A 452765-nucleotide genomic window follows, 5' to 3' on the forward strand; every position below is an offset into this window, starting at 1 on the left:
GGACCTTGTTTTTCACCTTCCCACTGATGGTCGGCATTCAGATCATCAGCGCCAAAATAGGCCGCGTCAGCGGGCACGGGCTCGCGACCAATATCCGCCGTCATTACCCCAAGCCTTTTTTGTTTGTCATCGTCGCGCTGTTGATGCTTGCCAACACCATTAATATTGCCGCGGACATCGCCGCGATGGGCAGTGCAATGAAACTGCTGCTCGGTGGCTCCGCACATTTCTATGCGGTCTGCTTTGGCGCGATTTCACTGCTGCTGCAAGTGTTCATTCCTTACAAACGCTATGTGCGGGTACTTAAATGGCTGACACTCGTGTTGCTGGCGTATGTGGGCACTGTGTTTGCGGTGCATATCCCCTGGGGCCAGGTCGCTCGCCAGACCGTATGGCCCCAGCTGTCCTGGAAGCCGGAATACATAACCATGGTGGTGGCCATTTTTGGCACCACCATCAGCCCCTATCTTTTTTTCTGGCAGGCATCGCAGGAAGTTGAAGACATGGTCGCCCCCCCCGACGCCCGGCCACTGATTGATGCGCCCAACCAGGCACGAAGCAGCTTTAGTCGCATTCAAGCGGACACGATTGTGGGCATGGGCTTTTCTAACATCATTGCTTTTTTCATTATGTTGACCACGGCCGTCACACTCAATATGCATGGTGTCACAGACATTCAAACATCCTCCCAGGCGGCCAGTGCCTTGCGACCGATTGCGGGGGAGTTCGCTTTTTGGTTGTTCAGTGGGGGCATCATTGGCACCGGTATGTTAGCGGTCCCTGTGCTGGCCGGCTCGGCCGCTTATGCAGTGTCCGGCACATTCAAATGGGACAATAGCCTGGCCGCCAAGCCAAAAGCGGACAAGGCGTTTTACGGCATTATCAGCGCGGCAACCTTGGTGGGTGTGGTGATCTGCTTTGCGCCGATTGACCCCATTAAAGCGTTATTCTGGAGCGCCGTAATCAATTGTGTGATCGCGGTACCTATCATGTTCATCATGATGTTGATGGCATCGCGCAAAGACATCATGGGCACGTTCGTCATTCACCCTGGGCTGCGAACATTGGGCTGGTGCTGTTCGATCGCAATGGCGCTTGTCGTGATCGCGATGTTCTGGGGCTTCATGGCGATGTAGAGCACCTTCCCGGCGATACCCCATTCGCCGATTCAGGAGACCACCATGTCCAGCAAACTCGACCAGCAATGCATCGACACCCTGCGTTTCCTGTCGGTGGACATGGTGCAAAAGGCCGACAGCGGCCACCATACCTTCGCATTCGTCAGCGATGGTGATCTGATGGAGGGCGTGGCGAGCGAAGCCGCCTCGCTCGCCGGCCACTTGAAGCTGGGCAAACTCACCTGCCTGTACGACGACAACTCGGTCACCCTAGCTGCCGGAGCCGCCATGACGTTCTCCGAAGACCGCGCGCTACTACGATATCGGTGGCGGATGGCAATGACCTCACGGAGATAAATGCCGCACTGCAGGCGGCGCGGGAACAAATTGCGCGTCCGTCGTTAATTCTGGTTCGTACGCACATCGGCGACGGCTCACCCGAGCAAGACACCTTCAAGGCACACGGCTCACCGCTCGGTGTGGATGACGTGCGCAAGACCAAGGAGAGCCTATTCCAAAGAGCGCGTTGCCCACGCTCTTTAATCCGGAAGGACGTTATTCCCGGCACACTGACAGTGAGCGCGGAGCGTCTTCAGGACTGGGATTAGGATTATTTATAGCCGCGCAGATTGTCGGAGGTCATGGCGGGGAAATCGAAGTGGAATCAACGTTGGAAAAAGGAACGATCTTTCGCCTGCCGTTGCCCTATTTGGTTTTCAGCGCCTTGGTCAGACGCACCATAGCCGCTTCGATTTCATAAGCGGTCAAGGACGAATAGCCCAACAGCCACCCTTGTTTCTTCTCATCGCCGGCGTACAACCGGCTGAGGCCGGGCAGTCGCACGCCCGCGCTGGCAGCTTGGTGGATGGTCTTTTCCTCCGACCAGCCATCGGCCAGTAGACAGGGAATCTGCAGCCCGCCTTGGGGGCGTAATGCTGTGGCAATGCCGTCCAGGTGCTTGCCGATTGCATCGAGCATAACTGCACGGCGTCCGGCGTAGAGTTTGCGCATAGCCCGGACGTGGGAGTTGTAGTGGCCGTCTTCCATGAAGCGCGCCAGGGTCAGTTGAAGGATCTGTGGCGTGTGGCCGTCCATGATGCTGCGCGCGTAGGTGAAAGCTTTGACCAGCTCGAAAGGCAGCACCATGTAGCCCATCCGCAACCCCGGATAGAGCGTCTTGCTGAAGGTACCGAGGTAGATCGTGCGCTGGTATTTGTCCAGGCCCTGCACGCACGCGGTCGGCAGCCCGTCGTAGTGGAACTCGCTATCGTAGTCGTCCTCGATGATCCACTTACCACACTCGGCCGCCCAACGGATCAGCTCAAGTCGACGCTCCAACGGTAAGGTCGCTCCGGTGGGGTATTGATGAGAAGGCGTGACATAGACGCAATTGGCGCCGCTGCGGTCTGCCTGCAGCAGGTCCGTGCGTATGCCCTGTGCATCGACGTCAATGGGCACGACCTTGGTCTCGGCCGTTTCAAAGGCTTTCCTGGCGCCGAAGTAGCCTGGGTTTTCCAGCAGGATCGGTTTGCCGGCGTCCACTAGCATCTGGGCACACAGGAACAGAGCTTGGCGAGTACTGCTCAGCACCAGGATCTGGTCGGGGGAGCACTTGGCACCGCGCTCAAGGTTCAAGTAGGTGGCGATGGCCTTGCGCAGAGGCTCAGCGCCTTGCGGGTCGCCATGCAGCAGGACATTGTCCCGGTAGTCCTTCATGACCTGGCGTTGTAAGCGTTCCCAGACATCGGTGGGGAAGGTGCGGGTTTCCGGCAGACCTGTGGCAAAGGCCTTGATCACCTGTTGATCGGTAACCCCACCACTGTCGAAAATCATCCGCCCTCGCAGGCTCAAGCCAGGTTCTGGCGCCGCCTCGCTGCGTTGAGTGTCTTTCAATTTTATGCGCCGGCGCGCGGCTCCGAGCAATTTGGTGCCAACCGCATCGGATACATAACTGCCAGAGCCCTCGCGCCGCACGATGAAACCATCACGGTGCAATTGCACATAGGCATTCTCGACCGTGTCGCGGGCAACGCCGAGCGTCTTGGCCAGGACCCTGCTCGCCGGTAGCTTCAGGCCAGAGTCAAGAACACCATCGAGGATCAAGGCACGCAGGGCGCGCTGAATCCGCTGGTGCAGATCCAACAGCTGAAACTCAGCATCGTTGAGTCGCATCTTCAGCGTTTCGAGCTCGAAGGCTTTCGCCATGTGGTCTGCCTCAGACTAACAAATTGGCCTACAAAGGCAGGCCAGTCTATCCGTAGACTTTGTTCATCGCTACTGCCTCTGTGCTCGGCGCTCTATCGCCTGGGGGACAACTTTGAACGCCGCCGCGCAAAAAGTGCAGGGGCTAAACAGACCATTGCAGCCCTATAAATCACTTTCCAGTCGAGGCCAAGCACCTCGCTTTGCAAGGAGCAAAATAAAGCCATGTCTTCTTCAGCATCCAAGTCACCTATTCGCCTCATCGATCTCATCCATCCGATTGTCGCCGGTCTGATCTCGGTCATCGTCAACTATGGCGGCACCTTCATTCTGGTCTTCCAGGCCGCCAAGGTAGCCGGACTGAGCCCCGAGTTGACGGCTTCGTGGGTGTGGTCCGTGTCGATTGGCGTGGGCGTTACCGGGCTGTTCCTCAGTTGGGTTTCCCGTGAGCCGATCATCACCGCCTGGTCGACACCCGCAGCGGCATTCCTGGTCGTCGCCCTGGCCACCACGCCCTATGCTGAGGCGGTGGGCGCGTACATGCTCTCGGCTGCGGCCTTCGTGCTGCTGGGCCTGTCCGGTTACTTCGAAAAAGTCATCCGACTGATCCCGCCGGGTGTGGCCGCAGGGCTACTGGCCGGTATCCTGCTGCAGTTCGGCATCGGTGCTTTTGGCGGTATGAGCATTGACCCTATGCTGGTCGGGTTGCTGATTGTCGCCTACGTCGTGCTCAAGCGCTTTACCGCACGCTACGCAGTGGTGGGCATTTTGGCACTGGGGCTGGCCTTCCTGTTGATTCAGGGACGTGTGGATTTGTCGGGGCTGGAACCGCAACTCGCGGCGCCGGTATTCACCCTGCCTGAGTTCTCGCTCAATGCCTTGCTCAGTGTCGCGATGCCGCTGTTTCTGATCACCCTGACCGGTCAGTACATGCCTGGCATGCTGGTGCTGCGCAATGATGGATTCAGCACCAGTGCCAATCCGATCGTGACCATCACCGGGTTGGGTTCCCTGCTCATGGCGCCCTTTGGTTCCCACGCATTCAATATCGCGGCGATTACAGCAGCCATCTGCACCGGCAAGGGGGCCCACGAAGAGCCCTCCAAGCGCTGGATCGCCGGCATTGCTGCGGGCGTCTTCTACATCCTCGTCGGGGTCTTCGGCGTGACCCTCGCTGCGGTGTTCATGGCCTTCCCGGCAACCTTCATCACTACTCTGGCCGGGCTCGCCCTGCTGGGCACCATCGGCGGCAGCCTGGCCAGTGCCATGGCCGAAGCCAAATCCCGCGAAGCCTCGCTGATTACCTTCCTGGCAGCCGCCGCCAACATTACCTTGTTCGGGATTGGCGGAGCGTTCTGGGGGCTACTGATGGGTCTGGTCGCGTACGCCGTGCTCAACAGCCGTTTGCCGCGGCGCGAGCGAGTTGTCAATCCCGCTGCCGAGCCCCATAAAGGAGCCGTCAACTGATACAAACCCGTATTGAAGAGATCGCCGTGGCCGGCCGCTCTGACCCTGCACGAGCGCCATGGCCGCTACCAACCTCCTCCGACCAAGATCAACTCAGCTCGATGGCCAAGCAGGCCCGCAAGGCGATGGTGTTGGAAACACTATTGGTAGTAGCTGACCGAGGTCACTTCAAAAAGCAAAGAAATCCTGCCCGGGTCGACTTCTTCACCAGAATCGGCCAACAGCGGGCATTTACTCCATCGACTTACTTCACGCAATCACTCTCGCATACACCAATCGGTCCACATTCCCTCCGGACAGAATCACACCCACCCTTCTTCCGGCCATTGCTTCACGCTCCTGAATGAGCGCCGCGAGGGCCGCCGCAGCCGCCCCTTCAGCAAGATTGTGGGTATCGGTGTAATACACGCACATGGCCTCGGCAATCTGCGCCTCACTGACTGATACGATTCGCTGCGCACCTTGCGCGTAGATGGCAAAGGCTTCTGGAATTGGCTTACGCACGGCAAGGCCGTCAGCAAAGGTATTCGCCGAGGCGGTTTCGCATATTGCTCCTGCATCAAACGACAACTTTGCGGCCTCAGCCTTAGTGGAAACCACACCCACCACCCGGGTGTTCAGGCCAAGTGCGTCGCGGGCGGCGATCACCCCACAAATCCCCGACCCACAGCCAATCGGCACGTAAACCGTATCAAGATCCGGTGCAGCCTCGAACAGCTCCAGCGCATAAGTGGCCACGCCTTTGACCAACTCGGCATGGAACGGCGGCACCAGATAGAGGTCATGCGCTTGCGCCAGGCGCCCGGCCTCTTCACAGGCTTCATCAAAATCGCGGCCACACTCGACCACTTCACCGCCAAAGGCGCGCATGGCATTGTTCTTTTCTACCGAGTTACCCTCCGGCACTACAATCAACGCCCTCAAACCCAGCGCGCCGGCTGCCAGCGCCAGGCTCTGCCCATGGTTGCCGCGGGTGGCGGTGACAATACCCTTGATGCCCGGGTGCTCGCGCTTTAGCCAGTGCATAAAGGTAATGCCACCACGCACCTTGAAAGCACCTGTAGGTGTGTGGTTTTCGTGCTTGACCCAAACGGTGCAACCCAACCGCACGGCCAACAAGGGCCAAGGGTATTGAGCTGTAGCGGGCATGACTTGGTACACGTGGTGAGCAGCTTGCTCGATATCGTCGCGAGTCAGTCTGTGCATGAGTCGTCTCCCTGAGGTTTTGCCCAGACTAGACACGGGCGCATCACGCAGGCTTTCAAAAAACTGACCTGACTTTTGTGCCCCCGCTTCACTACTATGGCGTTCATGAGCCGTCGAAGCCGCCTTCAGCCAACGCCCCGCCCCGAACCGGTCCGTCGAGTCGAGGCAGGGCCATGGACGATTGAATTGCTACCCGGCGCCGCCTACGCGACCCGGTATGTAGCGCCTCAGGCAGCGATTGGCTTTGCCTTCGACAGCCAGCGAGGCCTTCACGCCATTGGCAGCGACCGAGTGCTGCCCTTCGATGCCATGCCCAACAGTCTGGCGTTCGTCCCCACCGGCTGTGACGTGCTGTCCAAGTCACCCACGGGCGGTGAATACCTGCGGGTAATGCGCACCGACGGGAATATGTTGGTCGGGGATAGCGCATTCAACAATCGCATTGATCAGCAGGCCATTACCCTCGCCCTGCGAATGCGCGGCGCGTTGTTGCACGCCTCAGCGGAGAACGATTGGGAGGCCTGGGCACTCGCATTGGCTGAACGGGCGACGAGCGATCAAACATTTTCGGCTCCACCCCAAGGCTCTATCACCGGCAGCCGAATGCGTCTGCTCGATGAGTTCATTGACGCTGGCCTCGACGGGCCGCTGGGCATACCAGCATTGGCGGGCTTACTTGGATTGTCCGAAGGTTATTTCATGCGAGCGTTCAAGAGCGCGACGGGCAAGAGCCCGCACAGTTACCTGATCGACCGACGCCTTGCCAAGGCCCGCGCGCTGATACGCGATTCGACAGCAAGCCTGGCAGAGATCGCCCACACCTGCGGCTTTAACTCCCAGGCGCACATGGCAACCACTTTCAGGCAACGCTTTGGATTAAGTCCGGTACAGCTGCGTGGATAATTGTAGTCAGGGAGCTGTATCGCCGTTTTCTTGAGTTGAACGACACGCTGCTCAATAGGGTTTCCGTTTCCACCTTAGACCGTAAATTGGACTGGAAGGAAAATTTGTCGGACGATTTTGGCCGATTGCTGCCCCTGACTAGATGCAGTTACCGACCCAGGCTGTGTGAAAACGCATGCGCCATTTTGAAGTCTGCGTTGCTACTTAAAATCTGCCAGCGTTTGGTTAATCAGCAGGCCGGGAATTTGCTTAGGAGCGCGATTTTCGTTCCAGTCCTGATTGTCAAACCTGCTCTAAAACGTTTTCACACAGCCTGGGCCCATAGCGGACACTCCAGCAGCCAGTCAGATGTGTCTACGAGACCAGGGGGCTATTCAACTCCTGCGCTGCATGAAGTTGACATCATCCCTCTGCACCACCCAAATACTACTGACAGAAACTGACGGTCCTGCTTGTTACTCTTTGAGTTCATGTGAGGAAAGGCGATTCCTCAGATATTTGTCAACGCAATCAGAGAAGGACTCTCTAATGACACGTGCCATTACCATTATCACCGAGAACTTTTCAGATTGGGAAACCGCCCTGATCAACTCTGCTGGTCGAGCCTATTACGGCTTTGATACACGCTTCGCTACGCCCCAAGGTACACCTGTCACCTCCTCTGGAGGCATGATCGTCACCCCGCAGTTAGCGCTCGAGGACATCCCGCTTGATGAACTCGACCTGCTAATAATATGTGGAGGTACTATCTGGCAGACCGATCAGGCCCCCAATATCACTGCCCTGGTTAGCGCTGCCTATGAAAAACACACCATCGTCGCAGGCATTTGCGACGGTACCCGTGTGTTAGCGCAATCGGGCGTGCTCGATAACCTCCGTCACACTTCCAACTCGGCAGAGAACCTATCGAAACTGAATTATGGCGGAGCGGCTCACTATCAGGATGTCCCCTATGCAGTAGCTGATAAGCGCGTAGTAACAGCTCCAGGTACTGCTCCGGTCAGTTTCATGGCTAAAATCTTGTGCACCTTGGGCATAAGTGACGAAAACCTCAAAGCCTACTTGGCAATGCACGCTGCCGAGCATTACCAGCCCGCCTAGATATTGTGTATCAGCGGCAGGCGTCAGTCGTTGCAATCAGCTCCCGCTCGTATCCAATGCGCTGCCGACGCTCAGCCAGCAGCGCCCGCACCTTCACTTCAAGCGAATCCGCTTTTTTCAGCTCTGCTGCAGCGAACTCCGGCACAACCGAATTTCCACTTCCGGATCTTCCCGGTTATTGGGCCAGCAATGCCGAAATTCGCGGCTGAAGGGGCAATTTGTAAAGCCTACATAAATGACGATTTTCCTAAACAACTACTGGCTTAGCCGACCGTAAGGTAAGGCTCACTTCATAACTCTTAAGGTTTGCTTAAGGACTTTAAATGTCGCCGGCGGACAGACTTTCCTGAACGATCAGGAGAGCCACCATGAACCCGCAATCGGTGAATTCAAACCATCCATGTCCTGTTGTACGGCCGTTGGGCGCCCTGTCCGGCTGGCAGGAGCGCCGTGCCAAGGAGCTGATGCTGCGTGACTTGGGCAGCTGCGTTCGCATCAGCGAGATTGCCGAACACTGCAACCTGTCCCGTAGCCATTTTTCCCGAGCGTTCAAAAAGATTACCGGCCACTCGCCGCAAGGCTGGCTAGTGATGATGAAAATCGAAAAAGCCAAAAGCCTGCTAACCACCTCGATGCCGATCACAGATGTCGTCTATGAATGCGGTTTCGCGGATCACTCGCATTTCACCCGCACCTTCAGCCGTCTGGAAGGGATAACACCCAAGGCATGGCGCCGGGCCTTTGATCATGCAACGAGCCACCCTACCCAGCCACCAGTGATCAATCGGGACATACCCGACTGGAGCGTTCGCGATAGCCTGGTCGACGGGATGGGACAGTCGCGCTCGCAGGAGCTGCGCGTCGTGAACTGATCGAGGTCGACAAAACGAACTCCTCCCCTTTGGCCGCTTATGCGGCCTTTTTTATCCAGTGCTGGCCGGTGCGAGTGGCAGGCTGAAGCAAATCCGGGCGCCCTGCTCGCTGTCCTGGACCACCAGCGTCCCACCGTGCGCGCCGATCACGGACCTGCAGATGGCCAGGCCCATTCCCATGCCGCTGCCTTTGGTGGTGTAGAACGCATCGAAGATCTGCTCGCGCTGTTGTACGTCAATGCCAGGGCCATTGTCCTGGAAGCAGACCTGGACATGAGCGTCCTTCACCGCTGAGCTGATGATGATGCGTCCATTGGGCAACCCTGCTCCGGCGATGGCCTCCAGCGCATTGGTGATCAGGTTGAACACCACCTGCTGGATCTGCACCTCGTCGACCGACACCGGGCATTGCGCATCGAGCCGGGTTTCCAGGCGCACGTTGCGGTTAACCAGATCGGTAGCGGTCAGGAGTACGACCTCTCCGATCAAGTCATCGATTTGTAACGGTAACCGTTGCAACGGCGCCTGCTTGGCGAGTACGCGAAGCGCCTGGACAATGTCCGCGGCGCGAGCGCTGTCCGAGCGAATGTCTTCCAGCCCCTGAATCGCCTCCTCCAGATCGGGTTGATCACGCTTGAGCCAGCGCAGGCTGGCCGAGGCATTGGACACGATGCCCAGCAACGGCTGGCTGATTTCATGGGCAATCGAAGCAGAAAGCTCGCCCATAACCTTGAGGTGCGAGCTACGCGCCAGTTCCGCGCGGGAACTGCGCAAGTCCGCCTCCATTTGCGCGCGTAGCTGGTTATCTTCGACTAGCTGTTCGTACAACTTGGCGGTTTGCAGTGACACCGCGGCCTGAGAGGCGAGAATTTCCAGCATGGTCAGGCGCTGGGCGCTGAACAGCTTGGGGACCAGACTATTTTCCAGATAAACAAGGCCGATCAACGTGCCTTGTTTGAGCAACGGCAGGCATAACACCGACCGCACTTGCCGCTGTTGCAGATCGCTGCTGTAGGCCTCGGGACAATCGGCCAGAGCATCGTCGAGCACCAGGGTTGTGCGCGTGCGCATCGTGGCGTTGAGCACCGAGTCCGGCGCAATCTGTTCGAGCGGTTGCGCGGAGTCCAGAGCGACCCGTACATTGCCGGCTTCGACCGAAGCCGTCGCAGCCAGTTGCAGTTCGGTGCCGCTGACGATCATCAGCACGCCATTGTCGGCACCGGCCTGTATCATCAAGTGATTCATCAGGGTTTCGACCAGTCGTTCAAGCAGAACCTCCTGCGACAGTGCACGCGCCGCTTCGATCCCCACTTCAAGATCGAGGCGGACCTGGGTCACAGGCCGGACCGGTTCGAACGATGGTTCCGCACTCAGAAACGGGTGCAAGGTTTCCAATAGACGCGCCTTGCTGTCGGCGCCCCACAAGTTGTAGCAATCGCGCGCGACACGCAGGTGGTGGCTGGCACCCGACACCAGCCCGTTAGGTAGGCAGATATCGGCTAGCTGTTCATGGGCCAGCGCCTGCTCATGGATGAAACCGGCCGCCGCCGCAGCGATCTGCGACTGATCGAAACAACGGATAGCTACCAGTTCCTGACCGCGCAAACGGGCGATGACCCCCTCGATCAGCAGCAGTTTGTTCCGAAAGGTTATCGGGTTGAGTTCGACCCACGGCAGAAACCGCAGGCGTTGCCGCTCGAGTTTTTCCAGTTTTTCCGCCACCTCGCCCGGCGCTTGCGCACTGCCCAGCGCCAGACAGTAGAACAGGTAGTAATCGGCGAGATTGATATGCGCCGGAATGGACCAGGCCAGCGCGGCTGCTTCTTCGAAACGTCGCAATGCGTAAGGGATATCGCCGAAATAAAACGCCGACATACCTGAATACAGCCACGACCAGAACAGCGTCGGCTGCGACACACGGGTACGGTCGATGGGGCCGAAACGGTCATTTTCGATGCCATCCAGTTCGGCCAACGGCCGATGCTGGCGCCCGTCGCGCAGATCGGTGGCGAATGCCTGTTGCGCCAGCAGGATGCGCTCGATATCGATGTAATGAAACTGCCGCACCCACGCCAATCCATGCTCCAGTTCGTTCAACACCCCTTGCAAGGGTTCGCCCATGAACAGCAGGTCGGAGGCGATGTGGTTGCAGGCGTAACAGGACATTCCCAGGTCGCCGCCGGCCTGGCCGCACTCGAATGCGGCGAAGGCCTTCTGTCGAGCGTACGCCATCGGTCGGGTCCAAGGACTGACCTGATCGAGCGCCACCAGCGTGCCTGTGCGCCCTGCTTCGTAGCCGTGCTTGTCGGTGAGTTCAAGAGCCACTTCGGCGAAGGCCTGCCCGTCCATATACTCGCCATAGCGTTCGGCAATCATCACGCCAAACCAGGCTAAACCGTAACCGCTGCCTGGCGTGGTGCCATGCAGCAGCGTGAGTTCGACCATTTTCGCCAAATGCAGAAAACGAATGTCGTCGTCGACGAAGAACGAAGAAATCAACGTACTGAGCAACTCCATGGCCGCTTCCACAGAAGGGTCATCGGCCTTGGGCAAATGCACCAGATCGGCGATGCGGCGTGCGCCGACAAGTTCACGAACCTGGGTAAATGCCAGGGTCAAATCGTTCTGTGAGGGCCTGCGCTGAAGGGGAATATCCAGCAGGACCAGACCGCTCAACGCCTCGGTGATCGCCCCCTCGTAATCGGAGTACAGCGTGCGCAAGGTGGCTAATAACCGATAGGATTTCGCGCGATCAAGCGCTGTAGTGGCGTGCATCAGGCAGTCGTCGAGGCGGCGTTGGGCACCAGTCAGATCGGCCAGAAGCATGTCGCACTCGGCCGCCAACCATTGAGTGGCGAACGCCTGGGTGTAGAGGCTCGACCAACCCGTCTGACCGAGCAGACTTTCGGCCGTGCGAAGATAGCCCACGGCCTGCTCGACAGCGGCGGTGCCCCGGGCGCGTTCGGCGGCTTCGACCAACAGCTCGATGAACGCGGCGCGCCGATGCGCCTCCAGTTCATCGGCGTCAATGCGTTGGACCTGACTGGCGACTTCGAACACGTGCTCTTGGACCCGTTCGCGCCAATGATCAAGCATGGCGCCGGCGATACGCGCATGCTCGGCGGCGCGCCCCGCTGGCGCCGCAAGCTGACAGGCCGCCTCAAGCACGCGGTCATGGGGAAACACCAGTTGCTCGTGCTCACGCAGCAGAAAACCTGCATCGACCAGGCTTTGCACATCATGGGTGATCTGTTGCAGCTCATACGGCAACAGCCGGTGCAGCAGTGATTCATCACAGCGCCCGCCGACATAGCTGGCCGTGCGCAGCACTTCGCGCTCTATCGATGACAGGCGTTCGAGTCGCAGTACCATCAAGTCTGCAACGTTGTCAGCGTAGCGATAACCGTCCACCTCCTGTTGATTCCAGACCCAGCGGCGCCCCTGCACGTCGAAACGTACCAGACGTTCATCGATCAATGCGCGCAACACTTGGCTGACGAACAGAGGGTTGCCGGCCGTCTTGTAATGCACAACTTGCGCGAGCGCCTCAATCTCCCAGGGGGCGGTGTCCAGCTCAGCGGCGATCAGCTCTGCGACCGCGGGCACCGACAATGGCCCCAGCATGACGCTTGCACAGGGCAACGATTGCTCACGGCCCAGCACCTCCAGCACGCCCCCGTCGCGCTTGAGGGCCTGCGACTCCGCCTCGCGATACGCCAGGATCAGCACCAGATGCCGGGGCCGCCGGGCGACGAAGGCCTGCAAAAACGACAGCGTCGAATCGTCCGCCCATTGCACATCATCCACGAACAGCACCAGGGGGCGTCCCGGCTGAGCGAAGACTTCCAATACATCGAGCAGGGTCCGGTTGGCGTGATCGAGCGCATGTCGGGCTGGCATGTTCGGCATCTCAGGTGTGACCCCGATGACCAGCTCGGCCTCGGGCGCCAGTTCCACCAGAAGCCTGCCCCGCCCCTTAAGCCGTTCGACCAGTTGATCGCCCAGCGTCTGCAGCTCCGGAGCCGGCTTGCCCAGCAACTGGGTCATCAGCGACTTGAAGATTTCTGCCAAGGGTGCAAATGGAATTTCCTGCTGCAACAGATTGCTCTTGCCGCTGGCCCAGTAGCCGGGCGCCAGGGGCCGGACACCTTGATGGATCAGCATCGACTTACCGGCACCTGGCGCGCCACCGACCAGCAGAACCCGGGCAATGCCATCGTTGCCCACCTGGTGAATCAGCTCGACCAACTGCGTACGTTCGGCCTCTCGACCGAACAGCACCTCGCTGCGGGCCAAGGAAGGCAACGCATCGAAAGCGCCCAGGCGGAACGCGTCGATACGCTCATGTTCCAGCCACTGCTGTTGGCACCAGGCCAGATCCGCAGCCATTGATTCGGCACTCTGGTAGCGGGCGCCCGGTTCTTTCGCCAGGCCTTTGAGCAGAACTCGGCAGATGCCTTCTGGTAGATCGGTGACATGAATCGCCGGTGATTCCGGCTGGACGGCAGCGTGCACGTGCAGCCATTGGGACGGGTCGCGGGCGGTGAGCGGCAGTCGGCCGGTCAGCGCTTGATAAAGAATCGCGGTCAGCGCGTAGACATCGCTGCGCGCATCAAAATTGGCGGCATCACGTTGCACCTGCTCGGGGGCCAGATAAGGCCACTGCTCCAGGCCGGGTAGTTCAACGGCGGGCGCCTCCCCGGCATGGCTGTGAAAACTCAGTAGTTTGACCGAGTCAGCGGCGTCCACAACCAAGTGGTGGGGTAGCAGACTGGCATGTCGCACGCCCATCTTCTGGGCACTCGCGAGTGCGTTGGCCGCGGTTACGGCGATGACCAGCACGCGCGCCAGTGGCAACGCTGTGTCACCAATCAAATCAGTCAGCGGCGTCCCATGCTCGGGATAGATCAACAAAGGCCCCTCGGCCGAGCGGATGAACGCGACAGGGGCAATCGCCCAGGCCGGATCCAGGCGCAGGTGAAAATCGCGCTCCAGCCGCTGGCATACAGCAGGCCGCTGAATCGGCGCCCGGGCGGCGAGCCAGCGTGTGCCCGATGCCCGATCCTGGAGCGTGAACCAGGTCAGGTCGTTTTCCCGGCGCAGTATGGTGAAGGTGCAACGCTCCAGCCAGGCCTCATCGTGTACGACATCAAGACTGTGGGAACCGGATGCTGAGAGAGAGCTGCTGGGCATGAACAATCACCGCTGAAGATTCGTTTCGGGCTGAGCCGGTGAGTATACGCAAGGCTCTGGCCCGATGGCTGCGCTCGAGCAGTCCTGTCCGTTATCGGCACCAGGATGGCAGTTGAGGGCCTCCGCGGCCTGTGGTTTTTGCGCACTGAAATCGTTGCATGTTATCCCTCGGGATAATTGCATTATGCGAGGCCATCCCCTAGCGTGTAGCCCTGATGAAACGACGTTTCGGCGTCACTCCCCGTCAACGCAGCGCAGAGGAACCTATGATCCGACTTGGCCAAGCCACTATCTCCCTGGAACGGCGTGAAGCCTTTCTTGACGGACGGCCGCTGCGTGTCGGAGGCCGGGCGTTCGAAATCCTCTCGGTGCTGTTGCAGGCCGATGGCCGAATCGTCAGCAAAGATGAATTGATCACACAGGTCTGGCCTGACACCGTCGTCGAGGAAAACAATCTGCAGGTGCAGATTTCCTCGCTACGCAAGTTGCTTGGAGAAAAAGAGCTCATCCAGACGGTCCCGCGCCGAGGTTACCGATTATTGAAAGAACTTGAACCGCTCCTGCCCCTGTTCCATCCGGTATCACCGGGCACCTATGCATCCGAGGATCAGGAGACGATCGATCCTGACAGCGTGCCGGTGTACATCGTGGATGATGAAGCGTCCGTACGCACAGCACTCAGTCGTTTGCTACGCGCCGAAGGAATCGCGCACCGGATATTCACCTCGGCCGAAGAATTGCTCAACGCTGACCTCGACATTGGCCCCGCTTGCTTGTTGCTGGACATCAGCCTGCCCGAGGCGACAGGTATGGAACTGCAATCGGCACTCGGACAACGCGGACATCCGTGGCCGGTGATTTTCATGACAGGGTTCGGCACCATCCCGATGTCGGTGCAGGCCATGAAAGCGGGAGCGGTCGAGTTCATGACCAAACCTTTCAATGACGAGCAGTTGCTCGGTATCCTGCGCACTACCCGTCAGCGTGCAGCGATGGCATTCGAGCAATGGCGGCGCACTCAGGCCGCCCGTAAAAAGGCCGCCCTGTTGACCCCCCGTGAGCGTGAAGTGCTGCCACTGATCGTGGAGGGTCTGTCCAACAAACACATCGCCAACCGGCTGGGTACCAGCGAAATCACCGCCAAGGTCCACCGCAAACACATCATGGAGAAGATGCAGACGCGCTCGCTGGTGAGCCTGGTCAACCTGTATGGCTTGATTAGCTCAGAGCCGACGTTTGGCGCGCAGAGTCCTACATGACTACCAACAATGACTGCGCCGCGCCCGGGTCATTCGTCAGCGCCATGATCATCGTCTGTATCGTGGACGACGACGCGTCCGTGCGCAAAAGCCTGGCCAATCTGCTCCGGTCGGCGGGATACCGCTCTCGGGTATTCACCTCGGGAGAGGAGTTCTTAGCCCTCGAAAACTTAGATGACGTCGCGTGCCTGCTTTTGGATTTGAAGATGAACGGACTGTCAGGGATAGAGGTCATGCACGCGCTGAAGCTCAAAGACAGAAAATTTCCAGTGATTTGTATGTCGGCACACTGGGATGAAGCGACACTGGCCGAAACCAGCCGATATGAGCCCATCGAATGTTTGCGTAAACCCTTCAGCGGCGAAGCTTTGCTGAGCGCTGTCGAGTCTGCGCTTCAATGTAGGAGTTGCTTTTTACACGGTGCATGAAGGAATGCAAAGCGTGTTTGTATTGGATAGTTAGCAGCCAATAGCGACCACACTTTCTGGCCGACAGTAGCGTTTGGTCAATGTCCACTTCTGACCGTTTTCTGCCCGTCACGACTGACCAGGGCTGGCTCCAAATCCCACTTCAGATGAAGGCCGCTTTCCACCAAGCGCCTGCATTTGAGTGCCGACAAGATTTTTCATAGCGCCGATGGCGTTGTTGCAGAGTTGGGGCTCTGCGAAGCCAGTGCCGACCTGGCTTACCTCAAAGAAAACATGATCGGGCAAGCGGCACAGACCTTCGTGCTGGCTGACGCCACAAAATTAAGGCGCGCCCTCCAGCAATATTGGTCTCCCCTCAAAGGGCCGTGGACGTTGATTACCGATTCAGGGGCAGATGAATCGCTGCTGGCGCCGTTCCGGGCACACAAAATGATCACCCTTGAAATAGCCAACAGCTGACTGTTCTATGTACAGGCTCAAGGGACAAGCTTTCTTCTCTCGATAGGGACAGACAAGACAATGCTTGTACGTGTCTCACCGTACGCGTTGATCTTCGCAATGATATTTTCGATATCGGCCATTGACCTGGCATAGATCCTGATCAGGTAGGAGTCGTTACCCGTGACGTGCAGGCACTCAACGACTTCGGGTATGTCGTTGAGCGTCGCTATCAATTTGGATTTCGCAGGCTTGAGGGTGGTCATGCCGACGACAGCAGATATGCCGAACCCTAGCTTGGTTGGATCTAACTGAGCGCTATACCCCTTGATGACCCCAGAGTCCTCGAGCTTTCGCAACCGATCAGTGGTGGCGGGAATAGAAAGACCTGCGTGCTTGGACAACTCCGTGATGGAAATGCGACCAAAGTCCTGCACCTTCCCCAAGATTTTGATGTCTATACGATCCATGTAAGTCCCCCCAGCAAAAAGTATAAATTTTAATGAAAAGCACCCGGTTTTCATTAAAAAATAATGCACCAAAATAAAGCAGAGTGCTAGTCTATTTGCAGCCCGGTAAAACCTAACAAGAACCCGGGCAGTCAATAGCTCTGAATCCTTAGCGTTACGCACTGCATAATAAAATATTCTCCTCCAGGGATGGTGTTCGTATGGAAGATGAAAAAATAAAGTGTGAAAAAAAACCCTATCCATCATTCGCGAATTATATTGGAACGCAAGTCCTAAGTTTTCGTGATTTCAAGATGGATCAGATTTTTATGTATCTGGCTGGAGTCGCCCTTTTCTCGGTGGGGGCCAAGTTTTTCATAGTCAGTCAACTGGGGACTGACCCCTTAGATGTCCTGATCATCTCGATAAATAAAATACTCATGCTCGGAATGGGCGTTTGTTCGGGTATTGTTTCTCTATTCTTTCTGCTGTGGTGGATGCTCTGGAACAAGAAATATCCTCCGATAAGCCCATTTATTACAACCACACTTACAGGTCTGTTGATTGACCTCTGGTCCGTGCTGGGGCTTGGAGAGTATTTGATTGTCAGAGTGAATGAATACACGATATTGGCGATGGGTCTGGTGCTGTGTGCTTATTCGTCTGCACTGATTATCATGAGCGGTATTGGTATCAGAATCATGGACCTTGTGGTGCTTACCATGGTGTCCAAATGGGCGTGGTCATTCACCAAAGCCAAAATGATAATTGAAATTGGCATCTTTTCAACCGGATGGCTTCTAGGCGGGCCCTTCGGTGTGGGAACCATTGCATTCTTGTTGGTCATAGGCCCTCTTATACAGCCATTCATGAATATAAACGCCAGGCGTTTTTCACTTAAGAATTATGGATTGACCAGCGTTTCTTCCGCCTATCAATAACGACTAGAGGATTGCTGCCACTGTGGCGGCGGGATTGTTTCGCCTCGACTATTTCAACCGATGATATTGACAGTAACTTCCGTGAGATGAGGAGTGAGAGATGGACACTACAAAAAATAAAAACTGGACCTTGGAAAGCACGCCTGCAAAGTTGGAAGAAATACTCCCAAACGGCGTCGTAAAGTGTCATCTTTCTCCCCGAAACTGTGTCATTCAGGAGGGCAAAGTAGGTTTTTGCAAGGTGCGCGGAAACAGAGGCGGCCGGTTAGTTACGTTGAATTATGGCAAAGGCGTTCACAGCACCGAAGAGACCATCGAAACCGAGGCGGTATTCCACTTTGCTCCCGGAGAGCGAATCCTTTCCCTAGGCAATATCGGCTGCATGCTTAACTGCGGCTACTGCCACAATTGGAAGACCTCTCAGGCCAAGTATGTGACAGATAAAGATGTTTACTACTATACGCCTGAACAGGTTGTAGAAACTGCCTTGAAGCATGGTATACGCGTTATCTCCTGGACGTATAACGACCCTGTTGTCTGGCATGAATTCATCCTCGACACGGCAAAGCTGGCAAAGGAAGCGGGCTTAATCAATTTATATAAATCAGCTTTTTTTATCAGTGAAGAAGCCATTGATGAACTATTGCCCGTCATCGACATATTCTCGATTTCGCTAAAATCCATCTCCCCCGAATACTATCGAAAAGTCACGACAGGCTGGGTAGAGCCCGTTCTGGCTGGCATCAAGAAAGTATACGATGCTGGTAAATATGTTGAAGTCAGCACCTTGATGGTTACCGATATCAGTGACGATGAGGATACCGCCAGGAAAATTAGCCAGTGGGTACTGGATGAACTGGGCCCGAATGTACCGCTCCACTTTGTAAGGTTTCACCCTGATTATAAAATGAGCAATAGCATCAGGACGCCCGTGGATAGACTCCTGAAGGCTCGGGACATTGCCCGGAGCATGGGGGTTGAGCATGTTTATCTGGGCAACGTCAATGATGTCCAGGGCACCAATACCAACTGCAATAATTGTAACGCTCTACTCGTTACCCGCTACGGTTTGAATGCTGAAATAATTGGATTGGATAGCAACGGTTGCTGTGCCCGGTGTGGGCACGACGCACACTTCAAGTTACTGGGCGAACACAAAGCGAACGCGCCTGTTGAACTGCAAGAGGCTGCATTGACCTCTTACGAGAAGCGAAAGTTCGAGTGGCATGGGGATATCGTATCGCTGCACGCCCAAGTGCTGAATACTGAAGACTTTGAACAGACCGTGTACCTGCGGCGCAACTATACCGACGGGCTCAACAGTGATTGGAAATCACTGACATTGCGGCCGTATGAAAGCTATCGATTTATCATTGCCAAGGCACGAATTGATGAATCAGGCCCTGAAGTCTGGCTTCCCAAGGGGGTGAACTCAAATCTTCATGAAGTATTCGACAGGGCTCACTTCCCAACCGAGTCGATTGAAGAGATTGGTATTTCGCAAAACGACATCACGCCGACCATTGGGTATGAAGGCAAGCAGAACATGTATGAGCAGGTTATCAAACTGGTGAGCAAATCATGAACGTGTCTACTGAAATACTCCATATCAGGGTCGATGACCGAGAGGCCCACCCATCCGTGACGCCTATTTATCAGTGCAGCGCTTTTAGCGCTGACTCGGCATTCTTCTACTCGAGAAAAGCCAATCCCAATGTGACTGAGCTGGAACAGGTTGTCGCTGCACTGGAAGGAAGCGAATACGCCTTGGCCTACAGCACCGGAATGAGTGCCATCTACATGGTTCTGGAGCTGCTGAAACCCGGTGGGTCGCTGGTGATCAACAAATATATCTATGGCTGTTCTTATAAGCTGTTTCAGCGATATGCGGCACGTATCGGTGCGAAACTGACGATTCTGGATCTCACCACGGAAAGTGGATTGAAAGAGTTGCCGTCGAACGTGGACATGGTCATTTTCGAAACACCGACCAATCCCTTTCTGAAAGATATTGATATTCATGCGGTCAGCAAGGCGGTTAAGCAAAATAACCCACACGCTCTGGTGGTCGTTGACAACACGTGGGCCACGCCGATATTTCAAAAGCCTCTGAACTTTGGCGCGGATATTTCTCTGTACAGCGCAACGAAGTATTTCTCCGGGCATAGCGATGTCATGGGCGGCCTGGTACTCATCAACAATGAAATGATTTATACGCGCCTCCTCGAAGGCCGCTTTTATTCAGGCTCAATATTAGCGCCTAATAGCGCATGGCTGCTTCGCAGAAGCATGCAGACATTTAACCTGCGCATGGAGAAACACAGCAACACAACCTCCAGCATGCTCAACTATCTGCGGGAACTGCCCTTTATTGAGCGTGTTTATTATCCACGAGTCGATGGTAAACAATTGACCGGCTATGGTGGCATTGTGTTTGTTGATATTCGGCCTGATCTGGTCCCCTTTTACAAAACTTTCACCAGCGCCCTCAAATGGTTTGGAACGGGTACGGGAATGGCCTGTGTCACGTCAATGGTTGCGCAACCCTTTAGTGGAAGCCATGCCTCGATGACTGAGCAGGAAAAAGCGGATATGGGGATTGAAAAGGGTTTGGTTCGATTGTGTTTTGGTTTAGAGGCCCTTGAGGATCTTAAAGAGGATCTGCTTCAGGCATTTGTAGCCATGGAAAATATGGCCCATCAAAAAAGTGCACTTAAACCTGCGTAACAGATGTTAATCATGAGCAACGAGCCTTCCACGGCTCGTTGCTTTTTTATGGAGAAGCGAAATTGCCCAGCGTACTCGAAAAAACGATATTCGAAGACCCTACTCTGAACGTTATCCATCTTCTAAATTCCATTTCCAGTGAAAATCCAGAGGCAATCTCTCTGGCTTCCGGTCGACCTGACGACGAGCAATGTGACCTGTCCCTCATCGATAAAGGGCTGGCCAGCTATACACGATACGCCGCCGATACGGAACATTCACTTGCGACACTACTTTGCCAATATGGAAAAACCACCGGGATTATCAACGGTATAATAGCCGAACACTTGCAGGTGGATGAAGGCATAAAGATTTCCAACCCTGAAAGTATTGTCGTGTGTATGGGGTTTCAGGAAGCTGCGACCTTGACACTGCTATCAATCTTTGAAGGAAGTGGTGTTTTATTAGTGCCTGACCCTGTGTTTTCCGGAATAACGGGTATTGCGAAACTATTAAGAATAACAATTGTACCCGTTCCCGAGGACACCTTCCTCGATCCATCTGCCCTGCGCAAGGTAGCTGAAGATCTTGAGTCCAGGGGGGAAAAGGTAAAAGCGCTGTACGCGATTTCGGATTTTAGTAACCCTACTGCTAACAGCCTTTCCTATGAAGACAGAAAGGCCATGCTCTCCTTGGCCAATGAAATGAATTTTTTTATCCTGGAGGATAATGCCTACAGCTACTTCAGGTACGAGGGAGATAAAATCCCCTTGATGAAGTCGATCGACAGTAGTCGAGTATTCCTTCTTGGCTCTTTTGCAAAGTCAATTTTTCCGGGATTGCGTATGGGCTATGTCGTCGCCCCGGAGAGCGCTGGGGTGATTTCCTTTAGCGCCAGATTATGTAAAGCCAAAAGCTTGATCACCGTCAATACACCGCCCCTGTGCCAAGCAGTTGTCGGTGGTTTGCTGATAGAGAACAATTACTCTTTAAAAGCGCTCAATCAACCAAGAGTGTTGTCTTACAGGCAGAAAAGAAACTATATGATTGAATGCCTTGAACGTGAATTCCCGATCAAGGCTGATTCTCGAAGAAGTGTCACCTGGAACCATCCAGAGGGGGGCTTTTTCATCAATGTACAGCTGCCTTTCACCTTTGAATATTTTGAAATGTGCGAGTGCGCCAGGAACTTCAAGGTTATCGTATTTCCCACTTCCTTGTTTTCGCTGACGAATGAGGCTGTCACTCAGGTCAGGTTGTCGTTTAGCAATGCGACAGAATCAGAAATCAAACAAGCGATAGGCAGCCTCAGGGCGTACATTGAATCCAGAATGCAGTAAAGCATCGTCCCGTTAGACCGTAGGGGATTGATGCCAAGGCTTACTCATCAGTCAATGAGAAATAAGCCTTGTCTCATTTCCCGTTTAAGCTCCTGTGGCGAGCATAACGCCAGTGGCTACTTGGTAGGCCCCCAGAATGGTTATGGTTGACCCGGAAAAATAGTTGATCAACCTGAGCTTTGATTGGGAGATTCTGGTCTTGAATACGGAGGAGAATCCGCTCAATCCCAGCCACCAGACAGCCGAGCCGAGAAAGATACCTGTCACCATAGGCAGCACTGAGTGCTGACCGCTTTGATCATTAGCCATGCCGTCGCTCATGGCAGCAAATATCGCAATAAACGACAGGATGGTCATGGGGTTCGACAGTGTCAAAAACAGTGTACTCAAGTAGGCTTTTAACAGGTTGGCTCGTTCACCCGCCAGGGCTGTTGAGCTCGCTTTCGATCTTATTGTTTGATAACCAATGTACGCGAGGAACATTCCCCCCAAAATACACAACCATGGTTTAAAGCTAATGAGTGTCGCTATGATGACTGTGATCCCCAGCGCACCGACATATCCATAGATCGAATCGGCTGTGGCCGCCCCTAACCCTGTCGCGAAACCTGCTCTCCATCCAAGCGCGAGGCTCCTCTGTATGCACAACAGCCCAATGGGTCCCACAGGGGCTGCAATACAAAGCCCAATGATCATCGACTTAATGAAAATCAACATAAATGCACCTCCGCAATTGATGCTTAAAGGTTAGGGGACGTGCATTTTTTTATGAATTAATTATTAATTTCCATACCGGCTTTTTCGATAATTTTGTACGAAGTATTCTGATCTTTCCTTCATTATTAAGGTGCACTCTGTGGTGAGCCTTACTAAACACGACCGGCCTGCCATTCGCCTTCGACAATGACGCCGGCCAGGACGGGGCGCAGGCTTTTTCGTTTCGGCGTCGCTTTTGCATTTTTGTGCTGCCCCCAGCAATGGACTTCTCACTCAAGCCAGCCACAGCTGTCGATCACGTGTTGGACGGTAATTGCGGAGTATCGGGATTGAGTTGCTGACGCCTGAATTGCCCAGGTGGCTGGCCATGTATCTGGCGAAAGCGTCGGGAGAAATAAGCCTCGTCAGCGAAACCGCACAACCTCGCCACCTCCCCCACCGGTCGTGTCCCATTAAGCAAATAATTGCGTGCCGCGTGCATCCTGCGCTCGAGCACCAGCTCAGTGAAGGTCTTGCCGACTTCCTTGCGTAACCAGTGCGTGAGGTACGTCGGCGACAGGTAGGTCGCAGCGGCGACCTTGATCAGGTTGAGATCGGGGTCGGCGATGTTCTTGCGCAAATACTCCGACATCCTGCTCAGTGCGTCGCGTCGGCTGACTTCGGCGGCGTTCTCTTCGGCCAGCCGTTTTAATGGCTCTGCGTACAAGGCGCAGACACTTCCAATCAATTGCAGCAGCAAGCCCTTGAGCATCTCGCGGGTGCCGAACTGACGGTTTCCATCAAGCACGCGCATCTGTTCGATCAAACCACAGACTTTGCTGAAATCTTCATCGGCCAGAATGAAATCCAGATGCTCCTGAAAGCGGAACGGCGACAACTCCGGCGCCAGGAGAATCGAGACTTCCTCCAGATCCATCGGGTCACACTGCAAGTGCGGCAGCAGAAAGGTCTGGGAAAAATTGATCACCATGAAGTTGCTGTCAACCGGATGCGGAATCACGTGCACGCGATGCGGCAGGATGAAGGCCAGCGTGTTGCGTGGAAACGGCCGCTCGACGTTGCCAATGTGCTGCACGGTATCGCCACCGAGGTTGATCTGGATCTGGAAATACTCGTGGCGATGCGGGCTGGTTTCGGCGTGCCGGCCTTTTTTGTCGCGGATGTAAAAGTCCGTCAATTCGCTACGTTGCTGCATGACGTAAGTGGGTACTCGACTCGATGACGACATCGCCTGAGGATCCTCGACAGGTACATGGGCAGGTTGTCGTCGCGCCGCGGAACAGGCGGCGACGTCGGTGATTGTGTAGGGCGATACGGCCGATTTCAATGCGTCATAGGATGACAGCAAAAATCAGAGAATTAATTGTATTCGTGTGTGCTACGTCGTCTGTCCAAAAAAATACGCCAGGATAAAAATAATTAACCATTAACAATCAATAACTTATTAAACACTTAAGACAGAACTGCGGAAATGAGCTGATTTGATTTTTCTTGGACACCTGCATTAATCGCCTTTTTCAGGAGAAAAAACGATCTAACGCCTCCGTTGATTTTGAGAGGTTGTACGACCACTGTGATAGCCAATGCAGCCCAACCTTCCAAAAACAATCAAAAGGTGCGCACGTGATGAACCGGCTTTTCTACCTCGCCACCCCTCCCCCGACCGAACCTCTGCGAAGGCGTATCTGAGCGCCTGACAACCGCTGTCCGCGCCCCTCATTCAAGTAACGATTGCTCTGCCCCGGGACTGGGGCAACGGCTTCGGCTGCGCGCGAACAACTGGATTCCTCTAACAATAAAAAGGTCTACTCATGTCGAACTCGCACACCTCCCCGTCCACCGCGCCGTCGGTGAGCGCCGGCGCCCGGGACGCCCTGTTGCCACAGCGACTGCCGACGCGTCGGCGCTGGTTCATGCTGTCGTTGCTGCTGATTGCAACCATCATCAACTACATCGACCGCGTGAACATTTCGATTGCGGCACCGTTCCTCGCCAAGGACCTGGGCCTGGACAAGATTGAAATGGGCCTGATTTTTTCCGCGTTTGCGTGGACCTACGCACTCGCCTTGGTCCCCGCCGGGTTCATCGCCGATCGCTTCGGTTCCCGGTTCACTTACGGGGTGTCGCTGATCAGTTGGTCGACGGTCACCGTGTGCCAAGGCCTGGCCACAGGATTCGCTTCACTGTTCGGGCTGCGACTGGCTGTCGGTGCCATGGAAGCTCCAGCGTTTCCGGCCAACAGCCGAGCAGTCACGGTGTGGTTCCCGGCCCGCGAACGGGGCCTGGCCAGCAGCATTTACGTGTGCGGCCAATATCTGGGCACGGCACTGTTTACCGGCGTGCTGTTGTGGCTGGCCACGACCTATGACTGGCGCCATGTTTTCTACAGCACCGGGATACTCGGCATTGTGTTCGGTGTGATCTGGCTCTACGTGTACCGCGATCCGCTGAGCTGCAAGAACGTCAGCCAGGAAGAACTGAAGTACATCGAAGCCGGTGGTGGACTGGTCAAGAGCAGCCAGGAACGCACCCGGTTCAACTGGCGGCAGATCGCCGAGCTGTTCAGCTATCGGCAGATATGGGCGATTTGCATCGGCAAGTTCGCCAGCACCTCGGCGTTGTACTTCTTCCTGACCTGGTTCCCGACGTACCTGATCGAAGAACGCAAGCTGACCATGATCAAGGCCGGGATCTTCGCGGTGCTGCCGTTCGTGGGTGCAACGGTCGGCATCTTACTCGCCGGTATCATCTCCGATCTGCTGATTCGCCGTGGTTACTCAATGTCCTTCGCGCGCAAGTTGCCATTGGTGGTCGGCTCGATGCTGGGAATGTCGATCGTGCTGGTGAATTTCACCGACTCGAACGTGATCTGCATTGCCGTGCTGACCATGGCCTTCTTCGCCCAAGGAATCGCTTCGTCGTCGTGGGCGGCCGTATCGGAAGTCGCGCCCAAGGAACTGATCGGCCTGACCGGCGGGGTCACCAGCCTGGCCGCCAACATCGGCGGGATCGTCACCCCGATTGTGATTGGCGGCATCGTCCACGCGACAGGCTCGTTTGCCTACGCCTTCTGGTTCATTGGCGCCGTGGCGTTGATGGGAACCTTGTCGTATTCGTTACTGCTCGGTCGCTTGTATCGCATCGAACTCAAGGCGCGCTGAGCCAAGAAACCGCTTTTCTCCAACACGAGGCGGCTTTCGTCCAACTTTGCAAAAGATTGCCGCCGTACGCTGACGCTTCAAACAGGACGACTAAAAAAATGACGATAACCGAGTACGTGTTTACCCCGGATCTGCCCGTGACCTTGCCAGTCGTGGGCAGCCAGCAGCGCTTTCCCGTTGGCCGGGTATTTTGCGTCGGCCGCAATTACCCTTGGCCAGATACCCAAGGCCAGTCCCGCCAGCCGCCGGTGCTCTTCATGAAACCGGCAAGCAACGTGGTGGATGCGACGGGCGAAGTGACTTTCCCGCCATTGACCGAAGAGTTTGCCCACGAAATCGAATTGGTCGTGGCCATCGGTGAGGGCGGCACCAATATTCCGCAGAGCCAGGCGCTGGCCTATGTCTGGGGCTATGCCGCCGGTCTCGATCTGACCCGTCGTGATGTCCAGCGCGCGGCCAAAAGCAATGGTTTGCCCTGGGAAGGTGCCAAGGTGTTCGACGGCGCCGCGCCGATGACCGCCATCGTGCCGGTGACTCGCGCCGGACACCCGGACGGCGATTTGTGGCTGAACGTCAACGGCGAAGAGCGCCAACGCGACAGCCTCGACAGCCAGATCTGGTCGGTGAGTGAAATCATCAGCCGCATCTCGCAATCGGTAGCGCTCCGGGCCGGTGACTTGATCATGACCGGCAGCCCGGCGGGCGTCGATGTGCTGCAACCGGGCGACATCATCAATGCCGGGATCGACGGCATCGGCCAACTGGAAATGCGCGTCGGTCAGCGACCTTGAACCCGACACACGCGCTCGTGAATTGAAAAAAGGAGATAACAACATGTCCAGCCCTTTGAAAGTGGCCCTGGTCACCGGCGCCGGCAGCGGAATCGGCCGCGCTGTGGCCCTCGGCCTGATGGCAGACGGATTCACCCTGGTGTTGGCCGGTCGCCGAGCGGAGCCGTTGCAGGCCTTGGTCGAATGGGCGCTCAGCGAAGGACACGAAGCGTTGGCGGTGCCCACTGATGTGCGCGACCCGGCCAGTGTCGATGCGCTGTTTGCCACCATCACCGAGGTCTACGGACGCCTCGACGTGGTGTTCAACAACGCCGGGGTCAATGCCCCTGCCGTGCCGCTCGATGAGCTGACATTCGAGCAGTGGAGAAACGTGATCGACACCAACCTCAACGGCGTTTTCCTCTGCGCCCGTGGAGCCTTCGCACTGATGCGCCGGCAACAGCCACAGGGCGGACGCATCATCAATAACGGCTCGATCTCGGCGCATACCCCACGACCGTTCAGCAGCGCCTACACCGCCAGTAAACACGCGGTGTTGGGACTGACCAAATCTCTGGCCCTGGACGGGCGCGAATTCAACATCGCCTGCAGCCAGATCGACATCGGCAACGCCTTGACCGAAATGTCGGTGCGCATGACCAAAGGCGTGCGCCAGGCCAACGGCACCATTGCCGTGGAGCCGATGGTGGACGTCAAGCATGTGGCCGATGCCGTGCGCTACATCGCCGGTCTGCCGCTGGAGGCGAACGTCCTGAACATGACCGTCATGGCCAGCGCCATGCCGTTTGCCGGTCGCGGTTGAACCGGCCTTTTTACTCCGTTACGCGAGGTCCATATGAAGCCAGAAGTTTTGCAGCTCAGCCCGATCCTGATCCCTGAAATCAACGCGCGGCTCGATGAGCTGTTTACCGTCAGACGCTACTTCCAGCAGGCCGACAAGCAGGCATATTTGCAGGAACACGGTGCGAACATTCGCGGGGTGATCACCGGCGGGCATACCGGCATCAGTCAGGCGCTGATGGCGCAGTTGCCCAAACTGGAAGTGGTGGCGGTCAATGGCGTCGGCACCGATGCGGTGGACCTGGCTTACGCCAGGGATCGCGGGATCCGCGTCACCGCGACCATCGGCGCGCTAACCGAAGATGTCGCCGATCTGGCCATCGGTTTGCTGATTGCCGTGTGTCGCGGGCTGTGCACCAGTGATCGTTACGTGCGTTCGGGCCAATGGCCGCATAGCCCGACGCCGTTGGCCCCGTTACCGTTGGCGCGTCAGGTGTCTGGCATGCGCATCGGCATCGTCGGCATGGGTCGGGTCGGGCGTGCCGTGGCGACGCGAGCCGCGGCGTTCGGTTGCCCGATCAGCTACACCGATTTGCAACCCATGAGCGATGTGAACCACACCTTCATCGCCGACTTGAACCAACTGGCCAGCAACAGCGACGCGCTGATTCTCGCGGCCGCCGCCGATAAGGCTGAAGCCATCATCAATTCCGAGGTGCTGCAGGCGCTGGGCAAGGACGGGTATCTGATCAACGTGGCGCGCGGCAAGCTGGTCAACGAGGTCGATCTGGTGACGGCACTGGCCGCTGGAGAGATCGCGGGCGCGGCACTGGATGTGTTTGTCGATGAACCGAACGTACCCGAAGCACTGTTTGGTAACGAGCACGTGGTGCTGCAGCCCCATCGCGCGAGTGCGACGCTGCAGACTCGCACGCGAATGGGAAATATGGTGGTGGCGAGCCTGGTGGACAGTTTCGCCGGGAGAATACCGCAGGGGTCTGTGACTGACTGAACGTTGGCCGCCGAGGAGATTGCGCCCCTGCCGGGCGCACCATAAAAAATCCGATGCCAGAGGTCTGGCATCGGATTTTCGAGGAAGCCCTGCTGAGACTCAAGTACTTAAGTGAACAGCATTACGGTCATTGGCCGGACCTTGTCAATGCAGGGCTTGCGAAACACTCGTTCCTTATCAGGTGAGCGGTTTGCGCAGCAGGATATCGACCGCGAAGACGCCCAGGACAGTCCCGGACACCCAGCGTTGGGTGCGCATGGCAGAGGGTCGCTTGGCCAGGAATCCGCTGACCCGGGAGGCGGCGAGGACGATCATTCCGTTCACGGTGACGGCAATGGTGATCTGTACCAGCCCCATCTGGATGAATTGCTGGAAGGTAGACCCTGCGGAAGGGTCGATGAACTGGGGAATCAGCGCGGAATACATCAGCGCAATCTTCGGATTCAACAGGTTCGTCACCAGCCCCATGGTGAACAGCCGTCTCGGCGAGTGAGGTGGCAGCTCCCGCGCCTCGAAGGGGGAACTCCCCCTGGGCTTCAGCATGTTCCAAGCCAGATAGCCTAGATAAAATGCGCCTGCGATCCTGACGACATCGTAGGCGACTGGCACTGCCTTGAACAAAGCGGCCAGTCCCAGTCCCGCCGCCAACAGGTAGCACACGAAGCCTAGCGCCACACCCGCCAGCGAAATCATCCCGGCCAACCGCCCCTGGGAAATCGCCCGCGAGGTCAGGTAAATCATGTTGGGACCCGGCGTCAGAACCATGCCCAAGGAGATGATGGCCACACCGGCCAGGTTTTCCAGCGCCATCATTAGCGTGCTCCTTCGTTCAATGGAGATTTGTCGGCTCGCTGTTCGAGCCAGCCGAGACTGCCGCGGAACAGCGCATGCTGAGCGCGCTGTGCCACTGGCCGAACCACGATTTCGTCGACATTGACATGGGCGGGCTGATCGGCAACCCAGGCCACGACCTGGGCGACATCGTCCGCGCTCAAAGGCCGGTCGACATCCTTGTAGAGGGCGCTGACCCGTTCGGCGTCGCCACGAAAACGATTCAAGGAAAACTCTGGCGTATGCACCATGCCGGGGAGCACTTCGGTGATGCGCACCGGTACACCCTTCATCTCCAGTCGCAAGGACTGGGTCAGTGCGCGCTGAGCGCCCTTGGCCGCGCAATAACCGCCTCCCCCCTCATAACTGGCCAGCGCAGCCGTAGAGGTAATATTGATGATGGCCCCTTGGGATGCGATGAGCCGAGGCAATAGCAGTTGGGTCATCCGCAAAGTCCCCAGTACGTTGCTGTTGAACATGTTAGTCCAATCCTCAGCACTGGCCGTGTCTACCGCATCCAGGCCGATCGCACCGCCCGCACAGTTCACCAGAAGATCGCACTCGCAAATCTGTCCCAAGTCCTCCTCTCGCGCTTGTGTCACATCCAGCACAATGGCGCGTCCGCCGGTTTCGTCGGCAATCTGCTCGAGCCGATCCCCCCTGCGCGCCACAAGGAATACCCGCCAGCCACTTCTGGCCAAGGTACGAGCGCAGGCCTCGCCAATGCCACTGCTGGCACCTGTAACAACTGCTGTTTTCAAGATTGAGCGCCCCATGACTCGGATAAATGTTCGAAGATCGTTCCCACGTCTCGTACCAACGCGGGACGATCGAAGCTGCGCAGACGAAGGCGCGTGCCAGAGCCCTCATAAACACCGCTGGCGAAGCGATCCAGGTTCTGCGGCTGAGCCCAGTACAGGGTACCCAAACCATCACGCGGCGAGCTGTTGCGGCGGGCGATCACCCATGCCCCCCGCTCGCGGTGCAATGGCCTGCCCTCCTTGCTAAGGCTGCGCGCAAGGTCCCTGTAGCGGGTAGACGCCCCGGTCTGGATTTCCCAAGCGATCCCCAGCAGGTCGATATCCCTCACCTCTCGCCAGAGGAACGGGATTTCGGCGCCACCGACCCGGGCACCGATTTCCAGGAACAGCAATTGGTCATCCAGGTCGAACAGTTCGAGGTGGAAGACGATTTCTCGCTCAGGCGCGAAGACTGCCAGCAGTTGCTCGACGCGCCCCGCAATCCGCCGTTCGTCATCGCCCTCCTCGAGTTCGATGCTACCCAGCGGGCTGTCCGGACCGAAATCGGCACAGCTGTTCACATAACGCGACGCCGTGACGACCACTATCCGTTGCCCATCCCACCAGCCGTCCACGTGCAGGATGGGGGCCGCGCAGTAAGCCTGGACCATCATCGGCTCCGTGGCCTGACTAATCTGATCAAGATCCCTTGGGCCGCGAAGAAACCTTACGCCGCGACTCGCCGTGCCGTAGCGCGGCTTGAGCACCAGCGGATAGCCGTGTTCAGCGGCCAGTCGCTCCACCGCTTCGCGGGAATCTGCAGGCGAGGCAGGCAGCACGCCGATCGACGATTGCCGGCCTGCGACCTCCAGCATGGTGAGCTTGTCGCGAAACCGCTCGGTCCACGCGACAAGATCTCCCGGTACCTGCCATCGCTCACGGATAGAAGCCGCATTGAGCAGGTCGCCCTCATTGAGGGCAACCACCAGCGCTGGAACGCCATGTTGCTCGACCAGACGCTCGGCCTCAGCCATGACCGCCTCAGCATCGTCCAGTGAGACGAGCGCCGAACTTGACGCCAGGCGCTCGCTCGGCAGGGACGCGCAGGATTCGGGCGTACAGATCGCCCGAATCTGCATTCCTGCTGGCAGTTCGTATCGGTCGTATAGCGCTTGGCTGCCGACCCAACGGTGCAAGCAGAGGACATATTTCATGCCGTGGGATCCACGATGAAGTTGACCGCCGCTACCAGTTCGTCACCGATACGCACGGCATCCTCGCGCGAGGAGCCTGTTGCCAGGACGTACCCTGAAACGCAGTCGGCAACGGTGTCGAGCGGTGGAATCGTATCGCCCTCATGCTTCTGGATGACTACGGCACGCTCGGCTGCGCCCAGTTCGAACAGGAACGGCAGGAACACCCGTGGAGTCTCGCCCGACTTGGTATGGCGTACATCGACGTCAGGCTTGAGATCGAGCTCGACCTTTCTGACCTTGCCAGGCGTCGGTACGAAGAACTGGATCGCGGCACCCGCCTTCGGCTCGGGCGACACATCCGGCAGGGTGTCGATACCCAGCGGCACAGTCAGGAACATGCGGTTCAGGTCCAGGCCGAACGCACGCCGCACCAGTTCCGGGGCACCCGAGCCCGCCAGGCGAGCGTGGGATTCGAGTACACGAGGACCTTTCGGGGTAAGCACAAACTCGCTGTGGGAAGGACCTTCCTCCAGCTCTACGGCATCGAGCAGGCGGCAGGTCATTTCCTTCAGCTCGCTCAGCCATTTCCTGGCCTCGGTGCTCGGCGTGCTGACTTCCCACTCAACGTATTTGTCGTTCATGCGGTACTGGGAGTAACCAATCGGCAGGTGGCGCCCCTTGAACGAGAAGGAGTCGACGCTGACGACCGGCCCCTCCAGGTACTCCTCGATGATAATGTGCTTGACGTCGGCATCCTGAAGCGCCTGCCAGGCCTTGGAAGCAGAGGCTGCGTCATCGCAGGGATGGATATGCAGGCTGGCCACGCCTTCGGCGGGTTTGAGAACCGACTTGCCATGCTCTTTGACGAACGCGACGGCATCCTGCGCACTGGTGACATGGCGATAGGCAACCGGGCTCAGGTTGTGCTCGACCAGCAACTCGCGCATGGCCACTTTGTCCTTGAGCAGGCGCGCAGTCTTATAGGAAACCCCGGTGAGACCGAAGTGATCGACCACCTTGCCCGTTGACTCGCCCGCCACTTCGGTAGTGGTCATGATGCGGTCGAACGGACGTTCGCGGTGCAGCGGCTCGAGGACCTTGATAATGGCCTCGGCGTCGTCAATCCTGGCATGCACCACCTGTTCGCAATGGGCGAGGATTTCCTGCTCGTAGTCACCCTCTTGATGCACCAGTACGACGTCGATGCCCAGCTCCTTGGCACCGTGAATGGGCGAGGGACGGCCACCGACTACTGCGATACGCTTATTCATGCATGAACTCCATGTCTATTGTGATGGTTTTTTGAAGCAAAGGCTCAACTGCCGTATACCCTGCGCAGCCAGCGTGCCTTGCCGTTGAGCAGAGGCTGGAACGCCTTGCGGCGGTGCAGCACGCGGGCATTTTTGAAAATGAAGAAGTCACCTGGTTGCAACACCACCTCTATACCCTGGGCATCGCGCAGGCACTGGCGCAGGAGCCCAAGTGCCTTTTCGCTGTCCAGGTCGAGGGCGGCCACGATGCCATCGTCAAAGCGCAGGCGATAACCACCCTCGTCGTGCTCCAGCACCGGCAGCACCCTCGGCTGGCCATCGAAGCCCTCGTTGGAGGCAGGGGCGCCAAAGGTGTAGGCAGACTTCTGCAACTGGGCGATCGCCCAGCCGGGCAGCTTTGAAAGGACATGATCCACACAAACAATGTCGGTGGAGGCGCCTTCAAAGTTGCGCACGGCGGTAAAGGCCAAGAAGTTCGGCACGGCGGTCGCGACATTTCGGCCTTGATCGGCAAAGGGCCAGTTGGGATTGTCGGTGTGCCAGAAAAACTCCACATCCGCGCCCCAAGAGCTGGTGGTGCCCGCGGCCTCCGGAACCGGAACGACATTTCTGACCAGCTTGCCGAAGTTTTCATACTCGACTGCATGCGGCCTGACACCGAGCAGCCGCAACATGCCAAAGTGCAGCAGATCGAAGTCAAGAACACACTCGGCGTTGGGCAGGAAACCATTGCGCGGCGTCGCGACGTCCGTAGAGAGCGAAATGCCTCTGATGAGCAACGCTTTGTGCGGGCTGGCAGGAAATGCGCGAATTGCCTCGACGATGTCCTGGCCCAACACGGTACCGAGCCAGTCCCCGCCGACTGCACCCACACTGTCAGCGCAGTGCGGCGTTTCGGCCAGCCTCACGCGACAGCCCTCCAGCCCGGTGAGGTCGGGATCATTGACGACCACCACCTGTACCAACGAAGCCTCCTGAACATCCATGGCCATGACGCTCATGATTTGCGGTTCAGGTATGAGGTGGCCTTGGGGTCCGGCTGATGAGCGAACGCCTTGGTTCGTCGGATAAACATCCCCAGCGGCAGGATCAGGTAGAGCAGAACATAATCCATAGTGCACCTTCCCTAGTGTATGAAAGAGTTAATCCAGCGGTACTGTCTCGCGCCAGTCGACCGCCTCCTCGAACTGAGGCTGCTCCGATTTATCGAGGTAGAAGTCGCCGATCGCCAGCACATCCATGTTGGTACGCATAAAGCAGCGATAAGCTTCGAACGGCGTGTTCACAATGGGCTCACCGCGCACGTTGAACGAGGTGTTGACCAATACTGGACACCCTGAACGCTGATAGAAGTGTTCAAGCAGCGCCCGGAACCGCGGGTTGCGCTCCCGGTCCACGGTCTGCACCCTTGCCGAGAAGTCCACGTGGGTGATTGCCGGCAGATCGCTACGCACCAACTTGAGCAAGTCGATCCCGGTAAGCCGCGCACTCTCCTGTGGGATCGCCTTGCGAATGCCCGTTGCAATTGGCGAGACCACCAGCATGTAGGGGCTTTCCTCGACGATGTCGAAGTAGTCTGCCGCTTTTTCCTCAAGCACCACGGGAGCGAAGGGGCGGAAGGACTCGCGGAACTTGATGCGCAGGTTCATGTTTGACTGGGTGTCCGAGCGACGCGGATCACCCAGGATCGAACGGCTGCCAAGCGATCGCGGACCGAACTCCATTCGCCCCTGGAACCAGCCGATGACCCCGCCGTCCTCTATGCTGGTGCTCACCCGCTGGTCGAGCTCTTCCTGCGAAAGCCTGTGAAAAACAGCGCCGCAGGCTTCCAGTTCGTCCCTGATCTGCTCCTCGCTGTACTCCGGTCCAAGCAATGCTCCGCTCATGCCATCGCGCACGCCAGCAGGCAGCTCGCGGCTTGCTACCCTGCGATGCTTGCGGTCAGTCAGCAGCGCGGCGCCCAGCGAGCCACCCGCATCGCCAGCCGCCGGTTGCACCCACAGACGGTCGAAAATCCGCTCACGCGAGATCACGCCGTTGGCTACGCAGTTAAGGGCTACGCCCCCGGCCATGCACAGCGCGGTCTCGCCAGTGAGCTCACGGGCGGTCTTGGCCAGGCGCGAAACGACTATCTCCGTGACTTTCTGCACCGATGCTGCCAAATCGAACTCGCGATCGGTAAGGGGGGCCTCGGGCAAGCGCCGCGGACCACCGAACAGCTGCTCAAAGGCATCGCCCGTCATGACTTGGCCTTTGATGAACTCAAACTTGGTCCAGTCGAGCCTGAAGCTGCCATCGGGCTTCACATCGATCAGATGCGAGAGGATCATGTCGACGTAATGAGGCTTGCCATATGGCGCAAGTCCCATGAGTTTGTATTCGCCGGAGTCCACCTTGAAGCCACAGAAATAGGTGAAGGCCGAATAGAGCAGGCCCAGCGAATGGGGAAAGGACAACTCGGCGACCAGCTTGATACCTTCTGGCCTGCCGTGCCAGATGGTGGTCGTCGCCCATTCGCCGACACTGTCGATGCACAGGATCGCGGCGCTCTCGAAAGGACTGGGGAAGAATGCCGATGCGGCGTGGGACTCGTGGTGACCATGCACGTCGATTCGGCGACCGTCCCGGTCCCCCATCGCTCTGAGATGACGCACGACCTCACGGTCCATCCGGCGCTTGGTTGATAACCATTCGCCAAGCACCGGTGCGTAGGTGCGCGCTGCCGAAAACCCGGCCACAGCGGCCGTCGAGAGTACCCGACGGAACTTGAGTGCCGGGTCTTCGTAATAGGCAACATGGTCGACATCAGCCAGGTTTATACCTGCGTTCCTCAGGACGTACTCGATGGCCTTGCGTGGAAAACCCGGGTCATGCCGTATCCGGCTGAAACGCTCTTCCTGGGCCGCGGCAACGATCTTGCCGTCCACCACCAGAGTGGCCGCGCTGTCGTGATAAAAGGCAGAAATGCCAAGCGTAATCGTCATAGCAGCGACCTCACTTTTTCGCGAAACTTATCCAGCATTGTTTGCTCCCTGGGTGGATTGAGCGCGACGAATCCATTACGGACGCGCGCCCAGAGTTCATCACGGTCACTTCGAGAAAATGCGCAAAGGTAGGTATCCAGACTCGCGGCAGCCCATGCCGTATGCCCGGTGGAGATGTTGTCGATGGAGTTGTGCAGATCGACGAACATCGTCGGATAACCGTAGGCAACCAACGCCTTGTGGGTACGCCGATAACCGCCCCCTACTCCGGACAGCTCCATCGCCAGGTTCAGCCCGAGAATCTCCGGGCAGTAGGTTTGGGGGTATCGCCCGATAGACAACCAGAACACGGGCAGCTCGAAGTTCTCGTCGTTGAAGCAAGCGGCGTTGGCGTATCCAGGGTCAGCGGTGGCCGGCAACTCGCCATGTACGGCCTTGAGCAGATGGCGGTAGATGACCGGATGGTTCTGCGCCTCGATTCCATTGCCCAACTCATCGAAAAGCGTTTCGAACAGTCTGCTGCCGTACGCCGTGGAGGCTACCGCCGGGTGGGCGAACCCGGCCAGCCAGGCCCCGTCGATCATTGTCAGCGGCGCCAGGGACAGGATATCGGCGACCACCTCATCGCGAGACGGCAGCTCTTCGTCCTGCTCCAGTGCCTGGTTGGAGGCTTCATGCTGGCCCTGCAACCACTGCTGCAGGACACCGGGAGCCCAATGCTCCGGCAACGAGCAATGCCCCTTGGTGACGCCAAGGGCGGCCCTGGCCAGCCAGCTCTTTACGTAGTGACCGGCATAGGCTTCCTCTGACGGCGTGAGCTCCATTCGCAACAGGCGCGGGTAGGCCTGTCGCGGGCTGAATCTGGCGGCCAACGCGCCGGTTTCAGCGACCTCGCGAAAAGTCCCGGCGAGTTTGCCGTCGTCTTTCCATACCTGGAAAGCCGGGGTCTGCCTGGGCGCATCGGAGTAAGGCAAACTGGAGATCCAGCGGTGAAGAATGGCAATATCGTCGCGACTGAAGATTCGGAACATCTTGCCCCGCGGCGAAATCAGGCTGGTGAGCAGTGGACTCGATTCCGGCTTGCCCGCCCGCACGTAGGCGCTGGCGGCAAGATGGTCGAGAAACTTCAAAGAGTCGTCGACCGCGAGCAAGGGCTTCATCGGCACCTTATTCAACTGAGTCTTGTCATGGTATTGGCAAGCATCCAGCCGACGTCGGCTGATCAGGTGGCGCGCCGCCTCTCTCGGATCGAGCCAGCGCTCAAGTACATCGAGCAGCGCCTTGTTCATCTCCTCGGCCTGCCAGCGCGCCCACAGGTAGCCTTGGCGTACCCCATCGTTTCCGGCAGCGCCCATTTGCACGAGAAATTCCCGGACTGCCGTTTCGGCGAGCACGGCAAGATCATCGGTACTACCGGCGGGGTCGCAACGCAGATCGAGAAATTGGCGGGCGGACGGCTCGTTATGGGCGATGAACTCAAACGAGGGCAACAGCCCGCAATGGCGCAGGTAAAGGTTGACCCCCAAGATCTGGGCCGTCAGCGACTCCGGGAAATGCCCCAATACGACCAGGGTCGAGGCAAAGTTGAAGGCTCCATCCGAGATCCTCGGGTCGGCCACCGCTCGCAGGAGATCTTCGCCAGCATCTGCCAGCGCATGCTGACGCAGCAATTCCTGGTAGCGCTGGATACGACTGGCCCCCGGCTGACCGGCACCCACATCCACCGCATGAATACGCAGCGCTGCCATCGCATGGCGCGCTTCATTATTCCAGCTGCCGCACACCCCATGAATCAGGTGCTGACTGCCGATCAGAAAGGGAGCCGACTCCAACGCCGCCTTGGCATGCAACGCCTGGGCATCCGCTTCGCTCCCCTCGATTGTCTGTGCCAACCTTCGGAAACCGTCGCGCAACGGCCCAAGCCGCTCGCATGCAACACTCGCCAGCCCAGCCAAAGCCGCCGGGCTGGTGAAGTCGATGTCTGCCAAGTCCGTCCCATGCACCGCATCCAGGCAAGTGCGCAGGGTGACCGACGTGAACATACGCCTGGCCTCTCCCCCGGTCTCTGCCCCGAGGAAGCTGGAAAAGATTTGCCTATTAGTCTTCATCAGTGCATTGGATATATGGAGGAATTGTTTTTCTTCTTGGCTTTTTTCTTTTTCTTGAACAAAGAGCCAAGTGCCTTGCGAATTCGCTTTAACATAGAGCCTCCTAAACTTTCACTGCAGGTATCGATGAATGGCGCGTGCTACGACATCACTGCCAAGGTCGGTAAAGTGCGCGCGATCAACGTATAACCATTCATCGCCCGGACGTTCTCTAAAATCATCGATCAGACTGGCAAATCGAATACCCAAGTCATGACAACTATTGGCCAGACTATCGGCGTAATATTCCGCGACAGCGGGAGTGGATATGTCGCCATATAAATGCTGCCAAGTACCAAACCGGGAAATCCGATCAAGTTCATCGAACAGCTTCTGCTCTTCGGCACACGGCGTCCTTACCCAAGTCGCCAAGGGCTGGAGAACAAACGTAAGTTCCGCACCCAAAGAATCCGCGAGTCGTTTCCAGGTCGTCAGACAATTCATGGTGTCTTGTAGAGCGCGTACCAGAGTTTGCGAAATCGGCGGAACCTCAGTCGTTTCGGCTGGCCACTTTGGAAGTTTACCAGGCGGCAGTTCTGCACCATTTTCCTCAGCAATTTCATCAAACTTTTCGTAATAGTCACCGCAGAAGTAGAACGGTGGCAGATCACCTCGAATAAACTCAGGAAGACGCGCCATGACCAGAGTATTGAAGCCGCCCATGATCACGATACGTCGCAACGCAGGCAGTCGATGGGCATGCAGCATAAACAGCATCAATTCCTGGGTCGCGTTAAAGGTATGCCCAGCAAAATTCAGCCATGGCGTACCGCGAGAATCATGCGCGGACAGGCGGCTCGCTACCGAGGCAGCATCACTGGAGGCCCCGTAACCCAAGGCTGACGAGGCCCCGACCAGCAAATTCACTTCTGGCAGCGCGCAGGCCTCCAGGTTGCCGACACTGACCGGCCGGCCTTGCGCATCATAGGCCAGGCGAAATCCGAGCCGATCGGTATTGATCGCTTCCGAACGGTAATCGGCGGCATTGAAACCCATCACATAAGGCAGGTACTGGGAACGACTGCGACTGGCAAATTGATCGTAGGTGAGCATCTGAGGTGTCAACTTCACACGTTCCAGACTGGGATCGTCCAATGCAATGCGTTTGCGTCTTTTAAACATGGCCAAGCCACTCCTTATAGCGAGAATCAGAATTCCATTTGATCAGCCAATTTTTTGGGACGAACGGGCACCCTCGATTATTTAATATCGAAAGTGCGAACCTGCTAATAACGACCCACAGCAAGCCAGGCACCATAAGTTTGGGATATCACTAATCCAAACAGTTAGATGCATGAAGCTCGAAATTAATTAAAACCGGGTGCGAGCAAAATAATTCACAGCACAATGCGACGAGGTGGGAAATTCAGTGATGGCTTTTGCGAGGTGCAATTTGAAAGTATTGCAGACTGCAATACGGTGATGTGGATAGCTTCCATGCATTGTATCGTCCCTTTTACTTTTATTCTTTTCGGCCCATCCGAGGGGCTCATGCGATCGATTCTAGACATTGAATCCCAAATGTCAAATGAAAGTACCTGCATTTTATCCATGAAAAAAAATATTCATGAAAGGCGCGTAAATCAACAAACCCTATGTATACCCGGTCACACTCCTGACAGAAACTGACAGCGCCTCCTTTATGCTGCGTCCACCTTCTAATGGAGCCGCCCCATGAGCGCGGAACCTGCGGTGATGGTGCAGGCACGCGACCTCTATTTATTCAGTTACCCCATTTAGATCATGACTTAGGCCCGCCACGGTGGAAGAGCCCCTTCGAAAAGTGAAAAGGCTCGATGCAGAAAACTGTTGAAGCGAGCGGCATCACGCCGCAGCCCTGCCTGTTGACCACCAATCAGGCACAGATGGGCCACCTGACCAATCACTTCTGCTCCGCCTGGCACATGGACCAAGCGGCGGCACGTCCGTATCGCGAAGTCCAGTCGCCTTGTGTCGACACGCTGCTGGAACTCGCCTACCAACGGATCGTGCAGCGACCAGGCTCGGATGGAAACTTCCCGCCCAGGTTGTTTCTCAGCGGCGATACTCAAGTAGCGTGTCAAGGTTTCGCCCGCGCTACGACCCTGCGCTGCATAGGCGAGCATGCGCTCCGTGTAGTCTTCTTCCCAAGCGGCCAGCAAGGTGCGGACAAAGTCTTCGCGATTGCGGAAATGGTGATAGAACGATCCGCGGGTCACATTCAATCGGCGCGATAGACTCTCGGCCGAAACGCCAAGATGCCCAATTTGGTCGAGGGCCTCAAAACCAGCCGCGATCCAATGGTTACGAGTTAGTTTTCTCACGAGTTACTTCGCTCCATATTTAGCGCCATACAGACTGTGTAGGGTGCGCAACCGATTCTGGTGAGATGGTTGGTTGAATCCTGGTTCGGTGTCGACAAGCGCCGTGCGACGCTGCTCCCTGTTCTACCAGCTGGGCAGCAAGAGCTCTATGATGCCTTGATCGGGCTCAGTATCCGACAAGGAGAAGCTGGCGCCTCAACAACATCCATTTAATTCATGCTGCTCCACTCGGTGTATCCGGAATGGCAGCCGGGCCACTGAGGCGAGTGAATGGTTTGTTGCTGGAGTCATGAGTTTTCGGCAGCGCTGTATTCAGTGGCAAAAAGCTCAAAAAATCGGGGGTTTTCGCATATGTCGGGGAGACAATGTTTGGCTACCACATCACCTGCTCACACTCTGCGTACGCTGTCCGAACTTGATTACTATGACAGCAGGTCGGTTCCGCTCTCTGCTGAAATCACTGTTCTCGACGCTTGGAACATCATGACGGCCGAACCGGGACTGCTCATGCGGCTAGCTTTCCGAGCGAGGGATGCCATTTCCTCGTTATTCGGCGTGAAACGGATCGGCGGGTTCTCCGGCGCTAGGCGGGTGACAGTGCAAGTGGGCGAACAGCTGGATTTGTTTCTGGTGGAACATAGTGCCCCCGACATGCTGGTTCTGACCGCGCGTGATCGACACCTGGATGTCATGATTTGTCTTTCGATAACAGATCGTGTGCTCATGATCACAGCATCTGTCGTCACGCATAACGCCTTTGGGCGCATCTATATGCTGCCGGTAGGTCCAGCGCATAAGCTGATCGTCAATCGTGATCTCAGGCGACTGAAACGAAAGCTAGAAGGAATGGGATCAAATCTTACGAGCAAATAGATACGGCTGGGGGCGGACAGGTTTCTCAGAGCACGTCTCGAACAAATCTCCAGCCAGCCAAAATCAGGGTGAACAAGCGTTAGGGGTTGCACGGACGGTTTGGCGTTTTGTTTACACCTGGCAACTGGAAAGGCCAAAGGAAAACCACTACAGACATAGAATTATCGAGCTATCGTAGGGGTTGAGAAGTGCACCGAGTGTGAGGCGAACGGAGAGGTCTGGAATGGCACCGACAAGTGAGTCGGGCTGTCCCTGATCGCCAAATGAACGTCCGCGGTTAGTCGGCTAATCGACAGGGCGCCAGACTTCAATCTCAGGCACACCCTTATGATCGAACAGCAATAGCCAAGGAGGCAGTATGCTCGCTCGCTTCTCGACCGAACTCCAGACCCGAGAGGAGCTCAATGCAAAGCAGGCAGATCCCATGGACTGCGGCATCACCTCCCCGCCAAGGCATGCATTGGGCCCCAAGTTCAACATTGTCTGTCAGCAGAAACCATTCAAAGGCTGGTCAGCCAATGTGCAAATCCTGCAAAGAGCCTACGAGGGAGACAATGAAGCCTACCATCTGGCGCCGGGCCTTTATGCAACCGGCTTGATGATTTCCGGCGGCTTCACGTCGAACTACGTCGCAGCGACAGGCAACCGACAGATTTATGTGGAAATCGACGCCATGCGCGCTGTGGATGCGCGCGATGCCGAACAAGAGCACTGTCGGGATATTCTGCACGCCTACGATATTACGTTGAAAGCCATGCAAGATGCTCTGGATAGAGCAAAGGCCAGCGGCCCCTATGTCGGGGATAAACGCGACAAGGTCGTGCGAGCCACGAAGAACGCCATACTCATGGGCCTGCATCCGAAGCTTCAAGAGATCGTCCGCGCCTGTGTAATCGACAATTGGGGCGTGAAGATCCCAGAGTTCGAAGCCAAGCTCCGGCAGCTCTACCTGAACACATGCGACCTCACACAACAGCGCGACGCCAATGGCTGGCACACCCTCTCGCCGGACCTCAACAACAAGTCCGGGAGTCTCTGGTCATGGACAGAATACGCCAGCGAACAACTGATGCCTTCCAACCTGCACGCACTCATGCTGGGAGAGGTCAAGGACATCCGAAAACTTCTGCGAGGCCCGAATTTTTCAGTAAACACAACGTCCAGTCAGCAACTGATCACACTCTGAAAACCATTTGCCCCTATGAGGTTTTCCAGTGTCAGTAAGCGTCTGTTCGACAACCTTGGTTAATTGCCGAGGGCAGTCTGGTGCGGATCTTGGAGGATTGGTGCCCCGTTTGCATTCGACGTAACCCGTCATTTGCATTTGTTCTGACCACCGATTGCTAAAGCAATCAGGATCCGAAAATAGCTCACTCGGTCGACGGGACGGGCGCTTTGCTGCCCAAGCGGATCAGTTCATTGGAGAAACACAGCCCGACGATGATCAGTGCCGCCCCCGCGTACAGGCTTTCGCGCGGTACTTCATTGAGCGCCACAAACGCCAGCAGCGCGGCGAACAGCGGCTCGGTCAGCTCCAGCGCCTGCACTTGGGATGGCTTGAGATACTCGATGGCCTTGGTGGTGCAGAAGAAGCCAAGGATTGTCGGCAGCGCAGCCAGCGCCAGCAGTGCGGCGATCGCCAGCGGCGACAGCTCGCCGATCGCGAAACCATCGGCCGCAGCCGGCATCAGCAGGTACAAGCTGCCAAAGAACAGCAATTGCCGGGTGAAGTGCAGCCCCCCCGACACGCCCATCCGCTTCATGGCAACCGAAAAGGCCCCATAGCCGCAGCCGGCCATGGAGGCTAGCGCAGCACCTTGCAGGGTAAAGCCCTGCTGCAGATCGGCGCCGAAGATCACCGCGATCCCGGCGATAGCCAGTGCGGCGCCCACGGTCGCGTTCGCGGTGATGGCATCCTTGAGAACAATGCGCCCCAGAATGATCGAGGAAATTGAGGCACTGGCCATCAGCACCACCACCACACCTGCCGCAGCGTAATGTCGATAGGCGGACGTTTCGAAGTGGAACAGCACAAAGATGCCAAGGAACGCGCAGATAGCCGCCTGAGTCCATTTGGTCGTCGACGCCGGGCGCTTGAGCAAAAGCAGCAAGATCGAGAGAAGCATGCAACCCAGTACGGTCTTGATGACGGCGACACTGCTGGCGGTAAAGCCATTACTCATGAGCACTTTGCTGAGTACACCGATCGTTGCGTTCAGTGCCGCGGCGGAGAGTGCAAATATGACGCCTTTGCTGAAAGTAGATTGCATTGATGACGATCCCTGTCGCTGATTTTGTCGTTGGATAGAATGCCGCACCACATCGACGGCGCGAAGTTCGAGAATACGAAGATCCCGCCACCCCCCGCTTTCATTGCTGCATAAGCCGAGCATCAAAATCCGAAGTTCTACCGAAATCCGCGCTTTGAATGAGCCACCTCTCTACACCGCCTCCACTTCATTGACCGGCAACGAAGCAAACATTTCAGTGCGGCACACCTCAAGGATCTCATCCGCCAGTGCAGAATCATCCGGGCAGGCACGCGACAAAATAATCGCACCGACAGCACGAGACAACAGGTCGATCATTTTTTTTCTCCCCTCACCCGGAGCGGCATCCGGCCTAGTCGGATATTTGTCCCCCAGTGTTTGCAAGGTGTGCTCGATCCCTTCGGCAAACGTCGCTTTCAAATCATCCGATTGACGCGCCGCGTCGCCGCACAGCGCGGCCATGGTGCAACCGCTGCCACGTCCGTCCCGATGTTCCCTCGACACATAGACGTCGATGAAGCCCGGAATATCGAGCGATTCAGCAACTGCCAGCGATTTGGAAAGGCTGCTGGCCGAGGCTTCGGCCATCAAGTCGGCCTTCGAACCGAAATGCTTGTAGAAACCTCCGTGGGTGAAACCGGCAGCCGCCATGAGGTCCGACACACCGACGCCGTCGAAGCCGCGCTCACGGAATAGCTCAGAGGCCGTCTCAACGATGTGCTCTCGATTGGCCTGCGCCTGGGCCTTGGTCACTCTCACGTGCAATACCTCATGTCCACTGGGAAATCATGCGCCCAATGATACATAGATGTTGGTCATAATCAAAATCGTTGACAGTTTAGATTTCGATCATCATCCTAATTGCACGCACAACCGATCTCCATCAACGGGCACGGAAGAAATACCAAATGACCGACCAGAATCTGTTCACCCCTTACACGCTTGGCGCCCTCACGCTCTCGAACCGTGTCGTCCTCGCGCCACTGACACGCAACCGTGCAAGCGAAGGCTTTGTGCCAAGCGAGTTCGCGGCCACCTATTACAGCCAACGCGCAAGCGCAGGCTTGCTGATCAGTGAAGCCACGCAGATTTCCCAACAGGGTCAGGGCTATCAGGACACCCCCGGGATCTACACGCAGGCGCAGATAGATGGCTGGCGCAAAGTGACCGAAGCCGTCCACGCCAAGGGCGGAAAAATCTTCCTGCAGCTGTGGCATGTCGGCCGCGTGTCGCACGTTGATCTGCAAGAAAACGGCGCCGCCCCCGTGGCCCCTTCTGCGCTGCGAGCCGCCACCAAAGTATTCGTCAACAACCGCTTTGAAGACGTCTCCGAGCCGCGCGCACTGGACATCAGCGAACTACCGGGGATCGTCTCCGATTTCCGCCAGGCCGCGGTAAACGCTGTCGCCGCCGGGTTCGATGGCGTAGAGATTCACGGCGCGAACGGCTATTTGCTGGATCAATTTCTCAAGGACAGCGCCAACCTGCGGACCGACGCTTACGGCGGCTCAATTGAAAATCGTGCGCGTCTGTTGCTCGAAGTGACGGCGGCCGTCATCAATGAAGTCGGCGCGGACCGCACCGGGGTGCGCTTGTCGCCAGTGTCACCGGCCAATGGTGTTTCCAGCAGTGATCCGCAGACGCAATTCGATTACGTCGTCGATCAACTCGACGCCCTCGGCGTCGTTTATCTGCACGTGGTCGAAGGCGCAACCGGTGGCCCGCGTGACGTGGCGCCATTCGATTTCGGCTCCCTGCGCCAGCGCTTCAAAAACACCTACATCGCCAACAACGGCTATGACCTGGACCTGGCGACTTCGCGGCTCGCCAAAGACCAGGCCGATCTGATCGCGTTCGGTCGCCCGTTCATTGGCAATCCGGATCTGGTGGAGCGCCTCAAGCGTGGCGCGCCGTTGTCCGCCTTCAATCCCGCCACCCTCTATGGCGGCGGCGCGGAAGGCTACATCGACTACCCGACGTTGGCTGAATCGAGCGCCACCGCAAGCTGAGCAATCAGTGACCGCGTTTTCTGTTTTCACACATTCTGAAAGAGAGATAATCCCATGAGCACTCGCCCTACTGTTCTTATCACTGGCGCCTCCACCGGAATTGGCGCTGTCTACGCCGAGCGCTTCGCGCAACGCGGCCACGATCTGGTGCTGGTCGCCCGCGACCAGGCACGTCTGGACGCACTTGCCACCCGGTTGCGCAGCGAACACGACGTCGCCACCGATGTCATTCAGGCGGACCTGACCCAACTCGGCGATCTGACAACCGTTGAAAGCCGCCTGCGCGACGACGCCCGTATCGGCATCCTCGTCAATAACGCTGGCGCCGCTCTGTCCGGTAATTTCATCGACCAAAGCACCGACAGCATTGCGCAACTGGTTGCCCTCAACACCACGGCGCTGGTGCGGCTCGCCAGCGCCGTCGCCCCACGCCTGGCCAAAGCAGGCGAAGGCGCAATCATCAACATCGGTTCGGTGGTGGGTCTGGCGCCGGAGTTCGGCATGTCGGTCTACGGTGCGACCAAGGCATTTGTGCTGTTCCTTTCCCAAGGCCTGAGCCTGGAACTCTCGCCCTTGGGCGTTTACGTGCAGGCCGTGCTGCCGGCCGCTACCCGCACGGAGATCTGGGATCGCTCCGGCGTCGACATCAACACCTTGAACGAAATCATGGAAGTGGGCGATCTGGTGGATGCCGCACTGGTCGGTTTCGATCGTCGTGAGCCGGTGACTATCCCGCCGCTGCACGAAGCTGAACGCTGGGATGACCTGCAGAGCGCACGTCAGGGCCTGCTGGGGCAAATCCGCCAGTCTGCGGTTGCCCAGCGCTACCTGACCCCACAGTGATTTATTTGTAGCGAACACCTGTGCAGGACTCGATGCAGGCGCCCAAGGCACTGCATCGACTGCGGCCCTCTGTTCGGAGTAGATATGACGCCCACGAATACAATTAACCCCGCAGGTTCGCAGACGTCGTTCATCAACGCGGCAAACCAGTCGATCACGGTCAACGGCATTCCCTTCGCCTATCGCGACATCGGCCCCAAGACCGACGTGCCCCTCGTACTGTTCAACCATTGGGGCGCGGTGCTGGACAACTTCGACCCCGGGATCATCGATGGCCTGGCACAAACAAGGCGCATCATTGCCACCAACTATCGCGGGATCGGCGGCTCTGGCGGAACCGCGCCACTGACGGTCGGCGAAATGGCTGACGATGCCATCCAACTGATACATGCGCTGGGATTCGAGACCGTTGACGTGCTGGGTTTTTCACTCGGCGGCTTCGTCGCTCAGGACATCACCCTGAAGGCGCCCGAATTGGTGCGCCGATTGATTCTCACCGGCACCGGGCCGGCCGGCGGCACCGGTATCGACAAGGTTGGTTCGGTGACGTGGCCATTGATGATCAAAGGCTTGATGACCTTGCGAGATCCCAAGTTCTACCTGTTCTTTACTTCGACGCCCAATGGCCGTCGAACCGCATCGCAGTATTTGCAACGCTTGAAAGAGCGCAAAAAAAATCGCGACAAAGGCCCGACGCCCAGCGCTTTCCTACGGCAGTTGAAAGCCATCACTGCGTGGGGCAAACAGGCGCCCCAAAACCTCGGGCGCTTGCGGACGCCGACGCTGATCGTCAACGGCGACAACGACATCATGGTGCCCAGCGTTAACTCGATTGCGCTTGCCAACCGCATTCCCAACGCACAACTGGTCATTTATGAAGATGCCGGGCACGGCGCCATTTTCCAGTACTACGCTGACTTTGTGACCAAGGCGCTGGCGTTCCTTGATACCTGATAGCGCGGCGCAGCAACGCCGCAAACGCTCCGCCTACCCTCATTCCAACCGATAAGAGCCGCACAACGATGAAGGCATTTTTAATTGATCGCTATGGCCAGAACACCGGGCGCATTGGCGAAGCGCCCGCTCCCGTGGTGGGCGCCCACGACGTCTTGATTGAGGTGCACGCCAGCAGCGTAAACCTGCTGGACTCGAAGATCAGGAAGGGCGAATTCAAACTGATCCTGCCTTATTCATTTCCGCTGGTACTGGGCAATGACCTGGCAGGCGTCGTGGTTGAGGTTGGCTCGCAAGTGAAACGCTTCAAAGCGGGAGACGAAGTCTACGCTCGCCCGCCCGAAGCACGGATCGGGACGTTCGCCCAATTGATCGCCGTGAACGAAAACGCGATCGCCCTGAAACCTGCCAATACCAACATGGCACAAGCCGCGTCCCTCCCCTTGGTCGCACTGACCGCCTGGCAAGTGCTGGTCGAAACCGCCCAACTGAAAAAGGGCCAGAAAGTGCTGATCCATGCCGGCTCCGGCGGTGTCGGCACCCTCGCCATCCAACTCGCCAAACACCTCGGCGCCTTTGTCGCGACCACCACCAGCACCGCGAATGTCGAATGGGTAAAGGCGCTGGGGGCCGACCTGGTGATCGATTACACACAGCAGAACTTCGAAAGTGTCCTGCACGACTACGACTTGGTCTTGAACAGCCTCGGCGCCGACGTACTGGAGAAGTCACTCAAGGTCCTCAAGCCCGGTGGCCAGCTCATTTCCATCTCAGGGCCACCCACTGCGCAGTTCGCGCAGGAGCAAGGGTTGTCCTGGCCATTGAAGCAAGTCATGCGCCTGTTGAGCCTCGGCATTCGGCGCAAGGCACGCAAGCAGGACGTCAGCTACGCGTTCGTTTTCATGCGGGCCAATGGCGCCCAACTGCAACAAATCACCGCGCTCATTGAGGCCGGAATCATCAAACCTGTGATTGACCGCGCCTTCACCTTTGAATCAACGGCAGAGGCGTTGAAGTACGTCGAGCAGGGACGAGCCAAGGGCAAAGTCGTTGTTACGATCAAATGACTACGCCGCGTATCGATGAGCCAACCGCAGAGGCTGCGCAACTTTTACTGCTTCGGCAGTCATCATCCGAGGTGACTTCGCCAGAGTTACAGAAACAGGAAGAGCTGCAACCGGACGCTGTGTCTGTTGAACCGCCAGTGATCGTTTGGCGCAGCTTGATGCTCGAACAGTAGGACGAAACGGGTTGCATGGATGGGGGTGCCTCCCTGGAGACTTTTCACCGCTGACACTCAAAACAATGACACCTGTCTATTGAGACGCCTTGTAGGGTCGGGCACACTTCCACTGAATCATTTAAAAAAAGGAATTTACGGATGCCATTTTCACTGGAAGAAAGAACCGCTTTGCTCGCCCTCAAGGGCGTAGGACCAACGGTCATTACTCGGCTTAAGCAGATGGGTATCGAATCGTTCGCCGAGCTCCGAAAATCGGATGCTGGTGACATCCTGGCTCAAGCATCCGCAGCATTAGGTTCGACTTGCTGGAAGAACAGCCCTCAAGCCAGAGGAGCAATCACTTCGGCCGTCGAGCTTGCGAGAGGCTCAGCAGAGCACAGCCCCATCCGATAGGTGCGTTCGATTGCCTCCCACTCGGGTTGCTTGGTTGCCATGGGAATCCTTATTCGCCTGGCTGCTCCAGCAGCACTTCAATCAGCTTCTGCTCCCCAAGCGGAACAGGGCAAGGCGGCGCACCTGAATAATTTCAAATGTTATCGAGAATATTGAGTGTTGCAGTGGCCCCTCCAGGGTTTGCCCACGACTCAGATCTGATTTATACAACAAGGCCACATGAAAATGAAAATGAAAATATCCTTCATCGCTTCGCTAGGAATTTTATCGCTAATTCAAACATCACTCTCCTTCGCGGATAATCTCAATGGGAAAAATCTCTATTTACAGAGATGTGCCATGTGCCACGGAACAGACCTCAAAGCAACCGGACCATTGGCCAATAAAAGCAACCCTCCTGCAGCTAACCTTACAACCCCCGCTTTCAAAAAACGACTTAATGATTATCCGGGCGTTATTGTATCGTCGATAATACTTCGCCCCAATGGAGACTTGATTCCAAAAACGTTGAAAGAGAATGGTGTAAAGCTATCACCGTACGCTTGGCGGACTCAGGATCTGCGCGATTTAAATCAATACATGAGTGGTGTGATTTCAAAAAGTCGATGATTTTGACATGAGAGGTGGGCTGAGCCAGTCGACCTCTCATGGACACATCGCTAATGAACAATCTCGGATAATTCGTCTTCGTTGGATCAACTCTGCACTCGATTCATTTGCATCACAGCACCAGGCCGCATCGGAGTGTGATCTGCAGCAACGCAAGGCACCCGACTCGTAGTCGGGCGAGCCACCGGGCACGCCGGACAGCAGGCGCAGGCTGAGCCAGAGGTGACGACCTCGCGCAGATCACACCCCGAAGCGTACGAACGCCGGCATCAGATTAAAAGTTGCAGCTGTATTGATACTCGAAGGGAAAAAATACTGTGTCGACCACCAACGAGAACGGCGCGTCGACGAGCAAAAAGGGAATTAGTTTTCCGCGGGATGTGCCTACCAACCACCAGTCAAACCGCACGCCAATGTAAGGGCATCGATGTTTGTCGTAATCCATCCGCATAGCGGTTGCCGCACACCCACTTAAACTGGCGATCAAAACCAGCAAAATCACTTTCCGAAACACGTAACGTCCTTATTATGTCTTTGCGCAGACTTGCGTAGACGCAGTTACGAATAGTGAGTCACGCCCTTCCTCTCCGACACCGCCCGCAAGCACTGGCAGATCACATGGCTGCAAACCCAGACCCTGATCGATACATCGAGAAAATCTTGATCGAGCTGATCTGTCGCGAGGATGGCGGCTTGTTGCACGAGCAGAGGGCTAACAGTTGACCTGGAGCAATTCAAGCCTCGAAAGATGAACATACATTCATGCAAGCGCCGCCGTAGATGTCTACCCTCAAGTTTCCGACATAGTGAATACAGGAGTAATCCACCATGTTCTCGCACGAAAGCATCCCGCTGATTTCACTCTTCATCATCATGCTGCTTTGCGTGTTTGCGGCCTTTCTCCATCCCGTACACGCCTTCTGGTGTTTGGTTCGAAGGCGAAAGGGTAGATCCTCGCTCGAACGCACGGAGCAAGTGAGGAAGCTTTATTGCGCTGAGTGATTTACCAAAGAGGCCCGGCGAAGCCCGGGCTTTTTGTTGCCTGTACCAATCCTCAGTCACGCCCCTCCGACCACCGATAATAGCCGCGAGTAATCAAAGAGGCTGACGAGGCGCAAGCTGTGGCTCGTTCGCAATAGCTCTTTTGATCAGTTGCAGGCAATGAAGTTTTTCCCGCAGATCCTCTCTATGAGAGCGCATCGGCCTGCACTCAGCGTCACTGCCATAACGTGGCTGGCAGGCCGCCCATAAGACGCTTGGGATGAGCGCAGACCGGTGCAGACGAAAACAAAGAAGTCGTCAAGCCAGCCCCTTTGCATCAACAAAATGGAGCGCTGCCTGGCGGTCCATCCTGGCTCTCCTACGCACTAATACCGGTGGTATTCCTGACCTCCGCGGTCACCTCCATAGTAGCGACCATGATCACGTCCATGACCATCACGATCATGCCAATACGGCCAGCAGCCACCGAGCAGTAGGGTTGCTGATACCACCAGAATCAATGCAGTTGTGCGTTTCATATGAATATCTCCGGACAGGAAAAACCTGACGCTGCATTCATTTGATTACGCCTCAATTGTGAAGGTTCAAACCGTGTGGTTGTCTCGCGCCCCTCAGCGCCCGGATCAAATCAAATGACCATTTAGCGGATGCTGGTAAGAGGATCAGGGCCTGCTGCTGTCTACCGTGTAGGAGTTGTGCCGATTTCCAAAGTTGTAGGCAACTCACAGATCAATGCAGGCAAAACAAAGGTGTCGCAGGCCAAACTCGAGAGCGGCGCCGCAGCCTGCACCATTTCCGGGACTGAGTGGTTCCAAGGTGCTTAGGCGCCCTTGAGCACCAATGCCTGATGGTCTCGGCCATCTGCGTTTTTGTACCAAACACCTCGACCTGTTCGGGGCGTTTTTTTATGTGCCACAGACCACAAAAAGATTTCCCATATTGGTCAATCATCACGACCTTCAAACCGCAAACGGTATTGCCCCGGGCTCTCCCCCGTCCATTTTTTGAAGGCGCGGTGAAACGCACTCGGCTCCTGAAACCCCAACTGTTCGGCAATATCGCTGATGCTCGCCTTGCTCTGGCGCAACCGCTCAAACGCCACTCCGCGTCGCACTTCGTCCTTGATTTCCTGATACGAACAGCCTTCACGTCCCAGTTTCCGGCGAAAGGTACTGGGGCTCAGGTGCTGCTCCAGGGCGAAGTCCTGCAAGGTCGGCCATTCGCTGTAATGGCTATGGCGCAGGCGCTGATGAACCTGCGATGCCAGCCCATGCTGGTTGCGGAAGCGGATCACCAGCCATTGCGGTGCGGTGCGCAAAAACACTTTCAGCGAGGCAAGGTCCTGAACCACCGGCAGCCGCAAGTAGTGACTGGCGAACTCGATTTCGGTGTGCTCGGTGCCAAAGGTCAGGTTGGGCCCCCAGAGCAAGGCATCATCACGCAGCGACAAACGCTGATGACGAAAGTCCGCACGATCGATGGGAATTCGCCGCCCGCCCAGCCAACACAGCAGACTGATCATCAACACCAGAAACGTTTCTTCGCCCAGCCGGCTGACCTCGCTGTTCTGCGAGCGGGTCTGCAGGCTGATGACCGCACGCTTGCCACGCACACTTAACGTGCCGCGAAAATCATGCAGGAACAAGGCGAAATTGGCCAGGCACTGACGCATGGCTTTTTCCAGCGTTGGCTCCTGAATCAATGCCCGACAGATCAAGGCAAAACTGCCCGGCGGCATGCCATGGGAGTCCAACTGGAAAAATTCGTCGTTCAACTCACGAATCTGCGCCAGCCACAACGCGGCGAAAGCCGTGGCCGGCACCCGCGCCGTCGGCTGATCCATCAGTGCCGGATCAATTCCCACCTGTTCAAGGAGTGACCGCAGACGCTGCGGCTTCTCACGCAGCGCATGGATCATGGGATACATGAAGTAAACCGCCACCGAATCCGATTCCCGCATTTGAATGCCTCTCTCGTCACATCTGAACATGGCAAAAAACGCCATCACCCTTGAACAGTTTTGGCATAGGCCAGCGGCGCTGCTGATTCTAAACTCGTGCCCAACAAAAAAGACCTGTTCAGAGAGCCAACATGAACCATTCCGATATTTTTGTAGTGAGCGCTGTCCGTTCTGCCATTGGCAGTTTTGGCGGTTCACTCAAGGATGTACCGCCTATTCAGTTGGCAACCGACGTTTGCCGCGTCGCTATCGAGCGATCAGGCCTGGCGCCCGAGCATATCGGCCACGCGGTGATGGGACATGTGATCCCGACCGAGGCACGCGATGCCTACATCTCCCGGGTCGTAGCGATGAATGCCGGCCTGACGAAAGAGACCCCCGCCTTCAACGTCAACCGTCTGTGCGGTTCGGGTTTGCAGGCGATTGTCAGTGCCGCGCAAAGTTTGATGCTGGGGGATGCGGGCGCTGCGCTGGCCGGTGGCGTCGAGTCCATGAGCCGAGGCGCGTACCTGTTGCCGCAAGCGCGCTGGGGCGCACGCATGGGCGACATGCAGGCCGTCGACTACATGCTTGGCGCACTGCAAGACCCGTTTGCCGGTTTCCACATGGGGATCACCGCTGAAAATATCGCCGAGCACTATGGCATCACGCGTCAGACCCAGGATGAATTGGCGCTGATCAGCCAACAGCGTGCTACCCGGGCGATTGCCGAAGGGCGTTTTTCCGGGCAGATCGTGCCGATTGAAGTAGCGACCCGCAAAGGGACGGTTTCGTTTGCGACGGATGAGCATGTACGGGCTGAGGTCGACGTCGAGCAATTGAGCCGCATGAAACCCGCGTTCAAAAAGGACGGCACCGTGACCGCCGGCAACGCGTCTGGTCTCAATGACGGTGCTGGCGCACTGATCATGGCCACGGGCCAAACTGTTCAGGAACAAGGCCTCAAGCCCATGGCTCGACTGGTGGGCTATGCCCACGCCGGCGTCGAGCCCTCAATGATGGGGCTGGGACCGATTCCCGCCACCCGCCTGGTGCTCAAGCGTGCCGGTCTGACCGTTGCCGACCTTGACGTGATCGAGTCCAACGAAGCCTTCGCTGCCCAGGCCTGTGCCGTAGCGCAAGAGCTGGGCTTCGATCCGCAGAAGGTCAACCCCAACGGCTCGGGCATCTCGCTGGGCCATCCGGTGGGCGCCACTGGCGCGATCATCGCCACCAAAGCCATTCATGAACTGCATCGCTGTCAGGGCCGCTATGCCCTGGCGACCATGTGCATCGGTGGCGGTCAAGGCATCGCCGTGTTGTTCGAACGGGTTTGATCACAAGGACATGCGCATGAATCTACAGAACATTGGCGTTATCGGCGCCGGCACCATGGGCAATGGCATCGCGCAAGTCTGCGCCCTGGCCGGCTTCAACGTGACCTTGATCGACATTTCCGAGAGCGCTCTGCAAAAGGCAATCGCGACCGTCGATAAAAACCTTGATCGGCAGGTCGTCAAGGACACGCTGACCCATGAGCAAAAGCTCGCCGCCCTCGACAAGATTCGCACCAGCACTGATTACGGCTGCCTGCTGAACGCACAACTGGTGATCGAAGCCGCCACCGAAAACCTCGATCTGAAACTGCGCGTGTTGCAACAGATCGCCGCGCAGGTCAGCCCTGAGTGCGTGATCGCCTCCAACACGTCATCGCTGTCCATTACCCAACTGGCGGCCAGCGTGAGCCGGCCTGAGCGCTTTATCGGCCTGCATTTTTTCAACCCGGTGCCGGTGATGGGCTTGATCGAAGTGATTCGTGGCCTGCAAACCAGCGATGTCACCCACGCCCTGGCGCTGGATATGGCAAACACTCTCGGCAAGACCGCAATCACCGCGGGCAACCGTCCGGGATTCGTGGTCAACCGGATTCTGCTGCCGATGATCAATGAAGCAATCCTGGTGTTCCAGGAAGGCCTGGCCAGCGCGGAAGACATCGACGCCGGCATGCGCCTGGGTTGCAACCAGCCGATCGGGCCACTGGCTCTGGCGGATCTGATCGGTCTGGACACGGTGCTGGCCATTCTTGAAGCCTTTTACGACGGCTTCAATGACAGCAAATATCGCCCTGCACCGCTGCTCAAGGAAATGGTCGCCGCCGGTTACCTGGGGCGCAAAACGGGGCGTGGCTTCCATGCCTATGCCTGAGCGTTGCTCACGGTTTGCCGAGTACCGGGGCACGGTGCTGGAGCTGTTTGCCAGCAAAGGTTTCGGTCAGGTCGGCATGCGTGAGCTGGCGACGAGCCTGGGACTCGCCCCCGGCTCGTTGTATCACCATTACCCCAGCAAACAGCACTTGCTGCTCGACTTGATCGAGGAGTTCTACGAGGAGCTGTTGGCAACCCTGGGGCGCATTGAGCAACAGGCGCCGGCAAAACGCGACAAGATCAACAGCCTGATCCGCGCCCACCTGAATCTGCACCAGGAAATGCCCTGGCATTTTCGACTGGCGGAGCGCGACAGTGGCTGCCTCAACGAGGAGCAGCAGGAACAAGTTCGCCACTTGCGCGAGCAATACGAACGCAAATTGCTGCTGATGCTCGGAGCCAAACCCCGCGTGAGCGAACCGGCGCAACGGGCCGCGGGTCGAGCCATTGCAGCCTTGCTCAACAGTGCGCCCAGTTGGCTGAGGTCATATTCGCTGGATGAACGAGAGCGCGATAATCTGATGGAAAACATGGTGAGTGGCGCCATCGAGCGGTTATTGGCGCCAAAGACGCGTAATTGGGTGACGACTGCCAACGCGGGCGACAATACGAAGGAGCCAACTACGAAATAACAAACCTATGCGGCTCTTCCTCGAACTGCGTAGCCAGCAGATTCCGTACGACAAAGCCCCGATTATTCGGGGCTTTGTCGTTTCTGGGGATACCTGTTGAGTGAGCCGGCAGACGTCGGAACAGTCGAAGGCTGCGGTCTTTTAACCTTCCAGCGCCCTTTGTTTACTGGGTGACTACAATCTTCCCGATCATCTGCGGGTGCAGCGCACAAAAATACTCGAACTCTCCCGGCGTATTGAACACCCAGGAAAAACTGTCATTCGTATCCAGCGCCCCCGAGCGAAACACCTTGTGGGTTTCTGCCACCGTGTGCGGAATCTGATCGTCATTCACCCACGTCACTTTGGTGCCCACGGCCACGGTCAAATCCTTGGGTGCAAACATGAACTCCTTGATATCGATCTTTACCTCCTGAGCCCACGCCGGCATCGACAGCATCAGGCACACCACCGCCAACAGTCGCGTTTTCATCCTGACCGCCCTCCCCTAGACCAGTGTCGAATCAATCAGCGCCAGCGGATGATCGCCCTGTGTCGCTCGCACATCGGTGATCCCCAGATAATTGCGCAGTTGATCGGCCGCCACCGTCATCGGCCCCGGTGCCGGCGCCGCACCCGGTGCGGGTTGTGGATAGGCCGTGCCACGGGCGGTGTGGAAGGTGATATTGCCTTCGACCTTCTGGATGACCTGATGGATGTGACCGTTCAATACCGTTACTGAACCGTATTTGCGCAGCATCGCAATCGCCTGATCACCATCCTCGGTGCCCCAGCCCCACGGCTGATAAATCGTCCACAGCGGAATGTGGGTAAACACGACGATGGGCGTACTGGTCGTCACCGCCCGCAAATCATCGGACAGCCAGGCCAATTGATCAGCTCCAAGGGTAGCTTCATGGCCGGCCTGGAAGTTGAAGACATTGACCAGTGCGATGAAATGCACGCCGTGGTCGTCGAAGCTGTACCAACCATTGCCTTTGGTGCCCTTGCCGTAACGCTCCAGGTAAAGCTTGCCGCCGCCCTCGTCGAGGGTGTCGTGTTCACCCGGCACGTAATGCACGGTGGACGGCAGGCCTTTGAGCAACTGTGCCGCCGTGTCGAACTCCTCAGGCTTGGACAGGTGCGTGATGTCGCCGGTATGCAGGATCAGCGACGGCCGTTTTGGCAGCGCGATGACCTTGTCGATCGCCACCTGTAACGTCTTTGCCGGCTCCGGGTTGGCTTCCTTGTTGAAGCCGATGTGCGAGTCGCTGATTTGCACGAAGTGAAACGTGCTGGCCAGTGCCTTGGGGTCGGCGACGTTGCCTGCCTCATCCAGCGCAAAAGCCCGGGGAATGCCGCCGCTCAGGGCCCAGATGACCCCCGCCCCGGCCCACGCCGAGCACTTGAGCAGCGTTCGGCGGTCAGGGTTCAGCAAGCTGTCGGTGCGCACGGGGTGTTTTGATTGAATGTCCATCGGTATGTCCTCGCAAGCGGACTACAGTGATGTAGCTGACACGAGGTAAACCTTGCGGGACGAGTGTTTATTCCGCGCTGCAAAAAAAATCTTTTCAGGGAATAAAAGACGACGCATCACGGTTATAGGGGTGTGACAGTGCGGAAGCCACTATGAAGCGATTTGAGGACCTGATTGCGCCGCATCTGGACGCCGCTTACAACCTCGCGCGCTGGCTCACCGGCAACGACAGCGCCGCACGCGATGTCGTGCAGGAAAGCGCGTTGCGCGCCTTCAGGTTTTTACAGCGTTTCGCCGATGGCAACGCCAAGGCCTGGTTTCTGACCATCGTGCGCAATGAAAGCTACACCTGGCTCAAAGCCTCGGCCGGGCGCCATTGGGTGGCTATCGATGACGACATTGGCGATGACGAAGGGGCACTGAGCCACAGCCAGACCCCGGAATTGCTGGCTATTCACACGGAAAACGCAGCGCTGATCCAGCAAGCGCTGTGCGCCCTGCCGCCGGTGTTTCGTGAGGTGATTGTGCTGAAAGAACTCGAAGACATGCCTTACAAGGAGATCGCTTTGGTGGTCGATATCCCCATCGGCACCGTCATGTCGCGACTGGCCCGGGCGCGCGCGATGCTCAAGCTCGAACTACTGAAGTCGCACGATCATGAATGAACTCGACTGCACGGTTTACCAGACACGGCTGCATGGCTATCTGGATCAGGAGCTCGATCCTGCGACGGCTGCGGATGTGGCTGCGCATCTGGCCGCATGCGCCGAGTGCGCGCGGCTGCATGATGAAGTGAAACTGCTGAGGGTCAGTGTGAAGCGCCAGGCGCCGTATTACCCAGCGCCGGCGTCGTTGGCGGCCAGCGTCTTTGCTACGGATGCTCCCGCGACTCGCGCCATCGAGCGCTGGCAGACATGGTTCGCACCGACGTTTTCCGCGGCGGCGCTGGCCTTGGCGGCGGTGCTTTATGTGATAACGCCGGGCAGCGAACAACCGCTGATGGACGAGGCTGTCTCCAGCCATGTCCGCTCGTTGATGGGTGAGCATCTGAACGATGTGGTGTCCTCCGACCGTCACACCGTGAAGCCTTGGTTTACCGGCAAACTCGACTTCTCGCCGCCGGTATTTGACTACTCGGCGCAGGGATTTCCATTACTGGGCGGGCGGCTGGATTATCTGCAACACCAGACCACGGCAGCCCTGAGTTACGGGAGGGCCAAACACATCATCAATGTGTTTATCCTGCCCATGCCGGAGGCAGACAAGCCGCGGCAGACCCAGACGATTCGTGGCTTTAACGTGGTGTCCTGGCAGGTCAACCATTTGCGCTTCGTGCTGGTTTCCGATGTGGAAAAAAGCGAACTGGAGGCGTTCAGCCAGTTGCTCAGGGACGGTGGCTGAAGGGAGCACGGTTTCGCGTGCGCCGTCATTCTCTCTGTCGAGAACAATCAAAAATGAGGGCTCACCCAACCAAGACCTAGCACTCCGTGCCTGGTAAAGAGCCGAAGCTGGGTGAGCGATGCAAACTCTATCCAGAGTTGCACCCTGTGTCCCGAACACAATTCTGAATAAACCTGAACAGCCCGCCGGTGAACGGCGGGCGAGGAGTCTCTATGCCCGTGCAAGGTTGCACCGTTCGTCTAGATCAAGGGGCCATACCCCATTCCTCGTCTACACCTGCCTGATACGCCCTTCAACGTTCATCTGACCTCCACGTCGCCTCTCTTGGGTATGTACATACGAGAAGATTGGGATATCAGGCATTAATTCGATGGCATACGAAGCGCCATACGGAACTGTAGTACCTCAAGCTTCGAGTTTCATTTCTCAAGGAATAGAAGAATGACCATCAAAAGCAAAGACTGGTATGCATGGCTGAACACGATGCCACCAAAACCTGACGACTTCCATGTGGTTGGCGATGTTGAAGTTGCCAATCCAGGGATTGTGGCCGTCCTTACCAGGCGATCCCCTAAAGGCAGTGACCAGAAAGCGCTCATGCTGGACCTACACTTGGTCCAGCAACCAGGAAAATGGATTCAACAAATTAGCTGGACGCAAGCAAAGTACGACCAAGTAATGCCTCCAAACTCGCCTATCTATACAACGGTTGAAATTTTCTACGAAGGGGAGCGAATTGCGTTTATCGAGGAAATTGGACGCGTCTCCTGACTGATTTGCACTGAATCAGTTGAGCCGTAATGCTCAACCACGACCGGCTGGCTATTTGGATCAGTCGGTCGCCGCTACACACCTCGCCTGTACGAATGCGCGCGTCCCTGCGCACATCGCCGCGCACAGAGGTTCGTCGTTCAGCGTCCCTTACTCACTGCCAGTGCACGACCACTCATCATCCATGGCACCCGCTGTGCTGGAGACTATCCACACCACTGCAAAAGCCACTAACGAGAACCCGGCAAAGGCACCCATCACATGCAAGTAAGGCAGCACGTGATTCCACGCTCGAGCCCCCCCCAGGAATGCGGCAAATAACCAGCCACTCATGGAGAGAGCGCCCAATAGTGCAAGGCGAGTCCGGGCGCAGCTGTGTAACAAGACAAAGGGAGCCTTCTGCAACAGTGGAAAACCGATCCGATGCAACAATGCGCCGTTGAGGCTAAGCAGCGCGACAACACTCACCTTGGCCCAGAGCTTTTGATTGAGCAGATACGCGGTCCCCTCATAAAGGTAACCCTGGAGCACCAGCAGCAAGCCACTTCCCCAAAGAGCCAATAGCGCAAGCGTGACGATTTTTTGAGTTTCGTCGAGATACTCACGTTGCGCCTGGCTCAACACATCCTTGCGCCAGCTCCATAGCTTTTGATCTGCCTGCAGCACCCTCCCCAGAGCAATACAGGTGGCAATCAGATGACCGTACACGAGTAGCATTTTGAGCATTACCTGGACGTTATTGTTATGTGGGCAATGCACTCCCTCGCACCCTTGATTTGAAACGAAATGAAACAAATTCATATTTGTATCAAGCAAGTTACAAATTCAACCATCCATCCGGAGCCGCTTTTTCCCTCGCAGGGCTGTCCGCCCTTCTCGACACCGAACATGCACATGCACTCAATCACGTCCCCCGGCTCCTGCACGCCCATGCGTTTGGTGCTGGCTCGAGCATCGTGACCTCGCCGTTACCGGTCCCCCTGGCATGAAATTGGAGATGTATAGGTATGTTCAGGACGAACAACTACCATTTGTATAACTACAACTGTCATCAATAGGAACTCAGATTATCACTCAGCCTGTCAGCGCCAAAAAACCGACAAACACAAACCCTTCGATGAAACCCTCATTAACTGATTGTTAAAATATGCAGAACAGATCTGCACTAATAGCAAGCGCAAAAGAACATAAGCCACCACCTTGCCACCATACTAAAGCATGCTTAACTGTGCTGCACCTGCAGCGCTAGCCTTCATATAGTTGCGTCGGCTGCCTGAGGTTAAGCAAGCACTATTGCTAAAGTATTAATCGTTCGATCTGTGCAACTCATCAATTGGTAACATCAGGAGATTTTACATGGACGCGCAAAAAAAGTTGTTTTTCCCCTTCGCCCTGAAACCCGTACCGAACGTCACGAGTATCGCAAACTTACAGAGCTCGCCGCCTACTTTCGCTGCCGGATCCAACGACCCTTTGCCGATTGATCAACAGTTGGCCAATGCTTTCAATGCCAACAATGCTGTCATGGCGTATGTGTTAGGTATTGGCAATACGAGACTACCGACTATCTCCCCTTCGCCAACGTGGTACAGCACATTCCAAACAGCTTTCAGCAACGCACAAATCCACGCCAACGGGTGGTATCCGATTGCGGCTAACTTGGTGAGCATACCCAACTCCATTGCAGGATACGGCATTGCTTTCAACGTCAGCATGTCGACCATCAATTCATTGGTCAGTGTATTGCAGTCCGATCCTACCAACGCCACTGCGATTGCAGCGTTGAAAACACAATTCAGCCGCTTGATCTCTCAGATTCGTTCTTACACGCAAAGCGCCGTGACGGTCCAGCAGACCATTACCGAGTTCAGCAATACCTTGGCATCCGATGCAACAGTGCTTTCAACGGCTGTAAATGACTCGACTAGGGAGCAACAAGTAGATCAGCAGAAAATTGCAGAGTTCAAGGCACATATCGCTTCGCTACAGTCTGAAATCAGTCATTGGCAAACTGTTGAGACGGCAGCAGCCATTGCGGCGGGCGTTGCATTCTTTGCAGGTGCTGTTATCGCCATTTTCTCGTTCGGAATTGGGCTGGCATTCGGGATCGTTTCTGCCGCGGCCTTGATTACTACGATGGTGATCGCTTCAAACAAGGTTCAAGCGTTGAAGAGTCAGGTGGAGGCTGACAACAGCAATATGAATGCGGTTACGCGGCAGGCTGCAAGCCTGGCTGTACTGAACGATCAAATCAATGCGCTGATCGCACTTTCCCAGGCCGCAAGCACCCAGATTGCCCTCGTCCTGCAGGTCTGGCAAGAGCTGGAATCCGAACTGAACACAGTCCTGACGGACCTAACCAACTGCAGCGGCAACGTCACTGACTTGAACCTCGGCGAGCTTCAGCAGAATCTGAACGCGGCCAATCAGGATTGGCAGACATTGGTCGGGCTCTGCAACACGATTGCCTCTATCACCTACAATCAGGCAACTCCGCCCACCGCCAATATCTAACGAACGGCCATCGACAACCGGATGAAAATGGATAGGGTCACTCACCCACGAAGTGGATGAGTGACCGTAAAAATCAAATCAACCAAACCATATCGATACGATTATTCGGTCATTATTCAGTTCAATATTGCAACGCTCCGGCCTCCAGTCCTTAGTCAGTCCATCACCTGTTTCATAGACTCGAAGAGAGTGGCCCACCAATTGAGCAATTGTCTGTGGTTGCGCCGAAGTGAGTGAGCCAATCAGCTGACCTATATTCAGTTCTTCCGGCGACATTGACCTTACATGGCCTTCTTCTAGTCGAAGAAACCCTTCCGACCCACGAAAACCATGTTGCAGTATGTACCAGCCCTGAGTTGTAATTTCAAAAGCATTGTAACCTCCGGTCGGAAAATCGCACACTTCCGGAACGATCCGACTCCCGACTTTCTCTCCGATAATGTTGTTGGAACCGATCAAACTACTTAGCTCGGCTCTCGCTTCGGCAAGTGGAGTTTTGCGAGATCCCTTATCGCATTGAATTGTGCCATCAAGTTTATAAACCCATACGTTAGACATTGCTTTCTCCTTCCCTAAGTTTGCTCTCCTCATAAGAGCACTCACCCAATGGCACACTACTTAGGCTGCTAATCAAAATGAAAAACACCAGCATGCTATTCGGTTGATTCAGCATAGTTGAAGAAATACTGTGCAAGCTCCTGTTGGTCGGAAGGGTTGGCCGTTTCCAGTTTCGATATATCAGGGAAATCGCTGTATCGAAAATTACCGACGTTGGCGAGGCGACTGTTTTGCGTGGAGTGGCACAGACTCATTAGCAGTTGGGTAATGGGCCGTTCAAGCGTTCATCACGATCACGCGGATATACGCAACCACAACGACCGAATACACCTGTCATCGCACGGATATACCCAACCTCTGTAGGAACTGACGCAGCCTGCGATCTTTTGGCGATGTTGCAGGCTCACGAAGACCAGGATCAAAAGATCGCAGCCTTCGCCAGCGCCTACGGAGGTTGAGTACAACCGGGCGGAATCTAATCCGACGTCAGCGGTTGCCTGGAGCGACTCGGCGCGATGGCCGACTTCTCCCCGGTGTCGCGATGCAACAAGGCAACGTTGTAGTCATAGCGGGATATCAACGGTACCGGCTCGTCATTGCGGGACATCTTGAGCCATTGTCTTGTGCGCTCGATGTCAAAGGATTCGTTCCTGCCCTTCATGCTTTTAATCAGGTTGGCCGAGACCCTGAAGCGTCCACATCCAGCCGAGCACGCAACCTCTGACCAGTCTTCAGCCACATGAACAGTGTTAGAGACAGCGTGACAAATTAAGCACTTCATGTTCGATCTCCGTATCCATGAACTACCAACTGTAGACGATCCACGAGCAAGGAACTCAGCGTCCACAAAAAACCAGATCAGCCCATCGCGTCGCCAAGTGACAGCCTGACCAGGTGGCCTGTCAAAGAGGCGATAAGAAAAGAGCCCGGCACTATGGCCGGGCTCCGTTTTATCTTCTATTTTCAAGCATCTTGTCGGCGAGCGCTTTGGCCCTTTGGATCAGCAGGTTTTGCCTGTCTTCGTGGGTGGCTTCTCCTACCACCGGTGCCGTCAGATGGCTTTCGGCAATCAGTGCAGCACAGAAATATTGGTCCCAGACAGTGCTCTGCTCCGACACCTGTCTGTTCGTTTGGTCGGCGATCATATGCGGCTCCTTTTGATGAGGTAGCCGTGTCAGTTTACGCCCGAATCACCAACGCCCTTCGTCGCGCAGGACAGTCGGCACTGCCAATCGCTGGCGACAAATCGTTTCCTCGACTAGGATTTTTATTCGCACAGGACTTCGCCCACTGTGTTGTCGGGCGACTCACAAGGGAGAGATAGATGACGCCTACTCGTATTACCGAGCAAACCTATCGTGGCTGGTCCAGCCCCATCTTGCTTGAACTCAAGGAGAGAGAACATCAATTGGATCCTTCAGCACGCCAGGCCCTGCGAAATGTCCTGGTCGAAAGAAGGCTTATAAACACCGGCAATCCTTCTGGCAGTGATCGGCGCAAGGCTGATCCGGCCGGGTAACAACAAGCAGCAATAGCGCTTACCCACCTCATCACCGACGCTGCTGGCGCTCTGCCAGCAGCGTGCTTGTAAGCCATCGCCAAATGCCAGACAAAAAAAAGCCCAGGCAGCTGATGGACGCCTGGGCTTTAAAAATGCATAAACCGTGGTGGTGAACGCGGGACAATATTACCCAATCAATTGATCTGTAACAATATATTTTGATTCACCATCCAGTTACTAAATTTCGTAACCCATTAAATATCCACACTATTTTTGAGCCTTCTACTTAAACAACCGTTACAAACAATCCCGGACAGCCTTGCGCAGCGCCCCTGACTTGGCCCATGGCGGCCCTTGGTAAAGCGATACCCGGCTGCCATCCTTTGACTTCACGATATCCAGAATTTCGTCAGCTGTGATGACGCTCGGTGCAGTAATCCGGTAGCCATTGGAAATCTCGGTTTGTGTCGTACCCGCAATCTCCTGACGCCACAACGGCAATACACACCCGGCATATTCCTTGGGCGCCTTATCGCTGTATTTGCTGACATTGGGCTCACCGGGCACAAGGGATGCAGGCAATGAACAGCCCGCCAACGCAGCCACCGCTACTCCCGCTATCAACATCCGCATGATGTTTCCCTATCCTGAAAAACGGGAAATGTAGCCTGTACTTGCGCAGACATCCAGCAAACGCTGGGGTTATGCCCTTATATAAAAGCCTTTATACAGAAACCTCGCCCTGCCCCGGATCGGCCCCCGAGCCGGAATCGACATACGAACTCGCATTCAGAAACTTCATCCATCGCTCGTACGCTTCATGCTGCCATTTCGTAACCCGCTCCCATTCCGGGCCACTAAGCTGATGGGCAGAAATCAGCTTCATCATTTCGCTGGTGGCCGCCTCCAGGTCAGCGATCAGCTCATGCGCATGGTGTCTGAAATCATCGGTAGCCGTCATTTGAGATACCTCGCCCCAGCGAATAAATCACTACTTCCATACGACAGCAGAGCTACCCCCTCCCGTTGACTTTCCCGACGAGCGGAACGCATCCCTACCCTTTCACGCATACCACCTGTCGCAACGTGTGCAGCACTTCCACCAGATCACGCTGGGCGTACATGACTTTGTCGATGTCCTTGTAGGCCATCGGAATCTCATCAATGACCGCGGCGTCCTTGCGGCATTCCACATGAGCGGTCGCGCGGATCTGGTCGGCGACGGTGAAGGTGTTTTTGGCTTTGGTGCGGCTCATGGTGCGACCGGCGCCGTGGCTGCAGGAACAGAACGATTGCTCGTTACCGAGGCCGCGAACGATGAAGCTTTTGGCCCCCATGGAGCCGGGAATGATCCCCAGTTCGCCCTTCTGCGCCGACACCGCGCCCTTGCGGGTGACCAGGATGTCTTCACCGAAGTGCCGTTCTTTCTGCACGTAATTGTGGTGACAGTTCACAGCCTCCAGCGCGACCTCGAAGGGTTTGCGGATCACTTGCCGCGCCGCGTGAATCACTGCTTGCATCATCAAGGCACGGTTCTGCCGAGCGAAGTCTTGAGCCCAGCCCACCGCTTCGACGTAGTCATCGAAGTGTCGGCTGCCTTCTTTGAAGTAGGCCAGGTCGCGGTCCGGCAGGTTGGCAATGTGCTGACGCATGTCAGCCTGGGCCAATTGAATGAACAAGGTGCCGATGGCGTTGCCCACACCGCGAGAACCGCTGTGCAGCATGAACCAGACACTATTGGCCTCGTCCAGGCAGACCTCGATGAAGTGGTTACCGGTGCCGAGGGTGCCCAGATGGTGACGGTTGTTGGTGCTGGCGAGTTTCGGGTACTTGTCGATGATCGCCTTGAACCGTGGGTTCAGTGCCGCCCAGGCCTGATCGGCCTGCTGTGGAACGCGCTCCCAGGCGCCTTCGTCACGGCGACCACGGCTCAACGTGCGCCCATGGGGCACGGCCTTTTCAATGGCAGTGCGCAGACCGTGCAGGTTGTCCGGCAAATCGGCGGCAGTCAGCGAGGTGCGGGCGGCGATCATGCCGCAGCCGATGTCCACGCCCACAGCCGCCGGAATGATCGCGCCCACGGTGGGAATCACGCTGCCGATGGTGGAGCCTTTGCCCAGGTGCACGTCCGGCATCACCGCCAGGTGCTTGAAGATGAACGGCATCTTCGCGGTATTGATCAGTTGCTGCCGGGCTTCGCTTTCAACCGGCACACCCTCGGTCCAGAGTTTGATCGGCTTGCCGTTGGCGACTTCCAGCAGTTGGTAGGCAGGTTGTTGCATGATTTCGACTCTCTTCGGATCAGACGAACATAACGCTCCATCAAGGTAAATGGGATTACTATTTCGTAGCGGGGAATTGCAGGAGGTCATCATGTGGCTTAACGAATATGAACAGCAACTGCGGCGCGACCTGCAAGGTGTGGCGTCGGATCTGAGGTGGTCGGCGGTAGAGCTTTTGCGCATCGCAGAGCAATTGCGCCTGGCCGGCAACGATGTGGACGCCGAGGCGACGCTCAGGCTGTGCTCGTTGTTCCAGGGCGATGAAGAGCGGCTGGCGGGCTATGCTGAAGAGGTGAAAGCAAAAACCATCACTCGAACGAAAGCTCACTAGAGAGCGCTGCCATGAACAAGCCTCTATGCGCTCTGATCGCCGTGCTGGCGGCGACAAGTGGCTGTAACACAGAATCGCATATCTACCGGGACCAACCGCTGGTCGCCAAGGTCGAAGCCGGCATGACCAAGGATCAGGTCGAGCAGATTGGCGGCAAGCCGCTATCGATCACCGATCGCACGGTGGAGCCAGGCTCTTGCTTTGATTACAAGCTGACCCAGGCCGGCCATCAGCAGCCGTATAGCGTCAGTTTTGATGGCAGGGGCCAGGTCGACCATAAAGCCTTCATGACCTGCGCCGAGTGGAGTCGTGTCCAACAAAAAGCCAGAGCGTATTCCCCCTCCACGGGCGGGATGGGCGGCGGTTACTGACCTGTAGCAGCTGCCTCGCGAGCTCGGCAGCTGCTACAAGCGGGTACAAAGCCCCGGCATGCCGGGGCTTCAGGCGCACTATTTGTCTGATTTGTGGCTACGTGATGATCTGCCCGACCGGGCTCTGTAGGCAGGAAGCGCAGCCGCATAGGCCAGTGCTTCCTCTCGACTGCCAAAGGACCCAAGCCGGTCACCTTTGGTGCACACCCGCCAGGGTCCGCTGTTCACGCTGAGTACGTCATAGCCGTTCATGTGCATTTTGGTCAGCATTGGAACGCTCATAGTCACCTCCATTTCGGCAGGGATAGTCCAGGATCCACTTCATTACCTTACACCCGACCTTCGCTGAAGGGCCAACCAGACGTCGCGTCAGGATTCCGGCATCCCGTTGCACTTTCAATCACCCTGTCGACTCGAACCCTTGAAGCAGACACGTCTGCGGATTACGGTCTGAATATTGCATTTTTATGACTGTTTTATGACAACCGGCAGTCAGGTAATCCATGAAAATACGCGCAACCGTCATTTGCGAGCAGGACCGGCATATTCTCCTGGTGCGCAAACTCAGGGGGCGCTGGACGTTGCCGGGCGGAAAAATCGAGCCTGGTGAAACCATCGCGGGCGCGGCCACAAGAGAGCTCTATGAAGAAACCGGGCTTGGGGTCGACGGCCTGCTGTACTTGATGGAGTTGGACACGGCCAGCACCCGCCACCATGTCTACGAAGCGTCGGTGGTAAACCTGGCGGAAGCTCGGCCACAGAATGAAATCTTCGACTGCATCTGGTATCCACTGGACGCCGTCCAGAACCTCAACACAAGCGACGCCACGCTCAGAATCATCAAAGCGTTTCAGCGTCGCTTGTAGCTCATCGCAGCCCCCCCCTGAAAAGTCAGCCCAAATCGCCGCCACCGACCGGCATGACCATGCCGGTGATGTAGGAGGCTTCGTCGCTGGCCAGAAACAGAATAGCGCTTGCCTGTTCATCCAGCGTGCCGTAACGCTTCATCAAACTGCTGTCGAGGGTCTGGTCGACGATCTGTTGATACCACAGCTTTTCCTGAGCGCTTTGTTCGGCGGTGTTGCGCGGGATCAGCCGCGGCGGCGCTTCGGTGCCACCGGGGGCCGTCGCGTTGACCCGCACGCCACGGCCGGCGGTTTCGAACGCCAGACACGCGGTCAGCGCGTTGACCCCGCCCTTCGCCGCACCGTACGGCACGCGATTGACGCTGCGGGTGGCGATGGATGAAACGTTGACGATGGCGCCGCTGCCTTGTTCAAGCATGAATGGCAACGCGGCATGGCAGCACCACAGCGTCGGGAACAATGAGCGGCGCACTTCGGCCTCGATCTGCTGCTGTTCATAGTGCTCGAAAGGCTTGGCCCAGATCGTGCCGCCGACGTTGTTGACCAGCACATCGAGGCGCCCGAAGCGTTCGACGGCGGTGCGCATCACGCGGCTGCATTCGCTGTATTGTTCAAGGTCGGCGGTCAGGGCGAGTACCTGGCTGTCCCGCCCCAGCTCTTTCTGCAACTCGAACACCAGATCGGAGCGGTCGACCAGAATCAACCGCGCTCCTTCGGCGGCCATGCGTTCAGCTACGCGCCGGCCAATGCCCTGGGCGGCACCGGTAATCAGCGCGACTTTTTCTTGGAATCTGTTCATGTATCTCTCCCACAACAGCGCGGCTCAGGCCGCGCTGGCGGCAAATTTCTCGTAGTAAAAGTTCGCAGGCGCGATGCCTTTTTCGCGAATGAACTGGCTGACCGCCTCGACCATCGGCGGCGGGCCGCACAGGTAGACATCGACGTCGCCATCGTTCAAATGCCGTGGCTCGATGTGTTGCGTCACGTAGCCCTTGAGCGGGTGCCCGCTGTCGGGGTTGGCCACGCAGGCGCTGAAGCTGAAGTTCGGGATTCGCGCGGCAAGGGCTTCCAGTCGATCCATTTCCACCAGGTCGAAATCGTTGGTCACGCCGTAGATCAAATGCAGCGGATGCGCGCTGCCCTGCTCGGCGATTTTTTCCAGCATTGCCGTGAACGGCGCCAGACCGGTACCACCGGCCAGCAGCAACAGCGGCCGGCGGATGTCACGCAGATAGAAGCTGCCCAACGGTCCGGCCAGGCTCATGCTGTCGCCGGCCTTGGCCATGCCGGTCAGAAAACTGCTCATCAAGCCACCGGGCACGTTGCGAATCAAAAAACTGACCTCGCCGTCGCGCTGCAACGAGCTGAACGAGTACGCGCGGGTCTGCTCGCTACCGGGAATCCCGAGGTTCACATACTGCCCCGGCAGAAACGCCAATTTGCTCAGGGCCTCGCCCTTGATCGACAGCGCGATGGTGCTGTCGGACAGCCGACGCACGGCGCTGATGGTCGCCTCGTAACCGGCCTGCCGGGTGCGGCAGACATCCGATGAAACCGGCACCCGCACCACGCAATCGCTCTGCGCACGCATCTGGCAGGTCAGGACAAAACCCTGCTGCGCTTCTTCGGCGCTGAGGGCGTCTTCGATGTAGTCCTCGCCCATGTCATAACGCCCGGCTTCAGCGAAACACTTGCAGGTGCCGCAAGCGCCGTCGCGGCAATCCAGAGGAATATTGATGCCCTGGCGGTACGCGGCATCGGCCACGGTCTCACCAGCGTTGGCGTCGATGAATCGGGTGACGCCGTCTTCGAAATTGAACGCAATGGAATGAGTCATGACGACCGCCTCAGAGGTGGTAAACATCGATGACCTGGCGAACGTAGTCGTTCTTCAGGATCACTTTCTTGGCCAAGATCTGCGTGTTCTCGCCGCGCACATCCAGAGTGTAGAAACTGCTGCCGAAATAGCTGTCGACGGTCTTGTAGCGAAAGCTCAGGGTGTGCCAGTTGAAGCGCACCTTGCACAGACCGTCAGCCTGTTCGATCAGCTCGATGTTGCTGAGGTTGTGTGAGGTGCGGGTGTCCGGCACGCTGGCGCTGGAACGCTCGGTCTTGATGCGGAAGATGCGGTCTTCCAGGCCCGTGCGGTTGCCGTACCAGATCAGCGAGATTTCCCGCTGCGGGTCTTCGGTCAGCTCGTCGTTGTCGTCCCAGGACGGCATCCAGAAGGTTGCGTCCGGCGCGTACAGCTCCAGCCAGTCGTCCCATTGCTTGTCGTCGAGGTAGCGCGCTTCGCGGTAGAGAAAGTCGCGCACCGCGTCATAGGTGATGGTCATTGCACGGCCTCCACTGCAATCAGTTCGGACTGTTCGGCAGCCAGGGCTTTGAGCATGGTCTGCTGCCAGTATTTGTGTTGCAGCACGAACAGGCCTTCGTCTTCGGTGCGCACGCCGCTGAGTAACGGATGCAGGTCGATTTCCTTGGCCGCGTCATCGGCGCCTTCAATCCAGTGTTCGGCACCACGGGACATGTCGTTCCAGGTGGTGACGCTGCCCTGGTAGCCGGTCTGGCAGGAACGAAACTCTTCCAGATCGTCTGGAGTGGCCATGCCGCTGACGTTGAAAAAGTCCTCGTACTGCCGAATGCGACTCGAGCGGGCGTGGTCGCTTTCACCTTTGGGGGCGATGCAGTAAATGGTGATCTCGGTGCGGTTGACCGAGATCGGCCGGGCGATGCGAATCTGCGAGCTGAACTGGTCCATCAGGTACACATTCGGGTACAGGCACAGGTTGCGCGAGTTCTCGATCATCCAGTCGGCGCGGGCCTGGCCGAAGTCCCGGGCCAACTCGTCGCGGCGCTCATACAGCGGACGGTCCTCAGGGTTGGACCAACGGGTCCAGAGCAGCATGTGGCCCTTGTCGAAGGAATAGAAACCACCGCCCTGCCTGGCCCAGGTGCCGGCGCTCATGGTGCGGATGTCTTCGCCGGCTTCGCGCTGCTTGCGTTGGTTCTGGGTGGCGGCGTAGTTCCAGTGCACCGAACTGACGTGATAGCCGTCGGCACCGTTTTCGGCGGTGAGTTTCCAGTTGCCTTCGTAGATGTAACTGGAGGAACCGCGCAGCACTTCCAGGCCATCGGCGGACTGGTCGACGATCATGTCGATGATCTTCGCCGACTCGCCCAGGTGCTCCACCAACGGCACCACGTCGGCCTTCAGGCTGCCGAACAGGAAACCGCGATAGGACTCGAAACGCGCGACGCGGGTCAGGTCGTGGGAGCCTTCGCAATTGAAGCTCGCCGGGTAACCGGCCGCCGCCGGGTCCTTGACCTTGAGCAGCTTGCCGGAGTTGTTGAAGGTCCAGCCGTGGAACGGGCAGGTGTACGAACTCTTGTTGCCGGTCTTGTGCCGGCAGAGCATCGCCCCGCGGTGGCTGCACGCATTGATAAAGGCGTTCAACTCACCGTCCTTGTTGCGCGCGATGAAGATCGACTGGCGCCCCATGGTGGTGGTGTAGAAGTCGTTTTTATTGGGGATCTGGCTTTCGTGCGCCAGGTACAGCCAGTTGCCTTCGAAGATGTGTTGCATCTCGAGGTCGAACAGCCGCGGGTCAGTGAACATCTCGCGCTTGCAGCGATAGATACCCTGTTCAGGGTCTTCTTCAAGCAGGGAGTGAAGGTATTCGAGTCGCAGGGACATGGCCGCCGCCTCCATTGTTTTTATTCAGGCAGGGCCATGCTAGGACGTGGGGATGGGGTGGACTATCCGCGGGGTGCAGACCTGTATCCGTTTTGTGCAAAGGGCGGTTGATGGTTGCCAATGTGGCGAGGGAGCTTGCTCCCGCTGGGCTGCGAAGCGGCCCCCGGCAATCTGTCAGGCACACCGCGTCGGCAGGATTGACGACTGCTGCGCAGCCGAACGGGGGCAAGCCCCCTCGCCACAGGTTATTCGTCAAACGTCTTGGCAATCAATGACGGCGCTTGAGGGTGTCGGAAGGCAATTCGCCGAACTGTTTGCGGTAGCGGTCGGAGAACCGTCCCAGGTGCAGAAAGCCGTAATCCATGGCCACTTCGGTGACGTTGCGCACGTTGCAGGTTGGGTCGCTCAGGTTGGCGTGAATGCGTTCGAGTTTCTTCTGCCGGATGTAGTTTTTCGGCGTGTCCCCCGCGTTACGTTCGAACAACCCATACAGCGAACGCAGGCTCATCCGTGCCTGGCGCGCCAGCTCTTCGCTGTCGATATCCTGCTTGAGGTTGCGGGCGATGTAATCGACCAGCGCCTCGAACGTGGCCGAGGCTGAGCCGGGATCGGTGCGCATGACGTTGGTCTTCATCAGGCCGAGCATTTTGCTGACCACGATTTGCGCATAGTGCTCCTGCACGCGGGGAATCGGCTCGGCGGCTTCCGCTTCCTGGCAAATCATCGCCAGCAGGCCGACGAAACCTTCCAGTTGATTGAGCTGATAACGGTTCTCCAGAAACCGCACGCCCTGCCCTGGATACCGCCAGCGCTGCTCCTCGCACACCGACTCCAACAGCCGGGTGGGGACTTTCAGGATGAATTTTTCGCAATCACTGGAATAGGTCAGATCCACCGGATCGTCCGGGTTGATCAGCAGCAACTCCCCAGGCGCAAAGTAGTGTTCCTGACCGTGTCCACGCCACAGGCAGTTGCCGCGCAGCAACACTTGCAAGTGATAGATGCTGTCCAGCGCGCCTGAGGTAACCCGCACGCTGGCGCCATAACTGATGCGGCACAGGTCAAGGCTGGCAAATTTGCGATGATCGAGACTGGCCAGCGGTCGACCGACCCTGGGCATCTGCAGGCAATGGTTGCCGACGTGCTGATTGACGTAGCCGGAGACCGCGTACGGGTCGGCATGGTCGAAGATTCTGCTGCGATGACTCAACAATTGCGTTTGCATCATCGGATCACTCTCATTGTTGTTATCGGTGGCGTCGCCATTCTAGGGTACCGCCTGAAACACAGAGGGCCACGAGATAAACGGTCGGTTATCTCGCGGCCCGGTTCGGCGGGTCGAGGGCATCAGTCCTCGAGTGCGCGGACCCGCTCGTGACGTTGCTGCTCCTCAGGCTGGGCGGACGACTGCAGGGTGAAATCGAAATCGATTTCGGCAAAACGACCGCTCACACCATGGGCCGCCGCACGCTGCGGATCGTCGCTGAAAGTGATCTTGGCGATCAGCTCGTCACGGGTGGCGTAAGCGAAATCGTCATGCAGGTACTGATCGCCATCGAGGTTGATCTGGGTGGTCAGATGACGATGGTCCGGGGCCGAAATGAAGAAGTGAATGTGCGCCGGCCGCTGACCATGACGGCCCAGTTGATCGAGCAGTTGCTGGGTCGGACCGTCCGGCGGGCAACCGTAGCCCGACGGCACGATGCTGCGAAAGCGGTAGCGACCCTCGGCATCGGTGACGATCCGGCGACGCAGGTTGAACTCGGACTGGGCGGTATCGAAGTAGGAATAGGTGCCGCCGGTGTTGGCGTGCCAGACATCAACCACCGCCCCGGCCAGCGGTTCGCCGGCGGTGTTGCGCACCTGGCCTTGCATGAACAGCACCACGCCCGGATCGACGCCATCGTCCAGTCGCGCTTCGAAGTTCGACAGCGGCGCACCCGCCACATACAGCGGCCCTTCGATGGTCCGCGGGGTGCCGCCGGATTTACCGGCCTGCTCGTCTTCGGCATCCATCAGCAGGTCGAGGTAATGCTCAAGACCAAGCCCGGCCACCAACAGACCGGCCTCCTGCCGCGCACCCAGCACGTTGAGGTAATTGACGGCGTTCCAGAATTCTTCCGGGGTCACGGCCAGGTCTTCGATGATGTTCACCGAATCGCGCAGGATGCGGTAAACCAGCGCTTTGACTCGCGGATCGCCGGCGTCGTTGAGCAGGCCGCTGGCCTCTTCGAGAAACTTCTGGACACTGGCAGTGTGGGAAATCTTGACGTTCATGGTGGTTCCTCATCTTGTAATTATTAGCGTAGCGAACTGAACAGGCTGGGTTCAGCGGTCGTCCTCGCGGATGGAAGAAGGATGCCGGCACAGCGCGTTGACCTCGATGGCCATGTACGGGTACAGCGGCAATTGCATCAGCAGGTCGTGCAGTTCCTGAACGCTGTCGACGTCGAACACGCTGTAATTGGCATAGAGCCCGGCGATGCGCCACAGATGACGCCACTTGCCTTGCTCTTGCAGGCGCTGGGCCAGGGCTTTCTCGTCGGCCTTGAGCTGTGCGGCGCGCTCCGGGTTCATGTCGACCGGTAAATTCACGGTCATTTTTACGTGAAACAGCATGATGCCCTCCTCAGGCTTGATGAACGGCAGTGGATATTTTGTCCCGGCGGAAAAACGCCAGGCGCTCTTCATCCAGGCTCAGGCCCAGCCCCGGTGTTGACGGGACGTGCAGTTGGAAATCGCGGTAGACCAAAGGCTCGCTGACGATGTCTTCGGTCAGCAGCAACGGGCCGAACAGCTCGGTATCCCAGCTCAAGGTATTCAGCGTGACGAAGGCATGGGCCGAGGCCAGCGTGCCGATTCCGCCTTCGAGCATGGTGCCGCCGTACAGACCGATACCGGCCGCCTCGGCAATCGCGGCGGTTCGCAACACGGCGCGCGGGCCGCCGTTCTTGGCGATTTTCAGGGCGAATACTGAAGCGGCGCCTTCCCGTGCCAGGTTAAAGGCATCTTCCACGCATTCGATGGATTCATCGGCCATGATCGGCGCCGGGCTCATGGCATTCAGGCGCACCATGCCGGCGCGGTTATTACGCGAGATCGGTTGTTCGATCAGGTCGATACCGTTGCTGCCGAGGATCCGACAGGCCCGCAGAGCTACCGCTTCGTCCCAGGCCTGATTGACATCGACCCTTACGCTGGCGCGATCGCCCAGCGCCTTTTTGATCGCAATCACGTGGGCCAGGTCGCGGTTGACCTCGCCAGCGCCGATTTTCAGTTTGAAGATCCGGTGGCGGCGCAGGTCGAGCATTTTTTCCGCTTCGGCAATGTCCTTGGCGGTGTCGCCGCTGGCCAGGGTCCAGGCCACCGGCAAGGCATCGCGAACGCGGCCGCCCAGCAGCTCACTGACCGGCAGGCCGAGGCGCTTGCCCTGAGCGTCGAGCAAGGCGCTTTCGATACCCGATTTGGCGAAGGTGTTGCCGCGAATGCTGCGCTCCAGGCGCAACATCGCGGCATTCACGTTGCCGCTGTCCTGGCCAAGCAGCAGTGGCGCGAAGTGTTTGTCGATGTTGGTCTTGATGCTATCCGGGCTTTCGTTACCGTAGGCCAGACCGCCGATGGTGGTCGATTCACCGATGCCCTCAATGCCGTCGGCGCAGCGAACCCGAATGATCACCAAGGTCTGATTCTGCATGGTGTGCATCGCCAGCTTGTGCGGGCGAATGGTCGGCAGATCGACGATGATCGTCTCGATCGATTCAATGGCAGTTGCACGCATGTCGATACCCGTCAGGTTCTTGAAGTTCTGAAACGGATTCTCGTACGGCATTTTCCGGGCGGCCAATATAGAATTGGTCTGGCTCGATACCTTAAAGGTATTCAATAGATCGTCGTTCGGAGGCCCCATGGAACTGCGTCACCTGCGGTATTTTCAGGTGTTGACTCAAACCCTCAACTTCACCCGCGCCGCCGAACTGCTGCACATCGCCCAACCGCCGCTGAGCCGGCAGATCCAGCAGCTGGAAGACGAACTCGGGGTGTTGCTGCTGGAACGCGGTCGACCGTTGAAGCTGACCGATGCCGGGCGGTTTTTCCATGAACATTCCACCGCCCTGCTCGAACAACTGGGCAAGGTTTGCGACAACACACGGCGGATTGGCCTGGGCGAAAAGACCTGGCTGGGCATCGGCTTTGCGCCCTCGACCCTCTATGGCGTGCTACCGGAACTGATTCGCCGGTTGCGCAGCGGCGAGCCTCTGGCGCTGGAGTTGGGGCTCTCGGAGATGACCACGTTGCAACAGGTGCAGGCGCTCAAGGCCGGGCGCATCGATGTCGGCTTCGGGCGCATCCGCATCGACGACCCAGCCATCCTGCAGACCGTACTCACCGAAGATCGGCTGGTCGCCGCCCTGCCCGCCGGCCACCCGCTCCTCGCCAGGCCCATCAGCCTTCGTGAGCTGGCGAAAGAACCTTTTGTCCTTTACCCCGGCAACCCGCGCCCGAGTTACGCCGACCACGTAATCGCGTTGTTCGAAGCCAGTGGCGTGCACATCAAGGTGGCGCAATGGACCAATGAGCTGCAAACGGCGATCGGTCTGGTGGGGGCGGGAATCGGGGTGACGCTGGTACCGGCCTCGGTGCAGTTGCTGCACCGCGACGACATTGGCTTTACCCCGGTGCTGGAAGACAACGCGACCTCGCCAATCATTCTCAGCAGGCGCGTGGGCGATGTCTCGCCGGGGTTGAATTATTGCTTACAGATGATCGATGAACTGCTGCCGCGTGACGGACCTGCAAACTAGGCCATGACCCCGGCGAACGCTCGGCGCCCGGCGCGCATTTCTGTACGAAGTTCGCCGATCAGGTTGGAAATGTCGCGAACACTGGTCAGTTCGTCGGGCGATACGCCGGTGATCAGCAGTTCAATCCGCCCGGTGCTGTGATCGAAGACCTTGATCCGCAAGGTTTCATCACGGTTCACGGTGCATTCACAGGAGAGCGGCTTGAAACCGGACTCGATAATCTGGCAAAGCTGCGCAATTGGAACCATGACAGACGCCCTCCCTGGACGGTTTTCCGATTGGATCCACTCAGAATAGATCAACTTGCGCAACGCACCAGCGAGTTCAGTGAGAATCCCCATCCCATATCCAATTCCAGATCCCCGGCAAACGAACAGGCTCGGAACTCTGCTTGACGGTGCGCGCCATGGCCGCCCGCTGTAGCGCTGCCGTGTCGTCGTAAAACGGTTTCTGCGCCGTGACCAGACCTGTGGCACTGGCACTGTCGAGGAGGATTTGCAGGTATTCGCGGGCATGCCGGGCGGTGTAGCGGTTGAGGTCGTGAAAGGTCACCACCACCGGAATCACCCCGTCCACCGTCGGCAACTCGCCAAGGGCAATGCGTTCGCGGACTTCGGACAGCTGCCGCAGCATATTGGCTCGCCGACGAGGGCTGGCATTGAAGCCCCAGATCTTGCCGTCATTGGCGCTCAGGTCGGTCAGCAGTACGTGCATGCCATGCTGCTGATAGGCCGTGAAGGTGCGCTTGTCGTAGTTCCAGAACGGCGGACGCACCAGGATCGGCGAGACGCCAGTGATCGCCGCAATGTCTGCGCTGCCGTTGGTCAGCGACTGTTCCAGTTGTTCCGGCTCCAGGGAGCGGTGGTTGGTGTGGTGGGGAGTGGCCGTGTGGAAGCCCAACAGGTGACCTTCGGCCTGTTCGCGCTGCATGATCTGGCGACCAGTGTCACTGCCGCCGGCGCCTGTGGCATGGGTCTGCACGAAGAACACGGCTTTAATGTCCGGTTGCAGCGGATTGCGCGCAAGGCTGTCGAGCACGGTCACGGTCGGGTTGTAAAAACCGGAGGCGCTGGGCCCGTCGTCGAAGGTCAGCAGAAAACGGATAGGCGGTTGTGCGCGCAGGCGCTGTTGCGTCTGCGGCGTCATTTCGATGGGCGCGGCGATACAGCCAAACAGGCCGACTGCGATGGCGAATATGGATAAAACCTTAATCAACTGCTTCATGTTTTGCCTTGGGCCAGACCTGGCGGCCGTCATGTTCAATGGCAAAAACCCCTCGCCCATTCATCCTTCAATCGGCCCACCAATCACTGCGGGCCGAGGTTGGATAAGGGTACCAGTGTTTGGTTCCAGTGCCTGGTCCCCAGGTGATTGCATTTCAAACTACAAAAACAAAAAAGCCCCGCCATCCATTGGTGGGGCTTTGAGTATGTGCAAACCGATCAGGGCTTCAACGGGCGCTCCTGGTCACGGTCCGACAGTTCTTTACCATCGTCAGGGTGCTTCCAGTCCGGCGTCGAACGCCTCTGCTGCTCGAGCTCTTCCTCCGTCGGTTCATCGATGTCCTCATCCGGGTCCGGACGCTTTGGTTCAGTGGCCATGTCCACCTCCCTTCCTCAAAGGATCAGTCATCTATTTTTAAGCGTAGAACAGTTTCGGATGGGACGATTCAGAGCCACCAGCGCAGCAAAAAGAAGAACCCCATGCTCAACAACATGCTGAGCAACGTGTTGCGGGTGTGAAGCACCAGGCCCACGGCCACCAGCGAACTGATCAGGTAAGGGTTGTCCCACTGCAGGTTCAACTGTTTGTCGGGCATGAACACAATCGGCCCGCAGATGGCGGTGAGCATGCCCGGCACCGCGAAACCGAGAAACTGCCGGGCATTGCTGCTCAAGCGCACCGGCAACCGAGGCTCAAGAAATACGTAGCGGTTCAGGAACACCAGCAGGCCCATCCCGATAATCACAGCCCAGACCATCATGCGCGCCCCACGTAGAGTTTGTTGCAGATAAAGCCTGCGGTCATGCCCGCCAGCCCCGACAACACCAGCGCCGAGCCCCATTGCCAATAGCTGAACAGCACCGAACAGAACAGTGAGACCGCCACACAAACCACTGTCGGAACGTTGCGCACCACCGGCGTGATCAGGGCGATAAAGGTCGCCGCGATGGAGAAATCCAGCCCCAGGTGTTCAAGGCCCGGAATGCTGCTACCCAACACAATGCCCGCCAGGGTGAAGAGGTTCCATGCGATGTAAAACGTCAAACCCACACCCAGGGCGTACCAGCGATTGAACAGCTGTTTGTCATGCTGACTGGTCAGGGCGAACAACTCGTCGGTGAGCAAAAAGCCCAGTCCGATACGCCAGCGGCCCGGCAACGGGGAAATCACCGAACGCATGCTCATCCCGTACAACAAATGCTGGGAGGTCAGCAGCAACGTGGTCAACAGAATCGAAAAGACCCCGGCGCCGCCCTTGAGCATACCGATGGCGACCAATTGCGCCGCGCCGGCAAACACAATGCTCGACAGCCCCTGGCCTTGCAGGGGCGTGAGTTTGGCCTCGATGGCCATGGAACCGGCCAGCAATCCCCAAGGCGCGGTCGCCAGGGACAGCGGCATGATGGCCGCGGCGCCACGAAGGAATGCAGTGCGCGGCATGAGTGAGTTGGACATAACGCTCTACAACCAGGAAAGGACGTCAGACTGTGCCAGCAGTCGTGGCCAATGGCTTGAACAATCTTGCGCACTTGCGACGCCCTCGGGGCTCTTCGATTTCACGATTGACAAATACCCCGTCGGCTTTTAAAACTGAGCGCCTCATTCAGGGTGTAAGCAACCATGTCCGCAACCTTCAACCTCAACACTGTCGTCATTGGCTTGATTGCCAAGGCGCAAGGTTGCGTTGCGCACACCCCTAAATCGAAGAAACAGTCGCTCATGTGACCGGGGCGCGCTGTCCCGTCAGATGAGCTGACAGGACATTGAGCGCGACGGACACCTCTCCTCTTGCTGACTTCCTTCTACGCTTCTGACGGTGACGAAATCGGTCAACCTTCAGGAGAAAGTGCATGTCATCGTTTCAAGGTATCTGGGTTCCCATCGTGACGCCGTTTCACAATGGCGCGATCGACTTCATCGGGCTGCGGCGGCTGGTCAGTCATCTGCTGGAAAAAGGCGTCGATGGCATAGTGGTCTGCGGCACCACCGGGGAAGCCGCGGCGCTGGGCAAACACGAGCAACTGGCCGTGCTCGATGCGGTGCTGGAACAGGTTCCGCCAGAACGCGTGGTCATGGGCCTGGCCGGCAACAACCTCACCGAGTTACTGCAATTTCAAAGCGAAATCCTGAAGCGTCCCCTGGCGGGCTTGCTGGTGCCGCCGCCTTACTACATCCGTCCTTCCCAGGCCGGCCTCGAAGCCTTTTTCAAGACCGTCGCCGATGCGTCCAGTGTCCCGGTGATTCTCTATGACATTCCCTATCGCACTGGCATAGCCTTCGAGCAGGCGACCTTGCTCCGGATCGTCGCCCATGAGCGGATCGTCGCGATCAAGGACTGCGGCGGCAACCCAGCCAACACCTTCGCACTGCTCTCCAGCGGTAACGTCGACGTGCTGTGCGGCGAAGATAATCAGATCTTCGGCGCGCTATGCCTGGGTGCCAAAGGCGCGATTGCCGCCTCGGCCCATGTTCATCCCGAGCTATTCGTGACGCTGTATCAACAGATTCGCGACAACCGTTTAGCGGCCGGCCGAACGACCTTCTTCCAGTTGCTGCCACTGATTCACAGCCTGTTCATCGAGCCCAATCCCGCTCCGGTGAAAACTGCCCTGGCCCTTGGAGGATTGATTCGTGACGAACTGCGAGCGCCCATGCAACGCAGCAGCGAAAGCACGGCGGTGCGTTTGAAAGAAGTACTGGCAGCGCTTGAAAACAGCAATCGTTAGAGCGCAAGCGTCCAGCCCGAGTACCATGGAGCGATTCACATAACGCGTCAGGGAATCGACATGCTTTACCGAATCGCCGCCGACGGGCTGGTGCTGTCTCACTTGTTGTTTATTCTGTTCGTGCTGTTCGGCGGGCTGCTGGTGCTCAAATGGCGCCACCTGATCTGGTGGCACCTGCCCGCCGCTGCATGGGGCGTGATCGTGGAAGTCTTCCACCTGACGTGCCCACTCACCGAATGGGAAAACCGCATGCGCCACGCGGCCGGGCAAACCGCTTACGGCGGTGGCTTCATCGAACATTACGTGTGGCCGATCATTTATCCGGCCGGGCTGACACCCACGATTCAGCTGGCACTGGGCAGCGTGGTGCTGGCGCTCAATGTGCTGATCTACGCGCATCTGTTCCGGCAATGGAAGCATCCGACCCGTTCAGGCAGTAACCATCGATCCAGTTGAGCTCAGTTGGCAATGACGCTCATGTTCCGGCCACTGGCCTTGGCCACATACAGCGCCTTGTCTGCGGCGCCGACCATGTCATCGGGCTGGGCTTGCGCAGCCGGGTCGTAGGCGCAGACACCCACGCTGACCGTGACCACGCCCTCCACACCTTCAACGTGTTTGATGCCCGCCTGCTGAACGGCGCGGCGAATTTTTTCCGCTATCAGAAACGCCCCCACATAGTCGGTGCCGGGCAGCACCACCGTAAACTCCTCGCCACCGAAGCGGGCCGCGAGATCACCGGGGCGCTTGATGTTGTCAGTGATGATGGTGCTGATTTTGCGCAGACACTGATCGCCCGCCAAATGACCGTAGTGGTCATTGAAACTCTTGAAGTGGTCGACATCGATCATCAGCAGCGCAAGATGGGTCTGGCTACGCCTGGCGCGGCCCATTTCCGCGAGAATGAACAGGTCGAACTGACGCCGGTTGGAAAGCCCGGTCAGTGCATCTTCCAGCGCCAGCAACTCAAGGCTGCGGTTAACCTCAATGAGTTTGTCCTGAGCCTCCAGCAGATCGTTCTGAATATGATTTTGCTGTTTCATGAGGCGGATCAGGCGATAACCGAGAGCGCCCAGAAACCCCAGCAGCAGCAAGACGATGCCCGCACTGAATATTGACTCCTGCCGCCAACTGGCCAGGACTTCATCCTTGTCGAGCGCGGCAAAAACGATCAGCGGATAACCCTCGACTCGTCGAAATCCCACGACCCGCACCACCCCGTCCACAAAGGACCTGACTGTTGCCGTACCGGAATCGCCCTTGGGCAACAGCTGGGTAAACAGCGGCCCTCTGGCGACGCTGGTGCCGATATCGGCTTCGTTGAACGGACGCCGAACGACGATGGTGGTGTCATCGGAGATCAGGTTGATCACCCCGTTTTTGCCCATGTCGATGCTGTTGTACAGGTCCAGGAAATGGTTGAGGTAGATCGAAGCCACCACCACACCGGCAAACCGGCCATCGGCGTGATTGATCCGGCGTGACACGGTCATGATCCACTCACCGGTCGAGCGACTTTTTATCGACGGACCGACATGCGGACCGCGGTCGGTATGATCGCGATGGTAGATGAAATATTCACGGTCGGAATTATTGGCATTGGGTGGTATGACGTTAATGGCGTTGGCGAGCCAGCGTCCTTCTTCGTCGAACACGAACAGCCCATGGATCTGCACCAGCTCACTGCGCTGGGCATTGAGCAAACGTTGCAGTCGGGGAAATTTATCCGGTTGCATGCCATCGATTTCGAGGCGCTCCACCAAGGAAAACAGCAGCGTGTCGGCCTGTTTGATCGATGCGTGCGCCTGCGATGCCAGGGTTTGCGCCAGGTTGGACATCGCCACTTCGCTGTCACGCAAATGGTACTGACGCGAGTTCCAGCTTTCACCGACCACAATGGCCATCAAGGACAGGCACACCGCAATCAGCAGAGAAACCGCGTATCGAACCTTGAGCCTTGACTCAACCTGCACCGGTACCCAAGGCGTGGCGAACCGAGTGTGTTCAATACGATCTTTGACGGACGGATGCCCCATGACGCTCCCTGAATCCCTTATGACATGGCGAATTTTCCCGTTCGCCCTTGTAGCGTCAGCCAGCCTTGACCGACGCTCAAACCATTACAACCCGACACCGATACGATAGGTGATTTGCACAAAAACGCTCATTGCCAGCGATCGTAATCGCTACATCGGCGTCTGTTTGATCGCCTCAAACCAGACCGGATTCAATCGCGTCTGTTCGGTCTCGATGCCCAACGCGTCCATCCGTGCCTTGTGCTGGTCCATCTCTCGGGTCAGCTGGCTATGGTCGCTGGAGTTGCCGTCCAACTGGTGCATCTGGCTCAGCCCCAAGTGATAAAAGCGCAGCAGCTTCATGGCGGCAGGGTCGCCCTGCTCCACCGCCGCCGTCACCTGATGCATGACGTTGGTGACGCTCATCAGGCTACGCTTGAGCTGCCAACCATAGACCGCTGGCGCCATCCATTCCTGGGTCCAGAACTTGCCACGCATCAGCGCCACCGTCAGCAACAACGCGGCAAACACCCCGCCCACGTTGAACCGCAGATTGTCGCTACCGGGTTCACCGAACAGGGCCACCGCCGCCGTGGACAGCACCATCGCCAGCGCCAGGAACATCAGAGCGATGATCACCGTGCTACGCCGCGTCTGGCGTCTATAGGTTTCGGCATTCATTGGCTGGATTTCGAACATCGCGACGGGGTTCCTTGCATCGATGGTAAAAGGCGCTGTGACAAAAAGACTGCGGGGCATTATCGCCTCCCCGAAAGATTTAGCTATGCTGGAGCTCCTTTTCATCTTTTCATCGTCAAACGGGGGCATGGCGATACAGCGCAGTTCGTGCCATCTTCATCATGGATACACACTATTCGGATGCCATGCGCCGTTGCTGGCGGGTGACATCGTTTTAAGGATCAATGAATGACCCAACGACATGTAATCAACGCCTCGGTCAGCCCTAAAGGCAGCCTGGAAACACTGTCCCAGCGTGAAGTACAGCAACTGAGCGAAGCCTCATCCGGCATCACCTACACCCTATTTCGCCAGTGCGCCCTGGCCATCCTCAATACCGGCGCCCACGTCGACAACGCCAAGACCATTCTGGAAGCCTACAAAGACTTCGAAATCCGCATTCACCAGCAAGACCGTGGCGTACGCCTGGAACTGCTGAACGCCCCGGCCGACGCCTTCGTCGATGGCGAAATGATCGCCAGCACCCGCGAAATGCTCTTCAGCGCCCTGCGCGATATCGTCTACACCGAAAACGAACTCGACGCCTTGAGCATCGACCTGAGCACGTCCCAGGGCATCAGCGACTACGTCTTCCACCTGCTGCGCAACGCCCGCACCTTGCGCCCCGGCGTCGAACCGAAAATCGTGGTGTGCTGGGGCGGCCACTCGATCAACACCGAAGAATACAAATACACCAAGAAAGTCGGCCACGAACTCGGCCTGCGCAGCCTGGACATCTGCACCGGTTGCGGCCCTGGCGTGATGAAAGGCCCGATGAAAGGCGCGACCATCGCCCATGCCAAGCAACGCATCCACGGCGGTCGTTACCTTGGCTTGACCGAACCTGGAATCATCGCCGCCGAAGCGCCGAACCCGATCGTCAACGAACTGGTGATCCTGCCGGACATCGAGAAACGCCTGGAAGCGTTCGTGCGGGTTGGCCACGGCATCATCATTTTCCCAGGTGGCGCGGGCACGGCCGAAGAGTTCCTGTACCTGCTCGGCATCCTGATGCACCCGGACAACCAAGACCTGCCGTTCCCGGTGGTCCTTACCGGGCCGAAAAGCGCCGCGCCGTATCTGGAGCAACTGCACGCCTTTGTCGGCGCAACCCTCGGTGAAGAAGCGCAGCAGCACTACGAGATCATCATCGACGACCCGGCTGAAGTAGCGCGGCAAATGACTCAAGGCCTCAAAGCGGTCAAACAGTTCCGCCGCGAGCGCAACGACGCGTTCCATTTCAACTGGCTGCTGAAGATCGACGAAGGCTTCCAGCGCCCGTTCGACCCGACCCACGCCAACATGGCCAACCTGAAACTGAGCCGCAACCTGCCGTCCCACGAACTGGCCGCCAACCTGCGCCGCGCGTTCTCCGGCATCGTCGCCGGCAACGTCAAGGACAAGGGCATCCGCCTGATCGAAGAACACGGGCCATACCAGATTCGCGGTGATGCCGAGGTCTTGCAGCCGCTGGACCACTTGCTCAAAGCCTTCGTTGCCCAGCACCGGATGAAACTGCCGGGTGGCGCGGCGTATGTGCCGTGTTACCAAGTGGTGGCTTGATACGCAAAACCTGTGGAAGCGGGCTTGAGTTGCCGTTTAAACCACCGGAAACAAGAAACCCCGCGTGATGCGGGGTTTCTTGCATTTAAGGGGCTTAGTCAGGAACCCCTCGCCACAACAAGCCCCTTTGCCAAAGATCCTGGCTAGTCTTGTGGATCGAAATTATCCAGCACCCGGTTCACAGCCAACTCCCCAAGCATGACCACCGATTGAATCCCCAACATCACATTGCGATGTGGCATGTCCATCAAGCCGGCGAACTCACTGAGCATCATGCTCGCTGACGCCAGGGATTCGCAGGCGTTGACCAGCAGGGTTTCGTTATCGACCTTCGCACCCACATGGTAAATGGTGCTGGGTTTGCGCTGGGTGGCTTTGGGGATGGGGGGTTTGAGGTAGTGGTCGAGGGCGCGGTCGGCGGCTTCGTGGAGTTTTTTGGAATCGAGGGATTCGTACGGGGACGTCGGATCGGTTTCCGGTGGATTTGGTGTTGGTTTGAACATATGAAGCTCCTAGAGTTATGGAGCCGCTACAAATCGCTGCTAAACGAAAAAGAGGTGGCGGCTGTACGCGGGTTAGCAGACCAGGACTCTAGAACCCGGCGCACCGAAGTGCCCCACGCAAAGCCGCCATAACATGAACGGTTAACGTTGTACGTCTAGAGATGACCCGGGCTGCTAAACCCGATCGCTGATTGGTCAGCGACCCGGAAACGATAGAACCCGGCCTCAAGGCGCACAAGCCGGCGGATTCTGGCGTAGTCGTAGGTAGCGGCGCAAGGCTGTGTAGCCTGAGAGAGTGTCTGGAGATGTCGTTTAAACAATGCTTGTTTAGCGGTCTGACACCCAGCCTTGTGATGGCTGTACCGGCCTCATCGCGGGCAAGTCGGATCGCCGCACCGCCGCTCCCACAGTGATCGCTGTCGTTCACAAATCCTTTGGTCAAAGCAGACACCTGTGGGAGCGGCGGTGCGGCGATCCGACTTGCCCGCGATGAGGCCCAAAAGAACACCCTCAAAACCCAAGATCAAACCACCGGATACATACCTGCCAACCGCACCGCCAACGCCTTGGCCTGACTCGCCACATCGGTCACCGCCGTGCTCTCCCACCACATCCCGCGCAACGGCGGGCCCATGGCGAACAAACGGCTGGCGACCTGCCCGTCGGCACCCAGTACCGCGCCATCCACCGCCGCGGCAATGCCCAGCGCCAATGGACCCGGACGCACCAGCCCGCGAGCGAGCAATTGCTGGGGCAACGGCCGCGCCACCCGGCGCCAATCGTATTCGATGCCGCTGGAGTTGATCAGCGCCGCGCCATGCACCACGCAGGTTTGCGCCTCGCCACGCCGACGAATGCGGATACTGACCTCGCCGTCCGACGCAGGCTCGAGCCCCTTGAACGATGCGGCCTGAATCCGCAACCGCCCTTCCCCGTGCAGCCGTGCCACCAACTCGGCACTCAACGGCGGCGAGCGATGGTGATGGCTTTCCCACCACGGCCGCACATGCCGCACAAACTGCCGACGCTGCACATCGGTCGCCTGACTCCACAACCGCCCGATATGCGCCCGCACCGTGTCCAGCGGCGCTTGCCAGTCGATGCCCTGAGCGATGGCGTCGCGGCAATGCCGGCGTAGCTCGCGGACCAACTGACGCGGTGTGCGAATGCTGTGGTCCTCGGCGAGAAAATCCAGCCACGCCGGTGGCTGCCTGCGCACATGCGGCAGCAGGCCATGGCGGGAAAACACTTCGATCGGCCCGCGATGCCCGGCCTGTTCCAGCGACACCACGGCGTCGACCATGGTCAGGCCCGAGCCGATGATCAGCACCGTCGACTGCGGATCAAGTTGGCGCATGGCGGCTACATCCCACGGGTCGAGTGCAGCGGCATTCAAGCCGCTGGATTCGGTTTGTGGCGTGCGGGCGGCGGGAAACATTCCGGTCGCCAACACCGCGTAAGCGCCCTGCAATTGCTGCCCATCACTCAAGCTCAACCGCACCGAATCGCTCAACGTTTCCACGTCCACCACCTCGGCCCGCACATGTTCGACACTCGACCCTTTCAATGCGCCCACCGCCTGCGCTTCAGCCAGACGCTGCTGCACATAAACGCCAAACAACCCGCGCGGCGGAAACAGTTCACTGACCGGCACATGCTGCTGATCCGACTCCGGCCAGCCACCCGCGGCAATGTGTTCGGTCAGCCATTGGGTCAGGTCATCGGCGTTGTCCGGGTCGACGCTCATCCGCGCCGCGTTGCCGTTGAGCGTATGCCCCGGTTCCACCGCGCTATAGGCTTCGCCACGGCCCAGTTCTGCTCGTGGCTCGATCACCAGAACCCGGCGCTGACCGGGCAAACGCAACAACTGCGCCGCCAGCATCGCGCCGCTCAAGCCGCCGCCAATGATCAGGATGTCAGCGTGGCGGATGGCGTTTGGGGTGTCAGTCATGGCGTTCTCACTGGTCACTGTTTACCTAAATAAAAGTCGTGCAGATCGCCCCGCCAGTAACTCATCGGCGGCACCGGACAGCACCACGCGACCGGTATCGAAATCTCTTTGACGATAATAGGCGATCGAGCTCATGCAATGTCCCGTAGCCAGGTCGGCTCGGGCTGGGCGCTGGGGGTGCGAGTGGCTTGCCATATGAAATGCAGGTTGTGGAAGCCCAACAAACGGCGAACGCGGTTTTTGATCAACCGTTGCGGGCCTTTTTCCGGATGAGCGATGGCCCAGTCGCAGAGGCGTTGGCACCAGGTGCCTTGGGGTTGCGGGGTTTGCACCGGGCCGAACAGGTCGATGAAACTGGCCTTGGTTGATCCAGAGTTGCTGCGTCTGTCGCCCCTGGACGAATGCGTGGGTCGGAGGCTGCGCCACAGGGCTTCGGGGCAGTGTCAGGCTGTCACGGGCTGACTCCGGTATCTGGGTATACACCCAACCCCAAAACATAAGTCGCGCCAATAAATTTATCTCCAAGAATTCAAATAGTTACATAGAACCAAGGTATTAGCTTATTACCTCAATACAACAAACTGTCCTCCCACTGTTGCCCAGCCAACAGCGGGAGGAGCAGGTATTACCCTGAAACCGGGATTACACAAATCAGCATTCCGACTATTACTTGACTTTGTAGTTGCCGACAGGCGAACTCAAGTCGCTACCGTCAGTTTTCTTCACCGTATAATCGACCTTAACGGCCGCACCTGATTTTGCGGTGAAATCATAAGCAGGCAACATCCAAATAACACCTTCAGCCACGTCTTCTTTCGTCACCTCAAGAGGCGTTCTAAAAAATCCCCCTACCCCTTCAACGTCCATATGTGGAATCACCGAATCCCCAACCTGGATACTTGGTGAAACAGCAATATGAATTGTACAGTCCGTTAAAAAATCCGGCTTAACAAAGCCGTCCGCAGCCTGCCGAATCGTCGGAGCGAGCAAGCCCCGATCAAACTTATGAAACGTAACCCCTTCTTTCGTCGTCATGACACTATTCCTTTTCCTGTTAATCGTGAGTGAAGACGCGAGAAATGAACTAGCCGATGCCTTCATTTTTTTCAGTAGGTCTTATTGCAAGAGCCACACTAATGCTCGAACTAACACGCGTCTACTGTCAGAAATAACAGGTAGCCCAACTTTTTCGACGTGCGGTAATCGGCAGTCAAATCACCACATTTCGCACAAACCGCGCCGCCACTTCTCCATCATTACGATAGGAATGCGGCTGATGACTGGCAAACATGAAGAACTCGCCAGCCGCAATTTTCTGCGACTGATCGCCCAGCATCAGCATCAGGCAACCTTCGAAGAAAATACGGGGACGAAAATACGGGGACACCCATTAGCCGCCAGGTCGAGATTGTCCGGCAGTGTCAGCAGTTCGGCGCCGATGTGCCGGGCAGCCAGCGCGAGAAGTAGCAGATTCGGTTCGAACGCGTCGCTCAGGGCCAGACACGAATCTTCGGTGAAACCTTGCTGACGCAAGCCATCGGCCAGCCGTTCGACATCGCGCAAGGCATCGATCCAGCGCCAGACGAACCACTGGCCATGGCGTTTGTGGCGCAGCGCCGGTTGCAATGGGCTGACCTGCGCCCAATGCTGCAGCTGCTCCAGGGCCCGGGGCACCTTGACCTGCCACTCGGTGGTGTCCGCGATGGGCGGACGCTTGAGTTCATGCACGCTCATTGGCTTACCTCTTTTCCATGGGCAAAAGCGTGCGGTGGTCCGCCGGGCTGGAATCTGTAAAACGCCACCGTCCCCCTGTGGGAGCGGGCTTATGTGGCGAGGGGGCTTGCCCCCGTTGGGGTGCGAAGCGCCCCTAAAATCAAGCTTCGCGGTCTTGCATTAGAAAGTGCAGTGACCGGTTTACGATTGCTTCGCAATCGAACGGGGGCAAGCCCCCCTCGCCACAGAGGCTCCCACAGGGTTTTGTGTCGTCCACAAATATCGCCGGCGATACGAAACCTGTGGGAGCGAGGCTTGCCCGCGAAAGCGCCTACGCAGACGCCACTTTCCTCTCCTGCTGACGCAACCCCGCCAGGTATCGATAGCCCGCCCCCGGATGGATATCCGGCAATCGCGCCCCTTCCCCAAACAACTTCTCGCGCAACGTCCCCGGCGCGTATTCGGTCTTGTACACCCCGCGCTTCTGCAACTCCGGCACCAGCAATTCCACGGCGTCGATGAAGGTTTCGTGGGTCAGCGCATACGCCAGGTTGAAGCCGTCCACATCTGTTTCCTCAACCCATTCCTGCAGCAGGTCGGCGACGGTCTCGGGGCTGCCGACAAACAGCGGCCCGAAACCACCGATCCCGACCCAGTCGGCCAGTTCGTTCGGCGTCCAGACCTTGTTCGGGTCCGCCGTGGAAAACGCCTCCACCGCCGACTGAATGGCATTGGTATGCACGTGCTTGAGCGGCTCATCCGGTTTGAACTGGCTGAAATCGATCCCGGTCCAGCCCGAGATCAGTGCCATGGCGCCCTCATAACTGACCCAGGTTTTATATTCTTCGCGTTTGGCTTTGGCGTTGGCGTCGGTCTCGCCGAGGATCACCGTTTGCAGATTGAAGATCAGGATCTTCGATGGATCGCGCCCCGCCTCGGCCGCCCGGCGACGGATGTCGGCAACGGTTTTCTTCAGCAGCACTTTCGACGGCGCGGCAACGAACACGCATTCGGCGTGTTCAGCGGCGAACTGTTTGCCGCGACTGGAGGCGCCGGCCTGATAGAGCACCGGCGTGCGCTGCGGCGAAGGCTCACAGAGGTGAATCCCTGGCACCTGAAAGTGTTTGCCGACGTGGCGGATCTCGTGGATCTTGCTCGGGTCGCTGAAGACCCGCCGCTCGCGATCGCGCAGGATCGCGCCCTCTTCCCAGCTGCCCTCCCACAGCTTGTAGCAAACCTCCAGGTACTCTTCGGCGAGGTCGTAACGGGCATCGTGTTCGGTCTGGTTTTCTTGCCCGAGGTTCTTCGCACCGCTTTCCAGGTACGAGGTAACGATGTTCCAGCCAGCGCGGCCCTTGGTCAGGTGATCGAGGGTCGACAGGCGCCGGGCGAACGGATACGGATGCTCGAACGAAAGCGACGCGGTCAGGCCGAAACCCAGGTGTTCGGTGACCAGCGCCATCGGCGGAATCAGTTGCAGCGGATCGTTGACCGGCACCTGCGCCGCCTGACGGATCGCCGCGTCACCGTTGCCGTTGTAGACGTCGTAGATGCCGAGCACATCGGCAATGAACAAGCCGTCGAACTTGCCGCGCTCAAGGATTTTCGCCAGATCGGTCCAGTACTCCAGATCCTTGTACTGCCATGAGCGATCTCGCGGATGCGCCCACAGGCCGGGCGACTGGTGGCCGACGCAGTTCATGTCAAAGGCGTTGAGACGAATTTCGCGGGCCATCAAACGGCACTCCCAACGCTTGGGGGATGGATGCCGTTGAGGCGGAAGTTGCCGATGAGGTGGAGTTTCCAGCGCAGCGGGTCGTGCAGTGAGCCGTGCAATGCAGTGCGTTGGCCGGTGAGTTCGAATTCGGCGTTGCTGACGGCGTTGAGCGCATCTGCGCTAGCCAGATGAGACTCGGCGATGGCAATGCTGATTTCCGTGTCATCTTCAAGGCTATTCAGGAAGTCTTCGGCACGTTCGAGCAGCGCGGCGGCGACTTCGATACGGATGTGCAAGTCGCCGAAACGGCTGATCACGTAAGGATCGTCCGCAGGTTGTTGCTGACGAACAAAACGCAGGGACGCATCAAACAGGCTCCGAGCGTTGTGCAGATCGTGCTGACTTTTGGCCAGGGGCTGCCCGGCAACAATCGGTTGGGTCAAGGCGTTCATGGTTGGCTCCTCAGTTCCAGGCGTGGCGCGCAGGCTTCACGCCGTTGAGCAGGTAGTTGCCGATCAGGTGGTATTTCCAACGTGCGGGATCGTGCAGGGTGTGCGTCCGGGCGTTGCGCCAGTGACGGTCGAGGTTGTATTTGCCGAGCACCGAGCGAGTACCGGCCAGCTCGAAGAGTTTGCTGCTGGCAAGCAAGGCGATCTCGGCGGACAGCACTTTGGCCTGGGCGACCACCACCGAAGCACGGGCCACCGTGTCTTCATTGGGGGTGAGTAGCGCATGGTCGATTGCGCGGCCAGCCTTTTGCAAAATGGCTTCGGTGCCGTGGACTCGCCATTCGAGGTCGCCAATCGCAGCGATGCTGAACGGGTCCTGCCAGCCGTGATCCTGCCCACTGTCGATCCAAGGCCGGGCTTCGCGGGCGTAGCGTTTGGTTTCTTCCAGGGCGCCGACGGCGATGCCGGTGTCCACGGCCGCCTGAATGATCTGCGAGATCGGGCCGTCGGCGGTGGGTTCGTCGAAGGCTTTGTGAGCCGGGATCACAGCACTGAGCGGGACCTTCACCGCGTTCAGGGTGACACCGCCGCTGGCCGTGGTGCGTTGGCCGAAACCGTCCCAGCTGTCGATAACGGTCAAGCCGGGAGTGTCGCGCTCGATGAAGGCTATGAAGGCCTTGTTCTCTTCATTGACCGCCACCGCCGGCACGATGTGCGCGAACAACGCGCCGGTGCAGTAGAACTTCTCGCCGTCGATTTGCGCGGTGTCTTTGTCGAAACGAATGCGGGTTTCGAAAGCACCGGCGTTTTTGCTTTTGGATTCGGAGAAGGCGTTGCCGAAACGGTAGCCCTGCAAGACTTTGCCGAAGTAGTAACGCTTCTGCTCTTCGGTGGCGGTTTGCAGCAGGATGTCGAGCACACCAAGGTGGTTTTGCGGGATCTGGCCGAGGGATGAGTCGGCGGCGGAAATGATCTTGATCACTTCGGCAACGGTCACGTAGGAAACGCCAGCGCCGCCGTATGCCTGGGGTACGGTGATACCCCAGAGGCCGCTGGCGGAGAATTCGTCGAGTTCGGCGATTGGCAGGCGTCGCTCGCGGTCGCGGAGGCTGGCCTCGATGGCGAAGCGCGCGGCGAGCTTGTGAGCGACGGCGATGGCTTCGGCGTCCGAGTGGATGATGTGGGCGGTGCGAGGGGGTTGGGCAGAGGCTGTCATGGGCCGACTCCAGAATTCTGGTGAATACCCCAGAGCTTCTGCAGGAGTCATGCCTGAAATTAATTGTGTTTTATTTCAACAATTTGAGAGATTTTCCGAGAAAAAATTGAAACTGTAAAACAGCAAAGTGTCTCTCTAGTGTTGATCGGCGAACAGTTAGATCACTACGTTTCGGACAACCTCGTGGCATCAAGATCAGGCAGCCTGCGAACACATAGATCTGTTCGCTTCAATCCTCCGATTCAAATCGCTGAACGCCGTGTCCTGAGCGGCGGCCACGCGTTCGAGGGCTAGGACCCGCCGCTTTGAACGGAGGCTCACCACGTTCAGCGTCACCGCACGCCTGGCACAATAGGCGAGAAAGGAGATTAAAGATGTAAATTAAAAAGAGCAGTCTCGGAAGTAACTGGATTGATGCCGCGTAAGAAAATCACATACTTAAATTTTCTTTCCGCCCCCAAATTCCGAAGAAACGCGTCTTTGGGAATCAATACTGCAAAATAACCGTCGATTGGATTTCGCAAATTATGTCGTGTTACGACCTTCTCGTTTTCAATATACACATCAAGCGTGTCGCGCTCATTATAATCTTCGTATTCTGGAATAAGCGCTGTGCCCCCTTCAAGTGGAATATCCTCCAGCTTGATATCTTCACCTACAGATTGTTTTATTTTAAGTGGCTCGTACATTTTCTGATCCCTTTTAAGTAGACGTTCCAATTAATCTCGATTGAGTAATGACAACACATCGCTTGGAAACTGCTCGCGATGACGTTTTCCATTTAAGGGTCTATCAAGAGCTTCGTCTACTGTCAGAAATAACAGGTAGCTCATCATTCCCGATGAGCGGTAGTCCGCTATCAAATCACCACATTACGCACAAACCGCACCGCCACGTCCCCATCATTGCGATAGGAATGCGGCTGATGACTGGCAAACATGAAGAACTCGCCAGCCGCAATTTTCTGCGACTGATCGCCCAGCATCAGCGTCAGGCAACCTTCGAATACATAAAGCTGTTCGCTATAGCCTTCGGCATCCGGTTGCGATGGGTAAATTTCCCCCGGTTGCAGGCACCATTCCCACTGTTCCACCTCGCGGGTGGCGGTGGCTTTGGACAATAAAACGGCTTTGCTGCCAGGAATCTTCCCGGCCCAGGCCACTTCGTTGATGCGGCTCGGGTCGCGGGCATCCGGGGCCTGGATCAGGTCGCTGAAGGCCACGTCCAGCGCTTCGGCCACGCGGTCGAGGGTGGTCAGGCTGACGTTCTTCTCGCCAGCCTCGATGGCCACCAGCATCCGGCGGCTGACCCCGGACTTTTCGGCCAGGGCGCTCTGGCTCATGTCGGCGGCGTGGCGCAGACGTCGCACGTTCAGGCTGACGTGCTGGAGGACCGAAGCCCGTTGGGTGGAATCTTTGTGCACTATATTGCTCACCGGGTGGCGTTGCGCAGTATACTGCCCAACTTCGGGCGCATTGTGCGTCTCCCTCAGATGGCGCGCAAGGTCATGACGTCAATGAACGCTTCTCATGCTTCCCCCCGTTTCTCCCGGCTGAGCAAGGCCGAGTGCGTGCTGGTGCTGATTACCATGGTCTGGGGCGGGACCTTTTTGCTGGTGCAGCAGGCGATGACCGTCAGCGGGCCGATGTTCTTCGTCGGGCTGCGTTTTGCTGCGGCGGCGAGCATCGTCGCGCTGTTCTCCTGGCGACATCTGCGCGAATTGACGCTGTTCGAACTCAAGGCCGGGGCGTTTATCGGCGTGGCGATCATGCTCGGTTACGGCTTGCAGACCGTGGGTTTGCAGAGCATCCCCAGCAGTCAGTCAGCGTTTATTACCGCGCTGTATGTGCCGTTCGTACCGCTGCTGCAATGGCTGGTGCTGGGGCGCCGTCCGGGGTTGATGCCGAGCATCGGGATCATGCTGGCGTTTACCGGGTTGATGTTGCTGTCCGGGCCTTCCGGCGCTTCGCTCAATTTCAGCCCCGGTGAAATCGCCACATTGATCAGCGCCGTGGCGATTGCGGCCGAAATCATATTGATCAGCACCTATGCCGGCCAAGTCGATGTGCGCCGGGTGACGGTGGTGCAACTGGCGGTGACCTCGGTGCTGTCGTTCCTGATGGTGGTGCCGACCCAGGAAGTGATTCCGGATTTCTCTTGGTTGCTGTTGTGCAGCGCTTTTGGCCTGGGCGCGGCGAGTGCGGCGATTCAGGTGGCGATGAACTGGGCGCAGAAGAGTGTTTCGCCGACGCGGGCGACGCTGATCTATGCAGGGGAACCGGTGTGGGCCGGGATTGCCGGGCGGATTGCCGGGGAACGCTTGCCGGCGATTGCGCTGGTTGGCGCGGGGTTGATTGTGGCGGCGGTGATTGTCAGTGAGTTGAAGACCAAGGGTAAGGTGGCTGCGACTGAAGAAGAGTTGGAGCAGGAAACCCAGGGTTAAGCCGCAGTATCTGCGTTGTTTGATAGAAAGCCATCGCGGGCAAGCCCGCTCCCACAGGGTCTGGAGGTGTACACGCGATTTGCGTACGGCTTAAATCTCTGTGGGAACGGGCTCGCCCGCGATGGCGTTGGCACAGGCGAAATCGCGCGCCCTGAAACAATGTGAATCAGGCTTTTTCCGTCTACCTTGTAGGATTCTGCGACAGCTTGGCGTTTGGTGATCGGGGAGCTGGCACGTATGATGCTTCATAAACTTCCGCAGATTAGAAGCCTATGTCCCTGATAGTTCTACTGCTTCTGCCTTTTATCGGCAGCTGTCTGGCAGCCTTGCTGCCGCACAACGCACGTAATACCGAATCGCTGTTGGCTGGCCTGGTTGCCTTGATCGGCACTGTCCAGGTCGCCCTCCTGTATCCGCAAATCGCCCATGGCGGCGTCATTCGTGAAGAGTTCTTCTGGCTACCCAGCCTGGGCCTGAACTTCGTGCTGCGCATGGACGGTTTCGCCTGGCTGTTCTCAATGCTGGTGCTGGGCATCGGCACGCTGGTTTCGCTGTACGCGCGCTATTACATGTCGCCGGACGATCCGGTGCCGCGCTTCTTCGCGTTTTTTCTGGCGTTCATGGGCGCCATGCTGGGGTTGGTGATCTCCGGCAACCTGATCCAGATCGTGTTTTTCTGGGAGCTGACCAGCCTCTTTTCATTCCTGTTGATCGGCTACTGGCACCACCGCGCCGATGCGCGACGGGGTGCTTATATGGCGCTGATGGTCACCGGCGCGGGCGGTTTGTGTTTGCTGGCGGGGGTCATGCTGCTCGGCCATGTGGTCGGCAGCTATGACCTGGACAAGGTCCTGGCCGCCGGCGATCTGATTCGCGCGCATCCCCTCTACCCTATTCTGCTGCCCCTGATCCTGATCGGCGCCTTGAGCAAAAGCGCGCAATTCCCCTTCCACTTCTGGCTGCCCCACGCAATGGCGGCGCCAACTCCGGTTTCGGCGTATCTGCACTCGGCGACCATGGTCAAGGCCGGGGTGTTCCTGCTCGCGCGCCTGTGGCCGTCGCTGTCCGGCAGTGAAGAATGGTTCTACATCGTCAGCGGGGCCGGCGCCTGCACCCTGTTGCTCGGCGCTTACTGCGCAATGTTCCAGAACGATCTCAAGGGCCTGCTGGCCTACTCGACCATCAGCCATTTGGGCCTGATCACTCTGCTGCTGGGTTTGAACAGCCCGCTGGCCGCGGTGGCCGCGGTGTTCCACATTCTCAACCACGCCACGTTCAAGGCCTCGCTGTTCATGGCCGCCGGGATCATCGACCACGAAAGCGGCACCCGGGACATTCGCAAACTCAGCGGCCTGGTCAAACTGATCCCGTTCACCGCCACCCTGGCCATGGTCGCCAGCGCCTCCATGGCCGGGGTGCCACTGCTGAACGGTTTCCTGTCGAAAGAGATGTTCTTCGCCGAAACCGTGTTCATCAACGCCACGGCCTGGATCGAGATGACCCTGCCGATCGTCGCGACCATCGCCGGGACGTTCAGCGTGGCCTATTCGCTGCGCTTCACCGTCGACGTGTTCTTCGGCCCGACTGCCACCGACCTGCCGCACACCCCGCACGAGCCGCCACGCTGGATGCGCGCACCGGTGGAGTTGCTGGTGTTCACCTGTCTGGTGGTGGGGATTTTCCCCGCACAGGTGGTCGGCTCGCTGCTCGCCGCCGCCGCATTGCCGGTGGTGGGCGGCACATTGCCCGAGTACAGCCTGGCGATCTGGCACGGCTGGAACGCACCGATGTTCATGAGCCTGATCGCCATGTCCGGCGGCATCGTGCTTTACCTGTTGCTGCGTAATCAACTCAAGCAAGGGCGTTTCACGCACCCGCCGGTGATCAGCCGTTTCAATGGCAAGCGGCTGTTCGAGCGCTGCCTGGTGATCATGATGCGTCTGGCCCGTCGTCTGGAACGGCGGATCAGCACCCGGCGCCTGCAAACCCAACTGTTTCTGATGGTGCTCGCCGCGGTGCTGGCCGGGTTGATCCCGATGCTGCACAGCAGCCTGAGCTGGGGCGACCGGGCGAAAATTCCGGGCTCGATCGTGTTTGTGATCCCCTGGCTGCTGGCCATTGCCTGTGCCCTCGGCGCGGCATGGCAAGCCAAGTATCACCGGCTCGCGGCCCTGACCATGGTCAGCGTCTGCGGCTTGATGACCTGCGTGACCTTCGTCTGGTTTTCGGCGCCGGACCTGGCCCTGACGCAACTGGTGGTCGAAGTGGTGACCATGGTGCTGATCCTGCTCGGCCTGCGCTGGTTGCCGCGACGGATCGAAGAGGTGTCACCGTTGCCGAGCAGCCTGCGCAAGGCGCGGGTGCGGCGGGTTCGCGACTTGCTGCTGTCGAGCGCGGTCGGTGGCGGCATGGCGCTGCTGTCCTACGCAATGCTGACCCGCCAGACGCCCAACGACATTTCCTCGTTCTACCTCAGTCGCGCCCTGCCCGAAGGCGGCGGCAGCAACGTGGTCAACGTAATGTTGGTGGATTTCCGTGGCTTCGACACACTCGGCGAAATCACCGTGCTGGTGGCGGTGGCCCTGGCAGTGTTTGCCCTGCTGCGACGCTTCCGCCCTCCGAAAGAAAGCCTGCAACTGCCGGCCCAACAGCGTCTGCTGGCGCCCGATGTGGTCACCGATCTGGTCAACCCGCGTCACGCCAGCGACACTGCGCTTGGCTTCATGATGGTGCCGGCGGTGCTGGTACGCCTGCTGTTGCCGATCGCCCTGGTGATCTCGTTCTATCTGTTCCTGCGCGGGCACAACCAACCGGGCGGCGGTTTCGTCGCCGGGCTGGTGATGTCGGTGGCGTTCATCCTGCAATACATGGTCGCCGGCACCCAGTGGGTCGAGGCGCAAATGAGCCTGCGGCCGCTGCGCTGGATGGGCACCGGGCTGTTGTTCGCCACCGTTACCGGGCTCGGGGCGGTGGCGGTCGGTTATCCGTTCCTCACCACCCACACCTGGCATTTCGAATTGCCGCTGCTGGGCGACATTCATATCGCCAGCGCACTGTTCTTCGACATTGGCGTGTACGCCGTGGTGGTCGGCTCGACGCTGTTGATCCTCACCGCCCTCGCCCACCAATCGGTACGCGGTCATAAAACCAGCGCGCAAGTCAGGCCCGTGGTCAAAGCTGTTGTCACCCAAGGAGCCATCTGATGGAAGAAGTCATCGCAATCGCCATCGGCGTGCTGGCCGCGTCCGGCGTATGGCTGATCCTGCGGCCACGGACGTTCCAGGTGGTCATGGGCCTGTGCCTGCTGTCCTATGGCGTCAACCTGTTCATCTTCAGCATGGGCAGCCTGTTCATCGGCAAGGAGCCGAACATCAAGGACGGCGTGCCTCAGGATTTGCTGCACTACACCGACCCGCTGCCGCAGGCGCTGGTGCTGACTGCAATCGTCATCAGTTTCGCCATGACCGCGTTGTTCCTGGTGGTGCTGCTCGCCTCCCGGGGCCTGACCGGCACCGACCATGTGGATGGCCGGGAGCCTAAAGAATGATGGCGATGACTCACTTGATCGTTGCACCGATTCTGCTGCCGCTGCTGACCGCCGCCGTGATGCTGATGCTGGGCGAAAAACATCGTCCGCTAAAGGCCAAGATCAACCTGTTTTCCAGCCTGCTGGGGCTGGGCATTGCCGTGATGTTGCTGCAATGGACGCAAACCACCGGCGTGCCTGGCTCCATCGGCGTGTACCTGCCGGGCAACTGGCAGGCGCCGTTCGGCATCGTGCTGGTGGTCGATCGTCTGTCGGCGTTGATGCTGGTGCTGACCGGGATCATCGGCGTCAGCGCCCTGCTGTTCGCCATGGCCCGCTGGGATGGCGCCGGTTCGAGTTTCCACGCACTGTTCCAGATTCAGTTGATGGGCCTGTACGGCGCCTTCCTCACGGCGGACCTGTTCAACCTGTTCGTGTTTTTCGAAGTGCTGCTGGCCGCCTCTTACGGGCTGATGCTGCATGGTTCGGGCCGGGCGCGAGTGTCGTCGGGGCTGCATTACATTTCGATCAACCTGCTGGCCTCGTCGCTGTTTCTGATTGGCGCGGCGCTGATCTATGGCGTTACCGGCACGCTGAACATGGCCGACCTGGCGCTGAAAATCCCGCTGGTGCCGGAAGCCGATCGCGGCCTGCTGCATGCCGGCGCGGCGATTCTGGCGGTGGCGTTCCTGGCCAAGGCCGGGATGTGGCCGCTGAACTTCTGGCTGGTGCCCGCCTACTCCGCAGCCAGCGCGCCGGTGGCGGCGATGTTCGCGATCATGACCAAGGTCGGCGTCTACACCTTGCTGCGCCTGTGGACGCTGCTGTTCTCCGGCCAGGCCGGGGCTTCCGCGTACTTCGGTGGCGATTGGCTGATCTACGGCGGCATGGCGACCATCGTCTGTGCCGCCGTGGCGATCCTTGCCGCGCAACGCCTGGAACGCCTGGCCAGCCTGAGCATTCTGGTGTCGGCAGGCATTTTGTTATCGGCCATCGGTTTCGCCCAGCCGAACCTGATCGGCGCGGCGCTGTTCTATCTGATCAGCTCGACCCTGGCCTTGAGCGCGCTGTTCCTGCTGGCCGAGTTGATCGAGCGCTCGCGTTCAGCCAACGAAATGCCACTGTTTGATGACGGCGAGCTGCTGCCACGGCCTCTGGAATCCTTGCAGCCACCCAAAGGCTTCAATCTCGATGACGACCAGAAAGCCGTGGTCGGTCAGGTGATTCCCTGGACCATGGCCTTCCTCGGCCTGAGCTTCATCGCCTGCGCCTTGCTGATCATCGGCATGCCGCCGCTCTCCGGGTTTATCGGCAAACTCAGCCTGCTCAGCGCCCTGCTCAACCCGCTGGGCCTGGGTCATGACAGCGACGAACCGGTGTCGAACGGTGCGTGGGGCTTGCTGGTGTTGTTGATCCTGTCCGGATTGGCCTCGCTGATCGCTTTCTCGCGTGTGGGCATCCAGCGTTTCTGGACCCCGCAAGAGCGGCCATCGCCTTTTTTGCGTCGTCTGGAATGCGTGCCGATCATGGTTCTGCTGGGGCTGAGCATCGCGCTGACGTTCAAGGCTGAACCGCTGCTGCGCTACACCCAGGCCGCCGCTCAAGCATTGAATAACCCTCAGCAATACGTGATGGCGGTACTCGGCACCCGGGCGGTGTCGAGCCCTGAAGCCAGGGCAGTACTGGTGGAGGTGCAACCATGAAGCGTCTGTTTCCTGCGCCGTGGTTGTCGTTGTCCCTGTGGCTGCTATGGCTGGTGCTGAACCTGTCGATGAGCCCCGGCAATGTGCTGTTGGGCGCGGTATTGGGCTTCTGCGCTCCGCTGATGATGCGTAAGCTGCGACCCTTGCCGATCCGCATTCGTCGTCCTGGGGTGATTTTGCGTTTGTTCTTGCTGGTCGGGCGCGATGTGCTGGTGTCCAACTTCGCCGTGGCCTGGGGCGTGCTCAATGCCGGGCGGCGGGCGCCTCGCTCGCGGTTCATCAAGGTGCCGCTGGAGTTGCGCGATGCCAATGGTCTGGCGGCGCTGTCGATCATCTGCACGGTGATCCCCGGCACGGTCTGGTCGGAACTGGCGCTGGATCGCAGCATTCTGTTGCTGCACGTTTTCGATCTGGATGACGAAGGCCCATTCATCCAGCACTTCAAGACGACTTACGAGCGCCCCTTGATGGAGATCTTCGAATGAGCGAATTGCTGTCGAACGCAATCCTGCTGAGCCTGTTCATCTTTTCGCTGGCGATGATTCTGACCCTGATCCGCCTGTTCAAGGGCCCGTCGGCCCAGGACCGCGTCCTTGCCCTAGATTACCTGTACATCATCGCCATGCTGATGATGCTCGCGCTGGGCATTCGTTATGCCAGTGACACCTACTTCGAGGCGGCGCTGCTGATCGCGCTGTTCGGCTTCGTCGGCTCGTTTGCCCTGGCCAAATTCCTGTTGCGCGGCGAGGTGATCGAATGAGCGCTGAACTGTCTTTGTGGGTGGAAATTCCGGTGGCGATTCTGCTGGTGCTCAGCAGTCTGTTTGCGCTGATCGGCGCGGTCGGGCTGCTGCGGATGAAGGATTACTTCCAGCGCATGCACCCGCCGGCACTGGCCTCGACATTGGGCGCGTGGTGCGTGGCACTGGCTTCGATCATTTACTTTTCGGCGCTCAAGTCGGGGCCGGTGCTGCATGCATGGCTGATTCCGATTCTGTTGTCGATCACCGTGCCGGTGACCACGCTGCTGCTGGCCCGGGCGGCGCTGTTTCGCAAGCGCATGGCGGGGGATGATGTGCCGGCGGAGGTGAGTAGCCGGCGCACGGAAACCGGCAGTTAAGTTCAGAAGTATTGCTGATTGGGCTGACCTCTTCGCGAGCAGGCTCATTCCCACATTGGATCTTCAGTGTTCACAAAACCCCTGTGGGAGCGAGCCTGCTCGCGATGGCGTTAATCCGGTCGACCTCAGATCCAGGCCACTGCCAACAACCCGGCCCCCAACACCACGCACAACGGTGAATAGGCCCAGGTATCCAGCTGGGCGAACCTGGAATCCTTGACCTGCTTGAAGAACCCCACCAAATTCGAATCACCGATCGCCCGGGCGAACATCAGCATGGCAATCGCGCTGATCACCCATTGCAACGACCAGTGATGGACTGTGGGCAGATACAGCCCGACCCGCAGGCACACCAGCATCGCGATCAGCAGCAAACCCACCGCCACAAGCAACGTGCCAAAGCCCGAAGGCTTGAACGCCGGTCTTGAAACCTCACCGCCCTCCCCGGGTATTCGAGGCACCGCCGCCTCGCTGCCCAATTTGCCACCCGCCGCCCAGTACAGGTGGATCAGGCTGATGACCAGAAAGATTGCAGCAATCCATTGCGCGACCAAAAGGCTCATATTCAGACGTCCCGTGTGAAATGTCGCAGCAGGATGAACCTCCTTGCCCGAATTTAAAAGCGCACCGGGATTTATGTGCACCCGGGCCTGCCAATCGGTTTATTTCAGCTCGGCAGAGACCTTGTCCGCCACATCCTTGGGCACCCAGGCCTGCCACACCTGCGGGTTCGCCTTCATGAACGCCTCTGCCGCTTGACGTGGCGGGGTGTGTTTTTCGCTCATCTGCGCCAGGGCCTTGTTCAATGCGTCGATCGGCAAGTCGACCTTGGTGAAGAACTCGACAATCTGCGGGTACTGTTTCTGGAACGACGCGGACACACCGATGGACAGCTTCGAGGGCAGTGAGCGAGTCGGTTTCGGATTAGGATTGTCGGCCTCGGTCAGGGTTTTCCAGGCTTCGGCGTCGAATGGCGGCTCTTGTAGCTGAATCAGTTTGAAACGGCCGAGCAATGGCGTCGGTGACCAGTAATAGAACAGGACCGGTTTGCCACGACGAATCGACGAACTGATCTCTGCGTCCAGCGCCGCGCCGGAACCACTGCGGAAGTTCACGTAGCTGTCGTCCAGCCCATAGGCCTTGAGCTTCTGTTTGTTGACCACTTCCGACGTCCAGCCGATCGGGCTGTTCAAGAAGCGCCCCTTGCTCGGGGTTTCCGGGTCTTTGAACACGTCCTTGTAGCGCGGCAGATCGGTGACGCTGCGAAGGCCCGGCGCCAGCGGCTTGATGCCCTTGGCCGGGTCGCCTTTAACCACGTACTCCGGCACCCACCAACCCTCGGTGGCACCCTTGACCGTATCGCCCAGGCTCACGACTTTACCCTCAGCTTCAGCCTTGACCCAGACCGGACTGCGGCCCGCCCATTCTTCGCCAATGACCTGAATATCATTGTTGGCCAAGGCGGTTTCCAGGGTGATGGTCGTCCCCGGCAAGGTGTCGGTCGGCAAGCCGTAGCCCTTCTCGACGATGATTCGCAGAGTCTCGGTGATCAGACTGCCGCTTTCCCAGTTCAGGTCGGCGAAGTGGATCGGCGCCTGGGCGGCGAATAATGGAACAGGTGAAACCAACAAGCCGAATGTGGCCAGGGTAGTGGCCAGTAACCGTCGAAACCCCTTCATGCTCTTGCACCTCGTGCTGTTCACAGCAATAGCAGGATGGCCTGACAAAGAAGACCGCAAGCCTCTGAATACTCAGTCAACTGACTGTAGTAGAGGTTTCTGCTTTCGAGGGGCGAGGATTACTTTTCGGAAGGTTCCTGCAGGCGCGCAAGCTCTCTTCTGACCATGCTGGCGTACGCCGCCGGACGCAACATATAAATCTGTGACGCCACCCAACTCAGCCAAGCCCCCTGCAGAACGGCCCTTTCAGCCAACAGGCGCTGGGCCTCGGCGTGTGCACTGGCCTGATTCTGTTCGTGGAAATCGGCGCGGGTCTGGGTCATTACTCGCTGGCCTTGAAGGTCACCAGTTCGCCCTTGCGCCACTTGGCGGCCTTGGCAGTCACGGCTTTCAGGGTTTTGGTCAGGCCTTCCTGCAGCTGTTGGTGGGCCGCAAACACCATCACCACGCTATGACCTTCCTTGAACACGATGCCGTGGCCGTCTGCGGTCGTCACGAACGCGTAATCCCCCAGCCCGTACACCGTCAATTTGATTTCGCGGAACTTGATGTCCAGTTTTCCGCCTTCGCGGCTGGGCAATACGGAAGCGCTGAAATGATCGCCGACCTTGAGTTTCAGCCCGGGCTTGTCGTCTACCACCAGCGCCGATTCGGTGTCGATCTCGGCAATGTAAATGCCTTCAGCGTTCTGTTCGGTGATGTAGACGAAACGTGACTGAAACTGTTTAACCAGCTTTGCGCGCAAATCACCCAGTACGAACAAAGCATGCATATCGAGATTACTTACTGCCAAGGAAACATCCCCACATCTGAAAATGATGCCGTACGCAGGAAACGCGCACAGCAGAAATAAGCGGCAATGCCGAGGTGTAGCCAAATGACCCGGGTCGAAATCCTGGAATGAGCAGAGGGCTCATCCATCGCGAGGTTTGGGAAGATTACTGGAACATCCCCCGCGTCGTCTTGCCTGGCGGTCGTCAGATGTTGAAGGAAAACGCCCTTCTAACGGCCAGAGAAAACCGGACTACCAACTTTAGGGAAAAATCTCTTTAAAAAAAGCACTTTTCCGACATATCGCCAGAAAAAAATTGCTTTAGATGGGCAGCAATCGCCAACCAGTGACGGCGATTCTAGAGCAGCCATGCTCACCGAGACTACCCAAAACAACGTAAACACGTCGGTAAAACCACGAAAAGGACTTCATATGTGCACACTGACTCACTTCGCCCAGCCTCACACACACCACACAAACGGCTCGTCACTTCTGCAATCGATGGTAATCCGCCAGCAGGACCTCCTCTCTGAGGCGCATCTTCTCCCGCGTTTTCAGGTGGTATTGGCCGGCAACGCCTTTTTCCATATCAGGGAAATATCCACCGGACGTGTCAGAGGTTTCCGCGCCGACCATAACGAAGCCTGCGCCCTTGCCCGCTCGCTCGAGTCGCGCAATGACGCACCCTGAGCATTCGCTTCTATAGACGTTTCGTCACACCGGCGACTTAACTCAGCCGCCGGCAGGCAACTACTGCCATACTGCCCGCCCCATGAAACCCGTCCCCAGGGCGGACGGCGCTCACTACAACATAATATTTCAAAGGGAAGACGGCTACGTGACGGAATTTGATATCGGTGAATTTTTTATCCGGGGCGAAGCCAGAGAGGTCGAGGGCGAATTCCAGGCAGTCATTATCATGCGCGCCAAACCGCCGTTGACCACGGTGTCGTATCACCAGGTCGAAAAAGATCGCTGGTTCAAAACCGCGGAAGTCGCGGCGATTGCCGCCCGGGAAGCCGCCAAAGCCCTGAAGCTTGCGGTCGATGAAGGGGCATTGAAAGCCTGAGACGGGACAAGATGAAGCGACGGTTCAGGCCTGAAAGTGTCTGCGGCGTGCCAACCTTGCACAGATAGCACGCCTTGTTCTGGACAACCGGTCAGATCAGCTTGCGTTTGACCGCCTCATCCAGTGTGCTTTGAGTCAGTTGTTTGAGTACCGCGTCGCCACGTTCATTGAATGGCAAGCCGACAATCAACAGAATCTGCATCCAGGTGCGAGTGCTTTCCTGTTTGACGACTTTACCCAGCAAGTTGCCGTCCCGGTCCTTGAACACGGTTTCCAGGGTGAAGGTATTGCTGAACGTTGTCGGGATCACGAACAACGTAAAGCCTGTCAGCCAGGCACTCGCGATATTGCCCTGCTCGTTATTGGTCAATGTACTCGTCACATAGAGGTTCGAGTCGACCTTGTCTGTGGTCACGTTCTTGAACTGCCCGGACTCCTTGAACATGGCCAGCATGTTCTGCTCCACCAGCGCCGCATTGCCGACGCCACCCGAGAGTTCGCCGTTGAACTGCTGCTGGGTAGTCACGTGCAGATAAGCACTGGGTTTGTCCTGCCTGGCCTGCATTGGCGGCCACTGGTCCACCGGCGTCAGCTCATGCTGGGAATAGGAAATGCAGCCTGTGAGGGTGCTGCTGACCAAAAGCAGCAGAGTCAGAAGATATTTATTCATGGGCTGCCAGTTCCTTTGACGGTGTACGCAATTGAGGGGTGGCACTGGCCAGCAATTGAGCGATCAGGTCGCGCAACTGGGAACCGCCCAGACGCGGGTTGAGGTAGTCGGCATTCCACAGACCGACATTTTTGTCGAGTTTGACCTGCTCGACCGACCGGGCCAGTTGCTTGCCTTGACGATCTTCAATGATCAATTCGCCGGAAAGGTCGTATTTATCGACGTAAATCGGCCCATCGACCCAGATCCAGATGGTCAGCGTCACCAGCGCGCCGGGGATGTAAGCCGGGTGCATGGTGCGTTTGCCGGCCAGTGAGGTCAGGTTGAACTTGAGCACCACGTCGTCCTCGCCAGCCTTGGCCGGGAACACTACGATTCGCTTGAAGTAATCGCTTTTATCAACATATGCGCTGATTTGCTCGGTCAGCTGCCGGCTGCCGGCGACGCGCACCTTGTCGTCCAGCTCAGGGGCGGAAATCACCACATCGCTGATCTCGGCGCTACGATCGAGCGTCGATGGCGCGGGGCTCAAAGGTTCGCCAATCGGCCCCAGCGGCGTAAACGACACACAGCCGGTCAACGACAGGCCAAGTGCGATGACCATCAAATAAACAAGACGCTTCACTGCTTACATCCTTTTCATGCGGGATCGGGGGGCGGGTCGGCTTGAAAGAAATCACGCAAGGGATGGACAGATCAGCACCACAAGGGGCTAAACCCGGGGAGCGAGTGACACCGACATCCTTGTACGGACTCTTTGAATGGCGGCTTGATGACGCCAAAAAAATGCGACGGCATCGTAATCGTTGGAACAGCGACAAGCAATAGCTTATCGCCATCATTGATGACGAATCCGCAGAAAGCTGCTAAACCCCTATCGAACTCTTGGCGCGCGCCTCCCTCAGATGCAATGAAGCCGCACCTCAGATCTCGCACCCGAGGCGACTGATTATCTGCAAGGAGATGAAGATGGATTCACCCACACATGACTTGAAAGGCTTGTTCGACCAGCTCGGCCTGGACTCCAGCGAAAAGGCCATCGACGATTTCATTGCCCTACATTCACCGTTGCCCGATGGCAAGAAACTCATCGATGCCGCGTTCTGGACCTCGCAACAAGCCGGCTTCCTCAAGGAACAACTGCGTGAAGACGCCGATTGGGCACACGTGGTCGACGAACTGAACCTGCGTATGCACCAAATCCACTAGCCTGAGGCTTAATGCAGGCTGTCGGGCAGTTCGGTGTTCAACTGCGCCAACCAGGCAGCTCTGCACTCCTCGGCTTCATTGCGGCTGGAGAACACCGTCCCCCGACGCTCACCGTTGAGCAGCACCACCCAACAGACGCTCTGCCCCATCGCACGCAAACTGGCAGGTACACCGCTGCCAATCATGACCGCGACATCGACTTTGCTTTGCATACTGACCTCTCGAATTTCATTAGCGACCTAACTATATAGGCATGTTAATGAGTTCATCCACGAGGAAACAGCAACGGCGCTGCACAGCTTCGTTGCATTTGCGGTAACAATTGTCAGGCTCTCAGCGAGGTTTTTCCGGTTTGTAGCCCAACCGCAAACCACCCCAATGCCGGCCCTTGAGCATGATCGGCACCGAGAGGTCGTGCATCAGCTCACCGGTGTCGCGGGTGTAGGTCTGTAACAGTACGGCCTGCTGATGGCTGCCACAGCGAATCCCGGTACGGTCGGCGAACTTGCGCTTGGTACGGTTTTGCAGGGTATCGACCTGCGCGTCACCGGTCAGCGGCTGACTGAACACGGTGTTGTGGGTCGGCACATAACCCTGCTGCGTGCAGGCAATGGCGAACACCAGGCCTTCGTGGCGCGGCAGCAATGGTTCCTGAATCGCCGGCAAGACCTGATCGGTGTAGCGGTCGAAACGGGTCTGGTATTTAGCCGAGCTGGTGTTGGGGATCACCTGGTAATTGCGATCGAACAGGTCATCGAGGCTGATCCGGCCCTGGTCGATATCCGCCTCGAAACGTGCCGCAATCTGACTCGCCCCTTCGCGGGCCAGGTCGTAAATCCGCTGGTGATAGTCATCCAGCCCGACTTCGGCGAGACGCTCGCTGATGGTTTCGGCCTGCCCTTCCATTTGCACCGCCGCCTGGGCCAGACGCTGGGTTTGCTGGTCACTGATCGCCAGATCGCTGCGCATTTGTTCGATGGCGTGAAACAGGCTGTCGAGTTGTTCGCGATTGGTGTCCGCGCCCTGGGCGATTTCCCCGACCTGCCTTTCGACACCGGCGGCCAGGCGCGCGATGTTTTCCAGGTGCTGCCCCGTGTGTTCGACTTGCGCAACGCCGGTATTCAGGTCGCTGGCCAGTTGACGAATCTGCTCCACCACTTGTGCCGTGCGTTGTTGAATATCGGCGACCATCTCCCCGACTTCGCCGGTCGCCGTCGCCGTGCGCGCGGCCAAGCCACGAACCTCATCGGCCACCACCGCAAACCCGCGACCGTGCTCCCCGGCCCGCGCCGCTTCAATGGCTGCGTTCAGCGCCAACAGATTGGTCTGGCTGGCGATGGACTGGATCACCAGGGTTACCCGCTGGATATCGTCACTGCGCAGGCTCAGGGCTTCGATCAACTCGCGGCTGCTGCTGGCACGCTGACTGAGTTGATGCATACGAGCGATGGACTCGATCAGTTCCGTACGCCCTGCCGCACTGCTCTGATGCGCTTCGCTGGCCGCGCTCAAGGCTTCCCGGCTGAGCTGCGAGGTGGCGTGTTCAGTGACGATCATCACTTCAGCGCTGCTGACAATCTGTGCCGCGGCGTCGAGTTGAGATTGCAGTTTGTCGGCCAGTTGCTTGACCGAAAAGGCCACGCCGGCAGCCGACAAGGCGTTGTGACTGGTGGTGTAGGAAAGATCGCGAGTCAACCCGGCGATGGCGCTGGCGCTGTCCTCTGGGGTTGCCTCGGGGAGTGCGCGCGAACGCAGGCGCGGTAGCCAGATAATCAGCACGGCCAATGGCAGGCCAAGGTAAAGCGACCAACCGGCCAATGCCATGCCGCACAGCAAGAACATCAGGGCGATGCTTTGCAAGGTCGGCGTGAGCCACAGGTTTTTCGGCAAAAGTACGGCTGCGGGCACTGCCCCAGCCAGAGACCCGTCTCGCGTCATCGTTTGTCACCCCAGGCATCTTCTAATTGTTGTGTCCGCATTAAACGCCACCACAAGGCCATTATCTATGGTCCGTTAGTAGTGGGGGGTGCAGCAAATCAATAGAAGTGCGTCGGCTTTTTCGCAGACGTCGAAAAGCATCGCGGGCAAGCCCGCTCCCACAAGGTCCGTGCTGAACCTGTGGGAGCGGGCTTGCCCGCGATGGGGGCGCTACGAAATCAGGCCTGACGCTGGTGCTTGTCGATCTGCTCGTGACGTTCTTGAGCTTCGATGCAGTACTTGGTGGTCGGGCTGATCAGCAGGCGCTTGAGGCCGATGGGCTCGCCGCTGTCATCGCACCAGCCGAAGCTGTCTTCCTTGATGCGTTCCAGGGCCTGTTCCAACTGAGGCAGCATGCGCTGGTCGCGATCGATCGCGTTCACCAGCCAAGTGCGCTCTTCTTCGACGGAAGCCGCGTCAGCCGGATCGGCCGGGGTGTCCAGGCTCTCGATGGCGATGCGATTCTGTTCGATGCGCTCATGGGTTTCGACTTTCATGTTCTGCAACAGCTCAGAGAAAAAAGCATGTTGCTCGGCATTCATGTAGTCATCCGCCGGCATGGCCAGCAACTTGTCCTTTGTCATTGATATCTCTATAAAAAAACGTGCATTAAGGCGAATTAGGGAGCGTTCCGTTGAACCTTGCGCGGTCATTGGAACGGCGCCGTTTATTCCAAGCGCCACCCGGCACTCAATTTACGAGGGGCGGCAGTCTAAGGCCGACTTGAGGCCTCAGCAACTGAAAAGACTGCAAATCTGTCCGACAAAGCCCTGAAAGTGCTCTATGGCAAGCTTTGAGGCGCTTATCGGAGTGCGTTTATAGCAAGAAATTCAGTTCAGCGGCTGTATATAGAAGACAAACGGCTGCGCCACGCGGGTCAGGCGTGGCGCATTTTCGTCTTTCGAGTGGCTCAGCGCTTGAGTTTGCGCTTGTTGCGGTACTGGTCGATGACCACCGCCACCACAATAATCAGCCCCTTGATAATGTCTTGAATATAAGCGTCAACACCGACAAAGGTAAAGCCGCTGGCCATGACCCCGAGAATCAATGCCCCGATCACGGTGCCGGTGATGCGCCCTACGCCACCGGCCAGGCTGGTGCCGCCGATGACCGCCGCGGCAATCGCGTCCAATTCATAAGACATGCCCATCCCGGCCTGCCCGGTTGCGGCCCGTGCCGACGCCACCACCCCGGCCAGGCCTGCAAGCAACCCGGCGATGCTATAGACGATCACCAGATGCCGCTTGACGTTGATCCCGGAGGTGCGCGCCGCCTGCATGTTGCCGCCGATGGCGTAGGTGTACTTACCGTACTTGGTGTAGCGCAGGGCGATGTGAAAGATCACCGCCACCACCAGAAAGATGATCACCGGCATCGCACCATGTCCGATGGCCGTGTAGGAATCCGAGAGCATGCTCACCGGTTGACCTTCGGTGTAGTAGCGCGCCAGGCCACGCGCCGAGACCATCATGCCAAGGGTGGCAATGAACGGTGGAATCCCGGTGATCGCAATGATGCTGCCGTTGATCGCCCCCGCCAGCAATCCCACCCCAAGCCCGGTGATCACTGGAATCCACACCGGCAAGTCGGTCAGGGACGGAAACACCGCCCGGGCAAAGTCCGAGGTCTGGGCCAGGCTGGCGGCAATCATCGCCGACAGCGCCAGCACCGAACCGGAAGACAGGTCGATACCGGTGGTGATGATGACTTGTGTCACCCCGATCGCCAGCAGGCCGATGATCGACACTTGCAGGATCATCAACACCAAACGTTGGGAGTTCATCAGGAAGCTCTGGTCGCGCACGATCCAGCCGAACAGCTCGAAAACCAGGCCGATGCCGATCAGCACCAGGAAGATACTCAACTCGGTCGGCAAGCGCCGGCGGCTCTTGACCGGCACCGCTGCAGGCTTGTTTTCCAGTATCGCGTTCATAACCACTCACCCTTCTATTGCGTCGTCGACGGCGGCCATGGCCACAGCCAGCATCCATTAGTGAACCGCGGACATACCCGAGGCCAGTTGCATCACTCGTTCCTGGGTCGCTTCGCTGCGGTCGAGGGTGCCCATCAGGTCGCCCTCGTGCATGACCATGACCCGGTCGCTCATGCCCAGCACTTCCGGCAGTTCCGAGGAAATCATGATCACCGCCATGCCTTCGCTGGCGAGGTAAGCGATCAGCCGGTAGATCTCGGCCTTGGCGCCGACATCGATACCCCGGGTGGGCTCGTCGAGAATCAGGATTCGCGGGTTGGTCATCAGCCAGCGCGCCAGCAAGGCCTTCTGCTGATTACCGCCGGACAAGGTATCGATGCATTGCTCCAGCGACGGCGTTTTCACCCGCAGCTTCTTGCACATGTCTTCACACAACGCGCGCAGGGCTTTCTGCTGGATGAAGCCGTTGCCGACGTAATGCGGCAACACCGCCATTTCCATGTTTTCCAGCACCGACAGGCACGGGAACAGGCCGCTGAGCTTGCGATCTTCGGTCAACAGCGCGAAGCCCCTCTCGATGGCCATATGCGGATCGCTGATGCGCACCACCTCGCCGTCGAGGCGGATCTCGCCACCGTCACTTGGGGTGATGCCGAAAATCGCCTCGGCGACATTGGTCCGCCCCGAGCCCATCAACCCGGCAATACCGAGGATCTCGCCGGCATGCAGGTCGAAGGAGACGTCTTTGAAAATACCGTCCAGCTTGAGGTCGCGTACCGACAGCAACAGATCGCCGATCGGCTTCTCGCGCACCGGGAACAACTGGCTTAGTTCGCGACCGACCATCATCGAGATCAGGCTGTCGCCGTCCATGCTGTCGGCCCGTTGCAGTCCGATGTAGGCGCCGTCGCGGAACACCGCCACTTCATCAGCGATGCTGAACACTTCGTTCATTTTATGAGTGATGTAGATGATGCCTTTGCCCTGGCTCTTGAGGTCGGCAATGATCGAGAACAGGTGGGCGACTTCCTTGTCGGTGATGGCCGAGGTCGGTTCGTCCATGATCAGGATGTCGGAGTCGTAGGACACCGCCTTGGCGATCTCGACCATCTGCCGTTCGGCGATGCTCAGGTTACCCACCTGCTCTTGCGGGTCGAGATTGATCCGCAGGCGCTCCAGCAGTTTGGCGGTGCAGCGATGCATTTCGCGGTGATCGATCATGTGCAAGCCGTTGAGCTGCTCGCGGCCGATCCAGATGTTCTCGGCGATGCTCATGTGCGGCATCAGGTTGAGTTCCTGGTGGATCATCGCGATCCCGGCCTGGAGCGCAGCCAGGGGTGTTTCGAAGACCACCGGTTTGCCCCGCAGGCGCAACTCGCCGGCGTCCGGCTGATAGATGCCGGCAATGATTTTCATCAGGGTGGACTTGCCGGCGCCGTTCTCGCCCATCAGCGCCAGCACGGAACCGGGACGTACCCGCAGCTGTACATCGGACAAGGCCACCACACCGGGAAAACCCTTGCTGACGTTGATGATCTCCAGCAGGTACGGCTCATCGACAGGTGTTGCGGTTGGCTGGATACCCACCAACGGGGTGCTCGAAGCAGTCGCTGAAGCGAACATGATCAGGTACTCCATCAGCAAGGTCGCATCGCAACCTTGCGTGCTTATTGTTGTTATCGAACGGAGGGACTATTTGAACTGGTCAACGTTTTGCAGGGTGATCAAGCGATAGGGCACCCACACCGCCTGCTCGACCGGCTCGTTCTTGGCCATTTTCACCGCGGTGTCGATCGAACCGTCAGCCTGACCCTTGGCATCCTGGAACACCGAGACCAGCAAAGAGCCCTTCTTCACCGCGTTCAAACCGTCGGGCGTACCGTCGACACCGGCGATCAACACACTGCCTTTGGCGACGCCCGCCTGTTGCAGGGCCATGGCCGCACCGATCGCCATCTCGTCGTTGTTAGAGACGACCGCGTCGAATTTGCGGCCCTGGGTCAGCCAGTCGTTGACCAGGGTCATGCCCTTGTCCCGCGACCAGATGCCGCTCTGCTCTTGCTCGATCTTGATGTTCGGGTACTTGGCCAGCACCTCTTTTACGCCCTTGGTGCGGTTGGTGGTGGAGTTGTTGGCCAAATCACCGAGCAGAATCACGATGTCGCCCTTGCCGCCCATTTTTTCGGCCAGGTACTGCATCTGCATCTGGCCGGCCTCCAGATCGTTGGAGGCGACAGTGACCACACCTTTGGGCAGGTTCAAGTCATCGGGGCGGCGATTGACGTACACCAGCGGAATGCCGGCCTTGACCGCCGCTTCGGTGATTTTTTTGGTGGCGGCGGTATCCACCGGGTTGACCACAATGGCATCGACTTTCTGGCTGATGAAGCTTTCTACCTGGCTCAACTGCCTGACCACGTCACTGCGTGCATCTTCGAACTGCAGCTTGACGCCATCGGGATAGGACTTGGCTTTGGTGTCCATGGATTCGCGCAGGTAGGTCAGCCAGGTGTCATCGAACTGCGCCATGCTGACGCCGATCTTCATGTCAGCGAGTGCGGCACCGCTGGCGAGCAGCAGGGACAAGGCCAGTGAGGCGAAACGGGTCTTGGTCTTCATGAAAGGTCTTTCTCCACATTCTTGTTGGTTTTATGGATAAGGCGTGACGATTTCAGTGAGCGGGCAAGCGGACTATCGGCGCACCCGGAATGCAGCAGACCAGGGCGCCCTTGCGTTCGACGCAAAGCAAGCGGGAGACGGAATCAAACGTGACGCGAGGCAGGTCGCGCGAGAGGTGCAGCGCGGAACGTAAAGCATGCAATGCAGAGTTGAAGGTTTTCATCGACGGTACCTGGCTTTGTTTCTTGTTTTTTGGTGCGTCCTTCACTCGCTCAAGGCCTGCTTGAGCGTGATCGGACGTTGATAGTCGGCAACCTGGAAACGACTTTATTAGAAAATAATTTCTATATCAACTCATTTTAGAATTTTATTCTGATTTTATTCCATGACTCTCGAATGGGCTCAACGCCACCACTTGATGGCGCTCGAAACTGAGCCGCGCAGCGTCTAGCACGCGGGTGGTCGCCAGTGCATCACGGGCCTCGACCGGCAGTGGGCCACCGCTCTGTAACGCGGCTTGTAGCTGCAAATAGAACTGGTTCCAGCAGCCTCGCTCGGACGGCACCCGCTCGCGCACCTCGCCCTGTTCGAACCAGCCCCAGCGACGATGCTCTTCGACGCCCCAGCGCTCGCCCTCGGATTTGGGCGTGAGACCGGCCAGGGTCGACGCCTCTTGCCCGTCCAGACCGTCGACGCTGTAGCAGCCCTGGGTGCCGGTCACGCGAAAGCGCGGGCCGGGGGTGTTTTGCAGGCAACTGCCGCCCAGGTGCGAGATCACGCCGTTGGCATGGGTCAGGGACATAAAGAAGCCGTTGTCGAAGGGCTGGCCTTTTTCGAGGTAATCCAGTTCGGCATACACCCGGATGACGGGGCCGAACAACAGCAGCGCCTGATCCACCAGATGGCTGCCCAGATCGCGCAGGAAACCGCCGCCGCTGCCGTTGTTCACCGACTGCGGCGAGAAGCGTTCGATCCGCGACTCGAAACGGGTGACCTGGCCCAGCGCTCCGGACTCGATGAGTTTGCGCACGGTGAGGAAGTCCGAGTCCCAGCGCCGGTTCTGGTAGACGCTCAAGTGCACGCCCTGACGCTCGGCCATGGTGATCAGGGTTTGCGCCTGTTGCGTATCGGCCGCGAACGGCTTGTCACTGACCACCGCCACCCCGTGTTCGATGGCGTCGAGCACCAGCGCCGGGCGACCTTTGAGCGGCGTGGACACCACCAGCACATCAACCCCGGCTTCAACCAGTTGGCCAATGCTGTCGAAGGCCGGTACGCCGGGATGTTCCGTGGCCAGCAGTTGTCGGCGCTCGGCGGAACGGGTGACCACGCCGACGAAGGTCGCTGCCGGCAGACTGCTGATCAGCGGAGCATGGAAAAACCGGCCGCCATGGCCGTAACCGACAAGTCCGATACGCATAGATAAACTCCTTATGGTTGGCTTCAACCCAGCCTTGGGGCAGCAGAAAACCCGTAGAGGATTTCAGATAACGCACAGGTATAGCGCTAGAGTGCCCATCCGTGACAGACCGCAATCAACTTTTATCGTGGCAGAAATGGAATGGCGACACGACTTTGGGTTGGCGCTATCGGCTTCTCCAGTAGCGTTCGCCGGCACACGGCATCAACACGCCGAGGTTAAATCGCCATGCCGATGCCGCCGTGACAGCTCAAGAGAATTGCGTCGATAACTTGATCGCGAGGAGAAGACTCAAACGGCAGGCGAAAGGAACCGAAGGGCCGACTTTGCCGAAGGTCGCTCGTCATCAATTGAGAGCGGAGCAAGGAAAATACGTTCGAAGTAGGCCGAAGGAATACCCGCGCGACCGACACAGTATTCAATAACATGAGCCCAAGATTTTTCATGCAGTCGTGCGTAATCAATATAGCTCTGTGCCTGACCAAGCTTTGAAGCTATTCGCAAGTCAAACGTATGAAAAAGCTCAACGAACGCAACGTCGTCAAGATCTTGGGCTTGCAAGTATTTACGACCGGCAAGTAACAGCACCTCGGTCTCGATGCCAGCCAGACGAGAGAGATAAAACATATCATTCATGGCACGCCGCAGTATCGAGGCTCGTTTGGCGGTGGTTTTGTCCACACCAATCGCGCAAAGCGTGGCTGACACCATGAGGGAGTCCATGAGCTTTCTCTTCATCGATGGCTGCGTCGAGACGTCAAAATGGTCATGAAGTATTGAAGACTCAAATGGAGAACCCAACCCCCTCAATCTGGAGTTCAGCGTCTCCGCGCCAAATCCGAATTCATACCCCAATACACCTGCGTCGTCGCAAATTTCGATAAGGTTGCCGGTATCCCGGTACTCGTCTCGCTGAATATCATAAACAGCGAACGTTATGCCCTCCCCGCGCACCCCCTCCAGACCGTATCGCCATCGGTAATAGCTGTCAGGGAAACCATCGACTTCAATACTCGCCCCTTTCCAATAATCGCTCACGCACTCATACATGCTCAGAGAGCGACTCATCCGGCACAAAAACTTCGTCTGATGTGTTTCCAGCAGGGAAGTCAAAAATCTCGTGACAAAATCCAGCATAAGGTTCAAGGACTGCGGACAACCCAGCAAACCCAACTGAGTAAAACAACTCATGTACTGAAGATCGTGATCCCAGTTTCTCACCACTTTCAAATTCTGGTTTCTGATGCAGCCCTGCGCAATTGAAATGCCAGGAAATGGCAAGCGCCGCGAGACTAAATGTTGCTTGTAACCGGCAATGGTGGAATTGGCAAACAACAGACTGTCATCCTCACTCAACAACGCCGAGGGTGGCGCGGAGGTGAAGCCGAATTCGGCGGCCATTGTTGTAAAGTCAGTCACCAATGCATCAAGTTCAATTTTGTTTTTCACACGATCACCTCAATCGGACGCACTTCAAGCTAAACATTTAACCTTCACGGAAAAACGCTTCTTGATTTCCTGAATGGTAGCGACCACTTCGTCAGCATTGGCCTCGTGGACCACATACATTCCGACTGCGGGATCCTCATAATATTCTTCATTGAAACGTGTGCCGGCAGTCGCGATTTTCTTCCAAACCACACGGTCGCATAGATCAGGATCGCCATCCACAGACACTATCTCGCAAAAACCCGTTTCCTGAAGTGCCAGTACAACCCAGCCACCCGACTGATTGATATCGAGGCCCATGAACCCGCTCGACTTCAGTACCGAGGGCGCCTGAACATCCACATTGAAATTTTCTTTTAATAGATTGACGCCGTAGATGTTATTGATGCATGGCGCGATAGCTGCTCCACCAGGGCGCGAGGCGATTTCCAGAAACACCAGATCGTTATCCGTCTGCAAAAATGCTTCGAGATGGAAGACGATATCGACCGCACCCAGCGAGTGAAGTGTGCGTCGGGTAAAGTTGACTATTTTTTGCTGGAGCATAGGGTCATCAATCAATGCTGACGACATTGCTATTTTTTCATGTTGCCAGGCAAAGCAGTCATCTATATAGCGAGAACCGCAGACAAAAATCAGCTCACCTTGTCGACAGATACCATCGATATGTATCACTGGCGCATCCACAAACTGTTCCACTAGGTGATCAACGCCAAGCGACCTGAGCAACTCCAATTTTGGCACGAGTTCTTCAGTATTTTTTACTACATAAACGTGTCTACTACCGGCTTGCGAAGCCGCTTTGACCACGAGAGGATAATCCCCGGCCGCAAACACCTGCGAAACCGCAGATAAACCTTTTTCCGCCAGTAGCTTTCCACCGATGAACCGGCTGGTTTCAACGCCTTCACCGCGAACAAGCGCCGATTTCATCAGAAACTTATTTCTGAATGCAGACACATCTTTAAGCTTTCTACCGGCTATCGCGTAATGATCTCGAACAGCAGCACCGCACAAAATCGTATATTCAGAGTTAGCGATGACGTAATCGATATTGCCAAAATCGGAAATAATATCGTTACAAAACAAAAATATATCCAACAACTTTTTGTCATACTCCTCCACGTCAAACAGGGCCGGCAGCGAAAGCACTTTATAGTGCTCGCACGGGTAAGCAGGTGCCTCTTTCCCTATATAAAACCAGCGTGTTTCGGCGTCAAAAAAATCGGGATCCACGTAGGAATCACCAATAACCAGAACGTTGCTCATAGGACAATTTTCTCTTGCAATGAATTTTATGGAGCAAAAGTAAGGGTTAGTATTCAAGCTGTCGCACCCGACCACCTCCCCCGTCAAAAATGCTTACATCAGAAACTCATCCAACGCTTGAAAGTAATCCCGCGACTGCTCGAGAAAGGGGAAGTGAGCAGCACCTGTAATTTTAACGACTCGGCAGTTAATCAGCCGGCTCCTGATTTTTTCTGCCTGGTAGTCCGTACAAATATCGTTATCACCGTAAGTCACTAATACGGGGCAACGGAGTTTGCCAAGCAACTCCAGATAGGATTCGCGCAATGTAATATCACCCAACGGGGGGCGTTTTATTGCTACAATCTGATCCTCTGCCAGACTGCTTTTATTACAAATGTACGAGTCAAAAAACAACTCATCTGCGCCAGCTGAGTTCGCATGCATGGCGAAATTATCAAGGCGCTGCTGATTGACTTTCAGAAATTCTTTTCTCTCTGGACAAAACCCCGACAGAACCACTTTGACTCGGCCTTGCGCAAGGTCGTAGCGTTGTAAAACTTCACACAACAGTACAGCACCAAAGGAGTGCGCGATAATGATCAAGTGCTCATCGCGCAAATGACACAAATGAAACCACAACTCCTCCACCAACAATAACAACAGTTCTTCTGACCCGGGACAAAACTGTGTATCTTCTTTATATGAGAATTGGTTATATAAATAGCAACCATACGAATTTTGTACACTCCACGCCTGAAATGGACGCATCAATGAACTGTCGACGGGGCGGCCGTGAATGCATAAGACGTTGGTTGAACCCTTCGAACCAACCAGCCACTGACGTTTTTTGTAATGCGGAAAGCGTTTAACGACTTCGCGCCTATATTCATCGGACATCGCCCGTCACCTCCCCATTTTATTGATGCGCCCACGTTAGAAGCAGACGCGGTCAAACCTGATTGACTTCCACGTAATTACCATCAGGATCGGTGATATAAAACTGACGAAAACCGTTTACTTGTTTTTCATCGAGGATCGATAAGTTCGCTATGGTACTGGCTTCCAGGATGCGTACAGAATCCTCAACAAAAAAACCATAATGCGACATTCGACCGGCCTCGGGCTCCTCGAATGGCTGAGCGTTCACAATCAATTCGAGCTTTGGGTATTTGTTATCAGAGAGAAAATACAGATGAAAGGAACCGTCTCCTGCGGCAAATTCCTCAATGACGTCAAATTTGAATATATCCCGATAAAAGCTGATCATCTGCTCGGGCTTATTTGTTCTGATCGCCAAATGTAAATGACTCATGCTTCACCCCACAGGGACAGTCGTTGCCCTACCTGTGTCTTGAAGAGGTGGGTAATCGCGCTGGCAGCATTCAGCAGTTCGCCGTCGGAAATACGATCACGGTTCAATGCATGCAAGTGGTCAGGGTTGTGAAGACCCAAGACCGGGGTCACCCCCTGCGATTGAACCCAACTCACTGCCAGGTTAGACAAGCCGGCTCCCTCCGGTAGAAGCTTTCTCAGCTCCTTCAACATCTTTTCTATCGCTGGGCGATATTTTTCAGAAAACAGAACGACGTAATTTCGGTGATCTGCTTCGGAGAAACGCCGATATTCGAGTCGGTCAGTCAAGATGCCCTGAGCCAACGTCGAATAGCCCATCAGCTCCATGTTGCGATCCTTCGCGAACTGGCTGATCCCAAACTCCACGCTTCTAAAGAACAACGAATACGCGTATTGCAGGCAGTCCAGTTTCACCATGTCGTCAACCCGTTTCAGGTCCGCCAGTTCGTAGTTACAAACACCAATTTTTTTGGTGAGACCGGTGGTTCTGGCGTATTCGAGGGCACGAAACGTTTCCTCCAACTCCACAGTGTCTGTCCCCATGGTTCCTGCCGGCCAATGGATTAATAGCGTATCCAACTGATCGACGCCCAGCCGGGCCAGGCTTCCTTCAATACTCTCGACAACCTTGGAGCGGGTCATCATGTCGGGCGGCACTTTACTGACGACCTCAAATTTTCGGGTACTGAAGTGTCTCAGGACCTCACCGACGATCTTTTCAGAGTTGCCATCGCCGTAGGACGGAGCGGTGTCTATTCGTGAAACCCCTTGGTCAATCGCAGCAAAAAGGGTTTCATAGGCTTTCCAGCTATTAACCGTGGACCAACTATCGCCGCCAACTTGCCAAGTTCCCAAAATGATATTTTTCATCAGAACTCCGTCTTGTAGGTGCTGATGGTAAAAACCAGACGCCGTTCCGTATCAATAAAGCGCCCGCCCTTATGAATCAGACCAATGCCCTTGGCAAAATCCTTGAACTTGGCACCTTCACCCAGAACGATATCGACCACAGCCTGATTTCGCGCATCAATGCCTTTGTACATTTCTCCTTTTAGTAGAATCCAGTTTGATTGGGGTACCACTTGACAGTCAGCATCATCAATCGCTGCGTCTGCATCGTTCAGCGCTATGGAATTCTCATCAAAGTAAGTGCGATTTGTGTTTTGCTCTCGTAGATAAATAGCGCCTTCACCGTAGAAGCACTTGGTCAGCGTAAGTGCCGCTGCATCGCGGTGGTAAAACTTACTGACGGAGGGATGCTCCTTCTCAACATACTCTGAAGTTACAACCCTCAACGACACCAGTGGTTTTTCATCGTAGGTGATAGCGCCAAATAAATCGATTGCCAGGTACAGCTCGTTCAGAAGCGGGTCGAGCAATGCCGGATTCAAATGCTCGCTCAGCGAACGCTTCAAACCGTCCTTTATAAAAGCGACGTCTTTTCTAAGAAAAATCGCCTTATAACTATCCGGCAGAGACAAGGCGATGTCACGAGCCCGGTCGTTTGAAATTTTTTCTGCCACGAGGTCTATCAGAACTGCGGGATCATTATTCTGACTGAAACCCGACAAATCGGACACTGGAAGCAGATCAAGGTTGAATACCTGGACTATATTGTTCAATGCTAACGTTTTCATAATCAGGCATAGTCCAGGTAGGTTTTAGAGGGTTGCGGGCCAGTCGTATTCTGGTATTTACCTTTATAAAGGGTGATTTCTCCTTCGGGCCTCCAAAAGGAAACCTGGGCCAATAGCATTTTCGGATAAATCTTTACAGGTAGCGTCGCATACAACTGAAAGGTGGTTTTTCCAATGGAGCCAATATCAATCAGGTCCGCGGTGACGTGCACAAAAAGCCCAGCGCGAGCGGTACCGGATTTGGCATGAATGATCGGAACAAAATGATCACTGCCTATCACCTCCAGCGACTCCGATAATAAAAAGTCTCCCACCTCCAGTTGCAACCCTTCCTCGGGTATATCGTAGACATCATACAAGTGTTGTTTTTTGAGATCGATGACGCCTTCTCTGTACTTCAGATACTTGTAACCCAATCGCAAATCATAGGAATTAGTGCTAAGTTGCGACTCATCAAATGGCTCGACAATAATGTTTCCGGCACCAATTTCTTCGCGTATCTTACTTCCTGTAAGAATCATGCAAGCAACCTCTCCGTCGGGCTATTGTAAAGGGCGTAGTTTTTGCCCAGACACTTTACTGCACCAGAGTTTGTCCAGAACGATACTTGGCCTATGGGCATTTTTGGATAAACCCGAATGGACTTTGTAGCGTGCAATTCTAATGTCCATTGATGACTGGACGTGGTATGCCCCAAGTTGGCGGAAATCTGTAAAAACAAGCCATACCGCCCCATGGAGCTTCTACCAATGAGAGACATGGCGTATAGAGAACTGCCAATCACCTCATCGGTGACACCCAAGTACATGGCCCCCGGATGAAGAACGTACCCATCATCTGTCATCTGGACGGTCTCAAATTCCGGCTGCCCATTCGTCATGCAGCCGGTATAAAACTTGATCTCTTCACCTAATAGATAATTATAACTATTGGGATTTACGCGATCACTGTCGAAATTAGAGATGGTTATATCACCATTACTCACAGCCTCTATGATTTTTTGCCTAGTAAGAATCATGCACTCTTCCATTTTTTATTATTAATTACATCCATTTACCCACAACAAACAATTAACACTTGCTACTTATCGGCGCGCACAGAAACAGACGTCAAGGCTATAGACTTATCCGTCTGCTTCTGTTCTTTTCAAATCAATCGAGGGTAAAACACGCACGCCTCACTATTTAAAACAGTTCAACATAGCGATTAGGGTAGCGTTGAGCGTCATAACGTAACACCAACACGTTGTATCCCTGATATTGCCGCAGGTCATTGGACATCTTCTTGATACTGTACAAACGGTCGTACATTGCCGACTTGACATTTTCATCGTCAATCTGATGTAAAACACTAGCGCGTTCTACCGTTGACTCGCAGTAGTGATGAAGCTCTTTCTCAGTTTCTGCCAAGGGTTCCAGTCGCTCCTCAAAATAGACATCAAAGCCTTTATATAACTGCATGACGTCTTTATAGGCCTTAACTGTTGGTGTTATACCGAATACAGTCGCGGCTTGTGTCAGCATCTTTTGCGGTATCTCACCGACAGTGTAGAAAGGTGATGCCAGCAAATATCCGGAAGAACCCAACAGACGACAGATGTTATCTACCATCAGCTGCGGCTGAGGAAAAAACCCCAGACCTGCCCCCACAACGACATGAGAAAATTCATTCTCCGAGGTGAAAAGAGTACCGTCCACAGCCTTGAAGTCGACTTTATCCCCTAACCCCATTTCGTTTGCGTTGATGCGCGCTTGGCCAACCGAATCCTTACAAAGATCGATACCGACGCCATTGCATCCAACGTCTTTGACCAAGGCATTAATGGAAAACCCTGTGGTGCAGGCTACTTCCAGAACTTTCGAATCAGCATTCAGATTAGAGTTATTCTTCCATTTGGTTAACGTACTGTAAGATCCAGGCGGAACATTAGTCTGATTTACAAAAGCAACAAATGCCGTGTAGCCCATTTCGTTAATGCAGCGAGTATCGGTAATCATATAGCTTCCTTTCCATACAGGGCGTATTCACGCCGATTGACATTATTGTTATACGAACACGGTGGAAGTGCAGCGGGCGCACCAACATCGGCTGGACTATTAATACGCTAGGGCTTTGGTGGCTCAGTGGTGGATCAGGTTTTCCACATCCAATGTTTGAAATACTGTCGATGGACATTCACGAGAGCCAGCGCGCAACCAAGCATCGCGATCGCTTGCCATTCATTGACAACACTCTCTGAAAAAACTTTTGCTACGCGAATAACTATGATGAGACAGACCTGCAGGGCGGCGAGCACGCCCACAACCAGCAACCGGCTGAGTGTAGTGTTGGCTTTCGCCAGGTTCGCCGCGATTGACGACATCACGACAGTCGACATCACACCTAATAGAACGACAATAACCGGCATGGAAGGAGACGCTTCGGTTCCGACGTTGGAGAGCCTGAAACCGAGCAGGCTAATCCCCATCAGCCCCGCCATCAAAAGCTTGTTCTCATCTATTTTCAAACTTGACAGGATACCCACACTGGCGAGGACACCCATGATGTAGAAGCTGGTCATACCGGACACACTTCCCCACCAATGCGCTGTGTTCAATTCGGCCCAGCGATGGATAGAAACGTTAAAGCAGTTCACGGAAAACACTGCCAGCATGTAGCACAACACGTAAAATGCGGGCAGTGCTTTTGCCGCAGCGAGTATTTGGCGAAGCGAAGCACGTTGATAGGGGGCGATACTGACAGACCGGCTGATATAAAAGAGCGGTAAAACAATTGCCGCACAGTACGCTAGTGTCAACCATAAACAAGAGACACTTTCCGACAACCATCCTAATGCCGAATACAGCAAAAGTGATTCGACATTTATGATCAGTATCAGAATTGAGGCCGCCCATTTTCCATTATTTACCCGCGATATTTCTCGCATGGCGAAATAAAAACTGGATGACGCAATCAACCCAGAGCACAACGCTTCCGGCACGATTAATACTGAGCCTGCCAACAGTACATAAGCGCTCAATAACATCTGTATCGTCATCGCGACTTGCACCACGCGCTCGCAAGGTACTCCCGCCAACGGGATCAGTAAGACTCCAAGACAGCCAGACAAAAAAATGGCTAGTACTTCTTGAGCGCTAAATCCGATAGCGGTGATGCTTAGATACAACAGTGTCAGTCCGCCATGAATCGAAATCATACCGCACAGGCACAATGCGAGGCCAAGCCCGGGTGGGTAAAGACGCTTTTGGATATTCATGTATTCACTTTTTTATTTTTGTATTGCACCGACTGGCACCTATAACAAATCTGGTGCCAAACGGTTCATCGCAACCCTACAGACTTCAACGACTCAAATCGCAGGACCACACAAGAAGTTTACAATTTTATTTGGGGAGTAGATAACTTTGGTGATGGCGCGACCTTTTAAAGCATCAATCACCTTGTCTTGCGCTCGCTCGACGTCAATTTGCGCCTCTCCTGTGCAGTCTGTCAGGTCATTTACATGCTTACCGTTGATGTATATTTTTGTGGCTTTCACCATCTTCACACGCGCTGTGGGCCACGCAGCGTGGTCAATACCCGACTCCCCAAGACGCTCCCACATTTCCGAGCACACATGCGGTGCGAAGGGAAACAGGGCTTTTATGAAATCCTTGGCTATTCGCTGGCAAAAATACACTTTATCTTTTTCAGCTTCGTTGATGAATTCCATGAACGCAGCCACCGCTGTATTGAAGTTCAACGAAGCAAAAGATGCGTCAATCTTCGAGAGCGTGTTCCCCCAAAGGGTTTCCAGTCTTTCATTAGAAACGCTCGCTCGGTTTACTTGCGGTATCGCCGCAAAGGCGTCATAATCCAGGAGACCTGATACTCTGTTAAGAAATCTTGCACAGCCTTTGATACCCTTTATATCCCACTTTTTGTTTTGGCCAAGCGGCCCCATGAACATCATGTAAATCCTGAACGTATCGACACCATATTCTTCAATAAGCGTATCTGGAACGACAACATTCAAGAGTGATTTCGACATCTTGGTGTTGAACACCTGCAATTCTTCATTGGTATTCTTTAACCAATACTTCCCATCTCGGTGTTCTGCTTCGTCGACGGCGACTATTCTGCCAGAGGCATCCTTGAAGGCATCAGCAGTCACCAACCCCTGGTTGTAGAGCTTTTTAAACGGTTCGTCGAAGCCCACCAAGCCGACATCAAACAGGACCTTATGCCAGAATCTTGCATACAGCAGGTGCATCGTCGCATGCGCAGCGCCACCCACGTAAAGATCAACCTGGCTCCAGTACTCGCTACTTTGTTTTGAAAAAGGTTCCGCCTGATTATGCGGATCCAAGAATCGCAGGTAGTACCAGCAGGATCCTGCCCACCCTGGCATGGTATCGGTGATGCGAAAGAGTCGGTTACCGGACTTATCTTCGCAATTCACCCATTCCTGAGCGCGTTGCAACGGACTGGCTCCGTCTCGGCCCGGAGAGTAGTTTTCAACGTGAGGTAGCTCTATAGGCAGTTCGTGATAACCGGCAGTCACTACCTCGCCGTCGGTCCCTCGATACAAAGGGAAGGGTTCACCCCAATACCTCTGCCGAGAGAACAGCCAATCCCTCATCTTGTAGCGCACTTTTTTGACAGCCGCGCGGCTCTGAATCAACTCATCAATGACGTGCGCGCGAGCTTGCACTCTCGAAAAACCGTTGATCGAACCAGAGTTCTTCAGGTTCTGGTCCGGATCAAAAATGGAGACATGTCCGATATCCAAGTGCTGGCAAATTTCCAGGGCTTGGTGATCTGTGGCGGGAACAGACAACAATGAGCCTTCATTTCCGTCAATGGTCAGGTAATTCACTACATAGATAGGAATTTCCTTTCCCGTTAAAGGATGCAGGGCAGACCGTTCAACAGAGACACCCTGCATCCCGTTTTCGGGCGCTTGCATTGACGAGATTCTGGCTTGAACATCGCTTTCTGTGCCAAAAAGCAAATCTTTGACATAGGGATGTTCAGCAGAAAGAAAAATGGCGTTAACCCCGTACAGGGTTTCCGGCTCGTCGGTAAACACAGTCAGTTGAATGCTGGCGTTATCAAGCACCTTGAAATCTATATCAACACCTTCCGTGCGACCGATCCATTCACGCTGCATCTTTTTGACTGATTCCGGCCAGTCCAGCTTGTCCAGGCCGTCGAGCAACTTGTCAGCGTATTGAGTGATCTTTACAACCCATTGCTTTAACGGTTTTTTTGTACAGATATAATCGCCGCGTTCAGAGCGACCATCGATGACTTCTTCATTTGCCAGTACGGTCTTGAGTTCTTCACACCACCAGACATTTTCTTCTTTTTCGTAAACAAGTCCTTGTTCATATAATTTCAGGAACAGAAACTGAGTCCACTTGAAATACTTTTTGTCAGATGTGTCTATTTCTCGACTCCAATCGTAACTCAACCCCATCAGCATGAGTTGACGTTTGAAATTCTCACAGTTGATCTTTGTTATCTCTGCCGGATGCACACCGGTTTTTATTGCATACTGTTCCGCTGGCAGTCCAAAAGCGTCCCACCCCATAGGATGCAACACATTAAAACCGTCCATTCTTTTTTTTCTGGCGATGATATCGGTGCCTATGTAACCGACCGCATGGCCCACATGCAAGCCGTTACCTGAGGGATACGGAAACATATCGAGCACATAATACGATGGCTTAGCACTGAAGTTATCCGCCGCATACAGGTTACTGTCAGCCCATTTACTTTGCCACTTGATTCTGAATTGATCGTTATCCATGATCGTTATTACACACTCCATATCTCTTATTTGCCCGCTCCACCTTAAAAATAACAGGAAAGGTATTCCTGAATTATTCATGGGGACAGACGTTTCTTGTATGCAACACATCCTCACTCGCAAAAAACACATTGTCAAACGTATTTTTTTAAATTACGCAAACCACCTTTTACAGCGCATCCGCTCTCAAACCGAAACAAGCGGATACAGCCCGCCTTTACGATAAGAACAAATCGTACAGCCTCTTAATTTCGCTCAATTTGATTTGTTACGGATTATTACTAGGTAATAGGCCCGATTATTTTCATCGCTCTCAAGCCGTATTGTTTTGCTCCACCCACAAATGTATTACGTCAACTATCGATATTTCGCACACTATAAAAATAAATGTACTACACAGTAAATGTAAATATTCCTAGGCTCTGTACGAAATCCCGAGAAATCCAACAGCCGCCCCTCGGAAGCTGAGATTTTGTAGAGTTCCCAGCCATCCACGGAAAGGAATTCTGTGATGGCAAAGCGTTATGAACTCTCGGATGAGGCGTGGGATGTGGTCGCCGATCTCTTCACCGAAACCCATGGTAGGGGACGGCCACGCCTCAGCGACCGCCTGATGCTCGATGGCGTGCTGGGGGTTCTCTGCTCTGGAGCAGCTTGGCGAGATATGCCAGAGCGCTTCGGGCCCTGGTCAACGGTGTACCAGCGGTTTCGAGATTGGCGAAACCGGGGAACATTCGATCAGATGCTCAAGCGCTTGCACCTGAAGCTGAACGAACAAGGCCTGATCAACTTGCGAACCGGGATGATCGACTCCACAGCCGTACGCGCAACCCGAGCCTCATCAGGTGCCAGGAAAAAAGGGCCTGATGAGCCTGCCGATCACGCTCTAGGTTGCAGCCGTGGTGGCCTGACCACCAGATCCATATGCTCAGCGACGCCAACGGCACGCCGTTGCGTTTTGTTCTTTCTGACGGCCAAGCCAGTGACATCAGCTACGCCCAGCCATTGTTGGATGATGTCAGCATCCCGACGAATCAACGTGGCCGCCCTCGTAAGCGCTGCAAATGGTTGCTCGCCGACAAGGGCTACGACGCCGAAGCACTACGCCGCTACTGCGACCGATATCGTATGCAGCCAGTCATTCCGCTGCGCTCGATGAAGCGCAAGCCCAAGCCGGGCTTACCGAGGTTGTTTGATAGGCCCAAGTACCGACAGCGAAACATCATCGAGCGCATGTTTGGCTGGCTGAAAGAGAACCGCCGCATTGTGACGCGCTTCGATAAGCTCACGAAAAGCTACGCAGCCATGGTCTCGCTGGCTTGTTCCATGCGGTGTCTACGACATCTCTTTTCATACAGAGCCTAGTTAGGTAAATACGTCGGAGTGTTCGATGTTATTCACAGTGTGATGCGACTCTCAGCGGCAGAGTTCGCTTTTGACCCGTTCGAGCATCATCCGGTTGGACTCGTCCGGCCGATCCTCCCAGGCGAACACCGAGACGGTCGCGATGCCATCGAACTTGATCTCGCGCAAGGTGCCAAAAAACGCTTCCCAGTCGACCTCGCCCTGGCCGATGTCCAGGTGCTGGTGCACGGTGGCGGTGACGCCCGGCGGGTTGACGATGTAGCGCAAGCCTGAGGACGCCTTGTGGTTGTAGGTGTCGGCGATGATCAAGTGGCTCAGTTTCGAGCCGGCGTACTTGAGCATCGAGGCGATGTCACCCACGCCATCGTCATAGAAAAATGTGTGCGGCGCGGCGTAGAGGTAGTTGATCCAGTCGCGGTCCAGGCCGCGAATGATGTCCACCGACTCATTGTTGCGTTCGCAGAAATCATAAGGGTGGGCCTGGATATCGAGCTTGATGCCTTCGCGTTCGAACTCGGGAATCAGCTCGTCCATGGAGCGCATGAACTGGTTCTCGCAGACCAATGGGTTGTCCGACTGGCCGGTGAACTCGGTGTTGACCAGCTCGCAGTCCATCTCCACGGCAATCTGGATCGCCCGCTTCCAGTTGCGCACCGCGGCTACGCGCAAACCTTCATCGGCGGCGGCCCAGTGGTACATGGGTAATAAGGAAGAGAGTTTGACCCCGGTGTCGCTCAGGGCTTTGCGAAATTCCTTGATCCGCGCCTTGTCGACCCGCGGGGCTTTGTAGAACGGCAGGAAATCTTCCCGGGGCGACAGCTCGATGTGTTCGTAACCGAGCTCGGCGACCTTGTCGACCATTTTGCCCAGGGACAGGTTGCGGTACATGTAGGGGTCTAGTGCGATGCGCATGTTTTTTTGTTCTCCATCACCTTACGCTGATCGTTCCCACGCGGAGCGTGGGAACGATCATTACAGGGGGTTAGCTGTAGAAGTGCGGGCGATCTGGCAGGCCGACTTTTACGATCTGGCCGTTGTTCTGCGCCTCGATGCAGGCATCCGCAGCAACGGCGGCGGCGAAACCGTCCCACGCCGATGGACCACCGACCTGCCCGGCGCGCACGCCATCGATGAACGCTTGCAACTCGACGTCATAGGCGGCGATGAACCGATCCTTCCAGTCCATCAGAATCGCATTGGACAGTTTCGCTCCGCTGCGCAACTGAACCTGCGACGGCTCCGGCAGTTTGGCGATGCCGGTCTCCCCCACCACCTCACACTGGATGTCGTAGCCATACTGGCAATTGACGAACACTTCCACGTCGATGCGCGTGCCCTTGACGGTTTCCAGCAGCACGATCTGCGGGTCTTTCAAATGGGCGTGGGCCTTGCTGGTCTTGCGCGGGAACACCACTTGCACCGACACATAATCGTCGTCGAGCAACCAGCGCAACACGTCCAGCTCATGGATCAGCGTGTCGGTGATTGCCATGTCGGTCTTGTAGTTCTCACCCACGGTCGGGTTGCGGTGGGCGCAGTGCAGCATCAGCGGCTCGCCGATCTGGCCACTGTCGATCACCGATTTCAATGCCCGATAACCTTCATCGTACGGGCGCATGAAACCAACCTGCACCAGCCGCTTGCCGTGGGCCACTTCGGCCTCGACGATCTTGCGGCAGCCTTCGGCGGTGACCGCCAGCGGCTTCTCGCAGAACACTGGCTTGCCGGCAGCAATCGCTGCCAGTACAAATTCTTCGTGGCTCGGGCCCCAGGAGGTCACGAGGATCGCTTCGACGTCCGGTGCCTTGATCAGCGCATGACCGTCGGGATAAACCTCAGCGGTCAGCTTCAGATCGGAAACGACCTTGGCCGCTTGCTGCAAATTGATGTCGGTGACCGCGACAACCTGGCTATTGAGCAAGGTCTGGCTGCAACGACGGATATGGTCCTGGCCGATGGCCCCGGTGCCGATGACGCCAATGCGCAACGAATTGGAAAGCGAAGACATATAAACACTCCTGTTGTTCGTTTCAGGGCAATCAGTATTGACGGGCCTTGGCCAGTCGTTCGTTGAGGGTCTTGGCCACCGCATCGGTGCGCGCGCTGGTGGAGACTTGCGCCACGCCGACCCGCCACCACGACAGGTATTTGTGAATCATGGTTTTGGGCAGAACCTTGATGTCGATCAGCGTCGACACGGTTTGCAAGCGCGCATCGGCCAATGCGGCTCGCAGTTCTTCAACCGTGTTCACCTTGTAGGTCTTGCAGCCGTAAGCCGCCGCGCTCATGGCGAAATCCACCGGCACGAAGCCGCCATCGAGCTTGCCGGTTTCAGGATTGCGGAACCGGAACTCGGTGCCGAAGCTGTCCATGCCGTGTTCCATTTGCAGGTTGTTGATGCAGCCGAAGGTCATGTTGTCCAGCAGCACCACGTTGATCTTGCGGCGCTCCTGGATAGAGGTTGCCAACTCCGAGTGCAGCATCATGTAGGAGCCATCGCCCACCAGCGCATAGACCTCGCGCTCAGGTTCGGCGAGCTTCACCCCCAGTGCGGCGTTCACCTCGTAACCCATGCACGAATAGCCGTACTCGACGTGGTAGGTGTTCACGCCCTTGCTGCGCCAACTGCGCTGCAAGTCGCCGGGCAGGCTGCCGGCGGCGGCGACGATCACGGCGTCATCGGCCAAGGTTTCATTGAGCACGCCGAGTACCCGGCTTTGGGTCAGGCAGGAACCGGTCAGTTCGATGAATTCGCGCAGCACCGCCGGGTCCAGGTGGTCGTTGATTTCCGGGACGAAATCTTTCGCCGAGTATTCGACCTGATAAATTCGATCGACTTCCTCATCCAGTTGCGCCTTGGCCTGGCGGGTTTGATCGCCCCAACTCGAGCGGTAATCGCCCAGCGATTCGGCCAGTGCCTGCAATCCGGTTTTGGCGTCCGCCAGCAGTTGCACGCCATCGAGTTTCAGGGCGTCGCAGGGGCTGATATTGAGGTTGAGAAATTGCACGTCCGGGTGTTTGAACAAGGATTTCGACGCGGTGGTGAAATCGCTGTAGCGGGTGCCGACGCCGATGATCAAATCAGCGTCCTTGGCCAACAGGTTCGCCGCCAGGCAACCGGTTTCGCCGACCCCGCCGACGTTCAGCGGATGGCTGGACACCACCGCGCTCTTGCCGGCCTGGGTTTCGGCGAAAGGAATATCGAAGCGCTCGACAAAGGCCTGCAACGCTGCATTGGCACCGGAATACTTGACCCCACCACCGCAGATGATCAGCGGTTTATGCTTGCCTTTGAACAGCGCCACGGCATCGCCGAGCATCGCTTCGGTGGCCGGACGGCGCTCGATGCGGTGCACGCGTTTTTGCAGGAAGTAATCGGGATAGTCGTACGCTTCGGCCTGCACGTCTTGCGGCAAGGCCAGGGTCACGGCGCCGGTTTCGGCGGGGTCGGTGAGCACGCGCATGGCGTGGATCGCCGCCGTCATCAGTTGCTCGGGACGGTTGATCCGGTCCCAGTATTTGCTCACGGCCTTGAACGCATCGTTGGTGCTGATGCTCAGGTCGTGGAACTGCTCGATCTGTTGCAGCACCGGGTCCGGTTGGCGGCACGCATAAACATCGCCGGGCAACAGCAGCAAGGGAATACGGTTGGCGGTGGCCGTCGCGGCAGCAGTCAGCATGTTCGCCGCGCCCGGGCCCACCGATGAAGAGCAGGCGTAGATCTTGCGCCGCAGGTGTTGCTTGGCAAAACCGATGGCGGCGTGGGCCATGCCTTGCTCGTTGCGGCCCTGATGGACGATCAGGTCGCCGCTGTCCTGTTCCAGGGCTTGCCCCAGACCCAGCACATTGCCGTGGCCAAAAATGGTAAAGATCCCGGCGACGAATTTGCTCTGAACCCCATCGACCTCGATGTACTGGTTATCGAGGAATTTCACCAGGGCCTGGGCCATGGTCAGTCTTGTTGTGGTCATGCTTGCACCTTTTCCGTATGCAAATCCGATGTCAGCTCAGGGATTTCTGCAGATGATCCATACTCGCACCGATCGCCGTCTGGATATCCGCCAGGCCATGGACGCTGTCGGCAAACGGTTCGAATGACAGGTAGCCGCTGTAGCCGCTACTGAGCAAGGTGTCGATCTGCGCCGCGTTGCCGAGGATGTCGCCCTCACCCACCAGCACCCGATGGCCGTCACGAATGGTCGCCAGCGGTGCCTCGGCATCTTCGACGCCGGAGATGTGCACCAGCCCGGTCAGCTCGGGGAAAAACTCATGTTCGCAGGCCAAGTGATGGTGAAAGGTGTCATGCACCAGACGGAACACATCCAGCCCGCCGATGGCCTTGATCGCATCCACTGCCGTGCGTTTGCGCCGCAGCGAGCACTCTTCGAAACCCAGCGGTTCGATGAAGCCGAGAATGCCGTGCTCGCGCAGGATCGGCGCCAGCTCACTCAACGCCGTGCGCAGACCAGATGCGCGCTGCGCTTCGGTTCGTGGATCGGCGCGGTCGTTCAATGGGCACATCACCAAGCCCCGTGCGCCGCAATCACGGGCATAAGCGGCAAGCTTCAGGGCGTGTGCGCGGCGCTCGTCATTCCAGACATCGAACGGATACAGCGCGTTGATCGACAGCACAGTGATGCCTTTGGCCGCGCACAGCTCACGGACGTGTTCGGGGGCGGTACCGTCCTCGATCTCGACGCCTTTGAGGTCATTGCGAATCTCGATGGCATCGGCCTGAGGGTCACCGCCAACTCAATGAACGCAGGCAGGGACAAACGTGGGGCGACCATACGGTTCAGGGCGAAACGCAGGGGTTTGCTCATTTTTTGTTGTTCTCCGCACAAGTGCATTATTTGGCTGTCGGCATGCTGAACTCAGGGCCCTTGGCAATGCTGTCGGGCCAACGCTGCATCACGCTTTTGTAGCGGCTGTAGAAGCGAATGCCTTCTTCGCCATAAGCGTGGTGATCACCGAACAGCGAGCGCTTCCAGCCGCCGAACGAGTGCCAGGCCATGGGCACCGGAATCGGTACGTTGATGCCGACCATGCCGACCTTGATGCTGCGGGCAAACGAACGGGCAATGCCGCCGTCACTGGTGAAGCAGGACACGCCGTTGCCGAATTCATGGGCGTTGATCAGCGCCACGGCGCTGGCGAAATCCGGCACGCGCACGATGCCCAGCACCGGCCCGAAGATCTCTTGCTGGTAGATGCTCATCTCGGTCGTGACGTTGTCGAACAGCGTCGCGCCGACAAAGAAGCCGTTCTCGGCGCCCGGCACCTTGAAGTTGCGCCCATCGACAATCAGCTGCGCGCCCTGGGCCACGCCTTCGCCGATAAAGCCCTCGACCTTGGCCTTGTGTTCGGCGGTCACCAGCGGCCCCATGTCGCTGTCGCCCCGCATGCCGTTGCCGACCTTCAGTTGATCGATGCGCGGCAGCAGTTTGGCAATCAACCGGTCGCCGACCTCACCGACGGCCACGGCAATCGAAATCGCCATGCAGCGCTCACCGGCCGAGCCGTACGCCGCACCGATCAGTGCGTCCGCCGCCTGGTCCAGATCGGCATCGGGCATGACGATCATGTGGTTCTTCGCCCCGCCCAGCGCCTGCACACGTTTGCCGCGCGAGGTCGCTTGCTGGTGGATGTACTCGGCAATCGGCGTCGAGCCGACAAAGGAAATCGCCTCGATGTCCGGGTGTTGCAGCAAGGCGTCGACCGCCGCCTTGTCGCCCTGGACCACGTTGAACACACCGTCCGGCAAGCCGGCTTCGGTGAGCAAACGGGCCATCAGCAAACTGGCCGATGGATCGCGCTCGGAGGGCTTGAGAATGAAGCAGTTGCCGGTGACCAGCGCCAGCGGGATCATCCACAGCGGCACCATCACCGGGAAGTTGAACGGTGTGACCCCGGCGCAGACGCCCAATGACTGGCGCAAGTTCCAGTTGTCGATGCCACCGCCGATGTTGTCGCTGAACTCGGTCTTCAGCAGGTTCGGTGCGCCACAGGCGTACTCGACGATTTCGATACCGCGGGTCACTTCGCCCTTGGCGTCGGAGAACACCTTGCCGTGTTCGCGGCTGATGATTTCGGCCAGTTCGTTGTGATGGCGGTCGAGCAATTCCTTGAACTTGAACATCACCCGCGAACGGCGCAGGGACGATTGCTCGGACCATGCCGGGAATGCCTTCAGGGCCGAAGCGACGGCGTCGTCCACGGTCTTCTGGCTGGCCAGCCCGACCCGCGCCTGAACGCTGCCGGTGGCCGGGTTGAAGACATTGCTGAACCGCTCGTTGCCGCTGTCCTGCACCTGACCGTCGATGTAATGGCCTATGACCGGGGCGTCGCTCATTGTTCTTGTTCTCCCTTTGAATGTTGGAATTTAGAGATCCAGTAGCCAGCTGTGCTGCGGATCGTTATGGAACTGCCAGACGCGTTTCGGGCCGGCCATCACGTTCAGGTAATACGACTCATAGCCGTAGGGCACACTGACCGGGTGATAACCCTTGGGCACGACGACCAGGTCGCTGTTTTCCACGGCCATGGCCTGATCGATACTGCGATCGTCGGTGTAGACCCGCTGAAACACGAAGCCCTGGGGCGGGTTGATCTGGTGGTAATAGGTTTCTTCCAGAAAGCTCTGGTTCGGCAAATCGTCGGTGTCGTGCTTGTGCGGCGGGTAGCTCGACGAGTGACCGGACGGCGTACGCACTTCCACCACCAGCAGCGAATGGGCGGGCTCGGTGTCCGGCAGAATGTCGCAGACATAACGGGTATTGGCGCCCTTGCCGCGCACGCTGCGTTTCATGCTGTCGGGCTTGATCAGCCGTGGGCCAAGGTTTTCGGCGGTCGAACCGGGCGCCGCGCACACGGCAATTTGCACGTCGCTCAACGCCACTACTTGGGCCTGGCTGCCGGGCGGCAAATACGCCGCGAACGGTGATTTGTCTTCGAACACCGACTGGCGATCGCCGATGTTGTCCCAGTCGAACGCGCCCTGCCCCGGCGCCTCACCCTTGATCCCGACCCGACCGCTGAGCAGCACCAGGCACAGTTCTTTGTCGTCGGCACTGACCGGCAGGGTTTCGCCGAGGCTCAAGCGGTAAGCGGCGAAGCCGACGTATTCCAGCTCCCCCTGCCCCAGCTCAACCATGGTCCGACCGCGTGCCTTGCTTTTGACCAACAGGCTCATCGCGCGGCCCTCTCGTCGAGCAAGGCACGCAAGGAGTCGTAGCCTTTTTTGGCGTAGACGTAACTCGGTGCCACAGCCGGATCCTGCTCGGCTTCCACCACTAGCCAGCCGTGGTAGTCGGCGCCCAGCAGCACGTCGAGCAAGGCGCTGAAGTCGATGTCGCCATCGCCGGGCACGGTGAAGGTGCCGTTGATGATGCAGTCCGGGAAGCTCCAAAGATTGTTGCGCGCCAGTTGCACCACCGGTTTGCGCACGTCCTTGAAATGCACATGGCAGACCCGTTCGATGTGTTTGCGCAGCACCTGCAGCGGTTCGCCGCCGCCCATGTAGCAGTGGCCCGAATCGAACAGCAGGCCGACTTCGCTGCTGGTCAACGCCATCAGTTTGTCGATGTCGGCCGGGGATTCGACGTAGGCGCCCATGTGATGGTGATAGGCCAGACGCACGCCCTGGGACAGGGTGAAACGCGCCAGTTCGGTGAGTTTGTCGGCGTATGCTTGCCAGGCTCGTTCGGTGTGGAAACGCGGGCGCTCGACCAATGGAATGCGCTGGCCTTGAATGGAGTCGGCGACTTCGCCATAGACCAGCACCGTGGCGCCGTTCTTCGCCAGCAGCTCGACATGGCTGCCGATGGCATCGATTTCCTCAGCCACCGAACGGCGGGCCAGACGGCTGGAATACCAACCGGACACCAGCGCCAGGTCGTAAGGCCGCAGCACATCGCCGACGCCCTTGGCGTCCTTGGGAAACTTGCCGTTGAGTTCGAAGCCTTCGTAGCCGATGTCCTTGCCTTCGCTGAGGGCGGTGCTCAACGGCGTCTCGCCACCGAGGGACGGCAGGTCGTCGTTGCTCCAGGAGATCGGGTTAATGCCAATTCGGATAGTGGGCATGGCTGCACCTTTTATTGTTTTTACATAACCGGTAAAAGCGACACAAAACCCTGTGGGAGTGGCGGTGCGACGATTCGACTTGCCCGCGATAGCGATCCAGCTGTCACATTAATGTTGAATGTGCCGCCGTCATCGCGGGCAAGCCCGCTCCCACAGGGGTATTGCAGTGTTCAATCAGGCACGGGCCATGCGCCAGGCATCGATCAGTTCGACGAAGGTGCCCTGCACTTGGCGGATCAGCGCTTCGTCGTCGATTTCACCGGCCAGCCACGCGCGGCTCGGTTCCTGGAAAATCGTCCGGCCCACGGCGAAGCCACGGCAGGTCTGGCTCTGGCTGGCCTGCTGAAACCCTTCGGCCAGGGTCGCCGCCGGGGCATTCAGGCCCAGCAGCACCACGCCACGGCAATACGGATCGCGCGCCTGAATCAGCTCGTCGAGTTGTTTCCACTCCTCGGCGCTCTGCGCTTCGATCTTCCACCACGCCGGGTAGATGCCGAGGTTGTAGAGGCGTTTCAGCGCGCGATAGAGCACGTCCGGATGCTGTGAGGGGTGATCCTTGGGCGGAATGATCTCCAGCAGCAGTTCATGCCCGCTGACTTGCGAGGCCTGATACAGGCCCTTGATCTGCGCTTCCTGCTCCAGACGCAGCAGAGGCTCGTCGTCGGGATGGAATTGCACCAGGCATTTAATGATCTGTTCTTGCGGCCAGGCGATCAGGTTGCTGCCGATCGAGCGCCCGTGTTCGAACGCCAATGGCCGCGAACCCTGCACTTCCACCGGCCGCGCCACCCACCAGCCACGACCGGTGGCGGCGTTCAGCGAGTCCTGACCGAAACGTTGATCGGCCAGCAAGCCGACATCGGCGTCAACGCCCTGCTCACGCAAGTCCGCCTCGACCCGTTCCACGGCTTTGATAAAGAGTTGTTTGAGTTCGCCGATAGCGTTCAGGTCGCACCCGCCCTTGTGGGCCAGCTCCACCAGTTGCCCGCGATGATCGAAGGCAAAGATGAACAGTTGCTTCCACTGTTTGCGCGGCACACTGACCTGATGCAGACGCTGCAACACGGCGTCCTGATCCGGCCGGGTGATCGGCACCGGGCTGTTGAACAGATAATCGAGTTCGGCGCGGGTCGGCATCGCCGGGGCGCAGGCATGGCGCGACACCACCAGACCGCCGCAGGCATTGGCCAACTGGCAACAGCGTTCGTCGCTGGCGTCCTCCAGCCAACCGCTGAGGAAACCCGACATGAAGGCATCACCAGCGCCCAGCACATTCAGCACTTCGACGCGCACACCGGGATAAATCGCGCCGTCTTCGAGACGCGCCGGGATCGCCCCGTGAATCACCGTGCAGCCTTGCGGGCCAAGCTTGACCACCAGCGTCGCCACGCTCAGTTTGCGGACGTTGCGCAACGCAGTGAGCAAATCCTCGGAGCCACCGGCAATCAAAAACTCTTCTTCAGTGCCGACGATCAGGTCGAAACGCGGAAGGATTTTCTGTACGTGCTGACTGACGTTCTGGTCGGCGACGAAACGGGTTTCGCCGTCCGCCTTGCCGGCCAGGCCCCAAAGCACCGGGCGGTAATCGATATCCAGCACCCGTTTGACGTTGTGCTTCTCGGCATAGTCCAGCGCCTGAATGCTCGCCTTGTAGACGCCGTCGGTGGAGAAATGGGTGCCGGTGATCAGCAGGGCTTTACTGGAAGCGATGAAGGCTTCGCTGATGTCTTCGGCGCGCAATGCCATGTCGGCGCAGTTTTCGCGGTAGAACACCAGGGGAAAGGTTTCGCGGTCCTTGAGGCCCAGCAGGACCATGGCGGTCAGACGTTCCGGATCGACCTTGATGCCGCTGACGTCGCAACCTTCGCGGGTCAGCGATTCAACGAGGAAACGGCCCATGTGGTCGTCCCCTACCCGACTCAACATCGCCGATTTCAGCCCCAACCGAGCGGTGCCGAAAGCGATGTTGGCGGACGAACCGCCCAGGTATTTGGCGAAGCTGCTCACATCCTCCAGCCGCGCCCCGACTTGTTGCGCATACAGATCGACGCCAAGGCGTCCCAGGCAAATCAGATCCAATTGACGCCCACTGGCAAAACGAGTCTGGCCCATGCTGGCTCCTGTTATTTTTATCAGCCTGCGTTCGGGGCGATGAAGACGCCGAACACTCTTGGTGGATGCAGACTAAAACGACCGGGACCGAACAATCAATAATTATTCTAAATATTTTTTATGTGGAATATTTTTTCCATTAAACTTCTGCACAAGCGTTCCAGACACAGTGCATCGTTTCAGCAGACCCCATGAAGGCCGCAAGCTCAAGATTTTATTCCGGCCTACCCTGTAGACTGCGCACTGCCAACCTATTGTCAGGGGATGACGCAACCTGTCATCCCTATAAGAACAAGCCAGAAGGATTCCTTATGTCCCGCACCGATCAGCCGGCTACGACCGAGAGCACGCCCGACAGCGATCTCCCCAGCCCTCCGATCAATGCCGAGCGTCTGCTGCAGCTGATCACCGAGGAATACGAAAGCCTGCCGCGCCAGCTCAAACGCATCGCCAGCTACATGAGCCAGCAGAGTGACCGGATCATGGTCGACCGCATCAGCGACATCGCCCGCGAATGCGAAGTGCACCCGTCGGCCATCGTGCGCTTTTCCCAGCGCTTCGGCTTCAGCGGGTTCAGTGAAATGCAGGCGCTGTTTCGCGAGGCCTACACTCACAAGACCACGCCGGTGCAGAACTACCAGCAACGCATCCGCAGCATGATCGCCAACAAATCGCAGAAGGCCAGCGGCGGCGATCTGGCGCGCGAGTGCATCAACGCCACGCTGTCGGGCATCGAGCGATTGGGGCTGGAACTCGATGACCAGGCTTTCGACAAGGCCGTGGACCTGGTGGTGAATGCCGACAACATCTACGTGGTCGGGGTGCGTCGCTCATTCGCGGTGGCCGATTACCTGGTCTACAACCTGCAACACACCAACAAGCGCATCCACCTGGTGTCGGGTCTGGGCGGCAGCTACCGCGAGCAGATGCGCAGCGTGCGCGCCAATGATCTGGTGATCGCCATCAGCTTCACACCCTACGGCAAGGAAACCCAGCACTGCCTGCGCATCGCCCAGCACCATCAGGCGAAAACCCTGATCATCACCGACAGCAACCTCTCGCCGTTGGCCAAGCGCGCCAACACCGTGCTGCTGGTCAACGAAGGCAGCTCGTTTGCCTTCCGCTCGTTGAGCGCGACCTTATGCCTGTGCCAGGCGCTGTTCATCGCGGTGGCTTATCGACTGGAATTGAAGGTCGATGAGATTCATGAGCAGGCAGGCTTCGAGGATTAGTCTTCGAGGATGAACAATAGGCCTGAGGATTAACGCGAAACCGCTTGCAGGTCGCTGAACCTCGGCTAAGGTTGTCCCTCCCCAAGGACCGTCTGTAAGGAGAGGCTCAATGAAACTGATCGGCATGCTGGATTCGCCCTACGTGCGGCGCGTCGCCATTTCCGCCAAATGCCTGGGCATCCCGCTGGAACACAAGTCGGTTTCGGTGTTCAGGCACTTCGACCAATTCCAGCAGATCAACCCGGTGGTGAAGGCGCCGACCCTGGTGCTGGATGACGGTGAGGTGTTGATGGATTCAACGCTGATCATCGACTACCTCGAAGCCTTGGCTGCGCCGGGTAAAAGCCTGATACCCGACAATCCGGACCGACGCGTGCGCTCGTTGCGGCTGATCGGCCTGGCGTTGGCGGCGTGCGAAAAGTCGGTGCAGCTTTACTACGAACGCAACCTGCGGCCAGCGGAGATTCAGTACGCGCCTTGGGTGGAACGGGTCGAGGGGCAATTGGCGGCGGCGTATTCGGCGCTGGAGCGGGAACTGGAAAAACAGCCGCTGAAGACCGACGGCTCGATTGCGCAGGACGGGATTAGCCTGGCAGTGGCCTGGAGTTTTACCAACCTGGTGGTGCCGGATCAGGTGGAAGCCGCGCAGTTTCCGCGAATCAGCGCGTTCACCGTGTATGCCGAAGGGCTTGAGGTGTTTGTCGATACACCAATGGAGTAGGCAGTACGCGGTAAGCCGAAACACTGAAAATCCCTGTGGGAGCGGGCTTGCCCGCGATAGCGGTGTATCAGGCAACAATGATGTCGACTGACGCTCGTCTTCGCGGGCAAACCCGCTCCCACAGGTTCCGCATTGGGCACGCGCCTTCACCACAGGAACCTGCGTCCGATTGTGGAGGCGATCTGGCCGATTACTGCTTGGCCAATTCCATAATCATCCGCGACAGCAAGTAAATCCGCGGCGCCACGCTTTCGACCTCGGCGTACTCTTCAGGCGTATGGATATTGCCGCCGACAATCCCGAACCCGTCCAGCGTCGGCGTACCAACACCTGCGGACAAACTCGCATCCGCTGCCCCGCCGCTGCCTTCTTCCGTCAACTTGCGGCCAATTTCGCCGTAAATCCCTTGGGCCATGGCCATCAAGCGATTCGATTCCGCCGTTTGCGGCATCGGTGGCAAGCCGCGCTTGAGGCTGGTGGTGACTTCCGTGTCGGCAATCAGTTTGTCCTTCGACACCCGCGCCAAGTCTTTTTCGATCCGGTCGAACTCTTCCGGCACCGCCGCCCGCACATCAGCCTTGGCCGTGGCCTGATCCGGAATCACATTGGTGCGGTCGCCGGCCTTGAGTACGGTGAAGTTGATGGTGGTTTTTTTCGCTTCATCGCCCAGTTTGCCGAGTTGCAGAATCTGGTGCGCGGCTTCCATGACAGCGTTACGCCCCAGCTCCGGCGCCACCCCTGCGTGAGCTGCCTTGCCTTTGACCTCGACCACAGCGGTGGCGCTGCCTTTGCGCCATACCACCAGGCCATCGGCCGGACGACCCGGCTCAAGGTTGAGCGTCACGTCGTGGGCCTTGGCGGTTTTCTTGATCAGGTCGGTGGCGACGTCCGAGCCGGTTTCTTCACTGGCATCGAGCAGGAAGGTGATTTGCGCGTAGTCCTTGAAGTCGAGATTCTTGAGGATTTTCAGCGCGTAGATCCCGGCAACGATGCCGCCCTTATCGTCCATCACGCCCGGCCCATAAGCGCGGCCGTCCTTGATCTGGAATGGGCGCTCGGCGGCGGAGCCTTCCTTGAACACCGTGTCCATGTGCGCCATCAGCAGGATCTTCACCTTGCCGGTGCCTTTGAGCGTGGCCAGCACATGGTTGCTCTCGTCCGGGGTGTTGGGCACCAGTTCGATGGTGGCACCGAGCTTCTTCAACTCTTCGATGGCGATGTCACTCACCTGGGTCAGGCCTTGTTCATAGCCGGAACCGGAGTCGAGATTCACCAGCCGCTCCAGCAGTTTCAGGGCTTCACCCTTGTACTGTTCGGCATCGGCGAGGACTTGTTTGTGCGGTTCGGCGAAGGCGGCGGGGATGAAGGCGCCGAGGGCGAGGGTCAGGCCAAGGCTGGTGGCCAGGAGGGAGCGCGGAGGCTTGAACGTCATGAATCGATCCTTGTTTCGTGTCGGTATCCTGAAACCCTACCTGACTACGACACAAGGCTCTACACCGGATGCTACATATACACCACACATCCCCTGTGGTGATCCAGTCAGACCGAGTCAAGCAACTCTTTACGCGGCTTGCCGTCGCCATGGCAAATGACGCGGTTGCGCCCGGTGCTCTTGGCTTCGTAGAGCGCCTGGTCGGCGTCGTTGAGCCACAGGGTCGCGTCGTTGTGGGCCGGGTTGAAGGCCGCCAGGCCGATACTCAAACTGACTTTCAGCGCCGGGGTCTGCTCGTAGCCCAACGTGGCGAAACGAGCACGCAGCGCATCCATCGCCACGGCGGCGCGTTCCAGCGGCAGGTCCGGCAGCAGTACGCAGAATTCGTCGCCGCCATAGCGCCCGGCGACATCGGCGGCACGCAGGTTTTGCTTGAGGATTTTGCTCAGCTGACGCAAGACGATGTCCCCGGCGACGTGGCCGTAGGTGTCGTTGATGGTCTTGAAGTGGTCGATGTCGATCAACGCAATCGCCCCGCCCTGCTGCTGGCGCCGGCAACGCTGAAACTCGATTTCCAGCTGGTCTTTCCAGGCACCGTGATTCAGCAGGCCGGTCAGGCTGTCGGTGCGGCTCAGTGCCAGTAACTCGCGTTTGTGTCGGCCGAGCGTGTGGGCCTGACGAAAGCAGACCCAGCCCAGGGACATCGGATAAATCGACAGCAAAGGCAAACAGGCGTATAGCTGAAATGGACTGGTTTGCGGGACAAAGGCCGGCATGAACACCAGCAGCCCGAGGCCTATCCCGAGCACCTGCGCGACGGCGCCCATCAACAGAAAACGCAAACCACCGATGGCCACGTTGTGCATCGCCATCATGGACAGTGTGGCCGCGCTGGGCAGCGGATTGAACTGCATGGCGGCCACCCAGAAACCGCCGAGAAACGCGTCCACCAGGATGTTGCGGTGTTCGGCGAGGTAGGGAACTTTCGCCCGACGCGCCCATTGATAAGCCACATGCGGCCAGATGACGCCGTTGAACAACATCACCACCCAGACCCAGGGCGCAGGGTCGAGCGGGTACATCCCTGCACCGACACACAATAATCCAAGGGCCAGACCCAGGATGCGCGACCCATAAAGCCTCCTGGCCAATGAAAGTCCCTTTCCTCCCTTTTTTTCCATAGAGGCCTCTGTACTACTGAACGGAGCCTGACTACACACGGATTGAAAGTGTGCTTGAAGTCTATCAGGGCAACGGCAAATAGCCATCACCGGATGACGGTCTGACAGCTGGTAGCTCCAATAGTGTGGCCTCGCGATGAGGCGAGTGCCCAATGTTTGTCTATACATGAAGTAAGGGATCGATAAACCACGATAAACAGGAGGCCGCTGCAGAGGCTCCGCCAACCACATTCCGTCCTGATCACTGCAAAGGAATAGCCTGATGCTCTTGTTGGTTGTCGTTATCGCTGTCTTCGTGGCCTGGAGCTGGTTGAGCTACCCGGCCATCGGTTATTGGCTCTATGACTTGAACATAGCGCTGGAGGCCCGGCTGTATCGGTTGCACAAGATCGTCGTGCCGATCACCGAAATGACCGTCTCGACCTGGCAAGGCGGACCTTACGAAGCCACCAGCAATGTGCTGATGCTGCACGGCTACAGCGCCGACAAGAACGTCTGGCTGCGCTTTGCCCGGCATTTTGTCAACGACTACCGGGTGATCATCCCCGACCTCGCCGGCCATGGCGAAACCGGCTTCAAGGCCGGTGGCGGTTATGACATTCCGGTCCAGGCCAAACGGTTGATCCAGTTGCTCGATGTCTGCGGGGTCGAGAAGGTGCATGTGATTGGCAACTCCATGGGCGGCTACATCGCGGCGTGGCTGGCGGCCAATTACCCCGAGCGTATCGTTTCGCTGGCGCTGCTCGACCCGGCTGGCGTCACTGCCCCGGAGCCCAGTGACATGGAGCGACACCTGGCTCGCGGCCATAATCCGTTCCTGATTCATTCCCGTGAAGAGTTCCAGCATTTCTACGCCATGACCATGGCCTCGCCGCCATGGGTACCGAGGATCGTGCTGGACGCCGTCGCCCAGCGCTATGAACAGCAGCGCGACGAGCTGGAAGAAATCTTCAGAGACTTCCACGCCAGCCCGCCGATGGAGCCGAAACTGCCCGACATCAAATGCCCGGCGCTGCTGCTATGGGGCCGCAAGGACCGCTTGATCGACGTCAGCAGCGTGCCGGTCTGGAGCAAGGGCATCGCCGATCTGCGGGTGGAAATCTGGGACGGTGTCGGCCATATGCCGATGGTTGAACAACCGACCAACACCGCACGGTTGTACCGGGAGTTTTTGCGGGCGCATCACATGACCCCCACCGCCTCGTAGCCGCTGCTACGGTGGGGGTTGGCAGATGATTCGGGGGGATGCTCGGCGATTCATACGAGGCGCGATGGATGAACATTCTTTACGACGAACGCATCGACGGCGCGCTGCCCAATGTCGACAAGGCCGTGCTGCTCAAGGCGTTGCAACAGGAGGTGCCGGACCTGGACATCCTCTGGCGCGAGGAAGAGCTCAAGCCCTACGAATGCGACGGTCTCTCGGCCTATCGCACCACGCCGATGCTGGTGGCCCTGCCCCGCCATCTTGAACAGGTGCAGGCACTGCTCAAGCTCTGTCATGCCCGGAACGTGCCGGTGGTGGCGCGTGGGGCCGGCACCGGGTTATCCGGCGGTGCGCTGCCGTTGGACAAAGGCGTGCTGCTGGTGATGGTGCGGTTCAACAACATCTTGCACATTGACCCTGCCGCCCGCACCGCGCGAGTCCAGCCAGGGGTGCGCAACCTGGCGATTTCCCAGGCGGCGGCACCGTTCGGCTTGTATTACGCGCCCGATCCGTCCTCGCAAATCGCCTGCTCCATCGGCGGCAATGTCGCGGAAAATGCCGGTGGCGTGCATTGCCTCAAGTACGGCCTGACCGTGCATAACCTGCTGAAACTGGAAGTATTGACCCTTGAAGGCGAACACCTGACCCTCGGCGCCGACTCGCTGGACGCGCCGGAGTTCGACCTGCTGGCGCTGTTCACCGGCTCCGAAGGCTTGCTGGGGATCATCACCGAAGTCACGGTCAAACTGCTGCCCAAGCCTCAGGTCGCCAAAGTCCTGCTGGCCAGTTTCGATTTCGTGGAAAAAGCCGGCCGCGCGGTGGCCGAGATCATCGCCGCCGGTATCATCCCCGGCGGCCTGGAAATGATGGACAACCTGGCGATCCGCGCCGCCGAAGATTTCATCCACGCCGGTTACCCGGTAGACGCCGAAGCGATTCTGCTGTGCGAACTGGACGGCGTCGAAGCCGATGTCCAGGATGATTGCGAGCGAGTCCGCGAGGTGCTGCAACAGGCCGGCGCCAGCGAGGTCCGCCAGGCCCGTGACGAGGCCGAGCGCGTGCGGTTCTGGGCCGGGCGCAAGAACGCCTTCCCGGCCATCGGCCGCCTCTCGCCGGATTATTACTGTATGGACGGCACCATCCCCCGTCGCGAACTGCCCGGTGTGCTCAAGGGCATCGCCAGCCTGGCGCAAGAATACGGCTTGCGGGTGGCCAACGTGTTCCATGCCGGCGACGGTAACATGCACCCGCTGATTCTGTTCGACGCCAACCAGCCCGGCGAACTGGAACGGGCCGAAGTCCTCGGCGGCAAAATCCTTGAACTGTGTGTGAAAGTCGGCGGCAGCATCACCGGCGAACACGGTGTGGGCCGGGAGAAAATCAATCAGATGTGCGCGCAGTTCAACAGTGACGAGCTGACCCTGTTTCACGCGGTGAAGGCCGCGTTCGACCCGCTGGGTTTGCTCAACCCCGGCAAGAACATCCCGACCCTGCACCGCTGCGCGGAATTCGGCGCGATGCACATCCACGCCGGGCAATTGCCGTTCCCTGAGCTGGAGCGTTTCTGATGGCGGATTTCGATGCCAGTGCAGCCCTGCTCGATCAGGTCAGGCAGGCGCTGGAAAACGCCACGCCGCTGCGTATTCAGGGAGGTAACACCAAGGCGTTTCTCGGTCGCGAGGTTGCAGGCGAAGTGCTCGACACCCGCGCCCACTGCGGCATCGTCAGCTATGACCCGACGGAACTGGTGATCAGCGTTCGCGCCGGTACACCGCTGAGCGAACTGTTTGCCGCGCTGGATGCGGCCGGGCAAATGCTGCCCTGCGAACCGCCGTCATTCGGCGAAGGCGCCACCGTCGGCGGGATGATCGCCGCGGGGCTGTCCGGGCCACGGCGCCCGTGGGCCGGCTCGGTGCGGGACTTTGTCCTCGGTACGCGGGTGATCAGCGGCCTCGGCACTCACCTGCGCTTTGGCGGCGAAGTGATGAAAAACGTCGCCGGTTACGACCTGTCACGGCTGATGGTCGGCAGTTATGGCTGCCTTGGAGTGCTGACCGAAGTCTCGCTCAAAGTGCTGCCCAAACCCCGACAATGCCTGAGCATCAGCCTGGACATCGACTGCGCCCGCGCCTTGGCCAATCTGGCGCAATGGGGCCAGCAACCGCTGCCCATCAGCGCCGCCAGCCACGATGGCCAGCGTTTGTGCTTGCGCCTGGAAGGCGGCGAAGGCTCGGTCGCGGCGGCCCATCAACGGCTCGGCGGCGAGCCGCTGGACTCGGCCTATTGGTCCGACCTGAACGAACAACGACTAGACTTTTTCAATGAAGGCCTGCCGCTGTGGCGCTTGTCATTGCCCAACAACCTCGGGCCACTGGACCTGCCCGGCGAGCAACTGATCGACTGGGGCGGCGCGCAACGCTGGCTGAAATCCGCGGCCGATAACATTCAATCACTGGCCCAGAAACTCGGTGGCCACGCCACCTGCTTCAGCCATGGCGTCACAGAAACGCCTTTCCAGCCCCTGGCCCCGGCGCTGCTGCGCTATCACCGACAACTCAAGGCGCAACTGGACCCGCAAGGGCTGTTCAACCCAGGCCGGATGTACGCGGAGTTCTAGCATGCAAACCAATCTCAGCGAAGAGGCCCGACAACTGCCCCGCGCCGAAGAAGCGGACAAGATTCTGCGCACCTGTGTGCACTGCGGTTTTTGCAATGCCACCTGCCCGACCTACCAACTGCTGGGCGACGAACTGGACGGGCCGCGCGGTCGCATCTACCTGATCAAGCAAGTGCTCGAAGGCGCCCCCGCCACGGCCAAAGCCCAGTTGCACCTGGACCGCTGCCTGACGTGCCGCAACTGCGAAACCACCTGCCCGTCCGGGGTCGATTATCACAACCTGCTGGACATTGGCCGCGCCGTGATCGATCAAGCGGTGCCGCGCCCGGCCGGTCAGCGGCTGTTGCGTCAGGGCCTGCGGGCACTGGCGCCGAACCCGAACCTGTTCAAGAGCCTGCTGCAGATCGGCGCCACCTTCCGGCCATTGCTGCCACGGGGTGTTGAGGCGAAGTTACCCCACGACCTCCCTGCTCCGGGCGAACGCCCTGCCCCTCGGCATGCGCGCCGGGTGTTGATGCTCGAAGGCTGCGTGCAACCCGGTCTGTCACCGAACACCAATGCCGCGACGGCGCGGGTGCTGGATCGGTTGGGGATCAGTGTGATTTCAGCGCCGCAAGCCGGTTGTTGCGGCGCGCTGGACTATCACCTCGACGCCCAGGCCATGGGCCTGGACCGCGCCCGACGCAACATCGACGCTTGGTGGCCGCACCTGGAAAACGGCGCCGAAGCCATCGTGCAAACTGCCAGCGGCTGCGGCGCGTTCATCAAGGATTACGGGCATCTGCTGGAGCGCGACCCGGTTTATGCGGCCAAGGCCCGTCGGGTCAGCGAACTGGCGCTGGACCTGGTGCAAGTGCTGGCCGATGAACCGTTGGAACGGGTCTGCGCCGCCACCGACCGGCGGATCGCCTTCCACTGCCCCTGCACCTTGCAGCACGCGCAGAAACTCGGCGGCGCGGTCGAGGCCGTGTTGACGCGGTTGGGCTTCAATCTCACAGCGGTGCCCGACAGTCATTTGTGTTGCGGCTCGGCGGGCACCTATTCGATCACCCAACCGGAGCTGGCCCGGCAACTGCGTGACAACAAACTCAACGCGCTGGAAAGCGGCCACCCCGACGTCATCGCCACCGCCAACATCGGCTGCCAGAGCCACCTCAACAGCGCCGGACGCACGCCGGTCAGGCACTGGATCGAACTGGTGGACCAAGTGCTGCGCTGACCGAACACTTCTGCGTTGCAAGAACAGTCCTTGGCAGAATGAAGTTCGTCAGAAACTTCGTTTGTCGGCGCCGCCGAAGGCTGCGATCTTTTCGGCATCCGTTACGTCACTGCGCCAGGAATTTTTTTCATGAGCCACCCGAATTTCGTCAGCCCTGACCTGATCCGCCAACGCTTCTCCAAAGCGATGTCCGACATGTACCGCGAAGAAGTGCCGCTGTACGGCGCGCTGATGGAACTGGTGGAACAGACTAACCGCCACGTGCTGGACAGCGACCCGCAAATCGCCCGACAGCTGCACAGCACCGGCGAAATCCAGCGGCTGGACCTGGAACGCCACGGTGCAATCCGCGTCGGCACCGCCGCTGAACTGGCGACCCTCGCCCGCTTGTTCGCGGTAATGGGCATGCAGCCGGTAGGCTATTACGACCTGACCCCGGCTGGCGTGCCGGTGCACTCCACGGCGTTCCGCGCCGTGCATGAGGCGGCGTTGCAGGTCAGCCCATTCCGGGTGTTCACCTCGCTGTTGCGCCTGGAACTGATCGAAGACGCCGAACTGCGGGCCTTTGCCCAATCGGTGCTGGACCAGCGTTCAATCTTCACCCCGGCCGCGCTGACGCTCATCGAACGCGCCGAAACCCAGGGCGGCCTGACCGAATACGAGGCACAGGACTTCGTCGCGCAAGCTCTGGAAACCTTCCGCTGGCACCACAGCGCCACCGTCACCGCCGAGCAATACCAGCAACTCAGCGCCCAGCATCGACTGATCGCCGACGTGGTGGCCTTCAAAGGCCCGCACATCAATCACCTGACGCCACGCACGCTGGACATCGACATTGTCCAGGCGCAAATGCCCGCCCATAGCATTACCCCAAAAGCGGTGATCGAAGGCCCGCCCCGCCGCCAATGCCCGATTCTGCTGCGTCAAACCAGTTTCAAGGCGCTGGATGAGCCGATTGCTTTTACCGATCAAGCCGAGATGCGTGGCAGCCACAGCGCCCGCTTCGGCGAAATCGAACAACGCGGCGCGGCGCTCACGCCTAAGGGCCGGGCGCTTTACGACCGTTTGCTCAATGCTGCCCGGGATGAACTCAAGGCGTTCCCCAACGAAGCCAACGCCGCACGCTACAACGCGCTAATGGCGCAGCACTTTGGCGAATTCCCCGACACCGTTGAGGACATGCGCCAACAGGAACTGGCGTACTTTCGCTACTTCGCGACCGAAAAAGGCCTGGCGGCGGGGCTGAAAGACGCATCGCTGGAGGATTTGCTCCGTGACGGGAATGTGCGGGTAGAACCGCTGGTGTACGAAGATTTCCTGCCGGTCAGTGCGGCGGGGATTTTTCAGTCGAACCTGGGGGACGCGGCACAAACCCACTATGGCGTGCATTCAAACCAGCAGGCATTCGAAAAAGCGCTGGGGCGGTCGACGATTGATGAATTGGAGCTGTATGCCGAGACGCAGCGGCGATCGATTGAAGCGTGTTTCGCAGCATTGGGTTTGAAGGTGACCGATTAGGCGTTATGGCCGTAAAAAGATCGTGGGCCTGGCCAGCTCCTGCAGGAAAGAATCCTATTTTCTGCAGGAGCGGCCGCCCGTCGTACGTGGAGTCGTTGCAGGCACGGCAACCGGACATTACGCCAACTCCGCCTGGCTGACGTCAAAAGGTGTCCTTTCACACTCCTGACAGAAACTGACAGCCCCTCCTTTTATGCTGCGCCTACCTTTACTGGAGCAGCCCCATGATCACTCCCCGTTTCATTTTGCTTTTCGTGGACAACCCCGCCGTCAGTGCACGATTTTATGAGTTTCTGCTGGAGCGCAAGCCCGTGGAAGAGTCGCCGACCTTCGCCCTGTTTGTCCTGGACGACGGCTATAAACTGGGGCTCTGGTCACGGCATACCGCCGAACCTGCAACGACTGTAACGGGCGGCGGGACCGAGCTGGCATTCCCGGTGGAGTCCGCCGAACAGGTCGATGCACTGTTTGCCAAGTGGAGCGCTCTCGGGCTGACCATGCTGCAAGCACCGACCGAACTCGACTTCGGTCGCACCTTCGTCGCCCTTGACCCGGATAGCCATCGGCTGCGTGTGTTCTTTCCTCATTAAGCTGACAACACAGGCATACAACGCTCATGACGTACCCCGGATATTTCCGGGGTATTTTTTTGCGCGGCGTCTAAGATTCAAAGGTGGTGAACCTTATCCCCGAAAATCCGGTCGATACCTGCAACCCGACCCGGTTTGCCGACGCCCTCTATCGCAGGGTGATGACTGGCTTGCTTCATTTTCTGGAGAACGCCCCCGTGATATCCACCGTACACATCGCCAGGCTCAAAGCATGGGGCGCCCATGGTTTTACCGCCACCGGCGTGGTCACTGCGTTCCTTGCGACCCTCGCCCTGCTGGAAAACCAGCCCACCCATTGCCTGCTGTGGCTGGGCGTGGCACTGATCGTCGACGGGCTGGACGGCGCGCTGGCGCGCAAGGTCAATGTGCAATCGGTGCTGCCCAGTTTCGACGGCTCGATCCTCGACCTGGTGATCGACTACCTGACGTATGTGTTTATCCCGGCGCTGTTCATCTACCGTTACATCCCGCTGCCGGACTACACCCTGCTGCTGACCGTGTCGCTGATTCTGGTGTCGTCGCTGTTCTGCTTCTGCAACGTCAACATGAAGAGCAAGGACAACTACTTCCAGGGCTTCCCCGCCGCATGGAACGTGGTTGCGCTGTGCTTGTACATCATCGACCCGTCGCCGTGGATCACATTGCTCACCGTGATCGGTCTGGCGCTGTTGACCGTAACCCGAATGAAATTCCTGCACCCGTTCCGCGTGCGCCGCTTCATGCCGATCAACATTGCGGTGACGGCCATCTGGTTGCTGTGCAGCTTGTCGCTGGTGGTCAACCATCCGGTCATCAATCCGCTGGTGATGAGCCTGTGGTTGCTGATGTCGGCGTACTTCCTGGGGATCTGCATCTGGCGCACGGCGCTGGAGTGGTTCGACGGCTCGCGGCTCAAATAGGCACTGCAATCATGTCCATCCATATCGTGCGCCTCGGCTCACCCCGCACCGCGAATGAAGGCCTGCGCCTGGGCACGGTACGCCGCCCGCCCCGTGGCGTACCGAAGGCCGAATTTGCCAGTCGCGACTTCTATGATGTGTGGCAACCACTGCTGTCTCCCAGCCCCGAACTGGTGGCCGAAGCCAAAGCGGCAGAAGACGCCAAAGCCTGGGAGGCTTTCAAGCGTAAATTCAAGGCCGAGATGAACCATCCCGCGCCCAGTCAGCTGCTGGACCTGCTGGCCGCCCTCTCCCATCAAACCTCGCTGGCCGTGGGGTGTTATTGCGAAGACGAAGCGCACTGCCACCGTTCCGTATTACGGGAGTTGCTGGAGGCTCGGGGCGCAAAGGTTATTTAGATCATCACCACAACGCCCTTGTAGGAGCGAGGCTTTCCCGCGAAGAGGCCAGCCCATGCAACAACCATGATGCCTGACACACCGCCATCGCGAGCAGGCTCGCTCCCACATTAGAAGCGGACGAGGGGTAGATCATGGTCAATAATGAAAAGATCGAGATGTATTGAACGACCACCGTCTGCTCGTTTACCCACGGGAGGTTTGTCATGTCTGGTGAATTACGCTTCATGCTGGTCGCCTCACCGCTGATGGAACACAGCCCCGCCTTCGACCGGGCCGCGATGCTGGCCAAGGCCGAGGGGGCGGCCCTGCACATCGTGGCCTTCGATTATCTGGAAGGTCTGGCGACCGCCAGCCTGGTCAACGAAAAAGCCCTGGAACAGATGCGCCTGGGCTACGTCGAGCGTCACCGCCAGTGGCTTGAGGAACAGGCCCACCCCTTGCGCAAGATCGGTGTACACGTCACCACGGAGGTGGCCTGGGTCGAGCATCCGCTGGAGGAAATTCTGATTCACCTCAAAGAGCAGCCGATGGACGTGCTGATCAAGGCGCTGGAGCATCAATCGCGGCTGTCGCGGCTGGTGTTTACCCCCCTCGACGTGCATTTACTGCGCGAATGCCCGGTGCCGCTGCATTTCGTCAGCCATGCCACTCGTGCGTTGCCGCGCAAAATCGTCGCGGCGATCGACCCGTATCATCGCGATGATCAATACAAAAGCTTCAACGACCGGATCCTTCACGAAGCGTCGAAACTGGCGAGCGCCTGCAATGCCGAGCTCGATGTGGTCTACGCCTATGACCTTTCAGCCATCAGCGCGGACGAGTTCAACTTCTATAACGGTTCGGCGCTTTTCTCTTCGGGCCAGATCAAGACCCTGTTCGACCGCCAGGAGGATGCGTTCAACGAACTGGCCGCGCGCAACGGCATCGCGCCGGAGCAGCGGCACATGGTCATGGGCAACCCGACCAAGGTGCTGACCCACTACGCCGAGACCCATGATGTGGATGTGATCGTCATGGGCCGGATCGGCCATCGCGGCATGGGCCGGTTGATTGGCAGCACGGTGGAGCATGTGCTGTACAAAATGCCGTGCAGCGTGTGGGTGGTGTACACCGAATCACTGGATGAGTGACTGCAACGGCTGAATACCAAATTATGCACACACCTTTGTGGGCGCGACCTCCTGTGGCGAGGGGGCTTGTCGGAACGCCGCACCGCCCCGTTCGGCTGCGAAGCAGTCGCAAAGCTTTTGGGGCCGCTTCGCGATCCAACGGGGGCAAGCCCCCTCGCCACAGTAGGCCGTTCCCACAGGGATTTTGCGTTCTCGGCTCAACGTCGGGTGATCACCACCTCCAGGTATTCACCGGGCACCACCAGCGACCGCTCCCCCGCTCGGTTCAGGCGCTTGAGCAGTTCGGTCAGGTCGTGTTCCAGGGCGGCGGACCCTTCGGGTGGCAGGGTCGCAAAGGCCTTGTGAACAGGGCCATACCAGCTGCGGAAGGTGTCGATGAAATGGGCGGCCGAACGATAGCGGAAGTTGAATAAGCGTCGTGTCACCTGAAGCACGAAGTCGCGCTGATCGAAGTGCGAGTGCAACCACGCTTCGGAGCCCCAGTTTGAAGGTGGTTGAGCCCCTACGGGTGGCGGCATGTGGCGCCCCAGGACCTTGAACATCTGCCCGACAAAGCCCTCGGGCGTCCAGTTGGCAAGGCCGATCCGGCCTCCCGGACGACACACCCGCGCCAGTTCCGCAGCCGCCTTGGGTTGATCCGGCGTAAACATCACCCCAAAGGTCGAGAGCACGGCATCGAAACTGGCGTCCTCGAAAGGCAGCGCCTCGGCGTCGGCCACCTGAAAGGTGACATCCAGGTGCTCGGCCCGGGCACGGTCTTCGCCGCGTTCAAGCAGCTTGGCCACGTAGTCGGTGGACGTGACCTTACAACCCCGGCGCGCAGCAGCAAGCGTTGCATTACCATTGCCCGCGGCGACGTCCAGCACCCGTTCATCACAGAGCAAGTCACAGGCTTCGGCCAATTGCTCGCCGACGATCTGTAGGGTGGTGCCGATCACGGCATAATCGCCGCTGGCCCACGCAGCCATCTGACGGTTTTTCAGGGCGGTGAGATCAATGGGTGTGCTCATGACGTCTGCTCCGCTGCGGGTTGGAACGCGTCCCGGCTTACTCCGCCGTGGTGGGATCGATGATGTTCACGACTCGGGAAACGCTGTTGATCGGAAAACCACCTTGTTTGGCGTGCTCCCTGATGAGTTCCTCGCTCGGTGCGATGTACACGCAATAAATCTTGTCGCCCGTGACGTAACTCTGCTGCCATTGCACTTGCGGTCCCAATCCGCGCAACACATCGCAGGATTTTTGCGAGATCGCTTTGAGTTCCTGTTGCGCCAGTGCGCCGGCTCCCGGAAGCTCGCGTTCAATAATGAACTTAGGCATGACCCTCTCCCTTTCATGATCGTGACGGCAGGGTCGCAAGTGACCCCGTCCACAAACTAAAGCTCCCGGATACGTATCCGTCCTGCCCGGTCGTCCGGCGGGCTCACGAAATACACCGGTCTCCGATGCATGGTCATTGATCTGTAACGCGGCATTGACAGGTTGGCGTGCTTTACCGGAACAGGTTACGCGGCAGGCGCCTTGGCCTCTTCCAATAGCTGCCGGATCATCTGCTCCTGAGTCTCGTACCGACTCTCGCCAAAGTGGCTGTAACGCACCTGCCCCTTGGCATCGATCAGGTAGTGAGCCGGCCAGTACTGGTTGTCGAAGGCGCGCCAGATCGCGTAGTTATTGTCGATCGCCACCGGGTAGGTGATACCGAGTTTTTGCACCTGATCGCGGACGTTGTCGAGGATGCGTTCGTAACCGTATTCCGGGGTGTGCACGCCGATCACCACCAGGCCGTCCTTTTCGTATTTTTTCGCCCAGTCCTTCACGTAGGGCAAGGTGTGCTGACAGTTGATGCAATCGTAGGTCCAGAAATCCACCAATACCACTTTGCCGCGCAGGGAGTCGTTGCTCAGCGCTGGCGAGTTGAGCCATTCGACCGCGCCGGAGAGTGACGGCATCGCGCCTTTGGCCGAATCCATGGTCGAGTCGGCCTTGACCTTGCTGACCAGGTAATCGACCACTTTCGGCACGGTTTCCAGCACCCGCTGTTCCACCGTGGTGACACTTTCGGACGAGGTTCCGGCAAGCAATGTGTTGTCGGCACCGGTGGCGATGACCGCTGCCGCGACCAACACCGCAGCACCCGCGCCGCGACGCAGCCAACCGGTGACCGGAATCGACGGTTTCAAGCGATTGACCAGGCCGCGACCGGCGAAGATCAAGGTGCCCAGTGACAACGCGCTGCCCAGGCCATACGCCACCAGCAGCAGACTGGTCTGGGCATTGGCGCCTTGCAGCATTGCACCAGTGAGGATCACCCCCAGAATCGGTCCGGCACACGGCGCCCAGAGCAGGCCGGTGGCGACGCCGATCATCACCGAGCCCAGCGGGCCGGACATTTTGCGAGTGTTGGGATCGAGGCGATTGCCCAGCAACACGAACGGCCGCGCCAGCCAGCCGCCGATGCGGGCGGAGATCAGCGACAGCGCAAACAGCACTATTACGATCAGCGCCACATGGCGGCCGGTGTTGTTGGCTTGTATCACCCAATCGCTGCTGACCACGGCCAGACTGGAGATCAGGGCGAAGGTCAGGGCCATGCCGCCGAGGGTGAGCAGGATCGAGGTGCGTGTGCGTTTAACACCGGCAAACAGAAAGGGCACGACCGGGAGGATGCAGGGGCTGAGGACGGTCAAAATGCCGCCCAGGAATGCGATGAGAAACATGGGGGATCACCTTGAAAATACGAGTTCCATGTGGGGAGTTACAGAGGACTCAGTTGTTTTCGCTGCAGTCATCCGAGAATTTGCGATAGTCCAGAACCTGGGTTTTGCCCTGGGAATCCAGATAGGTCATCCGCGCATTCACAATCCCGCAGGAAGGCGTGGCGTCCTGTTTCATCGACAGCACTTTCTGGATGTCCAGGTGCGTGCCGTAGGTGTAGGTTTGCGGGGTGACATCGGCTTCGGCGCGGGCCGACAACGTGCAGATGTTCAGGGCGGCAAACAGGCAGGCGGCGTAGACGGTTTTGGTGTTCATGGTGGTTTCCTCGGGGCTTCAATAGGTCAATCGGTGATGGGGCCGAGGCGGTTGGGTTTGCCTCGATGGAGCCTATTAGAAGCCTGCGAGGTATCCCGTCTGTGTCGGGAACAGGCCGGACTAAATCGCTACGTATCAGCAGCGGCCTGCGATACACAGCGATACAAAACCTCTGAAACTGGCAGTTTTTTACATCCCCGTGTATCCGCCGATGCGCCAGATACACTGCAATACAAACCGCTGCGGGCGAGCGAGCCTTGACTCGATAGACTGCGCGAAATCTCCTACTCAAGAGGCATGGCGACCATGGAACACGTCGATCACATTCTCATCGTGGACGATGACCGCGAGATCCGGGAACTGGTAGGCAATTACCTGAAGAAGAACGGCCTGCGCACCACCGTGGTGGCGGATGGACGGCAGATGCGCGCGTTTCTGGAGACCACGCCGGTGGACCTGATCGTGCTCGACATCATGATGCCGGGGGACGATGGCCTGCTGCTCTGCCGCGAGTTGCGTGCCGGCAAACACAAGGCCACGCCGGTGCTGATGCTTACCGCGCGCAATGATGAAACCGACCGCATCATCGGCCTGGAAATGGGTGCCGACGATTACCTGGTCAAACCGTTCGCCGCCCGCGAACTGCTCGCCCGGATCAACGCCGTGCTGCGCCGCACGCGGATGCTGCCGCCGAATCTGGTGATCACCGAAAGTGGTCGCCTGCTGGCGTTCGGTCGCTGGCGCCTGGACACCTCGGCCCGGCATCTGCTGGACCAGGACGGCACCATGGTCGCCCTCAGCGGCGCGGAATATCGTTTGCTGCGGGTGTTCCTCGATCATCCTCAGCGGGTGCTCAATCGCGACCAGTTGCTCAACCTGACTCAAGGTCGCGATGCCGACCTGTTCGACCGCTCCATCGATTTGCTGGTCAGCCGCTTGCGTCAGCGCCTGCTCGACGATGCCCGGGAACCGGCCTACATCAAGACCGTACGCAGCGAAGGCTATGTGTTTTCCCTGCCGGTGGAAGTGCTCGGTGCGCCGTCATGAATCTTGCGCTGCACTGGCCCCGCACGCTGGCCTCGCGGCTGTCGCTGATTTTCCTGATCGGCCTGATCCTCGCCCAGGCGCTGTCCTTTGGCGCGCAGTATTACGAGCGCTACGAAAGTGCGAAAAACACCATGCTGGGCAATCTGGAAACCGACGTCTCGACTTCCCTCGCCATCCTCGACCGCTTGCCCGCCAATGAACGCGCGAGCTGGCTGCAGCGGCTGGAACGCGCCAACTATGGTTATCTGCTGAATGACGGTTCGCCGGGCACGCCCATGGCGCCCAGCGATGTGCCGATTGCAGTCCCCTCGATTCAGGACGCCATCGGCCAAGAATATCCGCTGACTTTTACCGACATCCCCGGCCCGAAGAAACACTTCCAGGCCCATCTGAAGCTGAAGGACGGCAGCCCTGTCACCATCGATGTGCGACCTTCGATGGTGCCGTTGTCGCCATGGTTGCCGGCGGTATTGCTGGGGCAACTGGCGCTGCTGATCACCTGCACCTGGCTGGCCGTGAGAATCGCCATCCGCCCGCTCACCCGCCTCGCCCAAGCCGTGGAAACCCTCGACCCTAATACCCACGCCGTGCACCTGGATGAAAAAGGCCCGACCGAAGTCGCCTACGCCGCCAGGGCATTCAATGCGATGCAAGCGCGTATTGCGGCGTATCTCAAGGAGCGCATGCAACTGTTGGCGGCGATTTCCCACGACCTGCAAACCCCGATCACGCGCATGAAACTGCGTGCCGAATTCATGGACGACTCCAGCGAAAAAGACAAACTGTGGAATGACCTCGGCGAGATGGAACACCTGGTGCGCGAAGGCGTGGCCTATGCCCGCAGCATCCATGGCGCCACCGAGGAAAGTCGCCGCACCGATCTGGACTCGTTCCTCGACAGCCTGGTGTTCGATTATCAGGACATGGGCAAAGACGTGCAGTTGGGCGGCAAAAGCGCCGCAGTCATCGACACCCGACCCCATGCCTTGCGGCGGGTGCTGGTGAACCTGGTCGACAACGCGCTGAAATTCGCTGGCGCGGCTGAGTTGTGGGTGGAAATGACGGCTGATGGCAGCCTGTCGGTGAAGGTCACGGACCGAGGGCCGGGGATTGCCGAAGAGCAATTGACCCAGGTGATGCAGCCGTTCTACCGCGTGGAGAATTCGCGTAATCGCAGCACCGGCGGGACCGGGTTGGGGTTGGCGATTGCGCAGCAGTTGGCGCTGGCGATTGGCGGGTCGCTGACCTTGAGCAATCGCGTGGACGGTGGGCTGTGTGCAGAGCTCAAGTTGCCAAAACCCCAATAAACACCACCAATCCCTGTGGGAGCGGGCTTGCCCGCGATGAGGCCCGCACAGCCAATATTGATCTTGGCTGACACTCCGCCATCGCGGGCAAGCCTGCTCCCACAGGGATATTCGGTGTTTGGGGGATTGTGTGCGGTCAGGCCGCTATGCCGACTACCCCGTCTCCATGCATCTGCCGCAACAACGCCAATCCGCTGTCCATGAACTCCGACGACCCGGCCATCCCCGCCTCGATCGCCAACCCTTCCAGCTGCGCCCGGCCATCGAGCTCTGGAAATTCGCCGATTCGCTGCAACAACCGCCACACCAACGGGCTCAGTTCGGAAAACTTCACACTCCAGTCCTCGGCCCGCCTAACCAACAGTAACGTCGGCTGGGTCGGTGGCACTTGCGGCCGATAATCCGGCCCCACTTTTTGCACCGGCCAGCCATAGGCCAACGGCCAGGCCAATGGCGAAACCTGCAACGGTTGATCCAGCAGCAGCCCTGCATCGCTGGCGGGTAGCGACTCGGCGTCGGATTGTTGCAGGGCCATTTCGACCCATTCGTAATGCGCCAGTTCGACCATGAACAGCGGCCACGGTCCATCGTTCAGCGCCTGGGGCTCAGAGGCCAGGAACCCGACGAACTCCTGGGCGATCTCGCCGAACTTTGGCGTGTGAGCGCGGTAATCCCGCAGGAAGATCCGAACCAATGCGCGCCAATGATCATCGCCGAGAATTTTCACCAGCACTGGAAATGTCCCACTGAGCAATGACGACAAATTGGAGAACACCAGCTCGCGATAAACCTGCGCCCGTGCCACGTCCATCCCGGCGGGCGGCGCGCAGTGATCGGGATCGCGCAGGTAGCGAGTCAATGTGTCTTGCTGCTGATACAGCGTCGGTTTATCCACGATTGGCCTCCTCTTGCAGTCGGCGGATGGTCTGCAACTCGCTGACTAATTCAGCGAACGCCGGGTAGTTGAAGTCCCGTTCAAGCAGCGTCGGCTGCACACCGAAGCGCGCATACGCCTCAGCCAGCAAAGCCCAGACCACCGGTTTGACCGAGGCGCCATGGGTGTCGATTTTCAGCGTGTCGGACTCATCGAAGTGTCCCGCCACATGCATCGCGACCACCCTCTGCGCGTCGATGCCCGCCAGAAACGTCTGCGGATCGAAACCGTGATTGATCGAGTTGACATAGACATTGTTGACGTCCAGCAGCAGGTCGCAATCGGCTTCACGCAGCACTGCGTTGGTGAACGTCAATTCGTCCATGTCCTGCTGCGGCGCGGCATAGTAAGAAACGTTTTCCACCGCCAGGCGCCGATCGAGAATGTCCTGTGCCTGACGAATTCGGGCGGCGACGTGATGCACCGCTTCCTCGGTAAACGGCAACGGCAGCAGATCGTAAAGATGCCCGTCATCGCTGCAGTAGCTCAGGTGTTCGCTGTACAGCGGCACCTTGTAGCGATCGAGGAAAACCCGCACTTCCCGCAGAAACCCGACATCCAGCGGCGCCGGCCCGCCCAGCGACAAGGACAAGCCGTGACAGGACAACGGATAACGCTCGGCCAGGGCACGAAACGCCGCACCATGCGCGCCGCCGATGCCGATCCAGTTTTCCGGCGCGACTTCCAGAAAGTCGAAAGCGCTCTTCGGGGCCGCTTGCAGGTCCTTCATCAAACCGCGGCGCAAGCCTAGCCCGACGGTCGCCTGCGCAGATGTGAGGGGAATTTGCATGGTGTCGATCTAATCCTGGGATCCGGTCTCCAGCGCCTGAACACTCAGTGCCGGCCGGCAGGCCCAGTCAAGCGCCTCGGTGTGTCGGGTCTGTGTGCGCAAACGCCCCTCTTCTCAGCGCACTGTATCGGACAGGCAGCCAGATACAGAGGGATACACGAACTAGACTTGTTGATTACCCCCCGCAGGGGGAGCCAGGACGCGGTTATCGTCCTGTTCATTCCCACGATCACCGCCCACAGGTGCATGCCTCGAAAAACAATGCCTGAGGGCTGTGATCCTGCTGAAGGAGCACACAAGATGGACGAGGCCAGACTCAATGATTTCATGGGCAAACTGGTGAGCGACATGGGTGGCGCGGCGATGCTCGCCAACGTCATCCTCGGCGAAGAACTCGGCCTGTACCGGGCCATGGCCGACAGTCAGCCCGTCACCCCCGAAACACTCGCCGCGAAGACCGGCTGCAACACCCGCCTGCTGCGTGAATGGCTCAGCGCCCACGCCGCCTCCGGTTACATGGAACACCGCGATGGCCAGTTCCGTCTGCCTGAAGAGCAAGCCCTGGCGCTGGCGATCGAAGACTCACCGGTTTATGTAGCCGGCGGTATGGCGGTGGTTGCGTCGTTTTTCCACGACAAGGACAAACTGGTCAACGCCATGCGCGGCAACGGCGCCCTGCCCTGGGGTGATCACCATCCGTGCATGTTCAGCGGCACCGAGCGGTTCTTCCGCCCAGGCTACAAGGCGCATCTGGTCAGCGAATGGCTGCCGGCCCTCGACGGGGTGGTCGCCAAACTGGAAGCCGGCGCGAAAGTGGCGGACATCGGCTGCGGCCACGGCGCCTCGACGGTGATCATGGCCCAGGCTTTCCCCGAGTCGCGGTTCGTCGGTTTCGATTACCACGCGCCTTCGGTCACCGTCGCCACCCTGCGCGCCGAAGAAGGTGGCGTGTCCGGACGGGCACGGTTCTTCCAGGGCACCGCCAAGAGCTATCCGGGCGACGACTATGACCTGATCTGCTATTTCGATTGCCTGCACGACATGGGTGACCCGGTGGGCGCCGCACGGCATGCCTATGAATCGCTCAAACCCGACGGCACGGTGCTACTGGTGGAACCCTTCGCCAACGACACGCTTGACGAGAACACCAACCCGGTGGGACGGCTGTTCTACGCCGCCTCGACCTTTATCTGCACACCCAACTCGCTGTCCCAGGAGGTCGGCCTCGGGCTCGGTGCCCAGGCGGGCGAGGCGCGATTGCGCAAGGTCTTTACCGAGGCGGGGTTCACCCAGTTCCGGCGAGCCACGGAAACGCCGTTCAACCTGATTCTGGAGGCGCGTAAATAACGTCAGACGAAACTGAAACCTGTGGGAGCGGGCTTGCCCGCGAAGGGACCGGTACAGTCAATATGGATGTCGCCTGACACACCGCCTTCGCGGGCAAGTCGGATCGCCGCACCGCCGCCCCCACATTTATTGCGCAGACAATCGCTGGCCCAGGTTTTCAGCCTTGAGAATATCGAACAACGCCTGCCCCGCCGCCGAGAGTTCTTGCCCCGTCGTCAGCACCCCGATCGCCCGTTCCACCACCGGGTCGCGCAGGGTGATACAACGCGCGCCCAACTCGCGCATCTGCCCGGCGCACAACGCCGGCACCGCGCTCACGCCCAATCCGCTGGCCACCATCCGCCCGACCGTCGCCAACTGATGACTTTCAAACTCCACCGGCAATTTCATGCCCCGCGCCTGCAAGTGCTCTTCGAGCATTACCCGCACCGTGGACGGTCGCTGCAAGGTAATGAACGGTTCCTTGAGCAGGGTCTGCCAATCGATGTCGCTCAGGTCCGCCAGCGGTGAATCAAGCGGCACCACCGCCACAAACCGGTCGATGTACAACGGGGTAAATTGCAGTGACGAACTCTGGGTCGGCTCAAACGCCACGCCCAATTCCACCTGACGGTCGCGGACCATTTCCAGCACCTGCTCGTTGATCACGTCGTTCACCGTGACGTTGACCTTGGGGTAACGCGCGCGAAAGGTCTTGAGGATCGGCGGCAGCAGGTTGCCGGCAAACGACGGCATCGCCGCCAGCGTCACGCGGCCGCGCTGAAGGGTGAAGCGTTGGCGCAGTTCGTCCTCGGCATTGTCCCAGTCCGCGATCAGCCGGCGAGCCAATGGCAGCAGCGATTCGCCTTCCGCGGTCAGTGCGACGTTACGGGTATTGCGCGTGAACAGGCGCCCGCCCAGGCCCTCCTCCAGCGCCTTGATGGTCAGGCTCAACGCCGATTGGGACAGGTGCAGCCGCTCGCACGCCACGGCAAAACTCAAACTCTGGGCCACGGCCAGAAAGGCGCGGATCTGTTTAACGGTCATGGCCACTGTCTCCAACGTAATACGCACACATTGGTGAGTTTTATCTATCAATCAACCTTAAAAATCAACTTAACAAATAAATTCGGCGGCGAGACACTCCCTCCCCATCCGGCTAGCCAGCCGCCCACAAAGAATAAAAGAGGTGCATATGGCAGGGTTCGACAAGCGCGTGTATTCCTACGAGGAAGCGATGGCCGGTCTTGAAGACGGCATGACGGTGATCTCCGGCGGCTTCGGCCTGTGCGGGATTCCGGAAAACCTCATCGCCGAGATCCAGCACCGGGGCACCCGTGACCTCACCGTGGTCTCCAACAACTGCGGCGTCGATGGTTTCGGTCTCGGCGTGCTGCTGGTGGACCGGCAGATCCGCAAAGTGGTGGCCTCCTACGTCGGCGAGAACAAACTGTTCGAAGACCAACTGCTTAAAGGCGAAATCGAAGTCGTCCTGACCCCGCAAGGCACCCTCGCCGAGAAAATGCGCGCAGGCGGTGCCGGCATCCCGGCGTTCTTCACCGCCACCGGCGTCGGCACTCCAGTCGCTGAAGGCAAGGAAGTACGCGAATTCAAAGGTCGCCAGTACCTGATGGAAGAGTCCATCACCGGCGACTTCGCCATCGTCAAAGGCTGGAAAGCCGACCATTTCGGTAACGTGATCTATCGCCACACCGCCCAGAATTTCAACCCGCTGGCCGCCACCGCCGGCAAGATCACCGTGGTCGAAGTCGAAGAAATCGTCGAACCCGGCGAGCTGGATCCGTCGCAGATCCACACCCCTGGCATCTACGTCGACCGGGTCATTTGCGGCACGTTCGAAAAGCGCATCGAACAGCGCACCGTGCGTAAGTGATCCCCTGCCCCCGGACCGAATGAAGGAATAACAACAATGGCACTTTCCCGCGAACAAATGGCTCAGCGCGTCGCCCGCGAAATGCAGGACGGCTACTACGTGAACCTCGGCATCGGCATTCCGACCCTGGTCGCCAACTACATCCCCGAAGGCATGGAAGTCATGCTGCAATCGGAAAACGGCCTGCTCGGCATGGGCGCCTTTCCGACCGACGCCGAAGTCGACGCCGACATGATCAACGCCGGCAAGCAAACCGTGACCGCGCGCATCGGCGCGTCGATTTTCTCCTCCGCCGAATCGTTCGCGATGATCCGCGGTGGCCACATCGACCTGACCGTGCTCGGCGCGTTCGAAGTGGACGTCGAAGGCAACATCGCCTCCTGGATGATCCCCGGCAAACTGGTCAAGGGCATGGGCGGTGCGATGGACCTGGTGGCCGGTGCGGACAACATCATCGTCACCATGACCCACGCTTCCAAGGACGGCGAATCGAAACTGCTGCCGCGTTGCAGCCTGCCGCTGACCGGCGCCGGTTGCATCAAACGCGTGCTGACCGATCTGGCCTACCTGGAAATCCACAACGGCGCGTTCGTTCTCAAGGAACGCGCGCCGGGCGTGAGCGTCGAGGAAATCGTCGCCAAGACCGCCGGCAAACTGATCGTGCCTGACCACGTCCCGGAAATGCAGTTCGCTGCCCAGTGAGGAGTCCGTCCATGCAAGAAGTCGTGATTGTTGCCGCCACTCGCACCGCCATCGGTAGTTTCCAGGGCTCTCTGGCGAATGTGTCCGCGGTTGATCTCGGTGCCGCCGTGATTCGTCAGTTGCTGGCGCAAACCGCTCTGGACCCGGCGCAGGTCGATGAAGTGATCATGGGCCAGGTATTGACCGCCGGCGCCGGGCAAAACCCTGCGCGCCAGGCTGCGATCAAGGCTGGCCTGCCTCACGCCGTACCGGCCATGACCCTGAACAAGGTCTGCGGCTCGGGCCTCAAAGCGCTGCACCTGGCGGCGCAGGCGATTCGCTGCGGCGATGCCGAGGTGATCATCGCCGGTGGCCAGGAAAACATGAGCCTGGCCAATTACGTGCTTCCCGGCGCCCGTACCGGTCTGCGCATGGGCCACAGCCAGATCGTCGACACGATGATCAGTGACGGTTTGTGGGATGCGTTCAACGATTACCACATGGGCATCACCGCCGAGAACCTGGTGGACAAGTACGGCATCAGCCGTGAAGCCCAGGACGCCTTCGCGGCCGCCTCGCAACAGAAAGCCGTGGCTGCCATCGAAGCCGGGCGTTTCGTCGATGAAATCACCCCGATCCTGATCCCCCAGCGTAAGGGCGATCCACTGGCCTTCGCCACCGATGAACAGCCGCGGGCCGGCACCACCGCCGAGTCCCTGGGCAAGCTGAAACCGGCCTTCAAGAAGGACGGCTCGGTGACTGCCGGTAACGCTTCTTCGCTGAACGACGGTGCGGCTGCGGTGATCCTGATGAGCGCCGAGAAAGCCAAGGCCCTCGGCCTGCCAGTGCTGGCAAAAATCGCCGCCTATGCCAACGCAGGTGTCGACCCGGCGATCATGGGCATCGGCCCGGTGTCGGCCACCCGTCGTTGCCTGGACAAGGCCGGTTGGTCCATCGATCAACTGGAACTGATCGAGGCCAACGAAGCCTTCGCTGCGCAATCCCTGGCGGTGGCCAAGGACCTGGAATGGGACCTGAGCAAGGTCAACGTCAACGGCGGCGCCATCGCCCTGGGCCATCCGATCGGCGCCTCGGGTTGCCGGGTGCTGGTGACGTTGTTGCACGAAATGATCAAGCGTGACGCCAAGAAAGGCCTCGCCACCTTGTGCATTGGTGGTGGTCAGGGCGTGGCGTTGGCCATCGAGCGCTAGCCCGAGACCGCGTTATCGTTCATCGCGGGCAAGCCACGCTCCCACAGGTAACCGAGTGCTATCAGGAGAATGCGGTCACCTGTGGGAGCGGCGGTGCGGCGATCCGACTTGCCCACGAAGACGGCGGCACAGTCAACATTGATGCGCCTGACACACCGCTTTCACGGGGCAAGTCGGATCGCCGCACCGGCATTAGGGCAAGCCTCTCACCACAATGGTTGGTCCCTGGCCCTCAGGCAAATTTCACCAGGTTCAAGATCGGCAACGGACCGCCCGGAAACTGCACCAGCCGCGCCCCGACACTCAGTTCGCCCAGATCGATTCCAAAGAAGCCTAACCGCTCGATCAGCGCTGCCACTTGAGCCTTGGCCTCGGCATCGTCACCGGAAAGAAACAACACTCGCCGCCCACCCTCCGCCGCCGGATCGCTCTCAAGCAAACGCGCCTGGAGGTGATTGAAGGCCTTGACCACCCGCGCACCGGGCACCCATTCGGCAAACACTTCGCTGGACGGACGGCCCTGCAAATCCACCGCTTTGAACGATGGCACCTCGATCGAATTGTTCGCGTCGATCACAATCCGCCCGCCGAAGTCCGGCAGGCCGGCCAGAGCCGTTTGCAACTTGGACCAGTTCACCGCGACCAAAACGATCGGCTGAGCCGCCGCTTCTTCACGGGTGCCGGCACGCGCCGTCGGCCCGAGTTCTTCTACCAGCGCGCCCAGGGTTTCCGGGCCGCGACTGTTGGCGATAACGACTTCGATGCCCTGACGGGACAATGCTTTGGCGAAGGCTGTGCCGATGGCGCCGGCGCCGATGATTCCGATAGTGCTCATAGTGTTCACTCCGTAGTGGTTTGGTGGAGTGAATACTGCCCTTGCCATTACGACTTGATTAGACGGTAATGAGTTGAATGATCTTCAAGCATTGCTAGCAGGTGTCTGAGATGGAAACCCTCGCCAACCTCGAATCTTTCGTACGCAGCGCTGAAACGGGTAGCTTCTCCGCCGCCGCGCGGCTGCTCGCACTGACGCCCGCCGCCGTCAGCCGCAACGTCGCGATGCTTGAACGCAACATCGGTGTGCGGCTGTTCCAGCGCTCGACCCGCAAGCTGTCGCTGACCGAAGCCGGCGAACGCTTTCTGGCCAGCATCGGCGGCAATCTGCAAGCGTTGCAGGCGGCGATCAGTGCGGTGTCCAGTGATCGCGGGGAGCCGGCGGGTGTGCTCAAGGTCAGCCTGGCGCCGACGTTCGGCATTGACCACGTGTTGCCGCTGTTACCGGATTTTCTGGCGCGCTACCCGCTGATTCGCCCGGAATGGCACTTTGAAAACCGCCAGGTCGATCTGATCGCCGAAGGGTATGACGCGGCCATCGGCGGCGGTTTCGAGCTGACACCCGGGGTCGTCTCGCGGACGTTGGCGGCGGCGGATGTGGTGGCGGTGGCCTCGCCGGCGTACATGGCCGGACGCACACTGCCCACCAGACCGGCGGACCTGGCTCAGTACAACGGCATTGTGATGCGCGGCATTCGCACCGGGCGGGTGCGCCAATGGGTGATGCAGGATGGCGCGGGCAATGAAGCCAGCGCCGAGCTGAGTGAAAACATCGTGCTCAATGACCCGGCCGCCATGCGTGAAGCGGCCCTGCTCGGCCTTGGTGTGACGCTGCTGGTGTCGCCCGATGTCATCGCCCATATCCAGCGCGGCGAACTGCTGCGCTTGTTGCCGGACTGGCATGCCGACGCGGGGTCGATCTCGCTGTATTACCCGAGCCGCACATTGATGCCGACCAAGACCCGGGTGTTTATCGATTATCTGGTCCAAGCGTTTGCGCGATAAACAGCGTTATCGTTCTTCGCGAGCAAGCCCGCCCAGACTACCCCCCTCCGGGATCAGCCCACAAACTGCAAAATCAACCAACTGTTGGCCGCACTGATTACCGTAAACAATCCCCACGCCAACACCCGCGTTGGCAGCCGATTGACAAACGGCCCCATGAGCGTCTGATCGTTGGTCATGCGAATCAACGGATACAACGCGAACGGCAGTTGCAGGCTGAGTACCACCTGACTCAACACCTGCAGTTTGCCGATCGCCCCGTCACCCATCAGCCATACGCCGATAAACGCCGGGATCAGCGCCAGCCCGCGAGTGATCAAGCGCCGCTGCCAGCAGGGCAAGCGCAGGTTCAGGTAACCCTCCATGATCACCTGGCCCGCGATAGTGCCGGTAAAGGTCGAGCTCTGCCCCGACGCCAGCAACGCCACACCAAACAGCACACTGGCCAACGCACCGCCCACCAATGGATCGAGCAAGTGATAGGCATCCTGGATGTCGACCACGTCGGTATGCCCGGTTTTGTGGAAGGCCGCCGCAGCAAGAATCAGGATCGCCGCGTTGACCAGCAGTGCCAGAGCCAGAGAGCCGATGGTGTCGATGCGCGCCAGTTTGACCGCGTCCTGTTTACTGGCCAGGTCCTTGCCGATCATCCGCGTTTGCACGATCGAGGTATGCAGGAACAAGTTATGCGGCATCACCGTGGCCCCGAGGATGCCGATGGCCAGGTACAACGGCGCCGCATCGCCGATCGCCGAAAGTGACGGTGTAAAACCACGAGCGACGTCCGGCCAATAGGGTTTGATCAGCAACAGTTCGACAAAGAAACACGCGCCAATAGTGCTCACCAGCACCAGCATGATTGCCTCAAGCCGACGAAAGCCGCGGTTTTGCAAGGCCAATACCAGCAAAGTGTCAAACGCGGTGAGCGCGATGCCAATCGTCAGCGAACAACCCAGCAGCAAGTGGAACGCCAGGGCGCAGCCGAGCACTTCGGCGAGGTCGGTGGCGATGATCGAAATTTCCGCCAGCAAGCACTGGGTCCGTGCGGTCCGCGTGCTGTAGCGCTCCCGGCACAACTGCGCCAGATCGCGCCCGGTGGCGATGCCCAGACGCGAGCACAAACACTGCACCACCATCCCCGCCAGGCTCGCCAGCAACACCACGAACAACAGGCTATAGCCAAACCGCGAACCGGCCTCGATGGCCGTGGCCCAGTTGCCCGGGTCCATGTAACCGATGGACACCAGCAAACCGGGGCCGGCAAAACGCAGAACGCGTTTGAAGAACGAGGCACGAGGGTCAACGGCAACCGTGCCGGCCACTTCCGGTGGGCAAAATGGCGCGGTGCCGACTTTGGGCAAACTGAATTTCACGCAAGCATCCGTCAACAGGTGGGAGCGCGCAGCTTAGACGTTTCACGCACCCGGGTGTAGGCGCTTGCCGCTTGCCCAGAGCCCCCTTAAGCAATCCATCGTCCGCAATGCTAACGTGACCGGCTCACACAGATGGAGATGCGTGCGTGCTGATGCTCAAACTGCTGGTGATTCCGGGATTTCTGTTGCTGATTTCCCTGGCCGGCAAACGCTGGGGCCCGAGCGTGGCCGGTTGGCTGTCGGGGATGCCGGTGGTGGTCGGGCCGATTCTGTTGTTCCTCGCCATCGAGCAAGGCCATGTGTTCGCGGCTCAAGCGGCAACGGCGGCGCTATCAGCCATGTTCGCGATGATTGCCTTCTGCGTGACGTATGCCCAGGTCGCACAACGCCTGAGCTGGCCATGGGCGTTGACGATGGCGCTGCTGGTCTGGGCGCTGGTGGCTGTTGTGCTGTCGCTGATCCCGCCGTCGCTGGCGCTCTCGGTGATCGCCGCCGCCACCGCGTTGCTGGCCGCGCCCTACCTGTTTCCCTCGGTGCAACCCGTCGTTTCAGGACCGGCGCCGAAGTCCGACAAACTGCTCCTGCGCATGATGGCTGGCGCCCTGCTCACGTTGGCCGTGACGCTGCTGGCCAGCACCGTCGGCGAGCGCTGGAGCGGATTGCTTGCAGTGTTCCCGGTGCTGGGCAGTGTGATGGCGGTGTTTTCCCAGCAGACTCGCGGGCCGGCGTTTACGGCGGCGTTGCTCAGGGCAACGGCAACCGGGATGTATTCGTTCGCGGCGTTTTGTCTGGTGCTGGCGTTGGCATTGCCGAGGTTCGGCTGGACGGGATTTGCATTGGGGATAGGCGCCTCGTTCGGGATGCTGTTGGTGACTAAACAACGGGCATTGCGCCCAGCGCCTTATCGTTTCAACGAACGGCAGCGATGATCACCCTGCACCCTATTCGCGATCCATGGGATGATCGCCGTCATAGCGCGACCACCCTACGGAGAGTTTGAATGTCATTGTTGAGTAAAAAAGCCGTTGTCCTGCTGCTGGCAGCGGCTGCCAGCCTGGGAGCCTTGAATGCGCAGGCGGCCAAGGCCACTTCCAGCGACAAAGCGCCGACCCAGAAAGTCTCGATGCTCGGCGGAAAGTTCACCTTCACCTTGCCCAAGGGCTTCATCGCCAACCCGTTGCCGGCCGGCGACGCAGCCACCGGTACCGCCGGGGCAACAGGCACGATGTACACCAACCAGACCACTAAAACCGTGGTGATCGCCGCCGAAAACACCATTCCCGGCGGCGCCAACGTCAAGGACAACGACGGTGAGTTCCTCGACGCCACCGTGTCGGCTTTCGCCACCGAGCAACGCAATGCGCTGCCGGACTTCAACAAACTGAGCGAAAAAAGCCTGACCCAGAAAGGCACGGGGCTGGGCCTTCGACAGATCGACAGCACCGCCACCCAAGGCGGCGGCATGACCCTCGACACCTCGCTGATGGCCGCTTCCGGCACTCGCATGGCCATCATTCAGGTCATTTCCCGTCCCGACGACAAAACCGGCCACGAAACGCTGGTGAAACAGATCGTCACCGGCCAATAACCCCGACGGGTTCAGGGGTTGAGGCGCTGCAACCAGGCGCTCAAATCCTCCATCTCGGCCGCGCTGATGCTGTGGCCGAGACCTTCGTAGGCATGAAACTCGGGCTTGAGTGACAGGCGTTGCAACAGGCTGTCGGCCTCGGTACCGTCGTTGTAAGGCAGGCGTTTGTCGGCGGTGCCATGACCGATGAAAATCGCCAGCGGCTGGGGTTTTTCATCCGGTTTGAGTTCGGACTTGAGCACCGGCAGGATTCGCCCGCTCAACGCCGCAATGCCGCCCACCGCCTCGGGATGACGCAACGCGACCTCGTAGGACATGATCGCGCCCTGGCTGAAGCCCACCAGGAATACCTTGTCCGTTTCGGTGTGATATTTCTTTGCCGCTTGTGCAACAAAATCCAGCAACACCTGGCCGCTGGTCTTCAGGTCGTCCGTCTCGCCGTTATAGGCGCCCTCACCCTTTTTGCGAAACCACTGGTAACTGCCCTCTTCCAACGTCATCGGCGCCCGCACCGACAGGTAGTTGTACTGCGGCGGCAATTCATCCTTGATGCCGAACAGGTCCTGCTCGTTGCTGCCGTACCCGTGCAGGAAAATCACCAGGGGCTGGTTGCGGGATTCAGCGTTGGCCTGTTCCAGGTAGTTGAGCGGCAGATCGGTGTGCAACGGGGTTTGAGCGTGGACGGCGGTGGACGCCAGGAGCGTGAGCAGAGCGAGAAACTTCAACATAAACCTTCCTTCACAGCGCGCAGGATTCGGGGCAGAGCCTAACACTGTGAAGCATGCTCGGGCATTTCAGGTGTTGCTTGATGCCGCCACCGCGAGCAGGCTCGCTCACAAATTTGACAGAGTCAACACCAATCCATGTGGGAGCGAGCCTGCTCGCGATGAGGCCCGAAAGCCCCTGAAAAACTTGCTGCCCACCCTCAATCGTTGACCAGTTTCCCAACCCGAATCGGCTCGCGCCCGGCGACTTTCGCCTGCCAGGTGCCCGGTTGCGTGTAGCGCCCGCGATCGAGGGCAAACAGTACGCCGCTGGTCCCGGCACACACGGTGGTAACCCGGTCGCTCAACGGATCGACCACTTCAAACAACGCGTCGCCCCGCTCCACCCATTCGCCCGAGTCCCGCAGAAAACTGACCACCCCGTGGTGCGGCGCAAACAGGTACTCGGTGCCTTCGAACGGCAGGCCTTCACAGCATTCGCTCGGTGCCGGCGGCCAGGTGCCGGTGATGAAACCCTGTTCGGCGAGGAACCCCAGGATCGCCTCGCAATTGGCCTGGGCCTGATCGACCCGTGTATCGCCCATGCTGCCCAGCTCCAGCGTGGTCGCCAGGTTGGCCGGCGGGATCGCCGCCTCGGGAAATGCCCGCGCCAGACGCAACCACGGCGTGGAACAGGACTCGTCGAAAGAGCTGCCACCGGAATCCTCACACAGCAACGCCACCCCGGCCTTCAACCGAGCGGCCAGGGAGCGCCATTGCGGCCAATGCTGCGGCAAGGCATAGAGGTGAATCGCCGCATCGAAATCGCAATGCAAGTCGAGGGTAATGTCGGCCTCGCAGGCGTGGCGCAGCAGCAAGCGGTGCATGGCTTCCAGCTGCGAAAGCGGTGCCGGCAAACCGTCGAGCACCTGGCCCATGGTCTGGCGGATCAGTGCGATGTTGGCCTGGGCGTCATCACCCAATTGATCGCCGATCAACGCGGCCACCGGGGCGCTGAGTTCAACGAACGAACGGTTGAAGTTCTTGCCGCTGCCCAATTCGAAGCGACCCATGTGGCTGCCTTGCAGGTGCTGATCGAGGCCGATCGGATTGGCCACCGGCACCAGTTCGATGATGCCCTGCAGTTGCCCCTGGGTTTCGAGCTCGGCCAGACGCTTCTTCAGTTCCCAGGCGGTGCGCATGCCCGGCAGTTCGTCCGCGTGCAGGCTGGCCTGGATGTAAACCTTGCGAGTGCCCGCGCCATAACGAAACACGCTGAGCGTGCGTTCAGTCCCCAGATGGCTCCAGGGCAGTGAATGATCGATGCGTTGCATGGCGACTCCTGAATACCTGAGCGATGAGGTCATCCTTGTGGGAACAAGCCTGTTGGCTCCCACAAAGTCCAGCATGAAAAAATGGCCAGCGCATCCACGGTGGCCATTTTTTTACGACGTATTAATGGCTGTAAACATCGAAGTTGAAGTATTTGTCCTGCACTTGCTTTTACGTGCCGTTGGCGCGAATGTCAGTGATGGCGGTGTTGAATCTGTCCGCCAGCTCTTTATCGCCCTTGCGCACGGCAATGCCGGCACCGCCGCCGAAGTACTTGGCGTCTTCATAGGTCGGGCCAACAAACGCGAAGCCTGGGTCGCACTGGCGATGAATAATTTTTTACGTCACATTGACCCGCCAACCGCCCCCACAAGAGAGACGTGATGCCCGCGCTGAACCTGATCCAGCACCATCCTGCCGAAGGCCCCGGCGCCATTGCCGAATGGGCCCGGTCCCGAGGCATTACCCTGAACGTGTTTCGTGCCGACCTCGGTCAGTTGCCGCCGATAAGCGCGGCACCGCTGATTCTGTTGGGCGGGCCGTATGAATCCAGTGCCGGGCCGGCGTGGCTGGAAACAGAGCGTCAGTGGCTGGCGGGCAGTCTGGATCAGGGTGCGGCGGTGTTCGCGATTTGCCTGGGGGCGCAATTGCTGGCGCTGAGCCTGGGCGGCGATGTACGGCGGATGGCTCACACCGAAACCGGCTGGACTACCGTGACCTTTGCCGATGGTCCGGCGCTGAAGGTGCTGGAATGGCACGAAGACGCGATCGATCTACCACCCGCCGCGCAGTTGCTGGCCAGCAGTGAGGTGTGTGAGCAGCAGATGTATCGCGTTGGCCCGACGCGGGTGGGATTACAGTTCCACCCGGAATGGAATGCCGAATCGGTGGCAATCCTCAATGAGCACTTTGGCGAGGAGTCGCCGCTGCCCCGGGAACCACAGGACAGCGCCGTTTACGCAGCGGTGTTTGACTGGTTGCAGGTGACACTGGATGGATGGTGGACAGTATCCTGTTGCGAGGGGGCTTGTCGGAACGCCGCACCGCCCCGTTCGGCTGCGAAGCAGTCGTAAATCCTTGGGGATCGCGGTGACTGGTTTGGGGCCGCTTCGCGACCCAACGGGGGCAAGCCCCCTCGCCACATTTGATCACCTGTACTTGAACGTCAGCATTCGCAACCGATGACCGTCTTGGCGGTGCGAGCAACCGCAACACTCAACTCAAACCCTTCATCCAGCCACCCGGTCACCCCGCCGATCATCTCCTTGACCGGGTAACCCAGCGCCGCCAGTTTCACCGCGGCCTTGTTGGCGCCGTTGCAGTGAGGTCCGGCGCAATAGACCACAAACAGCGTGGACTTTGGATAGGCGGCCAGGCCATCAGCCGTGATCAATCGACTCGGAATGTTGATCGCGCCCGGCACATGTCCGCGTTCGAACGCCAACGATCCGCGCACGTCCACCAAAACAAAATCCACCTCGCCGGCCTCTTGGCTGCTGTAGACATCGGAACAATCGGTTTCGAAGGTCAGACGATTGCTGAAGTGCATCAGGGCGATGGCGGACGGGGCTGCGGGAATCTCGCGAACCAGGCTAGGCATGGGCTGTACTCCAAAGTCTCAGTGGGTGTGAGAAAACTGTATCTGCTCCGGCCTTGCCGCTACAGTGGCGCACAAGACACTCACCGGGAATTTTCCGCCAAATGCAGCCCACCCCAGGTTTAGTCGCGATTCTGGCCTACGACGGCCTCTGCACCTTCGAATTCGGCATTGCCGTGGAGATCTTCGGCCTGGCACGGCCAGAGTTCGATTTCCCCTGGTACGAGCACCGCATCGTCGCCGTCGACCAAGGGCCGATGCGCGCCATGGGTGGCATTCAGGTGCTGGCCGACGGCGGGATGGAACTGCTTGAGCGCGCCCGAACCATCATCATCCCCGGCTGGCGCGACCGCAGCGCACCGGTGCCCGAGCCCTTGCTCTGCGCCCTGCGTCAGGCCCATGCCCGGGGCGCGCGGTTGCTGTCGATCTGTTCCGGGGTATTCGTACTGGCGGCCACCGGCTTGCTGGATGGTCACGGCGCCACCACCCATTGGCGCTACACCGCTGAACTGGCCGAGCGTTTCCCGAACATTCTGGTGGATCCGGATGTGCTCTATGTCGATTCGGGTCAGTTGATTACTTCGGCCGGCAGCGCCGCGGGCATCGATGCTTGCCTGCACTTGGTCGCGCGGGATTTCGGCACACAGGTGGCCAACTCGGTGGCGCGGCGCTTGGTGATGTCGCCGCAACGCACCGGCGGCCAGGCGCAGTTCATTCCTTCACCGGTCAGCCCGACGCCGCGCAGCGATCTGTCGCGGGTCATGCAGTGGGCGCGGGAACGTCTGCACGAACCGTTGGAGGTTCGCGACCTCGCCAGCGAGGCGGCCATGAGTGAGCGCACGTTCCTTCGGCGGTTCACCGAAGCCAGCGGTATGCCGCCCAAAGCGTGGCTACAGCATGAACGTCTCGCCCGAGCCCGCGAGCTGTTGGAGAGCACGAGTCAAAATACTGAGCAAATTGCCCTGCACTGCGGTTATCGCTCGGCGGAGAGTTTCCGGGTGGCATTTCGCAGCGTGGTCGGCGTGCCGCCTTCGGTGTATCGGGAGCGGTTTGGGCGCAAGGTCAGCGCTGTTTGAATTCTCTTCAGTCCAAGGGCGTTATAGACCGCCCCCATCACGCTTTATCAATGGCGATAAAAACAATAAGGACTCATGAGAAATCGCGCTAATTTATCGCCAATCTTAATATCAAATATCTCGACTCCTCACCCGCCGCGATTAGTAAAACAATATTAAACATTACGCTTGCGCAGCCCATTGCATATTTATCCGCGCCTGCTTAACTGCAAAAACTGCTGATGACAGCAGTGCCCCGCAAACACCACGGAAGGAATCGTTATGAGCAGTTCAACCCGCCATAGCATGCCCCCCTATGGGGTGGCCATCCAAAGCGCGATCAAGGCCGGCGACCTGCCGCAAATGAAGACGCTGTTGAAACAACGCGATGTCTCCACACCCGAAAACAAAGAGCTCAGTACCGCATACGAACAGTTGGCGAAGGAAGTTGCACGCCTGGAAAAGCACTGATCGCTGTTTCCTTTCCCTATTGCAATGGAGGCAATAATTATGTCTGGTTCTAATCAGCAACCTGTCGGCCTGTTCCCACTCTGCTACCGAATTGGTACTTCGGCCGCGGGGGCACAAAACCTGGCACTCAATCTTCTGGTTTTTACCCCAGATCAAACGGTAAGCGGCACTGCCGAAATCACTCAGGCCACTAACCCGCCATTGGATGTGCACTCCGATGTCTGGGGCGAATACACCTACATGACGGTCATGAGCCCTGGCGTCAGCAAGATCCTGATCACCGCTCAAGGCAATAACGGCGGCCCGGCCTCGAACTCCTTCGTGAATTTCAAGCTGCACTTGGTGGTCGGTAGCGACTGGAGAGAAGGCGTCGCCAATTACGAATACTTCAATGGTGAGCGGTGGGTCCAAGTCACTGCCCCCGCCCACCTCGTCGAGTCAGTACCCTCCAACGCTTATAAATCAGTGCCTTTGGAGCCCGGCCCGGTCATTCCAGCCTATCCACCGATCATGCCGCTGTACGCCGCACCGATTCAAAGTGCAATGGCCAGCGGTGATCTGGCTCAGATGAAAAACCTGTCGCGCCTGGCCCAACAACAACTGGATCAACAACCCCAACTGCAGAGTGCGCTTGAAACGGCCAAGGGCGAAATCAGCCGGCAGGAACGCCGCTGACCCGCCAACGAAACATGCCCGAGTTGTCCAGAATACAAATAAGGGAGTAGCACCATGTCAATCGGACTTTTTCATACCCGCCTGAATGTCAGCAATCATCTACTGGGCGCACCGGTTTTAACCCTGGATCTGCTGGTAGATACCGTAAAGAAAAAAGTCAGCGGGGTTGCCAGCATTTTCCAAAGCACCTATCCGCCTCTCAACTTCCGTGCCCGTGTATGGGGTGAGTACTCCGAGGCCAAACTGGTGCCGACGGCCGAGAACCACATCATCCTCACCCTGGCGGGCAGCCCGAGCGGCCCTCTCAGCCAGATCGCCCAGACTTTCGGCTTGAAAGGCATCTTAGGCGCCGATTGGGCGAGCGGTTATGTCGACTACAAGTACCAGGACCAGGGCATCTGGCATTACGTGAGACACGCAGCCGTCAGCCAGGCCCCCGTGATTGAACGCCCAGAGTATCCGCACCATGCGGTGCCGCTCTATGCCGTCGCGGTACAGCAAGCGCAAGCCAGCGGTGATCTGGCGCAACTGAAGTCCGTGGTGAGCCAGGGTGAACAGCAACTGGCCAACAGCGGTGCCCTGCGCAGCGCGCTGGAGCAACTGAACGCTGAAATCGCCCGCCTGGAGGCCCGCTAGCCCCAGTCAGTTAAGCGCAACCCCATGTGGGAGCGGGCTTGCTCGCGAAGGCGGCACAGTCAACATTGATGTCGCCGGACACACCGCTTTCGCGGGCACGTCGGATCGCCGCACCGCCGCTCTCACAGGGTCCGCATTATTGACCAATAACAAAAGGTAAATCCGGTCGCGCCATTGACTCAAGGAAGGCGCGAACACTTCGATGGATTCGTACCGCGCACGCGTTGGTGCGCAAGGATTTCCCATGTCAGACAGTCGCCCTGCCCGCTACCTCAGTGAAACCGACCTAAAACGCTACGTGCCGGTGCATGTGGTCTGGGAAATCACTCTGGCCTGCGATCTCAAATGCCTGCATTGCGGCTCCCGCGCCGGCCATCGACGTCCCGATGAACTGAATACCCGGGAATGCCTGGATGTCATCGACTCCCTGGCGGCACTCGGCACCCGCGAAATCACCCTGATCGGCGGCGAAGCCTATTTGCGCAAGGACTGGACCCAACTGATCCAGGCCATCCACGATCACGGCATGTATTGCGCGATACAAACCGGTGGACGCAACCTGACGCCGGCGAAAATGCAGGCTGCCGTGGATGCCGGGCTCAATGGCGTCGGTGTGTCACTGGATGGACTGGCCCCACTGCATGACGCAGTACGCAATGTTCCGGGCTCGTTCGACAAGGCGGTGGACACCTTGCGACGTGCCAAACAGTCCGGGCTGGCAGTGAGCGTCAACACACAAATCGGCGCGGCCACATTGCCCGACTTGCCCGAATTGATGGACCTGATCATCGACCTCGGCGCCACTCATTGGCAGATCCAGCTGACGGTCGCCATGGGCAATGCCGTCGATCACCCCGAACTGTTGCTGCAACCCTATCAGCTGCTGGAGGTGATGCCGTTGCTGGCGCGTCTCTACCGCGAAGGGGTCGATCGCGGCCTGCTGATGAACGTGGGCAACAATATTGGTTACTACGGCCCCTACGAGCACATGTGGCGTGGTTTCGGCGATGAGCGCGTGCACTGGAGCGGCTGCGCCGCGGGCCAGACCGTACTGGCGCTGGAGGCCGACGGCACGGTAAAGGGTTGCCCGTCATTGGCCACGGTGGGGTTTTCGGGTGGCAACGTGCGCAACATGAGCCTGCACGATATCTGGCACTACAGCGAAGGCATGCACTTTGGTCGCCTGCGATCGGTCGACGACCTGTGGGGCTACTGCCGAAGCTGCTATTACAACGACGTCTGCCGTGGCGGTTGTACCTGGACCTCGCACTCCCTTCTTGGCAAACCCGGTAACAATCCCTACTGCCATTACCGCGCCCTGGACCTGCAGAAGCATGGGCTGCGCGAGCGCATCGTCAAACTCGAGGACGCGGCAAAAACCTCCTTCGCCGTCGGACGCTTTGATTTGATTACCGAACGCATCGATACCGGCGAGAAGGTGAACAGCGTCAGCGACAGCGGCCAGGTGATCAAACTGGCCTGGGCGAACCAGGGCCAGAAATCGCCGGACGAAGGACGTATTCCACCGCAACTGGCACTGTGTCGTGGTTGCTTGCAGTACATCCATGCACACGAAGTGACGTGCCCCCACTGCGACGCCGATGTAGCCGCTGCGGAAGCCGTGCATCAGATAGACCGTGCCCGACAACAGGAAATCATCAACACGCTGACCGGCCTGCTGGGGTTGCCGCAAAATAACTTGATGTAACGTTTATGCCGACGCATCACCAGGGAAGCGACCTCGCAGATCGCTTCCCTGGCACACCACCCGGCATGCGGGTCTGCGCGTTGCGAAAAGGACGGTTACTGAGCCGTCGGGTGTTCGACGATCAGCAATTCGATGTTCATTTTTTTCGCCCGGGTCAGCGCCGCCGTTATTTCAGCTTGCCTGGCCTGCGCTTCGGCTTGCGAACCGAACGGCCCGACCAGAATACGAACCTTTCCATTTTCCTTCACGACGTTGGGAACGAAGCTGTGCTCAATCAACCAGCCGCTCAGGTCACTGACCGCCTGGGGTGTCTCGCCACGCACTTCAACGTCCCACTGCGGGCCCGTTACCGCCGCGGGGACGGAGGCGACTGCCGGTTGCGGCTTTTGAGCGTCAACCCCCTTATCCTCACCGCATCCGGCCAGCGTCAGTACCGCGATTACCAAGACCATTTTGCGCACAACGCTTCCCTCAGAATGCTTAAAGTGAAGATTTTAACATCCATGGATCCATCTCGAGTGCCGCAAAATGGGCTCAAAACAACGAGAATGATGGTGGCGGCCTCTGTATAGTTACACCTTGGGAATTAATGCAGCATCTGCGCGTCAGAAAGAGGCACCCAAACTGTGAGACTTCGCACTAATCTATACCTAATACCGACCTCTGCACTGTCCGAACCAGGTGCCCTACAAAGCAATCAAGGAGAAAACCATGCTGATACTCACCCGCAAAGTCGGTGAAAGCATAAACATCGGTGATGACATTACGATCACCATTCTGGGCGTTAGCGGCCAGCAAGTCAGGATTGGCATCAACGCCCCGAAAGACGTTGCGGTGCATCGCGAAGAAATTTATCAACGCATTCAGGCTGGCCTGACCGCCCCGGATAAGCCACAAACGCCCTGAATCCTGCTGCAGTCAGTAGCCAGCCTATTCTGCCTCGAATAACGGCTGGCTAAAGATTCGAGCACTACATCGCTCCGCGCTCCGTCTCTCTTTGCGATGCCATCGCAACACGGAGCCGATACTACCGCCCTGCCTCCTGCCGTGACTGTCAGACGTTTCGGATTTGCTGCGAGAAAGAGCGCCCCCTTCCCGGCTAACCAAATGTCACACCGCGTGCCATGCCCGTGGCCGCCACGACCATCAGCACCAGCAACAGAGCTTCGATATGACTGATACGGGCAAACAGCGTTGCACGCCCGGTATCGATAGCCGCGCCACGCCCCAACGCAATCCGCCATTTGATCAGCGCCACCATCGGTGCAATCTCAAGCAACAGGATGAACACGAAGAGCGTCATTTTGAGATGAAACAGGGGTTGGTGAAGATAGTAATCAGTGCCTTTTTCGTACCCGCCAAAGGCTCGCATCCCACCTGTGATCAGGAGAGTGACTGCAGAGATCCCCCACAGATTATCTGCAATCAAAACACGGCCAGCGTCCCCTGCCCCAGCACTCAGACGACGTAACGCGGTGCCGCGGGTCAGTACAGCCCAAAAGGCCAGACCAAAGGCCAAGAGGTGAACCGCCGCCAGAAACCAGTGAGCCAGCATCGACATACTCCCATCAGGACAACGTTGCATCAGCCTTACAGTAGTCGTCCATCGTGCGGGATTTGCTCACGCGGATGGCAGCGCTGATTACCCGCGCATCACCACCGGGCAAATAGCAGGCGAAAAAAAACCGGGCTCCTGATGGATACCCGGTTTTGAGAGCCCTGGACTTAGTCCAGCCTTTTTGAAATCGAAGTGCGAGCGTTGCTCAACCCTTTCGTGTTGTGATCGCCAGGCGTAGAGGCCGAAATGGCAGAGGCTTTCGTCACCCCTCGCGTGTCTCTGGAGTGCGCAATGCCCGAAGTGACGGAGCCATGGCCGCGATCACTGTTACGTTCACTGCCATAGTGGTTGCCTTTGACACCATGGTCCCGGACGGCTTTGCCGGCGTGATCGCTGCTCAAGCCTGCGCCACGGCCGACGTGGTCGCTGCTCAGGCCTGCGCCACGGCCGATGTGGTCGCCGCTCAAACCTTCACCGCGACCATTGCTGCTGATACCACCGGAATGGCCGGAACCATCATGGCTGCCGCTGCCACCGTTACCGCCGCCATTGCCAGCACCGTTACCACCGCCACCGCCACCGCCATTACCGCCACCCTTCGCGTAGGCAGAGCTCATGATGGACAGTTCAGCGGGCAATAACGGGGCGGCTGCAAGCATCATCACGCAGGACATGACAGCAGCAAAACTCTTGTTTTTTAATAGCATGGTGGGGTTCCGTGGAGGTTGATATTGCACGGAACAATTGACTGATTCGGCCGCACACAGTTCAAAGGCCGGCGACCAGCGGGCAGGCAATGGCAGTTATCGAACCTGCACAGTGCTTCCCGTGATTTTCTGGTCCTTATGCTGCAAGGGCGCGACTGAAATTTATCGTTCTTACATCAATCGAACGCGCCATTAAGAACCTCGTAAATGATCCCGGAAGCGATGGCCACCAATATCAAGTCAGTGCCCGCCTGCTGCCACTCATAGCCATCGTAGTGGGGAAGCCTGCCGAGCAATCGGCCATCGAGTTTTTTGGCGATCCCCGGTGGTAGCGGCTTCCCGCGCGCGAGGTTTTTCTGAATACCCGGCGGCAAGGCGGGCCCCGAGCTCCAGTAGTCGCGATATCCACCGACGATGCCAAGGACGCTACCGTGGTTGATGCTCGGGCCGTGACTCCAATCGTCCCCTCCTGAACCTTTCCCTTTGTTGCCATGACCGGAGTTGCCATGGTCCTGGTTGTATTGCGGATTTCCCTTGCCGCCTCCCTGGCCCTTCCCGTTTCCGGGGTCAGCCAATGCAGTCACGGAACCAGACACCAAGGCAAGACACGTCATAGCGGCGATCAACGAGCGAGATCTAAACATATCCGTTCTCTCAGAAAGGGGATGCCCCCTGCAAATGTAGACGGCTATGGCAGTATTCGTTCAGAAAGTGTGTTGACTGGGGAGACGCCGAGTTGGCGTATTGAGAGGAGCGTTGCAAAACGAAAGCAACAAAAAAGGGCTCACCTTTCGGTGAGCCCTTCCAGACCGCCCAGCAGAGCGGATTTTGTTTGGTAGGCGCGATTGGACTCGAACCAACGACCCCCACCATGTCAAGGTGACCACGAAACTCATTCAAGCATTTGATCCATAAGGAAAAAGTAGTGTTTTCTCTCAGGTCAAAAACCTCCCTATGCCGCTATAAGAATCAATAACTTAGCGTTGTATATTCCTACAGTGGTATCCCTTTCTCCGGCGTTCTGCCGACCGAACACAATTCCTATTTTGCAATACCGTCATACGCCCGTTCACAGGTCAGGCCCCTGGCTCGGGCTTGGTCAGCTGCTTCAGCCAGATCGCCCGCTCGCTGGTCAGCGCGCTTGAGCACGTCGGCAAGCACCATTGCGGCGCGGGTAGCTGCCTGGCTTGCGGCGGCAGTGCAGGAGTTGCCGCTGGCTTGACTGGCTGCGAGTCGAGCGGCAAGGGAGTCTGCTGCCCCGCGCAAGCTGTCAGCAGAAGCGCGAGCAGCGGCAGCATCAGCAGTTGCTTGATCGATCGATCGTTGGCCATCTTGAATCGCCTTATTGACGGAGAGTTGACGGGCTTGCTCTTTGGCGCGCTCGGAGGCTTCATTGGCAGCCTTCGCGGTGGCGTCCCGGGCGTCGCGAGCATTCCACTCGCCCTGCCATTTGGCATCCGTGACAGTCACCCCATGGTGATAGGCGCCGAACAGTGCGCCAGCCACCAAGGCGACTGCGGCTATATAAGGAAGGATGCGCAGCCAGATACTCATGCCAGCACCTTCAGCGCGCGCTCGTAGAATTCCAGCCGCTCGTCCAGACCATTCAGGCCGCCATTGATCCGGCGAGTTACCGTTTCAAAGTCCCCGGCATCGGCTGGAGCATTGGTGTTCCTTGAGTTCCAATACCACGCGGCCGATTTGCAAGCCCACTCGGCCTGTTCGAGGAGCTCAGGCGTACGCAACAGCCGGTCATCACCGAACAGCGCCTTGCTGCACGCCAAGTAGTTGTCGTGCCCGGTGATCTGAATCAAGCCACGGCCCCGGTATCGCGGACCATCGCCGTCAGCCTCTGGCGTATTGCCCAGCCGCTTGGCCAGGGTCCCGGTGTCGTACTTGCTCAGGTACTGGTCGCCGCCGAGTTCCTTCACATACCGGAACTGGCCGGACTCATGCCCCACCTGGGCAATGAACGCCGCCATGCGCAACGTCGTGTTGATCTGGTACCGATCCATGGCAAGGTTCAGCGCAGACGCAAAAACGCCGGCTTGCTTGCCGGCGTTCGGGAGGATCAGCAGCAGCTGCTGCGCGGTGATGGGCATGCTTTTCTCCAGGCGAAAAAGTCCGCTCAAAGCGGGATGGACAAAAAGAGGGGATGGCGTCTAGCCTGCCTTCTGAAACAAAACGAGCTGTTACCCAAAGGGAATTTCGTGATGATGCTTTGCAAGAAATGCAGTCAGGTCACCGCACGCGTTATCACCAAGCGTGAGCTGAGCAAGCTTTCGAAAAATAATTACAGCGGAGCAGTCGTAGCGACTGCAGCAGCAGTCGCCACAGTCGCCGCCAAGACCGGCGGGAGTGGCATTACCAGCGCTGTCCGCTATGCAGCGAAGGCGGCGACAAAAGGGCCAAGGGAGCTATTGATAGCTGCCGGAATTACAGCGGCCTTAGGCGTTGTATCCGCTGGTGTGAAGTATCTGTACTCAAAACGCGAGGCGGGCGACAAATCGTATGTTTACTGTGCAAGTTGCGGCCACTACGAGCCAATGAGCTGAGATATTCGCGCAGGCAGTTGAGCGAGAATGGGTGACGGTTTTCTCCAGGCAAAATAATATCCGCTCAATGGCGGGCTGCTAAATCAACGATGGTGTCAGGACGGGCGAACCGGTCGACTTGTTTGATGTGGGTAACCGACAGCGCCTTCGACCCAGTTACTGGCAAGGCTGCGGTACTTCAACCATTGCTTGCGCGTGCCCGGAAACAGATCCACTGGCTCGTCACCGGGATCAGCCACTTCAGCCTCCTCAATCGCTTCCAGCTGCCTGCCAATAACAAGCAGCTCAGCAACTCGCCAAACGGTTTCTTGGGTTGCCAGCTTGTCCAGAAGCGTCTCCTCAGAGACAACCCAAATTCCATTGGATTGTGCGGTGTAATCTGCCCATTGATCGCCTTCAGGGCGCTGCGAATCCATAACGATCCAACCTTCAGGGCACTCACCACCTACCTGTTGAGCATTTTGGCCAACTTCTGCGAACACGGTTAATTCATCCATTACACGGCCCCCTTGAGTTTCCACACCAGCACCCGACATGGGAGAGTAGCTTGGTTGGTTACCGCGCCGAATGGGTGAGGATTCAAATGATCATCCCCCGTCATCACGCCTTGTTTGCCGCTAATGGTAATCAACACATCATCGTTTAACTGGCTACAGACCAAACCGAAGGTGCTGAAGTTGAAACTAGGGTCGTACCAACTGGCCCAGTTAGGAGCCCCCCAAAAGCCGTTTGTATACTTCACTTGGGCAACACAGAAGACCCGAAAACCGGGAAATGGGTTGGGTGAACTGTAGCGACTGTTCGCCGCCGCGTTGGCAGGAGAAGCTTGCGTCCCGCCATTCGGATAGATGATCGCAAAATCTGCCAGCGCAGCGTCCAACGGCTTGCCAACGAGCCTGTAGGTGTAGTCCAGGCAAATCCAGTTACCGCCACCCAGGCTCAGAAACTCAGCGGTATCGCCGGCGGCCGTGGTGATGTTCGCGTTACCAGGTAGGATCAGCGAAGTTGCGTTGTGGGTTAGCACCAGCGCGCCAAGAAACTGAACGGTGCGCCGAGCGCCGGCCGAAATCAGTCCCAATGAAGCGATGGCAGTCGTCCCACTGATGGCGACCACATTCGATGTCGCGGCGCCGATATCAGTCAGCGTCGCAGACGCAATGGTTTGGATCGGTGCATCGTTTACCGCGCCGCTCAAGGTGCCACCAGTAAGGGACAGGAAGCTCACGACATCGAGAGCCCCCCGATCCACCCAGGCCGTGTTGGCACTGTTGCGCTGCCTGAGTCGGCCCGTTCCGGTGTCGGCCCACATTTGGCATGGGAATGTCGGGCTTGGCGCTGCTGCCCCGCTACTCTGCGAGGCAAGCGCCTGCAGAGCCGCGTTCATATCGGAGCGGAACGTCAGGCCGGGGCCGTTATCGACGGTCAAATCATGTTGCGACATAAGTCAGTATCCCTTAGAGATGTAATCAATCGAGCGGCCTGCTTGGGCGACGCCACTGGAATTGCGGATGAAGACCGTGAAGCCGGTGACGGTCTTGGCTGAAACGTCGAGGTAGTCGCCAGGGGAAAGCCCTTGCGCGGTGAGGCTGACCGCTGGCGGTGCATTGAATGGCGGTGTGTAGCTGATCACCAAGCCACCCACCGGCACCGCCAGATCGTTGCCACTCTCGATGCGGTCCGGCATGTCGATCACGACTTCAAGCTTCGATACGTCGATCCAGTTGCTGGCCTGCTGCACCGAGCCGCGAAGCTGGAAATCGAATTGCCGCGCACGGTAATCGCCGACAACAAAAGGCTTCCAGGCCGACCACGTTGCAGACGCTACATCCGAAGTGCGCACCCACAACGACAGCGAGGCACCATTGGGTGGATCGCCGTCGATGCTGGTCAGTGCATCGAAATCCAACACCGTGTCGATGTAAGTGCCGTCGTCGTACAGCGCCGCCTCGACATCGGCCGTCAGGCGACAGTCATAGACGTAGCCGAGGTCAGCCGGTGCAGCAAAGCTGTAGGTCGTCGTGAGCAACGAGCCACCGAACTTGTCCACCTCGCCAAGCAACGCATCGACGTCTGGAACATCGTCGAAATATCCAGCACCGGACATTTTCAGAATGCCGCCGGAGGCTGATGCATTGACCGCTATGCCATGGAAAGCCGGGGACTCGGTAATGGTCAGTGCCACGTTGGTCGGTAGAGGAACCTGTGCGTCCGACCAGACCTCAGTGATCGGCCCGCCCACTCCTGATGAGTCGACTGCACGAGCCAAGTACTTGCCAGGCAACAATGACACCACCGAAGACGTGGAGCGCCCCGCTACCTCGGTCAGCGGCAACGCCGTGTCCCATGTGGCGGAGGTGCTGCGCGAATGCCGGATGCTGATGCTGCCACCCAGTTTTACGTCCAGCTCAGGAACCGGGTCCCACGCCAGGGTCGCCACGCTATTGATCACATCGAGCCTCAACCCAATCAGTGCCGACGGCGGCGCCAGGAGCGCTTGCGCACTGTAGGTCTGAATCGACGACGGCCCCGCCAGCCCCAATACCGACTTCGGCGTAATCCGCACAGACCAAAGTCCTGAGGATGCCGAATCGAAGTCGATACTGGGCGTCGAGATCTCGGCGACATACTCCCAGTTGCCGCCCGGTTTCATCACTTCGATCTGGTAGCGCATGGCGCGGGCCGGCTGCGTCCAGCTGACCGACAGGCGCGCGGCCGCCAATCCAGTCCCGGTGTCGTACAGTGATTCGAGGAAGGTCATCTGCCCAACGGCGTCAGGTTTCCCGAGGTTGACGTTACTGATCGGATTGTCGACGTCGGGGGTGCCGTATTCGACTTCGTTGAACTTGTCGGGATCGAACGCCACGGCGCTGATCGCGTAGGTGCCATCGTCGCCCTCGCTGATGCCGATGACGCGGAACTTCTGCGCCTCCAGTGCTGCAGTCGAGAACGACCATGGTGCCGAGGCCAGCGGAGCCGAGGCCAGCGGCGGGGAAACCGCGATCGAGGTCGCACCAGATCCCACAGTGACCGCAGCAGTCGCATACGAACCATCCGCCATCACCACACCAACCACGCCCGCACCGGCCAGCCCGATTGGCGCATCCAGAAGCAGCAATGAGGCCGTGCTGCCGGCCAGCAGCCGACCACCATTGCGTGCGCCCGCACGATTCGCGTCTGCTATGTCAATGATATTGCCCGGCAGCGGGATAGCCCCGTCAGCGCCGACAGCAAATGTTACCGCCTCGCTTTCGGCGTACAGCAGCCAGCGACCGAGTCGGCGAGCCTGGCCGCGCGAGGTGCAGCCAACGGCCACAACATCGCTCTGCTGAATTCGGCTCCATTTCGCGATCAGGTCCGGGCGCTCAACGATCTCCACCGATTGCTTGTATTGCTGCAGCGGATCGTTCCAGGTGACGGCCGCCACGTTAAAGCGCTGGTCCGATGCCACGGACTGATAGCTAAACTCGCCGCCGACCACATTGGAGTTGTTGAAGGGGTAACGGCTGGAGCGCGGAGCATCCTGTACCGCAGTCAGCGTGCCGCCAGCCCAGAAGCATATCGCCCGGAACACCGACACCATGTCATTGACCAGCTTCCAGGCGTCCTGTTGGGTAGTCAGTGCCAGGTTGCAGGTAAAACGCGGCTCGTAGCCACCATAACCGTCAGGGACAAAGGCGTCGCAATACTGGGCGATGCTGTACAGCGCGTATTTGTCGATCAGCGTAGAGTCCATCAAGCCGCCCAGCCCATATCGGGTATTGGTCAGCATGTCGTACCAGACCCAGGCCGGGTTATCCGTCCAGGCCCGCTGGAAGGTTCCGTCCCATGATCCGGTGTAACCCCTGGTCGTCGGGTTGTAATTGCTCGGCACCATCACTTTGATACCGCGGATCAAAAACGCCATGCGCGGAATGCTGGAGAACTGCTGTGCATCGAGAGATATCGCGGCTATCGCGGTATTCGGGTAGCGAAGTTTCTCGTCCCAAAGCAGAGTCACGGAGTCAAAGAAGGTACGGTTTTGAATGGCCGAACTGCCAGAATCTGGCGAGAGGCGAGTCAACCTGACATAGCGAGGCAACCCTCCAGATGGCGGAAGACGCACATAATACGAAAACTGTGTCCGACTCATAGTCTTGCCGGTGATCGTCAGGTCGGCGCATAGCGGCGACCAGAGACCGGTGCCGAGCTTTCCTTCAATACGGAAACTTGCGGTCGAACCAGTAGTATCCCCGTTTTGCAGGTTCTGCTCAGAAAGCTGCGGGGTGCTTACAGTGATGCGCACGGCATCAACATCGGTATCGGTGATGGCCCGTTCAATCGCAATCAGCGAACGCATCTCCACGCCCACAGACTGTTCAGCCTCCAGGCTGGTGATTGGCATGTATGACTGCCATTGCGTGCCTGGCCGCCAGTCGAACTCGAACCCGGGGAAGTTGATGGTGCCGTCCGGGTTCTGAAGCGGAACATCATCAAAAAAGACACCTTCGAACAGCCCAACGATGCCGTCGATCTCTCCTTCTGATATCACATGCATCATCCGCACATGCTGCTTTGAGCGGAGGCTGTCAGGAGCCTCCACCGGAGTACGCGATGAGCTTCCGCCGCCGCCCCCCTTACTGCCACCCTTACTGCCGACAATGAGCTCGCTCATGCTGGGATAGCCTCCGCCCAAGTGCCTACTGCGACGACGCTGGAGCCGACCAGCATCTGGCCGTAAACCACGGGCACAGGGAGTCCTTGCTGTGTCGAGTTGAACGCGCCATTGAATAGGTAGCTGGGCTTGTTCTCAGTGCTGGCTTGTTCTTGCTGGCCTGGAGTCTTCGGCACCGGAGTTAGCATCTGAACCACGCCGCCAATCGCCATGCCAATACCCGTTGTAATAAGCGCAGCACCAATGGGCGAAGCACTTCCCCCAGATAGAGCTGTCACCACCACGCCGACTACGATCAGGACCACGCCAAGAACAGTTTGGAAAAGACCACCGTTTTTACTGCCGGATATGACCGGAACAATGCGAATTTCAGTAGTGCCCCCCAGAGTAAACCGGTCCTCGATCACGTTCTCGCGGTTGCGGAAAATGGCAAATCGGATGCCGCGGCGAGAGGCGCCACGGACAAAGTCCTCGAAGCCGTTGAGTGTGTTCCGCAAAGCGCTGAATGCCTCGGTCACGGTGCCACTTTCAAGCAGACGAAGGTGCACGCGCCCAAAGGCTTTCGCTAGGCTGCCGGACAGCAAGATCCTGGTCATGGCGTTGGTGTTGGCGACGGTCATGCTTTTCTCCGGGCAATAAAAAACCGCCCGTAGGCGGCTTCTGTGTTTTCTGTAGATCAGATGCAGGTTTTAGCGGCGTCCTTCCAGCCCTGTGTCCCGGCCCAGTCCATAGGAAGGAATACGCGCACCGTTGAACCGGCACTGTTTTCGTCGATGATGGCCAGCGCCACTGTTCCGGTATACATGGCCGACGCAGCAATCTTGTAGCCTGTTTCGGTTTCGATCGAGCTGGTTGATGAGTTGAAATCCTGCCATTTAGGAGCCAGGCACCGCGCAAGCTGTTGCGGCGTCTTGGCTGACTGTCCGGAGTAGGCCGGCTGATCGCTCTCCAGTCCTGACGTTGTGCACCCGGCCAGCGCGATCAATGCCAGGGCCGTTAGAATTTTCCGCATATTGAGCCTCCATGTGTTTTGGCGACTCTAACAGGGAGATTGCGCACAAATACAGGGCCTACGCGTCAGATGCTCGCGGGAATGGAGCGGTAAGCGGCTCCATGCCGGCAAAGCGGCTTGCGCAGTCCTTGATGGTGCGCCTGTCCTCTTCAGGAGCCTTCGCGTCCTTGTATCGCATGATATGCGTCGTGCATTCACGGTAAGAGCGGCCGTAGACCTCGCGACAACTCAGGCGCCCATATAGATGGTGAAGCAGGACGTCACCGTCCAGCCAGATCGCGCCATGGCAAGGGGTAGGACTGCCGATCGCCATGACAATCAAGTCGCCCTGCTTGGGTGTATCGACTGGGACGAAGCCGACACGCTCGAAGTTATCGACGTACAGGTTCTCGCCGTTGTGCCACCAATCGTCCTTGCGCTGAAAGTCCGGCAAGGTGATGCCGAGCACTTGGCGATAGTAGTCACGAACAAGTGTGTAACAGTCGATGACGCCGTGGACAAAGATCCGGCCTTCCAGCGGCAGCTCGCCGGCGGCCGGCATCTCATGCCAGGTTGCAGCGCCATCCTTGAGACCGACAATCCACCAGGTCATGCGACTGGCTGCGTGACTGGCAATATCGTGAAGGCTTGGTTCAGGTCCAGCATCCGGGTGCGAGTGCACAACGACGATGATGTCGCCCATATCTTCTGCAGCGGCGTAGTCTTCCGGGTGCAGGATGAAGTGGTCAGGCTCTTCGGACTGATTTCGGCACGGCACATAGGAAGGCTTGCCGCGCACGCTGACGACCAGGCCTACCGATTCCCGCGGGTAATCGGCGCGAGCATGCGCTTCGGCTTCCGCCCGGCATTTATTGAACAATTCACTCATGATCAAAGCCTCGGAACGCGAGCAATGCCCGGAAATCCGCCAAAGGGCAACTCGCCGAACTCTCCGAAGCGCAGCTTGCAACCCCGCATCGTGCGGCTGCACTGATCCCGAGCTGGATCGCTCGTTGGGTTGTTGGCGTAGTCCGCCACGGGGCCGCCGGCGTATCCGCACTCGCCTGATCGGTAAGCCCACAGGCAAGTGCCGGCCACCACTTGCCGACGCGGAAGCTTGACGCCCTGCAGATCAAGCGGAGAACCAAGCTCGAACTCGATGGCGGCCGGCGTTTCGTTGGCCTTCCGCGTAATGATCCAGGTTTCGACCGGGTACTCTTCAGCTGGGTTTGCAGTTGGGTTGCCGGCGGAGAAGTTCACCGCATCCAGATATTTGACCAGCGTGCGGCGGCGCTTAAGCTTGGCACCGAGCAGGTCTTCATACTGCCGACACAGCGCAGAAATGGTCCCGCCGAAGTTGCCGACCTGCAGTTTCGGGCGGGCCGGCGATCCCTGGCTGGGCGTAGCAAACTCGGCTCCGTTGAGCGGCCAAGGCGTGTAGACGTTCCCCTGCCAAAAAACCGAACCAAGCGTTTCGTTCACGCCCGCATGAAAGCGAAGCGTCTGGTCGGGCAGTACCAGTTCGAAGCCTTCCCAGATCGACATGCCGTTCGCGAGCGCGAGTTGACCTTGAAGTTCACTCATTCGAACACCTCATCAAAAGTTGCGGAAATACTGTCAACGCCGCAGGCCACATCGGTCCGCGTCCACTCCCGACAAACAAAAACCCCGATCGGGTGACCGGGGTGCGTGTAGTTGAAGGCTTCGACGGCGCCTCGGGCGATCAGGAAGGCGTCAATTAGATCAATTTCAGTATCGACCCTCTTGAACATCAGCGAGTACTTGCGCGGCTGCCGGTTGATGCCGGTCCCCTGCCGCTGCTCGTACCCATCGCCGAACTTGATGACCTTGACCCTTGGGGTAATCACCCGGGAGGCGTCATAGGTTGCCCGCCATGTAAATGTCAGCATGATTCCTCCTTAGGTGAGTTGCCCGCCGTTACGGCGCGCAGTTGCGATTTCCTGACGGCAGACGACCTTGATAGCCTCGGCCAGGCGCGCTGGATCAGGCGAGGCTCCACCACCATCGGAGGCGTCCACCGTCACACTGACGTTGACCGTGCTGGAATTGGCGCCACCGCGAACGCCGAGACGACCTTGTGAGTCTCGGGCAAGAGGCACGATCGCTTCTGGACCGGCTTCGCCAGCGATACCCAAGTTGCCGTTGGCCATGCCAAACGCTGTAGGCTTGCTGACGATGCTGTTGGTGAAAGCCCCGCCATCGGCGAACATCTGTACGCCGCCGGACCAGGCACCACCCTTCGCTTGCGGGAAGTAGGTGCTCGAGTAGCCTGCCTGAGACGCCCCCAGTGAAGTGGATGAGCTGCCGCCAAAGTAAGTGCTTGCGGCGGATGTGGCCAAGCCAAACAGGCCGCTGAGCGCCGCCGAGCTGCCTTGCCGCAATGCGATCTTGGCCATGTCGGCGAGCACAGATTTGGCGAAGTCGCCAAACGACAGCTTCCCGGTCATGGCGAACTGCGTGATGGCGTCTTCCATCGAGCTGAACGCATTGGTGAACAGGCTTTTCGTCTGCCCGGCCACATCGCGCGTCGACTCCAGGTAGTTTTCCCAGGCCGACGATGCGCCGGCGGTCCAACTGCCTTGGGCCGAGGTCATGTCGTCGTAGTTGGCCACGACCACGTTGCGCAGGTCTTGCTGGCTCTGTGCGACGGCTTTCAGCTTGGCGTTGTACTCATCAAGGCTCATGCCGCGCGAGCCATCGCCATACTGGTTGGCCAGGTCGATGCGCTGAGCGTTGGCCTTGTCGTCGATTCCGTTTTGCTGCTCAGTCAGCCCACGTTGCCGGTCACCCTGGCCAAGGCCAGAAGCCGCTCGCAGACCCTGCTGCCGAAGTGTCTCGACCTGTTGCTGGAGAGCGCTGGTGTACGTGCTGACCGCCAGTGTCTGCTTGCGCAGCCGACCTTCTTCATTGGTCGCAATGATTGCCAGTTCGCTGTCGCTGTCCTGCTGCGCCTTGACCATGGCGGAGCGCGCATCCGAGATTTTTTGATCAATCTGAATGACCTGCGCCGCAGTGGTTCCCTTCTTGGTCTTGGCCGCTTCGAGCGCATCGATTTCCGACTGATAGCTTTCGGCAACTTCGGTGGCTTGCTGCTGAAGCAAGCCAACGCGCTGTTCGGTAAAACTCGCCTGCGAGATGACGCCGGCGCGCTGAGAGGCTTCCAGTTCCTTCTCGGCGTTTTTGTAATAGGCCAGGGTTTCGGCCAAGGCGTTTTTCGCGCTGTTGAAACCTGTCAGGTCAACGCTTCCCGCAACGGCGGCCGGGTCCTTGTTCTTGTCCTTTATGTTTTGGATGTTTTTGGTAACAACATCAGCCTGGACAGAGGGATCATTGGGAGTTGCCTTTCGGATCGCCTCTACGTCACGCAAATACTCCTTGATGAGCTTGTTACGCTTTTCTTCGTTCGTGAGATTTGAATCAGAGAGCGCTTTGACTCGGCGCTGTGCGTCTTGCGCCTTGTCCTGAGTCTGCTGATACAGTCCTGCGGCAGAAGCAATTGCTGCTTGGGTATCCCGTTGCTTGGTAAGGAATTCGAGCTCTTGCTGAGAGTTCTGCAGCTTCTTTTTGGCGTCGATGTCATCAGGGTCTGCGGCCAAAGCGCTGCGTGCGAAGGCGACACTCTGGGTCAGTTCAACAATTCGCTTCGCCGACTCCTCGGCTCGACCTACATCCTTGAAAGCATCCAGAGTTTTCTGGGTTTCAGATGCCACCCCCTTCCAGGCCTTCTCCCAGAGACTTAGGTTGCTGATGATTTGCCCAGATCGGGACTGAATCGTATCGGCATATGTGTCGCTGAGCAGCTTGGTTGCACCGATCTCATCGCCCTGCTCTTTCAGGGCAACGATTTGCGAGTACACCGACGCGGTAAGGAAGTGGTACTGCTCGTTCAGCGACTTGGCTGCCGCCACCGGGTCATCAGCAATCTTCACAAACTCAGCGACTGTTGCATCCACCGATTTACCGGTGGCTTTTTCCATCGCCAACGCCGCCTCGGCGATCTCGACGAAACTGCCACTCGCAAGTTTTCCGCTACCGGCCAACGTAGCCAACACGTCTGCGGCTGCACCCGTTGTACCCACCGTTGCGCTGACCTGACGGGCCATCTCGGAAAGCTGCCCGGCGCTGGTACCGGCAAAGTTGCCGGTGAGTGTCAGCGCCTTGTTGTACTCGCTGGTTTCTTTGGTGCCCTGGTAATACGCATTTGTGAGAGCCGCAATACCGGCGGCGGCCAACGCAATAGGAGCAGCAACGGCAGCGAAGCCAATCGCGGCGCTACCAGCCCCAGCACCCAGTTGTGCCACTGCACGAACGCCACTGCCCCAGTCACCTGACGACAGAGCGTTGCCCAATTGAACGACGTTTTCCTGCGCTTGGCGGGTTCCGAGCTTCAGTTTGTCGAACCCGGTGGCGGTTTTTTCGAGCTTGGCGTAATCCTTGTCGATCTTGTTCAGCGCCGAATTGTACTGATCCTGACTGATGCGTCCGGCATCGAGGTGCTTACCCAGCTGCTCGACTTGAGTGTCCAGCTTGGACATTGCAGCCTTGGCCGGATCAATTGCCCCGAGCAGGCTGTTCAGCGCCTTCTGCTCATCCAGAGTCGACTTGGCCAAGGCCAACTGCTGCTTATCGAGCTGCGCGGTGATCTTGGTAAATTCTGCCTCGCCATAAGCGCCGGTCTGGGTCAGCTTCGCCAGGCTGTCACGTTGCTTGGCCAGCTCCTGCGTGGTGGTCGCGCCTTTCGACAGCGACTTCTCCAGCGCCTCCATCTCTTTCATCAGGCCGACGGCAGATTGCTCTGCACGCTCACCGGACTTGGTCAGATTGTCGAGATCGGTCGCAGCATGGGCAGCATCAGCGGAGTCGACCTTGATGCCGAGTTCTGCAATGTTCATCGACTCACCTTGAATAAGTGCCCGTAATTACGGGCTGTTGTCGCGCGCGTCGGCCATTACCGCGATGGCTTCCGACTCCATAATGCGGATGTCCTGAAACACGCCGGGGCGATCCTTTGCAGGGACGCCGACGAGTTTCATCACGTCTGACAGCACACCGTAATCGAGGCCGGTTGCGCCGCATGCGCCTGTGCGCCACTGAGTCCCCATCGAATCCATGACAAGGAACGCCTTCCAGTTGTCTGGCCAGACTTCGAAAGTCTCGTCGTAGTCCTCCGGGAAAAGTCCGAACAAGGCCAACTGTTCGGCTGAACCGGTGGGCTCGTATAGCGCGCGGGCGGCGGCGGTTAGTTTCCCAGGCGGGCCTTCCCGAAGGCTTCGCTGTAGGCCTTAACCACTTCAGCCGATACGCCGATGCAGCTCTTCACCAGAGCAGTGATCGACTCGTCGTTGAGTTCATCGTCGAAGCCCCACGACACGACCAAGTCTTTGATTTGATCAGCGCCCTGCTCGACTTCGGCCGCGGTTAATTCGGAAAGAGAGGGCTGCGTACCCTTGAAGCGCTCGCCGATGGCCTCCGCCTTTTCCTTCCATGAGTCGAACAGCTCAGCCAGCGCCGTACGGTCGCGGTATTTGAACGTAAACGGCACCATTGCCGGCTTACCGCCAACCTGCGGAATGGAAACATCAACGGTGAACGTTGGTTTCGGCGCGATGGAAAACTTTGCCATGAGGATTCCTTACGACAGGTAGCGCGTAGGTGCTGCTTGCAGCGCCAGGGAGACGGTGCGAGTAAGCAGGTTGTTGCGGGAGACCGTCGGCTGCAGAGAGAACGAGGTGTAGGCGCCGTAATACAACTTGTCGGTACCTGGCAGGTTCAGGCGAGCGGCTTGCATAGACTTCGCGGAATCGGCGGCCGTAACGACGGCCACATAAGGCAGAGACGGGTCGTCGGCGACAGTCAGCACCATGCTGGCGGCGGACTTGTCGGTCGGAAGCTGTCGGCCTTGCTGGTCTTCAAGGAAGACGATGTCGGCGTAGTTCTGCTCGCCGCCGGAGAAGGCCACATCGGTGATCTGAGGGATTTGAGCCCAGGTCAGTACCTTCGTCAGCGTGCCCGCGCCGGAACCGGCAGGGAAGATCTGGGTGCTGGTGGTGTCGATCGCTTCTAGAGTGATCGCGGTCGCGGTCGCGGTTTTCACGCGAACCACTTTGCCGTTAAGCGGAGTCCAACCAGAAGCGAGCTGAACGATGTCACCGGCGACCAAGGTGGCGCCTACGGTGGTGCAAATGGCTTCGGATGCGTTGGAGATGGCGGAGAACGAGAGCGGAGCGGCGTAGGTAGCGGCATGCTCGAACGTCGCGCCATTCGGGAGTTTGTAGCCCATTGTTTTTTCCTCTTTGCAGAAATGACAAAACCCGCTCAATAGCGGGTTCTGGGTTTGCCCAACGGGCTAATTCAGTTGGTGTCGGCTCGGTACAAGAACGAAACCGGTACCGTATAGGTGGTGTCGTCTGGAATGCCGGGGCCGGGATCGACCGGCGTCATCGTCACGACGGTCAGTACGCCCTTCGTGTTCTGCTCGTACAGCGGGAACAACACGGCGATCTGATCAGCCAGTGCGCCGGCTGCACCGCGGTACTTGCCCGACGGCGTCACGATGCTGACCTGGAACACGCCGGTGTAAAGCTTGTGGTCACCGCCGAGTGTGTTGCTCGCGGTGTCCGCTGGCAGCGTGAACGCCTTGAGGTAGGTCTCGCCGTCTACGGGCTTGTAAACCTCGTTCTCGACGACAACTTTCAGCGGTACCGGCAGAGCTTTCGCCCAGGCGATCAGCTTTGCCTCGTAGATTGAGGCGATGACGTTGTGGCTCATACCTGGTTGTTCCTGATGGCCTCCAGCACAATCTGCTGGAAGCGGGCTACGGTGATGCGGACCATGCCGGCGGGGGCCTGCTTTGAGTGCCCGTACTCCAATGGAATCGCATACGGCAGGTTGTTGATGAGGTAGGCGGTTTGGCCGGCAGTGAAATCGCTGACAGCAGAAACCAGCGCGGCGACGGCTTCTTGTCCGCTCGGATCAACCCCATCAAACGTGACGTTTTCGACGACATCGATTGAGAGATGCCAGTTCGCCCGGAACCGTCCACCGACGTAGCCTTCGGGCGCGACGATATCCATGCCATCGTTCAGCTTTCGCCCTGGCTTGAGTCGGCCCGCCTTCGTCAGGTTGGCGGGATCGCTGCGCAGATCGCCGTTGTGATCGTCCACGGCCTTGTTGTATTGGCTGGCCACGGCGTTCTGTGCCCAGATCTCGGGATTCCCCACTGGCGACATGCGGATAACGCTGCTGCCGACCTCGATGATGATCTCGCGCAGGCTAGCGTCGATGGCTTCTGTGGCTTGGGCGGCGAACTCAGCAAGGCTCAGCGCGAAGCTGCCAGACTGGCCTGCTCCGGCGCGGCTCATGACCGCACCTGCAACTCGTAGAGAATCGGCGTACCGGCTGGGTTGATCTCTTTCAGCGGTGGGACGATCGACCAGGTGCGACCTTGGACGATCACTTTGTTAAGCAGACCCGGAACCCAATCAAGCCCCTGCGCAGCGATCTTGAGCTTCTTGTCGCCCTGCTTGATGAGGCTGTTGCTCTGGAATTCTTGGCCGGTGAAGTCAAGCAGGATGCCTTGAGCAGTTTGCTCGGCGATGCCGGGGCTGCCAGTGCCGGTATCAGGGTCGTACTCGCCAGCAATGGTTGCCCGGATGATCACGGGCTGACCGAACTCTGTGATCATCTCCAGAGCCATCACGGCCATTTCTTCGTAGAAGACCATGGTGGCTCCAGTTTTCTGTTAATTGGGTGATGAGAGCCAATGCGCCTTTATATCAGCCTTTATTTTTTCACGCTTTGACAGCAGGTCATTGGCAACACGAACAGCTATATCCACTGCCCTCTGCTCGTTTTCAAGATCCTTGAAACTCATAGCCGAAAGTACGGCTGCGACATACCTATCCCAAGCCTCAATTTGATCTTGTACTGGCGGAACAAGGCAGTTGACGTTATGAATTGGCATTCTGAAACCCTCCCTGTTGGAAGGGTAAAGCTAGTTCACGCTCTCACTGCAAACAACCCACGACGGTGTAGATAATCGGCAAACTGCGTAATGCTCGGCCGGTCCGGCGCCGCAGGCAACAGTCGCCCGCTGGTGTTCGGGATCGTCGCGTACTCGCGCGTTACCGCCCCTTCGACACGCTCCAGCGTTACCGCGCCTTTGCGCTTCTCGACCGGATCGATGTCGTCGGTGTAGATCTCGGCGGCCAAGGCCATCTGGCCGTACTGGATGCGAGCCGGTAGGTAGTTGTCGGGCTTGATCTGGCAGTCCAGCTCAACCCCTCGGCGCGGCCAGGCCAGAGCCTGATCGCTATCCGTTTTGCGCCCCTTCCAGGTCATGCCATCCATCGCCAAGGCGGACCGGCGAAGCAGTGCTTCTTGCGCAGCAACGTCCGCAGGGATGGTCACGCCAAACTTGCCGGCGTACATGACCAAGTCTGCGGCGCTCGCGTAGCTTTCGGCGTCAGGCTTGCCGGTACCGTCCTCGATGATGAGTGTCATGGATCAACTCGCTGGATAGAGTTTTGAAGGATTGGCCGCCGGGGTTACCAACAGCCTGCAGTATCACGCCTTGGGCAGATCAGCGACGAGCTTTTCCAAGGACTCTTTCGAGGCGTTGGCCCGGTAAGTCACGCCTGCAGTGTCGAGCTTAGCCTTCAGGGCTTCGACTTCCACGCCCTCACCTGCTTTCAGCTCAGTGAGCTCGTTACGCAACTTCTCGTTTTCCGCTGCGAGATCCTCGCGCGTACCGGCCAGAGCTACCATCTGTAGGCGAATGACGTCGAGCGCCTGAAACAGGCGGATTGCGAGCTCGCCGGCTTCCGGTTTTTCGATCTCGCCGGCATCAAGCCCATCAATTACAGCACGGACCGTATCACTTTCAGCGCGCAGCTTACCGATCAGCTCTTCCAGTTCAGCCTGGTTACTACCAGCACCAACAACCAACATCAGGTGTTGCTCGACTTCCTTCAGCGTTACTTCGGGCGTGTTGTCGGCTTCATCGTCGCGACTCTCGGTCACGTTCGCGTCGATGATGCGCAGGCCTGCTTCCTTAGCCAACGCCTTCACGTCTTCCTGGTACTGATGAAACGGACCGGGCAGATACCAAATTTTGTTGCTCATGATCATTTCCTCGCCAAACCGGGCGCGAGGCCCGATTCAACCTTCAGGGATTACTTGGAAGCATCACCGATCAGGGCAACACCAGCGGTGTCCTTGATGCTGGCTGCGGTTTTGTCCCAGTTGGTGCCGGTGGCCAGCGCTGCGTTAGACGGGGATTTGCCACCGTTGGTGGTATCCCAGGTGTAACCCTTCAGACCTAAGCCGAAGGTGTAGTCGGTCTGGATTGTGGTCTCGATGCGCTCTTTGCCATTGACGGTTTGAACGTTCGAGATAATGTCGCGGTTGTCGTGGACCAGCGCAGCACCGCCCACCAGCCCCAGGATGATTTCCTTGTTCGGCGTGCCGGTCTGCATCAGCGCTGGAGCGTCAGTGACGATCGATACTTTGCCGAGGATGTCGACCACGCGGACGTTGCCGGCCACAAACAGATTGGTGGAGTTGCCGATCGCTTGGCCAACCAGTTTGTGCCAGGTAGTGCCCTGCATGATCTGAGCAACCAGCGACTGGCTGGCATCGCCGAACTTCGCGTGCGCGTTGTTCAGGCCTGCCTGAGTGATACCGGCGGTTGCCGACACGTCGTTCACCGCTGCGGCCTGTGCAGTAATCGCAGCTACCAGAGCGGCGATGGCAGTGTTCAGCTGATCCTTCAGCAGAACCTCTGCGAACGCCCGGCTCGCCACTTCAACGCCCTGAACGGTTGGACGCTCCAGCCATGTCATCTGAGATGGTTCGTAGCGGATCGGACCGAAGCCGCCCGCCACCTTCACCGAAGTATTCTTCAACTCGGTCAGATCGGTGATTGGCGCAACGCCGTTGGCGGCATAACGATCAACACGACGCTGAGCAGCACCCAGCGCCTGGAAGAACGACTCTTGCAAGAAGTCGCCGGTGAAGCCTTCAGGAGACAACACGATCGCGCCGTTACTGGCGGCATTGAATGCCTGAAGCATTTGATCCAGCGTCTCGAGAGTCGCGGGCATGATGAAGTCATTGAAGACCTGCATTTGAGACAGGGACATGAATTATTTCCTTACTTAAGAGGGAGATCAGAGAACCGTGCAGCAAGTGCCGCCGTGCGCTCCGCCTTGGTGCCGCCGATATTTCCTTTCGGGGCCCCGCCCCCACCACCAGCACCAGCAGCCCCGCCGCCAGATGCCTTACTACCCGCGATCAACGGCGCGAACGCCGTGTCGTTTGCGAATTCTGCTTTCAGCTCATCCAGCGTTGCCGCCGAGAGCTTGCCCTGCTGATCGAGCACGACCACAACAGGCTTCCCGTCGCGCTGCTCGACGCTCAGACGACGCTCGATATGCGGTAACAGGGCTTTGGCGCTGCCCGGGATTGCCAGGGCCGACGCGATATCAGTAGCGGTACGACCGACAGTCAGATCCCGGATCTGAGTGCTCAGCGTTCCACGCTCTTGTTCCAGCATGCCGTTCAGCTCAGCTTCGCGGCGGGTGTACTTTTCAGACCAGGACTTTTCGAGTTCTTCGACGTTGCCGGACTTGCGGGCAGCCTCTTCGCGCTCCAGGCGAGCCTGGTCTTCGGCATCCTTGCGAGCCTTCTCGGCAGCTTTCTTCTCGCCGAGAAGTTCTTCAACCTTCGACTTCAAGCCCGAAACGTCTTCAGGTTGTGGCAGACCTTCAATGCCGAGTACGAACTTGCCGTCCTTCTCGGTGTAAAGAGCGCGCACGGATTCATCGACACCATCCAGGCTGTCCAGTTGGAATTTCAGCATTTGTTGTCTCCCAGAGACTTTTGCGCAGACCCTGCCTGCGGGCATAAAAAAACCCGCACGTGGCGGGTTCTGTTTTAGTTTTTGAGGTGGCTATGCATCGTGTGCGACGCAACGCCGGATAACACTGAAGTAAAGACCTTCTTCGCCGTACTCCTGATCAAGAAGCTCGACAGCATCAGACTTGCTTATACCCTCCTCGCGTGCAATGGCTTCAACAAAATCGGCGATCGTCACGGCGGCCTTGGAAATGGCCAGTGCATTAGCCCCTCGAAAATTCTTAACATCGCCAATCTTTGAGGCAAGCTCTATGACTTCAGCGCTCAAACGTCTGTCCTTCCATCCCATAACGACCTCCGCAGCGATTTGGAAGATGATTTATATCAGATTCCAGCCCGCTCGAACGCCAGAGGCTCTAAGGCTTTCATCTGCACAAGGGTCAGAGGTGAAAAGTTTCGATCAAGCTGCAGTTCGGAGAATCGTTCGACCGTCAGGCCGCCTTCTCGAAACAGCTTGGCGCGGACCGGGCCGATTGCCCTGTCCTGAAACGCTGCTGGCTGCTGCTGGAGCCAGTCGTAATAGCTGAGGTCTGCACGGACCTGCTGGGGTCCGCCGTCGCCGATGGATGCCCGTGTGGCGTCCTTGGCGAACAGAGCTCTGAAGCGAGTGACCGCCACCACCGTCGAGCGGCAGTTGATGTGGATCGGCGGCCGAGGCCCCTCAGTGAGCTTGAAGCGCTTCTTGTCGAGCGACCGGCATTGGCTGGTCGTCTTCGTATCCAGGGTGCTGACCCACTCCACCGCCTGCACGACGTCGGAGTTCTCTTTCAGCGTCTCCATACGTGCTTGGGTGGCGACGTGCTGGACCGCCGTTCGCACCACGGCGCCGGCGTTGCGGTTGGTCGTGGCCAGGATGCCGTCGTTGTATTGGAGCGCCTTGGTGCCGCGAATGTTCTTGATGATCTGGAGGTTCGTCTGACCTTCGAAGAAGCCCTGCCGGATCGCGCCAGTGAGGCGTTGTCGCTCGGTAGCGGTAAAGCCATCGATAAAGGTCTTGAGCAGCTTGCCGCCGTCAGCACCTCGCACGCTGAGCGGGTTGCCGAGGATGGCCGTCCTGATTGCAGCAGCACCGGGCACCGCCGCATCAAACGAGACGCCCACAGGCGCCGCCCGTGTCAGGCTGGTCGCTTCGAACTCGGCCTCGTAGTTCGCAATGTCGATCAGGTCGAGGTTCAGCTTGTCGCTGTAGCGGTTGAAGATGCCCAGCAGCAGGCTATCGACTTCGCTCAGCAATCGCTCCAGCCGAGCAACGGTGTAATCCGTCAGGTCGGTCCGAGTCAGTCGCTCACGAATCGAGCGGTCAATCTCCTTGAGGAAAGGCCCGAACTTGGCGACCTCCCCCGACTTCAACTGTTCGAGGAAAACGGCGTGGCGAATCGTGGCATCAAGGATTGCTTGGTTTGCCGCCATTCGGGATTACCTCGGTGTCGTCCAGGGCAGGCCCAGGGCTTTCGGTTTCCAGCTCGTCGCGGATCTGGTCATCGGTTTTCTCTGGATCGATCACTCCGCGATCGCGCAGGTACTGCCAGAAGTCGCCCGCCGGCAACTTGCCGCCCTGCACTGCGTTGAACAGCGCTGTGAGGATCGTTGCGTCCAAGGTGATCTGACTGAAGTCCTGATTGAGCTTGTAGAGGGTTTCGCCGGGAGCGTTCACGAACTCAGCCATCCAGACCAAGCATTGGCTGTAGGCCTCGCTGACGTTGCTCACGACCAGAGACAGAACGCTGTGTTCCGCGGCGCTGTCGTTGTCGGCCTGGGTCGCGGTCTTCACCGCGCTGCCTCGCTCGATCAGACGGGCGCCGAGCGACACCATGTCCTCTTTCTTGCTGTCCATGGCCTCTTTGGCGACCGTGTTCGGCTGGGCCTGCCATACACCGCAAGTGCCGCTGACCGGAAGCAGCCAAGGGGCACGGGAGCCGAGGAAGATGCCGCCCTTCTCCATGTGGTCGCGCCACTGCTCATCCAACCCTGCCATCCACGGCTGAGGTTGGCCCACCAGGTAGGCCGCCTCTTCGTAGTCCGCGCTGTTGCGGTAATGTCCGATGCTGACTTCGGCCATGTCGTACAGCGGTGAGTCGTCGATGCTGGTGTCGTTGTTCTCGCTGCCCAGGAATTGGAACGGGATCACGCGCCACGGTTGGCCGAGGCCATTCAGTGGGGTGAAAGGCGCGATGATCATTGCCGTCTGGCTCGATCCCTCTTCCCACACTTCCTGCGTGTAGACGCCAGCCGCATCTAGGCGCAGCACCCGGTATTGAACAACCTGCTCGCTGCCAAACCCGTCATCGGTGTCGACATCCACCGTCTCGCGCAGCACGACCAGACTCAGCAGATGCTGGCCGCCGACTTGGCGCGTCTTCCAATTGATGATGGCCTCGGCTGGGTAGCTGGAGACGTTCGCCCGGGCACGACCGGCTTGTTCGTCAGCCTTGCTCACAGAGCCGGCCACGACAGCCACATAATCCACCAGCAGCCCGTGACGGCCGACTTCGAGCAGATGCCCGATGACCGATTGCGACTGCTGGTAGATGCTCACGCCCTGCCCGTCGATGTCCTTCGACACATAGTCGAGGGCGCCAGGAACGGTCAGCGTCGGCCAGGTGCGGAACACTGCCCCCACCAGGCTGTGTTTCGTCCGGCCCGTGGCGTTGTAGAACACCGCCCGCTTCTTGTACGCGTCGTAGCGATCCTTGTTGTCCTTGCTGGTGTCCGTGGCATTCGGCCGAGGCAGATACGTATCACCGGCAGCCTTAATGGTCTCCGAGCCTTTGCAGACGTCACGCACCAAGCGCCAGCGGTATCGCGCCGCTGTGTACTCGGGGCGGGTAAAAGTGACGTCCGTCATCGGGCGACTCCCATTTTCATTGAGGTGACCGGTTTAACGATCGGATACTCGCGGTGGATGAAGTAACCGCCGCCGTCGTTGGCGTGGTCATTACCTTGGCTCTTGTCCGGCTCGCCGTTGGGCGCCCAGATCTGTTGCTCAAGGCCGTCGGCGTATGTCGGACACGTAAACGGGTTGACCAGGTAACGCCGTTCGCCCTGCGCGTTGCAGAACATGGCGTTCATGGCGTTGATCCGGTCCTTCACTGGCGGGTTGGCCGCCGGCGCGATGACCGTGAAGCCTGCCTGTTTGAGCATGGCGATATCGGTAACGCTGGCGTTGACTGACTTGCGGGAATCACCGGAGGCATCCGGGTAGATTCGGATTTCGCAGGTCTTCTCAAAGTCGTTGCCGTTGTGGCGCCAGTAGCGTTCCTTGATGCGGCGGATCATGTCCGGTGTGTCGTAGCCATCCATCAGCTCATCGACCGCGCGAGGAAGACCCTGCTCCCGTTTGACGTGAGTGATCGCCGCCATCTTCCCGACGTTGAAGTCCATGCCGATGAACAGCGGCTCGCCAGCTTGCACGGTGTCGAAGCACTGGTTCAGCTTGCGGTCGTATGCGTGGTAGATCGAGCCAGACGTCAGGTTCACGAACTGGCCATTCAGGTATGCGCGGATCAACTGCTCGGGATACGACTCCATCAGTGACGGGATGTAGTCGTCTGGCAGGTTCAACTCGTTGTCGAATGTGCTGGCCTGCACCAGGCCGTACATCTCATTCAGCTTCGGCTTGTCGCGGAGCTGCTTCACGAATTGCAGGAAGACGAACTTGAAGCCTTCCGGCGTTGTGGTTACGTCGACGCCGTTCTTCAGTCCCGGCAAGTTGTAACGCATCCGGGCGATGATCTTGCGCCAGGCCTGTTGAGCCTTGATCGACGTCAGCACGTCCAGCTCATCCACCAGAGCGTGACCGATCTTGAAACCAACAATCGTCTGTGGTTTCTCCATCGACCGGCAAATCACAGTGCCGCGGTACTGCCGGCCGCTGTAGATGTGAACCTCATGGTTCGCCTGGTTGATCTTGGTCTTCAGCCCCCAGTCATAGGCCACCTCTTCCACGGTTGGATAGAAGATGTCCCGGATCTGCGGGTAAGTCGGTGCGAAGTAGCCAGCGTTGACGCCGGGCCACTCCATGAAGTGCTTACACAGTGCCGAGCATCCAACCCAGGTCTTCCCTGAGCCGAAGCCAGCAACGAATGCGCGGAATTTATGGGGCAGTGTGAGGAAGTGAGCCTGCGGAACATTAAGGCTCGGCATTCGGCTTCCTCGCGTCCACCACGTCCACTTGAATGCGAGTCGGGATTGCCGGCTCGTCGTCAGGCTCGTCCTTCCGGTGCCGATTGATGTACATGTCGCCGGTTTCTTTCGCGGCCTGTTCCAGAATCTGCATGGCCAGACCGATATTCTTCATCGTCTCGGCCCTCTCCACGAAGCGGTTCATGGCGCGGAGCCGGAACGCTCGGTTGGCGATCGGGATCTCCGCCGTCTCTTCGCGGAATCGCTTCCGAGTGTCTTCAAACATCGTCACCCAACGCTTTGCCAGGCACTTCCCTGAGGTCTTCGTAGGATCGTGCGTTTCAACCTGCTGGCGGGTGATCGACACCCCATATTCTTTCTGGACAGCCTCAACAACCTGTGACGGCGTGTCGAAGCACGCCAGGGCCTGAACGATAAAGGCCTTCACGTCATTTTGAAGGGCAGCCATAAATTCTCATCCGTCCAATGCCTGTCCAGAATCAGGCCGACTTGAGCAGACAGGTTCCGCAGGCCCTCGATATGTTCAATTTCCCCACCTCAGCAGGTTTGTTTGCAGCATCCACCAACGCCTGAACGTCAGGGCTCGCACCATAGCGGCGAACCACACCGACGAACTCTTCGACGTCGTGGCCGCGCAGTTTCAGCTTTGGAGCGCCTTCTTCGGTGAAGGCTGGTTGACCGTACTTATCAGTCGCCTGGGCGATGTGGTACAGCTCGTGTTCGATAAGGGCGCAAAAGTCGGTGTCGCTACACTGAGAGCAGTAGTTGGCAGCCAGAGTGATGATGTAAGCCGGCACCTCGCCGAACCAATCACGCATCTGCTGTTCCATCCGGGCTTTCTGCCAACCACCCGCACGGAAGGCTACCTGCTCGGCCTGGCCGAGGACTGTCCGGCCCTGCTTCTCGAAGCTCGACGACGCCCACATCACCCGGATGTCTGCATCCAGTAGGTGGGCATGGTCTTCGTTGTGGATGCTGCCGGTGTCGGCAAGGATCTCGGCTTGGAGCCATGCCCATACATCGGGGGCTGGGGTAAGGCGGATGCCGACGTCGGATAGATCAGACAGGTCTACGATCGAGGCAGGCGGCATCGGTCTGTTCACGAATCACCTAACACTTGAATTGGTGGCTGATTGCCGGTATTGGTGAGAATCAACCCATCATCAGCAAGGAAAGCAAAATGTCTGAAACAATCCTTAATGCAATGAAGTCCGCGGCCGATGCCGATTACACAGCTGAGCAGCAACGAGCCCACGCAGTCGCTGCGGCTCTTGAGGTAATCTCGACAAGGGTTGGCAACGACAACACCAGCCTCGCCCGTGAGATCAGCAGCCTTTCGACTTATGCTGACCAGATCCAAGAAGCACTGAAGATCAAAGCTGAGTGACCCACCCGTGCCGCACTCACCTGCGGCACACCCATCACAGTTCAAGAATCAAAGGGATCGGGCATGCTTAACCTGACGGAAGGCGAGCGGTACTTCTTTCTGAAAAAACGAGCCTTGGCCTTCGATGCTGAAGGCAGGGAAGTATTTGTGGGCCTTTCATACGAGGAGTCTGAGCGCTTCCATTTCCTTTCGGACCCAGCGCGAGCGTTCACTCAATCTGAAATCGAAGAGTTCCAGCGCTTAGATGGCCTGCACAAGAGAGCCAAACAGGACTCTCCCACCTCAGCCCCCGAAAGCATCTCGAAGAAGGTGAAGGTCACTGTTGGTCATGGGGCTTACGCGCTTGACGTACCGTCTATGCAGTCGATGCCCCCCAAAGACTACTTGTCCTACATCGAAAACGAGCTTTTCCATTTTCATCATCATGGCGAACTACATGCAGTCCTCGGGGGATACCCTGTCGCTACCACGTCGGACCAAGTGAAATCCCTAATCAGCTACCTCAATAAAGTTGCGGAGCGGATGAAAAACGCAGGGAGCTGACGGTACAAGTCACCCGCCACTTTGCAGTGGTCGCGACACAATTTGCAGATGCGCGAAACGTGTCGCGAGCTATAGCGAGTCGACTTTCCGACCCAGGAACCGAGTAACCATTTCCCGAATCGCGGTAACCCCCAGGAAGCCAATGGCACCCCCGGCAGCCACGGACAGATTCGACGGCCAGGCCATCCACTCAATGACGCTACTGGCAGACAGGCTCAACCCACCACAGATCAGCGCTTCGAAGAAGATCCGGCGCTTACTGGTCTCTTTAGCGTCGTACAGGACGCGCAGGAAGGAGATTAGGATCGCCATGATTGCGCCCTGCCATAGTGGATTGCTCAGGGCCACCCAGATAGCGGCCCACGTGTCCGGATTCTTTTCGGGCATTAGCTTCATCCGATGTCCTCCCTTGCGGGGAGCGCGAATAAAAAAGCCACAGCAAATGCTGAGGGCTCTAAATGGTTCAAAAACAAATAACACATAAATGTTGTATTAAAACAAAAGTGTTGTAGAATGGACTCATCCAAACAACGAGGCGAGGTGATGAAGTTCAGCGAGTTCAGACGATGGTTGAAGGCCCAAGGGGTGACCTTCGAAGCAGGCAAAGGAAGCCACTTCAAAGTCACCGCCCCAAACGGCAACAAGACCACCTTCGCGGATCACGGCAGTAAGGAAATGCCAGAACCGACCCGCAAGGCGATCATTAAACAACTGGGGCTCTGAGAGCCCCTTCACCACATCTGAACGCTGAACGATCACCTCCAAGGAGTGACCATGTACGACTATGCAATCCGATTCGAGGAAGACAACGAGCCAGGCGTCGCAGTCTTCTGCAGGGACTTGCCGCAACTGAACAGCTATGGCGATAATCGGGATCACGCGATCAGCGAAGCCCTGGACGCGATCGAGACCACCCTTTCGATCTACGTCGACGAGCGACGCGCCATTCCGGCAGCATCTGCACCATTAGCCGGTGAACATGTCGTTCACTTGCCAGCGGTAACCGTAGCGAAGATCGCGCTGTGGAACGCGATGATGGAAAGGGATATGCGCAAGGCCGATTTATGCCGGTTGCTCGGCGTGCATCAGGCCCAGGGCGATCGCCTTGTGGACTTCCTGCACACATCGAAGATGGAGCAACTGGAAAACGCTTTGGCTGCTCTCGGCAAACGGCTGTCGGTGTCTGTCGAGGCGGCCTGAATATGTGAGGGTCTTTCCCCTCCTGTCCGCCAAAGACCTCCACAGCGTCGACGCCCTTATGCATCGATCTCGCAGTCCAGTCTCGCGCCACTCTGGAGCATGTACGGCCAGGGTGCGCGGGCTGCCGGTGTTTTCTCGTGTCACTGCACTTGCCGGCTTATCAGTGTCCAGGCCTTCCCGAAGGGTGCCCTGGCTACAGGTAAATTTGTGGCATAAAAAAGCCCCGACATGCGGGGCTTCGACTTAAACAACACTTACCAATATCTGCGGGCCGGAAGAACCAGAGAGGCAATGAGGCCAATGCCTGAACCGATTAGCACTCCCCAGAAATCGGCCTTAAGCAAAGACGCTGTAGGCAGCATTTGGCGCGCCTCCAAGAGGCTAACAAAATCGCGCTGATCAGTGCCGAAAACGAAATGCCATCCATTAGGCACGATCACCAGGAGCAACATAACGGCCCCGGCAACGAAATACGGCCAATTACCATCCAGGCCAAAATATTTCTTCGCGCAAAGAAGCCCACCAACAAGCACAAACGACCAAAAACCAGTGAAAGCAAACTGCTTAAATAGATCAATCCCGTCCGATATTTCAGAAAGCATTACGCACCCCCGTCAAATTATTGAATTTTCGACAGAACAATAAATTGACGATGCTAGTAATGGCAATACGCCACAAACAAAAAACCCGGCTAGATGGCCGGGTTTAGGTATTCGTGTGCGTGTTGCGTGAATTGCGCACTATGGGAAAAGTACGCACAATTCCCCGTCATGTCAATATGTTTATGCCGCCTCTTCTTCCTTTTCCGCGTGAATGACCTGCCATACCGGCTGCTGCGCCTGAATATCCACTTCCTTGATGACTTCTTTCAGGGATTCCCATAGGTCGAGCCAGTCGCGCGTCCAGTTCTTCGGATCAATCGTCACGCCGAAGAAGGTCTTCATCTCGGCGGCGACCCGAGCCGGCCCCCACTCTGCCGCCCCAACCACCTCGCCTTTGTACGATTGCAGGGCCAGCGTCACCAAGTACTGCGCCTTCACGCGCTTGGCCGAAGTGAGGTCTGGCAACTTGGCATGGGCGGTGATCAGCAGCACCGCATTCATGACGTGCTGCATGGTCATCATCGGGTGATACAGGAAGTGCCCGAACTGTTGCACCTGGAACGGCAGCGTGTCGATGGCGCGAAGGACTTTGCCGATCGTGGCCAGATGCGCGGCGCGGGCGGTGGATCGGCCAATCGGCGTACGGCGCGTCTCGCTGATGCTGATCTTCTGTCGAACGATCTGGATGCGCTCTTCCTTGTCCTCGCCCAGAGCCGCAAACACGGCCTCGTGACGGCGCATCCGGTTGCCGGTCTTCACCGGTGCCGATTCAGCCTTGTCGATGGCCACAGCACTGATCGACGCGTTCGATTCGTGCTGCGACTCAGTCCATACCTGTCTTGCGTTGATCAGCTTCATGCTGCTTCCCTCTTCAATTCTTTGGTCTTTGCCCGATACTCGGCCTTGATGGTTTTCAGTTCTTCGATGGTGTAGCGCTTAGGCTCATGCGGGCCTTCGAGCCAGTCCACCTTGTCGGCGCCGATGCGCTTTACCAGCTCGATGCGGTAATTCACGATGTCGCCGGACTTGTGGTTGTTACACGGTGCGCACTGCTTCCAGACATTGAGCGGTTCGAAGCGCAGCTCAGGGTTCGCTCCCACGGTGCGGTAATGTCCGGCGTGGTATTGGCCTTCGTGGTGACGGCCGCAGCTCACGCAAGGCAGCGCGGCATCACGCAGGCGAATCCACTCGTTGAATACAACCTGCGTTTCCCGCGTGTGATCGGCCCGGCTCTTGAGCCTCTCTTTACGGGCCTTGATCTCTTTGCGCTCGATCTGGGCTAGGGACTTGCGGGCCTTCTCCTGGTTCACGTCCTTGATCGCAAGGCCGCAGGCCCAGCTGCATACCTTTTGTGCGGTGGAGAACGACGGTTTGAAGCTCACTCCGCAGGCCGGGTTCTTGCACTTCTTCGTCTTTGCTTCCTTGAGAGCGACTCTCATGCGTAACTCCCCAACTGATCAGCAGCAGAAAGCGCGTCAGCTTCATTCTCAAAGTGCGCAGACAACACCAACCGCCAGCAGGCGTTGAAGACATCGCGGTAAAGTGGCTCGAAAGCGGTGTCATCCATGCTTGCCCAACTGATCGACTTGGCCTCTTTGCGGATCCCTTCAGGTGTGTGCACCAAGTGGAAGTGTCCGGCCTCGATCGTCACCCACTCACGGAAGGCTTCGCGGCTCTTGTCTACTGCCGGGAAACGCTCAGCACGCGCTGACTCAAGGCCGGTGATGTAAGCCGCAACCGCGTGCGAGAGCTGCCCCGGCTTTCCGCTTTGTGCCTCGAAGAACTTGGCCAGCCCTTGAATGCCACGCATCTCCTGGCGCGGAATCAGCCCACCGACCGGTTCCCAGTACTCCCAAGCCAGGTCGAGCATCGAGAAGAACTTGCCGTGAAACTTGCCATTGCGCATGCGGGTGAACTTGCCGTGAATGATCTGGCCTGCCTTCCATTTCTGGACGGTTTCACGGTCGGCTTCGGTGGCCGGCACCAAGCCTTGGGCGGTGCGGATCAATGCGAGCTCAGCCATGAGACGCCCTCCTCGATTCCAACTCCTCGACCTGCCTCAACAGCAGTGCCCGGCGATCTGCCAGCGCATTGGCCGCCTCGATCCGAATTTCGTCCTTCCTTTCGGCCGACGCCGCTCGCATTTCCAACATGGAAGTCTTCACGCCTTGGAGCTTTTCACGCACTGCGGGAGTCGGCCGGGTCACTTCACCGGTGATCAGGCCCGCCAGGGCGCGGCCGTCTTCGGTGACCGGCACCACCCGCATATCCGCCAAGTACTTCTGGCCGCTCTCCTGGGGGATGCGCTGCATCTGCACGGCCTTGGCGATCGCCTCAACTCGGCGGCTGGCGTCGAAGCCCACAGAGACGTGCCAGTTGACTGTTTTGCGATCTTCGCGGGCCTGGCTGACCAGTCGCTCGTAAGCACTGATGAACGCCATCCGGGCACCGACCTTGTCGCCGGCATCGAGGACCGGCTTTGCCGCGCCCAGGGCGATCTGGATCTCATCGGTCAACACCACGGTTTCGAACTCGTCATTCGTGGTCATGGCGATGGCCCATGCCTCGTCCTTGCCCGGGCGACCGTCTTCAGCCTGGATACGTTGCAGCACGGCAGCCAAGGTCAATTTGCCGGCCAGCTCGCGACGGCACGCCTGAAGAGCCTTGCGGATGTCGGTCGGGGCGAACACGGCCAAGTCCTCAGCCATCAACTCGGCAGCCGTGGCGCTGATGGTCTGGCCCAGGGTTTCGGCGGTGGCGCAGATGGCGCCGGCCAGTTGTGCGCGATCGTCAGAGGAAAGCATTGCGCTTACCCCCTTCGCGGATGTTCCGGGCAGCTTCCTGCGCGGCGTTGATGTTGGCCTGGGTGTCTTCCTGCTGGCGGGCGGTGCGGCCATTGATCTGGGTCTGGGTCACCCACTGGGTGTGGTAGCTCTCCGCGTTGGCCAGCAGCTCGCTGAAGCTGTGGCACTTGCGGATCAGCTGGGCATCGTTGATCCCGAGGTAGTACGCAGCAACGCTGTGGGCAACCTCAATGCCGAGGCGACCGATCAGCAAACCGACCTGCCCTCCCACCTTGGCGTTCCAGACTGGCCAAGCTTTGTAGCGCTTGCGGTAGGACATGGCGTAGTTCGCCCAGGTCTTGAACGTCTTGCAGGTCTGGTCTTTGGGGCCTGGCATGTCAGCAGGGATTTCAACCCGTGGCGCTTCGATGCGGTCAACGACCAGTACCAAGCTGCGAGATTGAACCGGCACGACCTTGGCGGAAGCCTGGGGCGTAATTGGTTCAATGACCGGTTCCATGACTGGTTCAAGAGAGTGACTGATTCTGGGTGCAACTGCTGCACTACCCCCTGGTGCAGGAGATTCACTAGGTGGTGAACCCGCTGCACTACCCGGGTGAATCTTCTGCGCCACCCCTGGTGCAGGAGGTGCACCACCATCCAACGTCAGGAAGTAAACGTTCGACGAGTTCCCCTTCGGTCCACCCTTCCGGATCTCCTTGCGCAACAGTCCAGCTTCACACAAGGCGGTGATGTGATTCATGACAGACCGCTTGCTGATCTCGCACTGGTCGGCGATGTGCTGGTAGGACGGCCAGCATTCACCGATATCGCTCGCGTTGTCTGCGAGCTTGATCAGCACCAGCTTGCGCAATGGATTGCCGACGCGAAGCTTCATCGCTGCGACCATAAGGCCCATGCTCATGCTGCACCTCCGGCGAAGGCGCGGAAATCAATCATCTGCACGCCTTTCCAGCTATTACAGGACATGCAAAGGGTTTGAAGATTTGCCATCGATGCCTCGCCACCCTTGCTCTCGGGAATGACGTGATCGGCCCTCAGGCGAAGTTGTTCCGAACAGCCACAGCGCAGGCAGGCGTGACCATCGCGAGCAAACACCTGAGCGCGCAAACCTGAAGGGATAGGCGATTTTTTTGACCTGCGCCGTGGAGCCTGTACGGCTGGCTGATGGATGGTGAAGTGCCCCATTCGGTTCGGGTTCCATTCGCGCCCTTTATCCGTGAGGCGAACCCCTTCAGCGCGCAACTCAATCAAACCTGCATCTTCGAGGACCTTCAACATGCGGTAAGCGGTGTCGGGCTTATCAGTGAGCAACGGCAGTTCGTCAACGATCTTGGCCTTACTCAATGCGAAGTAGATCCCGGTATCCGTCTTGATTGGATTGGCCCAGCTCGGGCACTCGTAGACGAAGGCAAACAGCAGGGCTTGCTGTGCGTTCAAGCCCCACTCGAGCGCCTTTGGCTGATTGACGGTTATCGTGTACTGCATGTCAGACAGCCGCCTCCAGCGTGGCCTTGATATGGCAGAACTCACCATTCCAGGCAGCCTTCATCGGCAACTTCTGCTTCATGTACAGGTTATGCAGGCGCTTGGCGCCATCCTTCAGCAGCACCGGGGTGTACTTCAAAAATGGGTCTTTACCTTCCTGTTCGATGGTGGTCACGCGCTCGGTGAGGTACTTATCGCGCGCCTGGCAGCCAACCCGGTACTTCACGGAACGCTTCGAATCACGCTCGGCGTTGTAGATCCAGTTGCGGGCCAGTAGTGCGTTGTTGATCTGTTGGCAGTTCACGCCATTCAGGCGCTTGCAGAATTGCGTAGGGGTCATACCGACCTGAAAGATCGATTCAAGGCTGGCGATCTTCTCGGCCTGCTGGTGGTTCTCGATGGCCAGCGCCACGTTCTGCTCTTCCAGATCGGCAGCAAGGCGCAATGCATCAGCTCGGGTCTGAGGAACTGAAAAGCTCTGCCCCCGAACAAGGCTCCAGAATGCTTTGACGAGGGTCTTCTTGAACTCGCGAACGACGGGGCCGTTGCGCATGTACGTCATAATCAGCGTGGATTGCTGCTCGTTGAGCAGCGCGAACTCGGTGGGACGCCCTCCCGTACTTTCAGATTTGAAATCCAGAAGTCCAAACTCCTCCAGATCTGCCTGATAAGTCCGGACCAGCTTGATGACGCTGGCGTGGTCGACCTTGCAGCCTTTAGCGATCGCCAGCGTGGTGGTCACGGCTTCGCCATCAATCATCGACACGATGCCGATGAAACTCGCACGCGACACGTTTTGCGAAATCTGAAAACGTGTCGCGACATTGTTCGAGGTATTGCTTGAAATGGGTTGGCTCTGCATAATCGGCCCTCTCTAGTTTTGCGAATCGGCCGACCTCTCCGTCGGCTTTTTTGTGTCTGGGATTTGGGTACTGGATAAATCAACAGCGACTTCAGGTTTCTATCTGCGCAGACCGGTAAGGCCGATACTGGCTACGTGGATTGGTGGTTAGGGATATCAGGCGGCTTCCTTTGGCTTTGAGTCTGTAAGCAACTGATACAGATCAGGCCTCAGCCCCTGAATGGTCAGCTCGCCACAAGAGGCTGCCTGCAACTTTTTGGAGAGCTCAAGGGAGGGCTTCCGATGACCGCCAGCAATTTGATAGAGGTAGCCGACACTTGTGCCTGCCTCTGCCGCGACTTGATCGCGCTCTTTCGCGGTCGCCTTCTTGAGCCACTCTTGCATCTGGGTGGTCATGGGTATTCTCCAGTTTTCTCATGCGAAGTTTATCCTCCAGCTAAATTGTTTAGCAAGAAAGAGTTTAGCTCTGGGAATATTTATCATTTAGCTAAGAGCTGCAATCATTAGCGCATGGACATTTACGCGATCAGAAAGCGCAATCTGGAAGCCCTTGCGGGCAACAGAAAACGAAAAGAGTGTGCTGAGAAGTGGGGGACGTCCTCGTCCGTCCTGAGTCAGATACTCTCCAAAAACCCGGTACGAAACCTGGGGGACGAGCTTGCGCGCCGCATTGAAGCTGCCGAGGACTTGCCTAAGGGCTATCTGGACAATGTGCGAGACACCTCAATCGTTGCAACAGAAGAACTTGGCACCCAGTATTCCGGCCTAAAGGACCTTAACCTTTGGGATGGCTCAACACCTGTTGAGGACGACGAGGTGTGCGTGCCCTTCCTGAGAGAGGTTGAGCTGGCCGCAGGATCAGGCAGGTTTGTCATCGAAGAGAGTGAAAACGCTTTCCTGCGCTTCGGAAAAAGAAGCCTTCGCCAGAACGGCGTTCAGTTTAGCCAGGCAAAGTGCGTCACTGTTCGCGGGAACAGCATGCTTCCTGTGCTAAGGGACGGCGCTACAGTCGGCGTAAATATCGGTAAGAACTCCATAGGCGACATCACCGACGGAGATCTCTATGCAATCAATCATAATGGCCAGCTACGCGTGAAGCAGGTTTACCGCCTGCCTTCCGGCATTCGGCTGCGAAGCTTCAACCGCGACGAGCATCCAGACGAGGACTACACCTTTCAGGGTATTCAGGAAGAACAAATAGCCATTCTTGGGCATGTGTTTTGGTGGGGTATGTACGCCCGCTAAAAATCTGTACTGGCAGATTTTATATTCAAAAATATATCTCTTGTACGCAAACCTGAATTGCAGCAAAACCCAAAAACACTTACATGACACAGGGATGAATATGTATTTTTATCACTTCACTACAGCTTCAAGTGCACATAGAATCAAAGCATCATCACTAAAAGTCGGCAAAACCCCCTTTAGCGGAATGTCTAAGAGACTGGCTATCAGCCTCACAAACACACCAGACCCTAAAGGGCATGGATTGATGACAGGGCAAACCTTAAAAGACTCCGATCCGGAATATAACCTAGTCCTATCTCTTGGTTTGTATACACCTGTTTTAGACCCCAAGGGGTTCTATACAATCACAGTTGCAGATCAGACCGAGGCCATGCTGGTCATCGACCTTAACACCAGCAGCAGCAAATTAATTAGCTACGATAAATTATTTGAGCAAGACATCAAAAACAATGCTTATCCTGGCCTCAGCAAAGGACTATATGAACGCCTAAGCGCTGCAGCTATACACAGTGCGGACTACCCATTTTCTACCGCTCACATAACAACCGCCCAGCAAGACCAAGAAATTCTTGACATAATAAATAAAAAACGCACACACAAAGCCAGCACTTGGTTCTTCTATCTTTCTGACATTCAACCCAAGAACATAGTGCGCATCCTGTTCAAGCAAAGCGATGGATCATACAAATAGCGTAGAGAAACCCAACAGACTGGGCTCTGTGCGACATCCTTCGAAACTCATTCAAAATCGAATGAGTGCGCACATCCCGTAAAGTGTGCGGCCATTAAAGGCTGGAGCCCATAATGGCACCCCCTCCCCCGACGCAGCCTACGAACTGATTGCAGATTTCTTCATTCAAGACTATTCGACCCGAACATCATCGAGCACATGTTCGCTGACTGAAGGAGCACCGCCGCATCGGTACACGCTTCGACAAGCTGGCGAAAAGTTTTTTTGCGATGGTCACGCTGGCTTTTTGCGCTGCGGTGTTTGCAACAGCACCTTTCGTACAGAACCTAAGGCTCATGCGCAGGGCGTCATCTACCAAAGCAGTGGCGTGACCCGGGAGAATGGTCTATTAAGCTAAGAGATGACCAAGCAGTTTTTTGGAGCTTCTTCAGCGAGGGAATGCGGATGATCGAATATCAAGTACAGCCCGGTGTTATGCAGGAAGGCATTTCAATTTCGTCGCTTGTCAGGCAGGCCAGAATTAACCCCCAAGGCCCCTTGCCGTTGATCAGGTGTAATGCGGCCTTAACGACGAATGTAGGGCAAGGATTCGACGATATAATCGACTTTGCACCGAATGTTTCGTGCGTTAAGGCGTTCGGCCTCTTGACCTGTGCAGGAGTCATTTTAACCAGCACCCACGAGAGTTTTCCTGCTCGGGCCGTCGTCTATCATGCTCCGTCCGGGAATTTTGCACCGGGGAAGCTCCAAGAGCTGCTTGGCTACCTGGCAGATGCCCATGGAGCACAGCCCCCATTAAATTCAATATTAGCTGTTTACGCTTTTCCAAATCCCGCCGATGACGGTTATCGGGAAGAGGCACTGAAAATTCAGAACATTGGAATTCCAGGAGACAATATAGTCTTCATCCCGAATATTAGCGGCGTTACGTTTGGAATCAACTCTCATGGCCAGGTAGGTATTTGACAGCTGAATAGTGAGCGATAGAGCTGCCGACTAGGTGGCGCAGCTTTCAAATGATGAAGTATTGACGCCCCAGCAGTCAGCTTTTTCTCGTGTCACGCAGGGCAACATCAGCGCTCAAAGCCCTCAACATTAGGTACCTTCGACAAAACCAACTGGATTGAGCCCTCCCAAAAAAATCAAAGCACTGCCCGCCTCAGAGCGGGTTTTTTTTCGCCTGGAATCTGCCCTAACGACCATTTCAAATGATCCGTGACGGCATTGAGTGAAAACAAAATATGCATTGGCTAAATTTTTTAGCGTCGAGCTATTGACGAAAGATTTAGCTTATAGCTAAATTACATCCAAGCCAACGCATAACCGGCCCAGCAGCGAAAGCCGCGACCGCTCTTTAACAACCTGCGCCATAAACGATTACTCAGCGATTCGCTGGGAGGTCAGCCCCGGCCACACCTGTGGGGCGAGAGAAAGTCAGGTGAATAAAATCGCGCTGCCACTACTGGCGACCGGCGACAGACAGGCACGAAAGCCTGCCCACGATGGGATACCCCATACGGCTGTCGAGGTGTTGACCGAACTGGCGAATGACCCGGTAAGCGCCGCGAGACAGATTCAAAAATTAGCGCTCTGAGCCTCGGCTATGAGGAGCGCCGGACCTCATGCGGTGTGCCGTATCAACTCACCCAGGCATAGGGCTGTACGCCGCATGTTGTAGATACCCAATGACCGCGCCAGCAACGCTGATCGAGCTGGCGCGAACAGGGAAGCTCACCGCCGCGCCTATTTACCGAAACCTGTAATCAGCAAGCGGGAATTAGGCCTCAGGCAACACCACATCGCTGACGAAGTAACCCCGGCCTGACGCCAGTAGCGTGACCGGGTGTTCTACGAACAGTTTCACCACTGCACCTGGTCTGCCGGGTGCAGTGGGAAACCAACCGGGAATCACGACGATGGAAGCAACAATCATCAACGGCGCATGGAAGGGCCACCTCGGTCGCGGCCTTGCACCGCGGGAGCTTCAGTTCCTTCTCTGGATTGCCCAGGGATTCACCTCGAAAGAGATCGCCAGAGAGGCAGGGATCGAAGCCGGCACTGTCAAAAAGCGCCTCACCAATGCGATGTTCAAGCTCGGCGTCACGCGGCGTACCGCTCTGGTGGCCGAGGCCATGAAGCGGCAGATCATCACACCGATGTGTTTTGTTCTGGCGGCGCTGGTCGCCATCCACTCAATGCTTGATGACGAATCGATGCGTCGTGATCGCCGCGCGCCTGATCGTCGTACAGCTCAGGTCCGGATGGTGCGGCGGGCTGAATGCCCTGCTCTGGCCGTATGACCGAAACAAAGATTTCACTGGTTAGCCTTGGCGACAGGGCCAGACGGGAAATCAACCGAGGAAAAATCAATGACACCTGAGCAGAAAGTGAAATTCCTGATCCTGGCGCTCGACGCGCGCTGGCAGAAAAAAGATGCGCCCGATTACACCGCGATGACTGGCGCCGATGCGGATGCTGGTTATGCCTCCTTGGTGAATGCTGGCGAGCACTGGGATAGCCGAAACGAGACCCGCTGCGGCGACGTTGAAACGGATATCCCGTGCGACGGCGGCCGCCACTACGAAGCCAAATCGGTCGCTGCTCAGCTACCAGACGGTACCTGGGTAGGCTGGACGCACTATTACGGCGGCGGCAAACACGCCGAGCCAGACGCCATCGAGTGGATGAGCGAGGCCTACGACCTCTCCTGTGTTGAGGAAGAAAAGGTGGTGACAGTTCGCACCTCCACAAAGATCGCTGCATAGACCAACCAGCGCCACGTATAAATACAAGCCGCCTTGAGTCATGCCAGTCATCGGCAGATGGACGGCCTTCTGGCTCCATTGCTATTCTTTCAGTTCAATACATGGAGGTGATTTATGGCGAATGACGCTAGCACGACTATCAATATCCGCGCTGATATACCGACAAAACAGTTTCATGCCCAACCTAGGGATCCAAATTTTGGTAGGGATGAAACAATGAATTACAACCCCGTAAGTGGCGAACTATCAAGTCTGCGCGCTACTTTTGATCTCAAGAATACAGATGGATCGGTGCATGCCTATATAGAAGGTGGCCCCGCTTTGCTTTTCAATGGAACGGATTCAATTCCTCTTACAAACACATTTAATGGTGTGACTTTGACGGCGACACCTCAGGAGGTTGTCGATGATCCTCAATCGACTCCGGGCACCCAGGCTGATTTGCTTATCACTGCCGCAAAACCTACCGACACACAGAACGGGCTATATACCGCAAGTTATACCGTAATTTTCGATGCAGTTCCCCGCGCAATGACTGAGCTTAAAGTTAACACTGTCATAGCTCCTGCTAGTTCACTTACTTTGACAGACGAAGTAGCTATCGACGGCTCCGCCACGCTAGAAGTGAAGTATCTTTAACTGGATCACTATTTGTAGCACTTAAGACTGGCGGGCCTGCCGCCCACTGCAAACCCCATCGATCATCAGGTCCATGGGGTTTTTCTTCGCCTTTTGCATTTCATAACCGCAGTGATACTTCACGGCATAAACAATCAGAACTACGTCAGCCTGACGATAACTGCCCGATCCTCTCTATGAGAGCGCATCGGGGTGTGATCTGAATCCTGCAGCCAAGCAGCGAGCTTCCATGCAGCGAGGCCCGAGCGACGAACAGGGCCTGATACGGGGATTGGCGCCCGCCAGATCACACCCTGATGCGGACGAATCCGAGTAGTTTAAAGGTTGCAGCTGTACTGATATTCGAAGGGAAAAAATACTGTATCGACCACCAATGAAAACGGTGCGTCGATTAGCAAAAAAGGAATTAGCTTTCCTTTCGAGGTACCCACCAGCCACCAATCAAATCGCAGTCCGATGTAGGGGCAGCGATGTTTGTCGTAATCCATCCGCATAGCGGTGGCCATACACCCACTTAAACTGGCAATCAGGGCCAGCAGAATCACTTTTCGAACCACGTAACGTCCTTTTAAATGGTCGTATTCATGTCAACGTTTGGCGGTGATCAGTACCAGCAAAAAGGTAGTGACGCCGTATCAGCCACGAAAGTGAATGGTAAGTCGATGATTACAAGCGGACCGAGAAACTGCGCGAGCACGTATTCACCCTTGACGCCGTCATAGCAATCATAAGGAGGGTTCGTGACGGCCCCAAGCCAAGCGCAACCACCGAGTTGAGATATGGCCAAAATCAAGATGAGCTTCCGTAGCACGTAATTTCCTTATTACTTATCCGTTGTGTGATTTGTAGACGCTATCGCGAAAAGTTAGTCACCCTCCCTCGACACCACCTGCATGCACTCCCCTCCGCGCCCAACGGCAACCAGCGGAACGGATGAGTGCAGCCGAGTTTTGTTGGATCAACACCCGCCACTCTGGAGGCGACCATGTCAGCACTACGCAAGGCTCAGATTCAATACGACAACCTTCTGCCGCCTCCGGTGAGCGAAGACGACCTGGCGAAGATTCAATGGCTGGAAGCGAACGCTGAAAACCTGATGCGAGGCTTCGTCGTCAGCTGGGGTATCCGCGCAGATCGCAGTGAAGTGACCCAGACCGAGCTTTACAAGGCTGTTCAGGACCATGTGAACCAGCGCCAGATCGACGGCGAAGACAAGAAAGATGCCATCGGTCAGCTGGTGATCGCCGCCCTGGGTTACAGCACATCCAGCCTGATGATGGACATGGCCATCTACCTGCTCGGCTCCAAGACGGCGCTGAAGGATATCGCGCTTGAGCTTCTGAAGCCTCACGCGGCCAAGGCCGTTGCGTTTCAGGAGGAGCAGGACCGTCTTGAACAGAGGTGCGGATTTTGAGCCCACACATCCTGATCGATCAGGCCCTCGACGGCGTGGCCATACCCATTGGCCAAGAGGACATCAGCTTGTTGGTCCAGGAGCTGATCACGCGCCTCTTCACCGACGGTGCAATCACCATCGACGAGTTCAACCACTACTGCAAACGGCTGCGCGACATTTGCCAGCAGCGCAAGGAGGCATGATGACCACATCACCAGTCAAAACGCTGATCGACGAACAGCTCGAGGACGTCAGCGCCCACAACTTGCGTGAGGCTTACGGCTTGGCCGAACGCCGCGGCTACTTCGGTGCGCCAGTCGAGCAGTACGCCGAGCCTGGCTATGGTGGGCGCGTCCTTCAGGTGCTGCGTTACCGAGTTGCTCAGCTGGAGCGTAAAGAGTGAGTGGCCACGGCGCACATTTGCGCGGTCAGAACCTGGCCAAACGCTGCGCGAAGCTTCGACGGGAAGGCCTGCCGCTGACCGAGGTTGCCCAGATCGCCGGCGTCACTCGCGAGCAGGTCGCCGCCAAGATCAAGCTGGGCGAGAGGCTTCTGTCGCTGGAGGAGCATCAGTGAATACGCGTCAGCGATACCGCCGCATCTTCTTCTGGCGAAGCTCGTTTACCGCCCTCACCGTCTGCAATGCCGCGTTGCTTATCGCTGCTTTCGCTGGCCGCTTCACTCAATAACTCACACCTTCAACGCTGCGTGCATCGCGGCAAGGAACACTCATGTCCACGAATATGCGGATCTGGGATCTGGTCGACACCACCGATCCAAGTGCCACCAAGAACTTCACCGGCATGGGCGGCTTCAAAGGTACCGCCATCAAGCCGACCTACCTGATGCGCAAGGCTACTGAGATATTCGGGCCGTGCGGTGAAGGCTGGGGCTGGACTGTCCTTGAGGAGCGCTTCGACGAGGGCGCCCCGCTCCAGGCTCCCACAAAGGAATGGCCCGGCGCCCCGCTCATTAACGCCAAGCTGCATACGGTGAAAATTGAGCTTTGGTATCTGGGCAAAGAGGGCCAGAAATGCACTGTTCAGCACTACGGTCACACGCCTTTCGTGTTGCTGCAGCAAGGCAAGATCATTACCGACTGGGAGGCAGCGAAAAAATCGCTCACGGATGCCATCGGCAAGTGCCTTCAACCTCTCGGGTTCGCAGCGGACATCCACATGGGGTTGTTCGACGACGCTGCTTATGTCGAGACCGTGCGGGACGAAGTGGCGATCGCCAAGGCAGAAGACAAGCAGCAAGAGATCGAGCGCCAGCAGCAAGAGCGCCTGGAATTCATCAGGTCGGTTATAGAAACCATGGCCGGCGCCCAGTCCGCCCAGGAACTCAAGAAGATCCACGACACCGCAGTGCGCAAGCTGACGCTCCGGAAAGACACCAAGGGTGCCGAGCGCATTTCGCTGGAGTGGAAACGCATTACTGATGCCGCCGAACGGGAGAACGCAGCATGACTCAGCTCTACAAGCTCTCTGGCCAAATGGCCGAACTACAGGCGATGGCCGACACCGACGACGAGGGCCTGAAAGAGGCCCTGCAAAACACCATGGATGCGATTCAGGGTGAGTTCGAAGTGAAGGCCGACAACATCGTCATGTTGCGCCGCAACATCGAAAGCGATATCGATGCCATCGACAAAGAAGTCGAGCGGCTCAACGAACTGAAACGCGTGAAGAAGAACAGCGTCAGCCAGATCAGCGACTACCTGCGCCGCAATATGGAGGCTGCGGACATCAAGTCGATCAAGCGCCCTCTGTTCACCATCACCCTGGCTCTGGCACCGGAAAAGGTAATCGTCGATAAAGAGGACGAGATCCCCGACGACTTCATCGAAACAAAGACCGTGTTCTCGCCGGACAAAAAGACGATTGCAGCGAAGCTCAAGGAAATCCGCGATCACAACGCCGCGGTGCGCAAGCGCATTGAAGCCGGCGAAGACGCCGAGGCCGACCTGTTGGAGGAGCCTATTTGGGCTCACCTGGAGCGCGGCGAGAGCTCAATCCGGATCAAATGAGGCAGCCATGATCAGCAACCACCTAAAGCTGGTCGAACAGCACCGGCCACAAGCACAAGCGATATCTGATCAGGTCGCCCAGTACCTAGCGGCCGGCGGGCAAATCGCACAACTGAAAAGCCCGCCGCGCAATCCGTTGCCGCCTGCCCGCTCGGACAAAGTCGATCCCGGCACGGTGCTCAAGCGAAAACCAAAAGGGTTGAATTGGGCCGAGCGCCAGGCGCTTCGCAAAATGGCGGACTCACTATGAGCAAGCGCAAACCGCATAACCTCAAGGCCCGCATCGACCGATCGTGCCGGGCACTGCTCAGCACCAACCACGTCGCGGTGGTGAACATCGATCCAAGCGGCCGCCAGGGCATGATCAACTGGAAGAACTGCAAAAACATCCCGCCCGGCCAACGTCTCGCCGAGGCGGTCTGCGACCTCCCGCACCGCTGGACAATCTACGTCAGCGTCCAGTGCCGCGATCAGCGCGGGCACCGCTACACCAAGTCGGTAGAGGTGGCGCCCCAGGGCAACTACCTGGCCGCGCACCTCGAAGACGTGATCGAGGAAACCTACAAAGACCTGGTCGCCGAGAGCAATCCGAATCATCGGGTCGCATCGGGCTGGATTGCCGTCCCGGCTGAGGTCTCGCTCACGGAAGAACAGGCCGCCCGGGTGTTCGACGCCGTGGGTGTCTGGAGTCAGCAAAGAGCCGCATGAGACGTATCAACCATCAGGTGCGCCAGCGCCTTCGCCAGTCGCAATTCAACCTTCCCCCAAGCGGCCTGTTGGCCATCCCGGAGAAACAGCAATGCCAACCCCAACCGATACCGCCGAGTTCCTCGAAGAGCTGAACGGCGGCGCATTTGCCAGCCAAATCGGCCACGCCCTTTCCGAAGTAGCCGCTGGAGTAGTTGACCACGGCAAGGCCGGCAAGCTGGTGATCACTCTGGACTTCAGCCAGATCGGCGAGTCCAGCCAGGTGAAGATCAAGCACAAGCTCGACTACAAGGTGCCGACCAAGCGCGGTACTCGAAGCGAGAACACCAGCCTGGACACGCCGATGCATGTCGGCTCCGGCGGAAAAATCACTCTCTTCGCGGAAAAGCACGATCAGCTCTTCAGCCGCGACCAAGCACCTATCACTCCCCGCACCTAACCGCTCGACCATCAAGGAACTGACCAATGTCTCTGACCAAAGAAGCGATCCAGCTCATCACCGACACCGCGCTCGAAGCGAGCGGCAAGGCGCTGGCCACCCAAACGCCTACCATTGTGCTGCCCGAAGGCTGCCAGGTCGTCACTCTCGAAAAATGGCAGGCCGGGCGCAGCCGTTTCCGTGGCATCTACTCGACCCATTCGCTAGCCGACTTCAGCTCTTACGTTTCGGATCGAGCTGTAGCGAACGCCAAGGGCTTCATCGATCAAGACGAAATGACCTGCACGTTGCTCTTCAACCTGGGCACCGATGCATTGCCAGGTCACGCCGATGATCGCGCACTGCTTCGATTGAAAGCGTCCGCTGGTTACAAGGCTGCACAGGCAATCGGCGGACGGGCTATGACACAGAAGGATTTGAGCGACTGGATCGAAGACTGGCATCAGTACCTCACGCCGGTCGATGACGAAGGCAACGCGATCCCTGTCGCGAAGGCGATCGCAGCAGTGCGAACTATCACGATCAAAGCGACCAGCGAATCCGAGACAACCGTCGGCGACACCAGCGCCAGCAGAAGCGCCATGGACCAGATCGAGGCCCGCAGCAAAGAAACCCTGCCCACCTCGCTGCTGTTCAATGTGATCCCGTACGAAGGCCTGACCGAACAGCAGATCATGCTCCGCGTGTCGGTGATCACAAGCGGTGCCCAGCCGGCTTTGAAATTGCGCTGGGTGGGTGAAGAGGTTCAGCGAGAGGACATCGCACAGGAGTTCAAAACAGTGCTTCAAGATAAGATCGGTGATGCTGCCGCATTGTCTTTGGGTACTTTCGATCCGAAGTAAGCCTAGCGGGCCAAGCATACTGCCAAAGGCAGCATCGCCTATAGTGCAAGTATGCGCTGCAGTCGAGGTGGATATTCCCGATAGACAGGGCACTTAGATAAATCTCGAGCAAAGTAGTAATTTGTCGAGCGATTTATCGCAACCTGATTATTTACAGCCACCTCGCACCGAGTAAGTGTAGAGTTTGGCTGATCTGCAATGATGGATAGCTTTGGGGATATGGGAATTATCATCATATCCTCAAAGCAATCTGGAACTATGAATTCACCATCAACAGCGCGAACGATACCCCACTCCGTATTACGATTATCGTGCCGAAAAGCATTAATGTAACCGACAACATGAATTCCAGCGGCAAATCGTCCAGGCATGACGCCATCCCTAAAAAATATAGTGTGGTTGCTCTCTAGTATCTCCTGCTGATCCTTGGTCAAGGGATCGCTTGAAATTCTATCAACTTGCACATCCGGCAACCCATCCAACTTAAACTTCTGACGACTTCTCCACAGAGAGAAAAAATCCTCGACAACAATTTTTTCGAAATACCCGATAACGGTAACGGAGCCACTCTGAATACCGCGAACTAGATTTTGAAATCGATCTTCTATTCGCTTACCGATTCCAACTTCAGTGCGTTGGTCCCACACGCGCTTGGCGCAAAACAAACTGTTATTTGATTTAATCTTTAAAACCTTTTTAGCGTTGTAACTGAATACTTCAACAAAACCTTCAGTATTCGAAAATCTATCGATACAAGCTTTAGGAAACACATGCTGATCGGTAGTCAGCTTGTAAGGATTTCCCTTTTGAGTTGCTTCGAACTTCATGCTCGCCTCACTACTTTTTGATGAGACGAATATCCCACAACTTCAACTCGCCGGCGAGGATTCCCCATGTCCGCACAACAGAAGAAACATCCCTTCGATTTCAAAACTCAATACGGACTCGGCTTCAGCACTCAGGACGATGAGATCGTTGTCGACTTCTTCTGTGGTGGCGGCGGCGCCGGTACCGGGCTGGAGATGGGGCTGGGCCGCGCGGTGAATGTCGCGAAAAACCACAGCCCTCAAGCGATCAGCATGCACACCGTCAATCACCCAGGAGCAGTGCACTACACCACCGATGTGTTCGATGGCGATCCGGATACCGAGTGCGGTGGGAAGGCCGTTGGATGGTTCCACATGTCCCCTGACTGCACACACCACAGCCAGGCCGCTGGCGGCCAGCCGCGCAAGCGTGAGATTCGCAACCTGTCGTGGATCGGCCTGAAATGGGCGGGCAAGAAGAAGCCTCGCGTCATCAGCCTGGAGAACGTGAAACAGATCCTTCAGTGGGGGCCGCTGATTGCCAAGCGCTGCAAAGCCACCGGCCGCGTCGTGAAGTTGGGTGGTGGCATCGCCGAGCCAGGCGAGGTGGTCCCGGTCCACCAACAGTTCCTGGTGCCTGACCCGAAACGGCGCGGCCAGACCTGGGCCACATTCGTCTCTGAGCTGCAGCACCTGGGTTATGTCGTCGAATGGCGAGTGCTCAAGGCCTGCGACTTCGGCGCGCCGACCAGCCGGGAACGCCTCTTCATGATCGCCCGCTGTGACGGTGAGCCGGTTGTCTGGCCGGCGCCGACCCATGCCAAGCACCCAGCAAAGGGTCAGCAGAAGTGGCGCACCGCCGCTGAGTGCATCGACTGGACGATCCCAAGCAAAAGCATCTTCGACCGTCCAAAACCACTGGCCCCGGCCACCCTGCGTCGGATCGCCAAGGGCATGAAGAAGTTCGTCATCGATGCCGCTGACCCATTTATCGTGCCAATCGCGAACTGGTCCGGCGAAAGTGTTCAGTCAGCGCACGACCCACTGCGCACCGTGACCTCTTGGCCGCGCGGCGGATCGTTCGCCATGGCCAGCCCGATCATCGCACCAGCCACGCATCATGGCAGCGACCGAATCAACGACCCGCACGCCCCGCTACCGACAGTCACCTGTGCCAACCGCGGGGAACTGACGCTGATCAGCCCGGTAATGGTCGGTGTAGGTGGCCGCGCGGGACAAACCGAACCGCGCCCAGGCAACGAGCCGAGCTACACGATCACAGCGAAGGCCGACACCGCGATCGCTTCTGCTCACCTGGTGAAGTTCCGGTTTACCGATGAAGGCAAGGCGCTCGATGAGCCGCTACCGACCATCACCAGCGGTGGCAATTACCAACGCCCGGCCGGCGCAGCCCACGCGATGGGCATCTCGACGGTGTTCATGGCGCAGATGAATGGCGGCTTCAACACCACCGATGCCAAGAGCGTTGATGACCCCATGACCACGGTGACCAACACCGGCAGTCAGCAGCAGCTGGTGACCGCCAACTTGGTGCACCTGCGTGGCAATTGCGATGCACGGGATGCTGCCGATCCGCTGCATACGATAAGCGCTGGCGGCACCCACCACGGCCTGGTCACCGCATTCATGGAGCGTCAGTTCGGCGCCAGCGTTGGCCAGGCCGTGGATGAGCCAGCACCAACCATCACGGCGGGCGGCGGCGGTAAAAGCTCGCTGGTCGAATTTCAGCTTTCGCCAGAGGTTGAAGCTGGTGCACTGCGGGTCGCGGCATTCCTGATCAGCTACTACGGTACCGAGAACGTGAGTGGTGCCGATGAACCCGCGCCAACGATCACCACCAAGGATCGGCTGGGCTTGGTCACCGTCACCATCAAGGGCACGCCCTACGTGATCGTCGACATCTGCCTACGGATGCTGCAACCGGCCGAGTTGTACAAGGCTCAGGGTTTCCCCGCCGACTACATCATCAGCCATGGCGCCGACGGCAAGCCGTTCACCAAGACTCAGCAAGTCCACATGTGCGGGAACAGCGTCAGCCCTCCACCGATGGCGGCACTGGCTAGGGCCAATGACCCTTGGCGTGTGGCTGAGCGGCAAGCAATTGCGGCTTAAGACTCATCGACGAGTCGGAACCGCATTTCTACCGGTGCGCCAGGCGCTTTGATTTCGTCGATCTGTACATGCCTGGCACCGCACCCGGCACAGTTGAATACCTGGCCGTCGATGTTTTTGTCGTAGTGCATGTCGACTTCAGTTTCCTTTCCGCATTTCTGGCAAACGAATTTCACAGTCATTGCTGTAACTCCGGCATCAAGTGAGACCTCATGTTAGTCCGGAATCTGGGAGGTAAAGCATCAATCACTCACCGTCCGGGCATGACCCGGCATAGGACGCCCATGCCCACAGAAAACAAACCGGCCGAGCCGCTACCGAGCTTGGCGACCGGTGCAGGCCTCGATGCATCGACCTGGACCGACTACGTCAAACGCCTGCGTCATGACTGTGTTGGCGCAGGCGTTCGAGATCACTGCACCGCTGACGCGATCTTCATCGTCCAGGCTAAGCGGATCATCTACGGCATGGATACCGACTATAGCGACAACCGCGTCTTGCTCGATCATTGCAACGAGGGTGAATGGTTCTCGCCGAAGGAGTATTGGGCCGATCAAGATCGCGATGAGCGAGCGGCCCTTAACAAGGCGATGCAGGAGTGGTCAAGCTGCCAATTCATGAAGGCATCCGAGGATGATCAGTGGTACGTCCTTGGCGAACTGAGCGGCCATAGCGTCACCGGCTGGACGGAAAGCTGGGAATACGTCAATGCCCACTTCACCAAAGACGCGGCCGAGGCGTTCATCCGGCGCAAGAAGCACGACTATCGCAAAGGCATGCGGGTCTACGTCGACTCGCAGTACTACGCCTGGGAGTTCAACGCGATCAAAGAAGCGATCCTCAACGGCACGCTAACCTACACGCCGAAGGTGGCCGCATGAAGCGCATTTACCTCAGCGGGCCAATGACCGGCCTGCCCGGCCTCAACTTCCCCGCCTTCGCCACAATGACTGCCAACCTGCGCGACGCCGGCCACGCCGTCACCAACCCCGCCGAGCTCAACCCTGACGGCGGTTCCTGGAACGACTGCATGCGCCGCGACATCGCCGCCCTGATGGACTGCGACACCGTGGCCACGCTCCCGGGCTGGGAGCATTCAAAGGGCGCCCGCCTCGAAGTGCTGATCGCTGAACGCCTCGGCATGACGGTGGTGGATGCCCATGATCTGATATCAATGGAGATTGCAGGATGATCAGTCCTGCTTTTGTTTCCAATAGTCCATTCGCTTGACCGGGTCAGAAACAGTTGCGCCGCATTGCTCGGCGTACTTGTTTAGAAGAATTGAAAAATTCGCGCCGTCATTATTGATTTCCTTTGTCATCGACTTGATAGCCATCTCAGTTCTAGCGCGAGTCAGCTTCTCACTTGTAAGTGCCGTCGAGTATTCCAAGGCGGTATCCGCAGCATTTCGGCTGCGCTCAGTAAGTTCCGGTTGCTGGGTGTCGAAAACTTTCGCTGAAATCAAGTAGAACCCGGCGCATTCAGCCAGCTCATGCGCAAGATTGTTTGCAGCTCGCTCGGGCTCATACGCAGAAGCAGAACAAAGCGGCAGTAGCAGTGCAAAAGGAATATATCGAACCAAATCAGAGCATCCTTTCTCGGCTTGCGAAGTGCAGGCATGTAAGACACCAGTAAAGCACACCAGTAACTCCCTCCCCTTCAAAGTCAGCCGCTATCTCGAGGAAGCGGCAAACCGGCGAGCCCGACCAACACCCCAAGCCAACATTCTGGTCATCGATTCGCCCGGGCGAGCGTCGACAGCCTCCTCATGCAGCGCCGTACCATCGGGAGCATAAATCCCGATGAACATCTCGGCGTTCCCACCTCGCGATAGCCTGACCTGCACGTCGATGAGAGTCCCGTCGCTAAGGATTTCGTCGTGTATTCGGTGATTGAGCGTGGGGTCTGCCCAGCCCCAGAAGACATCGCCTCGAACTCTCATAGAGCCCCCTGCCTGCTTCTTGTCAGGGTCAACAGAATCCAAAAATAGATCTATGAGAACGAAGTTCAACCGCACTGAAGCAGCATCTGACAACTGGCCGTAATAACTGTACGAGATCAAAATTTTTGTACAACTTTCAGCCGCTATAGCGGCAAGGACAGGTAGTGCCCATGGAAAACAAAATCGCCGAGCCGCTGAAGGTTGAGCGCTCGACAGTCACGAAGCTGGTCATTACCGGCGCCCCGCGGCTTGATCCGATCACCGTGTTCCTCGAGGACTTCGGCCGCCGCGACTGCCCGACTGAATCGAACCCGAACTACCAGACCGCCCAAGGCAAGATCACCATCAATTGCTGGGACAATAGTTGGAACGCCTATTGGGGTGGCATGGGGCCGCGTACCGTCGCGCAGTTCGTAGCCGATTGCGGCTGGGACTACGTTCTGAACTGCTTGAATCGCGGCATCAGTTCCACTGTCTTCAGCGGTGACGCGCTGCATACCCTGGCCAAGAAGTGCGTCGTTCAGCGCCGTCGGCAGCAGACCGGGCGCCACGACTGGGAACTGGGCGAGCTGAGCAAAGGTGAAGCCTGCGAGCTTTGGCATGACATCAATGTTCTGCGCAGTATCGAAAGCTCAAACGAATGCTGGCATCAAAGCGCGCTGCTGACCGAGCTGTTCGGCGAGGAGTGGCATTACTCGCTCAATGGCAAGGCTGTCGAAGAAAACCACGAATTCACTTACCTGCGCCGCGTTGTCGAGGCAGTTCAGCAAGCACTGCGCCAAGAAAATCAGCAGACGCCACCGCCCTCCTTCACCGAGCAGTTCATCGAAGACCACCTCGGCAAACTCCCGCTGAAGTTGTAATCCCCCCTTCAAGGTCAGCCGATATAGCGACGCCACACGAAACTGGAAGCTCAGATAGCAGTTTGAAGATTATCGGTACTGGCTTCGAACGGGCTATTCATAAAAGCGTCCCAGCATTTGTAGGCGTCGTGCTGTCTCTTGCGGGCCACATCCCAATCGGGCCCCGAAAGACACTTTGACGACACCAACATCATCATTCCCATGGTAGCGGCGTCGAGCTCTAACAGGAGCTGATGTGATTTGATCCTGAAGTCATCGATAGATGCCATTTGCTTCGCCTCGGACGGAATTCACCACCATCAAGAAACAACCGTTCCTCGGTCGGTGGAGTACAGCGATAGCCAATGATTCACTGAATCTGACCGCCGGTACGATTTAACTAAACCTCCCCCTTCGAAGTCAGCCGCAATAGCGGCAAAGGAAAAGTCATGCCTGAAGAAACTGTTTTGATTGACGCCCTACCAGTTGAACGCGACGCGCAGGGCTGGTGGTCCCACCCCGATTACCTGTCGGAATTCGACGACGAAATTACCGAAGAGCAGTTCAACGACTGGTGCAAGCGCCACCAGGTGGAAACGAAGATCACCTACATGGAAAGCGACGTCTCGACCGATGTGTTCAACGTTTATATGGAAGACGGCCAAGTCGATTGCTCGGCGTGGGAGATTCAGCACCCCGCCGAACCGGGTTGGTTCATTCTGTCGATCCACGACGCCGAGGATGGCCCTGTTTGCATCTGGGGCCGGCGGGTGACGCCATGATCGCCCTCGCCTGGTTCGCCTATGTGTACTGCTACAAGGGGCCGCGGTGATAATCGAAAAGAGCTCGCCCTAACCAGGTGCTGGACGGCGCCAGCACATATAGCACCTGGCAGGACGAGCTGGGAAACCTTACGCGCTCCGCAACGCCACGTCCCTACGCAATTCTGAACAATTCACAACTGAACAGCCTGCCGGTGTACGGCGTTTAGCGAATGAGGGTTCGCCCTGCACGTATGACCTTGCCATCCATGGACTGGTAAAGAGTCATGCGGCAGGGTGAACTGCTGAAACGATACAGCAACTTAATTACTTTTCAAAAATTTATACATGACCTGCCGGTACACGGTGGGAAGGAATTCTCATGCCTCTCGAAAATATGCCCGTCATGAAGTGCCCCAACATCAAATCAATCCCCACGCACTTGCTCGCGCCATACGAAAAGCAGGCCCTGCGCAATCACAGCCAGTCTCTGCAGCCCCTCGCTGGGCGTGGCGGCATGGCTGCATGCGAAATTCTTGGAGTCGTGCGCGGGCTCAGCTAGGGCGAACTCAAGGTTCGGCCGGAGGACGAAGCCGAGCTCATCAAGTGGGTCGCCAGCAAATCCTAACCACCTTCTGCCGCCACGCGCGGCATGGAGCATCACAATGGCAAAAATTCTGGCCCAGATCACGGTCAAGTTGCCGCGCCTCATGGAGGCGGGCGAATACAGGAAGCTCCGGTACGCCGGCGGAAAGCCGAGTCTGCAGCAATTGAAAAAATGGATTGAGGAAGGCGAAGTGGTAGGCGAGATAAAAGGCGGGATGTATTTCGTTGACGTGCAGGCAGCAGTCATGGGTTCAAATGACCCGCTGCTGGCGCAAATGATGGAGGTAGGCTGATGGCTGCCCGGCCGCGCACGCTGAAAAACAGGAAGCTGCCGCCGAATCTTTATCCGAATGGGAAGTACTGGCGATACCGCAACCCAATCACGGGATTAATGACCAGTATCAATCGCCCGCTGGAGGAGGCAATCAAGCTGGCCCGGGCGGCCAATCTCAAGCTGGCGACGCTGGTCGTCGATGACGGCGCCCTGCTCACTCTGCTGACTGGCGATCGCCTGCCAACGGTGAGCAACCTGGTGCAGCGATTTACGGATGAATGGCTGGTTGACAAGGGCTACGCGGCGCGAACATTGGAAGAGATCAAATTCAAGCTTGAGCGGTACCGGCAGGATCTCGGCGACCGGCTGATCGGGCAGATGGATGTGCTGGCCATGGCCGAGTACCTGGACCAATTCAGCAACAATGCCTACACGAAGCACCGCGGGCTGTGGGTTCAGATCTTCGCCTTCGCCGTGGCCAAAGGTTTGGCCGAGCGCAATAACGCTGAACTGACACTGGTGAAGAAGGAAGCGGAGAAGAAGCGCCAGCGGCACACGCTCGACGGGTTGAAGACAATCATCGACGCTGCGACCACGCCGCCCTGGCTGAAGCGTGCCATTCGCTTGGCATTGGCCAGTCTTCAGCGTCGTGAAGATATCGTCACCTGGGTGAAGTCTGCTGTCGACATGGACAAGAACACACTGACGGTGTCGCCCGGTAAGACTCAGGGTTACGACAACCCGGTTCACCTGAAGATCATCATGGGCGCAGCGTTGCGTGAAGTTGTCGGCGAGTGCCTACGGTCGCCGCTCGTGTCACCGTACCTCATCCACTACAAGCCGAAAGCCCGTCGCCGGGAACAGATCGCCGCAAAGGACCACTGGACGTCGGTGACTCCGGACTACCTGACCAAGGAGTTCAGCAAGGCCAGGGATGCGGCACACGCCTACGACCATGTGCCGGCCGGTGAGCGCCCCACTTTCCACGAGATCCGCGCTTTAGGGGCATGGCTGTACGAGCAGCAAAATTTCCCGCAGGAGTACATTCAAGCGTTGATGGGGCATGCGGACGAGAAGATGACGAAGCACTATCAGGAGGGGCACGACGAAAAGAAGATCGAGTACCTGGAAGTGGGCGCCGAGTTGGCGTTCTGAGGTGGGGGTTTTGCAAAAGTTTTGCAAAAGTTTTGCAAATCGCAGAAAGCAAAAAGGGGTCACCGTTTCCGGTGACCCCTCTAGACCGCCCAGCAGAGCGGATTTTGTTTGGTAGGCGCGATTGGACTCGAACCAACGACCCCCACCATGTCAAGGTGGTGCTCTAACCAACTGAGCTACGTGCCTGCTGTGAGGCGGCATTCTACGGAATTCCGGAGGGGTGTCAACACCTTTTTTTCACCTAACCCTATGAATATGCAAAATATTTAATTTCGCTGTGGCAAAGAAGATTTTCCGGTGGCTGGCGGTCGATTTTTAACTCGGGTAGGATCAATGCACTCGTAAAATATATTAAACAGAGGCTACAGGATGGCGAACACCCCCTACCCAGAGTCCTATTACGCCGCGTCGGCCAATGCAGCGCCAGCGCGCCCGGCCTTGCAGGATGATGTAGAGACTGATGTCTGTGTAATCGGTGCCGGTTACACCGGCCTGTCCTCTGCCCTGTTTCTGCTGGAAAACGGTTTCAAGGTTACGGTGCTGGAAGCCGCCAGGGTCGGTTTTGGCGCGTCAGGACGCAACGGTGGCCAGATCGTTAACAGCTACAGCCGTGATATCGATGTGATCGAGCGCAGTGTCGGCCCCAAGCAAGCTCAGTTGTTGGGGCAGATGGCGTTCGAGGGCGGGCGGATCATTCGTGAGCGGGTCGCCAGATATAATATCCAGTGCGACTTGAAAGATGGCGGGGTGTTCGCCGCCATTACCGACAAGCAGATGGGCCATCTGGAGTCCCAGAAGCGCCTGTGGGAGCGTTTCGGTCACACGCAGCTTGAGCTGCTGGATCAGCGTCGCATCCGCGAGGTAGTGGCTTGCGATCAATACGTCGGCGGCATGCTCGACATGAGCGGCGGGCATATTCATCCGCTCAATCTTGCCTTGGGCGAAGCAGCAGCCGTGGAGTCGTTGGGCGGCTCTATTTACGAGCAATCGCCGGCAGTGCGTATCGAGCGCGGTGCCAACCCGGTGGTGCATACGCCTCAGGGCAAGGTCAGGGCCAAATTCATCATCGTCGCCGGCAACGCGTACATTGGCAATCTGGTGCCGGAGCTGGCGGCCAAGTCGATGCCCTGCGGGACTCAGGTGATCACCACCGAACCCTTGGGCGATGAATTGGCCAAACGTCTGCTGCCTCAGGACTACTGCGTCGAAGACTGTAACTACCTGCTCGACTATTACCGCCTGAGCGCCGACAAGCGTCTGATTTTCGGCGGCGGTGTTGTGTATGGCGCGCGGGATCCAGCGAACATCGAGGCGATCATTCGACCGAAGATGCTCAAGGCCTTCCCGCAACTCAAAGACGTGAAGATCGATTACGCCTGGACCGGCAATTTCCTGCTGACCCTGTCGCGTCTTCCTCAGGTCGGGCGCCTGGGCGATAACATCTACTACTCCCAGGGTTGCAGTGGCCACGGCGTGACGTACACGCACCTGGCGGGCAAGGTACTGGCCGAGGCATTGCGAGGTCAGGCTGAACGCTTCGACGCCTTCGCCGACCTCCCCCACTACCCGTTCCCCGGCGGGCAATTGCTGCGTACGCCGTTCGCAGCGTTGGGCGCCTGGTATTACGGATTGCGGGACAAGCTCGGATACTGACCGATAGAGGTGAAAAAGGGGCCGCTGAACGCAGCCCCTTTTTTGTATCCGCCGGGGGAAGTCAAACCCTGATTCAGAAGTCGACCGTCGCCGAAACGAGGTAGGTTCGTGGGGTCGAGAGCGTCAAGCCCGGCTCACTGTCATCCGAAGCCCCAGCCGAGCTCCAGTAGCGCTTGTCCGCCACGTTCTCGACATTGGCACGCAGGGTGATGTTCTTCTCGTCGATCTTGAACGCGTAACGTGCGCCCACGTCGAAACGCTCCCAAGAGTCGATTTCCTTGTCGTTGGACTGGTCCAGATACTGTGAACTGGAATAGATACCGCGGCTGGTCAGGGCCAGGCCCTGTACGGTCGGCACGTCCCACTCGGCGCCCAGGTTGACGTTGTATTTCGGCGTCGCAGCCGCCCGGTTGCCGTCAAAGGTGCCATTGGTGGTATTGGTCAACTCGCTGTCGATGTACATGACACCACCAAGCAGGCGGAAACCCTTGAGTGGCTCACCGAACACACTCAGTTCCACACCGTCGTTTTGACGCTTGCCGTTCGGGCCGAAGACTCGCGTCGTGGCGTTGGTCTCATAGGCCGGCTGCTTGATCCGGAACACCGCAGCGGTCACGGCGAACGCACCCGCGTCATACTTGGCGCCGACCTCGACCTGCCGGCTGATGAACGGCGGAAATATCTCGTCTTCATTCACCGAAGTCGACGGCGCGATCTTGCCTTGGCTCAAGCCCTCCATGTAGTTGGCATACAGCGACAATTTGTCGGTCGCCTTGAACAGGATGCCGCCCGACGGCGAAACCTTTTCCTCGTCGTAGGCTGTGTCGCCTTTGATGTTATCCGTCCAGTCATCAACCTTCACGCGCTGCCAGCGAGCGCCGAGGGTCAGCAGTAGCCGATCATCGAAGAAACCCAGTGTGTCGGACAACGCCACGCCGCTGAAGCGGTTCTCGGTGTAGACCTTCGAATCGAATCGAGTGGGCCTGACAGGTGTTGGTGTTTCCACCGGTTCGTAGAGGTTGCTGCGGGCGGCGGCATAACGGGCACCGCCATTTTCGAAGTCCATGTAGAAATAGCTGGCGGCCAGGTTAACTTCATGGCTCACCGGACCAGTATGAAACCAATTGCGCACCCCTGCCGTGGCCGTCCGGACATTTTCGTCGCGAGTGAAATCACGTGGCTGAACGCTGAAATCACCTGCGTTGTTGGTGACCGCAACGGCATGCCGGAGAAAGTCATGGTTGCTTTTACGCGCGCCCACACCGCCGTACAGCATGACGGAATCGCTGACATCGAATTCACCGTTCACCGCGCCGAAAGTGTCGTTGGTATTCGCCTTGCTCCAAGGCTGCGCATAGTTGCGGCGGACATCGCCGGCATGTGGAACCTGGGCGTTGGCGCCGACCTGCACGCGCTCCTGCGGCGCGTCGGTATCGCGCTCGGTGCGTCCGATATCCGTCGACAGTCGCAGGCGCTCACCGCGAAAATCCAGGCCCAGCACAGCCATCTCGCGGTCGACACTCTGATGGTCCCATTCGGTGTCGCCGGACTGCTTCACGCCATTGAAACGAATACCGAACTTGTTGTCTTCACCAAAGCGCCGGCCGACATCCACGGCGCCTCCCACCTGACTGTCGGAAGCGTAGCTACCGGTGAGAGAAGTGATGGGTTTGTCGGTCGCGCGCTTGGGCACCACGTTGATCCCGCCACCGACGCTGCCCCGTGGCGAGATGCCGTTGATCAGCTCGCTCGGGCCTTTGAGGATGTCGACGCGGTCGGCCATCTCCATGTCGATCGTATAGGTCGGCAGGACGCCGTAGAGGCCGTTATAGGAAACATCGCTGTTGAACAGGCTGAGCCCGCGAATGGTGAACTGCTCATAACGTCCACCCGCCGGGTTGGTGACGCGAACCGACGGATCGCTGGCAACCAGATCGCCCAAGGTGCGCGCCTGTTGGTTCTTGACCACCTCGCTGGTGTAGGTGGTCATGCTGAACGGCGTGTCCATGAAATCTTTCGAGCCCAGCAAGCCTTGTGACCCTTTGCGCGCGACTTGACCACCGGCATACACCTCGCCGTCCGCCCCGCCCGTGGCACCGAGAACCGAAGTCGGCGCCAGTTGCAGGCTGCCGCCTTCTGGCGCCGGGGTCAGGATGTACGCCTGCTCGCCCACCGACTGCAGTTGCAGACCGGAACCCTGCAACAGTCGAGCAAAGCCCTCCTCGACCGCGAACTCACCGGAAAGACCGGGGCTATTGCGACCGCTGACGAGCGCCGGATCCACTGACAGATTGACCCCGGCCAGCCCGGCGAATCGGGTCAGCGCGGCGCTGAGGCTGCCGGCCGGCACCTGGTAACTGCGTCGAGAAGCATCGTCAGCCCAACCCGCAGTGATGAACAACGGACAGGCACTCAGGCTCAACAACAGACTCAAGTGCAACAACGGGCGCAGCCTGAATGGAGCCAGACGCGTACTGCAAGACATCACTGCGGGCATGAAGAATCTCTCTGATTTCGTTTTACATGCCTTGAATGACAAGCAACGCGAAAAAAGGGGACACGCCTCAAACACTATTTTTGCGCGGCAGCAGCGTTACCCAATAACGCGTACGCGAATGCACCTCCAGCGGCAGGCTGGCCGCCAGCAACGCTAGGATGCGATCAGTGTCTTGCAGACGAAAACTGCCGGTGACGCGCAGAGTTTCCAGTTCAGGCTCCCAGCGCAATACGCCTGGGCGATAGGTACCGAGTTCACGCAGGAAATCCCCCAAGGGTTGGTTCTGCGCCATCAGCACACCGTCGCGCCAGCCTGGGGCGAACACATCGAATGGTTCCACAGCGCCAACGCCCGCCGCTTGAAGGCTGACTTGCTGGCCGCCACGCAACGAAACGACTGGCCCGCGCAGAGGCTGCAACTGCACCGTACCTTTAAGTACCGACACCTTGCACCCCGTCCGCCCCTGACGAACGCACACGTCGCTCTGACTGACAATCACGTGGCCGAAGTGCGTCCGGATCATCAGCGGCGAGGTGCCAGGCACATTCAGCGCTATTTCACCTTCTACGAGTTTCAGAAGCCGATTCTTCATATCGATATCGACGGCGCTCGCAGTGTTCAATTGCAGCGTACTGCCATCGGCCAATTGGACTTTCTTGCCCTCCCCGGTCGCGGTTCGCAGGTCGGCTCTCCAGACATCCAACGGCAACTGTCGACTGATCAGCCAGGCAGTCGGCACCAGCGCCACCGCGCCGACCGCGCGCTTGAGGACGGTGCGCCGACTCGCTTGTGGACGGTCCAGACTGGCCATCGCCAGGGCGGGCGGCAGGTTGGCAAAGCGTTGGCGCAAGAGTTGCGCCTTTTGCCAGGCCTGCTCGTGACTGGAATGACTATCGCGCCAACTCTGTAACTCGGCACGATCGCGCTCATTGGCGGAACCGGACTCCATGAGCGCCAGCCACTGCGCGGCGGCCCGCACGACTTGGCGGGCTTCAGCCGAAGGTGCTGAACCGATCACAGCTCCACCAGCAGGCAATGTTCGTAGGCTTGGGCCATGTAGCGCTTGATCGTGCGCTCCGAGACTTGCAGGCGCTCGGCGATCTCTTGATAGCCCAGGCCTTCGAGCTGGCTCCAAAGGAATGCCCGTCGCACCGGCCTCGGCAAGCCATCGAGCAATTCGTCGAGCGCTTGCAGGGTTTCCAGCAGGATCCAGCGCTGCTCGGGAGACGGCACACAGTCTTCGGGCAACAGCGCCAACGCATTGAGGTAGGCCTGCTCCAGACTACGACGCTTGTAGAAGTTGGTCAGCAGGCGCTTACCGACGGTCGCCAGGTAGGCGCGGGGCTCTTGCAGGTCAGCGATACGCTGGGAGCTGGCGAGTAAACGCACGAACGTGTCTTGGCTCAGGTCCGCCGCATCGCTGCCATTGCTCATGCGTCGTCTCAACCAGCTTTCCAGCCAGCCACGGTGATCGCGGTACAGGTCGTGGAAGGTTTGCCCCGTCGGCATCGCTGCATCACTCATCTATAGGAACCCTGCGCGAAGAAATATTTTAAATGCGACTCATTCTAATTAGTGCTGAGACGTCAAATAAAGCGCTTTGTGCGGTTTGCACCCGGTGAATACCTGAACAAATGAGCAATGGGCGGGAGATTCCGGCGTGCAGGCACCGGTTAATCAGGGCTGCGGGGGAATTGAGGGGACCTATCACGAATCGTCAAAATTCATTGCAGATCTGCGCCGGGATGACGGATGCGAATCCCTGGGGGCCAAGGGAAAGGAGAGAAAAGCTAAATCGCAGACACAAAAAACCCCGGCCTTTCGACCAGGGTCTTTGCTATCGACTCAAAGATAGCCAGCGGCTTTCTTTGTAGCTTCAAGGCGTTCAGTAGGCCTTGAAGCAGATATGGCGCAGCGGACGGGACTCGAACCCGCGACCCCCGGCGTGACAGGCCGGTATTCTAACCGACTGAACTACCGCTGCGTATCGCTTTGGACTTACGTCCAGTTAAACCGTCTGACTGGAAAGCTTCGAGGCTTTTCAATCTCGAGGCAGGTAAACCTGACTCGGAAAATATGGCGCAGCGGACGGGACTCGAACCCGCGACCCCCGGCGTGACAGGCCGGTATTCTAACCGACTGAACTACCGCTGCGCGTCGGTGGAGGCTTTTCAGCTTCCCTCTTGCTTACACAAGAGTCTCAAGAGTTGGTGGGTGATGACGGGATCGAACCGCCGACATTCTGCTTGTAAGGCAGACGCTCTCCCAGCTGAGCTAATCACCCTTTGCATCTCTGAGGCCGCGAAATTTACGCAGGTACCGAAGCTAAGTCAATACCCTGCTTGAAGTTTTTCTAAAAAAGACAAAATCGTGTCATTCCGGACGAGGTCGGCAACCGTCAGACCGCTTCCGCGAGCAGGCTTGCTCCCACTGTGGACCGCACTCGCAAGGCAACATGCTTTTTTATGTAGGAGCAAACCGGCTCCGGGCGGCGAGCCGACGATGATGGCGACACATTCAACCTCAATGCTGGAGACAGCGCCCCTGCCCTGTTACTCGCTATAAATCATCTTCTTGGTCATGCCACCATCGACCACAAACTCCTGGCCCGTGACGAAACCAGCGTTCTTCGACAGTAACCAGGCCACCATCGCCGCCACGTCTTCGACGGTCCCTACCCTGCCCGCCGGATGCTGCGCATGATCGGCGTCGGTCAGCGGTTCGGCGCGCCGCGCCGCTGGATCCCGCGCATCGATCCAGCCGGGGCTGACCGCATTGACGCGAATCTCTGGCCCCAAACTGATGGCCAAGGCGTGAGTCAGGGCCAACAAGCCGCCCTTGCTCGCCGCATAAGCCTCTGTGTCGGGTTCCGACTGCGCGGCGCGGGTCGAGGCCAGGTTGACGATGGCGCCGCTGTGAGCGCGCAGATACGGCGCACAGTGCTTGGCCAACAGCATCGGCCCACTGAGGTTCACCGCCAACACCCGGTTCCAGTAGGCCAGATCGAGGCTTTCCAGGGTGATGTTGTGCGGATCGGCCACCGCCGCATTGCACACCAGCGCATCCAGACGCCCGAACTGTCCCAGCACCTCGGCCACACCCAGCGCCACCTGCGCTTCATTCGCGACATCCATGGCGATGAACCAGGCGTTTTCGCCGAGCACCTTCGCCACTTTCGAACCACGCTCGCGATCCAGATCGGTCAACACCACCTGCCAGCCTTCGCAGATCAGCCAGGCCGCAATGCCCAAGCCAATACCGCGCGCGGCACCGGTGACCAGCGCGACGCGGCCATGAGTGCCCATGGTCGGCGTCGACAACTCGATCACAAGGCAGCCAACCCGCGCGCCAGATCGGCTTGCAGGTCTGCCACGTCCTCAAGACCGACCGCAATGCGGATCAGGCTGTCACGAATCCCCGCTGCTTCACGCTCTTGCGGCGCCAGACGGCCGTGAGAGGTGGTGCTCGGGTGCGTGATGGTGGTTTTGCTATCGCCCAGGTTGGCGGTGATGGAGATCAGACGAGTCGCATCGATAAAGCGCCACGCGCCCTCTTTGCCACCCTTGACCTCGAAACTCACGACCGCACCGAAGCCCTTCTGCTGACGCTGGGCCAGTTCATGCTGCGGATGGCTCTTGAGGCCGGCGTAATGGACTTTCTCGATGCCGTCCTGCTGCTCCAGCCACTCGGCCAGTTGCTGGGCATTGGCGCAATGCGCCTTCATACGCAGGCTCAGCGTTTCCAGGCCCTTGAGGAAGATCCAGGCATTGAACGGACTCAGGGTCGGCCCGGCGGTGCGCAGGAAACCGACGACTTCTTTCATCTGCTCGCTGCGACCCGCCACGACACCACCCATGCAACGACCCTGGCCATCGATGAACTTGGTTGCCGAGTGCACGACAATGTCCGCGCCCAGCTTCAGTGGCTGCTGCAGCGCAGGCGTGCAGAAGCAGTTATCGACCACCAGCATCGCGCCCTTGGCGTGAGCAATTTCCGACAGCGCGGTGATGTCCACCAGCTCGGCCAGCGGGTTGGACGGCGATTCTACAAAGAGCAATTTGGTGTTGGCCTTGATCGCCGCATCCCAGCCGGACAAGTCCGCCAGCGGTACGTAATCGACCTCGATACCGAAGCGCTTGAAATACTTCTCGAACAAACTGATGGTCGAACCGAACACGCTGCGCGACACCAGCACGTGATCGCCGGCACTGCACAGGCTCATCACCACCGCCATGATTGCGGCCATGCCAGTTGCCGTGGCCACGGCTTGCTCGGCGCTTTCCAGCGCAGCAATACGTTCTTCGAACGAGCGCACAGTCGGGTTGGTGTAACGCGAGTAAACGTTGCCCGGCACTTCACCGGCAAAACGCGCAGCCGCGTCGGCGGCGGTACGGAATACGTAGCTGGAAGTGAAGAACATCGGATCACCGTGTTCGCCTTCCGGCGTGCGGTGCTGACCGGCGCGTACGGCCAGGGTATCGAACGCTACGCCTTCAAGGTCGCTGTCCAGCCGACCGGCATCCCAATCCTGACTCATGCTGTCACTCCTTGCCTTGCTCTTTATTTAGTAGATACAAAACCGGCCCCTCAGGGCCGGTAGTTACTCAGTTGTTGTACAGATCAATGATCGCACTGACTGCCTGGGTCTTGACCTTGGAGGCATCGTTGCGTGCCTGCTCGATCTTGTTCAGGTAAGCCTCGTCGACGTCGCCGGTGACGTACTGGCCGTCGAACACCGCGCAATCGAACTTGTCGATCTTGATCTTGCCGCCACCGACGGCTTCGATCAAGTCAGGCAGGTCCTGATAGATCAACCAGTCAGCACCGATCAGGTCGGCCACGTCCTGGGTCGAACGGTTGTGGGCGATCAGCTCGTGAGCGCTCGGCATGTCGATGCCGTAGACGTTCGGGTAACGCACCGCCGGTGCCGCGGAGCAGAAATAGACGTTCTTGGCGCCGGCTTCGCGAGCCATCTGGATGATCTGCTTGCAAGTGGTGCCGCGAACGATGGAGTCGTCCACCAGCATCACGTTCTTGCCGCGGAACTCCAGTTCGATGGCGTTGAGCTTCTGGCGTACGGATTTTTTCCGTGCAGCCTGACCTGGCATGATGAAGGTCCGGCCGATGTAGCGGTTCTTCACGAAGCCTTCGCGGAACTTGACGCCCAGGTGGTTCGCCAGCTCCAGGGCCGCGGTGCGGCTGGTGTCCGGAATCGGGATGACCACGTCGATGTCGTGATCCGGACGCTCGCGCAGGATCTTCTCAGCGAGCTTCTCACCCATGCGCAGGCGGGCTTTGTAAACCGAGACGCCGTCGATGATCGAGTCCGGACGCGCCAGGTAGACGTGTTCGAAGATGCATGGAGTCAGAGACGGATTGGTCGCGCACTGACGGGTGTGCAGCTTGCCGTCTTCAGTGATGTAGACCGCTTCGCCCGGAGCCAGGTCGCGAATCAGGGTGAAACCGAGCACGTCCAGGGAGACACTTTCGGAGGCGATCATGTACTCGACGCCTTCGTCGGTGTGACGCTGACCGAAGACGATCGGGCGGATGCCGTGCGGATCGCGGAAACCGACGATGCCGTAACCGGTCACCATCGCCACGACCGCGTAACCACCGACGCAACGGTTGTGCACGTCGGTGACTGCCGCGAACACGTCTTCTTCAGTCGGCTGCAACTTGCCACGCTGGGCCAGCTCGTGTGCGAACACATTGAGCAGCACTTCCGAATCGGAGTTGGTGTTGACGTGGCGCAGGTCAGATTCGTAAATCTCCTTGGCCAGTTGTTCAACGTTGGTCAGGTTACCGTTGTGCGCCAAGGTGATGCCGTACGGCGAGTTGACGTAAAACGGTTGAGCTTCGGCCGAGGTCGAGCTGCCCGCAGTCGGATAACGCACATGGCCAATGCCCATGTGCCCGACCAGACGCTGCATGTGACGCTGATGGAACACGTCACGTACCAGGCCATTGTCCTTGCGCAGAAATAACCGGCCGTCGTGGCTGGTCACAATACCGGCAGCGTCCTGGCCGCGGTGCTGGAGGACGGTTAGCGCGTCATACAGCGCCTGATTGACGTTCGACTTACCGACGATACCGACGATGCCACACATGCGACGCAACCCCTACTTAATGGATCTGAACTGAACACAACTCACTGAGGCGTTTTGGCCGTCGGCAAGAGGTGCTCCTTGAACGGAATATCAGCGGGTACGCTGATTCCGCTGGCAAGCCACTGACTGCTCCACCCGAGGATCAGGTTTTTGGACCAGTCTGCGACCAATAGAAATTTTGGCACGAGCTGTGACTCTTGCCACCACCCGTCCTGCTGTACCGGCCCCAGGCTCAACAGCCCGACCGCCACGACCACCAGCAGCACGCCACGCGCCCCGCCGAAAGCCATGCCGAGGAATCGATCGGTCCCGGATAGCCCGGTGACGCGAACCAACTCGCCGATAAGATAATTGATCATTGCGCCTACGATTAAAGTGGCGACAAACATGATGGCACAGCCCGTGATCACACGAGCCGACGGCGTAGCAATGTATCCGCCAAGGTACTCGGACAATGAACCACCGAACATCCAGGCAACGACTCCTGCGATGATCCAGGTCAGCAGCGAGAGTGCTTCCTTGACGAAGCCGCGGCTCAGACTGATCAAAGCGGAGATGGCGATGATTGCAACGATCGCCCAGTCAACCCAGGTAAATGGCACAGTGCAGCCTACAGAAAGATGAGGCGGCGCATTTTAGCAGAGCCCATGGCTGTCGGTAAGCTGAGATTGTCAGTGCTTTTCAAATCAGGGTGATAGTTTTAACCGCGCTCAGGCTGGAAACGCACCACAAAACCCTTGAGGTTCTGCTGGCGACTCAACAAGTCACGCAGACGATCGGCTTCCGCACGCTCGATCAGCGGCCCGACGAACACCCGATTCTTGCCCTCAGAGGAACGGATATAGGCGTTATAGCCCTGGCTGCGCAGGGTTTTTTGCAGACTTTCAGCGCTCTCGCGACTCGACAGGCTGGCCAGTTGCACCGACCAGCTGACCGACAGGCCATTGGCATCGACGCGACTTGGGATGGAGACCGGCTTGGTCGGTGCGACCGCGATAGGCTGGGCAGGTGCCGGTACAGGCTTGGCAACTGGCGCGGCTGGCGGCGTGACCGGTTTGGCTGCCGGTGGCGCCGGCGCCACGGGAGCAGTTGGCGCAATCGCTATCGCCGGTTCTTGCTGTTCGGCAATATCGTCATCGCTTGGCACAGGCTCTTGCGGCAATGCCTGCGGTTCAGGCACCGCCACCGACTCGATCTGCACTTGCGCCACCGAGGGAGCATGTGGCGCAGCAGGCGCGTCGACCGTTACCCGGCGCTGTTCGTCCTGGCGGGAAAACAGCATCGGCAGGAAGATCACCGCCAGCGCCACCAGCACCAGAGCACCGACCATGCGCTGCTTGTATGCCTTATCCAGCAAAGCCATTTGCCGCTTCCTCCGTGGAGTGCCGGGCCAGCCATTCAAGGGCCTCGGCAACACAATAAAATGATCCGAACAACAGAATCTCGTCGTCGCCCGTCGCCTGCGCGCACTGCCCTTCCAGGGCGGCGGCCACGCTGTCATAAGACGTTACCGAGGCGCCAAGGTCCTGCAACGCCGCGTGCAACTGAGCAACCGGCCGTGCCCGCGGCGAATCCAGCGGTGCGACAGCCCAATGCTGGACACTAGCATTCAATTCACCGACAACACCATCCAGATCCTTGTCCGCCAACAACCCGAACACCGCCAGACGCTTACCTGCCGGTGGTCGGCTGGCCAGACGCCGGGCCAGATATTCTGCCGCGTGGGGGTTGTGCCCCACGTCCAGCAGTAGATTCAGACGCTTGCCTTGCCAGTCGAACTGCCGACGATCAAGACGACCGACGATCCGCGTCGCTTTCAACGCTTCAATAATCTGCGCATCCACCCAAGGCAAACCGAGCAGCAGGTAAGCCTGCAACGCCAGTGCGGCGTTTTCCATCGGCAGATCGAGCAATGGCAGATCGTGCAATTCGACCGCACGCCCTTGGGCGTCAACACCGCGCCATTGCCAGTTGTGATCAGTGATACCGAGGTCGAAATCGCGCCCACGCAGGAAAAACGGGCAATTGAGCTCGCGCACCTTATCCAGCAGAGGTTGAGGGGGATTCAGATCGCCGCACAGCGCAGGCGCACCCTGGCGGAAGATCCCAGCCTTTTCGAAAGCCACGGATTCGCGAGTATCACCCAGGTAATCCGCATGGTCGACACCAATGCTGGTGACCAGCGCGATATCGGCATCCACCACGTTGACCGTGTCCAGACGCCCGCCCAGGCCAACTTCCAGCACCACCGCATCGAGAGCGGCCTGCTGAAACAGCCAGAACGCCGCCAGAGTGCCCATTTCGAAGTAAGTCAGGGACGTCTCGCCACGACCCGCCTCCACCGCAGCAAAGGCTTCGCACAGCTGCGCGTCAGTGGCTTCAACGCCATTGACCTGCACCCGCTCGTTGTAACGCAGCAGGTGCGGAGAATTGTAGACACCCACGTTCAGGCCCTGCTCCCGCAGCAATGAAGCCACGAATGCGCAGGTAGACCCCTTGCCGTTGGTGCCGGTGACCGTAATCACCCGAGGCGCCGGCTTGCCCAGTCCCATGCGGGACGCTACCTGTTGCGAACGCTCCAGCCCCATGTCGATGGCCGAAGGATGCAACTGTTCAAGGTAGGCGAGCCACTCGCCAAGGGTGCGCTCGATCATAGGTTCGCAGGTACCGGCGGGACCACGATCGGCTCGACTGGCGCGGCGACGAATTTAGGCGTCGGCTTGCCGGTCAGTTGTGCCAGCAGGTTGCCCAGACGCGGACGCAGTTCCTGACGGTGAATGATCATGTCGATCGCACCGTGCTCCAGCAGGAACTCGCTACGCTGGAAGCCTTCCGGCAGTTTTTCGCGAACGGTTTGCTCGATCACGCGCGGACCGGCGAAACCGATCAAGGCTTTCGGCTCACCGACGATCACGTCGCCGAGCATCGCCAGACTGGCAGAAACACCGCCGTAGACCGGGTCGGTCAGCACCGAGATGAACGGGATGCCTTCTTCGCGCAGACGTGCCAGCACCGCGGAGGTCTTGGCCATTTGCATCAGGGAGATCAGCGCTTCCTGCATCCGTGCACCACCGGAAGCGGAGAAGCAGATCATCGGGCAACGGTTTTCCAGGGCGTAGTTGGCGGCGCGTACAAAGCGCTCACCGACGATGGCGCCCATCGAGCCACCCATGAAGGAGAACTCGAAGGCCGATACCACGACCGGCATGCCCAGCAAGGTGCCGCTCATGGAGATCAGTGCGTCTTTTTCGCCGGTCTGCTTTTGCGCAGCGGTCAGGCGATCCTTGTACTTCTTGCCGTCGCGGAATTTCAGACGGTCAACCGGCTCCAGGTCCGCGCCCAGTTCGGCACGACCTTCAGCGTCGAGGAAGATGTCGATACGGGCGCGTGCGCCGATACGCATGTGGTGGTTGCACTTGGGGCAAACGTCCAGGGTTTTTTCCAGCTCCGGACGATACAGCACCGCCTCGCAAGACGGGCATTTGTGCCACAGACCTTCAGGCACCGAGCTCTTCTTGACCTCGGAACGCATGATCGAAGGGATCAGTTTGTCTACTAACCAGTTGCTCATGCTTTCTTTCTCCAGTACCGGCGGCCCGAACGCTCTGGTTCGCAGCCCCGCGTATGCCCTTGAGCTAAATTCATGTGTATAGCGATGATCGATGGATTGCCGGGTCAGCGAGACGCGACCTGCGTACAACCCAAAAACTCTCAGCCATGCCTGCTTTGTGCAGGTGCACCTCTTTTGTACAGAGCAGTGGACGGCGGCAGTCTGCCAGCCGTCACATCAACGATGTGCTACCGCGTACCGCTTTGATGAATGCCTGGATCTTTGCGTGATCCTTGATGCCCTTGCTCGCCTCTACCCCTCCGCTGACGTCCACCGCGTAAGGCCGAACCCGGGCAATCGCCTCGGCGACGTTGTCCGGTGTCAAGCCACCCGCGAGGATGATCGGCATGCTCAAGCCTTGCGGTATCAATGACCAGTCGAAGGCTTCACCGGTTCCACCGGGGACACCTTCGACATAGGTGTCGAGCAAAATACCGCTGGCGCTTGGGTATGCATCACAAGCTGCCGCGATGTCATCCCCGGCCTTGACCCGCAATGCCTTGATGTACGGTCGGCGCCAGCCTTCACAATCAGCGGCGGTTTCGTCGCCATGGAACTGCAACAGGTCCAGCGGCACCGCGTCGAGGATTTCCCCCAACTCGCAGCGACTGGCATTGACGAACAAGCCTACGGTGGTCACGAACGGCGGCAAGGCCTTGATGATCGCCCTCGCCTGTTGGAACGTCACCGCCCGCGGGCTTTTGGCATAGAACACAAACCCGATGGCATCGGCCCCGGCCTCGACCGCCGCCAACGCATCCTCTATGCGGGTAATCCCACAAATCTTGCTGCGAACGGCCGACATGTCGATAGAACCTCAGGGCAAATCCGGGAAAGTTCCGGATGGTAACAAAAGCGCTCGAAGGCGTCAGCCGTCAAGTTCCGAGAAACCGGTAAGGAAGTGTGGGCCGATGTAACGCTCGGGCAATTCGAATTCATCGCGATACTCGACCTGCACCAGATACAGGCCAAACGGATGGGCCGTCACCCCACCGGAACGACGAACGCGACTCTCCAGTACCTCTTTCATCCATTCCACAGGACGCTCGCCAGCACCGATGGTCATCAAGACGCCGGCGATGTTGCGCACCATGTGGTGCAGGAACGCACTGGCACGGATATCCAGCACGATCATTTTGCCATGGCGGGTAACGCGCAGGTGATGCAGCTCCTTGATCGGCGACTTGGCCTGACACTGGCCGGCACGGAATGCGCTGAAGTCATGGGTACCGACCAGATACTGAGCGGCCTCGGACATGCGCTCGACGTCCAGCGGGCGGTGGTTCCAGGTGATCTCTTCGTTCAGGTGCGCCGGGCGGATCTGATCGTTGTAGATCACATAGCGATAGCGCCGGGCGATGGCTTTGAACCGTGCATGGAAATGCGCCGGCATGACCTTGGCCCAACTGACGCTGATGTCGTGCGGCAAGTTGATGTTGGCACCCATGACCCAAGCCTTCATCGACCGCTCTACCTGAGTGTCGAAATGCACCACTTGGCCGCAAGCATGCACACCGGCGTCGGTACGCCCGGCGCAATGCAGCGACACAGGTGAGTCGGCGACTTTGGACAAGGCCTTTTCAAGAAGCTCCTGCACCGTGTCCACACCGGAGGCCTGACGTTGCCAGCCGCGATAACGCGAACCTTTGTACTCAACGCCCAACGCGATCCGGAAAAAGCCGTCGGCCGCCATTTCGGCGGCCGGATTATCTATATTTGCCAAGGGGTGACAGCCTGCTGATCTACGCAAAGGCAGGCATTATAAGGCCGTCGGACCGGGATACCAGTCTAACTGTGACACGGCATTGAACGTACCAACCCCATCGCATCCCCCAAACAAAAACGGCAGCCTTGATGGGCTGCCGTTTTGTTTACACCTTACCGACGATTCACGCCAGACGCGAGAGCATTTCCTTGGCTTCGCTCTTCTGGCCGGTATCGCCTTCGGTCACCACCTCATTGAGGATGTCCCGAGCGCCGTCATTGTCGCCCATGTCGATATAGGCCTGGGCCAGGTCGAGCTTGGTAGCGACTTCGTCGGTGCCAGAAAGGAAATCGAGCTCATCATCTGCCGAGGCCAAAGCGTCTTCCTCAGTGAAGCTCGGCTCGCCGAGGCTCTGAGACAGACGATCCAGTTCGGCATTGACGTCGCTGAGTTCGTTTTCAAAGGTGTCAGGCTGATCCGGGGCAGCGTCCATTTCATCGGCCAGCGACAGATCGAAGTCAGCTGGCAACTCCAGGTCGTCGAGCGGCGCCTCAGTCACGGTTGGCGCTTCAGTAACGGTCGGCACTTCAGCGACAGGCAAGTCCTTGAGGTCGTCATCCAGACTCAGCAGGAACTCGTCTTCGGTCAGGGTCTGCGGCGAAACATCGGCACCCAGATCCATGTCCAGATCGAAGTCCGACAGATCGTCGAGGCCTTCCTTGATTTCAGTCTGTTGTTGCAACACCGACTCAAAGCTCAGGTCGTCGTCCAGCGGAAACTCGTCCAGCTCGGCCAGAGACTCTTCTGGTTCTGGCTCCGGTACTGGCTCGGCTGCAACCGCAGGTGCAATCGGAGCAGCTGCTTCCAGATCGTCGAGACTCAGATCGAAAGCACTGTCAAAGTCAGCCAATGCCGGTTCCGGGGCTTGCGGCTCGTCCAGCAGCAGGTCCTTGACATACTGTGCATCCAGCTCGGCGGCGACAGCCGCGGCGGCCAGACCACCCACCGCCGCAACCACCATGGCCGGGAAGCGGCTTTTCAGCTGCTCGACCCGGGTGAAGTTGTCGCCGTTGGCCACCAGTTGACGCTCCTGAGCGACGAACGCATCGCGATCGCCCTGCTGACCGTAGACTTCCATCAGCTTCAGGCGCAGATCACTGCGTTGCGGCTCTTGCTTGATCGCATCTTCCAGCAACGCGGCGGCCTGATTCAGGCGACCGGCCGTGATGTGCGACTGTGCCTGGGCCAATACGTCGTCAGAGCGTTCGGCGGCAGGCGCAACCAACGGCGCCGCGATCGGTGGCATCACCACAACCGGAGCAATTACCGGGGCCGATGCAGGTGCAGGTGCAGGTGCAGGGGTCGGTGCAGGCGCTGGTGCGGTCGCGAGCTTCACGCTTGGCGGCGGAACTTCCAGACCTTCAAAGCTGCTTTCCGGCAGGTCGAGATCGGCGGAGAACGCTTGTTCCTCAGCCAAGGCACGGGCCATGCGCAGATGTTTTTCCGCTTCTTGCTGAGCTTTGCGACGACGGGCCAGCAACAACAGCAAGAGCAGCAGAACCACCGCACCGCCACCCACCAGACCCAGCAGGATCGGATTGGTCAGCAGCTCGTTGAATTTCTGCTCGTCGGACGCCACAGGCGTCGGTTCGACGGACGGTGCCGGAACGACTTCCGGTGCGCCAGCCTCCGGTGCCGGAGCTGTCGGTGCCACGTCCGCAGGCGTTGCCGCTGGATTGCCCGCCAGCTGGGCCGACATCGCCGGAGCCGTCGCGGCAGCCGCCGGTGCGCCCGCATCGCCTTCGGCCTGCAGCTTGGCCAACTGATTGTTCTTCAGCTCGATCAGGCGTTGCAGCTTGTCCACCTGACTTTGCAGGTCGCTCATGCGGCTTTTCAGCTCAGCGTTGTCGCGACGCGCGGTGTCGAGGTTTTCCTGGGTCAAGGCCAGCTTGTTGCTCAAGGCTTTCGCGTCACCGGCGGCACCTTTGCCACGCCCCTTGCCGGTGTCGGCAGACACCAGGCTCAGCTTGTCCGCGGCGGCTTGCGAGGAAGCGCCTTCACTGCGAGCACGCTTGGTGGCATCGAGCTGCTGCTGTCCGCTTGCGGGTTTCGCTACATAGCGACGCCCCTGACGCCATGCGCTGTTCTGCGCGGCGACTTCAGCGATGGCTTTAGGTTGCGGCAGGTTGGCGCTCTGCACCTGATCGGGCAGACGCAGCACCTGACCGGTTTTCAGTCGGTTGATGTTGCCGTCGATGAACGCATCCGGGTTCAATGCCTGGATGGCCAGCATGGTTTGCTGGATCGATGCGCCGCTCCGCGCCTTCGCGGCGATTTCCCACAGGGTATCGCGCGGCGTAGTGGTGTATTGCGTCGATTTGGTCGCACCGGTAACCGGCGCGGTCACCGCTTGGGCCGGCGCCGGTTGTGCGGCGGCATCAGCGGTTTGCGGCGAGAATTTGGACGGATCGAGCAGCACGCTGTAATCGCGCAGCAGACGACCACTGGGCCACATCACCTGAACCAGGAATTTCACCATCGGTTCGGACAGCGGCTTGCTGGAGGTGATGCGCAGGACGCTCTTGCCGCTGGCGTTGAGCAGTGGCGTGAACGTCAGGTCGTTGAGGAACGCCTCGCGGTCGACACCGGCCTTGGCGAAATCTTCGGGCGAGGCCAGGCTCGGCACCACTTCGGCAGCCGTGAGGTCCTTGACGTCGAGCAACTCGATTTCTGCTACCAGAGGCTGGTTCAGCGTCGACTTCAGGGTCAATTCCCCAAGCCCGAGGGCATGCGCCATACCGGAGGACAGCGCCGAGGCGGCCGCTATTGCTAACACCAGTTTGCGAACTTGAACCATAGCCTCATCCTTTGTTTGAACATTCCTCGGCCAGCGAGAAGGTGTTGATTGCCGCTGCCGTAAGGCGTTGCGCGCGACGGCGAAGAGTCGTCGCGCGCGATCGTTTCATTCATGCGACGAAAGCCCTGCGGGATGGCTCGCCTCAAGCATTCCAGCCAAGCATCACGCTCGGCTGGAACCATTCGAAAAAATTGTTGCCAAGTATCTTTTACAGCAGGTCTTTTATCAACAATTCAGCCACCTGCACAGCATTGAGCGCGGCGCCTTTGCGTACGTTATCTGACGTCAGCCACACGTTAAGTTCCGCCGGGTCGTCGATCCCGCTGCGAACCCGACCAACGTAAACCACGTCCTGCCCTACCGCATCGCCTACCGGGGTCGGGTAATCGCCCGCCTCGACCAGCTCGATACCGGGCGCCGCTTCCAGTGCCGCGTTGACTTTCGCCAGGTCGACAGCACTCGATGACTGCAAGGTCACGCTATAGCTATCGCCAAAAAACACCGGGGCTTGAATGCAAGTGACGGAAATCTTTAATAAAGGCAGCGACAAGACCTGACGCAGCTCACGCACCAGACGCTTTTCCAGCAGCGTATGACCCTGAGCATCGGGCGCACCGACTTGCGCCAACAGGTTGAAAGCCATCTGCCGATCGAAGAAAGCTGGTTCCAACGGACGCACGTTAAGCAGCTCGGCGGTTTGTCGGGCCAGCTCGCTGACGGCTTCGCGCCCCTGGGCAGAGACCGCCAGACACGCCGTCAGGCTGATGCGTTGCAGGTCGAGCAAGCCGAGCAGCGGCGCCAGCACCACCGCCAGCGCTGTCGCTGAAGGGCTTGGGCTGCTGACCTGAAAAGGCTTTTTCAGGCCAGCCAGAATTGCAGCATTGGCCTCGGGCACCACTTGCGGCGCCTGATCGGCCGGCAATGCGCCAGACAGGTCAATCAGCGAGCAACCGGCAGCTGTGGCGCGCGGGACGAAACTGAGGGTCACCGCTGGGCCGGCGGCGAAGAACACCAACTGGACCTTGCTAAAGTCGAACTCATCGACTTCCCGCACCCGCACGTTCTTGCCGCGAAACGGCACCGAGTGTCCGGCCGATTCGCTGCTCGCCAGCAGGTGCAGATTGCCGACCGGAAAGTCGCGTTCTTCAAGAATCTGGACGAGTGTTTCGCCGACAGTACCGGTGGCGCCGATCACGGCAATATCGAAGGACTGGCTCATGGTTCTACCTCTGGCGAAACGGCGGGAGCGGCACTTTACCGGGTGGTTGGCGGTGAGGCAATTCGGCTGGGGATTTGTGGGGGTTGTGCCGGCCTCTTCGCGGGCAAGCCCGCTCCCACAGGATTTGTGTTGCTCCCCTATTTTGCATACGACCGCAACTTTGTGGGAGCGGGCTTGCCCGCGATGACGGCCTGACAGGCACCCGATAAACCCCAGGCTGTCGGGTAAAAAAAACCCGCACCTCTTTCAAGGCACGGGTTCTTTCATTGCATCAATCGATCAACGCTCAAGCAGGATCCGCAGCATGCGACGCAGCGGCTCGGCCGCGCCCCACAGCAGTTGGTCGCCGACGGTGAAGGCACCGACGAATTGCGAACCCATGTTCAGCTTGCGCAGACGGCCGACCGGCACGTTCAGGGTACCGGTGACTTTCGTCGGGCTCAGCTCCTGCATGCTGATCTCACGGTTATTCGGCACCAGCTTGACCCAAGGGTTGTGCTGGCTGATCAGCCCTTCGATGTCGGCGATCGGCACGTCTTTGTTCAGCTTGATGGTCAGCGCCTGGCTGTGGCAGCGCATGGCGCCGATGCGCACGCAGATGCCATCCACCGGAATCGGGCTCTTGAAGCGACCGAGAATCTTGTTGGTCTCGGCCTGGGCCTTCCACTCTTCGCGGCTCTGACCGTTCGGCAGTTCCTTGTCGATCCACGGGATCAGGCTGCCAGCTAGCGGTACGCCGAAGTTTTCGGTCGGGTACGCGTCGCTGCGCATGGCTTCGGCGACACGGCGGTCGATGTCGAGAATGGCGCTGGCCGGATCGGCCAGTTGATCGGCGACAGCGGCGTGGGTCGCGCCCATTTGCTTGATCAGTTCACGCATGTTCTGCGCGCCGGCACCGGAGGCCGCCTGATAGGTCATGGCGCTCATCCACTCCACCAGACCGGCTTCGAACAGACCACCCAGGCCCATCAGCATCAGGCTGACGGTGCAGTTGCCGCCGATGTAGTTCTTGGTGCCCGCGTCGAGCTGCTGGTCGATGACCTTGCGGTTCACCGGGTCCAGCACGATCACCGCGTCATCCTGCATGCGCAGGCTGGAAGCGGCGTCGATCCAGTAACCCTGCCAGCCGGCTTCTCGCAGCTTCGGGAACACTTCGCTGGTGTAGTCGCCACCCTGGCAGGTCAGAATCACGTCGAGGGTCTTCAGCTCTTCAATGCTGTAAGCGTCCTTGAGCGGAGCAATGTCTTTGCCCACGGACGGGCCTTGGCCACCGACATTGGAAGTGGTGAAAAACACCGGCTCGATAAGATCGAAATCCTGCTCTTCCAGCATCCGCTGCATGAGCACGGAACCGACCATGCCGCGCCAACCGATCAGACCTACACGTTTCATCGCAACTACACCTTCTTGAAAAGTGGGCCGCTGCTTTCAAGGTTGAAAATTGCAGCGGGCCAGAGAGATTACAGATTCCGCAGCGCGGCGACTACTGCGTCGCCCATTTCCTGCGTGCCGACCTTGGTGCAACCGGCCGACCAGATGTCGCCCGTGCGCAGGCCTTGATCCAAAACCAGGCTCACGGCCTTCTCGATGGCATCGGCCGCATCCTGCAGATTGAAGCTGTAACGCAGCATCATCGACACCGACAAAACGGTCGCCAACGGGTTGGCAATGCCCTTGCCAGCGATGTCCGGCGCCGAACCGTGGCACGGCTCGTACATGCCTTTGTTGTTGGCATCCAGCGACGCCGACGGCAGCATGCCGATGGAACCGGTGAGCATCGACGCTTCGTCGGAAAGAATGTCGCCGAACAGGTTGTCGGTGACGATCACGTCGAACTGCTTCGGTGCACGCACCAGTTGCATGGCGGCGTTATCGACATACATGTGGCTCAGTTCAACATCCGGGTAGTCCTTGGCCACTTGCTCGACGATTTCACGCCACAGTTGGCTGGAGGCCAATACGTTGGCTTTGTCTACCGAGCACAGTTTCTTGCCACGCACGCGGGCCATGTCGAAACCGACACGGGCGATACGGCGGATTTCGGTTTCGCTGTACGGCAGCGTGTCGTAGGCCTGACGCTCGCCATTCTCCAGTTCACGCACACCACGTGGCGCGCCGAAGTAGATGCCGCCGGTCAATTCACGGACGATCAGGATGTCCAGCCCGGCAACGATTTCTGCCTTCAGGCTGGAGGCCTCGGCCAGTTGCGGGTACAGGATCGCCGGACGCAGGTTGCCGAACAGGCCCAGTTGCGCACGGATCTTCAACAGGCCGCGCTCAGGGCGGATGTCACGCTCGATGGTGTCCCATTTCGGACCGCCCACCGCGCCCAGCAGCACAGCATCGGCTGCGCGTGCACGGGCCAGGGTTTCGTCGGCCAGCGGCACGCCGTGCTTGTCGATGGCGGCGCCACCGATCACGTCATGGCTCAGCTCGAAGCCCAGGCTGTACTTGTCATTCGCCAGTTCCAGTACCTTGACCGCTTCGGCCATGATTTCCGGGCCAATACCGTCGCCTGGGAGAATCAGAATCTGCTTGCTCATGCTTTCCTCATGTCATCAGTCGGCGCACTCGCGAGTGCGCCCGGAAAAATTCTATCGCTCAGCGGCTCTCAATTTAGAGCTTATCGTTCAGCCATCAGCACCAGCACATCGGTACTGAACGAACCATCGGCCTCAATCTCAAAATATTCGCGCACTTCGTGGCCCATCGATTGCTGCAATTCGAGGATCGCGGCGCGCATCACCTGCGGCGTGCGCATGCGCTCGACCCAGGAGGTGTACTCCAGGCGCAACCGTTGGCGCGTGGTGCTGCGGGTATGCAACCCCGCTTCGCTGACCTGACGCAACCACTCGCCCGCAGAATAATCGCGCACGTGGCTGGTGTCGCGCAGCACTTCGACGCTTTGCAGGTAAGTGTCGAACAACGGACTGCCCGGCGACAACACATCGATGAACGCCGCCACCCCGCCCGGCTTCAGCACCCGACGAACTTCGCGCAGGGCCACACCGAGGTCGCTCCAATGGTGCGCCGAATAGCGGCTGAAGACGAAATCGAACTCACCCTCGGCGAACGGCAGACGCTCGGCGGCGCCGTTGACCGTGGTCACATTGTTCAAACCCCGGTCGACAGCGGCGGCGGCGACCACATCGAGCATCTGCTGGGACAAGTCGTAAGCGACGACTTCCTTGACCAGCGAGGCCACGTGAAAACTCACATGACCGGCGCCGCAGCCCAAGTCCAGCACACGGGCATCGCCCTGCCCCGCCAGTTCAGCCTGTAGCAGTGCGAATTCGGCGCCTTGAGCGTGTACGGCGCTGCTCAGATAGGCCGAGGCCTGTTCACCGAATTGTTTTTGTACTACTTGGCTGTGCTGGGCGGTACTGGTCATGGGACTTCCTTTTTGGGGTTTAGCCTTGTGTTGTCTGGGCTGCCGTCATCGCGGGCAAGCCCGCTCCCACAGGTTTTGTGAACGGCGCAAATCACTGTGGGAGCGGGCTTGCCCGCGAAGAGGCCGGCCCTGATTACATCAATTCCAGATCAATCTCAGGCGTCGCGAAACAACCAAGGCTGGCTTGCGCGGTGCTTGGCTTCAAAGGCGGCAATCGCCTCGTGATCCTGCAAAGTCAGGCCGATATCGTCCAGGCCATTGAGCAGGCAGTGTTTGCGGAAGGCATCGATCTCGAAGCTCAGCACTTTGCCGTCCGGACGGGTCACGGTCTGGGCCTGCAGATCGATCTGCAACTGGTAGCCCGGGTTCGCTTCAACCTGCTTGAACAACTCATCGACTTCAGCGTCGCTCAGGATGATCGGCAGCAAGCCGTTCTTGAAGCTGTTGTTGAAGAAGATGTCGGCATAGCTCGGCGCGATGATGCTGCGGAAACCGTACTCTTCCAGTGCCCAAGGCGCGTGCTCGCGGCTGGAGCCGCAACCGAAGTTCTCACGGGCCAGCAATACGCTCGCACCTTGATAACGCTCGGCGTTGAGGACGAAGTCCTTGTTCAACGGGCGCTTGGAGTTGTCCTGATACGGCTGCCCGACATCCAGGTAACGCCACTCATCGAACAGGTTCGGACCGAAACCGGTGCGTTTGATCGACTTCAAGAACTGCTTCGGAATGATCTGGTCGGTGTCGACGTTGGCACGATCCAAAGGCGCGACAAGACCAGTGTGCTGGGTAAAAGCTTTCATGCTGCGCTCCTTTAGATCAATTCACGGACGTCGACGAAACGACCGTTCACAGCGGCGGCGGCGGCCATGGCCGGGCTGACGAGGTGCGTACGGCCACCGGCGCCCTGACGGCCTTCGAAGTTACGGTTGGAGGTCGACGCGCAATGCTCGCCCGACTCCAAACGGTCCGGGTTCATCGCCAGGCACATCGAGCAGCCTGGCTCACGCCATTCAAAACCGGCCTCGATAAAGATCTTGTCCAGGCCTTCGGATTCGGCCTGAGCCTTCACCAGCCCTGAACCCGGCACCACGATGGCCTGCTTGATGGTCGAAGCCACTTTGCGACCCTTGGCGATCACGGCGGCGGCGCGCAGGTCTTCGATCCGCGAGTTGGTGCAGGAGCCGATGAATACACGGTCCAACTGAATGTCGGTGATCGCCTGATTGGCGGTCAACCCCATGTACTTCAAGGCGCGCTCGATGGAGTCGCGCTTGACCAGGTCCATTTCCTTGGCCGGATCCGGCACATTCTGATCCACGGCCAGCACCATCTCAGGCGAGGTGCCCCAGCTGACTTGTGGCTTGATCTGAGAGGCATCGAGCTCGACGATGGTGTCGAACTTCGCGTCGGCGTCGGAAACCAGGTCTTTCCAGGCTTCGACGGCCAAATCCCATTCCGCGCCTTTCGGAGCAAACGGACGGCCCTTGACGTAAGCCACGGTTTTTTCGTCGGCGGCCACCAGGCCAACGCGGGCGCCGGCTTCGATGGACATGTTGCAGATGGTCATGCGGCCTTCAACGGACAAGTCGCGAATCGCACTACCGGCGAATTCGATGGCGTGGCCGTTACCGCCAGCAGTGCCGATCTTGCCGATCACGGCGAGGACGATGTCCTTGGCGGTCACGCCGAACGGCAATTTGCCCTCGACCGACACCAGCATGTTCTTCATTTTCTTGGCGACCAGACACTGAGTGGCGAGCACGTGCTCGACCTCGGAAGTGCCGATGCCGTGAGCCAGGGCACCAAATGCGCCGTGGGTCGAGGTGTGGGAGTCGCCGCAGACTACGGTCATGCCCGGCAAGGTCGCGCCCTGCTCCGGGCCGATGACGTGGACGATGCCTTGGCGGACGTCATTCATCTTGAATTCGACGATGCCGTATTCGTCACAGTTATCGTCGAGGGTCTGAACCTGCAAACGCGAGACCTGGTCGACAATCGCTTCGATGCCGCCCTTGCGCTCCGGGGTGGTCGGAACGTTGTGGTCCGGGGTCGCGATGTTGGCATCGATGCGCCAAGGCTTGCGCCCGGCCAGTCGCAGGCCTTCGAAGGCTTGCGGCGAGGTCACTTCGTGGATGATGTGACGATCGATATAGATCAGCGCCGAGCCATCGTCGCGCTGTTTGACCAAATGCGAATCCCAGAGCTTGTCGTAGAGCGTTTTGCCGGCCATCAGACGGTTCCTCATCAGCTTGTTTCTATGCCCCGGATCTTGAACGTTTCAATAACCCTTTGGCTTGTGAGGTCGATCCTAGGGGGTTACATTAAATAACTCAAATTCATATTTTTTATGCTTTGCATAACCAACTGGAATGCCACTGAGACCTCACCATGGACCTCGCCAACCTCAATGCTTTTATCGCGATTGCCGAGACCGGAAGCTTCTCCGGTGCCGGCGAACGGCTGCACCTGACGCAACCGGCCATCAGCAAGCGCATCGCCGGGCTGGAGCAGCAATTGAAGGTGCGACTGTTCGATCGACTGGGCCGGGAAATTGGCCTGACCGAAGCCGGCCGCGCCCTGTTGCCACGGGCTTATCAGATCCTCAATGTACTGGATGACACCCGCCGCGCCCTGACCAACCTGACCGGTGAAGTAACCGGCCGTCTGACATTGGCCACCAGCCATCACATCGGCTTGCACCGTTTACCGCCCTTATTAAGGGAGTTCACCCGACGTTACCCGCAGGTGGCACTGGACATTCAGTTCCTCGATTCGGAAGTGGCTTACGAAGAAATCCTCCATGGCCGCGCCGAACTGGCGGTCATCACCCTTGCGCCGGAACCTCACGCCTTGGTCAAGGCCACGCCCGTATGGGACGACCCACTGGATTTCGTGGCCGCGCCGGAGCATCCACTGATCAGCAACGGCGCGGTCAGCCTGACGGATATTGCCCTGCACCCTGCGGTTTTCCCCGGTGGCAACACCTTTACCCACCACATCGTGCAGCGCCTGTTCGAGGCCCAGGGCCTGACGCCGAATATCGCCATGAGCACGAATTATCTGGAAACCATCAAGATGATGGTCTCGATCGGCCTGGCCTGGAGCGTTTTGCCGCGCACCATGCTCGATGATCAAGTGGCGCGCATACCTTTGCCGGGCATACAGCTCACTCGCCAGCTAGGCTATATCCTGCACACCGAACGGACGCTGTCGAACGCGGCAAAGGCCTTCATGGCTTTGCTGGATGCACAAATCGATCAGCCAGGGACTCGCGGCTAAGCTGTGCTTCTTCTTTTGTGCTACGCCTATAGAGCCCCAAAACCCTGTGCCTAACGCCCAATTCAGCCCAAGGCCTGTTATCCATGCCCAAATCTGTTGAACGTATGCCGCCAATGCCGCGAATTCAGGCAATTGACCCAAAACGGTCCGAGCAGAGCTGGGAAAGCGCCCCACAGTTGCTCGCGGCCCTCAATGGTGCCCGGCTGGGCGCCTGGTATTGGGACATCGAGCGCGGGCAGATCAGCTGGTCACGGGGCACTCAGGCGCTGTTCGGCTTCGATCCCCGACAACCGTTGCCCGAAGACCTGGAATACCTCGACCTATTGCCCCAGGAGGATCGGGCCAAAGCCATCCGCGCCTTCAATGCAGTGATCGCCGGCGCTCCGCTGGAGCAGGCCATGCACCACCGCATCCGTTGGCCTGACGGCAGCCTGCATTGGCTGGAAATCAACGGCAGCCTGCTGCCGGACAAAAACGGCCGGCCACGAATGATCGGGGTCATCCGTGAAATCACCCATCAGCGTCAGCGTGAACAAGCGCTGACCAGCTCGGAAAAACGTTTCGCCACGCTGTTTCATCTGTGCCCGAACATGGTGCTGCTGACTCGTCAGGAAGACGGCCTGATCAGCGAAGCCAACCAATATTTCGAAAGCCTGTTCGGCTGGCCGGTGCAAGACGCTATCGGCAGAACCACGCTGGAACTGGGCCTTTGGGTCAACCCGGAGCAACGGGCGGAACTGGTCAAGGCCACCAAGGCCAAAGGTGAGCTGATCAACATGGAGGTGCAATTTCGCGCCAGCAACGGGCAGGTTCACGACGGCATTCTCAGCGCACAAAAGGTCGAACTCGAAGGCCAGCCTTACCTGCTGAGCACGTTCCTTGACACCACCGAACGCAAAATCGCCGAGCATGCCCTCAAAGACAGCCAGGAACGCCTCGACCTGGCCCTGGATTCGGCGCAACTCGGCACCTGGGACTGGCACATTCCCAGCGGCATGCTTTACGGTTCGGCGCGGGCCGCCCAGTTGCACGGGCTGGAGCCCAAACCCTTCCATGAATCCTTCGATGCGTTTTTCGAAGGCGTGCCCGGTGAAGAACGCGACTCCATGCGCGACGCCTACCGCAGTTTGCGCGAAGGCCCGGCCGGCAATTATCAGCTGACGTACCGTGTGCAACTGTCGGACGGCAGTTCGCGCTACCTGGAAAGCCGCGCCAGACTCTACCGCGATGACAACGGCAACCCGCTGCGCATGGCCGGCACATTGCTGGACATCACCGATCAAGTGGAGCGCGAACAGCAACTGATAGCGTCGGAAGAGAAATTCGCCACGTTGTTCCAGGTCAGCCCGGACCCGATCTGCGTCACGCGTCAGGACACCGGCCATTTCATCGAGATCAACTCCAGTTTCACCCAGACGTTCGGCTGGAGCGCCGCCGACGTCATCGGCCGCAGCGCCGACGAAATCGGCCTGTGGGACGCTTCGGCGAAAAGCCTGCAAAGGATTGAGCGAGTCATCCGCGAACAGGGCCTGAACAATGTGGCGATCGTCGTTCAGCACAAGGACGGGCAGTCCCTGACCTGCGTGATCTCCAGCCGCCAGATCAGCGTCGGCGACCAGCCGTGCATCGTCACTACCCTGCGCGATATCACCCAACAGCAACGCTCGGAAGCGGCGCTCAAGGCCAGCGAGGAGAAGTTCGCCAAGGCCTTCCACTCAAGCCCCGACGCCATCACCATTACCGAGCGCGACACCGGACGCTATCTGGAAGTTAATGACGGCTTCTGCCGCCTGACCGGCTACCGTGCTGATGAAGTGGTCGGCCGCACGGTGTATCAGGTCGGCATTTGGGCTGAAGAGAAACAACGCTCGGCGCTGCTGGCGGAACTACAGATCAAGGGCCGGGTTCACCACCTGGAAATGCTCGGGCGCAACAAACGCGGCGAGTTGCTGACCGTCGAAGTCTCGGTGGAACCGATCACCCTCAACGAAACCGCCTGCCTGCTGCTGACTGCCCGGGACGTCAGCCTGCTGAAAAATGCCGAAGCGCAGATCCGTCACCTGGCCTACCACGACCCATTGACCAACCTGCCCAACCGCGCGCTGTTGATGGATCGTCTGAGCCAGCAGATTGCCCTGCTCAAGCGTCACAACCTGCGAGGCGCCCTGATGTTTCTCGACCTCGACCACTTCAAGCACATCAACGACTCCCTCGGCCATCCGGTGGGCGATACGGTACTGAAAATCATCACCGCGCGCCTTGAAGCCAGCGTACGCATGGAAGACACCGTCGCACGCCTGGGCGGCGATGAATTCGTGGTGCTGCTCAGCGGCCTGGAAGGCTCTCGCAGCGATGTCAGCGCTCAAGTCCGGGAGCTGGCGGACACCTTGCGCGAACTGCTGTCCGAACCGATGTTCCTCGACGGACAGCGCCTGCAAGTGACGCCGAGCATCGGCATCGCGCTGATCCCCGACCACGGCTCGACCCCGACCGACCTGCTCAAACGCGCCGATATCGCCCTCTATCGCGCCAAGGACTCAGGCCGCAATACCACGCAGATGTATCACAATACGATGCAGAAGGCCGCCAGCGAACGCCTGCGCATGGAAACCGACCTGCGCCTGGCCCTTTCCCGGCGTGAATTCAGCGTGCAATACCAACCTCAGGTGGACGCCCGCAACAACCGCATTACCGGCGCCGAAGCCCTGGTGCGCTGGCAGCATCCGCAACTGGGCGCGCAATCACCGACCGAGTTCATCAAGGTGCTGGAAGACAGTGGGCTGATTCTGGAAGTCGGCACGTGGATCCTCGACGAAGCCTGCGCGGCCTTCAAGCGCCTGATCACCAAAGGCCTGATCGACCCGCTCAATTTCAGCCTGTGCGTGAACATCAGCCCGCGGCAATTCCGCCAGAACGATTTCGTCGAACGCATCGAGCACAGCCTCGACAGCTACGGCCTGCCCTTCTCATTGCTGAAACTGGAAATTACCGAAGGCATCGTCATCCAGAACCTGGATGACACCATCAGCAAAATGCGTCGCCTGAAAAAACTCGGCGTGAGCTTTGCCATGGACGATTTCGGTACCGGTTACTCCTCGCTGACCTACCTCAAGCGCCTGCCGGTCGACACCCTGAAAATCGACCAGTCGTTCATCCGCGACGCCACCACCGACCCCAACGATGCGGAAATCATTCGCGCCATCGTTGCCATGGCTCGCAGCCTGGAGCTGGAAGTGATTGCCGAAGGGGTGGAGACCCTGGAGCAGCTGGAGTTCTTGCAGGGGCTGGGCTGCCATTTGTATCAGGGGTATTTGCACAGCCGGCCGTTGCTGGTGGAGGAGTTTCAGAAACTCCTCAAATAGTCCGCATGGGAGACGTTCCGTAACAGGTGCTCCAATTGCCAGTTTTTCTTGCAACCTGTAGGGGCGCGCTTTTTTTGTACTGCCTCAAAGAGATCAACCATGCAGGATGCAACCCTCTCCCGTCCGGCCTTGCTGGGCATCGACCTTGGGACCACCAATAGCCTGATCGCCGTTTGGCAGGAAGGTCAGGCGCAGTTGATTCCGAACGCCCTTGGCGATGTCCTCACCCCTTCAGTGGTCAGCCTCGATGAGGACGACAGCATTCTGGTGGGCAAGGCCGCTCGCGCCCGCCTGACCACCCATCCAGAACGTACGGTGGCGGCGTTCAAGCGTTTTATGGGCAGCGACAAACAGTTCGAACTGGGCGGACGGCAATTCAGCCCCGAAGAATTGTCAGCGCTGGTGATCGGCTCGCTCAAGCAGGATGCTGAAGCCTGGCTAGGCCGACCGGTGTATGAGGCGGTGATTTCGGTGCCGGCCTATTTCAGTGACGAGCAACGCAAACGCACGCTGTTTGCCGCCGAACTGGCAGGTCTGACGGTGTCGCGGCTGATCAACGAACCGACCGCCGCTGCCATGGCGTACGGGCTGCACGAGCAGAAGTTCGAGCGCACGCTGATTTTCGACCTGGGCGGCGGCACCTTCGATGTCACGGTACTGGAATACGCACTGCCGCTGATCGAAGTGCATGCCTCCACCGGCGACAACTTCCTCGGCGGTGAAGACTTCACCGCCGCGTTGTTGCAGGCCTGCCTGAACGACTGGCAACTCACCCCACAACAGATCGATAGCCAAGGGTTGGCCAGCCTGGGCGATGCTCTGGAGCAACTCAAATGCAAACTCGGTGAAGGCACCCAGCACCTGAGCTGGAACGGTGCCGGCGCCTTGCGTGAGTGGTCGCTGGATGAAGCCGCCGCGCTGAAGATCTGGGAACCGCTGCTGGCCCGGTTGCGCGCCCCCATCGAACAAGCCCTGCGCGATGCACGGCTCAAGCCTCGGGACCTCGACAACCTGGTGCTGGTCGGCGGCGCCACGCGAATGCCAGCCGTGCAGCAGATGGTCGCCACGCTGTTCGGGCGCCTGCCCTATCGCCACCTCGACCCGGACACGATTGTCGCACTGGGCGCCGCTACCCAGGCAGCATGCAAGGCCCGAGACAGCGCCATCGAGGAGCTGATTCTCACTGACGTCTGCCCTTACACGCTGGGCATTTCGACCCGTCGCGGTGAGGACGTCAGCGGCGCCTTCTCGCCGATCATCGAACGCAACACCGTGATCCCGACTTCTCGGGTGCAACGCTTCTACACCACCCATCCGCAGCAAGACCACATCCGTATCGAGGTCTATCAGGGTGAGCGGCCGTGGGTGCGGGACAATATTTTCATCGATGCCTTCGACGTCGCGGTGACACCCAGCGACCAGACGCAAGCCCTGGATGTGCGCTTCAGCTACGACATCAATGGTTTGCTTGAAGTCGACGTGACCCTGCTGGCCAGCGGCGAACGCCACAGCCACAGCATCGATCGCAGCCCCACCGGGCTCGACCCGCAATCACGGCAAAACAGCCATGAACGGCTCAGCACCCTGAAAATCCATCCACGGGATGCGCTGCCTAATCGCACCCTGCTGGCACGACTGGAGCGTGCATGGGCGCAAAGCCTGGGCGATGAACGCGAACAAATTGCCGATTGGCTGGATACCTTTACCGCCGTGCTCGGTGGCCAGCAATCGGTGGAGATTGCCAGCCATCGGTCACAACTCAATAAAGCACTGGATCAGCTGCGCCTTTAGCCATTAAGCCACCGCAGAGTCGCCTGCAAGCCACCGGGCAGCGTGTCCTCACCGGCGCTGTCCGGCGGCACACCATAGCGGTTAGGCAGCTTGTCACCGGGATAGCCGAACAGCACCAGAGGCAGGAACGGCAATACCGGCGTCAGACAGGCAAAGATCAGCAGCGTGGGAATCCCCCGCCCCATGTCATGCAGCCGACGCAGAATCGCACTGAGCAACAATGCGATGCCCAGCAGCATGACAACCCCCAAGACAGCGGTGCCATTGAGCAGCACCATGATCGGGGTGATCAGCACACCTCCCAGCACCTGCCCGATAAACGCCTTGCGCCCCAATCGAGAGCCCAAGCGCCAGACCGCAGTGGACGGCACCGGGCGCGTGTCGCTTTTGGCCAGGAGCAGACGCTCACTCCAGGACAGCAAGGCAGTCAATGCCAGACGCAGGCCCACACTGTTCGCGGCGTCATCCTTGCCACGCTGCAACTGTTGCAGCACCTTGGTCCTGGGCACTCCTGCCGCGCCATAACGAATCAGGCTTTTCAGCGTATCGAGGACTTCATAGACCAGCAGCTTGTCGACGTCGAAATCCGTCAGCACTTTGCGCGGTGGCCAAACAGGCTCTCCTTTGATCAAACCATCACGAAACGCTTCAAACCAGTCATCTTCACAACTGATAGCGGCGATGGATTGCAACAGTGCGCGATGCTGCTCGGCGTCAAGGCTCGGATCGTGATACAGCACCCCCCAGAGCAGCATCAGCCCCAGCAAATCCTCGCCGCATGCATCAGGATCACTTTCAATGCAGGTATAGAGCTGCGCATTAGCGGGCAGTGCTGCGCTGTCGAGGGCCTGTTGCACATTGAACAGCTGCTGCACGAGCAGGCCATGAACCGGGTCAGTACCTTGCAGCCACCCCAGCAAACCCGCGCAATTACCTTGCTCGCGCTGCAGGCGCCGCAATAACGGCTGAAGCCGACTCAGGGGGTGAGCCGGGTTGAGCTCCAGTCGCTCCAGACATTGGGTATCGATCAACGTCAGCCAACGTTCCGGCTGTTCGAGCAACGCCAACAGGAATACAGTTTGAGCGTGCCATTGCCACACAGCCTCGCCTTGCGCAATGACCGGCAGGGCTGCGCCTCGCTGTCCCAACTGGACCAGCAGACTCAAGCTGCGCAAGTTCACGTCCGCTTCTGCGTCCAGCAAATCAAATGCCTGATCGATCCGCACCAGGGCAGACTGATCGTAGCCCCGCAGCCTGCCCAGCCACTGGCGGCAAATCTTGTGCGGCTCGCCTTTTGTCAGTTCCTCCGCCAGTTGCGGCTCACTTGAATGACTATTGAGAAAGGCCTTCATTGCCAACGGAATCGGCGCCTGATTCAACCAGCAGAGTTGCTGCTCTGCCTGATACTTGAACCCGGTCAACACCAGCCCCTCAAGGGCATCGAACGGATGCGGCTCGTCCAGTATTTGTTGCAATAACCCCACATCCCCACGATGCAAGGCCCATGCATGCCGGTATAGACGCTGCAAGCGGGAATCCGCATGCTCCCCTAGCAGCAATGCCAGCAGAGGCAGTTCATCCCCCGTCATTCGCCAATCGACAAATGCGCCTGCCAAACCTTGCAGATCGAGTTGCCCGACCCCAAGCCAGCGAGCCAGCGTTTCGGGACGCTGTGAAGGGCTGCCATATTCTTGAGTGACATCATCAAGGTCATGGGCCCAGTCACGGAAATTTTCCAAACGGTCGAATGCCTGGATCAGCAGTGCGAGAAAGCCTGGCTGACGTTTGGCACAAAGCTCCAGTAAGCAGCTTTCGGCCTTCGGATGACGATACTCCAGCCAGAGCCGGATCCAGCAAGGCAGCGCTTGATCCTCTCGGCCCAATAAACTGTTTTGGCAAGCCAACAGATAAAGCCAATCGCCGTCATCTGGTGCTTGCTCCTGTCGTTCAACGCACAGTTGCAGCAGACCTGCACCACCGATACCGGCTTGAGTGAACTGCACCAGTAAGCGCTTGATGAATGCTTCGTCCGCCGGCAGCGGCAAACAGGTGTGATGGCTGGCGAAGTCTTCGAATTCATGGAGCGGACGATGCTCGAAGAGGTAGTCGAGGCTGCGGGCATACCACAGGGTTTCCGTCTGCACAGGCTCGGACCAGCCGCTCATCAGTGTCGTGTCGAACGGGTCCGGCTTCTTGATGCGTTGCAGGAACTCTTCGACTTTATTCGCCTGCTCGAACTGCAGATCCAGCAGTTGATGCTCCCACCCCATTCGTTGCGCCAGCAGATTCGCGCAACGGTAAGACAACGGCCCGGCATTGGCCAATGGGTGAAACAACCCCCAACTGAGGTCATCAAGTGTGTCCAGAGGCAACTGATCCAACGCTTTGACAAATGCTCGCCAAGCCTGCGGATGGAAGCGACGAGCCGGATCTTCGAGCAACGCGTAAAAATCCACCAAGGTTTGCGGAATCTCGGGAACACCGGCGCCTTCCTCTTCGACGTCGACCTCTTCATGACGGGCAAAGCGGGTGGCACTTTCATAGGCCTCACGCAACGCCTGAAAGCCTTCGGGATCACTCTCCGGGTGATGTTCCGGCAAACGCGCGCGGTAGGCATCTCGAATCAGTGCCTGGTCTTTGGTGGGTTCTATACCCAAGCGTATCCAGCAACTCATGACCAGTCGAACTCCCCCAGGGACGCCGGGCGCGGCGGCGGATCGAGGTCGATGTGCCAGGGCAAGTCGGCCAGGAAAGCAGGCATGTTTCGGTTCAGGCCTTGAGCGATGCGCAGACTGCTCGAACATTCCCCTTGTCTGTCCAGTTCGCAAGCGAGTGTTTGGTCACTGCTGCTCAGACATCCCCAGAATGCGCGGCCGGCCAGAAACCCATTGAAGTAAGAAAACCAGCTGCCGTAGTGATATTGCGCCCTCACCGCCAGTCGACTATGCAGCCAGAGGCTCTCGGAGAGATCGATCCACTCGTTGCGCACTCCGCAACGCAAAAGAAAGCCCATACGCCCCAAATCCCACGCCTGAATACCACCTGGCCCGCAGCCGCCATAGGTACGACTGGCAAACTCATGCAAGGTGCGCTCACGCGTATCCAGCGTCTCGAGCAACGCCTGCCACTCACTGGGTAAACAGCGCTGCCATGAGCGATACGCCTCTTCGAGGTGTGTAGCGTGGCCGTTATCGGTCATTCTTTCGAGCATGCTCAACAGCTGCGGCCGGTCATTGATGCCCCAGCTGCATTGCAGGTCAATAAATTGCGGATCGGAGTAGAAAGCAGGCTCGTCGTATTCGGCACGAGGATTGAGGGCCACCATCGGCGCAGAAAGACCGCACAGCCAACGCTGTTGTATCTCTTCCATGAAAAAAAGCTCCGGGCCGACCAGGCAGAATGGGGGTCGGCAAAACTGGCGCGGATTGTAGAGAAGCCGCCATAAGGCGGTAAAGCTTGCGGGACTGTTTTTGGCGAAAAACAAAAAGGCCCCGACAAGTCGGGGCCTTCATTCAGCGGGTTACAGCCTGTTCAGACCAATGTATTTCTTCCAATGACTCAGTGCTGCAAAGCCGGTTTCTCCGCCCCATTGATCGGGATGCGTTTGGCTTTCGCTTCTTCCGGGATCACTCGCAACAGCTCGATATTCAACAAACCGTTGCGCAGTTCTGCGGCCTTGATTTCGATGTGGTCCGCCAGACGGAATGACAGTTTGAAGGCGCGCTGTGCGATGCCTTGGTACAGGTAAGTGACGTTTTCGTCCGCGTCACGCTTGCCGCCACTGATGGTCAGCACACCTTTTTCCACTTGCAGGTCCAGATCGTCTTCCTGGAAACCGGCGGCCGCTACGACAATGCGGTATTGATCATCACCGTATTTTTCAACGTTGTAGGGTGGATAGGTGCTGCCTGGCTCATTGCGCAGGGCGGTTTCGAACAGGTCGTTGAAACGGTCGAAACCTACCGAGGAACGGAACAGTGGGGCCAGGGAAAATGCAGTACTCATGATTCAAATCTCCTGAACATAATCAGCAAGTTTTTTGTCTCCGCGACCCGGATTCGGCATCGCGTAATCCTTAGATAAGGACCGCTGATTGCTTTTCAAGAGATTATTTTCAGATTTTTTTGAAGCCGATTCAGGCGGCTTCAGACACCGGCAGCCCCAGTAAACGCGAGACGTGATCCAGTTCGGTTTCACGACGCAGGACACTGAACAACTCTACCGCTTCGGGATAATTACGGGTCAGCATCGCCAACCACTGCTTCAGGCGACCCGGCGATTGGCGTGGGGTCATCTGGGCCATGGCTTGCAGCCAGAAGTCCTGAATCAACGGCAGCAGCTCGGCCCAGGTCATCTCGACGACCTCCTCGCCGGCCCGCGCCGCGGCGATCTGCCTGGCCAGGTCCGGACGCGACACCAGGCCGCGACCGAGCATGATGTCTTCGACGCCGCTGATCTCGCGGCAACGGCGCCAGTCCTCGACGCTCCAGATGTCACCGTTGGCGAACACTGGCACCTTGACCACGTCCTGCACCCGCGGGATCCATTCCCAGTGGGCTGGGGGCTTATAACCATCAGTTTTGGTCCGCGCATGAACCACGATGTGCGCCGCGCCGCCTTCGGCCAGGGCTGTGGCGCAAACCAATGAACCATCGGGGCTGTCGAAGCCCAGGCGCATTTTGGCGGTCACTGGAATGTGTGCTGGCACCGCGCGACGGACATGTTCGACGATTTCGTTGAGCAGCTCAGGCTCTTTGAGCAGGACAGCGCCACCGCGCGACTTATTGACGGTCTTGGCCGGGCAGCCGAAGTTCAGGTCGATGACTTCGGAACCCAACTCGCAGGCCAGTGCGGCGTTTTCCGCCAGGCACACCGGGTCGGAACCGAGCAACTGTACCCGCAGCGGTACGCCGGAGGCGGTACGGGCGCCGGTCAGCAGTTCCGGGCCGAACTTGTGGTAATAGGCAGGCGTGAGCAGCTGATCGTTGATCCGAATGAACTCGGTTACACACCAATCGATACCGCCCACACGGGTCAGCACGTCCCGCAGGATGTTGTCGACCAACCCCTCCATGGGCGCCAAAGCAATTTGCATGAAAAACACACTCAACGAAAAACGTGCGGCAGTTTACTGGTTTCGGCGCGCAGAAGGTATTTCGTCAGACCGGATGGCGGCAAATGTGCGGACTGTGTCAGCCTGGAACTTGCAACGCCGGGCCGTAGCCCTCGATGAACTCCGCCGGCATGCGCTTGGGCTTGCCGGTCGACAGCTCGATGCACACGAACGTGGTCTGCGCCCGCAGCAACGTCGAGTTGTCACTGGGGCGGATCAGTTGGAAGTGTCGGGTCATTTTCAGGCGCTGGTCCCAATCGACGATCCAGGTCGCCAATTGCAGTTCATCGCCTTCGTAGGCCGCCGCCAGATAATCGATCTCGTGCCGCACCACCGCCATCGCCCGATCCAGCCGCCGGTACTCGACCAGGTCCAGGCCCAGCCGTTGCGAGTGGCGCCAGGCGCAGCGTTCGAGCCAGGTCACGTACACCGCGTTGTTCGCGTGGCCCAGCCCGTCGATGTCCTCGGCGCCCACTTCCAGATCAATGATAAACGGCGTTGCCCGATCCCAGCCCATGCCCCACTCCCGGTCAGATTATTTCGACCGGGGCAGTGTAACGGAAGCTCAGGCCGATTGGCGCGATTGCAGGCTGCGACCGGTCAGCAGCAAGAGCACGCCGTCGATCACCCGAGGATCGGCCAGCACTCGCTGATGACCGCCCTCTTCCAGGCGCAACAAGCGACTGTCGAACCAGGCTTCGTGAATCAATTGGGATTCCTTGACCGAGACATAGCTGTCGTCCTCGGCATGGACAATCAGGCCAGGCATGTCGAGCTGATAGTGCGCGACATCCAGCGCAGCGGCACGCATGCCGACATCTCTTTCAACCTGACGAATGAACGCCGAACGGGCTTTGGGCGGCAGGCGCACATAGCGAGCAAAACCGCGCAGAACACCAAGAATTCGCGCCGGGGCGGCGATCGTGACCAGGGTTTCGGCGCGCAGACCCAACTGCACCGCGAGCATGGCACTGGCGCCCCCCATGGAATGACCGATTACCGCTTGCAGCGGCGGTAGTTCAGCGGCCGCTTCAAGCATCGCCCGGGCGAACAACACCACATTGGCTTGGCGTCCAGGCGAGCGACCGTGAGCCGGGCCGTCCAGGGCGACCACGGTGTAACCGGCATCGACCAGCGCCGTGATCAGCGCGGCAAACTGAGTTGGCCGGCCCTCCCAGCCGTGCATCAACAACACCGCCGGGCCTTGCCCCCAACGCAGTGCCGAGAGGCCGAAGCGCAAGGTGATCCGCTCGGACTTCGCCAACAACGGCAATTCCCAATCACGCGGCGGCAACTCCCGCGGAGTCATGAATGCCAGACGCATTTTGCTCGCCACCAGCTTCGGTGCGAACCAGCCCAAGGTGCCATTAACGCCACGAACCCAGCTCAACGTGTTCATTGCTCATCTCCTCAGACTGGATGCCTTTAGGTCACAGCACCGCCGATTTCGCGGCGCGCAGCAATCGATCGGACAACTCTCCTGGCCCCAGCGCCCGCGCCAGCGCCAAACCACCCACCATCAAGGCGATGTCGGCCAAGACCTTGTCGATGTCTTCGGGGCTGGCCGCCAACTGCGCGACCATCAATTCAACATGCTCATTCAACGCCACACGAAATTCGTCCGGCAGACGGCCCAGTTCGCTGATCGACGCTGGAACCGGGCATGCCTGCTCGGTGGAATCACGGTGTTTACGCGACAGGTAAAACGCCGCGACCAACGCGCGACGCTCTTCGCCGGTCAACTCGGCATCCATGTCGGCGATCAAGTCACGACGATGGCTGAGCAGCAGCTTGAACGCTTCCAGCATCAACGCGTCCTTGCTCTCGAAGTGCGCGTAGAAACCGCCGACCGTCAGACCGGCCGCGCCCATCACTTCACCCACGCTCGGCTCGGCCGGGCCACGCTGGATCAGCGCTGCACTGGCAGCCTTGAGGATGCGTTCGCGGGTTTGAGCTTTTTTATCGTTCATCGTTGCCTCCGAATATTACGACTAGAATATTATTCTCATAATAATTTTTCGCAAGTCGTGGATGTGACCGCTGGTCTGAAGAACAGTGTTGAGGAAAAAGGAGATTTGGCCAAACGCCAGACAAACAAAAGGGCCATTCAATAATTGAATGACCCTTAAAAATCCCGCAAAGCGGGTAATCGTGGCGTCCCCTAGGGGACTCGAACCCCTGTTACCGCCGTGAAAGGGCGGTGTCCTAGGCCACTAGACGAAGGGGACACAAACCCTTCTATACAACTGATCAGTGCTGAGAGCTGATCGATTCAAGGCCGGTGTGGCCAGACCTTGAACTGTAAAATTGGTGGAGCTAGACGGGATCGAACCGTCGACCTCTTGCATGCCATGCAAGCGCTCTCCCAGCTGAGCTATAGCCCCAGATTTTTCGCCTCGCGGCGGAGCGACATCTTGCAACATCGCTTCTGTAAAACTGGCGTCCCCTAGGGGACTCGAACCCCTGTTACCGCCGTGAAAGGGCGGTGTCCTAGGCCACTAGACGAAGGGGACGCAAACCCTTCTATACAACTGATCAACGCTGAGTGTTGATCGCTTCAAGGCCGGTGTGGCCAGACCTTGAAGTGTAAATTGGTGGAGCTAGACGGGATCGAACCGTCGACCTCTTGCATGCCATGCAAGCGCTCTCCCAGCTGAGCTATAGCCCCTCATCGCTGAGGACGGGGCGAATCTTAATGGCGCATCGGAAAGCTGTCAAACTTATTTTTCAAAAAATTTAAAATTTTTTGCCGACATAACAATCACTTACCGCCCTCCCCCCGTAAATTCGGGGGAAGCGCCGAAGATCAGGATCAAAAGATCGTCCGAACGCGGCCCGAGCCTTCGGCAGCTCCTACTGAGTCAAACGCCGTCAGGCAATCGCGCCCAGAAGCTTTTCCCACTCTTTGTTTTCTTTCTTCGACACGCCGCCCAGCAGGTCAATGGCCTGGCGCAGACGGAAACGGGTCAGGTCCGGGCCGAGGATTTCCATCGCGTCGAGCACCGATACCGAACTGGCCTGCCCGGTAATTGCGGCAAACATCAGCGGCATGGCGTCACGCAGCTTCAACTCAAGGGATTCGACCACTGCCTGAATCGTTGCGGTGATGCTGTCCTTCTCCCATTGACGCAGACTTTCCAGCTTCCACAGGATCAATTGCATCAATTGACGAACCTGATCGCCCGAGAGTTTCTTGGACTCGAACAGCTTGGCGTCCGGATTCACGCCACCGGCGAAGAAGAAGCCGGCCAGCGGTGCGACCTGACTGAAGGTTTCAACCCGGCCCTGCACGTGCGGTGCGATCTTCATCATGTATTCAGGGTTCAGTGCCCACTTCTGCACGCGAGCGGCGAACTCTTCCACCGGCAGGTCACGCAGCCACTGGCCGTTGAGCCACGACAGTTTCTCGATGTCGAAAATCGGCCCGCCGAGCGAGACGCGGCTCAGGTCGAAGTTGTCGACCATTTCCTGGAGCGAAAACTTCTCGCGCTCGTCCGGCATCGACCAGCCCATGCGGCCCAGGTAGTTGAGCATCGCTTCCGGCATGAAGCCCATGCGCTCGTAGAACGTCACCGAGGTCGGATTCTTGCGCTTGGACAGCTTGCTCTTGTCCGGGTTACGCAGCAGCGGCATGTAGCACAGCTGCGGCTGTTCCCAGCCGAAGTATTCGTACAGCAGGATCAGTTTCGGTGCCGAAGGCAGCCATTCTTCACCGCGCAGGACGTGGGTGATGCCCATCAGATGGTCGTCGACCACGTTAGCCAGGAAGTACGTCGGCAGGCCGTCGGTCTTCATCAGCACTTGCATATCCATGCGATCCCACGGGATCTCGACATCGCCACGCAGCATGTCCGGCACCACGCACACGCCTTCGGTCGGCACTTTCATGCGGATGACGTGTGGCTCGCCAGCGGCCAGGCGGCGCGCGACTTCTTCCTTGGACAGCAACAGCGCACGGCCGTCGTAACGCGGGGTTTCACCGCGAGCCATTTGCTCGGCGCGCATCTGGTCCAGCTCTTCGGCGGTGCAGAAGCACGGGAAAGCATGGCCCATGTCGACCAATTGCTGGCAGTACTTCTGGTAGATATCGCCGCGCTCACTCTGACGGTAAGGACCGTGCGGGCCGCCGACGTCCGGGCCTTCGCTCCAGTCGATACCCAGCCAGCGCAGGGCGTCGAAAATCTGTTGTTCGGACTCGCGGGTCGAACGCAGTTGGTCGGTGTCTTCGATCCGCAGGATGAACTCACCGCCATGCTGCTTGGCAAAGCAGTAGTTGAACAAAGCGATATAAGCGGTACCTACATGGGGATCCCCGGTAGGCGATGGCGCGATGCGAGTGCGGACGGTGGTCATGGCATGTCTCGAAATGAATAAAAAGCGAAGATCAAACAAGAGGCGAATGGTAACAGGCGATAGCGGCCCGGCTCCAGTGAGCGGGGCATATAAGCCAATATTGCATTGGGGGAATCAGCTTGGTGACGGTGTTGCCTACCGGGAGGTTGCAGGCAGGACTGAAGGCTTGGGAAGCGCGCAATGGATATTTGTAGTGTTGCGGCGGGCCTCATCGCGGGCAAGCCCGCTCCCACAAGGATTGAGGATATTCACCCAATATGTGACCACCTACAGACCCTGTGGGAGCGGGCTTGCCCGCGATGAGGCCCGCCCATTCATTGCACATCTCAAACCGCGATCAACCGCTCCCGCAGCTTGCCGATTTCGTCGCGCAACTGCGCCGCGGCTTCGAACTCCAGGTCGCGAGCGAGCTGGTACATCTTCTCTTCCAGCTGACGAATGCGCTTGGTGATCTCGCTCGGCGAGCGCAGTTCGGCTTCGTATTTGGCGCTTTCCTCGGCAGCCTTGGCCATGCCTTTGCGCTTCTTGCTGCGCGAACCTGGCACGGTGGCGCCTTCCATGATGTCGGCGACGTCCTTGAACACGCCCTTCGGGGTAATGCCATTGGCCAGGTTGAAGGCAATCTGCTTGTCGCGACGACGCTCGGTCTCGCCAATCGCCCGCTCCATGGAACCGGTGATGCGATCCGCGTAGAGAATCGCCCGACCATTGAGATTTCGCGCCGCCCGGCCGATGGTCTGAATCAGCGAGCGTTCGGAGCGCAGGAAGCCTTCTTTGTCGGCATCAAGAATCGCCACCAGCGAGACTTCCGGCATGTCCAGGCCTTCACGCAGCAGGTTGATCCCCACCAACACATCGAAGGTGCCCAGACGCAAGTCACGGATGATTTCGACCCGTTCCACGGTGTCGATGTCCGAGTGCAGATAACGCACGCGCACGCCGTGGTCGGCCAGGTAATCAGTCAAATCCTCGGACATGCGCTTGGTCAGCGTGGTCACCAGCACCCGCTCTTCCAGGGCCACACGCTTGGTGATTTCCGAGAGCAAGTCGTCGACCTGAGTCAGCGCCGGACGGATTTCGATCTGCGGGTCCACCAGGCCGGTCGGACGTACCACTTGCTCGACCACGCGCCCTGCGTGTTCCGCCTCGTAGTTGCCCGGCGTGGCCGAGACAAATATTGTCTGCGGGCTGATGCCTTCGAACTCATCGAAACGCATCGGCCGGTTATCCAGCGCCGATGGCAGGCGGAAGCCGTATTCCACCAGCGTTTCCTTACGGGACCGGTCGCCCTTATACATGGCACCGACCTGCGGCACGCTGACATGGGATTCGTCGATCACCAGCAAGGCGTCGGCCGGCAGGTAGTCGAACAAAGTGGGTGGCGCCTCGCCGGATGCACGGCCCGACAGGTAGCGCGAGTAGTTTTCGATGCCGTTGCAGTAACCCAGCTCGAGAATCATCTCCAAGTCGAAACGGGTGCGTTGCTCCAGCCGCTGGGCTTCCACCAGTTTGTTGTTGGAGCGCAGGTATTCCAGGCGCTCCTGCAACTCGACCTTGATTCCCTCGACGGCGTCGAGCAGGGTTTCCCTCGGCGTTACGTAGTGGCTCTTCGGATAGAAGGTGAAGCGCGGCAGTTTACGAATGACTTCGCCCGTCAGCGGATCGAAGGCAGACAGGCTCTCCACTTCGTCATCGAACAGCTCGATGCGGATCGCCTCAAAATCGGATTCCGCCGGGTGGATATCAATCACATCGCCGCGCACCCGGAAAGTCGCCCGGGCGAAGTCCACGTCGTTGCGGGTGTATTGCAGGTCGGCCAGGCGACGCAGCAGCGCACGCTGGTCGAGCTTGTCGCCGCGATCCACGTGCAACACCATCTTCAGATAGGTTTCCGGACTGCCCAGACCGTAAATGCACGACACCGTGGTGACGATGATTGCGTCTTTGCGCTCCAGCAGCGCTTTGGTCGCGGACAGGCGCATCTGCTCGATGTGGTCGTTGATCGAGGCATCCTTCTCGATAAAGGTGTCGGACGACGGCACATAGGCTTCGGGCTGGTAGTAGTCGTAATAGGACACGAAGTATTCAACGGCGTTGTTCGGGAAGAACGCCTTGAACTCGCCGTACAACTGCGCCGCCAGGGTCTTGTTCGGCGCCAGCACCAGCGTCGGGCGCTGCACTTGGGCGATCACGTTGGCGATGCTGAAGGTCTTGCCCGAGCCGGTCACACCGAGCAGCGTCTGGTGCGCCAGCCCGGCCTCGATGCCCTCGACCATCAGACGGATGGCTTCCGGCTGATCGCCGGCGGGCTCGAAGCGGGTGACTAGCTGGAATTCAGACATACATACCTCTGGTTCACTCTTGCCCGGCTACACCGGACAGGAACGAGAAAGACCGCAAACGACCGATGTCGCCCGAGGAAAAAACTGGATTGTGCTCAATGTGGAGCCGTTTGCCACTGCTTTCAAGGCAAACGTCCTACATCGGGTAAAACCTTTGACGATGCCACTCGACCAACGATCGAAAAATAATTCGAAAAACTTACCGTAAAAGCCGAATCGCCTGTCGCCATCAATCACTGATGGCCTCTATACTAGCTCCCCGTTTGTGCACCGCTCTAGTGCATTCGGCTGGAGCGCGACACGTCCCTCCACACTCCATTCAGAGCCGCCGCAATAATGAGCCTGTTCTCCGCTGTCGAAATGGCACCACGCGATCCAATCCTGGGCCTCAACGAAGCATTCAATGCCGATACCCGTACCACCAAGGTCAACCTGGGGGTCGGTGTTTACTGCGACGAGCAGGGGCGAATTCCTCTCTTGCGTGCCGTTGTCGAAGCCGAGACGATTCGCGCCGCTCAACACGTTTCCCGTGGTTACTTGCCGATCGACGGCATCGCCGCCTACGACCAGGCCGTGCAGAAACTGCTGTTCGGCAATGATTCGCCGCTGATTGCTGCCGGCCGGGTCATCACCACCCAGGCCGTCGGCGGTACTGGCGCGCTGAAAATCGGTGCCGACTTCCTCAAGCAACTGCTGCCGAACGCCGTCGTGGCGATCAGCGACCCGAGCTGGGAAAACCACCGCGCGCTGTTCGAAACCGCCGGCTTCCCGGTGCAGAACTATCGCTACTATGACGCCGCCACCCACGACGTTAACCGCGCAGGCCTGTTGGAAGACCTGAACGCCCTGCCGTCCGGCTCCATCGTTGTGCTGCACGCTTGCTGCCATAACCCGACCGGCGTCGACCTGAGCCCGGCAGACTGGAAAAACGTGCTGGAAGTGGTGAAAGCCAAAGGTCACGTGCCGTTCCTCGACATGGCCTACCAGGGCTTTGGCGACGGTATCGATGAAGACGCCGCTGCCGTGCGCCTGTTCGCCGAGTCGGACCTGACCTTCTTCGTTTCCAGCTCGTTCTCCAAATCCTTCTCGTTGTACGGCGAGCGCGTTGGCGCCCTGTCGATCGTCAGCGATTCGAAAGAAGAAAGCGCTCGCGTGCTGTCGCAAGTCAAACGCGTGATCCGCACCAACTACTCCAACCCGCCAACCCACGGTGCAAGCATCGTCGCCGCCGTGTTGAACAGCCCGGTACTGCGCGCCCAGTGGGAAGAAGAACTGGCAGAAATGCGCCTGCGGATTCGCGGCATGCGCACTCAGATGGTCGACCTGCTGGCGAAAAACGCTCCACAGCGCGATTTCAGCTTCGTCGGTCGCCAGCGCGGCATGTTCTCCTACTCCGGCCTGACGGTTGAGCAAGTGACCCGTCTGCGCAACGAGTTCGGCATCTACGCCCTGGACACCGGCCGCATCTGCGTGGCCGCGCTGAACCAGAGCAACATCGACGCCGTGACCAAGGCCATCGTTCAGGTGATCTGAGTCGTCGTGTGACATGAAAACGGGAAGCCAAAATGGCTTCCCGTTTTTTATTGGCCTCAGATAAATCTCAAAGCAGCCGCTGCGCCCTTTAAACTCCCACAGGCTTTATGTACACCCGAGAATTCTTGCGAGAACCCACATGAAAAACGACGACCTACGCGCCGACCGCGACGAGCTGGACCACTTCGTGCCCCGCTCCTCGGCCAAACGCGGTAATAACCTGGTGCTGCAAGTGGCTGCGGGCGTGTTCCTTGGCGGTCTGGCCTTGTGGCTGGTGCAACTGGCCGCCACGATGCTGTATGCCAAGTTGATGCTCGGCACCATCACCTTTGGCGGTTAGACCAATTCGCTCGCACGCTGGCTGGCCGCGTCGTCATAGGCGACATAAAGCGATTCGGCCACCTGGCTTTTGATCGCCTTGGTGCTTTCCAGGCCCAGGACAAAACCTTCGGCTTTGCCGCCTGCGCGGTTCAGCTCGTCAGCGGTGCTGGCCTGAGTAATTGCGTCGAACAGTTTCTCGGCGTGCGGGCCGACCCCTTTGGGCAGGCTGATCTGAGCGATGCTCATGCAAACACCCCACTGTTTCGGGGTGTGAAGGCTGGGTGATTCATGGCGCGTACCTTTTCGGCTGAGGGCCGGCAGCGCGTGTCACCACTTCCGGGCAGCCATGGTAGACCTCTGCCGCGCTTCTGGTAACCGCCGATGGCCGATAAACCTCCCTCTGATCCGATGAAAACATCAAATTGCCAACAGAGGCTTGACTTCTCTTTTTGAATCAGTAACATACACGTCATTCCGCGATAGCTCAGTTGGTAGAGCAAGTGACTGTTAATCACTGGGTCCCTGGTTCGAGTCCAGGTCGTGGAGCCAGACAAGGTTCCAGAGAAGGCTTTCAAAATCTCTGAAACCCCTGAAAACCCGCCTTCTGGCGGGTTTTTTCGTTTTGGCGTTCTGTCGGATTCCGGTGGATACCAGCCATTTTAAGGGTAGAGTTTGGGATAAAGGTCAGTTCGATAAAAGGGAGTACCCTTATGTCGCGCACTACCGCTCCACTCTCCGACGCCGCTTGCCGTTCGGCCAAGCCCACAGACCGCGCCTACAAGCTTTTCGACGGCGACGGCCTTTACCTTCTAGTCCAACCCAATGGCCGCAAAGGCTGGCGTCTCAGATACGTCAAACCTGATGGCCGGGAAGGACTGACCTCATTCGGCAACTACCCCATCGTTGGCCTCGCGAATGCGCGCCGCAAGCGCTTGGAGGTCAAGCGAATGCTGGCGGATGGCATTGACCCTATAGGAGCCAAGAACCAAGCCAAGACGGACGCTCTGATCAAAGGCCGCACCTTTGAAAGCGTTGCCCTCGGCTGGCACACGGAAATGTCAGCTAAGTGGGCACCGGACTATTCCAAGACAGTGATGAGCCGCCTCAAAACTCACCTCTTCCCGCTGATCGGCACCCGCGCCATTGTCGACCTTGATACCCACGACCTTATGCGGCCCCTGGACGCGATTAAGAAGCGCGGAACGATAGACATTGCTTTAAGGGTACAAAACTACCTACAGAGCATCATGCGCGAGGCAAAGCGCCTCCGGCTTATCACCGTAAACCCTGCTTACGACCTCGTAGGCTCGATCAAAGCCTCGCGGGTCGTCCACCGCCCTGCTTTATCCTTATCCCGCTTGCCTGAATTGCAGGAACGGATCAACACCTATAAAGGCCGCGCACTTACCCAGCTGACGGTCTTGCTGTCGCTGCACGTGTTTGTACGCTCCAGCGAGCTGCGCTTCGCCCGCTGGAACGAGTTCGACCTCAAACGTGGCGTCTGGGAAATTCCCGACACGCGACCAGCGTTGGAAGGCGTACCCTTTTCCACAAGAGGTACGAAGATGGCAGGCGATATCCATCTTGTACCCTTATCGCCGCAAGCGATCGCCCTGCTCGAGCAGATCCACGCAATCACTGGCAAATTTAACTTGGTGTTCGCAGGCGATACCAAGTCTTGGAAACCAATGTCCGAAAACACTGTGAACAGCTCGCTTCGGAAGATGGGGTACGACACCAAATCCGAGATCTGTGGGCATGGGTTTCGTTCGATGGCCTGTAGCGCACTGATCGAGTCCGGTTTGTGGACGGACACAGCCATCGAGCGGCAGATGAGCCACAAGGAACGCAACAACGTCCGCGCCGCTTACATCCACAAGGCCGAGTTCATCGAGGAGCGCAGGCTGATCATGAACTGGTGGAGTCGCTACCTTGAGGCTAATCAGCATAAGCATGTCAGCCCACGCGAATTCGCCAATCAGACGGGGGCGAATGTCACTCGCCTAAAAGCAAAACGTGGCGCAACCGAGTAAGCGCTCGGTCTTCATATCTCAGTGATCTGCTTGTCCACGCGGGTCCATCCAAACAGGGCTGCAAAGCCGCCCTGCTTGGATGGACCTCACTTAAAAAATCTAAAGCCCACGCAACTGTCTGTGGAAAACCAATGATTTCCACCGGTGGATAATTTCATCCACAGCCGAAGAACTCCCGAAAATTCGAGCCTTGACCCGAATTCTCCACAAGCGTAGAAAAGATCGGGCAAAGCGCTGTCGTTGACAGCAACCCAGGTAGCCAGAACCTTTGAGGCTACGCCATACCGTGGTGGCTCTCCCAAAGTGCGATTAGCGTCCGGCGGCTCGCACGGTCACTGCAATGTGATGGATGCCTACTTTTACCAGTGTGCCCACTGCGGCAACTCATCCCGTTTCATAGCCGCCCTGCAGCAACCTATCCGCTTGGCCATTTCCTTGCGCCAACCTGCGCCCGTCTCTTTCTTCCGGAAAGAGACGGGCGCTCCTACCGCTGCTGCAGCCCAACTCGTACAAGGCTTTGCCGCATTCCCCCTCGTGACAATCGGCGTGACAAACACCGAAGTCACCGGCAACAGCGATGCAGATGATGGTGCCGCAGCCCAAGGAATGGACTGCACCTGACTGACAGTCAGGCATGCCCCGGTCATCGCATCCCTGCCTTCACCTGACTCAAGATCTCGCGGCACCGGTTTCGTCAGCCAGTGCAGCCTCCACCCGCCCACCTCTTCGGAGGTGCTCAGGAGGCTAGATCATGAGATGCCCAAGCTCCCGGTCGTAAAGAGCCGTCAGTCCCGCGTTAGGGGACAACCCTCACAGGTCGCAGGGGCCTTGATCCCTGATAACACTCAACATTCTTGGCGGGATGACGTGGGGAATGTTTTAAAAGCTTTGGCTTCAAGAGGAGTTCGATCATGGCACTGGTGGACAGGCGAGATGGACGCAATTTTGGCTATGGCCGGCAACTGAGTTATGCCGGGCCGCAGGCGCTGAAAGATCTGTTTGGCGACGGGCACTACGGCACGGTCAAGGCGCACAGTGATCGCTGGCAGGCATTTGTACGCTGGTGTCGGTCTGAGGATGGGCCTGGCGTCAACGATGCGCGACAGATTGATCGGCAGACCTTGTTGGACTACTCCGAGCATCTGCGCCAGCAAGTTGAACAAGGTGCTATCGGCATCGCCACTGCGCAAAACCGGTTATCCAGTGTGAATCGGACCATGGCCGCGCTTCGCGGTGATCTGTATGTGAAAGTGCCGAGTCCGAGTACGGCGCTGGGAATGCGGCGCACCAGTGTTCGTTGCTCGGTTCCGCAAGGCCAAGACCGCGAATACGTTAAGAAGATCGTAGAGGTGCTTTGCGCACACCAGCAGCCGCGTGCCGCCGCCATCGCGCAGTTGGCGCGAGCAACCGGAATGCGCATGCGTGAGGCCATTTTGGCCAACCTACCCCGACTGCAAGGTGAGGCTAGGCAACTCGAGAGGATCAACATCCAGGACGGCACCAAAGGTGGCCGCTCGGGAGCTTCGGCTCCTCGGTGGATAACGATGGATGAGCACATCCGCGACGCACTGGCATTCACCCTTCAAGTATCGCCTGACGGTAGCCGCAACCTGTTGGCACCGCACGAAAGCTACCTCGATTTGCAACGGAGAACCGTCCGCCCTGCCCGGGACATTCTTCATAAGCACGGGCTCAAAGGCTTTCACGAATTGCGGGCGGCCTATGCATGCGAACGCTATGAGCAAATCACCCATCATCCGGCACCAATCAACGGTGGTCGTTGCTATCAACTCGACCGACATCTCGATCAGCAGGCTCGAGCACAAATCAGCTTTGAGTTGGGGCACGGTCGTATTGATGTGGTGTCGGCTTACATCGGGGGCCGAGCATGAGTAACGCATTCGATATGGAGCTGTTTCTGGCGGGCGTCCTGACTGGATCTCATACCACACGCCAACGCCACCTGCGTCAGGCGAAGGCCATTCAAGCGGCGATATATTATCGCTGGCAACGCGACAATCCATGGACTTGGCAGCAAAAGCATCTCGCATGGTTCCTAAATCACCATGTGAACCAGCACGCTGAATCGACGCGCTATTACTATCTGCTGACCGTGCACACGCTTGCTCATCGCCTAGGAAAGTCCTGGAAGTTCAACCGCCAGGCGAAGGTCAACAACCGGCCGATTCTGTTGAAGACGTCGGCTTTCAACGTTGCGTTACCGATGTAGTGAAAAACGACCTTCTAAAATCGCGTATACGCAACGATCTCTCTTTGGGTAAGGGGTCAAGTACCCCCTGGAAATGCCTCGAAACTACCGGAGGCGATTTTTTCGTAAGCGCTCCATGAACCCCACATTCAAAGCCGCCACCTGATCCCCGATGCTGTGCTCTCGATTCCTTTCCGGAGCCAGCACCTCATGATGCGTCCCGACGCAAAAGTCGAAAAAGTCTATCTCTACCCCAAACCCGTCGACTTCCGAAAATCCATCGATGGCCTCGCCGCTCTGGTCGAACTGGACATTAAGGTCGCGGTGTTTGACCCGGTACTTTTCGTGTTCCTCAACAAGCCTCGAAACCGAGTGAAAATTTTGTATTGGGAGCGCAACGGTTTTTGCCTTTGGCTAAAGCGGCTGGAGTCCGAGCGCTTCAAAACATCGCCGGATTGTTCGGATGAAGCCATCGTGCTGACGGTTCAAGAACTCAACTGGTTATTGGACGGTTTTGATTTGTGGCGCAACCGCCCGCATCAAGTTTTGACGCCTCGATTTGTCGCCTGATTCGGTATAATCCAGGGCATGATTTCCATGCCCAAAGACCTTCCTGACGACCCTGCTTTGCTCAAGCAACTGCTTGAGCAAATGCTGAGTGAGCGCGAGTCGGATAAGGGCAAGATCGTTCATCTTGAAGAAGAAAACGCGTTGTCGCGTCAGCGCCTTTTCGGGCGTAAGTCAGAGCAGACAGCCGATCCCGCGACTCCGCAAATGGCCTTGTTCAACGAAGTTGAAAGCGTGGCCGAGTCTGTCGACGAAACGGTGGAAGAACAGGTTGTCGCTCCGACCAAACATCGCGGTAAACGCAAGCCTCTGCCCGCCGATCTTCCGCGCATCGAAGTCATCCACGAACTGCCCGAGCACGAACTGACCTGCGCCTGCGGTTGCCGCAAGCACACCATTGGTGAGGAAATCAGCGAGCAGCTGGAGATCGTGCCGATGCAGATCCGTGAGATCAAACATGTCCGCAAGATCTACGGTTGCCGCGATTGCGAAACCGCACCGGTTACCGCGGACAAGCCCGCTCAACTGATTGAAAAAAGCATGGCCAGCCCAAGTGTCCTGGCGATGCTGCTGACGACCAAATACGTCGACGGCTTACCGCTTCACCGCTTCGAAAAAGTGCTGGGCCGCCACGGTATCGATATCCCACGCCAGACCTTGGCGCGCTGGGTTATCCAGTGCGGCGAACACCTGCAACCCTTGCTCAACTTGATGCGGGATCGACTGCTGGAAAGTCGCGTCATCCACTGCGACGAAACGCGTGTGCAGGTGATGAAAGAGCCTGATCGAGAGCCGACCAGTCAATCCTGGATGTGGGTGCAAACCGGCGGACCGCCTAATCAGCCTGTGATCCTTTTTGACTACTCAACCAGCCGGGCGCAGGAGGTTCCGTCGCGCCTGCTCAAAGGTTATCGCGGCTACCTGATGACCGACGATTATGCTGGTTACAACGCCTTGGGCGCGCAGTCCGGTGTCGAACGTTTAGGCTGTTGGGCCCATACACGACGCAAGTTTGTCGAGGCGCAAAAGGTGCAGCCTAAAGGTAAAACCGGGCGTGCCGATATCGCCCTGAATCTGATCAACCAGCTGTACGGTATCGAGCGAGATTTAAAAGAAGTCGGCGATGAACATCGCCACGAAAGCCGACAGCAAAACAGCCTGCCGGTGTTGGCCCAATTGCAAACATGGTTGGAGAAAACCCAGCCACAAGTGACGGCGCAAAATGCACTGGGCAAAGCCATCAGCTACTTGGCCAGCAACTGAATCAAGTTGGTGCGCTACACCGAAGCCGGTTATTTGCCGATCGACAACAATGCGGCCGAGCGTGCGATCCGGCCCTTCGTGATCGGGCGCAAGAACTGGCTGTTCAGCGACACGCCCAAAGGCGCGACGGCCAGCGCTCAACTTTACAGTTTGGTCGAGACGGCTAAAGCCAACGGCCAAGAGCCCTATGCGTGGCTGCGCCACGCACTTGAGCGCCTGCCACAGGCAACCTCGGTTGAAGATTACGAAGCCTTGCTGCCGTCGAACTGCTCGCCCGCATCGCTTAGCTAAGCGCGCCGCCTATTTTTGAACAGGTGGGGTTTATGGAGCGCTTACATTTTTTCAACAGAATCGGCCAATAGCAGTCTCTCACCATCTATATTGGGTCAATTGCAGCCGCTCAGGGACGATTGGAATTTGACTAAGAATCCATCAGTCAGGGGGTAGACTTATCGGTACAACTACTAGATTGGTTTGACGGACACTACGTCAAAATACCTAAATCTCTTCTTTTTCGCCTCATTTGTTGCATCTTGTTCAGCAACAAAGAGAGTCAACAGCTTGTTCGCGATCATCGTTTTTTTTCTGGCAGCATTGCAAGCTCTTTGCCAGAGTATCTATTTTCTTAAATGTCACTTGAGTAGAAAAATTCAGTGAAGATTTCGCTCGCGGTCCTGTTACCTGATAGGAAGTGGTAGCGCGAAATTCTCGAATGGAACATCTCGTCAGGCAAGGAAAATGGGAGCAAAGAGACTTTAGCGGGCATTAGCATCGATCGTTAACAGCAGGAAAAATGGTAATCCAATACCATCCCGAGTTGAAAAAAAGCAAAACGCTGCAAAAAAACGCACTACCGACAGATGACTGAATCTGTGGTGCACCGCATTGGTGCAAGACAAATCCAGATCAAAGAGACTCGAACGCCTTGTATAGACAGGTATTGCTCAGTACATAACTCTATAGACCTAGCTTGGAAAGTGTAGTTAACGAAAATGAGAAACGTCCAATTACCGACACAAAAATGACCTGTAACTCACTGTTTTATATATGTTTTAAGTGATAAGCACTTAAAAAAGTGAATTTGGATTTGACCGAATGAATGCGGTCAATTACGATTGGCCCACAAGTAACCCCTGCCCCTTCGCGACATGTGCAGAGTTGAGATATCAGACTATGGATGGTAAGTTTTTTTGAGGTCTAATTAGACCGTGTTTATGGAATACGCACTAAAAAATGCGTAAATGATTTTTCAATTTATCACGGCACTTCCAGTGGATTTATCCCTCCCTTGAAGATTTGGTCACAGCTTGCTACCTGCCGGCTGACCATAAATTCGTGTAAATCATTCGATTGAACGATCAACCCAGATCAGGCTATCGATCTAGCACATAGTATCGCCTATAAAATACTTAGTGATTTTTCATACCCTTTTCTTTACATGGCTACTAAAGCGTCTAGGCCGAAATGCTTGCGCTTCGCTCCATAAAAACGGGTCCGTTGAGTCAAGTATATGGCTCGCACAAAATGCAGTTTTGGTTGTGGATAAAATGCATGCTGAGGTAGGCATGTAGTCCTTGCGGCGCAACAAAAAATAAAATCAGACTTACTATATCTAACGCATAAGTCATCTAGTGGCACTCGGCATCGCTGGGCGTCACGGTACGAGTGCGCGCGGCGGTTGAGAAATCCATCTGTAACTCAGCAACACTTTGCAAGTGTTACAGGGAAGTTTTGAGTAAGGACATCAACTCTAATGAATGCTTCAGATATCAGCGCAAGGTGCTCAGTCATGGACGTCGTAAACATGGAAATGGAACATTATCATCTCGTCGGAATCGGCGCTGGCCCCGCAAATTTGAGCCTGGCAGCGTTACTCCACAACAACGAGAAAGCTCCAAATTTGTTTATTGATCAAAAGCAGCAGTTCTCTTGGCACGACGAACAGATGCTGGATGGAGCTACATTGCAGGTTTCAATATTTAAAGACCTGGCCAGCCTTTCTGATCCAACGAACCGCTTTACTTTTCTTTCCTATCTTCATGACCAAGGGCGAATTTATCACTTTCTCAATGCCCAATTCGCTCAGGTACCCCGTCGAGAATTTAGAAACTACTTAGCTTGGGCTGCCGAGAAAAATGAAAACGTAATATTCGGCGAAAAAGTTCTGCATATTAATTTCAATGACGTTTTTATCATTAAGACTAATAAACGCACCATCACCGCCAACAATATAGCTATTGGCGTGGGTACCCAACCTTGGGTGCCAGAGTTTGCTAAGCCGCACCTTGGAAAAGAGAATTTTCACATTTGTGAATATCTGCAGAAGTCCTCCAATCTTGCAGGTAAACGAGTTGCTGTCGTTGGCGGTGGACAATCTGGCGCGGAGGTGTTCCTGGACCTTCTGTCCAGACCATTTCACGAGCGCCCGTCCCAGATCTGCTGGATTTCGCGCCGTAGAAACTTTTCCCCGATCGATGATTCAACCTTCACCAATGACACCTTCATTCCAGATTACTCTAACTACTTTAATCAACTCCCCCCCAGTGTCCGGAATAAAACAATTAAGGAAAACATCCTGACCTCCGATGGGATATCCGAACACACGCTACGAGCGATATATCAGAAAATTTACTATTCTCGCTTCGTCGATAATGATGGACGTGCTATAGGCTTATACCCAAACCGCAACGTCCTAGATATTACACCTTCGAAAGATATAGCCGGCGAGTGGAAGTTGACGTTGATCCATAACGACTTTCCAGAACAACTCGAAACTCTGGAGATCGATGCCGTAGTTTGGGCCACCGGCTTTAGCCCCGCAAGTAAGGACTTTCTTGCGCCACTGAAAGAACGCCTGCGCAGCGAAGGCGGTGAGTACGTAGTGGATGATGATTTCGCAGTACAGTGGGATGGACCGGCGAATAGAAACATATTTATGCAAAATGGTGTGCGCGGCCAGCGTGGGCTTCCTGATGTCAATTTAAGTCTGAATGCCTGGCGGGCGCAGCGCATTGTTGGACGACTCCTCGATAAAGCCCAACCCAAAGAGCAACTGTCCTCGTTCATAACATGGAAAGGACTAAAACCTGATGAGGTAACAGAAAGTACCGTCTCATCATTAATCGGGTTCGATACTTTAAAAGTAATGTCTAACGGACGCTAAGCAACCTAAGTTAATAGTGGGACTCATTATGACTTCAACAGATATTGCAATTGTTGGCGGCGGTATCGTGGGCGCTATGATTGCGACTCGCTTGGCAGAACAGTATCCAGAGAAATCGATCACTGTTCTGGAGCGAGATCTGATTGGCACCGGGGCTACAACTCGATCGGCCGGGGTACATTTTCCGCGAGGGGTATCAGAGCGTGTACGTTTCATGGCCGAGCAAAGTCAGGAGTATTATCTACAACTGAAAGCAGAGTCTGGAGCGCCAATATTTCCGGTACCCATGACACTGATAGCTTCACCCGAACAGCAATCGCAGATCGAACTGTGCTACTTGGCCAAGGCCGAATTAACCTCGATTCCTCGGGAGGCCCCGGAATTAGCTGGCATATCCATCCCTAGCGATTCCATGATATGGCGGGTGAATAATGCGAGTTTCGCTGATGTTGCCGGATTAACCGCGCAACTTTTCAAGCGCCTACGCAACCATATATCACTTTTTGAAGGTGTCCGGGTCAATAAAATTTCTCTAGGCGATGATTATTGTCTAACCCTTAGTACTGGAGAGAAGATCCGCGCCGATAAGGTCGTCCTTGCGCCCGGCTCATGGGTTAACGAACCTGCCTGGCGACATTTTTTATTCGATCTGCCTATTAAAATAAAGAAAATCGTAGCCGTTCATATCGAAGCTCCGGTTTCAACTACAGATGGCATGACAGTATTTCACAACGAAGATGCTTTTCTGCTGCCTCGTCATGATCGAGGTCACTGGCTATTTAGCTACACCTGTAATGAATGGGATGTAGACCCTGGAACAATTAGCCGTTCCATTTCTGAGCAAGACCTAACTGAAGCAAGATCAATTTTGTCACGCTACATGCCAGAATTTGCTGAAAGAATCAGCTCTGGTCGCGTGTTCTGCGATGCCTATAGTTCAAACCGAGAACCAATAGTCGAAGCACTGGATGGCACTGGACTCATATTTGCGGGAGGAGCCAATGGCTCCGGGTATCGCTTGGCGCCTGCGATTGCAGCACAAGTAGTAAAACTCATCTAAATATTTTAGTTATACATGGAGTGTACAAATGATCATCAATCAATATGATGCGAACACCCTGTCCGACGCATTTGGAATTCAGACGAACAGCCTGGAAGGACTGGTTTTTAATTCAGGATGGGGACGGGTGTTGCCCGGTCAATCGTCCAACAGTCATCAACATGATGAGACTGAATTCTTTGTAATTGTCGCCGGGGAAGGCGAACTGCTGGTTAATGGTCATCGTCATCAGGTGAAAGCTGGTACTGTCGCGCTGTTTGAGCCCTTTGAGTCCCATGTAATAACCAACACCTCTACGACTGATCTGGTGTTTTTCCTGCAATATTGGAGAGATGCCAAATGGGCAGTACGTTCCGCACTTTCAAAAGAAAGACAGAACCATCAAGGTCGTCCACAATTTGTATTTTCAACACCTCCCACCCCAAATGGTGATTTACACCTTGGGCACTTGTCTGGTCCCTACCTTGGTGCCGATGCTTATGTAAGGTATCAACGATTAGTGGGTAACCGTGCTTGGCACCTTACTGGTTCTGACGATTATCAAAGCTACGTTGTCGCATTAGCTAAACGAGAAGGTTCGACACCTGAAGAAGTGGCGGCACATTATTCCATGGAAATACGAGAAACACTGCGAGCCATGGATATAGAAATAGATCAATACACCGTAACTGATGCAGTTGAAAACTATCATTCCGGAGTCAAGCAATTTTTCTCCAAGATCGTGCAGTCTGGTAAAGTCGAGTCGCGAACCGCTACCGCACTAGTGGATGACGTAACGGGAGAGTACCTTTACGAAGTTAATGTGTCTGGTGGATGTCCAGGCTGCGGTGGAGGTACGAATGGCAATATCTGCGAAGAATGTGGAGAGCCGAACATTGTTACGGATCTAATCGCACCCGTATCAAAGATCAGCAACAAAGCATCGGTCTTGTCAGAAGTGCAGCAACATTTGCTGCCTCTGCATGACTTTGCAGAAGTTGTCGCTGACCATCATAAACTAGGCCGTGTCCCCGCCAGAATTAAAGAACTGGCGCAACGAGTATTCAAGAGATCTTCCCTAGACGTCCCGGTAACTCACTTTTCAGATTGGGGGGTGTCCCCGTCAGAAAAGGACTCGAGCGGCCAAGTCATTTGGGTCTGGCCTGAAATGAGCTTTGGATTTCTCTATGGGATCGAAGCATTGGGCGCACGCTTAAATGAAAAATGGCGTGCTGAAGCCCCTCAAGAGGACTGGAAAATTGTGCACTTTTTCGGTTATGACAACAGTTTCTATCATGGGATTCTTTATCCGGCTCTGTACAGCCTAGCGCATCCCGAATGGAAACCTGACATCGACTATCACTACAACGAATTTTATCTTCTTGACGGAAAAAAGTTTTCTACTAGCCGTCGTCACGCTGTGTGGGGAAAAGAAATACTCAATCCTTCAAGTGTTGATGCTGTTCGTTATTACCTTTGCCTTACACGACCCGAGGGAGAGCGTGCCAACTTCCGTATGGCAGACTACGAAAAAGCACTGAAGGAAACCTTGATAGGTTGTTGGCAGACCTGGTTGGTGGATTTGGGAACGCGTGTTAGCCAGACATATGGCGGCAAAGCGCCAGACGCAGGCATATGGACCCGAGAGCATTCGGCTTTTCTGGCACAACTGACAGAACACCTGTCAGGTATCAGCAACGCTCTAAACTCCGATGGTTTCTCACTTCGCCGGGCCGCCCGAAAACTCAATGAGATCGTCGAGGAGACTATTGCATTTTCATCCCTGCAAAAACGCCTCGCGGTTTCGAGCGAATGGAAAGATGAAGCTCGAACTTCAATTGCTTTGGAGTTGGCAGCAGCTCAGTTGCTCTCACGTGTAGCGCGTCCTCTAATGCCGCGGTTTGCCAAAAAATTGGCTTTTGCCATTTCGGAAGTTGAGGACCATGCGTGGCCAGAAACTGTCGACTTGGTCTTGCCGGGTGCGAACATTAACTTAGACAAGGTAACTTATTTCGCTCTCCCAATAACAACCTCGCAAGACGCACCAGAAAAAATCGATGCTTGAGGTGGTGGGGATGCTCACGCTTCAGTTGTGAACTAATAGAAGTATCAGTTAATTCAATTTTTTTAGCACTGAAAATCGAGTCTTCAAGAACTCATACAAGGATAAAATAAATGAAATGGCAATCTCAAATATCTGAACACCTGGAAAACGAACATGTTCTTTTGCGTCCGGTGTTGGAGTCAGACAAAGAAGCTGTTTATGCATTAGCGCAGGATTCAGAAATCTGGACCTATTTTGTTTTCAAGGTCAGTAATCTGGACGAATTCGACGATTTTTTCAACGCGATGCTCTCTGACCATGCCGCAGGTCGTCGTGTGGTGTATGTCGTTATTGACAAAAAAACTCAACGAATTGCGGGAAGTATGAGTTATGGCAATTTGGCCGAGGCAGAAGCACGGCTAGAAATAGGTTGGTCCTGGTTGGGAAGCGAATTCCGTGGGAAGGGTATCAACCACTGGGCAAAGTTTCTTCTGATGGAGCAAGCATTTGAGAAACTGGAAGCTCTCAGAGTTGAGTTTAAAACAGATATATTGAATACACGCGCGCGCTCTGGTTTGCGAAATATTGGTGCTACAGAAGAAGGAACCCTAAGAAGCTTTAATTTCATGCCTGGTGGTCGCCGTCGGGATGCAATATTTTATAGCGTCCTTGCAAGCGAATGGCCAGATGTTAATGCACAGCTCTCTCAGCAGTCAAAATTTAGCGCAACGAGAAAAGTTTTGTGAATAAGACGGTTAGCTATGTAAACCTACACGGGACTCCCTTCGAACGGGGGGAGCAGCATGGCAAAGCATTGGCAGAATCACTTCGTTCGTTTGTTGACGACGGGCGTAGTCGCATAGATTCGCTAACTCGAGAGCCGTTAACCAGTGATAGTCTTGAAAAGACTATCAACACTCATAAAGCCGTAGTCGAGGAGTATCTTCCAGATATCGCTCGTGAGGTAGAAGGTTTAGCAGTTGGTGCAGGCATCTCGCTCCAAGATGCCTGGATGTTGCAACTACGCCGAGAAATTATTGGTTACAGCCGAATGACACTCGGCGACTGCTCAACATTCGCATCTGTCGCAGCTGAACCAATTCTTGCTCAAACGGTGGATTTGAACGGCAATCTCGACGACTTCATCAGCGTTCTGGATATTAGGGGGAGCGCCCAGCGCTCCCTTGTCCTGAGTTACGGTGGCCTTTTGGGTTACTTGGGAATCAATGACGGTGGATTAGCCGTAGGTCTAAATCTCGTTTTAGGCGGTGCTTGGCAGCCAGGTATTCCTCCGTACTTGGCAATCCGCCATTTGCTGGATACGGTGAGTACGGTCGAGGACGCCGTTGAGATACTTCGGACGCTTCCATTGTCAAGCTCGCGGTCATTTACGTTATGCGACAGGAATCAAGCGCTTGCGGTAGAAGTGTTAGGTGATGAACTTCGCATATTAGAAATATCACCTGTAGCGCATACAAACCACTTCTTGCATCCAGACTTTGCTTCAGATGATCAAATCAATGTGTTCGCCCGAAACTCCTCGAATCGGCGGCTTGATGCAATATCGCAGTTAGCAAGTCTGATACCAAACGATGAGAAAATATGTTTCAACGCCTTCTCTTTACCGCCACTTTGCGTTTCTGATATCGGTGATATCCGTCGTGAAAGAACGGTCTCCGCAGTCGTGATGTATCCAGGTAGAGGGGAAATGTACCTGCGACCAGGAGATCCGTCCCTATCAGAAACTATCCGGTTCTCATTAAATTAACTTACTCAAGATTTTTTGAAGTAAATGGAAGACTTATGCACTCGCTGAGTTAGCCAAATTACATTTGATGGGCCAAACCAAAAAAAGGCGAGCCTTCCGTTATACGATGCCCGCCATTTTAATCGCTATGAACAACGAAATCATCAGGGCAAGATAATGGGCATAACGGTACTGAAAAATCTGACCGCAAAGTTTCGCACGGACCATCAGGTGTCTTTTAATATTTGCCTGGACACCTTCGACAAACGGACGGATGCCGATTCTTTACGCAAAAAATTGGAGTTTCTTAACCATTTAGAACAACAGCACCAATCTTCAGTAATGTTCAACGTGATAAACCCTGGAAGTGAACTACTCGCTAATCTTATTCTGGACCAGGAGGAAAGCTTTCCCAGTCCGCCCCCCCGAACAGCCCCCGATCAATCCCCAATGTTCGAGTCACAGGAAATTGCAGGTAACAAGTTCATACGTATTAATCCTAACAACAGTAAATGCACATTGGTGCTCTTAGGTCCAATAGGACTTTCATGGCGCGTATGGACAACAATGCTACCCGGCTTGCACCGCTGGGATGTTGTAATTCCGCAATATTCCTCTACTGACTTTGAAGAAGGACGACAGACAGCGATAGGGTCGACCGAAGAGGACAGCGATAATGTGGCAGTAATTTTAAAAAGTCTTCAGTCTTCTTCAATTACAGTGGCAGCGTGGTGCGATGGAAATGATATCGCAGTTTCCTTGGTCAATAGAGGAGATATCAAAACCAAATCATTTGTCTGCATATCGCCAAGCTTCAAGACGACTAAAAAATTATTAGCATATGAATCCGAACTGATAACTGCACTACAAAGCGTTGTAGACAAGCCCGCATTTTCTTCTATTTACTCGGGACTATTCCGAAATTCACTCAATTCAAATGGCATTGAAGAGAATGCAATTATAGACCAGGACGCCGTTATTCTCGACACATTAAGAAAACCTAGTTGGTATGCAAGGAAGCTTATAAACAGCGTCTACCTGCAACCCAACTCTTTGGCGTTTTATGCTAAACGGTATTTGAACAAGATAAATTTGGAGTTCAACAAAGCCACATTCAAAGGAGTGTCGACATACCTGATTCAAGGCGAACTGGACAATATTGTCGACAATCGCGAGGCTGAGTATTTCCTAGAGTCACACGGAATTTCTTATAAACGAATATGCAGTCTGCACTGCGGTCACTACACTCTCATTGATCAACCTGAAATAATTTGGCGTGTATTGGATAAGCTAAGCCAATAGGTTTGTGTTTTGGCACAAAAATTAATGTGCCCCCCCTTAGAATGACAAACTCCCTTCGAGCCGACCAGCACATCAAAGGGAGTTTTCGTACGAGATGTCAGAAGAAATCAAGCTTTTGAGTAACACTTTATATTATCAATAAGCTCAGAGTCTAGCGCGTGTAATTTACGAACTGCATCTAGAAATGACGCTGAATTCAACTTTTGCAGACTAGGACTTCTGAGCAAGAATATTTTAAGAGAATAAGAAATACGTTGCACTTCTGCAAAAAGAGCGGTGGTGATTTCATTATTCAATCCGCGTTTGTTTCGGTAGAAATCATACGTCTTTCGAGATCCGTGAAGCAGAGAATAAAAATCGTGTAGGATTTTCGATTTTACTGCGCCGGAATCAAATGGAGACTCTATGAATGAAATCATAAAATCTGTAGGATCCTCGTACTCGAGTTGCTCAATGTAACTACTGTGCAACTGAGCATCGTCGCTTGGAAGGCTATCAGTCAAAGTGACTTCTAGAACGGTCTTCTCTGTATCATTATCAAAAAAATCAGATAAATTTTTCAGTCCGTAGTGGTAAGTCCTGAGAATACTATCTTTGTCGTCGTCTATCAGTATGGCTTGATCAGCCATAAGCTCACCAATTAGCGCAAAGTGCGACAAATGCTTATTTAAGTACTCAGGACAATGAGGCAAATAATAGACATCCCCTGATATCAAATAAAATCTATTAGCCAGCGGCTCGTATTCCTTAAGGAAATCTTGAAAGCTGCTGTATCGCTTTTCCCGGACAAGTATTCCATTGGCCGTAAGGATAGCTTCATCAAAAAAAGAGCTCGTGAACTCATACTTTTCTGACTTATTGCAAATGATCTGCTCAGCAATAAGGCCAGGACTAACTAAAGCATTGTGAAATATAGCAGAAACCTCTTTGCCGAAATCGCTGGCCCTTACCAACACATGCCGCTGCCCACAGTTCAAAAAACTTCTATCAAAAAGATTCTTATCATATTCGAAAAGTTTTCCGTCATTCATTATCGTTCCCATGATTCTCGAAAGGTAATTAAGGAGATCTAATCTATAAAATTGCTCAGTACCGCCCACATCAGACACGTAAACGTTTTAATCAATAGCTACCCTACAAGACATTCTTATGAGTGGGTCTGAATGAGAGAAACCAGACTGCCGACCGTGTCTAACTTGGCAAGATCTTGTTCTGTGAGTCGCGTCAGATCGACTTCATGCTTTTCGCATAACTCAGTAACTATAAAAATCAGCATCATGGACGTTACGTTGTGAATATCAAATAAGTTATCTATTTGATCGATTTTCACGTCCCCCTCCAATTTCGCAAATTTTTTGAGGGTTATCTGGACTGATTTTTCGATGGCTTCATGCATGATAAAGATTTTCCAGTTGTTCTTTGAATTCATTAATGATTACTTTGCGACGCACTTTAAATTGGTTAGTCAGGTATCCGTTCGCTACCGTAAACTTATTCGTAGTAAAACTAAGTTTTCCGATACGCTCATGACTAGATACAGTATTATTAAACTGAGAAACTTGCTCTATAACGAACTCTTCCTTTGAACTATCTTCTAAAGAAATAAGTGCCGTAAGAAACGGCTTATGCATCCCATACAACACCGCATGAGCAACGCCTTCCAAATTGGCAAGGCGGGATTCGATACTACTCGGCGGAACTTTTTTGCCGCTGTCAAGTACAATCAAATCGTCCACGCGCCCCGTAATAAACAAATAACCGTCCTCATCTAGGTAAGCAAGATCACCTGTACTTACGCAGTTTTCACTTACAAATGTTCTTTCACTTTCGCCTGGCGCGGAAATTTTGTATTTGTTATTTACAGGGTATTCAGAGTAAATGATGAGCTCCGAGTTTTCATTGATAATGGCTTTTTTATAATCCAGAAGTTTACCAACACTTCCGGGGCGGGAATGGCCAGGGTAGTTTTTAGAGACGATACATACCTCATTCATCCCATAACCTTCATAAAGAGGAATATAAATATCTGCAAAGAAATTAATTACGGCAAGGTCACAAGGTGCAGAGCCCGTCCAGAGGTAGCGAATATTCTCGCCCAAAATAGACGTGGCACAATCCTTGGCTGAAAGATCTGAAGTATCACGCATCTTCAAGTTGATTATTTCAAAAACCTGTTTATAGAAACCAGGTACTCCCATTACTACTGACGGCGTAAATTTTTTTAACGCCATGAAGACCAAACTATTATTGGTCAGCACAACGTCATGATCAAACAGCAATGCCGAATAGATCCAGTATCGTTGTTGCAACAACGACAGAGGAAGGAAAACCAGCAAACTATCGTCATTCGTATGATTGAATATCTTCTGGACAGATTGTATTGAGTAACTAACACTCTCCGCCGTTGCTTCTAGGCATTTTGGGTTACCTGTGCTACCAGAAGTAAACTTTAGCGAAAAAATATCCTTCGAACTGAACTCATAGGCGCTATCTTCCGCTGCGGCGTCAATCGTATTTAAATTTTCCAATAGGTCGTTAAAACGGCAGATCGGGTGTAACTGAGAGGCGTAATCGAAATCTAGAAAAATATGTCGGATATTCAGATCAGCAATGAGCTCCTCATTGCCCATGAAGAAATCTTTATCCATGCCGGCAACGATAACTCCACGGTGCTTCGCCGCCAAATCGATCACGATCCAAGCAAGAGAGTTTGCACCACTTATTATGATGGTGTCTCCTGGATTTATATTTCTATCGGCTAACCATCGGCTCGCTTTCAAGGCTAAATTCAATAGCTCGTCTAGATCAAGCTCCATGGATTTTCCAAACTCGAGCAGCTTAAAGCGTCCACGACGGTTCAAGTTTCTGTCAAAAATATTGTTAATTATAAGTGATCTTTCATGCATGACCGGATTCCCCGAACGCCTCATAGATACTCTCTAAGCTCGCAAAATTTTCTGGATTGAAGTCTTCCAGCCCCAAACTGATGCCCAAATTATCTTCCATGTAACCGATAAGCGCGATCAGCATAAGTGAACTAAATCCGAACGCCACTAATAGCCCTTGGGCGGGGATGGTTTCGATCTCAAGCCGAGTGGCGATGAAGTTATGAATCGCATTTTTTTTATCCTCATTCACGATGGTCAGATCCTATGTTAATGTTCCAATTAGACAATTTTCAGCTTCCTTGGCGAGTGGTTATAGTGAAAAAAGAAGTGCAGCAATTATATAAGACGATCCGGGTTGACGACGTTACGACACTGCTGATCGAAAATATTGATCCTGCTCTGGACATCGAAAGTCTTGAGTTCCGCGCGCAAGCTCGCGGACACGATTCTGAACAGTTAGGCAGTAAGAGAAAAACTGAACATTTCGCAGCAAGAGAAGCGCTTTCCAAATTGCTGAAAACCATAGGCCGAGACAAAAATCTTTCCTATTCCTGGCCTTCGCGAACAGCCCCCCCACGATTCGACGATTTGTCAATGAGTGTTGGGCACTCCGATAATCTGGTGATCGCTGGATTGACGAAAGGTAAAAACCGATTAATGGGGGTAGACATTGAAAAGGAATTATCTCCGGAACTCGCTGAGTTTGTTAAGACCAGAGTTCTTACGGTAAACGATGTGTGGGACGAGCACACTAATCGTGAAGCTTTCCTCACAACAGTATTTTCATATAAAGAATCATTTTTCAAGGCCGTGAGCTCGCTTTTGAACTTTACGCATTTGCGGCTTGATATTTGCTCTGTAGTACAACTCGATGAAAATCATTTCCGACTCGCCTCGTTGCTGGATTCAATCGAAGTGGTCATTCACGGAAACGGCGTATTGGCTGACGACTATATTTATACTTGGGTAATCGTACGCGCTAAAGATGAGACGAGATGAACACAGGGATAGGTAAATACCCGTTCTTTCGCTGTGTAAATATCTTATTTTGCACTGGCGATGAGTGTAGTTCAGGCGAAAAAAAAATCGCCAAAGATACGAGCCAGCCGCTCTTTTGTCGTAAGGTGTCGCCGACGTGGCGAAGACCGAAGAAAGTGCACTAATTTCGTGCATAGTGTAGATATCCTCGCTTCCTTATGAGGGCAGGCATCATTGCCGATGATCTGATTTTACTTGCATAAAGAAACTACTACAAACCTCTTTATTTTACAATGCAAAATGTTGCGCCGTTCACTTTTTGTATCTATTTTTCGAGACTATGCCTTCGTGAGACAAGAGTCATTAAGCGACAAGCCTAATAACGTGAAAACCATGTCATTCTATGACTTTTCGTTACTAGACCGACGTTCATCTGAATGATAAAGTTTAAGTAGGGGATTTTTGTGAGTGACGAAATTGTCGGATGTTTTTAACCGATGAGTCGTGAAACGGAAAGGACATCCACAGGTAAGATGAGCACCCTTCCTTTCGCACGTTTTTCTCGCTGCCAATCTGACCTGATAGGTGCTGCTGTCCAAAAAAATGGTGCAAAGTGCACCTCATGAAGAGTGCGTTTGAATGTAAAAGCGAGTTGGTTTTAATGTTGGATTTCGGCAGAAAAATCACAAAAACACGCATCGCTTGATCATTTCATAAACATCAAGGAGCTGGGATGAACAGGGTTCACAGGTTGATTTTGCAATACGCGTCCTTATATGCTATCGACGGATTTATCACCGCCGTAAGTGCATTAGTATTACTCAGGACCGGCGCCAGCGCGATGGAGCTTTCCATTGCAGTATGTTTGATTACCATTCCAAGGATCGTGGTAGGCCCATTTTTTGGGGTGATCGTAGATAAGGTAGACCGTAAGCGTTGTATGTTTTTTTCCACCCTTGCTCTTTTCTCGGGGTTGCTTTTTACAGCATTGTCAATATCTAATATTTTCAGCTTACCGGTCGTGATTGCGATATGGCTGTTGAATTTGCTCACAGCGGTAAGTGTCTCTATGAGTACACTCGCATCCAGGGTATTACTCAGAAATTACTCAACGCTTGAGAATCTTGCGAAAAATAATGGAATGATACAGGCAGTTACATGGCCTTCTTATTTTGCCGGTGCCGGACTTGTCGGCTTGGTCGGCGACTTTAATGTTGCATTCTGGATTGTCACGGCGTTCACAGCATTGATGTTTTTGGCGATAGGCTTTTTTTTCGAAGACGCGAAGGGCGACTCTTCTAAAAACCAAAGCCTTCATTTCTTCAGCGATATTGCGGAAGGTTATCGAGAACTGAAAACTCACCAAAGCCTTCATGTGCGAATGAAATATTATCCCATCTTCACTTTTTACTGGCGAGGGATGATAAATATCCTTCTGCCTTTGGTGGTAGTCCAACAGTTAAATCTGCCGAACTCCTATTACGGAACTCTGCTCTTTGTTAACGGTGCGCTTGAACTACTTGCCAACATTGTGGTGGGTCGGATCTCTTGGCTCAGTCACTTCAAGAGTTCTTTCTGGTCAGAAGCTCTTTTGCTCTGTGGCTTGTCTATTACATGTCTGGTAGTCTTCTTTCAATTTCCACCGGAGTGGTTGTACGCATCCGTAGCCATTGTCGGTATCGCGGCAGCATTCGCGGACATCCCTTTCGCGACAGAAATGCAATTGAAGATAAGCGGCCCCAACCAAGGTAAAGTCTTTAGTTTTTGGTATGCTTGGGGCGGTTTAGGTGGGGGAATTGGCACATTAGTAGTAGGTGCGTCTGTGGATGTACTAGGAATGAAAATGGCCTTGATGTGCCTAGTTGGCTTGCTGATCCCTGCTGCGCTTTATATCTTAAGTTATGGGCTTCGTCGAGCCAGCATGACGAAAAAGCAGGGAGAGTTTTTTGAACACTCATAGAGTAAGATACTGATTTTTTATTATAGACTCCAGAGACACTTAGATTATCTATCTGTCTCTGGGACTTATACCGAGTTATTGTTACCCGCTTGGATAGATTTAAAGCAAAGGTGCGCTGACCTCGGCAAGGACCTCAACTAGCGAGTTACGAAATAGTTGCATTTCTTCCGACGTTCCGATTGAAACTCTTAACCACGACTCTGGGCCGACTTCACGAATCAGTACACCGCGCTTTATTAATCCTTCCCAAACAGCTCGGCGGTTTGAAAATTGTCCAAACAGGATGAAGTTTGCATCCGAGTCTGCCGCAATCAATCCTTGTTCACGCAACCAGATAATTGAAAAATCCCGCTCCGCTTTCAACTGGTTTATTTTAGAGAGCAACTCTTCTTTGCCTGCAAGTGCTGCTCGAGCGGCAGCCTGAGTCAATGACGACAGGTGATAAGGCAATCGGGTCAACTTAATGGCATCCACAATACTGGGCCCACTTGCGCAATAACCTAAGCGCCCTCCCGCGAACGCGAATGCTTTGCTCATGGTTCTGCAAACGACAAGGTTAGGAAACTCAGGTAACAGGTTCACCGCGCTCAATTTACCGTTTCGACGGAACTCGCCATAGGCTTCGTCGACAACGACAATTCCTGGTGCTACATTGAGTATCGATTCTATTTCACTAAGTTCGAGAGCGGTTCCGGTCGGATTATTAGGTGAGGTCAGAATAATAATATGCGGTAAATGCTGTTCAACTTCGGAGATTACTTTCTGCATGTTTAAGGTGAAATTTTGTTCTCGCTCTACCGAAATCAATTGCGTGAGCGAGTTTCGACAGTACTCTTCGTACATTGCATAGGCCGGTGTAAAGACCATGGCTTTACGTCCTGGCCCACCAAAGACTTGCAGCAGTTGCTGCAGGATTTCATTTGAACCATTGGCGGCCCAGATATTATTGGCTTGAAGAGGCTCGCCAGTGTCGCTGCTTAAATAGTTGGCAAGTTCGCTTCTCAAGCTGAGAAACTCTCGATCTGGATAACGATTCATCTGCACTACCGCAACCGACACGGCTTCGGCAATTGATCGCACTAATTCTGGGGACGGTGCGTACGGATTTTCGTTGACGTTTAGTCGCGCGATACATTCAAGCTGAGGGGCGCCATAAGGTGATAGACCTCGCAAATCATCGCGAATGGGTAGTTCTGATAATGGTGTTACTTTCCATGGCCTATGCATATCATTATCCTTCGGCGAATTGAGCATTATTGAAACAGCCTGGCATCAGGAACTGTCATATAGTTTTCGAGTGCATCGTCCCTTCGATTCTCTATATGCACGTTGTGCTGTGCGCATCACCAATCCTAAATTGGAGACAATCAGTGACACGCATGCACGCTCTCCCCTAATTAATGGAAAAGGTCAACACTCATTTGGATAGGCACTTTTAGTGGAGCCAGGCTGTATATTTTTATAGATCCATCTCTAACGCCAGCAAGTCTGTAAATGGTTGGGCACGTCGAATCAACCTGGCGTCGCCGCACTCGAGCAAGACTTCCGGCAATAGTGGTCGGCTATTATAGTTGGATGACATGGAGGCGCCATAAGCTCCAGTGTCGTGCACGATCAAAAAATCGCCAACCTGAGCTTCGGGTAACAAACGAGGTGTGACGCCTTGCTCATCTTGGGTAAAAATATCGCCTGATTCACATAACGGTCCTCCCACCACATAGGGAAGTTTTTGCCGACCAACCGAAGCACCCTGAGCATCCAGCAAGGTCATATGGTGATAAGCACCATATAGGGTCGGCCGCATCAAGTCGTTGAAGCCTGCGTTCACCAAAATAAAATTTTGACGACCGGCTTTCTTGACCGCACGGACTTCGGTGACTAAATAGCCTGACTCGGCTACCAGGAATCGGCCTGGCTCAATTTCCATTCGAACAGGATGGTTGAGTATCGCTTCAATATCCTTCCTGGCTTTGCCCCATGCCTTCGCATAGAGCTCAATATCCACCGATTCATCTCCCAGACGGTATGGAGTGGAAAGTCCTCCCCCGATTGAAAATGCTTCGATGTCGTGGTCGAGCGCCTTTACGGCCGCGACCATTGCACCACCGACTTGCTCCAGATGTGCGTAATCCACACCTGAACCGATATGCATGTGTAATCCAACCAGCTTTAATCCGAATTGGCGAATCACGCAGAGTGCTTCATCAATCTGATCATGCCATATGCCATGCTTGCTGTTTTCACCGCCTGTATTGGTCTTACGACTGTGCCCATGGCCGAACCCCGGATTAATACGCAACCAAACGCGGTGCCCCCGATGCTTTTCGCCCAGTTGGCGGAGCATATCGATCGAACCGGTATTAACCTCAATGTTCAACTCAACGACGCGTCGCAATGTCGCCTCGTCAAATAAATCACAGGTCAGCACAATGCCTGCCGGCTCGCTAGCAGGATTGTATCCAGCGAGCAGTGCGCGTTCGATTTCACCCAACGACACGGCATCGACCAGCACGCCTTTCTCGCGAATCAAACGGAGAATATGCAGGTTTGAGCAGGCTTTTTGTGCGTACCGGATGACATCGAAGCCCTTCAATTGGTCGATTCGCGCTCTGATTGTCTGGGCGTCATAACACCATAGCGGCGTGCCGTGCTGCCTGACAGCGGAGATCAATTGCTGAAAAGAAGATGTATTTGGCATTGAAGTATTCGATCTGGAGTCGAGGAAGCCCCCATCATGCAGAGAGTTCTGCATTCAATAAAATATCTATTTTTTACTCAGTCATTCAGTTCCGATATGCTCTTTACTCATTGCGCGGAGCTCGGGATTGGCCATTTCCATAAGACACATCGAAGTTTTCAGAGCCATCATGCAGGCAGGGAGTGTTACAGGTGCGGCGCGTCTGCTCTTCACCTCGCAACCCACTGTCAGCCGGGAACTTGCACGGTTGGAAAACCTTTCTGGAATTAAGCTGTTCGATCGAGAAGGCGGTAGGTTGGTACCCACGGCCCAGGCAATGATGTTGCTTGAAGAGGTGGAGCGCGCTTACATCGGGCTGGAGCGCATAAACAGCGTTGCCCAATCAATTCGCCGCTTCGCGCATGGCCAACTGAGCATTACCTGCCTTCCATTGTTTTCACAGGCGCTGCTTCCTAAAGTGTGCCAGGACTTCCAGAAACAGCATGCTGGCATAGGATTGAGTATTACGGCACAGGAGTCCCCCTTGCTGGAGGAGTCCCTCAGCGCGCAGCGCTATGACCTCGGGTTGACAGAGAGTGAGAAGCTACCGCGTGGGACGCGCGGTGAACTACTGTTCTGCGCGGACATGGTTTGCATATTGCCAGAGCATCATCCTTGGCTGGTCAAGTCGTGTCTCACTGCCAGGGATTTTCATGGCGTCGACTTTATCAATCTCTCAGGCTTGGACATTTACCGTCAGGCCGTCGATGACCTCTTCCATCAGGCTGAGGTCGATAGGCATATCGTTATAGAAACCAACAACGCCGTATCGGTATGCGCCATGGTCAGGCAAAAACTGGGGGTGGCTATAATTAATCCCCTAACGGCCATGGATGAGTCGGCCAGAGGGCTGGCTATTCGACCTATCAGCTTATCCATTCCTTATCGCGTCACGTTGATCAGACCCGATTACCGTCCCTCATCCATCTTCGTCGACGAGTTCCAGAAGTCGTTACATACCGAGGCGTCACGCCTTGCAAAAGCACTGGATCAAAGGTTGGGAGGCTTTCGTTGCTAGCGGCTCTTGAGAGTCAGCTGTCATGGTAGGTCGCTGGCCTACTCAAACAAACAGCCACCCAACCTTCGCATCCAGAAGCTACGGATTGGGATCCAGGCTGTATCCCTTTTTTGAAGGAAAACCGCTTCGCCGTACTATCCACATCTTTCACGATCGACACATCCCAAGCGAACGCTGAGATGTAAACAAACGCGTTGCATGACTCAATTTACTTAATTCGCATAAAATACGGGCTTTATTAGGATAATCGTAGGGATATAAATTTTATTGTTCTTCATAATTTCATTATAAAACAGGTAGTTATTTTTCTATTCGAGTCCAGGTCGTGCCAGACAGCAAAACCGAAAAGCCCCTGAATCGAAAGGTTCAGGGGCTTTTTTGTGTTTGCCATAAAGCCAAAAGATCGCAGACCGCAATCTTTTGACTATCTATCTTTAGACATGCTCACTGCTTTTCGCATGCACCGCCCGCAGCTCGGCATGCCCATGCTCTGCTTCCACCACCGGAATCTCATTCCCGTCACAGTCATGCAGTTTACCTGCGCTGAAGTAATCCCCTTCCCGAAGCGCTGCCAGATCCTGATAACGCAAGACCCGCTCAGTACCGGCCGCGAACACCGATTGCTGGTCCGAGTTGCCGGCAGTGAGGTGGTTGAACGTCAGGTTCAGCACAATGGCCATGATCGCCGAGGAGCTGATGCCCGAGTGGAAGATCGTCGAGAACCAGCTGGGGAAGTGATCGTAAAAATTCGGCGCGGCAATGGGGATCATGCCGAAACCGATGGAAGTGGCGACGATGATCAGGTTGACGTTGTTGCGGTAGTCGACCTTGGACAGTGTCCGAATGCCGCTGGCGGCGACAGTGCCGAACAGCACGATCCCGGCGCCGCCGAGTACCGAGGTCGGCACGGCGGCGATGGCCCGGCCCATGAACGGCAGCAATCCGAGCACCACCAAAAACACACCGCCAGTGGCTACCACGAAGCGGCTCTTGATCCCGGTCACCGCCACCAGCCCGACGTTCTGGGCGAAGGCACTCTGGGTGAAGGAACCGAAGATCGGCGCGATCATGCTCGACAGCATGTCGGCGCGCAGGCCATTACCCAGGCGTTTGGAGTCGACCTTGGTGCCGATGATTTCACCAACGGCAAGGATGTCGGCCGAGGTTTCTACCAGAGTCACCATGACCACGATGCACATCGACAGGATCGCGGCGAAGTGGAAGGTCGGCATGCCGAAATGGAACGGTGCCGGAAAGCCGAACATCGGCCCTTGGGTAACGGACGAGAAATCCGCCATGCCGAGGAACACGGCGATCACCGTGCCGATGACCATCGCCAGAAGGATCGACAAACGGGAGATGGTCGCACTGCCGATCTTGCTCAGTAGCAGCACCAGCACCAGCGTCACCGCCGCCAGACCGATGTTCGCCATGCTGCCGAAATCCGCGGCGTGGCTGTTGCCGCCCATGGCCCAGCGCGCGGCCACCGGCATCAGCGTCAGGCCGATGGTGGTGATCACAATGCCCGTCACCAGCGGCGGAAAGAACTTGGTAATCCGCGAGAACACCGGCGTGATCAGCAAACCAATCAGCGACGCGGCAATCACCGCCCCGAGAATCGACTGAAAGCCGCCCTCCCCGCCACTGCTGACAATCGCGACCATGGTCGCAACGCCTGAGAACGACACACCCTGTACCAGCGGCAACTGACATCCGAAAAACGGCAAACCCAGGGTTTGCAGCAATGTCGCCAGCCCCCCTGCAAACAATGAAGCAGCAATCAGCAAGCCGATGTCCGCCGGCGAGAGCCCGGCCGCCTGGCCGATGATCAAAGGCACCGCGACGATACCGCCGTACATGGTCAGGACGTGTTGCAGGCCATAAGCCATATTCGCGCCGATCCCGAGATTTTCATCCTCAGGCCGTTGGTGTGAAACATGGGGCGTTTTCATGGTTGGGGGGTTCCCTGGTTTTTGTTATGCGCACACTGTATTCAATACTACAAACAAATGTCCATAAAATTGTATACAGTTGACCATCAAAACAAACAACCAAATAGCCCTGTAATCGTTTCAGAACCTTAAAGCCCCACCAGCTCAGCAGTCCCACTCACACCAGAGACCGCTGGACGCTCAGGCTTTGCGCGCAGAGACTCGGAAATCACTGGCGTCAGAGTAAGTCCATGCCTCTCCCCGCACTTGCTACAGGCCGTCTCCCCCTGGGTTACAGGCGTCGAACTCATAGAACGATCATCCACTCGCTCAGCAATGACATCCCAGATTTGTCGAAGCCTTTTCACATGCAGATCGTCCCTGATGATCGACACCAATGCTTCAGCATGATCGGAGTGCCTCAGGTCAACCTCGCTATTAGAAGAACGCCGAAAAGGCTCGATGCTTAAGTCATTATCTGGATCCGCTGGCTCACCGAGCGCCAATACCGCCATCAACCGTTTCTTCAACACGGGGTTGTAGATCATTCTTTCCAGATCAAAGATCGTGCGGATGTTCATCTCGCGTAACTTCAGCGTCTTTTCGGGACCTACAGCAAGAATAAGCTGGGCCTGAGCGACCCAGTCAATCACCTCATAGAGCCCGTAAGGTGTCTCTACAAAAATCTGGATGGGGTTGATCGTTGCAAGGTTTTGTACGTCCTCGATTTCAAACTCGGCAAGTCGAAACTTCATGAATGCATCAATCCCCAAGATGATGTCCAGCGGCAATTCTTCTTGAAGCGCCTCGCTGTAACGCGAAATACGCTTCAGCCTGGCCCATGGGAATTTGGCGAAAATAACGTTCATGCATAGCGACGGGAACAGCCCGACAAGCAGTGCGACCACTGCAATCAGACGTTCCATGGTCGAGAACAAACCACTGTAAAAAACAGCAAACATGACAAACAAACCAAATAAAATATGCATTAACGAACGATAAAAAGACACTGGAGACAGATCGAAATTTGCTACCCGACGCAGCAGATATTGAACACTCCACAAATAACCGCCCAAAAATGTAAAAGAGAATACAGCCAGAAAGTTCAAACTCTTCTGCGTATTGTCTATACCGATAGCCCAATGAAAAACGCCCGTTGGCTCTATTCCACCAAGCGTCAATAGAACGGCAAAAAAACCTACCGTCGACATCAAAGCGTAGAGAAACACGGGGATCATGTAATAAAAGACCGTATGGGCTTTATCAGCTCGACTCTGGAGCTCCGAAGCGGGCCTGTACTTATATTTCACCAATTCAAAGGAAGGGATTATCAGCGGCGTCCCACCTGCCTTCATTGCGAATCCGAACAGTTTTTCCAGGTCTGCCACAATTTCGTATCGACTTGCTCGAATATTACTTCTTCCCACAAAAATTCCTATGGGAAAAATCACTCCAAAAACCACCGCAACAAAGTACGACACATAATTCAGATTGGTCACGGTGCAAACCTCCCAGTCTAACTTCCGAATCCGTCCCTGTTGCAACGTTGCTGGCTTGGCTATGCTACGGCATGACTGCTCGACCCAGCACGTGACAAACGCACCATTGACTGCACCTGCAAAAGCAACACACCCTTAACTTAAATACGCCTGACTTAACTTGTAGTTGAATAAACAAGGACCGCCAAACAAAACAGAAACCCTTTTATAATATAAATAACCAGCATTATGGCAATTTGACATAAGCCCATAATAAATCCACCCTACACAATAGCTGGACACGGTATACAGCAGTAACTACACAGGGGTGACACCCTTGTTTCACCCGATGTTCGCTCCAGCGACATCGGGTCCTTATGGCTATTATTTTCGAATGGTAATTAATTGATTTATAACGCCCCCCAACTCTGGGTGCTGCGGTACGCGTATATCAAACTCATTTTCCAGCAACCCGATCAGCTCATCCACACCCGTCACCTGCCGCCGCTCGCTCTCGCCTCCCATGTGATGAATGGCAAAACTGCCGTTGTTCAGCGTGCGTCGCCATCCCTCCCCTGTTCGCGCCACCATCAACTGCTTCACGAAGGATGAATCGGGATGGGTCGAGACGTACCAGTTGCCGAGGGTGTAATCGATGTCTTCCTGACGTTGCAGATCGAAGATGTACATCGCCCGCCATTCACCACCAACGTTGGCGCGCAGGGTGTAGCCGTCTGCATGCTGTTCGATGCGATAGGGTTCATGAGGGGTGAGCTGTTCGGCATCGGTGTCGAGGATCAGCGGTGCCGTGGGCACCATGCCGCCGAAGCCGACGTCGGTGATGTAGCGCACGCCGTCGAGGGTCACCAGGCTCAAACGGTGAGTGCGTGCGGCCCACGCGCCTTCGGGCTGGTCCATCACCACGCGGCCGGTGATGCCACGCGCGTCGAAGCCCAGCGTCTGCAGCAAAGTCAGGAACAGGTTGTTGAGTTCGTAGCAATAGCCACCGCGACCGTCGTGCAACACTTTCTGCTCGATGGACGGCAGGTCGATGAGCACCGGTTGCCCCAACAATGTGTTGAGGTTTTCGAACGCAAAGGCACCGGTGTGGCGCAGTTGCAGTTGACGCAGGGTGTCCAGGGTCGGTGCCGGGGCTGCGTCGAAGCCCAGGCGTTGCAGGTACAGCGCAAGATTTGTCAGTTGTGGTTCGCTCATCGCTCAATCCTTATGCATGGAGCCTGCGGATCGCTCCGCCAATGGCCGCCATGTATAAGGGAAAAAGCGCTGGGACCGATAATTGATTTCGCCAATCGCCGCACGCGCCAAACTATCGCCGTTTGCGCGAACCCAATCGAATCCACGTCGGCGCGTGATCGCTGGCATGAGGTTCGTTGCGAACCCAGGCATCGACGCCAGCCTCTTGCAGGTAAGGACTCGCGGCCTGGTTAAGCAGCAGATGATCGATGCGCAGTCCCGAGTTTTTTTGCCAGTGCTGGCGGAAGTAGTCCCAAAAGGTGTAAATCCGCTCCTCCGGGTACAGATGACGCAGGGAATCGGTCCAGCCCTGATCCAGCAGACGCTGATAACACGCACGACTCTCGGGTTGCAGCAGCGCGTCCTTGAGCCAGGAGCGTGGGTTGTAGATGTCCATATCGGTGGGCACCACGTTGTAGTCGCCGGCCAGCACCACCGGATGGTCGCTGCTTTGAAGGTCCTTGGCGTACGAGATCAGACGTTCAAACCACGCCAGCTTGTAATGGAACTTCGGCCCCGGCTGCGGGTTGCCGTTGGGCAGGTACAGACAGCCCACCAGCACCCCGTGCACCGCCGCTTCGATGTAGCGGCTATGGGTGTCGCTATCATTGCCCGGCAAACCGCGCCGGCTCTCCAGCGGTTGCGCATCGCGCGCAAGAATTGCCACCCCGTTCCACGACATCTGGCCCTGCCAGATCGCGCCATAACCAGCCGCCTCCAGCTCCGCGGCAGGGAATGCCCCGTCCGCCGATTTGAGCTCCTGTAGGCAGGCGATGTCTGGCTGCTCCCGCGCCAGCCACGCCAGTAGATTCGGCAGGCGTGCGCGCATGCCATTGACGTTGAAGGTGGCGATTTTCAGGTTGTTCATGGTCCGACGCTCGCAACGGATGGGCGGTATCCAATTGTGACCGGGGGGCGCCACGGCAGTTGCCGTGGCGGATGTAACAGGCGACTAAAGGTGCGCGCCCTGCTGCGCAAAGTCTTTCTGCGAGGCGTTGAGCAACGGCAGCAGCGCATACCTGTCCACCGGACGACTGAGGTAAAACCCCTGCACTTCATGGCACTGATCAGAGATCAGGAAGTCCAGTTGCTCCAGCGTCTCAACCCCCTCAGCCGTCACCGTCAGGCCCATGGCCTTGCCCAGGTTGATGATCGCCTGAACCACGGCGCGATCATTGCTGCCGCTGCTCATGGACGAAATAAAGCGCTTGTCTATCTTGATCCCGTCGAACGGATACGTGCGCAAATAACCCAGCGAAGAATAACCAGTGCCAAAGTCGTCCATGTTCAGGCGCACGCCCAACTCCTTGAGTGCATTCATGGTCGCCAAGGCGCCATCGACGTCGATGAGCATCACGTTTTCAGTGATCTCCAATTCCAGTCGACTGGCGGGCAATCGGCTCTGGATCAACGCCTCCCGGACATCCTCGATCACATCGCTACGGGCAAACTGCACCGGCGACAGGTTGACCGACACCATCATCGCCCCCGGCCAGGTCAGTGCCGTCTCGCAGGCCTCGCGCAGCACCCAGCGACCCAATGGCACGATCAGATCGGTTTGCTCGGCCAACGGGATAAACGCATCGGGGCTCAACAAGCCTTGCACTGGATGCTGCCAGCGCAGCAGCGCTTCGACCGAGACGATGCGCTTGCCATCGACGTGATAACGCGGCTGGTAATGCATCACGAATTCGTTGTTCTTGATCGCCTGACGCAGATCGTTTTCCAGTTGCCGGCGATGCTGGATCTGATCGTTCATGTGCGCGGCAAAATAGCACCAGGTTTTCTTGCCATCAGACTTGGCCTGATACAACGCGATATCGGCACAACGAATCAGCTCCTGCGCAATGTGGCCCTGGCGCCGACTCAAGGCGACGCCGATGCTCGCGCTGATGTGCAGTGTGTGATGGTCGTAATGAATCGGCTGATGCAGGCTGTCGAGCAAGCGTTCGCAAAACCGGTCGATTTCCGCGTGGCTGTCCATGCTATGGAGCACCAGCACGAACTCGTCGCCACCCAGTCGGGCGACCAGATCGATGTCCCGCGTGCACTCGCGCAAACGGGTGGCAACTTCCAGCAATACCGCATCGCCGGCCGGGTGGCCGAGGGAATCGTTGATCGGCTTGAAATTATCCAGGTCGATCATCAACAGCGTCAGTGCTGCCGACTGCTCTTTGAGTGCCAGCGCCTCTTCGAGGTAGCGCGCCAGTTTGTTGCGGTTCGGCAGCCCGGTCAGGGCGTCGTGTAACGACAGGTGCTGGATCTGCGCATGGGCGGCGACTTCATCGGTGATGTCGCTGGCCGTCCCGCGATAGCCCAGCACCGCGCCCTTGCGCTGGATCGGCCGTGCCGACACCCGGCAGACCCGCTGTTGCCCCGACTGATCGCGGTAAGAGCACCGCAAGTGGCTGACGGCGTGCTCTTCATCGAGTTTGTTCAGCCACAGTGATAACGGCGTTGTATCGCAAAGGAGCAATTGCCCGATGTTCTGCCCCAGCCATTGCTGATCGGAGAACCCGGTGACGGTGCTGAAGCGCCCCGAAAGATACGTGATGCAATGCTGGTCGTCGATCTCCCAGATCCAGTCGGACGCAGCTTCGGCCACCGCACGGAAACGCTCTTCACTGGCCTCCAGCGCCTGGTTCGACAAATCGAGACTGGTGTAACTGGCATCCACATGACCGGACGTGCGCAGGACATAGCGAAAGAAGTAAGCGGTCAACAACGCCAGAATCAGCAGCGCCCCGCCCAGTGGCGGCAACAGCGACCAGAGCAATTGATGACCCGGTCGCTCGAGTCGGGGGACCAGACTATAACCGGTGCCAGCGAGGGCAATGGCGGGTTGACCGGGAGCGATGGCGTTGTCAGGCGCCAAGCTCAAGTCGTGCAAACCGTAATCGGCGCTCAAGGTGCTGAGCTTTTCTGGGTTCAGCTGGTCGACGTATATAAGCACCGAAGTGCTTTTGGGATCGACCGCCGGGCGTTCGTCATTAGGCACAATCGCAGCGGCAGACAGCAGCGCGGGCTTGCCCTCGAACAAGGTGTAGCGGCTGACGGGTTTGATGAGGCTCTCCTGATTCTGAACCTCGTCAATGAGCGTTGCCATTGATGTCGACAGGTAAGCCGTGGCCTCTCCCTGCACCTGAAGGCCACGCACCACGGCGTATTTTGTTCGCTGAACATCGACCACGAAAACACCTTCGTAGTGGTCCATGGTGAACAGGGTTTTACCCACATTCTGCTCGACGTAGGCCCACTGCACATCGACCTCGCCGTTCAGGTGGTCATAAGCCGACGTCCAGTTGGCATAACTGGCGATGTAGTTTTTCGTGGCGGTGATGCGGTTTTCCAGCGCGCGTTGGGTATAGAAGGTGGTCTTGGCCAGGTCCTCGGCATCGAGCCGCCCGGCAATACTGAACAGGGCGACCAACGCGATCAGCACCCCAACCACAAACAGCAGACCGACGATGAAAATCAGGTTGCGGGTAATCGGGGTATGGCGCACAGGTGCAGCGGTGGTAACGGCAGATAAATCCATGCACTTGATCCTGTCAATCGATTGCCCGATCGGAATGAGACCGGCGGGCCCGGTCGGTCAGGTGTGACAGCCAGGCTCTCTCACTGACCATAGCAGTCATGCTCGATCAACGCCCCTGGATAACACAAGTCATTGCGGTACTTGAAGAACCGGTCACAGGAACCCTTGCCGATCGATGGCCGCAAGCGTCATCGATCCGAACGTATCAGCGCCTCGACGCCCCCTTCCATCGACAACACTGCCGAGCGGTTGCGCCCTGAGTGCTTGGCCTGGTACAGCGCCGCATCCGCACGCTTGATCAACATTTCGGTGCTGTCGTGCACCGTCGGTACAAACGAATAACAGCCAAGACTGACCGTCAGATAGCCCGTGGGCGAACCGCTGTGGGTGATGTTTTTGTCCATGACGCTGCGGCGGATTTGCTCGGCGATCGTCAGTGCTCCATGAATATCGGTGTCCGGCAGCAACACCGCGAACTCTTCACCGCCGTAGCGCACCGCCAGATCGGCCTGGCGGTGACAGCAACTCTTGACTGCCCGCGCCACTTCGGCCAGGCAATGGTCCCCGGCCACATGACCGTACGTGTCGTTGTAGCGCTTGAAGTAATCGATATCGAGCATGATCAGGCTCAGCGGGCTCGACCGCCGGGCACCACGCCCGAACTCTGTCTCCAGCGCCCGTTCGAACAAGCGGCGGTTGGCCAACCCGGTCAGGCTGTCGTGGGTCGCGATCAACTCCAGGGTTTTCTGCGCCTTGCGCAAATCCGCCTCGACGCGCTCGCCCGCGCGCACCTGATAAATGAACACCCAACCAAACAAGCCAACGCCCAAAACAACCAGGGCGACGATCACGCCGGATTGAATCGCCGTGTCGTACCAGCCCTTGAGGATGGCGTCCCTGGACGACGCCGCCGCGACCACCACCGGATAGGCATCGAGCTGACGGTAGCCATACAACCGAGGGATGCCATCGACCACTGAGTTGATCATGGCGTTACCCGATATGGCGTTGGGCAAGAGTTTCTGAAAGATCTCGCCCTGAGCCAACGACGTGCCGATCTGCGACTCCACAAACGGCCGTCGCGCCAGCAGTGTTCCATCGGTCAATGCCAAGAACATCGCGCCGTTGTCGTCGAGGCTGAAGCTTTTGAAGAACTGATCGAAGTACGACATCTTGATCCCGGCCAGCAGCACCCCCTGGAAATGACCGTTCTGATCGTTTACCCGCCTGGAAACCGGAATGATCCACTCGCCATTTTCCCGACTGCGAATTGCCGGGCCGATGTGCGCCAGGGTTGAGATGTTTTGCTGGTGAAACCTGAAATACTCGCGATCCGCCACACCCGCCCCGTGGGGTAGATCCTCGAATGACGTCACGACCCATTGCCCTCGCTTGTCGAACAGAAATATCCCGTGCAACTGATGCAGCACCTGCACCCGCCGCGCGAAGGTTTTCTGCAAGCGTGGCGTCTGGGCAGCGTCGAAACCTTCAGCCTGTATCCAGTCCACCAGACTGGCCAGTACCAGATCAGCCTTCATGAACGTGTCTTCGGCGTGCTGCGCCATGGCCCGGGTCAGGTTCGACGACGACACCTCGGCCAACGCCAGGTCGTGTCGACGCGACTGCTCCAGTTGCAGGTAAAGCAGCCCGCAGAGACAAAGGCAAACCGCTGCAATAAACAGCACCGCAGCCTTGAGCAAAGGCAGCCGTTTCAAGGCACCGCCGGGCGCGGGGTGCGAGTCGTGAAGAGGGATAGGCAAAAGCGTGTCCTGAAAGGGTAAGGCATGGGCAGCGGCCCAAAACCCTCATTTTTTGTGAGCTTAGTCTACGGGGTTATGCGGGGTAAACAGAGGATTGGGGGATAAATGGTTGTATTTCAATCGCATGACGCAAGGCAAAACCACATTACCTTGAAGGAGCTACGATTAACTGACATCACGACAGGAAATCGAAATGAGTAAAGCAGACGAACTCGCCGCGAAGCTGAAACAATCCCGGCCAACCCGTGCCGACGCGACCATCGCCGATCAGGCCATCGACAGCTGGCCCGCCCAGGTCTACGAGCTGTATCACCAGATCGAAGCCTGGCTGCAACCCCTGATCGAGGTGGGCCTGAAGCTGCGACGTAATTCCACTCACGTGTTCGAGAGTGCGCCGGACGGCGCGACTTACGATTACGCCATCGACCAACTGCTGATCGAAGGCAACCACCACGGCATCGCCTTCAATCCCGTCGCGCGCTTCACCGCCGACGGTGCCGGGCGAATCGAGATCCACTCGATAGGGAAAGAACTCGCCCTGTTGCGTACAGTGAACGAACACGGCGAGACGCAGTGGTGGCTGCAGGCGATCGAGCAATCCGGACAACAACCGGATGCGATCGCGCTGACGGAACACAATTTGTTGCTGGCCGTGCAAGAAGGCCTGGGGCTTTAAGGCCTACAACGTGCTCTGCTCCGCCGCCACCGAGGGAGGCGCCGCTCGCCTCCCGTCCAGTGCCGGCCGCTCTGAAGGCCGATTCAACGCTTGCAACACCGGGGAATCATAGCCATACACATCGGGCTTGAATGTCACGCGCCCGTCAAGACTCAGGTCCACCGTCCAGTAGGCCAACAGCACCGGCACTTTCACCGGGAGAGTGATGTTCTCTGTCTTGCCGTTGGCTAACTGCTTTTGAATCCCTTCGCTGTTCCAGTGAACCGGATCGTTGAATAAAAGCTCCACCAATTGCAGTGGGTTCTCTACCCGAATACAGCCGGAGCTGGTCGCGCGATTGGATTTGGCGAACAACTCTCGATGCGGCGTGTCATGCAGATAAATCGAATAGTCATTGGGAAAACGAATCACCACCTGCCCCAGCGAGTTATCCGACCCGGCATCCTGACGCAGGGTAAGGCCGCGCGGGTTGTCCCAATCGACAGTCGAGGGATCGAGCACATTGCCGTCTCGATCGATCACGCGAATCCGGCTTGCCTCGAGGTAGCCAGGATTGTCACGAATTTTCGGCAGCATGTCCTTGAGCAGAATCGTCGGCGGCACGGTCCAGGTGGGGTTGAAGGTGACGTAAGTGATCGCGGATTGAAAAATCGGCGTGCTGCGAAACGGCTTGCCGACCTGCACCCGTGAGCGCCAGATCGGTTTGCCATCGCGATAGAACGCGACCTTATACCCGGCGATATCAACCACGACGAAGGTGCCCTGAAGTTTGTACAGCAGCCACCGCGCCCGCTCCATGTTCACCCGCACCTGATCGATTCGCGCCTCGACTGACACATTCAGTTCCGCGAGTGTCGCCGGCCCCGCTACACCGTCCGCCCCAAGGTATTGCTCGGTCTGATACTTCTTCACCGCCGCGGTGACGGCGTCGTCGTAGTCGGTGCGAGCAGTCACTTGCGTGGCGAGATAACCGCCCGCCGCCAGGCGGGCTCGCAATAGCGCGACCGAGGCGTCGTCCATGCCGGGCCTGAGCGTCTGCCCTGCCGGGATCTTTGGCCAGCCGCCCCGATCACGAACCTTGCGCAGTTGCGCCAGGCCCTGGCGCAACGTGCTGTAAACCGCTTCCTGGGGCGGTGCCTGGGCAAAGGCGCGCGCGATGTCATGGCTGTCGAGGGCGGCGAAAAACTTATTGACGTCCTCCCGAGGATCGACGCCAACGGGGTCGAAGTTCCAGTGGATGTCCAGCCGCGCAGGGTCGACCTTGCCGCGTCGCAACTGCAGCAGCGCCGTGATGAACGTCTGGGTGGCGGAGATATCAAACGCTGCCCGTTGCCCGGGGGTTGGGGTGGTTGTCTGCATCAACGCGCGGGCCTCGGCCAACTCGGTGATCCGGAAATCCGCGGGGTTCAAGCCATCGGCCTGGGTGTCGCCCAGGCTTTTCACCAACTGGGCAACATCGTCATCGTTCGTCCAGGCGGCCCGATAGCCACGATGGCTATAAAAATCCAGCACCACTCGGTTCACATCAACACGTTGATGGCCCGGCGACGTGAGCAGCGGCGGAAACGCCGAACTCAATGGCGCCAATTCCGCCTGAATCGCTTGGCCGACATAATCGCCGGGTGCCGCTTCAGCCGCAACGCTGACGGAAGATACCGGCTCAATCGGCGAAGTTTGTCCGATCGCCGTGCCGCTTATCAGAAAGCCCATAAAAAACATGCGGCTTATGACGAATAACCTTGTTAATTGCGTCATGGATAATCCTTAATCTCCCGTTTTCAACCGGCTAGCGTCGTGGGCGCTGCTAGACTCGAAATATTCAGATGAGACTTGCATATGGCCCCAGATCGCTTCGGCTGCTTAATGACGGCCCTGTTGCTGACCGTTTTTTCATTACCGGCAGCCTACGCCGATTCGCTTGAAGCCGCCTTGGTCAAAGCGGCCCCCGATGCCAACGCCAAAGTCATTGCCTTGGCCGTTCGCGCCTCCCAATGCAGCCGAGCCCAAGGCTCGGCCCCAGTGCAGAGACTGGCAGTGATCGATTATTCCCTGCCCTCCACCGTACAACGCCTTTGGGTATTCGACCTTAAACAACGCAAATTGTTGTTCCACGAACTGGTCGCCCACGGTCGCAACAGTGGCGAGAACATGGCCAGCCAATTCTCCAATCAGAATGCCAGCTACGCCACCAGCCTGGGTTTGTACCGCACCCAGTCCAGTTATGTCGGGCAAAACGGTTATTCCCTGCGCATGGAAGGTCTGGAACCGGGTTTCAACGACAACGCTTTCGAGCGAGCGATCGTCATTCACGGCGCGCCTTACGTCAGCCCTGCCCTGGCGCGGGCCAACGGCCGAATCGGCAGAAGTCTCGGCTGCCCGGCGGTGAGACCTGCGATAGCACATCAGCTGATCGACTCGATGAAGGACGGCCAGCTGTTGTTTTCTTACTATCCGGATCAGCGTTGGTTGAAGTCTTCTTCGTATATCAATTGCGCTAATGCCACCGTGGCGGATTCGTCCAAGCCCAACAGCAACCGCTGAATACAGCATGAAACTGTCAAAACTGTAATCTTGACCTCAGCCTGCTGAAAGGCACCGCCCGTTAGCCTCCTCCTCATTAAGCCCTCTTCCCTGCGCTCAGGATGGACCCGAGGGCTTCATCAGGCTGACGGACGGGATAAAACGGCATGCATTCCAACACCTCAAGACGCACCTTCGTGAAGGGCCTGGCCGCTGGCGGGGTCCTGGCTGGCCTTGGTCTGTGGCGCACGCCGGTCTGGGCGGTCACCAGCCCCGGCGAACCGAATGTGCCGGCCGGTACTGAGTTTGACCTGTTCATCGGCGAAACCGCGGTCAACATCACCGGTAACCCTCGAACGGCGATGACCATCAACGGCGGCATTCCCGGCCCCCTGCTGCGCTGGCGTGAAGGCGACACCGTCACGCTACGGGTGAAAAACAAACTCAAGGACAGCACCTCCATTCACTGGCACGGCATTTTGCTGCCGGCCAACATGGACGGCGTGCCAGGCCTGAGCTTTCACGGCATCGAGCCGAACGGGATGTATGTCTACCAGTTCAAAGTCCGGCAGAACGGCACTTACTGGTACCACAGCCATTCGGGCTTTCAGGAGCAGTCCGGGGTTTATGGGCCGCTGGTGATCGATGCCAAGGACCCGGAGCCTTTCCAGTACGACCGCGATTACGTGGTGATGCTCACCGACTGGACCGACGAAGACGCCGTCGGCCTGATGAAAAAACTCAAGAAACAATCGGACTACTACAACTACAACAAACGCACCGTGGGCGATTTCATCCACGACGTCAGCGAGAAAGGCTGGGGCTCGACGGTGGCCGATCGCAAGATGTGGGCCGAGATGAAGATGAACCCTACCGATCTGGCCGACGTCAGCGGCGCCACTTACACCTACTTGATGAACGGCCAGGCGCCGAACATGAACTGGACGGGCGTATTCCGCCCCGGCGAAAAGCTGCGCCTGCGTTTTATCAACGGCTCGTCCATGACCTACTTCGACGTGCGCATCCCGGGCTTGAAAATGACCGTAGTCGCGGCCGATGGCCAACACGTCAAACCGGTGAGCGTCGACGAGTTCCGCATCGCAGTGGCGGAGACGTTCGATGTGATTGTCGAGCCGACCCAGGACGCCTACACCCTGTTCGCCCAGTCGATGGATCGAACAGGTTATGCCCGCGGCACCCTGGCGGTGAAGGCCGGGTTGTCGGCACCGATTCCACTGCTGGATCCACGGCCGCTGCTGACCATGGATGACATGGGCATGGGCGGCATGGATCACGGCAGCAAGGGCGGTGACATGGCGGGGATGGACCACGGTGCCATGCAAGGCATGGACGGCGGCGACATGCAGGGCATGGACAGCATGGCTGGGATGGATCACAGCAGCATGGCCATGGGTGGCATGGCCGGAATGGCCGGGATGCAATCCCATCCCGACACGGAAAAAGACAACCCGCTGGTGGACATGCAAGCCATGAGCACCACGCCAAAACTCGACGACCCGGGGATCGGCCTGCGCAACAACGGCCGCCGTGTGCTGACCTACTCCGACCTGCGCAGCACCTTCGAAGACCCGGACGGCCGCGAGCCCGGTCGTACCATCGAGCTGCACCTGACCGGCCACATGGAGAAGTTCGCCTGGTCGTTCAACGGCGTGAAGTTCTCCGACGCCGAACCCGTGCGGCTCAAGTACGGCGAGCGGGTTCGGGTGGTGTTGGTGAACGACACGATGATGACCCACCCCATTCATTTGCACGGTATGTGGAGCGACCTCGAAGACGAGAACGGCCAGTTCATGGTGCGCAAACACACCATCGACATGCCGCCGGGATCAAAGCGCAGCTATCGGGTCACCGCCGACGCGCTAGGCCGCTGGGCCTATCACTGCCATCTCCTGTACCACATGGAAATGGGCATGTTCCGTGAAGTTCGCGTGGAAGAATGAGGCGCTACCCATGACCAGACTGAATCGCTCTACCCGCCTCGCTTTGGCGCTCACTGGCTTCACGGTCTCTTCGGCCATGGCCGCTACCGACGACATGCAGGGTTTGGACCATAGCCAGATGCCGGGCATGGATCACAGCCAGATGCAGAGCGAGGATTACGGGCAAATGCAGCCCGCCGCGCCAACCCAAAGCCGCACACCGATCCCGGCATTGACCGATGCCGACCGCGCCGCCGTTTTCGCCAGCCCCGCCGGCCATGACATGCACGACAGTGCGCTCAACTATTACTTCCTCGCCGACAAACTCGAATGGCAGGACGCCGACAACGGCAGCGCCTTGGCGTGGGATCTGTCCGGCTGGATCGGCGGAGACATCGATCGCCTGTGGCTGCGCTCCGAAGGCGAACGCGTCAATGGCAAAACCGAAGACGCTGAAGTCCAGGCCCTCTGGGGTCACGCGATCAGCCCATGGTGGGACGTGGTGACCGGTGTTCGCCAGGATTTCAAACCCGGCGCTCCGCAAACCTGGGCCGCGCTCGGCGTACAGGGCATGGCGCTGTACAACTTCGAAACCGAGGCCACCGCCTTCATTGGCGAAGGCGGCCAGACCGCCGCACGACTGGAAGGCGACTACAACATCCTGCTCACCAACCGGCTGATTCTGCAGCCGACCGCCGAGCTCAACGTCTACGGCAAAAACGATCCGCAACGAGGCATCGGCTCCGGGCTGTCGAACACCGAAGCCGGTCTGCGCCTGCGCTATGAAATCCGCCGGGAATTCGCGCCCTATATCGGCGTGACCTGGAACCGCACCTACGGCAAAACCGCCGATTACGCCAGGGACGAAGGCGAGGACCGCAGCGAAGCCCGCCTGGTCCTCGGCGTTCGAATGTGGTTCTAAACGCTTCAACTCAAAAAAACCTTAAAAACAACCGCTTAAAGCGGTAAGAGGCCTTGCATGCGCACCATTAAAATCACCGCTGTCGCCATCGCACTTTCCACCGGGCTGCTCATGAGCGCACTGGTTCAAGCCCACCCGAAACTGCTCTCCTCCACCCCGCCCGAAGGCGCAGACGGTGCAGCACCGAGCAACATCGAGCTGCACTTCTCCGAAAACCTCATGACCCAATTCTCCGGCGCCAAACTGGTCATGACCGAAATGCCCGGCATGGCCCATTCCCCCATGCCGATGAAAGCCAAAGTCTCCGGCGGCAGCGACCCGAAAACCATGGTCATCACCCCGCTCTCGCCCCTGCCCACCGGCAGCTACAAAGTCGAATGGCGCGCCGTGTCTTCCGACACTCACCCGATCACCGGCAACGTTACGTTCAAAGTGAAGTAATTGATGAGCGACTCGGTCGGCATTGCCCTGCGGTTTGCGTTGTATGTGGATTTGATGCTGTTGTTTGGCGTGGCGCTTTTTGCGCTGTATAGCCTTAAAGGGCAGGAACGGGTGTCAGGAGCGGTGCTGCCGTTGCGGGCGATGTTGGCGGGGACGGCGGTGCTGGGCGCGGTGTTGTCCGTCGCCAGCATGGTGATGATGACCAGTGCCATGAGCGGTGAATCGGACTTTGCCGAACTGCGCCCGCACATCGAAATGATGCTGTTCGAGACGGACGTCGGATTGGCTTGGGGGGTTCGCCTTGTTGCACTGGTCGCCGCGGGTTTAGCGGTGATGCTCCGCGCGCCTGGTTTCATTTTATGGGTCGCGGCTTTTGCCGGTGGCGTTGCCCTCGCCAGCCTGGCCTGGAGCGGACATGGGGCGATGGATGAAGGCATTCGCCGTTATTGGCATTTCGCGGTGGACATAGCGCACCTGCTGGCGGCGGGGGCTTGGCTTGGCGCGTTGCTGGCGTTTGTGTTGATGGCCAAGCTCAACGCTCTGCAAACTGAAGCGCGCATCAGCTTGTTGGCCCGCGCGGTAAATCGGTTTGAGGTTATTGGCGCGGTCATCGTCGTGGTGATCACGGTGACGGGCGTGGTGAATTATCTGTTCATCGTTGGGCCGAAGCTGGACGAAGTATTTCTCAGCACTTACGGGATTCTGCTGTTCATCAAAGTGGTGCTGTTTGCCGGGATGCTGGTGCTCGCCGCGTTGAACCGGTTTCACCTTGGGCCACTCTTGGAGCGGTCGTTGCAGGACGGGCAATATGCGGTTGCCGCTAATGCGTTACGACGCAGTGTGGTGGTGGAATTGGCGGCGGCGGTGGTGATTGTGGGGTTGGTGGCTTGGCTCGGAACGCTGAGCCCGGAAATGGGTGCCCAGTAGGGAAATGAAAGCATCCGATGACCGGCCAGAGCAGTCAGTGGACAGGGTGAGGGTCCTTTACTAGCGTCTAACCACACCAGATTTTAAGCCAGCGGGTTCAACACCCAAGCGCCAAGGTGAAAAAAGCGGCGCAATTATCGAAAGGAGTTCGAAAATGGCTGAAGTAATGAAAGTAGTGGATGTCGAGTTAAAATTACTTAAATCAAACCCACCGCAGCTACACATATCGGCCATTGGCCTTGTGAATTCTGGTGGATGGACAAACCCGAGACTGGAGCCACGGGTTTATATCCAGTTCCCGCCAGACGGTATTCAAGACTTCGATTTTGTTGCTGATCCGCCCCAAGGAGCTGCTATACAGGTCATCCTTCCCATCGACGCATCAAAACTTTGGAAAGAGCCGCCACTCGATAAACTCAAGGGAGTAAGAGTCCACTCTGCCAGCAACTCGATTGAAGCTCATCTTAAGAGTTCGAAGTCCGTGGCTTGTGCATAAACAACTCATGTAGAGGGATACGTGTCGGGCCTTACCTGACACGTATCAGCCATTGGAATGTCACCCTGGCAGCACAACAAACCTCTGTGGGCGTCGTTTGATATGGATCAACAACGCCCTGCGAGCGTGGCGTAAGTTCAAGATCACTCCCGCTAACGGGAACACGACATACCCTGGTTCGCAGCCCCCCCGACGCTGCCGATCCGCGCTATCACTGTGGAGATCGCCATGCACATCTACGTCAAATCCCTCTTGGCCGCTCTGCTCATGAGCAGCCCATTGCTGGCGCCAGCTGCTGAATACCCCGAAACGGTGCCCGCCGCCCCCACCGAGGACGCAACCCAAGCCACGCCCATGCAAGACAAGGCCATGAGCGAACAGATGAAGAAAATGCAGGCGGCCCACGACAAAATGATCGCCGCCAAAACCCCGGCCGAACGCCAGGCGGCGATGCAGGAAGCCATGACTACGATGAGAAACAGCCTCGGCATGATGCACGACAATTGCAGGGGGATGGGTATGGGGATGGGCAAAGGCATGTCCGGCGGCAAGGACAACTCGGATACGGCGATGATGGACATGATGATGAAAATGATGGATCAGCAATCCAGGATGATGAAGATGCCGATGGGCCAATAAGCATCGCGCCATAGCCCCCATCGCAGACGGTTGGCATTGGCTGGCATGGCCGGACGACACCCCGGAAGATTTTCGTCAGAACGGAGCGCGTCACATGAACCACTCAAACCCCTCGACACCTCCAGCCACCTCGTTCTGGCGCAGCAAACCCGGCATCGCGCTGGGTATGCTGCTGGTGATCGGACTGTTCTACCTGGCCCGCGAGCATTACGGTCATATCTACCCCCTTTTGCCCTACCTGATTCTATTGCTGTGCCCGCTGATGCACCTGTTCGGGCATCACCACGGCGGCAGACACTGACCCATGCACCACCATCTCGATCACCCCAAATCACCTGCTGTGGCGCAGCAGACAGCGGAGCCGACGAGCGAAAAAGAGTACACCTGCCCCATGCACCCGGAGATCCGCCAGCGCGGTCCGGGTACATGCCCCAAGTGCGGCATGACCCTTGAGCCGGTGTTGCCCGAGCTGGAGGAAGCGGACAACCCTGAGCTCGCGGACTTTTCCCAGCGCTTCTGGTGGACCCTTCCTCTGACCCTGGCAGTGACCGCGCTGGCGATGGGCAGCCATGGCTTGAGCCTGTTTCACGGCGCCACACAGAACCTGATCGAACTGGTGCTCGCCACGCCCGTCGTGCTTTGGGCCGGCTGGCCGTTCTATGTGCGCGGCGCCCGTTCGGTCATCCAGCGCAGCCCCAACATGTGGACGCTGATCGGCCTCGGCACCGCGGCGGCCTTCCTCTATAGCCTTGTCGCCACCCTGACACCCGGCCTGTTTCCAGCCACCTTCATGATGGACGGCCGGGTTGGCGTGTACTACGAAGCAGCGGCGGTCATTATTTCCCTGACGCTGCTCGGGCAGATACTGGAACTCAAGGCGCGCTCGCAAACCTCGGCCGCGATCAAATCACTGCTCGGCCTGGCGCCCAAGACCGCGCGCAGGATCAACGCCGATGGCAGCGAAGCGGACATTCCCCTGAGCCATGTGCACAGCGGCGACACCTTGCGCGTGCGCCCCGGCGAGAAGGTCCCGGTCGATGGTGTGGTGTTGCAGGGCGAAAGCGCGGTGGACGAGTCCATGCTCACAGGCGAGCCAGTCCCCGTGATGAAACGCCCTGGTGACGGGCTGATCGGCGCCACCCTCAATACCCACGGCAGCCTGGTGATGCAGGCGCAGAAGGTGGGCTCAGCGACCGTGCTTGCGCAAATTGTGCAGATGGTGGTCCAGGCACAACGCTCCAAAGCACCGATGCAACGCCTGGCGGACGTGATTGCTGGCTACTTCGTAATGGTCGTGATCGCCATTGCCGTCCTGACTTTTGTCGGCTGGGGGTTGTGGGGGCCGCAACCGAGCTGGGTGTTCGGCCTCATCAATGCAGTGGCGGTGCTGATCATCGCCTGCCCGTGTGCCCTCGGCCTGGCCACACCGATGTCGGTGATGGTCGCCACCGGCAAGGCGGCCAGCAGCGGCGTGCTCTTCCGGGATGCGGCGGCGATCGAAAACCTGCGCAAGATCGACACCCTGATCGTGGACAAGACCGGCACCCTTACCGAAGGTCGTCCAGCATTCCACAGCGTCGAACCTGCGCCTGGTTACAAAGCTGACGAGGTACTGCGCCTGGCCGCCAGCCTCGACCAGGGCAGCGAGCACCCGTTGGCCCACGCCATCGTCGAACGTGCACGCGCCAATGGCTTGGTGTTGAGCACAGCGCAGACGTTCGAGTCGGCGTCAGGGATCGGCGTGCGCGGCCAGGTCGACGGGCACCGTGTTCAACTGGGCAACACCGCCCTGATGGCAGAAGCCGGCATCGCCCTGGAAGCCTTGCAACCTCAAGCCGAGCAACTGCGCAGCGACGGCACCAGCATCATGTACCTGGCCGTGGATGGCGTGCTCGCGGGATTGCTCGCCGTCGCCGACCCGATCAAACCCACCACCCGGCTCGCTGTCGAACGCCTGCAGGCCGACGGCGTGCGGGTGATCATGGCGACCGGAGACGGTCTCACCACTGCCCGTGCCGTCGCCCGCCAACTGGGTATCGAAGAAGTCCATGGCGAGGTCAAGCCACAGGACAAGGAACGCCTGGCCGCCGGATTGCAGGAACGCGGGCACCGTGTGGCAATGGCCGGCGACGGCATCAACGACGCCCCGGCCCTGGCCCGTGCCGACGTCGGCATCGCCATGGGCACCGGCACCGATGTCGCGATGAACAGCGCTCAAGTCACCCTGGTCAAGGGCGACCTGCTCGGCATTCTGCATGCCCGCAGCCTGTCGGTGGCAACCGTACGCAACATGCACCAGAACCTGGCCTTTGCCCTGGCCTACAACGCCATGGGCATCCCCCTCGCCGCCGGGTTGTTCTACCCGTTGACCGGGCATTTGCTGTCCCCGCTGGTGGCGGCACTGGCCATGAGCGTGAGCTCTGCTTCAGTGGTGTTTAACGCCTTGCGCCTGCGCCGGGCCACGATTGACTGAGCACATTGCTGACAGCCAAGAAGCGGTTTCACTACACTGATCCAGCCTTGCCCCCCACTCCATCACAAAAGCCCGATAACGATGAAAACCATAAAAAGCACATTGCTGCTCAGTGGCCTGCTGGCGCTATCCTGCGGCGCTCAGGCAGAGCAAAGCCCTTCGCACCTGGACACCGTCCTGCAACAAGGCCAACTGCGCGTTTGCACCACAGGCGACTACAAACCCTATACCTTCAAAGGTGAAGACGGCGAATACTCGGGCATCGACATCGCCATGGTCCGCTCGCTGGCCGACAGCCTCGGCGCGAAGGTCGAGTGGGTCCAGACCACCTGGAAAACCCTGATGCCTGACATGCTCGCGGGCAAATGCGACATCGGCGTCGGCGGCATCTCCGTGACCCTGGAACGCCAGAAAAAAGCCTTCTTCAGCACCACCCTGGATGTCGACGGCAAAATCCCGCTGGTGCGCTGTGAAGATCAGGCGAAATACCAGACCCTCGAACAAATCAACCAGCCTTCGGTTCGCCTGGTCGAACCGGCCGGCGGCACCAACGAAGCCTTCGTCCACGCCTTCCTGCCCAAGGCGCAATTGCAGCTGCACGACAACGTGACCATCTTCCAGGAACTGCTGGAGAAGAAGGCTGACGTGATGATTACCGATGCATCGGAAGCGCTGTATCAGCAGAAACTCAAACCGGGATTGTGCGCGGTCAACCCGACGCAATACATGCAGTATGGGGAGAAGGCTTATCTGCTGCCGCGCGATGACATCAGCTGGAAGATGTATGTCGATCAGTGGCTGCATCTGGCCAAGGTGACGGGGAATTACCAGAAAATTCTGGGTCAGTGGATAGCGACACCACAAGCCAAATAGTCCGCCAGTTGCCGCGACACATTCCCTGTAGCAGCCTGCGTCCGGCTGCGCAGCAGTCGTCGCGGAGCATCAGGCAAATCACGCAACGGCGAAAACACCCAAGCCGTTGCGTCATTCCTTAGTCGTGCAGCAAGCCCGAGCTGTACTCATTAAAGCTGTTGCCGATGGCGCTCCCACCAAAGTTCACCTTGTTGGGGTTATGGCCGTCGAATTGTTGGCAGCCGTCTGAAAAGCAGGAACTGGTGCTCACACCCGAACAGGCGCTCAAGAGCAAAGCACCAACGATTAGCATGGCTTTGAAGAGGTTCGAGATCATTTTTCTGTTTCCTGTGGGCTGGTGGTGTGACAGCACGGTCTTAGGTGGTCATCCTATGCCACACGGCCGCCACACTTGATGAAACATTGCTGAGCGACAGCGTTGGTTCAGCATTTGCGTCCGCTCAATGGCGGCTTTGTGCGGGAGACTTTGGGGTCTGCCGGGTTCCTGGTTTCCCGGTCTTGCAGACCCGCGCACAGCTGCCACCGCGTCGATTGGGGCGCTGCTTTTTCCTTCCGTTTTCGCTGGAGGACATCCGGTAGATCAAATAGGGCATATAAACATTCACTCGATATTTCAATTTTTTCCAAAGGCGGAAAATTTCCCGGGGTGAGAGCTTTATGCTCGCCTATACTAAAAAGATTGAATAGTGCCAGCGAGCGCATTTAACAAGATATTGAAATTTAAAAGTTTAGATATCCTTGGGAGTTGCTGGTTAAAAACATTTTCCTGTGATGATTTGGTGTCGTGACGAGGATTTGATATGAACGTCTTGTTGAAAGAACTTCAGGCCTATCATCATGAAGTGGCCATGAAAATTACTCAGATCAAAGAGTTGCTGAGGAAAATGAGACATGAATCCGATGGGACTGATGACTGCAAGTCGTTGTTCGCGATGCTGGAAGCCTTGCATGGTGATGCAGAACGACACCACCATGAAAATGAAGAACTTATTCGGCTGGCCTTGCTAGAGACTGAGGCGCCGATCCACCAACGGGTCAAGGATATCGAGCGAGATCATCAGGCATTTGGGCGCATTGCTGGACAGCTGAAGATGTTGAAGGACACAACTCAGGAAACGAGAGTAATTGCTGACACTATCGATGACTTCATCAAAAAATATTACGATCATATGGACGCCGAGGAAAATATTTTCTTTCCGGCGGCAGATAAGTGGCTGTCAGACGACCAGTGGCAGGAAGTCAAGAATCAATGGCATTAATTGGAAGTCACCGTACACTTTCAAAATTTAGCTGCTACTTAGTACTGACCTCACTAAGTAATTACGCGAACACCACATATTAACTCACAGGGGCGTCCGTATATCGACGGCTCCTCGTTGCAAGTCCCTTCGCTTTGGCGCCTGTGCTGACTACACAAAGATCCAAGGCTATTTACCAAAAGAAAAATGGGGACAAATTCACTTACTCGTGCCAAACCTTCCAATTCCTCCCGTTCCCGTGCTCACTCTCTAGACTCGCCTAAGCTCCACAAGCTCAATCCTGCCCCCCCACCTCCCAGCCTCACCCACGCCTATAAAAAAGTATAAAAAATGGACTGATTTGGGACTAATTTATTTACTCACCACCTTTAAAACGCGACTTTCAGTGAATATCAAGCGAAAAAACTTGAAAATGAGTATATGTATTTTCATACTCATGAACAATAAAACTGGCCATTTCCGAGTGCAGATCAACTTCTTCATTATAGCTTCCATTGTTGGCATCATAAAATCGTCCTGAACGACGATTATAGGCAACAACATGCCCCCTATCTCCAGCAACTAAAGGATTTTGCAACCACACAATACTTTCGTCGTACAAGGCAATAGTAAACGAAGCAAAAAGATTGCCAAACGATAGAACATTGGCCGGCACAGGTACCACCTGATTAATATTTGAATATAATGCTTGGGCCATCGCAACCAACGTTTGCAGTGTAATGCCACCGCCAGCCATCATATTTCCAGCATTTTGCATTTGATTTAGTCGGTTGGCACTTCCAGGCCCATACGCAGCCAACGCACCATCTGCGACAGATTGAAACATTACATCTTCGCAGTCGTTTGCTAGCCAATGGATTGATAGGGAAAAACACACACCCATATTATTCGGCGCAGGAAGCGGACCAATAAATAGTGCTTGGTTGCAGGGTTGAATCTCAATCATCTGATAGCTCCTTTATCATCAAGCATACGTCCTGCTTTACATTACTATTCCGCTTAAAGCCTCATTATCCAAATCAAAAAATGTCAATTTTACACCCTCAATGTCTTGAGGCTAGTCAGAAACTCGGCATTTTCAAGAACATGCGAGTGCGAAGACAAAAAATATTCTTTGCCTATCCCAACGCAAGTTCGACGGCCTTACAGCCCCCTCTCCGCCCCGACAGACATTCCTGATAAACTTCCCACTCCTCGCCTCACACACCCAGATGCCCAATGCTCCCATCATTTGCTCCAAACTCTGTGCCAGCCCTCTCCCGCCGCTTTAGCGTCGCCCCGATGATGGATTGGACCGACCGCCACTGCCGCTTCTTCCTGCGCCTGCTCTCCAAGCACGCCCTCCTCTACACCGAAATGGTCACCACCGGCGCGCTCCTCAATGGCGATCACGAGCGCTTCCTGCGTCACAACGAAGCTGAACACCCACTCGCCCTGCAACTCGGTGGCAGTGTCCCGCTGGACCTGGCCGCCTGCGCCCGCATGGCCCAGGACCACGGTTACGACGAGGTAAATCTAAACGTCGGCTGCCCGAGTGATCGGGTGCAGAACAATATGATCGGTGCGTGCCTGATGGGGCATCCGCAGTTGGTGGCTGATTGTGTGAAGGCGATGCGTGATGCGGTGTCGATTCCGGTGACGGTGAAGCATCGGATCGGGATTAATGGGCGGGACAGTTACGAGCAGTTGTGTGATTTCGTTGGCACGGTTCGGGATGCCGGGTGCACGAGTTTTACGGTGCATGCGCGGATTGCGATTCTGGAGGGGTTGTCGCCGAAGGAGAACCGTGACATTCCGCCTCTGCGTTATGACGTGGCGGCGCGGTTGAAGGCGGATTTTCCGGAGCTGGAGATTATTCTCAACGGCGGGATCAAGACGCTGGAGGCTTGTCAGGAGCATTTGCAGACGTTCGACGGTGTGATGCTGGGCCGTGAGGCGTATCACAATCCTTATGTGATGGCTGAGGTGGATCAGCAGCTGTTCGGCAGCACGGCGCCAGTGATCAGCCGGGCTGAGGCGCTGGCGCAGTTGCGGCCTTATATTGCCGAGCATCTGCTGGCGGGTGGCGCGATGCATCACATTACTCGGCATGTGCTGGGGCTGGGCACCGGGTTTCCGGGGGCGCGCAAGTTTCGGCAGTTGTTGTCGGTGGATATTCACAAGGCTAAAGAGCCGTTGGCGTTGCTGGATCAGGCGGCAGAGTTGTTGGAGGGACGTTAATCCCTCATTGCTCGTTTGTAGGCTTCGCGCGTGGGTGTCCGCGCTCTGTCTCGTTAGAAAATGGCCGCTTTGAAATGGCGGCCGTCACTTGTTCGGCCCGAGCGCTCAAAGGTCTAATACGCAAACCGGCCAGGCCAAATCGGTAAGTATTGAGGATATGACTCAAGGCCGCTCGGCACGCTAACCGTCACCTCCATTGAACCTGCACCCCATTTCAGCATCGTATTTACCGAGACCCTGCCCCGCCTTTCAAACATCCGTTTTCAGGATGTTGCCGCTGGGGCCTTCGATACGTACATGCACCCTTGAGTGGCTGTCAGCGCTCGGGTAATGTCATTAGACCCATAGGACAGAGCACGCCCATGACTTCCAAGCTGGAACAACTCAAACAAATGACCACCGTGGTTGCCGACACCGGCGACTTCGAAGCAATCGCTCGCGTTAAGCCCGTGGACGCTACCACCAACCCTTCCCTGCTGCTTAAAGCGGCAGCCATTCCCGGTTATGCCGAGTTGCTGAACGCTTGCGTCAGCGACTGCAAGGGCGATGTAGGCCTGGCCAGCGACCGTTTTGGTGTGGCGGTGGGGCAAGAGATTCTGAAGGTGATTCCTGGCCGTATCTCCACTGAGGTGGATGCGCGCCTGTCGTTCGACACTGACGCCGTATTGAAGTGTGCGCACCGTCTGATCGACTTGTACGAAAAAGCCGGCATTGGCCGTGACCGTGTGCTGATCAAGATCGCTTCCACCTGGGAAGGCATTCGCGCTGCCGAGAAACTGGAAAAGGAAGGCATCCAGACCAACCTGACCTTGCTGTTCTCTTTCGCTCAGGCGGCGGCGTGTGCTGACGCAGGGGTTTTCCTAATTTCGCCGTTCGTAGGCCGCATCTACGACTGGTACAAGAAGGCCACCGGCAACGACTACACCGGCGCGGATGATCCGGGCGTACAGTCGGTGACGCGTATCTACAACTACTACAAGGCCAATGACTACAAAACTGTAGTGATGGGTGCCAGCTTCCGTAATCTGAATCAGATCGAACAGTTGGCCGGTTGTGATCGGTTGACCATCAGCCCGGATCTGCTGGAGAAGCTGGCGGCGGATACCGGCAAGCTGGAGCGCAAATTGGCGCCGGGGCATGCCGGTGAAACGCGTCTGAGCTTGAATGAAGCGCAGTTCCGTTGGTTGTCCAACGAGGATGCGATGGCGACCGAGAAGCTGGCTGAGGGCATTCGTCAGTTTGCTCGGGACCAGGAGAAGCTTGAGGCGTTGTTGCAGGCCAAGCTGTGATTTGAGTTAGCTGGATGCAAAAAGGGCGAACCTTGATGGGTTCGCCCTTTTTTTTGCGTTTTGTTTGGGTATTGGCTTCGTGCTGGAAGGTGTGGTGATTGTTATGGCGCCTTGGCGGGCAAGCCCGCTCCCACAGGGAATTGTGGTGGGGCCCGGCTTCAGGGAATCAGTGGCGCTCCAGCGCATTCACCAGGTCATGAAACGCCTCACGGTTGGAGTCGTTCAAGCCCATGAGGATTTTGTGCGCTTCGAGGACTTTGACCCGCACGACTTCTTCGGACTGGTCCTGGTCTGGCAGGTCGGTCAGGCATTCAGGGCATGGGATGGGGCGGTCAACGATGTTGAACACTTGCTCGAAGCCCATGGACTGCAGCAGACGGGTGATGTCTTCGTGGGTGGTGACGACGGTCGGCAGCAAGCCGACTTTTTGCCGCGACAGGATCGACAGCTTGGCCAGCAGGCCCAGGGTGGTGCTGTCGATGCTGCGGGTTTCGGTCAGGTCGATCACGATGGCGTTGAAATTCAACGCAGTGAAGATCCGCTCAATAGTCGCATCCAACGCCGAACACAGGGTCAGGCGAACTTCACCGACGAACTTCAGGACGAAGGTGCCGTCCTGCTCGGCGAACTGGATTCTACCGGTACTCATTAAAGATTCCTGCTCAACACCAACAGGGCGATATCATCCGGCATCTCCCCTAGCGTGGCCAATCCAAAAACCTGGCGCAGACCATCCAGGCTGCCGCCCGCCGCTTTCACCCGTTGAGGCAAAGCAGCTTCTTTATCTTTGAGTGTGGGTTCTGGCAAAAGGTCCAGAATGCCATCAGACATCAGCGTCAGGCTGAATACCGGTGGCAGCTCCAGTACGTGGTCTTCGTAGGTAGCTTCATTGAAGAGGCCCACCGGCAGACCGCGCCCTTCCAGGTAACGAACACTGTCTGGCGTGTACAACACAGGCAACGGCAGATGACCGCCGATGCTATAGGTCAACAAACCTGTCTCCTCGTCGATGACTCCACCGACCATTGTGACGTGTTTGCCCAGCTTACAACTGATCAGGCCCCGGTTGATATGACCAAGGACTTCTGAAGGTTTGAATTCCGGCAATGTGCCGTTGCGCTTGGATTCGAACAGCAAGCGCGTGGTCATGAACTTCAACAGCACGGTGACGAAGGCTGAAGAGGCGCCATGACCGGAAACATCGGCCAAATAGAAGGCTACCCGACGCTCGTCGACCCGAAAGTAGTCGACGAAATCGCCCGACAGATACAGCGACGGGATGATCTGGTGCGCAAACTGGAACTCGTCGATGGTCCAGGGGCTGACCGGCAGCATGTTCATCTGCACCTGGCGACCGGCGTTCTGGTCTTCCTGGAGCAGGTTCAGGCTGGCTTCGAGCTCGCGGTTGGCCTTTTCCAGCTTCTCGCGGTAACGCTGGTTTTCCAGCAGCAGACGCGCACGATCCAGGGCACGGCGCACGGAGTGCTCGAGTACGGCGAGATCTTCGAGAGGCTTGATCAGGTAGTCCGCTGCGCCCAGGCGCAGGGCCTCGACGGCGTCGTTCATCACGCCGGCGCCCGAAACCACGATTACCGGGGTTTGCGGCGACAGCTCGGTGATCTGGCGAATGAGTTCGAGTCCGCCCATCTGCGGCATGCGCAGATCGCAGATGACCAAGTCGGGCTTGTCTTGCTCGAATACCTGAAGACCCTGCTGGCCATTGCTGGCCTGCAGGACACTGAAACCACTGTCTTCCAAGTAGGCCGCGAGGCTCGCGCGCACTACTTCGTCATCATCGATTATCAGCAGCGTGGCACTGGTTTTTGGCATGTGGGCAAACGGCGCCAGAATTAGGTTGGCGTAGCAGGCTGGGCATTTGGCCCTGCACACACTACTGGATTCGCTTTCTAGCCTCTCTGCTGCACCGTTTTCGAGCGTTTGCCCTACTCACTGTTCCACCAGAGGTGCCCTTCTAAGGCGCAGACGGTACTCCCATCCGCGAGGCGTTTCAAGCTCACGCCGATGGTCGCTTGACGTCTTTACTTGTCAAATCACCGAGAGTTATAAGAACAGGCAAAACCGTAACCCAAAGGAAGGATCGAGCCCATGAGCCAAACCGATCGGGACTACAGCGAAAAGCGCGATTTCATCCGCATGCGAGTTGATGCCGATGTGTCGCTGATTCACGAAGGCGATGAGGTGCCAGCCGTCTGCATCGACCTTTCCAGCAGTGGTATGCAGCTGGAGGCGCCCCGTTCATTCAAGGTCGGTGACCGGCTCAGCGTGCGGATCGAATCCGATCACCCAGCGCTCAAAGGCCTCGAGGCCGACACCGAGGTGGTGTGGGTGAAAGCGCAGGACGGTGGCAGCCAGAAACTCGGGCTTACAATCCTGAAGATGAAATAGCCCTGATTTAACCCGCAAGCCAAACGAAAGAAGGCGGCCCAATGGCCGCCCTCTTCGTTTTACCGGTCGAGATTAAAAATCGTCTTCGACCTTACCGTCCTTGACTTTGAATTCGCGGTTTTGCAGGTATGCGTTGCGAATAAAGGTGTATTTGTCGCCTGTGACCAGTTTCTCGGCCGACAACAGGCTGGCGCGAGCATCGACGATGTTCAGGCCGTAAATCGAGTTACGCACGGGGATATCGTTGATGTAAGGGTACGGACCGGTATAGCTGTCGACATACTTGGAAGGCGTATCACGCAAGGTGCTTGGGCCCAAGAGCGGCAGCATCACGTACGGGCCGCTACCCACGCCCCAGTAGCCGAGGGTCTGGCCGAAGTCTTCGTCGTTGCGGTGCAGGCCCATTTTGGTGCCCACGTCGAAGAAGCCCAGCAGGCCGAAGGTGGTATTGAAGATCAAACGTGCGGTGTCGACGCCAGCCGCAGAGGGCTTGGCCTGCAACACATCGTTGGCGAGGTTGGTCACATCGCCCACGTTGCGGAACATGTTGTGGATGCCGTCTTCCAGAAACTGCGGCGTGACGAATTGGTAGCCCTGAGCCAACGGCTTCAGTGCGTAGGTGTCGACAAAGTCGTTGAATTTGTAGATCGGGCGGTTGATGCTTTCCCAAGGGTCTTCTTCCGTGGCAGCCTGAGCTGCGAACGGAACCAGCAATACACTGGCACACATACAAAGCTGAGCGAGTTGATTGCTCCAGCGCATAGAAAAACTCCTTGGATTGTACTAACGCGGGCGCTTTGCCCAGGCGCAAAGATCGCTAGTATATGACGGAAAATCCGGTTTAGGCAGCATCGTGCACGATGGCCTACGAACGACATCTGCTGACGGCGAGCAATTCACATCCGTGTCACTCAATTGTCACCGTCCATGAATAGCCTTATCGCTATTTCAGGGACGTTTCCATGCCACACGCCGAAGTCTTGCCCCTTGCCGCACCGAATCTGACCGCCGTGCTGTTCGGCCTCAGTGGTTGCCTGGTGGATTTCGGCGCGCGCACGCGCCAGCACGGCGCCATGTCTGCCGAGCACGCCGAGGTCACGCCCGGCGCCCTGGAGAGCCTGTCCAGCTTGCAGCGACAACGAATTCCCTGTGCCTGGCTCGATGAACTGCCCCCCGCCCTCAGCCATTCTCTGGCCGTGGCACTTCCGGCCTGGATCAAATCTTTGCAACACTCGGAAACAATCATTCCATGGCCGGCCCCGAATGCTTGCTGGCAAGCCTTGATGGCGTTGAATGTCGAGCGCCTGGACGGTTGCGTGCTGGTCAGCGGCGAACCGCGATTGCTGCAATCAGGCCTGAACGCCGGGCTGTGGACCATCGGCCTGGCGTCCTGCGGCTCGTTATGCGGGTTGGCGCCAAGCGAATGGCAAGCCTTGAGCCAGAAGGAACGAGAACACTTGCGCGGCAAGGCGACGGTGCAGTTGTTCGGCCTGGGCGTGCATTCGGTGATCGATCATCTGGGCGAGCTCGATACCTGCCTGGCCGATATCAGCCTGCGTCGGCTCAAAGGCGAAAAGCCCTGACTGAGATCATGCAGGTTGCGCGCGAGTGGATTAATCTAAAGGTCAGCCATAGACCTTTGGCACGACGCTGCGGTCTATGCCAGTGCCTATCGAGAAAAGGAAGAACGCCATGCCTGCCCGCGAACTGCAAGAACAGCTCAACAAACTGCGCGAGCAATTGGAACAGAATCCACCACTGACCGAAGCCGAGCGCGAAGACCTGCACGCGCTGATGCAACAGATCCAACTGGAACTTGAGCTGGAAACCAAAACCCAGGACACCAACCTTGCCGACAGTGTGAACCTGGCCGTCGATCGCTTCGAACTCGAACACCCCACGTTGGCCGGCACCTTGCGCAACATTGTGCAAGCCTTGGGCAATATGGGGATCTGAACCCGCCAGATGCAAAAAAGCCCCGCTATCGATAGTGGGGCTTTTTCATATCCGGGATTTGCAAATGCAATCCCACACTGGCTCTTTATTGTCGGACCAAGCGATGGTTCGGCAGTTGCACCTCTTCGGTGCTGCGATACGGGTTGATGTCCAATCCACCACGACGCACATACCGCGCGTACACCGTCAATTTCTCCGGTTTCAGCAACCGCTGCAAGTCTAGGAAAATCCGCTCCACGCACTGCTCATGGAAGTCCGAGTGCTGGCGGAAGCTCACGATGTATTCCAGCAAACTTGCGTGATCCAGCGCCGCGCCACGATACTCCACCGCCACACTGCCCCAATCCGGCTGACTGGTGACCGGGCAGTTGGATTTGAGCAAATGGCTGTGCAAACACTCGTCAACAATGCGCGATTCATCGCACCGCAGCAGTTCCGGGCGTGGATGCTCATAGTTGCTGACGCTGATATCCAGCTCATCAATGCACACACCCGGCAACGCCACGACACCTTCTGCCTCGACATCCTTCAGGCTGCGAACCCGCACGCCCACCGGTTTGCCGGCAGCGGCCGAGAGGTCTTTCACCAGCGTCGCTTCAAGGCTGGCGGTGTCGGCAAATGGCGTCTGGTTCAGCGAGTTGAGGTACAGCTTGAACGACTTCGACTCGATGATATTTGGCGAGTCCGCCGGAATGCTGAATTCGCCGATCGCCACCACGGGCTTGCCGGACGGCAATAGCCACGACAGCTCGAAGCAGTTCCAGAAGTCCACGCCCTTGTACGGCAGGGTTTGCGCGGTCAGGCCCAGCTCGGCCCATTTCACGGTGCGCGGGATCGGGAACAGCAAGGACGGCGTATAGGTGGCGATGTATTCGCTGGATTTGCCCAGCGGCGAATGTTCGGCTGCGGGATGCATGGCGGAAACCTGACTGAAGAATCAGCGGATTCTACCAGCCTTTGCTCCCGCCTTTGAGTGCTTACTGACTGACTGTCAGTTTGCCGACCATGCCAGCCTGATAATGGCCAGGGATGTTGCAGGCAAACTCCAGGTTAGTCGCCTTGGTGAAGGTCCAGGTCAGCTCGGCGGTTTTACCCGGTTCCACCAACACACTATTGGGGTCGTCATGCTTCATGCCGTGATCCATGCCGGCCATGGAGCCGTGGTCCATGGCCTTCATGCCTGTAGGCATCAGCATGCCGCTTTGCTGCATCTGGAGCATTTCCTGCTGATGCCTGGCATGCATCTGTGCATCGCCGAGGTTGAATTCATGCAGCAACTGGCCTTTATTCACCAGTACGAGACGCACGGTTTCACCGGCCTTGATATCGATGGTCTTGGGGGTGAAAGACATGTCGCCCATTACCACCTCAACACTGCGGGTAGCCTGGGCGGCCGAGGCCGGCTGACCGAAATCGTAGGTCTGCGCCGGTGAGGCTTCCAACCCCAGGCTCAGGCTCAGCAAACAAGCGGCCAGTACCAGACGCTTTTGCAAAAACATAGTCGCACTCCAACAAGATGAGGTTCAGCTTGTGGGAAACTCTACCCCAGCGGCTCTGCCAGATTCCTGACAGGCAGATTACAACTTTGTCAGGTTGGCCTGCATTCCCGCCACCCACGGTATAACGCACCTGTTCCAACTGCCCGAGTCGCCCATGAAACTGCTGATCGTCGAAGACCAACCGAAAACCGGCCACTACCTGCGCCAAGGCCTGACCGAGGCCGGCTTCAACACCGAACTGGTGGCGGACGGCAGCACTGGCCAGCAACTGGCCTTGAGCGGCGATTACGCCTTGTTGATTCTCGACGTGATGCTGCCCGGCCGCGATGGCTGGCAGATTCTACAAGCGGTGCGCAGCGCAGGTCTGGACACGCCGGTACTGTTTCTGACCGCCCGAGACGCAGTGGAGGACCGAGTCCACGGCCTGGAACTGGGCGCCGACGACTACCTGGTCAAACCGTTCGCCTTCTCCGAGCTGCTGGCCCGGGTTCGCAGCCTGTTGCGTCGTGGCAACGCCACGCCTCAGGAAACCAGCCTGCAACTGGCCGACTTGCGCCTGGACCTGATCCGCCGCCGGGTCGAACGCAACGGTCAGCGCATCGACCTGACCGCCAAGGAATTCGCCCTGCTGGAAATGCTCCTGCGGCGCCAGGGTGAAGTTCTGCCCAAATCGCTGATCGCGTCCCAGGTGTGGGACATGAATTTCGACAGCGACACCAACGTCATCGAAGTGGCGATCCGCCGTTTGCGCCTGAAGATCGACGACGATTTCCCGAACAAGTTGATCCACACTGTGCGCGGCATGGGTTACGTCCTTGAAGAGCGCCCCGCCTGATGCGCCGACTTTCATTAAGCAGCCGTCTGGCACTGCTGTTTGCCGCCTGCACTGCGGTGGTTTCCTTGTTCGCCGGGGTGCTGTTCAGCCGCGCCAGTGAAGCGCACTTTATCGAGCTGGACCAGCAGTTGCTGGACGGCAAACTGATTGGCTTACGCCGGGCGCTGGATGACATTCAGTCCAGCGAAACCGAAGCCAGACTGGCCGATGAATTGAGCCGACAGGCCGATCTTTCACTGCGCATCATTGGCAGTGACGGCCAACGGTTGTACGACAGCTTGCCCCGCCTACCCAAAGATTTGCCGCGCAAGCCTGGCCTGTCGACGGTGAGCGATGACGGCACCGACTACCGTGTCCTGAATGCACCACTGTTCCTCGACAAACCCGACTCACCGCAACTGACTTTGCTGCTGGACATCACCCATCACCAGCACTTTCTGCAGCGCATGCAACACCTGATCTGGCTGACGGTCGGCCTCTCGGCCCTGGCCACCGCCCTGCTCGGTGCGTGGGCCGCGCGCAGTGGTTTGCGTCCGTTGCGGCGCATGAGTGCGGTCGCCAGCGGTGTGTCGGCACAATCGCTCAACGCCCGCCTGCCGGAAGCCGACATGCCGCCGGAACTCGCGGAAATGGCCCACAGTTTCAACGCCATGCTCGGACGCCTGGATGATTCTTTTCAGCGCCTATCGGCCTTCTCTGCCGACATCGCCCATGAACTGCGCACGCCGCTGTCGAACTTGCTGACCCACACCCAAGTCACCCTCACCCGCCCTCGTCCCCTTGAGGATTACCGCGAGGCGCTGCACAGCAACCTCGAAGAACTGCAATGGATGGCGCAACTGGTCAACGACATGTTGTACCTGGCCAAGGCTGACCACGGCTTGCTGATGCCCAAGCGCGAACCGCTGGACCTGGCGGAAGAAGCAGACGTGCTGCTGGAATTTTTTGCGCCGCTGGCCGAAGACGCCCGGGTGAAGTTGAGTCGTGACGGCCGCGCGAACATGCAGGGCGATCGCAGCATGTTGCGCCGGGCACTGTCCAACCTGCTGGACAATGCGTTGAGGTTTACCCCGGCCGGTGGTGAGGTGCGGGTAAAAATTGTCGAGCAACCGACAGGCTTGAGCCTGACCGTTGAAAACAGTGGGGACGGGATTTCTGAAGACTTGTTGCCGCGTTTGTTTGACCGTTTCTACCGGGCAGACCCCGCGCGCCGTGAAGGCAGCAGTGAGCATGCGGGATTGGGATTGACGATCACCCAGTCGATCATCCGCGCCCATGGCGGGCAGATTCGTTGCGAATCGGCTCAGGGGTGGACGCGGTTCGTAATTGAGTTGCCAAGAAAGGACTGAGGCCAGCAGGACTGGCCCCTTCGCGGTCTGACGGACTACGAATACCGCAATGCAGTAGCCGGCTCGACTTTCGCCGCCCGCCACGCCGGATACACCGTCGCCAGAAAGCTCATGATGAAACCGGCAGAACAGATCAACAGCACATCCCCACCCTGCAATTCAGAAGGCAAGTTGCTGACGAAGTACACATCGGAACTGAAGATGTGTTGCCCGCTGACCCGCTCCATCCAGCCCACCAGCTCACTGACGTTCAACGCCGCGATTACGCCGAGCACGCCACCGATCAAGGTGCCGACAACCCCGATCACCGTGCCCTGCACCATGAAGATCGCCATGATCTGCCGCGGTGTGGCGCCGATGGTGCGCAGGATCGCGATGTCCGCGCCCTTGTCGTTCACCACCATGATCAGCGTGGCGATGATGTTGAACGCCGCTACTGCAACGATCATCAGCAACAGCAGGCCGATCATGGTTTTTTCCATTTTCATCGCACTGAACAGACTGCCCTGGGTGTGGGTCCAGTCATCAGCTTTGTAGGCGGCGCCCAGACCGGTCGCGATGTCGCTCGATACTTGCGGCGCGGCATACAGATCCTTCACCGCCAGGCGCACGCTCTGCACCTGATTCGGTTGCCAGTGCTGCATTTGCGCGGCATCGGCCATGTGGATCAACGCCATCGAACCGTCCAGTTCGGCACCGACCTTGAACACGCCCACCACGTTCAACCGCTGCATGCGCGGGGTAATGCCGCCCGGTGCAGTACTGACTTCCGGCACGATCAGGGTGATCTTGTCGCCGACATTCAAGCGAAAGCGCCGCGCGGTGATCTCGCCGACCACCACGCCGAACTCGCCCGGTTTCAAGGCGTCCAGACGCCCTTGAACAATGTGCTTGGCAACGATCGAGACCTTGCTTTCCAGCGCCGGATCAACCCCGCTGATCTGGATCGGCTGCATCGCGCCCTTGTAGGACAGCATGCCTTCCATCTCGGTGAACGGCACGGCGGCGGTGACTTCAGGATTCTTCATCGCCGCGGCGGCTACCGGCTGCCAATCGTCGATAGGGTTCACGCCGACGATGGTCGCGTGGGGCACCATGCCGAGGATGCGCGAGCTCATTTCGCGCTGGAAGCCGTTCATCACCGACAGCACCACGATCATCGCCAACACGCCCAGGGCGAGGCCGATCATCGAGGTCATCGAGATGAAGGAAACAAAGCGATTGCGGCGCTTGGCGCGGGTATAGCGCGAGCCGATAAAGATCGATAACGGTCTGAACATTCGCTGGGGCACCGTATAAAAATAAAAGACCCGGCGCACTGTTCAGTGCACCGGGTTTCAGCCAATCAGATGGGGCTCAGGTAACCTTCCTGCAAATGCAGGACGCGATCCATCTGGCGAGCCAGGTTCATGTCGTGGGTCACCACCAGGAACGCCGTGCGCATCGAGGTGCTGAGTTCCAGCATCAAGTCCTGAATGCCCTGGGCGGTGTGAGAGTCGAGGTTGCCGGTCGGCTCGTCGAGCATTACCAGGCCAGGCTTGTTCACCAGGGCGCGGGCAATGGCTACACGCTGGCGCTCGCCACCGGACAATTCCGCCGGTTTGTGCTCCAGGCGATGGCCCAGCCCTACCCGCTCCAGCAACGCCGTCGCACGCTGACGCGCTTCCGGGATCGCGGTTTTGCCGATCAGCAGCGGCATGCAGACGTTTTCCAGCGCGGTGAACTCAGGCAGCAAGTGGTGGAACTGGTAAACGAAACCCAGCGAGCGGTTGCGCAACAGGCCACGGGCCTTTTCGTTCAATGCCGAGAGCTCTTCACCGGCCAGCCAGACGCTGCCCTTGGTCGGCGTATCGAGGCCGCCCAACAGGTTGAGCAAGGTACTTTTGCCCGAACCCGACGTACCGACGATCGCCACCCGCTCACCCGGATGCAACTCCAGTTGCAGACCGGCCAGAACCTCTACCGATTCCGGGCCTTCCACGTAGGATTTGCCCAGGTTGCGGCAGCTCAAGATTGCTTTATCACTCATGCCCGACTCACTCATAACGTAGCGCCTCCGCAGGCTGGGTGCGCGCGGCACGCCAGGCTGGATACAGGGTGGCGAGGAAACTCAGGACCAACGCGGCGGCGCAGACCATCAACACGTCCTGGCTCTGCACTTGCGACGGCAGGTAATCGATGAAATACACGTCGGCGTTCAGGAATTTGTGGCCGATCAGCCCTTCGAGGGCCGAGATCGCGGCGCTGACGTTCAGCGCGGCGAAGATCCCGACCACGGCGCCGATCAGCGTACCGAAAACACCAATGACCGTGCCCTGGACCATGAAAATCGCCATGATCGAACCCGGCGTAGCGCCCAGGGTGCGCAAGATCGCGATGTCGCCCTTCTTGTCGTTCACCACCATCACCAGCGTGGAAATGATGTTGAACGCAGCAACGGCGACGATCAGCAGCAACAGCAGGCCGATCATGGCTTTTTCCATACGGATCGCCTGATACAGGTTGCCGTGGGTGCGGGTCCAGTCGCGGGCGTAATACTTGTCTTCGCCAAGCTGCTGGGCGATGGTCCACGCGGTGCGCGGCGCCTGGAACAGGTCGTCGAACTTCAGTCGCAGGCCCTGGACCTGATCCGGCTGCCAGCGATGCAGCTTCGCCAGATCCTGCAGATTGGTCAGGCCCAGATAGCCGTCGAGCTCACCGGCGCCGACATGGAAGATGCCGACCACGGTAAAGCGCTTCATGCGCGGGAACATCCCGGCCGGGGTCACGGTGACTTCCGGCGCGACAAACGTCAGCTTGTCGCCAACCGCCGCGCCGAGCTTGGCCGCGGCCTTGTCGCCGATGACGATGCCGAAACTGCCCGGCGCCAGGTCGTCGAGTTTGCCCTGCTGCATGAAGTTATCAATGATCGACACCTGCCGTTCCTGCACAGGGTCGATGGCATTGAGCAGCACTTTGGAGACCTTGCCGTTATTGGTCAGCAGGCCCTGCATCTGAACGAAGGGCGCAACCGCCGTCACCTGCGGGTTCTGCTTGACCTTGGCGGCCAGGCTTTGCCAGTCGCTGATCGGCTCGCCAGACTCGATGGTCGCGTGGGGCACCATGCCCAGCACGCGGGTGCGCATCTCATGATCGAAGCCGTTCATGACCGATAGCACGACGATCATCACGACTACGCCGAGGGCGAGTCCAATCATCGAGGTCAGGGAAATGAACGACACAAAATGATTGCGACGCTTTGCACGGGTATAACGCGTGCCGATAAATACGAAGAGAGGTCTGAACATGTCGGGGCTTGTTCGGAGGGAAAAGGAACGTCCTTGTGGCGGGGGTCGATAACCAGCTTTACACTCAGACCACCGCCGCTACCATGGGTTCGCCATGTCGACATTAGATGAAGAAGATCGCCGCGAATATTACCGTATCGAGGACACGATCGCACTGGAAATTCGGCCCCTGTCTGCTCCCGAAGCAGCAGGCCAGGAAGTGTTGCAGGATGCTTCCCCGCTATTCAACCTGCTCAGCGAACTGCACCTGAGCGAATTCGAGTCACAACACCTGCTGCGCCAGATCAACGAACGCGACCGGGCCATCGCCGCGTTCCTCAAATCACAGAACAAACGCATCGACCTGCTGAGCCAGGTGGTCGCCCTGACCGTGCTCGGTCAAATCGGCGAGCCGCAGCCGGTGATCATCTCCGAAGGCGGCATCGACTTTCAGCATCCGACGCCCATTGCCGTCGGCGCGCACCTATCGGCCAAGCTGGTGCTGATGCCGCAAGCCCTCGGCCTGTTGCTGCGGGCCCGCGTCACCCATTGCGACCGCAAGGGCGACGGCTACGACGTCGGCACCGAGTTCGAATACCTGTCCGATGCCCAGCGACAACTGCTGGCCCGCTACATCTTGCAGCGACAGGCACAAGAACGCCGCCTGGCGCGCGAACAAAACGAAACCGGCCATTAATTAAGGAAGCACCGTGACTCTCATCTACGGCCATCGCGGCGCCAAAGGCGAAGCACCGGAAAACACCCTGACCAGCTTTCAGCAATGCCTCAAGCACGGCGTGCGCCGCTGCGAACTGGACCTGCACCTGTCCAAGGACGGCGAGTTGATGGTCATCCACGACCCGACTCTCAAACGCACCACCGACCGCCGCGGCAAAGTGGCCGAACACACGGCGGCCGAACTGGTGACTTACGATGCACGCAAGGGTGGCCCAGACTGGATCAAACCCTGCCCGATTCCAACGCTGGAAGAATTGTTCGATAAATGCGATTTCGAGCACTGGCAGCTGGAAGTCAAAAGTGCTTCACGCACCCGTGCCGCGACCACCGTGCTGGCGATTCGCGAAATGGCCCAGCGTTTCGGTATGCGGGACAAGATCACGATTACGTCGAGTTCACGCGAAGTGTTGAAAGCCGCGCTGGACCTGGTGCCGGACGTGTCTCGCGGACTGGTGGCCGAGTACGCCTGGCTCGACCCGCTGAAGGTCGCGCAAAATTATGGCTGTGAGATGCTGGCGCTGAACTGGACCCTGTGTACGCCGGAACGCCTGCAGAAGGCGCAGCGTCAGGGGCTGCATGTGTCGGTGTGGACAGTCAACGAGCCTGCGCTGATGCGCAGGCTCGCCGACTTCGGCGTTGACAGCCTGATTACAGACTTTCCCGGTTTGGCCACCGCCACGCTCGAGAATTGCTGAAATCGGTCTCCCCGGCCGGCTCAGGCCACCGGCCGGAGCCACTCAAAAAAGCCGGTTGAGGCCATCGTACGCCGCTACCCGATAGGCTTCAGCCATGGTCGGGTAGTTGAACGTCGTGTTGACGAAGTACTTCAGGGTGTTCTGCTCGCCCGGTTGGTTCATGATCGCCTGACCGATGTGCACGATCTCCGAGGCCTGATAACCGAAGCAGTGAACGCCCAGCACTTCCAGCGTATCGCGGTGGAACAGGATCTTCAGCATGCCTTGCGGTTCACCGGCGATCTGCGCACGCGCCATGCCCTTGAAGAAGGCCTTGCCCACTTCATACGGCACCTTGGCCTGAGTCAGCTCCTGCTCGTTCTTGCCGATCGAGCTGATCTCCGGAATGGTGTAGATGCCGGTCGGCACGTCATTGACGAAACGCCAGCTGCCGTTGTCGACGATGCTGCCAGCGGCCGAACGGCCCTGGTCATGGGCGGCACTGGCCAGGCTCGGCCAGCCGATCACGTCACCGGCGCCATAAATGTTCGGCACGCAAGTGCGGTAGTTCTCATCGACTTCGATCTGGCCACGGCTGTTGACCTTCACGCCGATGTTTTCCAGACCGAGTGCGTCGGTGTTGCCGGTACGGCCGTTGCACCAGAGCAAGGCGTCAGCCTTGATCTTCTTGCCGGACTTGAGGTGCAGGATCACGCCGTTGTCCACGCCTTCGACGCGGTCATAGTCTTCGTTGTGGCGAACCGTGATGTTGTTGTTGCTGAAGTGGTAGCTCAGGGCCTGGGAAATTTCCGAGTCGAGGAAGCTCAGCAACTGACCACGGTTGTCCACCAGTTCAACCAACACACCCAGACCACTGAAGATCGAGGCGTATTCGCAGCCGATTACGCCGGCGCCGTAAACGATGAGTTTACGCGGGGTGTGACCGAGGCTGAGGATGGTGTCGCTATCGTAGATACGCGGGTGATGGAAATCGATGTCCGCCGGGCGATACGGACGCGAACCGGTGGCGATGATGATGTGCTTGGCCACCAGTTTTTCGACCACACCGTTGGCGCAGACCACTTCGATGGTTTGCTCGTCGGCGAAGCTGCCGGTGCCGAAGAACACGTCGACGCGGTTACGGGCGTAGTAGCCGGTGCGCGAGGCGACTTGTTTGGAGATGACTTTTTCAGCGCTTTTCAATACATCCGGGAACGAGAACCAGCGCGGCTCACCAATGGCCCGGAACATCGGGTTGGTGTTGAACTGCATGATCTGCCGGACCGAGTGACGCAAGGCCTTGGACGGGATGGTGCCCAGGTGGGTGCAGTTGCCGCCGACCTGGCGACGGCTATCGACCATCGCCACCTTGCGTCCTGCCTTGGCGGCGTTCATTGCCGCGCCTTCTCCCGCCGGGCCGGAACCCAACACCACCACATCGTAGTTGTAGACAGCCATGCGTACTCCTCAGAACAGGCCGCGGCGCCCTCGGCACCTGCGGCTAAATCACGCCGGTCTGCGGCGTGAAGGAACAATTTGGGGCCAGTGCAGAACCCGGACACAGTCTATAGAAGCGTCAACGCCGCGCACATTAACCCTTGGTCGCGTCGTAGGCTAGTTTTGCCTGCGCTACAAAGCCATCGAAAAATGCTTTTGATCCCGCAATCACTCGGTTTTCTTACCCGCCAGGCGCTCAAAAGCCTGATTGGTGCGTGTGACAAAACCTGTATCGGCACGAATCACAAAGAATGCAGCAATGTCATGCGTTTGGGCATAGTCCCAACCCCGTTCAGGGCCAAGAATCAGCAACAGCGTCGATAAGCCATCGGCCATCAATGCTGAAGGATGAATCACCGTGACTGACGCCAGGGTGTGTAGGACCGGTGTTCCGGTGCGGGCATCGAAGGTGTGGGAATAGCGCCGACCACCCTGCTCGAAATAATTACGGTAGTCGCCGGAGGTGGACACGCCGTAGCCGTCGACGGCGATGACGCGCTCGGCCACTTGCTGGTCATCACGAGGTTCTTCCAGCGCAATGCGCCATGGAGAACCGTCGAGTTTTTTGCCGACGGCCTTGAGTTCGCCGGTGGCTTCAGCGAGGTAGTCGTGGATGCCCAGCGCTTGGAGTCTTGCGGCAATCGTGTCGACCGCGTAACCGGCGGCGATGCTGTTGAAGTCGACCTCGACCGCGGCATCCTTGCATAGCCGGTCGCCGTCGATGCGCAAGTGGCCATGGCCGACCCGCTGCTGCACCTCGGCCAGCGCTTCGGCACTCGGGACTTTTTCTTCACGCGCCTGCGGACCAAATCCCCAGAGGTTGAGCAGCGGCTCCACCGTCAAATCGTAGGAGCCTTCGCTTTGCGAAGACAATTGCTCGCCGACGCGGACCAATTCGAGTACCGGGCCAGGCATGACCTGACAGCGACCGGCCGGCAGTGCGTTGAAGCGTTCGGTGTCCGAGTCGCTGCGATAAGTCGAAAATTGTCGATCCACTTCGGCGAGGATATTTTCCACTTCGGCCTGCACCGCTTTCGGCCCGGGCGTGGAGGCATGCCTTACGTATTGAATGGAATAACGACTGCCCATGGTCGGGCCGTCGAAGCGTTCCAGGCTATCACCGTTGCCGCAACCGGACAAAACGCCGGCCACAACCACAAGTCCACTCCACCGTCCAGTTAACAAATCTTCATCTCCCCTCAAAACCGCGCCCGCCATTATGGGCTTCAGAGCGCATGGGAGCGAGGTCGGCTCATGCCCACAGGCGCAGCGCTCTCAAATAAGACTTACCAGAGTGAGTATCTACAAATGTCTTCCAGCACGAGCAAAGGCAAAGCGATCTTTCGCGTTGTCAGCGGTAATTTTCTCGAAATGTTCGACTTCATGGTCTACGGCTTCTACGCCACGGCCATTGCCAAAACCTTCTTTCCCGCCGATAGCGCGTTTGCTTCCTTGATGCTGTCTCTGGCCACTTTCGGGGCCGGTTTCCTGATGCGTCCGCTGGGGGCGATTTTCCTCGGCGCCTACATCGACCGCCACGGCCGCCGCAAAGGCCTGATCATCACACTGGCGATGATGGCCGCCGGCACAGTGCTGATTGCCGGTGTGCCGGGTTACGCGACGTTGGGCGTCGCGGCGCCGCTGATCGTATTGTTTGGCCGCCTGTTGCAAGGCTTCTCGGCGGGCGTGGAACTGGGCGGCGTGTCGGTGTACCTCGCCGAGATTTCCACACCAGGCCGCAAAGGCTTCTTCGTCAGTTGGCAGTCCGCCAGCCAGCAAGCCGCGGTGGTATTCGCCGGCCTGCTCGGCGTGGGTTTGAACCACTGGCTGAGCCCCGACCAAATGGGTGAGTGGGGCTGGCGCGTGCCGTTCCTGATCGGCTGCATGATCGTGCCGGCGATCTTCGTGATCCGCCGTTCGCTGGAAGAAACCCCGGAATTCCAGGCGCGCAAACACCGCCCTACCCTACGGGACATTGTCCGCTCGATCGGTCAGAACTTCGGCATCGTCCTCGCCAGCATGGCGCTGGTGGTGATGACCACAGTCTCGTTCTACCTGATCACCGCCTACACCCCGACCTTCGGCAAAGCCGAGTTGCACCTGTCGGATCTGGATGCGTTGCTGGTGACGGTGTGCATCGGCCTGTCGAACTTCTTCTGGCTGCCGGTGATGGGCGCGCTTTCCGACAAGATCGGACGTAAACCCCTGCTGCTGGGCGCGACGATTCTGGCAATCCTCACGGCTTATCCGGCGCTGTCGTGGCTGGTCGCGAGCCCCAGCTTCAGCCATTTGCTGATCGTCGAATTGTGGCTGTCGTTCCTGTATGGCTCGTATAACGGCGCCATGGTGGTGGCCCTGACTGAGATCATGCCGGTGGAAGTGCGTACGACCGGTTTCTCCCTGGCCTACAGCCTGGCGACCGCAACGTTTGGTGGTTTCACACCGGCGGCCTGTACGTACCTGATCCATGTGCTGGACAACAAGGCTGCGCCGGGGATCTGGCTCAGTGGTGCGGCGGTGCTGGGGTTGATCGCGACGCTGGTGTTGTTCCGTGGCAATCGGCATGCGTTGCGCACGGCGCAAGCGCAAATCGTCGGCGGCGCTCGCTAAAAGGCATGCAGCCAAGGCGGCCCCTCTGCGAATCTGGTCTCAAGCCATGTCTTGAATGCCATGAGCGTCGCCGGTGTGAAGGCGGCGGACGCTCGCACCAGATAAATCCCGCCCTGGGCATCCAGATCCCACGCCGGCAGAACGCGCACCAACTGGCCGTTGGCGATCTCCCGGCTCATCAGCCACTCGCCGGCGCCCAGAATGCCGACGCCGGCCTTGGCCGCGGCGAGCAACGCTTCGCCGTCGTTCGAGATCAAGGTTCCCCGGCTGATGACCTTCTCCTGCCGATCGCCCTTCGACAAGCGCCATTCAGGGAACGCCGCCAGGCCGGTGAAGCCCAGGCAGTTGTGATCGCTCAATTCTTTCGGGGTGGTCGGCAAGCCGCGCTGTTCTATATAAGCCGGTGAGGCGCAGAGGATGCGGCGATGATCGCTGAGCTTCTTCGCCACCAGCCGGTTGTCGTTCAATTCGCCGATACGAATTGCCGCGTCGAACCCTTCGGCAATGATGTCGACGACACGATCGCTGTAGTCCACCTCGACGGAAACCAGCGGATGAGCGGCCAGAAATTCCGGCAACATCGGCGCCAGCCACAGGCGCCCCATCGCCGCCGGAAAAGCCAGGCGCAAAACGCCGCGCACCTGCGCAGCGCCCAGTGATGCTTCCTGTTCGGCCTCGATAATCAACCCGGTGGCAGAGCGCAGACGCTCGACGAGGCGGTTGCCGGCATCGGTCAGCCGCACCTGTCGTGTCGTGCGCTCCATCAGCCGTACGCCCAAACGCTTTTCCATGGCCGCCAGCCGCTTTGAAATCACCGTCGGATGACGTTGCAGCAGACGTCCGGCGCCCACGAATGAATGCGCCGAAGCAACCGCAAGCAGCGCGGCAATTTCATCGATGTGGCGGCTGTCCAGTGGGTTCACGAAACACTCTTCTTTCAGGTTCAGGCGATCAAGGTTTGAGGACAATCGCTCCGCGAGATTGGCCGCCTTGCAGATCGGCATGGGCGTTGGCCACATCGGCCAATGCATAGCGGCCCCAGATGCCGGGCTTGATTATGCCCGCCTCGACCGCGGCCAGTACATCTTCGGCCCGTTGCCGGTATTCAGAGATATCCGCGGTGTGCGCGCCCAGTGAAGGACGGGTCAGGAACAATGAGCCCTTGGCATTGAGCGTGGCCAGTTCGACCGCCGTCGGCGCCCCGGAGGATGCCCCGAAAGACACCATCAGCCCACGCGGTCGCAGGCAGTCGAGCGACGCTTCGAACGACACGCGCCCGATGGGATCGTAGACCACATCGGCTTTCTTGCCGTCGGTGATCTTCGCGACATCCGCGGCGAGTGTCTGGGCGCTGAACACCAACACCGCATCGCAGCCCAGCGCCTCGGCCGTCTCGACACTCTCGGCCCGGGACACGATGCCGATGACAAAAGCCCCCAGGTGTTTGGCCCACCTCGCCATGATTTGCCCGAGGCCGCCCGCTACGCCATACAGAACCATGATGGTGCCGGGGCCAACTGGATAAGTCGTCTTGAGCAGGTACTGCGCGGTAATGCCCTTGAACAACACAGCGGCGGCTTCTTCAGCCGTCAACGCGTCGGGAATCGGCACCAGTCGCTCGGCCGGGTACAGCCGCGCGCTGGCGTAAGCACCAACAGGCCCCGTGGCGTACGCCACCCGGTCACCCACCGTGACGTTGCTCACCCCCGCGCCGATGGCGGCAACCCGGCCCGCCCCTTCAAGGCCCAGCCCCGACGGGAATGACAGCGGAACGGCGCCGTTGCGCTGAGTCACATCGAGGAAGTTGACGCCAATCGCCTCTTGCTCCAGCCAGACTTCACCCGGCCCCGGTTCACGCGCCGTCACTTGCTCAATGTTCATCACCTCAGGTGCACCGGTGTGTGCGACACGAACGACTGAAACCATTGCCTGACTCCTTCATTTCAGCGCAGCCCGTCTGCGCGATGTGCAGGGAGTATCGGCATTCGATTTATAGCGAACAATATAGCCTTATTGCAGTTCATTACTGCACACAGTGCAGCAGTCCGAAGCCCTCGGCAACAGGGCCACAGCAAGGGCCAGGATGATCAGTGCCACGGCGACGGCAAACGTTATCCGCATGCCGCTGGCTACGGCTGCGGGCGACGCCGTGGTGATGTCTGCCGTCGCCGAGGCAAGCGCAAACACAGCGCCCATCACCGAGGCCCCGGTGATCAGGCCGAGATTGCGCGACAGGCTGAGCATGCCGGATATCACGCCGCGCTGGTCCGGGCGGATGTCGGTCATGATTGCGGTGTTGTTGGCCGCCTGAAACAGCGCGTAGCTGGCTGTGATCACCGCGATGGGCGCGAGGTAACCGAGGAGGCCGATCCCCGCAGGCATCATCGATAAAGCAGCCGCGCCGAGCGCCATTGCCGCGAGCCCGAAAAGGGTCATGCGCCGAGTGCCAAAACGGTCCACCAGGCGACCGGCCGGTACGCCAGTCAATGCAGCCACCAACGGGCCGACCGACAAGGCGAAACCGACAAGTGCCGTGCCGAGGCCAAGCGCACCCGAGAGATAAAACGGCCCGACCACCAGCGTCGCCATCATCACCGTCGAAACGAGCGCGCTCATGGCCAGGCTGGCGCTCAGTCCCGGTTGACGGAACAACGCCAATTTGATCAATGGCGACGCAACCGAGGCCTCAACGAAGATGAAAAGCCCTGCGCCGAAAACAGCCGCCAGCAGCAACGCGACATTGAGCGGACCAAAATCACCGTGCCCGAGCGTCATGGCCAGCGCATACGCCGCGAGCGTCAGTGCCAGCAGCAACGTGCCAGCCTTGTCGAATCCCACCCGCCGCGCTTTCGCCCGCTGAGCATCCGCCGGCAAATAGCGATACGCGAGCCAGATATTCAGAACACCCAGCGGCACGTTGATCAGAAAAATCGCCTGCCAGCCAACGCCGGCAATCAACATCCCACCGAGCGACGGCCCCAGCGTGGTGCCGATCGCCGACATCGTCCCGAGCAATCCCATGGCGCTGCCGGTCTTCTCTTTCGGCACCGTTTCACCGACAAACGCCACGGTCAGTGCCAACATGATTGCCGCCCCAAGCCCCTGCACCGCCCGGGCGCCGACCAGCCACCCAAGCGACGGCGCAACACCGCAGGCCAGCGATGACAGGGTAAAAATGGCGATGCCCGCCAGCAGCGAACGCCGACGGCCGACCCTGTCGCCGAGCCGTCCGACGCTGACGATCAGCGTGGTGATCGCCAGCAGATACGCCAGCACAATCCACTGCACGTGTTGGAAAGAAGCATCGAATGCCTCGGCCAATGTCGGCAATCCCGCATTGGCGATGCTGGTGTCGAGTGAAGGCATCAACATCGACAGCGAAAGGCTGGCAAGCGCCCAACGCACCGAACCTGATTGAGTGATGAGTTTCACTGTCTGGCCACATCTGAGAGATAGATCAGCAGCGTATGCCCGCGCATGACAAGGCGGAAGGCGCAGCATTTGCACTTGATAGATGCGTTTGACGCCATGCCAGCCCCGAGCCGTGCTAACGTTGCGGCATGACCACTCCCGATCTCAATCTGCTGATTACCCTGGACGTGCTGCTCGCCGAAGGCAGCGTCGCCCGTGCCGCCCAACGACTGCGGCTGAGCCCGTCGGCCATGAGCCGGGCATTGGCACGGTTGCGCGAAACGACGGGCGATCCGCTGCTGGTGCGGGCCGGACGCGGCTTGGTGCCAACGCCCCGGGCGCTCGAATTGCGCGAACACGTCAGCCGTTTGGTGCAAGACGCCGAAGCGGTTTTGCGCCCCGCCGAACAACTCGACCTCAAGCAGTTGGTGCGCACGTTTACGCTGCGCACCAGTGACGGCTTTGTCGAAAACTTCGGCCCGGCGCTGATTGCCCGCGTCAGCCAGGAAGCCCCCGGCGTGCGCTTGCACTTTGTGCAGAAGCTGAGCAAGGACAGCGCCGCACTTCGCGACGGCTCCGTTGACCTGGAAACCGGTGTGGTCGGCGGCACGACCAGCCCGGAAGTGCGCACTCGTGCATTGTTCGAGGACCGCTTCATCGGCGTCGTTCGCACGGGGCATCCGCTGAGCCAAGGTGAGGTCAGCGCCTCCCGTTACGCCGCTGGCCGGCACATCCTGGTTTCACGGCGCGGATTCGATAAGGGGCCGATGGATGAAGCGTTGGAAGCGCTGGGACTGCAGCGGGAAATCATCACCGTCGTCGGCGGTTTCTCGGCCGCCCTGGCGCTGGCTCGCGCCTCGGACCTGATCGCCACCGTGCCCGCCCGACACACCCGAAACCTGCGCACCGGCCTGCACAGTTTCGATCTGCCGTTCGAGCTGCCGCCGATCACCATTTCGATGCTCTGGCATCCACGGATGGATGCCGACTCGGCGCATCGCTGGCTGCGTGAATGTGTTCGAGAGGTTTGTGCGCGGCCCTGAGGAACCCTCAACCCTTCCTTTTCTGAAGCCCCTTCAACCGCACACTCGCGCGTTGCGCCGCCGCCATTTTCTCCGGACGCTTCATGCGTTTCCATTTTCTGATGTCGTCCTTGGTGCGACCACAACTGACACACAGTTCACCACTGAGCTGGCAAACGGAAATACACGGATTTTCGATATCTTTGGCCATGGCTCAACCTCGCGTCGAGCGCTTGGGCGCCAGGCGTTGCTGCCAGTTGCCGCCATTGGCACGCTGACATTGTTCTTCAGAATCAAACTGCACATGGGCTGCGACCGGGCTGACGAGAACGTCCGCTTCATTTAATGCTACGGCCGTCAGTTCAACCATGCGCTCACCCTGCCCGCTCGCCAGCGCCTGATTCTTGTTGGCCTGCGTATCGAAGACCCAGATCACCCGCAGGCTGGATGGAAAGGCGTCGTAATCGACTTCGCGGGTCAACCAGCAGAACCCGACTATTTCCGCTTTGGCTGTTTCGCACGCCTCGGTCAGAGTGGCGATCAGGCGACGTTCGATGTGTGCCTGATCGCGTTTGCTTAAAGACATCGGGTGGATCCTTGGGTGGCGGTCAACGGAAAAGGGCCATCATACGTGACCTCACTCGCCTTTCGGCTCGCTCCTTAAACAAGATACGAAACGAATGCGAAGTTGATTTTTCCCTCAGACCTGCCGCCATCGTCCTACTTGCTTGTCTTTCGCATGTGTATCAGCGCGACACGGCGCCCATCCTGCGACACCCGCTCCTCAACCCCAAACGGCACAAACCCGAGCTGCGGATACAAAAGCAGCCCAGCCGTGTTCTCGTTGAAACACGAAAGCTGCACCTCGCTTGCCCGATGACGTTCAAACGCCAGCCCCACCATCGTTTCCAGCAAAAACCTCGCGACACCTTTCCCTCGAGCTTTGGGCGAAACGATCACATTGCCGATCGCGCAAATCCCATCGCGCTCAAACGAATAAAAGTTAGCAAAACCGACAACAGCATTATCCCCTTCAACCACTGTTGAGTCCGAGCGTTGAGCTATCGATGCAAGCAGTTGAGCTTCCGTCAGCGGGTACTGCGCCTTCGGGAACATGAAAAAAAGCTCTTGGGAAGTTTGAGGAAAGTCGCAAATCGTCAACACGTCTTCAGCACTGACGGGGCGGTGGGTTAGCAGCATTGGTTTGGCTCCATCCAAAGGTCGATGCGACAGATTACGTTTTGCCGACGCTGGATAAAAGAGACTCGTGACAGCGGCTCCATCTCGACGGCTCAGGTAAAAGACTATCCCTATCACCCCCCAATACTCCCCCTATTAGCTGACTGCTTTATAGGCGTCTACCCTTACTGGAGCGCTGGCGTACGCCGGCCGGTTGAGACCTGAGAAGAGATACGAATGAGTCAGAGAGCGTACTAGGCTTGCCGTGGGCCACCGTGCTGGCAACTCGATTGCCGCTATCCGGATTTCCCGTGTGACCACGACGATCAATTGATCGCACGGCTGCAGCCTATGTCATTGATTTCGCTCGTCGCTATTGCGTGCCCAACCCCGGGCCGGATAGCCGGATGAACACGACCAAAGGTAGCGCACACATGGCAAATGAATCGAAATGCCCGTTCAACCACGCCGCCGCTGGCGGTGGCACGACGAACCGCGATTGGTGGCCCAACCAACTGAATCTGAAAATCCTGCACCAGCACTCGTCTCTGTCCGACCCTACGGACGAAGGCTACAACTATGCCGAAGCGTTCAAAAAACTGGACTTTGCTGCAATCAAGCAAGACCTGCATGCACTGATGACCGACTCGCAAGACTGGTGGCCAGCGGACTTCGGTCACTATGGGCCGCTGTTTATTCGCATGGCCTGGCACAGCGCCGGTACGTACCGCGTCGGTGACGGTCGTGGCGGTGCCGGCTCCGGTCAGCAGCGCTTTGCACCGCTCAACAGTTGGCCGGACAACGTCAGCCTCGACAAGGCGCGCCGGCTGCTTTGGCCGATCAAGCAAAAGTACGGTCGCAACATCTCCTGGGCCGACCTGATCGTCCTCACCGGCAACGTTGCGTTGGAGTCCATGGGCTTCAAGACCTTTGGTTTTTCTGGCGGTCGGCCAGACGTTTGGGAACCGGATGAGGCCGTCTACTGGGGCACCGAAAACAAGTGGCTGGCAGGCGACACCCGCTACGAAAAAGACAAAAAAAAACCCATGCAAGAACCCGGCGAAGGCCCTCTCGTTGCCGAGCCGGGGGAAAATGAGGAGAGCCGTACCGAAGGCGGACGCAACCTGGAGAACCCGCTCGCCGCCGTGCAAATGGGCCTGATCTACGTCAACCCCGAAGGCCCGGAAGGCAACCCGGACCCCGTCGCCGCGGCGATAGACATCCGCGAAACCTTCGGGCGCATGGCGATGAATGACGAAGAAACCGTGGCGCTGATCGCTGGCGGCCATGCCTTCGGTAAAACCCACGGGGCCGGCCCTGCCGACAACGTCGGCGCCGAGCCCGAAGCCGCTGGCCTTGAACAACAGGGCCTGGGCTGGAAGAGCACCTTCGGCAGCGGCAAAGGCGGCGACACCATCACCAGCGGCCTGGAAGTCACCTGGACCACCACACCCACGAAGTGGAGCAACAACTTTCTGGAAAACCTGTTCGGCTTCGAGTGGGAACTGACCAAGAGCCCCGCCGGCGCCAACCAGTGGACGGCGAAAGGCGGTGCCGGCGCGGGCATTATTCCGGATGCTCACGACCCGTCCAAGCGGCGTAACCCGACCATGCTGACCACGGACCTGTCGCTGCGATTCGACCCGATCTATGAACCGATTTCGCGGCGTTTCCTCGCCAATCCGGATCAGTTGGCCGACGCCTTCGCCCGCGCCTGGTTCAAACTGATCCACCGCGACATGGGCCCCCTCTCCCGCTACCTCGGCCCGGAAATGCCCAGCGAAGTACTCCTGTGGCAAGACCCCATCCCGCCAGTCGACCACCCCTTGGTTAGCGACAGCGACATCGCCGCACTCAAAGGCAAGCTCCTGGCCAGCGGCCTGAGCGTCTCGCAACTGGTATCAACCGCCTGGGCAGCGGCCTCCACCTTCCGCGGCTCCGACAAGCGCGGCGGCGCCAACGGCGGGCGCCTGCGCCTGGCCCCGCAGAAATCCTGGCAGGCCAACCAGCCTGATCAACTGGCGATCGTGTTGGCAAAACTCGAAAGCATCCAGAACGAATTCAACAGCGCACAAACCGGTGGCAAGAAAATCTCGCTGGCCGACCTGATCGTGTTGGCCGGCAGCGCCGGCATCGAACAAGCCGCGAAAAATGCCGGCCTCACGCTCACGGTGCCTTTCACACCGGGACGGATGGACACCTCGCAAGAACAAACGGATGTGGAATCCTTCGGCTACCTCGAACCGGCCGCCGATGGCTTTCGCAACTACCTCAAAACCCGTTACCGCGTACCGGCCGAGGCACTACTGATCGACAAGGCGCAACTGCTGACCCTCACCGCGCCAGAAATGACCGTGCTCATCGGCGGGCTGCGGGTGCTGAACACCAACGTCGGCCAAACCCAACACGGGGTCTTCACCAAGCAGCCGGGAGCCTTGACCAACGACTTCTTCAAAAACCTGCTCGACATGGGCGTGGAATGGAAACCGGTGTCGCAGGACAACGAGGAATTTGAAGCACGTGATCGCAAAACCGGCGACCTCAAATGGACCGGGACGCGCGTTGATCTGGTGTTTGGATCGAATTCACAGTTGAGGGCGCTGGCTGAGGTCTATGCCTGCAACGATGCGAAGGAGAAGTTTGTGAAAGACTTCGTGGCGGCTTGGGTCAAGGTGATGAACCTGGATCGCTTCGAGCTTAAGTAACACGAACAGTAATGCTCAAACCCGCAGCGCCTCCCCGTGTGGAGGCGTTGTGCTTTTTGCTGATCGCAGGAAGAGCCTAAGCGGGAGAAATCGTGGCAAGCGCACCAATCAAAATGGTCAACACCAGAAATCCACCCAGGAAAATTGCCATCTTGCCCATGAGGCCTCCTACGTTATGAGTTTGCGGTGCAGCGGTTACCACCACCTGACCGTGCCGTCATTCTGAGCCGGTGGCCGGGTTCATTACAGATGCAGATAGCCCGTAAAAAACCGTATCAGCGGAATATTTTCCCCGCCCCTGGCACATCCCACACCCATCGAAAACGGATACAGCATCAGCTTAAGACGATGGGTGATTTGACCTTGACTGATTCAGGATCAGTCCAGCGGTGCCATTGCGCCCGCGGCCGCACTCGTCAGCGGTAGTGCTTCCAGTGCACTGGCGAGGAAATCGACAAACACCCGAACTTTCTGCGACACATGCCTATGACTGGAGTACAGCGCATAGATCCCACGTCGAGGCATCGACTGCCCAGGGAGCAGTTGCAGTAACTGGCCACTGTCGAGCAAGGGCTTGGCGATGAACGAAGGCAAGGCGCCGATGCCCAGGCCGGCCAGCAACATGTCACTGAGCATCAGGCTGTTGTCCACCGCAAGGCGCACTGGCAGTTCCAGGCGGCTACTGCCTTGCGGGCCTTGTAGGTGCCAACTGCCAGGATGCTCGGCCAGGCGATATGCCAGGCAGCTATGCTCGCGCAGGTCGTCGACGCTATGCGGCGTGCCGTTGGCCAACAGGTAAGCCGGTGCGGCACAGATCACTTGTTCAACTTCACCCAGGCGTCGGGAGATCAGCGAGGAGTCTGGCAGGTGGCTGCGAATCCGAAGCGACACATCAAAGCCCTCGCTGACTACGTCCAGCAGCCGGTCGTCGAGGGTGAGCTCGACCTTCAGCTCTGGGTAGCGCTGCATGAATGCCACCAGGATCGGCGACAGCACCTTGAGGCCAAACGACAGCGGCGCGTTCACTCGTAAACGACCGCTGGGTTCACTGGCGCCGACTTGGGTCGCACGCTCCAGGGCTTCCAGTTCGTCGAGCAGGTGGCAGCATTCGTTGAAATACGCCCGCCCCGCCTCGGACAGGCTCATCCGGCGGGTGGTGCGCAGTAGCAACAAGCTGCCCAAGCGTTCCTCCAACTGCCGCACCTGCTTGCTCACCGCCGCTGTGGACTGCCCCAGGTCGAGAGCGGCCAGGCTGAAGCTGTCGCGCTCGACCACGCGGCGAAAGGTACGCATGGCCACCCATACATCCACATTGTTTCTCCTGGGTTAAAACTCAATCAATGAAGCGGCTGATTATCTATGATTTATCAGCCAATAACATGACCGCTCCCCCTTAAGGAGTCATGTCATGTTGCGGTATTCGTGGATCAAAAATCTTACCGGGCTGGCCGCCTTGTCTGTGCTCAGTTCACTGTGCAGCGCTGGCACGCTGGCTAAGCCCGAGGTGGGTATCAGCCCCTGGGGGCAGAAGGACGAGATCGGGCGCCTGAACCTGATGACCCCTCAGTCGCAAGCGGCGATCATGGCCCGGACCAATGGTGCCCAGGCCTACGACCTGGCAGTGGAATACTTCGTCGGCATGCCCAGCTGGCAAGCGGCGGGTGACCCGCCCTACCAGATGTGGATGACTCATACCCCCCATGGCAATGTGATCGCCGACCCGATGAAGGTCGGAGAACCGATGAACGAGCACGTCAGCTATAGCGGCTCGGCGGTGTCCATGTATGCCCACATGGGCACCCATATAGACGCTCTCAACCACTTTGGCCTGGACGGCAAGATCTGGAACGGCTTTCGTGCCGATCAGCACCTGGGCGACCGTGGCTGGAATGTCACTGGAGCAGAAAAACTGCCCCCGATCATCGCCCGCGGGGTGATGATCGATGTCCCAGCAGCCAAGGGCCTGGAGCAACTGGCGGATAGCTACCGCATCACCCGCAGCGATTTACAGCAGGCGCTGGCCAAGCAGCGAGTGACGCTGGAGCAAGGTGACGTCGTGCTGATCCGCACCGGACGCATGCGTGACTATGAGCACGCCCAAGCCTACATGGCCAACCCGCCAGGCCTGAGCCTGGATGCGGCGAAGTTCCTGGTGGAGGACGGCGGCGCCATGGTCGTCGGTGCCGATAATCTTAGTTTTGAGACTTTCCCTTCCGAGGTCGATGGCAACTACCTGCCGCTGCACACCTATCTGTTGGCCATGCAGGGCGCACCGATCATTGAGCTGGTGAATTTGGAGGGCTTGTCCAGGGACCGCGTTTACCAATTCGCCTTTGTGGGGGCCTCTTTGAAGCTGCGCGGAGCCGATGCGGCGCCGATTCGTCCAATGGCCCTGCCCGTCCACTGAGCACACGGCGCTATTTATTCAGGAGATCACCATGTCAATCCACTCAGCACCCTCACACCCGCTCACCTTGTCCAACCCGCCGGGGCTGTATGACCCCAGCGCCAACGGCTACTCCCATGTGGCCCAAGTGGCTGCCGATACCCGGCTAGTGTTTATCGCCGGCCAAGGCGGGGAAACCGCCGATGGCCAACTTTCGGCTGACTTTTCCGATCAGGTACGCCAGGCTCTGGCCAACCTGCAGACGGCCCTGCGCTCGGTCGGCGCCGAGGTCGGCCTGGTGGCCAAGCTGACGGTACTGATCGTCGACCACAGTCATGCGCGCCTTGGGATTTTTGGCGCGCAATTGCAGCAACTCTGGGGCTCCTCGCCAACACCGGCCTGTACCCTGATACCGGTACCACGCTTGGCCCTGGATGGCATGTTGTTTGAAGTCGAGGCAGTGGCTGTGCTCCCCTCCTGAGCCCGGCCGGCCCTGGGCATATCGATCACACCCGTAGGCCTGACGGCTTCCAGGCCCCTCCCTCGATGATCAGTCGAGAACTATCGCTCCTGACGGAGCGATAGTCGAGATACAAGGTGCTGCCGAAGGCTGCGACCTTTGAACTGACCCGACGCCTCAATCCACAATGAACAACTTCGCACCAGTGGTGGTAAACGAGCGATGCCCCTCGGCATCGTTGCCTACCTGATAGCTCATTCCGGCAGTCAGCGTGAACTGGCGGCCATCTTCCAGTTCTGTGTGTAACTCGCCTTCCAGGCACAACAAAATATGACCTCTCCAGCACCAGTGATCGGCCAGATATCCGGGGCTGTATTCAACCATCCGCACACGCGTCGAACCAAACTGGCAGGTTCGCCAATAGGCTGTTCCCGTCTGGCCGGCATGCTCGACAGACTCAATCTTCGACCAATCGGTAGTCCCAAAGGGGATGGCGGTAAGGTCCATTATTGCCTCATCAACTTGAAGTGAATAAGGACCCTATCAATCGGGTCACGCTGCCGATAGACACAGATAGCCCGCATTTACGGAATACAGGCTTAAGAGCAAAACTAGTTGCCCCGCCCGCCACCAAACGACCACTCATCTGCTGCGGTCGTGGTAATCACCACCATCACGTCCTCAGAGTCGATACCCGGCGCTCGGCCCAGTCTCTCGACCAGGTTGCGATAGAAACGCTGTTTCGTCTCGACGTCTCGAGGGCGACCGGCCGTAATCGCGATCAGCACAAAGTTATGGCTGCGCGGGCCGCCCAGGTAACCTGGATCAAAGATCAGTTCGCCCGTGTCATGCTGGTGAATAACCTGGAACCGGTCGGCCATCGGCACCTCGAAGCTTTCTACCAAGGCGTCGTGCAGCCCTTGCGAAAGAGCCTGTAAATACTCGGCAGACTTTCCCCGGTGCAGTGAAATACGTGCAAATGGCATAAGGGCCTACTCCTGAAAAACCAACTGACAGGGGGAAACTATCAAGTCGCGACCATTCCGAATATCAGATTAAATAGCGGCCTTAGTCCTGAATTAGTGGATGATTCGATGCGCTGCCCGACCTTCGATCTTGATGTACTGCGTACTTTCGTGACCGGTGTGGAGTTCAACAGCTTTGCCAAAGCGGCGGATCGGCTCAATCGCTCGACGTCTGCCGTGAGCGCACAACTCAAGAAGCTTGAGGAACAGATAGGCACTCCGGTGCTGTGCAAATCCGGTCGAGGGCTGGTGTTGACGCCGATGGGTGAAACCCTGCTCAGCCATGCCCGTCGACTGCTTGAACTGAACGACAGCATTTTCCAGACCCTGCACGAAAGCCAGACTGCCGCCACGGTACGTCTCGGGCTTCAGGAAGACTTTGGCGAACACTTTCTCAGCGACATTCTGCGACGCTACGTCAAGATGTACCCTTTGGTGAGCCTCGAAGTCAGGATCGCGCGTAATGCCGAACTGCTTGCATTGATCGACAGCGGCGGCCTGGACCTGGCCCTGTCCTGGGACACAGGGCACAACTCCCCCTACGCCACGCGCCTGGGTGAAACACAGATGCACTGGATCGGGCCTCGTGACACGCCCCCCATCAACGCCTCTGTCGACTCCCCCCTGCCATTGATTCTGTTCGACGCCCCTTGCGTGTTACGCAGCGCGGCCATCCAGGCACTGGATGAGGCGCGGACTCCCTGGCGAATCGCGCTGACCAGCCCCAGCGTTGGTGGAATCTGGGCGGCCGTTGCGGCCGGTTTGGGCCTCACGGTGCGAACCCGCATTGGACTGCCAGGGCATCTCGCCGTCATTGCCGGTCTACCCACGTTGCCGACCCTCGGCTATGTGCTTTATCGAGGGGCAGAACACTTGGCGCCTGCCACCCGACAATTGGCTGCGTTGATACAAACGAGTCTGGAAAAGCAGGCGTTCAGTATCATTGGCGGTGCCCCCGAGACGGGTAGCGAATGACAAACGAGCCTGTGGATCAACCTGATCCCAACAGGATATTGACGTCAAAAAAAACAGAAGTTGCGCGATTACAGCTGAGGGTTGGGCGTGAAACATAGCCCTATGATTTATATAGACTTTTAAAAAAGTCGGCATTGGTAGCGCAAAGTTATCTAGAGACCTCTATTATTTCGTTATCGGCGAATTCGGCCTAATCACTGTTATGCGCCAGCGGCAAAACAAGCCCTTAATCAATAATTATGGGAGGGTAACATGTCGATAAAAAAAACAACCGCCTTACTCGTACTGGCTTTTAGCTTTTTCGGAGTGACGAGTTGTGCCGACATAAGAAATTATTCAGAAGTCTCAAGCGAAAGAAACAAGAGCATTGTTCCTGACATTGACTATTATGACCTTGCATACAATGTAGATATTATTGTGCTTCCTGCCGAAACAAAAACCAAAGAAAATGCAGATATAGACAAGAACATTTCAGGCGAATTACAAATGTCAAACTGGGGTAATGCCATCAAAGATGCGACCCAGAAAGAAATTCATAACAGTGATCGCTTTATCGAATTTGGAAACTACAGCGGTCGCATTGAAATAAGCACAGAAGTATCTTCAGTATCTACAAGCAACGCCCGGAGTGGAGTTCGATCGAAGTGCGATGTTACTTACACATATAAAGATTTAGTGTCAGGAAAGATACTCTCCAAGCATGAGAGCGCCATTGAAGTAATGGCACCACCCTCTGCCATACCAAAATCCAGCAATGGTTTTTTTTACAGCTTTGATCAACTTACATATGCTATTGCTCGCGAGGCGATTGTTGGCCTCATTCGGCTTTCACCTATTGCTGACATTCAGCTAACACAGAAACAAGTGAATTTTTATAACTCAAGCATTAAAAGAAAACCCAACCAAATCATTAGCTACGTTCCGATTGACAACCTTATTAAAAAGAATAAAAAAGAACTAAAATCTGCTTTTTCAACAGCTAGGAAAATGCAAAAAAACAATAATAAATTGGCTAAGAAAAACAAGTCAAAAGTTAGAGTAGACACCGTCTCTGCTCCCGCCATCCCCCCTCTGGAATCTAGCACAGCTAGTGACACACCCACCGCAGACGCCGTTAAATCGAGTGAAAACCCTGTCAGTCAGAACTCAAGCCTGGCTGCGACTGAAACTAAAACAGTCGATAGCAGTTCAAGAGACATTGCCAGTTCACCGGAGCCCTTTAAGGATGGCACCGTTAAAAACGACGTGCCCAGTGATGACGGCAGTGGATATATAGCCACCTCGGAGCACTACCAACCTCAAATCGAAGTATCGGCAGAGCAAGAAAGAGCAATGGATGAATGTTTGAAGGCGGAAAAAGCAAAGTTACAGGGAGCGACTGGCAATGCTGCTTCACGTACCGGATATACAGCCATCCCGGTACGCTATCAACCTCAAAACAAGGTATCGGCAGTGCAAGAAAGAGCAATGGATGAATGTTTGAAGAGGGAAAAAGCAAAGTTACGGTGAGCGACTGGCAATTCCGCTTCACGTACCGTGACATACAGCCATGCCAGGACCTAGCAACCTCAAAACAAGGTAGAGACAGAGCAAGCAATAGCCATGACCGAATGAATGGAAGACAAATAAAACAAACTCTACAGCCAATCCCGAAGAGTGCGACAGGGGACACAATGAGCAACTCATTCTGGGCGTCCACGATACAATGGATAAGTGCGGCTCTTCTGATACCGATTATTCTTCGGTGGCTCATGACAGGGCAGATGAAGGAACGGACAGCTGAGGAGTCCCGACTCTTGAGGTTACCGACAGCCGTCCTTATTATTGGTCTTACTTGCTTCCTGGGATTCTCCGCTGTGGCAATCGCCTCAAACATCTTCAGCAATAAAACAACTCCTGTATGGACAACGGTTACTTTTCTAAGCTTTGCACTACTGGGACTCTATCTAGTTGCCGGTTACTTTATCGAACGACACAAACTCTCGGAGCAGGGCCTTATATTCGGCCGAGTGTTCCGAAAGCAAGGATATTTAAGCTGGTCCGAGGTTTGTAGTGTTCGATATTCCAGGAATATGAATTACTTTCGGTTGGAAACGCACATGGGCAGTGTCGTGCGGATCTCGACCCTCTTCATGGGACTTCCCGAATTTGCGAAGCTGGTCCTCGCTAACGTCCCCCTTGAAACGATAGAACCCGGCACTTTTCCGATTTTGGAAGCAATCGCAAACTACAGCCCTGTTCAGTAGCCAGAGACGGATATTCGGCCCCAGGATGCCCCCCACTCCAGTTTCGGAGATGGGTTTGGGCAACACCAGCGGAAAAAACTGCGCTGACCTTCGTCCTATCTGATTTCAATTGGCGTTCCATCAGACACCAACGTCCAGATTTTTCGCATTTCGCTGTTAGTTACAGCAATGCAACCATCCGTCCAGTCCCATAGATGATGAAACGGTTGAAGCCACGCCCATCCGTTGGGTAGACCATGAATCATAATGTTACCGCCTGGCGCATATCCATTATGACGAGCTGATGCTTCGTCCGCTGGATTCGGATATGAGATATGCAAGCTGAGGTACGCCATTGATTTTGGATTGCGCCAGTCGATGAAATAACGTCCCTCTGGTGTTTTCTCATCCCTCTCCCGCTGCTTTGCGCCGTCATCCGCAGCTGCTCCAAGAGCTATACGATATTCGGCCAATACCACGCCCCCTTGCCATAACAACATGCGCCTTTCTTGCTTATTGACGGTTATAAGATCAGCACGTTTTTTTGGCTGATCGAACTCCGCGATTGGAGCCGGTCCTCCACCAAAGCGGGCCATAAATTGCGTATACCCTAATACGGCTATGAGTAAAAAACCGCCAACAATAGTTAAGCGCTTTATCATGTAAAATCCTTTCGATGAAAAGCCACAGTCAGTCCAGATTGCGGCGCTCTCAATTCCAATCCCGATTTGTTGCCCGTGCGAACCTCAACTCAGGGTGAATGCTGGGGGAGCATCCTACAAAGCCAAAATCTGCGGTGCAAGGCACATTAAACTGAAAGCAGTCATGTCGGCCGAGATGAAACTGCTCCCTGCAAAAAAACCACAAAAAAGCCCACTGGCCGTCACCGGTTCAGTGGGCTTTTTACAGGGCTTGCCACAGACTGCCCTTCCCTACGGCAGGGTGAAGGAACTTTCCGATTTTCCATTGACCTCTGAGAGGTCTCTTCAGCAAATAGGACCTTCTGCTACGCTAGCCGTCAGGATTAAAGGGCCACAGGGAAAAGGCAGGATGCTCACATTCGACACGCTATGGAAAAGCCACCCAGAAATATAAGGCAGACCAAAGTCGGAACTTTGCAATTTGGCTTTTGGGTAATGCGGGGGTTGGGTTGCTTTCGGTTGTCATGGGTGTCGTTTTGTATCGGCGATATCTGCGCAGGGCACGACACGCAAACACCACGAACTCGTAGGAGCTGCCGAAGACTGCGATCTTTGTTCAATCTCTGAGCAAGGATGCATCATTCGATTACTTTGTGAGCCCCGACCCGGCTATCCCGAATGGTGTACCTCATTTCTCAACGAGCCCGGCAGTGTATGCATATGGATTTTCTGGGCTATGTCCCACATTGAAGCAATGCAGATTTACTACGACTTTCTGGATTTCGGAACGTATCGAACCGAGTTTCCAGTGGACTCGGAGCCCTACCCGGATGCGTGGATAGCGGAGCAGCACGCCTATCTGTCAGCGCTCAAAAACGGACAAGGTTGATTGGTAATTTCAAGGATCGAGGACAGGGAATGAGCATTTTCAATCGCATCAAAACCTTCGCAAGTCGCAGCCAAGAGGAGCAAATCGTCGGTTATTCCATACCGGAGTTGAAGTCAGTTTTTACTGAGCCTTTATCACATCTCACCGAGCCTCTGGCTGACTATCCGCAAGTGGTGTCTTTGGAGGATGTAGGTGTCTCGGCCTATTACTCTGCCTTTTTAATCGGCAAAGAAGACGCTCATAAATTTTCGACACTCGTCGAATCGAATTTCAGATTCGAGGCTGAGAAGCCATTCAACGACCATCCCGTAGAGCGCTACTCAGACATCCGAGAAAACGAACACCTGATCTATTTCAAATCCGATGGAGAATTCAATTCCACAACGATCCGGGTGGTGACCAATAGCGTCGTTTTTCTGAACGTCATACAGGATGAGAAATTGGCTGTTCCGCCGCCCTGGATAGCGTTCGAGGGATACAACCCTTCCTGGTGGGGAAGCGATATGCAAGGCGCTCAGGGTTACTACAACGACAACTACTTCCTCCCCTTCTTCACTCAACTGAGTGATTCAGAAAAGCAGGCGTACTACGCAAGGTTTGAGGCTACGGATGAATGGATAAAAAGCCTGGAATTGATGCATGACGATGAATGAAGCCGTCCTATTCAGGTCTGCTCCGCAGCCCAACGGGGGCAAGCCCCCTCGCCACAAAAAGCGCGCCAAACTCAGGTGTTGCGCTACCTGCCAGAGCTGAATCCCAGGCACAAAAAAGCCCACTGACCGTCACCGGTTCAGTGGGCTTTTGACAGGGCCTCTAGTTACAGAGCCATATCCGTCGCAGCATTCTCTTTCACTGCCTTAGGCTTCTCAGCCGGAGCAGCAGGAGCCGCTGCCTGACCAATCACCGGTGGCGGAGTCAGCTCCAGCACCTTGGCGGTGTAAGCCCACTCTTGAGCCACTTTCTCAGGGCTGTTGTTCAGCTGAGTGCCATAGCTAGGCACGATCTGGTGCAGCTTTTCCTGCCAGGCTGGGGTGGCAACCTTGTCCTTGAACACTTTCTGCAGCACGGTCAGCATGATCGGTGCGGCAGTCGATGCGCCTGGCGATGCGCCCAGCAAGCCGGCGATGGTACCGTCTTGCGAAGCAACGATCTCGGTACCCAACTTCAGCACGCCACCAGCGGCTTCATCACGCTTGATGATTTGCACGCGCTGGCCGGCTTGCCACAGGCGCCAGTCTTCGGCTTTGGCGTTCGGGAAGTATTCTTTCAGGGCATTGAGGCGGTCTTCGTCAGACAGCATCAGTTGGCCTGCGAGGTACTCGACCAGTGGGTATTCCTTGATGCCGACGCGGGTCATTGGCCACACGTTGTGTGTGGTGGTGGTGGTCAGCAGGTCCAGGTACGAGCCTTCTTTGAGGAACTTGGTGCTGAAGGTCGCGAATGGGCCAAACAGGATGACGCGCTTGCCGTCCAGTACACGGGTGTCCAAGTGCGGAACCGACATTGGCGGTGCGCCAACGGAAGCTTTGCCGTAGGCCTTGGCCAGGTGTTGTTCGGCGATTGCCGGGTTATCGGTGACCAGGAACGAGCCGCCAACCGGGAAGCCTGCGTATTCCTTGGCTTCAGGAATGCCGGACTTCTGCAGCAGGTGCAGTGCACCGCCGCCCGCGCCGATGAACACGAACTTGGCGTCGGTTTCGGTTTTGGTGCCGTCTTTCAGGTTTTTGTAGCTGACGCGCCAGCTGCCGTCTGCGTTCTTGGTGATGTCTTGCACTTCGCTAGACAACTTCAAGTCGAACTTCGGCGTGGTTTGCAGGTGCGCGACGAACTGGCGGGTGATCTCGCCAAAGTTCATGTCGTTACCGAGCGGGCTCCAGGTGGCCGCGACTTTCTGGTTCGGGTCACGCCCCTCCATCATCAGCGGAACCCACTTCTTGATCACAGCCGGGTCTTCGGAGTACTGCATGCCGGCGAACAGCGGGCTCGCTTGCAGGGCTTCGTAGCGCTTTTTCAGGAACTTGATGTTGTCATCGCCCCACACAAAGCTCATGTGCGGAGTGGAGTTGATGAACGAACGCGGGTTCTTCAGCACGCCTTGCTGAACCTGCCAGGCCCAGAACTGACGGGAGATCTGGAAGGCTTCGTTGATTTCAACGGCTTTCGTGATCTGAACTTTGCCGTTCTCGTCTTCCGGGGTGTAGTTCAACTCGGCCAGGGCGGAGTGACCGGTACCGGCGTTGTTCCAGCCGTTGGAGCTTTCCAAGGCGACGCCGTCGAGGCGCTCGACCATTTCCATCGACAAATCGGGTTCCAGCTCATTGAGCCATACACCCAGCGTTGCACTCATGATGCCGCCGCCAATGAGCAGCACATCGACTTTCTTTGCCTCCGCGTAAGCGGACGTGATCCCCATCGACAAAGCCAGCCCCAGCAGGGCTGTGTTCAGTTTCTTAAACATTTGTAGCACCTATGATAAACGCCATCCGCCCTCAATCCTCAATCATGAGCAACCCAGGTTCACGGGTACGCAGGCAGCGTGCCGCGGGTTTCTGCATTCAGAAAGATTTGAAGGTGGGCACACAAGGCCGACGTGTCTCCATCGACCTCAGTTATATGTCCCTCGTGCACTGACTTCTTATCATTATTGGCTCAGCTACTTGAGCGACATTGATTCTGTCGCACGTCTGTGGACGTACGAACCGAATAAGTCAAACCAAGTTAATGCGACAGAATATCACGCCTCGGCCAGCCTGCGCGCCCGAAAGGACTCAACAGTCTAGGCGGGACGAGGCCCGCGTTCGGCGTTTTTGCTCAAACGATCCAGCACAAACGCCTTGGCGTTGCGCGTCATTTGGTCGAGATGCCGATCGCGTTGCTTCTCTGCATCGATCATTGCCCGCTTGCCGTGTTTTTGCAGCAGATACGTATGTATCTGCCGCACCTCCAAAGAACTGTAGATCGAGGTGACATCCAACAGCCCCATCAGGCCTTCAGTGCCGTGATCACGGGTGTTCATCAGCACCTGAGTGCCGCGCACGCCCAGCACTTGAAAGCCCATCGACTCGAACCAGGGCACCTTGGCGACGGTGCACGTCAACTCGGCATGGGGGTAGCGACCGAGCATGTCTTGCAGCATCGCCCGCGCGACACCCTGTCGCCGGTGACTGGCCTGCACCGCCATGTACGCCACGCCGCAGGCCTCGGGATCGTCCTTGACCGGCAGGTACAGCAAAAACCCGATGACCTTCTCGGGATCTTCATCATCCATGGCGACGATCAACTCGACCGCAATGCCTTTGGCGCCACCGAGCGCTTCCAGGTACAGATGAACCTCATAGCCCACCGTGTATTGATAGACGTTGTACAACGGGTTGCTCGGCGCGATGCCTACCATGCTGATGTCGGTCAGATTGTCGACGACCATCTGCAGAATCTGGCTGTTGATGGGCTCCGGGCAGGGAGTAGCAAAGTGGGTGAGCTGGGGCATTGCGTTTCTGACTCCGGGTTAATTCCTCCGCCATTGTCACAGATCGAGCCCCTTGCAGGAAAATCACCGCTCGGGCGCGACGATGCGAAAGCGGATGTTGATGTCGTTGGAGACCACCGTATCGCCCCACTCCCCCTCCCCGATCTTGAAGTCACTGCGTTTAAGAATGATGTCGCCATCGAAGATCCCGATGGCCTGCTCCGGCTTCAACAGCACCTCCACCTGCAACTCACGGGTCATGCCCCTGAGGTTAAGTTTGCCGGTGATCAGAAAGTGCTGATTGCCCAGCGCTTTCACCCGGGTCGATTCAAAGGTCGCCACCGGATAATCCGCTGTGTTGAACCAGGCAGGCTTTTGCAGCTCGGCATTGGCATCGCTGCTACCGGCGTCGATGCTGGCAAGGTCGATGGTCATCCTGGCGTGGGCCGCTTCGGGTTTTTTTGTATCGAAATCGAGTGTGGCGTCGAACTTGCCGAAGGTGCCGTAGACCCTGGAGCCGAACTGGTTATAGGTGAAGGAGATCTTGCTGGCGGTGCTGTTCACCCGGGTGTATTCGACGGCGTGGGCGCAGGGCAAGACGCCGATCGTGAGGATGGCGAGCACCGCAGTGAATCGCGGGAATCGAATAGGCATGGAATTCTCCGGGTAGAACGCCCTTCAGGGATTAAAGTGCCGCACCCATGTGGCTGCGATAGCAGGACTTAAGCAAATATTCGATGGTTATTCCAGCTCAGCAGAGCCCCTGTTCCCACAGAGCCCATCCCCTAGGCCTTTGAACTCGCCGGAAAGCCCGATGCGCCTAAAGTTGTGTTCTCGGCCGCCGACTCCTTTTTATTAAGTCCTCTTACGAAGGACCGTAAAGTAGTGAACCTACAGCGTGAAATTGACGAGGTTTTCGGAGGAAAAGCCTTCGAACGGCCACTGTTCTATTGCTACCCGGGAGGTTTGCGATTCAGCCTTTCTGAAAAGGGAACTGCCATTGAACAGTTTCTCCTGGCGCTTCAAAAAGCACGATGCATTTGCGATGACATATTCCCCGAGGGGGGATCGCTCGTTGTCTGTCTTCGTGTTCGTTCTGGAACAAATCCATTTGCACACCGGCCTGCTCTAGCGGAGCTTCGGGCGGCCGGTATCAAGATCCCCTCGAATCATTGCCGATGGCGTCACCCCATTCCTCCGGACGATTGGTTTGATGAAAATGAAGAAGAGCATTGGGCAAATGTCGCCTTTCATGCACCCTTGTCGCTACTTCAGAACTTTCTATGGTGTGCATTGGCGAAGGACTTTGGAGACATTCGGCCCCGCCCGTTTTGTGACATCTACTTTTTCAACCTGAACCTGCAGGTTATGGCATTTCCCTACGATGATCGCGGCATGGATGTCGTCGGTCCGAACAGGACTGCCCTGGCGCAGCTGTATCAGAGACATCAGCGTTTTTTACTAACCCATGATCGGCCAGTGATGGATGAGGTATTCGAAGTCCAGGAACCCCATCGTAGATAACGCTGACAACGATGCCAGAACTCCGAGATTTGGGCCCGATGGGGCGTACAACAGACTCAGCCCAAACTGCTCTTCGGTAAAGGAAAGTGCAATGCCACCACTGATATGGGATCCGTTTGACCTTTTCAACGCACTTGGGGTTGTTCCTTCTGAGGGAGAGTCCGGGATCTCACATCAGTACATCGTCGAACAGGGCGCTGTCAGACTGCAATTGACCATTTGGCAATTTGATTGCGATGTTGAAGTCCAGCTGTGGGCGGCTCCGCTACCAAACCCAATAGTGCGGTACTCAATGCTCGATTGCCCGGGTATACGCGTCGTTGACGATAAACGTGGTCGTTTTTTAGAGTTCGCTGCGTCTAATACCTTCTCGGGTCGCTACGACGGCTATTCAGTCATTCCTTATGGCTTAAGGCTCTGGATTGATCCGCAAATTTTTCTTGAGCCATTCACCTACTCGTGATTAGTGCTCCCACGTCTTTACCCGCCCCACCATTGCTGGATAATGGCACCCCGCCACAATCAGGCCCTGACCTTGATTTCTCAAGGTTTTGTATTGCTACAGCCTGACAGTCACCTTCAAGGATGGACGATCGGCTACGGAACAAGGAGTCAGCACCGTGATATCTCAGCAAAATCCAGCACTATCGCTCACCCGCACCCAGAAACTCACCTCATTGATCACCCGTGGCATGGCAGGCCTCAGCGTCGTACTGGGCGCCATGTGGACGTTAATCACCTATGCCGTGCCGGACCCGAGTGTGTTCGGTTTCAGCTTCATCAGCTGGAAAAACGTGGTGCTGTTGGTGAGTGCATTTATGTTTCTGGGAGCCATTTCCATCGGCTGGCAGATTCGTAACTTCACGCCGATGCTGCGAGGTGCAATGCAGTTTTTCATGGTCGCTGGCTTGTCTTTCGGCTTCTTCATCCTGGGCACCGAATACGCCAAGCCCTCTTTCGAATTCGCCAAACTCCAAGCCAAGATCGTCGAAAACGAAGGTAACAACCTGCTCGGCAAACGTATGGAAGTGCTGGATAACATTCGCATCGAACTGGAGGGTTGCGAGAACATCGGCCGCCTGCCCACCTGCACGTTTGAAATGACCAATCTGAACGTGGACCGCAGCTTTCGCTTCGACGACGGCACCCGGCTATTCGACGAGTCTGGTGGCCCGCTGAAGTTCGAGTCGATCCGGGTGGGCCAGGTCGAGGACAACGCCTGGTTGCGCTTTCAGCTGATTCGCAACGTACCGACACGCGTTACGCTGATCTTCCAGCAGAGCAACAGCAAGCTCAGCAAAACACCAGCGATCAAGTTGGTGTTTCGGGATGGGAATGATGAGACGCTTACCGTCAAATTCAGTGAAGTTGTAATGCGCTAGGTGCTGGAACAGGGCTCTTTCTTGGTTTCTTCAAACTACGCGACTATCCACGTTATGCCATTCCAGCCCAGACGCACTACAGATCGCATCACAACTTAAGAATTCGTCTGTAGGGGCTGGCTACGTATAAGCCCCAACCATCCACTTCACTTTCTCCAGCGCCTCTCTAAGCGCCCCCATCTCCACCGAGCCCAACGCCAGGCGAAATGCATGCGGAACGTTGGCCGAAGTGGCAAAGGGTTCGGCGGTTGAAACCGAGACATTTTCCCGCTGCAGTGCCATGGCAATCTGATCGGCCCGTGCGTCTTCCGACAACGGCAGCCAAAGAAAATAGGACGATGGATGGCCAATACAGCGCAGCCCCGTCAGCACCTCGCTGGCCATCGCTTGCCGTGCCTGCGCGTCCCGGCGCTTTTCGGCTTCCAGTTGCATGACCGTGCCGTCGTCGAGCCATGCGGTGGCAATCGCCGTCATTACCCCCGGTGTATTCCAGGTGGTTGCCTTGATCGTGCGTTCCAGCGCGGGCACGTTCTGCAGGGGGGCGACGACGAAGCCTACGCGCAGCCCGGTGGCCACGCTTTTGGACAGCCCTGACACGTAAACCGTCCGCTCGGGGGCGAGTACCGCCAGCGGTGCGGGGGGATTCTCCGCGAGGAAGGCGTAAGCAGCGTCTTCAATGATCAGCAGCCCATGCTCGCGCGCAATCGTCACCAGGTATTCGCGTTGCTCGGCACTCATCACCCAGCCCAGCGGATTGTGCAGGGTCGGCATCGTGTACACGGCCCGCACGCGTCGATGGCGGCACAGGCTTTCCAGCGCCTGCAGATCAGGCCCGTGATCGAGCACCGCAATGGGCACGATTTCAAGGTGCAGTGTGTCGGCCAGGGCTTTGAACCCCGGATAGGTCAACGCGTCCGCGGCAATCACGTCACCGGGTTGCAACAGCGCCATCATCGTCACCGCCAGCCCTTGCTGGGCACCGGTGACGATCAGCACTTGCTCAGCCTCAACCGTCAGACCGCGAACGCGCAAATGGCGCGCCACGGCGGCGCGTTCATGCGGGCGTCCTGCGTGTGGCTGGTAGCGCAGCAACGCTTCCAGATCGCCGGCCGAGGCAAGTTGGCGCAGGGCATTGCGCAACAGTTCGGCCTGCCCGGGAAGTGCTGGATAGTTGAAGTTCAGGTCGGTCATGCCGGCGGCAACGCTGTGTTGGTCGATAGCCTGGTTGGGCGACCACGAGGTTTCCCTGACAAACGTCCCCCGCCCCGTCTCCCCACTGACCAGGCCCATGGCTTCCAGCTCTGCATAGACCCGGCTTGCCGTCACCAGCGCCAGGCCTTCCGTTGTCGCCAACTGACGGTGCGTCGGCAGGCGCGTGCCCGGCAACAGGCGTCCAGAGCGGATATCCGCCGCCAATGCATCCACCAGAGATTTGTAGCGGGAACGAGGCATGCGCAAGTGTATCCATGACAATATTTTGATTGTATTAAGTTTCATCCATACGATGCCTTCCATGCAACCTGGCATGAAGGGATCCTCAATGGAACGCACATCGAACCTGCAACACCACACTACGGAAACGACCGGGAGCGGATGGCTCAACGGTTTTATCGGCGTGCTCATCTTCAGCGGCTCGCTGCCGGCGACACGGGTGGCCGTTCTGCAGTTCGACCCGGTTTTCCTGACGGTCGCCCGGGCCAGTATCGCTGCCATTGTGGCGCTGTGCATGCTGCTGCTGTTCAAGGAAAAACGCCCGGCCAGCAATCAGCTGCTCTCCCTGGCAATCGTGGCCCTGGGCGTTGTATTGGGGTTTCCGTTGCTAACCGCACTGGCCCTGCAATATGTAACGTCTGCGCACTCCATCGTCTTCGTTGGCCTGCTGCCGCTCGCCACCGCAGCGTTCGGGGTCTGGCGCGGTGGCGAGCGGCCCCGGCCGGTGTTCTGGTTCTTCTCGGTGCTGGGCAGCCTGCTGGTGGTGGGGTTTGCCGTCTCCCAGGGCCTGACGGCTTCTCCCGCGGGGGACATTCTGATGTTGCTGGCCATCCTGGCGTGCGGGTTGGGTTATGCCGAAGGTGCGAAGCTTTCAAAGACACTGGGAGGCTGGCAGGTGATTTCCTGGGCGCTGATGCTGTCGCTGCCCGTCATGGCCCCGCTGACCTGGTTGTTGGCCCCGCCTTCGCTCTCGGCAATCACTCCGCCCGCGTGGTTGAGCCTGGCTTACGTCTCGCTGTTCAGCATGTTGATTGGCTTTGTGTTCTGGTATCGCGGCCTGGCTCAGGGCGGGATTGCCGCCGTCGGCCAGCTTCAGTTGCTGCAGCCGTTTTTCGGCCTGGCATTGGCGGCCACGCTGCTGCACGAGCAGGTCAGCCTTGGCATGCTGGGGGTGACCGTGGCGGTGATTATTTGCGTGGCCGGGGCACGAAAATTCTCGAAATAGACGGCTCGCGTGGCGAAAAAAATCAAGCTGAAATCACCAGTCGTGCAACAGAAAGCCCCTGGTCGGGAAACCGGCCAGGGGCTTTTTTGTAGCGACCAGACCACTAAAGAGGCCCCGTCAGCTCCACGTTGTCGCGGTACTCCGGCACCGAGACCGACCAGCCCAACTCCAGGCTGATGCGCCGGCGCAATACATCCGAAGCGTTGGGTTCGCCATGTACCACATAGGTGTGTTTCGGTGGCCGCTTGAAGCCGCGCAACCACGCCATGATTTCATCGGCGTCGGCGTGCGCGGATAAGGTTTCCATCGGCACCACTTCGGCGCGAATCGGCACGTCTTTGCCGTGAATACGTACCGACGGGGCGCCTGCGATGATCTGCGCGCCGCGGGTGCCGCCCGCCTGAAAGCCCGGTACCAACAGCGTATTGAGCGGGTTGGGCGCCAGCGCCTTGAGGTGGTGCAGCACCCGCCCGCCAGTGGCCATGCCGCTGGCGGCGATGATCACCGCGGGTGTGCGCTGCTGGTCCAGGTCGATGGAGTCTCTGGTGGAACGCACAAAACGCGTGACATGGCACATGCCTTCGCACTCCTCCAGGGACAACCGGTGTTCGCTGCGAAAACGCTGGTACAAGCGCGTGACGTCGGTGGCCATGGGGCTGTTGAGGTAGATCGGCAGGTCGGGAATCGCGTGTTTTTGTTGCAAGCGATACAGGTGGTACATCAGCAACTGCGCCCGACCGACCGCGAACGATGGCACCAGCGTGATGCCATGGCGCAGTGCGGTACGGGTGATGACCTCGGCCAGTTGATCTTCCGGGGATTCGTCGGGATGCCGACGGTCACCGTAGGTCGACTCCACCAGCAGATAATCGGCCTGTTCGATCGTCTCCGGGGCAAACATCAATGGATCGTTCGGCCGCCCCAGATCCCCGGAGCACACCAGGGTCATGCCATCAGCGACGATTTCCACGATCGCTGCGCCCAGAATATGCCCGGCACCGCGCAACAGAATGCTCATCCCCGGGACAATGTCGAGCCGGTGGTGCAATTGCACCGGCCGCAGTAATTTCAATGCCCGCTCAGCGTCTTGCTCGGTGTACAGCGGCAAGGCCGGGGTGTGTTTGGAGAAGCCGTGGCGATTGGCGAACTCGGCCTCTTCTTCCTGCAAGCGGCCGCTGTCGCACAGCAGGATTTTCACCAATTCACAGGTGGCTGGCGTCGCATATACAGGGCCGCGATAACCGTTGCGAACCAACACCGGCAGGTAGCCGCTGTGATCCAGATGCGCGTGGGTCAGCACAATGGCTTCGAGGTCGCGAACCGGCAGCTGGAACGGGTCCCAGTTGTGCAAGCGCAGTTGTTTATAGCCCTGGAACAGGCCGCAATCGATCAGCACATGCTGGTCGCGATGTTCCAGCAGGTACTTGCTGCCCGTGACCGTGCCCGCAGCACCGAGAAATGTCATTCGCATGGCCGTTTCCTTGCGCATTTATGGAGCGCTATTGATCGCTCCTTTACGCCCATGGGCGGTTGATTTTTATCAACCGAGGCCACACGGGTTGATCTTTTCAGTCGAGCCGGGGCAATGGCTTGACGATCGTCAGGCTGCAAGGTGACCGGTTCAACACACTTTCTGCCGTGCTGCCGATGAATATATCGATCCCGCGATGGTAGGTCGTTCCCAGCACCACCATGTCGAAAGCACGTTGTTGTGCGAAACGGGCAATCACCTCGGGGGGAGCGCCGGGCAACAGATGACGCTGTTGTTTCTCGATTCCGTAGCGTTCGGCAAGCGCCTCAAAGGCCTCCAACTGAGCATCACTGACCGCGTCTCTCAAACTGCCACCCAGTGTCGCTGTCGGCACATTCACTTGCGCCTCCCCCAACTCCGACCAGCCGCTGACATTGAGCAGGTGCAAGGTAGCACCGCAAGATTCGGCCAGGCTCGATGCGAGGTCGAGAATCCGGTCATTGAGCCCTTGGGTCAGCTCCTCCAGATGGGACAAATCGATGGTCGCCAGTATGCTCAACGGCTTGGGATTGATGGCATCGATGACCAGGTGCAAGGGCGCCGGACAGTCGCGCAGCAACTGCCAGTCCAGAGGCCGATGGAAGGCGCGATCGAGCGCCGATACGCGGTGGGTGTCCTTGATCACCAAGTCTGCATGGAAGTCATTCACGTACTCCAGCAGATGCGCCAGGGTCGGTCTGGCCCACACCACTTCAGTGGTCACCTGCGCGCCTTCGCATCGTTGAAACCGGGCTTGCTGCTCCAGCCATTGACGATGTACCTGCAAGTAACCTTCCCGCGCCTGGGCCATTGCGTCGTGGTCAAACAAACCGGCCGCCGCCAGCGCCTGGACATAATCGAAAGCGACAATGTGCAACACCGCACCGGTTGCACAGGCCAAGGCCCGCGCCCGTTCGAACGCCGGGGTGCGGATCATTTCGGTCGGGGCAATCAATAGCAAACGTTGAATTTTCACCCTCACCCACCTCGTCTGGATAGCTTCAGGTTGAGACTCAAGTATCGAGGGGCTCTGGCCATGAGGCTCTGATTTTTATCAACTAATGGCCGGTCAGGCATCGGCTTGGCGCCCGACGCTTGAACCCGGCTGCCTGACCGCCAATAGGCTGCCCGGCACCGAGTACAGCGCCCGCTCTGTATTGCTGCCGATCAAACGGTCGATCCCCACGCGATGTACCGTGCCCATCACCACCACATCCGCCAGGTATTGCTCGACAAACTCACTGATCACCGGCACCGGCAAGCCCATGACAAAGTGCCGACGCTCGGGAGGAACACCGTAACGATCCGCCAGGGTGATAAACGCCCGGTGCAGGGATTCACGCAATTCTTCGGCGAAGTCCACCCCCCAGCCACCGGCGATCAGCGGCGCATCGCCATTGAATGCCGGCGACAAGTCGTAGGCGTACAGCAGGTGCAGCGGTGCGTCGCACTGCAGCGCCAGTGCGTTGGCCGTCTGGATGATGGTGTCGTTCAAGCCACTGATTTGCGTCGCCGGATCGAACGGGTCCACGGCGGCCACGACCCGGTGCGGCAGTGCGTAACGGATCTGGTTGACCAAGTGCACCGGGATCGGACATTCGCGAAGCAGGTGGCAATCGAGCGGGGTGATGAACACCCGTTTGAGCGCCGGCTCCAGGGTGACGTCCTTGATCAGCAGGTCGGGCTTGAGGTCTTCGATTGTCTTCAAAATGTCCAGCAGCGGATGGGTGGTGAAGACGGCCTCAACGGTCACGTCCACACCCTGCCCGCTAAGCCGCTCGACCTCGTCGGCCACCCAACGATGACAGTGGCGCAGATAACGCTGATACCCCGCCTCGTCGATTTTTTCTTCCCATAAATGAACAATCGGTGCCGGATCGACAAAGGCCCGCACATCCAGCGCGGCCCCGCTCGCCTTGGCCAGCGCAACGGCACGGAGCAAGGCAGGGGACTGATGCAGGGTCCGGTCGGCAATCAGCAACAAACGTTGATATTGACCCATCTCACACCTCCGCTCGAAACCGGTCCTTACGCGCCGGCATGGGCCAAGACTGCGCTCGTTACCCCCTCCCCCAGGTTGATTTACATCAAATACCCGCCAATGAACGCCCTCATGACGGGTGTCTGATCCAGATCAGATTCAACGGCTGCCAGCAGGGTAAAAAGGTATCGACCGCGTGACTGATTTCCACGCATCCGCTTTTCAAACAGAATGGAGGACCGTCCATGCTCACAGTCAAAGACCACAATGATCGGGCCGCGGCCGCCTATGCCGCAGTCACCGGAAAGTACTGGATCGAAGCGCTCAAGGACGGCCGCCATGTGCTGATCCGGCCACTGCTGGAAAAGGACCGCGAACTTGAATACGCCTTCATCAAGCGCCTGTCACCCGAGTCCCGGCACATGCGTTTTCTCGCGCAGATCAACGAGCCCGGCGCCGCCATGCTCGATCAGTTGATGGACACCGACAACAAACAGCGCATGGCCTACATCGCGCTGGTTCACGAAAACGGCAAATTGATCGAAATCGGCGTCAGTCGCTACGCCGCCACAGCGGAACATGAGTGTGAGTGCGCGGTGACGGTCGCTGATGAATGGCAGCACTTGGGCCTGGGCACCATTTTGATGGAACATCTGATCAAGGCGGCCCGCAGAAACGGTTTTAATCAGATGTATTCGATCGACGCCGCAAGCAACACCCTCATGCGCGACCTGACCAAAGCCTTGGGTTTCGAGCGGCACAATGATCCCAACGACAGTCGCCAGGTCATTCATCGTCTGTATATGTCGTAAAGCCGATTGCCCCACGACGTACCGGCCAACAGTCCGCCGTGGGGCAAGTCAATGTTCAGGGTCATAACGACCTGTCGGGTTTGATCGCCAGCACACTGCAAGGGGCTCGGTGCAAGAGCTGTTCGGCAGTCGTCCCCAATAGCTTGCTCAACCCCGAGTGCTGCACCGTCCCCATCACAATGACATCGGTGTGATGGTCCTCGGCGAACTTGCAAATACTCGGCAATGGCACACCTTCGATGAAGTGCCGACGCTCCGACGGCACGCCGTGACGCTCGGCCAGCGCCGTAAACGTCTGGTGTTGCGCCGTGCCCATGGCTTCGTAAAGACCGGAGGCCAACGGGAGTGCGCCAACGCCCATGTCCAGGGCATACACGGCCGTCCAGTCATACACATGCACCAACTCGATTTGCGCCTCGCACTGTTCAGCCAGCTTGGTGGCGGCGTCGATAATCTGGTCATTGAATACCAGGTCCTGCTCTTCGCTACGCAACACATCGACGATGGCCAGCACGTTACGTGGCCGCGCGTTCCGGGCGTTGGTCACCAGATGCACCGGCACCGGGCAATCGCGCAACAACTGCCAATCCAGCGGTGTGAAAAACACCCGTTTCAACGCCGACTCTTCCTGGGCGTCCTTGATGATCAGACTCAGCGACATCTCGTTGACGAATTGCAGGATTTCCTCGTAAGGGTGCTGTACCCACACCACCTCGCTGGTGACCTCGACGCCGTGTTTGCTTATCAATTGGGCTTGCTCGGCAAGCCATTGCCGATGGGTTTGCAAATAGCCTTCCCGGGCCTGGGCAATTTGCTCGGGGGCGAACAGGCCGGCGACGGCCAAGGCCTGCAAGTAATCGAATGCCACGATGTGCAGCGGCGATTGCATCGCGCGGGCCAACGCGGCGGCCCGGTCGAACGCCGGAGTACGGGTCATGGAATGGGGGGCGATCAACAGTAAACGCTGAGTCTGCGACATGGGACACCTCGGCACGCGGCCATCTCGATGCAATGAGTAGAACCCTAGAGTGATCGCGACAGATTCGGGCGACTTGATCTTTGTCAGCTACAGCGCGCGTATGCACGTTAATGCAGCAACATGCCCGCCCACATTGCCAACGTCAGCAAGACCTGGCCGGGAATGATATACGCGGCGAACCGTCGCCCGCCGCTGACCCAGGCCACCAGGCATTTGCTCAGGGAGTTACTGCTGACGGCAACCAGCGTGGGCCCGGCAATGGCGTCGAACGGCAACAGCCCGGCCTTGGCCAGAGCGGCAATGGACGCCGTCGAAGAATGGGCATCGGCGAAACCGGTGAGCGTCGTCGTGACCATCACGCCCACTTCACCAAAGTGGCTGAGCACCATCGAAGACACAAAGGTGATGCCGGTCATGGTCAGTGTGATGACCAACGCCAGCTTGAGGTTGAATGCACCGCCGACCTTGACCGGCTGATGGGCGTCACTCGCAGGTTGCGGGAACATCAGGCTCAGGCCATACAGCGCCGTGGCGGCGGCACCACACAACAGCGGTCCCCACATGTGCCGCAACAAACCGGTGTCGACCGCTCCCAGGATCAGGCCGACCTCAATGATGGTGGCCAGGTTGGACAGCATCGCTGCCGCGCTCAGGATTTTGATGTTGCCTGGCTCCTTGGCGGCAAGATGCCCCATCGCGGCGATGGTCGCGATGCTGGAAGCGAATCCGGAAGCGATGGCGCTGACTGCATAGCCGTAACGCGCGCCCAGGATACGAACGGCAATATGCCCTATCGCTCCGACGGCCATCAGCAACACGGTCAAGCTGCAAATGGTGCGCAGATTGATAGAGGCATACGGACCGATAAAACGGTCAGGCGCCAATGGCAACACCACCAGCGCGGCGACCAACAGCACCAGACCGTCGCGCATTTCCGCTTCAGTCAATTGGCTACGCGCAAAGTGGTGCAGCTTTTGACGATACGTCAGCAGCCCCGCCACCACCACACCAATGGCAATGGCCAACTCCGGCGCGGTGCCACACCACGCCCCCAATACCAACACCGTGAATAACGCCACTTCACTGGTGACACCAGGATCATGGCTCAGGCTTCGCCAGTAAGCCACGGTGACCAGCAAGGCCAGACAGATCGCCATGGTGCCCAACAGCAGACCGCCACCGACCTGCATCGCCACATACCCCAGCAATGCGGTGATCGCAAATGTGCGTAATCCGGCACAGGCGCGACTATCCCCCCGCCCCTTGTGCCGTTCACGTTCAAGGCCGATGAGCATGCCGATCCCCAGCGCAGCTGCCGCCCCTGCCAGGCCCAAGGTGTCGTTCATGTGATTCCTGTCCGGGTAAGCCACAACCCCAAGACTGCACCGGCATGACGCAGCAGAGGTTGATAGTGGTCAATGTTTTATAGATGGACGTGGCGCACCCCGCCACACGTCGGGACGCAGGGCTGGATCACTCGCCAGATTGATAAAGATCAATCCCGCCCCCTCGGTCAACGGCAGGATAAAAGCCAGAGGACCACTGCCCAAACGCAGGGGTGCCAGTGAGTACAGGAATATCTACGATTATTGACGGGAGTTTGGTCATGTCTGAGCAATTACGCTTCATGCTGGTCGTCTCGCCCCTTATGGAAAACAGCCCCGCGTTCGACCGCGCCGCTGCATTGGCCAAGGCCTCGGACGCAGCCCTGCACATCGTCGCCTTCGATTACCTGCAAGGCTTGGCAACGGCGAGCATGGTCAACGAACAAGCGCTGGAGGAGATGCGGCTGGGGTATGTCGAGCGCCATCGGCAATGGCTCGAAGAACAGGCTCGTCCCTTGCGTAAAATCGGGGTGCCCGTCACCACGGAGGTGATTTGGGTTGAACGACCTTTGCAGGAAATCCTCATTCATCTCAAAGAACAACCCATGGCGGTACTGATCAAGGCACTGGAATACGAGTCGCTGCTGTCACGCATCATGTTCACCCCCCTGGATATCCATTTGCTGCGTGAATGCCCGGTGCCGCTGCATTTTGTCAGCCACGTGAAGCACGCGCTGCCGCGCAGAATCGTCGCCGCGGTCGATCCCTTCCATAGCAATACCCAGTACAAGGATTTCAACGACAGGATTTTGCGCGAGGCCTCAAAACTGGCCAGCGCCTGTAACGCTCAACTCGACGTGATCTACGCCCACGACCTTTCATCCATCAGCGCAGACGAGTTCGATTACGACAGTAGTTCAGCACTGTTTTCCCCAGGCAAAGCCAAGACGTTATTTGATGCTCAGGCCGATGCCTTCCGCGAACTGGCCGAGCGCAATGGTATTGCGCCAGAGCAACAGCACATGATCATGGGCAACCCGACCAAGGTCCTTACCCAATACGCCGACGCCTACGACATCGACGTGATTTTCATGGGCCGGGTCGGCCACCGAGGCGTGGGCCGATTGGTGGGCAGCACGGTGGAGCATCTGCTGTACAAAATGCCGTGCAGTGTCTGGGTGGTTTCACCTGAGGAACTGTAGAGCGCTATTTCGTGCCGAACTGCCCGGCATGGATCAGGAGAACATCGAGCTCAAACTGTCCAACGGTTGTCTGATCATTAAAGGAGGCCGTCGACATGACACGACGCAGCACTGCACGTCGACTAACCCGACATTATGGGGATGACGTTCATGAACACACCTTCCCAAAACATGCTGAACCAACTGTATGGCACGCATACCCACATAGACGAGGCGTCCATCGTCCCGCTCCTGCGTCAATACGCCGAACCCCTGCCGGAACTGAACTCACAAGCCTTTGGTGAAATGTTCGACCGCTACGCGGATGCGCGCGTGGTGATGATCGGTGAAGCCAGCCATGGCACCAGTGATTTCTATCGGACCCGGGCAGCGATTACCCAACGGCTGATCGAGCAGCACGGGTTCAATATCGTGGCCGTTGAAGCAGACTGGCCAGACGCGGGTCATGTGGACCGTTACGCCCGGGGGCTGGCACGCTCGGCCTGGGCACGCCACATTTTCAGCCGGTTCCCGACCTGGATGTGGCGCAACACCGATGTGAAAGCGTTCACCCATTGGCTGCATCAGTACAACCACCAACACGCGCCTGAACAGCGCGTCGAGTTTCGCGGTCTGGACGTTTACAGTTTGCGCAATTCCATCCACGAGGTTCTGGGCTATCTGGACCGTGTCGACCCGCAGCTGGCACACGAAGCTCGGCGTCGCTATGGCTGTTTGACCCCGTGGCAGGATGATCCTGCGCTGTACGGCCACTTTGTCGAACGCGACGGAATCATGCCCTGCGAGCATGCAGTGGTCGAACAGCTCAATGCCATGCTGGCCGAGCAATTGGCCGGGGCCATCAAAGATGATGAAGCGTTCTTCGATGCGACCCAGAACGCCCGGGTCATCCAGGCGGCGGAACAATATTACCGAGCGATTTATCGAGGTTCGACGGCCTCCTGGAACCTGCGCGACAGGCACATGTTCGACACATTACGTGCGCTGCTCGAACACCGCGGCCCGCAAGCCAAGGCCGTGGTGTGGGCGCACAACTCCCATATCGGCAATGCGGCCGCCACGGAAATGGGCTGGAAGGGTCAGTTCAATATCGGTCAGCTGTGCCGCAATGCCTATGGGCGCGATGTGGTTCTGATCGGCATGAGCACCGACCATGGCCAAGTGGCCGCGGCCAATGACTGGGATGGCGAGATGCTTATCAAGGACATCCGGCCGTCTCGGCCAGACAGTTGGGAGCGCAAGTTCCTCGACGCCGGTGTCCCGGCTTCATTGACCGACTGGCGGGATCCACAGCGAAAAGAGCTGCGCCGGGCCTTGTCCAAACCTCTGCTGGAGCGGGCCATCGGTGTGATCTATCGACCCGCCAGCGAGCGCAGCAGCCACTACTTCGAATCAGTGCTGAGCGAACAATTCGACGCCATGGTCTGGATTGAACAGACGCAACCGGTAACGGCATTGCCGCTGCCGAAAAGCCAGGCGCTGGAACCGGAAGACGAAACCTTTCCATTCGGCATATGACAGGCATCAGACGGTGGTTGTCGGCTTTGGATGACTACCGTCGCAAATACTGCTCGAACCAGTCGCCGGCCAGTCTGGCGACTTCTTCGAGGGTTCCTGCCTCTTCAAAAAGATGTGTCGCGCCCGCCACCACTTCCAGGCGCTGCTCGCACTGCAAGGCGCGACCGCTTTGCACATTGAGATTGAGCACCGCCGGATCCAGCTCACCGACAATCTGCAAGGTCGGGGCCTTCACGCGGGACAGCGCCGCACCCGCCAGATCGGTCCGCCCTCCCCGGCTCACCACCGCATGCACCACGTCCGCCCGCTCGGCCGCGGCCAATAGCGCCGCCGCTGCACCGGTGCTGGCGCCGAACAATCCGATCGGTAGCGGTTGCAGTTCGGCGTCCCGGCCAATCCAGTCGATCACCTTCACCAGTCGGCTGGACAGCAGCGCAATATTGAAACGCAATTCCCGGGTCTGGTTGTCCAGGTATTGCTCCGGTTCCGTGAGCAGATCGAACAGCAACGTGCCCAACCCCCGCTGAGCCAGAGAGAGTGCGACCTGTTGATTGCGCGGGCTTGAACGACCACTGCCGCTGCCATGAACGAACACCACCAGGCCGCCAGCGTGCACCGGCAGACGCAGGTCGGCAGACAGCTCCACGTTCCCCAGGTCGAGCTTTCGATAGCGAGGCTCAAACATCGGAATCCTCCTGACCGCAAACACGCGTAGCGGATTCTCTGCGCCAGGCCCGTTGCAAACGATCGATGACTTCTTCATCCGAGGTCTGGGAAAAATTCATGTACCAATTGCCGATCGACATCAACCACTCGGGGGTGAGCGGACAGATCACCTCATCGACTTCGCTATACAGCGCCTCTACCGTCTCGGGTGGCGCCACCGGCACGGCGACGACAATACGCGACGGTGCTTGCAGGCGCACCGCCTGTACCGCCGCCATCATTGAAGCCCCGGTCGCCAGGCCATCGTCGACCAGAATCACCACCTGATCCTTGAGCGCCACGGGGGCACGCGAGCCCCGGTACAGGCGCTCGCGACGCAACAGCTCCTGGGTTTCCCGTGCCACCACGTTATCGAGCGTGCGCTGATCGATGCGGTTCGCCCGCAGCGTATCGTCATTGACGATCTGGATGCCGCCACTGGCAATCGCGCCCATGGCGAACTCCTGATGGAATGGCACCCCCAGCTTGCGGACCAGCATCAGGTCCAGGCGAACCTCCAGGGCCGTGGCAATTTCATAGGCAACCGGCACGCCGCCACGGGGCAAGGCGAGAACGATGACATCGGGTCGATGAGCGTATTTGAGCAGCGGCTCCACCAGCCGTCGACCGGCATCCACCCGGTCACGCAAGAGGGTTTGCGTCGAGGGACTCTGAATCACTTGAAAACCTCCCCAGGCGATCACACCTGTCGGTTCATATCACACAGCCTTGACCTCTCCACGTCCTTGCGGGATCAAGCATCAGCTTTCATTAAAAGTCCTCCGCTGGAGTCTCCTTGTCGTTGATTTTTATCAAGCTCGCGCGCAAGGCCCGCCATGGACGCGCAAGGGTTTGGCATTTCTCATTTCGCCGTTGTTGATCAATATCAATCAGGCTTGGGCTGAATGGATTACGTTGCCAATAGTGGAAAGCGCCGCGCCGCAGCGGCTCTCTGTGGGAGACTGCAATCACTTAAGCCAGAATGCGATCTGTAGCAGCTGGCGAAGCCTGCGTTCGGCAGCTGCTACAAAGAATGCGTCGCGGCTGAAATTGCTTAAGTGAACAGCATTACCCTTACGAAACGGAGTTTTGTATTGAGGTCTGGCGTCATGGCGCCGCGCGATGACGGGCAACGGTTGCAGCGTAATCGAACAGTGAATACCGCTTACTGTTTGCTTGTGTCGTCCTGCTCGCCTTGCATCATTCGCGGTCTGAACATGTGCATCGGCATCTGCCAACGGTCATCGCCAAAGAGCCGGTGATGCACCACCGTCCAGAACAGATCGAAAATGGTTTTCTGCTCAGCATCCAAAACCTCGTAGAAGGTTTTGGTACGCACCAGCGCAGCATCCAGGCGCTCCAGATGCGCCTCCATCCACTTGGTTTGTGCGCGCAAACGCTCTATCTCTCTGGCCATTCTTTCGGGGGTCGTTTCATCCATCGACGCCGTCTTCGTGCTCGCCATTTCATCACGTCCGGCCTTGGCCTTTTCCTGATGCTGATTGGCGTCCGTCATGACCCCCGTGGCCCATGTGCCCCAGGCGGCCATTTGCTCCGGCTTGAGATTGAGCTTGCCCTTGAGATCGTCCAGGGTCTGTTGCGTGTATTTGACCCAATCGAAATCCTGAGAACGATGATACATGCCACCTTGCGCAGGCATCGGTGGGTTGGCGAAGACGCTGGAGGATGGCACCAGCAACACGCTTGCCGCCATCAACATGCATTGGCCGATCAGGCTTGATCTGTTCATTTCAGTTCATCTCGACACCGTGGTGTTGATTCGAGCATAGGAGTCGGCCGGAGGGAGTATCTGATCCACATCAGAAAACAGACAGGCGGCCGAGCAAGCGGATAGACGGTCGAGTGGCCCCCGTCATTGGAAAAGCAGCCAGCAATCGTTATCGGCGGTGCTGTCACCCAATCCAGCGGATCACTGGCTCCTTCCGGGGGACGGGTACGGGCGCGGGCGGCCCGAGATCGCTTTATCGATGTTCATGGGGGGCATACCTCAAAAGAGTGTCATATCCTTTATAAAGTCATTCGCCCACGAGGGCTTGCTGTTGATCTAAATCTAATCAAGGCACAACCGGCCTCCCGTTTTGTCTGACGACTCGCCCCCTCGGAGCGAACCACATTGCGCGAAATTGATCTGCATCAGATAGACGATGAACGCTCAATACACACTGGATGCGTCTGGCTCGCTCTCGCGACAGGCAACGCGAGTGAAAACGGCTTGCGCAGGAGCGCTGACATGTGCGGGAAGATCATGGTGTGTATCGGTGGCAGCGTCGCGTTGCGGCTGCTGATCCGCGTCATGTTGGTGTGCGTCTGCGCACTGGCCTGGGGCGCGGACGGCGCCGCACAGAGCGCCGAACCACGCGTCACGATCCTCGTTTACCACCGGTTCTCGGACACGGCCGACGACTCGATGACCGTGCGCATGAGCACCTTCGAAACCCAGTTGCGCGTCCTGCACGAGCACGGTTATCACATTGTGTCGCTGCGCGAGGTGGTCGACTGGCTGCGTAATCCCGATGCGACATTAGCGTCGAAGCCGGTGGTGATCACCGTCGACGACGGGCATCGTTCGGTGTTCGACAAACTGCTGCCCGTGGTGCTGCGCGAGCGTTTTCCGGTGACCCTGTTTATCTATCCATCGGCAATCTCGAACGCGTCCTATGCACTGACCTGGGAGCAATTGCGCACCCTGAAACAGACCGGACTCATCGACATCCAGTCGCATACGTACTGGCATCCCAATTTCAACGTCGAGCGCAGGCACCGCACACCGGCGGATTTCCAGCAATTCGTCCGTACCCAACTGCAAAAATCACGTCAACGCATCGAGTCGCAAACCGGTGCGCAGCAGGTCGACATGCTCGCGTGGCCGTTCGGTATCTACGACGACGAGTTGATCGCACTCGCCTCCGACGAGGGTTACGCAGTGGCCTTCACACTAGACGCGCGCAAGGCCGATCGGCACGCGCGACTACTCGCCCTGCCGCGCTTTCTGATGAGTGACGCCTACGGCGCACGGGCGTTCGCGCAGCTGCTCGGCGAACCGAACACTGCGCCGACACCCGCAGAGGGGAACCCGCGATGACCTTCATCCGCGCGCTGAGGCGCTATGCGATCCCGGCGCTACTCGCCGTCACTGCCCTGCTGACCGGGCGAGGCGCACTGGCCGTCACCGGTGTGGTGCTCGACTCGAGCACGCAGAACCCGCTCGCCGACGCAATCATCACGACATCGGCCGGCGTGATGCGTACCGACGAAAACGGACGGTTCGAGACGGCCGAGGCAGTCGAGAGTGTCGCCGCCCGCGCCCCTGGGTATTTGCGCACCGAGGCCAAAGTGGGCGACGACACGTCCGTGACGCTCGCACTGACCCCGTTTCGCCCCAAAGCGGTCTATCTGTCGGTGTTCGGCGTGACCAGTTCGACCCTGCGCAACAACGTTGTCAGCCTTACGGAAAACACCGAGATCAATGCATTGGTGATCGACGTCAAGGGTGACCGTGGCCTGACGCCCTATCGCAGTGTGGCGCGCGAGACGATCGGCGCCGCAGCCCATCTGACTACACGGGCACCTCAGATGCGCGACTTTCCGGCGTTGCTTGCCAAGCTGCATGCCCAACACCTGTACCTGATCGCACGCATCGTGGTGTTCAAGGACGATCCACTTGCCGATGCTCATCCGCAGTGGAGCGTGCACACCGCCGATGGCCAGCCGTGGCGGGATCTCGAAAAGCTGCAATGGATGGATCCGTTTTCGCACGAGGTCTGGCAGCACAATCTCGATATCGCCGAGGAGGCCGCGCGGATGGGTTTCGACGAGATTCAGTTCGACTATGTGCGTTTTCCCGACAAGAGTGGGCTACGCTTTGCCCTCCCCAACAACCGCGCCAACCGGACGGCGGCGATCATCGGCTTTCTGCAGGCCGCACACGCGCGGCTCGCGCCCTACAACGTGTTCATCTCCGCAGACATCTTCGGCTACGTCTGCTGGAACCTCGACGATACGGCGATCGGGCAACAAATCGAACTGCTGGGCGCGGAGCTCGACTACATTTCTCCGATGTTGTACCCGTCCGGTTTCACATGGGGGCTGCCGGGCTTTACCAACCCGACAGCCGACCCCGACCAGATTGTCAGGCGTACCCTGACTGAGGCGATGAAGCGCACCCATCTGCCGGGCGTGCGCTTTCGTCCTTGGCTCCAGGCCTTTCGCGACTATGCCTTCGATCGTCGCCTGTTTGACGCCGCCGCGATCAGTGCGCAGGTTAACGCCGCCAATGCAGCCGGCACCGATGGATGGATGTTATGGAACCCACGCAATCACTACGATGCCGCCGATCTGCCACAGCGCTGAAGCGCTGGGCGATGCTGCTTGGCCTGGCGATGGCGGCGCACATGGCCTGCGCCGCCGATCTCGACGCGACGACGCGCCTGCAAGCCACACAGATCGTCGAGGGCCAGATCGCTGCCGGACGCGTTCCGGGGGCGGTTGTCCTGATCGGTGACTCCACGCAGGTGTTCTATCGCCAGGCCTTTGGACAACGCACGACGACGCCCCCCCGCGAGCCGATGACGCTGGACACCGAGTTCGATCTGGCATCGCTGACCAAGGTCGTCGCGACCACCACGGCCATCCTGCAACTGGCCGAAACGGGCCGCATCAACCTGGACGCACCCGTTGCGCGGTATTGGCCGGCCTTTGGGTCGCACGACAAAGCAGCGGTGAAGGTGCGTGACCTGCTTGCGCACACGTCCGGACTGCGGCCAGATTTACCTGGGCGGCCAACCCGTGCGGGCCGGGAAGCTGTGTTAAGCGCCATCGCGGCGCAGCGGCTGCGCAACGCACCGGGTGCCCAAGTCATTTACAGTGACCTGAATTTCGTGGTGCTCGGCGAGCTGGTCGAGCGCATCACCCACAGCCCGCTTGACGTCTATTGTCAGGCTCACATCTTCGGGCCGCTGGGTATGCGCGACACGGTTTTTCTGCCGGATGCCCAGCGAGCGATACGCAGCGCACCGACACTCGCCACCAAGGCCGGCACGCTCCGGGGGCGCGTGCATGATCCGACGGCGCAATGGATGGACGGCGTCTCGGGCAACGCCGGGCTGTTTTCCACGGCGGACGATCTCGCGCGTTTCGCACAGATGGTGTTGAACCAGGGGCGCGCAGGCAGCCGACAGATCCTGCGGCCGGCGAGCATCGCCGCCCTGGCGAGCGCCGCTTCGCCGTTCGACAGCGTGCCGTGGCGCGGCCTTGGCTGGGAACTGGCCGCACCGTTCGTGCCGAACCATGATCGTCTGCCGCCGATTGGCGTCATCGGCCATACCGGATACACCGGCACGGGGCTGTGGATTGATCTGGTGACCCGCCAATTCATCGTCATCCTGAGCAACCGGGTGTATCCCGATGACCGCGGTGATGCTCGCCCGCTTCGTGCGCAATTGCTTGCACTGATGGCCAGTCGCGGGGCAGCTGCAAGCGGCGCGCAAATCGGCCGGTTGCTGCCCTCCGCGTTGCCGGCGCTGCGTGCCGCCGATCGCCTGCCCACCTCGACGGGCCCGGTGCAGACAGGCATTGACGTGCTTGAGGCACAGCAATTTGCCCCGCTCGCCGGCATGCGCGTGGGCTTGATCACCAATCGCAGCGGATTCGATGCCAAAGGTCGACGCACCGTCGACATCCTCGCCCACGCGCCAGGCATCAGGCTGGCGGCGCTGTTTTCGCCGGAACATGGGCTGAACATCGACGTGGACGAGCGGGTCGGTGACACCCGCGACCCGGCGACGGGCCTCACCGTGCACAGTCTCTACGGCGCAACGCGGCGCTTCCCGGCCGGTTCGCTCAAAGGGCTGGATGCGCTGATCTTCGATATTCAGGACGCCGGCGTGCGCTTCTTCACCTACGAGACGACACTCGGCTACGCACTCGAAGCCGCCGCAGCACAAGGCATTGCGCTGTACGTACTGGACCGGCCCAACCCACTCGGCGCACAGCGCTTCGGCGGCCCGGTAATGGACAGTCGCCGCGAATCGTTTACCGGCTATTTCCCTGCACCGCTGCAGCCCGGCATGACCGTCGGCGAGCTGGCGCGTCTATTCAACCGCAACAAGCACATTGGTGCGGATCTGCGTGTGGTGCCGATGCAGGGATACCGGCGCGCGATGACCTTTGCCGACACCGGGTTGGGATGGGTGCCGCTCTCGCCGAACCTGCGCACGCTCTCCCAGCTGGACCTGTACCCGGATATCGGTTTGCTCGAAGGTGCGAATCTGAGTGTGGGGCGCGGCACACCGCACCCGTTCGAGTGGGTTGGCGCACCGTGGATCGACGCAACCCGGCTCGCCAATGCGCTGAATGCGTTTGATGTCGGCGCGCATTTCGAGCCGATCGACTTCGTCCCCACCGAATCAAACTGGCACGGTCGGCTCTGCCATGGTGTGAGCATCACCCGCATCCAAACGCCTGCGCAACGTCCCGTAGCCAGCCTGGGATTGACGCTACTCGCCACCCTGCACACGCTTTATCCCCACGTACTCGACCTGGTGGCGACCCGCGATTCGATCGGCTCGCAAAGCGTGTGGCAGGCGATTCGCGACGGCGCGACACCTGACACGGCGCAGGCACTCGACGCGGTGCCGCTTGCGCGCTTCGCACGGTTACGGCAAGAGAGCTTGCTGTATTGAGCTGCCCGCAACGTCATCCATTGCCGATGGATGGCGCCCTGCGCGAGGGAGACGCTGAAGCAGGCTATCTTTATTAAACGGGTTGGCCGCTGGCTTACCGATATGCGTTTCCACTCTGAGCCAAGGCCATGAAAAAGAACGACCGGTGGAACCTGTCCTACTTGGCAATCGCTTTTATCGTCATGGGCCTCATGCAGGTTTTCTTTGTCGAGCGCCAAGCGGTGCAGCCCCTCCCCTACAGCCAGTTCATGCAATTGTTGAACGAGCAGAAAGTCAGTGATTTGCAGATCGACAAGGACCGGATCAGCGGCAAATTGGTGGAGCCCATCGACGGACGCGACCGGTTCTCTACGGTGCGGGTCGATCCGTCGCTGGCGACCGAACTCTCCCAATCGGGCGTCGGCTTTACCGGAGTCAACGAAAACACCTTTATGAACAGCCTGTTGGGCTGGTTGTTGCCGTTCATAATGATCATGGTGTTCTGGCATTTCCTGTTTCGCGGGATGGCGGACAAACAAGGCCTTGGCGGGTTGATGAATGTCGGCAAGTCGCGGGCCAGGATCTTTGTCGAACGCGACACTGGGGTGACCTTCGCCGATGTCGCGGGCATCGACGAAGCCAAGGCCGAACTGGTGGAAATCGTCTCGTTCCTCAAGGACAAGGCCCGATATGCACGCCTGGGCGCACACATTCCCAAGGGCACCTTGCTGGTCGGCCCACCAGGCACCGGCAAGACCCTGGTGGCCAAAGCCATCGCCGGTGAAGCCGGCGTGCCGTTTTTCTCGATTTCGGGGTCCGAATTTGTCGAAATGTTCGTCGGGGTCGGCGCGGCCCGGGTCCGCGACCTGTTCGAGCAGGCACGCCAGGCATCGCCCTGCATCATCTTCATCGATGAACTCGACGCGCTGGGCAAGATGCGTGGCGTCGGCGTGTTAGGCGGCAATGACGAAAAAGAACAGACCCTCAACCAGTTACTGGCCGAACTGGACGGCTTCGACCCCCGTGAGGGCGTGGTGTTACTGGCCGCGACCAACCGGCCGGAGGTTCTTGATCCGGCGCTGTTGCGGGCCGGGCGCTTCGACCGGCAGATTCTGATCGACCGCCCCGATCGCAAAGGGCGGCAGTCGATTCTTAAGGTTCATCTGAAGAAAATCACCGTGGAACCAGGCCTCGATAGCGCACGTATCGCCGAGATCACCACCGGTTTCACCGGCGCCGACCTGGCCAACCTGGTGAACGAAGCGGCCATCGTCGCCACCCGTCGCGCCGCCGAGGCGGTCAGCCTGAACGACTTCACCGCCGCGGTAGAGCGCCTTGTCGCAGGGCTCGAACGCAAAAGCAGCCTGCTCGATCCCGACGAGCGCCGGGTGGTGGCCTATCATGAGATGGGGCATGCGCTGGCCGCCAGCAGCCTGCCGGCCATGGACCCGGTGCATAAAGTCTCGATCGTGCCCCGCGCCATCGGCTCGCTGGGCTATACCTTGCAGCGACCGACCGAGGATCATTTCCTGATCAGTTGCCAGACGCTCAAGGACCGGATTGTCGTGCTGATGGCCGGGCGCGCCGCCGAGGACCTTGTCTATGGCCAGATTTCCACCGGGGCCGCCGACGATCTGGGCCGCGCGACGGATATCGCCCGGCAACTGATCACCCGCTTCGGCATGAGCCCCGAGCTCGGCCAGTCGGTGCTGGAGAAGCAAACCCCAACGTACCTGGGAGATCGCATGGCCACGATGGGCGAAAAGGATTATTCGGAACAGACCGCTCGGGAAATCGACCTGGGTATTCGCGCCCTGCTCGATGAAGCCTACCAACGGGCCAAGGCGCTGCTCCAGGGTCGTCGGGCCGACCTGGATGAGGGGGCCCGCCTGTTGCTGGAAAAGGAAACCCTCACACCCGAGGAGTTCCCGCCGCTGATGCCATTCAAGCCCACCCCGGCATTACCAGCACCGTGACACTGCGATCAATCGCCCGCAGACGGCGCCCTGCCCTAATTGCCTGCCCCAATCGCTGAAGGCCCATCATGTTCGCAGTCACGCTAATCAACACGTTAGTGGTGATCATCACGGTGGTGATCCACTACGAATGCCTGTTGCGCCTGAACGATTGGCTGCCCAGGCTCAAACTCTGGAGCCGCTTTCGGATCGTCGTCGGGGTATTCGGTGCGATGGCGGCCCATGCGATAGAAGTCTGGTGTTTCGCGCTGGTCTATTACCTGCTGATCCGCTCCGGTGAATGGGGCAGCCTGAGTGGCAATTTCGATGGCTCGTACATGGACTGCGTGTACTTTTCCTTCACCACGTTCACCACCATCGGTTTCGGCGACATTTCACCCATGGGCAACCTCAAGTACCTGACCGGGTTGGAGGCACTGACGGGGCTGGTACTGATTTCCTGGACCGCCTCGTTTCTGTTTCTGGAGATGCAGAAATACTGGAAGAGCAAATAGCCCCCGGCGCCTTCCATCAACCCTGATTGTCTGGTGCAGGCGTCCATTGCCACTGCATCACTTCAGGCATGTCCTGCCCGTGCTCGATGAGGTAAAGCTTGTGTTTCTCCATCGTCGCCCAGTAGCGCGCCCGAGCAGTCTGAAGCTGATCGTGCAACCGGGGCACGCGCTCGATGACATCCAGGGCCAACTGATACCGATCCAGATTATTGAGCACCGCCATGTCGAACGGCGTGGTGGTGGCCCCCTCGTCCTTGAAGCCGCGAACATGGAAGTTTTCATGATTGGTGCGCTTGTACAGCAGCCGGTGGATCAACGCGGGGTAGCCGTGGAAAGCAAAAATCACCGGCCGGTCGACGGTAAACAATTCATCGAAAGCGCTGTCGGGCAAACCGTGGGGATGGTGGTACGACGGCTGCAGGACCATCAGGTCGACGACATTGATCACCCGCACCCGCAAATCCGGCACGTATTCGCGCAGCAAAGTGACCGCCGCCAGGGTTTCCAGGGTCGGAACGTCGCCGGCACAGGCCATCACCACATCCGGATCGCTGTCATCCCGGCAGGCCCAGTCCCAGCGCCCGATACCGACCTGGCAATGACGAATGGCGGCATCGATGTCCAGCCACTGCCACTCCGGTTGCTTGCCGGCCACGATCACGTTGATGTAGTTGCGGCTCCTGAGGCAGTGATCGGCCACCGACAGCAGGCAATTGGCATCGGGCGGCAGATAGATCCGGACCACGTCCGCCGTTTTGTTTGCCACCAGATCAATGAACCCCGGATCCTGGTGGGAGAAGCCGTTGTGGTCCTGGCGCCAGACATGGGAGGTGAGCAAATAGTTGAGCGAGGCCACGGGTTTGCGCCATGGCACTTCGGCGGCGGTTTTCAGCCATTTGGCATGCTGATTGAACATCGAGTCGACGATGTGGATGAACGCCTCATAACAGGAAAACACGCCATGGCGACCCGTCAGCAAATAACCTTCGAGCCAGCCTTCGCACACCTGTTCGCTCAGAATCTCCATGACTCGGCCATCGGCCGACAGATTGACATCATCGGGGCCCAGCGGCTCCATCCACGCCTTGGCGCTGACTTCATACACCGCATCCAGCCGGTTCGAGGCGGTTTCGTCCGGGCCGAACAGGCGAAAATTGCTCGACGTCAGATTGCATTTCATCACGTCGCGCAAAAAACTGCCCAGCACCCGCGTGGCCTCTGCCCGCAGGCCACCGGGCGCCTCGACGTTCACCGCATATCGGGTGAACCGTGGCAGATCCAGCGAACGCAACAGCAGCCCACCGTTGGCGTGCGGGTTGGCGCTCATCCGCCGGTGGCCGGTGGGCGCCAACGCGGCGATCTCGGGCAACAAGGCGCCATTGGCGTCAAACAATTCGTCAGGGCGGTAACTGCGGAGCCATTCTTCCAGTTGCCGCAAATGTTGCGGCTGCTGGAAGTCGGCCAAGGGCACTTGATGCGCCCGCCAGGTGCCTTCGACCCGCAGGCCATCGACGAACGTCGGCCCCGTCCAGCCCTTGGGCGTGCGCAAGATCAGCATCGGCCACAGGGGCCGCTCCGGCGTCCGGGACGACGATCGTTGACGCGCGGCCCGCTGAATGTCACGAATCTCCTGCACCATGGTGTCCAGCGTGCTGGCCAGGGCTTGATGAACCTCGGCCGGGTCATCGCCTTCGACGAAATACGGGTCATAGCCATAGCCGTACATCAACGCCGACAACTCCTCCTCGCTGATGCTGGAGAGCACTGTCGGGTTGGCGATCTTATAGCCGTTCAGGTGCAAAACCGGCAGCACGGCGCCGTCTCGCGCCGGGTTGAGGAACTTGTTGGAGTGCCAACTGGCCGCCAGCGTCCCGGTTTCCGCCTCGCCGTCGCCTATCACACACGCCACTATCAGGTCCGGGTTGTCGAATGCGGCGCCGTAGGCGTGGGCCAGACTGTAGCCCAACTCGCCCCCTTCATGGATCGACCCCGGAATCTGCGCCGACACATGGCTGGAAATGCCGTAAGGCCAGGAAAACTGCCGAAACAATCGGGCCAGACCGTTGGTATCGCGCCCCACCGACGGGTAGAACTCGGTGTACGTGCCTTCCAGGTAGGTCTGCGCCACGATGGCCGGCCCGCCATGCCCAGGACCGGCGATGAAGATCATGTTCAGGTCATAGGCCGTGATCAAGCGATTAAGGTGCGTATAAATCAGGTTCAACCCCGGCGTCGTGCCCCAGTGCCCCAGTAGCCTTGGTTTTACATCCGCCAGCGTCAGCGGCACCTTCATCAGCGGATTGTCCTTGAGGTAGATCTGCCCGACCGCCAGGTAATTGGACGCCCGCCAGTAGGCATCCAGCCCTTCCAGTTGCTCGGCACTCAGAAAATCGCTCATGAAGTCCTCCGCCAGGGCCTCGGTATACCGATAAACATGCGTCGATTCTGGGTGTCTGCACCGCCCAGGACTTGATTTACATCAAGTCTTGGGCCGTCTGTCCCGGCTCAACAGGAACAAGCTTTTCCCCGCTCATCGACTCCAGCTGTAAACGCCCGATTGAAACGGGGGATCCGAACTATGCTTTAGGCTCCTATGAGGGGGACTTTTGCAATGCCTGAAACCCGGCCGTATCAACATCATTATTTGAAAGCCGCGTGTTCCAATTGCAGCGTTCTGGAATTGTGTTTGCCGATTGGCTTGACCAGCCACGAAGTCGAACGGCTGGATACCCTGATCATTCAGCGTGTAAAGGTTAAAAAAGGTGCAGCCCTCTACCGGGCCGGCGATCCGTTGCGCTCGCTTTATGCGGTACGGATCGGCTCATTCAAAACCAGCATGCTGTCGGTCGACGGTCGCGAGCAGGTCACCGGTTTTCAGATACCCGGCGAGATGCTCGGACTGGATGCCATCAGCGACGATCGGCACACCTGCAGTGCCTTTGCCCTGGAGGACAGCGAAGTCTGCCCCTTCAACTTCGCCCAACTGGAGAAGCTCGCTCTGGAACTGCCCTCGTTGCAGCACAACATGAACAAGATCTTGAGCCGGGAAATCGTGCGTGAGCACAACCTGCTGATGATGATGGGCAACATGAACTCCGATGAACGCCTGGCCGCCTTCCTGCTGAACCTGTCGCAACGGTTGAGCATTCGGGGTTACTCGTCCCGAGACTTTGTGCTGAAGATGCGGCGCGAAGAGATCGGCTCCTATCTGGGTCTGCGCCTGGAAACCATCTGTCGGGGCATCGCTCATCTGCGGGACTCGGCCCTGGTCGAGATTTCCGGGCGTAACGTCAAAGTGCTGAATCTGGACGGGCTTAAGCAACTGGTCGCCGGCTGCCACCGGGAGCCGCCCCTCTGACGCCTTGCGGTGCATCGGTTTTGGAGAATCGTTATGCGCGCCATGGTTCTGCATGCCCCCGGCCAGCCGCTGCAACGGGAACAACGTTCCGTGCCGCAGCCCGGCGCGCAGCAATTGTTGATCAAGGTTTTAGCCTGTGGCGTGTGCCGCACCGACCTGCATTTGGTGGACGGTGAATTGCCGCAAGCCGTGCTGCCGCGGGTGCCGGGCCATGAAATCGTCGGTGAAGTGACGGCGGTGGGTGCCGATGTCGTGCCCGACTGGGTCGGCAAGCGTGTCGGGGTTCCCTGGCTCGGCTGGACCTGCGGTGAGTGCACGTTCTGTCGCACAGGCCGGGAAAACCTCTGCGACCGGGCACAGTTCACCGGTTGTCATCTGGATGGCGGTTATGCCGACTACACGGTTGCCGACGCGCGCTTCTGTTTCCCCATCCCCGACTCGCTCCCGACCACCGAAGCGGCACCGTTGCTGTGTGCCGGGTTGATCGGTTTTCGCGCTTTGCAAATGGCCAAAGGCGCACGCTATCTGGGCCTCTATGGCTTCGGCGCGGCGGCGCATCTGGCGATTCAGGTGGCGCGGGGCCGGGGACAGCAGGTGTATGCCTTCACCCGCCCGGATGACCACGAGGGCCAGGCTTATGCCAGGACGCTGGGCGCCGTGTGGGCAGGCCCCTCGGATCAGCCGCCGCCACACCCGCTCGACGCCAGCCTGATCTTCGCCCCCGTCGGTGCGCTGGTGCCACTGGCGCTGGAGGCCAGCGTCAAGGGCGGCTGCGTGATTTGCGCCGGCATCCACATGAGCGACATCCCCAGCTTCCCCTATCGACTGTTGTGGGGCGAACGCAGCATCCGTTCAGTGGCGAACCTGACCCGCGAAGACGGCATCGCGTTTTTTGCAGAGCTGCGTCACACGCCCGTGCACAGCGACGTCACCTGTTTTGCTCTGGACGATGCCAATCAGGCGCTGGCGAGCCTCAGAGCCGGTCAGGTCAAAGGAGCGATCGTGCTCGTCCCCTGACGCCCGATCCAGCCATTCGATGTTTTTTCCGGCGCTATCTGCCAATACCGCTAGGCTTACGGATAATGTGGCCAATCATTCGCCATTTTGCAGGGAGCGCAAAAATGGAATTAATGAACCGTTGGCAGCCTCTCTCCCTCAGAACGGCCCGTATGAGGGTGGAATGCCGTCATGAAAATTTCTAATCATTACAAATGGTCTGCCTTGGCCGCCATTGCGCTGACCCTCTTCAGCGTATTGATATTTTTGCTGATCAAATCCTACACGTACGACACATCGACCTACTTCGAGTCGCGCGACTTCGTGCGTCAACTCAAGCAATACGATGCCAACTGGAACGTGAAGATTCTGCGAGCCAAAATCGGCATGAACAACAACCTGTTGCTGGTGGCGCCTCCTGAAGCGGAAGAGCGCTGGGCACAGCTCGATAGCCTGAATGCGTTCGGCCCTCTCGCTCCCCTTTGGCAAACCCGACGCCAGGGTTATCTGGATGCGGTAGAAAACAAAACCCGGTTGGTCGAGCAATTCAAACAGCACAACACGGCCTTGCGAACAGCATTCGAGGCCCTGCCTACGCAGGAAGATGCCATTCGGGTGTTGCTGGAAGATTCCAGCGAAAAACGCCCGTTGGTGGATGCCCGGGCAGCCTCGGTGGTGTTCAATCTTACCCTGGACACCCTTGAATACGCCCTCTATGTCACCAGCGAAAGGGCTGATGAAATCTCCGGACATCTGAAATATCTGGATGAATACATCCATCAACTGCCGCCGGAACAGCGCCCGTCTTTCACTGCCTTGGTAGATGCTGTAAATGCGATTGTGCGAGAGCAACCCATCGTCAATGACCTGGTCGATCGCATTAGTGTCATTCCGGTCGCACAACAACTGGACAGCATCAACGAGCTATTGAACGAAACACAACGGCGCACAGGCGCAACAGACCGCCAATACCACCTTTACCTGGGAGTCTGCGCCGGCATCATGGCGCTGCTGTTGCTGTACCTGGCCACCCGTCTGATTCGCAGTTATGCGCTGATCAACAAGATGAACAACCAATTGCAGACCGCCAACGAGCGACTGGAGCAACGCGTCGAGGAACGCACCCGCGAACTGTTGGAAGCCGAACGCGAACTGATTGATGCCGCGCGGATGGCCGGCATGGCAGAGATCGCGACCAACGTGCTGCACAACGTCGGTAATGTACTGAACAGCGTGAACGTCTCTGCGGAATTGATCACCCGCAAATTATCGACCAGCAAAACCCTCGGCTTGGGTAAAGCGGTAAAAATGATTAATGAACACGCCGAAGACCTGGGGCAGTTCATGACGCACGATGAAAAAGGCAAACTGCTGCCCCTTTACTTCAATCAACTGGTCGATTCCATCGCAGCCGAGCAGTCGAGCATCATTGACGAGCTGGCGCAACTCACCAAAAGCATCGATCACATCAAGGACATCGTCGCCACACAACAGGCCTATGCCGGCGCCGCCAGGCTGGTCGAGCCGTTGAATGTCGTCGATCTGTTCGAAGATGCGTTACGCATGAATTCCGGTGCCTTGAATCGGCACCATGTCACAGTCATCAAAGACTACCAGGCCACACCGACCATCATCGGCGACAAACACCGACTGCTGTTGATCCTGATCAACCTGATCAGCAATGCCAAATATGCGATGTCCAGGGTCTGCGATCATGAGCGCCGCATGACGCTGGGCGTCAGAATTATCGATAACGCAACGCTACGCTTCAGCGTAGAGGATCAGGGCGAAGGGATCGCCGCCGAGAATATGGCCCGCATCTTCAATCACGGCTTTACCACGCGCAAGGAAGGTCATGGTTTTGGCCTGCACAGTTGCGCACTCGCCGCGGTGGAAATGAACGGGCACCTTCGCGTCCATAGCGATGGACCCGGCCAGGGAGCGGTTTTTACCCTGGATATTCCGCTGGAGACGGCGAACGCGTTGCCTACCGCCGTAAGCCTGTAGCAGCTGCCGAGCTTGCGTTCGCTTGTAGCAGGTGCCGTCACCTGACTACCCCACCAAAGCAATCAATTGCTGGCGCTGCGCATCCGTGAGTATCGGGCCGAAACCGGCACCGGCGTTTTCCGCCATGTAGCGCGGGTTGCCGGTGCCGGGGATGACGCAGGTCACCGCCGGATGAGCCAGCAGGAACTTGAGCGCCAGCTGCGCCCAGCTGTTGATCCCCACTTGCGCAGCCCATCCCGGTAACGGCTTGCCTTTCAATCGAGCGAGCAAGCCACCGCCGCCGAAGGGCCGATTGCAGATCACCGCCACACCGCGCTCACGACACAGCGGCAGGATTCGCTTCTCGACAGCGCGGTCGTCCAGGGCATAGTTGATCTGCAAAAAATCCATTGGTTCGGCTTTCAACACCGCCTCCACTTCGTCGTAAGCCGACGCCGTGTAATGGCTGATGCCGATGTAGCGGATGCGCCCTTCTGCCTTCCATTGACGCAAGGTCGGCAAATGGGTTTTCCAGTCCAGCAGGTTGTGAATCTGCATCAGGTCGATCCGGTCGGTCTGCAACCGTTTGAACGAGTGCTCCATCTGCGCGATGCCTTCTTCGCGGCCACGGGTCCAGACCTTGGTGGCCAGGAAGGCCGGCGAACGCGGCCGATGGATCGACAGCAACTCACCGGTCGTCTGCTCGGCACGACCGTACATAGGCGAACTGTCGATCACCTTTCCCCCCTTCTCGAACAACGCGCTGAGCACCGCGTGCAGTTGTTTGTAAGCGGCATCGGAAGGCGCGACATCAAAACCGCGATAAGTGCCCAAGCCGACGATGGGCAACGGCTCGTTGCTGGAAGGAATGGCTCGGGTCAGCATGTTCTTACCTCCTGTGTGGCGAGGGGGCTTGTCGGAACGCCGCATCGCCCCGTTCGGCTGCGCAGCAGTCGTAAAACCACTGCATGCGATGTACCTGATACACCGCGACTGCAGTTTTTGGGGCCGCTTCGCGCCCCAACGGGGCGATGCGGCGCTCCTGCACAGCCGAAATTGCTGGACTACACTCTGGCGACGCTCCAGCAATCGCTGTCTCAAGGCCCGAAGCAGTCCATGTCGTCCACTAAACTTAGCCGAATGTCGCGAACCCTGGTGTCTCTCTTCGCTTTCATTGCCGTTGCATACTTGCTGCTCTGCGCCGCGCTGTTCGTGTTTCAGCGTGCCCTCATCTACTACCCGCAACCTCGCACCATCGACACACCCGAATCGCTTCTTACCTTGTCAGTCGCCGACGCGCAGGTGCGGGTGACCGTCAGGCCGCACGACGGGCCAAAGGCGTTGATCTACTTCGGGGGCAATGCCGAGGACGTTTCCCGAAGCCTGCCCGGGTTTTCGCAGGCGTTTGCGGATCATGCGATCTACTTGCTTCATTACCGAGGCTACGGTGGTAGCACCGGGTCGCCCTCCGAGGAGGCGATTCAGCGTGATGCCATGACCTTGTTCGACGTTGTCTACAACACCCACCCCGATATCGCCGTGATCGGGCGCAGCCTCGGTTCGGGCGTTGCCGTGCGCCTGGCCAGCCAACGCCCGGCCTCGCGGCTGATTCTGATCACGCCCTACAACAGCCTTGAAGACCTCGCCGCCCGCCAGTTTCCTTGGTTCCCGGTGAAATGGCTGTTGCAGGACAAATTCGAATCCTGGAAATACGCCGCTCACATCACCGTCCCGACGCTGTTGGTTGCGGCCGAGCACGACGAAGTCATACCGCGCGCAAGCACAGACCAGCTCTACACGCATTTCGCCAAGGGTGTAGCATCGCTGCAGGTCATACCGGACACGGGCCACAACTCGATCTCCGAGAGCCCCAACTACCTGAAAATGCTAGGCGCCGCGTTGTGAGCACCCTCACATCAGCACGCCTTTAAGCAGGCGATCAGAAAAACCAAGTAAATACTTAACATTTTTTTTACAATTCAACTGGCAGGGTATACGGCTGCGAGTTCTGCGGCCCATGATAAGCATTGCCCAGACCTTTAATAGAACAACGGAGCGTGGCATGGAGCCAACGGTGGTATCGACTCAAAAAAATACGTTGATCAGCAGACACTTACAGGGGGTTGTCATGCAAAGGCGTCCTTTGCGCAGGATGGGAATCAGTCGCACACAGGCCCAGGCCTCATGACGGTTCTGGTCACTGGCGCCGCCGGTTTCATCGGGTATCACACCGTCAAGCGTTTGTGTCGCGAAGGCCTTGAAGTGGTCGGTATCGACAATCTCAACGACTACTACAGCGTAGAACTCAAACACGCACGGCTCAAAGAGCTGGAATCCTTGCCGGGCTTTCGTTTCCAGGCTCTGGACATCGTCGACAAACCGGCCTTGATGGCGTTGTTCCAGGCTCATGCTTTCACCGAGGTTGTGCACCTGGCCGCCCAGGCGGGTGTTCGCTATTCACTGGACAACCCGGACATCTATGCACAGTCCAATCTGGTGGGCTTTCTGAATGTGCTGGAAGCTTGCCGGCGCCATCGCCCCGCCCATCTGATCTATGCCTCGAGCAGCTCGGTGTATGGCACCAACAGCAAAATGCCGTTCTGTGTCGAAGACGCCGTCGATCATCCTATTTCGCTGTACGCCGCCAGCAAACGCGCCAATGAACTGCTGGCGCACAGCTATTGCCACCTCTATGGCCTGAAAGCCAGTGGCCTGCGCTTCTTTACCGTTTACGGACCTTGGGGGCGCCCCGACATGGCACTGTTCAAGTTTACCGAGGCGATCATCAAAGGCTTGCCGATCGACATCTATAACCATGGCCAGATGTCGCGCGACTTCACCTACGTCGACGACATCGTCGAAAGTGTCGCCCGCCTGCGCTCCAAGCCACCGGTGCCGAACGAGCCAGGCAATGGCGTAAACCGAATCTTCAACATAGGCCGCGGCCAGCCAGTGCCGCTGCTGGAGTTCGTCGACTGCCTGGAATCGGCGCTGGGCATCAAGGCCCAACGCAATTTCATGCCACTACAGGCAGGCGATGTGATAAAGACCTGGGCCGATATTTCGGCACTGGCCGAGTGGGTCGACTTCCGTCCTCAAGTGACGGTTGAGACCGGTGTGGCAGAATTTGTGAAGTGGTATCGCCACTTCTATCAGATATGAAACGTGAGCCCTTGATAAGTAAAAGACCAAGGAGCAAGGGGGGGACTCTATGAGCCAAGACATTTTTGTATCTGTACTGATTCCAGCAAAGAACGAAGCGAACAACCTCAAACCATTACTTGAGGAAATCCGCGTCGCATTGGCCGATGAGGCCTACGAAATCATTGTGGTGGACGATGGCAGCACCGATTCCACCTTGCATGAACTGCGGCAGCTGAAAAACAGCGGCCTGGACGCGTTGCGCATCCTGCGCCATGAGCGCTCGCTGGGGCAAAGCACCTCGCTCTACCACGCGGCAATCGCCGCCCGGGGGCAATGGCTGGCCACGCTTGATGGCGACGGTCAAAACGACCCCGCGGACATCCCCGGGATGTTGGCGCTGGTGCGCGGCGAAAAAGGTCTGGTCGACGTTCAGCTGGTGGCCGGCCACCGGGTCAACCGCCGCGATACCGCGAGCAAACGCTGGGCTTCGCGCTTCGCCAACGGGCTGCGCAGTCGCCTGCTCAATGACTCGACCCCGGACACCGGCTGCGGGCTGAAGCTGATCGAGCGCGCGGCGTTTCTGCGCCTGCCGTACTTCGACCACATGCATCGGTACATTCCCGCGCTGATCCAGCGGCACAACGGCCGAATGATCGTCCACCCGGTCAACCACCGGCCTCGCACCGCCGGGGTGTCCAAATACGGCAATATTGACCGCGCCCTGGTCGGCATTCTCGACCTGTTCGGTGTGTGGTGGCTGATCAAGCGCACGCGGTTGAACACCAACGCGCAGGAGATCGAAGGATGAACCTCTCCCGCGAAACCCTGTGGCTGGTAGTCGGCTTCGCTGGCCAGATCGCCTTTACCGGTCGCTTCATCCTGCAGTGGCTGTATAGCGAATACAAAAAACGCAGCGTGATCCCGGTGAGCTTCTGGTACCTGAGCATTGTCGGCAGCGCCCTGCTGCTCGCTTATGCCATTTACCGGGAAGACCCGGTGTTCATCGCCGGCCAGGCCTTTGGCTCCATCGTCTATCTGCGCAATTTGCAATTGATTGCCCGCAGCAAACACCTGAAGGACTGAGCCATGCGTAAAACCCTGTCGCCTGGCATTGAATGCCTGGGCCTGGTGCTGCTTGCCTTGCTGCTGATCGGCGCGGGCCTGGGGCTGCGTCAACCGCAAAACGTCGACGAGGAACGCTTCCTCGGCGTAGCGCTGGAAATGCTGCACAACGGCTCATGGTTCATTCCACACCGCGCTGCGGAGATCTACGGCGATAAACCGCCGGTCTTCATGTGGATGGTGGCGTTCTTCACGTGGCTCACCGGCCTGCCCGCCCTCGCCCTGTATATTCCGGGGATGTTGTCGGCCGCGACGGTCACGGCCGTGGTCTACGACTTGGGTCGCCGGCTGTGGAATCAGCGCATTGGTCGAATAGCCGCGCTGTTGTACCTGGCCACGTACCAGACTTACAGCATCCTGCGTACCGGCCAGATCGACAGCCTGTTGATTCTGTTCACCTCCCTGGGCCTGTACGGGCTGACGCGGCACCTGCTGCTCGGGCCGGCCTGGCGCTGGTTTTATGTGGGCTGCGCCGCCATGGGCATTGGCGTGATCACCAAAGGGGTCGGCTTCGTCCCGGCCTTGATGCTGATTCCATATGCCTATGCGGTGCGCAAAAACTGGTCCGGTGTGGTGGCTATGCCCGGTCAGAAGCGCAAGTGGTTCCTCGGCTTTCTGGTGGCGCTCGGCGCCATCGCGATCTGGCTGCTGCCCCTGGCACTGTCCATTGTGCTCAATGGCAGCGCGGATGAAATCGCCTATGCGCGAGAAATCCTGCTGCGCCAGACAGCGGGACGCTATGCCGCCGCGTGGGACCATCGCGAACCGTTCTGGTACTTCTTCGTCAACGTGATCCCGCAATACTGGCTGCCGTTGGTGCTGGCCCTGCCGTGGCTGGTGCCAGCCTGGCGCAAGCAACTGAGCAAGCACGACGGTCGAGTGCTGGTGCTGCTGAGCTGGGTCGTGCTGGTGGTGTTGTTTTTCTGCCTGAGCACCGGCAAACGCAAGTTGTACATCTATCCGGCGTTGCCCGGTCTGGTGCTGGTGGCGGCGCCGCTGATTCCCTGGTTGCTCAAGCGCTGGTTCGCCAAGCGCCCGCGCGGTATGCGGGTATTCCAGGCGCTGGTAGTGAGCTGGTTTGTTTTGTGGTTCGCCCGCGGCTTCATCGAGCCGATCAAGGAAGGCCCCAACCCCCATGAAGCGATCATGGCGCAGGCGGCAACCATGACCCACGGCGCAGACCTGGTGTTGGTCAACTGGCGCGAGGGCCACTGGTTATTCGCCCGGCAGCCGATCGTACATTTCGGGATGACCAACTCCACGGTCGAACTGGCGGCGCAGTGGCTGCGCGAGCACCGTGATGCCTACGCCTTGGTTCCGGACGAAGTGCTGAGCCAGTGCTTCAATCCCCAGGCCGCACATGAGCTCGGCGAAACGTCTCGTGCGCAGTGGTCGATCGTCGGCGCCGATGCCGATAACGGTAAATGCCAGCCCGGACAACCCGCAAAGGTCTACCGCTTCAGCTGGGACAAGGATAAGTCATGAGCAAGAGAGGGAAGCTGGGGATATTTTTCATTGTTGTATTGCTTGGCGCCTACGCGGTTTCCGCACGTTTCATGGTCCACCAGCAGTTGTACGCGTACTGGAAAAACCTTTGGCATGGCAATCAGGCGCCCGATAACAATATCTGGCTGCCGGACTATAAAGCGGTGATCCAGGCCAAGCCTGTCGCGGACATCACCAATCTGTCCGGCATCGCCTATGACCCGGAGCACGATCGTCTGCTGGGCATCACCAATGGTGCGCCGATGCAGATTGTGGCAATGAGCCGCAACGGCGACCTGCTCGAACGTTACCCGCTGATCGGCTTTCAGGACACCGAAGGCCTTGCTTACATAGGCAACGGACGCGTAGTGATCGCCGATGAACAGTTGCAGCGACTGTACGTCGTCACCTTGCCGGACAGCCCTGGCCCGATCCATGTGGAGAACGCCCCGTTTGTTGCCATCGAGATCAACCTGAGCACACACAACAAAGGCTTTGAAGGCGTGACCTATGATGCGGCCAACGATCGTATCTTCGCGATCAAGGAACGCGATCCGCGGCAGCTGTTTACGGTCACGGGCATGCTGGCGTCCATCGGCGGCCCGTTGCAGGTCCACATCAAGGACTTGACCCACTGGATCGACCGTAGCGTCTTCGGCCTGGATCTATCCGAGGGTTACTACGATCCGCGGACCGGTCACTTGCTGTTACTGAGCGAGCAATCCAGCAACGTGACCGAAGTGGACCAGGACGGCAACTTCGTCAGCTTCCGCTCCCTACTCGGCCTGAATGACCTGAAAAAAACCATACCGCAAGCCGAAGGCATGACCATGGACACTTCCGGCGAACTCTACATTGTGAGCGAGCCCAACCTGTTCTACCGGTTCAGTAAATCGAAGGCTGCTGTGGCGGAGAATCAGCAGTACTGACGGGTTTTGTGCTGGATGGAACGGCCTCATCGCGGGCAAGCCCGCTCCCACCGTTGATCTGTGCTGGTCACAAATTTCGTGATCACAGCAGCCCTCTGTGGGAGCGGGCTTGCCCGCGATGAGGCCCGCCCCCCCTCCTCCAACCACCGGCCACACCGCCAGACAAGTAATTTCCCGCGCGTTTGGAGTATCCGTAGCCACCGTGTTAATGGCGCCTGCGACCACCTATCGGACAACCTCCCGCTCCTTGCACCACTAAGCCGACTCAGGGTCTTTAATGGATGCAGGATTCAAAGCCAGCCCCTCACCCGTCCAGCCACACGACGCGCAAGCGGGGCTGACAGTCCGCAACCCACTGCGCACGCATCGGGAGACTCGTCATGAAAATCGTCGTGATTGGCGGTACCGGGCTGATCGGCAGGCAGCTCTGCAAAAACCTGCAAGACCTGGGGCATGAAACCCTGGCCGCCTCACCCAGCACCGGCGTCAACGCCCTCACCGGCGAAGGCCTGCAAAGCGCCTTGCAAGGTGCCGACGTGGTGGTCGACGTGGCCAACTCACCCTCCTTCGAAGACGCCGCCGTGCTCGAGTTCTTCGAAACCAGCGGGCGCAACCTGCTCGCCGCCGAGAAGGCCGCCGGCATCAAACACCATGTCGCGCTGTCGGTGGTAGGCACCGAGCGCATGCTCGACAGCGGCTATTTCCGGGCAAAAATGGCCCAGGAAACACTCATCAAGGACTCCGGCATTCCTTACACAATCCTGCGGGCGACGCAGTTCTTCGAGTTCATCGGGGCCATTTCCCACTCGGGCGTGCAGGAAGGCGACACCGTGCACTTGACCTCCGCCGCGTTGCAGCCGATTGCCGCGTTCGATGTCGCGACGGCGCTGGCGAAAGTCGCGGTGCAAACGCCGAGCAATAAAACCCTGGAAGTGGCCGGGCCTGAGCGCTGGCCGCTGGTGGAGTTCGTGCGCTTGTTCTTGCAACACACCAATGACCCGCGCCAGGCCCAACCGGATGACACGGTCCCCTACTTCGGCGCGCCGATCGATGACCACTCGCTGACGCCGGGAGAACACCCCATCGTCGGGCCGACGCGCTTCGAAACCTGGCTCAAGAGCACTACTTGAAGGGCCGTCGAGGGCCTACACCAACCGCTCGATCTTCTGATGCTGCCAGACCATTTTGTAGTACAGGGTCTGCAGCATCAGCATGCCCAGATACGCCACCGGAAACGCCATCCACACCCCAGGCAGCCCGAAGCGCGTATCCAGCCAATAGGCCACCGGCAACTGCACCCCGACCACGCAAACGATCGACACCGCCACCGGCACCAACACCGTGCCGCTGGCGCGCATGATGCCGCCGACAATCGCCTGAAAGCCAAACACCAGCAGGCTCCAGAGCATGATGTGCAACAGGTGCTCCGCCATCGCCCGGGTGGAATCCTCCGTGAGGAACAACCCCAGCAACCAGTGCGACAGCAGATAACCCAACACCACCAAACCACCGGTCAGGCACACGTTGATCAACAATCCGGTGCGTAAAATCGCCCCCATGCGCTCAATGCGCCCTGCCCCGATCGCCTGCGCGCCAAGGATCGACGCCGTGATCGCAATCGACAACGCCGGGAATTGCACGTAGTTGACGATCTGCGTCACCGCCCCGTACGCCGCCGTCGCCTGGGAACCGTGCTGGTTCACCAGTGCCAGAATCACCAACTCCGACAACGACAGCACCACCATCTGCAACCCGGTCGGCAGCCCGATACGCAACACCTTGCCGAGGATGAGCATGTCGAGCCGCATCGCCGCAAACATCTCCCGATCCGGCGCCAACGGATGCCCCTTGCGAATCAACCGCCACGCCAACCACCCCATCGCCGACAAGTTACCCGCCAACCCCGCCCACGCCGCACTCTGAATCCCCATCGGCGGCAACCCCAGCCACCCGAGAATCAACGCCGGCGTCAGCGCCAGCCCCACACACGTCGACACCACCAGCGCCAACAACGGCGACAGCGTATCGCTCACCCCACGCAGCAACTGCGTGAACAACACAAACACCAACAGCGACGGCAAAATCCACATCATCACATGCGCATACGCCACCGCATCGTCCAGCACATCCCCCGGCGTGCCCAAACCCTGCAACGCCGGCCGGGCAAACACACTGCCCAACACCGCCGCCACCAACCCGATCATCGCCCCCAACAGCAACGTTGAACCGGCGATGGCCTTCACCAGATGCGGCTCACGAGCGCCCCAGGCCTGGCCGATCAACACCCCAGCACCCGCACCGAGGCCAATGACCAGGGCGATGAAGAAGAACACCACGGGGAACATGCCCGATACCGCCGCTAACGCCTGGGTGCCAAGCAATTGGCCAATGTAGATGCTGTTGACGGTGCCGGACATGGCCTGGAGAAAGTTGGAGAGGACCATGGGGGCGAGGAACAGGAGGTAGGTTTGCCAGAGGGGGTGTTGGGGTTTGGCTGGGGTTTGCATTGAGGGTCCGTCTCGGGTGGGAATGGGGCGCTATGTGATCGGGAGGATTGTAATGGGATTTGCGTCGGCATGAATAAATGGAAGCAGAAATACGCAGATACATCACTGAAATCTCGATAGCGAAAAAGACGCCTACGCTTAATCCACACCTAGTCGAGTTACACAAACAACCAAAGGAAGGTATGCATGCTTTATATACCATGTATGAGGGTAGGCCAGAACGATGTAAAAGCACTGATAAACTTGGAAGATACTCGTAAAGAATTGGTATCTCCTCTTCTCAACATGAGAGGCATAGAACGCCATCTTAATGATTTCCTCACAGGCTGGGGTGACTACCCTTATTTGATGGATCTATCTAGATCTCCGCTTGACATTGCCAGCGACCTGATAGGTGAAAGAGACCTGCACAACCCCAACAACCACTTCGAAAATAAGCGAAATTGGTTTGCGGAGGTGAAAGCAAAAAACAATTCATTGATACCAGTCGTATCCTGGCTGGATACTGACAATACCCGAGACGTCATACAACTGGCAAATCTATTGCTAGGCAACTTCAACATCATTGCAATCAGGGTTGTTTGCCCCGCTGGAATAGTAGGCCCAAGCTGGGACAGGGCCATAAACATTCTAGACGCCATATCAGCCCCAGAAAAAATACTTGTCATTTTGGATTTTGGAGATAGGTCTCCAATATCCACTATCAATGGCGGCACTCTCGATCACATTCTATCCGCCTTAAAAAACTACGAAGTTCACGGCACAACCCTTATCAGTTCATCATTCCCAAGTCAAAAACCTCAATCAGGAAGCTCCAGCACCGCCATATGTCACGACATTGTTTGGCAAGCTGAGGCCAAACAATTAAATGGCTCAATAAATTTAATCTATGGCGACTATGCGGGCACCAGCCCTGGCGCCGCAGTAGAGTATATCCAAGGCATGGCCGTCATACCCTTTGCCAGCTATTACACACCTAATGAATGGTGGTTGAAACGTTTGGGAAGAGATAAAGAATTCGAAAATTATGTTCAGCTAGCAAGAGATATTCGTCAATTACCCGACTACCACGGCGATGATTTTTGTTGGGCCACCAGAGAATATGGACGTATCAGTCAAACCAGTGAGCGATATGGTAACAACGGAGTGTGGAACGGCCTTAGAGCCAACCAACATATTTGTGCGACACTCCAGTTCCTTCAGCACGAAGATGATGGCGATAACGTCTCCATCGACGACATATTCTGACCTCCAGAGTAACGAATCTTAAGCCTGCTTAAAACCTTATCTCGAATAAGCTCCCACTCTAGCGCCTCGGCCACTTCGAGGCGCACCTCCTTTATCCTCATAGTATTTTTCGTTTCAAGTTTAAATTCTTTGCAAATCTCATCTAATTCCGACCGCCACAAAAGCCCTGTGAGAGTAAATTTATCGCGCAATTTATTGTGGGTTGCTTTCCTGACCACGGCGATAGTTCCAAGATCATCAACCACAAGAATTCCGACGCTCCGATGAGTTACACCGAATGCTTTCTCTAGGTGTTTGGAATGACAGCAAAGCCAAACCTGGTCAAAACAACTGAGATACGCATCTTGCTGCCCTTGCCATCTGGACAAACTATCCGAGGCTGATTTTATTTCGAACGCCGTTAGCTGGCCGTTGGCATGCACAAGATCTGCGCGCCTTGCTTTGTTGATGAAGCAAAGCTCCCCAATGAAGACATCGCCCTCACCATGAGGCATGGTCTTGGCGACCCATTTTTTGAGCAGTTCGCGAATATGATCTGGATTGTGCATGGCGCAGGAGTATAGCTTCTCTCTTCTCTGAAACCTATGCAGCATATGATTCCAAAAGACGCAAGGAAGGGTATTTCCTACACCAAGCTCAGTCCCTGCACCTTGCCCGCCTAGCCCAATGATGTTTATAGTCCGCCCGTCGCCCAAATGGCGACCAGGTTTGGCGACCTGTTCGATCGGGTGCAAAAGCTCTGTGCTTTATTGCAGACGCTGTTGCACGCTCGCAAAGCTGTCTTTATGGCAGCTGTGCGCGGGAGACCTTCGGGTCTGCCGGTATTCCGATCCCGGTTCGCCAACCTGCGTACAGCTGTCACCCACTCGTTTGGCGACGATGGAGGAACAGTCAACCTTTGCATTGATCGGAGTTTTCAAACATGGATAGATACATGCCCCTCACCGGAATCGACCTGATCCCGGCCTCCCTGCTCATCGACACCCAAGCCCCGCTCGACGTCCTGCAAGCCATGGCCGACTACCGCATCCGCACGGTCACGCAGGTGCTGGAAAACATCGCCTTCCGCGCCGAGATCGGTTGCGACACGGTGGTGTTGTCGGATTTTGCCAAACTGCTGGCCATACCGTTGCGCGATGGTTGTGATTTGATGGATGTGATCGGCAGACGCTTGCGGGCGCAGGCGGCGGAGTAAATGAAAACGGGTGTCTTGCGAGCACCCGTTTTTCTGTCGGAGAACGCGCAGGCATAGAATCCATCGCTCACCTCGCTCCCACTTCGCAAGGACCGTGAATGCCTTCCCATAAACGCTTTGGTAGCGTGTGTGCTGAAAAGTCTGATCCAGGCACCGGTTCCGGCGCAGGTCATCGACATGGGTATCCCAACCGCCGGGCTGCTGGCCCATGTGATGATCGCGAAGTTTGCCGACCACTTACCGCCCTATCGCCAGGAATCTATTTTTGGTCGAGCCGGTTTGGCCATCGCTCGCTCAACCTTGGCGCAATGGGTCGGCAAACGAGCGGGCGATCATGAGTTTAATCCAGTCGGTGCGGCTGAATGGGCATGATCCGTATGCTTATTTGAAGAACGTACTCACGCGGCTGCCGACGCAGCTGGCGAGTGAAATCGACCAGTTGTTGCCGCATAAGTGGCAACCTGTTTAATCACGCAAGGCCTGATGCCCGGGCGCATACAAACGGGCGGCGGCAATCATGAGCCTGATGCAGGCTGCGCGCATGAACGGGCACGATCCATACGCCTATCTGAAAGACGTCCTCACGCGCTTGCCAACCCAGCGCGCCAGTCAGATTATCGATCTGCTGCCACATAAGTGGGCTCGTTAAGCCTCGCCGTGTGTACGAGTTTGACTTTGCTTAGGGACGTGCCTCCAATGCTGCATGAGCGCCAAAGAAGCAAGACTCGCGATAATGAGCGCAAGTGAACTTATTCCAATGCTCAGCCCCCAAAAGTCGATCAAGTAACCTGTTAACACCGGGATCGCCCCGGCGGGCACATACCCCCCCATGTTGAACACTGCGTTGGCTTCGGCTCTGCGCTGCGCAGGCACGCGGTCAGCAATAAGGGTCAGTCCACCTAACTGGCCCAAGCCTTGACCGGCGCCTGCCAACAGAGCGGAAACGATCAGCCATGGAGCGGAACCGGTTTCCATCGCGATCCACACGAAAATCATTGAGAAGACAGTACCGATCCCGCTAAGCGAAAACACGGTATGGCTGCTGTATCGCTTCGCCGCAAACTGCACGCCCACGGCGACGAGGAACATTGAAAAGGCCATACAACCCGTGACAAGGGGACTATTCACGCCTAGAAAAGTCGCTATCAGCTTGGGGCCGAGCGACAGGATGAATGATGTCGAAGTTATTCCAGGGCCGAAGAACGCTATCCCCAAGAGCACGATGCCGAGGTTTTCCTTAGCGACGGTGGGCAAGTGCGGTTTAAACGTACCGACCCCAAGCTTCTGGTTCTTTTGGTTGAGTAACGCTAGGAGCGCCACGCACAAAATCGCGATCTCCACTCGGAAGACTGTGTGGATCGGGTTCGGAAGATATTGCGCAACGACCCCTGCCAATAGAGGCCCGGTGCCCGCTCCGGCCACCATCGCGACAGATGCCATTAGCGAAGCAAAATGCTTGCGATGAGGCTGAGCATGCTCGACGACATTCGCCATCCCCCCAGATACAACGAGGCCCACCGAAACGCCGGTGAGGAAGCGTGCGAGCATCAAGACGCCGATGCTGTGCGCTTGGTCGAACAGAATCGCTGCAATGATAGCCAGCCCCACACAGGGTAGAAGCAACGCTTTGCGCCCGTAGTGGTCGGACAGCTGCCCAGCGACGGTGAGCGTTAGAAGAAGACCGATGATGTAGCAGGCAAAAATTACGGTTAGCACCCCCGACGCGAAGTCGAGGGACTGCTGCCAAAAGCTGTAGAGTGGCGTAGCGGCATTTGAAAGTATAAAAATCGCGGTCACGATCCACGCTGTACGGTACACAGCCTTTGAGCTTTTTATGGGATGGGAACTGCTCATTGGTGAAGGGCCTCTCAGTGGGCAGGAATTCAATTCGGAGCCCAGAGTAGAGAAATGTTTCGTGATGGCCCATTCATCAAAGTCACAAACCGGATGTGAAAAAATTCACAGCTCCTGTGACGGCACTAATCCCTCCATGAGGAAATCAAGCACTGCCCGGATTTTTAGAGAGCTGCGTAAATCTTCATGAAACGCCAACCAGATGGGTAGTTCCAGAGGTGTGTGATCCATATCAACCCTTGCCAGCCCATATTCTTTGCCTAAAAAATCCGGAAGGAAAACTATGCCAGCATTGCCTACGGCAGCTAATGCCTGGATGCGCAGGTCGTTGCTGGTGACAGAAAGCGGTCTTCCTTCCAGCCGATCCAGGAGCCATTGCTGCTGTACCGAATCGTCCATGCTACGGTCGTAGCCTATGAATTCGAACTCTTCAGGTTCACGTTGACTGATGTAGTCCTCGCTAGCATGAGGGTAAAATCGCAAGCAGCCGAGACTTTTGGCGACGACACTCTGTTCATCCGGCCTGCTGAAGGTAATGGCAATATCGGTTTCTTTCCTTGCCAACGACGCAGTGGACTTGGCTCCGACGAGCGTCAGCTGCAACCGGGGATGACGCTCGCGCAATACCCCAAGTCGACGAGCTACCAACGTTCCGAGGTATGCAGGAGGTGCGGACAAGATCACTGCACCCTCAATACGGCTTTCTCCCCCGTCAGCGAATCGCCTGAGCGCAAGTGACGCAGACTCCATCTGCGCTGCATATTCACCGACCCTCACACCATCCTCGGTCAGTTGGTAGACGCGGCCCCTACGATCTACCAGCTTCATGTCCAAAGAGGCTTCAAGGGCAGCTATTCGGCGAGCCACAGTCGCGTGCTCCACCCCCAGCGAGCGAGCCGCAGCGGCTAAGGAGCCCTCATGAACAAAGGCAAAGAAAAAACGGAGGCTGTCCCAGTCAAGCATATTGGTCATCAGGGTGTGGTTAGGAGGGGATTTACAGCGAGCTAAAAGCGTAGCTTACCGATAAATCAGGTGGCGTTGCCGCATAAAGCTAGGACTTAATTTCGTCCCCACGTTCTGCGCCCCGCAAGAACCGCTTGGCGATTACAGCGATCACGACGGGCATGGAATATTCAGTCCCCCCGGGGCCTGTAGAGCAACGGGCAAATTCACGGGTGATATCAGGGAGGCCTTGTCCTTCCATCGGAGCTCCGACTTCGGCGCCACGCCGCAGCCCTGCCTGTTGACCACCAATCAGGCACAGATGGGCCACCTGACCAATCACTTCTGCTCCGCCTGGCACATGGACCAAGCGGCGGCACGTCCGTATCGCGAAGTCCAGTCGCCTTGTGTCGACACGCTGCTGGAACTCGCCTACCAACGGATCGTGCAGCGACCAGGCTCGGATGGAAACTTCCCGCCCAGGTTGTTTCTCAGCGGCAATACTCAAGTAGCGTGTCAAGGTTTCGCCCGCGCTACGACCCTGCGTTGCATAGGCGAGCATGCGCTCCGTGTAGTCTTCTTCCCAAGCGGCCAGCAAGGTGCGGACAAAGTCTTCGCGATTGCGGAAATGGTGATAGAACGATCCGCGGGTCACATTCAATCGGCGCGATAGACTCTCGGCCGAAACGCCAAGATGCCCTATTTGGTCGAGGGCCTCAAAACCAGCCGCGATCCAATGGTTACGAGTTAGTTTTCTCACCCGTTATTTCGCTCCATATCTAGCGCCATACAGACTGTGTAGGGTGCGCAACCGATTGATACGCTGCGAACACCAGCAAAGACGGCCGTTGCGTTTTGCACGCCAGCACTTTTCATGGAGCTCGCCTTGAAGAAAATCGTTCTGGTTGCTTTCGACCAATTCACTGATATCGACCTATTCCTGATGTGGGACATCTTAGGCCGCAACACCGAGGACTGGCACGTCCGAATATTGGGCTCTAGCTCTATCGTGCGATCGGCGCACGGCCTGCCTGTTTCGGTGCACGGTCCGCTGTCCGAGGCCAATAGTGCCGACGCGGTATTGTTCGTCAGCGGCAAGGAAGGGATACCCGCTGCACTTGCCGCCCCAGATTTCCTGCCGTCGTTTGAACTTGATTCCAGACGCCAGCGAATCGGCTCCATATGCGCCGGAGCTTTCATTCTCGAACGGCTTGGGCTGCTCAGCGGCCAAGCAACTACACACCCGGATGCACGATCAAGCTTGCAAGCTCTGGGGCTTGAGTCCATGGACCAGCCTCTTGTATGCCAGGGGAACATTGCAACCGCTGGCGGATGTCTTTCGGCGCTCTATCTGGTGGGATGGTTGGTTGAATCCTGGTTCGGTGTCGACAAGCGCCGTGCGACGTTGCTCCCTGTTCTGCCAGCTGGGCAGCAAGAGCTCTATGATGCCTTGATCGGGCTCAGTATCCGACAAGGTGAAGTTGGCGCCTCAACAACATCCAGTTAATCCATGCTCGCTCAGCGAGGCTCTGGACCTCATCAAGGCGTGGACACTGGTTATCCGGACGGCATCGCCACGACCCATGCGAGCTTCGCTGGCGACAAGGAGCGTTGTACGACAAACCATCGCAACAAGAAACGCGACATGGCATGTCGCCTAATTAGTAGTTAGAACTCAGGAGAGATCCCCGATGCCCCGAGAAGTTGAGCTCATTATGTCCGTGCCAGTCCCCTCGAGGTCCGGCATCACCCACCTTTATAAGCCGATGCACCTAGCGGACGCTTTTGCGATCCGGCTCCCTGCGGGCACGTCCAGCAATCCAGCTTTGCTCGCTCGATTCATCCTTTCCCACCAGCCATCCTGGATCGGATGGCTCATGAAAGTCCGAGACACTATCGTTGCCTGTTTTGGTCTCAAGACAGCCAGACATTTGGCATCACTTGCTAATCGGATTGGAATCTTCAAGGTCTACAGCACGAACCAGACTGAAATCGTGTTGGGAGAGGATGACAAGCACCTCGACTTCCGGATATCGATCCTATGTTCTGGAGAGGCAGAGCCAGAAGGCAGTCGCCAACTCGTTTTTTCAACCGTGGTCCAGTGCCACAACCGTCTAGGCCGGGCCTACATCTTCGTTATTGCCCCATTTCACCGCTTGGTTGTTAAGGCCAGCCTCCTCCGTGCAGCGCGCGTCGGTTGGCCTCTGGCTATTTGCCCTTAAGGCGCTCGATCAGCTCGCTGTCGTGCTTGAAAGCGACGGCGCCACTCACTGGAGTCAGTGGATGCGCAAAGCGAGAGGACAGCTGAACGAAAAGTTCGATTCACTAAGAGGTGAAACCGCAACGCTCGCCAATGCAATTAAACGTGTTCAAAACTGAATGCAAAAAAGAATTCGTCACCCGCTTCGACTTGGTGCTGCGAGTACATTCCGCGGAATAAATGAAAACGGGCGCCTTGCCAGGCGCCCGTTTTGTTTTTTTCGAACCTGGCCAACACACAGATGTCGAAACAAGTGATGACATTGCCACTGATCACAGGCCTCTGGCCTGCTTCATTCAAGGGCGAAGCCAGTAGCTCATATACTTTAGGGTGCGCCGGATAATTTCAGCAGGCTCGGATTCTGCCGAGGGCAGGTGCTGACTGCTGCTCACATCCAATGCTCCCGTATCGGAGTACTAACATGACTCAGTCAATGCGGTTCTTCCTATCGATCGTCCTTGCGACAGCCTCACTGGCATCGGCGAGCTTCCTGAACACTGCTGGTGCGGCAACCGCCGAGGATCTGAATACCGACTCTCGGCAAGCGTTGCAAACGCTCTACAAGGCCAGGCCAGTTGCCGAAACCATGTCACACAACGCCAAAGCGATTCTTGTCTTCCCGAAAATCATCAAAGCGGGCCTGGTGTTTGGCGGCAGCTATGGCGAAGGCGAATTGTTGATGGGTAAGAAAGTCGAGGATTATTACAACTCCGTAACCGGGTCCTGGGGGTTGCAGGCAGGCGCTCAGTCATATGGCTATGCGGTGTTCCTGATGACCGATAAAGCCGTGAACTATTTACGTGAAACCAAGGGTTGGGAAATTGGCGTAGGCCCCACTGTTGTTGTGGTTGATGAAGGGGTGGCGAAGAATCTGTCCAGCTCGACGCTGAAGGACGATGCTTACGCGTTCATTTTCGACCAGCAGGGGTTAATGGCTGGGGTCAGCATCGAAGGAACCAAGATTTCCCGGATCAAGCGCTGAAACCGGTCGTTTGGCGCTTGCGGGCGCAAGCGGCGAAGTGAAATGAAAGCGGGCACCCGAGTGGCGCCCGTTTTTTTGTCCGCGATTCGTGATGCATCAGCCACCCTGGAGCGTTACTGCATGCTTTCGATCAAGGCTTTCGCCAAAGCCACGGATCAGCTCCAACAACGACTTCACTCGCAGCGGCAGATTCCCGGCCGGGTACACCGCGTGCATCTGCGGGCTCTCACCACTGCTGGAGGTAAGCTTGTACTCGGGACAGACCCGGATCAGGCGCCCCGCTTGCACTTCGGGCTCCGCCAGCCAGTCCGCCAGGCGGGCGATGCCAAGGCCCGCCAGGGCCGCCTGGAACACCGCCGAACCAGAGTTGAAGCGAAACTTGGGATCAGCCCGAAAGCTGATGGCCTGCACCTCACTGCGAAAATTCCATTCCTTGAGAATCCGCGGCGCCGTGTGCAGGATCAGCGAGTGCGACTCCAGCGCCTCGATGGAGTCGGGCATTCCGCACCGCTCCAGGTATCCGGGGCTGGCATACAGGTAACGTGAATAACTCCAGAGCGCAAAGCCGATAAGGTCACTGGATTGCGGATACCCGCCGCGAATCGAGAAGTCCAGCTTGCTCTTGGCCGGGTCGATGGTCTCATCGGTGAAAATCCCATCGACGTTCACGTCTGGATAACGCTCGGCGTACTGCGCGATCAGCCGGGGCAATACCCCGTGGCCGAGAAACTCGGGGGCGGAAAAGCGCACCCAGCCGTAAGCCTGGCCACTGATGCCGGCCAGGTCTTCATCCGCCTCACGTTGCAGATCCAGCATTTTGTAAGCGTGGGGCAACAAGCGCTCACCCGCCTCGGTCAAGCTCACGGCATTGGAGGAGCGATTGAACAACTTGACCCCGACACTTTCCTCCAGAGCCTGAACGGCGCGGGTCAGCGAACTGGGAGAGCGCCCCAGCGTACGTGCCGCCGCGACGAAGCTGCGCTTGCGAGCCACCGTCGCGAAGGCTTCAAGTTCCCCCAACATATCCAATGCCATGCGCCACCTCGTTGCACTTTTCACAACGTGGTATTGCAACACATTAAAAGCCCTTCCGTTAACCTTCCTGCTCAAGGACGCAGGCAAGCCGATGCGATGAAACACGTAGAAGCCGCCGGACGCTCACCCACCCTTCAACGTCAGAGCCTGATTTCATGGTCGATATTGTCATCCTTTGTGTGTTCGCCTTCTCCGCCGGCCTGATCGATGCGGCGGTCGGCGGCGGTGGACTGATCCAGATTCCCGCGCTGTTCAATGTGCTACCCACGGCACAACCGGCGGCGCTGCTGGGGACCAACAAGGTTGCGGCAGCCTGCGGCACCGCGTTCGCGGCCCGGTCCTTCGTGCGCAAGGTGGTGATCAACTGGAGTCTGGTGATCCCCGCCGCCTGTGCGGCGTTTGTCATGTCCTTCTTTGGAGCGGCCACGGTGTCGTCCGTCCCCCAGTCGGTGATCCGGCCGGCGGTGCTGGTGTTGATCGTGCTGATGGCGATCTATACCTTCTGGAAAAAGGACTTCGGCGCCCTGCACAAACCCATGCACATTGGTACCAGGGAGAAACTGCTGGCGATCGTCATTGGCGGTGCCATCGGCTTCTACGACGGACTGTTCGGCCCCGGCACTGGCAGCTTCCTGATCTTCCTGTTCATCCGCTGCTTCGCCTTCGACTTCCTGCATGCCTCGGCGTCGGCCAAGCTGGTGAACATCGCGACCAACGTAGCGGCGCTGATGTTCTTCATTCCAACGGGTAACGTGCTCTACCTGATCGCCATCCCCATGGCGGCCTTCAACATCCTCGGCGCGCTGACCGGCACCTGGCTGGCGGTTCATAAAGGCGTGCCCTTTGTCCGGGCGCTGTTCCTGGTGTTGCTGGTGATCCTGATCGGCAAACTGTCCTACGACCTGTTCGTGTAAACCTGAGGAAAACAGCCCGCATCCAATGTTCGATAGGTGTGGGCTCATGACGCGTGGACACGGCATTTGCCCACCACGCTTCAACCATTGCTGGCGTCGATAGTCACCATCATGTCAATGAAGTTCTCATAAAAATTCCTCGGCGTAACATCCGCTCCATACCCAACCAATAACACCCCGGAGCACACCATCATGAAACGCCAAACCCTTCTCAGCATCGCTTTCTCGGTTTTTGCAGTTAACGCTTTTGCCGCTTCTTCTACTCACCCGGTCGTCGCTGAAGGCGGCTCGGATCGCCTGATTGAAAGCCGTGTGGCTGAAGGTGGCTCGGATCGTCTGATCGAAAACCGCGTCGCTGAAGGTGGTTCGGATCGTCTGATCGAAAACCGCGTCGCTGAAGGTGGTTCGGATCGTCTGATCGAAAACCGCGTCGCTGAAGGTGGTTCGGATCGTCTGATCGAGAATCGCGTCGCTGAAGGGGGTTCGGATCGTCTGATCGAAAACCGCGCCGCATGAATGAGTGGCTTTACCGCAAGACTCGACCAAAGAACCCGGCCTCATCAGCCGGGTTTTTTCATGCTTTTTTTCTGCCTGACTGGATCTTCAAAGGGGTTATTGTCGAGAATGCAGGCTTGGAGTCTCCATTCTTATGTTCCTGAGCCCGCTTGCTACGATCAATCAGGTCATTGATAGTTTGCGCAGGACTTTCGAACAGGACGGCAGGTCTGCCCTCCCTGAATCGAAAAACAGACATCCGAGCAAACAACAACCCAATAAAACACCCTTATCCATCCAGATTCGCCACCCAAGTGACACGACAAGGAATGCCGCTCATGAAATTTGGCTACATGATCATTTACGTCCCGGACGTTGCTGCCTCGCTCCAGTTCTTTTCGTCAGCCTTCGGGCTTGGCGTTCGCTTCCTCCATGAATCCAAGACCTATGGCGAACTCGAAACAGGAGAAACCGCGCTGGCATTCGCCGCCGATGAATTGGCTGCGATGAACTTCAGCACGGGCCATGTCTCGGCGCACTCTTCCGCCAAACCTCTCGGAATCGAAGTCGGCCTGGTGACCGAGGACGTTCCGGCGGCGCATGCCAGAGCGTTGAAGGCGGGTGCCACCGAAATTTCCGCGCCAGGCACCAAGCCCTGGGGGCAAACCGTCTCCTACGTTCGATGCCCTGACGGAACGCTGGTAGAACTCTGCACACCCGTACAGCAGTGACTGGAGGATCGGTGAGTCGGCATCGTCTCTGCAGGAGCGACCGTCCGTAACCCCGCCCCGACGGCCTCTCACCCTTCGCTATTCTTAACCACACACGCCGCGGGCACGGCTTGCGGCATCAAAACCAGGAGTAAGGATCCGGGTAAGGAGTACGCCACTTCAACAGAGTATCGAATAATGAAAATGCTACTGATGGTCGAGTTTCCCCATGAACCTTTCAACGCGTTTGTCCGGTCCGGGAAGGTCGGCGAAATCATGAACCGTATCCTGGACACCATTAAGCCCGAGGCGACTTATTTCACTGAGCAAGATGGCATGCGAAATGGGATTTTTCTGATCGATATCGTGGATCCCTCCGAGATACCCGGATATGCGGAACCCTTCTTCCTCAACTTCCAGGCCAACTGCAAATTCCGTGTGGTCATGAACCCGCAGGACCTGCAAAACGCCGGTCTGGAGGAGCTCGGAAAAGCGTGGGCGTGAGGCTAGATCAATGAGCCGGGTGATGGCATCTGGATTTGCCTCACCCTCGGTCGATGTGCTAAGCCGTAATGCGATCTGTAGCAGCTGCCGAGCTCGCGAGGCAGCGGCTACAAGGAGTGCGCCGCAGCTGAAATGGCTTAAGGCGGCGCACTGCGCTTACTGAACGGTTTTCAGCTTGACCACATCACCGGAGATTTTGGTGGTGTAACCGGTCAGGACCCAGGCCCAGAACCAGTTTTCCTGCACTTGGGTGTTGATCATGGCGTCGCCGCCCTTGGCTTTGATCGCCGCGTCCTGAGCGCGAATGAAGCGGTTGTTCTGCTGGATCGGGATGACGCCATCACTCAACACTGAAAAAACGGATCGATAAGAGACCAATCATTGCGGCTGAAACGTCTGCAGATAGGCCAACAGGTTTTCGATCTTTTCCGGATCGCTGAGTCCCCAGAAAATCATGCGGGTGCCGGGGACCACTTCCTTCGGCGCCTGGATGTAGGCGGTGAGGGTTTCGCGGGTCCAGACGACGCCTGATGATTTCATGGCGGACGAGTACTGGTAGTCCGTCGTGCTGCCCGCCGGGCGCCCGAAAATCGCATTGAGCTGCGGGCCGAAAGAACCCCGCGCCGAACTCCCCACTTGATGGCAGCCGCCGCAGATTCGCGTGAACAGTTTCTCACCTGCCTCAGCATCGCCGGCCGCGGCTGCTTGCGTGCTGAATAACCCGGTATTGAGCATCAAGGCGAAGGTGAGTACGGCGGCGTTTTTCATGTTCGGCTCCAAATCAGGTGTTGCGGACAACCAAAGCGGGCGGCTATTTCATCACGACTGGCTGCTACACCGAAGCCTTGAAGCTAATCTATAACTCTCTTTGCTCCTTTAACGCCGCTGCAGGAGGGCCAGAATGAAACCCATCGAACTGGCGCTGGCTCCCCATGATGATAATTAGAGTGCAAACGATGTCCGTCATACCTGTTCAAAATCTTCCAGTCATTTTGGTCGCGGCTCAACCCGCCGACCTGGACAATCTTGTGGCCATTCGAATTGAGGCCATGCGCGAAAGTCTTGAACGGATTGGGCGATTTGATCCGGTACGTGCACGTGAGCGTTTTCTCAACGGTTTTGATTGCCGCAACACGCATCACATTGAACTGGCCGGTGAGCGAGTCGGTTTTATTGTGGTCAAGCCTCACCTGAATGAATTGCTGCTTGACCACTTGTATGTGCGATCGAATGCTCAGGGAACAGGTATAGGCTCTGCTGTCCTCAAACAGATTTTCAAAGAAGCGGATGCCGCCGCGCTCCCTCTCAGGGTGGGCGCGCTCAAAGAGAGCGCTTCGAATCGGTTTTACATCCGTCATGGCTTCCAATTCGTCGAAAGCGGCGAGTTCGACCATTACTATGTTCGTCCGAGCGCTGCGCCTTGACCCAGTTTTTTTACACCGCCTCGATCAGGAGCGGATGTCACTCAACCTCCACTCGCTTGAAACTTCTTCCGGTAAGCCGCCGGTAGCAGGCCCACGCGCTGCCGAAAAAGCCGGCGAAACGAGTTGCCATCCTCATAACCCACTTTGTAAGTGATGCTGTCCAGAGTCATTCGTGTGGATTCGAGCAGCTGCTTTGCCTTTTCCAGACGCAGCGTTTGCAGGTAGGTCAGCGGCGTGTAACCGGTGGCTTCCTTGAAACGCCTTTTGAAGTTCCTGACGCCGAATCCGAATCGCTCGGCCATGTCATTGATCAGCAGCGGTTGATGGAAGTGATCTTCCAGCCACGCTTGAACCCGCAAGATTTCGCCATCCCCATGGTTCTTCGGCATCGACCACATGACATAGACCGATTGCTCGCTGCGTACGTTGTCGGCCAGCAAGTATTTGCCGCACTTCTGCGCCAGCTCCAGTGAAGCGAAGCGGCGGATCAGATGCAGCAACAGATCCATGGCAGCCGTCGCGCCACCGCAGGTGATCACGCGATTGTCTTCACAGAGGATCTGCGCCTCTTCCAGACAGGCTTCTGAATACCGGCGCCGAAAAAAATCGGCGAAGGCCCAGTGCGTGGTGGCACGAATGCCGTCCAGCATTCCCGCTTCGGCGAGCATGAACGCCGCCGTACACATGGAAGCCACGACGGCACCTTGGGCGTGCTGTTGACGCAGCCACGGCCCATAACCGGGAAATGCCGGCAAGGCGTCCTTCAATGTGAAGAGAAACCCCGGGATCACCACCAGATCGGTTCGGGGGATGTCGACGATGGATCGTTCCACGCGCAGCGTTTGCCCTCCCCATGCGGCGACATTGGCGCCATCCAGTGAGGCGGCAACCACCTCAAACGGCGCGCTGGTGGTATCGGCGAACAGGTTGGCGGCACTGAGCACCTCCAACGCCAGGGTGGCGCTGGCGGCGGAGCATTGATCAGCCAGTAGCAGGGTGACGTGCATGAATGATCCGGATTGCGCTTTTCGCATGAAAAAAGTCATTTGTGCACCTACCTTATCTGATTTCTCCCCCCTAAAGTGCACCGGTCATTCAATCCTCGGCGTACTTATGAATCTCTGGTTCCGACTTCTCCTCATGCTGTTCCGTCGCCCGTGGCGCAAACCGGTTGACGGCCTGGCCACCACCGTCATCCGCCTGCGCGTCTGGCCGCTCGACCTCGACCTCAACCGGCACGTCACCAATGGCCGCTATTTCACCCTGGCCGACATAGGTCGCATGGATTTTGTGCTACGCAGCGGCGCCTTTCGAGTAGCCTTGCGCAACAAGGCCGTGCCGATCGTTGGCGATACCTGGGGCAAGTTTCGTCGTGAGCTGAAGCTGTTCGAATCGTTCGAGATTCATACCCGCATACTCGGCTGGGACGATAAATGGAGCTTTATGGAACACCGCTTCGTGAGCAAAGGACGAGTGATTGGCGTCGTCATCATGCGGGGTCTGTTCCGCTCGGCCAAAGGCACGGTTGCACCGGTCGAGTTCGTCCGCGAGTTGGGATTGGCCGAACAGTCACCCGAGATGTCGATGTGGCTGACGGCCTGGTCGCAAAGCTGCGACGACATGAGCCGTCAGCTGCGAGGGGAAGAAGGCCTGGTTGCCCAAGCGCCCCTCTGATCAAACGCAATCCCTTGTAGGAGCGAGCGATGCGGCGACCCGACTTGCCCGCGAAAAGGCCATCACCTTCAACATCAATATCGCCTGCCAGACCGCTATCGCGGGCAAGCCCGCTCCCACAGGTTCCGCGCCTGACTGACTGGCATTGCGCTTCAGGGTTTGTTTCTAACAGTTGCACCTGTCGGCGCGAGTGCGCAGCCTGATCGACTTTCTGGGCGAGCGCTTCAAGCACATCGATCATCTGGAAGAACCGCAATCTGTGCTCGACTGAACAGAGCTACGACAGATTGAGCGCCACGGCGGCGCGAATCAGCGCCTTCAAGGCTGTCTCATCAATGCTGTCGCCCTCATGAATATCGATGGCGCGCCGGGTGTTGCCATCAAGGCTGGCGTTGAACAGTCCTGAAGGGTCTTCCAGCGAGGCGCCTTTGGCGAACGTCATCTTTACGGCATTCTTGTACGTCTCGCCGGTGCAGAGGATGCCGGCATGGGACCACACCGGAACGCCCCGCCACTTCAGTTCCTCGACCACGTCGGGGTCGGCCTGCTTGATGAGCGTTCGAACCCGGGCGAGCGTCTCGCCCCGCCAATCATCCAGCGCCTTGATTTTCGCCTCGATCAGCGCAGAGGCAGAGCTTTGCCCCTCAGTTTCCGTTGAACCGGCCGTCCCCTTGCTCATGGTGGTTATCCCTCCTCATGATGATTGTCGTTCACCCGCCTCTTGAGTATCGCTGACTGGACTACAACGCAGGGCGTTGCAGTTTGACCCACTCCTGAACGGTAGGTCGCAGCCATTGGCGCTGTGCGTATTCAACCAACGCCGGTGGCACGGAGTCACCATTGAGGATCAGCCGGTTGAGCATCAAGGCCAGATCCACATCAGCGATAGACCATTGCCCGAACAGGTACTCGGGGCTGTCAGCCAGCAACGCTTGTGCGGCGCCGAACAACTTGCGCTTCGCCGCCTCGGCCGCCGGCGACAGAGGCTCCGACTTGAGGCCATAAAACACCACCAGTGTGGACCGCTCCTGCCGAATGGGCAGCAGGTCACTGCGCAGCCATGCCTGGACTTGCCGTGCCTTCGCACGCAGCTTCAAGTCTTGCGGGTAAACCGGCGTCTGCGGGAAAACGTCTTCCAGGTATTCGGTGATCGCCGACGATTCAGACAAAGCGAAGTCGCCGTGCATGAGGGTTGGTACACGCTGGGTCAGTGAGAGGCTGGCATAGTCCGCCGCCTGGTTTTCGGCCGTTTCGAGGTTGAGCGGGCTCATCTCGAATTCGATGCCTTTTTCGCGAAGTACCACGAAGGCCGACATGGCATAGGGGCTGGTGAATTGAGCGTCAACGTATAGACGCAGGCGGGCATTGTTCATGGGTGATCTCCATATGCTTGAGCAGACACCCTACGAGATCCATAGCGATAAATGAAATGGATGATTTTTATGGGCACATTCCTCGGCGGAATACTTGATTCGCCGATGGACCGCCCTCTATTAATGGGGCGTTTGTCTTCAAATCGCCGATGGGTGCATCCTGTGTACTCACGAAAGGGAAAAACAAGGACGTAACAACAGTGGACAAGGAAATCATCTTGATGCGTCATGGCCAGCCAAATCTGGCCGTGCAAGACAAAGTTTCAGCGCGCGATATGAAACGCTGGATCGAGCAATACGACCTATCAGAAGTCATCGACCAACCCGCCCCGCAGGCGAGTGTGGCGCTGGCGCTTACCGCCAGAACGATCGTGTCGAGCAGTGCGCCCCGGGCGCTGACGTCTGTTCGAGCGCTAGGCCTTCAAGCCAGCCTTGTCGATGATATTTTCTGCGAAGCGCAACTCCCCCATGGACGATGGACACTGCCGCGCCTTTCACCGTTTACGTGGGCATTTATTCTTCGTGTTTTATGGTTGTGCGGTTTCTCGGGGAAGGTCGAGTCTGCCAGTAAGGCCAGAATGCGGGCCAATACGGCAGCTCAACGACTGCAATCCCTTGCCGACGAAGGACCCGTTCTACTGCTCGGTCATGGACTGATGAATCGAATGATTGCCAAGCACTTGGAAGCTACCGGATGGACTCGCCATATAAGCAATGGCAATCGGTACTGGAGCGCGACAGCCTATCGAATGAGTCAGCGTTAAGGCACGACGACAGCCCACAGACTGAATCCCGTCGCCCTGGCTGGTGGTCAAATAGGAGCTAATATTCATCTGTATTCCTCTGCAAAGGACTGCAACCATGAGCCGGCTCGAGTTACTGACCAAATGGAATCGCATGATCATACGGTTGCAGATCGAGCACGAAATCAGTGCCCGGGATTTCGAGAAATTCAGCTGGAAGCTGGGCATCCCTTGCGTGGTGCTGTCGGCGGTCGTCAGCGCCAGCGTCTTCGGCTCTATCAGTGACGCATCGCCCGTATGGCTCCAATATGCAGCCGGTATCCTGTCACTGCTGACCTTGGTGTTGAGCTCGGTTCAGACATCCCGGCTCGGATAAAGATCGCAGACTTCATGAGAGGAGGCGCTCGAGATGCAGCTCATCGCGCTGAAAATCGATAAGCCGGAAGCGACGAACTTCATTTTGGGTCAGACGCACTTCGTCAAATCCGTTGAAGACCTCCACGAAGCGTTGATAAACGCCGTGCCAGGTATCCAGTTTGGCGTGGCTTTTTGTGAAGCCTCCGGCAAATGCCTGGTGCGATGGTCTGGCACCGACACCGCCATGATCGAGCTTGCCCAGAAAAACGCGCAAGCCATTGGCGCCGGCCATAGCTTCATCATTTTCCTCGGAGACGGTTTCTATCCGCTGAATGTGTTGAACGCCGTCAAAATGGTGCCAGAGGTGTGCCGTATTTTTTGTGCGACCGCCAATCCAACCGAAGTGATTCTCGCGGAGACAGAACAGGGGCGCGCGATCCTGGGCGTCGTGGATGGCTTCTGTGCCAATGGCATTGAAGGCGACGAAGACATCCTGTGGCGCAGGAATCTGTTGCGGCAGATCGGCTACAAGCTGTGAAACACGTTTCGCTGCTGAGCTAACGATGGGCTGCCGCCGTCGACAACCTCACCTGCCTGAATTCTGCACAAGTTGCTCAACGAAGAACTCCACATGCCCTCTCGGATGAGTCGGCAATGGCCAGGAGTCGACGTTGTGAGCAAGTGCCTGGAAAGCTTGAGCACACCTGGAACGAGGGAAGGCTTCCAATACTGCACGCCCCTTCTGCACAGCTTTGTGCGCACTTTCGTCGTTCGGCACCGCGCCAACGTATTGCAACGAGACATCCAGGAACATTTCGGTAATCTTTTCCAGCTTGGCAAACAGATTGCGGCCTTCCGCCGGACTGCCCGTCATGTTGGCCAGCACGCGAAAACGGTGCAGACCGTAGCTCAGGTTGAGCAATTTGATCAGCCCGTAGGCGCCGCTGATCGAGGTGGGTTCATCGCACACCACCACCATCACTTCCTGCGCTGCGCGGATGAAATTGATCACCGAGCCACCGATACCGGCGGCTGTATCGATGATCAGTACATCCAGTTTGTCGCCGATATCGCTAAAGGAGTGGATCAGCGCACGGTATTGCGCAGGTTCCAGATGAATCATGCTCTGCAAACCGGAAGCGGCCGGAGCCACTCGAATGCCTCCAGGCCCCGGCACCAGCGCCTCGGACAATTCGCAACGCCCTTCAATAACATCGGCCAGCGTGTAGCGCGGGGACAGCCCTAACAGAATATCGATATTGGCCAGGCCAAGATCAGCATCCAGCAGTACGACGCGCCGCCCCATTTTCGCCAATGCCAACGAAAGGTTAACCGCCACCGTGGTCTTGCCCACGCCACCCTTGCCGCCGGTCACAGCGATAACTTGCACGCAATGCTCATCATCCATTTTGTCTTTCCCTTCCTTGCGCATCGTGTGCCAGTAAGTAATGGCACTCTCCAGATGCCGCAAGAATAGCTGAAAAGCACGAAATAGCAGCCTTATCTCCCGACGAGAGGCATTTAGCCACCCTCCATTGAATCGTTTCAATAAAAAGGCCGACAACAACCACCGAAGCGTCTAAATCCAGACATCATTGATTGCGGTTCTTTCTCCGTCCTGATCGCCGGTATTGAGCACACCGCGCGGCTCGATCAGCAACAGCTTCACCTCGCGTTCAGCGTAAGGCTTGTGTTCGACGCCCTTGGGGACGACGTACATTTCTCCCTGCCCAACCACGATGGCACCCTCCCGAAGATCGATGCGAAGCTCACCGTCAAGGACGATGAAGGCTTCATCGGTATCGGCATGGGAATGCCAGACAAAGTCGCCTTCGATTTTCACCACCTTGAACTGATAGTCGTTCATTTCGGCAATGACCTTGGGCGCCCATTGCTCGCTGAACAACGCAAATTTATCGGCAAAGTTAATCGTGGTGCAGGCCTTGGAATTCATTTAAGTCACCCTCACTGGACAAGATATCGAGCCCTGACTCTAGGGATGACCTAACGCTGCGTATTGCATGATTGTGCAAGTTGGCCGGGACCATTCTCAGCCAAGGCCCAACCTCTTCAGCCACCGGCCAGGGGAGACGCCGTAGGTCTGGACGAATTGACGCGTCATGTGGCTTTGATCGAAAAAACCTGCGAATACGGCCGCCTCTGCCATCGAGTGGCCGCCGAACATCAATGCTCTTGCCAGATCGAGCCGGCGTTGAGTCATGTACCGATAGGGGCTGGTGCCGTACAGCGCCCGAAAATCACGGCTCAGGCTCCAGCGGTCTCGACCACTCGCCAGGGATAATTCATCCAGGGTAATGACTCGATCCAGCGAGTCATGAATCAGCGCACGCGCGCGCTCGGCCGCTGCAAAATCAAACGACTTGCGTCGCCCACGCTGACCAGAGAGCGCATCCAGCGCTTGTGCGAGATCGTAAATGGCATCGTCTTCTTCCAGGGGCTCGATGCAAGCGTCGAGATTTTGCAGCAGCACCTGGGTGGCGGCAAAAAGCCGTGGGTCGCTCGATAAGCCCCCCTCGATGAAGGGCAAGGGTTTGCCGTCCAGCACCTGCTGAATCAAGGCCGGTTCGATGTAGATCATCCGGTAATGAAAGCCCGCTTCGGTACCGGCCTCACCGTCATGCACCTCGTCCGGGTGCAAGACGATGGTTTTCCCGGGCAGACCGTGGCGCTGGGATTTGCGGTACTGGAAACTTTGTACACCCGACAGCGTCCGCCCGATGGCGTAAGTGTCGTGACGATGTGGCGTAAAGCCATGGCCACCAAAAAAGGCTTCGATGCGCTCCATCTTCAGCGGCTGCGCCGAACACTTGACCCAGTCCTTGTCGCCCTTGGTGTTAGTCATGTCCCGATACCGCCCGAATGATGTCAGTACGTTACCAGTGCGAACGTCTGCTGTCCCAGGCTCGTGACCCGCCTGAATCAACCCTCTTGGCGGCGCCACCAAATTTGTCCGTTGCCCTCGTGAACCAGTTTTGAGACCCGCAGTCATAGCCGTGCCGTAAAAGAAGCTCGCCCAACGAAGCGCTCGTGCGGTTGTTGTTCATCTTTATCCCACCCTTATCGTCGTAAACTCATCAGAGCTGTCTGTTCATGCGCCCAACCGTCCGCTGCCGCCGCTTTATCCCGCTGTGCCTGATGCCTTTATTTGCGCTGTTCGCCAGCCCCGCCCCTGCCAGCGGGGAGCGGCAACTGGTGGAAGTCATCAACGATTACCGCGCCGATCCCGACCGCTGCGCGGGGCGTGCGGTCAAGCCGTTGCGGCCGTTGTCGCTGAAATCGGACCTGTCCTTGCCGATCGGCTATGGCGGTGGTTTGCGGGATGGTTTGAAGGCTAACGGCTATCAGGCGGTGACAGTGCGGACCATCCGCCTGGTCGGCGCGCAAGACGCCGATGAGGCGTTCGACATGCTTCAGAGCGACTACTGCGGGGCACTGCTCGATACTCAATACGCCGACATCGGCGTTACTCGCGCCCGCAGCGAATGGCGGGTGGTGCTGGCGCAACCGGTGCTCGATGGGCGTATCGGCGATTCGCGCGCTGCGGGCAAGACGTTGCTGGCACAGGTCAACGCAGCACGGGCCAGGCCACGCATGTGTGGGCGCCAACGCTTCGCAGCCGCACGGCCATTAACCTGGAACGCCGCCCTGGGCGCCGCCGCGCAAGGCCACAGCAAGGCAATGGCCTACGGCAACTATTTCGCCCACCAGGACCCCGACGGTGATATGCCAGCGGATCGCGCCAGAGCCGCCGGTTACCGCGGCCGGCAGATCGGCGAGAACATCGCCGCCGGGCAAGGCTCACCCAGCCAGGCGATGGCCGGCTGGCTGGCCAGCCCCGGGCACTGCGCCAACCTGATGAATCCGATGTTTACCCAGGTCGGCGCGGCGTATGCCGCCGAGTCGCGCAGCAACAAAGGGGTGTATTGGACGATGCTGTTTGGCGCGCCTTGAAGTGAGACCTGCTGTAGAACAGGGTCAGACGGTCCTGTTCTCAAACCCGAATAACGCTTGAGGCGCCTCCACCAGCAACGAATGCATCAGCGGCGCTGAACACCCCAGTGCTTGCAGTTGTTCGATCACCGTACCGAAACCGACGCTGTCTTCATGTTGTGTATGGGGCCAATCGCTGCCCCACACCAATCGGCGTCGGCCGAAGCTCTGCTCCAGCAGCGGCAATGCCGCCCTGGCGAATCCGAGATTCTGTTGGGGGGTACCGGCCAAACGATAGATACCCGACACCTTCATCCAGATCTGCCCGCTCAGCCCCAGCTCCAGTAACTCGACAAATCCTGGCTGATCGATGCCGGAACGGGCGTCCGGACGACCGAAGTGATCGATTACAAGCTTGATACCGAACGGGATCAGCTGGCGAATCAGCTGCGGCAAATCCTCCACATGACGATGCAACTCGACATGCCAGCCCAGTTCAGCGAGATGGCCAAAAAAGTCTCGCCAGCCTGAGTCGCGAAAGTCGGGTAACGCTTTGCCCATCAGGTTCAAACGAACGCCAACCACACCCACTCGGTCCATGTCGTTCAACAGGTCGCGACTGACCTCTCGCTCCAGCACCACCACCCCACGCAACTGCGCTGGCGCCTGTTGCAGCGCCGCCAGCAAATAACGGTTGTCGGTGCCGAGAAAACTCGGCTGCACCAACACGCCATGACTCAAGCCGTGGGCTTGCAAGTGCTTTAAATACTCGCCAAGCGTGGCGTCATACCCTGGGGTATAGCGCCGCACAGAGGCCAGGTTCAGCGCACGGCTGAACACATGAGCGTGGGAATCAATGCCGGTGATCGGCGCAGAACAGGTTTCAGACATGGTTTTCATCTATTGAAAGTAATGATCATCAGGCCCGGGCGCGTTCGTTGCCATTGACGCTGACAGGCGCTGCCGTGCTCGCGGCTTCAAGGCTGCGACCACGGGTTTCCGGCAGGCAAAGGGCTGCGATCACCGCCACACCATAGGCGATCCCGGCATCGATGCCGATCGCCGACCCCAAGGACATGGAATCGCTCATGTGGCCGACCAGGAACGGGAACACCGCCGAGAGCACTCGGCCAAAGTTGTAGCAGAACCCCACACCGGCGCCACGAACGTCCGCCGGGTACAACTCGTTGAACAGCGCACCGAGGCTCGCCGGAATGCCCGCCGCAAAGAAGCCCAAGGGGAAACCGAGAAACAGCATTTGCGTGTTGGTCAGCGGCAGAAACACGTAGCACTGCACGGTGACAACGCAGCACAACGCGAACAACACGATGTTTTTGCGACGGCCAATACGGTCGATCAAGAATCCGCTAACCACACAGCCGCACCAGAACGCAAAAATGATTACCGCCAGGTAGCCGCCGGAGTTCAGCACCGACAGGTTGCGTTCGGTTTTGAGGAACGTTGGCAGCCAGGTCATCACGGCGTGATAACCGCCGTGCGCGCCCAGGCCCAGCAGACCGCCGAACAGCGTTACGCGCAGCAGTTCGGGGCGGAAGATGCCGGCCAGGGATTTGAAGAAGCTTTGCGGGATGGCTTGTTCTTTTTGCAGACGCTGGAAACTATCGGGCTCCTGAACATTACGGCGCACCCAGATGATCAGGAACGACGGCAACAAGCCAACAATGAACATCACCCGCCAGGCCATGTCTTGCGGCACGAAGGTATAGATCAGCGCGAACACGCCGACCGCCAGGCCCCAACCCACGGCCCAGGCGCTTTGCACAGTGCCCATGACCTTGCCACGGTATTTCGGGTTGATGGTTTCGGCCATCAGCACCGCGCCGGCCGCCCACTCACCGCCAATGCCAAAACCTTGCATCGCCTTGACGATCAGCAACTGATGGAAACCGGTGACAAACGCAGACAAAAAGGTGAAGAACGAGAACCACACGATCATCCACTGCAGCGTGCGCACCCGGCCATAGCGGTCGGACAACGTCCCCCCTACCCAGCCGCCGATGGCCGAGGTAACCAGCGTGACGCCACTGATCAGTCCCGCATCGCCCTTGGTCAAGGCGAACGCGGCGATCAGCGCCGGAATCGCCAGGCCGAACATTTGCACTTCCAGTGCGTCGAGCGACCATCCGCCGAAGCAGGCCCAAAACGTTTTGCGCTCTCGAGGAGTGACTTGGCGATACCAGCTGAACATGATTCTTATCCTTATAAGTGGAACATGAGGCAGCCGAGAGCGAACCGCACCGCTACAGGGCCAGTTTGAAAACACATCGAATTGAAATCAGAGGCGCGCATCTCGCCCCTTTTTCAGCTGCGGGAAGTCAGCGAATGTCCACGCTGTAGCGGAAGTGCTCGGCGTGCCCTCGCGAGCGACGCCACTCCAATGGCTGACCGGCGTAGTCCCGCGCCAAACGCTCGATCACCACCACCGGGCTATTGACCGGTACTTGCAACAACCGCGCTTGCACCTCATTCACCGATTCGGCGGTCAGGGTTTCTTCGGCAGAAGCGACGACCTGACCGCACACCTCTTCGTAGATCGGATACAGCAATGGCCCCTTGCTGCTCAGGTCGACGTCCAGCAACGCCTGGAAACGACTGCGCGGCAGCCAGATTTCTTCGGCCAGCACCGGCTTAACGTCGAGCAGACGCAGGCGGACAATGCGAATCACCGGGGCATCGAGCGGCAGCCCCAACGCCTCCGCCACCGCCGACGGCGCGGTCACCGGTTCGATGGACAGGATGCGACTCTCCGGCACCTGACGTTCGCCGGCAGCGGTTTGAAAACGGAAGAACCGGAACAGTGACGACTGAAACTGAGGCCGACGAATGAAAGTACCGCGCCCTTGTTGACGCTCAAGAATGCCTTCGCTGACCAATGCGTCGACCGCTTTGCGCACGGTGCCGGTGGACAGTTGGTATTCCGCCGAGAGCGCGGCTTCGGTAGGAATAGCCTCCCCCGGGCGCCAGCGATTATTGGCGATCTGCTCAGCCAAGTGGTCACGCAGGCGTTGGTAAAGCGGTAGGCGAACATCACTGGAAAGAGCATTCATCGACTTTATTCACCTTGTTATCTAGTCATATATATGAATATTGTGGCGAGTATTTCCCCAGACAGGTTGGCTGTCAAGGTGCGGTATGACACCTGACTGACGAATGGTGGGCAGCGCCGGGCATTTGCGCCAATCGGATGCTGACCTAGGATCAGCCCTGCCTCAAGTCGAGACAGTAGGTGCAGTAACCCGTATCGCGCACATAGCCCAATGACTCATACAACCGTTGCGCGAGGTGATTGTCCGTAGCCGTTTCCAGCACCATGCCCTTGGCGCCGGTCAACAGCGCAAAGGCTCGGGCGGTGTTCATCAGCAACGTCCCCACCCCTCTGCCTCGGGCAGCCGGCGTGGTGAAAAGGTCGCTGAGCAGCCAGGTACGGTGGGCGTCGATGGAGGAGAACGTCGGGTACAACTGGACAAAGCCGAGCGCTTCGCCCGGGGAGTCCTCGGCGAAGAAAATCACCGATTCGTCCCTGGCGATGCGCTCGGCGATGAAATCGCGGGACTGCATCAGGTTCGAGGGTTGGCCGTAAAAGCCTCGATAGGCGTCGAAGAGGCTGGCGACTTTGTCGATGTGGGTTGCATCAACGCGCAGGACCTGGACGGCCATGTGGGTGGTCTCCGAACAGAGGGGTTACTTCGGTTGCGCCACCGTGCGCAAATAAGGCTTCAGCGTCTTGAAGCCATCCGGGTATTTCTTCTTGGCGTCTTCATCGGAAACCGACGTGGGAATGATGACGTCCTCACCCGGACGCCAGTTCACCGGCGTGGCAACGGTGTGCTTGGCGTTCAGTTGCAGAGAATCGAGCAGACGCAGCACTTCATCGAAGTTGCGCCCGGCGCTCATCGGGTAGATCAGCATCGCCTTGACCTTTTTGTCCGGGCCGATGATGAACACTGAACGCACCGTGGCATTGTCCACGGCAGTCCGTGCGCCGCCACTGGCATTGGGATGAATCATGTCATAGAGCTTCGCCACCACTAGGTTCTCGTCGCCGATCATCGGGTAGTTGACCGCATGCCCCTGGGTCTCTTCGATGTCTTTGGCCCAGGTCTTATGGTTACTGACAGGGTCGACGCTGAGCCCGACGATTTTGGTGTTGCGCTTATCGAACTCCGGCTTGAGACCCGCCATATAGCCGAGCTCAGTAGTGCACACCGGGGTGAAGTCCTTGGGATGCGAGAACAGAATCGCCCACTTGTCACCGATCCATTCATGGAAATGCAGCGGGCCTTCGGTACTTTCAGCGGTAAAGTCCGGTGCTTCGTCGCCAATACGGATTGCCATGTTCGTTCTCCTTACAGTTGAGTCGTAGGGAAGCCGCCGGAACGCTGGCTGCTGTTCCGGTGGCCTTCGGTGTCTGTGTTGAACCGTCAACGCGGATCAGTATAGGAGACGCTTGAGGACCCGGTAGTTAGCCGCGCGCCTGCTCCGCCCTGCTTGGATGACCGGGCATTCAAGCCGGCGAACGGCGCTCGTATTAAGGCATCAGATCCAATGGCATCACCTGGCCTTTCGTTCGCTCGTCATACCAACGCTGCAGCACATCGGGTAAATGCCCTTTCCAGCCCGACACGTTGGTGTAGTAACGGGCCCGGGAATGGTTCTGCTCATCGAACACCAGCAGCACCAGCCAAAATCGTGCGTCTGCTGCACGCATGAGAATGGCGGCATTGGTATTGCCCAGCCCGCGTACCCACATTTCAGTCACTTCGGCGCCTGGCAGGTCATTCGACTCGTCGCCGATCAGCCTGGAACTGCTGCTGTCCACCAGCGTCTGGTAATCGCCCTTGAGCAATTGCCGCAACGCATCATCTTCCTGCTGCGTATGCGCCAACCCCAGACTCAGCAAGTCGTTGTCCAGAGCCAAGGGCTGTTCCGACGCGATATAGCGCCCCGCATAGAACACGCCCATGCCCGCACCACAATCGGCATCATCGCCGTCCTGGGTGACATCAAGCACGCCGTTGACGGCTTGGAAGGTCAACGCGCATGCACCTTCGACGTAATGCGCCTGAGCGCCGTCGAGTGTGGCGACGCCATCCAGGTCGCCAGAGTTGGCGCCGCTCGCCGCAGAAACTTCGAAGCCGACATGCGTCGAGTCCCGGCGCTTTGTCTTCAACTCAGCTCCCGTCGAAACGCCCCAGGGAATGCGCTGCCAAGTGGCGTCCCAGGTAAACGGAATGGCCGCGTGCTCAAGCTCAGTGATGCGCATCAAGTACTGTTGGCGCAGGCAATCGATTTGGCCTGCACAGCGATTGCGTTGTTTCAGCCACTGACGTTGGTCTGCTTTTAACGCTTTAGGGTCGGTGACTTTTTCCAGCGTCGAGCGCCAGACCGTGCCCAGTTTTTGGTCCAGCTTCGACGTGTAAGGGTCGGCGCAAATGGCTTTTTCACTGGGGCTGGCAGCACTTGTGCAATCGAAGCTACTGGCGTGGGCTACGGCAGAGAATGCGAGAAACACCAGCAGTAAAGCGCAGCGAACGTTAGAGCAGAACAAGGTCGGGGGCATGGGCAGATTCCATTCTTTGAGCGCGCCAGTATGCCGAGACACGCGCGAAAAGGCGCTTGTTTTGGTGTGGCCACAGATCTCGCAGAACGCGTAAAGTCACGTTCATCCTTAAGGAGCAAAACATGGCTCATCCGTCGCCCTCACCGCTACGGGAGATTTATCTCTCGGAGACCTCCGACCCGGCACTGTTCAATCGCCTTGCCAGTGAACTGGCACAAGGGCTGGGCGGGACCTGGACGGCACAGATCAATGGGTTGGACCAGCGTTATTGGGACCTGGCCGTCGAAGGGCAGACGATTACGCTGCATCTGGAACATTATCTGGGGATCATGCTGCTGGTGGAGGATGCGGATCCGGACTGGATCGCGTCGGAGCGTTTTCAGGCGGTGGTGCGGCGGTTACAGACGGATTGATAAAGGCCCCACTGCCAGTCAATCAAAACGCAGAATCTGTGGGAGCGAGCCTGCTCGCGATAGCGACGCGTCAGACCAATATTGATTCTGAATGTACCGCCGGGCTCGCTCCCACAGGTCTTGCGCCTTAACTGACTGACATCGCCCCTAGATATTGATTTCGCTGGCCGGCACGACATCGACCCGTGCCACGGAACCGGTCAGATGCGCCAGATCCTTGTTGTGTTCGGCGATGATGTCTTCGGCGCTCATCGTGCCATTGTCGATAGTGGAATGGGCGTCGGCCGCCAGCACGACGTCGTAGCCCAATTGATGCGCCTGGCGCACGGTGGCGTTGACGCAGTAGTCGGTTTGCAGGCCGCAGATGATCAGGCGGTCGACGTCCAGCTCTTGCAGCTGCTCATGCAGGTGCGTCTGGTAGAACGAATCCGGGGTTATTTTGCGCAGCCGCAGGTCTTGGGGTGACGTCTTCAAGCCCTCGGCCAGTTGCCAGCCTTCACCACCGTATTGCAGCAGGTCGCCCTCTTCTTCGTGCTGGATCAGGATCACCGGAATATTGGCGGTTCGGGCTTTGGTGCTGAGGCCGTTGATGGTGTCGATGACGCGCTGGATGTCGAAGCATTCATACTCACCGGTGCACAGCGCGCGTTGGACATCGATGATCAGGAGTGCGGTGCTCATGGCTTCCTTCCTTAGAGAGGTCGCTGGAACGATGGATTTCAACTCCCTTTTAGCCTGTAGCAGCTGTCGAGCTTGCGAGGCTGCGTTCGAGTGCGCAGCGCTCGCCATATCAGCGAATGCGGTTTGCCTGAATGAACGCGGCTAACCGACTTTACGGCTGCTGCTACCCGGGATCGAGGCCATCCAGGGAGTCGGGGTGGCCGTTGATCACCTGTTTCAATAACCGAGTGACAACCCGGTATTACGCCGTGGATCGTTCGCCCCATAAAAGCGATTCTTGCCCACAGGTTTGCCTTCCAGCGAAGGCGCCCCTACCAGAATAGCTGCTATATGGTTGGGGTCCTGCGGCTTGGCAAATTTGTGCCCCCAACTTTCGAGCATTTTCCTGGTGTCCGGGCTGATGGCGAAGTTCTCCAGGTTGGTTTCTTCCGGCAACCATTGCTGATGGAAGCGCGGCGCATCCACCGCTTCCTGGATGTTCATGCCGTAGTCGATCACGTTGAGGATGGTCAGCAAGGTGGCGGTGATGATGCGACTGCCACCGGGCGTGCCGACGACCATGACGACTTTGCCATCCTTGGTGACGATGGTCGGACTCATGGACGACAGCGGTGCCTTGCCGGGCGCGATGGCGTTGGCCTCCCCTTGTACCAGGCCGTACATGTTCGGCACGCCGATTTTCGAGGTGAAATCGTCCATTTCGTCGTTGAGGATGACCCCGGTTTTGCTCGCCATCACGCCGGCGCCGAACCAGTCATTGAGGGTGTAAGTCACCGACACCGCGTTGCCCCACTTGTCGACGATCGAGTAATGGGTGGTGTTGCTGCCTTCGTGGGGCGCTACACCGGGTTTGAGCTCGCGGGACACGCCGGCCTTTTGCGGATCGATGGCGGTACGGATTTTGGTCGCGTAGTTTTTATCCAGCAAATGGGCGATCGGATTTTTCACGAAGTCCGGGTCGCCGAGGTAGCTGTTGCGGTCCACATACGCATGGCGCATTGCTTCGATCTGGTAGTGCATGGCCTGCGCCGAGCGGTAGCCGAGTTCTTTCATCGGGTAGCCGTCGAGGATGTTCATGATCTCGCAGATCACCACCCCGCCGGAGCTTGGCGGCGGCGCCGAGACCACGTGGTAGCCGCGGTAGTCGCACTCGATGGGTGCCAGTTCGCGGGTCTGGTATTTGTCGAGGTCGGCCTGGGTAATGATGCCCTTGTTGGCCTGACTGGAGGTGACAATGGCGTCGGCCACCCAGCCTTTATAGAAGCCGTCAGCGCCCTTCTCGGAAATTTCCCGCAGGGTTTTGCTCAGGTCTTTTTGTACGAGTTTCTGCCCGACCTGCATCGGCTCGCCGTTGCTCAGGAAGATCGAGCCCGAGTCGCGCATGTCTTTCTTGAACACGTCTGTGGCGTACTCCAGCAAATCGACATCGCCCTGCTCCAGCACAAAACCGTCTTCGGCAAGCTTGATCGCCGGGGCGATCACTTCCTTGCGGGGTTTGGTGCCGTATTTCTTCAGCGCCAACTCCATGCCAGACACGGTGCCCGGCACGCCAACGGCCAGGTGCCCACGGGTGCTGAGATCTGGGATGACGTTGCCCTGCTTGTCGAGGTACATGTCGGCCGTGGCGGCCAGCGGGGCTTTTTCACGGAAATCGAGGAAGGTCTTGCGCCCGTCCGCCAATTGAATCGTCATGAAACCGCCGCCGCCCAGATTACCTGCCGCGGGGTACACCACCGCCAGCGCATAACCCACCGCGACTGCGGCATCGACCGCGTTGCCGCCATTCTTGAGAACATCGACGCCGACGTGGCTGGCCAGATGCTGGGCGGTGACGACCATGCCGTTTTCGGCCGCAACCGGAGCAACGGAGGCCGCATGGGCCATCAGGCAGCTCAGCGCCAACGTGGTCGCCATGAGCGATTTGGCAAAAGGTTCGAACTTCATGAGTCGGTCTCTTTTTTGTTTTTAGGCTCTGTGCAGAAACAGAGGGAACGGTTCAAAAGCAGTAGGCAAGTATGGCTGCAATTGCGTATTGCGCCTCCCCGGCGAGGCAGTATGCTGGGCCCCCTGTTCAGCACATGTGCGGAGTCCGCCGGCATGACCTACACCTTCACCACCCTGGCGTCGCCGATCGGCGAGTTGAAGCTGGTCGCGAAAGGCTCGCGTCTGGCGGCTATTCTCTGGGAAAACGACAAACCTGGCCGGGTAAGGCTGGGGCCGATGAGTGAAGCGGCGGACACCCCGATCCTGATTCGCGCCTCACAGCAGTTGCAGGAATACTTTGCCGGCACGCGTAATCGTTTTGAGTTGGATCTGGACTTTGCCGGCACGGATTTTCAGAAGCAGGTGTGGCAGGCGCTGCTGACGATTCCGTTTGGCGAGACGCGCAGCTACAGCGAAATAGCGCGGCAGATCGGCAATCCCAGCGCGGTTCGGGCGGTGGGCGCGGCCAACGGCAAAAATCCGCTATCGATTGTCGCGCCGTGTCATCGGGTGATTGGGGCGTCGGGGAAATTGACGGGGTTTGCCGGAGGGCTCGAGGCGAAAGAGAGGTTGCTGACGCTGGAGGGCTGTGAGTGGTCGGGGGCCGGCAGGATGGGGGATTTGTTTCTGAGCTAATGGGCCTTCCGGTAGCAAGGGGGCTTGCCCACGAAGAATGCGTCACGGTTTTTTCAGGTATTACGCGTCATCGTTCTTCGCGGGCAAGCCACGCTCCCACAGGGGATTTGAGTTGCCTTTCGGATCTATGATTTATTCATTCTCCAGCGCAAACGCCTCGACAATCTGCTCAATCACCGCCCGCACCCGTGCGGTGTGACGCAGGTCCGCATGGGTCACCAGCCATACTTCATACGGCAGCGGGCGCGTGCGTTCCGGCCAGAGCCTGACCAGCCCATCGCGCTCGCCCATGTACACCGGGATCTCCCCCACCCCAAGACCTGCGGCAATCGAACGACGCACCAGCAGGCTGGAACTCAGGCTGGCGACAATCCGCCCGCGGCTCAGTGGTTCCGAGACCAGCGTCATGTTCTTGTTGCCCTGCAAGTACGGCTGATACACCACCAGATCATGCCCCTCGAAGGCCGAGCCCGGTTTCGGCATGCCGTTGGCCTCGACATAACTTCGCGAGGCGAACAGCCCCACCGACCAGCGCGCGATGCGCCGGGCGATCAGGTCGGGGTTGTCCGGCCGGGTGTTACGCACGGCGATGTCGGCTTCACGCTTGGCCAGGCTGAGTATCTGCGTGGAGGCGTCCAGCTGCACCCGCACGTCGGGGTGCACGGCATGCAAACGGGCAATGGCCGGGATCAAAAAATCGACGGCCAGAGAATCGGTGGTGCTGACGCGCACATTGCCAATCAATCGTTCGTCGAGGCCCTGAATCTGCCGCTCCAGCTCAAGCGCCGAATGCTCCATCTTTTCCACGGACTGCAACGCTGCTTCGCCGACGGCTGTCAGCGCATAGCCCTCGGAGGTGCGCAGGAACAGAGTCGCGCTCAACGACTTTTCCAGCGCCGCGATGCGCCGGCCGACGGTGGCCTGATCGACCTTCAGCACCCGCGCGGCACCACGTAATGTCGATTCGCGACAAACCGCCAAAAACACTCGCGCATCATCCCAATTCATAGCGTTTCCTGTAGCGATGCATATACGCATCATCATAGTGCGAAATCGCAGCATTATTGCATCAGTGTTCCCCGATATGCTGGAGGCCAAGCGTAAATCTACAGGACCGTTCCCATGCACAGCACATCCCTTGATACTGGGCGCAACGCAATCTGGCTGCCGATCTTCGCCGGCCTCTGCGCCAGCCTGGTCAGCATTGGTCTGGCGCGTTTTGCCTACACGCCATTGATTCCGTCGTTGATTCAAGCCCAGTGGTTTTCCGCCAGCGACGTGGTGTACCTCGGCGCCGCCAATCTGGTGGGCTACCTGATCGGCGCACTGATCGGTCATCCGCTGGCCCGTCGCACCTCCAACAAAACCGCTTTGCGGCTGATGATGCTGGCGGTGACACTGGCATTTTTTGCCTGTGCCTTTCCGTTATCGGTGAGCTGGTTCTTCGGTTGGCGATTGCTGTCGGGGATTGCCGGTGGCGCGATCATGGTCCTGGTGGCGGCGACCGTGTTGCCCCATGTGCCGGCCTCGCGCCGAGGCCTGGCGAGCGGTGCTATTTTCCTCGGCATCGGCTTGGGCATTGCCGGCTCGGGCACCCTCGTTCCGCCGCTGCTGAGCCTTGGTCTGCAGAACACTTGGCTTGGGCTCGGCGCCTTGGCCTTGATTCTGACCGCCGCCAGCTGGTTTGGCTGGCCGTCATCCGTTGCCAATGAAACGGCTGCACCGCACGCTCAGCACACCAAATCGCCATTTGATCCCAACCTTTATCTGCTGTTTGCGCAGTACGCGTTCATGGCTGCCGGGCTGGTGCCGGCCATGGTGTTTCTGGTGGATTACGTGGCACGCGGCCTCGGTGCCGGGCCCCATGTCGGTGCACTGATCTGGGTGATGTACGGCCTCGGCGCGATAGTCGGGCCGGTGAGTTATGGCTTTCTGGCCGATCAACTGGGGGCGAAGCTGAGCATCCGCCTGGTGCTGGTGGTGCAGGCGATTGCCGTCGGCCTGCTGGCTATATCGAGTTCGTTCACCGCCCTGGCCCTGCTGGCAGTAATCCTCGGTTCGTTCCCGCCGGGCATCGTGCCGCTGGCGCTGGCCCGGGTGCATGAGCTCGTACCGCAACACCATCAGCAGCAAGTAGCCTGGAGCCGCGCCACGGTTTCATTCGCAACCTTTCAGGCCATCGCCGGGTTTGCCTACTCGGCGCTGTTCAACGCCAGCGGCGGTCATCACGGGTTGCTGTTCGTCATCGCCGCGGGGGCCATCGTCGTCGCGCTCTTGCTGGAACAGGCCTTGCGCTTGCTGGACCGCCGCGACCGGATGGTGCCGGTGAGTTGTTCATGATTGCGCAACACCACGTTTGCGGCTATCGATAACCACGAGCCTGCACATTGAACAACTGCGCATAGCGCCCACCCGCCGCGACCAGGCTATCGTGATCGCCCCGCTCAAGGATCGAGCCCTGGTCCAGCACGATGATGTGGTCGGCATTGCGCACGCTGGAGAAGCGGTGAGAAATCAGCAACGTCATGCGCCCTTCGGTGTGCTGGCTGAAATGCTCGAACACCGCCGCTTCCGCCGCCGGGTCCAGGGCCGAGGTCGGTTCATCCAGAATCAGGATATCGGCGTCACGGCGCATGTAAGCGCGAGACAAGGCGATCTTTTGCCATTGCCCCCCGGACAGTTCCTGCCCACCAGCAAACCACCGCCCCAATTGCGTGGCGTAACCGCGATCCAGACGCTCGATGAAAGGCGCAGCCATCCCTTCGGCGGCGGCTTGCTGCCAACGGGTTTCATCGTTGAACGCCAGGGTGTCGCCCACACCGATGTTCTCACCGACGGAGAACTGGTAGCGAATGTAATCCTGGAAGATCACGCCGATGCGTCGTCTCAGCGCCTCTTCTTCCCAGGCTTGTAAATCGCTGCCGTCCAGCAGAATGCGGCCCTGATCAGGGCGATACAGCCGCGTCAGCAACTTGATCAGCGTGGTTTTGCCCGAGCCGTTTTCCCCCACCAGCGCGACACTGTGTCCGGGCAACAGGTGCAAATTGATGCCCTGCAACGCGGCGCGGCTCGCCTCCGGATAACGGAAACCGACATTCTCGAAACGCAAGCCATCGCCGGGCACCGCGCCCACGGTAAGGCTTCCGTTATCGACCACCACCGGCTCGGCCAGATACTCATAGAGGCTCGACAGGTAAAGGCCATCCTCATAGAGACCGCTGATCGCGCTCAAGCTGCTGCTCACCGCCGTCTGCCCCTGCTTGAACAGCACCAGGTACATGGTCATTTGCCCGAGGCTGATGCTGCCATGAACGGTATCGACCACGACCCACGCATAGGCCAGATAAAACGCCGCGGTGCCCAGCAGTCCCAGCACAAATCCCCAGCCATCGCGACGCAACGTCAGGCGCCGGTCTTCGGCGTAGAGACGAGCAAACGTGTCCCGATAACGCTGCAACAACAGCGGCGCGAAGCCGAACAGTTTCACCTCTTTGATGTAGCCCTCATGGGAGAGCAGTGTCTCGATGTAGTTCTGCTGCCGACTCTCCGGTGCCCGGCGCGTGAACAGCCGAAAGGCATCTCCGGAAAAATGCGCTTCGGCAAAGAACACCGGCAACGCCCCGACCACCAGCAGCACCAGCGCCCAGGGCGAAAAATGCACCAGCAACACGCCGAAACTGATCAACACGATCAGGTTCTGGATCAGCCCCAGCGATTTCATCACCAGCGCCAACGGTCGGGTCGATGCCTCGCGCCGCACCCGAACCAGCTTGTCGTAGAACTCGGAATTCTCGAACTGCACCAACGATAACGTCTGGGCCTTCTCCAGAATCATCGTGTTGACCTTCTGTCCCAACTGCACCCGCAACAGCGACTGCTGCACTGACAGGGCGCGTTGCGTCCCGGACAGCAACGCAAGCACGCCCGCTTCAAACAGCACATAGCGCACGACCGGCCACAACGGCGCGCTGCCCTGTTGCGCGTGCAACTGCATTGCGGTAACTACCGCGTCGACAATCCGCTGCCCCAACCAGGCCGCGAGTGCCGGCAGCACACCAGCGATCAGCGTCGCCAGCACCAACCCCAGAAACAGCCCGCGGGACGTTCCCCAGACCAGCAGCAAGGCACGCCTCGCCTGGTCGAGCAAAGAGGCGAAACGGGTAAGGACAGGCATAGGGCGATGAACTCGGTGGCGGATGTAGAGGGGCGCGGCAGGTCATACGGTACCCGATGTGCACCACTCCATCACCGGGAGCAGAACATGAAAATCACCCCGTACCTGATCTTCAACGGCGACTGCCAGGATGCCTTCAACTTCTACGCCAAAAACCTGCCAGGCCAGATCGAAGTCATGATGACCTTCGGCGAAACCCCGGCTCGCGACCATGTGCCGGCGGACTGCCACAACCTGATCATTCATACGCGCCTGCTGGTCGGGGATCAGTCGATCATGGGGTCGGATACCACACCTGATCGCCCCAGCGCCGGCATGAGTGGTTGTTCGGTGTCGTTGAATGTCGACAGTGTGGTTGAGGCGCAGCGAGTGTTTGCGGGATTGGCGCAAGGCGGGAGTATTCAAATGCCATTGGAGACGACGTTCTGGGCGGCGCGCTTCGGGATGCTGGTCGATCGGTTTGGCGTGTCATGGATGATTAATTGCGAAAAGGACCGATGACGGGCCCATGACTAATACTTAAGTATAATGGCCCCCTGATATCAACTTTAGCTTTTTCTATTCAATAACCAGACAGAACAACTACATCGTTCAAAAAATCAGCTCTTGACATAAAATATTACGAATACAATGCAAAAGGAGTCAATTAATATGCCCCCCCCGCTCTCATTCGCCCTAAAAAGAGGCAACAGTTGAACTGGCGCCTTTCGAGCGCGCACCTACACCGCCATAGAACACCGTGGAATATCCTTATAAATCAACTCCAGATATCAAAAATGCGGACTTTCGCACAATTTATACGCAAGACTTCTCAGTGACGCCTCGTTCTGTAGCCTGATCTGCGGATCAGCCACGCTTCTGTGTTGTTCAAAGAAAAGTCAACCGAAAGGCTCTAGTCCGATACCATGGCGCCCACCAACTAAGTCCGATATCAGAAAATCAAATTGGCTAAAGCCGACACAGTTGGCTATGTCATTGATCAGCTGAAACTACTGACGATGGAATGACACCTGTTGACAAGCTCAAAATGTTATAAAAAGTCAGATAACTTCAGTATTTTGTGTATTAAGATTGCAACGCCAGCACATATGAGTAATTTGCATGATGAGTACTGAGAGCAAAATCGAAAATAGCCAGAGGGGTATTCTCGCTATTGGGCGCACTTGGCGCTCGACAGAGAAACTTCGGCAGTTATTTGTACCTAATCGCACGTATGTTTATACATTAGACTACACAAACCCGTCAAACTCAGATAGCGAAGTTCAAGCCCACGACGCCGTACTAATTGATATTGAAAGCCCCTCCATTCTTAATGACTGTCTGGCACTCATCAAAAAGTTACGTGCAACTCCACTGGAACTGTCCATTATCGTTGCAATCAATTTTCGTGCTCCGCAAACCAAAATTGAATGTTACTTGGCCGGCGCCGATCACTGTATCAATGTACCTAACGACCAGGATGAAAAAGCCAGGTTAATTTCAGAGCTGCTCGAAACACCTGAATGGCAGCCTGCCGTTAAGTTGACCTTGGACCAAACATGCCTGCACTTATACAACGATGAGTTCAAACTGGATCTGGCCTATCAGGAAATGAAAGCATTGGATGCACTCATTAATGCAGAAGGTAATATTCTGCACCACGATTGCATGGCCGAATCCATGGGTTTGAATATCAAGCTCTATGACTCACGTGTTCTGGAGAAATCCATAAGCCGCCTTCGAAACAAAATCAAAAAACACTTCGGCATTAACATCATTCACAGCGTTCGCGGTTATGGCTATCGATTGCTTCGAGGGATCGTTTCAGTAAAGCAAACAAACTTTCATTCTTAAAGGGACTAAACAATGGAGTCCAGCAGGCAATATACCGTGCAAGATAACTTCGCATTGGTTTTCTTCAGGCAATCAATTCTCAAACGAAACGATGAATTGTTCGGCAGTGAGATTTATGCCAAAGCGACCAAACAGCAGACACCTCTGAACAAGGGGTATCAACCACTGCATCCCGATCACCCGCTGGCGATTTATCGTGAAGTACTGATGCGGATCCAATTAAATGCCCTTTCACAGATCGAGGCCACGTCGTCCCCATCCGTACAGATACCCAATAAATTATTCGTGACCATGAACCAATCCGCGTTATTGGATAAAGCGTTCATCCGAGAACTGAACGACGCTCAAACGACACTCAAGAAGCATGAACAACAGTTAATCCCCAGCATTAACGGCGGTTCGCTCCTTTCGTTCAATCTCAAAGAAAAAAGAACCATTATCAATCACATCCATTTATTGAAGGACAACGGGATCGAGATTGCTTTCGATGGCTATGACTTAAGCGATGACAGCGCTGAAAAACTGATCAGCCCGAAGCTGTTCGATTACATAAAAGTGGACCTGACCCGATCCAATTTCGACATCATGGTCGACAACAGCCAGGACTTTTTCAACAGATCTTACGACTGCCTGAGCGGCATGATCCATGACAGCAAGATCAAGTTCATCGCGGACCGGGTCGAGCACAAAGCACTGCACACACTGGCCCGCAGCATGCCTTTCGATTTTTTCCAGGGGAGATATTACTCTCCGACCGAGGTTATTTAAGCTTTAAAAATTTCACCAAACTAGGAAGGAGCCTTATTGTGAATACGTCAAACAACAGCTTTTTAATTTTCACCCGAGATCAACTGGCACGACAAGCAATAGAATCGCTTCTCGCACAACGCCTGCATTTATCTTTTGAAATCGAATCTGGCAAACTCAGCAGTGAACGCATCCGAAAGAATCGATTCACGCACATCCTGCTCGACCAGGCCGATATCTCGCTGAGCGATGTCAGCTTTATCCGCAAGAATCAAAAAGATGCGGAAATCATACTCATAACTCCCAACTCGGAGCATTCAGAACTCCATCACTTCTCGCACTTCGGGGTTGATGGCTTTCTCAAAAAACCGGTGGCAGACGAAGAGTTCATCTCTGCCGTCAGCCGGGTTAAAGAGTCGCAGGGCAACCCCGACATCTGGTGGTTTAATGCCGACGACAGAACATTAATCAAGGAGGATATAACCATCCCATTGACCGGCACCGAATCGTTAATGCTCACCCAACTGGTCATCAGTGATCGACGGGTCCTCAGCAAAAACGATCTTATTCTACGCATCGATAAAGATCCGGAGAATTACAGCGGCCTTGAAATGTGCTTGAGCCGGCTGCAGAAAAAATTCAAGACTGCCGCCAACGGAGAACGACTGATTCGCTCGGTCAGAAACCGTGGTTATTGCCTGGCGCAAAGGATAAGAATCGCTTACTGAGCGAAATCGCAAAAAATAACAACAATAAATGCGATTTCCCACCTCACCCGATACCGCTTGACTGCCTAGCCACCTCGCCTTGCACTTCCTCCGCCTGTCCCTTGCACATCCTGCCCTCCATAATTCCCGCCGAGTTTCCTCCCATGGCGGGCAAGCGCTTAACGGAATGCTGCAATTATATAGGCGATTTAGCGATGCCCTCCTAATAAAAGAGCACGACCTTTTATAACAGGAGCACCGAAAGTGGCGCCCGTTATAATTCGTCAGACACCCACAAAGATTAAGGTACTAGTATAAAAGCCGGACACTGAGACAACCGTATCAGCTGACTTTAAACAACATTCGGACGGCCAGCGATAGCCCGCGTTATTCCCTTCCAATAATAAAAACAACTTCTGACCGAACTGCGCTCGCTCAGCCTTTGCGCGCGGCTGCCATTTATTAACCGTCGACTGATACACAACGTGGCGCACGCCCGAGGGACACCGCGATGGTACATAATCGTATTAATCGAAACAGCATCTCCAAAGGACTGACCTTCTGGGGGCAATGGATAATTGCCATCACGTCGGTCACTGCATTGTTATTTGCTCTGGCGCTGTACCAGACAGGAGAAATCGAAGCTCGTTATCGTGTGCTTGCAGTGCTGACTTTCCTGGGCTCGGTGCCTTCTTACTCCCTGCTGCTGGTTTATCACAAGCAACATGGTTATCTCTCCGGCCTGGGTCGACTGCTGCTGGGGTGGCTGTTGACACTGACCGGCCTGACCAGCATCGGCTTTCTCAGCAAGACCAGCGAATTGTTCTCCCGGGAAATCATTCTGGTCTGGGCCATCGCCGGTTATTGCGTACAGGCCTTGCTGTACCTGCCTTTGCACAGCTTTTCCAGGCACTACCATCGGCAACTGCACAGTCAATACAACACCCTGATCATCGGCACCGACCAACTGGCGGTGAATCTGGCGGATAAACTGGCCAAAACCGAGTTTCCACCGCTGGTCGGCCTGATCAGCTCAAAACCCAACGAGCTGTCGACCAACCTCAATACCCACCGGATCGTGGGCCAGTTGCAAGAACTGCGCGAGCTGATCCGGGTGCACGATGTCCGGCGGTTGTACATCGCGCTGCCCTTGAGCGAAGCCAAACAGGTCGAAGCGCTGTACATCGACCTTCTCGATTCGAATGTGGATGTAGTCTGGGTTCCCGACCTGGGCAGCATGACGTTGCTCAATCACTCCGTCAGCGAGCTGGATGGCCTGCCCGCCATCCACCTCAATGAAAGCCCGCTGACCAGTTACCCGACTGCGGCACTGAGCAAGACCCTGCTGGACAGAAGCCTCGCCGCCCTCGCGCTGATCGGCTTCAGCCCACTGCTGCTGGTGATCGCCGTCGCAGTGAAGATTTCCTCCCCGGGGCCGATCATTTTCAAACAGGAACGGCACGGCTGGAACGGCAAGATCATCAAGGTCTGGAAGTTCCGCTCCATGCGCCTGCACGACGACCATCAAGTCCGCCAGGCCGGCCGTGAAGACCCACGCATTACCCCGGTTGGCCGCTTCATTCGACGCACGTCCATCGATGAACTGCCGCAGTTCTTCAACGTGCTGCAAGGCCATATGGCGCTGGTCGGGCCGCGGCCACATGCAATTGCCCATAACGACTACTACACCGGCAAGATCCAGGCCTACATGGCCCGCCATCGAATCAAACCGGGCATCACCGGGCTGGCGCAGATCAGTGGCTGCCGTGGCGAAACCGAGACCCTCGACAAGATGCAAAAGCGTGTGGAGATCGACCTCAACTACATCAACAACTGGTCGTTGTGGCTTGATATCAAGATTCTGATCAAGACTCCTTTCACGCTGTTTTCCAAGGACATCTATTAACTGCTGCGATTCGCCCCCCCCCGCCTGTTCTTCAGCTTGCGGCTAACAAAGCCGCAGTCCGGGCAGTCAGATCTCTGACTGCCCGAGCCTCTCTCCCCGCCTCCCCCCCATTCGCCCTCTGTTTTGTAGCAGCTGCCGAGCCTGCGAGGCTGCGCAGCAGTCGTGCATCCGGCTGACGCAGTTTGCCTGATGCACCACAAGTTCTGGTTGGACGACCGCTGCGCAGCCGAACGCAACCTCGCAGGCTAGGCAGCTGCTACAGGTTGCATTACGGATTAACTGACTGACATGTGCCGGATGGAGTGGCAAAAGAGGTGTTGCTGGAGGGAGATGTAGCGAGGATCAACGGTTACAACATGCCGACAAACTGCCAGGGTGCCTCATGCCTTTCAACGCACCCAGCACCTTGAAATCAATAACCCCATGAACACGCCGACACTATTTGCCAGCATGTCGTAGGGCGAAGCCGTGCGCAGCGGCATCAAACCTTGCGCGAGCTCAATGAGTACGCCAGTGAGCAAACACCCCAAGGCTGTCCAGACAAACTTCACATTGGGGAAAGCCAGACGGCAGCTGCACGTGAATACCAGAAAGCCGATCCAGTGATGGAGCTTGTCCTCTTCGACGAACAGCTCCGGGATCGGCTGAGGACGCAAACCTGCGTAGAGCAGAATCACAGTCACCGCGGCAAAGACCAAGCCCCGCAACCAGAATGGCAACTCGACCAAGCCTTTGAGCCACGTGATCATTCGGTAATTTTCTCGAAGTTGTTGTAGAACAAGCTGCTGTCACGCCCGTCGGTCATGGTCTGCAATGAGTAGGCACGGTTCAGGCGCGCACCGCCATCGCGAGTCAGCGGAGCCCAGACGATACTGGCACGGCGCATGGTCGAGGTACTCAACAGCTCGTCGAACGGAATGGAAATGTAGATGCCTTTGTCAAAGCTGCCCTCGCCATATTCCGCCTTCGACGCAGTGGTCAAGGTGACCCAGCCGCCAAACTTCACGCCGTTCTTGAACTCCCGCGACAAGTCGACGGTGGTGCCCCAGTCCCGTGCCAGATAACGCCCGACGCTGACCGCTGCAAGCATGTCATTGGGCAATTCAGTATAGCTGGTGACATGCCCCGTTATGGTCTGGTAATCGCGCAGGCCAAAGCCCTGATCGAAATCCCGCTGGCGTACGAAGTTCAGATCGGCCCCCAATGACCAGCGTTTCCCCGTGGGTCGATACAGCACTTCGCTGCCGACCCCGGCATACATGGATTCCAGATAGCCGCCATAGACCATGCCATACCAGTCCCGATCCAGCTGCGCCGCGTGGTTGAACTGGAACGTCGGCATCGTCACATCAGAGGTGGTCATGTATTGACGCAAATCGGTGCGCACTCGCGGCAACCCGCTCGGTGCGTCGTAGGTGAACTTGTCGTAGTTGTTCAGCAGGTTGGCGCTGAGCAGGCCGCTCCACCAGGTGTTGCGGGTGAATCGGTACTCCGCGTCGGCATCGGCGGTGAACTGATAGAGCAAGCCGTCGGGGCCGCCGATGTTCTGTTTGTAGCCCAGGCCCACACCATAGCTGAACGGCTCCAGTGCCTGGGTGTAGAGCGTGGTTTCACGGTGCGCAATCGCCGGATTGACCTCGGTCGTACGGTGCAGATCCTTCAGCGGCTGGTCGTTGTTCACCACCGCGCGGAAGGTTTCCCGCGGCACGCTGGTTTCTTCGATGGACATGTCATAACGCTGATTCACCAAGGTGAACCAGTCGATGTCCTGATTGACGCTGTTATCGAGAATCCGGTTGGCTCGCCCGACGGCCTTGGCCGGATAAAAATAGCGAGACTGCTCGCCATACACCATCAACTCCGAACCGCGTTGGGTGATCCGTTTAACCTTGTAGCCGGCATTTTGCTGCAGCCGGTTGGAGACATCGGCCCAGTTGACTTGATCGAGCGGGGTCGATGGTGCCTGCGCCGGCAGCCGCTCGGCGGGAGGATCATAGGTCTTGGCCGGTGCCTTGCGGCTGACAAAGTTGGTGTGCAAGGTGATGCCGAACATTGCCGTATTGCCACGCTCCCAACCGGCGCTCAGGTCGACGCTGTCGGCCAGCTTGTAGACCACACCGAAGTTGATCGGCAGGTCTTGCTTGAGCGGATTGTCCAGTGGCTCGTTCTTGTAATCGTTGCCCTCATACTCGATCTTCAGGCTCAGTGGTTCCCAGGGCGTTTGATAGGCAATCCCGCCAAACAACGAAGGGCGGCCCCTGAAGTAAGCGTTGGTGTTCACGTCCCCTGCCCTGGCCACAACCGCGGTGCTCTGCGGCCGGTCGTTGAATTGGCTGCCCAATACCGACAGCGGGTTACTGAAATCCCCACGATTACCCAGATAACCCCAAGCGATGCCGAGGCTGAAATCCAGGTCGCCATATCGCTTGTTGGCGACAAAATATTCGCTGGAAAATAGCCCGGTACCGCCGATGTCCCGGGCGCCAATAGCGACCTGCGGTGCCCAGTGAGTTTCTTCCCAAAGCCGCGCTTTCAAGTCGATGGCCTTGTCTTTAAAGCTTTGGTTGCCGCTCAATTGCTCGGTGCCGTACTTACGGTTGGTGATCGCGGTGTAACGAAACGACCCTTCCAGCCACTCAAGTGGCTGCAAGGAAAAACTGTAGCGCGAGTAAGGGTCGGTACGACTGGCCGTGACGCTCAACTCTCCCGCCGGGGCCATGCGCGCGGTGGGGGTCTGTAACAGACCGACGCCACCAAAATCACTTTGGGTGTAGCGCGGTTCACCGTGAGCCAATCCGCAGGGCAAGATCAATGCAGCAGCAAAACGTAACTTCAACGGGCACTTCAAGGGGCCACCTCAGCCAGCGGTTGAGTGGCGAGAAACTCAGCCAGTTGTTGATTTAGCTCAGGGGTCGGTGTCTCGAGATCGTCGCTCCTGATCGGCACCAGGATCCTGCTGCCGGGCGCCGCCACGACGCCGTCCTCACGATTCCATGCGGCCACGCCCAGGCGCCGCACCTGCCCGTCGGGCTGGATCAGCCACAAATAATCACCCTCGGCGTCGCCAAGAATGGCGCAGCCACGGGCATAGGCACGCACTTCCTGCAGGGCTCGGTAAGGCACCTGACAGGGCTGCGCGACCGCCCCGAAAACTTCCACGGTGGACGGCCGCTGGGGGTAAATCAGATGGTCGCCATCATCCAGCAGCGCGTTGCGGGCGAACCCCACTTCCACAGCGATCGGGTCGAGCATCGCGACCTGGCGTCCGGTGACCGGCAGTTGCGCGACCTGCTCATATAGGCGTGCACTCAACTCTGCTCGTGTGTTTTTGCCATCGAGCAAAGCCCCCCGTTGCAGCAGTTTCAGATCGAACAGGACGCCCGCCTTCAACCGCGTCTGCTTATCCACCAATGAATGGCGCAGCCACGCCGCGCCCAGCCAGTAACTTTCAGCGTTCGGTTGAGCATCGCGAATGACATCCAGCAAGCGAGCACCAGGTTTGATATCGAATTGGCCAGGGCTGCGCACGTCACCAGTGACCGTGACGGCAGCCTGGCCCACGCCCGGGCCGATCAACAGCAAGCCAAGCAAGAAAAGGTTTGAACACTTCACCGGGCAGCTCCCCGATCACGGCGCACCTGCACGATTTTCAGAAACAGCTGCGGCGTCAGATGCTGCTCGCTGCGCAGGATGAAACCGTCCTGAGGGTCGACCCAGTAGCGGTTGGTGGCGCGGAAATTCAGGGTGGGTGCATCCACCTGCTCGTCGATGCGCAGCAAGGCGTAATCCTTGTCCAGAATGCGGATGGTCTCGATACCGTGAGGGCTGAAACGGCTGTTGACCGCGATACCGATTCGGTTGCCGTTATAGATGTCGATCCAGCGCGTGCTGGTATAGCCGTCGGGCAAATGCTGAAGGCCGCGCTTGAAGGGCGACTCTTCAGTGAAGCGAGTGCCATCCAGGGAAACGCCCAGCCCGACAGTGCGCACCACCAAACCGTCGCGCATCATCAGCACTTGCTTGCCAGAAGCAACCCAGAACTGCAGGTCGCCCCGCCGACGAGCCATGGCCATCACGCCCTCACTGGAGGGGGTGATGACCAGGATCTGCGGATACGGAACGGCGTCGACCTGAGCACGGGTCAAGTTGATGGAGGCAGGCCCCGCGACGGATGTTTCGAGGGTGTCCCAGGAGGCCTTCATCAACGGGTTACACCCGCACAACAAGAGCGCCATCGTCAGACTGGCGAAGATAGGCAAAGTTTTCACGGCGGGATAGAGCCTTATCTGCTGTTGGCTTCGCTGAGGTTATTGAGAGAGCTGGCGCCGGTCCCCAGGACACTGGCCGTAGGCAGAAGCTGGCTGATCAGACGGTTCCAGCGCGTCACGCCGGCCGGGCCGACATAGACGATGTCTTGCGGTTGCAAGTCGAAACGGGTGGCCAGTACCAGGGCCGAAGGGGATTCGGCATCGAGCTGGAACACCTTGGCCGGTTCGGTTTCCAGGTGGTCGGCACCGCGAATCACGTACACCGCGTTGCCGTTGGAGGTGGTCTGGTTCAAGCCCCCCACTGTGCCCAGCGCATCGGTCAGGTTGATCGATTTGCCTTTGAAGCTCAGCGCGCGAGGCAAGTTGACCTCACCCATGACATAGATCCGCTTTTGGTCGTTATAGGGCAAGTACAATCGGTCGCCGCCCTTGAGGTAAACGCCCTGCAGCTGTGAGTCCTGGCGATTGAGGGTGTCCAGGTCGAGCTTGTACTCGCGTCCGTCCCGGGTCAGCGTCAGGCCTGACAGGTCTGCGTTCGAGGGGTCCACACCGGCCGCGCCAACGGCCTCTACCACGCTCAGCGGCGTGGTAGTGATTGGCTGTTGGCCAGCCTTGAGCACCGCACCGGAAATTACCACGGTCTGGCTGGCGAAGCGCAATACGCTGACGTCGACCTGAGGGCTTTCGACAAATTGCGACAAGCGCTCGGCAATAAAGGCTCGCAACTCTTCGATGGTTTTACCGGCGGCAGGAATATTACCGATGTAGGGATAAAACAACGTGCCGTCCGGACGCACCAGACGCCCGTTGGCATCGAGTTGCTGTTGCGGCCCCGAAGGCGCCGTCAACTCGGGGTGATCCCAGACCGTGATAAACAACAGGTCGTTGGCACCCACGCGATAACCGCCTGGAACATAGGACAACAATGCCGAGGAAACCGATTCGCGAACTTGCGTGGCGGCATCCATGGCAATCAATTTAGGCGTGATGGGAATAAGCTCCACCCGGCTACTTTCCGGAGAGCCGTCACTGACCATTTGACTGGTGTCCATGTGTTGACCAGGCGAAAACATACAGCCGTGCAAGCTGATACTTGCCAGCATAACAACAGAAAATCTACGAATCATAATGGCACTACGCTAGTCGAGGGCAAGTCTAAAACAAGATCACCCAGAAAGTTCTGAGTGATCTTGAACAACACACTTCGCGGGGTATTAGTTGGTACCGGTTGTGCCGGTTGTGCCAGTAGTGCCGCCTGTTCCAGAGGTACCGCCATTGGAACTGCCACCGGAGTTTGAAGCGGCCGCTGCTGCACCGATAATAGCCGTGCCGAGCAACATAGTTTCAGCGACCGTCACGTCCCCAACCAGTGGGGTGCTCAACGACAATGGCTCGCTTTCGCTCGCCATCTCGCTCACTGGTTCATCCGCTGCCAATGCCGCGGTACTGATGACAGCCAGCAAGCCCGCTAAAAGTAATTTCCTCATATCAGACTCCTTCTCGATATTAAACCCTTATGAAACTCTAGAATAAGGGAGCTGGGATGGAACGGAGATGAAGAGGCAATGACAACTGCAGAAAGATCTTGTCGGATCACGCACGTCACCTCCTCAGAATCATCTCACTCGTAGATAACGTAAACCAGTGGCCAACATTCTCCAAAAAGCCTGCGCAGATCGCTTGCAAAGCAAGATGAAGCGGTGATTTTTGCTGAATTTCAACGAAATTAGCAGAGCGTTAGCCGCTTTTCAGCGCTCCTGGTGGAGCGCGAATGCTGACGCATTGTTAATAATGGTCAGCATTATCCCGGCCTTTTGACTATCGGACTTGTCCGTTGCAGGGTTTGGAGAGGAACTATGGCGTTTTCTTGGGCCTGAACAGCATTAAATGAGTGGCCGTACCGATAGCCCACGACCAATACCATAATAGTCGAACCCATTAGCTTTCATACGGTGAGGGTCGAATATGTTACGGCCGTCAAATATGACAGGAGTACTCAGCTTTTCCTTTATAAAATCCAGGTCAGGGGCTTTGAACTCGCGCCACTCTGTCACAATGATTAAAGCGTCAGCACCTTGAAGCGCGGCTTCTTTTGTGCCCATTAAAAGCAAGTCTTCATTCATTCCATAAATTCGTTGTGTTTCGGCCATCGCTTCGGGGTCAAAGGCTTGTATTCTGGCGCCAACGCTCCGCAACTGTTCAATCAAGACGCGGCTGGATGCTTCTCGCATATCATCTGTATTGGGTTTGAAAGCCAAGCCCCAAATCGCAAATGTTTTTCCCTCCAAGTGCCCGTCGAAGTGATGTTGGATATGCCCGAATAGATGTTCCTTTTGTCGTTTATTGACTTCTTCGACGGCTGACAAAAGCGTTGCCTTATAGCCGATCGACGACGCTGTGCGTTCCAGGGCTTGTACATCTTTAGGGAAGCAGGAACCGCCATAGCCGCAGCCGGGATAGATAAAATCGTAGCCAATTCTTGGATCAGAGCCAATGCCTTTGCGAACGGCCTCAATGTCTGCGCCCAATCGTTCGGCAAAATTAGCCATTTCATTCATGAATGAAATTTTTGTTGCCAATAAACAGTTGGCCGCATACTTCGTCAGTTCGGCACTTCTGATGTCCATCGTGATTATTTTTTCGTGGTTTCTGTTGAAAGGCTCATAAAGTTGCCTCATTCGGTCCACCGCGTAACTGCTATCACTGCCTATGATAATTCTATCGGGACGGGTGCAGTCCGCTACTGCAGAACCTTCCTTCAGGAACTCGGGATTGGAGATAACGTGAAACTCCACCTCAAGGTCCCGGGACGTCAATACTTCGGAAACTTTAGCCCTGACTTTATCCGCCGTACCAACAGGCACAGTAGACTTGTTAACAATAATTTTAGCCTCCGTCATGTTGAGTGCGATGGTGGTGGCAACAGACAGCACGTATTTTAAATCAGCACTGCCATCGTCGTCTGGAGGCGTACCGACTGCAATAAATTGGATTTCACCATGGTGCACGCCTTGTGCTGCATCCGTTGTGAAATGTAAACGCCCTGCTTCATGGCATTTTTCTACAAGGGCACTCAACCCAGGCTCATAGATAGGAATAATTCCATTCTTCAGATTCTCGACTTTAATAGCGTCGACGTCTACGCAACATACGTCATGACCTGCGTCAGCGAGTACAGCCGCCTGCACGAGGCCCACATAACCTATTCCAAAAACCGTAACATTCATTTTAATAATCCTTTAAACGAGCTCGAGGCGACCATAGCGATCTTCAAAACGAACGATGTCATCTTCGCCTAAGTAAGAACCTGATTGAACTTCTATCAACTCAAGAGGAATTCTCCCCGGGTTTTCAAGGGAGTGCACAACCCCGATGGGTATGAAGGTAGATTGATTTTCGGTCAACAACACCTGTTTGTCAGCGATTTGCACATTTGCGGTTCCTGAAACCACGATCCAGTGTTCTGCCCGATGATGGTGAAGCTGAACGGAAAGTTTATGCCCCGGTTTGACGGTGATTCGCTTCACTTGATATCTATGGCCTTGGTCCACTGAGTCATATTTCCCCCACGGCCGATAGACTTCACGATGACTAGCACCCTCGACTCGATTATTTTTAGTGAGTTCAGACACTATTTTCTTGACGTCTTGAGAGTGGTCCTTAGTCGTCACCAATATCGCGTCCGATGTCTCGACGACAACGACATCACTTATACCCAGAACAGTGACTAGCCGATGACTGGAGTGGACATAGCTGTTAGTAACGCCTTGCAGCAACACATCCCCTTGTGTGCAGTTTTCATTTTCATCCTTCGTTCCCGCCTCCCAAACCGAATCCCATGCACCAAGATCGCTCCAACTGGAGTTGAGGGTCACGACTGAAGCGATGTCGGTTTTTTCCATGACCGCATAATCAATGGACACATTGGGCGCGTTCACGAAGTCCACCTGACTGAGCCTGGTAAAATCCTGGTCATGCGTTGCGTTGGCGAGAGAAAGCTCTGCAGCGACAACGATGTCAGGACTCAAGCGCTCCAGTTCCGATTTCATGACGGAAGCCCGGAACATAAACATTCCGCTATTCCAGAAATAGTTTCCTTGCGCAAGGTACCTTTGCGCTGTTTCCAGATCGGGCTTTTCTATAAAAGCATCGACGTGCGCAGTGCCGTCGGCAGCACCCGTTTGAGTACGGATATAGCCGTAACCAGTCTCTGGCTTAGTGGGTACAATCCCGAAGGTGACAATTCTACCTTTGTTGACTTCCAACTTAGCCAACGCCAGGGAGGCTTTAAAAGCATCAACGTCGGCTATTACATGGTCTGCAGCCAAAACCAACAGGATAGGATCATTCCCGTCCTCCAAGGCTGTCAGTGTCGCAGCCGCTATAGCGGGCGCGGTATTTCGTGCAGAGGGCTCCAAGAGTATTTTTTGTGGTTCTATATCCAGTGATCTGCTTTGCTCAGCCACGATAAAACGATGATCTTCGTTACAAACGATTATCGGAGGACTTAAGCTATCTCCCTCTGCAGACAGATTCTTTATTCTATCCAAAGTAGCTTGAAATAAACTCAGATCACCGTGTATCGACATAAACTGTTTTGGCTTGAGTGCTCTTGAAAGCGGCCACAGACGTGTGCCCGAGCCACCAGACAAAATAACTGGAATCATAGCGATTACTCAATAATTAAAAGTGATAAGAGAGGGCCGACAAACAGCAAAGAGTCAAGACGCAAATGACCTTATATAACTGATTAAACGATCTCTTTCTGTGAAATCCAAAGGAATTTCAGCATTGCTGTAATTAAGTGCCGAATCGATAGCCGAAAAAAACTCGTCTTTATCATGGGCAATGAAAACAGATGGAAAGCCCGAAAAATTCTCGACAGTGTCGTACTGATGGTTATTAATGTGTTCCCCACGGCTGCTATCCCTGGGCACGACAACTATTGGCTTTCCCAGTTCAAGCGAGCGAATGATATTACCCATGCCCGCATGAGAAACGACGACTGTTGAGGCGTTGAAGTTTTCGGAGAAAAAAGGTTCGG

Annotated in this window: 457 protein-coding genes, 9 tRNA genes and 16 pseudogenes (2 of these 482 running past the window's edge); 209 read left to right on the plus strand and 273 right to left on the minus strand. The window is 57.6% G+C overall.

The window, feature by feature from the left end; translation table 11 throughout:
- From J3D54_RS26710 to J3D54_RS26720, 4 genes and pseudogenes are all read left to right on the plus strand, one after another.
- Nucleotides 1-1136: the 3' portion of an NRAMP family divalent metal transporter gene (locus J3D54_RS26710; protein ID WP_253424919.1), read on the plus strand. 160 nt of this gene lie to the left of the window's left edge; the window shows 1136 of its 1296 coding nt (coding positions 161-1296); the start codon falls outside the window, past its left edge; its stop codon occupies nt 1134-1136.
- 45 nt (nt 1137-1181) lie between these two features.
- Nucleotides 1182-1475 carry a hypothetical protein gene (locus J3D54_RS26715; RefSeq protein WP_253424922.1) on the plus strand — a complete coding sequence of 98 codons (294 nt, stop codon included), beginning with the start codon at nt 1182-1184 and terminating at the stop codon, nt 1473-1475.
- A complete protein-coding gene (locus tag J3D54_RS30490) occupies nt 1445-1726 on the plus strand; it encodes a hypothetical protein (protein ID WP_367399638.1) in 282 nt (93 codons plus the stop codon). The genes J3D54_RS26715 and J3D54_RS30490 overlap by 31 nt, the downstream gene beginning before the upstream one ends.
- Nucleotides 1624-1878, plus strand: a pseudogene (locus J3D54_RS26720) (ATP-binding protein); the annotation flags it as partial. The gene J3D54_RS30490 and the pseudogene J3D54_RS26720, both read left to right, overlap by 103 nt.
- Here the strand turns inward: J3D54_RS26720 and J3D54_RS26725 are convergent.
- Complete coding sequence (locus J3D54_RS26725) at nt 1824-3323, minus strand: PLP-dependent aminotransferase family protein (protein ID WP_253424929.1); 1500 nt, start codon at nt 3321-3323, stop codon at nt 1824-1826. The pseudogene J3D54_RS26720 and the gene J3D54_RS26725 overlap by 55 nt on opposite strands.
- Nucleotides 3324-3545: 222 nt before the next feature.
- On the opposite strand from J3D54_RS26725, the gene J3D54_RS26730 reads away from it, so the two are divergent.
- Nucleotides 3546-4787 carry a benzoate/H(+) symporter BenE family transporter gene (locus tag J3D54_RS26730; RefSeq protein ID WP_253424932.1) on the plus strand — a complete coding sequence of 414 codons (1242 nt, stop codon included), beginning with the start codon at nt 3546-3548 and terminating at the stop codon, nt 4785-4787.
- A gap of 249 nt (nt 4788-5036) precedes the next feature.
- Here J3D54_RS26730 and J3D54_RS26735 read toward each other — a convergent pair whose 3' ends face one another.
- A complete protein-coding gene (locus tag J3D54_RS26735) occupies nt 5037-5993 on the minus strand; it encodes a threonine dehydratase (protein WP_253424935.1) in 957 nt (318 codons plus the stop codon).
- A gap of 96 nt (nt 5994-6089) precedes the next feature.
- Between J3D54_RS26735 and J3D54_RS26740 the strand changes: the two genes are divergently transcribed.
- On the plus strand, nt 6090-6896 hold the full coding sequence (locus J3D54_RS26740) for a helix-turn-helix transcriptional regulator (RefSeq protein WP_253424938.1): 807 nt from the start codon (nt 6090-6092) through the stop codon (nt 6894-6896).
- A gap of 528 nt (nt 6897-7424) precedes the next feature.
- Nucleotides 7425-7997, plus strand: coding sequence for a type 1 glutamine amidotransferase family protein (locus tag J3D54_RS26745; protein ID WP_253424941.1), 573 nt, complete (start codon nt 7425-7427; stop codon nt 7995-7997).
- Between the two features lie 10 nt (nt 7998-8007).
- On the opposite strand, the gene J3D54_RS30385 is transcribed toward J3D54_RS26745, so the two are convergent.
- A complete protein-coding gene (locus J3D54_RS30385; protein ID WP_367399639.1) occupies nt 8008-8142 on the minus strand; it encodes a hypothetical protein in 135 nt (44 codons plus the stop codon).
- A 223-nt stretch (nt 8143-8365) separates the two neighbouring features.
- Between J3D54_RS30385 and J3D54_RS26750 the strand changes: the two genes are divergently transcribed.
- Nucleotides 8366-8869, plus strand: a complete 504-nt coding sequence (locus J3D54_RS26750) for an AraC family transcriptional regulator (protein ID WP_253424944.1) — start codon at nt 8366-8368, stop codon at nt 8867-8869.
- 51 nt (nt 8870-8920) lie between these two features.
- On the opposite strand, the gene J3D54_RS26755 is transcribed toward J3D54_RS26750, so the two are convergent.
- Entirely contained in the window at nt 8921-13975 is a 5055-nt protein-coding gene (locus J3D54_RS26755; RefSeq protein WP_253426789.1) for an AAA family ATPase, read from the minus strand.
- A 353-nt stretch (nt 13976-14328) separates the two neighbouring features.
- Here J3D54_RS26755 and J3D54_RS26760 point away from each other — a divergent pair, with 353 nt between their 5' ends.
- From J3D54_RS26760 to J3D54_RS26770, 3 genes and pseudogenes are all read left to right on the plus strand, one after another.
- Nucleotides 14329-15321, plus strand: coding sequence for a response regulator (locus tag J3D54_RS26760; protein ID WP_367399657.1), 993 nt, complete (start codon nt 14329-14331; stop codon nt 15319-15321).
- Nucleotides 15322-15365: 44 nt separating this feature from the next.
- The gene (locus J3D54_RS26765) at nt 15366-15749 is read left to right on the plus strand and encodes a response regulator (protein ID WP_253426792.1); all 384 of its coding nucleotides are present in this window, start codon (nt 15366-15368) and stop codon (nt 15747-15749) included.
- Between the two features lie 174 nt (nt 15750-15923).
- Nucleotides 15924-16208, plus strand: a pseudogene (locus tag J3D54_RS26770) (DeoR/GlpR transcriptional regulator); the annotation flags it as partial.
- Nucleotides 16209-16225: 17 nt separating this feature from the next.
- On the opposite strand, the gene J3D54_RS26775 reads toward J3D54_RS26770, so the two are convergent.
- Nucleotides 16226-16657, minus strand: a complete 432-nt coding sequence (locus J3D54_RS26775) for an Lrp/AsnC family transcriptional regulator (protein WP_019578517.1) — start codon at nt 16655-16657, stop codon at nt 16226-16228.
- Between the two features lie 200 nt (nt 16658-16857).
- On the opposite strand from J3D54_RS26775, the gene J3D54_RS26780 reads away from it, so the two are divergent.
- The 4 genes from J3D54_RS26780 to J3D54_RS26795 all read left to right on the plus strand — a co-directional run bounded on the left by J3D54_RS26780 (nt 16858) and on the right by J3D54_RS26795 (nt 21623).
- Complete coding sequence (locus J3D54_RS26780; RefSeq protein WP_253424952.1) at nt 16858-17577, plus strand: YitT family protein; 720 nt, start codon at nt 16858-16860, stop codon at nt 17575-17577.
- A gap of 100 nt (nt 17578-17677) precedes the next feature.
- Nucleotides 17678-19162: an AmmeMemoRadiSam system radical SAM enzyme gene (gene amrS / locus J3D54_RS26785; RefSeq protein ID WP_253424955.1), complete on the plus strand. Its 1485-nt coding sequence runs from the start codon at nt 17678-17680 to the stop codon at nt 19160-19162.
- Nucleotides 19159-20304, plus strand: coding sequence for a PLP-dependent aspartate aminotransferase family protein (locus tag J3D54_RS26790; protein ID WP_253424958.1), 1146 nt, complete (start codon nt 19159-19161; stop codon nt 20302-20304). The genes amrS and J3D54_RS26790 overlap by 4 nt, the downstream gene beginning before the upstream one ends.
- A 62-nt stretch (nt 20305-20366) precedes the next feature.
- Complete coding sequence (locus J3D54_RS26795) at nt 20367-21623, plus strand: PLP-dependent aminotransferase family protein (protein WP_253424961.1); 1257 nt, start codon at nt 20367-20369, stop codon at nt 21621-21623.
- Nucleotides 21624-21707: 84 nt separating this feature from the next.
- Here J3D54_RS26795 and J3D54_RS26800 read toward each other — a convergent pair whose 3' ends face one another.
- Nucleotides 21708-22340 (minus strand): LysE family translocator, encoded by a 633-nt coding sequence (locus J3D54_RS26800; RefSeq protein ID WP_253424964.1) that lies wholly within the window; start codon nt 22338-22340, stop codon nt 21708-21710.
- Nucleotides 22341-22635: 295 nt separating this feature from the next.
- Nucleotides 22636-23568, minus strand: coding sequence for an AraC family transcriptional regulator (locus J3D54_RS26805; protein WP_253424967.1), 933 nt, complete (start codon nt 23566-23568; stop codon nt 22636-22638).
- Nucleotides 23569-24151: 583 nt separating this feature from the next.
- On the opposite strand from J3D54_RS26805, the gene J3D54_RS26810 reads away from it, so the two are divergent.
- The 4 genes from J3D54_RS26810 to J3D54_RS26825 all read left to right on the plus strand — a co-directional run bounded on the left by J3D54_RS26810 (nt 24152) and on the right by J3D54_RS26825 (nt 28084).
- Nucleotides 24152-25501, plus strand: coding sequence for an MFS transporter (locus J3D54_RS26810; protein WP_253424970.1), 1350 nt, complete (start codon nt 24152-24154; stop codon nt 25499-25501).
- A 98-nt stretch (nt 25502-25599) separates the two neighbouring features.
- A complete protein-coding gene (locus J3D54_RS26815; RefSeq protein WP_253424973.1) occupies nt 25600-26292 on the plus strand; it encodes a fumarylacetoacetate hydrolase family protein in 693 nt (230 codons plus the stop codon).
- 43 nt (nt 26293-26335) lie between these two features.
- Nucleotides 26336-27094 carry an SDR family oxidoreductase gene (locus tag J3D54_RS26820; RefSeq protein WP_253424976.1) on the plus strand — a complete coding sequence of 253 codons (759 nt, stop codon included), beginning with the start codon at nt 26336-26338 and terminating at the stop codon, nt 27092-27094.
- A 33-nt stretch (nt 27095-27127) separates the two neighbouring features.
- A complete protein-coding gene (locus J3D54_RS26825; protein ID WP_253424979.1) occupies nt 27128-28084 on the plus strand; it encodes a 2-hydroxyacid dehydrogenase in 957 nt (318 codons plus the stop codon).
- 177 nt (nt 28085-28261) lie between these two features.
- Here the strand turns inward: J3D54_RS26825 and J3D54_RS26830 are convergent, their stop codons facing one another.
- From J3D54_RS26830 to J3D54_RS26870, 9 genes are all read right to left on the minus strand, one after another.
- Entirely contained in the window at nt 28262-28897 is a 636-nt protein-coding gene (locus tag J3D54_RS26830; RefSeq protein ID WP_253424981.1) for a LysE family translocator, read from the minus strand.
- On the minus strand, nt 28897-29676 hold the full coding sequence (locus tag J3D54_RS26835; protein WP_253424983.1) for an SDR family oxidoreductase: 780 nt from the start codon (nt 29674-29676) through the stop codon (nt 28897-28899). Before J3D54_RS26835 ends, J3D54_RS26830 begins: the two co-directional genes overlap by 1 nt.
- Nucleotides 29673-30869, minus strand: coding sequence for an acetyl-CoA carboxylase biotin carboxylase subunit family protein (locus J3D54_RS26840; RefSeq protein WP_253424986.1), 1197 nt, complete (start codon nt 30867-30869; stop codon nt 29673-29675). The genes J3D54_RS26835 and J3D54_RS26840 overlap by 4 nt, the downstream gene beginning before the upstream one ends.
- Nucleotides 30866-32122, minus strand: a complete 1257-nt coding sequence (locus J3D54_RS26845) for an ATP-grasp domain-containing protein (protein WP_253424989.1) — start codon at nt 32120-32122, stop codon at nt 30866-30868. The genes J3D54_RS26840 and J3D54_RS26845 overlap by 4 nt, the downstream gene beginning before the upstream one ends.
- Nucleotides 32123-32166: 44 nt before the next feature.
- Nucleotides 32167-33123, minus strand: coding sequence for a TauD/TfdA family dioxygenase (locus J3D54_RS26850; protein ID WP_253424992.1), 957 nt, complete (start codon nt 33121-33123; stop codon nt 32167-32169).
- Between the two features lie 141 nt (nt 33124-33264).
- Nucleotides 33265-35106, minus strand: a complete 1842-nt coding sequence (locus J3D54_RS26855) for a carbamoyltransferase (RefSeq protein ID WP_253424995.1) — start codon at nt 35104-35106, stop codon at nt 33265-33267.
- Complete coding sequence (locus J3D54_RS26860; protein ID WP_253424997.1) at nt 35103-37148, minus strand: iron-containing redox enzyme family protein; 2046 nt, start codon at nt 37146-37148, stop codon at nt 35103-35105. The genes J3D54_RS26855 and J3D54_RS26860 overlap by 4 nt, the downstream gene beginning before the upstream one ends.
- A gap of 177 nt (nt 37149-37325) precedes the next feature.
- Entirely contained in the window at nt 37326-38375 is a 1050-nt protein-coding gene (locus tag J3D54_RS26865) for a hypothetical protein (protein ID WP_253425000.1), read from the minus strand.
- A 626-nt stretch (nt 38376-39001) separates the two neighbouring features.
- Entirely contained in the window at nt 39002-39556 is a 555-nt protein-coding gene (locus J3D54_RS26870) for a TetR/AcrR family transcriptional regulator (RefSeq protein ID WP_253425003.1), read from the minus strand.
- A gap of 57 nt (nt 39557-39613) precedes the next feature.
- On the opposite strand from J3D54_RS26870, the pseudogene J3D54_RS26875 reads away from it, so the two are divergent.
- The 3 genes and pseudogenes from J3D54_RS26875 to J3D54_RS26885 form a co-directional block, all read left to right on the plus strand.
- A pseudogene (locus J3D54_RS26875) lies at nt 39614-39769 on the plus strand (thiamine biosynthesis protein ThiJ); the annotation flags it as partial.
- A 138-nt stretch (nt 39770-39907) separates the two neighbouring features.
- Nucleotides 39908-40429, plus strand: a complete 522-nt coding sequence (locus tag J3D54_RS26880) for a DUF2867 domain-containing protein (RefSeq protein ID WP_367399640.1) — start codon at nt 39908-39910, stop codon at nt 40427-40429.
- A 358-nt stretch (nt 40430-40787) separates the two neighbouring features.
- Nucleotides 40788-41615: a hypothetical protein gene (locus J3D54_RS26885; protein ID WP_253425009.1), complete on the plus strand. Its 828-nt coding sequence runs from the start codon at nt 40788-40790 to the stop codon at nt 41613-41615.
- Between the two features lie 184 nt (nt 41616-41799).
- Here J3D54_RS26885 and J3D54_RS26890 read toward each other — a convergent pair whose 3' ends face one another.
- Nucleotides 41800-42699: a DMT family transporter gene (locus J3D54_RS26890; protein ID WP_253425013.1), complete on the minus strand. Its 900-nt coding sequence runs from the start codon at nt 42697-42699 to the stop codon at nt 41800-41802.
- A gap of 171 nt (nt 42700-42870) precedes the next feature.
- The gene (locus J3D54_RS26895; RefSeq protein ID WP_253425016.1) at nt 42871-43458 is read right to left on the minus strand and encodes a TetR family transcriptional regulator; all 588 of its coding nucleotides are present in this window, start codon (nt 43456-43458) and stop codon (nt 42871-42873) included.
- A 149-nt stretch (nt 43459-43607) separates the two neighbouring features.
- Here J3D54_RS26895 and J3D54_RS26900 point away from each other — a divergent pair, with 149 nt between their 5' ends.
- From J3D54_RS26900 to J3D54_RS26925, 6 genes are all read left to right on the plus strand, one after another.
- A complete protein-coding gene (locus J3D54_RS26900; RefSeq protein ID WP_253425019.1) occupies nt 43608-44708 on the plus strand; it encodes an alkene reductase in 1101 nt (366 codons plus the stop codon).
- Nucleotides 44709-44762: 54 nt separating this feature from the next.
- Nucleotides 44763-45551 carry an SDR family oxidoreductase gene (locus J3D54_RS26905; RefSeq protein ID WP_253425021.1) on the plus strand — a complete coding sequence of 263 codons (789 nt, stop codon included), beginning with the start codon at nt 44763-44765 and terminating at the stop codon, nt 45549-45551.
- 84 nt (nt 45552-45635) lie between these two features.
- A complete protein-coding gene (locus J3D54_RS26910; protein WP_253425025.1) occupies nt 45636-46505 on the plus strand; it encodes an alpha/beta fold hydrolase in 870 nt (289 codons plus the stop codon).
- Nucleotides 46506-46573: 68 nt separating this feature from the next.
- Complete coding sequence (locus J3D54_RS26915) at nt 46574-47572, plus strand: NADP-dependent oxidoreductase (protein WP_253425028.1); 999 nt, start codon at nt 46574-46576, stop codon at nt 47570-47572.
- 314 nt (nt 47573-47886) lie between these two features.
- Nucleotides 47887-48141 carry a helix-hairpin-helix domain-containing protein gene (locus J3D54_RS26920; protein WP_253425030.1) on the plus strand — a complete coding sequence of 85 codons (255 nt, stop codon included), beginning with the start codon at nt 47887-47889 and terminating at the stop codon, nt 48139-48141.
- Between the two features lie 225 nt (nt 48142-48366).
- The gene (locus J3D54_RS26925; RefSeq protein ID WP_253425033.1) at nt 48367-48750 is read left to right on the plus strand and encodes a c-type cytochrome; all 384 of its coding nucleotides are present in this window, start codon (nt 48367-48369) and stop codon (nt 48748-48750) included.
- Between the two features lie 274 nt (nt 48751-49024).
- Here the strand turns inward: J3D54_RS26925 and J3D54_RS30495 are convergent, their stop codons facing one another.
- Together J3D54_RS30495 and J3D54_RS26930 are read right to left on the minus strand one after the other, a co-directional pair.
- Complete coding sequence (locus J3D54_RS30495) at nt 49025-49264, minus strand: YceK/YidQ family lipoprotein (protein ID WP_367399641.1); 240 nt, start codon at nt 49262-49264, stop codon at nt 49025-49027.
- A gap of 1431 nt (nt 49265-50695) precedes the next feature.
- On the minus strand, nt 50696-51712 hold the full coding sequence (locus J3D54_RS26930; protein WP_253425036.1) for an AraC family transcriptional regulator: 1017 nt from the start codon (nt 51710-51712) through the stop codon (nt 50696-50698).
- A gap of 131 nt (nt 51713-51843) precedes the next feature.
- Between J3D54_RS26930 and J3D54_RS26935 the strand changes: the two genes are divergently transcribed.
- The 3 genes from J3D54_RS26935 to J3D54_RS26945 are packed head-to-tail and all read left to right on the plus strand — an operon-like array spanning nt 51844 to nt 54527.
- Nucleotides 51844-53028 carry an acetyl-CoA C-acyltransferase family protein gene (locus tag J3D54_RS26935; protein ID WP_253425038.1) on the plus strand — a complete coding sequence of 395 codons (1185 nt, stop codon included), beginning with the start codon at nt 51844-51846 and terminating at the stop codon, nt 53026-53028.
- Nucleotides 53029-53044: 16 nt separating this feature from the next.
- Nucleotides 53045-53896, plus strand: coding sequence for a 3-hydroxybutyryl-CoA dehydrogenase (locus tag J3D54_RS26940; protein ID WP_253425041.1), 852 nt, complete (start codon nt 53045-53047; stop codon nt 53894-53896).
- Complete coding sequence (locus J3D54_RS26945) at nt 53883-54527, plus strand: TetR/AcrR family transcriptional regulator (RefSeq protein ID WP_253425043.1); 645 nt, start codon at nt 53883-53885, stop codon at nt 54525-54527. Before J3D54_RS26940 ends, J3D54_RS26945 begins: the two co-directional genes overlap by 14 nt.
- A 163-nt stretch (nt 54528-54690) precedes the next feature.
- Here the strand turns inward: J3D54_RS26945 and J3D54_RS26950 are convergent, their stop codons facing one another.
- Both J3D54_RS26950 and J3D54_RS26955 read right to left on the minus strand, forming a co-directional pair.
- On the minus strand, nt 54691-54999 hold the full coding sequence (locus J3D54_RS26950; protein WP_007941931.1) for a cupredoxin family copper-binding protein: 309 nt from the start codon (nt 54997-54999) through the stop codon (nt 54691-54693).
- Between the two features lie 15 nt (nt 55000-55014).
- Nucleotides 55015-55983 carry a metallophosphoesterase gene (locus J3D54_RS26955; protein WP_253425046.1) on the minus strand — a complete coding sequence of 323 codons (969 nt, stop codon included), beginning with the start codon at nt 55981-55983 and terminating at the stop codon, nt 55015-55017.
- 152 nt (nt 55984-56135) lie between these two features.
- Here J3D54_RS26955 and J3D54_RS26960 point away from each other — a divergent pair, with 152 nt between their 5' ends.
- The 3 genes from J3D54_RS26960 (at nt 56136) to J3D54_RS26970 (ending at nt 58155) form a co-directional block, all read left to right on the plus strand.
- Nucleotides 56136-56648 (plus strand): sigma-70 family RNA polymerase sigma factor, encoded by a 513-nt coding sequence (locus tag J3D54_RS26960; RefSeq protein ID WP_253425048.1) that lies wholly within the window; start codon nt 56136-56138, stop codon nt 56646-56648.
- Nucleotides 56641-57384, plus strand: coding sequence for an anti-sigma factor (locus J3D54_RS26965; protein ID WP_253425051.1), 744 nt, complete (start codon nt 56641-56643; stop codon nt 57382-57384). The genes J3D54_RS26960 and J3D54_RS26965 overlap by 8 nt, the downstream gene beginning before the upstream one ends.
- A gap of 441 nt (nt 57385-57825) precedes the next feature.
- Entirely contained in the window at nt 57826-58155 is a 330-nt protein-coding gene (locus J3D54_RS26970; RefSeq protein WP_253425054.1) for a hypothetical protein, read from the plus strand.
- Nucleotides 58156-58305: 150 nt separating this feature from the next.
- Here J3D54_RS26970 and J3D54_RS26975 read toward each other — a convergent pair whose 3' ends face one another.
- Complete coding sequence (locus J3D54_RS26975) at nt 58306-58881, minus strand: hypothetical protein (RefSeq protein WP_253425058.1); 576 nt, start codon at nt 58879-58881, stop codon at nt 58306-58308.
- Nucleotides 58882-59511: 630 nt separating this feature from the next.
- Here J3D54_RS26975 and J3D54_RS26980 point away from each other — a divergent pair.
- Nucleotides 59512-60669 carry an HBL/NHE enterotoxin family protein gene (locus J3D54_RS26980; protein WP_253425060.1) on the plus strand — a complete coding sequence of 386 codons (1158 nt, stop codon included), beginning with the start codon at nt 59512-59514 and terminating at the stop codon, nt 60667-60669.
- 78 nt (nt 60670-60747) lie between these two features.
- On the opposite strand, the gene J3D54_RS26985 is transcribed toward J3D54_RS26980, so the two are convergent.
- The 3 genes from J3D54_RS26985 to J3D54_RS26995 form a co-directional block, all read right to left on the minus strand.
- Nucleotides 60748-61227 (minus strand): hypothetical protein, encoded by a 480-nt coding sequence (locus J3D54_RS26985; RefSeq protein WP_253425063.1) that lies wholly within the window; start codon nt 61225-61227, stop codon nt 60748-60750.
- A 475-nt stretch (nt 61228-61702) separates the two neighbouring features.
- Entirely contained in the window at nt 61703-61888 is a 186-nt protein-coding gene (locus tag J3D54_RS26990; protein WP_169342478.1) for a hypothetical protein, read from the minus strand.
- Nucleotides 61889-62177: 289 nt separating this feature from the next.
- Nucleotides 62178-62372: a hypothetical protein gene (locus J3D54_RS26995; RefSeq protein WP_105341388.1), complete on the minus strand. Its 195-nt coding sequence runs from the start codon at nt 62370-62372 to the stop codon at nt 62178-62180.
- Between the two features lie 179 nt (nt 62373-62551).
- On the opposite strand from J3D54_RS26995, the gene J3D54_RS27000 reads away from it, so the two are divergent.
- Nucleotides 62552-62746 carry a hypothetical protein gene (locus J3D54_RS27000; protein WP_081625797.1) on the plus strand — a complete coding sequence of 65 codons (195 nt, stop codon included), beginning with the start codon at nt 62552-62554 and terminating at the stop codon, nt 62744-62746.
- A gap of 279 nt (nt 62747-63025) precedes the next feature.
- Here the strand turns inward: J3D54_RS27000 and J3D54_RS27005 are convergent, their stop codons facing one another.
- The 3 genes from J3D54_RS27005 to J3D54_RS27015 form a co-directional block, all read right to left on the minus strand.
- A complete protein-coding gene (locus J3D54_RS27005) occupies nt 63026-63361 on the minus strand; it encodes a hypothetical protein (protein WP_253425065.1) in 336 nt (111 codons plus the stop codon).
- Between the two features lie 91 nt (nt 63362-63452).
- The gene (locus J3D54_RS27010) at nt 63453-63689 is read right to left on the minus strand and encodes a hypothetical protein (protein ID WP_253425067.1); all 237 of its coding nucleotides are present in this window, start codon (nt 63687-63689) and stop codon (nt 63453-63455) included.
- Between the two features lie 94 nt (nt 63690-63783).
- The gene (locus J3D54_RS27015; protein ID WP_253425070.1) at nt 63784-65010 is read right to left on the minus strand and encodes an RtcB family protein; all 1227 of its coding nucleotides are present in this window, start codon (nt 65008-65010) and stop codon (nt 63784-63786) included.
- Nucleotides 65011-65101: 91 nt separating this feature from the next.
- On the opposite strand from J3D54_RS27015, the gene J3D54_RS27020 reads away from it, so the two are divergent.
- Together J3D54_RS27020 and osmE are read left to right on the plus strand one after the other, a co-directional pair.
- Complete coding sequence (locus J3D54_RS27020; protein WP_019582784.1) at nt 65102-65341, plus strand: hypothetical protein; 240 nt, start codon at nt 65102-65104, stop codon at nt 65339-65341.
- Between the two features lie 11 nt (nt 65342-65352).
- Entirely contained in the window at nt 65353-65712 is a 360-nt protein-coding gene (gene osmE / locus J3D54_RS27025) for an osmotically-inducible lipoprotein OsmE (RefSeq protein WP_253425072.1), read from the plus strand.
- A 78-nt stretch (nt 65713-65790) separates the two neighbouring features.
- On the opposite strand, the gene J3D54_RS27030 is transcribed toward osmE, so the two are convergent.
- Nucleotides 65791-65994 carry a hypothetical protein gene (locus J3D54_RS27030; protein WP_007941550.1) on the minus strand — a complete coding sequence of 68 codons (204 nt, stop codon included), beginning with the start codon at nt 65992-65994 and terminating at the stop codon, nt 65791-65793.
- Nucleotides 65995-66215: 221 nt separating this feature from the next.
- Here J3D54_RS27030 and J3D54_RS27035 point away from each other — a divergent pair, with 221 nt between their 5' ends.
- Entirely contained in the window at nt 66216-66578 is a 363-nt protein-coding gene (locus tag J3D54_RS27035) for an NUDIX hydrolase (protein WP_253425075.1), read from the plus strand.
- A 25-nt stretch (nt 66579-66603) separates the two neighbouring features.
- On the opposite strand, the gene J3D54_RS27040 is transcribed toward J3D54_RS27035, so the two are convergent.
- From J3D54_RS27040 to J3D54_RS27075, 8 genes are all read right to left on the minus strand, one after another.
- Nucleotides 66604-67377 (minus strand): 1,6-dihydroxycyclohexa-2,4-diene-1-carboxylate dehydrogenase, encoded by a 774-nt coding sequence (locus J3D54_RS27040; protein ID WP_253425079.1) that lies wholly within the window; start codon nt 67375-67377, stop codon nt 66604-66606.
- Nucleotides 67378-67401: 24 nt separating this feature from the next.
- Nucleotides 67402-68415 carry a benzoate 1,2-dioxygenase electron transfer component BenC gene (gene benC, locus J3D54_RS27045; RefSeq protein WP_253425082.1) on the minus strand — a complete coding sequence of 338 codons (1014 nt, stop codon included), beginning with the start codon at nt 68413-68415 and terminating at the stop codon, nt 67402-67404.
- Between the two features lie 10 nt (nt 68416-68425).
- Entirely contained in the window at nt 68426-68914 is a 489-nt protein-coding gene (gene benB, locus J3D54_RS27050; RefSeq protein WP_253425085.1) for a benzoate 1,2-dioxygenase small subunit, read from the minus strand.
- On the minus strand, nt 68911-70275 hold the full coding sequence (gene benA / locus J3D54_RS27055; RefSeq protein ID WP_253425088.1) for a benzoate 1,2-dioxygenase large subunit: 1365 nt from the start codon (nt 70273-70275) through the stop codon (nt 68911-68913). The genes benB and benA overlap by 4 nt, the downstream gene beginning before the upstream one ends.
- A 268-nt stretch (nt 70276-70543) precedes the next feature.
- Nucleotides 70544-71503, minus strand: coding sequence for an AraC family transcriptional regulator (locus tag J3D54_RS27060; RefSeq protein ID WP_301293494.1), 960 nt, complete (start codon nt 71501-71503; stop codon nt 70544-70546).
- A 119-nt stretch (nt 71504-71622) separates the two neighbouring features.
- The gene (gene catA, locus J3D54_RS27065; protein ID WP_253425091.1) at nt 71623-72552 is read right to left on the minus strand and encodes a catechol 1,2-dioxygenase; all 930 of its coding nucleotides are present in this window, start codon (nt 72550-72552) and stop codon (nt 71623-71625) included.
- A 51-nt stretch (nt 72553-72603) separates the two neighbouring features.
- A complete protein-coding gene (catC, locus tag J3D54_RS27070; protein WP_007936026.1) occupies nt 72604-72894 on the minus strand; it encodes a muconolactone Delta-isomerase in 291 nt (96 codons plus the stop codon).
- A gap of 10 nt (nt 72895-72904) precedes the next feature.
- Nucleotides 72905-74053, minus strand: coding sequence for a muconate cycloisomerase family protein (locus J3D54_RS27075; RefSeq protein WP_253426798.1), 1149 nt, complete (start codon nt 74051-74053; stop codon nt 72905-72907).
- 127 nt (nt 74054-74180) lie between these two features.
- Here J3D54_RS27075 and J3D54_RS27080 point away from each other — a divergent pair, with 127 nt between their 5' ends.
- Complete coding sequence (locus J3D54_RS27080) at nt 74181-75077, plus strand: LysR family transcriptional regulator (protein ID WP_253425095.1); 897 nt, start codon at nt 74181-74183, stop codon at nt 75075-75077.
- Here the strand turns inward: J3D54_RS27080 and J3D54_RS27085 are convergent.
- The 5 genes from J3D54_RS27085 to J3D54_RS27105 form a co-directional block, all read right to left on the minus strand.
- Nucleotides 75074-75325, minus strand: coding sequence for a DUF1652 domain-containing protein (locus tag J3D54_RS27085; protein ID WP_253425097.1), 252 nt, complete (start codon nt 75323-75325; stop codon nt 75074-75076). The two genes, J3D54_RS27080 and J3D54_RS27085, sit on opposite strands and share 4 nt — an antisense overlap.
- Before the next feature lie 76 nt (nt 75326-75401).
- Complete coding sequence (locus tag J3D54_RS27090; protein ID WP_253425100.1) at nt 75402-76301, minus strand: polysaccharide deacetylase family protein; 900 nt, start codon at nt 76299-76301, stop codon at nt 75402-75404.
- Nucleotides 76302-76519: 218 nt separating this feature from the next.
- Nucleotides 76520-76678: a hypothetical protein gene (locus J3D54_RS27095; protein WP_007895518.1), complete on the minus strand. Its 159-nt coding sequence runs from the start codon at nt 76676-76678 to the stop codon at nt 76520-76522.
- Between the two features lie 68 nt (nt 76679-76746).
- The gene (locus J3D54_RS27100; protein ID WP_253426801.1) at nt 76747-77058 is read right to left on the minus strand and encodes an AzlD domain-containing protein; all 312 of its coding nucleotides are present in this window, start codon (nt 77056-77058) and stop codon (nt 76747-76749) included.
- Nucleotides 77058-77756, minus strand: a complete 699-nt coding sequence (locus tag J3D54_RS27105; protein ID WP_253425103.1) for an AzlC family ABC transporter permease — start codon at nt 77754-77756, stop codon at nt 77058-77060. The genes J3D54_RS27100 and J3D54_RS27105 overlap by 1 nt, the downstream gene beginning before the upstream one ends.
- 395 nt (nt 77757-78151) lie before the next feature.
- Between J3D54_RS27105 and dapA the strand changes: the two genes are divergently transcribed.
- Nucleotides 78152-79027: a 4-hydroxy-tetrahydrodipicolinate synthase gene (dapA, locus tag J3D54_RS27110; RefSeq protein ID WP_253425106.1), complete on the plus strand. Its 876-nt coding sequence runs from the start codon at nt 78152-78154 to the stop codon at nt 79025-79027.
- 60 nt (nt 79028-79087) lie between these two features.
- A complete protein-coding gene (locus J3D54_RS27115) occupies nt 79088-79483 on the plus strand; it encodes a DUF2784 domain-containing protein (RefSeq protein ID WP_253425109.1) in 396 nt (131 codons plus the stop codon).
- A 2-nt stretch (nt 79484-79485) separates the two neighbouring features.
- Here the strand turns inward: J3D54_RS27115 and J3D54_RS27120 are convergent, their stop codons facing one another.
- Nucleotides 79486-81063 carry a sensor domain-containing diguanylate cyclase gene (locus J3D54_RS27120; RefSeq protein ID WP_253425112.1) on the minus strand — a complete coding sequence of 526 codons (1578 nt, stop codon included), beginning with the start codon at nt 81061-81063 and terminating at the stop codon, nt 79486-79488.
- Between the two features lie 150 nt (nt 81064-81213).
- Entirely contained in the window at nt 81214-81741 is a 528-nt protein-coding gene (locus tag J3D54_RS27125; protein WP_253426803.1) for a DUF3087 domain-containing protein, read from the minus strand.
- 228 nt (nt 81742-81969) lie between these two features.
- Here J3D54_RS27125 and ppnN point away from each other — a divergent pair, with 228 nt between their 5' ends.
- Complete coding sequence (gene ppnN / locus J3D54_RS27130) at nt 81970-83343, plus strand: nucleotide 5'-monophosphate nucleosidase PpnN (protein ID WP_253425116.1); 1374 nt, start codon at nt 81970-81972, stop codon at nt 83341-83343.
- 143 nt (nt 83344-83486) lie between these two features.
- Here ppnN and J3D54_RS27135 read toward each other — a convergent pair whose 3' ends face one another.
- The 11 genes and pseudogenes from J3D54_RS27135 to J3D54_RS27185 all read right to left on the minus strand — a co-directional run bounded on the left by J3D54_RS27135 (nt 83487) and on the right by J3D54_RS27185 (nt 92315).
- Nucleotides 83487-83846, minus strand: a complete 360-nt coding sequence (locus J3D54_RS27135; RefSeq protein ID WP_253425119.1) for a DUF6124 family protein — start codon at nt 83844-83846, stop codon at nt 83487-83489.
- Between the two features lie 523 nt (nt 83847-84369).
- Nucleotides 84370-85797 carry an FAD/NAD(P)-binding protein gene (locus J3D54_RS27140; RefSeq protein ID WP_253425122.1) on the minus strand — a complete coding sequence of 476 codons (1428 nt, stop codon included), beginning with the start codon at nt 85795-85797 and terminating at the stop codon, nt 84370-84372.
- A 131-nt stretch (nt 85798-85928) separates the two neighbouring features.
- Nucleotides 85929-86211, minus strand: a pseudogene (locus tag J3D54_RS27145) (hypothetical protein); the annotation flags it as partial.
- 252 nt (nt 86212-86463) lie between these two features.
- Entirely contained in the window at nt 86464-86832 is a 369-nt protein-coding gene (locus tag J3D54_RS27150; protein WP_253425125.1) for a hypothetical protein, read from the minus strand.
- 175 nt (nt 86833-87007) lie between these two features.
- Nucleotides 87008-87154, minus strand: a pseudogene (locus J3D54_RS27155) (cupin domain-containing protein); the annotation flags it as partial.
- 44 nt (nt 87155-87198) lie between these two features.
- A pseudogene (locus J3D54_RS27160) lies at nt 87199-87531 on the minus strand (acyl-CoA synthetase); the annotation flags it as partial.
- Nucleotides 87532-87841: 310 nt separating this feature from the next.
- Complete coding sequence (locus J3D54_RS27165) at nt 87842-89245, minus strand: LLM class flavin-dependent oxidoreductase (RefSeq protein WP_253425128.1); 1404 nt, start codon at nt 89243-89245, stop codon at nt 87842-87844.
- Entirely contained in the window at nt 89245-89679 is a 435-nt protein-coding gene (locus J3D54_RS27170) for an acyl-CoA dehydrogenase (RefSeq protein WP_253425131.1), read from the minus strand. The genes J3D54_RS27165 and J3D54_RS27170 overlap by 1 nt, the downstream gene beginning before the upstream one ends.
- A gap of 10 nt (nt 89680-89689) precedes the next feature.
- Nucleotides 89690-90892: an SfnB family sulfur acquisition oxidoreductase gene (locus tag J3D54_RS27175; protein WP_253425134.1), complete on the minus strand. Its 1203-nt coding sequence runs from the start codon at nt 90890-90892 to the stop codon at nt 89690-89692.
- 368 nt (nt 90893-91260) lie between these two features.
- The gene (locus tag J3D54_RS27180) at nt 91261-91581 is read right to left on the minus strand and encodes a hypothetical protein (protein ID WP_253425137.1); all 321 of its coding nucleotides are present in this window, start codon (nt 91579-91581) and stop codon (nt 91261-91263) included.
- A 170-nt stretch (nt 91582-91751) separates the two neighbouring features.
- Nucleotides 91752-92315 (minus strand): XRE family transcriptional regulator, encoded by a 564-nt coding sequence (locus J3D54_RS27185; RefSeq protein ID WP_253425139.1) that lies wholly within the window; start codon nt 92313-92315, stop codon nt 91752-91754.
- On the opposite strand from J3D54_RS27185, the gene J3D54_RS27190 reads away from it, so the two are divergent.
- The 7 genes from J3D54_RS27190 to J3D54_RS27220 all read left to right on the plus strand — a co-directional run bounded on the left by J3D54_RS27190 (nt 92310) and on the right by J3D54_RS27220 (nt 99683).
- Nucleotides 92310-93335, plus strand: a complete 1026-nt coding sequence (locus tag J3D54_RS27190) for a DMT family transporter (RefSeq protein WP_253425142.1) — start codon at nt 92310-92312, stop codon at nt 93333-93335. The genes J3D54_RS27185 and J3D54_RS27190 overlap by 6 nt on opposite strands.
- A 272-nt stretch (nt 93336-93607) precedes the next feature.
- Complete coding sequence (locus J3D54_RS27195; RefSeq protein WP_253425145.1) at nt 93608-96538, plus strand: monovalent cation/H+ antiporter subunit A; 2931 nt, start codon at nt 93608-93610, stop codon at nt 96536-96538.
- Nucleotides 96538-96882, plus strand: a complete 345-nt coding sequence (locus J3D54_RS27200) for a Na+/H+ antiporter subunit C (RefSeq protein ID WP_007935994.1) — start codon at nt 96538-96540, stop codon at nt 96880-96882. Before J3D54_RS27195 ends, J3D54_RS27200 begins: the two co-directional genes overlap by 1 nt.
- Nucleotides 96879-98564: a monovalent cation/H+ antiporter subunit D gene (locus J3D54_RS27205; RefSeq protein ID WP_253425149.1), complete on the plus strand. Its 1686-nt coding sequence runs from the start codon at nt 96879-96881 to the stop codon at nt 98562-98564. The genes J3D54_RS27200 and J3D54_RS27205 overlap by 4 nt, the downstream gene beginning before the upstream one ends.
- Entirely contained in the window at nt 98561-99049 is a 489-nt protein-coding gene (locus J3D54_RS27210; protein ID WP_253425153.1) for a Na+/H+ antiporter subunit E, read from the plus strand. Before J3D54_RS27205 ends, J3D54_RS27210 begins: the two co-directional genes overlap by 4 nt.
- On the plus strand, nt 99046-99324 hold the full coding sequence (locus J3D54_RS27215) for a K+/H+ antiporter subunit F (protein WP_007935991.1): 279 nt from the start codon (nt 99046-99048) through the stop codon (nt 99322-99324). Before J3D54_RS27210 ends, J3D54_RS27215 begins: the two co-directional genes overlap by 4 nt.
- Nucleotides 99321-99683, plus strand: coding sequence for a Na+/H+ antiporter subunit G (locus tag J3D54_RS27220; RefSeq protein WP_007935990.1), 363 nt, complete (start codon nt 99321-99323; stop codon nt 99681-99683). Before J3D54_RS27215 ends, J3D54_RS27220 begins: the two co-directional genes overlap by 4 nt.
- 125 nt (nt 99684-99808) lie before the next feature.
- On the opposite strand, the gene J3D54_RS27225 is transcribed toward J3D54_RS27220, so the two are convergent.
- The 4 genes from J3D54_RS27225 to J3D54_RS27240 all read right to left on the minus strand — a co-directional run bounded on the left by J3D54_RS27225 (nt 99809) and on the right by J3D54_RS27240 (nt 102155).
- Nucleotides 99809-100246 (minus strand): DUF3995 domain-containing protein, encoded by a 438-nt coding sequence (locus J3D54_RS27225; RefSeq protein ID WP_253425156.1) that lies wholly within the window; start codon nt 100244-100246, stop codon nt 99809-99811.
- A gap of 99 nt (nt 100247-100345) precedes the next feature.
- Nucleotides 100346-101362, minus strand: a complete 1017-nt coding sequence (locus J3D54_RS27230; protein ID WP_253425160.1) for an ABC transporter substrate-binding protein — start codon at nt 101360-101362, stop codon at nt 100346-100348.
- 119 nt (nt 101363-101481) lie between these two features.
- A complete protein-coding gene (locus J3D54_RS27235; RefSeq protein WP_253425164.1) occupies nt 101482-101685 on the minus strand; it encodes a hypothetical protein in 204 nt (67 codons plus the stop codon).
- Nucleotides 101685-102155: a hypothetical protein gene (locus J3D54_RS27240; RefSeq protein WP_008035847.1), complete on the minus strand. Its 471-nt coding sequence runs from the start codon at nt 102153-102155 to the stop codon at nt 101685-101687. The genes J3D54_RS27235 and J3D54_RS27240 overlap by 1 nt, the downstream gene beginning before the upstream one ends.
- Before the next feature lie 411 nt (nt 102156-102566).
- On the opposite strand from J3D54_RS27240, the gene J3D54_RS27245 reads away from it, so the two are divergent.
- Both J3D54_RS27245 and J3D54_RS27250 read left to right on the plus strand, forming a co-directional pair.
- Nucleotides 102567-102824: a hypothetical protein gene (locus J3D54_RS27245; RefSeq protein ID WP_253426805.1), complete on the plus strand. Its 258-nt coding sequence runs from the start codon at nt 102567-102569 to the stop codon at nt 102822-102824.
- Between the two features lie 148 nt (nt 102825-102972).
- Complete coding sequence (locus tag J3D54_RS27250; protein ID WP_253426807.1) at nt 102973-103203, plus strand: hypothetical protein; 231 nt, start codon at nt 102973-102975, stop codon at nt 103201-103203.
- A 91-nt stretch (nt 103204-103294) separates the two neighbouring features.
- Here the strand turns inward: J3D54_RS27250 and J3D54_RS27255 are convergent, their stop codons facing one another.
- Together J3D54_RS27255 and J3D54_RS27260 are read right to left on the minus strand one after the other, a co-directional pair.
- A complete protein-coding gene (locus tag J3D54_RS27255; protein ID WP_253425167.1) occupies nt 103295-103873 on the minus strand; it encodes a hypothetical protein in 579 nt (192 codons plus the stop codon).
- Nucleotides 103866-104498 (minus strand): hypothetical protein, encoded by a 633-nt coding sequence (locus J3D54_RS27260; RefSeq protein WP_253425170.1) that lies wholly within the window; start codon nt 104496-104498, stop codon nt 103866-103868. Before J3D54_RS27260 ends, J3D54_RS27255 begins: the two co-directional genes overlap by 8 nt.
- Before the next feature lie 344 nt (nt 104499-104842).
- On the opposite strand from J3D54_RS27260, the gene J3D54_RS27265 reads away from it, so the two are divergent.
- Nucleotides 104843-105082, plus strand: coding sequence for a DUF2789 domain-containing protein (locus J3D54_RS27265; protein ID WP_253425173.1), 240 nt, complete (start codon nt 104843-104845; stop codon nt 105080-105082).
- Nucleotides 105083-105090: 8 nt separating this feature from the next.
- On the opposite strand, the gene J3D54_RS27270 is transcribed toward J3D54_RS27265, so the two are convergent.
- The 19 genes from J3D54_RS27270 to leuS form a co-directional block, all read right to left on the minus strand.
- Complete coding sequence (locus tag J3D54_RS27270) at nt 105091-105294, minus strand: hypothetical protein (protein ID WP_253425176.1); 204 nt, start codon at nt 105292-105294, stop codon at nt 105091-105093.
- A 121-nt stretch (nt 105295-105415) separates the two neighbouring features.
- Nucleotides 105416-107020: a methyl-accepting chemotaxis protein gene (locus tag J3D54_RS27275; protein WP_253425178.1), complete on the minus strand. Its 1605-nt coding sequence runs from the start codon at nt 107018-107020 to the stop codon at nt 105416-105418.
- 218 nt (nt 107021-107238) lie between these two features.
- Nucleotides 107239-107643 carry a TraR/DksA C4-type zinc finger protein gene (locus J3D54_RS27280; protein ID WP_007935965.1) on the minus strand — a complete coding sequence of 135 codons (405 nt, stop codon included), beginning with the start codon at nt 107641-107643 and terminating at the stop codon, nt 107239-107241.
- Between the two features lie 326 nt (nt 107644-107969).
- Nucleotides 107970-108992, minus strand: a complete 1023-nt coding sequence (locus tag J3D54_RS27285) for an ABC transporter permease (protein ID WP_253425182.1) — start codon at nt 108990-108992, stop codon at nt 107970-107972.
- A gap of 57 nt (nt 108993-109049) precedes the next feature.
- A complete protein-coding gene (locus J3D54_RS27290) occupies nt 109050-110615 on the minus strand; it encodes a sugar ABC transporter ATP-binding protein (RefSeq protein WP_253425185.1) in 1566 nt (521 codons plus the stop codon).
- A gap of 69 nt (nt 110616-110684) precedes the next feature.
- A complete protein-coding gene (locus tag J3D54_RS27295) occupies nt 110685-111611 on the minus strand; it encodes a sugar ABC transporter substrate-binding protein (protein WP_253425188.1) in 927 nt (308 codons plus the stop codon).
- A 52-nt stretch (nt 111612-111663) separates the two neighbouring features.
- Complete coding sequence (locus J3D54_RS27300) at nt 111664-111834, minus strand: hypothetical protein (RefSeq protein ID WP_253425191.1); 171 nt, start codon at nt 111832-111834, stop codon at nt 111664-111666.
- Between the two features lie 144 nt (nt 111835-111978).
- Complete coding sequence (locus J3D54_RS27305) at nt 111979-113031, minus strand: Gfo/Idh/MocA family oxidoreductase (RefSeq protein WP_253425194.1); 1053 nt, start codon at nt 113029-113031, stop codon at nt 111979-111981.
- 291 nt (nt 113032-113322) lie between these two features.
- Entirely contained in the window at nt 113323-114480 is a 1158-nt protein-coding gene (locus tag J3D54_RS27310; protein WP_253425196.1) for a hypothetical protein, read from the minus strand.
- 24 nt (nt 114481-114504) lie between these two features.
- Entirely contained in the window at nt 114505-115749 is a 1245-nt protein-coding gene (locus tag J3D54_RS27315) for an acetyl-CoA carboxylase biotin carboxylase subunit family protein (RefSeq protein WP_253425199.1), read from the minus strand.
- A 93-nt stretch (nt 115750-115842) separates the two neighbouring features.
- A complete protein-coding gene (locus tag J3D54_RS27320) occupies nt 115843-116628 on the minus strand; it encodes an alpha/beta fold hydrolase (RefSeq protein ID WP_253425201.1) in 786 nt (261 codons plus the stop codon).
- A 52-nt stretch (nt 116629-116680) separates the two neighbouring features.
- On the minus strand, nt 116681-117043 hold the full coding sequence (locus J3D54_RS27325; RefSeq protein WP_253425204.1) for a VOC family protein: 363 nt from the start codon (nt 117041-117043) through the stop codon (nt 116681-116683).
- Nucleotides 117040-117954: an aldo/keto reductase gene (locus J3D54_RS27330; protein WP_253425207.1), complete on the minus strand. Its 915-nt coding sequence runs from the start codon at nt 117952-117954 to the stop codon at nt 117040-117042. The genes J3D54_RS27325 and J3D54_RS27330 overlap by 4 nt, the downstream gene beginning before the upstream one ends.
- Entirely contained in the window at nt 117954-118721 is a 768-nt protein-coding gene (locus J3D54_RS27335; RefSeq protein ID WP_253425210.1) for a DUF1826 domain-containing protein, read from the minus strand. Before J3D54_RS27335 ends, J3D54_RS27330 begins: the two co-directional genes overlap by 1 nt.
- A gap of 2 nt (nt 118722-118723) precedes the next feature.
- Nucleotides 118724-119242 (minus strand): dCTP deaminase, encoded by a 519-nt coding sequence (gene dcd, locus J3D54_RS27340; RefSeq protein WP_253425213.1) that lies wholly within the window; start codon nt 119240-119242, stop codon nt 118724-118726.
- Nucleotides 119239-119739, minus strand: coding sequence for a hypothetical protein (locus tag J3D54_RS27345; protein ID WP_253425215.1), 501 nt, complete (start codon nt 119737-119739; stop codon nt 119239-119241). The genes dcd and J3D54_RS27345 overlap by 4 nt, the downstream gene beginning before the upstream one ends.
- A gap of 166 nt (nt 119740-119905) precedes the next feature.
- Nucleotides 119906-120718 (minus strand): class I SAM-dependent methyltransferase, encoded by an 813-nt coding sequence (locus tag J3D54_RS27350; RefSeq protein ID WP_253425219.1) that lies wholly within the window; start codon nt 120716-120718, stop codon nt 119906-119908.
- A 134-nt stretch (nt 120719-120852) separates the two neighbouring features.
- Complete coding sequence (locus tag J3D54_RS27355) at nt 120853-121977, minus strand: hypothetical protein (protein WP_253425222.1); 1125 nt, start codon at nt 121975-121977, stop codon at nt 120853-120855.
- A 93-nt stretch (nt 121978-122070) separates the two neighbouring features.
- Nucleotides 122071-124596: a leucine--tRNA ligase gene (gene leuS, locus J3D54_RS27360; protein ID WP_253425224.1), complete on the minus strand. Its 2526-nt coding sequence runs from the start codon at nt 124594-124596 to the stop codon at nt 122071-122073.
- A 430-nt stretch (nt 124597-125026) separates the two neighbouring features.
- Here leuS and J3D54_RS27365 point away from each other — a divergent pair.
- A protein-coding gene (locus J3D54_RS27365; RefSeq protein WP_253425227.1) for an IS5 family transposase occupies nt 125027-125880 on the plus strand; the annotation gives its coding sequence in 2 pieces (ribosomal slippage) (nt 125027-125432 and nt 125432-125880; 855 coding nt in all).
- A 51-nt stretch (nt 125881-125931) separates the two neighbouring features.
- On the opposite strand, the gene J3D54_RS27370 is transcribed toward J3D54_RS27365, so the two are convergent.
- The 8 genes and pseudogenes from J3D54_RS27370 to iolC all read right to left on the minus strand — a co-directional run bounded on the left by J3D54_RS27370 (nt 125932) and on the right by iolC (nt 136074).
- Nucleotides 125932-126792 (minus strand): sugar phosphate isomerase/epimerase family protein, encoded by an 861-nt coding sequence (locus tag J3D54_RS27370; RefSeq protein WP_019649277.1) that lies wholly within the window; start codon nt 126790-126792, stop codon nt 125932-125934.
- Between the two features lie 70 nt (nt 126793-126862).
- Nucleotides 126863-127888 carry a Gfo/Idh/MocA family protein gene (locus J3D54_RS27375; RefSeq protein WP_253425229.1) on the minus strand — a complete coding sequence of 342 codons (1026 nt, stop codon included), beginning with the start codon at nt 127886-127888 and terminating at the stop codon, nt 126863-126865.
- A gap of 31 nt (nt 127889-127919) precedes the next feature.
- A complete protein-coding gene (gene iolD / locus J3D54_RS27380; protein WP_253425232.1) occupies nt 127920-129851 on the minus strand; it encodes a 3D-(3,5/4)-trihydroxycyclohexane-1,2-dione acylhydrolase (decyclizing) in 1932 nt (643 codons plus the stop codon).
- A 31-nt stretch (nt 129852-129882) separates the two neighbouring features.
- Nucleotides 129883-130703, minus strand: a pseudogene (locus J3D54_RS27385) (TIM barrel protein).
- Between the two features lie 26 nt (nt 130704-130729).
- On the minus strand, nt 130730-132232 hold the full coding sequence (locus J3D54_RS27390; protein WP_253425235.1) for a CoA-acylating methylmalonate-semialdehyde dehydrogenase: 1503 nt from the start codon (nt 132230-132232) through the stop codon (nt 130730-130732).
- 30 nt (nt 132233-132262) lie between these two features.
- Entirely contained in the window at nt 132263-133072 is an 810-nt protein-coding gene (gene iolB / locus J3D54_RS27395; RefSeq protein WP_253425237.1) for a 5-deoxy-glucuronate isomerase, read from the minus strand.
- Nucleotides 133069-133962 (minus strand): myo-inosose-2 dehydratase, encoded by an 894-nt coding sequence (gene iolE, locus J3D54_RS27400; protein WP_253425240.1) that lies wholly within the window; start codon nt 133960-133962, stop codon nt 133069-133071. The genes iolB and iolE overlap by 4 nt, the downstream gene beginning before the upstream one ends.
- 174 nt (nt 133963-134136) lie before the next feature.
- Entirely contained in the window at nt 134137-136074 is a 1938-nt protein-coding gene (gene iolC, locus J3D54_RS27405; RefSeq protein ID WP_253425242.1) for a 5-dehydro-2-deoxygluconokinase, read from the minus strand.
- Between the two features lie 311 nt (nt 136075-136385).
- Here iolC and J3D54_RS27410 point away from each other — a divergent pair, with 311 nt between their 5' ends.
- Entirely contained in the window at nt 136386-137306 is a 921-nt protein-coding gene (locus J3D54_RS27410) for a MurR/RpiR family transcriptional regulator (protein WP_253425245.1), read from the plus strand.
- Nucleotides 137307-137415: 109 nt separating this feature from the next.
- The gene (locus J3D54_RS27415) at nt 137416-138027 is read left to right on the plus strand and encodes a glutathione S-transferase (RefSeq protein ID WP_253425248.1); all 612 of its coding nucleotides are present in this window, start codon (nt 137416-137418) and stop codon (nt 138025-138027) included.
- 190 nt (nt 138028-138217) lie between these two features.
- On the opposite strand, the gene J3D54_RS27420 is transcribed toward J3D54_RS27415, so the two are convergent.
- Nucleotides 138218-139459: a M20/M25/M40 family metallo-hydrolase gene (locus J3D54_RS27420; RefSeq protein WP_253425251.1), complete on the minus strand. Its 1242-nt coding sequence runs from the start codon at nt 139457-139459 to the stop codon at nt 138218-138220.
- 107 nt (nt 139460-139566) lie between these two features.
- On the minus strand, nt 139567-140640 hold the full coding sequence (locus J3D54_RS27425; protein ID WP_253425253.1) for a diguanylate cyclase: 1074 nt from the start codon (nt 140638-140640) through the stop codon (nt 139567-139569).
- A 262-nt stretch (nt 140641-140902) separates the two neighbouring features.
- Here J3D54_RS27425 and J3D54_RS27430 point away from each other — a divergent pair, with 262 nt between their 5' ends.
- The 9 genes from J3D54_RS27430 (at nt 140903) to J3D54_RS27470 (ending at nt 150242) form a co-directional block, all read left to right on the plus strand.
- On the plus strand, nt 140903-141847 hold the full coding sequence (locus tag J3D54_RS27430) for an alpha/beta fold hydrolase (RefSeq protein WP_253425256.1): 945 nt from the start codon (nt 140903-140905) through the stop codon (nt 141845-141847).
- 68 nt (nt 141848-141915) lie between these two features.
- Nucleotides 141916-143415, plus strand: a complete 1500-nt coding sequence (gene glcD, locus J3D54_RS27435; protein ID WP_253425259.1) for a glycolate oxidase subunit GlcD — start codon at nt 141916-141918, stop codon at nt 143413-143415.
- Nucleotides 143415-144464 (plus strand): glycolate oxidase subunit GlcE, encoded by a 1050-nt coding sequence (glcE, locus tag J3D54_RS27440; protein ID WP_253425262.1) that lies wholly within the window; start codon nt 143415-143417, stop codon nt 144462-144464. Before glcD ends, glcE begins: the two co-directional genes overlap by 1 nt.
- A gap of 1 nt (nt 144465) precedes the next feature.
- Nucleotides 144466-145683 (plus strand): glycolate oxidase subunit GlcF, encoded by a 1218-nt coding sequence (glcF, locus tag J3D54_RS27445; RefSeq protein ID WP_253425265.1) that lies wholly within the window; start codon nt 144466-144468, stop codon nt 145681-145683.
- A 129-nt stretch (nt 145684-145812) separates the two neighbouring features.
- Entirely contained in the window at nt 145813-147201 is a 1389-nt protein-coding gene (locus J3D54_RS27450) for a VOC family protein (RefSeq protein ID WP_253425268.1), read from the plus strand.
- A 224-nt stretch (nt 147202-147425) separates the two neighbouring features.
- Nucleotides 147426-147791 (plus strand): VOC family protein, encoded by a 366-nt coding sequence (locus tag J3D54_RS27455; RefSeq protein WP_253425271.1) that lies wholly within the window; start codon nt 147426-147428, stop codon nt 147789-147791.
- A gap of 197 nt (nt 147792-147988) precedes the next feature.
- Nucleotides 147989-148711, plus strand: a complete 723-nt coding sequence (pcsA, locus tag J3D54_RS27460; protein ID WP_253426809.1) for a phosphatidylcholine synthase — start codon at nt 147989-147991, stop codon at nt 148709-148711.
- An 11-nt stretch (nt 148712-148722) separates the two neighbouring features.
- Nucleotides 148723-149109: a DUF488 domain-containing protein gene (locus tag J3D54_RS27465; RefSeq protein WP_253425274.1), complete on the plus strand. Its 387-nt coding sequence runs from the start codon at nt 148723-148725 to the stop codon at nt 149107-149109.
- Between the two features lie 206 nt (nt 149110-149315).
- Complete coding sequence (locus tag J3D54_RS27470) at nt 149316-150242, plus strand: universal stress protein (protein WP_253425277.1); 927 nt, start codon at nt 149316-149318, stop codon at nt 150240-150242.
- 197 nt (nt 150243-150439) lie between these two features.
- Here the strand turns inward: J3D54_RS27470 and J3D54_RS27475 are convergent, their stop codons facing one another.
- The 4 genes from J3D54_RS27475 to J3D54_RS27490 all read right to left on the minus strand — a co-directional run bounded on the left by J3D54_RS27475 (nt 150440) and on the right by J3D54_RS27490 (nt 153272).
- Nucleotides 150440-151252, minus strand: a complete 813-nt coding sequence (locus J3D54_RS27475; RefSeq protein WP_253425280.1) for a class I SAM-dependent methyltransferase — start codon at nt 151250-151252, stop codon at nt 150440-150442.
- 37 nt (nt 151253-151289) lie between these two features.
- Nucleotides 151290-151562, minus strand: coding sequence for a DUF4242 domain-containing protein (locus J3D54_RS27480; RefSeq protein ID WP_253425282.1), 273 nt, complete (start codon nt 151560-151562; stop codon nt 151290-151292).
- Between the two features lie 185 nt (nt 151563-151747).
- Nucleotides 151748-152959 carry a cytochrome c biogenesis protein DipZ gene (locus J3D54_RS27485; protein WP_253425285.1) on the minus strand — a complete coding sequence of 404 codons (1212 nt, stop codon included), beginning with the start codon at nt 152957-152959 and terminating at the stop codon, nt 151748-151750.
- A 49-nt stretch (nt 152960-153008) separates the two neighbouring features.
- Entirely contained in the window at nt 153009-153272 is a 264-nt protein-coding gene (locus tag J3D54_RS27490; protein WP_253425288.1) for a DUF2790 domain-containing protein, read from the minus strand.
- Between the two features lie 306 nt (nt 153273-153578).
- Between J3D54_RS27490 and J3D54_RS27495 the strand changes: the two genes are divergently transcribed.
- Together J3D54_RS27495 and J3D54_RS27500 are read left to right on the plus strand one after the other, a co-directional pair.
- Complete coding sequence (locus J3D54_RS27495) at nt 153579-154319, plus strand: response regulator (RefSeq protein ID WP_026286577.1); 741 nt, start codon at nt 153579-153581, stop codon at nt 154317-154319.
- Nucleotides 154316-155626, plus strand: a complete 1311-nt coding sequence (locus tag J3D54_RS27500; RefSeq protein WP_253425291.1) for an ATP-binding protein — start codon at nt 154316-154318, stop codon at nt 155624-155626. Before J3D54_RS27495 ends, J3D54_RS27500 begins: the two co-directional genes overlap by 4 nt.
- 136 nt (nt 155627-155762) lie before the next feature.
- Here J3D54_RS27500 and J3D54_RS27505 read toward each other — a convergent pair whose 3' ends face one another.
- Both J3D54_RS27505 and J3D54_RS27510 read right to left on the minus strand, forming a co-directional pair.
- Nucleotides 155763-156521 carry a putative DNA-binding domain-containing protein gene (locus tag J3D54_RS27505; protein WP_253425294.1) on the minus strand — a complete coding sequence of 253 codons (759 nt, stop codon included), beginning with the start codon at nt 156519-156521 and terminating at the stop codon, nt 155763-155765.
- The gene (locus tag J3D54_RS27510) at nt 156514-157350 is read right to left on the minus strand and encodes a DUF692 domain-containing protein (protein ID WP_253425297.1); all 837 of its coding nucleotides are present in this window, start codon (nt 157348-157350) and stop codon (nt 156514-156516) included. Before J3D54_RS27510 ends, J3D54_RS27505 begins: the two co-directional genes overlap by 8 nt.
- Before the next feature lie 300 nt (nt 157351-157650).
- Here J3D54_RS27510 and J3D54_RS27515 point away from each other — a divergent pair, with 300 nt between their 5' ends.
- Nucleotides 157651-158697, plus strand: coding sequence for a class I SAM-dependent methyltransferase (locus J3D54_RS27515; protein ID WP_253425300.1), 1047 nt, complete (start codon nt 157651-157653; stop codon nt 158695-158697).
- 126 nt (nt 158698-158823) lie between these two features.
- On the opposite strand, the gene J3D54_RS27520 is transcribed toward J3D54_RS27515, so the two are convergent.
- Nucleotides 158824-159723, minus strand: coding sequence for a LysR family transcriptional regulator (locus J3D54_RS27520; RefSeq protein ID WP_253425303.1), 900 nt, complete (start codon nt 159721-159723; stop codon nt 158824-158826).
- Between the two features lie 148 nt (nt 159724-159871).
- Between J3D54_RS27520 and J3D54_RS27525 the strand changes: the two genes are divergently transcribed.
- Genes J3D54_RS27525 through J3D54_RS27535 form a run of 3 tightly spaced genes read left to right on the plus strand, consistent with a single transcriptional unit; the run spans nt 159872 to nt 162462 of the window.
- Nucleotides 159872-160570 carry a CoA transferase subunit A gene (locus J3D54_RS27525; RefSeq protein WP_253425307.1) on the plus strand — a complete coding sequence of 233 codons (699 nt, stop codon included), beginning with the start codon at nt 159872-159874 and terminating at the stop codon, nt 160568-160570.
- A 36-nt stretch (nt 160571-160606) separates the two neighbouring features.
- Entirely contained in the window at nt 160607-161272 is a 666-nt protein-coding gene (locus tag J3D54_RS27530) for a CoA transferase subunit B (protein ID WP_253425310.1), read from the plus strand.
- Nucleotides 161273-161283: 11 nt separating this feature from the next.
- Nucleotides 161284-162462, plus strand: coding sequence for an acetyl-CoA C-acetyltransferase (locus J3D54_RS27535; RefSeq protein WP_253425313.1), 1179 nt, complete (start codon nt 161284-161286; stop codon nt 162460-162462).
- A gap of 232 nt (nt 162463-162694) precedes the next feature.
- Here J3D54_RS27535 and J3D54_RS27540 read toward each other — a convergent pair whose 3' ends face one another.
- Nucleotides 162695-163297, minus strand: a complete 603-nt coding sequence (locus J3D54_RS27540; RefSeq protein WP_253425315.1) for an NADPH-dependent F420 reductase — start codon at nt 163295-163297, stop codon at nt 162695-162697.
- Nucleotides 163298-163407: 110 nt separating this feature from the next.
- On the opposite strand from J3D54_RS27540, the gene J3D54_RS27545 reads away from it, so the two are divergent.
- A complete protein-coding gene (locus tag J3D54_RS27545; protein ID WP_253425318.1) occupies nt 163408-164301 on the plus strand; it encodes a LysR family transcriptional regulator in 894 nt (297 codons plus the stop codon).
- Nucleotides 164302-164354: 53 nt separating this feature from the next.
- Here J3D54_RS27545 and J3D54_RS27550 read toward each other — a convergent pair whose 3' ends face one another.
- Complete coding sequence (locus J3D54_RS27550) at nt 164355-165674, minus strand: Nramp family divalent metal transporter (RefSeq protein WP_253425319.1); 1320 nt, start codon at nt 165672-165674, stop codon at nt 164355-164357.
- 146 nt (nt 165675-165820) lie between these two features.
- Between J3D54_RS27550 and J3D54_RS27555 the strand changes: the two genes are divergently transcribed.
- Together J3D54_RS27555 and J3D54_RS27560 are read left to right on the plus strand one after the other, a co-directional pair.
- Complete coding sequence (locus tag J3D54_RS27555) at nt 165821-166603, plus strand: hypothetical protein (protein WP_253425323.1); 783 nt, start codon at nt 165821-165823, stop codon at nt 166601-166603.
- 71 nt (nt 166604-166674) lie between these two features.
- Entirely contained in the window at nt 166675-167262 is a 588-nt protein-coding gene (locus tag J3D54_RS27560; RefSeq protein ID WP_253425327.1) for a hypothetical protein, read from the plus strand.
- 11 nt (nt 167263-167273) lie between these two features.
- Here J3D54_RS27560 and J3D54_RS27565 read toward each other — a convergent pair whose 3' ends face one another.
- From J3D54_RS27565 to J3D54_RS27575, 3 genes and pseudogenes are all read right to left on the minus strand, one after another.
- Entirely contained in the window at nt 167274-167990 is a 717-nt protein-coding gene (locus J3D54_RS27565; RefSeq protein ID WP_253425330.1) for an alpha/beta hydrolase, read from the minus strand.
- Nucleotides 167991-168187: 197 nt separating this feature from the next.
- The gene (locus J3D54_RS27570; RefSeq protein WP_253425333.1) at nt 168188-169300 is read right to left on the minus strand and encodes a succinylglutamate desuccinylase/aspartoacylase family protein; all 1113 of its coding nucleotides are present in this window, start codon (nt 169298-169300) and stop codon (nt 168188-168190) included.
- A gap of 169 nt (nt 169301-169469) precedes the next feature.
- A pseudogene (locus tag J3D54_RS27575) lies at nt 169470-169610 on the minus strand (ABC transporter substrate-binding protein); the annotation flags it as partial.
- Between the two features lie 71 nt (nt 169611-169681).
- On the opposite strand from J3D54_RS27575, the gene J3D54_RS27580 reads away from it, so the two are divergent.
- Nucleotides 169682-170371: a type 1 glutamine amidotransferase gene (locus J3D54_RS27580; RefSeq protein ID WP_253425336.1), complete on the plus strand. Its 690-nt coding sequence runs from the start codon at nt 169682-169684 to the stop codon at nt 170369-170371.
- Nucleotides 170372-170463: 92 nt separating this feature from the next.
- Here J3D54_RS27580 and J3D54_RS27585 read toward each other — a convergent pair whose 3' ends face one another.
- Entirely contained in the window at nt 170464-170898 is a 435-nt protein-coding gene (locus J3D54_RS27585; protein ID WP_253425340.1) for a rhodanese-like domain-containing protein, read from the minus strand.
- Between the two features lie 101 nt (nt 170899-170999).
- On the opposite strand from J3D54_RS27585, the gene ftrA reads away from it, so the two are divergent.
- The 5 genes from ftrA (at nt 171000) to J3D54_RS27610 (ending at nt 175440) form a co-directional block, all read left to right on the plus strand.
- The gene (ftrA, locus tag J3D54_RS27590) at nt 171000-171971 is read left to right on the plus strand and encodes a transcriptional regulator FtrA (protein ID WP_253425343.1); all 972 of its coding nucleotides are present in this window, start codon (nt 171000-171002) and stop codon (nt 171969-171971) included.
- A 261-nt stretch (nt 171972-172232) separates the two neighbouring features.
- Nucleotides 172233-172421, plus strand: coding sequence for a DUF1843 domain-containing protein (locus J3D54_RS27595; protein ID WP_253425346.1), 189 nt, complete (start codon nt 172233-172235; stop codon nt 172419-172421).
- Between the two features lie 39 nt (nt 172422-172460).
- Nucleotides 172461-173096, plus strand: coding sequence for a DUF1842 domain-containing protein (locus J3D54_RS27600; RefSeq protein ID WP_253425349.1), 636 nt, complete (start codon nt 172461-172463; stop codon nt 173094-173096).
- 54 nt (nt 173097-173150) lie between these two features.
- Nucleotides 173151-173732: a DUF1842 domain-containing protein gene (locus tag J3D54_RS27605; protein ID WP_253425352.1), complete on the plus strand. Its 582-nt coding sequence runs from the start codon at nt 173151-173153 to the stop codon at nt 173730-173732.
- Nucleotides 173733-173976: 244 nt separating this feature from the next.
- Complete coding sequence (locus tag J3D54_RS27610) at nt 173977-175440, plus strand: GDL motif peptide-associated radical SAM/SPASM maturase (protein WP_253425355.1); 1464 nt, start codon at nt 173977-173979, stop codon at nt 175438-175440.
- A 95-nt stretch (nt 175441-175535) separates the two neighbouring features.
- Here the strand turns inward: J3D54_RS27610 and J3D54_RS27615 are convergent, their stop codons facing one another.
- A complete protein-coding gene (locus J3D54_RS27615; RefSeq protein ID WP_253425358.1) occupies nt 175536-175901 on the minus strand; it encodes an SPOR domain-containing protein in 366 nt (121 codons plus the stop codon).
- Between the two features lie 250 nt (nt 175902-176151).
- On the opposite strand from J3D54_RS27615, the gene csrA reads away from it, so the two are divergent.
- On the plus strand, nt 176152-176346 hold the full coding sequence (gene csrA / locus J3D54_RS27620; protein WP_007938114.1) for a carbon storage regulator CsrA: 195 nt from the start codon (nt 176152-176154) through the stop codon (nt 176344-176346).
- Between the two features lie 193 nt (nt 176347-176539).
- Here csrA and J3D54_RS27625 read toward each other — a convergent pair whose 3' ends face one another.
- The 5 genes from J3D54_RS27625 to J3D54_RS27645 form a co-directional block, all read right to left on the minus strand.
- On the minus strand, nt 176540-176995 hold the full coding sequence (locus J3D54_RS27625; RefSeq protein WP_253425361.1) for a DUF2214 family protein: 456 nt from the start codon (nt 176993-176995) through the stop codon (nt 176540-176542).
- A 170-nt stretch (nt 176996-177165) separates the two neighbouring features.
- A complete protein-coding gene (locus J3D54_RS27630) occupies nt 177166-177705 on the minus strand; it encodes a hypothetical protein (protein ID WP_253425364.1) in 540 nt (179 codons plus the stop codon).
- 176 nt (nt 177706-177881) lie between these two features.
- Nucleotides 177882-178349 carry an anti-virulence regulator CigR family protein gene (locus J3D54_RS27635; protein WP_253425367.1) on the minus strand — a complete coding sequence of 156 codons (468 nt, stop codon included), beginning with the start codon at nt 178347-178349 and terminating at the stop codon, nt 177882-177884.
- 397 nt (nt 178350-178746) lie between these two features.
- The gene (locus J3D54_RS27640) at nt 178747-179259 is read right to left on the minus strand and encodes a DUF2514 family protein (protein ID WP_253425370.1); all 513 of its coding nucleotides are present in this window, start codon (nt 179257-179259) and stop codon (nt 178747-178749) included.
- Nucleotides 179256-179807, minus strand: coding sequence for a glycoside hydrolase family 19 protein (locus J3D54_RS27645; protein ID WP_253425374.1), 552 nt, complete (start codon nt 179805-179807; stop codon nt 179256-179258). Before J3D54_RS27645 ends, J3D54_RS27640 begins: the two co-directional genes overlap by 4 nt.
- Nucleotides 179808-179918: 111 nt before the next feature.
- Here J3D54_RS27645 and J3D54_RS27650 point away from each other — a divergent pair, with 111 nt between their 5' ends.
- Entirely contained in the window at nt 179919-180260 is a 342-nt protein-coding gene (locus J3D54_RS27650; RefSeq protein ID WP_253425377.1) for a hypothetical protein, read from the plus strand.
- A 95-nt stretch (nt 180261-180355) separates the two neighbouring features.
- Here J3D54_RS27650 and J3D54_RS27655 read toward each other — a convergent pair whose 3' ends face one another.
- From J3D54_RS27655 to J3D54_RS27780, 26 genes are all read right to left on the minus strand, one after another.
- Complete coding sequence (locus J3D54_RS27655; RefSeq protein WP_253425380.1) at nt 180356-180757, minus strand: hypothetical protein; 402 nt, start codon at nt 180755-180757, stop codon at nt 180356-180358.
- On the minus strand, nt 180757-181701 hold the full coding sequence (locus J3D54_RS27660) for a hypothetical protein (RefSeq protein WP_253425384.1): 945 nt from the start codon (nt 181699-181701) through the stop codon (nt 180757-180759). Before J3D54_RS27660 ends, J3D54_RS27655 begins: the two co-directional genes overlap by 1 nt.
- 3 nt (nt 181702-181704) lie before the next feature.
- Nucleotides 181705-184911, minus strand: a complete 3207-nt coding sequence (locus J3D54_RS27665) for a host specificity protein J (RefSeq protein ID WP_253425387.1) — start codon at nt 184909-184911, stop codon at nt 181705-181707.
- On the minus strand, nt 184908-185531 hold the full coding sequence (locus tag J3D54_RS27670) for a tail assembly protein (RefSeq protein ID WP_253425389.1): 624 nt from the start codon (nt 185529-185531) through the stop codon (nt 184908-184910). The genes J3D54_RS27665 and J3D54_RS27670 overlap by 4 nt, the downstream gene beginning before the upstream one ends.
- Before the next feature lie 56 nt (nt 185532-185587).
- Nucleotides 185588-185923: a hypothetical protein gene (locus J3D54_RS27675; protein WP_253425391.1), complete on the minus strand. Its 336-nt coding sequence runs from the start codon at nt 185921-185923 to the stop codon at nt 185588-185590.
- A gap of 58 nt (nt 185924-185981) precedes the next feature.
- Complete coding sequence (locus J3D54_RS27680; protein ID WP_253425394.1) at nt 185982-186791, minus strand: C40 family peptidase; 810 nt, start codon at nt 186789-186791, stop codon at nt 185982-185984.
- Nucleotides 186792-186793: 2 nt separating this feature from the next.
- A complete protein-coding gene (locus tag J3D54_RS27685) occupies nt 186794-187486 on the minus strand; it encodes a phage minor tail protein L (RefSeq protein WP_253425397.1) in 693 nt (230 codons plus the stop codon).
- A complete protein-coding gene (locus J3D54_RS27690; protein WP_253425401.1) occupies nt 187483-187812 on the minus strand; it encodes a phage tail protein in 330 nt (109 codons plus the stop codon). Before J3D54_RS27690 ends, J3D54_RS27685 begins: the two co-directional genes overlap by 4 nt.
- Before the next feature lie 9 nt (nt 187813-187821).
- Nucleotides 187822-190815, minus strand: coding sequence for a phage tail tape measure protein (locus tag J3D54_RS27695; protein ID WP_253425403.1), 2994 nt, complete (start codon nt 190813-190815; stop codon nt 187822-187824).
- Between the two features lie 27 nt (nt 190816-190842).
- Nucleotides 190843-191115, minus strand: a complete 273-nt coding sequence (locus J3D54_RS27700) for a DUF1799 domain-containing protein (protein WP_253425408.1) — start codon at nt 191113-191115, stop codon at nt 190843-190845.
- Nucleotides 191116-191162: 47 nt separating this feature from the next.
- Nucleotides 191163-191546, minus strand: a complete 384-nt coding sequence (locus J3D54_RS27705) for a phage tail assembly chaperone (protein WP_253425411.1) — start codon at nt 191544-191546, stop codon at nt 191163-191165.
- 9 nt (nt 191547-191555) lie between these two features.
- Nucleotides 191556-192203, minus strand: coding sequence for a phage tail protein (locus tag J3D54_RS27710; RefSeq protein WP_253425414.1), 648 nt, complete (start codon nt 192201-192203; stop codon nt 191556-191558).
- A 71-nt stretch (nt 192204-192274) separates the two neighbouring features.
- On the minus strand, nt 192275-192691 hold the full coding sequence (locus J3D54_RS27715) for a phage tail terminator-like protein (RefSeq protein ID WP_253425417.1): 417 nt from the start codon (nt 192689-192691) through the stop codon (nt 192275-192277).
- Complete coding sequence (locus J3D54_RS27720) at nt 192688-193284, minus strand: hypothetical protein (RefSeq protein WP_253425420.1); 597 nt, start codon at nt 193282-193284, stop codon at nt 192688-192690. The genes J3D54_RS27715 and J3D54_RS27720 overlap by 4 nt, the downstream gene beginning before the upstream one ends.
- Complete coding sequence (locus tag J3D54_RS27725) at nt 193281-193646, minus strand: hypothetical protein (protein ID WP_253425423.1); 366 nt, start codon at nt 193644-193646, stop codon at nt 193281-193283. Before J3D54_RS27725 ends, J3D54_RS27720 begins: the two co-directional genes overlap by 4 nt.
- An 18-nt stretch (nt 193647-193664) precedes the next feature.
- On the minus strand, nt 193665-193886 hold the full coding sequence (locus J3D54_RS27730; protein ID WP_253425427.1) for a hypothetical protein: 222 nt from the start codon (nt 193884-193886) through the stop codon (nt 193665-193667).
- A gap of 35 nt (nt 193887-193921) precedes the next feature.
- The gene (locus J3D54_RS27735; protein WP_253425430.1) at nt 193922-194425 is read right to left on the minus strand and encodes a DnaT-like ssDNA-binding protein; all 504 of its coding nucleotides are present in this window, start codon (nt 194423-194425) and stop codon (nt 193922-193924) included.
- Between the two features lie 63 nt (nt 194426-194488).
- Nucleotides 194489-195046, minus strand: coding sequence for a hypothetical protein (locus tag J3D54_RS27740; RefSeq protein WP_253425432.1), 558 nt, complete (start codon nt 195044-195046; stop codon nt 194489-194491).
- 50 nt (nt 195047-195096) lie between these two features.
- Nucleotides 195097-196065, minus strand: a complete 969-nt coding sequence (locus J3D54_RS27745) for a major capsid protein (protein WP_253425434.1) — start codon at nt 196063-196065, stop codon at nt 195097-195099.
- An 11-nt stretch (nt 196066-196076) separates the two neighbouring features.
- Nucleotides 196077-196784 carry a hypothetical protein gene (locus J3D54_RS27750; RefSeq protein WP_253425437.1) on the minus strand — a complete coding sequence of 236 codons (708 nt, stop codon included), beginning with the start codon at nt 196782-196784 and terminating at the stop codon, nt 196077-196079.
- 90 nt (nt 196785-196874) lie between these two features.
- Nucleotides 196875-197108: a hypothetical protein gene (locus tag J3D54_RS27755; RefSeq protein WP_253425440.1), complete on the minus strand. Its 234-nt coding sequence runs from the start codon at nt 197106-197108 to the stop codon at nt 196875-196877.
- Between the two features lie 56 nt (nt 197109-197164).
- Complete coding sequence (locus tag J3D54_RS27760) at nt 197165-198250, minus strand: minor capsid protein (protein ID WP_253425443.1); 1086 nt, start codon at nt 198248-198250, stop codon at nt 197165-197167.
- Nucleotides 198225-199685 (minus strand): DUF4055 domain-containing protein, encoded by a 1461-nt coding sequence (locus J3D54_RS27765; protein WP_253425446.1) that lies wholly within the window; start codon nt 199683-199685, stop codon nt 198225-198227. The genes J3D54_RS27760 and J3D54_RS27765 overlap by 26 nt, the downstream gene beginning before the upstream one ends.
- Complete coding sequence (locus tag J3D54_RS27770; RefSeq protein WP_253425449.1) at nt 199682-200983, minus strand: terminase family protein; 1302 nt, start codon at nt 200981-200983, stop codon at nt 199682-199684. Before J3D54_RS27770 ends, J3D54_RS27765 begins: the two co-directional genes overlap by 4 nt.
- Nucleotides 200970-201431: a DUF2280 domain-containing protein gene (locus tag J3D54_RS27775; RefSeq protein WP_253425452.1), complete on the minus strand. Its 462-nt coding sequence runs from the start codon at nt 201429-201431 to the stop codon at nt 200970-200972. Before J3D54_RS27775 ends, J3D54_RS27770 begins: the two co-directional genes overlap by 14 nt.
- Nucleotides 201432-201462: 31 nt before the next feature.
- Nucleotides 201463-202086: a putative metallopeptidase gene (locus tag J3D54_RS27780; protein ID WP_253425454.1), complete on the minus strand. Its 624-nt coding sequence runs from the start codon at nt 202084-202086 to the stop codon at nt 201463-201465.
- A gap of 14 nt (nt 202087-202100) precedes the next feature.
- Between J3D54_RS27780 and J3D54_RS27785 the strand changes: the two genes are divergently transcribed.
- Together J3D54_RS27785 and J3D54_RS27790 are read left to right on the plus strand one after the other, a co-directional pair.
- The gene (locus tag J3D54_RS27785) at nt 202101-202370 is read left to right on the plus strand and encodes a hypothetical protein (protein ID WP_253425457.1); all 270 of its coding nucleotides are present in this window, start codon (nt 202101-202103) and stop codon (nt 202368-202370) included.
- A gap of 63 nt (nt 202371-202433) precedes the next feature.
- Complete coding sequence (locus J3D54_RS27790; protein ID WP_253425460.1) at nt 202434-202913, plus strand: hypothetical protein; 480 nt, start codon at nt 202434-202436, stop codon at nt 202911-202913.
- A 69-nt stretch (nt 202914-202982) separates the two neighbouring features.
- Here J3D54_RS27790 and J3D54_RS27795 read toward each other — a convergent pair whose 3' ends face one another.
- Nucleotides 202983-203309 (minus strand): phage holin, lambda family, encoded by a 327-nt coding sequence (locus tag J3D54_RS27795; protein ID WP_221729705.1) that lies wholly within the window; start codon nt 203307-203309, stop codon nt 202983-202985.
- A 147-nt stretch (nt 203310-203456) separates the two neighbouring features.
- On the opposite strand from J3D54_RS27795, the gene J3D54_RS27800 reads away from it, so the two are divergent.
- Nucleotides 203457-203636 carry a type II toxin-antitoxin system HicA family toxin gene (locus J3D54_RS27800; RefSeq protein ID WP_072458260.1) on the plus strand — a complete coding sequence of 60 codons (180 nt, stop codon included), beginning with the start codon at nt 203457-203459 and terminating at the stop codon, nt 203634-203636.
- A gap of 51 nt (nt 203637-203687) precedes the next feature.
- Nucleotides 203688-204113, plus strand: coding sequence for a type II toxin-antitoxin system HicB family antitoxin (locus J3D54_RS27805; protein WP_253425463.1), 426 nt, complete (start codon nt 203688-203690; stop codon nt 204111-204113).
- 254 nt (nt 204114-204367) lie between these two features.
- Here J3D54_RS27805 and J3D54_RS27810 read toward each other — a convergent pair whose 3' ends face one another.
- From J3D54_RS27810 to J3D54_RS27855, 10 genes and pseudogenes are all read right to left on the minus strand, one after another.
- The gene (locus J3D54_RS27810; protein WP_253425465.1) at nt 204368-204715 is read right to left on the minus strand and encodes a hypothetical protein; all 348 of its coding nucleotides are present in this window, start codon (nt 204713-204715) and stop codon (nt 204368-204370) included.
- A gap of 180 nt (nt 204716-204895) precedes the next feature.
- Nucleotides 204896-205573 carry a hypothetical protein gene (locus J3D54_RS27815; RefSeq protein WP_253425468.1) on the minus strand — a complete coding sequence of 226 codons (678 nt, stop codon included), beginning with the start codon at nt 205571-205573 and terminating at the stop codon, nt 204896-204898.
- A complete protein-coding gene (locus J3D54_RS27820; RefSeq protein ID WP_253425470.1) occupies nt 205570-206154 on the minus strand; it encodes a recombination protein NinG in 585 nt (194 codons plus the stop codon). Before J3D54_RS27820 ends, J3D54_RS27815 begins: the two co-directional genes overlap by 4 nt.
- Nucleotides 206151-206738 carry a DUF1367 family protein gene (locus tag J3D54_RS27825; RefSeq protein WP_253425472.1) on the minus strand — a complete coding sequence of 196 codons (588 nt, stop codon included), beginning with the start codon at nt 206736-206738 and terminating at the stop codon, nt 206151-206153. The genes J3D54_RS27820 and J3D54_RS27825 overlap by 4 nt, the downstream gene beginning before the upstream one ends.
- Nucleotides 206731-207519 carry a hypothetical protein gene (locus tag J3D54_RS27830; protein ID WP_253425475.1) on the minus strand — a complete coding sequence of 263 codons (789 nt, stop codon included), beginning with the start codon at nt 207517-207519 and terminating at the stop codon, nt 206731-206733. The genes J3D54_RS27825 and J3D54_RS27830 overlap by 8 nt, the downstream gene beginning before the upstream one ends.
- Complete coding sequence (locus tag J3D54_RS27835; RefSeq protein ID WP_253425478.1) at nt 207506-208423, minus strand: helix-turn-helix domain-containing protein; 918 nt, start codon at nt 208421-208423, stop codon at nt 207506-207508. Before J3D54_RS27835 ends, J3D54_RS27830 begins: the two co-directional genes overlap by 14 nt.
- A complete protein-coding gene (locus tag J3D54_RS27840; RefSeq protein WP_253426811.1) occupies nt 208420-208707 on the minus strand; it encodes an HNH endonuclease in 288 nt (95 codons plus the stop codon). Before J3D54_RS27840 ends, J3D54_RS27835 begins: the two co-directional genes overlap by 4 nt.
- A 54-nt stretch (nt 208708-208761) precedes the next feature.
- Nucleotides 208762-209007, minus strand: a pseudogene (locus J3D54_RS27845) (phage replication protein); the annotation flags it as partial.
- A gap of 1 nt (nt 209008) precedes the next feature.
- On the minus strand, nt 209009-209869 hold the full coding sequence (locus tag J3D54_RS27850) for a Rha family transcriptional regulator (protein WP_253425481.1): 861 nt from the start codon (nt 209867-209869) through the stop codon (nt 209009-209011).
- A 156-nt stretch (nt 209870-210025) separates the two neighbouring features.
- Nucleotides 210026-210265 carry a hypothetical protein gene (locus J3D54_RS27855; RefSeq protein WP_253425484.1) on the minus strand — a complete coding sequence of 80 codons (240 nt, stop codon included), beginning with the start codon at nt 210263-210265 and terminating at the stop codon, nt 210026-210028.
- 114 nt (nt 210266-210379) lie between these two features.
- Here J3D54_RS27855 and J3D54_RS27860 point away from each other — a divergent pair, with 114 nt between their 5' ends.
- The 3 genes from J3D54_RS27860 (at nt 210380) to J3D54_RS27870 (ending at nt 212774) form a co-directional block, all read left to right on the plus strand.
- Complete coding sequence (locus tag J3D54_RS27860) at nt 210380-211114, plus strand: helix-turn-helix transcriptional regulator (RefSeq protein WP_367399642.1); 735 nt, start codon at nt 210380-210382, stop codon at nt 211112-211114.
- Between the two features lie 94 nt (nt 211115-211208).
- Nucleotides 211209-211808, plus strand: coding sequence for a hypothetical protein (locus J3D54_RS27865; protein ID WP_253425487.1), 600 nt, complete (start codon nt 211209-211211; stop codon nt 211806-211808).
- 444 nt (nt 211809-212252) lie between these two features.
- On the plus strand, nt 212253-212774 hold the full coding sequence (locus J3D54_RS27870; protein WP_253425490.1) for a hypothetical protein: 522 nt from the start codon (nt 212253-212255) through the stop codon (nt 212772-212774).
- Between the two features lie 811 nt (nt 212775-213585).
- Here the strand turns inward: J3D54_RS27870 and J3D54_RS27875 are convergent.
- Nucleotides 213586-213741: a hypothetical protein gene (locus J3D54_RS27875; RefSeq protein ID WP_253425493.1), complete on the minus strand. Its 156-nt coding sequence runs from the start codon at nt 213739-213741 to the stop codon at nt 213586-213588.
- Here J3D54_RS27875 and J3D54_RS27880 point away from each other — a divergent pair.
- The 3 genes from J3D54_RS27880 to J3D54_RS27890 all read left to right on the plus strand — a co-directional run bounded on the left by J3D54_RS27880 (nt 213725) and on the right by J3D54_RS27890 (nt 215212).
- On the plus strand, nt 213725-214108 hold the full coding sequence (locus J3D54_RS27880) for a response regulator transcription factor (RefSeq protein ID WP_253425496.1): 384 nt from the start codon (nt 213725-213727) through the stop codon (nt 214106-214108). The two genes, J3D54_RS27875 and J3D54_RS27880, sit on opposite strands and share 17 nt — an antisense overlap.
- A 69-nt stretch (nt 214109-214177) precedes the next feature.
- The gene (locus J3D54_RS27885; RefSeq protein ID WP_253425499.1) at nt 214178-214573 is read left to right on the plus strand and encodes a hypothetical protein; all 396 of its coding nucleotides are present in this window, start codon (nt 214178-214180) and stop codon (nt 214571-214573) included.
- Between the two features lie 114 nt (nt 214574-214687).
- Nucleotides 214688-215212: a CS1 type fimbrial major subunit gene (locus tag J3D54_RS27890; protein WP_253425501.1), complete on the plus strand. Its 525-nt coding sequence runs from the start codon at nt 214688-214690 to the stop codon at nt 215210-215212.
- 317 nt (nt 215213-215529) lie between these two features.
- Here the strand turns inward: J3D54_RS27890 and J3D54_RS27895 are convergent, their stop codons facing one another.
- The gene (locus tag J3D54_RS27895; protein ID WP_367399643.1) at nt 215530-215769 is read right to left on the minus strand and encodes a YceK/YidQ family lipoprotein; all 240 of its coding nucleotides are present in this window, start codon (nt 215767-215769) and stop codon (nt 215530-215532) included.
- Between the two features lie 47 nt (nt 215770-215816).
- Complete coding sequence (locus J3D54_RS30390) at nt 215817-216023, minus strand: YceK/YidQ family lipoprotein (protein ID WP_367399644.1); 207 nt, start codon at nt 216021-216023, stop codon at nt 215817-215819.
- Between the two features lie 174 nt (nt 216024-216197).
- Between J3D54_RS30390 and J3D54_RS27905 the strand changes: the two genes are divergently transcribed.
- From J3D54_RS27905 to J3D54_RS27950, 10 genes are all read left to right on the plus strand, one after another.
- Complete coding sequence (locus J3D54_RS27905) at nt 216198-216626, plus strand: hypothetical protein (protein ID WP_253425504.1); 429 nt, start codon at nt 216198-216200, stop codon at nt 216624-216626.
- Nucleotides 216623-216811: a hypothetical protein gene (locus J3D54_RS27910; RefSeq protein WP_253425507.1), complete on the plus strand. Its 189-nt coding sequence runs from the start codon at nt 216623-216625 to the stop codon at nt 216809-216811. Before J3D54_RS27905 ends, J3D54_RS27910 begins: the two co-directional genes overlap by 4 nt.
- Entirely contained in the window at nt 216811-217011 is a 201-nt protein-coding gene (locus J3D54_RS27915) for a hypothetical protein (RefSeq protein WP_253425510.1), read from the plus strand. Before J3D54_RS27910 ends, J3D54_RS27915 begins: the two co-directional genes overlap by 1 nt.
- The gene (locus tag J3D54_RS27920; RefSeq protein ID WP_007941868.1) at nt 217008-217184 is read left to right on the plus strand and encodes a hypothetical protein; all 177 of its coding nucleotides are present in this window, start codon (nt 217008-217010) and stop codon (nt 217182-217184) included. The genes J3D54_RS27915 and J3D54_RS27920 overlap by 4 nt, the downstream gene beginning before the upstream one ends.
- 155 nt (nt 217185-217339) lie before the next feature.
- On the plus strand, nt 217340-218077 hold the full coding sequence (locus J3D54_RS27925) for a hypothetical protein (RefSeq protein ID WP_253425512.1): 738 nt from the start codon (nt 217340-217342) through the stop codon (nt 218075-218077).
- On the plus strand, nt 218074-218637 hold the full coding sequence (locus tag J3D54_RS27930; RefSeq protein WP_253425515.1) for a siphovirus Gp157 family protein: 564 nt from the start codon (nt 218074-218076) through the stop codon (nt 218635-218637). The genes J3D54_RS27925 and J3D54_RS27930 overlap by 4 nt, the downstream gene beginning before the upstream one ends.
- A gap of 7 nt (nt 218638-218644) precedes the next feature.
- Nucleotides 218645-218887 carry a hypothetical protein gene (locus tag J3D54_RS27935; protein ID WP_253425518.1) on the plus strand — a complete coding sequence of 81 codons (243 nt, stop codon included), beginning with the start codon at nt 218645-218647 and terminating at the stop codon, nt 218885-218887.
- Nucleotides 218884-219345: a hypothetical protein gene (locus J3D54_RS27940; RefSeq protein ID WP_253425521.1), complete on the plus strand. Its 462-nt coding sequence runs from the start codon at nt 218884-218886 to the stop codon at nt 219343-219345. Before J3D54_RS27935 ends, J3D54_RS27940 begins: the two co-directional genes overlap by 4 nt.
- Before the next feature lie 91 nt (nt 219346-219436).
- Nucleotides 219437-219784, plus strand: coding sequence for a hypothetical protein (locus J3D54_RS27945; protein ID WP_253425524.1), 348 nt, complete (start codon nt 219437-219439; stop codon nt 219782-219784).
- Between the two features lie 26 nt (nt 219785-219810).
- Nucleotides 219811-220626 carry a DUF2303 family protein gene (locus J3D54_RS27950; protein ID WP_253425527.1) on the plus strand — a complete coding sequence of 272 codons (816 nt, stop codon included), beginning with the start codon at nt 219811-219813 and terminating at the stop codon, nt 220624-220626.
- 38 nt (nt 220627-220664) lie between these two features.
- Here J3D54_RS27950 and J3D54_RS27955 read toward each other — a convergent pair whose 3' ends face one another.
- Nucleotides 220665-221453, minus strand: coding sequence for a hypothetical protein (locus J3D54_RS27955; protein ID WP_253425530.1), 789 nt, complete (start codon nt 221451-221453; stop codon nt 220665-220667).
- A gap of 66 nt (nt 221454-221519) precedes the next feature.
- Here J3D54_RS27955 and J3D54_RS27960 point away from each other — a divergent pair, with 66 nt between their 5' ends.
- A complete protein-coding gene (locus J3D54_RS27960) occupies nt 221520-223565 on the plus strand; it encodes a DNA cytosine methyltransferase (RefSeq protein ID WP_253425533.1) in 2046 nt (681 codons plus the stop codon).
- On the opposite strand, the gene J3D54_RS27965 is transcribed toward J3D54_RS27960, so the two are convergent.
- Nucleotides 223562-223747 (minus strand): hypothetical protein, encoded by a 186-nt coding sequence (locus J3D54_RS27965; RefSeq protein WP_253425536.1) that lies wholly within the window; start codon nt 223745-223747, stop codon nt 223562-223564. The two genes, J3D54_RS27960 and J3D54_RS27965, sit on opposite strands and share 4 nt — an antisense overlap.
- Nucleotides 223748-223849: 102 nt before the next feature.
- Here J3D54_RS27965 and J3D54_RS27970 point away from each other — a divergent pair, with 102 nt between their 5' ends.
- Together J3D54_RS27970 and J3D54_RS27975 are read left to right on the plus strand one after the other, a co-directional pair.
- On the plus strand, nt 223850-224446 hold the full coding sequence (locus tag J3D54_RS27970; RefSeq protein ID WP_253425539.1) for a hypothetical protein: 597 nt from the start codon (nt 223850-223852) through the stop codon (nt 224444-224446).
- A complete protein-coding gene (locus tag J3D54_RS27975) occupies nt 224443-224757 on the plus strand; it encodes a DUF4406 domain-containing protein (RefSeq protein ID WP_253425543.1) in 315 nt (104 codons plus the stop codon). The genes J3D54_RS27970 and J3D54_RS27975 overlap by 4 nt, the downstream gene beginning before the upstream one ends.
- Here J3D54_RS27975 and J3D54_RS27980 read toward each other — a convergent pair whose 3' ends face one another.
- Both J3D54_RS27980 and J3D54_RS27985 read right to left on the minus strand, forming a co-directional pair.
- Nucleotides 224758-225147, minus strand: coding sequence for a hypothetical protein (locus J3D54_RS27980; RefSeq protein ID WP_253425545.1), 390 nt, complete (start codon nt 225145-225147; stop codon nt 224758-224760). It lies immediately after the preceding gene.
- Nucleotides 225148-225237: 90 nt separating this feature from the next.
- Nucleotides 225238-225507 carry a hypothetical protein gene (locus J3D54_RS27985; RefSeq protein ID WP_253426819.1) on the minus strand — a complete coding sequence of 90 codons (270 nt, stop codon included), beginning with the start codon at nt 225505-225507 and terminating at the stop codon, nt 225238-225240.
- Nucleotides 225508-225677: 170 nt separating this feature from the next.
- Here J3D54_RS27985 and J3D54_RS27990 point away from each other — a divergent pair, with 170 nt between their 5' ends.
- The 4 genes from J3D54_RS27990 to J3D54_RS28005 all read left to right on the plus strand — a co-directional run bounded on the left by J3D54_RS27990 (nt 225678) and on the right by J3D54_RS28005 (nt 229145).
- Nucleotides 225678-226370 carry a hypothetical protein gene (locus tag J3D54_RS27990; RefSeq protein WP_253425548.1) on the plus strand — a complete coding sequence of 231 codons (693 nt, stop codon included), beginning with the start codon at nt 225678-225680 and terminating at the stop codon, nt 226368-226370.
- 428 nt (nt 226371-226798) lie between these two features.
- The gene (locus J3D54_RS27995; RefSeq protein WP_253425551.1) at nt 226799-227131 is read left to right on the plus strand and encodes a hypothetical protein; all 333 of its coding nucleotides are present in this window, start codon (nt 226799-226801) and stop codon (nt 227129-227131) included.
- 644 nt (nt 227132-227775) lie between these two features.
- On the plus strand, nt 227776-228009 hold the full coding sequence (locus J3D54_RS28000) for a hypothetical protein (RefSeq protein ID WP_253425554.1): 234 nt from the start codon (nt 227776-227778) through the stop codon (nt 228007-228009).
- Nucleotides 228009-229145, plus strand: a complete 1137-nt coding sequence (locus J3D54_RS28005; RefSeq protein WP_253425557.1) for a tyrosine-type recombinase/integrase — start codon at nt 228009-228011, stop codon at nt 229143-229145. The genes J3D54_RS28000 and J3D54_RS28005 overlap by 1 nt, the downstream gene beginning before the upstream one ends.
- 109 nt (nt 229146-229254) lie before the next feature.
- Here J3D54_RS28005 and J3D54_RS28010 read toward each other — a convergent pair.
- A tRNA-Val gene (locus J3D54_RS28010) sits at nt 229255-229331 on the minus strand.
- A gap of 183 nt (nt 229332-229514) precedes the next feature.
- Between J3D54_RS28010 and J3D54_RS28015 the strand changes: the two genes are divergently transcribed.
- Nucleotides 229515-230798, plus strand: a complete 1284-nt coding sequence (locus J3D54_RS28015) for an FAD-binding oxidoreductase (protein ID WP_253425561.1) — start codon at nt 229515-229517, stop codon at nt 230796-230798.
- A gap of 73 nt (nt 230799-230871) precedes the next feature.
- On the opposite strand, the gene J3D54_RS28020 is transcribed toward J3D54_RS28015, so the two are convergent.
- The 22 genes from J3D54_RS28020 to leuC form a co-directional block, all read right to left on the minus strand.
- The gene (locus J3D54_RS28020; protein ID WP_253425564.1) at nt 230872-233295 is read right to left on the minus strand and encodes a TonB-dependent receptor; all 2424 of its coding nucleotides are present in this window, start codon (nt 233293-233295) and stop codon (nt 230872-230874) included.
- Between the two features lie 67 nt (nt 233296-233362).
- A complete protein-coding gene (locus tag J3D54_RS28025) occupies nt 233363-234313 on the minus strand; it encodes a FecR domain-containing protein (RefSeq protein WP_253425567.1) in 951 nt (316 codons plus the stop codon).
- On the minus strand, nt 234310-234819 hold the full coding sequence (locus tag J3D54_RS28030) for a sigma-70 family RNA polymerase sigma factor (RefSeq protein WP_253425569.1): 510 nt from the start codon (nt 234817-234819) through the stop codon (nt 234310-234312). The genes J3D54_RS28025 and J3D54_RS28030 overlap by 4 nt, the downstream gene beginning before the upstream one ends.
- A 383-nt stretch (nt 234820-235202) precedes the next feature.
- Nucleotides 235203-235279: transfer RNA gene (locus J3D54_RS28035), tRNA-Asp, on the minus strand.
- A gap of 93 nt (nt 235280-235372) precedes the next feature.
- Nucleotides 235373-235449 (minus strand) — tRNA-Asp (locus J3D54_RS28040).
- 54 nt (nt 235450-235503) lie between these two features.
- Nucleotides 235504-235579: transfer RNA gene (locus tag J3D54_RS28045), tRNA-Val, on the minus strand.
- Between the two features lie 268 nt (nt 235580-235847).
- Nucleotides 235848-236624: an SDR family oxidoreductase gene (locus J3D54_RS28050; RefSeq protein ID WP_367399645.1), complete on the minus strand. Its 777-nt coding sequence runs from the start codon at nt 236622-236624 to the stop codon at nt 235848-235850.
- Nucleotides 236621-237832, minus strand: coding sequence for an O-succinylhomoserine sulfhydrylase (locus tag J3D54_RS28055; protein WP_253425572.1), 1212 nt, complete (start codon nt 237830-237832; stop codon nt 236621-236623). The genes J3D54_RS28050 and J3D54_RS28055 overlap by 4 nt, the downstream gene beginning before the upstream one ends.
- Before the next feature lie 67 nt (nt 237833-237899).
- On the minus strand, nt 237900-239405 hold the full coding sequence (purF, locus tag J3D54_RS28060) for an amidophosphoribosyltransferase (RefSeq protein ID WP_007935163.1): 1506 nt from the start codon (nt 239403-239405) through the stop codon (nt 237900-237902).
- Nucleotides 239406-239446: 41 nt separating this feature from the next.
- Nucleotides 239447-240007, minus strand: coding sequence for a CvpA family protein (locus J3D54_RS28065; protein ID WP_253425575.1), 561 nt, complete (start codon nt 240005-240007; stop codon nt 239447-239449).
- 98 nt (nt 240008-240105) lie between these two features.
- On the minus strand, nt 240106-240768 hold the full coding sequence (locus J3D54_RS28070) for an SPOR domain-containing protein (RefSeq protein ID WP_253425577.1): 663 nt from the start codon (nt 240766-240768) through the stop codon (nt 240106-240108).
- Nucleotides 240752-242059 (minus strand): bifunctional tetrahydrofolate synthase/dihydrofolate synthase, encoded by a 1308-nt coding sequence (gene folC, locus J3D54_RS28075; protein ID WP_253425579.1) that lies wholly within the window; start codon nt 242057-242059, stop codon nt 240752-240754. Before folC ends, J3D54_RS28070 begins: the two co-directional genes overlap by 17 nt.
- Nucleotides 242056-242976 (minus strand): acetyl-CoA carboxylase, carboxyltransferase subunit beta, encoded by a 921-nt coding sequence (accD, locus tag J3D54_RS28080; protein ID WP_253425581.1) that lies wholly within the window; start codon nt 242974-242976, stop codon nt 242056-242058. The genes folC and accD overlap by 4 nt, the downstream gene beginning before the upstream one ends.
- Nucleotides 242977-243187: 211 nt before the next feature.
- Entirely contained in the window at nt 243188-243820 is a 633-nt protein-coding gene (locus J3D54_RS28085; RefSeq protein ID WP_253425583.1) for a phosphoribosylanthranilate isomerase, read from the minus strand.
- A gap of 63 nt (nt 243821-243883) precedes the next feature.
- Nucleotides 243884-244708, minus strand: a complete 825-nt coding sequence (gene truA / locus J3D54_RS28090; protein WP_253426823.1) for a tRNA pseudouridine(38-40) synthase TruA — start codon at nt 244706-244708, stop codon at nt 243884-243886.
- A 196-nt stretch (nt 244709-244904) separates the two neighbouring features.
- A complete protein-coding gene (locus J3D54_RS28095; RefSeq protein WP_253425585.1) occupies nt 244905-247577 on the minus strand; it encodes a FimV/HubP family polar landmark protein in 2673 nt (890 codons plus the stop codon).
- A gap of 208 nt (nt 247578-247785) precedes the next feature.
- Nucleotides 247786-248796 (minus strand): aspartate-semialdehyde dehydrogenase, encoded by a 1011-nt coding sequence (locus J3D54_RS28100; protein ID WP_253425587.1) that lies wholly within the window; start codon nt 248794-248796, stop codon nt 247786-247788.
- A 279-nt stretch (nt 248797-249075) separates the two neighbouring features.
- Entirely contained in the window at nt 249076-250188 is a 1113-nt protein-coding gene (gene asd, locus J3D54_RS28105) for an aspartate-semialdehyde dehydrogenase (protein WP_047531244.1), read from the minus strand.
- A gap of 68 nt (nt 250189-250256) precedes the next feature.
- Nucleotides 250257-251339, minus strand: a complete 1083-nt coding sequence (gene leuB, locus J3D54_RS28110) for a 3-isopropylmalate dehydrogenase (protein WP_253425589.1) — start codon at nt 251337-251339, stop codon at nt 250257-250259.
- 80 nt (nt 251340-251419) lie between these two features.
- Complete coding sequence (locus tag J3D54_RS28115; protein ID WP_253425591.1) at nt 251420-252187, minus strand: class I SAM-dependent methyltransferase; 768 nt, start codon at nt 252185-252187, stop codon at nt 251420-251422.
- Between the two features lie 155 nt (nt 252188-252342).
- Nucleotides 252343-252987, minus strand: coding sequence for a 3-isopropylmalate dehydratase small subunit (leuD, locus tag J3D54_RS28120; RefSeq protein ID WP_253425592.1), 645 nt, complete (start codon nt 252985-252987; stop codon nt 252343-252345).
- An 11-nt stretch (nt 252988-252998) separates the two neighbouring features.
- Nucleotides 252999-254417: a 3-isopropylmalate dehydratase large subunit gene (gene leuC, locus J3D54_RS28125; protein ID WP_019582119.1), complete on the minus strand. Its 1419-nt coding sequence runs from the start codon at nt 254415-254417 to the stop codon at nt 252999-253001.
- 158 nt (nt 254418-254575) lie between these two features.
- Between leuC and J3D54_RS28130 the strand changes: the two genes are divergently transcribed.
- The 3 genes from J3D54_RS28130 (at nt 254576) to J3D54_RS28140 (ending at nt 260619) form a co-directional block, all read left to right on the plus strand.
- Nucleotides 254576-255466, plus strand: coding sequence for a LysR family transcriptional regulator (locus tag J3D54_RS28130; protein ID WP_253425594.1), 891 nt, complete (start codon nt 254576-254578; stop codon nt 255464-255466).
- An 83-nt stretch (nt 255467-255549) separates the two neighbouring features.
- On the plus strand, nt 255550-258828 hold the full coding sequence (locus tag J3D54_RS28135; RefSeq protein ID WP_253425596.1) for a PAS domain S-box protein: 3279 nt from the start codon (nt 255550-255552) through the stop codon (nt 258826-258828).
- Between the two features lie 99 nt (nt 258829-258927).
- Entirely contained in the window at nt 258928-260619 is a 1692-nt protein-coding gene (locus tag J3D54_RS28140; RefSeq protein ID WP_253425598.1) for a molecular chaperone HscC, read from the plus strand.
- Here J3D54_RS28140 and J3D54_RS28145 read toward each other — a convergent pair.
- The 13 genes from J3D54_RS28145 to uvrB all read right to left on the minus strand — a co-directional run bounded on the left by J3D54_RS28145 (nt 260616) and on the right by uvrB (nt 272427).
- Entirely contained in the window at nt 260616-263294 is a 2679-nt protein-coding gene (locus J3D54_RS28145) for a DUF805 domain-containing protein (protein WP_253425600.1), read from the minus strand. The two genes, J3D54_RS28140 and J3D54_RS28145, sit on opposite strands and share 4 nt — an antisense overlap.
- The gene (locus tag J3D54_RS28150) at nt 263291-263989 is read right to left on the minus strand and encodes a DUF1266 domain-containing protein (protein WP_253425602.1); all 699 of its coding nucleotides are present in this window, start codon (nt 263987-263989) and stop codon (nt 263291-263293) included. Before J3D54_RS28150 ends, J3D54_RS28145 begins: the two co-directional genes overlap by 4 nt.
- A 188-nt stretch (nt 263990-264177) precedes the next feature.
- On the minus strand, nt 264178-264624 hold the full coding sequence (locus J3D54_RS28155; protein WP_018928101.1) for an Hsp20 family protein: 447 nt from the start codon (nt 264622-264624) through the stop codon (nt 264178-264180).
- Nucleotides 264625-264754: 130 nt separating this feature from the next.
- Nucleotides 264755-265714, minus strand: a complete 960-nt coding sequence (locus tag J3D54_RS28160; RefSeq protein ID WP_253425604.1) for a tRNA-dihydrouridine synthase — start codon at nt 265712-265714, stop codon at nt 264755-264757.
- Nucleotides 265715-265811: 97 nt separating this feature from the next.
- Nucleotides 265812-266249 carry a thioesterase family protein gene (locus J3D54_RS28165; RefSeq protein ID WP_253425606.1) on the minus strand — a complete coding sequence of 146 codons (438 nt, stop codon included), beginning with the start codon at nt 266247-266249 and terminating at the stop codon, nt 265812-265814.
- 48 nt (nt 266250-266297) lie between these two features.
- Complete coding sequence (locus tag J3D54_RS28170) at nt 266298-267131, minus strand: alpha/beta fold hydrolase (RefSeq protein WP_253425608.1); 834 nt, start codon at nt 267129-267131, stop codon at nt 266298-266300.
- Nucleotides 267132-267162: 31 nt separating this feature from the next.
- Complete coding sequence (locus J3D54_RS28175) at nt 267163-267702, minus strand: TetR/AcrR family transcriptional regulator (protein WP_253425610.1); 540 nt, start codon at nt 267700-267702, stop codon at nt 267163-267165.
- 182 nt (nt 267703-267884) lie between these two features.
- Nucleotides 267885-267960: transfer RNA gene (locus J3D54_RS28180), tRNA-Glu, on the minus strand.
- Nucleotides 267961-268040: 80 nt separating this feature from the next.
- Nucleotides 268041-268116, minus strand: a tRNA-Ala gene (locus J3D54_RS28185).
- Nucleotides 268117-268169: 53 nt separating this feature from the next.
- Nucleotides 268170-268245 (minus strand) — tRNA-Glu (locus J3D54_RS28190).
- Between the two features lie 79 nt (nt 268246-268324).
- Nucleotides 268325-268400: transfer RNA gene (locus tag J3D54_RS28195), tRNA-Ala, on the minus strand.
- Between the two features lie 203 nt (nt 268401-268603).
- A complete protein-coding gene (gene gltX, locus J3D54_RS28200; RefSeq protein WP_018928106.1) occupies nt 268604-270085 on the minus strand; it encodes a glutamate--tRNA ligase in 1482 nt (493 codons plus the stop codon).
- Nucleotides 270086-270411: 326 nt separating this feature from the next.
- Nucleotides 270412-272427: an excinuclease ABC subunit UvrB gene (uvrB, locus tag J3D54_RS28205; protein WP_019582112.1), complete on the minus strand. Its 2016-nt coding sequence runs from the start codon at nt 272425-272427 to the stop codon at nt 270412-270414.
- A gap of 336 nt (nt 272428-272763) precedes the next feature.
- On the opposite strand from uvrB, the gene J3D54_RS28210 reads away from it, so the two are divergent.
- Nucleotides 272764-273960: an amino acid aminotransferase gene (locus tag J3D54_RS28210; protein ID WP_253425612.1), complete on the plus strand. Its 1197-nt coding sequence runs from the start codon at nt 272764-272766 to the stop codon at nt 273958-273960.
- 139 nt (nt 273961-274099) lie between these two features.
- The gene (locus tag J3D54_RS28215; protein WP_007935214.1) at nt 274100-274300 is read left to right on the plus strand and encodes a hypothetical protein; all 201 of its coding nucleotides are present in this window, start codon (nt 274100-274102) and stop codon (nt 274298-274300) included.
- On the opposite strand, the gene J3D54_RS28220 is transcribed toward J3D54_RS28215, so the two are convergent.
- Nucleotides 274297-274527 carry a hypothetical protein gene (locus tag J3D54_RS28220; RefSeq protein ID WP_030132392.1) on the minus strand — a complete coding sequence of 77 codons (231 nt, stop codon included), beginning with the start codon at nt 274525-274527 and terminating at the stop codon, nt 274297-274299. The genes J3D54_RS28215 and J3D54_RS28220 overlap by 4 nt on opposite strands.
- 227 nt (nt 274528-274754) lie before the next feature.
- On the opposite strand from J3D54_RS28220, the gene J3D54_RS28225 reads away from it, so the two are divergent.
- The 12 genes and pseudogenes from J3D54_RS28225 (at nt 274755) to J3D54_RS28280 (ending at nt 289648) form a co-directional block, all read left to right on the plus strand.
- A tRNA-Asn gene (locus J3D54_RS28225) sits at nt 274755-274830 on the plus strand.
- Nucleotides 274831-274991: 161 nt separating this feature from the next.
- On the plus strand, nt 274992-276314 hold the full coding sequence (locus tag J3D54_RS28230; protein WP_253425614.1) for an integrase arm-type DNA-binding domain-containing protein: 1323 nt from the start codon (nt 274992-274994) through the stop codon (nt 276312-276314).
- Nucleotides 276315-277225: 911 nt separating this feature from the next.
- Complete coding sequence (locus tag J3D54_RS28235) at nt 277226-278206, plus strand: integrase domain-containing protein (RefSeq protein ID WP_253425616.1); 981 nt, start codon at nt 277226-277228, stop codon at nt 278204-278206.
- Complete coding sequence (locus J3D54_RS28240; RefSeq protein ID WP_253425617.1) at nt 278203-278544, plus strand: hypothetical protein; 342 nt, start codon at nt 278203-278205, stop codon at nt 278542-278544. The genes J3D54_RS28235 and J3D54_RS28240 overlap by 4 nt, the downstream gene beginning before the upstream one ends.
- A 189-nt stretch (nt 278545-278733) precedes the next feature.
- Nucleotides 278734-279093, plus strand: a complete 360-nt coding sequence (tnpB, locus tag J3D54_RS28245; protein ID WP_019412232.1) for an IS66 family insertion sequence element accessory protein TnpB — start codon at nt 278734-278736, stop codon at nt 279091-279093.
- An 18-nt stretch (nt 279094-279111) separates the two neighbouring features.
- Nucleotides 279112-280644: pseudogene (locus tag J3D54_RS28250) on the plus strand (IS66 family transposase).
- Between the two features lie 1498 nt (nt 280645-282142).
- Nucleotides 282143-283516 (plus strand): lysine N(6)-hydroxylase/L-ornithine N(5)-oxygenase family protein, encoded by a 1374-nt coding sequence (locus J3D54_RS28255; protein WP_253425619.1) that lies wholly within the window; start codon nt 282143-282145, stop codon nt 283514-283516.
- A 28-nt stretch (nt 283517-283544) separates the two neighbouring features.
- Nucleotides 283545-284576 carry an FAD-binding oxidoreductase gene (locus tag J3D54_RS28260; RefSeq protein ID WP_253425621.1) on the plus strand — a complete coding sequence of 344 codons (1032 nt, stop codon included), beginning with the start codon at nt 283545-283547 and terminating at the stop codon, nt 284574-284576.
- 28 nt (nt 284577-284604) lie between these two features.
- Nucleotides 284605-286620, plus strand: a complete 2016-nt coding sequence (locus tag J3D54_RS28265; protein WP_253425623.1) for a class I tRNA ligase family protein — start codon at nt 284605-284607, stop codon at nt 286618-286620.
- Between the two features lie 110 nt (nt 286621-286730).
- A complete protein-coding gene (locus J3D54_RS28270; protein WP_253425625.1) occupies nt 286731-287345 on the plus strand; it encodes a GNAT family N-acetyltransferase in 615 nt (204 codons plus the stop codon).
- Nucleotides 287342-288367 (plus strand): C45 family peptidase, encoded by a 1026-nt coding sequence (locus J3D54_RS28275; protein ID WP_253425627.1) that lies wholly within the window; start codon nt 287342-287344, stop codon nt 288365-288367. Before J3D54_RS28270 ends, J3D54_RS28275 begins: the two co-directional genes overlap by 4 nt.
- A 156-nt stretch (nt 288368-288523) precedes the next feature.
- A complete protein-coding gene (locus J3D54_RS28280; RefSeq protein WP_253425629.1) occupies nt 288524-289648 on the plus strand; it encodes an alpha/beta hydrolase in 1125 nt (374 codons plus the stop codon).
- A gap of 107 nt (nt 289649-289755) precedes the next feature.
- Here the strand turns inward: J3D54_RS28280 and J3D54_RS28285 are convergent, their stop codons facing one another.
- The 4 genes from J3D54_RS28285 to J3D54_RS28300 form a co-directional block, all read right to left on the minus strand.
- Nucleotides 289756-290679, minus strand: coding sequence for a hypothetical protein (locus tag J3D54_RS28285; protein ID WP_253425631.1), 924 nt, complete (start codon nt 290677-290679; stop codon nt 289756-289758).
- A 116-nt stretch (nt 290680-290795) separates the two neighbouring features.
- On the minus strand, nt 290796-291044 hold the full coding sequence (locus J3D54_RS28290; RefSeq protein ID WP_253425633.1) for a hypothetical protein: 249 nt from the start codon (nt 291042-291044) through the stop codon (nt 290796-290798).
- Nucleotides 291037-292554 carry an AMP-binding protein gene (locus J3D54_RS28295; protein WP_253425635.1) on the minus strand — a complete coding sequence of 506 codons (1518 nt, stop codon included), beginning with the start codon at nt 292552-292554 and terminating at the stop codon, nt 291037-291039. The genes J3D54_RS28290 and J3D54_RS28295 overlap by 8 nt, the downstream gene beginning before the upstream one ends.
- On the minus strand, nt 292547-292786 hold the full coding sequence (locus J3D54_RS28300; RefSeq protein ID WP_253425637.1) for an acyl carrier protein: 240 nt from the start codon (nt 292784-292786) through the stop codon (nt 292547-292549). The genes J3D54_RS28295 and J3D54_RS28300 overlap by 8 nt, the downstream gene beginning before the upstream one ends.
- 65 nt (nt 292787-292851) lie before the next feature.
- Here J3D54_RS28300 and J3D54_RS30500 point away from each other — a divergent pair, with 65 nt between their 5' ends.
- Both J3D54_RS30500 and J3D54_RS28310 read left to right on the plus strand, forming a co-directional pair.
- Nucleotides 292852-293535 (plus strand): 4'-phosphopantetheinyl transferase superfamily protein, encoded by a 684-nt coding sequence (locus tag J3D54_RS30500; protein ID WP_253425640.1) that lies wholly within the window; start codon nt 292852-292854, stop codon nt 293533-293535.
- Between the two features lie 712 nt (nt 293536-294247).
- Nucleotides 294248-295474 (plus strand): MFS transporter, encoded by a 1227-nt coding sequence (locus J3D54_RS28310; protein WP_253425642.1) that lies wholly within the window; start codon nt 294248-294250, stop codon nt 295472-295474.
- A 99-nt stretch (nt 295475-295573) separates the two neighbouring features.
- On the opposite strand, the gene J3D54_RS28315 is transcribed toward J3D54_RS28310, so the two are convergent.
- Nucleotides 295574-296701: a histidinol-phosphate transaminase gene (locus J3D54_RS28315; RefSeq protein ID WP_253425644.1), complete on the minus strand. Its 1128-nt coding sequence runs from the start codon at nt 296699-296701 to the stop codon at nt 295574-295576.
- A 232-nt stretch (nt 296702-296933) separates the two neighbouring features.
- A complete protein-coding gene (lysA, locus tag J3D54_RS28320; protein WP_253426825.1) occupies nt 296934-298172 on the minus strand; it encodes a diaminopimelate decarboxylase in 1239 nt (412 codons plus the stop codon).
- Between the two features lie 127 nt (nt 298173-298299).
- Between lysA and J3D54_RS28325 the strand changes: the two genes are divergently transcribed.
- On the plus strand, nt 298300-299229 hold the full coding sequence (locus J3D54_RS28325; protein ID WP_253425646.1) for a LysR family transcriptional regulator: 930 nt from the start codon (nt 298300-298302) through the stop codon (nt 299227-299229).
- Nucleotides 299230-299663: 434 nt separating this feature from the next.
- Here the strand turns inward: J3D54_RS28325 and J3D54_RS28330 are convergent, their stop codons facing one another.
- The 6 genes from J3D54_RS28330 to J3D54_RS28355 form a co-directional block, all read right to left on the minus strand.
- Nucleotides 299664-301181: a nucleobase:cation symporter-2 family protein gene (locus J3D54_RS28330; RefSeq protein WP_253425648.1), complete on the minus strand. Its 1518-nt coding sequence runs from the start codon at nt 301179-301181 to the stop codon at nt 299664-299666.
- 128 nt (nt 301182-301309) lie between these two features.
- The gene (locus J3D54_RS28335; RefSeq protein ID WP_253425650.1) at nt 301310-302659 is read right to left on the minus strand and encodes a hypothetical protein; all 1350 of its coding nucleotides are present in this window, start codon (nt 302657-302659) and stop codon (nt 301310-301312) included.
- A gap of 363 nt (nt 302660-303022) precedes the next feature.
- Nucleotides 303023-303853 (minus strand): arylamine N-acetyltransferase, encoded by an 831-nt coding sequence (locus J3D54_RS28340; RefSeq protein WP_253425652.1) that lies wholly within the window; start codon nt 303851-303853, stop codon nt 303023-303025.
- A 112-nt stretch (nt 303854-303965) separates the two neighbouring features.
- A complete protein-coding gene (gene xth / locus J3D54_RS28345) occupies nt 303966-304760 on the minus strand; it encodes an exodeoxyribonuclease III (protein ID WP_253425654.1) in 795 nt (264 codons plus the stop codon).
- Between the two features lie 84 nt (nt 304761-304844).
- Nucleotides 304845-307430 (minus strand): EAL domain-containing protein, encoded by a 2586-nt coding sequence (locus J3D54_RS28350; RefSeq protein ID WP_253425656.1) that lies wholly within the window; start codon nt 307428-307430, stop codon nt 304845-304847.
- 188 nt (nt 307431-307618) lie between these two features.
- Nucleotides 307619-309190 carry a GGDEF domain-containing protein gene (locus tag J3D54_RS28355; protein WP_253425659.1) on the minus strand — a complete coding sequence of 524 codons (1572 nt, stop codon included), beginning with the start codon at nt 309188-309190 and terminating at the stop codon, nt 307619-307621.
- A gap of 193 nt (nt 309191-309383) precedes the next feature.
- Between J3D54_RS28355 and J3D54_RS28360 the strand changes: the two genes are divergently transcribed.
- Complete coding sequence (locus tag J3D54_RS28360; protein ID WP_253425661.1) at nt 309384-309866, plus strand: hypothetical protein; 483 nt, start codon at nt 309384-309386, stop codon at nt 309864-309866.
- A gap of 3 nt (nt 309867-309869) precedes the next feature.
- On the opposite strand, the gene J3D54_RS28365 is transcribed toward J3D54_RS28360, so the two are convergent.
- Nucleotides 309870-311621: a murein L,D-transpeptidase gene (locus J3D54_RS28365; protein WP_253425663.1), complete on the minus strand. Its 1752-nt coding sequence runs from the start codon at nt 311619-311621 to the stop codon at nt 309870-309872.
- An 81-nt stretch (nt 311622-311702) separates the two neighbouring features.
- Between J3D54_RS28365 and J3D54_RS28370 the strand changes: the two genes are divergently transcribed.
- The 10 genes from J3D54_RS28370 (at nt 311703) to J3D54_RS28415 (ending at nt 321097) form a co-directional block, all read left to right on the plus strand.
- Entirely contained in the window at nt 311703-312407 is a 705-nt protein-coding gene (locus tag J3D54_RS28370; RefSeq protein WP_253425665.1) for a murein L,D-transpeptidase catalytic domain family protein, read from the plus strand.
- Nucleotides 312408-312553: 146 nt separating this feature from the next.
- A complete protein-coding gene (locus tag J3D54_RS28375) occupies nt 312554-314347 on the plus strand; it encodes a copper resistance system multicopper oxidase (protein WP_253425667.1) in 1794 nt (597 codons plus the stop codon).
- Between the two features lie 10 nt (nt 314348-314357).
- Nucleotides 314358-315248: a copper resistance protein B gene (locus tag J3D54_RS28380; RefSeq protein WP_253425669.1), complete on the plus strand. Its 891-nt coding sequence runs from the start codon at nt 314358-314360 to the stop codon at nt 315246-315248.
- Between the two features lie 57 nt (nt 315249-315305).
- Nucleotides 315306-315689, plus strand: a complete 384-nt coding sequence (gene copC / locus J3D54_RS28385; RefSeq protein WP_253425671.1) for a copper homeostasis periplasmic binding protein CopC — start codon at nt 315306-315308, stop codon at nt 315687-315689.
- Between the two features lie 3 nt (nt 315690-315692).
- On the plus strand, nt 315693-316616 hold the full coding sequence (gene copD, locus J3D54_RS28390; RefSeq protein ID WP_253425674.1) for a copper homeostasis membrane protein CopD: 924 nt from the start codon (nt 315693-315695) through the stop codon (nt 316614-316616).
- 154 nt (nt 316617-316770) lie between these two features.
- Nucleotides 316771-317112: a hypothetical protein gene (locus J3D54_RS28395; RefSeq protein WP_253425677.1), complete on the plus strand. Its 342-nt coding sequence runs from the start codon at nt 316771-316773 to the stop codon at nt 317110-317112.
- Between the two features lie 228 nt (nt 317113-317340).
- Complete coding sequence (locus J3D54_RS28400; RefSeq protein WP_253425680.1) at nt 317341-317751, plus strand: DUF3292 domain-containing protein; 411 nt, start codon at nt 317341-317343, stop codon at nt 317749-317751.
- 94 nt (nt 317752-317845) lie between these two features.
- Nucleotides 317846-318052 carry a DUF2933 domain-containing protein gene (locus tag J3D54_RS28405; protein ID WP_253425683.1) on the plus strand — a complete coding sequence of 69 codons (207 nt, stop codon included), beginning with the start codon at nt 317846-317848 and terminating at the stop codon, nt 318050-318052.
- A gap of 90 nt (nt 318053-318142) precedes the next feature.
- Nucleotides 318143-320224, plus strand: coding sequence for a copper-translocating P-type ATPase (locus J3D54_RS28410; RefSeq protein ID WP_253425686.1), 2082 nt, complete (start codon nt 318143-318145; stop codon nt 320222-320224).
- Nucleotides 320225-320305: 81 nt separating this feature from the next.
- Nucleotides 320306-321097: a transporter substrate-binding domain-containing protein gene (locus tag J3D54_RS28415; RefSeq protein WP_253425689.1), complete on the plus strand. Its 792-nt coding sequence runs from the start codon at nt 320306-320308 to the stop codon at nt 321095-321097.
- 118 nt (nt 321098-321215) lie between these two features.
- Here the strand turns inward: J3D54_RS28415 and J3D54_RS28420 are convergent, their stop codons facing one another.
- Nucleotides 321216-321413 (minus strand): hypothetical protein, encoded by a 198-nt coding sequence (locus J3D54_RS28420; RefSeq protein WP_253425691.1) that lies wholly within the window; start codon nt 321411-321413, stop codon nt 321216-321218.
- A 484-nt stretch (nt 321414-321897) separates the two neighbouring features.
- Here J3D54_RS28420 and J3D54_RS28425 point away from each other — a divergent pair, with 484 nt between their 5' ends.
- Entirely contained in the window at nt 321898-322356 is a 459-nt protein-coding gene (locus J3D54_RS28425) for a hemerythrin domain-containing protein (RefSeq protein ID WP_253425694.1), read from the plus strand.
- A gap of 382 nt (nt 322357-322738) precedes the next feature.
- Here the strand turns inward: J3D54_RS28425 and J3D54_RS28430 are convergent, their stop codons facing one another.
- Entirely contained in the window at nt 322739-323302 is a 564-nt protein-coding gene (locus tag J3D54_RS28430) for a hypothetical protein (RefSeq protein WP_253425697.1), read from the minus strand.
- 272 nt (nt 323303-323574) lie between these two features.
- Here J3D54_RS28430 and dusA point away from each other — a divergent pair, with 272 nt between their 5' ends.
- Together dusA and tal are read left to right on the plus strand one after the other, a co-directional pair.
- Nucleotides 323575-324576 (plus strand): tRNA dihydrouridine(20/20a) synthase DusA, encoded by a 1002-nt coding sequence (gene dusA / locus J3D54_RS28435; protein WP_253425700.1) that lies wholly within the window; start codon nt 323575-323577, stop codon nt 324574-324576.
- 362 nt (nt 324577-324938) lie between these two features.
- Complete coding sequence (gene tal / locus J3D54_RS28440) at nt 324939-325865, plus strand: transaldolase (protein ID WP_253425703.1); 927 nt, start codon at nt 324939-324941, stop codon at nt 325863-325865.
- Between the two features lie 166 nt (nt 325866-326031).
- Here the strand turns inward: tal and rssC are convergent, their stop codons facing one another.
- Nucleotides 326032-326514, minus strand: a complete 483-nt coding sequence (gene rssC / locus J3D54_RS28445) for an anti-sigma factor antagonist RssC (protein ID WP_007897104.1) — start codon at nt 326512-326514, stop codon at nt 326032-326034.
- Nucleotides 326514-327695 (minus strand): two-component system response regulator RssB, encoded by a 1182-nt coding sequence (gene rssB, locus J3D54_RS28450; RefSeq protein ID WP_253425706.1) that lies wholly within the window; start codon nt 327693-327695, stop codon nt 326514-326516. Before rssB ends, rssC begins: the two co-directional genes overlap by 1 nt.
- A gap of 276 nt (nt 327696-327971) precedes the next feature.
- Between rssB and J3D54_RS28455 the strand changes: the two genes are divergently transcribed.
- Nucleotides 327972-328271 carry a PilZ domain-containing protein gene (locus J3D54_RS28455; protein ID WP_253425709.1) on the plus strand — a complete coding sequence of 100 codons (300 nt, stop codon included), beginning with the start codon at nt 327972-327974 and terminating at the stop codon, nt 328269-328271.
- Between the two features lie 72 nt (nt 328272-328343).
- Here the strand turns inward: J3D54_RS28455 and J3D54_RS28460 are convergent, their stop codons facing one another.
- Nucleotides 328344-329033 carry a VacJ family lipoprotein gene (locus tag J3D54_RS28460; protein WP_253425711.1) on the minus strand — a complete coding sequence of 230 codons (690 nt, stop codon included), beginning with the start codon at nt 329031-329033 and terminating at the stop codon, nt 328344-328346.
- A 200-nt stretch (nt 329034-329233) separates the two neighbouring features.
- On the opposite strand from J3D54_RS28460, the gene J3D54_RS28465 reads away from it, so the two are divergent.
- The gene (locus tag J3D54_RS28465) at nt 329234-329854 is read left to right on the plus strand and encodes an HAD family phosphatase (RefSeq protein WP_253425713.1); all 621 of its coding nucleotides are present in this window, start codon (nt 329234-329236) and stop codon (nt 329852-329854) included.
- 109 nt (nt 329855-329963) lie between these two features.
- The gene (locus J3D54_RS28470) at nt 329964-330227 is read left to right on the plus strand and encodes a DUF4404 family protein (protein ID WP_253425715.1); all 264 of its coding nucleotides are present in this window, start codon (nt 329964-329966) and stop codon (nt 330225-330227) included.
- An 85-nt stretch (nt 330228-330312) separates the two neighbouring features.
- Here J3D54_RS28470 and queF read toward each other — a convergent pair whose 3' ends face one another.
- Nucleotides 330313-331143 (minus strand): NADPH-dependent 7-cyano-7-deazaguanine reductase QueF, encoded by an 831-nt coding sequence (gene queF / locus J3D54_RS28475; protein ID WP_253425717.1) that lies wholly within the window; start codon nt 331141-331143, stop codon nt 330313-330315.
- Between the two features lie 61 nt (nt 331144-331204).
- Nucleotides 331205-331726: a plastocyanin/azurin family copper-binding protein gene (locus J3D54_RS28480; protein ID WP_253425719.1), complete on the minus strand. Its 522-nt coding sequence runs from the start codon at nt 331724-331726 to the stop codon at nt 331205-331207.
- Between the two features lie 154 nt (nt 331727-331880).
- Here J3D54_RS28480 and J3D54_RS28485 point away from each other — a divergent pair, with 154 nt between their 5' ends.
- Nucleotides 331881-332561, plus strand: a complete 681-nt coding sequence (locus J3D54_RS28485) for a heavy metal response regulator transcription factor (RefSeq protein WP_253425722.1) — start codon at nt 331881-331883, stop codon at nt 332559-332561.
- The gene (locus J3D54_RS28490; RefSeq protein ID WP_253425725.1) at nt 332561-333910 is read left to right on the plus strand and encodes a heavy metal sensor histidine kinase; all 1350 of its coding nucleotides are present in this window, start codon (nt 332561-332563) and stop codon (nt 333908-333910) included. Before J3D54_RS28485 ends, J3D54_RS28490 begins: the two co-directional genes overlap by 1 nt.
- 35 nt (nt 333911-333945) lie before the next feature.
- Here the strand turns inward: J3D54_RS28490 and J3D54_RS28495 are convergent, their stop codons facing one another.
- From J3D54_RS28495 to J3D54_RS28505, 3 genes are all read right to left on the minus strand, one after another.
- Nucleotides 333946-335190, minus strand: a complete 1245-nt coding sequence (locus J3D54_RS28495) for a lipoprotein-releasing ABC transporter permease subunit (RefSeq protein ID WP_253425728.1) — start codon at nt 335188-335190, stop codon at nt 333946-333948.
- A 65-nt stretch (nt 335191-335255) separates the two neighbouring features.
- Entirely contained in the window at nt 335256-335939 is a 684-nt protein-coding gene (lolD, locus tag J3D54_RS28500; RefSeq protein ID WP_253425731.1) for a lipoprotein-releasing ABC transporter ATP-binding protein LolD, read from the minus strand.
- A gap of 7 nt (nt 335940-335946) precedes the next feature.
- The gene (locus J3D54_RS28505; protein WP_253425734.1) at nt 335947-337197 is read right to left on the minus strand and encodes a lipoprotein-releasing ABC transporter permease subunit; all 1251 of its coding nucleotides are present in this window, start codon (nt 337195-337197) and stop codon (nt 335947-335949) included.
- 94 nt (nt 337198-337291) lie between these two features.
- On the opposite strand from J3D54_RS28505, the gene J3D54_RS28510 reads away from it, so the two are divergent.
- Nucleotides 337292-337873, plus strand: coding sequence for a PilZ domain-containing protein (locus J3D54_RS28510; protein WP_253425737.1), 582 nt, complete (start codon nt 337292-337294; stop codon nt 337871-337873).
- A 13-nt stretch (nt 337874-337886) separates the two neighbouring features.
- Entirely contained in the window at nt 337887-338609 is a 723-nt protein-coding gene (locus J3D54_RS28515) for a glycerophosphodiester phosphodiesterase family protein (RefSeq protein ID WP_253425739.1), read from the plus strand.
- A gap of 42 nt (nt 338610-338651) precedes the next feature.
- On the opposite strand, the gene sthA is transcribed toward J3D54_RS28515, so the two are convergent.
- Together sthA and J3D54_RS28525 are read right to left on the minus strand one after the other, a co-directional pair.
- The gene (gene sthA / locus J3D54_RS28520) at nt 338652-340046 is read right to left on the minus strand and encodes a Si-specific NAD(P)(+) transhydrogenase (protein ID WP_105346766.1); all 1395 of its coding nucleotides are present in this window, start codon (nt 340044-340046) and stop codon (nt 338652-338654) included.
- 207 nt (nt 340047-340253) lie between these two features.
- Nucleotides 340254-341303, minus strand: coding sequence for an FAD:protein FMN transferase (locus J3D54_RS28525; RefSeq protein ID WP_253425741.1), 1050 nt, complete (start codon nt 341301-341303; stop codon nt 340254-340256).
- A 90-nt stretch (nt 341304-341393) separates the two neighbouring features.
- Here J3D54_RS28525 and J3D54_RS28530 point away from each other — a divergent pair, with 90 nt between their 5' ends.
- Entirely contained in the window at nt 341394-342695 is a 1302-nt protein-coding gene (locus J3D54_RS28530) for an MFS transporter (protein ID WP_253425743.1), read from the plus strand.
- On the opposite strand, the gene J3D54_RS28535 is transcribed toward J3D54_RS28530, so the two are convergent.
- From J3D54_RS28535 to J3D54_RS28545, 3 genes are all read right to left on the minus strand, one after another.
- A complete protein-coding gene (locus tag J3D54_RS28535) occupies nt 342692-343618 on the minus strand; it encodes a LysR family transcriptional regulator (protein ID WP_253426827.1) in 927 nt (308 codons plus the stop codon). The two genes, J3D54_RS28530 and J3D54_RS28535, sit on opposite strands and share 4 nt — an antisense overlap.
- A 28-nt stretch (nt 343619-343646) precedes the next feature.
- Nucleotides 343647-344621, minus strand: coding sequence for a quinone oxidoreductase (locus tag J3D54_RS28540; protein WP_253425744.1), 975 nt, complete (start codon nt 344619-344621; stop codon nt 343647-343649).
- A gap of 84 nt (nt 344622-344705) precedes the next feature.
- Nucleotides 344706-346127, minus strand: a complete 1422-nt coding sequence (locus J3D54_RS28545; RefSeq protein WP_253426829.1) for an MFS transporter — start codon at nt 346125-346127, stop codon at nt 344706-344708.
- Nucleotides 346128-346255: 128 nt separating this feature from the next.
- Here J3D54_RS28545 and J3D54_RS28550 point away from each other — a divergent pair, with 128 nt between their 5' ends.
- Nucleotides 346256-347149, plus strand: a complete 894-nt coding sequence (locus J3D54_RS28550) for a LysR family transcriptional regulator (RefSeq protein ID WP_253425746.1) — start codon at nt 346256-346258, stop codon at nt 347147-347149.
- Nucleotides 347150-347156: 7 nt separating this feature from the next.
- Here J3D54_RS28550 and J3D54_RS28555 read toward each other — a convergent pair whose 3' ends face one another.
- The 3 genes from J3D54_RS28555 to J3D54_RS28565 all read right to left on the minus strand — a co-directional run bounded on the left by J3D54_RS28555 (nt 347157) and on the right by J3D54_RS28565 (nt 348328).
- A complete protein-coding gene (locus tag J3D54_RS28555; protein ID WP_081626539.1) occupies nt 347157-347339 on the minus strand; it encodes a DUF1289 domain-containing protein in 183 nt (60 codons plus the stop codon).
- A gap of 3 nt (nt 347340-347342) precedes the next feature.
- Entirely contained in the window at nt 347343-347714 is a 372-nt protein-coding gene (locus J3D54_RS28560) for a hypothetical protein (protein WP_253425748.1), read from the minus strand.
- Between the two features lie 134 nt (nt 347715-347848).
- Nucleotides 347849-348328 carry a GNAT family N-acetyltransferase gene (locus J3D54_RS28565; protein WP_253425750.1) on the minus strand — a complete coding sequence of 160 codons (480 nt, stop codon included), beginning with the start codon at nt 348326-348328 and terminating at the stop codon, nt 347849-347851.
- A gap of 386 nt (nt 348329-348714) precedes the next feature.
- On the opposite strand from J3D54_RS28565, the gene katG reads away from it, so the two are divergent.
- A complete protein-coding gene (katG, locus tag J3D54_RS28570) occupies nt 348715-351012 on the plus strand; it encodes a catalase/peroxidase HPI (protein WP_253425754.1) in 2298 nt (765 codons plus the stop codon).
- A gap of 378 nt (nt 351013-351390) precedes the next feature.
- Here katG and J3D54_RS28575 read toward each other — a convergent pair whose 3' ends face one another.
- The gene (locus J3D54_RS28575) at nt 351391-352323 is read right to left on the minus strand and encodes a LysR family transcriptional regulator (protein ID WP_253425755.1); all 933 of its coding nucleotides are present in this window, start codon (nt 352321-352323) and stop codon (nt 351391-351393) included.
- Nucleotides 352324-352420: 97 nt separating this feature from the next.
- Here J3D54_RS28575 and J3D54_RS28580 point away from each other — a divergent pair, with 97 nt between their 5' ends.
- Nucleotides 352421-353419 carry a cyclase family protein gene (locus tag J3D54_RS28580; RefSeq protein ID WP_253425756.1) on the plus strand — a complete coding sequence of 333 codons (999 nt, stop codon included), beginning with the start codon at nt 352421-352423 and terminating at the stop codon, nt 353417-353419.
- A 31-nt stretch (nt 353420-353450) separates the two neighbouring features.
- Nucleotides 353451-353879, plus strand: a complete 429-nt coding sequence (locus J3D54_RS28585; protein WP_253425757.1) for a RidA family protein — start codon at nt 353451-353453, stop codon at nt 353877-353879.
- Between the two features lie 156 nt (nt 353880-354035).
- Here the strand turns inward: J3D54_RS28585 and J3D54_RS28590 are convergent, their stop codons facing one another.
- Both J3D54_RS28590 and J3D54_RS28595 read right to left on the minus strand, forming a co-directional pair.
- Nucleotides 354036-354365, minus strand: coding sequence for a DHCW motif cupin fold protein (locus tag J3D54_RS28590; protein ID WP_253425758.1), 330 nt, complete (start codon nt 354363-354365; stop codon nt 354036-354038).
- Between the two features lie 104 nt (nt 354366-354469).
- Nucleotides 354470-354844 (minus strand): tautomerase family protein, encoded by a 375-nt coding sequence (locus J3D54_RS28595; protein ID WP_253425759.1) that lies wholly within the window; start codon nt 354842-354844, stop codon nt 354470-354472.
- Between the two features lie 108 nt (nt 354845-354952).
- Here J3D54_RS28595 and J3D54_RS28600 point away from each other — a divergent pair, with 108 nt between their 5' ends.
- The gene (locus tag J3D54_RS28600) at nt 354953-355858 is read left to right on the plus strand and encodes a LysR substrate-binding domain-containing protein (protein ID WP_253425760.1); all 906 of its coding nucleotides are present in this window, start codon (nt 354953-354955) and stop codon (nt 355856-355858) included.
- Between the two features lie 252 nt (nt 355859-356110).
- Nucleotides 356111-357367, plus strand: a complete 1257-nt coding sequence (locus J3D54_RS28605) for a hypothetical protein (RefSeq protein WP_253425761.1) — start codon at nt 356111-356113, stop codon at nt 357365-357367.
- 832 nt (nt 357368-358199) lie between these two features.
- On the opposite strand, the gene J3D54_RS28610 is transcribed toward J3D54_RS28605, so the two are convergent.
- Nucleotides 358200-358745: a murein L,D-transpeptidase family protein gene (locus tag J3D54_RS28610; protein WP_253425763.1), complete on the minus strand. Its 546-nt coding sequence runs from the start codon at nt 358743-358745 to the stop codon at nt 358200-358202.
- Between the two features lie 897 nt (nt 358746-359642).
- Between J3D54_RS28610 and J3D54_RS28615 the strand changes: the two genes are divergently transcribed.
- Nucleotides 359643-360266, plus strand: a complete 624-nt coding sequence (locus tag J3D54_RS28615) for a hypothetical protein (protein WP_253425765.1) — start codon at nt 359643-359645, stop codon at nt 360264-360266.
- A gap of 164 nt (nt 360267-360430) precedes the next feature.
- Here J3D54_RS28615 and mqo read toward each other — a convergent pair whose 3' ends face one another.
- The 3 genes from mqo to J3D54_RS28630 all read right to left on the minus strand — a co-directional run bounded on the left by mqo (nt 360431) and on the right by J3D54_RS28630 (nt 363733).
- Nucleotides 360431-362071 (minus strand): malate dehydrogenase (quinone), encoded by a 1641-nt coding sequence (mqo, locus tag J3D54_RS28620; protein ID WP_253425767.1) that lies wholly within the window; start codon nt 362069-362071, stop codon nt 360431-360433.
- 318 nt (nt 362072-362389) lie between these two features.
- Entirely contained in the window at nt 362390-363100 is a 711-nt protein-coding gene (locus J3D54_RS28625) for a GNAT family N-acetyltransferase (RefSeq protein ID WP_253425770.1), read from the minus strand.
- A gap of 63 nt (nt 363101-363163) precedes the next feature.
- Entirely contained in the window at nt 363164-363733 is a 570-nt protein-coding gene (locus tag J3D54_RS28630; protein ID WP_253425774.1) for a YceI family protein, read from the minus strand.
- Between the two features lie 231 nt (nt 363734-363964).
- Between J3D54_RS28630 and J3D54_RS28635 the strand changes: the two genes are divergently transcribed.
- From J3D54_RS28635 to J3D54_RS28645, 3 genes are all read left to right on the plus strand, one after another.
- Nucleotides 363965-364603 carry a DUF3885 domain-containing protein gene (locus tag J3D54_RS28635; protein WP_253425777.1) on the plus strand — a complete coding sequence of 213 codons (639 nt, stop codon included), beginning with the start codon at nt 363965-363967 and terminating at the stop codon, nt 364601-364603.
- 91 nt (nt 364604-364694) lie between these two features.
- On the plus strand, nt 364695-365066 hold the full coding sequence (locus J3D54_RS28640; RefSeq protein ID WP_253425780.1) for a Ypar14, super integron cassette: 372 nt from the start codon (nt 364695-364697) through the stop codon (nt 365064-365066).
- 157 nt (nt 365067-365223) lie between these two features.
- Nucleotides 365224-365985 carry a hypothetical protein gene (locus J3D54_RS28645; protein ID WP_253425783.1) on the plus strand — a complete coding sequence of 254 codons (762 nt, stop codon included), beginning with the start codon at nt 365224-365226 and terminating at the stop codon, nt 365983-365985.
- Between the two features lie 120 nt (nt 365986-366105).
- On the opposite strand, the gene J3D54_RS28650 is transcribed toward J3D54_RS28645, so the two are convergent.
- Complete coding sequence (locus J3D54_RS28650; RefSeq protein ID WP_253425786.1) at nt 366106-367437, minus strand: PLP-dependent aminotransferase family protein; 1332 nt, start codon at nt 367435-367437, stop codon at nt 366106-366108.
- A gap of 88 nt (nt 367438-367525) precedes the next feature.
- Between J3D54_RS28650 and J3D54_RS28655 the strand changes: the two genes are divergently transcribed.
- Nucleotides 367526-368422, plus strand: coding sequence for a DMT family transporter (locus J3D54_RS28655; protein ID WP_253425789.1), 897 nt, complete (start codon nt 367526-367528; stop codon nt 368420-368422).
- A 103-nt stretch (nt 368423-368525) separates the two neighbouring features.
- On the opposite strand, the gene J3D54_RS28660 is transcribed toward J3D54_RS28655, so the two are convergent.
- The 3 genes from J3D54_RS28660 to J3D54_RS28670 form a co-directional block, all read right to left on the minus strand.
- Nucleotides 368526-369893, minus strand: a complete 1368-nt coding sequence (locus J3D54_RS28660; RefSeq protein ID WP_253425792.1) for an MBL fold metallo-hydrolase RNA specificity domain-containing protein — start codon at nt 369891-369893, stop codon at nt 368526-368528.
- Nucleotides 369894-369990: 97 nt separating this feature from the next.
- Entirely contained in the window at nt 369991-370908 is a 918-nt protein-coding gene (locus J3D54_RS28665) for a universal stress protein (RefSeq protein WP_253425795.1), read from the minus strand.
- A gap of 93 nt (nt 370909-371001) precedes the next feature.
- Nucleotides 371002-371934: a universal stress protein gene (locus J3D54_RS28670; RefSeq protein WP_253425798.1), complete on the minus strand. Its 933-nt coding sequence runs from the start codon at nt 371932-371934 to the stop codon at nt 371002-371004.
- Between the two features lie 224 nt (nt 371935-372158).
- Here J3D54_RS28670 and J3D54_RS28675 point away from each other — a divergent pair, with 224 nt between their 5' ends.
- Nucleotides 372159-372725, plus strand: coding sequence for a GNAT family N-acetyltransferase (locus J3D54_RS28675; RefSeq protein WP_253425801.1), 567 nt, complete (start codon nt 372159-372161; stop codon nt 372723-372725).
- A gap of 61 nt (nt 372726-372786) precedes the next feature.
- Here the strand turns inward: J3D54_RS28675 and J3D54_RS28680 are convergent, their stop codons facing one another.
- Complete coding sequence (locus J3D54_RS28680; protein WP_253425803.1) at nt 372787-373704, minus strand: universal stress protein; 918 nt, start codon at nt 373702-373704, stop codon at nt 372787-372789.
- Nucleotides 373705-373811: 107 nt separating this feature from the next.
- Nucleotides 373812-375050, minus strand: a complete 1239-nt coding sequence (locus J3D54_RS28685; RefSeq protein WP_253425805.1) for an MgtC/SapB family protein — start codon at nt 375048-375050, stop codon at nt 373812-373814.
- A 260-nt stretch (nt 375051-375310) separates the two neighbouring features.
- Between J3D54_RS28685 and J3D54_RS28690 the strand changes: the two genes are divergently transcribed.
- The 3 genes and pseudogenes from J3D54_RS28690 (at nt 375311) to J3D54_RS28700 (ending at nt 377749) form a co-directional block, all read left to right on the plus strand.
- A complete protein-coding gene (locus J3D54_RS28690; protein WP_253425807.1) occupies nt 375311-376231 on the plus strand; it encodes a universal stress protein in 921 nt (306 codons plus the stop codon).
- A gap of 13 nt (nt 376232-376244) precedes the next feature.
- Nucleotides 376245-376331: pseudogene (locus tag J3D54_RS28695) on the plus strand (Hsp20/alpha crystallin family protein); the annotation flags it as partial.
- Nucleotides 376332-376381: 50 nt separating this feature from the next.
- On the plus strand, nt 376382-377749 hold the full coding sequence (locus tag J3D54_RS28700) for an erythromycin esterase family protein (protein WP_253425809.1): 1368 nt from the start codon (nt 376382-376384) through the stop codon (nt 377747-377749).
- A 34-nt stretch (nt 377750-377783) separates the two neighbouring features.
- Here J3D54_RS28700 and J3D54_RS28705 read toward each other — a convergent pair whose 3' ends face one another.
- The 3 genes from J3D54_RS28705 to J3D54_RS28715 all read right to left on the minus strand — a co-directional run bounded on the left by J3D54_RS28705 (nt 377784) and on the right by J3D54_RS28715 (nt 380168).
- Nucleotides 377784-378434, minus strand: a complete 651-nt coding sequence (locus J3D54_RS28705; protein ID WP_253425811.1) for a dienelactone hydrolase family protein — start codon at nt 378432-378434, stop codon at nt 377784-377786.
- Nucleotides 378427-379134, minus strand: coding sequence for a phosphoribosyltransferase (locus tag J3D54_RS28710; RefSeq protein ID WP_253425813.1), 708 nt, complete (start codon nt 379132-379134; stop codon nt 378427-378429). The genes J3D54_RS28705 and J3D54_RS28710 overlap by 8 nt, the downstream gene beginning before the upstream one ends.
- 485 nt (nt 379135-379619) lie before the next feature.
- A complete protein-coding gene (locus J3D54_RS28715; protein WP_253426831.1) occupies nt 379620-380168 on the minus strand; it encodes a Spy/CpxP family protein refolding chaperone in 549 nt (182 codons plus the stop codon).
- A 537-nt stretch (nt 380169-380705) separates the two neighbouring features.
- On the opposite strand from J3D54_RS28715, the gene J3D54_RS28720 reads away from it, so the two are divergent.
- The 5 genes from J3D54_RS28720 to J3D54_RS28740 all read left to right on the plus strand — a co-directional run bounded on the left by J3D54_RS28720 (nt 380706) and on the right by J3D54_RS28740 (nt 387604).
- The gene (locus tag J3D54_RS28720; protein WP_253425815.1) at nt 380706-381557 is read left to right on the plus strand and encodes a polysaccharide deacetylase family protein; all 852 of its coding nucleotides are present in this window, start codon (nt 380706-380708) and stop codon (nt 381555-381557) included.
- A complete protein-coding gene (locus J3D54_RS28725) occupies nt 381554-382825 on the plus strand; it encodes a putative glycoside hydrolase (protein ID WP_253425818.1) in 1272 nt (423 codons plus the stop codon). Before J3D54_RS28720 ends, J3D54_RS28725 begins: the two co-directional genes overlap by 4 nt.
- Entirely contained in the window at nt 382777-385155 is a 2379-nt protein-coding gene (locus tag J3D54_RS28730; RefSeq protein ID WP_253425820.1) for an exo-beta-N-acetylmuramidase NamZ domain-containing protein, read from the plus strand. The genes J3D54_RS28725 and J3D54_RS28730 overlap by 49 nt, the downstream gene beginning before the upstream one ends.
- Before the next feature lie 128 nt (nt 385156-385283).
- Entirely contained in the window at nt 385284-387110 is a 1827-nt protein-coding gene (ftsH, locus tag J3D54_RS28735) for an ATP-dependent zinc metalloprotease FtsH (protein ID WP_253425823.1), read from the plus strand.
- Nucleotides 387111-387178: 68 nt separating this feature from the next.
- Nucleotides 387179-387604 carry a potassium channel family protein gene (locus J3D54_RS28740; RefSeq protein WP_253425826.1) on the plus strand — a complete coding sequence of 142 codons (426 nt, stop codon included), beginning with the start codon at nt 387179-387181 and terminating at the stop codon, nt 387602-387604.
- Nucleotides 387605-387620: 16 nt separating this feature from the next.
- Here J3D54_RS28740 and J3D54_RS28745 read toward each other — a convergent pair whose 3' ends face one another.
- Nucleotides 387621-390002 carry a phosphoketolase gene (locus J3D54_RS28745; RefSeq protein WP_253425829.1) on the minus strand — a complete coding sequence of 794 codons (2382 nt, stop codon included), beginning with the start codon at nt 390000-390002 and terminating at the stop codon, nt 387621-387623.
- Between the two features lie 213 nt (nt 390003-390215).
- Here J3D54_RS28745 and J3D54_RS28750 point away from each other — a divergent pair, with 213 nt between their 5' ends.
- The 3 genes from J3D54_RS28750 to J3D54_RS28760 all read left to right on the plus strand — a co-directional run bounded on the left by J3D54_RS28750 (nt 390216) and on the right by J3D54_RS28760 (nt 393965).
- Nucleotides 390216-390962: a cyclic nucleotide-binding domain-containing protein gene (locus J3D54_RS28750; RefSeq protein ID WP_253425832.1), complete on the plus strand. Its 747-nt coding sequence runs from the start codon at nt 390216-390218 to the stop codon at nt 390960-390962.
- Nucleotides 390963-390995: 33 nt separating this feature from the next.
- On the plus strand, nt 390996-391979 hold the full coding sequence (locus tag J3D54_RS28755; RefSeq protein ID WP_253425834.1) for a zinc-dependent alcohol dehydrogenase family protein: 984 nt from the start codon (nt 390996-390998) through the stop codon (nt 391977-391979).
- Between the two features lie 171 nt (nt 391980-392150).
- Nucleotides 392151-393965, plus strand: a complete 1815-nt coding sequence (locus J3D54_RS28760; protein ID WP_253425836.1) for a DAHL domain-containing protein — start codon at nt 392151-392153, stop codon at nt 393963-393965.
- A gap of 45 nt (nt 393966-394010) precedes the next feature.
- On the opposite strand, the gene J3D54_RS28765 is transcribed toward J3D54_RS28760, so the two are convergent.
- Nucleotides 394011-394829 carry an aldo/keto reductase gene (locus J3D54_RS28765; RefSeq protein ID WP_253425838.1) on the minus strand — a complete coding sequence of 273 codons (819 nt, stop codon included), beginning with the start codon at nt 394827-394829 and terminating at the stop codon, nt 394011-394013.
- Between the two features lie 231 nt (nt 394830-395060).
- On the opposite strand from J3D54_RS28765, the gene J3D54_RS28770 reads away from it, so the two are divergent.
- The 7 genes from J3D54_RS28770 to J3D54_RS28800 all read left to right on the plus strand — a co-directional run bounded on the left by J3D54_RS28770 (nt 395061) and on the right by J3D54_RS28800 (nt 401754).
- Nucleotides 395061-395849: an alpha/beta hydrolase gene (locus J3D54_RS28770; protein ID WP_253425840.1), complete on the plus strand. Its 789-nt coding sequence runs from the start codon at nt 395061-395063 to the stop codon at nt 395847-395849.
- Between the two features lie 279 nt (nt 395850-396128).
- Entirely contained in the window at nt 396129-397106 is a 978-nt protein-coding gene (locus J3D54_RS28775; protein WP_253425842.1) for an NAD-dependent epimerase, read from the plus strand.
- 49 nt (nt 397107-397155) lie between these two features.
- Nucleotides 397156-397896 carry a glycosyltransferase family 2 protein gene (locus J3D54_RS28780; RefSeq protein WP_253425844.1) on the plus strand — a complete coding sequence of 247 codons (741 nt, stop codon included), beginning with the start codon at nt 397156-397158 and terminating at the stop codon, nt 397894-397896.
- Complete coding sequence (locus tag J3D54_RS28785; protein WP_253425846.1) at nt 397893-398171, plus strand: lipid-A-disaccharide synthase N-terminal domain-containing protein; 279 nt, start codon at nt 397893-397895, stop codon at nt 398169-398171. The genes J3D54_RS28780 and J3D54_RS28785 overlap by 4 nt, the downstream gene beginning before the upstream one ends.
- Before the next feature lie 3 nt (nt 398172-398174).
- Complete coding sequence (locus tag J3D54_RS28790; RefSeq protein ID WP_253425849.1) at nt 398175-399695, plus strand: glycosyltransferase family 39 protein; 1521 nt, start codon at nt 398175-398177, stop codon at nt 399693-399695.
- Nucleotides 399692-400624, plus strand: coding sequence for an SdiA-regulated domain-containing protein (locus J3D54_RS28795; RefSeq protein ID WP_253425852.1), 933 nt, complete (start codon nt 399692-399694; stop codon nt 400622-400624). Before J3D54_RS28790 ends, J3D54_RS28795 begins: the two co-directional genes overlap by 4 nt.
- Before the next feature lie 380 nt (nt 400625-401004).
- Complete coding sequence (locus J3D54_RS28800) at nt 401005-401754, plus strand: SDR family oxidoreductase (protein ID WP_253425856.1); 750 nt, start codon at nt 401005-401007, stop codon at nt 401752-401754.
- A gap of 15 nt (nt 401755-401769) precedes the next feature.
- On the opposite strand, the gene J3D54_RS28805 is transcribed toward J3D54_RS28800, so the two are convergent.
- Nucleotides 401770-403131, minus strand: a complete 1362-nt coding sequence (locus J3D54_RS28805) for an MATE family efflux transporter (protein ID WP_253425859.1) — start codon at nt 403129-403131, stop codon at nt 401770-401772.
- Nucleotides 403132-403317: 186 nt separating this feature from the next.
- On the opposite strand from J3D54_RS28805, the gene J3D54_RS28810 reads away from it, so the two are divergent.
- A complete protein-coding gene (locus J3D54_RS28810) occupies nt 403318-404379 on the plus strand; it encodes a beta family protein (RefSeq protein WP_253425862.1) in 1062 nt (353 codons plus the stop codon).
- Here J3D54_RS28810 and J3D54_RS28815 read toward each other — a convergent pair.
- Nucleotides 404331-405113, minus strand: a complete 783-nt coding sequence (locus J3D54_RS28815; RefSeq protein WP_253425865.1) for a sce7726 family protein — start codon at nt 405111-405113, stop codon at nt 404331-404333. The two genes, J3D54_RS28810 and J3D54_RS28815, sit on opposite strands and share 49 nt — an antisense overlap.
- A 188-nt stretch (nt 405114-405301) precedes the next feature.
- Between J3D54_RS28815 and J3D54_RS28820 the strand changes: the two genes are divergently transcribed.
- From J3D54_RS28820 to J3D54_RS28835, 4 genes and pseudogenes are all read left to right on the plus strand, one after another.
- Nucleotides 405302-405574: a hypothetical protein gene (locus J3D54_RS28820; RefSeq protein ID WP_007935387.1), complete on the plus strand. Its 273-nt coding sequence runs from the start codon at nt 405302-405304 to the stop codon at nt 405572-405574.
- 135 nt (nt 405575-405709) lie between these two features.
- Nucleotides 405710-405892, plus strand: a pseudogene (locus J3D54_RS28825) (transposase); the annotation flags it as partial.
- 4 nt (nt 405893-405896) lie between these two features.
- Nucleotides 405897-406043: pseudogene (locus J3D54_RS28830) on the plus strand (transposase domain-containing protein); the annotation flags it as partial.
- Between the two features lie 24 nt (nt 406044-406067).
- Nucleotides 406068-406223, plus strand: a pseudogene (locus tag J3D54_RS28835) (transposase domain-containing protein); the annotation flags it as partial.
- Here the strand turns inward: J3D54_RS28835 and J3D54_RS28840 are convergent.
- The 3 genes from J3D54_RS28840 to J3D54_RS28850 all read right to left on the minus strand — a co-directional run bounded on the left by J3D54_RS28840 (nt 406220) and on the right by J3D54_RS28850 (nt 409130).
- Entirely contained in the window at nt 406220-407428 is a 1209-nt protein-coding gene (locus J3D54_RS28840; RefSeq protein ID WP_253425868.1) for an MFS transporter, read from the minus strand. The pseudogene J3D54_RS28835 and the gene J3D54_RS28840 overlap by 4 nt on opposite strands.
- A 105-nt stretch (nt 407429-407533) precedes the next feature.
- On the minus strand, nt 407534-408391 hold the full coding sequence (locus J3D54_RS28845; RefSeq protein ID WP_253425870.1) for a LysR family transcriptional regulator: 858 nt from the start codon (nt 408389-408391) through the stop codon (nt 407534-407536).
- 88 nt (nt 408392-408479) lie between these two features.
- Nucleotides 408480-409130: a TetR/AcrR family transcriptional regulator gene (locus J3D54_RS28850; protein ID WP_253425872.1), complete on the minus strand. Its 651-nt coding sequence runs from the start codon at nt 409128-409130 to the stop codon at nt 408480-408482.
- Nucleotides 409131-409256: 126 nt separating this feature from the next.
- On the opposite strand from J3D54_RS28850, the gene J3D54_RS28855 reads away from it, so the two are divergent.
- The 3 genes from J3D54_RS28855 to J3D54_RS28865 all read left to right on the plus strand — a co-directional run bounded on the left by J3D54_RS28855 (nt 409257) and on the right by J3D54_RS28865 (nt 411612).
- Nucleotides 409257-409877 (plus strand): DJ-1/PfpI family protein, encoded by a 621-nt coding sequence (locus J3D54_RS28855; RefSeq protein ID WP_253425874.1) that lies wholly within the window; start codon nt 409257-409259, stop codon nt 409875-409877.
- A 184-nt stretch (nt 409878-410061) separates the two neighbouring features.
- Nucleotides 410062-410592: a DUF2867 domain-containing protein gene (locus tag J3D54_RS28860; RefSeq protein WP_367399646.1), complete on the plus strand. Its 531-nt coding sequence runs from the start codon at nt 410062-410064 to the stop codon at nt 410590-410592.
- Nucleotides 410593-411051: 459 nt separating this feature from the next.
- Nucleotides 411052-411612, plus strand: coding sequence for a YSC84-related protein (locus J3D54_RS28865; protein ID WP_253425876.1), 561 nt, complete (start codon nt 411052-411054; stop codon nt 411610-411612).
- A gap of 96 nt (nt 411613-411708) precedes the next feature.
- Here the strand turns inward: J3D54_RS28865 and J3D54_RS28870 are convergent, their stop codons facing one another.
- A complete protein-coding gene (locus tag J3D54_RS28870; RefSeq protein WP_253425878.1) occupies nt 411709-412647 on the minus strand; it encodes a LysR family transcriptional regulator in 939 nt (312 codons plus the stop codon).
- Between the two features lie 155 nt (nt 412648-412802).
- On the opposite strand from J3D54_RS28870, the gene J3D54_RS28875 reads away from it, so the two are divergent.
- From J3D54_RS28875 to J3D54_RS28890, 4 genes are all read left to right on the plus strand, one after another.
- Nucleotides 412803-413561 carry a TSUP family transporter gene (locus J3D54_RS28875; RefSeq protein WP_253425880.1) on the plus strand — a complete coding sequence of 253 codons (759 nt, stop codon included), beginning with the start codon at nt 412803-412805 and terminating at the stop codon, nt 413559-413561.
- Nucleotides 413562-413753: 192 nt separating this feature from the next.
- Nucleotides 413754-414077: a hypothetical protein gene (locus tag J3D54_RS28880; protein ID WP_230138989.1), complete on the plus strand. Its 324-nt coding sequence runs from the start codon at nt 413754-413756 to the stop codon at nt 414075-414077.
- Between the two features lie 317 nt (nt 414078-414394).
- Nucleotides 414395-414787: a VOC family protein gene (locus J3D54_RS28885; protein WP_253425883.1), complete on the plus strand. Its 393-nt coding sequence runs from the start codon at nt 414395-414397 to the stop codon at nt 414785-414787.
- A gap of 177 nt (nt 414788-414964) precedes the next feature.
- Nucleotides 414965-415270, plus strand: coding sequence for a hypothetical protein (locus tag J3D54_RS28890; RefSeq protein ID WP_018928234.1), 306 nt, complete (start codon nt 414965-414967; stop codon nt 415268-415270).
- A gap of 156 nt (nt 415271-415426) precedes the next feature.
- Here the strand turns inward: J3D54_RS28890 and J3D54_RS28895 are convergent.
- Both J3D54_RS28895 and J3D54_RS28900 read right to left on the minus strand, forming a co-directional pair.
- Nucleotides 415427-415609 (minus strand): annotated as a pseudogene (locus tag J3D54_RS28895) (hypothetical protein); the annotation flags it as partial.
- A gap of 39 nt (nt 415610-415648) precedes the next feature.
- The gene (locus J3D54_RS28900; RefSeq protein WP_253425886.1) at nt 415649-416038 is read right to left on the minus strand and encodes a cytochrome c family protein; all 390 of its coding nucleotides are present in this window, start codon (nt 416036-416038) and stop codon (nt 415649-415651) included.
- Between the two features lie 188 nt (nt 416039-416226).
- Between J3D54_RS28900 and J3D54_RS28905 the strand changes: the two genes are divergently transcribed.
- Nucleotides 416227-416694 carry a GNAT family N-acetyltransferase gene (locus tag J3D54_RS28905; RefSeq protein WP_253425890.1) on the plus strand — a complete coding sequence of 156 codons (468 nt, stop codon included), beginning with the start codon at nt 416227-416229 and terminating at the stop codon, nt 416692-416694.
- A gap of 41 nt (nt 416695-416735) precedes the next feature.
- Here the strand turns inward: J3D54_RS28905 and J3D54_RS28910 are convergent, their stop codons facing one another.
- Nucleotides 416736-417701 (minus strand): GlxA family transcriptional regulator, encoded by a 966-nt coding sequence (locus J3D54_RS28910; RefSeq protein WP_253425893.1) that lies wholly within the window; start codon nt 417699-417701, stop codon nt 416736-416738.
- 106 nt (nt 417702-417807) lie between these two features.
- On the opposite strand from J3D54_RS28910, the gene J3D54_RS28915 reads away from it, so the two are divergent.
- Both J3D54_RS28915 and J3D54_RS28920 read left to right on the plus strand, forming a co-directional pair.
- Entirely contained in the window at nt 417808-418368 is a 561-nt protein-coding gene (locus J3D54_RS28915) for a thioesterase family protein (protein ID WP_253426836.1), read from the plus strand.
- A gap of 169 nt (nt 418369-418537) precedes the next feature.
- Nucleotides 418538-418639 (plus strand): annotated as a pseudogene (locus tag J3D54_RS28920) (LysR family transcriptional regulator); the annotation flags it as partial.
- Between the two features lie 6 nt (nt 418640-418645).
- Here the strand turns inward: J3D54_RS28920 and J3D54_RS28925 are convergent.
- Together J3D54_RS28925 and yfcF are read right to left on the minus strand one after the other, a co-directional pair.
- Nucleotides 418646-419047 carry a DUF1801 domain-containing protein gene (locus J3D54_RS28925; protein WP_253425896.1) on the minus strand — a complete coding sequence of 134 codons (402 nt, stop codon included), beginning with the start codon at nt 419045-419047 and terminating at the stop codon, nt 418646-418648.
- Between the two features lie 61 nt (nt 419048-419108).
- On the minus strand, nt 419109-419741 hold the full coding sequence (yfcF, locus tag J3D54_RS28930; protein WP_253425899.1) for a glutathione transferase: 633 nt from the start codon (nt 419739-419741) through the stop codon (nt 419109-419111).
- A 200-nt stretch (nt 419742-419941) separates the two neighbouring features.
- Between yfcF and J3D54_RS28935 the strand changes: the two genes are divergently transcribed.
- From J3D54_RS28935 to J3D54_RS28945, 3 genes are all read left to right on the plus strand, one after another.
- Nucleotides 419942-420505 (plus strand): histidine phosphatase family protein, encoded by a 564-nt coding sequence (locus tag J3D54_RS28935; protein ID WP_253425902.1) that lies wholly within the window; start codon nt 419942-419944, stop codon nt 420503-420505.
- A gap of 97 nt (nt 420506-420602) precedes the next feature.
- Nucleotides 420603-420860, plus strand: coding sequence for an SLATT domain-containing protein (locus J3D54_RS28940; protein ID WP_253425905.1), 258 nt, complete (start codon nt 420603-420605; stop codon nt 420858-420860).
- Between the two features lie 33 nt (nt 420861-420893).
- Nucleotides 420894-421379, plus strand: coding sequence for an adenosine-specific kinase (locus J3D54_RS28945; RefSeq protein WP_253425907.1), 486 nt, complete (start codon nt 420894-420896; stop codon nt 421377-421379).
- 48 nt (nt 421380-421427) lie between these two features.
- Here J3D54_RS28945 and J3D54_RS28950 read toward each other — a convergent pair whose 3' ends face one another.
- From J3D54_RS28950 to J3D54_RS28960, 3 genes are all read right to left on the minus strand, one after another.
- Nucleotides 421428-422249 (minus strand): MinD/ParA family protein, encoded by an 822-nt coding sequence (locus J3D54_RS28950; protein ID WP_253426838.1) that lies wholly within the window; start codon nt 422247-422249, stop codon nt 421428-421430.
- Between the two features lie 171 nt (nt 422250-422420).
- The gene (locus tag J3D54_RS28955) at nt 422421-422795 is read right to left on the minus strand and encodes a cupin domain-containing protein (RefSeq protein ID WP_253425909.1); all 375 of its coding nucleotides are present in this window, start codon (nt 422793-422795) and stop codon (nt 422421-422423) included.
- 96 nt (nt 422796-422891) lie between these two features.
- The gene (locus J3D54_RS28960; protein ID WP_253425911.1) at nt 422892-423704 is read right to left on the minus strand and encodes an AraC family transcriptional regulator; all 813 of its coding nucleotides are present in this window, start codon (nt 423702-423704) and stop codon (nt 422892-422894) included.
- Nucleotides 423705-423952: 248 nt separating this feature from the next.
- Between J3D54_RS28960 and J3D54_RS28965 the strand changes: the two genes are divergently transcribed.
- Nucleotides 423953-424813, plus strand: a complete 861-nt coding sequence (locus J3D54_RS28965) for a CAP domain-containing protein (RefSeq protein WP_253425913.1) — start codon at nt 423953-423955, stop codon at nt 424811-424813.
- A gap of 24 nt (nt 424814-424837) precedes the next feature.
- Here J3D54_RS28965 and J3D54_RS28970 read toward each other — a convergent pair whose 3' ends face one another.
- The 6 genes from J3D54_RS28970 to J3D54_RS28995 form a co-directional block, all read right to left on the minus strand.
- Nucleotides 424838-425683 carry an amidohydrolase gene (locus tag J3D54_RS28970; protein ID WP_253425915.1) on the minus strand — a complete coding sequence of 282 codons (846 nt, stop codon included), beginning with the start codon at nt 425681-425683 and terminating at the stop codon, nt 424838-424840.
- A gap of 28 nt (nt 425684-425711) precedes the next feature.
- A complete protein-coding gene (locus J3D54_RS28975) occupies nt 425712-427001 on the minus strand; it encodes an MFS transporter (protein WP_253425917.1) in 1290 nt (429 codons plus the stop codon).
- A gap of 127 nt (nt 427002-427128) precedes the next feature.
- Nucleotides 427129-427860 carry a GntR family transcriptional regulator gene (locus tag J3D54_RS28980; protein WP_253425920.1) on the minus strand — a complete coding sequence of 244 codons (732 nt, stop codon included), beginning with the start codon at nt 427858-427860 and terminating at the stop codon, nt 427129-427131.
- Between the two features lie 151 nt (nt 427861-428011).
- Nucleotides 428012-428470, minus strand: a complete 459-nt coding sequence (locus J3D54_RS28985; RefSeq protein ID WP_253425922.1) for an N-acetyltransferase — start codon at nt 428468-428470, stop codon at nt 428012-428014.
- A gap of 24 nt (nt 428471-428494) precedes the next feature.
- On the minus strand, nt 428495-429148 hold the full coding sequence (locus tag J3D54_RS28990) for a peroxiredoxin (RefSeq protein WP_253425924.1): 654 nt from the start codon (nt 429146-429148) through the stop codon (nt 428495-428497).
- Between the two features lie 193 nt (nt 429149-429341).
- Nucleotides 429342-430373, minus strand: coding sequence for a lysozyme inhibitor LprI family protein (locus tag J3D54_RS28995; protein WP_253425926.1), 1032 nt, complete (start codon nt 430371-430373; stop codon nt 429342-429344).
- 122 nt (nt 430374-430495) lie between these two features.
- Here J3D54_RS28995 and J3D54_RS29000 point away from each other — a divergent pair, with 122 nt between their 5' ends.
- A complete protein-coding gene (locus J3D54_RS29000) occupies nt 430496-430786 on the plus strand; it encodes a DUF3630 family protein (protein WP_253425928.1) in 291 nt (96 codons plus the stop codon).
- A gap of 147 nt (nt 430787-430933) precedes the next feature.
- Here the strand turns inward: J3D54_RS29000 and J3D54_RS29005 are convergent, their stop codons facing one another.
- Both J3D54_RS29005 and ggt read right to left on the minus strand, forming a co-directional pair.
- Entirely contained in the window at nt 430934-431467 is a 534-nt protein-coding gene (locus J3D54_RS29005) for a cysteine hydrolase family protein (RefSeq protein WP_253425930.1), read from the minus strand.
- 216 nt (nt 431468-431683) lie between these two features.
- Nucleotides 431684-433411 (minus strand): gamma-glutamyltransferase, encoded by a 1728-nt coding sequence (gene ggt, locus J3D54_RS29010; protein WP_253425933.1) that lies wholly within the window; start codon nt 433409-433411, stop codon nt 431684-431686.
- Nucleotides 433412-433564: 153 nt separating this feature from the next.
- Between ggt and J3D54_RS29015 the strand changes: the two genes are divergently transcribed.
- Nucleotides 433565-434086 carry a methylated-DNA--[protein]-cysteine S-methyltransferase gene (locus J3D54_RS29015; protein ID WP_253425935.1) on the plus strand — a complete coding sequence of 174 codons (522 nt, stop codon included), beginning with the start codon at nt 433565-433567 and terminating at the stop codon, nt 434084-434086.
- Between the two features lie 132 nt (nt 434087-434218).
- Here J3D54_RS29015 and J3D54_RS29020 read toward each other — a convergent pair whose 3' ends face one another.
- Nucleotides 434219-435094 carry a LysR family transcriptional regulator gene (locus J3D54_RS29020; protein WP_253425937.1) on the minus strand — a complete coding sequence of 292 codons (876 nt, stop codon included), beginning with the start codon at nt 435092-435094 and terminating at the stop codon, nt 434219-434221.
- A gap of 114 nt (nt 435095-435208) precedes the next feature.
- On the opposite strand from J3D54_RS29020, the gene J3D54_RS29025 reads away from it, so the two are divergent.
- Nucleotides 435209-436426, plus strand: a complete 1218-nt coding sequence (locus J3D54_RS29025) for a YbfB/YjiJ family MFS transporter (RefSeq protein WP_253425939.1) — start codon at nt 435209-435211, stop codon at nt 436424-436426.
- A 22-nt stretch (nt 436427-436448) separates the two neighbouring features.
- Here J3D54_RS29025 and J3D54_RS29030 read toward each other — a convergent pair whose 3' ends face one another.
- A complete protein-coding gene (locus J3D54_RS29030; protein WP_253425940.1) occupies nt 436449-438260 on the minus strand; it encodes an ABC transporter ATP-binding protein in 1812 nt (603 codons plus the stop codon).
- An 87-nt stretch (nt 438261-438347) separates the two neighbouring features.
- On the opposite strand from J3D54_RS29030, the gene J3D54_RS29035 reads away from it, so the two are divergent.
- From J3D54_RS29035 to J3D54_RS29055, 5 genes are all read left to right on the plus strand, one after another.
- Complete coding sequence (locus J3D54_RS29035; protein WP_253425942.1) at nt 438348-438761, plus strand: VOC family protein; 414 nt, start codon at nt 438348-438350, stop codon at nt 438759-438761.
- Between the two features lie 600 nt (nt 438762-439361).
- Complete coding sequence (locus tag J3D54_RS29040; protein WP_253425944.1) at nt 439362-440093, plus strand: winged helix-turn-helix domain-containing protein; 732 nt, start codon at nt 439362-439364, stop codon at nt 440091-440093.
- Between the two features lie 12 nt (nt 440094-440105).
- Nucleotides 440106-440861 (plus strand): EAL domain-containing protein, encoded by a 756-nt coding sequence (locus tag J3D54_RS29045; protein ID WP_301293497.1) that lies wholly within the window; start codon nt 440106-440108, stop codon nt 440859-440861.
- A gap of 38 nt (nt 440862-440899) precedes the next feature.
- Nucleotides 440900-441568 (plus strand): winged helix-turn-helix domain-containing protein, encoded by a 669-nt coding sequence (locus J3D54_RS29050; protein ID WP_253425949.1) that lies wholly within the window; start codon nt 440900-440902, stop codon nt 441566-441568.
- A 490-nt stretch (nt 441569-442058) separates the two neighbouring features.
- The gene (locus tag J3D54_RS29055) at nt 442059-443453 is read left to right on the plus strand and encodes an undecaprenyl-phosphate glucose phosphotransferase (RefSeq protein ID WP_253425952.1); all 1395 of its coding nucleotides are present in this window, start codon (nt 442059-442061) and stop codon (nt 443451-443453) included.
- A gap of 389 nt (nt 443454-443842) precedes the next feature.
- Here the strand turns inward: J3D54_RS29055 and J3D54_RS29060 are convergent, their stop codons facing one another.
- The 9 genes from J3D54_RS29060 to J3D54_RS29100 form a co-directional block, all read right to left on the minus strand.
- Nucleotides 443843-444202 (minus strand): VanZ family protein, encoded by a 360-nt coding sequence (locus J3D54_RS29060; RefSeq protein WP_253425957.1) that lies wholly within the window; start codon nt 444200-444202, stop codon nt 443843-443845.
- Nucleotides 444199-446289: a YjbH domain-containing protein gene (locus tag J3D54_RS29065; RefSeq protein WP_253425960.1), complete on the minus strand. Its 2091-nt coding sequence runs from the start codon at nt 446287-446289 to the stop codon at nt 444199-444201. The genes J3D54_RS29060 and J3D54_RS29065 overlap by 4 nt, the downstream gene beginning before the upstream one ends.
- An 8-nt stretch (nt 446290-446297) precedes the next feature.
- Complete coding sequence (locus J3D54_RS29070) at nt 446298-447065, minus strand: capsule biosynthesis GfcC family protein (RefSeq protein ID WP_253425963.1); 768 nt, start codon at nt 447063-447065, stop codon at nt 446298-446300.
- Nucleotides 447062-447721 (minus strand): YjbF family lipoprotein, encoded by a 660-nt coding sequence (locus J3D54_RS29075; protein ID WP_367399647.1) that lies wholly within the window; start codon nt 447719-447721, stop codon nt 447062-447064. Before J3D54_RS29075 ends, J3D54_RS29070 begins: the two co-directional genes overlap by 4 nt.
- 14 nt (nt 447722-447735) lie before the next feature.
- Nucleotides 447736-448848 carry a polysaccharide biosynthesis/export family protein gene (locus J3D54_RS29080; protein ID WP_253425966.1) on the minus strand — a complete coding sequence of 371 codons (1113 nt, stop codon included), beginning with the start codon at nt 448846-448848 and terminating at the stop codon, nt 447736-447738.
- A gap of 87 nt (nt 448849-448935) precedes the next feature.
- A complete protein-coding gene (locus tag J3D54_RS29085) occupies nt 448936-449208 on the minus strand; it encodes a hypothetical protein (RefSeq protein ID WP_253425969.1) in 273 nt (90 codons plus the stop codon).
- Between the two features lie 396 nt (nt 449209-449604).
- A complete protein-coding gene (locus J3D54_RS29090; RefSeq protein WP_253425972.1) occupies nt 449605-450948 on the minus strand; it encodes a UDP-glucose/GDP-mannose dehydrogenase family protein in 1344 nt (447 codons plus the stop codon).
- Nucleotides 450949-450960: 12 nt separating this feature from the next.
- A complete protein-coding gene (locus J3D54_RS29095; RefSeq protein ID WP_253425975.1) occupies nt 450961-452388 on the minus strand; it encodes a mannose-1-phosphate guanylyltransferase/mannose-6-phosphate isomerase in 1428 nt (475 codons plus the stop codon).
- 54 nt (nt 452389-452442) lie between these two features.
- Nucleotides 452443-452765 carry the 3' portion of a glycosyltransferase gene (locus tag J3D54_RS29100; RefSeq protein WP_253425978.1) on the minus strand. 154 nt of this gene lie beyond the right edge of the window, so only the last 323 of its 477 coding nucleotides appear in the window; its start codon lies off the right edge, out of view; the stop codon is at nt 452443-452445.

The organism is Pseudomonas sp. GGS8 (assembly GCF_024168645.1).
GTDB lineage: Bacteria > Pseudomonadota > Gammaproteobacteria > Pseudomonadales > Pseudomonadaceae > Aquipseudomonas.

Coding starts and splice junctions, on each gene's coding strand:
- J3D54_RS26715 (WP_253424922.1), top strand. CDS start 1,182: ATGTCCAGCAAACTCGACCAGCAATGCATCGACACCCTGCGTTTCCTG.
- J3D54_RS26725 (WP_253424929.1), bottom strand. CDS start 3,323: ATGGCGAAAGCCTTCGAGCTCGAAACGCTGAAGATGCGACTCAACGAT.
- J3D54_RS26730 (WP_253424932.1), top strand. CDS start 3,546: ATGTCTTCTTCAGCATCCAAGTCACCTATTCGCCTCATCGATCTCATC.
- J3D54_RS26735 (WP_253424935.1), bottom strand. CDS start 5,993: ATGCACAGACTGACTCGCGACGATATCGAGCAAGCTGCTCACCACGTG.
- J3D54_RS26740 (WP_253424938.1), top strand. CDS start 6,090: ATGGCGTTCATGAGCCGTCGAAGCCGCCTTCAGCCAACGCCCCGCCCC.
- J3D54_RS26745 (WP_253424941.1), top strand. CDS start 7,425: ATGACACGTGCCATTACCATTATCACCGAGAACTTTTCAGATTGGGAA.
- J3D54_RS26750 (WP_253424944.1), top strand. CDS start 8,366: ATGAACCCGCAATCGGTGAATTCAAACCATCCATGTCCTGTTGTACGG.
- J3D54_RS26760 (WP_367399657.1), top strand. CDS start 14,329: ATGATCCGACTTGGCCAAGCCACTATCTCCCTGGAACGGCGTGAAGCC.
- J3D54_RS26765 (WP_253426792.1), top strand. CDS start 15,366: ATGATCATCGTCTGTATCGTGGACGACGACGCGTCCGTGCGCAAAAGC.
- J3D54_RS26775 (WP_019578517.1), bottom strand. CDS start 16,657: ATGGATCGTATAGACATCAAAATCTTGGGGAAGGTGCAGGACTTTGGT.
- J3D54_RS26780 (WP_253424952.1), top strand. CDS start 16,858: ATGGAAGATGAAAAAATAAAGTGTGAAAAAAAACCCTATCCATCATTC.
- amrS (WP_253424955.1), top strand. CDS start 17,678: ATGGACACTACAAAAAATAAAAACTGGACCTTGGAAAGCACGCCTGCA.
- J3D54_RS26790 (WP_253424958.1), top strand. CDS start 19,159: ATGAACGTGTCTACTGAAATACTCCATATCAGGGTCGATGACCGAGAG.
- J3D54_RS26800 (WP_253424964.1), bottom strand. CDS start 22,340: ATGTTGATTTTCATTAAGTCGATGATCATTGGGCTTTGTATTGCAGCC.
- J3D54_RS26805 (WP_253424967.1), bottom strand. CDS start 23,568: ATGTCGTCATCGAGTCGAGTACCCACTTACGTCATGCAGCAACGTAGC.
- J3D54_RS26810 (WP_253424970.1), top strand. CDS start 24,152: ATGTCGAACTCGCACACCTCCCCGTCCACCGCGCCGTCGGTGAGCGCC.
- J3D54_RS26815 (WP_253424973.1), top strand. CDS start 25,600: ATGACGATAACCGAGTACGTGTTTACCCCGGATCTGCCCGTGACCTTG.
- J3D54_RS26820 (WP_253424976.1), top strand. CDS start 26,336: ATGTCCAGCCCTTTGAAAGTGGCCCTGGTCACCGGCGCCGGCAGCGGA.
- J3D54_RS26825 (WP_253424979.1), top strand. CDS start 27,128: ATGAAGCCAGAAGTTTTGCAGCTCAGCCCGATCCTGATCCCTGAAATC.
- J3D54_RS26830 (WP_253424981.1), bottom strand. CDS start 28,897: ATGATGGCGCTGGAAAACCTGGCCGGTGTGGCCATCATCTCCTTGGGC.
- J3D54_RS26840 (WP_253424986.1), bottom strand. CDS start 30,869: ATGAAATATGTCCTCTGCTTGCACCGTTGGGTCGGCAGCCAAGCGCTA.
- J3D54_RS26845 (WP_253424989.1), bottom strand. CDS start 32,122: ATGAATAAGCGTATCGCAGTAGTCGGTGGCCGTCCCTCGCCCATTCAC.
- J3D54_RS26850 (WP_253424992.1), bottom strand. CDS start 33,123: ATGAGCGTCATGGCCATGGATGTTCAGGAGGCTTCGTTGGTACAGGTG.
- J3D54_RS26855 (WP_253424995.1), bottom strand. CDS start 35,106: ATGACGATTACGCTTGGCATTTCTGCCTTTTATCACGACAGCGCGGCC.
- J3D54_RS26860 (WP_253424997.1), bottom strand. CDS start 37,148: ATGTTCACGTCGGTCACCCTGCGCACTTGCCTGGATGCGGTGCATGGG.
- J3D54_RS26865 (WP_253425000.1), bottom strand. CDS start 38,375: ATGTTTAAAAGACGCAAACGCATTGCATTGGACGATCCCAGTCTGGAA.
- J3D54_RS26880 (WP_367399640.1), top strand. CDS start 39,908: ATGTCGGGGAGACAATGTTTGGCTACCACATCACCTGCTCACACTCTG.
- J3D54_RS26885 (WP_253425009.1), top strand. CDS start 40,788: ATGCTCGCTCGCTTCTCGACCGAACTCCAGACCCGAGAGGAGCTCAAT.
- J3D54_RS26890 (WP_253425013.1), bottom strand. CDS start 42,699: ATGCAATCTACTTTCAGCAAAGGCGTCATATTTGCACTCTCCGCCGCG.
- J3D54_RS26900 (WP_253425019.1), top strand. CDS start 43,608: ATGACCGACCAGAATCTGTTCACCCCTTACACGCTTGGCGCCCTCACG.
- J3D54_RS26905 (WP_253425021.1), top strand. CDS start 44,763: ATGAGCACTCGCCCTACTGTTCTTATCACTGGCGCCTCCACCGGAATT.
- J3D54_RS26910 (WP_253425025.1), top strand. CDS start 45,636: ATGACGCCCACGAATACAATTAACCCCGCAGGTTCGCAGACGTCGTTC.
- J3D54_RS26915 (WP_253425028.1), top strand. CDS start 46,574: ATGAAGGCATTTTTAATTGATCGCTATGGCCAGAACACCGGGCGCATT.
- J3D54_RS26920 (WP_253425030.1), top strand. CDS start 47,887: ATGCCATTTTCACTGGAAGAAAGAACCGCTTTGCTCGCCCTCAAGGGC.
- J3D54_RS26925 (WP_253425033.1), top strand. CDS start 48,367: ATGAAAATGAAAATATCCTTCATCGCTTCGCTAGGAATTTTATCGCTA.
- J3D54_RS26930 (WP_253425036.1), bottom strand. CDS start 51,712: ATGCGGGAATCGGATTCGGTGGCGGTTTACTTCATGTATCCCATGATC.
- J3D54_RS26935 (WP_253425038.1), top strand. CDS start 51,844: ATGAACCATTCCGATATTTTTGTAGTGAGCGCTGTCCGTTCTGCCATT.
- J3D54_RS26940 (WP_253425041.1), top strand. CDS start 53,045: ATGAATCTACAGAACATTGGCGTTATCGGCGCCGGCACCATGGGCAAT.
- J3D54_RS26945 (WP_253425043.1), top strand. CDS start 53,883: ATGCCTATGCCTGAGCGTTGCTCACGGTTTGCCGAGTACCGGGGCACG.
- J3D54_RS26950 (WP_007941931.1), bottom strand. CDS start 54,999: ATGAAAACGCGACTGTTGGCGGTGGTGTGCCTGATGCTGTCGATGCCG.
- J3D54_RS26955 (WP_253425046.1), bottom strand. CDS start 55,983: ATGGACATTCAATCAAAACACCCCGTGCGCACCGACAGCTTGCTGAAC.
- J3D54_RS26960 (WP_253425048.1), top strand. CDS start 56,136: ATGAAGCGATTTGAGGACCTGATTGCGCCGCATCTGGACGCCGCTTAC.
- J3D54_RS26965 (WP_253425051.1), top strand. CDS start 56,641: ATGAATGAACTCGACTGCACGGTTTACCAGACACGGCTGCATGGCTAT.
- J3D54_RS26970 (WP_253425054.1), top strand. CDS start 57,826: ATGACCATCAAAAGCAAAGACTGGTATGCATGGCTGAACACGATGCCA.
- J3D54_RS26975 (WP_253425058.1), bottom strand. CDS start 58,881: ATGCTCAAAATGCTACTCGTGTACGGTCATCTGATTGCCACCTGTATT.
- J3D54_RS26980 (WP_253425060.1), top strand. CDS start 59,512: ATGGACGCGCAAAAAAAGTTGTTTTTCCCCTTCGCCCTGAAACCCGTA.
- J3D54_RS26985 (WP_253425063.1), bottom strand. CDS start 61,227: ATGTCTAACGTATGGGTTTATAAACTTGATGGCACAATTCAATGCGAT.
- J3D54_RS26990 (WP_169342478.1), bottom strand. CDS start 61,888: ATGAAGGGCAGGAACGAATCCTTTGACATCGAGCGCACAAGACAATGG.
- J3D54_RS26995 (WP_105341388.1), bottom strand. CDS start 62,372: ATGATCGCCGACCAAACGAACAGACAGGTGTCGGAGCAGAGCACTGTC.
- J3D54_RS27000 (WP_081625797.1), top strand. CDS start 62,552: ATGACGCCTACTCGTATTACCGAGCAAACCTATCGTGGCTGGTCCAGC.
- J3D54_RS27005 (WP_253425065.1), bottom strand. CDS start 63,361: ATGCGGATGTTGATAGCGGGAGTAGCGGTGGCTGCGTTGGCGGGCTGT.
- J3D54_RS27010 (WP_253425067.1), bottom strand. CDS start 63,689: ATGACGGCTACCGATGATTTCAGACACCATGCGCATGAGCTGATCGCT.
- J3D54_RS27015 (WP_253425070.1), bottom strand. CDS start 65,010: ATGCAACAACCTGCCTACCAACTGCTGGAAGTCGCCAACGGCAAGCCG.
- J3D54_RS27020 (WP_019582784.1), top strand. CDS start 65,102: ATGTGGCTTAACGAATATGAACAGCAACTGCGGCGCGACCTGCAAGGT.
- osmE (WP_253425072.1), top strand. CDS start 65,353: ATGAACAAGCCTCTATGCGCTCTGATCGCCGTGCTGGCGGCGACAAGT.
- J3D54_RS27030 (WP_007941550.1), bottom strand. CDS start 65,994: ATGAGCGTTCCAATGCTGACCAAAATGCACATGAACGGCTATGACGTA.
- J3D54_RS27035 (WP_253425075.1), top strand. CDS start 66,216: ATGAAAATACGCGCAACCGTCATTTGCGAGCAGGACCGGCATATTCTC.
- J3D54_RS27040 (WP_253425079.1), bottom strand. CDS start 67,377: ATGAACAGATTCCAAGAAAAAGTCGCGCTGATTACCGGTGCCGCCCAG.
- benC (WP_253425082.1), bottom strand. CDS start 68,415: ATGACTCATTCCATTGCGTTCAATTTCGAAGACGGCGTCACCCGATTC.
- benB (WP_253425085.1), bottom strand. CDS start 68,914: ATGACCATCACCTATGACGCGGTGCGCGACTTTCTCTACCGCGAAGCG.
- benA (WP_253425088.1), bottom strand. CDS start 70,275: ATGTCCCTGCGACTCGAATACCTTCACTCCCTGCTTGAAGAAGACCCT.
- J3D54_RS27060 (WP_301293494.1), bottom strand. CDS start 71,503: ATGATGCAAACGCAATTGTTGAGTCATCGCAGCAGAATCTTCGACCAT.
- catA (WP_253425091.1), bottom strand. CDS start 72,552: ATGAACGTCAAGATTTCCCACACTGCCAGTGTCCAGAAGTTTCTCGAA.
- catC (WP_007936026.1), bottom strand. CDS start 72,894: ATGCTGTTTCACGTAAAAATGACCGTGAATTTACCGGTCGACATGAAC.
- J3D54_RS27075 (WP_253426798.1), bottom strand. CDS start 74,053: ATGCGTGCAACTGCCATTGAATCGATCGAGACGATCATCGTCGATCTG.
- J3D54_RS27080 (WP_253425095.1), top strand. CDS start 74,181: ATGGAACTGCGTCACCTGCGGTATTTTCAGGTGTTGACTCAAACCCTC.
- J3D54_RS27085 (WP_253425097.1), bottom strand. CDS start 75,325: ATGGTTCCAATTGCGCAGCTTTGCCAGATTATCGAGTCCGGTTTCAAG.
- J3D54_RS27090 (WP_253425100.1), bottom strand. CDS start 76,301: ATGAAGCAGTTGATTAAGGTTTTATCCATATTCGCCATCGCAGTCGGC.
- J3D54_RS27095 (WP_007895518.1), bottom strand. CDS start 76,678: ATGGCCACTGAACCAAAGCGTCCGGACCCGGATGAGGACATCGATGAA.
- J3D54_RS27100 (WP_253426801.1), bottom strand. CDS start 77,058: ATGGTCTGGGCTGTGATTATCGGGATGGGCCTGCTGGTGTTCCTGAAC.
- J3D54_RS27105 (WP_253425103.1), bottom strand. CDS start 77,756: ATGTCCAACTCACTCATGCCGCGCACTGCATTCCTTCGTGGCGCCGCG.
- dapA (WP_253425106.1), top strand. CDS start 78,152: ATGTCATCGTTTCAAGGTATCTGGGTTCCCATCGTGACGCCGTTTCAC.
- J3D54_RS27115 (WP_253425109.1), top strand. CDS start 79,088: ATGCTTTACCGAATCGCCGCCGACGGGCTGGTGCTGTCTCACTTGTTG.
- J3D54_RS27120 (WP_253425112.1), bottom strand. CDS start 81,063: ATGGGGCATCCGTCCGTCAAAGATCGTATTGAACACACTCGGTTCGCC.
- J3D54_RS27125 (WP_253426803.1), bottom strand. CDS start 81,741: ATGTTCGAAATCCAGCCAATGAATGCCGAAACCTATAGACGCCAGACG.
- ppnN (WP_253425116.1), top strand. CDS start 81,970: ATGACCCAACGACATGTAATCAACGCCTCGGTCAGCCCTAAAGGCAGC.
- J3D54_RS27135 (WP_253425119.1), bottom strand. CDS start 83,846: ATGTTCAAACCAACACCAAATCCACCGGAAACCGATCCGACGTCCCCG.
- J3D54_RS27140 (WP_253425122.1), bottom strand. CDS start 85,797: ATGACTGACACCCCAAACGCCATCCGCCACGCTGACATCCTGATCATT.
- J3D54_RS27150 (WP_253425125.1), bottom strand. CDS start 86,832: ATGACGACGAAAGAAGGGGTTACGTTTCATAAGTTTGATCGGGGCTTG.
- J3D54_RS27165 (WP_253425128.1), bottom strand. CDS start 89,245: ATGGCCCGCGAAATTCGTCTCAACGCCTTTGACATGAACTGCGTCGGC.
- J3D54_RS27170 (WP_253425131.1), bottom strand. CDS start 89,679: ATGAACGCCTTGACCCAACCGATTGTTGCCGGGCAGCCCCTGGCCAAA.
- J3D54_RS27175 (WP_253425134.1), bottom strand. CDS start 90,892: ATGACAGCCTCTGCCCAACCCCCTCGCACCGCCCACATCATCCACTCG.
- J3D54_RS27180 (WP_253425137.1), bottom strand. CDS start 91,581: ATGTACGAGCCACTTAAAATAAAACAATCTGTAGGTGAAGATATCAAG.
- J3D54_RS27195 (WP_253425145.1), top strand. CDS start 93,608: ATGTCCCTGATAGTTCTACTGCTTCTGCCTTTTATCGGCAGCTGTCTG.
- J3D54_RS27200 (WP_007935994.1), top strand. CDS start 96,538: ATGGAAGAAGTCATCGCAATCGCCATCGGCGTGCTGGCCGCGTCCGGC.
- J3D54_RS27205 (WP_253425149.1), top strand. CDS start 96,879: ATGATGGCGATGACTCACTTGATCGTTGCACCGATTCTGCTGCCGCTG.
- J3D54_RS27210 (WP_253425153.1), top strand. CDS start 98,561: ATGAAGCGTCTGTTTCCTGCGCCGTGGTTGTCGTTGTCCCTGTGGCTG.
- J3D54_RS27215 (WP_007935991.1), top strand. CDS start 99,046: ATGAGCGAATTGCTGTCGAACGCAATCCTGCTGAGCCTGTTCATCTTT.
- J3D54_RS27220 (WP_007935990.1), top strand. CDS start 99,321: ATGAGCGCTGAACTGTCTTTGTGGGTGGAAATTCCGGTGGCGATTCTG.
- J3D54_RS27225 (WP_253425156.1), bottom strand. CDS start 100,246: ATGAGCCTTTTGGTCGCGCAATGGATTGCTGCAATCTTTCTGGTCATC.
- J3D54_RS27230 (WP_253425160.1), bottom strand. CDS start 101,362: ATGAAGGGGTTTCGACGGTTACTGGCCACTACCCTGGCCACATTCGGC.
- J3D54_RS27235 (WP_253425164.1), bottom strand. CDS start 101,685: ATGACCCAGACCCGCGCCGATTTCCACGAACAGAATCAGGCCAGTGCA.
- J3D54_RS27245 (WP_253426805.1), top strand. CDS start 102,567: ATGTGCACACTGACTCACTTCGCCCAGCCTCACACACACCACACAAAC.
- J3D54_RS27255 (WP_253425167.1), bottom strand. CDS start 103,873: ATGAATAAATATCTTCTGACTCTGCTGCTTTTGGTCAGCAGCACCCTC.
- J3D54_RS27265 (WP_253425173.1), top strand. CDS start 104,843: ATGGATTCACCCACACATGACTTGAAAGGCTTGTTCGACCAGCTCGGC.
- J3D54_RS27270 (WP_253425176.1), bottom strand. CDS start 105,294: ATGCAAAGCAAAGTCGATGTCGCGGTCATGATTGGCAGCGGTGTACCT.
- J3D54_RS27275 (WP_253425178.1), bottom strand. CDS start 107,020: ATGACGCGAGACGGGTCTCTGGCTGGGGCAGTGCCCGCAGCCGTACTT.
- J3D54_RS27280 (WP_007935965.1), bottom strand. CDS start 107,643: ATGACAAAGGACAAGTTGCTGGCCATGCCGGCGGATGACTACATGAAT.
- J3D54_RS27285 (WP_253425182.1), bottom strand. CDS start 108,992: ATGAACGCGATACTGGAAAACAAGCCTGCAGCGGTGCCGGTCAAGAGC.
- J3D54_RS27290 (WP_253425185.1), bottom strand. CDS start 110,615: ATGTTCGCTTCAGCGACTGCTTCGAGCACCCCGTTGGTGGGTATCCAG.
- J3D54_RS27295 (WP_253425188.1), bottom strand. CDS start 111,611: ATGAAGACCAAGACCCGTTTCGCCTCACTGGCCTTGTCCCTGCTGCTC.
- J3D54_RS27300 (WP_253425191.1), bottom strand. CDS start 111,834: ATGAAAACCTTCAACTCTGCATTGCATGCTTTACGTTCCGCGCTGCAC.
- J3D54_RS27305 (WP_253425194.1), bottom strand. CDS start 113,031: ATGCGTATCGGACTTGTCGGTTACGGCCATGGCGGCCGGTTTTTCCAT.
- J3D54_RS27315 (WP_253425199.1), bottom strand. CDS start 115,749: ATGAGCAACGTTCTGGTTATTGGTGATTCCTACGTGGATCCCGATTTT.
- J3D54_RS27320 (WP_253425201.1), bottom strand. CDS start 116,628: ATGTCCGATGAATATAGGCGCGAAGTCGTTAAACGCTTTCCGCATTAC.
- J3D54_RS27325 (WP_253425204.1), bottom strand. CDS start 117,043: ATGAGTCATTTACATTTGGCGATCAGAACAAATAAGCCCGAGCAGATG.
- J3D54_RS27330 (WP_253425207.1), bottom strand. CDS start 117,954: ATGAAAAATATCATTTTGGGAACTTGGCAAGTTGGCGGCGATAGTTGG.
- J3D54_RS27335 (WP_253425210.1), bottom strand. CDS start 118,721: ATGAAAACGTTAGCATTGAACAATATAGTCCAGGTATTCAACCTTGAT.
- dcd (WP_253425213.1), bottom strand. CDS start 119,242: ATGATTCTTACAGGAAGTAAGATACGCGAAGAAATTGGTGCCGGAAAC.
- J3D54_RS27345 (WP_253425215.1), bottom strand. CDS start 119,739: ATGATTCTTACTAGGCAAAAAATCATAGAGGCTGTGAGTAATGGTGAT.
- J3D54_RS27350 (WP_253425219.1), bottom strand. CDS start 120,718: ATGATTACCGATACTCGCTGCATTAACGAAATGGGCTACACGGCATTT.
- J3D54_RS27355 (WP_253425222.1), bottom strand. CDS start 121,977: ATGAATATCCAAAAGCGTCTTTACCCACCCGGGCTTGGCCTCGCATTG.
- leuS (WP_253425224.1), bottom strand. CDS start 124,596: ATGAATAATTCAGGAATACCTTTCCTGTTATTTTTAAGGTGGAGCGGG.
- J3D54_RS27370 (WP_019649277.1), bottom strand. CDS start 126,792: ATGCGCATCGCACTAGACCCCTACATGTACCGCAACCTGTCCCTGGGC.
- J3D54_RS27375 (WP_253425229.1), bottom strand. CDS start 127,888: ATGTCTTCGCTTTCCAATTCGTTGCGCATTGGCGTCATCGGCACCGGG.
- iolD (WP_253425232.1), bottom strand. CDS start 129,851: ATGACCACAACAAGACTGACCATGGCCCAGGCCCTGGTGAAATTCCTC.
- J3D54_RS27390 (WP_253425235.1), bottom strand. CDS start 132,232: ATGAGCGACGCCCCGGTCATAGGCCATTACATCGACGGTCAGGTGCAG.
- iolB (WP_253425237.1), bottom strand. CDS start 133,072: ATGAGCCTGTTGGTCAAAAGCAAGGCACGCGGTCGGACCATGGTTGAG.
- iolE (WP_253425240.1), bottom strand. CDS start 133,962: ATGCCCACTATCCGAATTGGCATTAACCCGATCTCCTGGAGCAACGAC.
- iolC (WP_253425242.1), bottom strand. CDS start 136,074: ATGGGCCAGACTCGTTTTGCCAGTGGGCGTCAATTGGATCTGATTTGC.
- J3D54_RS27410 (WP_253425245.1), top strand. CDS start 136,386: ATGTCCCGCACCGATCAGCCGGCTACGACCGAGAGCACGCCCGACAGC.
- J3D54_RS27415 (WP_253425248.1), top strand. CDS start 137,416: ATGAAACTGATCGGCATGCTGGATTCGCCCTACGTGCGGCGCGTCGCC.
- J3D54_RS27420 (WP_253425251.1), bottom strand. CDS start 139,459: ATGACGTTCAAGCCTCCGCGCTCCCTCCTGGCCACCAGCCTTGGCCTG.
- J3D54_RS27425 (WP_253425253.1), bottom strand. CDS start 140,640: ATGGAAAAAAAGGGAGGAAAGGGACTTTCATTGGCCAGGAGGCTTTAT.
- J3D54_RS27430 (WP_253425256.1), top strand. CDS start 140,903: ATGCTCTTGTTGGTTGTCGTTATCGCTGTCTTCGTGGCCTGGAGCTGG.
- glcD (WP_253425259.1), top strand. CDS start 141,916: ATGAACATTCTTTACGACGAACGCATCGACGGCGCGCTGCCCAATGTC.
- glcE (WP_253425262.1), top strand. CDS start 143,415: ATGGCGGATTTCGATGCCAGTGCAGCCCTGCTCGATCAGGTCAGGCAG.
- glcF (WP_253425265.1), top strand. CDS start 144,466: ATGCAAACCAATCTCAGCGAAGAGGCCCGACAACTGCCCCGCGCCGAA.
- J3D54_RS27450 (WP_253425268.1), top strand. CDS start 145,813: ATGAGCCACCCGAATTTCGTCAGCCCTGACCTGATCCGCCAACGCTTC.
- J3D54_RS27455 (WP_253425271.1), top strand. CDS start 147,426: ATGATCACTCCCCGTTTCATTTTGCTTTTCGTGGACAACCCCGCCGTC.
- J3D54_RS27465 (WP_253425274.1), top strand. CDS start 148,723: ATGTCCATCCATATCGTGCGCCTCGGCTCACCCCGCACCGCGAATGAA.
- J3D54_RS27470 (WP_253425277.1), top strand. CDS start 149,316: ATGTCTGGTGAATTACGCTTCATGCTGGTCGCCTCACCGCTGATGGAA.
- J3D54_RS27475 (WP_253425280.1), bottom strand. CDS start 151,252: ATGAGCACACCCATTGATCTCACCGCCCTGAAAAACCGTCAGATGGCT.
- J3D54_RS27480 (WP_253425282.1), bottom strand. CDS start 151,562: ATGCCTAAGTTCATTATTGAACGCGAGCTTCCGGGAGCCGGCGCACTG.
- J3D54_RS27485 (WP_253425285.1), bottom strand. CDS start 152,959: ATGTTTCTCATCGCATTCCTGGGCGGCATTTTGACCGTCCTCAGCCCC.
- J3D54_RS27490 (WP_253425288.1), bottom strand. CDS start 153,272: ATGAACACCAAAACCGTCTACGCCGCCTGCCTGTTTGCCGCCCTGAAC.
- J3D54_RS27495 (WP_026286577.1), top strand. CDS start 153,579: ATGGAACACGTCGATCACATTCTCATCGTGGACGATGACCGCGAGATC.
- J3D54_RS27500 (WP_253425291.1), top strand. CDS start 154,316: ATGAATCTTGCGCTGCACTGGCCCCGCACGCTGGCCTCGCGGCTGTCG.
- J3D54_RS27510 (WP_253425297.1), bottom strand. CDS start 157,350: ATGCAAATTCCCCTCACATCTGCGCAGGCGACCGTCGGGCTAGGCTTG.
- J3D54_RS27515 (WP_253425300.1), top strand. CDS start 157,651: ATGGACGAGGCCAGACTCAATGATTTCATGGGCAAACTGGTGAGCGAC.
- J3D54_RS27520 (WP_253425303.1), bottom strand. CDS start 159,723: ATGACCGTTAAACAGATCCGCGCCTTTCTGGCCGTGGCCCAGAGTTTG.
- J3D54_RS27525 (WP_253425307.1), top strand. CDS start 159,872: ATGGCAGGGTTCGACAAGCGCGTGTATTCCTACGAGGAAGCGATGGCC.
- J3D54_RS27530 (WP_253425310.1), top strand. CDS start 160,607: ATGGCACTTTCCCGCGAACAAATGGCTCAGCGCGTCGCCCGCGAAATG.
- J3D54_RS27535 (WP_253425313.1), top strand. CDS start 161,284: ATGCAAGAAGTCGTGATTGTTGCCGCCACTCGCACCGCCATCGGTAGT.
- J3D54_RS27540 (WP_253425315.1), bottom strand. CDS start 163,297: ATGAGCACTATCGGAATCATCGGCGCCGGCGCCATCGGCACAGCCTTC.
- J3D54_RS27545 (WP_253425318.1), top strand. CDS start 163,408: ATGGAAACCCTCGCCAACCTCGAATCTTTCGTACGCAGCGCTGAAACG.
- J3D54_RS27560 (WP_253425327.1), top strand. CDS start 166,675: ATGTCATTGTTGAGTAAAAAAGCCGTTGTCCTGCTGCTGGCAGCGGCT.
- J3D54_RS27565 (WP_253425330.1), bottom strand. CDS start 167,990: ATGTTGAAGTTTCTCGCTCTGCTCACGCTCCTGGCGTCCACCGCCGTC.
- J3D54_RS27570 (WP_253425333.1), bottom strand. CDS start 169,300: ATGCAACGCATCGATCATTCACTGCCCTGGAGCCATCTGGGGACTGAA.
- J3D54_RS27580 (WP_253425336.1), top strand. CDS start 169,682: ATGCCCGCGCTGAACCTGATCCAGCACCATCCTGCCGAAGGCCCCGGC.
- J3D54_RS27585 (WP_253425340.1), bottom strand. CDS start 170,898: ATGCCTAGCCTGGTTCGCGAGATTCCCGCAGCCCCGTCCGCCATCGCC.
- ftrA (WP_253425343.1), top strand. CDS start 171,000: ATGCAGCCCACCCCAGGTTTAGTCGCGATTCTGGCCTACGACGGCCTC.
- J3D54_RS27595 (WP_253425346.1), top strand. CDS start 172,233: ATGAGCAGTTCAACCCGCCATAGCATGCCCCCCTATGGGGTGGCCATC.
- J3D54_RS27600 (WP_253425349.1), top strand. CDS start 172,461: ATGTCTGGTTCTAATCAGCAACCTGTCGGCCTGTTCCCACTCTGCTAC.
- J3D54_RS27605 (WP_253425352.1), top strand. CDS start 173,151: ATGTCAATCGGACTTTTTCATACCCGCCTGAATGTCAGCAATCATCTA.
- J3D54_RS27610 (WP_253425355.1), top strand. CDS start 173,977: ATGTCAGACAGTCGCCCTGCCCGCTACCTCAGTGAAACCGACCTAAAA.
- csrA (WP_007938114.1), top strand. CDS start 176,152: ATGCTGATACTCACCCGCAAAGTCGGTGAAAGCATAAACATCGGTGAT.
- J3D54_RS27625 (WP_253425361.1), bottom strand. CDS start 176,995: ATGCTGGCTCACTGGTTTCTGGCGGCGGTTCACCTCTTGGCCTTTGGT.
- J3D54_RS27630 (WP_253425364.1), bottom strand. CDS start 177,705: ATGCTATTAAAAAACAAGAGTTTTGCTGCTGTCATGTCCTGCGTGATG.
- J3D54_RS27635 (WP_253425367.1), bottom strand. CDS start 178,349: ATGTTTAGATCTCGCTCGTTGATCGCCGCTATGACGTGTCTTGCCTTG.
- J3D54_RS27640 (WP_253425370.1), bottom strand. CDS start 179,259: ATGAGTATCTGGCTGCGCATCCTTCCTTATATAGCCGCAGTCGCCTTG.
- J3D54_RS27645 (WP_253425374.1), bottom strand. CDS start 179,807: ATGCCCATCACCGCGCAGCAGCTGCTGCTGATCCTCCCGAACGCCGGC.
- J3D54_RS27650 (WP_253425377.1), top strand. CDS start 179,919: ATGATGCTTTGCAAGAAATGCAGTCAGGTCACCGCACGCGTTATCACC.
- J3D54_RS27655 (WP_253425380.1), bottom strand. CDS start 180,757: ATGGATGAATTAACCGTGTTCGCAGAAGTTGGCCAAAATGCTCAACAG.
- J3D54_RS27660 (WP_253425384.1), bottom strand. CDS start 181,701: ATGTCGCAACATGATTTGACCGTCGATAACGGCCCCGGCCTGACGTTC.
- J3D54_RS27665 (WP_253425387.1), bottom strand. CDS start 184,911: ATGAGCGAGCTCATTGTCGGCAGTAAGGGTGGCAGTAAGGGGGGCGGC.
- J3D54_RS27670 (WP_253425389.1), bottom strand. CDS start 185,531: ATGACCGTCGCCAACACCAACGCCATGACCAGGATCTTGCTGTCCGGC.
- J3D54_RS27675 (WP_253425391.1), bottom strand. CDS start 185,923: ATGCGGAAAATTCTAACGGCCCTGGCATTGATCGCGCTGGCCGGGTGC.
- J3D54_RS27680 (WP_253425394.1), bottom strand. CDS start 186,791: ATGAGTGAATTGTTCAATAAATGCCGGGCGGAAGCCGAAGCGCATGCT.
- J3D54_RS27685 (WP_253425397.1), bottom strand. CDS start 187,486: ATGAGTGAACTTCAAGGTCAACTCGCGCTCGCGAACGGCATGTCGATC.
- J3D54_RS27690 (WP_253425401.1), bottom strand. CDS start 187,812: ATGCTGACATTTACATGGCGGGCAACCTATGACGCCTCCCGGGTGATT.
- J3D54_RS27695 (WP_253425403.1), bottom strand. CDS start 190,815: ATGAACATTGCAGAACTCGGCATCAAGGTCGACTCCGCTGATGCTGCC.
- J3D54_RS27705 (WP_253425411.1), bottom strand. CDS start 191,546: ATGGCAAAGTTTTCCATCGCGCCGAAACCAACGTTCACCGTTGATGTT.
- J3D54_RS27710 (WP_253425414.1), bottom strand. CDS start 192,203: ATGGGCTACAAACTCCCGAATGGCGCGACGTTCGAGCATGCCGCTACC.
- J3D54_RS27715 (WP_253425417.1), bottom strand. CDS start 192,691: ATGAGCCACAACGTCATCGCCTCAATCTACGAGGCAAAGCTGATCGCC.
- J3D54_RS27720 (WP_253425420.1), bottom strand. CDS start 193,284: ATGAGCCGCGCCGGAGCAGGCCAGTCTGGCAGCTTCGCGCTGAGCCTT.
- J3D54_RS27725 (WP_253425423.1), bottom strand. CDS start 193,646: ATGGTCTTCTACGAAGAAATGGCCGTGATGGCTCTGGAGATGATCACA.
- J3D54_RS27730 (WP_253425427.1), bottom strand. CDS start 193,886: ATGCCAATTCATAACGTCAACTGCCTTGTTCCGCCAGTACAAGATCAA.
- J3D54_RS27735 (WP_253425430.1), bottom strand. CDS start 194,425: ATGACACTCATCATCGAGGACGGTACCGGCAAGCCTGACGCCGAAAGC.
- J3D54_RS27740 (WP_253425432.1), bottom strand. CDS start 195,046: ATGAGCAACAAAATTTGGTATCTGCCCGGTCCGTTTCATCAGTACCAG.
- J3D54_RS27745 (WP_253425434.1), bottom strand. CDS start 196,065: ATGTCCCTGTCTCAAATGCAGGTCTTCAATGACTTCATCATGCCCGCG.
- J3D54_RS27750 (WP_253425437.1), bottom strand. CDS start 196,784: ATGCTGAAATTCCAACTGGACAGCCTGGATGGTGTCGATGAATCCGTG.
- J3D54_RS27760 (WP_253425443.1), bottom strand. CDS start 198,250: ATGGCGGCAAACCAAGCAATCCTTGATGCCACGATTCGCCACGCCGTT.
- J3D54_RS27765 (WP_253425446.1), bottom strand. CDS start 199,685: ATGACGGACGTCACTTTTACCCGCCCCGAGTACACAGCGGCGCGATAC.
- J3D54_RS27770 (WP_253425449.1), bottom strand. CDS start 200,983: ATGCCGAGCCTTAATGTTCCGCAGGCTCACTTCCTCACACTGCCCCAT.
- J3D54_RS27775 (WP_253425452.1), bottom strand. CDS start 201,431: ATGGCTGCCCTTCAAAATGACGTGAAGGCCTTTATCGTTCAGGCCCTG.
- J3D54_RS27790 (WP_253425460.1), top strand. CDS start 202,434: ATGCTTAACCTGACGGAAGGCGAGCGGTACTTCTTTCTGAAAAAACGA.
- J3D54_RS27795 (WP_221729705.1), bottom strand. CDS start 203,309: ATGAAGCTAATGCCCGAAAAGAATCCGGACACGTGGGCCGCTATCTGG.
- J3D54_RS27800 (WP_072458260.1), top strand. CDS start 203,457: ATGAAGTTCAGCGAGTTCAGACGATGGTTGAAGGCCCAAGGGGTGACC.
- J3D54_RS27805 (WP_253425463.1), top strand. CDS start 203,688: ATGTACGACTATGCAATCCGATTCGAGGAAGACAACGAGCCAGGCGTC.
- J3D54_RS27810 (WP_253425465.1), bottom strand. CDS start 204,715: ATGCTTTCTGAAATATCGGACGGGATTGATCTATTTAAGCAGTTTGCT.
- J3D54_RS27815 (WP_253425468.1), bottom strand. CDS start 205,573: ATGAAGCTGATCAACGCAAGACAGGTATGGACTGAGTCGCAGCACGAA.
- J3D54_RS27820 (WP_253425470.1), bottom strand. CDS start 206,154: ATGAGAGTCGCTCTCAAGGAAGCAAAGACGAAGAAGTGCAAGAACCCG.
- J3D54_RS27825 (WP_253425472.1), bottom strand. CDS start 206,738: ATGGCTGAGCTCGCATTGATCCGCACCGCCCAAGGCTTGGTGCCGGCC.
- J3D54_RS27830 (WP_253425475.1), bottom strand. CDS start 207,519: ATGCTTTCCTCTGACGATCGCGCACAACTGGCCGGCGCCATCTGCGCC.
- J3D54_RS27835 (WP_253425478.1), bottom strand. CDS start 208,423: ATGAGCATGGGCCTTATGGTCGCAGCGATGAAGCTTCGCGTCGGCAAT.
- J3D54_RS27840 (WP_253426811.1), bottom strand. CDS start 208,707: ATGGGGCACTTCACCATCCATCAGCCAGCCGTACAGGCTCCACGGCGC.
- J3D54_RS27850 (WP_253425481.1), bottom strand. CDS start 209,869: ATGCAGAGCCAACCCATTTCAAGCAATACCTCGAACAATGTCGCGACA.
- J3D54_RS27855 (WP_253425484.1), bottom strand. CDS start 210,265: ATGACCACCCAGATGCAAGAGTGGCTCAAGAAGGCGACCGCGAAAGAG.
- J3D54_RS27860 (WP_367399642.1), top strand. CDS start 210,380: ATGGACATTTACGCGATCAGAAAGCGCAATCTGGAAGCCCTTGCGGGC.
- J3D54_RS27865 (WP_253425487.1), top strand. CDS start 211,209: ATGAATATGTATTTTTATCACTTCACTACAGCTTCAAGTGCACATAGA.
- J3D54_RS27870 (WP_253425490.1), top strand. CDS start 212,253: ATGATCGAATATCAAGTACAGCCCGGTGTTATGCAGGAAGGCATTTCA.
- J3D54_RS27880 (WP_253425496.1), top strand. CDS start 213,725: ATGGAAGCAACAATCATCAACGGCGCATGGAAGGGCCACCTCGGTCGC.
- J3D54_RS27875 (WP_253425493.1), bottom strand. CDS start 213,741: ATGATTGTTGCTTCCATCGTCGTGATTCCCGGTTGGTTTCCCACTGCA.
- J3D54_RS27885 (WP_253425499.1), top strand. CDS start 214,178: ATGACACCTGAGCAGAAAGTGAAATTCCTGATCCTGGCGCTCGACGCG.
- J3D54_RS27890 (WP_253425501.1), top strand. CDS start 214,688: ATGGCGAATGACGCTAGCACGACTATCAATATCCGCGCTGATATACCG.
- J3D54_RS27905 (WP_253425504.1), top strand. CDS start 216,198: ATGTCAGCACTACGCAAGGCTCAGATTCAATACGACAACCTTCTGCCG.
- J3D54_RS27915 (WP_253425510.1), top strand. CDS start 216,811: ATGACCACATCACCAGTCAAAACGCTGATCGACGAACAGCTCGAGGAC.
- J3D54_RS27925 (WP_253425512.1), top strand. CDS start 217,340: ATGTCCACGAATATGCGGATCTGGGATCTGGTCGACACCACCGATCCA.
- J3D54_RS27930 (WP_253425515.1), top strand. CDS start 218,074: ATGACTCAGCTCTACAAGCTCTCTGGCCAAATGGCCGAACTACAGGCG.
- J3D54_RS27935 (WP_253425518.1), top strand. CDS start 218,645: ATGATCAGCAACCACCTAAAGCTGGTCGAACAGCACCGGCCACAAGCA.
- J3D54_RS27940 (WP_253425521.1), top strand. CDS start 218,884: ATGAGCAAGCGCAAACCGCATAACCTCAAGGCCCGCATCGACCGATCG.
- J3D54_RS27945 (WP_253425524.1), top strand. CDS start 219,437: ATGCCAACCCCAACCGATACCGCCGAGTTCCTCGAAGAGCTGAACGGC.
- J3D54_RS27950 (WP_253425527.1), top strand. CDS start 219,811: ATGTCTCTGACCAAAGAAGCGATCCAGCTCATCACCGACACCGCGCTC.
- J3D54_RS27955 (WP_253425530.1), bottom strand. CDS start 221,453: ATGAAGTTCGAAGCAACTCAAAAGGGAAATCCTTACAAGCTGACTACC.
- J3D54_RS27960 (WP_253425533.1), top strand. CDS start 221,520: ATGTCCGCACAACAGAAGAAACATCCCTTCGATTTCAAAACTCAATAC.
- J3D54_RS27965 (WP_253425536.1), bottom strand. CDS start 223,747: ATGACTGTGAAATTCGTTTGCCAGAAATGCGGAAAGGAAACTGAAGTC.
- J3D54_RS27970 (WP_253425539.1), top strand. CDS start 223,850: ATGCCCACAGAAAACAAACCGGCCGAGCCGCTACCGAGCTTGGCGACC.
- J3D54_RS27975 (WP_253425543.1), top strand. CDS start 224,443: ATGAAGCGCATTTACCTCAGCGGGCCAATGACCGGCCTGCCCGGCCTC.
- J3D54_RS27985 (WP_253426819.1), bottom strand. CDS start 225,507: ATGAGAGTTCGAGGCGATGTCTTCTGGGGCTGGGCAGACCCCACGCTC.
- J3D54_RS27990 (WP_253425548.1), top strand. CDS start 225,678: ATGGAAAACAAAATCGCCGAGCCGCTGAAGGTTGAGCGCTCGACAGTC.
- J3D54_RS27995 (WP_253425551.1), top strand. CDS start 226,799: ATGCCTGAAGAAACTGTTTTGATTGACGCCCTACCAGTTGAACGCGAC.
- J3D54_RS28000 (WP_253425554.1), top strand. CDS start 227,776: ATGGCAAAAATTCTGGCCCAGATCACGGTCAAGTTGCCGCGCCTCATG.
- J3D54_RS28005 (WP_253425557.1), top strand. CDS start 228,009: ATGGCTGCCCGGCCGCGCACGCTGAAAAACAGGAAGCTGCCGCCGAAT.
- J3D54_RS28015 (WP_253425561.1), top strand. CDS start 229,515: ATGGCGAACACCCCCTACCCAGAGTCCTATTACGCCGCGTCGGCCAAT.
- J3D54_RS28020 (WP_253425564.1), bottom strand. CDS start 233,295: ATGCCCGCAGTGATGTCTTGCAGTACGCGTCTGGCTCCATTCAGGCTG.
- J3D54_RS28030 (WP_253425569.1), bottom strand. CDS start 234,819: ATGAGTGATGCAGCGATGCCGACGGGGCAAACCTTCCACGACCTGTAC.
- J3D54_RS28055 (WP_253425572.1), bottom strand. CDS start 237,832: ATGAGTCAGGATTGGGATGCCGGTCGGCTGGACAGCGACCTTGAAGGC.
- purF (WP_007935163.1), bottom strand. CDS start 239,405: ATGTGTGGCATCGTCGGTATCGTCGGTAAGTCGAACGTCAATCAGGCG.
- J3D54_RS28070 (WP_253425577.1), bottom strand. CDS start 240,768: ATGGCTTTGCTGGATAAGGCATACAAGCAGCGCATGGTCGGTGCTCTG.
- folC (WP_253425579.1), bottom strand. CDS start 242,059: ATGATCGAGCGCACCCTTGGCGAGTGGCTCGCCTACCTTGAACAGTTG.
- accD (WP_253425581.1), bottom strand. CDS start 242,976: ATGAGCAACTGGTTAGTAGACAAACTGATCCCTTCGATCATGCGTTCC.
- J3D54_RS28085 (WP_253425583.1), bottom strand. CDS start 243,820: ATGTCGGCCGTTCGCAGCAAGATTTGTGGGATTACCCGCATAGAGGAT.
- truA (WP_253426823.1), bottom strand. CDS start 244,708: ATGGCGGCCGACGGCTTTTTCCGGATCGCGTTGGGCGTTGAGTACAAA.
- J3D54_RS28095 (WP_253425585.1), bottom strand. CDS start 247,577: ATGGTTCAAGTTCGCAAACTGGTGTTAGCAATAGCGGCCGCCTCGGCG.
- J3D54_RS28100 (WP_253425587.1), bottom strand. CDS start 248,796: ATGAGCCAGTCCTTCGATATTGCCGTGATCGGCGCCACCGGTACTGTC.
- asd (WP_047531244.1), bottom strand. CDS start 250,188: ATGAAACGTGTAGGTCTGATCGGTTGGCGCGGCATGGTCGGTTCCGTG.
- leuB (WP_253425589.1), bottom strand. CDS start 251,339: ATGAGCAAGCAGATTCTGATTCTCCCAGGCGACGGTATTGGCCCGGAA.
- J3D54_RS28115 (WP_253425591.1), bottom strand. CDS start 252,187: ATGACCAGTACCGCCCAGCACAGCCAAGTAGTACAAAAACAATTCGGT.
- leuD (WP_253425592.1), bottom strand. CDS start 252,987: ATGAAAGCTTTTACCCAGCACACTGGTCTTGTCGCGCCTTTGGATCGT.
- leuC (WP_019582119.1), bottom strand. CDS start 254,417: ATGGCCGGCAAAACGCTCTACGACAAGCTCTGGGATTCGCATTTGGTC.
- J3D54_RS28130 (WP_253425594.1), top strand. CDS start 254,576: ATGGACCTCGCCAACCTCAATGCTTTTATCGCGATTGCCGAGACCGGA.
- J3D54_RS28135 (WP_253425596.1), top strand. CDS start 255,550: ATGCCCAAATCTGTTGAACGTATGCCGCCAATGCCGCGAATTCAGGCA.
- J3D54_RS28140 (WP_253425598.1), top strand. CDS start 258,928: ATGCAGGATGCAACCCTCTCCCGTCCGGCCTTGCTGGGCATCGACCTT.
- J3D54_RS28145 (WP_253425600.1), bottom strand. CDS start 263,294: ATGAGTTGCTGGATACGCTTGGGTATAGAACCCACCAAAGACCAGGCA.
- J3D54_RS28150 (WP_253425602.1), bottom strand. CDS start 263,989: ATGGAAGAGATACAACAGCGTTGGCTGTGCGGTCTTTCTGCGCCGATG.
- J3D54_RS28155 (WP_018928101.1), bottom strand. CDS start 264,624: ATGAGTACTGCATTTTCCCTGGCCCCACTGTTCCGTTCCTCGGTAGGT.
- J3D54_RS28160 (WP_253425604.1), bottom strand. CDS start 265,714: ATGCAAATTGCTTTGGCGCCCATGGAGGGGTTGGTCGACAACATCCTG.
- J3D54_RS28165 (WP_253425606.1), bottom strand. CDS start 266,249: ATGGGCTGGGATCGGGCAACGCCGTTTATCATTGATCTGGAAGTGGGC.
- J3D54_RS28170 (WP_253425608.1), bottom strand. CDS start 267,131: ATGAACACGTTGAGCTGGGTTCGTGGCGTTAATGGCACCTTGGGCTGG.
- J3D54_RS28175 (WP_253425610.1), bottom strand. CDS start 267,702: ATGAACGATAAAAAAGCTCAAACCCGCGAACGCATCCTCAAGGCTGCC.
- gltX (WP_018928106.1), bottom strand. CDS start 270,085: ATGACCACCGTCCGCACTCGCATCGCGCCATCGCCTACCGGGGATCCC.
- uvrB (WP_019582112.1), bottom strand. CDS start 272,427: ATGTCTGAATTCCAGCTAGTCACCCGCTTCGAGCCCGCCGGCGATCAG.
- J3D54_RS28210 (WP_253425612.1), top strand. CDS start 272,764: ATGAGCCTGTTCTCCGCTGTCGAAATGGCACCACGCGATCCAATCCTG.
- J3D54_RS28215 (WP_007935214.1), top strand. CDS start 274,100: ATGAAAAACGACGACCTACGCGCCGACCGCGACGAGCTGGACCACTTC.
- J3D54_RS28220 (WP_030132392.1), bottom strand. CDS start 274,527: ATGAGCATCGCTCAGATCAGCCTGCCCAAAGGGGTCGGCCCGCACGCC.
- J3D54_RS28230 (WP_253425614.1), top strand. CDS start 274,992: ATGTCGCGCACTACCGCTCCACTCTCCGACGCCGCTTGCCGTTCGGCC.
- J3D54_RS28235 (WP_253425616.1), top strand. CDS start 277,226: ATGGCACTGGTGGACAGGCGAGATGGACGCAATTTTGGCTATGGCCGG.
- J3D54_RS28240 (WP_253425617.1), top strand. CDS start 278,203: ATGAGTAACGCATTCGATATGGAGCTGTTTCTGGCGGGCGTCCTGACT.
- tnpB (WP_019412232.1), top strand. CDS start 278,734: ATGATGCGTCCCGACGCAAAAGTCGAAAAAGTCTATCTCTACCCCAAA.
- J3D54_RS28255 (WP_253425619.1), top strand. CDS start 282,143: ATGGACGTCGTAAACATGGAAATGGAACATTATCATCTCGTCGGAATC.
- J3D54_RS28260 (WP_253425621.1), top strand. CDS start 283,545: ATGACTTCAACAGATATTGCAATTGTTGGCGGCGGTATCGTGGGCGCT.
- J3D54_RS28265 (WP_253425623.1), top strand. CDS start 284,605: ATGATCATCAATCAATATGATGCGAACACCCTGTCCGACGCATTTGGA.
- J3D54_RS28270 (WP_253425625.1), top strand. CDS start 286,731: ATGAAATGGCAATCTCAAATATCTGAACACCTGGAAAACGAACATGTT.
- J3D54_RS28280 (WP_253425629.1), top strand. CDS start 288,524: ATGGGCATAACGGTACTGAAAAATCTGACCGCAAAGTTTCGCACGGAC.
- J3D54_RS28285 (WP_253425631.1), bottom strand. CDS start 290,679: ATGAATGACGGAAAACTTTTCGAATATGATAAGAATCTTTTTGATAGA.
- J3D54_RS28290 (WP_253425633.1), bottom strand. CDS start 291,044: ATGCATGAAGCCATCGAAAAATCAGTCCAGATAACCCTCAAAAAATTT.
- J3D54_RS28295 (WP_253425635.1), bottom strand. CDS start 292,554: ATGCATGAAAGATCACTTATAATTAACAATATTTTTGACAGAAACTTG.
- J3D54_RS28310 (WP_253425642.1), top strand. CDS start 294,248: ATGAACAGGGTTCACAGGTTGATTTTGCAATACGCGTCCTTATATGCT.
- J3D54_RS28315 (WP_253425644.1), bottom strand. CDS start 296,701: ATGCATAGGCCATGGAAAGTAACACCATTATCAGAACTACCCATTCGC.
- lysA (WP_253426825.1), bottom strand. CDS start 298,172: ATGCCAAATACATCTTCTTTTCAGCAATTGATCTCCGCTGTCAGGCAG.
- J3D54_RS28330 (WP_253425648.1), bottom strand. CDS start 301,181: ATGAAAACGCCCCATGTTTCACACCAACGGCCTGAGGATGAAAATCTC.
- J3D54_RS28340 (WP_253425652.1), bottom strand. CDS start 303,853: ATGAGCGAACCACAACTGACAAATCTTGCGCTGTACCTGCAACGCCTG.
- xth (WP_253425654.1), bottom strand. CDS start 304,760: ATGAACAACCTGAAAATCGCCACCTTCAACGTCAATGGCATGCGCGCA.
- J3D54_RS28350 (WP_253425656.1), bottom strand. CDS start 307,430: ATGGATTTATCTGCCGTTACCACCGCTGCACCTGTGCGCCATACCCCG.
- J3D54_RS28360 (WP_253425661.1), top strand. CDS start 309,384: ATGAGTAAAGCAGACGAACTCGCCGCGAAGCTGAAACAATCCCGGCCA.
- J3D54_RS28365 (WP_253425663.1), bottom strand. CDS start 311,621: ATGACGCAATTAACAAGGTTATTCGTCATAAGCCGCATGTTTTTTATG.
- J3D54_RS28370 (WP_253425665.1), top strand. CDS start 311,703: ATGGCCCCAGATCGCTTCGGCTGCTTAATGACGGCCCTGTTGCTGACC.
- J3D54_RS28375 (WP_253425667.1), top strand. CDS start 312,554: ATGCATTCCAACACCTCAAGACGCACCTTCGTGAAGGGCCTGGCCGCT.
- J3D54_RS28380 (WP_253425669.1), top strand. CDS start 314,358: ATGACCAGACTGAATCGCTCTACCCGCCTCGCTTTGGCGCTCACTGGC.
- copC (WP_253425671.1), top strand. CDS start 315,306: ATGCGCACCATTAAAATCACCGCTGTCGCCATCGCACTTTCCACCGGG.
- copD (WP_253425674.1), top strand. CDS start 315,693: ATGAGCGACTCGGTCGGCATTGCCCTGCGGTTTGCGTTGTATGTGGAT.
- J3D54_RS28395 (WP_253425677.1), top strand. CDS start 316,771: ATGGCTGAAGTAATGAAAGTAGTGGATGTCGAGTTAAAATTACTTAAA.
- J3D54_RS28400 (WP_253425680.1), top strand. CDS start 317,341: ATGCACATCTACGTCAAATCCCTCTTGGCCGCTCTGCTCATGAGCAGC.
- J3D54_RS28405 (WP_253425683.1), top strand. CDS start 317,846: ATGAACCACTCAAACCCCTCGACACCTCCAGCCACCTCGTTCTGGCGC.
- J3D54_RS28410 (WP_253425686.1), top strand. CDS start 318,143: ATGCACCCGGAGATCCGCCAGCGCGGTCCGGGTACATGCCCCAAGTGC.
- J3D54_RS28415 (WP_253425689.1), top strand. CDS start 320,306: ATGAAAACCATAAAAAGCACATTGCTGCTCAGTGGCCTGCTGGCGCTA.
- J3D54_RS28420 (WP_253425691.1), bottom strand. CDS start 321,413: ATGATCTCGAACCTCTTCAAAGCCATGCTAATCGTTGGTGCTTTGCTC.
- J3D54_RS28425 (WP_253425694.1), top strand. CDS start 321,898: ATGAACGTCTTGTTGAAAGAACTTCAGGCCTATCATCATGAAGTGGCC.
- J3D54_RS28430 (WP_253425697.1), bottom strand. CDS start 323,302: ATGATTGAGATTCAACCCTGCAACCAAGCACTATTTATTGGTCCGCTT.
- dusA (WP_253425700.1), top strand. CDS start 323,575: ATGCTCCCATCATTTGCTCCAAACTCTGTGCCAGCCCTCTCCCGCCGC.
- tal (WP_253425703.1), top strand. CDS start 324,939: ATGACTTCCAAGCTGGAACAACTCAAACAAATGACCACCGTGGTTGCC.
- rssC (WP_007897104.1), bottom strand. CDS start 326,514: ATGAGTACCGGTAGAATCCAGTTCGCCGAGCAGGACGGCACCTTCGTC.
- rssB (WP_253425706.1), bottom strand. CDS start 327,695: ATGCCAAAAACCAGTGCCACGCTGCTGATAATCGATGATGACGAAGTA.
- J3D54_RS28455 (WP_253425709.1), top strand. CDS start 327,972: ATGAGCCAAACCGATCGGGACTACAGCGAAAAGCGCGATTTCATCCGC.
- J3D54_RS28460 (WP_253425711.1), bottom strand. CDS start 329,033: ATGCGCTGGAGCAATCAACTCGCTCAGCTTTGTATGTGTGCCAGTGTA.
- J3D54_RS28465 (WP_253425713.1), top strand. CDS start 329,234: ATGCCACACGCCGAAGTCTTGCCCCTTGCCGCACCGAATCTGACCGCC.
- J3D54_RS28470 (WP_253425715.1), top strand. CDS start 329,964: ATGCCTGCCCGCGAACTGCAAGAACAGCTCAACAAACTGCGCGAGCAA.
- queF (WP_253425717.1), bottom strand. CDS start 331,143: ATGCATCCCGCAGCCGAACATTCGCCGCTGGGCAAATCCAGCGAATAC.
- J3D54_RS28480 (WP_253425719.1), bottom strand. CDS start 331,726: ATGTTTTTGCAAAAGCGTCTGGTACTGGCCGCTTGTTTGCTGAGCCTG.
- J3D54_RS28485 (WP_253425722.1), top strand. CDS start 331,881: ATGAAACTGCTGATCGTCGAAGACCAACCGAAAACCGGCCACTACCTG.
- J3D54_RS28490 (WP_253425725.1), top strand. CDS start 332,561: ATGCGCCGACTTTCATTAAGCAGCCGTCTGGCACTGCTGTTTGCCGCC.
- J3D54_RS28495 (WP_253425728.1), bottom strand. CDS start 335,190: ATGTTCAGACCGTTATCGATCTTTATCGGCTCGCGCTATACCCGCGCC.
- lolD (WP_253425731.1), bottom strand. CDS start 335,939: ATGAGTGATAAAGCAATCTTGAGCTGCCGCAACCTGGGCAAATCCTAC.
- J3D54_RS28505 (WP_253425734.1), bottom strand. CDS start 337,197: ATGTTCAGACCTCTCTTCGTATTTATCGGCACGCGTTATACCCGTGCA.
- J3D54_RS28510 (WP_253425737.1), top strand. CDS start 337,292: ATGTCGACATTAGATGAAGAAGATCGCCGCGAATATTACCGTATCGAG.
- sthA (WP_105346766.1), bottom strand. CDS start 340,046: ATGGCTGTCTACAACTACGATGTGGTGGTGTTGGGTTCCGGCCCGGCG.
- J3D54_RS28525 (WP_253425741.1), bottom strand. CDS start 341,303: ATGGCGGGCGCGGTTTTGAGGGGAGATGAAGATTTGTTAACTGGACGG.
- J3D54_RS28530 (WP_253425743.1), top strand. CDS start 341,394: ATGTCTTCCAGCACGAGCAAAGGCAAAGCGATCTTTCGCGTTGTCAGC.
- J3D54_RS28540 (WP_253425744.1), bottom strand. CDS start 344,621: ATGGTTTCAGTCGTTCGTGTCGCACACACCGGTGCACCTGAGGTGATG.
- J3D54_RS28550 (WP_253425746.1), top strand. CDS start 346,256: ATGACCACTCCCGATCTCAATCTGCTGATTACCCTGGACGTGCTGCTC.
- J3D54_RS28555 (WP_081626539.1), bottom strand. CDS start 347,339: ATGGCCAAAGATATCGAAAATCCGTGTATTTCCGTTTGCCAGCTCAGT.
- J3D54_RS28560 (WP_253425748.1), bottom strand. CDS start 347,714: ATGTCTTTAAGCAAACGCGATCAGGCACACATCGAACGTCGCCTGATC.
- J3D54_RS28565 (WP_253425750.1), bottom strand. CDS start 348,328: ATGCTGCTAACCCACCGCCCCGTCAGTGCTGAAGACGTGTTGACGATT.
- katG (WP_253425754.1), top strand. CDS start 348,715: ATGAACACGACCAAAGGTAGCGCACACATGGCAAATGAATCGAAATGC.
- J3D54_RS28580 (WP_253425756.1), top strand. CDS start 352,421: ATGTTGCGGTATTCGTGGATCAAAAATCTTACCGGGCTGGCCGCCTTG.
- J3D54_RS28585 (WP_253425757.1), top strand. CDS start 353,451: ATGTCAATCCACTCAGCACCCTCACACCCGCTCACCTTGTCCAACCCG.
- J3D54_RS28590 (WP_253425758.1), bottom strand. CDS start 354,365: ATGGACCTTACCGCCATCCCCTTTGGGACTACCGATTGGTCGAAGATT.
- J3D54_RS28595 (WP_253425759.1), bottom strand. CDS start 354,844: ATGCCATTTGCACGTATTTCACTGCACCGGGGAAAGTCTGCCGAGTAT.
- J3D54_RS28600 (WP_253425760.1), top strand. CDS start 354,953: ATGCGCTGCCCGACCTTCGATCTTGATGTACTGCGTACTTTCGTGACC.
- J3D54_RS28605 (WP_253425761.1), top strand. CDS start 356,111: ATGTCGATAAAAAAAACAACCGCCTTACTCGTACTGGCTTTTAGCTTT.
- J3D54_RS28610 (WP_253425763.1), bottom strand. CDS start 358,745: ATGATAAAGCGCTTAACTATTGTTGGCGGTTTTTTACTCATAGCCGTA.
- J3D54_RS28615 (WP_253425765.1), top strand. CDS start 359,643: ATGAGCATTTTCAATCGCATCAAAACCTTCGCAAGTCGCAGCCAAGAG.
- mqo (WP_253425767.1), bottom strand. CDS start 362,071: ATGTTTAAGAAACTGAACACAGCCCTGCTGGGGCTGGCTTTGTCGATG.
- J3D54_RS28625 (WP_253425770.1), bottom strand. CDS start 363,100: ATGCCCCAGCTCACCCACTTTGCTACTCCCTGCCCGGAGCCCATCAAC.
- J3D54_RS28630 (WP_253425774.1), bottom strand. CDS start 363,733: ATGCCTATTCGATTCCCGCGATTCACTGCGGTGCTCGCCATCCTCACG.
- J3D54_RS28640 (WP_253425780.1), top strand. CDS start 364,695: ATGCCACCACTGATATGGGATCCGTTTGACCTTTTCAACGCACTTGGG.
- J3D54_RS28650 (WP_253425786.1), bottom strand. CDS start 367,437: ATGCCTCGTTCCCGCTACAAATCTCTGGTGGATGCATTGGCGGCGGAT.
- J3D54_RS28655 (WP_253425789.1), top strand. CDS start 367,526: ATGGAACGCACATCGAACCTGCAACACCACACTACGGAAACGACCGGG.
- J3D54_RS28660 (WP_253425792.1), bottom strand. CDS start 369,893: ATGCGAATGACATTTCTCGGTGCTGCGGGCACGGTCACGGGCAGCAAG.
- J3D54_RS28670 (WP_253425798.1), bottom strand. CDS start 371,934: ATGGGTCAATATCAACGTTTGTTGCTGATTGCCGACCGGACCCTGCAT.
- J3D54_RS28675 (WP_253425801.1), top strand. CDS start 372,159: ATGCTCACAGTCAAAGACCACAATGATCGGGCCGCGGCCGCCTATGCC.
- J3D54_RS28680 (WP_253425803.1), bottom strand. CDS start 373,704: ATGTCGCAGACTCAGCGTTTACTGTTGATCGCCCCCCATTCCATGACC.
- J3D54_RS28685 (WP_253425805.1), bottom strand. CDS start 375,050: ATGAACGACACCTTGGGCCTGGCAGGGGCGGCAGCTGCGCTGGGGATC.
- J3D54_RS28690 (WP_253425807.1), top strand. CDS start 375,311: ATGTCTGAGCAATTACGCTTCATGCTGGTCGTCTCGCCCCTTATGGAA.
- J3D54_RS28700 (WP_253425809.1), top strand. CDS start 376,382: ATGAACACACCTTCCCAAAACATGCTGAACCAACTGTATGGCACGCAT.
- J3D54_RS28705 (WP_253425811.1), bottom strand. CDS start 378,434: ATGTTTGAGCCTCGCTATCGAAAGCTCGACCTGGGGAACGTGGAGCTG.
- J3D54_RS28715 (WP_253426831.1), bottom strand. CDS start 380,168: ATGGCGGCAAGCGTGTTGCTGGTGCCATCCTCCAGCGTCTTCGCCAAC.
- J3D54_RS28720 (WP_253425815.1), top strand. CDS start 380,706: ATGTGCGGGAAGATCATGGTGTGTATCGGTGGCAGCGTCGCGTTGCGG.
- J3D54_RS28725 (WP_253425818.1), top strand. CDS start 381,554: ATGACCTTCATCCGCGCGCTGAGGCGCTATGCGATCCCGGCGCTACTC.
- J3D54_RS28730 (WP_253425820.1), top strand. CDS start 382,777: ATGGAACCCACGCAATCACTACGATGCCGCCGATCTGCCACAGCGCTG.
- ftsH (WP_253425823.1), top strand. CDS start 385,284: ATGAAAAAGAACGACCGGTGGAACCTGTCCTACTTGGCAATCGCTTTT.
- J3D54_RS28740 (WP_253425826.1), top strand. CDS start 387,179: ATGTTCGCAGTCACGCTAATCAACACGTTAGTGGTGATCATCACGGTG.
- J3D54_RS28745 (WP_253425829.1), bottom strand. CDS start 390,002: ATGAGCGATTTTCTGAGTGCCGAGCAACTGGAAGGGCTGGATGCCTAC.
- J3D54_RS28750 (WP_253425832.1), top strand. CDS start 390,216: ATGCCTGAAACCCGGCCGTATCAACATCATTATTTGAAAGCCGCGTGT.
- J3D54_RS28755 (WP_253425834.1), top strand. CDS start 390,996: ATGCGCGCCATGGTTCTGCATGCCCCCGGCCAGCCGCTGCAACGGGAA.
- J3D54_RS28760 (WP_253425836.1), top strand. CDS start 392,151: ATGAAAATTTCTAATCATTACAAATGGTCTGCCTTGGCCGCCATTGCG.
- J3D54_RS28765 (WP_253425838.1), bottom strand. CDS start 394,829: ATGCTGACCCGAGCCATTCCTTCCAGCAACGAGCCGTTGCCCATCGTC.
- J3D54_RS28770 (WP_253425840.1), top strand. CDS start 395,061: ATGTCGTCCACTAAACTTAGCCGAATGTCGCGAACCCTGGTGTCTCTC.
- J3D54_RS28775 (WP_253425842.1), top strand. CDS start 396,129: ATGACGGTTCTGGTCACTGGCGCCGCCGGTTTCATCGGGTATCACACC.
- J3D54_RS28780 (WP_253425844.1), top strand. CDS start 397,156: ATGAGCCAAGACATTTTTGTATCTGTACTGATTCCAGCAAAGAACGAA.
- J3D54_RS28785 (WP_253425846.1), top strand. CDS start 397,893: ATGAACCTCTCCCGCGAAACCCTGTGGCTGGTAGTCGGCTTCGCTGGC.
- J3D54_RS28790 (WP_253425849.1), top strand. CDS start 398,175: ATGCGTAAAACCCTGTCGCCTGGCATTGAATGCCTGGGCCTGGTGCTG.
- J3D54_RS28795 (WP_253425852.1), top strand. CDS start 399,692: ATGAGCAAGAGAGGGAAGCTGGGGATATTTTTCATTGTTGTATTGCTT.
- J3D54_RS28800 (WP_253425856.1), top strand. CDS start 401,005: ATGAAAATCGTCGTGATTGGCGGTACCGGGCTGATCGGCAGGCAGCTC.
- J3D54_RS28805 (WP_253425859.1), bottom strand. CDS start 403,131: ATGCAAACCCCAGCCAAACCCCAACACCCCCTCTGGCAAACCTACCTC.
- J3D54_RS28810 (WP_253425862.1), top strand. CDS start 403,318: ATGCTTTATATACCATGTATGAGGGTAGGCCAGAACGATGTAAAAGCA.
- J3D54_RS28820 (WP_007935387.1), top strand. CDS start 405,302: ATGGATAGATACATGCCCCTCACCGGAATCGACCTGATCCCGGCCTCC.
- J3D54_RS28840 (WP_253425868.1), bottom strand. CDS start 407,428: ATGAGCAGTTCCCATCCCATAAAAAGCTCAAAGGCTGTGTACCGTACA.
- J3D54_RS28845 (WP_253425870.1), bottom strand. CDS start 408,391: ATGCTTGACTGGGACAGCCTCCGTTTTTTCTTTGCCTTTGTTCATGAG.
- J3D54_RS28860 (WP_367399646.1), top strand. CDS start 410,062: ATGCCCCGAGAAGTTGAGCTCATTATGTCCGTGCCAGTCCCCTCGAGG.
- J3D54_RS28865 (WP_253425876.1), top strand. CDS start 411,052: ATGACTCAGTCAATGCGGTTCTTCCTATCGATCGTCCTTGCGACAGCC.
- J3D54_RS28870 (WP_253425878.1), bottom strand. CDS start 412,647: ATGGCATTGGATATGTTGGGGGAACTTGAAGCCTTCGCGACGGTGGCT.
- J3D54_RS28875 (WP_253425880.1), top strand. CDS start 412,803: ATGGTCGATATTGTCATCCTTTGTGTGTTCGCCTTCTCCGCCGGCCTG.
- J3D54_RS28880 (WP_230138989.1), top strand. CDS start 413,754: ATGAAACGCCAAACCCTTCTCAGCATCGCTTTCTCGGTTTTTGCAGTT.
- J3D54_RS28885 (WP_253425883.1), top strand. CDS start 414,395: ATGAAATTTGGCTACATGATCATTTACGTCCCGGACGTTGCTGCCTCG.
- J3D54_RS28890 (WP_018928234.1), top strand. CDS start 414,965: ATGAAAATGCTACTGATGGTCGAGTTTCCCCATGAACCTTTCAACGCG.
- J3D54_RS28900 (WP_253425886.1), bottom strand. CDS start 416,038: ATGAAAAACGCCGCCGTACTCACCTTCGCCTTGATGCTCAATACCGGG.
- J3D54_RS28905 (WP_253425890.1), top strand. CDS start 416,227: ATGTCCGTCATACCTGTTCAAAATCTTCCAGTCATTTTGGTCGCGGCT.
- J3D54_RS28910 (WP_253425893.1), bottom strand. CDS start 417,701: ATGCACGTCACCCTGCTACTGGCTGATCAATGCTCCGCCGCCAGCGCC.
- J3D54_RS28915 (WP_253426836.1), top strand. CDS start 417,808: ATGAATCTCTGGTTCCGACTTCTCCTCATGCTGTTCCGTCGCCCGTGG.
- J3D54_RS28925 (WP_253425896.1), bottom strand. CDS start 419,047: ATGAGCAAGGGGACGGCCGGTTCAACGGAAACTGAGGGGCAAAGCTCT.
- yfcF (WP_253425899.1), bottom strand. CDS start 419,741: ATGAACAATGCCCGCCTGCGTCTATACGTTGACGCTCAATTCACCAGC.
- J3D54_RS28940 (WP_253425905.1), top strand. CDS start 420,603: ATGAGCCGGCTCGAGTTACTGACCAAATGGAATCGCATGATCATACGG.
- J3D54_RS28945 (WP_253425907.1), top strand. CDS start 420,894: ATGCAGCTCATCGCGCTGAAAATCGATAAGCCGGAAGCGACGAACTTC.
- J3D54_RS28950 (WP_253426838.1), bottom strand. CDS start 422,249: ATGGATGATGAGCATTGCGTGCAAGTTATCGCTGTGACCGGCGGCAAG.
- J3D54_RS28955 (WP_253425909.1), bottom strand. CDS start 422,795: ATGAATTCCAAGGCCTGCACCACGATTAACTTTGCCGATAAATTTGCG.
- J3D54_RS28960 (WP_253425911.1), bottom strand. CDS start 423,704: ATGACTAACACCAAGGGCGACAAGGACTGGGTCAAGTGTTCGGCGCAG.
- J3D54_RS28965 (WP_253425913.1), top strand. CDS start 423,953: ATGCGCCCAACCGTCCGCTGCCGCCGCTTTATCCCGCTGTGCCTGATG.
- J3D54_RS28970 (WP_253425915.1), bottom strand. CDS start 425,683: ATGTCTGAAACCTGTTCTGCGCCGATCACCGGCATTGATTCCCACGCT.
- J3D54_RS28975 (WP_253425917.1), bottom strand. CDS start 427,001: ATGTTCAGCTGGTATCGCCAAGTCACTCCTCGAGAGCGCAAAACGTTT.
- J3D54_RS28980 (WP_253425920.1), bottom strand. CDS start 427,860: ATGAATGCTCTTTCCAGTGATGTTCGCCTACCGCTTTACCAACGCCTG.
- J3D54_RS28985 (WP_253425922.1), bottom strand. CDS start 428,470: ATGGCCGTCCAGGTCCTGCGCGTTGATGCAACCCACATCGACAAAGTC.
- J3D54_RS28990 (WP_253425924.1), bottom strand. CDS start 429,148: ATGGCAATCCGTATTGGCGACGAAGCACCGGACTTTACCGCTGAAAGT.
- J3D54_RS28995 (WP_253425926.1), bottom strand. CDS start 430,373: ATGCCCCCGACCTTGTTCTGCTCTAACGTTCGCTGCGCTTTACTGCTG.
- J3D54_RS29000 (WP_253425928.1), top strand. CDS start 430,496: ATGGCTCATCCGTCGCCCTCACCGCTACGGGAGATTTATCTCTCGGAG.
- J3D54_RS29005 (WP_253425930.1), bottom strand. CDS start 431,467: ATGAGCACCGCACTCCTGATCATCGATGTCCAACGCGCGCTGTGCACC.
- ggt (WP_253425933.1), bottom strand. CDS start 433,411: ATGAAGTTCGAACCTTTTGCCAAATCGCTCATGGCGACCACGTTGGCG.
- J3D54_RS29015 (WP_253425935.1), top strand. CDS start 433,565: ATGACCTACACCTTCACCACCCTGGCGTCGCCGATCGGCGAGTTGAAG.
- J3D54_RS29020 (WP_253425937.1), bottom strand. CDS start 435,094: ATGAATTGGGATGATGCGCGAGTGTTTTTGGCGGTTTGTCGCGAATCG.
- J3D54_RS29025 (WP_253425939.1), top strand. CDS start 435,209: ATGCACAGCACATCCCTTGATACTGGGCGCAACGCAATCTGGCTGCCG.
- J3D54_RS29030 (WP_253425940.1), bottom strand. CDS start 438,260: ATGCCTGTCCTTACCCGTTTCGCCTCTTTGCTCGACCAGGCGAGGCGT.
- J3D54_RS29035 (WP_253425942.1), top strand. CDS start 438,348: ATGAAAATCACCCCGTACCTGATCTTCAACGGCGACTGCCAGGATGCC.
- J3D54_RS29040 (WP_253425944.1), top strand. CDS start 439,362: ATGATGAGTACTGAGAGCAAAATCGAAAATAGCCAGAGGGGTATTCTC.
- J3D54_RS29045 (WP_301293497.1), top strand. CDS start 440,106: ATGGAGTCCAGCAGGCAATATACCGTGCAAGATAACTTCGCATTGGTT.
- J3D54_RS29055 (WP_253425952.1), top strand. CDS start 442,059: ATGGTACATAATCGTATTAATCGAAACAGCATCTCCAAAGGACTGACC.
- J3D54_RS29060 (WP_253425957.1), bottom strand. CDS start 444,202: ATGATCACGTGGCTCAAAGGCTTGGTCGAGTTGCCATTCTGGTTGCGG.
- J3D54_RS29080 (WP_253425966.1), bottom strand. CDS start 448,848: ATGATTCGTAGATTTTCTGTTGTTATGCTGGCAAGTATCAGCTTGCAC.
- J3D54_RS29085 (WP_253425969.1), bottom strand. CDS start 449,208: ATGAGGAAATTACTTTTAGCGGGCTTGCTGGCTGTCATCAGTACCGCG.
- J3D54_RS29090 (WP_253425972.1), bottom strand. CDS start 450,948: ATGAATGTTACGGTTTTTGGAATAGGTTATGTGGGCCTCGTGCAGGCG.
- J3D54_RS29095 (WP_253425975.1), bottom strand. CDS start 452,388: ATGATTCCAGTTATTTTGTCTGGTGGCTCGGGCACACGTCTGTGGCCG.